The 461,373-nt window shown below is 30.3% G+C and carries 496 protein-coding genes, 8 pseudogenes, 1 riboswitch and 1 other annotated feature (1 of these 506 running past the window's edge); of the genes and pseudogenes, 296 read left to right on the top strand and 208 right to left on the bottom strand.

The genetic code is table 11. The features are described 5' to 3' along the window. The 15 genes from CA_RS11085 to CA_RS11015 all read left to right on the top strand — a co-directional run. Positions 1 to 911 carry the 3' portion of a flagellar hook-basal body complex protein gene (locus CA_RS11085; protein ID WP_010965453.1) on the top strand. It extends 361 nt beyond the left edge of the window, so the window shows 911 of its 1,272 coding nt (coding positions 362-1,272); its start codon lies off the left edge, out of view; its stop codon occupies positions 909 to 911. Positions 912 to 990: 79 nt separating this feature from the next. After that, positions 991 to 1,185 carry a flagellar FlbD family protein gene (locus CA_RS11080; RefSeq protein ID WP_010965452.1) on the top strand — a complete coding sequence of 65 codons (195 nt, stop codon included), beginning with the start codon at positions 991 to 993 and terminating at the stop codon, positions 1,183 to 1,185. Positions 1,186 to 1,248: 63 nt separating this feature from the next. Next, positions 1,249 to 1,764 carry a flagellar basal body-associated FliL family protein gene (locus CA_RS11075; RefSeq protein ID WP_010965451.1) on the top strand — a complete coding sequence of 172 codons (516 nt, stop codon included), beginning with the start codon at positions 1,249 to 1,251 and terminating at the stop codon, positions 1,762 to 1,764. Positions 1,765 to 1,792: 28 nt separating this feature from the next. Further along, a complete protein-coding gene (gene fliO, locus CA_RS11070) occupies positions 1,793 to 2,146 on the top strand; it encodes a flagellar biosynthetic protein FliO (RefSeq protein ID WP_010965450.1) in 354 nt (117 codons plus the stop codon). A gap of 1 nt (position 2,147) precedes the next feature. Continuing rightward, entirely contained in the window at positions 2,148 to 2,933 is a 786-nt protein-coding gene (fliP, locus tag CA_RS11065) for a flagellar type III secretion system pore protein FliP (protein WP_010965449.1), read from the top strand. A gap of 5 nt (positions 2,934 to 2,938) precedes the next feature. Further along, positions 2,939 to 3,208 carry a flagellar biosynthesis protein FliQ gene (fliQ, locus tag CA_RS11060; RefSeq protein ID WP_010965448.1) on the top strand — a complete coding sequence of 90 codons (270 nt, stop codon included), beginning with the start codon at positions 2,939 to 2,941 and terminating at the stop codon, positions 3,206 to 3,208. Positions 3,209 to 3,218: 10 nt separating this feature from the next. Next, a complete protein-coding gene (locus CA_RS11055; RefSeq protein ID WP_010965447.1) occupies positions 3,219 to 5,051 on the top strand; it encodes a fused FliR family export protein/FlhB family type III secretion system protein in 1,833 nt (610 codons plus the stop codon). Between the two features lie 5 nt (positions 5,052 to 5,056). After that, the gene (gene flhA / locus CA_RS11050) at positions 5,057 to 7,129 is read left to right on the top strand and encodes a flagellar biosynthesis protein FlhA (RefSeq protein WP_010965446.1); all 2,073 of its coding nucleotides are present in this window, start codon (positions 5,057 to 5,059) and stop codon (positions 7,127 to 7,129) included. Continuing rightward, positions 7,129 to 8,298, top strand: a complete 1,170-nt coding sequence (gene flhF / locus CA_RS11045; RefSeq protein ID WP_010965445.1) for a flagellar biosynthesis protein FlhF — start codon at positions 7,129 to 7,131, stop codon at positions 8,296 to 8,298. Before flhA ends, flhF begins: the two co-directional genes overlap by 1 nt. Beyond that, positions 8,292 to 9,155 (top strand): MinD/ParA family protein, encoded by an 864-nt coding sequence (locus CA_RS11040; protein ID WP_010965444.1) that lies wholly within the window; start codon positions 8,292 to 8,294, stop codon positions 9,153 to 9,155. Before flhF ends, CA_RS11040 begins: the two co-directional genes overlap by 7 nt. Before the next feature lie 12 nt (positions 9,156 to 9,167). Further along, positions 9,168 to 9,836: a flagellar brake protein gene (locus CA_RS11035; protein ID WP_010965443.1), complete on the top strand. Its 669-nt coding sequence runs from the start codon at positions 9,168 to 9,170 to the stop codon at positions 9,834 to 9,836. A gap of 14 nt (positions 9,837 to 9,850) precedes the next feature. After that, the gene (locus CA_RS11030) at positions 9,851 to 10,576 is read left to right on the top strand and encodes a FliA/WhiG family RNA polymerase sigma factor (protein WP_010965442.1); all 726 of its coding nucleotides are present in this window, start codon (positions 9,851 to 9,853) and stop codon (positions 10,574 to 10,576) included. 15 nt (positions 10,577 to 10,591) lie between these two features. Continuing rightward, positions 10,592 to 11,038, top strand: a complete 447-nt coding sequence (locus tag CA_RS11025; RefSeq protein ID WP_010965441.1) for a hypothetical protein — start codon at positions 10,592 to 10,594, stop codon at positions 11,036 to 11,038. A gap of 198 nt (positions 11,039 to 11,236) precedes the next feature. After that, the gene (locus CA_RS11020; RefSeq protein WP_010965439.1) at positions 11,237 to 12,013 is read left to right on the top strand and encodes a flagellar basal-body rod protein FlgG; all 777 of its coding nucleotides are present in this window, start codon (positions 11,237 to 11,239) and stop codon (positions 12,011 to 12,013) included. 26 nt (positions 12,014 to 12,039) lie between these two features. After that, entirely contained in the window at positions 12,040 to 12,810 is a 771-nt protein-coding gene (locus CA_RS11015) for a flagellar basal-body rod protein FlgG (protein WP_010965438.1), read from the top strand. A gap of 23 nt (positions 12,811 to 12,833) precedes the next feature. On the opposite strand, the gene CA_RS11010 is transcribed toward CA_RS11015, so the two are convergent. Continuing rightward, entirely contained in the window at positions 12,834 to 13,766 is a 933-nt protein-coding gene (locus tag CA_RS11010; protein ID WP_010965437.1) for a putative manganese-dependent inorganic diphosphatase, read from the bottom strand. Positions 13,767 to 14,032: 266 nt separating this feature from the next. Here CA_RS11010 and CA_RS11005 point away from each other — a divergent pair, with 266 nt between their 5' ends. Continuing rightward, on the top strand, positions 14,033 to 16,570 hold the full coding sequence (locus tag CA_RS11005; protein WP_010965436.1) for a calcium-translocating P-type ATPase, PMCA-type: 2,538 nt from the start codon (positions 14,033 to 14,035) through the stop codon (positions 16,568 to 16,570). Positions 16,571 to 16,615: 45 nt separating this feature from the next. On the opposite strand, the gene CA_RS11000 is transcribed toward CA_RS11005, so the two are convergent. Further along, complete coding sequence (locus tag CA_RS11000) at positions 16,616 to 17,035, bottom strand: hypothetical protein (RefSeq protein ID WP_010965435.1); 420 nt, start codon at positions 17,033 to 17,035, stop codon at positions 16,616 to 16,618. Between the two features lie 157 nt (positions 17,036 to 17,192). Between CA_RS11000 and CA_RS10995 the strand changes: the two genes are divergently transcribed. Continuing rightward, the gene (locus CA_RS10995; RefSeq protein ID WP_010965434.1) at positions 17,193 to 19,478 is read left to right on the top strand and encodes an AAA family ATPase; all 2,286 of its coding nucleotides are present in this window, start codon (positions 17,193 to 17,195) and stop codon (positions 19,476 to 19,478) included. A 70-nt stretch (positions 19,479 to 19,548) separates the two neighbouring features. Here CA_RS10995 and ychF read toward each other — a convergent pair whose 3' ends face one another. Further along, positions 19,549 to 20,646 (bottom strand): redox-regulated ATPase YchF, encoded by a 1,098-nt coding sequence (gene ychF, locus CA_RS10990; protein ID WP_010965433.1) that lies wholly within the window; start codon positions 20,644 to 20,646, stop codon positions 19,549 to 19,551. A gap of 210 nt (positions 20,647 to 20,856) precedes the next feature. Here ychF and mraZ point away from each other — a divergent pair, with 210 nt between their 5' ends. The 22 genes from mraZ (at position 20,857) to uraA (ending at position 40,208) form a co-directional block, all read left to right on the top strand. Next, on the top strand, positions 20,857 to 21,285 hold the full coding sequence (gene mraZ, locus CA_RS10985; RefSeq protein WP_010965432.1) for a division/cell wall cluster transcriptional repressor MraZ: 429 nt from the start codon (positions 20,857 to 20,859) through the stop codon (positions 21,283 to 21,285). A 14-nt stretch (positions 21,286 to 21,299) separates the two neighbouring features. Beyond that, positions 21,300 to 22,238, top strand: coding sequence for a 16S rRNA (cytosine(1402)-N(4))-methyltransferase RsmH (gene rsmH / locus CA_RS10980; protein WP_010965431.1), 939 nt, complete (start codon positions 21,300 to 21,302; stop codon positions 22,236 to 22,238). Between the two features lie 28 nt (positions 22,239 to 22,266). After that, positions 22,267 to 22,770, top strand: coding sequence for a hypothetical protein (locus tag CA_RS10975; protein ID WP_010965430.1), 504 nt, complete (start codon positions 22,267 to 22,269; stop codon positions 22,768 to 22,770). Between the two features lie 11 nt (positions 22,771 to 22,781). After that, the gene (locus CA_RS10970) at positions 22,782 to 24,971 is read left to right on the top strand and encodes a stage V sporulation protein D (RefSeq protein WP_010965429.1); all 2,190 of its coding nucleotides are present in this window, start codon (positions 22,782 to 22,784) and stop codon (positions 24,969 to 24,971) included. Positions 24,972 to 25,250: 279 nt separating this feature from the next. Beyond that, positions 25,251 to 26,699: a UDP-N-acetylmuramoyl-L-alanyl-D-glutamate--2,6-diaminopimelate ligase gene (locus CA_RS10965; RefSeq protein ID WP_010965428.1), complete on the top strand. Its 1,449-nt coding sequence runs from the start codon at positions 25,251 to 25,253 to the stop codon at positions 26,697 to 26,699. After that, on the top strand, positions 26,700 to 28,067 hold the full coding sequence (locus CA_RS10960) for a UDP-N-acetylmuramoyl-tripeptide--D-alanyl-D-alanine ligase (protein ID WP_014518957.1): 1,368 nt from the start codon (positions 26,700 to 26,702) through the stop codon (positions 28,065 to 28,067). Position 28,068: 1 nt separating this feature from the next. Further along, positions 28,069 to 29,022, top strand: coding sequence for a phospho-N-acetylmuramoyl-pentapeptide-transferase (gene mraY / locus CA_RS10955; RefSeq protein ID WP_010965426.1), 954 nt, complete (start codon positions 28,069 to 28,071; stop codon positions 29,020 to 29,022). A gap of 23 nt (positions 29,023 to 29,045) precedes the next feature. Then, positions 29,046 to 30,161, top strand: coding sequence for a putative lipid II flippase FtsW (ftsW, locus tag CA_RS10950; RefSeq protein ID WP_010965425.1), 1,116 nt, complete (start codon positions 29,046 to 29,048; stop codon positions 30,159 to 30,161). Between the two features lie 160 nt (positions 30,162 to 30,321). Then, positions 30,322 to 31,071, top strand: a complete 750-nt coding sequence (locus CA_RS10945; RefSeq protein ID WP_010965424.1) for a cell division protein FtsQ/DivIB — start codon at positions 30,322 to 30,324, stop codon at positions 31,069 to 31,071. A 12-nt stretch (positions 31,072 to 31,083) separates the two neighbouring features. After that, positions 31,084 to 31,815, top strand: coding sequence for a DUF881 domain-containing protein (locus tag CA_RS10940; protein ID WP_010965423.1), 732 nt, complete (start codon positions 31,084 to 31,086; stop codon positions 31,813 to 31,815). A gap of 12 nt (positions 31,816 to 31,827) precedes the next feature. After that, positions 31,828 to 32,166, top strand: a complete 339-nt coding sequence (locus CA_RS10935; RefSeq protein WP_010965422.1) for a small basic family protein — start codon at positions 31,828 to 31,830, stop codon at positions 32,164 to 32,166. 12 nt (positions 32,167 to 32,178) lie between these two features. After that, positions 32,179 to 32,919, top strand: a complete 741-nt coding sequence (locus CA_RS10930; RefSeq protein ID WP_010965421.1) for a DUF881 domain-containing protein — start codon at positions 32,179 to 32,181, stop codon at positions 32,917 to 32,919. A gap of 106 nt (positions 32,920 to 33,025) precedes the next feature. Further along, entirely contained in the window at positions 33,026 to 33,691 is a 666-nt protein-coding gene (locus CA_RS10925; protein WP_010965420.1) for a YggS family pyridoxal phosphate-dependent enzyme, read from the top strand. Positions 33,692 to 33,716: 25 nt separating this feature from the next. After that, on the top strand, positions 33,717 to 34,190 hold the full coding sequence (locus CA_RS10920; protein ID WP_010965419.1) for a cell division protein SepF: 474 nt from the start codon (positions 33,717 to 33,719) through the stop codon (positions 34,188 to 34,190). A gap of 18 nt (positions 34,191 to 34,208) precedes the next feature. Further along, positions 34,209 to 34,472 carry a YggT family protein gene (locus CA_RS10915; protein ID WP_010965418.1) on the top strand — a complete coding sequence of 88 codons (264 nt, stop codon included), beginning with the start codon at positions 34,209 to 34,211 and terminating at the stop codon, positions 34,470 to 34,472. A 44-nt stretch (positions 34,473 to 34,516) separates the two neighbouring features. Continuing rightward, on the top strand, positions 34,517 to 35,134 hold the full coding sequence (locus tag CA_RS10910; RefSeq protein ID WP_010965417.1) for a DivIVA domain-containing protein: 618 nt from the start codon (positions 34,517 to 34,519) through the stop codon (positions 35,132 to 35,134). A gap of 114 nt (positions 35,135 to 35,248) precedes the next feature. Next, the gene (locus tag CA_RS10905; protein WP_010965416.1) at positions 35,249 to 35,941 is read left to right on the top strand and encodes a 5'-methylthioadenosine/adenosylhomocysteine nucleosidase; all 693 of its coding nucleotides are present in this window, start codon (positions 35,249 to 35,251) and stop codon (positions 35,939 to 35,941) included. A 92-nt stretch (positions 35,942 to 36,033) separates the two neighbouring features. Next, positions 36,034 to 36,636 (top strand): yteA family sporulation protein, encoded by a 603-nt coding sequence (locus CA_RS10900; RefSeq protein WP_010965415.1) that lies wholly within the window; start codon positions 36,034 to 36,036, stop codon positions 36,634 to 36,636. Positions 36,637 to 36,731: 95 nt separating this feature from the next. Further along, positions 36,732 to 37,196, top strand: coding sequence for a signal peptidase II (lspA, locus tag CA_RS10895; protein WP_010965414.1), 465 nt, complete (start codon positions 36,732 to 36,734; stop codon positions 37,194 to 37,196). Beyond that, the gene (locus CA_RS10890) at positions 37,183 to 38,100 is read left to right on the top strand and encodes an RluA family pseudouridine synthase (protein ID WP_010965413.1); all 918 of its coding nucleotides are present in this window, start codon (positions 37,183 to 37,185) and stop codon (positions 38,098 to 38,100) included. The genes lspA and CA_RS10890 overlap by 14 nt, the downstream gene beginning before the upstream one ends. A 173-nt stretch (positions 38,101 to 38,273) precedes the next feature. After that, complete coding sequence (pyrR, locus tag CA_RS10885) at positions 38,274 to 38,810, top strand: bifunctional pyr operon transcriptional regulator/uracil phosphoribosyltransferase PyrR (RefSeq protein WP_010965412.1); 537 nt, start codon at positions 38,274 to 38,276, stop codon at positions 38,808 to 38,810. Positions 38,811 to 38,915: 105 nt separating this feature from the next. Further along, positions 38,916 to 40,208, top strand: coding sequence for a uracil permease (gene uraA / locus CA_RS10880; RefSeq protein ID WP_010965411.1), 1,293 nt, complete (start codon positions 38,916 to 38,918; stop codon positions 40,206 to 40,208). A gap of 38 nt (positions 40,209 to 40,246) precedes the next feature. Here uraA and CA_RS10875 read toward each other — a convergent pair whose 3' ends face one another. Next, positions 40,247 to 41,959, bottom strand: coding sequence for an Rqc2 family fibronectin-binding protein (locus tag CA_RS10875; RefSeq protein WP_010965410.1), 1,713 nt, complete (start codon positions 41,957 to 41,959; stop codon positions 40,247 to 40,249). Between the two features lie 205 nt (positions 41,960 to 42,164). On the opposite strand from CA_RS10875, the gene CA_RS10870 reads away from it, so the two are divergent. The 47 genes from CA_RS10870 to scpB all read left to right on the top strand — a co-directional run bounded on the left by CA_RS10870 (position 42,165) and on the right by scpB (position 81,607). Further along, the gene (locus CA_RS10870) at positions 42,165 to 42,665 is read left to right on the top strand and encodes a GAF domain-containing protein (RefSeq protein WP_010965409.1); all 501 of its coding nucleotides are present in this window, start codon (positions 42,165 to 42,167) and stop codon (positions 42,663 to 42,665) included. 187 nt (positions 42,666 to 42,852) lie between these two features. Then, positions 42,853 to 43,326, top strand: coding sequence for a CatB-related O-acetyltransferase (locus CA_RS20250; protein ID WP_010965408.1), 474 nt, complete (start codon positions 42,853 to 42,855; stop codon positions 43,324 to 43,326). 194 nt (positions 43,327 to 43,520) lie between these two features. Then, positions 43,521 to 43,811, top strand: a complete 291-nt coding sequence (locus CA_RS20245) for a hypothetical protein (protein ID WP_242663025.1) — start codon at positions 43,521 to 43,523, stop codon at positions 43,809 to 43,811. A 231-nt stretch (positions 43,812 to 44,042) separates the two neighbouring features. Then, positions 44,043 to 45,362 carry an Ig-like domain-containing protein gene (locus CA_RS10860; RefSeq protein ID WP_010965407.1) on the top strand — a complete coding sequence of 440 codons (1,320 nt, stop codon included), beginning with the start codon at positions 44,043 to 44,045 and terminating at the stop codon, positions 45,360 to 45,362. Positions 45,363 to 45,867: 505 nt separating this feature from the next. After that, positions 45,868 to 47,343, top strand: a complete 1,476-nt coding sequence (locus tag CA_RS10850; protein WP_010965405.1) for a GspE/PulE family protein — start codon at positions 45,868 to 45,870, stop codon at positions 47,341 to 47,343. A gap of 11 nt (positions 47,344 to 47,354) precedes the next feature. Next, complete coding sequence (locus CA_RS10845; protein WP_010965404.1) at positions 47,355 to 48,545, top strand: type II secretion system F family protein; 1,191 nt, start codon at positions 47,355 to 47,357, stop codon at positions 48,543 to 48,545. A gap of 17 nt (positions 48,546 to 48,562) precedes the next feature. Beyond that, positions 48,563 to 48,922, top strand: coding sequence for a type II secretion system protein (locus CA_RS10840; protein ID WP_207717229.1), 360 nt, complete (start codon positions 48,563 to 48,565; stop codon positions 48,920 to 48,922). Further along, positions 48,885 to 49,358 (top strand): type II secretion system protein, encoded by a 474-nt coding sequence (locus CA_RS10835; protein WP_010965402.1) that lies wholly within the window; start codon positions 48,885 to 48,887, stop codon positions 49,356 to 49,358. Before CA_RS10840 ends, CA_RS10835 begins: the two co-directional genes overlap by 38 nt. Beyond that, complete coding sequence (locus CA_RS10830) at positions 49,339 to 49,767, top strand: prepilin-type N-terminal cleavage/methylation domain-containing protein (protein WP_010965401.1); 429 nt, start codon at positions 49,339 to 49,341, stop codon at positions 49,765 to 49,767. Before CA_RS10835 ends, CA_RS10830 begins: the two co-directional genes overlap by 20 nt. Continuing rightward, positions 49,749 to 50,201, top strand: coding sequence for a type II secretion system protein (locus tag CA_RS10825; RefSeq protein WP_010965400.1), 453 nt, complete (start codon positions 49,749 to 49,751; stop codon positions 50,199 to 50,201). Before CA_RS10830 ends, CA_RS10825 begins: the two co-directional genes overlap by 19 nt. Next, positions 50,180 to 50,377, top strand: a complete 198-nt coding sequence (locus CA_RS10820) for a hypothetical protein (RefSeq protein ID WP_014518954.1) — start codon at positions 50,180 to 50,182, stop codon at positions 50,375 to 50,377. The genes CA_RS10825 and CA_RS10820 overlap by 22 nt, the downstream gene beginning before the upstream one ends. Before the next feature lie 12 nt (positions 50,378 to 50,389). Further along, entirely contained in the window at positions 50,390 to 51,118 is a 729-nt protein-coding gene (locus CA_RS10815) for a hypothetical protein (protein WP_010965398.1), read from the top strand. Between the two features lie 14 nt (positions 51,119 to 51,132). Continuing rightward, positions 51,133 to 51,585, top strand: a complete 453-nt coding sequence (locus CA_RS10810; protein ID WP_010965397.1) for a hypothetical protein — start codon at positions 51,133 to 51,135, stop codon at positions 51,583 to 51,585. Then, positions 51,575 to 51,964 carry a hypothetical protein gene (locus tag CA_RS10805; protein WP_010965396.1) on the top strand — a complete coding sequence of 130 codons (390 nt, stop codon included), beginning with the start codon at positions 51,575 to 51,577 and terminating at the stop codon, positions 51,962 to 51,964. Before CA_RS10810 ends, CA_RS10805 begins: the two co-directional genes overlap by 11 nt. Positions 51,965 to 52,142: 178 nt before the next feature. Next, positions 52,143 to 53,213 (top strand): M24 family metallopeptidase, encoded by a 1,071-nt coding sequence (locus CA_RS10800; RefSeq protein WP_010965395.1) that lies wholly within the window; start codon positions 52,143 to 52,145, stop codon positions 53,211 to 53,213. Between the two features lie 81 nt (positions 53,214 to 53,294). Then, positions 53,295 to 53,855, top strand: a complete 561-nt coding sequence (gene efp / locus CA_RS10795; protein WP_010965394.1) for an elongation factor P — start codon at positions 53,295 to 53,297, stop codon at positions 53,853 to 53,855. 178 nt (positions 53,856 to 54,033) lie between these two features. Then, positions 54,034 to 54,951, top strand: a complete 918-nt coding sequence (gene spoIIIAA, locus CA_RS10790; RefSeq protein WP_010965393.1) for a stage III sporulation protein AA — start codon at positions 54,034 to 54,036, stop codon at positions 54,949 to 54,951. Between the two features lies 1 nt (position 54,952). Further along, positions 54,953 to 55,471, top strand: a complete 519-nt coding sequence (gene spoIIIAB, locus CA_RS10785; RefSeq protein ID WP_010965392.1) for a stage III sporulation protein SpoIIIAB — start codon at positions 54,953 to 54,955, stop codon at positions 55,469 to 55,471. Between the two features lie 11 nt (positions 55,472 to 55,482). Then, positions 55,483 to 55,680: a stage III sporulation protein AC gene (gene spoIIIAC / locus CA_RS10780; protein WP_010965391.1), complete on the top strand. Its 198-nt coding sequence runs from the start codon at positions 55,483 to 55,485 to the stop codon at positions 55,678 to 55,680. Between the two features lie 9 nt (positions 55,681 to 55,689). After that, the gene (gene spoIIIAD, locus CA_RS10775; protein WP_010965390.1) at positions 55,690 to 56,073 is read left to right on the top strand and encodes a stage III sporulation protein AD; all 384 of its coding nucleotides are present in this window, start codon (positions 55,690 to 55,692) and stop codon (positions 56,071 to 56,073) included. 9 nt (positions 56,074 to 56,082) lie between these two features. Then, positions 56,083 to 57,231 carry a stage III sporulation protein AE gene (gene spoIIIAE / locus CA_RS10770; RefSeq protein ID WP_010965389.1) on the top strand — a complete coding sequence of 383 codons (1,149 nt, stop codon included), beginning with the start codon at positions 56,083 to 56,085 and terminating at the stop codon, positions 57,229 to 57,231. Positions 57,232 to 57,251: 20 nt separating this feature from the next. After that, the gene (spoIIIAF, locus tag CA_RS10765) at positions 57,252 to 57,833 is read left to right on the top strand and encodes a stage III sporulation protein AF (protein WP_010965388.1); all 582 of its coding nucleotides are present in this window, start codon (positions 57,252 to 57,254) and stop codon (positions 57,831 to 57,833) included. A 12-nt stretch (positions 57,834 to 57,845) separates the two neighbouring features. Next, positions 57,846 to 58,478, top strand: coding sequence for a stage III sporulation protein AG (spoIIIAG, locus tag CA_RS10760; RefSeq protein ID WP_010965387.1), 633 nt, complete (start codon positions 57,846 to 57,848; stop codon positions 58,476 to 58,478). Positions 58,479 to 58,550: 72 nt separating this feature from the next. Continuing rightward, a complete protein-coding gene (locus CA_RS10755; RefSeq protein ID WP_010965386.1) occupies positions 58,551 to 59,084 on the top strand; it encodes a SpoIIIAH-like family protein in 534 nt (177 codons plus the stop codon). Between the two features lie 275 nt (positions 59,085 to 59,359). Further along, the gene (locus CA_RS10750; RefSeq protein ID WP_010965385.1) at positions 59,360 to 59,755 is read left to right on the top strand and encodes an Asp23/Gls24 family envelope stress response protein; all 396 of its coding nucleotides are present in this window, start codon (positions 59,360 to 59,362) and stop codon (positions 59,753 to 59,755) included. A gap of 131 nt (positions 59,756 to 59,886) precedes the next feature. Further along, positions 59,887 to 60,294 (top strand): transcription antitermination factor NusB, encoded by a 408-nt coding sequence (gene nusB, locus CA_RS10745; RefSeq protein WP_010965384.1) that lies wholly within the window; start codon positions 59,887 to 59,889, stop codon positions 60,292 to 60,294. Positions 60,295 to 60,318: 24 nt separating this feature from the next. Further along, complete coding sequence (locus CA_RS10740; protein ID WP_010965383.1) at positions 60,319 to 61,155, top strand: bifunctional methylenetetrahydrofolate dehydrogenase/methenyltetrahydrofolate cyclohydrolase; 837 nt, start codon at positions 60,319 to 60,321, stop codon at positions 61,153 to 61,155. Position 61,156: 1 nt separating this feature from the next. Then, positions 61,157 to 62,356 carry an exodeoxyribonuclease VII large subunit gene (xseA, locus tag CA_RS10735; protein WP_010965382.1) on the top strand — a complete coding sequence of 400 codons (1,200 nt, stop codon included), beginning with the start codon at positions 61,157 to 61,159 and terminating at the stop codon, positions 62,354 to 62,356. Positions 62,357 to 62,384: 28 nt separating this feature from the next. Next, a complete protein-coding gene (locus CA_RS10730; RefSeq protein WP_010965381.1) occupies positions 62,385 to 62,618 on the top strand; it encodes an exodeoxyribonuclease VII small subunit in 234 nt (77 codons plus the stop codon). After that, a complete protein-coding gene (locus CA_RS10725) occupies positions 62,608 to 63,477 on the top strand; it encodes a polyprenyl synthetase family protein (protein ID WP_010965380.1) in 870 nt (289 codons plus the stop codon). Before CA_RS10730 ends, CA_RS10725 begins: the two co-directional genes overlap by 11 nt. A gap of 680 nt (positions 63,478 to 64,157) precedes the next feature. After that, positions 64,158 to 64,715 carry a hypothetical protein gene (locus CA_RS10715; protein WP_010965378.1) on the top strand — a complete coding sequence of 186 codons (558 nt, stop codon included), beginning with the start codon at positions 64,158 to 64,160 and terminating at the stop codon, positions 64,713 to 64,715. Positions 64,716 to 64,719: 4 nt separating this feature from the next. Beyond that, entirely contained in the window at positions 64,720 to 66,579 is a 1,860-nt protein-coding gene (gene dxs / locus CA_RS10710) for a 1-deoxy-D-xylulose-5-phosphate synthase (RefSeq protein ID WP_010965377.1), read from the top strand. Between the two features lie 36 nt (positions 66,580 to 66,615). Then, positions 66,616 to 67,419, top strand: a complete 804-nt coding sequence (locus CA_RS10705) for a TlyA family rRNA (cytidine-2'-O)-methyltransferase (protein ID WP_010965376.1) — start codon at positions 66,616 to 66,618, stop codon at positions 67,417 to 67,419. 11 nt (positions 67,420 to 67,430) lie between these two features. After that, complete coding sequence (locus CA_RS10700; RefSeq protein WP_010965375.1) at positions 67,431 to 68,285, top strand: NAD(+)/NADH kinase; 855 nt, start codon at positions 67,431 to 67,433, stop codon at positions 68,283 to 68,285. After that, positions 68,282 to 68,734, top strand: a complete 453-nt coding sequence (locus CA_RS10695) for an arginine repressor (protein ID WP_010965374.1) — start codon at positions 68,282 to 68,284, stop codon at positions 68,732 to 68,734. The genes CA_RS10700 and CA_RS10695 overlap by 4 nt, the downstream gene beginning before the upstream one ends. An 11-nt stretch (positions 68,735 to 68,745) precedes the next feature. Further along, on the top strand, positions 68,746 to 70,458 hold the full coding sequence (gene recN, locus CA_RS10690; RefSeq protein WP_010965373.1) for a DNA repair protein RecN: 1,713 nt from the start codon (positions 68,746 to 68,748) through the stop codon (positions 70,456 to 70,458). A 287-nt stretch (positions 70,459 to 70,745) separates the two neighbouring features. Continuing rightward, positions 70,746 to 71,933 (top strand): SpoIVB peptidase, encoded by a 1,188-nt coding sequence (spoIVB, locus tag CA_RS10685; protein WP_010965372.1) that lies wholly within the window; start codon positions 70,746 to 70,748, stop codon positions 71,931 to 71,933. A 361-nt stretch (positions 71,934 to 72,294) separates the two neighbouring features. Beyond that, positions 72,295 to 73,140: a sporulation transcription factor Spo0A gene (gene spo0A, locus CA_RS10680; RefSeq protein ID WP_010965371.1), complete on the top strand. Its 846-nt coding sequence runs from the start codon at positions 72,295 to 72,297 to the stop codon at positions 73,138 to 73,140. A gap of 386 nt (positions 73,141 to 73,526) precedes the next feature. Continuing rightward, positions 73,527 to 73,682, top strand: a complete 156-nt coding sequence (locus CA_RS10675) for a hypothetical protein (RefSeq protein ID WP_010965369.1) — start codon at positions 73,527 to 73,529, stop codon at positions 73,680 to 73,682. A gap of 172 nt (positions 73,683 to 73,854) precedes the next feature. Beyond that, positions 73,855 to 74,502 (top strand): stage II sporulation protein M, encoded by a 648-nt coding sequence (spoIIM, locus tag CA_RS10670; RefSeq protein ID WP_010965368.1) that lies wholly within the window; start codon positions 73,855 to 73,857, stop codon positions 74,500 to 74,502. Between the two features lie 247 nt (positions 74,503 to 74,749). After that, positions 74,750 to 75,628: a site-specific tyrosine recombinase XerD gene (gene xerD, locus CA_RS10660; RefSeq protein WP_010965366.1), complete on the top strand. Its 879-nt coding sequence runs from the start codon at positions 74,750 to 74,752 to the stop codon at positions 75,626 to 75,628. Between the two features lie 66 nt (positions 75,629 to 75,694). Further along, complete coding sequence (locus tag CA_RS10655; RefSeq protein WP_010965365.1) at positions 75,695 to 76,867, top strand: phosphopentomutase; 1,173 nt, start codon at positions 75,695 to 75,697, stop codon at positions 76,865 to 76,867. A gap of 15 nt (positions 76,868 to 76,882) precedes the next feature. Further along, positions 76,883 to 77,698, top strand: a complete 816-nt coding sequence (locus CA_RS10650; RefSeq protein ID WP_010965364.1) for a purine-nucleoside phosphorylase — start codon at positions 76,883 to 76,885, stop codon at positions 77,696 to 77,698. 113 nt (positions 77,699 to 77,811) lie between these two features. Continuing rightward, the gene (locus CA_RS10645) at positions 77,812 to 79,026 is read left to right on the top strand and encodes a D-alanyl-D-alanine carboxypeptidase family protein (RefSeq protein WP_010965363.1); all 1,215 of its coding nucleotides are present in this window, start codon (positions 77,812 to 77,814) and stop codon (positions 79,024 to 79,026) included. 80 nt (positions 79,027 to 79,106) lie between these two features. After that, positions 79,107 to 80,282: a CCA tRNA nucleotidyltransferase gene (locus CA_RS10640; protein ID WP_241393115.1), complete on the top strand. Its 1,176-nt coding sequence runs from the start codon at positions 79,107 to 79,109 to the stop codon at positions 80,280 to 80,282. Continuing rightward, the gene (locus CA_RS10635; protein WP_010965361.1) at positions 80,257 to 81,006 is read left to right on the top strand and encodes a segregation/condensation protein A; all 750 of its coding nucleotides are present in this window, start codon (positions 80,257 to 80,259) and stop codon (positions 81,004 to 81,006) included. The genes CA_RS10640 and CA_RS10635 overlap by 26 nt, the downstream gene beginning before the upstream one ends. After that, positions 80,999 to 81,607, top strand: a complete 609-nt coding sequence (gene scpB / locus CA_RS10630) for an SMC-Scp complex subunit ScpB (protein ID WP_010965360.1) — start codon at positions 80,999 to 81,001, stop codon at positions 81,605 to 81,607. Before CA_RS10635 ends, scpB begins: the two co-directional genes overlap by 8 nt. 86 nt (positions 81,608 to 81,693) lie before the next feature. Here the strand turns inward: scpB and ytfJ are convergent, their stop codons facing one another. Next, positions 81,694 to 82,170, bottom strand: a complete 477-nt coding sequence (gene ytfJ, locus CA_RS10625) for a GerW family sporulation protein (protein WP_010965359.1) — start codon at positions 82,168 to 82,170, stop codon at positions 81,694 to 81,696. Then, on the bottom strand, positions 82,163 to 82,690 hold the full coding sequence (locus tag CA_RS10620; RefSeq protein WP_010965358.1) for a DUF2953 domain-containing protein: 528 nt from the start codon (positions 82,688 to 82,690) through the stop codon (positions 82,163 to 82,165). Before CA_RS10620 ends, ytfJ begins: the two co-directional genes overlap by 8 nt. Positions 82,691 to 82,822: 132 nt before the next feature. On the opposite strand from CA_RS10620, the gene CA_RS10615 reads away from it, so the two are divergent. Beyond that, complete coding sequence (locus CA_RS10615) at positions 82,823 to 83,878, top strand: D-alanyl-D-alanine carboxypeptidase family protein (protein WP_010965357.1); 1,056 nt, start codon at positions 82,823 to 82,825, stop codon at positions 83,876 to 83,878. Between the two features lie 173 nt (positions 83,879 to 84,051). Next, positions 84,052 to 84,441, top strand: a complete 390-nt coding sequence (locus CA_RS10610; RefSeq protein WP_010965356.1) for a hypothetical protein — start codon at positions 84,052 to 84,054, stop codon at positions 84,439 to 84,441. A 27-nt stretch (positions 84,442 to 84,468) separates the two neighbouring features. Here the strand turns inward: CA_RS10610 and CA_RS10605 are convergent, their stop codons facing one another. After that, positions 84,469 to 84,879 carry a helix-turn-helix domain-containing protein gene (locus CA_RS10605; RefSeq protein ID WP_010965355.1) on the bottom strand — a complete coding sequence of 137 codons (411 nt, stop codon included), beginning with the start codon at positions 84,877 to 84,879 and terminating at the stop codon, positions 84,469 to 84,471. Between the two features lie 172 nt (positions 84,880 to 85,051). Here CA_RS10605 and CA_RS10600 point away from each other — a divergent pair, with 172 nt between their 5' ends. The 12 genes from CA_RS10600 (at position 85,052) to CA_RS10545 (ending at position 95,963) form a co-directional block, all read left to right on the top strand. Next, positions 85,052 to 85,426, top strand: a complete 375-nt coding sequence (locus CA_RS10600) for a sigma-70 family RNA polymerase sigma factor (protein ID WP_010965354.1) — start codon at positions 85,052 to 85,054, stop codon at positions 85,424 to 85,426. 175 nt (positions 85,427 to 85,601) lie between these two features. Continuing rightward, positions 85,602 to 86,192, top strand: coding sequence for a helix-turn-helix domain-containing protein (locus CA_RS10595; RefSeq protein WP_010965353.1), 591 nt, complete (start codon positions 85,602 to 85,604; stop codon positions 86,190 to 86,192). After that, a complete protein-coding gene (locus CA_RS10590) occupies positions 86,182 to 86,889 on the top strand; it encodes a sigma-70 family RNA polymerase sigma factor (protein WP_242663024.1) in 708 nt (235 codons plus the stop codon). The genes CA_RS10595 and CA_RS10590 overlap by 11 nt, the downstream gene beginning before the upstream one ends. Before the next feature lie 70 nt (positions 86,890 to 86,959). Further along, complete coding sequence (locus CA_RS10585) at positions 86,960 to 87,238, top strand: hypothetical protein (RefSeq protein ID WP_010965351.1); 279 nt, start codon at positions 86,960 to 86,962, stop codon at positions 87,236 to 87,238. 25 nt (positions 87,239 to 87,263) lie between these two features. Next, positions 87,264 to 87,596: a hypothetical protein gene (locus tag CA_RS10580; RefSeq protein ID WP_010965350.1), complete on the top strand. Its 333-nt coding sequence runs from the start codon at positions 87,264 to 87,266 to the stop codon at positions 87,594 to 87,596. A 48-nt stretch (positions 87,597 to 87,644) separates the two neighbouring features. Continuing rightward, a complete protein-coding gene (locus CA_RS10575; RefSeq protein ID WP_010965349.1) occupies positions 87,645 to 87,992 on the top strand; it encodes a PrgI family protein in 348 nt (115 codons plus the stop codon). Positions 87,993 to 88,007: 15 nt separating this feature from the next. Next, complete coding sequence (locus CA_RS10570) at positions 88,008 to 88,781, top strand: hypothetical protein (protein WP_010965348.1); 774 nt, start codon at positions 88,008 to 88,010, stop codon at positions 88,779 to 88,781. Beyond that, positions 88,759 to 90,615: a VirB4 family type IV secretion system protein gene (locus CA_RS10565; RefSeq protein WP_014518953.1), complete on the top strand. Its 1,857-nt coding sequence runs from the start codon at positions 88,759 to 88,761 to the stop codon at positions 90,613 to 90,615. The genes CA_RS10570 and CA_RS10565 overlap by 23 nt, the downstream gene beginning before the upstream one ends. 15 nt (positions 90,616 to 90,630) lie before the next feature. Continuing rightward, a complete protein-coding gene (locus tag CA_RS10560; RefSeq protein WP_010965346.1) occupies positions 90,631 to 92,697 on the top strand; it encodes a hypothetical protein in 2,067 nt (688 codons plus the stop codon). 75 nt (positions 92,698 to 92,772) lie between these two features. Further along, positions 92,773 to 94,653, top strand: a complete 1,881-nt coding sequence (locus CA_RS20365; protein WP_010965345.1) for a 3D domain-containing protein — start codon at positions 92,773 to 92,775, stop codon at positions 94,651 to 94,653. A gap of 9 nt (positions 94,654 to 94,662) precedes the next feature. Then, on the top strand, positions 94,663 to 95,391 hold the full coding sequence (locus CA_RS10550) for a hypothetical protein (protein ID WP_010965344.1): 729 nt from the start codon (positions 94,663 to 94,665) through the stop codon (positions 95,389 to 95,391). A 419-nt stretch (positions 95,392 to 95,810) separates the two neighbouring features. After that, positions 95,811 to 95,963 carry a hypothetical protein gene (locus tag CA_RS10545; RefSeq protein WP_010965343.1) on the top strand — a complete coding sequence of 51 codons (153 nt, stop codon included), beginning with the start codon at positions 95,811 to 95,813 and terminating at the stop codon, positions 95,961 to 95,963. 357 nt (positions 95,964 to 96,320) lie between these two features. On the opposite strand, the gene CA_RS10540 is transcribed toward CA_RS10545, so the two are convergent. From CA_RS10540 to CA_RS10530, 3 genes are all read right to left on the bottom strand, one after another. Further along, positions 96,321 to 97,109: an ABC transporter permease gene (locus CA_RS10540; protein WP_010965342.1), complete on the bottom strand. Its 789-nt coding sequence runs from the start codon at positions 97,107 to 97,109 to the stop codon at positions 96,321 to 96,323. A 63-nt stretch (positions 97,110 to 97,172) separates the two neighbouring features. Then, a complete protein-coding gene (locus CA_RS10535; RefSeq protein ID WP_010965341.1) occupies positions 97,173 to 97,961 on the bottom strand; it encodes an ABC transporter permease in 789 nt (262 codons plus the stop codon). Next, positions 97,954 to 98,874, bottom strand: coding sequence for an ABC transporter ATP-binding protein (locus CA_RS10530; RefSeq protein ID WP_010965340.1), 921 nt, complete (start codon positions 98,872 to 98,874; stop codon positions 97,954 to 97,956). The genes CA_RS10535 and CA_RS10530 overlap by 8 nt, the downstream gene beginning before the upstream one ends. A gap of 480 nt (positions 98,875 to 99,354) precedes the next feature. Between CA_RS10530 and CA_RS10525 the strand changes: the two genes are divergently transcribed. From CA_RS10525 to CA_RS20225, 54 genes are all read left to right on the top strand, one after another. After that, entirely contained in the window at positions 99,355 to 100,731 is a 1,377-nt protein-coding gene (locus CA_RS10525; RefSeq protein WP_010965339.1) for a hypothetical protein, read from the top strand. A gap of 15 nt (positions 100,732 to 100,746) precedes the next feature. After that, on the top strand, positions 100,747 to 101,097 hold the full coding sequence (locus CA_RS10520) for a hypothetical protein (protein WP_010965338.1): 351 nt from the start codon (positions 100,747 to 100,749) through the stop codon (positions 101,095 to 101,097). Positions 101,098 to 101,143: 46 nt separating this feature from the next. Next, positions 101,144 to 101,803 (top strand): hypothetical protein, encoded by a 660-nt coding sequence (locus tag CA_RS10515; RefSeq protein WP_010965337.1) that lies wholly within the window; start codon positions 101,144 to 101,146, stop codon positions 101,801 to 101,803. Positions 101,804 to 102,258: 455 nt separating this feature from the next. After that, on the top strand, positions 102,259 to 102,747 hold the full coding sequence (locus CA_RS10510) for a hypothetical protein (RefSeq protein ID WP_010965336.1): 489 nt from the start codon (positions 102,259 to 102,261) through the stop codon (positions 102,745 to 102,747). A 1-nt stretch (position 102,748) separates the two neighbouring features. Beyond that, positions 102,749 to 103,219 (top strand): hypothetical protein, encoded by a 471-nt coding sequence (locus CA_RS10505; RefSeq protein WP_010965335.1) that lies wholly within the window; start codon positions 102,749 to 102,751, stop codon positions 103,217 to 103,219. A 34-nt stretch (positions 103,220 to 103,253) separates the two neighbouring features. After that, positions 103,254 to 103,442: a hypothetical protein gene (locus CA_RS10500; RefSeq protein ID WP_010965334.1), complete on the top strand. Its 189-nt coding sequence runs from the start codon at positions 103,254 to 103,256 to the stop codon at positions 103,440 to 103,442. A gap of 101 nt (positions 103,443 to 103,543) precedes the next feature. After that, positions 103,544 to 104,053, top strand: a complete 510-nt coding sequence (locus CA_RS10495) for a hypothetical protein (protein WP_241428627.1) — start codon at positions 103,544 to 103,546, stop codon at positions 104,051 to 104,053. Between the two features lie 128 nt (positions 104,054 to 104,181). Further along, entirely contained in the window at positions 104,182 to 104,631 is a 450-nt protein-coding gene (locus CA_RS10490; protein WP_010965332.1) for a hypothetical protein, read from the top strand. Between the two features lie 6 nt (positions 104,632 to 104,637). Next, positions 104,638 to 104,880, top strand: a complete 243-nt coding sequence (locus tag CA_RS10485) for a hypothetical protein (RefSeq protein WP_010965331.1) — start codon at positions 104,638 to 104,640, stop codon at positions 104,878 to 104,880. A 165-nt stretch (positions 104,881 to 105,045) separates the two neighbouring features. Further along, the gene (locus CA_RS10480) at positions 105,046 to 105,510 is read left to right on the top strand and encodes a hypothetical protein (protein WP_010965330.1); all 465 of its coding nucleotides are present in this window, start codon (positions 105,046 to 105,048) and stop codon (positions 105,508 to 105,510) included. A 303-nt stretch (positions 105,511 to 105,813) separates the two neighbouring features. Then, complete coding sequence (locus CA_RS10475; protein WP_010965329.1) at positions 105,814 to 105,981, top strand: glycohydrolase toxin TNT-related protein; 168 nt, start codon at positions 105,814 to 105,816, stop codon at positions 105,979 to 105,981. A gap of 110 nt (positions 105,982 to 106,091) precedes the next feature. Continuing rightward, positions 106,092 to 106,724, top strand: coding sequence for a hypothetical protein (locus CA_RS10470; protein WP_010965328.1), 633 nt, complete (start codon positions 106,092 to 106,094; stop codon positions 106,722 to 106,724). A 1,155-nt stretch (positions 106,725 to 107,879) separates the two neighbouring features. Beyond that, a complete protein-coding gene (locus CA_RS10465) occupies positions 107,880 to 108,422 on the top strand; it encodes a flavodoxin family protein (RefSeq protein WP_010965326.1) in 543 nt (180 codons plus the stop codon). Positions 108,423 to 108,521: 99 nt separating this feature from the next. Then, positions 108,522 to 108,944, top strand: a complete 423-nt coding sequence (locus CA_RS10460) for an SRPBCC domain-containing protein (RefSeq protein WP_010965325.1) — start codon at positions 108,522 to 108,524, stop codon at positions 108,942 to 108,944. A gap of 79 nt (positions 108,945 to 109,023) precedes the next feature. Then, positions 109,024 to 109,275 carry a CDP-alcohol phosphatidyltransferase family protein gene (locus CA_RS20230; protein ID WP_010965324.1) on the top strand — a complete coding sequence of 84 codons (252 nt, stop codon included), beginning with the start codon at positions 109,024 to 109,026 and terminating at the stop codon, positions 109,273 to 109,275. Between the two features lie 331 nt (positions 109,276 to 109,606). Next, entirely contained in the window at positions 109,607 to 110,104 is a 498-nt protein-coding gene (locus tag CA_RS10450) for a MogA/MoaB family molybdenum cofactor biosynthesis protein (RefSeq protein WP_010965322.1), read from the top strand. A 15-nt stretch (positions 110,105 to 110,119) separates the two neighbouring features. Continuing rightward, a complete protein-coding gene (locus CA_RS10445) occupies positions 110,120 to 111,343 on the top strand; it encodes a molybdopterin molybdotransferase MoeA (RefSeq protein ID WP_010965321.1) in 1,224 nt (407 codons plus the stop codon). 65 nt (positions 111,344 to 111,408) lie between these two features. Continuing rightward, positions 111,409 to 113,319, top strand: a complete 1,911-nt coding sequence (locus tag CA_RS10440) for a molybdopterin biosynthesis protein (RefSeq protein ID WP_010965320.1) — start codon at positions 111,409 to 111,411, stop codon at positions 113,317 to 113,319. A 369-nt stretch (positions 113,320 to 113,688) separates the two neighbouring features. Next, complete coding sequence (locus tag CA_RS10435; protein ID WP_010965319.1) at positions 113,689 to 114,639, top strand: ACP S-malonyltransferase; 951 nt, start codon at positions 113,689 to 113,691, stop codon at positions 114,637 to 114,639. A gap of 40 nt (positions 114,640 to 114,679) precedes the next feature. Beyond that, complete coding sequence (locus CA_RS10430; protein WP_010965318.1) at positions 114,680 to 116,734, top strand: aldehyde ferredoxin oxidoreductase family protein; 2,055 nt, start codon at positions 114,680 to 114,682, stop codon at positions 116,732 to 116,734. 36 nt (positions 116,735 to 116,770) lie between these two features. Beyond that, entirely contained in the window at positions 116,771 to 117,082 is a 312-nt protein-coding gene (locus CA_RS10425) for an acyl carrier protein (RefSeq protein WP_010965317.1), read from the top strand. 3 nt (positions 117,083 to 117,085) lie between these two features. Then, a complete protein-coding gene (locus tag CA_RS10420) occupies positions 117,086 to 117,823 on the top strand; it encodes an enoyl-CoA hydratase/isomerase family protein (RefSeq protein ID WP_010965316.1) in 738 nt (245 codons plus the stop codon). Between the two features lie 29 nt (positions 117,824 to 117,852). Continuing rightward, positions 117,853 to 118,377 (top strand): hypothetical protein, encoded by a 525-nt coding sequence (locus CA_RS10415; protein ID WP_010965315.1) that lies wholly within the window; start codon positions 117,853 to 117,855, stop codon positions 118,375 to 118,377. Then, entirely contained in the window at positions 118,367 to 118,768 is a 402-nt protein-coding gene (locus CA_RS10410; RefSeq protein WP_241393082.1) for an acyl-CoA thioesterase, read from the top strand. Before CA_RS10415 ends, CA_RS10410 begins: the two co-directional genes overlap by 11 nt. After that, positions 118,761 to 119,423 carry a hypothetical protein gene (locus CA_RS10405; protein ID WP_014518952.1) on the top strand — a complete coding sequence of 221 codons (663 nt, stop codon included), beginning with the start codon at positions 118,761 to 118,763 and terminating at the stop codon, positions 119,421 to 119,423. The genes CA_RS10410 and CA_RS10405 overlap by 8 nt, the downstream gene beginning before the upstream one ends. A 1-nt stretch (position 119,424) precedes the next feature. Next, positions 119,425 to 120,114 (top strand): enoyl-CoA hydratase/isomerase family protein, encoded by a 690-nt coding sequence (locus CA_RS10400; RefSeq protein WP_010965312.1) that lies wholly within the window; start codon positions 119,425 to 119,427, stop codon positions 120,112 to 120,114. Between the two features lie 19 nt (positions 120,115 to 120,133). Continuing rightward, positions 120,134 to 121,252 carry a 3-oxoacyl-ACP synthase III family protein gene (locus tag CA_RS10395; protein WP_014518951.1) on the top strand — a complete coding sequence of 373 codons (1,119 nt, stop codon included), beginning with the start codon at positions 120,134 to 120,136 and terminating at the stop codon, positions 121,250 to 121,252. Positions 121,253 to 121,269: 17 nt separating this feature from the next. Continuing rightward, positions 121,270 to 122,688, top strand: a complete 1,419-nt coding sequence (locus CA_RS10390; RefSeq protein ID WP_010965310.1) for a B12-binding domain-containing radical SAM protein — start codon at positions 121,270 to 121,272, stop codon at positions 122,686 to 122,688. Between the two features lie 10 nt (positions 122,689 to 122,698). Continuing rightward, a complete protein-coding gene (locus CA_RS10385) occupies positions 122,699 to 123,838 on the top strand; it encodes a 3-hydroxyacyl-CoA dehydrogenase family protein (protein ID WP_010965309.1) in 1,140 nt (379 codons plus the stop codon). Between the two features lie 59 nt (positions 123,839 to 123,897). Next, positions 123,898 to 125,118 carry a beta-ketoacyl-[acyl-carrier-protein] synthase family protein gene (locus CA_RS10380; RefSeq protein ID WP_010965308.1) on the top strand — a complete coding sequence of 407 codons (1,221 nt, stop codon included), beginning with the start codon at positions 123,898 to 123,900 and terminating at the stop codon, positions 125,116 to 125,118. A gap of 74 nt (positions 125,119 to 125,192) precedes the next feature. Further along, positions 125,193 to 126,395, top strand: coding sequence for a glycosyltransferase (locus tag CA_RS10375; RefSeq protein ID WP_010965307.1), 1,203 nt, complete (start codon positions 125,193 to 125,195; stop codon positions 126,393 to 126,395). A 99-nt stretch (positions 126,396 to 126,494) separates the two neighbouring features. Beyond that, on the top strand, positions 126,495 to 127,193 hold the full coding sequence (locus tag CA_RS10370) for a 4'-phosphopantetheinyl transferase family protein (RefSeq protein ID WP_010965306.1): 699 nt from the start codon (positions 126,495 to 126,497) through the stop codon (positions 127,191 to 127,193). 38 nt (positions 127,194 to 127,231) lie between these two features. Then, a complete protein-coding gene (locus tag CA_RS10365) occupies positions 127,232 to 128,596 on the top strand; it encodes a siderophore synthetase (RefSeq protein ID WP_010965305.1) in 1,365 nt (454 codons plus the stop codon). Between the two features lie 34 nt (positions 128,597 to 128,630). Beyond that, the gene (locus CA_RS10360; RefSeq protein WP_010965304.1) at positions 128,631 to 129,974 is read left to right on the top strand and encodes a siderophore synthetase; all 1,344 of its coding nucleotides are present in this window, start codon (positions 128,631 to 128,633) and stop codon (positions 129,972 to 129,974) included. Positions 129,975 to 130,033: 59 nt separating this feature from the next. Then, complete coding sequence (locus tag CA_RS10355; protein ID WP_010965303.1) at positions 130,034 to 132,532, top strand: FtsX-like permease family protein; 2,499 nt, start codon at positions 130,034 to 130,036, stop codon at positions 132,530 to 132,532. Positions 132,533 to 132,615: 83 nt separating this feature from the next. Then, entirely contained in the window at positions 132,616 to 133,992 is a 1,377-nt protein-coding gene (locus CA_RS10350; protein ID WP_010965302.1) for an NAD(P)H-dependent oxidoreductase, read from the top strand. A 27-nt stretch (positions 133,993 to 134,019) separates the two neighbouring features. Continuing rightward, positions 134,020 to 135,774 (top strand): indolepyruvate ferredoxin oxidoreductase subunit alpha, encoded by a 1,755-nt coding sequence (gene iorA / locus CA_RS10345; RefSeq protein ID WP_010965301.1) that lies wholly within the window; start codon positions 134,020 to 134,022, stop codon positions 135,772 to 135,774. Beyond that, positions 135,761 to 136,339, top strand: coding sequence for an indolepyruvate oxidoreductase subunit beta (locus tag CA_RS10340; RefSeq protein WP_010965300.1), 579 nt, complete (start codon positions 135,761 to 135,763; stop codon positions 136,337 to 136,339). The genes iorA and CA_RS10340 overlap by 14 nt, the downstream gene beginning before the upstream one ends. An 18-nt stretch (positions 136,340 to 136,357) precedes the next feature. Beyond that, the gene (locus tag CA_RS10335; protein WP_010965299.1) at positions 136,358 to 136,543 is read left to right on the top strand and encodes a hypothetical protein; all 186 of its coding nucleotides are present in this window, start codon (positions 136,358 to 136,360) and stop codon (positions 136,541 to 136,543) included. A gap of 29 nt (positions 136,544 to 136,572) precedes the next feature. Continuing rightward, positions 136,573 to 137,247 (top strand): ABC transporter ATP-binding protein, encoded by a 675-nt coding sequence (locus tag CA_RS10330; RefSeq protein WP_010965298.1) that lies wholly within the window; start codon positions 136,573 to 136,575, stop codon positions 137,245 to 137,247. 38 nt (positions 137,248 to 137,285) lie between these two features. Then, entirely contained in the window at positions 137,286 to 138,482 is a 1,197-nt protein-coding gene (locus CA_RS10325; RefSeq protein ID WP_010965297.1) for a glycosyltransferase, read from the top strand. A gap of 36 nt (positions 138,483 to 138,518) precedes the next feature. Further along, complete coding sequence (locus CA_RS10320) at positions 138,519 to 139,112, top strand: hypothetical protein (RefSeq protein ID WP_010965296.1); 594 nt, start codon at positions 138,519 to 138,521, stop codon at positions 139,110 to 139,112. Positions 139,113 to 139,158: 46 nt separating this feature from the next. Continuing rightward, on the top strand, positions 139,159 to 139,290 hold the full coding sequence (locus CA_RS20360) for a hypothetical protein (RefSeq protein ID WP_010965295.1): 132 nt from the start codon (positions 139,159 to 139,161) through the stop codon (positions 139,288 to 139,290). A gap of 86 nt (positions 139,291 to 139,376) precedes the next feature. Then, entirely contained in the window at positions 139,377 to 139,967 is a 591-nt protein-coding gene (locus CA_RS10315) for a MogA/MoaB family molybdenum cofactor biosynthesis protein (RefSeq protein ID WP_010965294.1), read from the top strand. 54 nt (positions 139,968 to 140,021) lie between these two features. Next, the gene (moaA, locus tag CA_RS10310) at positions 140,022 to 140,978 is read left to right on the top strand and encodes a GTP 3',8-cyclase MoaA (protein WP_010965293.1); all 957 of its coding nucleotides are present in this window, start codon (positions 140,022 to 140,024) and stop codon (positions 140,976 to 140,978) included. Between the two features lie 10 nt (positions 140,979 to 140,988). Further along, positions 140,989 to 141,474 carry a cyclic pyranopterin monophosphate synthase MoaC gene (moaC, locus tag CA_RS10305; RefSeq protein ID WP_010965292.1) on the top strand — a complete coding sequence of 162 codons (486 nt, stop codon included), beginning with the start codon at positions 140,989 to 140,991 and terminating at the stop codon, positions 141,472 to 141,474. Then, positions 141,474 to 141,908, top strand: a complete 435-nt coding sequence (locus CA_RS10300; RefSeq protein ID WP_043943622.1) for an MOSC domain-containing protein — start codon at positions 141,474 to 141,476, stop codon at positions 141,906 to 141,908. Before moaC ends, CA_RS10300 begins: the two co-directional genes overlap by 1 nt. Before the next feature lie 49 nt (positions 141,909 to 141,957). Beyond that, entirely contained in the window at positions 141,958 to 143,019 is a 1,062-nt protein-coding gene (locus tag CA_RS10295) for a FecCD family ABC transporter permease (protein WP_010965290.1), read from the top strand. Continuing rightward, entirely contained in the window at positions 143,016 to 143,816 is an 801-nt protein-coding gene (locus CA_RS10290) for an ABC transporter ATP-binding protein (protein ID WP_010965289.1), read from the top strand. The genes CA_RS10295 and CA_RS10290 overlap by 4 nt, the downstream gene beginning before the upstream one ends. 2 nt (positions 143,817 to 143,818) lie before the next feature. Beyond that, positions 143,819 to 144,886, top strand: coding sequence for an ABC transporter substrate-binding protein (locus tag CA_RS10285; protein WP_010965288.1), 1,068 nt, complete (start codon positions 143,819 to 143,821; stop codon positions 144,884 to 144,886). Positions 144,887 to 145,699: 813 nt separating this feature from the next. Continuing rightward, positions 145,700 to 146,392: a DUF2786 domain-containing protein gene (locus CA_RS10280; RefSeq protein WP_010965287.1), complete on the top strand. Its 693-nt coding sequence runs from the start codon at positions 145,700 to 145,702 to the stop codon at positions 146,390 to 146,392. A 109-nt stretch (positions 146,393 to 146,501) separates the two neighbouring features. Continuing rightward, a complete protein-coding gene (locus CA_RS10275) occupies positions 146,502 to 146,858 on the top strand; it encodes a hypothetical protein (RefSeq protein WP_010965286.1) in 357 nt (118 codons plus the stop codon). A gap of 211 nt (positions 146,859 to 147,069) precedes the next feature. Further along, positions 147,070 to 147,927, top strand: a complete 858-nt coding sequence (locus tag CA_RS10270; RefSeq protein WP_010965285.1) for a DMT family transporter — start codon at positions 147,070 to 147,072, stop codon at positions 147,925 to 147,927. 252 nt (positions 147,928 to 148,179) lie between these two features. Then, entirely contained in the window at positions 148,180 to 148,359 is a 180-nt protein-coding gene (locus tag CA_RS20225) for a hypothetical protein (protein ID WP_241393081.1), read from the top strand. 118 nt (positions 148,360 to 148,477) lie between these two features. Here CA_RS20225 and CA_RS10260 read toward each other — a convergent pair whose 3' ends face one another. Then, positions 148,478 to 149,941, bottom strand: coding sequence for a hypothetical protein (locus CA_RS10260; RefSeq protein WP_010965283.1), 1,464 nt, complete (start codon positions 149,939 to 149,941; stop codon positions 148,478 to 148,480). 306 nt (positions 149,942 to 150,247) lie between these two features. Between CA_RS10260 and CA_RS10255 the strand changes: the two genes are divergently transcribed. From CA_RS10255 to CA_RS10195, 13 genes are all read left to right on the top strand, one after another. Beyond that, a complete protein-coding gene (locus CA_RS10255) occupies positions 150,248 to 151,567 on the top strand; it encodes a MinD/ParA family ATP-binding protein (protein ID WP_010965282.1) in 1,320 nt (439 codons plus the stop codon). Next, positions 151,568 to 152,878 (top strand): CpaF family protein, encoded by a 1,311-nt coding sequence (locus CA_RS10250; protein ID WP_010965281.1) that lies wholly within the window; start codon positions 151,568 to 151,570, stop codon positions 152,876 to 152,878. It begins immediately after the preceding gene. Then, positions 152,875 to 153,828 (top strand): type II secretion system F family protein, encoded by a 954-nt coding sequence (locus tag CA_RS10245; protein ID WP_010965280.1) that lies wholly within the window; start codon positions 152,875 to 152,877, stop codon positions 153,826 to 153,828. The genes CA_RS10250 and CA_RS10245 overlap by 4 nt, the downstream gene beginning before the upstream one ends. A 13-nt stretch (positions 153,829 to 153,841) precedes the next feature. After that, the gene (locus CA_RS10240) at positions 153,842 to 154,681 is read left to right on the top strand and encodes a type II secretion system F family protein (RefSeq protein WP_010965279.1); all 840 of its coding nucleotides are present in this window, start codon (positions 153,842 to 153,844) and stop codon (positions 154,679 to 154,681) included. Positions 154,682 to 154,741: 60 nt separating this feature from the next. After that, entirely contained in the window at positions 154,742 to 154,936 is a 195-nt protein-coding gene (locus CA_RS10235; RefSeq protein WP_010965278.1) for a hypothetical protein, read from the top strand. 15 nt (positions 154,937 to 154,951) lie between these two features. Next, positions 154,952 to 155,383: a hypothetical protein gene (locus CA_RS10230; RefSeq protein WP_010965277.1), complete on the top strand. Its 432-nt coding sequence runs from the start codon at positions 154,952 to 154,954 to the stop codon at positions 155,381 to 155,383. A 14-nt stretch (positions 155,384 to 155,397) separates the two neighbouring features. Next, positions 155,398 to 155,967, top strand: coding sequence for a hypothetical protein (locus CA_RS10225; RefSeq protein WP_010965276.1), 570 nt, complete (start codon positions 155,398 to 155,400; stop codon positions 155,965 to 155,967). A gap of 15 nt (positions 155,968 to 155,982) precedes the next feature. After that, complete coding sequence (locus tag CA_RS10220; RefSeq protein WP_010965275.1) at positions 155,983 to 156,636, top strand: SAF domain-containing protein; 654 nt, start codon at positions 155,983 to 155,985, stop codon at positions 156,634 to 156,636. Between the two features lie 199 nt (positions 156,637 to 156,835). Continuing rightward, positions 156,836 to 157,480 (top strand): hypothetical protein, encoded by a 645-nt coding sequence (locus CA_RS10215; RefSeq protein WP_010965274.1) that lies wholly within the window; start codon positions 156,836 to 156,838, stop codon positions 157,478 to 157,480. A 68-nt stretch (positions 157,481 to 157,548) separates the two neighbouring features. Then, the gene (locus CA_RS10210) at positions 157,549 to 158,148 is read left to right on the top strand and encodes a prepilin peptidase (RefSeq protein WP_010965273.1); all 600 of its coding nucleotides are present in this window, start codon (positions 157,549 to 157,551) and stop codon (positions 158,146 to 158,148) included. A 59-nt stretch (positions 158,149 to 158,207) separates the two neighbouring features. Then, on the top strand, positions 158,208 to 158,705 hold the full coding sequence (locus CA_RS10205; RefSeq protein ID WP_010965272.1) for a DUF5697 family protein: 498 nt from the start codon (positions 158,208 to 158,210) through the stop codon (positions 158,703 to 158,705). A 15-nt stretch (positions 158,706 to 158,720) separates the two neighbouring features. Then, positions 158,721 to 158,942 (top strand): hypothetical protein, encoded by a 222-nt coding sequence (locus CA_RS10200; protein ID WP_010965271.1) that lies wholly within the window; start codon positions 158,721 to 158,723, stop codon positions 158,940 to 158,942. Between the two features lie 176 nt (positions 158,943 to 159,118). Beyond that, positions 159,119 to 160,738 (top strand): VirD4-like conjugal transfer protein, CD1115 family, encoded by a 1,620-nt coding sequence (locus CA_RS10195; RefSeq protein WP_241428626.1) that lies wholly within the window; start codon positions 159,119 to 159,121, stop codon positions 160,736 to 160,738. Positions 160,739 to 160,801: 63 nt separating this feature from the next. On the opposite strand, the gene CA_RS10190 is transcribed toward CA_RS10195, so the two are convergent. Further along, on the bottom strand, positions 160,802 to 161,614 hold the full coding sequence (locus CA_RS10190) for a right-handed parallel beta-helix repeat-containing protein (RefSeq protein ID WP_010965269.1): 813 nt from the start codon (positions 161,612 to 161,614) through the stop codon (positions 160,802 to 160,804). Positions 161,615 to 162,154: 540 nt separating this feature from the next. Between CA_RS10190 and CA_RS10185 the strand changes: the two genes are divergently transcribed. The 9 genes from CA_RS10185 to CA_RS10145 all read left to right on the top strand — a co-directional run bounded on the left by CA_RS10185 (position 162,155) and on the right by CA_RS10145 (position 171,311). Further along, the gene (locus tag CA_RS10185) at positions 162,155 to 163,489 is read left to right on the top strand and encodes a right-handed parallel beta-helix repeat-containing protein (RefSeq protein WP_010965268.1); all 1,335 of its coding nucleotides are present in this window, start codon (positions 162,155 to 162,157) and stop codon (positions 163,487 to 163,489) included. A gap of 182 nt (positions 163,490 to 163,671) precedes the next feature. After that, positions 163,672 to 164,148, top strand: a complete 477-nt coding sequence (gene greA / locus CA_RS10180; protein ID WP_010965267.1) for a transcription elongation factor GreA — start codon at positions 163,672 to 163,674, stop codon at positions 164,146 to 164,148. 188 nt (positions 164,149 to 164,336) lie between these two features. Then, positions 164,337 to 165,167 carry a S1 RNA-binding domain-containing protein gene (locus CA_RS10175; protein WP_010965266.1) on the top strand — a complete coding sequence of 277 codons (831 nt, stop codon included), beginning with the start codon at positions 164,337 to 164,339 and terminating at the stop codon, positions 165,165 to 165,167. A gap of 280 nt (positions 165,168 to 165,447) precedes the next feature. Next, positions 165,448 to 167,025, top strand: coding sequence for a bifunctional metallophosphatase/5'-nucleotidase (locus CA_RS10170; RefSeq protein WP_010965265.1), 1,578 nt, complete (start codon positions 165,448 to 165,450; stop codon positions 167,023 to 167,025). 291 nt (positions 167,026 to 167,316) lie between these two features. Beyond that, positions 167,317 to 168,045 (top strand): alpha/beta hydrolase, encoded by a 729-nt coding sequence (locus CA_RS10165; protein WP_010965264.1) that lies wholly within the window; start codon positions 167,317 to 167,319, stop codon positions 168,043 to 168,045. 79 nt (positions 168,046 to 168,124) lie between these two features. After that, positions 168,125 to 169,099, top strand: coding sequence for a metallophosphoesterase family protein (locus tag CA_RS10160; protein ID WP_010965263.1), 975 nt, complete (start codon positions 168,125 to 168,127; stop codon positions 169,097 to 169,099). Between the two features lie 168 nt (positions 169,100 to 169,267). Continuing rightward, positions 169,268 to 169,852: a spore protease YyaC gene (gene yyaC / locus CA_RS10155; protein ID WP_010965262.1), complete on the top strand. Its 585-nt coding sequence runs from the start codon at positions 169,268 to 169,270 to the stop codon at positions 169,850 to 169,852. Between the two features lies 1 nt (position 169,853). Then, complete coding sequence (locus CA_RS10150) at positions 169,854 to 170,387, top strand: DUF1256 domain-containing protein (protein WP_010965261.1); 534 nt, start codon at positions 169,854 to 169,856, stop codon at positions 170,385 to 170,387. Between the two features lie 99 nt (positions 170,388 to 170,486). Continuing rightward, a complete protein-coding gene (locus CA_RS10145) occupies positions 170,487 to 171,311 on the top strand; it encodes an aldo/keto reductase (RefSeq protein ID WP_010965260.1) in 825 nt (274 codons plus the stop codon). Positions 171,312 to 171,406: 95 nt separating this feature from the next. Here the strand turns inward: CA_RS10145 and CA_RS10140 are convergent. Both CA_RS10140 and CA_RS10135 read right to left on the bottom strand, forming a co-directional pair. Beyond that, a pseudogene (locus CA_RS10140) lies at positions 171,407 to 171,691 on the bottom strand (FAD-dependent oxidoreductase); the annotation flags it as partial. Between the two features lie 13 nt (positions 171,692 to 171,704). Then, complete coding sequence (locus CA_RS10135; RefSeq protein WP_010965259.1) at positions 171,705 to 173,300, bottom strand: recombinase family protein; 1,596 nt, start codon at positions 173,298 to 173,300, stop codon at positions 171,705 to 171,707. A gap of 115 nt (positions 173,301 to 173,415) precedes the next feature. Between CA_RS10135 and CA_RS10130 the strand changes: the two genes are divergently transcribed. The 4 genes from CA_RS10130 (at position 173,416) to CA_RS10115 (ending at position 175,585) form a co-directional block, all read left to right on the top strand. Beyond that, entirely contained in the window at positions 173,416 to 173,592 is a 177-nt protein-coding gene (locus CA_RS10130; RefSeq protein ID WP_010965258.1) for a DUF1737 domain-containing protein, read from the top strand. Positions 173,593 to 173,619: 27 nt separating this feature from the next. Beyond that, the gene (locus CA_RS10125) at positions 173,620 to 173,784 is read left to right on the top strand and encodes a hypothetical protein (RefSeq protein WP_013913686.1); all 165 of its coding nucleotides are present in this window, start codon (positions 173,620 to 173,622) and stop codon (positions 173,782 to 173,784) included. Positions 173,785 to 174,152: 368 nt separating this feature from the next. Beyond that, positions 174,153 to 174,983 carry a hypothetical protein gene (locus CA_RS10120; protein WP_010965257.1) on the top strand — a complete coding sequence of 277 codons (831 nt, stop codon included), beginning with the start codon at positions 174,153 to 174,155 and terminating at the stop codon, positions 174,981 to 174,983. 215 nt (positions 174,984 to 175,198) lie between these two features. Next, the gene (locus CA_RS10115; protein WP_010965256.1) at positions 175,199 to 175,585 is read left to right on the top strand and encodes a phage holin family protein; all 387 of its coding nucleotides are present in this window, start codon (positions 175,199 to 175,201) and stop codon (positions 175,583 to 175,585) included. A 97-nt stretch (positions 175,586 to 175,682) separates the two neighbouring features. On the opposite strand, the pseudogene CA_RS10110 reads toward CA_RS10115, so the two are convergent. From CA_RS10110 to CA_RS10100, 3 genes and pseudogenes are all read right to left on the bottom strand, one after another. Beyond that, a pseudogene (locus tag CA_RS10110) lies at positions 175,683 to 175,898 on the bottom strand (FAD-dependent oxidoreductase); the annotation flags it as partial. Continuing rightward, on the bottom strand, positions 175,889 to 177,616 hold the full coding sequence (locus CA_RS10105) for a recombinase family protein (protein ID WP_010965254.1): 1,728 nt from the start codon (positions 177,614 to 177,616) through the stop codon (positions 175,889 to 175,891). The pseudogene CA_RS10110 and the gene CA_RS10105, both read right to left, overlap by 10 nt. A 10-nt stretch (positions 177,617 to 177,626) precedes the next feature. Then, positions 177,627 to 177,839, bottom strand: coding sequence for a helix-turn-helix domain-containing protein (locus tag CA_RS10100; RefSeq protein ID WP_010965253.1), 213 nt, complete (start codon positions 177,837 to 177,839; stop codon positions 177,627 to 177,629). Between the two features lie 333 nt (positions 177,840 to 178,172). Between CA_RS10100 and CA_RS10095 the strand changes: the two genes are divergently transcribed. Continuing rightward, complete coding sequence (locus CA_RS10095) at positions 178,173 to 179,363, top strand: helix-turn-helix transcriptional regulator (RefSeq protein WP_010965252.1); 1,191 nt, start codon at positions 178,173 to 178,175, stop codon at positions 179,361 to 179,363. A 404-nt stretch (positions 179,364 to 179,767) separates the two neighbouring features. On the opposite strand, the gene CA_RS10085 is transcribed toward CA_RS10095, so the two are convergent. Next, positions 179,768 to 180,139 carry a helix-turn-helix domain-containing protein gene (locus CA_RS10085; protein WP_010965250.1) on the bottom strand — a complete coding sequence of 124 codons (372 nt, stop codon included), beginning with the start codon at positions 180,137 to 180,139 and terminating at the stop codon, positions 179,768 to 179,770. Positions 180,140 to 180,346: 207 nt separating this feature from the next. On the opposite strand from CA_RS10085, the gene CA_RS10080 reads away from it, so the two are divergent. The 4 genes from CA_RS10080 (at position 180,347) to CA_RS10065 (ending at position 182,086) form a co-directional block, all read left to right on the top strand. Further along, positions 180,347 to 180,631 (top strand): helix-turn-helix domain-containing protein, encoded by a 285-nt coding sequence (locus CA_RS10080; RefSeq protein ID WP_010965249.1) that lies wholly within the window; start codon positions 180,347 to 180,349, stop codon positions 180,629 to 180,631. Positions 180,632 to 180,720: 89 nt separating this feature from the next. Continuing rightward, entirely contained in the window at positions 180,721 to 180,870 is a 150-nt protein-coding gene (locus CA_RS10075) for a hypothetical protein (protein ID WP_013913568.1), read from the top strand. A gap of 27 nt (positions 180,871 to 180,897) precedes the next feature. After that, on the top strand, positions 180,898 to 181,632 hold the full coding sequence (locus CA_RS10070) for a phage antirepressor Ant (protein WP_010965248.1): 735 nt from the start codon (positions 180,898 to 180,900) through the stop codon (positions 181,630 to 181,632). Positions 181,633 to 181,645: 13 nt separating this feature from the next. Continuing rightward, positions 181,646 to 182,086: a hypothetical protein gene (locus CA_RS10065; RefSeq protein WP_010965247.1), complete on the top strand. Its 441-nt coding sequence runs from the start codon at positions 181,646 to 181,648 to the stop codon at positions 182,084 to 182,086. On the opposite strand, the gene CA_RS10060 is transcribed toward CA_RS10065, so the two are convergent. Beyond that, on the bottom strand, positions 182,075 to 182,563 hold the full coding sequence (locus CA_RS10060; protein ID WP_010965246.1) for a DUF2321 domain-containing protein: 489 nt from the start codon (positions 182,561 to 182,563) through the stop codon (positions 182,075 to 182,077). The genes CA_RS10065 and CA_RS10060 overlap by 12 nt on opposite strands. Positions 182,564 to 182,646: 83 nt before the next feature. Here CA_RS10060 and CA_RS10055 point away from each other — a divergent pair, with 83 nt between their 5' ends. The 33 genes from CA_RS10055 (at position 182,647) to CA_RS09905 (ending at position 194,818) form a co-directional block, all read left to right on the top strand. After that, positions 182,647 to 182,835 carry a hypothetical protein gene (locus CA_RS10055; RefSeq protein ID WP_010965245.1) on the top strand — a complete coding sequence of 63 codons (189 nt, stop codon included), beginning with the start codon at positions 182,647 to 182,649 and terminating at the stop codon, positions 182,833 to 182,835. 12 nt (positions 182,836 to 182,847) lie between these two features. Continuing rightward, the gene (locus CA_RS10050; RefSeq protein ID WP_013913567.1) at positions 182,848 to 183,000 is read left to right on the top strand and encodes a hypothetical protein; all 153 of its coding nucleotides are present in this window, start codon (positions 182,848 to 182,850) and stop codon (positions 182,998 to 183,000) included. Next, the gene (locus CA_RS20355; RefSeq protein WP_275541661.1) at positions 182,990 to 183,112 is read left to right on the top strand and encodes a hypothetical protein; all 123 of its coding nucleotides are present in this window, start codon (positions 182,990 to 182,992) and stop codon (positions 183,110 to 183,112) included. The genes CA_RS10050 and CA_RS20355 overlap by 11 nt, the downstream gene beginning before the upstream one ends. Positions 183,113 to 183,126: 14 nt before the next feature. Next, complete coding sequence (locus CA_RS10045) at positions 183,127 to 183,366, top strand: AbrB/MazE/SpoVT family DNA-binding domain-containing protein (RefSeq protein ID WP_010965244.1); 240 nt, start codon at positions 183,127 to 183,129, stop codon at positions 183,364 to 183,366. A gap of 4 nt (positions 183,367 to 183,370) precedes the next feature. Beyond that, positions 183,371 to 183,574, top strand: a complete 204-nt coding sequence (locus tag CA_RS10040; protein ID WP_010965243.1) for a hypothetical protein — start codon at positions 183,371 to 183,373, stop codon at positions 183,572 to 183,574. Between the two features lie 50 nt (positions 183,575 to 183,624). After that, entirely contained in the window at positions 183,625 to 183,819 is a 195-nt protein-coding gene (locus CA_RS10035) for a hypothetical protein (RefSeq protein WP_010965242.1), read from the top strand. Between the two features lie 2 nt (positions 183,820 to 183,821). Then, entirely contained in the window at positions 183,822 to 184,397 is a 576-nt protein-coding gene (locus tag CA_RS10030) for an HD domain-containing protein (RefSeq protein ID WP_010965241.1), read from the top strand. Positions 184,398 to 184,539: 142 nt separating this feature from the next. After that, positions 184,540 to 185,229 carry a hypothetical protein gene (locus tag CA_RS10025; RefSeq protein ID WP_010965239.1) on the top strand — a complete coding sequence of 230 codons (690 nt, stop codon included), beginning with the start codon at positions 184,540 to 184,542 and terminating at the stop codon, positions 185,227 to 185,229. A 10-nt stretch (positions 185,230 to 185,239) separates the two neighbouring features. Continuing rightward, complete coding sequence (locus tag CA_RS10020) at positions 185,240 to 185,551, top strand: hypothetical protein (RefSeq protein WP_010965238.1); 312 nt, start codon at positions 185,240 to 185,242, stop codon at positions 185,549 to 185,551. Positions 185,552 to 185,651: 100 nt separating this feature from the next. Further along, on the top strand, positions 185,652 to 186,491 hold the full coding sequence (locus CA_RS10015; RefSeq protein ID WP_010965237.1) for a phage replisome organizer N-terminal domain-containing protein: 840 nt from the start codon (positions 185,652 to 185,654) through the stop codon (positions 186,489 to 186,491). Next, complete coding sequence (locus CA_RS10010; RefSeq protein WP_010965236.1) at positions 186,430 to 187,278, top strand: ATP-binding protein; 849 nt, start codon at positions 186,430 to 186,432, stop codon at positions 187,276 to 187,278. Before CA_RS10015 ends, CA_RS10010 begins: the two co-directional genes overlap by 62 nt. Positions 187,279 to 187,287: 9 nt before the next feature. Then, a complete protein-coding gene (locus tag CA_RS10005; protein ID WP_010965235.1) occupies positions 187,288 to 187,815 on the top strand; it encodes a hypothetical protein in 528 nt (175 codons plus the stop codon). A gap of 90 nt (positions 187,816 to 187,905) precedes the next feature. Next, the gene (locus tag CA_RS10000) at positions 187,906 to 188,100 is read left to right on the top strand and encodes a hypothetical protein (RefSeq protein WP_010965234.1); all 195 of its coding nucleotides are present in this window, start codon (positions 187,906 to 187,908) and stop codon (positions 188,098 to 188,100) included. Beyond that, a complete protein-coding gene (locus CA_RS09995) occupies positions 188,090 to 188,461 on the top strand; it encodes a MazG nucleotide pyrophosphohydrolase domain-containing protein (RefSeq protein WP_010965233.1) in 372 nt (123 codons plus the stop codon). Before CA_RS10000 ends, CA_RS09995 begins: the two co-directional genes overlap by 11 nt. A gap of 36 nt (positions 188,462 to 188,497) precedes the next feature. Then, the gene (locus CA_RS09990) at positions 188,498 to 188,713 is read left to right on the top strand and encodes a hypothetical protein (protein WP_010965232.1); all 216 of its coding nucleotides are present in this window, start codon (positions 188,498 to 188,500) and stop codon (positions 188,711 to 188,713) included. A gap of 115 nt (positions 188,714 to 188,828) precedes the next feature. Beyond that, entirely contained in the window at positions 188,829 to 189,095 is a 267-nt protein-coding gene (locus tag CA_RS09985; RefSeq protein ID WP_010965231.1) for a hypothetical protein, read from the top strand. Continuing rightward, complete coding sequence (locus CA_RS09980; protein WP_010965230.1) at positions 189,088 to 189,465, top strand: hypothetical protein; 378 nt, start codon at positions 189,088 to 189,090, stop codon at positions 189,463 to 189,465. Before CA_RS09985 ends, CA_RS09980 begins: the two co-directional genes overlap by 8 nt. Beyond that, a complete protein-coding gene (locus CA_RS09975; RefSeq protein ID WP_013913566.1) occupies positions 189,458 to 189,610 on the top strand; it encodes a hypothetical protein in 153 nt (50 codons plus the stop codon). Before CA_RS09980 ends, CA_RS09975 begins: the two co-directional genes overlap by 8 nt. After that, complete coding sequence (locus CA_RS20430; RefSeq protein WP_010965229.1) at positions 189,607 to 189,840, top strand: hypothetical protein; 234 nt, start codon at positions 189,607 to 189,609, stop codon at positions 189,838 to 189,840. Before CA_RS09975 ends, CA_RS20430 begins: the two co-directional genes overlap by 4 nt. A gap of 87 nt (positions 189,841 to 189,927) precedes the next feature. Then, complete coding sequence (locus CA_RS20425) at positions 189,928 to 190,101, top strand: hypothetical protein (RefSeq protein ID WP_341271484.1); 174 nt, start codon at positions 189,928 to 189,930, stop codon at positions 190,099 to 190,101. Beyond that, positions 190,064 to 190,567 (top strand): DUF5651 domain-containing protein, encoded by a 504-nt coding sequence (locus CA_RS09965; RefSeq protein ID WP_010965228.1) that lies wholly within the window; start codon positions 190,064 to 190,066, stop codon positions 190,565 to 190,567. Before CA_RS20425 ends, CA_RS09965 begins: the two co-directional genes overlap by 38 nt. Continuing rightward, positions 190,568 to 190,900, top strand: coding sequence for a hypothetical protein (locus CA_RS09960; protein WP_010965227.1), 333 nt, complete (start codon positions 190,568 to 190,570; stop codon positions 190,898 to 190,900). Between the two features lie 11 nt (positions 190,901 to 190,911). Beyond that, positions 190,912 to 191,109 (top strand): hypothetical protein, encoded by a 198-nt coding sequence (locus tag CA_RS09955; RefSeq protein WP_010965226.1) that lies wholly within the window; start codon positions 190,912 to 190,914, stop codon positions 191,107 to 191,109. 87 nt (positions 191,110 to 191,196) lie between these two features. Next, positions 191,197 to 191,481 carry a hypothetical protein gene (locus CA_RS09950; RefSeq protein WP_010965225.1) on the top strand — a complete coding sequence of 95 codons (285 nt, stop codon included), beginning with the start codon at positions 191,197 to 191,199 and terminating at the stop codon, positions 191,479 to 191,481. After that, a complete protein-coding gene (locus CA_RS09945) occupies positions 191,481 to 191,663 on the top strand; it encodes a Zn-finger containing protein (protein ID WP_010965224.1) in 183 nt (60 codons plus the stop codon). Before CA_RS09950 ends, CA_RS09945 begins: the two co-directional genes overlap by 1 nt. 4 nt (positions 191,664 to 191,667) lie before the next feature. Next, positions 191,668 to 192,069: a single-stranded DNA-binding protein gene (locus CA_RS09940; RefSeq protein WP_010965223.1), complete on the top strand. Its 402-nt coding sequence runs from the start codon at positions 191,668 to 191,670 to the stop codon at positions 192,067 to 192,069. Positions 192,070 to 192,115: 46 nt separating this feature from the next. After that, a complete protein-coding gene (locus tag CA_RS09935; protein WP_010965222.1) occupies positions 192,116 to 192,337 on the top strand; it encodes a hypothetical protein in 222 nt (73 codons plus the stop codon). A 97-nt stretch (positions 192,338 to 192,434) separates the two neighbouring features. Beyond that, a complete protein-coding gene (locus tag CA_RS09930; RefSeq protein ID WP_241393078.1) occupies positions 192,435 to 192,761 on the top strand; it encodes a hypothetical protein in 327 nt (108 codons plus the stop codon). Between the two features lie 47 nt (positions 192,762 to 192,808). Then, positions 192,809 to 193,000, top strand: coding sequence for a hypothetical protein (locus CA_RS09925; RefSeq protein ID WP_010965220.1), 192 nt, complete (start codon positions 192,809 to 192,811; stop codon positions 192,998 to 193,000). Positions 193,001 to 193,131: 131 nt separating this feature from the next. Then, the gene (locus tag CA_RS09920) at positions 193,132 to 193,659 is read left to right on the top strand and encodes a hypothetical protein (RefSeq protein WP_010965219.1); all 528 of its coding nucleotides are present in this window, start codon (positions 193,132 to 193,134) and stop codon (positions 193,657 to 193,659) included. 172 nt (positions 193,660 to 193,831) lie between these two features. Then, positions 193,832 to 194,104, top strand: a complete 273-nt coding sequence (locus CA_RS09915; protein WP_010965218.1) for a hypothetical protein — start codon at positions 193,832 to 193,834, stop codon at positions 194,102 to 194,104. A gap of 230 nt (positions 194,105 to 194,334) precedes the next feature. Next, entirely contained in the window at positions 194,335 to 194,553 is a 219-nt protein-coding gene (locus CA_RS09910) for a Zn-finger containing protein (protein ID WP_010965217.1), read from the top strand. A 52-nt stretch (positions 194,554 to 194,605) separates the two neighbouring features. Then, on the top strand, positions 194,606 to 194,818 hold the full coding sequence (locus CA_RS09905) for a hypothetical protein (RefSeq protein ID WP_010965216.1): 213 nt from the start codon (positions 194,606 to 194,608) through the stop codon (positions 194,816 to 194,818). 30 nt (positions 194,819 to 194,848) lie between these two features. Here CA_RS09905 and CA_RS09900 read toward each other — a convergent pair whose 3' ends face one another. Then, the gene (locus CA_RS09900) at positions 194,849 to 195,079 is read right to left on the bottom strand and encodes a helix-turn-helix domain-containing protein (RefSeq protein ID WP_242663023.1); all 231 of its coding nucleotides are present in this window, start codon (positions 195,077 to 195,079) and stop codon (positions 194,849 to 194,851) included. A 454-nt stretch (positions 195,080 to 195,533) separates the two neighbouring features. On the opposite strand from CA_RS09900, the gene CA_RS09895 reads away from it, so the two are divergent. The 40 genes and pseudogenes from CA_RS09895 to CA_RS09705 all read left to right on the top strand — a co-directional run bounded on the left by CA_RS09895 (position 195,534) and on the right by CA_RS09705 (position 225,011). After that, positions 195,534 to 196,334: a hypothetical protein gene (locus tag CA_RS09895; protein WP_241393077.1), complete on the top strand. Its 801-nt coding sequence runs from the start codon at positions 195,534 to 195,536 to the stop codon at positions 196,332 to 196,334. A 12-nt stretch (positions 196,335 to 196,346) separates the two neighbouring features. Further along, positions 196,347 to 196,964 (top strand): ribonuclease D, encoded by a 618-nt coding sequence (locus CA_RS09890; RefSeq protein WP_010965213.1) that lies wholly within the window; start codon positions 196,347 to 196,349, stop codon positions 196,962 to 196,964. Between the two features lie 46 nt (positions 196,965 to 197,010). Continuing rightward, positions 197,011 to 197,163, top strand: coding sequence for a hypothetical protein (locus CA_RS09885; RefSeq protein WP_013913564.1), 153 nt, complete (start codon positions 197,011 to 197,013; stop codon positions 197,161 to 197,163). A 54-nt stretch (positions 197,164 to 197,217) separates the two neighbouring features. Continuing rightward, the gene (locus CA_RS09880; protein ID WP_010965212.1) at positions 197,218 to 197,415 is read left to right on the top strand and encodes a hypothetical protein; all 198 of its coding nucleotides are present in this window, start codon (positions 197,218 to 197,220) and stop codon (positions 197,413 to 197,415) included. 5 nt (positions 197,416 to 197,420) lie between these two features. Beyond that, positions 197,421 to 197,585 carry a hypothetical protein gene (locus CA_RS09875; protein ID WP_010965211.1) on the top strand — a complete coding sequence of 55 codons (165 nt, stop codon included), beginning with the start codon at positions 197,421 to 197,423 and terminating at the stop codon, positions 197,583 to 197,585. 14 nt (positions 197,586 to 197,599) lie between these two features. Next, on the top strand, positions 197,600 to 197,800 hold the full coding sequence (locus CA_RS09870; protein WP_010965210.1) for a hypothetical protein: 201 nt from the start codon (positions 197,600 to 197,602) through the stop codon (positions 197,798 to 197,800). Positions 197,801 to 197,803: 3 nt separating this feature from the next. Next, positions 197,804 to 197,992, top strand: a complete 189-nt coding sequence (locus CA_RS09865; protein ID WP_013913563.1) for a hypothetical protein — start codon at positions 197,804 to 197,806, stop codon at positions 197,990 to 197,992. A 17-nt stretch (positions 197,993 to 198,009) separates the two neighbouring features. Continuing rightward, a complete protein-coding gene (locus CA_RS09860; RefSeq protein WP_010965209.1) occupies positions 198,010 to 198,360 on the top strand; it encodes a hypothetical protein in 351 nt (116 codons plus the stop codon). A 144-nt stretch (positions 198,361 to 198,504) separates the two neighbouring features. Continuing rightward, positions 198,505 to 198,699, top strand: a complete 195-nt coding sequence (locus CA_RS09855; RefSeq protein ID WP_010965208.1) for a hypothetical protein — start codon at positions 198,505 to 198,507, stop codon at positions 198,697 to 198,699. Positions 198,700 to 198,829: 130 nt separating this feature from the next. Next, positions 198,830 to 198,991 carry a hypothetical protein gene (locus tag CA_RS09850; RefSeq protein ID WP_013913562.1) on the top strand — a complete coding sequence of 54 codons (162 nt, stop codon included), beginning with the start codon at positions 198,830 to 198,832 and terminating at the stop codon, positions 198,989 to 198,991. An 11-nt stretch (positions 198,992 to 199,002) separates the two neighbouring features. Beyond that, the gene (locus CA_RS09845) at positions 199,003 to 199,221 is read left to right on the top strand and encodes a hypothetical protein (protein WP_010965207.1); all 219 of its coding nucleotides are present in this window, start codon (positions 199,003 to 199,005) and stop codon (positions 199,219 to 199,221) included. Further along, positions 199,181 to 199,378 (top strand): hypothetical protein, encoded by a 198-nt coding sequence (locus CA_RS09840; RefSeq protein WP_010965206.1) that lies wholly within the window; start codon positions 199,181 to 199,183, stop codon positions 199,376 to 199,378. The genes CA_RS09845 and CA_RS09840 overlap by 41 nt, the downstream gene beginning before the upstream one ends. 34 nt (positions 199,379 to 199,412) lie before the next feature. Continuing rightward, positions 199,413 to 199,766, top strand: a complete 354-nt coding sequence (locus CA_RS09835) for a hypothetical protein (protein ID WP_010965205.1) — start codon at positions 199,413 to 199,415, stop codon at positions 199,764 to 199,766. Further along, a complete protein-coding gene (locus CA_RS09830; protein WP_010965204.1) occupies positions 199,754 to 199,933 on the top strand; it encodes a Com family DNA-binding transcriptional regulator in 180 nt (59 codons plus the stop codon). Before CA_RS09835 ends, CA_RS09830 begins: the two co-directional genes overlap by 13 nt. Further along, positions 199,926 to 200,303, top strand: coding sequence for a hypothetical protein (locus CA_RS09825; protein ID WP_010965203.1), 378 nt, complete (start codon positions 199,926 to 199,928; stop codon positions 200,301 to 200,303). Before CA_RS09830 ends, CA_RS09825 begins: the two co-directional genes overlap by 8 nt. 94 nt (positions 200,304 to 200,397) lie before the next feature. Next, entirely contained in the window at positions 200,398 to 200,661 is a 264-nt protein-coding gene (locus tag CA_RS09820; protein WP_010965202.1) for a hypothetical protein, read from the top strand. 6 nt (positions 200,662 to 200,667) lie between these two features. After that, complete coding sequence (locus CA_RS09815) at positions 200,668 to 200,979, top strand: HNH endonuclease (RefSeq protein ID WP_010965201.1); 312 nt, start codon at positions 200,668 to 200,670, stop codon at positions 200,977 to 200,979. Positions 200,980 to 201,154: 175 nt separating this feature from the next. Further along, positions 201,155 to 201,610, top strand: a complete 456-nt coding sequence (locus tag CA_RS09810; protein ID WP_010965200.1) for a phage terminase small subunit P27 family — start codon at positions 201,155 to 201,157, stop codon at positions 201,608 to 201,610. Then, on the top strand, positions 201,600 to 203,375 hold the full coding sequence (locus tag CA_RS09805; RefSeq protein ID WP_014518947.1) for a terminase large subunit: 1,776 nt from the start codon (positions 201,600 to 201,602) through the stop codon (positions 203,373 to 203,375). Before CA_RS09810 ends, CA_RS09805 begins: the two co-directional genes overlap by 11 nt. Beyond that, on the top strand, positions 203,372 to 204,631 hold the full coding sequence (locus tag CA_RS09800; RefSeq protein ID WP_010965198.1) for a phage portal protein: 1,260 nt from the start codon (positions 203,372 to 203,374) through the stop codon (positions 204,629 to 204,631). Before CA_RS09805 ends, CA_RS09800 begins: the two co-directional genes overlap by 4 nt. Then, positions 204,594 to 205,364: a head maturation protease, ClpP-related gene (locus CA_RS09795; RefSeq protein WP_010965197.1), complete on the top strand. Its 771-nt coding sequence runs from the start codon at positions 204,594 to 204,596 to the stop codon at positions 205,362 to 205,364. The genes CA_RS09800 and CA_RS09795 overlap by 38 nt, the downstream gene beginning before the upstream one ends. A gap of 1 nt (position 205,365) precedes the next feature. Beyond that, positions 205,366 to 206,556, top strand: coding sequence for a phage major capsid protein (locus CA_RS09790; protein WP_010965196.1), 1,191 nt, complete (start codon positions 205,366 to 205,368; stop codon positions 206,554 to 206,556). Between the two features lie 31 nt (positions 206,557 to 206,587). Beyond that, positions 206,588 to 206,830: pseudogene (locus CA_RS20480) on the top strand (fibronectin type III domain-containing protein); the annotation flags it as partial. A gap of 13 nt (positions 206,831 to 206,843) precedes the next feature. Continuing rightward, complete coding sequence (locus CA_RS09785; RefSeq protein WP_010965195.1) at positions 206,844 to 207,161, top strand: head-tail connector protein; 318 nt, start codon at positions 206,844 to 206,846, stop codon at positions 207,159 to 207,161. Continuing rightward, the gene (locus tag CA_RS09780) at positions 207,124 to 207,471 is read left to right on the top strand and encodes a phage head closure protein (protein WP_010965194.1); all 348 of its coding nucleotides are present in this window, start codon (positions 207,124 to 207,126) and stop codon (positions 207,469 to 207,471) included. Before CA_RS09785 ends, CA_RS09780 begins: the two co-directional genes overlap by 38 nt. Continuing rightward, on the top strand, positions 207,472 to 207,903 hold the full coding sequence (locus tag CA_RS09775) for an HK97-gp10 family putative phage morphogenesis protein (RefSeq protein WP_010965193.1): 432 nt from the start codon (positions 207,472 to 207,474) through the stop codon (positions 207,901 to 207,903). Beyond that, the gene (locus CA_RS09770) at positions 207,900 to 208,223 is read left to right on the top strand and encodes a hypothetical protein (protein ID WP_010965192.1); all 324 of its coding nucleotides are present in this window, start codon (positions 207,900 to 207,902) and stop codon (positions 208,221 to 208,223) included. Before CA_RS09775 ends, CA_RS09770 begins: the two co-directional genes overlap by 4 nt. 44 nt (positions 208,224 to 208,267) lie before the next feature. Continuing rightward, entirely contained in the window at positions 208,268 to 209,188 is a 921-nt protein-coding gene (locus CA_RS09765; RefSeq protein WP_010965191.1) for a major tail protein, read from the top strand. A 53-nt stretch (positions 209,189 to 209,241) separates the two neighbouring features. Beyond that, positions 209,242 to 209,571 (top strand): hypothetical protein, encoded by a 330-nt coding sequence (locus CA_RS09760; RefSeq protein ID WP_010965190.1) that lies wholly within the window; start codon positions 209,242 to 209,244, stop codon positions 209,569 to 209,571. A gap of 215 nt (positions 209,572 to 209,786) precedes the next feature. Beyond that, the gene (locus CA_RS09755; RefSeq protein ID WP_010965188.1) at positions 209,787 to 215,246 is read left to right on the top strand and encodes a phage tail tape measure protein; all 5,460 of its coding nucleotides are present in this window, start codon (positions 209,787 to 209,789) and stop codon (positions 215,244 to 215,246) included. A gap of 1 nt (position 215,247) precedes the next feature. Next, positions 215,248 to 216,456, top strand: coding sequence for a hypothetical protein (locus tag CA_RS09750; RefSeq protein ID WP_010965187.1), 1,209 nt, complete (start codon positions 215,248 to 215,250; stop codon positions 216,454 to 216,456). A gap of 18 nt (positions 216,457 to 216,474) precedes the next feature. Beyond that, entirely contained in the window at positions 216,475 to 216,741 is a 267-nt protein-coding gene (locus tag CA_RS09745; protein WP_010965186.1) for a hypothetical protein, read from the top strand. Then, positions 216,728 to 217,102, top strand: coding sequence for a DUF1617 family protein (locus CA_RS09740; RefSeq protein ID WP_010965185.1), 375 nt, complete (start codon positions 216,728 to 216,730; stop codon positions 217,100 to 217,102). The genes CA_RS09745 and CA_RS09740 overlap by 14 nt, the downstream gene beginning before the upstream one ends. A 31-nt stretch (positions 217,103 to 217,133) precedes the next feature. After that, on the top strand, positions 217,134 to 221,345 hold the full coding sequence (locus CA_RS09735; protein ID WP_010965184.1) for a phage tail spike protein: 4,212 nt from the start codon (positions 217,134 to 217,136) through the stop codon (positions 221,343 to 221,345). A 29-nt stretch (positions 221,346 to 221,374) separates the two neighbouring features. Next, positions 221,375 to 221,641, top strand: coding sequence for a hypothetical protein (locus tag CA_RS09730; protein ID WP_010965183.1), 267 nt, complete (start codon positions 221,375 to 221,377; stop codon positions 221,639 to 221,641). Positions 221,642 to 221,652: 11 nt separating this feature from the next. Beyond that, a complete protein-coding gene (locus tag CA_RS09725) occupies positions 221,653 to 221,910 on the top strand; it encodes a hemolysin XhlA family protein (RefSeq protein WP_010965182.1) in 258 nt (85 codons plus the stop codon). Positions 221,911 to 221,927: 17 nt separating this feature from the next. Continuing rightward, positions 221,928 to 222,983: a GH25 family lysozyme gene (locus tag CA_RS09720; RefSeq protein WP_010965181.1), complete on the top strand. Its 1,056-nt coding sequence runs from the start codon at positions 221,928 to 221,930 to the stop codon at positions 222,981 to 222,983. A 19-nt stretch (positions 222,984 to 223,002) separates the two neighbouring features. Then, positions 223,003 to 223,566 (top strand): bZIP transcription factor, encoded by a 564-nt coding sequence (locus tag CA_RS09715; protein ID WP_010965180.1) that lies wholly within the window; start codon positions 223,003 to 223,005, stop codon positions 223,564 to 223,566. 219 nt (positions 223,567 to 223,785) lie between these two features. Continuing rightward, positions 223,786 to 224,820 carry a hypothetical protein gene (locus CA_RS09710; RefSeq protein WP_010965179.1) on the top strand — a complete coding sequence of 345 codons (1,035 nt, stop codon included), beginning with the start codon at positions 223,786 to 223,788 and terminating at the stop codon, positions 224,818 to 224,820. Positions 224,821 to 224,834: 14 nt separating this feature from the next. Beyond that, the gene (locus tag CA_RS09705) at positions 224,835 to 225,011 is read left to right on the top strand and encodes a hypothetical protein (protein ID WP_010965178.1); all 177 of its coding nucleotides are present in this window, start codon (positions 224,835 to 224,837) and stop codon (positions 225,009 to 225,011) included. A gap of 66 nt (positions 225,012 to 225,077) precedes the next feature. Here CA_RS09705 and CA_RS09700 read toward each other — a convergent pair whose 3' ends face one another. From CA_RS09700 to CA_RS09685, 4 genes are all read right to left on the bottom strand, one after another. After that, positions 225,078 to 226,166: a protein rep gene (locus CA_RS09700; RefSeq protein ID WP_010965177.1), complete on the bottom strand. Its 1,089-nt coding sequence runs from the start codon at positions 226,164 to 226,166 to the stop codon at positions 225,078 to 225,080. A gap of 159 nt (positions 226,167 to 226,325) precedes the next feature. Then, the gene (locus CA_RS09695; protein WP_014518945.1) at positions 226,326 to 227,552 is read right to left on the bottom strand and encodes an FtsK/SpoIIIE domain-containing protein; all 1,227 of its coding nucleotides are present in this window, start codon (positions 227,550 to 227,552) and stop codon (positions 226,326 to 226,328) included. A gap of 43 nt (positions 227,553 to 227,595) precedes the next feature. Further along, the gene (locus CA_RS09690) at positions 227,596 to 227,871 is read right to left on the bottom strand and encodes a hypothetical protein (protein WP_010965175.1); all 276 of its coding nucleotides are present in this window, start codon (positions 227,869 to 227,871) and stop codon (positions 227,596 to 227,598) included. Between the two features lie 115 nt (positions 227,872 to 227,986). After that, the gene (locus tag CA_RS09685) at positions 227,987 to 228,190 is read right to left on the bottom strand and encodes a helix-turn-helix transcriptional regulator (RefSeq protein WP_010965174.1); all 204 of its coding nucleotides are present in this window, start codon (positions 228,188 to 228,190) and stop codon (positions 227,987 to 227,989) included. Positions 228,191 to 228,348: 158 nt separating this feature from the next. Here CA_RS09685 and CA_RS09680 point away from each other — a divergent pair, with 158 nt between their 5' ends. Continuing rightward, positions 228,349 to 228,957 (top strand): DUF4352 domain-containing protein, encoded by a 609-nt coding sequence (locus CA_RS09680; protein WP_010965173.1) that lies wholly within the window; start codon positions 228,349 to 228,351, stop codon positions 228,955 to 228,957. Positions 228,958 to 229,005: 48 nt separating this feature from the next. Here CA_RS09680 and CA_RS20475 read toward each other — a convergent pair whose 3' ends face one another. The 3 genes and pseudogenes from CA_RS20475 to CA_RS09665 all read right to left on the bottom strand — a co-directional run bounded on the left by CA_RS20475 (position 229,006) and on the right by CA_RS09665 (position 231,402). Then, positions 229,006 to 229,161: a helix-turn-helix domain-containing protein gene (locus CA_RS20475; RefSeq protein ID WP_241393111.1), complete on the bottom strand. Its 156-nt coding sequence runs from the start codon at positions 229,159 to 229,161 to the stop codon at positions 229,006 to 229,008. Positions 229,162 to 229,276: 115 nt separating this feature from the next. Then, positions 229,277 to 229,810: pseudogene (locus tag CA_RS09670) on the bottom strand (FAD-dependent oxidoreductase); the annotation flags it as partial. An 11-nt stretch (positions 229,811 to 229,821) separates the two neighbouring features. Next, positions 229,822 to 231,402, bottom strand: a complete 1,581-nt coding sequence (locus tag CA_RS09665; protein WP_010965170.1) for a recombinase family protein — start codon at positions 231,400 to 231,402, stop codon at positions 229,822 to 229,824. 78 nt (positions 231,403 to 231,480) lie between these two features. Between CA_RS09665 and CA_RS09660 the strand changes: the two genes are divergently transcribed. From CA_RS09660 to CA_RS09650, 3 genes are all read left to right on the top strand, one after another. After that, positions 231,481 to 231,657 carry a hypothetical protein gene (locus CA_RS09660; RefSeq protein ID WP_010965169.1) on the top strand — a complete coding sequence of 59 codons (177 nt, stop codon included), beginning with the start codon at positions 231,481 to 231,483 and terminating at the stop codon, positions 231,655 to 231,657. Positions 231,658 to 231,987: 330 nt separating this feature from the next. Beyond that, positions 231,988 to 232,308 carry a hypothetical protein gene (locus CA_RS09655; RefSeq protein WP_010965168.1) on the top strand — a complete coding sequence of 107 codons (321 nt, stop codon included), beginning with the start codon at positions 231,988 to 231,990 and terminating at the stop codon, positions 232,306 to 232,308. Between the two features lie 27 nt (positions 232,309 to 232,335). Further along, positions 232,336 to 233,004 (top strand): hypothetical protein, encoded by a 669-nt coding sequence (locus CA_RS09650; protein WP_010965167.1) that lies wholly within the window; start codon positions 232,336 to 232,338, stop codon positions 233,002 to 233,004. Positions 233,005 to 233,195: 191 nt separating this feature from the next. Here the strand turns inward: CA_RS09650 and CA_RS09645 are convergent. Both CA_RS09645 and CA_RS09640 read right to left on the bottom strand, forming a co-directional pair. Beyond that, positions 233,196 to 233,456, bottom strand: a pseudogene (locus CA_RS09645) (FAD-dependent oxidoreductase); the annotation flags it as partial. Positions 233,457 to 233,483: 27 nt separating this feature from the next. Beyond that, positions 233,484 to 234,470: a sulfide/dihydroorotate dehydrogenase-like FAD/NAD-binding protein gene (locus tag CA_RS09640; RefSeq protein ID WP_010965165.1), complete on the bottom strand. Its 987-nt coding sequence runs from the start codon at positions 234,468 to 234,470 to the stop codon at positions 233,484 to 233,486. A gap of 304 nt (positions 234,471 to 234,774) precedes the next feature. Here CA_RS09640 and CA_RS09635 point away from each other — a divergent pair, with 304 nt between their 5' ends. The 5 genes from CA_RS09635 to CA_RS09615 are packed head-to-tail and all read left to right on the top strand — an operon-like array spanning position 234,775 to position 238,866. Next, a complete protein-coding gene (locus tag CA_RS09635) occupies positions 234,775 to 235,413 on the top strand; it encodes a hypothetical protein (RefSeq protein ID WP_010965164.1) in 639 nt (212 codons plus the stop codon). Positions 235,414 to 235,424: 11 nt separating this feature from the next. Continuing rightward, positions 235,425 to 236,558, top strand: coding sequence for an AAA family ATPase (locus tag CA_RS09630; protein WP_010965163.1), 1,134 nt, complete (start codon positions 235,425 to 235,427; stop codon positions 236,556 to 236,558). Further along, on the top strand, positions 236,555 to 237,925 hold the full coding sequence (locus CA_RS09625) for a vWA domain-containing protein (RefSeq protein ID WP_010965162.1): 1,371 nt from the start codon (positions 236,555 to 236,557) through the stop codon (positions 237,923 to 237,925). Before CA_RS09630 ends, CA_RS09625 begins: the two co-directional genes overlap by 4 nt. 15 nt (positions 237,926 to 237,940) lie before the next feature. After that, complete coding sequence (locus tag CA_RS09620) at positions 237,941 to 238,678, top strand: RNase H family protein (protein WP_010965161.1); 738 nt, start codon at positions 237,941 to 237,943, stop codon at positions 238,676 to 238,678. A gap of 41 nt (positions 238,679 to 238,719) precedes the next feature. Further along, positions 238,720 to 238,866, top strand: a complete 147-nt coding sequence (locus CA_RS09615) for a hypothetical protein (RefSeq protein ID WP_010965160.1) — start codon at positions 238,720 to 238,722, stop codon at positions 238,864 to 238,866. Between the two features lie 25 nt (positions 238,867 to 238,891). Here CA_RS09615 and CA_RS09610 read toward each other — a convergent pair whose 3' ends face one another. After that, on the bottom strand, positions 238,892 to 239,410 hold the full coding sequence (locus tag CA_RS09610; protein ID WP_010965159.1) for an NUDIX hydrolase: 519 nt from the start codon (positions 239,408 to 239,410) through the stop codon (positions 238,892 to 238,894). A 13-nt stretch (positions 239,411 to 239,423) separates the two neighbouring features. Then, positions 239,424 to 239,924 carry a hypothetical protein gene (locus CA_RS09605; protein ID WP_010965158.1) on the bottom strand — a complete coding sequence of 167 codons (501 nt, stop codon included), beginning with the start codon at positions 239,922 to 239,924 and terminating at the stop codon, positions 239,424 to 239,426. Between the two features lie 188 nt (positions 239,925 to 240,112). Between CA_RS09605 and corA the strand changes: the two genes are divergently transcribed. The 8 genes from corA to CA_RS09565 all read left to right on the top strand — a co-directional run bounded on the left by corA (position 240,113) and on the right by CA_RS09565 (position 248,806). After that, positions 240,113 to 241,177, top strand: a complete 1,065-nt coding sequence (gene corA / locus CA_RS09600; protein ID WP_010965157.1) for a magnesium/cobalt transporter CorA — start codon at positions 240,113 to 240,115, stop codon at positions 241,175 to 241,177. A gap of 44 nt (positions 241,178 to 241,221) precedes the next feature. Next, the gene (locus CA_RS09595; RefSeq protein WP_010965156.1) at positions 241,222 to 241,932 is read left to right on the top strand and encodes a pseudouridine synthase; all 711 of its coding nucleotides are present in this window, start codon (positions 241,222 to 241,224) and stop codon (positions 241,930 to 241,932) included. Between the two features lie 146 nt (positions 241,933 to 242,078). Next, a complete protein-coding gene (locus tag CA_RS09590; RefSeq protein ID WP_010965155.1) occupies positions 242,079 to 242,960 on the top strand; it encodes a MurR/RpiR family transcriptional regulator in 882 nt (293 codons plus the stop codon). A 24-nt stretch (positions 242,961 to 242,984) separates the two neighbouring features. After that, a complete protein-coding gene (locus CA_RS09585; RefSeq protein WP_014518941.1) occupies positions 242,985 to 244,205 on the top strand; it encodes an NAD(P)/FAD-dependent oxidoreductase in 1,221 nt (406 codons plus the stop codon). A 206-nt stretch (positions 244,206 to 244,411) separates the two neighbouring features. Further along, a complete protein-coding gene (gene cmk / locus CA_RS09580; RefSeq protein WP_010965153.1) occupies positions 244,412 to 245,065 on the top strand; it encodes a (d)CMP kinase in 654 nt (217 codons plus the stop codon). 26 nt (positions 245,066 to 245,091) lie between these two features. Then, positions 245,092 to 247,020 carry a bifunctional 4-hydroxy-3-methylbut-2-enyl diphosphate reductase/30S ribosomal protein S1 gene (locus CA_RS09575; protein WP_010965152.1) on the top strand — a complete coding sequence of 643 codons (1,929 nt, stop codon included), beginning with the start codon at positions 245,092 to 245,094 and terminating at the stop codon, positions 247,018 to 247,020. Positions 247,021 to 247,259: 239 nt separating this feature from the next. After that, positions 247,260 to 248,039, top strand: coding sequence for a flagellar motor stator protein MotA (gene motA / locus CA_RS09570; protein WP_010965151.1), 780 nt, complete (start codon positions 247,260 to 247,262; stop codon positions 248,037 to 248,039). 2 nt (positions 248,040 to 248,041) lie between these two features. Beyond that, positions 248,042 to 248,806 (top strand): OmpA/MotB family protein, encoded by a 765-nt coding sequence (locus CA_RS09565; protein WP_010965150.1) that lies wholly within the window; start codon positions 248,042 to 248,044, stop codon positions 248,804 to 248,806. A gap of 834 nt (positions 248,807 to 249,640) precedes the next feature. Here the strand turns inward: CA_RS09565 and CA_RS09555 are convergent. Next, positions 249,641 to 250,000: a helix-turn-helix domain-containing protein gene (locus tag CA_RS09555; RefSeq protein WP_010965148.1), complete on the bottom strand. Its 360-nt coding sequence runs from the start codon at positions 249,998 to 250,000 to the stop codon at positions 249,641 to 249,643. Between the two features lie 240 nt (positions 250,001 to 250,240). Here CA_RS09555 and CA_RS09550 point away from each other — a divergent pair, with 240 nt between their 5' ends. The 3 genes from CA_RS09550 (at position 250,241) to CA_RS09540 (ending at position 252,776) form a co-directional block, all read left to right on the top strand. Next, positions 250,241 to 250,618, top strand: coding sequence for a phage holin family protein (locus CA_RS09550; protein WP_010965147.1), 378 nt, complete (start codon positions 250,241 to 250,243; stop codon positions 250,616 to 250,618). A gap of 154 nt (positions 250,619 to 250,772) precedes the next feature. Further along, a complete protein-coding gene (locus tag CA_RS09545) occupies positions 250,773 to 251,843 on the top strand; it encodes a CotS family spore coat protein (RefSeq protein WP_010965146.1) in 1,071 nt (356 codons plus the stop codon). A 57-nt stretch (positions 251,844 to 251,900) separates the two neighbouring features. Continuing rightward, a complete protein-coding gene (locus tag CA_RS09540; RefSeq protein ID WP_010965145.1) occupies positions 251,901 to 252,776 on the top strand; it encodes a GNAT family N-acetyltransferase in 876 nt (291 codons plus the stop codon). 100 nt (positions 252,777 to 252,876) lie between these two features. Here CA_RS09540 and CA_RS09535 read toward each other — a convergent pair whose 3' ends face one another. Next, positions 252,877 to 253,044, bottom strand: a complete 168-nt coding sequence (locus tag CA_RS09535) for a hypothetical protein (RefSeq protein WP_010965144.1) — start codon at positions 253,042 to 253,044, stop codon at positions 252,877 to 252,879. 177 nt (positions 253,045 to 253,221) lie between these two features. On the opposite strand from CA_RS09535, the gene miaB reads away from it, so the two are divergent. The 6 genes from miaB to CA_RS09505 all read left to right on the top strand — a co-directional run bounded on the left by miaB (position 253,222) and on the right by CA_RS09505 (position 261,696). Next, on the top strand, positions 253,222 to 254,547 hold the full coding sequence (miaB, locus tag CA_RS09530) for a tRNA (N6-isopentenyl adenosine(37)-C2)-methylthiotransferase MiaB (RefSeq protein WP_010965143.1): 1,326 nt from the start codon (positions 253,222 to 253,224) through the stop codon (positions 254,545 to 254,547). Positions 254,548 to 254,577: 30 nt separating this feature from the next. Next, entirely contained in the window at positions 254,578 to 257,187 is a 2,610-nt protein-coding gene (gene mutS / locus CA_RS09525) for a DNA mismatch repair protein MutS (protein WP_010965142.1), read from the top strand. An 18-nt stretch (positions 257,188 to 257,205) separates the two neighbouring features. Then, complete coding sequence (gene mutL, locus CA_RS09520; RefSeq protein WP_010965141.1) at positions 257,206 to 259,074, top strand: DNA mismatch repair endonuclease MutL; 1,869 nt, start codon at positions 257,206 to 257,208, stop codon at positions 259,072 to 259,074. A gap of 23 nt (positions 259,075 to 259,097) precedes the next feature. Next, complete coding sequence (gene miaA / locus CA_RS09515) at positions 259,098 to 260,027, top strand: tRNA (adenosine(37)-N6)-dimethylallyltransferase MiaA (RefSeq protein ID WP_010965140.1); 930 nt, start codon at positions 259,098 to 259,100, stop codon at positions 260,025 to 260,027. A 60-nt stretch (positions 260,028 to 260,087) separates the two neighbouring features. Further along, positions 260,088 to 260,333 (top strand): RNA chaperone Hfq, encoded by a 246-nt coding sequence (gene hfq, locus CA_RS09510; protein ID WP_010965139.1) that lies wholly within the window; start codon positions 260,088 to 260,090, stop codon positions 260,331 to 260,333. Between the two features lie 82 nt (positions 260,334 to 260,415). Then, positions 260,416 to 261,696 (top strand): methionine gamma-lyase family protein, encoded by a 1,281-nt coding sequence (locus CA_RS09505; RefSeq protein ID WP_010965138.1) that lies wholly within the window; start codon positions 260,416 to 260,418, stop codon positions 261,694 to 261,696. 39 nt (positions 261,697 to 261,735) lie between these two features. On the opposite strand, the gene lexA is transcribed toward CA_RS09505, so the two are convergent. Next, positions 261,736 to 262,350, bottom strand: a complete 615-nt coding sequence (lexA, locus tag CA_RS09500) for a transcriptional repressor LexA (RefSeq protein WP_010965137.1) — start codon at positions 262,348 to 262,350, stop codon at positions 261,736 to 261,738. Positions 262,351 to 262,570: 220 nt separating this feature from the next. On the opposite strand from lexA, the gene CA_RS09495 reads away from it, so the two are divergent. Further along, positions 262,571 to 262,957: a Zn-finger domain-containing protein gene (locus CA_RS09495; protein ID WP_010965136.1), complete on the top strand. Its 387-nt coding sequence runs from the start codon at positions 262,571 to 262,573 to the stop codon at positions 262,955 to 262,957. Between the two features lie 69 nt (positions 262,958 to 263,026). Here the strand turns inward: CA_RS09495 and CA_RS09490 are convergent. The 61 genes and pseudogenes from CA_RS09490 to CA_RS09185 form a co-directional block, all read right to left on the bottom strand. After that, positions 263,027 to 264,015 (bottom strand): annotated as a pseudogene (locus tag CA_RS09490) (tyrosine recombinase XerC). Between the two features lie 337 nt (positions 264,016 to 264,352). Continuing rightward, on the bottom strand, positions 264,353 to 265,717 hold the full coding sequence (locus tag CA_RS09485; RefSeq protein ID WP_010965135.1) for a TldD/PmbA family protein: 1,365 nt from the start codon (positions 265,715 to 265,717) through the stop codon (positions 264,353 to 264,355). Position 265,718: 1 nt separating this feature from the next. Further along, complete coding sequence (locus tag CA_RS09480) at positions 265,719 to 267,098, bottom strand: TldD/PmbA family protein (RefSeq protein ID WP_010965134.1); 1,380 nt, start codon at positions 267,096 to 267,098, stop codon at positions 265,719 to 265,721. Positions 267,099 to 268,184: 1,086 nt separating this feature from the next. Next, complete coding sequence (gene metA / locus CA_RS09470) at positions 268,185 to 269,090, bottom strand: homoserine O-acetyltransferase MetA (RefSeq protein WP_010965131.1); 906 nt, start codon at positions 269,088 to 269,090, stop codon at positions 268,185 to 268,187. 99 nt (positions 269,091 to 269,189) lie between these two features. Further along, positions 269,190 to 269,290, bottom strand: a riboswitch (SAM riboswitch). 79 nt (positions 269,291 to 269,369) lie between these two features. Continuing rightward, positions 269,370 to 271,622: an ATP-dependent Clp protease ATP-binding subunit ClpA gene (gene clpA, locus CA_RS09465; protein WP_010965130.1), complete on the bottom strand. Its 2,253-nt coding sequence runs from the start codon at positions 271,620 to 271,622 to the stop codon at positions 269,370 to 269,372. Positions 271,623 to 271,625: 3 nt separating this feature from the next. Beyond that, on the bottom strand, positions 271,626 to 271,931 hold the full coding sequence (locus tag CA_RS09460) for an ATP-dependent Clp protease adaptor ClpS (protein ID WP_010965129.1): 306 nt from the start codon (positions 271,929 to 271,931) through the stop codon (positions 271,626 to 271,628). Positions 271,932 to 272,076: 145 nt separating this feature from the next. Then, the gene (locus tag CA_RS09455) at positions 272,077 to 272,922 is read right to left on the bottom strand and encodes a L,D-transpeptidase family protein (protein WP_010965128.1); all 846 of its coding nucleotides are present in this window, start codon (positions 272,920 to 272,922) and stop codon (positions 272,077 to 272,079) included. A gap of 82 nt (positions 272,923 to 273,004) precedes the next feature. Beyond that, complete coding sequence (purB, locus tag CA_RS09450; RefSeq protein ID WP_010965127.1) at positions 273,005 to 274,435, bottom strand: adenylosuccinate lyase; 1,431 nt, start codon at positions 274,433 to 274,435, stop codon at positions 273,005 to 273,007. A 173-nt stretch (positions 274,436 to 274,608) separates the two neighbouring features. Beyond that, positions 274,609 to 274,869 (bottom strand): HPr family phosphocarrier protein, encoded by a 261-nt coding sequence (locus CA_RS09445; protein ID WP_010965126.1) that lies wholly within the window; start codon positions 274,867 to 274,869, stop codon positions 274,609 to 274,611. A gap of 127 nt (positions 274,870 to 274,996) precedes the next feature. Then, on the bottom strand, positions 274,997 to 276,193 hold the full coding sequence (locus tag CA_RS09440) for a pyridoxal phosphate-dependent aminotransferase (RefSeq protein ID WP_010965125.1): 1,197 nt from the start codon (positions 276,191 to 276,193) through the stop codon (positions 274,997 to 274,999). Positions 276,194 to 276,235: 42 nt separating this feature from the next. Then, positions 276,236 to 277,099: a decaprenyl-phosphate phosphoribosyltransferase gene (locus CA_RS09435; RefSeq protein WP_171779443.1), complete on the bottom strand. Its 864-nt coding sequence runs from the start codon at positions 277,097 to 277,099 to the stop codon at positions 276,236 to 276,238. 113 nt (positions 277,100 to 277,212) lie between these two features. Beyond that, the gene (locus tag CA_RS09430) at positions 277,213 to 277,473 is read right to left on the bottom strand and encodes a stage V sporulation protein S (protein ID WP_010965123.1); all 261 of its coding nucleotides are present in this window, start codon (positions 277,471 to 277,473) and stop codon (positions 277,213 to 277,215) included. A 197-nt stretch (positions 277,474 to 277,670) separates the two neighbouring features. Further along, on the bottom strand, positions 277,671 to 279,215 hold the full coding sequence (gene rny / locus CA_RS09425) for a ribonuclease Y (protein WP_010965122.1): 1,545 nt from the start codon (positions 279,213 to 279,215) through the stop codon (positions 277,671 to 277,673). Between the two features lie 225 nt (positions 279,216 to 279,440). Beyond that, a complete protein-coding gene (recA, locus tag CA_RS09420) occupies positions 279,441 to 280,490 on the bottom strand; it encodes a recombinase RecA (protein ID WP_010965121.1) in 1,050 nt (349 codons plus the stop codon). Positions 280,491 to 280,647: 157 nt separating this feature from the next. Beyond that, on the bottom strand, positions 280,648 to 281,259 hold the full coding sequence (pgsA, locus tag CA_RS09415; protein ID WP_010965120.1) for a CDP-diacylglycerol--glycerol-3-phosphate 3-phosphatidyltransferase: 612 nt from the start codon (positions 281,257 to 281,259) through the stop codon (positions 280,648 to 280,650). Beyond that, positions 281,243 to 282,580 carry a 30S ribosomal protein S12 methylthiotransferase RimO gene (gene rimO, locus CA_RS09410; RefSeq protein WP_010965119.1) on the bottom strand — a complete coding sequence of 446 codons (1,338 nt, stop codon included), beginning with the start codon at positions 282,578 to 282,580 and terminating at the stop codon, positions 281,243 to 281,245. The genes pgsA and rimO overlap by 17 nt, the downstream gene beginning before the upstream one ends. Positions 282,581 to 282,673: 93 nt before the next feature. Beyond that, entirely contained in the window at positions 282,674 to 284,971 is a 2,298-nt protein-coding gene (locus CA_RS09405; RefSeq protein WP_010965118.1) for a DNA translocase FtsK, read from the bottom strand. A 13-nt stretch (positions 284,972 to 284,984) separates the two neighbouring features. After that, complete coding sequence (locus CA_RS09400; RefSeq protein ID WP_010965117.1) at positions 284,985 to 285,665, bottom strand: ClpP family protease; 681 nt, start codon at positions 285,663 to 285,665, stop codon at positions 284,985 to 284,987. Between the two features lie 62 nt (positions 285,666 to 285,727). Beyond that, positions 285,728 to 286,927 (bottom strand): aspartate kinase, encoded by a 1,200-nt coding sequence (gene dapG / locus CA_RS09395; RefSeq protein ID WP_010965116.1) that lies wholly within the window; start codon positions 286,925 to 286,927, stop codon positions 285,728 to 285,730. Between the two features lie 14 nt (positions 286,928 to 286,941). Then, positions 286,942 to 287,217, bottom strand: a complete 276-nt coding sequence (locus CA_RS09390; RefSeq protein WP_010965115.1) for a YlmC/YmxH family sporulation protein — start codon at positions 287,215 to 287,217, stop codon at positions 286,942 to 286,944. Between the two features lie 122 nt (positions 287,218 to 287,339). Further along, on the bottom strand, positions 287,340 to 289,451 hold the full coding sequence (gene pnp / locus CA_RS09385; protein WP_010965114.1) for a polyribonucleotide nucleotidyltransferase: 2,112 nt from the start codon (positions 289,449 to 289,451) through the stop codon (positions 287,340 to 287,342). A 255-nt stretch (positions 289,452 to 289,706) separates the two neighbouring features. Then, positions 289,707 to 289,970 carry a 30S ribosomal protein S15 gene (gene rpsO, locus CA_RS09380; protein WP_010965113.1) on the bottom strand — a complete coding sequence of 88 codons (264 nt, stop codon included), beginning with the start codon at positions 289,968 to 289,970 and terminating at the stop codon, positions 289,707 to 289,709. A gap of 130 nt (positions 289,971 to 290,100) precedes the next feature. Further along, positions 290,101 to 291,012 carry a bifunctional riboflavin kinase/FAD synthetase gene (locus CA_RS09375; protein WP_010965112.1) on the bottom strand — a complete coding sequence of 304 codons (912 nt, stop codon included), beginning with the start codon at positions 291,010 to 291,012 and terminating at the stop codon, positions 290,101 to 290,103. A gap of 11 nt (positions 291,013 to 291,023) precedes the next feature. After that, complete coding sequence (gene truB / locus CA_RS09370; protein ID WP_010965111.1) at positions 291,024 to 291,893, bottom strand: tRNA pseudouridine(55) synthase TruB; 870 nt, start codon at positions 291,891 to 291,893, stop codon at positions 291,024 to 291,026. 2 nt (positions 291,894 to 291,895) lie between these two features. Next, positions 291,896 to 292,861, bottom strand: a complete 966-nt coding sequence (locus tag CA_RS09365) for a DHH family phosphoesterase (protein WP_010965110.1) — start codon at positions 292,859 to 292,861, stop codon at positions 291,896 to 291,898. Next, positions 292,848 to 293,213 carry a 30S ribosome-binding factor RbfA gene (gene rbfA / locus CA_RS09360; protein ID WP_010965109.1) on the bottom strand — a complete coding sequence of 122 codons (366 nt, stop codon included), beginning with the start codon at positions 293,211 to 293,213 and terminating at the stop codon, positions 292,848 to 292,850. The genes CA_RS09365 and rbfA overlap by 14 nt, the downstream gene beginning before the upstream one ends. Positions 293,214 to 293,248: 35 nt before the next feature. After that, positions 293,249 to 295,330, bottom strand: coding sequence for a translation initiation factor IF-2 (gene infB / locus CA_RS09355; RefSeq protein WP_010965108.1), 2,082 nt, complete (start codon positions 295,328 to 295,330; stop codon positions 293,249 to 293,251). A 15-nt stretch (positions 295,331 to 295,345) separates the two neighbouring features. Further along, on the bottom strand, positions 295,346 to 295,654 hold the full coding sequence (locus CA_RS09350) for a 50S ribosomal protein L7ae-like protein (RefSeq protein ID WP_010965107.1): 309 nt from the start codon (positions 295,652 to 295,654) through the stop codon (positions 295,346 to 295,348). Beyond that, positions 295,647 to 295,913 (bottom strand): RNase P modulator RnpM, encoded by a 267-nt coding sequence (rnpM, locus tag CA_RS09345; protein WP_010965106.1) that lies wholly within the window; start codon positions 295,911 to 295,913, stop codon positions 295,647 to 295,649. The genes CA_RS09350 and rnpM overlap by 8 nt, the downstream gene beginning before the upstream one ends. 40 nt (positions 295,914 to 295,953) lie before the next feature. Continuing rightward, the gene (gene nusA / locus CA_RS09340; RefSeq protein WP_010965105.1) at positions 295,954 to 297,015 is read right to left on the bottom strand and encodes a transcription termination factor NusA; all 1,062 of its coding nucleotides are present in this window, start codon (positions 297,013 to 297,015) and stop codon (positions 295,954 to 295,956) included. Between the two features lie 13 nt (positions 297,016 to 297,028). Continuing rightward, positions 297,029 to 297,478: a ribosome maturation factor RimP gene (gene rimP / locus CA_RS09335; protein ID WP_010965104.1), complete on the bottom strand. Its 450-nt coding sequence runs from the start codon at positions 297,476 to 297,478 to the stop codon at positions 297,029 to 297,031. A gap of 300 nt (positions 297,479 to 297,778) precedes the next feature. Beyond that, positions 297,779 to 298,828, bottom strand: a complete 1,050-nt coding sequence (gene ispG / locus CA_RS09330) for a flavodoxin-dependent (E)-4-hydroxy-3-methylbut-2-enyl-diphosphate synthase (RefSeq protein ID WP_010965103.1) — start codon at positions 298,826 to 298,828, stop codon at positions 297,779 to 297,781. Between the two features lie 21 nt (positions 298,829 to 298,849). Further along, positions 298,850 to 299,869: an RIP metalloprotease RseP gene (gene rseP, locus CA_RS09325; protein WP_010965102.1), complete on the bottom strand. Its 1,020-nt coding sequence runs from the start codon at positions 299,867 to 299,869 to the stop codon at positions 298,850 to 298,852. A gap of 11 nt (positions 299,870 to 299,880) precedes the next feature. After that, positions 299,881 to 301,038: a 1-deoxy-D-xylulose-5-phosphate reductoisomerase gene (gene dxr, locus CA_RS09320; RefSeq protein WP_010965101.1), complete on the bottom strand. Its 1,158-nt coding sequence runs from the start codon at positions 301,036 to 301,038 to the stop codon at positions 299,881 to 299,883. Positions 301,039 to 301,055: 17 nt separating this feature from the next. Next, positions 301,056 to 302,012: an AI-2E family transporter gene (locus tag CA_RS09315; protein WP_010965100.1), complete on the bottom strand. Its 957-nt coding sequence runs from the start codon at positions 302,010 to 302,012 to the stop codon at positions 301,056 to 301,058. Positions 302,013 to 302,101: 89 nt separating this feature from the next. After that, positions 302,102 to 303,544 carry a LexA family protein gene (locus CA_RS09310; protein ID WP_010965099.1) on the bottom strand — a complete coding sequence of 481 codons (1,443 nt, stop codon included), beginning with the start codon at positions 303,542 to 303,544 and terminating at the stop codon, positions 302,102 to 302,104. Between the two features lie 27 nt (positions 303,545 to 303,571). Next, a pseudogene (locus CA_RS09305) lies at positions 303,572 to 304,376 on the bottom strand (phosphatidate cytidylyltransferase). After that, positions 304,376 to 305,149 (bottom strand): isoprenyl transferase, encoded by a 774-nt coding sequence (locus CA_RS09300; protein WP_010965097.1) that lies wholly within the window; start codon positions 305,147 to 305,149, stop codon positions 304,376 to 304,378. Before CA_RS09300 ends, CA_RS09305 begins: the two are co-directional and overlap by 1 nt. 107 nt (positions 305,150 to 305,256) lie before the next feature. Beyond that, a complete protein-coding gene (gene frr, locus CA_RS09295) occupies positions 305,257 to 305,814 on the bottom strand; it encodes a ribosome recycling factor (protein WP_010965096.1) in 558 nt (185 codons plus the stop codon). Positions 305,815 to 305,833: 19 nt separating this feature from the next. Next, positions 305,834 to 306,544, bottom strand: coding sequence for a UMP kinase (gene pyrH, locus CA_RS09290; RefSeq protein WP_010965095.1), 711 nt, complete (start codon positions 306,542 to 306,544; stop codon positions 305,834 to 305,836). Positions 306,545 to 306,614: 70 nt separating this feature from the next. After that, the gene (gene tsf / locus CA_RS09285; protein ID WP_010965094.1) at positions 306,615 to 307,535 is read right to left on the bottom strand and encodes a translation elongation factor Ts; all 921 of its coding nucleotides are present in this window, start codon (positions 307,533 to 307,535) and stop codon (positions 306,615 to 306,617) included. A gap of 107 nt (positions 307,536 to 307,642) precedes the next feature. Then, a complete protein-coding gene (rpsB, locus tag CA_RS09280; protein ID WP_010965093.1) occupies positions 307,643 to 308,344 on the bottom strand; it encodes a 30S ribosomal protein S2 in 702 nt (233 codons plus the stop codon). A 153-nt stretch (positions 308,345 to 308,497) separates the two neighbouring features. Next, the gene (gene codY, locus CA_RS09275) at positions 308,498 to 309,274 is read right to left on the bottom strand and encodes a GTP-sensing pleiotropic transcriptional regulator CodY (RefSeq protein ID WP_010965092.1); all 777 of its coding nucleotides are present in this window, start codon (positions 309,272 to 309,274) and stop codon (positions 308,498 to 308,500) included. Positions 309,275 to 309,435: 161 nt separating this feature from the next. Beyond that, entirely contained in the window at positions 309,436 to 311,529 is a 2,094-nt protein-coding gene (gene topA, locus CA_RS09270) for a type I DNA topoisomerase (RefSeq protein ID WP_010965091.1), read from the bottom strand. Positions 311,530 to 311,559: 30 nt separating this feature from the next. Next, entirely contained in the window at positions 311,560 to 312,624 is a 1,065-nt protein-coding gene (gene dprA, locus CA_RS09265; RefSeq protein WP_010965090.1) for a DNA-processing protein DprA, read from the bottom strand. Positions 312,625 to 312,925: 301 nt separating this feature from the next. Beyond that, a complete protein-coding gene (locus CA_RS09260; protein ID WP_010965089.1) occupies positions 312,926 to 314,224 on the bottom strand; it encodes a cation:dicarboxylate symporter family transporter in 1,299 nt (432 codons plus the stop codon). Between the two features lie 281 nt (positions 314,225 to 314,505). Then, positions 314,506 to 316,434: an NAD(+) synthase gene (locus tag CA_RS09255; protein ID WP_010965088.1), complete on the bottom strand. Its 1,929-nt coding sequence runs from the start codon at positions 316,432 to 316,434 to the stop codon at positions 314,506 to 314,508. A 49-nt stretch (positions 316,435 to 316,483) separates the two neighbouring features. Next, positions 316,484 to 317,089 carry a nicotinate (nicotinamide) nucleotide adenylyltransferase gene (gene nadD / locus CA_RS09250; protein WP_010965087.1) on the bottom strand — a complete coding sequence of 202 codons (606 nt, stop codon included), beginning with the start codon at positions 317,087 to 317,089 and terminating at the stop codon, positions 316,484 to 316,486. A gap of 1 nt (position 317,090) precedes the next feature. Beyond that, complete coding sequence (locus CA_RS09245) at positions 317,091 to 318,560, bottom strand: nicotinate phosphoribosyltransferase (protein ID WP_010965086.1); 1,470 nt, start codon at positions 318,558 to 318,560, stop codon at positions 317,091 to 317,093. A 27-nt stretch (positions 318,561 to 318,587) separates the two neighbouring features. Continuing rightward, positions 318,588 to 318,956, bottom strand: a complete 369-nt coding sequence (locus tag CA_RS09240) for a hypothetical protein (protein ID WP_241393152.1) — start codon at positions 318,954 to 318,956, stop codon at positions 318,588 to 318,590. Between the two features lie 196 nt (positions 318,957 to 319,152). Beyond that, positions 319,153 to 319,803 carry an isochorismatase family cysteine hydrolase gene (locus CA_RS09235; protein ID WP_010965084.1) on the bottom strand — a complete coding sequence of 217 codons (651 nt, stop codon included), beginning with the start codon at positions 319,801 to 319,803 and terminating at the stop codon, positions 319,153 to 319,155. A 21-nt stretch (positions 319,804 to 319,824) separates the two neighbouring features. Further along, positions 319,825 to 320,748, bottom strand: coding sequence for an NrtR DNA-binding winged helix domain-containing protein (locus CA_RS09230; protein ID WP_010965083.1), 924 nt, complete (start codon positions 320,746 to 320,748; stop codon positions 319,825 to 319,827). Between the two features lie 103 nt (positions 320,749 to 320,851). Next, the gene (locus CA_RS20345; RefSeq protein ID WP_275541672.1) at positions 320,852 to 320,977 is read right to left on the bottom strand and encodes a hypothetical protein; all 126 of its coding nucleotides are present in this window, start codon (positions 320,975 to 320,977) and stop codon (positions 320,852 to 320,854) included. A gap of 22 nt (positions 320,978 to 320,999) precedes the next feature. Beyond that, complete coding sequence (locus CA_RS09225; protein WP_010965082.1) at positions 321,000 to 321,653, bottom strand: HAD family hydrolase; 654 nt, start codon at positions 321,651 to 321,653, stop codon at positions 321,000 to 321,002. 387 nt (positions 321,654 to 322,040) lie between these two features. Then, on the bottom strand, positions 322,041 to 323,786 hold the full coding sequence (locus tag CA_RS09220) for a hypothetical protein (protein WP_010965081.1): 1,746 nt from the start codon (positions 323,784 to 323,786) through the stop codon (positions 322,041 to 322,043). 413 nt (positions 323,787 to 324,199) lie between these two features. After that, positions 324,200 to 325,486, bottom strand: a complete 1,287-nt coding sequence (locus CA_RS09215; RefSeq protein ID WP_010965080.1) for a glycoside hydrolase family 68 protein — start codon at positions 325,484 to 325,486, stop codon at positions 324,200 to 324,202. A 66-nt stretch (positions 325,487 to 325,552) separates the two neighbouring features. Continuing rightward, entirely contained in the window at positions 325,553 to 327,097 is a 1,545-nt protein-coding gene (locus tag CA_RS09210) for a glycoside hydrolase family 32 protein (RefSeq protein WP_010965079.1), read from the bottom strand. 97 nt (positions 327,098 to 327,194) lie between these two features. Beyond that, positions 327,195 to 328,622, bottom strand: a complete 1,428-nt coding sequence (locus CA_RS09205) for a glycoside hydrolase family 68 protein (RefSeq protein WP_207717297.1) — start codon at positions 328,620 to 328,622, stop codon at positions 327,195 to 327,197. 179 nt (positions 328,623 to 328,801) lie between these two features. Further along, positions 328,802 to 329,545, bottom strand: coding sequence for an anti-sigma factor domain-containing protein (locus tag CA_RS09200; protein WP_010965077.1), 744 nt, complete (start codon positions 329,543 to 329,545; stop codon positions 328,802 to 328,804). 10 nt (positions 329,546 to 329,555) lie between these two features. Then, positions 329,556 to 330,257, bottom strand: a complete 702-nt coding sequence (gene sigI / locus CA_RS09195; RefSeq protein ID WP_010965076.1) for an RNA polymerase sigma factor SigI — start codon at positions 330,255 to 330,257, stop codon at positions 329,556 to 329,558. Positions 330,258 to 331,029: 772 nt separating this feature from the next. After that, positions 331,030 to 331,170: a hypothetical protein gene (locus CA_RS09185; RefSeq protein ID WP_158306566.1), complete on the bottom strand. Its 141-nt coding sequence runs from the start codon at positions 331,168 to 331,170 to the stop codon at positions 331,030 to 331,032. Between the two features lie 318 nt (positions 331,171 to 331,488). On the opposite strand from CA_RS09185, the gene CA_RS09180 reads away from it, so the two are divergent. Beyond that, a complete protein-coding gene (locus tag CA_RS09180; RefSeq protein ID WP_010965075.1) occupies positions 331,489 to 332,388 on the top strand; it encodes a TraB/GumN family protein in 900 nt (299 codons plus the stop codon). 216 nt (positions 332,389 to 332,604) lie between these two features. Beyond that, positions 332,605 to 332,742 carry a hypothetical protein gene (locus tag CA_RS09175; RefSeq protein WP_158676967.1) on the top strand — a complete coding sequence of 46 codons (138 nt, stop codon included), beginning with the start codon at positions 332,605 to 332,607 and terminating at the stop codon, positions 332,740 to 332,742. 294 nt (positions 332,743 to 333,036) lie between these two features. Here CA_RS09175 and CA_RS09170 read toward each other — a convergent pair whose 3' ends face one another. Both CA_RS09170 and CA_RS09165 read right to left on the bottom strand, forming a co-directional pair. Further along, on the bottom strand, positions 333,037 to 333,705 hold the full coding sequence (locus CA_RS09170) for a hypothetical protein (RefSeq protein ID WP_010965074.1): 669 nt from the start codon (positions 333,703 to 333,705) through the stop codon (positions 333,037 to 333,039). 3 nt (positions 333,706 to 333,708) lie between these two features. After that, complete coding sequence (locus CA_RS09165) at positions 333,709 to 334,266, bottom strand: sigma-70 family RNA polymerase sigma factor (protein ID WP_010965073.1); 558 nt, start codon at positions 334,264 to 334,266, stop codon at positions 333,709 to 333,711. A gap of 531 nt (positions 334,267 to 334,797) precedes the next feature. Here CA_RS09165 and CA_RS09160 point away from each other — a divergent pair. Beyond that, positions 334,798 to 336,318, top strand: coding sequence for a YifB family Mg chelatase-like AAA ATPase (locus tag CA_RS09160; protein ID WP_010965072.1), 1,521 nt, complete (start codon positions 334,798 to 334,800; stop codon positions 336,316 to 336,318). A gap of 5 nt (positions 336,319 to 336,323) precedes the next feature. Here the strand turns inward: CA_RS09160 and CA_RS09155 are convergent, their stop codons facing one another. After that, positions 336,324 to 337,049, bottom strand: coding sequence for a gamma-glutamyl-gamma-aminobutyrate hydrolase family protein (locus CA_RS09155; RefSeq protein ID WP_010965071.1), 726 nt, complete (start codon positions 337,047 to 337,049; stop codon positions 336,324 to 336,326). A gap of 134 nt (positions 337,050 to 337,183) precedes the next feature. Here CA_RS09155 and CA_RS09150 point away from each other — a divergent pair, with 134 nt between their 5' ends. Continuing rightward, positions 337,184 to 337,552 carry a YraN family protein gene (locus tag CA_RS09150; protein WP_010965070.1) on the top strand — a complete coding sequence of 123 codons (369 nt, stop codon included), beginning with the start codon at positions 337,184 to 337,186 and terminating at the stop codon, positions 337,550 to 337,552. A gap of 50 nt (positions 337,553 to 337,602) precedes the next feature. Here the strand turns inward: CA_RS09150 and CA_RS09145 are convergent, their stop codons facing one another. From CA_RS09145 to pta, 21 genes are all read right to left on the bottom strand, one after another. Beyond that, positions 337,603 to 338,367 (bottom strand): ribonuclease HII, encoded by a 765-nt coding sequence (locus tag CA_RS09145; protein ID WP_010965069.1) that lies wholly within the window; start codon positions 338,365 to 338,367, stop codon positions 337,603 to 337,605. Between the two features lie 22 nt (positions 338,368 to 338,389). Then, a complete protein-coding gene (gene ylqF, locus CA_RS09140) occupies positions 338,390 to 339,241 on the bottom strand; it encodes a ribosome biogenesis GTPase YlqF (RefSeq protein WP_010965068.1) in 852 nt (283 codons plus the stop codon). Positions 339,242 to 339,243: 2 nt separating this feature from the next. Next, positions 339,244 to 339,783, bottom strand: coding sequence for a signal peptidase I (gene lepB, locus CA_RS09135; protein ID WP_010965067.1), 540 nt, complete (start codon positions 339,781 to 339,783; stop codon positions 339,244 to 339,246). Positions 339,784 to 339,831: 48 nt separating this feature from the next. Beyond that, positions 339,832 to 340,176: a 50S ribosomal protein L19 gene (rplS, locus tag CA_RS09130; RefSeq protein WP_010965066.1), complete on the bottom strand. Its 345-nt coding sequence runs from the start codon at positions 340,174 to 340,176 to the stop codon at positions 339,832 to 339,834. 127 nt (positions 340,177 to 340,303) lie between these two features. Next, positions 340,304 to 341,032 carry a tRNA (guanosine(37)-N1)-methyltransferase TrmD gene (trmD, locus tag CA_RS09125; protein ID WP_010965065.1) on the bottom strand — a complete coding sequence of 243 codons (729 nt, stop codon included), beginning with the start codon at positions 341,030 to 341,032 and terminating at the stop codon, positions 340,304 to 340,306. Further along, positions 341,017 to 341,517 carry a ribosome maturation factor RimM gene (rimM, locus tag CA_RS09120; protein WP_010965064.1) on the bottom strand — a complete coding sequence of 167 codons (501 nt, stop codon included), beginning with the start codon at positions 341,515 to 341,517 and terminating at the stop codon, positions 341,017 to 341,019. The genes trmD and rimM overlap by 16 nt, the downstream gene beginning before the upstream one ends. Before the next feature lie 127 nt (positions 341,518 to 341,644). After that, positions 341,645 to 341,872 (bottom strand): KH domain-containing protein, encoded by a 228-nt coding sequence (locus tag CA_RS09115; RefSeq protein ID WP_010965063.1) that lies wholly within the window; start codon positions 341,870 to 341,872, stop codon positions 341,645 to 341,647. A 20-nt stretch (positions 341,873 to 341,892) separates the two neighbouring features. Next, on the bottom strand, positions 341,893 to 342,138 hold the full coding sequence (gene rpsP / locus CA_RS09110; RefSeq protein WP_010965062.1) for a 30S ribosomal protein S16: 246 nt from the start codon (positions 342,136 to 342,138) through the stop codon (positions 341,893 to 341,895). Between the two features lie 37 nt (positions 342,139 to 342,175). After that, positions 342,176 to 343,525 carry a signal recognition particle protein gene (gene ffh, locus CA_RS09105; protein ID WP_010965061.1) on the bottom strand — a complete coding sequence of 450 codons (1,350 nt, stop codon included), beginning with the start codon at positions 343,523 to 343,525 and terminating at the stop codon, positions 342,176 to 342,178. An 18-nt stretch (positions 343,526 to 343,543) separates the two neighbouring features. Then, positions 343,544 to 343,894 (bottom strand): putative DNA-binding protein, encoded by a 351-nt coding sequence (locus CA_RS09100; protein WP_010965060.1) that lies wholly within the window; start codon positions 343,892 to 343,894, stop codon positions 343,544 to 343,546. Between the two features lie 77 nt (positions 343,895 to 343,971). Then, complete coding sequence (ftsY, locus tag CA_RS09095; RefSeq protein ID WP_010965059.1) at positions 343,972 to 344,883, bottom strand: signal recognition particle-docking protein FtsY; 912 nt, start codon at positions 344,881 to 344,883, stop codon at positions 343,972 to 343,974. A 29-nt stretch (positions 344,884 to 344,912) separates the two neighbouring features. Continuing rightward, entirely contained in the window at positions 344,913 to 348,488 is a 3,576-nt protein-coding gene (smc, locus tag CA_RS09090) for a chromosome segregation protein SMC (RefSeq protein ID WP_010965058.1), read from the bottom strand. A 216-nt stretch (positions 348,489 to 348,704) separates the two neighbouring features. After that, positions 348,705 to 348,965: a stage V sporulation protein S gene (locus CA_RS09085; RefSeq protein ID WP_010965057.1), complete on the bottom strand. Its 261-nt coding sequence runs from the start codon at positions 348,963 to 348,965 to the stop codon at positions 348,705 to 348,707. A 56-nt stretch (positions 348,966 to 349,021) separates the two neighbouring features. Beyond that, a complete protein-coding gene (locus tag CA_RS09080) occupies positions 349,022 to 350,098 on the bottom strand; it encodes an elongator complex protein 3 (RefSeq protein WP_010965056.1) in 1,077 nt (358 codons plus the stop codon). Continuing rightward, positions 350,099 to 350,791 carry a ribonuclease III gene (rnc, locus tag CA_RS09075; RefSeq protein ID WP_010965055.1) on the bottom strand — a complete coding sequence of 231 codons (693 nt, stop codon included), beginning with the start codon at positions 350,789 to 350,791 and terminating at the stop codon, positions 350,099 to 350,101. A gap of 126 nt (positions 350,792 to 350,917) precedes the next feature. After that, positions 350,918 to 351,151: an acyl carrier protein gene (acpP, locus tag CA_RS09070; RefSeq protein ID WP_010965054.1), complete on the bottom strand. Its 234-nt coding sequence runs from the start codon at positions 351,149 to 351,151 to the stop codon at positions 350,918 to 350,920. Positions 351,152 to 351,257: 106 nt separating this feature from the next. Beyond that, positions 351,258 to 352,253 (bottom strand): phosphate acyltransferase PlsX, encoded by a 996-nt coding sequence (gene plsX, locus CA_RS09065; protein WP_010965053.1) that lies wholly within the window; start codon positions 352,251 to 352,253, stop codon positions 351,258 to 351,260. 79 nt (positions 352,254 to 352,332) lie between these two features. Continuing rightward, positions 352,333 to 352,515, bottom strand: a complete 183-nt coding sequence (gene rpmF, locus CA_RS09060) for a 50S ribosomal protein L32 (protein WP_010965052.1) — start codon at positions 352,513 to 352,515, stop codon at positions 352,333 to 352,335. A gap of 14 nt (positions 352,516 to 352,529) precedes the next feature. Further along, positions 352,530 to 352,889: a YceD family protein gene (locus CA_RS09055; protein ID WP_341271486.1), complete on the bottom strand. Its 360-nt coding sequence runs from the start codon at positions 352,887 to 352,889 to the stop codon at positions 352,530 to 352,532. A gap of 264 nt (positions 352,890 to 353,153) precedes the next feature. Beyond that, positions 353,154 to 354,359, bottom strand: a complete 1,206-nt coding sequence (locus tag CA_RS09050) for an acetate/propionate family kinase (RefSeq protein WP_010965050.1) — start codon at positions 354,357 to 354,359, stop codon at positions 353,154 to 353,156. Positions 354,360 to 354,370: 11 nt separating this feature from the next. Further along, positions 354,371 to 355,372, bottom strand: coding sequence for a phosphate acetyltransferase (gene pta, locus CA_RS09045; RefSeq protein WP_010965049.1), 1,002 nt, complete (start codon positions 355,370 to 355,372; stop codon positions 354,371 to 354,373). 264 nt (positions 355,373 to 355,636) lie between these two features. Here pta and CA_RS09040 point away from each other — a divergent pair, with 264 nt between their 5' ends. Both CA_RS09040 and ylbJ read left to right on the top strand, forming a co-directional pair. Next, a complete protein-coding gene (locus CA_RS09040) occupies positions 355,637 to 356,845 on the top strand; it encodes a nucleotidyltransferase (protein ID WP_010965048.1) in 1,209 nt (402 codons plus the stop codon). Between the two features lie 64 nt (positions 356,846 to 356,909). Then, entirely contained in the window at positions 356,910 to 358,055 is a 1,146-nt protein-coding gene (ylbJ, locus tag CA_RS09035; protein WP_010965047.1) for a sporulation integral membrane protein YlbJ, read from the top strand. Here ylbJ and CA_RS09030 read toward each other — a convergent pair. The 6 genes from CA_RS09030 to CA_RS09005 form a co-directional block, all read right to left on the bottom strand. Further along, positions 358,048 to 358,572, bottom strand: a complete 525-nt coding sequence (locus CA_RS09030; RefSeq protein WP_010965046.1) for a hypothetical protein — start codon at positions 358,570 to 358,572, stop codon at positions 358,048 to 358,050. The two genes, ylbJ and CA_RS09030, sit on opposite strands and share 8 nt — an antisense overlap. 71 nt (positions 358,573 to 358,643) lie before the next feature. Continuing rightward, on the bottom strand, positions 358,644 to 359,129 hold the full coding sequence (coaD, locus tag CA_RS09025) for a pantetheine-phosphate adenylyltransferase (protein ID WP_010965045.1): 486 nt from the start codon (positions 359,127 to 359,129) through the stop codon (positions 358,644 to 358,646). Further along, a complete protein-coding gene (gene rsmD / locus CA_RS09020) occupies positions 359,126 to 359,692 on the bottom strand; it encodes a 16S rRNA (guanine(966)-N(2))-methyltransferase RsmD (protein ID WP_010965044.1) in 567 nt (188 codons plus the stop codon). Before rsmD ends, coaD begins: the two co-directional genes overlap by 4 nt. 77 nt (positions 359,693 to 359,769) lie before the next feature. Further along, positions 359,770 to 361,806, bottom strand: a complete 2,037-nt coding sequence (gene recG / locus CA_RS09015) for an ATP-dependent DNA helicase RecG (RefSeq protein WP_010965043.1) — start codon at positions 361,804 to 361,806, stop codon at positions 359,770 to 359,772. Positions 361,807 to 361,965: 159 nt separating this feature from the next. Then, positions 361,966 to 363,609, bottom strand: a complete 1,644-nt coding sequence (locus CA_RS09010) for a DAK2 domain-containing protein (protein ID WP_010965042.1) — start codon at positions 363,607 to 363,609, stop codon at positions 361,966 to 361,968. A gap of 13 nt (positions 363,610 to 363,622) precedes the next feature. Next, complete coding sequence (locus tag CA_RS09005) at positions 363,623 to 363,973, bottom strand: Asp23/Gls24 family envelope stress response protein (RefSeq protein WP_010965041.1); 351 nt, start codon at positions 363,971 to 363,973, stop codon at positions 363,623 to 363,625. 194 nt (positions 363,974 to 364,167) lie between these two features. Here CA_RS09005 and rpmB point away from each other — a divergent pair, with 194 nt between their 5' ends. Further along, positions 364,168 to 364,359 carry a 50S ribosomal protein L28 gene (rpmB, locus tag CA_RS09000; protein WP_010965040.1) on the top strand — a complete coding sequence of 64 codons (192 nt, stop codon included), beginning with the start codon at positions 364,168 to 364,170 and terminating at the stop codon, positions 364,357 to 364,359. Between the two features lie 153 nt (positions 364,360 to 364,512). On the opposite strand, the gene CA_RS08995 is transcribed toward rpmB, so the two are convergent. The 62 genes from CA_RS08995 to CA_RS08685 form a co-directional block, all read right to left on the bottom strand. Further along, positions 364,513 to 364,695 carry a hypothetical protein gene (locus tag CA_RS08995; protein ID WP_014518937.1) on the bottom strand — a complete coding sequence of 61 codons (183 nt, stop codon included), beginning with the start codon at positions 364,693 to 364,695 and terminating at the stop codon, positions 364,513 to 364,515. Positions 364,696 to 364,754: 59 nt separating this feature from the next. Further along, entirely contained in the window at positions 364,755 to 365,390 is a 636-nt protein-coding gene (locus tag CA_RS08990; RefSeq protein ID WP_010965038.1) for a thiamine diphosphokinase, read from the bottom strand. 1 nt (position 365,391) lies between these two features. Beyond that, entirely contained in the window at positions 365,392 to 366,042 is a 651-nt protein-coding gene (gene rpe / locus CA_RS08985; RefSeq protein ID WP_010965037.1) for a ribulose-phosphate 3-epimerase, read from the bottom strand. Continuing rightward, entirely contained in the window at positions 366,039 to 366,905 is an 867-nt protein-coding gene (gene rsgA, locus CA_RS08980) for a ribosome small subunit-dependent GTPase A (RefSeq protein ID WP_010965036.1), read from the bottom strand. Before rsgA ends, rpe begins: the two co-directional genes overlap by 4 nt. Before the next feature lie 23 nt (positions 366,906 to 366,928). Beyond that, on the bottom strand, positions 366,929 to 368,902 hold the full coding sequence (gene pknB / locus CA_RS08975) for a Stk1 family PASTA domain-containing Ser/Thr kinase (protein ID WP_010965035.1): 1,974 nt from the start codon (positions 368,900 to 368,902) through the stop codon (positions 366,929 to 366,931). Continuing rightward, positions 368,880 to 369,626: a Stp1/IreP family PP2C-type Ser/Thr phosphatase gene (locus CA_RS08970; RefSeq protein WP_034581407.1), complete on the bottom strand. Its 747-nt coding sequence runs from the start codon at positions 369,624 to 369,626 to the stop codon at positions 368,880 to 368,882. Before CA_RS08970 ends, pknB begins: the two co-directional genes overlap by 23 nt. 7 nt (positions 369,627 to 369,633) lie before the next feature. Continuing rightward, positions 369,634 to 370,671 carry a 23S rRNA (adenine(2503)-C(2))-methyltransferase RlmN gene (gene rlmN / locus CA_RS08965; protein ID WP_010965033.1) on the bottom strand — a complete coding sequence of 346 codons (1,038 nt, stop codon included), beginning with the start codon at positions 370,669 to 370,671 and terminating at the stop codon, positions 369,634 to 369,636. Positions 370,672 to 370,683: 12 nt separating this feature from the next. Beyond that, complete coding sequence (gene rsmB / locus CA_RS08960) at positions 370,684 to 372,009, bottom strand: 16S rRNA (cytosine(967)-C(5))-methyltransferase RsmB (protein WP_010965032.1); 1,326 nt, start codon at positions 372,007 to 372,009, stop codon at positions 370,684 to 370,686. Between the two features lie 14 nt (positions 372,010 to 372,023). Further along, positions 372,024 to 372,707 (bottom strand): zinc metallopeptidase, encoded by a 684-nt coding sequence (locus CA_RS08955; protein WP_010965031.1) that lies wholly within the window; start codon positions 372,705 to 372,707, stop codon positions 372,024 to 372,026. 19 nt (positions 372,708 to 372,726) lie between these two features. Beyond that, positions 372,727 to 373,659 (bottom strand): methionyl-tRNA formyltransferase, encoded by a 933-nt coding sequence (gene fmt, locus CA_RS08950; RefSeq protein ID WP_010965030.1) that lies wholly within the window; start codon positions 373,657 to 373,659, stop codon positions 372,727 to 372,729. Then, positions 373,660 to 374,112, bottom strand: coding sequence for a peptide deformylase (gene def, locus CA_RS08945; protein ID WP_010965029.1), 453 nt, complete (start codon positions 374,110 to 374,112; stop codon positions 373,660 to 373,662). 18 nt (positions 374,113 to 374,130) lie between these two features. After that, the gene (gene priA, locus CA_RS08940; RefSeq protein WP_010965028.1) at positions 374,131 to 376,332 is read right to left on the bottom strand and encodes a primosomal protein N'; all 2,202 of its coding nucleotides are present in this window, start codon (positions 376,330 to 376,332) and stop codon (positions 374,131 to 374,133) included. Between the two features lie 27 nt (positions 376,333 to 376,359). Next, entirely contained in the window at positions 376,360 to 377,556 is a 1,197-nt protein-coding gene (gene coaBC, locus CA_RS08935; protein WP_010965027.1) for a bifunctional phosphopantothenoylcysteine decarboxylase/phosphopantothenate--cysteine ligase CoaBC, read from the bottom strand. A 1-nt stretch (position 377,557) separates the two neighbouring features. Continuing rightward, positions 377,558 to 377,776: a DNA-directed RNA polymerase subunit omega gene (rpoZ, locus tag CA_RS08930; protein WP_010965026.1), complete on the bottom strand. Its 219-nt coding sequence runs from the start codon at positions 377,774 to 377,776 to the stop codon at positions 377,558 to 377,560. Then, positions 377,757 to 378,386, bottom strand: coding sequence for a guanylate kinase (gene gmk / locus CA_RS08925; RefSeq protein ID WP_010965025.1), 630 nt, complete (start codon positions 378,384 to 378,386; stop codon positions 377,757 to 377,759). The genes rpoZ and gmk overlap by 20 nt, the downstream gene beginning before the upstream one ends. Beyond that, entirely contained in the window at positions 378,386 to 378,664 is a 279-nt protein-coding gene (gene remA / locus CA_RS08920) for an extracellular matrix/biofilm regulator RemA (RefSeq protein ID WP_010965024.1), read from the bottom strand. Before remA ends, gmk begins: the two co-directional genes overlap by 1 nt. An 18-nt stretch (positions 378,665 to 378,682) precedes the next feature. Beyond that, positions 378,683 to 379,561, bottom strand: a complete 879-nt coding sequence (locus CA_RS08915; RefSeq protein WP_010965023.1) for a YicC/YloC family endoribonuclease — start codon at positions 379,559 to 379,561, stop codon at positions 378,683 to 378,685. Positions 379,562 to 379,714: 153 nt separating this feature from the next. Next, positions 379,715 to 380,869 (bottom strand): aminotransferase class I/II-fold pyridoxal phosphate-dependent enzyme, encoded by a 1,155-nt coding sequence (locus CA_RS08910; protein WP_010965022.1) that lies wholly within the window; start codon positions 380,867 to 380,869, stop codon positions 379,715 to 379,717. 111 nt (positions 380,870 to 380,980) lie between these two features. Then, positions 380,981 to 381,976, bottom strand: coding sequence for an asparaginase (locus tag CA_RS08905; RefSeq protein ID WP_010965021.1), 996 nt, complete (start codon positions 381,974 to 381,976; stop codon positions 380,981 to 380,983). Positions 381,977 to 382,083: 107 nt separating this feature from the next. Then, positions 382,084 to 383,562: a stage IV sporulation protein A gene (gene spoIVA / locus CA_RS08900; RefSeq protein WP_010965020.1), complete on the bottom strand. Its 1,479-nt coding sequence runs from the start codon at positions 383,560 to 383,562 to the stop codon at positions 382,084 to 382,086. An 81-nt stretch (positions 383,563 to 383,643) separates the two neighbouring features. Beyond that, positions 383,644 to 384,642 carry an NAD(P)H-dependent glycerol-3-phosphate dehydrogenase gene (locus CA_RS08895; protein WP_010965019.1) on the bottom strand — a complete coding sequence of 333 codons (999 nt, stop codon included), beginning with the start codon at positions 384,640 to 384,642 and terminating at the stop codon, positions 383,644 to 383,646. A gap of 1 nt (position 384,643) precedes the next feature. After that, positions 384,644 to 385,960, bottom strand: coding sequence for a ribosome biogenesis GTPase Der (der, locus tag CA_RS08890; RefSeq protein WP_010965018.1), 1,317 nt, complete (start codon positions 385,958 to 385,960; stop codon positions 384,644 to 384,646). A gap of 2 nt (positions 385,961 to 385,962) precedes the next feature. Then, the gene (locus tag CA_RS08885) at positions 385,963 to 387,276 is read right to left on the bottom strand and encodes a DUF512 domain-containing protein (protein ID WP_010965017.1); all 1,314 of its coding nucleotides are present in this window, start codon (positions 387,274 to 387,276) and stop codon (positions 385,963 to 385,965) included. A gap of 176 nt (positions 387,277 to 387,452) precedes the next feature. Next, positions 387,453 to 388,112 (bottom strand): phosphate signaling complex protein PhoU, encoded by a 660-nt coding sequence (phoU, locus tag CA_RS08880; protein ID WP_010965016.1) that lies wholly within the window; start codon positions 388,110 to 388,112, stop codon positions 387,453 to 387,455. A 31-nt stretch (positions 388,113 to 388,143) separates the two neighbouring features. Continuing rightward, complete coding sequence (gene pstB, locus CA_RS08875) at positions 388,144 to 388,893, bottom strand: phosphate ABC transporter ATP-binding protein PstB (RefSeq protein ID WP_010965015.1); 750 nt, start codon at positions 388,891 to 388,893, stop codon at positions 388,144 to 388,146. A gap of 11 nt (positions 388,894 to 388,904) precedes the next feature. Next, positions 388,905 to 389,789, bottom strand: a complete 885-nt coding sequence (pstA, locus tag CA_RS08870; RefSeq protein ID WP_010965014.1) for a phosphate ABC transporter permease PstA — start codon at positions 389,787 to 389,789, stop codon at positions 388,905 to 388,907. Beyond that, the gene (pstC, locus tag CA_RS08865; RefSeq protein WP_010965013.1) at positions 389,789 to 390,679 is read right to left on the bottom strand and encodes a phosphate ABC transporter permease subunit PstC; all 891 of its coding nucleotides are present in this window, start codon (positions 390,677 to 390,679) and stop codon (positions 389,789 to 389,791) included. Before pstC ends, pstA begins: the two co-directional genes overlap by 1 nt. 98 nt (positions 390,680 to 390,777) lie before the next feature. Further along, on the bottom strand, positions 390,778 to 391,674 hold the full coding sequence (locus CA_RS08860; protein WP_010965012.1) for a phosphate ABC transporter substrate-binding protein: 897 nt from the start codon (positions 391,672 to 391,674) through the stop codon (positions 390,778 to 390,780). Positions 391,675 to 392,038: 364 nt separating this feature from the next. Then, positions 392,039 to 392,389 (bottom strand): methyl-accepting chemotaxis protein, encoded by a 351-nt coding sequence (locus tag CA_RS20340; protein WP_010965010.1) that lies wholly within the window; start codon positions 392,387 to 392,389, stop codon positions 392,039 to 392,041. Further along, entirely contained in the window at positions 392,386 to 392,766 is a 381-nt protein-coding gene (locus CA_RS08845) for a hypothetical protein (RefSeq protein WP_010965009.1), read from the bottom strand. Before CA_RS08845 ends, CA_RS20340 begins: the two co-directional genes overlap by 4 nt. 130 nt (positions 392,767 to 392,896) lie before the next feature. After that, complete coding sequence (gene pnpS / locus CA_RS08840) at positions 392,897 to 394,597, bottom strand: two-component system histidine kinase PnpS (RefSeq protein WP_010965008.1); 1,701 nt, start codon at positions 394,595 to 394,597, stop codon at positions 392,897 to 392,899. A 1-nt stretch (position 394,598) separates the two neighbouring features. Beyond that, a complete protein-coding gene (locus CA_RS08835) occupies positions 394,599 to 395,297 on the bottom strand; it encodes a response regulator transcription factor (RefSeq protein WP_010965007.1) in 699 nt (232 codons plus the stop codon). A gap of 20 nt (positions 395,298 to 395,317) precedes the next feature. Beyond that, positions 395,318 to 396,028 carry a peptidoglycan editing factor PgeF gene (gene pgeF, locus CA_RS08830; RefSeq protein ID WP_014518935.1) on the bottom strand — a complete coding sequence of 237 codons (711 nt, stop codon included), beginning with the start codon at positions 396,026 to 396,028 and terminating at the stop codon, positions 395,318 to 395,320. 270 nt (positions 396,029 to 396,298) lie between these two features. Then, a complete protein-coding gene (gene nrdR, locus CA_RS08825; protein ID WP_010965005.1) occupies positions 396,299 to 396,754 on the bottom strand; it encodes a transcriptional regulator NrdR in 456 nt (151 codons plus the stop codon). A 64-nt stretch (positions 396,755 to 396,818) separates the two neighbouring features. Then, positions 396,819 to 397,082, bottom strand: coding sequence for a YlmC/YmxH family sporulation protein (locus CA_RS08820; RefSeq protein ID WP_010965004.1), 264 nt, complete (start codon positions 397,080 to 397,082; stop codon positions 396,819 to 396,821). A 195-nt stretch (positions 397,083 to 397,277) separates the two neighbouring features. Further along, positions 397,278 to 398,051 (bottom strand): RNA polymerase sporulation sigma factor SigG, encoded by a 774-nt coding sequence (gene sigG / locus CA_RS08815; RefSeq protein ID WP_010965003.1) that lies wholly within the window; start codon positions 398,049 to 398,051, stop codon positions 397,278 to 397,280. A gap of 73 nt (positions 398,052 to 398,124) precedes the next feature. Beyond that, on the bottom strand, positions 398,125 to 398,832 hold the full coding sequence (gene sigE / locus CA_RS08810) for an RNA polymerase sporulation sigma factor SigE (RefSeq protein WP_010965002.1): 708 nt from the start codon (positions 398,830 to 398,832) through the stop codon (positions 398,125 to 398,127). A gap of 14 nt (positions 398,833 to 398,846) precedes the next feature. Then, the gene (gene spoIIGA / locus CA_RS08805; RefSeq protein ID WP_010965001.1) at positions 398,847 to 399,647 is read right to left on the bottom strand and encodes a sigma-E processing peptidase SpoIIGA; all 801 of its coding nucleotides are present in this window, start codon (positions 399,645 to 399,647) and stop codon (positions 398,847 to 398,849) included. 215 nt (positions 399,648 to 399,862) lie between these two features. Then, complete coding sequence (gene ftsZ / locus CA_RS08800) at positions 399,863 to 400,984, bottom strand: cell division protein FtsZ (protein WP_010965000.1); 1,122 nt, start codon at positions 400,982 to 400,984, stop codon at positions 399,863 to 399,865. 16 nt (positions 400,985 to 401,000) lie between these two features. Then, the gene (gene ftsA / locus CA_RS08795) at positions 401,001 to 402,257 is read right to left on the bottom strand and encodes a cell division protein FtsA (protein WP_010964999.1); all 1,257 of its coding nucleotides are present in this window, start codon (positions 402,255 to 402,257) and stop codon (positions 401,001 to 401,003) included. 153 nt (positions 402,258 to 402,410) lie between these two features. After that, entirely contained in the window at positions 402,411 to 403,688 is a 1,278-nt protein-coding gene (locus tag CA_RS08790) for a glycosyltransferase family 2 protein (protein WP_010964998.1), read from the bottom strand. Positions 403,689 to 403,827: 139 nt separating this feature from the next. Continuing rightward, positions 403,828 to 404,886, bottom strand: a complete 1,059-nt coding sequence (locus CA_RS08785; RefSeq protein WP_010964997.1) for a type IV pilus twitching motility protein PilT — start codon at positions 404,884 to 404,886, stop codon at positions 403,828 to 403,830. A gap of 254 nt (positions 404,887 to 405,140) precedes the next feature. Then, positions 405,141 to 405,845 (bottom strand): RNA polymerase sporulation sigma factor SigK, encoded by a 705-nt coding sequence (gene sigK / locus CA_RS08780; protein ID WP_010964996.1) that lies wholly within the window; start codon positions 405,843 to 405,845, stop codon positions 405,141 to 405,143. Positions 405,846 to 406,026: 181 nt separating this feature from the next. After that, complete coding sequence (locus CA_RS08775) at positions 406,027 to 407,625, bottom strand: penicillin-binding transpeptidase domain-containing protein (protein WP_010964995.1); 1,599 nt, start codon at positions 407,623 to 407,625, stop codon at positions 406,027 to 406,029. 63 nt (positions 407,626 to 407,688) lie between these two features. Beyond that, entirely contained in the window at positions 407,689 to 408,909 is a 1,221-nt protein-coding gene (locus CA_RS08770; RefSeq protein WP_010964994.1) for a peptidase U32 family protein, read from the bottom strand. After that, the gene (locus CA_RS08765; protein ID WP_010964993.1) at positions 408,902 to 409,552 is read right to left on the bottom strand and encodes an O-methyltransferase; all 651 of its coding nucleotides are present in this window, start codon (positions 409,550 to 409,552) and stop codon (positions 408,902 to 408,904) included. Before CA_RS08765 ends, CA_RS08770 begins: the two co-directional genes overlap by 8 nt. Positions 409,553 to 409,567: 15 nt before the next feature. Further along, positions 409,568 to 410,587 carry an endolytic transglycosylase MltG gene (gene mltG, locus CA_RS08760; protein ID WP_010964992.1) on the bottom strand — a complete coding sequence of 340 codons (1,020 nt, stop codon included), beginning with the start codon at positions 410,585 to 410,587 and terminating at the stop codon, positions 409,568 to 409,570. 20 nt (positions 410,588 to 410,607) lie between these two features. Further along, positions 410,608 to 412,425 carry a translational GTPase TypA gene (gene typA, locus CA_RS08755; RefSeq protein WP_010964991.1) on the bottom strand — a complete coding sequence of 606 codons (1,818 nt, stop codon included), beginning with the start codon at positions 412,423 to 412,425 and terminating at the stop codon, positions 410,608 to 410,610. Positions 412,426 to 412,622: 197 nt separating this feature from the next. Then, positions 412,623 to 414,290 (bottom strand): ribonuclease J, encoded by a 1,668-nt coding sequence (locus CA_RS08750; protein ID WP_010964990.1) that lies wholly within the window; start codon positions 414,288 to 414,290, stop codon positions 412,623 to 412,625. A gap of 68 nt (positions 414,291 to 414,358) precedes the next feature. Beyond that, the gene (locus CA_RS08745) at positions 414,359 to 414,814 is read right to left on the bottom strand and encodes a Fur family transcriptional regulator (protein ID WP_010964989.1); all 456 of its coding nucleotides are present in this window, start codon (positions 414,812 to 414,814) and stop codon (positions 414,359 to 414,361) included. 26 nt (positions 414,815 to 414,840) lie between these two features. Continuing rightward, positions 414,841 to 415,104: a DUF1292 domain-containing protein gene (locus tag CA_RS08740; protein ID WP_010964988.1), complete on the bottom strand. Its 264-nt coding sequence runs from the start codon at positions 415,102 to 415,104 to the stop codon at positions 414,841 to 414,843. 52 nt (positions 415,105 to 415,156) lie between these two features. After that, positions 415,157 to 415,564: a Holliday junction resolvase RuvX gene (gene ruvX, locus CA_RS08735; RefSeq protein WP_010964987.1), complete on the bottom strand. Its 408-nt coding sequence runs from the start codon at positions 415,562 to 415,564 to the stop codon at positions 415,157 to 415,159. 77 nt (positions 415,565 to 415,641) lie between these two features. Beyond that, a complete protein-coding gene (locus CA_RS08730; RefSeq protein ID WP_010964986.1) occupies positions 415,642 to 415,902 on the bottom strand; it encodes an IreB family regulatory phosphoprotein in 261 nt (86 codons plus the stop codon). 85 nt (positions 415,903 to 415,987) lie between these two features. After that, on the bottom strand, positions 415,988 to 418,633 hold the full coding sequence (gene alaS, locus CA_RS08725; RefSeq protein ID WP_010964985.1) for an alanine--tRNA ligase: 2,646 nt from the start codon (positions 418,631 to 418,633) through the stop codon (positions 415,988 to 415,990). Positions 418,634 to 418,686: 53 nt separating this feature from the next. After that, positions 418,687 to 418,857, bottom strand: a binding site (T-box leader). A 51-nt stretch (positions 418,858 to 418,908) separates the two neighbouring features. Continuing rightward, positions 418,909 to 419,934 (bottom strand): AI-2E family transporter, encoded by a 1,026-nt coding sequence (locus CA_RS08720; protein WP_010964984.1) that lies wholly within the window; start codon positions 419,932 to 419,934, stop codon positions 418,909 to 418,911. Beyond that, positions 419,918 to 420,430, bottom strand: a complete 513-nt coding sequence (locus CA_RS08715; protein ID WP_010964983.1) for a PRC-barrel domain-containing protein — start codon at positions 420,428 to 420,430, stop codon at positions 419,918 to 419,920. Before CA_RS08715 ends, CA_RS08720 begins: the two co-directional genes overlap by 17 nt. A 107-nt stretch (positions 420,431 to 420,537) precedes the next feature. Then, positions 420,538 to 420,957, bottom strand: coding sequence for an RrF2 family transcriptional regulator (locus CA_RS08710; RefSeq protein WP_010964982.1), 420 nt, complete (start codon positions 420,955 to 420,957; stop codon positions 420,538 to 420,540). Between the two features lie 149 nt (positions 420,958 to 421,106). Continuing rightward, positions 421,107 to 422,546, bottom strand: a complete 1,440-nt coding sequence (locus CA_RS08705; RefSeq protein ID WP_010964981.1) for a glutamate synthase subunit beta — start codon at positions 422,544 to 422,546, stop codon at positions 421,107 to 421,109. Between the two features lie 12 nt (positions 422,547 to 422,558). Continuing rightward, positions 422,559 to 427,082, bottom strand: a complete 4,524-nt coding sequence (gene gltB / locus CA_RS08700) for a glutamate synthase large subunit (RefSeq protein WP_010964980.1) — start codon at positions 427,080 to 427,082, stop codon at positions 422,559 to 422,561. 153 nt (positions 427,083 to 427,235) lie between these two features. Continuing rightward, positions 427,236 to 429,611: an ATP-dependent DNA helicase gene (locus CA_RS08695; protein WP_010964979.1), complete on the bottom strand. Its 2,376-nt coding sequence runs from the start codon at positions 429,609 to 429,611 to the stop codon at positions 427,236 to 427,238. Next, positions 429,611 to 430,876: a replication-associated recombination protein A gene (locus CA_RS08690; RefSeq protein WP_010964978.1), complete on the bottom strand. Its 1,266-nt coding sequence runs from the start codon at positions 430,874 to 430,876 to the stop codon at positions 429,611 to 429,613. Before CA_RS08690 ends, CA_RS08695 begins: the two co-directional genes overlap by 1 nt. 13 nt (positions 430,877 to 430,889) lie before the next feature. Beyond that, complete coding sequence (locus CA_RS08685) at positions 430,890 to 431,651, bottom strand: LytR/AlgR family response regulator transcription factor (protein ID WP_010964977.1); 762 nt, start codon at positions 431,649 to 431,651, stop codon at positions 430,890 to 430,892. 411 nt (positions 431,652 to 432,062) lie between these two features. Here CA_RS08685 and CA_RS08680 point away from each other — a divergent pair, with 411 nt between their 5' ends. Continuing rightward, the gene (locus tag CA_RS08680) at positions 432,063 to 433,841 is read left to right on the top strand and encodes a carbon starvation CstA family protein (RefSeq protein ID WP_010964976.1); all 1,779 of its coding nucleotides are present in this window, start codon (positions 432,063 to 432,065) and stop codon (positions 433,839 to 433,841) included. 52 nt (positions 433,842 to 433,893) lie between these two features. On the opposite strand, the gene CA_RS08675 is transcribed toward CA_RS08680, so the two are convergent. From CA_RS08675 to CA_RS08660, 4 genes are all read right to left on the bottom strand, one after another. Continuing rightward, a complete protein-coding gene (locus CA_RS08675; RefSeq protein WP_010964975.1) occupies positions 433,894 to 434,481 on the bottom strand; it encodes a TetR/AcrR family transcriptional regulator in 588 nt (195 codons plus the stop codon). 27 nt (positions 434,482 to 434,508) lie between these two features. Further along, positions 434,509 to 435,030 (bottom strand): HD domain-containing protein, encoded by a 522-nt coding sequence (locus CA_RS08670; RefSeq protein WP_010964974.1) that lies wholly within the window; start codon positions 435,028 to 435,030, stop codon positions 434,509 to 434,511. Further along, positions 434,972 to 435,688, bottom strand: a complete 717-nt coding sequence (locus CA_RS08665) for a putative ABC transporter permease (RefSeq protein ID WP_010964973.1) — start codon at positions 435,686 to 435,688, stop codon at positions 434,972 to 434,974. Before CA_RS08665 ends, CA_RS08670 begins: the two co-directional genes overlap by 59 nt. Before the next feature lie 104 nt (positions 435,689 to 435,792). After that, a complete protein-coding gene (locus CA_RS08660; protein ID WP_010964972.1) occupies positions 435,793 to 436,575 on the bottom strand; it encodes a nitrilase-related carbon-nitrogen hydrolase in 783 nt (260 codons plus the stop codon). 211 nt (positions 436,576 to 436,786) lie between these two features. Between CA_RS08660 and CA_RS08655 the strand changes: the two genes are divergently transcribed. Then, positions 436,787 to 439,225 carry a glycogen/starch/alpha-glucan phosphorylase gene (locus tag CA_RS08655; protein ID WP_010964971.1) on the top strand — a complete coding sequence of 813 codons (2,439 nt, stop codon included), beginning with the start codon at positions 436,787 to 436,789 and terminating at the stop codon, positions 439,223 to 439,225. 84 nt (positions 439,226 to 439,309) lie between these two features. Here the strand turns inward: CA_RS08655 and CA_RS08650 are convergent, their stop codons facing one another. The 10 genes from CA_RS08650 to CA_RS08605 form a co-directional block, all read right to left on the bottom strand. After that, positions 439,310 to 439,486 carry an H-type small acid-soluble spore protein gene (locus CA_RS08650; protein WP_010964970.1) on the bottom strand — a complete coding sequence of 59 codons (177 nt, stop codon included), beginning with the start codon at positions 439,484 to 439,486 and terminating at the stop codon, positions 439,310 to 439,312. Positions 439,487 to 439,553: 67 nt separating this feature from the next. Next, positions 439,554 to 440,051, bottom strand: a complete 498-nt coding sequence (locus CA_RS08645; RefSeq protein ID WP_010964969.1) for a hypothetical protein — start codon at positions 440,049 to 440,051, stop codon at positions 439,554 to 439,556. A gap of 124 nt (positions 440,052 to 440,175) precedes the next feature. Continuing rightward, positions 440,176 to 440,517: a ribosomal protein bL12 gene (locus CA_RS08640; RefSeq protein ID WP_010964968.1), complete on the bottom strand. Its 342-nt coding sequence runs from the start codon at positions 440,515 to 440,517 to the stop codon at positions 440,176 to 440,178. Positions 440,518 to 440,632: 115 nt separating this feature from the next. Beyond that, positions 440,633 to 441,703, bottom strand: a complete 1,071-nt coding sequence (buk, locus tag CA_RS08635; protein WP_010964967.1) for a butyrate kinase — start codon at positions 441,701 to 441,703, stop codon at positions 440,633 to 440,635. A 314-nt stretch (positions 441,704 to 442,017) separates the two neighbouring features. Further along, positions 442,018 to 442,584: a phospholipase D-like domain-containing protein gene (locus CA_RS08630; protein WP_010964965.1), complete on the bottom strand. Its 567-nt coding sequence runs from the start codon at positions 442,582 to 442,584 to the stop codon at positions 442,018 to 442,020. Between the two features lie 89 nt (positions 442,585 to 442,673). After that, on the bottom strand, positions 442,674 to 443,324 hold the full coding sequence (locus CA_RS08625; protein ID WP_010964964.1) for a pentapeptide repeat-containing protein: 651 nt from the start codon (positions 443,322 to 443,324) through the stop codon (positions 442,674 to 442,676). Between the two features lie 78 nt (positions 443,325 to 443,402). Beyond that, a complete protein-coding gene (locus CA_RS08620; protein WP_010964963.1) occupies positions 443,403 to 444,095 on the bottom strand; it encodes a hypothetical protein in 693 nt (230 codons plus the stop codon). A 313-nt stretch (positions 444,096 to 444,408) separates the two neighbouring features. Beyond that, positions 444,409 to 448,176, bottom strand: a complete 3,768-nt coding sequence (locus CA_RS08615; RefSeq protein WP_010964962.1) for a phosphoribosylformylglycinamidine synthase — start codon at positions 448,174 to 448,176, stop codon at positions 444,409 to 444,411. A 209-nt stretch (positions 448,177 to 448,385) separates the two neighbouring features. Then, complete coding sequence (locus CA_RS08610; RefSeq protein WP_010964961.1) at positions 448,386 to 451,316, bottom strand: insulinase family protein; 2,931 nt, start codon at positions 451,314 to 451,316, stop codon at positions 448,386 to 448,388. A 66-nt stretch (positions 451,317 to 451,382) separates the two neighbouring features. Continuing rightward, entirely contained in the window at positions 451,383 to 452,084 is a 702-nt protein-coding gene (locus CA_RS08605; RefSeq protein ID WP_010964960.1) for a polyprenol monophosphomannose synthase, read from the bottom strand. A 285-nt stretch (positions 452,085 to 452,369) separates the two neighbouring features. On the opposite strand from CA_RS08605, the gene CA_RS08600 reads away from it, so the two are divergent. Together CA_RS08600 and hydF are read left to right on the top strand one after the other, a co-directional pair. After that, positions 452,370 to 453,782: an aspartate ammonia-lyase gene (locus CA_RS08600; protein WP_010964959.1), complete on the top strand. Its 1,413-nt coding sequence runs from the start codon at positions 452,370 to 452,372 to the stop codon at positions 453,780 to 453,782. A 14-nt stretch (positions 453,783 to 453,796) separates the two neighbouring features. After that, entirely contained in the window at positions 453,797 to 455,032 is a 1,236-nt protein-coding gene (gene hydF / locus CA_RS08595; protein WP_010964958.1) for a [FeFe] hydrogenase H-cluster maturation GTPase HydF, read from the top strand. 197 nt (positions 455,033 to 455,229) lie between these two features. On the opposite strand, the gene CA_RS08590 is transcribed toward hydF, so the two are convergent. From CA_RS08590 to CA_RS08560, 7 genes and pseudogenes are all read right to left on the bottom strand, one after another. Then, positions 455,230 to 455,685: a T6SS immunity protein Tdi1 domain-containing protein gene (locus CA_RS08590; protein WP_275541674.1), complete on the bottom strand. Its 456-nt coding sequence runs from the start codon at positions 455,683 to 455,685 to the stop codon at positions 455,230 to 455,232. A 98-nt stretch (positions 455,686 to 455,783) separates the two neighbouring features. Continuing rightward, positions 455,784 to 456,077 (bottom strand): annotated as a pseudogene (locus tag CA_RS08585) (polymorphic toxin type 15 domain-containing protein); the annotation flags it as partial. 41 nt (positions 456,078 to 456,118) lie between these two features. Further along, positions 456,119 to 456,790 (bottom strand): hypothetical protein, encoded by a 672-nt coding sequence (locus tag CA_RS08580; RefSeq protein WP_010964955.1) that lies wholly within the window; start codon positions 456,788 to 456,790, stop codon positions 456,119 to 456,121. A 101-nt stretch (positions 456,791 to 456,891) separates the two neighbouring features. Then, positions 456,892 to 457,359: a DUF2004 domain-containing protein gene (locus CA_RS08575; RefSeq protein WP_010964954.1), complete on the bottom strand. Its 468-nt coding sequence runs from the start codon at positions 457,357 to 457,359 to the stop codon at positions 456,892 to 456,894. Between the two features lie 17 nt (positions 457,360 to 457,376). Next, the gene (locus CA_RS08570; protein WP_010964953.1) at positions 457,377 to 458,336 is read right to left on the bottom strand and encodes an HNH endonuclease; all 960 of its coding nucleotides are present in this window, start codon (positions 458,334 to 458,336) and stop codon (positions 457,377 to 457,379) included. Between the two features lie 584 nt (positions 458,337 to 458,920). Beyond that, positions 458,921 to 460,120, bottom strand: coding sequence for a suppressor of fused domain protein (locus tag CA_RS08565; RefSeq protein WP_010964952.1), 1,200 nt, complete (start codon positions 460,118 to 460,120; stop codon positions 458,921 to 458,923). 12 nt (positions 460,121 to 460,132) lie between these two features. Then, the gene (locus tag CA_RS08560) at positions 460,133 to 461,071 is read right to left on the bottom strand and encodes an AHH domain-containing protein (RefSeq protein WP_010964951.1); all 939 of its coding nucleotides are present in this window, start codon (positions 461,069 to 461,071) and stop codon (positions 460,133 to 460,135) included. Positions 461,072 to 461,373 lie beyond the last annotated feature (302 nt).

Here is a 461,373-nt window from a genome sequence, read left to right as displayed (position 1 = left end):
CTACAACTGATCACTCAATAACTTCAACACCATCAGGTACAGATATTTCATATACAAGAGATGGATCTTTTAATCTAGACAATGAAGGAAATTTGGTTACTGCGGATGGTAGAAAAGTTTTAGGGTATTCTATGGTAGGAAGAAATACATTGTATGAGGACAGTGCAGATAAAACAAAGAATATATATGGTAACTTTGTAAGTATATCAGGAGCTCAAGATGAGACAACAATGGCTGGTAGTGATGAAAATGCTGCTACTTATATAGCTGCAGAAGGAGGAGACGATTTAAATAAATCAATCGTAGCCGCTGTAGATAAAAATCCTTCTGGATCTGGTACAGCTACAATAAAAAAAGGAGACGTTGCCTTTGTAGATGCAAATGATGTTGATTTAAGAGCAGATAATAGATATCTTCATACCTTAAAAATACCACCTACAGTTACAAAGGTAACAGCAACCCGTGATGCATCTGGAAATGCTGTTTATTCAACACAGGAATTAAAGGTAAAAGGATTTTCTATAGGGCAAGATGGAGTTATAACAGCAAATCTTGATAATGGATCAGCAGCTGCTATAGGGCAAATAGCTATGTCTTCATTTACAAATGCAGGAGGACTTGAAAAAGAAGGTGGAAACTATGTTAAGCCTTCAGCAAGTTCTGGTCAGCCTATGGTACGTAGTGGTGCTTACAGTAATAAACTTGATCCTACTTTCATTTCTTCAGCAAAGAAGGAAGATAACAGTGGTGGTTATGGAAAGATGTATAGTGGAGCACTTGAAATGTCAAATGTTGATTTAGCTCAACAATTTTCAGATATGATAGTTGCAAGTAGAGCTTATCAAGCAAATGGTAAAATAATAACTACAAGTGACGAAATACTTCAGGATTTAGTAAATCTTAAGAGATAGTTAGAGTATCAAATTAAAGGAAACTTGATAAAAATTTTTTTATCAAGTTTCCATAATTCAAAAATATAGAGGTGAGTTAATGATAAATCTTACTGGTATGAATGGAAAAGAATTGATACTTAATGATGAAAAAATAGAAAAAATAGAAGAGGTACCGGAGACAGTTATAACGCTTATAAACGGCAACAAGTATATTGTTGAAGAGAGTATAGATGAGGTTATAAATAAAATTATAGAATTTAAGAAAAAAATAGTTAGCGGAACCTTTAAATAAGCATAGGATTAGACATAAAAATTATGTATACTATATGTATACTATAGGAGGGAACGAGTGATTATGAGTGAAAAAAAGAAAGATAAAGGGGAAAAAGGTGGAGGAAAGTCAAAAATCATAATAATACTACTTATGGTAATAATTGTAGTATTTATAGCAGCAGCACTTGCATATTTCTTTGTGTTTTCAAAAAAATCTCCAACATCGACAAACACAACAGCAACAAATGCAGCAACTACTACTGAAGCAAATGTTGAAGAAAATACCTATAGCTTTGAAGAGATTTTAACCAATCTTGCAGATACAGATGGAGCTAAATATATAAAAGTTACAGTTGCAGTTGGATATAGTTCTAAAAACTCAAAACTTAAAGAAGAACTTGAAGATACGAAGGAAGACATTAAAACACCAATTATGAGAGATATAATAGTTAATGTTTTGAGAAGTAAGAAAGCAGCTGATTTTACTCCTACAGGAATTGATCAAATGAAAAAAGAAATAAAAGAAGGAATAAACCCTCATCTTAAAAATGGTCAAATTGATAATGTTTATTTTTCAAACTTAGTTATTCAGCAATAATAATAGAATAAATTAGGATGGTATTGCAATGGAAATCTTTTTTATGCTACTAAAAATAATAATATTTTTACCACTAGTTATATTCCTAATATATTTATCGTTGAAATATGGTGGAAGTAAACTTCAAAACATGCAAAATGGTAGGTTTTTAAAAATACTTGAGAAGACACCTATTTCTAAGGAAAATAGCATTTTAGTTGCTCAAATGGGTGATAAGGCTTATGTACTTTCTAGTACTCAAGGTAAGGTTGAGATTCTTAAAGAACTTACCGATGAGGAACTTTGTATGTTAAATGAAAGTAAAAGCATTCCTGAATATAAAAATTTAAATGAATTTATTTTAAGTATTAAAAACAAACTTAAGAATAAAAAGGAAGAATAATATGAAAAAGAAAAGTTTTATCATGCTTGCTGTATTTTTGGTATTCCTTGCTTTTCTTGGAGCTAGGGCTCATGCAGCACCAGTTGATACTGCAAGTACAATACAGATACCTAAAGTCAATATTTCAGTTGACAATGCGAATTCTAACAATCCTAAGGATTTTGTAGATAATATAAAACTTCTTTTAGTACTTACTGTTATTACTTTACTTCCTTCAATAATAATGATGATGACAAGTTTTACAAGAATAATAGTAGTATTGGGATTTTTAAGAACTTCTATGGGAACACAGCAGTCACCACCTAATCAGGTACTTATAGGCTTGGCTTTATTTTTAACTATGTTTATTATGATGCCAACATATAAACAAATAAATAAAAATGCAATTCAGCCTTATTTAAACAAGTCAATAAGTCAGCAGCAGGCTCTTTTAGAAATGGAAAAGCCTCTTAGAACATTTATGTACAAGCAAACCTATCAAAAGGATTTGAAATTATTTATTGATTTAGATAATCAGTCAGGGAAAATTACAAAGGACACAGTTCCTTTTCACGATATAGTTCCAGCGTTTATTATAAGTGAACTTAAGACTGCATTTACAATAGGATTTTTATTATATATACCATTTCTTATAATAGATTTGGTTGTTGCAAGTATTCTTATGTCAATGGGTATGATGATGCTTCCACCAGTTATGGTCTCTATGCCATTTAAACTTCTTTTGTTTATAATGGTAGATGGATGGTATCTTATAGTTAAATCTCTTGTCTTAAGTTTTGGAGGGTGATTAAAATGAGTGAGAATATGATAATTAAAATAATGAAGGATGCAATAACTACAGGTCTTATTGTTTCTGCTCCTATGCTCATAGTGTCTATAATAATAGGTCTTTTTATAAGTATATTTCAAGCAACTACACAGATTCAGGAACAAACACTTACTTTTCTTCCAAAACTTCTAGCTATTGCAGCAGTTGGCTTTTTGGCTGGAAGTTGGATGCTCCATATGATGATGGGGCTAACTACTAGGATGTTTGATGTAATTGCTAATATAACGCGTTAGGTGTGATAATATGAATATTGCATACTTTACATCGCTCTTTATGGTGTTTTTAAGAGTTTTCGCATTTTTTATAGCACTACAGGTTATGTTTCCAAAGTCGCTTCCAAATACTGTAAAGGTAATGTTATCATTGTGTATATCTTTTTTCGTAATGCCATATATAAATTTATCACAGGTTAGTGCATTAAATAATGGTTTTCTATATACATGGCAGTGTATATGTGAGATTTTGACTGGACTTATACTTGGCTTCTTTGCTAATTTAATGTTTTTAGGAGTTAAAATAGGCGGACAATTTTTAGACTTTCAAATAGGATACAGTATGATGACAGCTTATGATCCTTCAAGTGAAAGTAATGCATCATTGATAGAAAGATTTTTAAATATGTTTTCTGTGGTTTTATTTTTTTCTATAGGTGGACATGAAGTAGTTATAAAAGAGCTTGTAAGCAGCTTTAATTCAGTTAAGTTGGGTACATTTGTTATAAATGATCAAAGTGTCATGGTGGCATTTAATGTATTTGTACAGTTCTTTGTTATAGGTTTCAAAATAGCACTACCAGTTGTATTAGTGCTTTTAATTACAGATATAGTTATGGGGCTTATGTCTAGAACTGTGCCTCAATTAAATGTAATGATATTAGGTATGCCAATAAAGATACTACTTGGACTTACTTGCCTTATGATAATTTTACCACTTATAGCAAAGGTTTTAATAACATCGTTTTCATCTCTTCCTGATATATATAAAGGATTTTATAAATTAGTTCCCATAGGGCTTATTTTTGCAGATTCGGATAAAACTGAAGAAGCAACCCCTAAGAGGAAGAGTGAAGCTAGGAAAAAAGGCCAGGTTGCTAGAAGTAAGGAAGTTCCTCTTGCTGCAACACTTGTTGCTATTACATTTATTATATCGCTCGGTGGACAAACATTCTTTAATGGTCTTGGCGTTATGATGCAAACTTTTTTTCAATCATATATACACAGTAATCTTACAGAGCTTGATTTAAGAAGGATTATTATATTTGTAATTCTGAATGCTGGTAAATTTATATTTATGTTTGGAGTGCCAGTAATGGTCGTTGGAATCGTAGCCAATATAGCTCAAACTGGATGGATAACAACAACTGAGCCTATAAAACCTGATTTAAAAAAGCTAAATCCTATTTCTGGTTTTAAAAGAATATTCTCTATGACTACAATAGTAAATCTTTTAAAGGATTTAGTAGTAGTTGCAGTATTATCAGTTGTTGGGTACAAATTTCTTATGTCTAACTATGGCGATATAGCTAATCTGAATAATTTAATGGTTCAATATATTCCTCAGGCATATTTAAGTTATGTAATAAGTATTTTCAGAATAGTAGCTCTTATAATGATAGTAATTGCAGGATTTGATTTTGTATATAACAGGTATAAGTATAAAAAAGACATGAAGATGACAAAGCATGAGGTTAAAGAAGAATTTAAACAGGCAGAGGGAGACCCAGAAATAAAGGGTAAAAGAAGACAAAGAATGCGTGAAATCGTAACAAGAACGATGTTAAGTAAGGTTCCTGATGCTACGGTTGTAATTACAAACCCTACTCATATTTCAGTTGCAATTAAATATGAGAGGGGAGTTGATAAAGCTCCTACAGTGGTAGCTAAAGGAGCAGATAGAACGGCACTTAGAATAAAAGAAATTGCAAAAGAAAACAATGTGCCTATAATGGAAAACAAGCCACTAGCAAGGTTGATATTTAAAAAGGTTGAAGTAGACGAACAGATACCTGCTGAAATGTATCAAACAGTGGCTGAAATTTTAGCTTTGGTATATAAATTAAATAAGAAACAAGGGTGATAATTATGGAAGAGGGTAGGAGATTAAAATTTAATGTTAAAGACAATAGAGATGTCATAGTTTCACTTGCTATTGTAGGAATAGTTATTATGATGATTGTTCCACTACCAGCTAAGGTGCTTGATTTTTTTATAGCTTTTAATATTACTATGTCAGTAATCATAATACTTCTAACTATGTTTATTACGGAAGCACTTCAATTTTCAGTGTTTCCAACACTGTTACTAGTAACGACACTTTTTAGAATTTCACTTAATATTTCATCTACAAGGCTTATTTTACTTAATGGATATGCAGGGGACATAATAAGTGCCTTTGGAAGCTTTGTTGTTGGTGGAAACTATGTTGTTGGTATAATTATATTTTTGATAATTATAATAGTTCAGTTTGTTGTAATAACCAATGGTTCAGGTAGAGTAGCGGAGGTTGCAGCTAGATTTACTCTTGATGCTATGCCAGGAAAACAGATGACAATAGATGCAGATCTTAATGCGGGGCTGATTACTGAAGAAGAAGCTAAAACCAAAAGAAAAAACCTGCAGCTTGAAGCAGATTTCTTTGGAGCTATGGATGGTGCGTCTAAGTTTGTAAAGGGAGATGCTGTTTCATCACTTATAATATGTGCAATAAATATTATAGGTGGAATTATAATGGGAGTACTTATGAGAAACCTAAGTATAGCCCAGGCAGCACAGCAGTATGTAATACTAACTATCGGTGATGGTCTTGTAAGTCAGGTACCAGCATTACTTATATCTGTAGCAACAGGTATACTTGTTACAAGAAGTAAAAATAATGAAAGTCTTGGAAATGAACTTTTAGGACAAGTTACAGCTTTTCCTAAGGTTTTAGCTCTAGCATCTGTTGTACTTTTTACCCTTGCTATAATTCCAGGATTTCCACATTTGGTATTTTTAATTCTTGCTACAGCAATGGGAGTCTCAGCTTACCTTTTATTTAAAGACGAAATGTCTCAAAAAATTATTGAGGCAGAAACTCAAAATATGCAGGTTATGGAGAAGGAAAAGAGAGAACCTGAGAACGTAATGAAACTGATATCTGTTGAACCAATGGAAATAGAAATTGGATACGGATTGATCCCACTTGCAGACGAAAATTCAGGAGGAGATTTGCTTCAGAGAATAGCCTCTGTAAGAAGACAATGCGCCATAGAGATGGGAGTAGTAGTTCAACCTATAAGGATAAGAGATAATCTTCAACTTAAAACTAATGAATATGTTGTGAAAATAAGAGGTACAATAGTATCAAAGGGTGAACTTATGCCTAATATGCTTTTATGCATGGATCCAGCTAATGAAAACTCTGATATAAAAGGTATAAGAACTATTGAGCCTACATTTGGTCTTCCAGCTATGTGGATTAATAAAGATCAAAGAGAAGATGCAGAAATAAGGGGACTTACGGTAGTTGATCCTACAACAGTAATGATCACTCATTTAACTGAAACAGTAAAAGATCATTCTTTCGAGCTTTTAGGAAGACAGGAAGTAAAAGAAATTGTGGATTCAATGAAAGAAAAGTACTCAGCTGTAGTTGAAGAACTTATACCAGATCTATTAACTATAGGAGAACTTCAAAAAATTCTGCAAAACCTTCTTAAGGAAAAGATACCTGTTAAGGATATGGTAACAATAATGGAGTGCTTAGCGGATAATTCAAGAAACACAAAGGATATTGAACTTTTAACTGAATATGTTAGAATGTCATTAGGTAGAACTATTTGTAGTAATCTTGTAGATGAAAATAATAGTATGGTTGTTGCAACTTTATCTCCAGAGGTTGAGAATTTAATTGCTAACAATATTCAAAAATCATCAGTACAAGGTTCATTCCCAGCCATTAGTCCTGATGTGACAACTAATTTGTTGAATTCTATAAAACAGGTTGTAAGTACTGTTAATTTTAATGATGGTCAACCAGCTATTTTAGTTTCGCCTAAAATAAGACCTGCATTTAGAAAACTTATTGAAATGGTATTTCCAGGTGTTGCAGTTCTTTCACTTAATGAAATTCCAAATGATATACAGATAAGAACTGAAGGAGTTGTGAATTTATAATGGTGGTAAAGAAATATATTGTTAAGAGTATGAATGAAGCAATGGCGAAAATAAAATATGATCTTGGCAGTGACGCTGTTATAATAAGTCAAAGGAAAGTTAAAAAACGGGGAATTTTAGGGATTTTTTCAAAGAAGCTAATAGAGGTAACGGCAGCAGTTGATAATTCAAAAGATACAAAAAAGAGAGAAAATATATATTCTAAGCCCCAGTACACAGAAGAAAATTCTGATTTAAATGAGAGTGTAGAAGCATTAAAAAGGGCAATGAAAAAACATGAGGAAACTACTAAGGTCGAAAAAAGAAGGGTCTTAGAAGATGTAAAAAGCAGTGGGGAAGATAGAATTCTTAGGGAAATGGAAGAAATGAAAAAGCTTATAGGTAACATTTCTTCCTCAAATGCTGATCAAGAAGAAAAGTCTGAAATAGAGTTAAAGCTTGAGGAAGCTGATATAAATGAAGGATACATAAAAGAGATTGTCAAAAATATAATGGATGACAAATCTGACATTGACTTAAATTTAAAATTAAAAAGTGCCCTAGAAAAAAATATAGAAATTTCTAAAACAGAGGAGAAAGGTATAATTACATTTGTAGGGCCTACAGGTGTTGGTAAAACTACAACTATTGCAAAGTTAGCAGGTAAGTTTTCTCTTATTGAAAAAAAGAAAGTTGGGCTTATAACTGTTGATACTTATAGAATAGGTGCTGTAGAACAGCTTAGAACCTATGCGGATATCATGAATCTTCCATTTAAAGTAGTTTTGACATTAAAGGAAATGGATGAGGCTATAAAAAGCATGCAAAACTGTGATATAATTTTAGTAGATACTACTGGCAGAAGCAGCAAAAATAAAATGCAAATATCAGAACTAAGGGCTTTTGTAAGTAAGACAAATAGCTTAAATATAAACCTCGTAATAAGTGCAACTACTAAAAATAGGGATTTAGAAGCTATAATTGATGGTTATAGGCAGCTTGATTTTCAAAATGTTATAATTACTAAACTTGATGAAACTACAACTTATGGTTCTATAATTAATATACTAAATTATGCTCACAAGCCTTTAAGCTATGTTACTACAGGACAGAATGTTCCTGATGACATAAGAAGAATGGCTAAAGGCGAAATTGTAAGCTTAGTACTAGGAGAGGATAATGTATGTTAGACCAGGCTGAAAGACTTAGAAATATGGCTCTTAAAAAAAACGCTGGAGAAGAGATAAAGAGGCCTGTAATAATTACTGTCACATCTGGTAAAGGCGGGGTAGGTAAGAGTAATTTCGTAGTTAACTTATCCATAACACTTCAACAAATGAATAAAAAAGTTCTAATTTTTGATGCAGATGTTGGTATGGGTAATGATGATATTTTGCTTGGATGTATATCTAAATATAGTGTATTTGATGTAATATATAATAATATGAAAATTGAAGATGCAATTGTGGAGGGCCCTTTTGGAGTTAAGCTCTTGCCAGGAGGCTCTGGCATTACTAAATTTAAAGATATTACAGAGGATCAAATAAATGCCTTTGTAAAAAAGCTTGCTTCTATTGGGAATTTTGACTATATAATAATGGATACAGGTGCTGGAGTAAATAGAAGTGTTTTAGGATTTATCTCCTGTTGTGAAGAACTTATAATTCTGACAACGCCTGAACCAACGTCACTTACAGACGCATATAGCCTTTTTAAAGCAGTTGTTCATTTTAAGATAAAGTCTTATGCTAAGGTAGTTATAAATAGAGTGGTGGATAATAAGGAAGGTTTGGAGACTTATAAAAAATTCCAAAGTGTTGCAAAAAAGTTTTTAAAGGCAGATACAGAATTTTTAGGTAGTATTTCTGAGGATTCAAGGATAGTTAAAGCTGTTAGAAATCAAACACCTTTTGTTGTTGAAAATCCCAATTGTTATGCTGCTAAGGATATTCAGTATATAGCAAATAAGCTCATGGGAACCACTACTAAGGATAATGGCCTTGGAATTGAAGGATTATTTAAAAAATTATTTAAGATTTTTTCGTAAGGAGTTGTGGTTATGGGTGACCTTAGTTTTATAGCTATTAATGACAAATGTGAAGTGGTACTAGATAATGAAATTTATAAAAGTAATATACAGGGAATTGAGGAGAAATACATTGCTATAAGTTTACCAGTAGCTAATGGAACCTATGCTATTATGCATAAAGGGGATATGACAGAAATTTGGTGTTATCACGATAATCAAGTCTATTCCTTTACGTCTACTGTTATAGAGAGGAAAAAAGAAGATGCAATAAAATTAATATTAATATCAAAGCCAAGTTATGAGAATATAAAGAGGGTACAGAGAAGAAAAAATTTCAGAGTTGATTTAATTGAAAGTATAAAATATAAAGTTTTAAATAAAAATGTAGTTAAAACTGAAATAGAAAAATTAAAAGAAGCTTCAGAAGAATTTTCAGATGGCTACATGATTGATTTAAGTGGTGGGGGACTAAAGATACGAATAAAACAAAAGCCTAATGTTGGTGATAGCATTTTTGTAAATTTGCCTATTGGAGATCAAAAGTTATTTTTGATAAGTACTTGTGTTAGAGCAATAAGAGAAGTAAATGGGGAGTATCTTTGTGGACTTGAATTTGATGATGATATAGATGAGAGAATTAGAGAGCATATAATAAACTATACTTTTAATATAATGAGAAAGCACATGAAAAAAAGATAGGGAGGATTTTTTATATGGCAATAGATGGGATTGTAGATGATAGAGAGGCTTTAATAAAAAAATATATACCTCTTGTTAAGTATATAGCTTCAAGAGTAATAATTGGTAAGAGTAAATATATTGAATACGAAGATTTAGTAGGGTATGGTATGATAGGTCTTATGGATGCTTTGAAAAAATTTGACCAGAGTAAGGGGATGAAGTTCTCAACATATTCATCTATAAGAATAAAAGGAGCTATGATAGATGAGTTAAGAAAGAATAGTCCCATTTCTAAAGGAGCTATGGACAAGCTTAACAGATACAATTTAGTAGTAGAGAGATTGGAAAAGGAACTATCCAGAGAACCTACGGAATTAGAAATTGCAAGTGGCTTAGGTGTTGGAAGAAAAGAAGTTGGAGAGATTGAAGGATATATTAATTATATATCAGTAGTATCCTTAGAAGATTTAATATTTTCAGAGGACGATGATATGCCTTTAATAGGAACTATAGAAGATGAGAAAAGTCCAAGCCCTGAAAAGGCTTTAGAAGAGAAAGAAGAAATTGAATACCTTGCTAAGGGAATAGAACTTCTTAATGAGAAAGATAGAATGGTATTATCACTATATTACTATGAAGGATTGACTTTAAAGAAAATAGGAAATATTTTAAATGTGTCTGAATCTAGAGTTTGTCAGCTTCATACTAGAGCTATAATGCACCTTAGAAAATCACTTAAAAAGCTAAAATATGAATAAATTGGAGTTGATTTAATGGCAGGCATTATCTTAATATTTATGGGAATTATACTTATTATTATGAATGTAAAAGCAATAAAAAATGATACTTCTTTTGAAACTAATTTTGAAAATAGAATAAAAAATACAGATGAATATGATTTAAAAATAGGTGAGTTAAGGCAGGAATTTGCAGAAACGATTCTTGAAATGCAGCAGGAAATAGAAAAGCTTAGTAATGGTGAAGATACAAATACGTATAAAATTAATGAAAAAATAGACGATAGTAAATATAGGGCAAAAAATCAAGGTATCAATGTTTTAATAGATAAAGATGATGATATTATAAAAGAGAATGAGAATGAAAAAATAAGTAAAGTAAGAAAACTGCTTGAAGATGGAAATACCGTAGATCAAATATCAGAAAAGCTAGACTTAGGAAAGGGTGAGGTATTATTAATTCAAAAATTGTATACAAACTAAAATCAATTTTTACAATTATGTGTGATAGAAAAATACTTTTTGGTATAGGTATAGGAATGCTTATATCTACATTATTTATGTATACTGTTAAAATTAATAATTCTATGTCCAAAGGTGAAATAGAGCAGAAAGCATATTCTTATGGAATGAAATATCCAATTGATATGAAGGTTAGTAAATGATGGAGGAAGTGGTTATATGGTAAGAGGACTTTATACTGCTATAAGCGGAATGGTTGTTCAAGAAGCCAAGCAAGATGTTATAACTAATAATCTTGCAAACACAAATACGGTTGGTTTTAAAAGTGATAGTTTATCATCTCAATCCTTTGAAGACGTACTCATTCAAAATTATTCTAAAAGAGAAAATGGAGTACCTGAGAGAACACTTTTAGGAACACTTAATTTAGGTTCTAGGATAAATGATACTGCGACTGATTTTACAGGTGGAAATATACAAGCAACAGATATAGACACAGATTTTGCGATACAGGGAAGAGGATTTTTCACTGTTAGGAAAAATAATGGATCAGATCAAAATTATTATACGAGAAATGGACATTTTCATGTAAATATGGATGGATATATGCTTGATGATTCAGGAGATTATATAATGGGAACTAACTTAGCTACAAATACTACTGAACCAATAAAGTTGGGTAAAGGAATCGTTAGTTGTGATCCTTATGGAAATGTAAGTGTTGATGGACCAGCGAAATATAAATTTAATTTTGTACATTTCAATGATTATACTAAGTTAAAAAAGATTGGAGATAATCTTTTTCAGGGAGATAATCCTATTCAGAATTTTAATGCTAGTGTAGAAAACAAAGCTCTAGAGGGATCTAATGTGAATGTCATGAAAGGAATGACTGATATGATGACTACTATGAGAGTGTTTGAAAGTAATCAAAAGACAGTACAGTCTATTGATGAAACTGTTGGGAAAGCTGTAAATGAAGTAGGAAAGGTTTAGTGGAAGTTTAAAGGGGTGTAAGAATTATGCTTAGAATTATGTGGAATGGTGTAAGTGGAATGGCTGCTGAGCAGGAAAAGTTGGATTCCATATCAAACAATTTGGCCAATAGTAGCACTACTGGTTATAAAAGTGAAACAGTTGGGTTTAGTGATTTATTATATGAAACACTAAATAGAAAGGGATATCCAGTTACAAATGACGATAATAATCGTTATACTGGATCTGGTGTTAAGGCAAATGAGTGGATTAGAAATAATGCACAAGGATCATTGACACCAAGCGATTCTAAGACTGCTTTAGCAATCGATGGAAGTGGATACTTTAAGGTAACAACACCGGATGGAACTGAGGCATATGAAAGAGCAGGAAGTTTTACTGTAAATGCAAATGGAAGAATAGTTGATCCAAATGGAAATTACCTGAATATAGATTATAGTGTAGATCCTAGTACAGTTAAATTCACAGCTAGTAATGTTGCTGTTGCACAGGATGGTACCATAAGTATTCAAAACGGACAGACCACAACAAATGTTGGTAAGATAAATATCTATGATGTTACTGGAAATGATTCTATGATATCTGTAGGAAAAAGTTTATTTGTACCTAAGGCGGGAGCACAGATGTTTGTGAATAACAAGTCAGTAATATATCAAAATTATCTAGAAAACTCAAATGTGGATTTAGGAACAGAAATGACTGATATGATAGTAGCTCAAAGAGCATATCAGATAAATTCAAAGAGTTTAGAGACAGGTGATAATATGTGGAGTATTGTAAATAATATGAAAAAATAAAAAAGCACGTAAAAGTGCTTTTTTTATTTTCCTTCTATGGCAGAAGTCAAAGGTGGTATTACTTGTTTTTTTCTTGAAAGTATTCCGGGAACATATACTGCATTATCTTTAAGCTCAACATTAAAGGCTTTATTTACAAGGTCAGTATTTTCTCCGGTAGCTATTATAAGAGAACCTTCTTTTATAATATCTGTAAGAAGTAAAAGTACTGCATTAAAATTTTCGTCTTTAACTTTTTTATTCATATATGCTAACATATCTTTTTTATATTCATCGAAACCTTCTATATCCATAGTTGTGACTTGAGAAACCCCTATTTTTTTATCTCCAAGGTTGAATGCTTTGTAGTCGCTGTTGAATATTTCTTCGACTGTTTTTCCCTTCAAAGAAGTACCAGCCTTAAACATTTCTGAAGCATACTTTTCAGGGTCTATATCTGCTATTTTAGCTAATTTTTTTAGGACTTCTTTGTCTCTAGCTGTAGTAGTTGGAGATCTAAATAAAAGAGTATCTGATATTATAGCAGAGCACATTAAACCAGCAGCTCTCTTTGAAGGCTCTATACCTTTTTCAAAGTACATTGAACCTATAATTGTACTTGAACAACCAACAGGCTCATTTCTGAAGAATATAGGGTAGCTTGTTTGAATATCTGCTATTCTGTGATGATCTATTATTTCAAGCAAATGTAAATCTTCTAAATTATCTACTGATTGAGCTCTTTCATTATGATCAACTATTATTATATCTTGATTACTAGACAAATTCTCTAATAATTTAGGAGCATTGGCTTTAAAGTAATTAAGAGCAAATTCTGTTTCACGGCTTATGTTGCCAAGCCTTCCTGGAACTGTATTGAAACCTAATTTGTTTTTTAATTCAGAGTATGCTATTGCTGAACAAATTGAATCTGTATCTGGGTTTTTATGTCCAGTTATATAAATAATATCTTCCATTTTTCAACATCCCTTCGTTTTTATTATGTACTCTAATTGCTCAACCGGAAAAATTGTATATAAATTTCGGTCTTTATATATTTTATAATTTAAATTGTAAGTTGTAAAGTATAAATGATTATATAAGGAAAGTAGAGTAAAACTTAACTGGATTTTTACATAGTGTAAATAATGATTTGTTTACGTCATAATTTTTGTGTGTATAAGCATAAAGTGTAAGAGTAAGTAGTATATAAAATATATAGTTTACAATGTGGGGTGATAAATTGATTAATGAAAATAGGGCAGCAAGCGGTTTGTCAGAAGAGGAGGCTAAAAGATTACGAAAAAAATATGGCTATAATACAATACAAAAAAAGAAGAATATTTCAATGATAAAGATATTCTTATCACAGTTTAACGATGTTATGATATGGGTACTTATAGCCGCAACTATTATTTCAGGACTTATGGGAGAAAAGGCAGATGCGTTAACCATAATTGTAATTATAATAATGAATGCAATTATTGGATTTGTGCAAGAGTTTAAAACAGAAAAATCATTAGAGGCGCTAAAAAAACTTACAGCACCAACAACAAAAGTAATAAGAAATGGAAGCATAAGAATAATGGATGCAGCTAATTTAGTTCCAGGAGATTTAGTTGTTTTGGATACAGGAGATAGAATTCCTGCTGATTGTATATTAATTGATGGGACAAACATGATGGTGGACGAATCGCTACTTACTGGGGAATCTATTGGAGTATCTAAGAATAATAAGGATAGCAACTTGTATATGGGAACTACAGTACTTACAGGAAGGTGTCAGGCAAGAGTAATTAAAATAGGAATGACAACGGAGATGGGCAAGATTGCAAATATGCTTGATAACATAGATCAAGAAAAGACACCGCTTAAAGAGAAGTTAGCATCTTTAGGTAAAATATTAGTTATACTGTGTATAGTAATATGTGTGGTTGTTACAGTGCTTGGAATAATAAGAGGTGAGGATAAATATGAAATGTTCCTCTTAGGAGTAAGTTTAGCAGTTGCAGCAATTCCAGAAGGACTTCCAGCTATAGTAACTGTAGCATTAGCCATTGGTGTTTCTAGAATGCTTAAAAGAAATGCACTTGTAAGAAAACTTCCCGCAGTTGAGACGCTGGGATGTACATCTATAATATGTAGTGATAAGACAGGTACTTTAACTCAAAATAAGATGACAGTAAAAGCTATGTATTTTAATAATCAGATTTATGAAAAAGAACTATATTCAGAAGAAAGATTTGAACTTCTTAAGAGAACTTTCATATACTGTAATGATTGTGATTACAATTTTAAAGAAAAAGGTATTGATAAGTGTCTTTTTGGAGATCCAACAGAAACGGCATTAATAAGAGCATTTTTTAAAGATACTGGAAAACTAAAGAAGTTTATTTCAGAGGAAAAGAGGATAAGAGAGGAACCTTTTGATTCTAAGACTAAAATGATGACTGTAATAAGCAAAGGTGCAAATGGAACAAGTTTATACTTAAAAGGTGCTCCAGAGAGGGTAATAGAAAAGTGTAAGTATATATATATAAACAATAAGGTGGAATTATTTACTTCAACATATAAATCCAAAGTGAATTCGGTACTTGAAAGTATGTCAAGGAAAGCATTAAGATGCATTGCTTGTGCATACAAAAAGGAGAACATAAATAAAGATGGAGACATGATTTTTTTAGGAATTGCAGGAATGATTGATCCACCAAGATTAGAAGTTAAGGATGCTGTTCTTAAATGTAGAGTTGCAGGCATAACTCCAGTTATGATAACAGGAGATCATAAAAATACAGCATTTGCTATAGCAAAGGAATTGAATATATGTTCAGATGTATCTGAAGTTATAAGTGGTGAAGAGCTTGATAAGTTAAGCGAAAAGGATTTATATAAAAAAACAGACAAAATAAGAGTTTTTGCAAGAGTAAGTCCAGAACATAAACTTAAAATTGTAAGGGCATTTAAAAAGAAGAATAAAGTTGTTGCAATGACAGGTGATGGAGTAAATGACGCACCAGCAATAAAAGAAGCAGATATAGGGATATCAATGGGAGTATCAGGTACAGATGTAACAAAAGAGGCCTCTTCAATGATACTTTTGGATGACAACTTTGCTACAATTGTAGCAGCAGTAGAAGAGGGAAGAGTTATATATAATAATATTAGGAAATTTATAAGATATCTTTTGTCATGTAATTTAGGAGAGGTATTAACAATGTTCCTATCATCAGTATTTAATTTACAAACTCCTCTATTACCTATACAAATTTTGCTTATAAATTTGGCAACAGATGGTCTTCCAGCATTAGCGCTTGGAGTAGATCCACCAGATAAGGATATTATGGATGATAAGCCTAGAGACAGAAAGGAAGGAATCTTTTCCAGAGGACTTAGTGAAAAAATTATTATAAGAGGATGTCTTATAGGAGTTTGTACAATTTTATCATTTTTGGTAGGCCTATACATGGGATTTGGATTAAAGACAAGTAGAACAATGGCGTTAGGTACATTAATCATGTCCCAATTAGTACACGTTTTTGAATGTAGATCTGAAAAGCACTCCCTATTTGAAATAAAATTATTTACTAATATATACCTTCTAGGAGCAGTCAGTATTTCTGTAATAATGCTTGTATGTGTTGTTTATATCCCATTTATGGAAGTGCTTTTTCATACTTCTGCATTAAGTATTACTCAATGGATTATAGTACTATTTTTCTCAAGCTTTATAGCATTGATAAACAGTCTATATTTGTATCATAATAAAAGCAAAAATATATAAATAAAAAACACTTAAGCTTTTGTTTATTTAGCTTAAGTGTTGATTTTATTTTATTCTTTGAATTTTTTTAGCAGTTTTTACTCCACCATCATCGACAGGCACTAAGTCGCATTTTGTACTTAAGTTTCTTATGTTCATAATTGAAACAGCCTCACCAGATTTTTTTGACTTTTTAGCATTTTTATCAGGTTTTAAGCCTTGAATAATTACTAGATTACCTTGAGATATGTTCATAAAATCAGGTTTTTTAAAAAATCGATTTCTTTTGTATACACATTTTACTACTGCTTTACTTCTATCTGGCTTTATAATAATTGTTGCAATCAATTTATTGAAAATCCATAAAATACTTTTTCTTTCAACTTTGACTGAAAGTACATTTCCCTGAATGTTGGTAAGTCTATCACCATATTTTTTGAAGAAATTTTTTGTATAAGATTCTGAAATTTTATCTTTAAAACTCATATTAATAACTCCTTTATGTTGGTTTTAAAAGTACATATGTTATTCTCGTTTATTATAGCATAGGTTGAAATATTTGTGAATGTAAATCTTAAGCTTACCAAAAAAATGTTCCTAAAATGGTTTTATAAGAATATTAATATAGGGGAGGGATTGTGGAATGGTTAAAAAGTTGACTCCTGAAGATGTTATTTACAATATTAGTCCCAGAGATAAGAGAGCAGATAAAAACAATATTTATGATAAAATGTATGTTGATATAAAGAATGGAATTGATATAAAGGATAGGGGATACAATATATACGTAGTAGATGATTTTAGCACTGATATGCTAAAGGATATAAAAAGTTATGTTAATTATCTTTTAAGTAGAAAAAGCAGTCCTAAGGATATATGTTATGTTACAGGAAAAGATAGAGATATACCTCAAAGTATAATTATAAATAATGGTTTTGGAAAAAAGCTTTATGACTGTATTGAAGAAATAAAAAAAATATATAGGGACATAATATATAAATTTTATAATGCATTAGATATAGAAGAAAGGGATTTTATAATAGAAGATGCAAGAAATGAAAAAAAGGCTATAATAAACAAAATACTAAGTGAAGCAGAAGAAAAAGGTTTTGAATTAAAGCCTTCAGAGGCTGGCTTTAATTTTATACCACTAAAGGAAGGAAAACCAATTACAGAAGAAGAGTATGATGAGCTTCACGAATCGCAAAAAGAAGACATATTGAGCAAAATGAAGGAATTAAAAAGCAGTACTAAGATTGTATTTACAAAGCTAAAGGATATAGAGGAGAAAGAAATAAAGAGTTTAAAGGAATGTTTCAAAGATTATATAGAAAATGAGACAGAGGAAAAGAAATACTCGTATATGAATGAATTTGAAGGTGTTCCAGAAGCCGTGGTATACATTTATAAGGTGTTTGATGATATAAAAGAGGAAATTGTAAAAAATTATACTTCAAGCTATGAAAAAGACTCTGAAAAAATAATTGCAATACTTTTTAAGTACTGTGTTAATGTTATAGTAGATAATAGTACTAATAATAAACCACTTACCATTTACGAGGATGATCCTAAGCTATCTAATCTTTTAGGAAGCATTGAATATAAAAATCATGGTGGAAATTATGTTACGGATGTGAGTTTAATAAAAGCAGGCTCACTTTTAAAAGCAAATGAGGGCTGTGTAATAATTAGAATTAAAGATTTAATTGAAAAACCAATGGCTTACTATTACCTAAAAAAAGTACTTTTAAATGAGACAGTGAGACTTGACTATACAAAGGATCATCTTGAACTTATATCACTTAGAGGACTAAATCCGGAGCCTATAAAAGTGGATTTAAAGATCATACTAATTGGAGATTATGAAACCTATAACATTTTATATAACTTAGATGAGGATTTTAGGGAACTTTTTAAAATAAAGGCAGAATATAATCCAATAGTAAGCATAAATGACAATTCAATAAGATATGTAGAAAAAATAGTTAAGTCTTTTTTGAATTGTGAAAAAGGCAAAGAAATATCATCAGCTGCATTCAAAGAAATATGTAGACAGTTATCACGAAAAGCGGATAATAGAAATAAACTTTATATATCTCCTAAGGATATAAAGCAAATATTAATATTAACCTGCAATAATGCTAATAAAACTGATGATAAATATATAAATGATGAAAATGTAAGAGAAGTAGTTTGCAAAAGAGAAATCATAGAAGAAGAAATTATAAAAAATTATAAAGAAAAGAAGATACTCATGGATTTTTCAAAAAGTAAAGTAGGTCAAATAAATGCATTATCTGTTGTAAGCTTGGGCAATAAAGATGTAGGAAAGCCAATTAGATTAACCTGTACTTGTCATAAAGGAAGTGGAAATATAGTTGACATACAAAAAGAAAATTCTATGAGTGGAAATATTCATTCAAAATCAATAAGTATCTTAAAGGGACTTATGGGAGAAATATTTGGAGGATATGATAGAATACCTGTGGATTTTTATCTGTGTTTTGAGCAAGTATATGGAAAGCTTGAAGGGGATAGTGCTTCTGTAGCGGAAACTTTATGTATGATTTCCGCACTGACTAAAATACCTATAAAACAAAATATAGGAGTTACAGGATCTATAAATCAATTTGGTGAGATTCAGCCAGTAGGAGGAATAAAAGATAAGATAGAAGGTTTTTACAGAGTTTGCAATTCATATAATAGCAGAGACGGATATTCTGTTGCTATACCTGATAATAATAAGGATGATATTGTATTAAATTATGATGTTGAAAAGGCAGTTATTGAAGGAAATCTATTTGTATATACTATCGAGAATATTAAAGATGCCGTGAAAGTTTTAATGGATGAACAATGGGATGATGTAATTAAAAAAGCGTGGATAGAGATGAAAAAATATGATATCAAAAGAGAGAGAAGGCACTGAAAGAAGAGAAAATAAAAGACGGGAAATCTTTTTTTCGATTTTCCGTCTTCTTTTAATATGAGAACTTATATTACACATTAAATCTAAAGAATACTACATCGCCTTCTTGCATTATGTAGTCTTTTCCTTCGAGTCTATAAAGACCCTTTTCCTTTGCAGCAGCTTCGGAGCCACAGTTTATCAAGTCATCATAGGAAACTATTTCAGCTCTTATAAAGCCTCTCTCGATGTCTGTATGTATTTTTCCAGCAGCAGCAGGTGCTTTTGTTCCTTGATTTATAGTCCATGCTCTTACTTCTTCAGGACCAGCGGTTAAGAAGCTCATAAGTCCTAATAGCTTGTAACTTCTTTCTATTAATCTATTTAGACCAGAGTCTTCAAGTCCGTATTCAGAAAGCATTTCTTTTTGTTCTTCTTCTTCAAGTGAAGAAAGTTGTTCTTCAAGACCGGCACAAATAGGAATAACTTCAGAGTTTTCACGTTTTGCATAATCTTGAACAGATTTAACCATATCATTTTCTACATTACCGGATAGTATATCGTCTTCAGATACATTAGCAGCATATAGAATTGGTTTTGAAGTTAGGAGAAAAAGCCCCTTAACGAATTCAGCTTCGTCATCAGTGAATTCAAGAGTTCTTACAGATTTTCCATCTTCAAGATGTTTCTTTAATTTTTCTAATATAACAAGTTCATCTTTAGCTTTTTTATCACCGGAGCGAGCTGTTTTGGTAGTTTTTTCTATTCTTTTTTCAAGAACTTCAAGGTCTGAAAATATAAGCTCAAAATTTATGGTCTCAATATCACGTATAGGATCTATGCTTCCATCTACATGCACTATATTATCATCTTTAAAACATCTTACAACATGTACTATGGCTGCAGATTCTCTTATATGAGATAAAAATTTATTTCCAAGTCCTTCTCCTTTGCTTGCTCCTTTGACTAAACCTGCTATATCATAAAATTCTATACTTGTATGGACTTTCTTTTTAGAATTATACATCTTTTCAAGAACGTCAAGCCTCTTGTCAGGAACAGATACAACTCCTACATTAGGTTCTATAGTACAAAAAGGATAATTTGCAGATTCTGCTCCTGCTTTTGTTATGGCGTTAAATAAAGTACTCTTACCTACATTTGGTAAACCTACAATTCCCAATCTCATTTATGTGTACATCCCTTCTAAATTAAATTCATCTTATAAATTATACTCTAAGCAAGTTATTTATTCAAGAATGGAAGTTTTTCTAAAAAAGTTTAAGAACTTTAAAATTTTGACTTTATAAGAAGGAATTTTAACATTCATATAGAATTATATAAAAAGTGGTTTAAAGTGGTGTAAAGTGGTGCAAAAATACATAAGGGGGTAGAAAGTGTGTTTATAGGTGAATATAATCATGCCTTAGATACAAAAAATAGAATAATTATACCCTCTAAATTTAGGGAAGAGCTTGGAGATAATTTTATTTTAACTAAGGGTTTAGATGGATGTCTTTATGTATACCCTTTAGGAGAATGGAAGGTACTTGAGGAAAAGTTGAAAAAGTTACCTCTTACAAATCACAATGCAAGAGCTTTTGTTAGGTTTTTCTTTTCTGGAGCAAATGAAGTAAGCTTGGATAAACAGGGAAGAGTTCTTGTACCACAAAATTTAATAGAATATGCTTCAATTAATAAGGAAATCATAAGTATTGGAGTATCCACAAGAATAGAAATATGGAGTAAGGAAAAATGGGTAGAATACAATGAATCAAGTGTGGATATGAATGCGATAGCAGAAAAAATGAGTGAACTTGGGATATAAAAGGAGATTTTGTTATGGAATTTAATCATGTTCCTGTATTATTGGAAGAAACTATAGAAAATTTAAATATAAAAGAAGATGGAATTTATGTTGATTGTACGCTTGGTGGAGCTGGTCATTCCTCTGAGATTTTGAAAAGACTTTCAAGTAAAGGAAGGTTAATAGGAATAGATCAAGATAAAGATGCGCTTAAGGCAGCAAGCGAGCGACTTAAAGAGTATAAAAATTTGACTTTTGTACACGATAATTTTTCTAACATAAAAAATATATTAGAAGAACTTAAAATAGATAAAGTAGATGGAATTTTAGCAGATCTTGGAGTTTCATCCTATCAGCTGGATGAGCCAGAAAGAGGATTCAGCTATATGAATGACGCCCCACTTGATATGAGAATGAATAGGGATAGTGAATTTTCTGCATATGATGTTATAAATGGATATGATGAAGAAAAACTTTATTCAATAATAAAGAATTATGGAGAAGAAAAGTTTGCTAAAAGGATAGCTAAATTTATTGTGGAAAAGAGAAGTGAGGAAGCTATAAATACAACTTTTGAGCTTGTTGATATAATAAAGGCAGCAATTCCTGCAAAATTTAGAAGGCAGGGACCACATCCGGCAAAGAGAACATTTCAGGCCATAAGAATAGAAGTTAACCAAGAACTTGAAATTTTAAATAAAACAATAGAGGATTCGGTCGATAAATTAAAAAGTGAGGGAAGAATATGTATAATAACATTTCATTCTCTTGAGGATAGAATTGTTAAAAATAAATATAGAGAGCTTCAAGATCCATGTATGTGTCCTAAAGATATACCAATGTGTGTATGTGGAAAGAAACCTAAGATAAAGATTATTACAAGAAAACCGATAGAGGCTTCTAGTTACGAACTTGAATATAATCCTAGAAGTAGAAGTGCAAAACTCAGAGTGGCAGAAAAAATAAATTTGTAAGTTATAATATTGGAATGAGGTGAATAAATTGATAATAACGGATAAAAGATTTCAGATTAAAGGTAACAATGCGCTAGCACCTGAGGAAAATAACTTAGGTGTTGAAGAAAGGGTACTGGAGAGCTATAGAAGGAGAAGAAAGAAAGAAAAAGAATTAAAACGTATGAAAAAACACGTTCAGATGAAGAAGCAAGCTAGAATTATTTTTGGTATAGTTGCTGCTTTTGTACTGGGTTTTACTGTTTTATATAGATATTCTAAGATTTATTCACTTCAAAATAAGCTCGAAGCGGTTCAAAATCAATCCAGCAATATAGAAAATGAAAATGATGATTTGAAACTTAGGATTTTTAGAACCGAAGGCATTGACAATGTATCTAAAAAAGCAACAGGAGATTTACATATGGTTAATCCAGATAAAAATCATGCGGCATATACTGATTTGAAGAAGAAAAGCATTACTATAGATAAGGATACCGAGGATTCAAATAGTAAAGGTATTTTAGAGGTTATCGAAAGCAAGTTGTTTTAAGGAGGTATGGGTTGCCCAAAAGGATATTAGTTGATAAGGCTACTATTAGAAATAGAATTTTTATTGTATTTCTAATTTTAACTTGTGTAATCTTTTTACTATGCTACAAGCTTTTTAATGTAATGGTTGCAAGATCTTCTAGGTATAAGAAAATGGCACAAGAACAGTGGACAAGTGAAGTTAAGATTTCAGCTAAAAGAGGAAGAATATTAGATAGAAATGGCGAAGAACTAGCCATAAGTGGTAATGTTTATAGAGTTGATTTGGATTTAAATACTATAAAGAATTCTTTGGCTGAAAAGAAGATGAAAATGGACGAACTTGCAGATAGGCTTTCTAGTGCACTTGATATGGATAAAAAAGATGTCTCTAAACAGCTTAACAAAAAGTTTAAAGATGGAAGACCAATGGGATCTGCAATTTTAACAAGAAGAATAGATAAGGATAAGGCTAATAAAGTTTTAGCTATAAATGTAAAAGGAGTAATGGTTTCTCCTGATACAAAAAGATATTATCCAAACAGCGATTTCTTATCACAGGTTATTGGACATACTAACTCAGATGGAGATGGGCTTACAGGGGTTGAACTTAAATATAACAAATACCTTAAAGGTAAGCCAGGGGTTAGAAAGGCTGAGATAGATAAAAATAGTGCAAATTTACCTTACACAATATCTGAATATTCAAAACCGTTGGATGGCAGAGATGTTGTCCTTACTATAGATAAAAATATGCAGTATTTTGCTGAAAAGTACGCCCAAGAGGCTTTAGTTAATAATAAAGCAAAGGCTGTGTCAATACTTATAATGAATCCTAAAAATGGTGAAATACTTGCTATGGCTAACAAGCCTGATTATGATTTGAATGACCCTTGGGATAAAAGTAAAAGTTATGATGAACTTCAGAAAAGTTGGAGAAATAGAGTAGTAAGTGATGCTTTTGAGCCTGGATCTATATTTAAGGTTATAACTTCTAGTGCAGCTATGAGTTTAGGGATAGTTCATGAGAATGATAAATTTAACTGCGGGGGAAGTATTACTGTAGCTAAAAAAACTATCCACTGCTGGAAAAGAACAGGGCATGGAGAAGAAACTTTTGTAGATATTCTTAAAAATTCTTGTAATGTTGGTTTTGCTGAACTAGGAGAAAGGCTTGGAGCTAAAAATCTTAATGATTATATAAATAAATTTGGGTTTGGAAGAAAAACAGGTATAGATCTCCCAGGAGAAGCACGGGGAATAATTAGACCAACTAATAAAATAGGACCTGTGGATTTAGCTACAATAGCATTTGGACAATCTAATACTGTTTCAATGGTTCAATACATGCAGGCTTTTAATTCCGTAGCAAATGGAGGTTATTTAATAACACCACATGTAATGAGGGAAATAAGTCATGTAGAGAATAATAGACAGGTTGTAGATAAAGAGTATAGCGATTATAATAAGAAAAGGATTTTAGATGAAAGCATGACAGCCACCTTAAGAGGATATCTTGAAAAGGTAGTCTCAGAAGGTGGAGGTAAAAAAGCTTTTATAGATGGATATCATATCGGGGGAAAAACAGGTACAGCTCAAAAGCCAAATCCTAATGGAGGAGGATATGAGCACGGAAAGTATATAGCTTCATTTGTTGGAATGGCGCCTGCAAGTGATCCTAAAATTACAGTAATGGTCTCGATAGATGAGCCGGATCCATCAAATTATTATGCAGGTCAAATATCTGCGCCTGTAGGTCAGAAGGTTTTTAATGATATATTTAACTATCTAGGAATAAAGCCTGATACATCAAGTTCTGATGCTGCCAAGAGTATGCTAAAAGATGTAGTTATTCCGAATATACGTGGTATGAAAAAGGAAGATGCTATAAAAACGCTTAAAAATCTTAATATAGATGCGGATGTTGACGGTAATGGGGAATATGTAAGCAATACAACTCCTATTCCAGGCATAACAGTAAAAGAAGGAACAAAAGTTGTACTTTACACAGGAGACAGTCCTAATTATAATAATAATGATGTTATAGTTCCAAATTTAACTGGATATAGTAAAAAAGAAGCAGAAGAAACATTAAAAAGTCTTGGGCTTGATTTTAAAATTTCAGGAGATGGTGTTGTTGAATCGCAAAGTATTGATGCTGGTAAACAGGTCAATAAGGGTACGGTTTTAACACTTAAACTTGAAGAGAATATGAGCGAGTGATTAATTTTTCGTAAATGACCTTTGAAAGCTATTTGATTTATTGATAGCGTAGTTTTAAGCTAATTAACAACTTAATTTATGCAGCAAAATAACTTTAGAAGGTGACAAGTTTTGCTGTATAATTAAGTTTTATGTTTAGAGATTAGTAATAAGTCATTTATCTATATTTAATGTTTTAAGTGTATAGCTTAGTTGAAGAATTTTTAAAAAGGAATTTAATGCATTATAAAAGTCACAAGTGTAAACAGCAAAACTATGTACCTATTGAGGAGTGATTTTATGAAATTGAAAAAAATAATTGGTGATGTGAAATATGAACTTATATGTGGAGATTTGAACGTAGAAATTGATAATTTAAATTACGATTCGAGAAAAGTTAATGAAAAGGGATTATTTTTTTGTATTGAAGGATATACAAGTGATGGACATGATTTTATAGATAAGGCGGTAGAAAAAGGCGCTGATGTTATAGTATGTACTAAGGTTCCTAAAAAGCTTCCTAATTGTACTGTAGTTAAGGTTGAGGATGGAAGAAAGGCAATGGCTGTTATGGGGGCCAATTTTTATGATAATCCATCTCATAAGTTAAAGCTTATAGGCATTACTGGAACCAATGGTAAAACAACTTCTACATATATGATGAAATCTATGCTTGAAAGCTCGGGATATAAGGTTGGGCTTATAGGTACTATAGCAAACTACATAGGAGATAAAAAAATAGAAAGTCATAGAACAACTCCAGAATCATTAGAGCTTCAAAAATTATTTAGTGATATGGTACATGATAAAATAGATTATTGTGTTATGGAGGTGTCATCACATTCATTATATCTTGACAGAGTATACGGAATCGTCTTTGAAGAAGGTATATTTACAAATTTAACACAAGATCATTTGGATTTTCATAAAACCTTTGAAAATTATTATAAAGCAAAGATGATATTATTTAAAAACAGTAAAAGGTCTATAATAAATATTGATGATAAATATGGTGAAAGAGTTTTCAAAGATGCAGGTAATGATAAAATAACTTACGGTCTTACAGAAAAGGCTGATTTAAAGGCGGAAAATTTAAAAATGACATCAAGAGGAACAGAATTTGATTTGTGTTATAGGGGATTAAGAGAGCATGTGAAAATAAACATTCCGGGAAAGTATAATGTATATAATGCACTTGGAAGTGTAGCTGCATGCTTAAATGAAGGAATAAGTATAGAGAAGGTGAAAGATGGATTAAATAAACTTTCATCAGTTCCTGGAAGATGCGAAATAGTTACCCACAATACAAATTTGGATTTTGATGTGGTATTAGATTACGCGCACACACCTGATGGGCTTGAAAAGGTACTTAAAGCTTCAAGAGAATTCACAAAGGGAAGACTTATTTCTGTTTTTGGATGTGGAGGAGACAGAGATAAAACTAAAAGACCTATAATGGGTGAAATAGGCTCGAAGCTTAGTGATATTGCAGTAATAACTTCTGATAATCCTAGAAGTGAAAATCCAGAAGAAATAATAAAGGATATAGTTCAAGGTATTAAAACTGATAACTATGTAATAGTAGAGAATAGAAAAGAAGCAATAAAAAAAGCTATGCTTATGGCTAAAAAGGACGATGTTATAGTTTTGGCTGGTAAGGGCCATGAAAATTATCAAATACTAGGTGATAAAACTATTCATTTTGATGAAAAAGAAATAGTTTCAGAATTTATAAAGGAGCTGTTTTAAGTGGAGAATTTGACGTTTAATGAAATTGCAAAAGCTGTAAATGGAAAAGTTATTTTAAGAGGAAGTAAAGATGTATTCAATGATGTAAGTATAGATACAAGGAAGCTCTCAAAGGGTGCTATTTTTATTGCAATTAATGGCGAAAATTTTAATGGGAATAAGTTTATACATAATGCAGTTCAAAAAGGAGCAGCTCTTTGCATTGTAGATGAAATTCATTTTGAAAAAGATTCTTTTAAAGAAGATATATCTATTTTATTAGTTGAAGATACTAAAAAAGCACTTTTAGATTTAGCTGAATTTTATAGAAGTACTCTTAATATTAAGGTGGTTGCTATAACAGGTTCTACTGGAAAAACTTCTACAAAAGATATCACAGCATCTGTTCTTAGAAGTAAATTTAGAGTGTTTAAAACATCTGGAAATTTTAATAACGAAATAGGTCTTCCTCTCATGATATTCAAGCTTGATAAAAGTTATGAAGTTGCAGTATTGGAAATGGGTATGAATCATTTTAATGAAATACACAATATGGCAAAGGCTGCAAGACCAGATATAGCTCTTATAACTAATATAGGAATATCTCACATTGAGAATCTTAAGAGTAGAGAAAATATATTAAAGGCCAAACTGGAAATAACAGATTTCTTTACCAAGGATAATTTACTTATTGTAAATGGTGATAATGATTTGTTAAAAAAACATGAATTTAAGAGCATAAATGTTCTAAAGACGTCTTTAAATAAAGAAGGTAATTTAAATGCTGAAAATTTGTGTTTACATGAAGGAAATTCAGAATTTGAAGTTCAGGGTGAAAAACTTGTTTTAAATATGCCAGGGAAACATAATATTGAAAATGCTATGCTGTCTATTGCAGCAGCTTTAAAACTTGGTTTGACTTTTGAAGAAATTAGAAAAGGTCTAAAAGATTTAGAACTTACAGCTATGAGGCTTGATATTGTAAATGGTGAAAATATAGTAATTGTAGATGATTCTTATAATGCAAGTCCTGATTCTATGATAGCGGCTATTGATGTAACAAAGAATCTTAAGGGAAATAGAAGAATAGCAGTGCTTGGTACAATGAGAGAACTTGGAGAAAAGTCTTATGAATCTCATAAAGAAGTTGGAGCTTATGCAAAAGAAAATAATATAGATGAACTTTTAGTAGTTGGAGAGTTTAGTAAAGCTTATCTAGATGGATATAAAGATAAAGAAAACTTTAGTGAGTTTGAAACAAATGAAGAGCTTTTAAAATTTGTGAAAACAGATATACGAAAAGGAGATATATTCCTTATAAAAGCATCTAGGCTTATGAAATTTGAAAATATAGTTACAAAACTTAAAGAACTAGATAAGGAGATATAAAATGGGAGTTATCATTTATTCAGTACTAATTTCGTTTCTATTTTCAATACTTCAAGGACCATTATTTATTCCAATATTACACAAATTAAAGTTTGGTCAGCCAATACGTGAAGATGGTCCCAAAAATCATATGAAAAAAGCTGGAACTCCAACTATGGGGGGAATTATATTTATAACTACAGCTATTATAGCAATGATTATAATGAGAAAAAACCTTAATAGTAACGCTGTATTTGCATTTGTATGCTTTTTTTCATTTGCTATGATAGGACTTATAGATGATTCTCTTAAAATTCTTCATAAAAAGAATGAAGGACTTACTTCGAAGCAAAAGTTTCTTCTTCAAATTATAGTTTCTGCAGCTATTTCATATTATGCTTATATACGTTTTGGAAGTGATACTTTTATTCCTTTTCTAAAAATAACATGGACGCTTCCACCTATAGTTTATATGGCAGCTGTTGTGTTTTATTTTGTGGCAGTTACCAATGCTGTAAATCTTACAGATGGACTCGATGGACTTGCATCATCAGTGACAATATTAGTTGTAACTTTTTTCACAGTAGTAAGTTTTTCGTGGCATCAATATGAGCTATCAGTCTTTTGTGGAATTATTGTAGGTATACTTTTAGGTTTCCTAAAATACAATTCATATCCTGCACAAATTTTCATGGGCGATACTGGATCTATTGGTCTTGGGGGAGCAGTTGCAGCAATTGCTTTGGTATTGAAATTACCATTATTGGTTATAATTGTAGGTGGAATATATGTTATTGAAGTATTGTCTGATATAATTCAAGTAAGTTATTTTAAACTTACAGGAAAAAGAGTATTTAAAATGGCACCAATACACCATCATTTTGAAAAACTTGGATGGCATGAAACAAAAGTTGTTTCTGTATTTTCAATTGTGACAGTTATACTTTGCTTAATAGCTTTTCTATCTTTAATTTAGTATGATATTTGGGAGGTTTATGTATGTCAAAACCAAAACTGCTTCAAAAGGTTGAAGTTGATTTTGTGCTTTTTGCAACTGTGCTTTTACTTGTGGCGATAGGAGTAATTATGATTTATAGCGCTAGTTCATACAGTGCGCTCAACAGTTCAATGTATAATTATGATGATATGTTCTTTTTGAAAAAGCAAGGTGTCTGGGCTATTGGGAGTATAATAATACTCTTAATAATAGAAAAAATAGACTATCATTTACTTAAGAAAGTAACATCAAAATTGGTTGTAGTTACCGTAATTCTCCTTCTAGTAGTTTTAGCTTTTCCACCTATAAATGGAGCATATAGATGGATAAGAATTGGACCTTTCGGAAATCTTCAACCATCTGAGATAGCAAAATATGTTATAGTTCTTGTACTTGCAAAGGCCATTGAGAAAAATGGTGATAAGATTAAAAAATTCATTCCTAATTTTGTAGCTTATCTTTTAATCGCAATGTTTTTTGCTGGACTTGTTTATATTGAAAAAAATCTTAGTATAGCAACTGTAATAATGGTAGTTAGTTTAATAGTAATGTTTGTCGGTGGAGCTAAATTAAGACATATAGTTTCTATATTTGTAGCAATGATACCTGCAGGATTATTTTTCATAACAGCAGAGAGCTATAGATATAAAAGATTTATGACATTTAGAAATCCTTGGAAGGATTCTCAAGGTGTTGGATATCAGCTTTGTCAATCTTTGTTGGCCCTAGGATCTGGAGGTTTAAAGGGACTTGGCTTTGGACAGTCAAGGCAAAAGTGTTATTATATACCTGAACCTTACAATGATTTTATATTCTCTATAATAGGAGAGGAATTAGGCCTTATAGGATGTATTTTCATTATAATATTATTTATTGTGTTAATACAAAGAGGAATTAAGATAGCTATGAATGCAAAAGATACATATGGTATGCTTTTGGCGGTTGGAATAACATCAGTAATAGCAGTACAGGCAATAATAAATATAGCAGTTGTAACGGGTTCTATGCCTGTAACAGGTGTACCACTTCCGTTTATAAGTTATGGAGGATCCTCACTGCTTTTTAATCTTATAGCTATGGGGATATTACTTAATATTTCATCTCAAGGAAATAAGTAATTATAGGGTTTCTTATGTGATGCTTAATTTTGAATTAGGTTAAGTTTTACTATAGAAACCCTATAATTTAATTACAAATGTAAATTCAAAGACAGTATAAATAATTTTTTCTTGAATTTAGTTTACAAAAACTTATATTATATTAGAAAAAGGTGAATATATGAAAGAGGAAAATGAGTACATAGTGAAAAGAAGAAAAAAAAGAAGAAGAAAAAGAATAACAATATTTTTATTTTTATTAATATGTATTCTTGTAACATTATGCTTAAAATTACCATATTTTAATATAAAATATATAAATGTAGAAGGAAATAAGATAATAAAATCTGATAATATAATAGAAAATTCTAAGCTTAAAAAAGGTAATAATATTTTTTATTTAAATTTAAATAAATATAAAGATAATATTATGCAGGATCCATATATCAAGAATGTTTCTATTAGGCAAAAATTGCCGAATACTATTGATATTATTGTAAAAGAAAGACAGGCGGTTTTTTATATAAACAGTGGAGAAAACTATTTTATTATTGATAAAAATGGTGTATTATTGGAAATAAGAAAGAACATATCAGGAATGAATTTAATAAAATTGGATGGGGTTACCTTGAAAAATGGAAAAATAGGAACTGAAATTCCTTGTGATTCAAGAAGGCTTGAATTAATTAATCAAATAACTAGTGTATCGATAAAAGATAATAATTTAAAAATTACGGATGTGGACATGTCTCATATTTTGAGCTTAAAGGTTTATTTTAAAAATATGTGTGTAGTTATTGGAACGCCTGACGATATTTATAATAAGCTGAATGAAGCAGTAAATGTAATAATTTCTCAAAAGCTAATTGATAAAAAAGGATATGTGGATGTAAGTTTCAAGGGAAATCCTGTATATTCATTGCAGCAGTAGGGAGGCGTTAGTATGAAAAAATTCGGTGCACAGATTGGAGTAGCCTTTGTATGTTGTATTTTAGGTTTTATGATAGCACATCAACTTAAAATTGTAAGTTTTCAAGACACAAAACAAAATACAGGTATGGAAAGTGCAGAAATATCAGAAGAATTGAATAAGCTTAGCAAAGAAAAGAGTGACTTGCAAAAAAAAGTAAATGAGCTTCAAAGTCAGGTAAAGGGATATCAAAATGCTGCAGCTAGTAGTGGTTCAATGAATAAACAGATAGTAAATGAATTAAACACAAGTAATATGCTAATTGGAAGTGTAGATGTTACAGGCCCAGGTATTATACTAGTGATAACTCCACAAAATATATCATCTTCTACCAATAATTCTACAGGTCAAAATAATGATGTAATAACTGGAGAAGATTTATTGTACCTAATTAATGAATTGAATTTTTCACAGGCGGAAGCTATATCTATAAATGATGTAAGGATTACTTCAATGACAGGAATAAGAAGTTCTAGTGGAGGTTCAGATATATTTGTAGGCGATGACAGAATATCTCCATATGAGAAGATAACAATTAAAGCTATAGGTGATAGTAAGCTCCTTTATTCTGCACTTTCTTATCCAGGTGTACTTTCAAGTGTACCATCAGGATACAAGGCTGATTATGATAAATATGGAAGTATTAAAATAGGTAAGACAAATAAAGTTATAAAATTTGATTATGCTAAGCCTATAAGTAAATAATGAGGTGATTTTGTGATTGCAATTTTTGGACTACTAATAGGTATAATAATAGGAGTGGTATGGAATGTTCCAATTCCTGATAAATTTTCACCATATATTTCAGTTGCAATTTTTGCCTGCTTAGATTCAGTTTTTGGTGCAGTAAGGGCTGGATTAGATAAGCAGTTTAAATCTGATATATTTATATCTGGATTCTTTGGAAATGCAGTACTAGCAGTTGCACTTGTATATTTAGGAGATAAATTGGGACTTCCAATATATCTAGCGGCTGTAATTGTATTTGGTACTAGAATTTTTAATAATTTCGCAGATATAAGGAGAAAACTCATAGAGATGGCTAAAAATCGCTAACGGGGTGTTTTTATGAAAAACAATGAGGCTTCAATTTTTATATTTATTGCTTCAGTTTTTTTAGGCGTCCTTATATCATCAAATATGAGTTTTGGAAATAAAGAAAAGAAGTTAGTTTATCTTAATTCAAAACAGTACGAGGACGCATATAGAAAAAAAAGTGTGCTTTTAAATGATATAAATAATATAAATGAACAATATTTTGATTTAAAAAATAGCATAAAGGATTATAATAAATCAAGCAAGGATTTTGAAAGTACCAAAAGACAAATGGAGGATGAGTTGATATTGAATAAAATGGAACTTGGTACACTTGATGTAGTAGGAGAAGGTGTTGAAATTACACTTGATGATAGTGGAAATCAAGTTTCAGCTAGTAGTGAAGATGCTAATTTTAGAGAAATAAGAACCATATATCAGGTTATCCATGATTTTGATATGAGAGCTGTAATTAATGACATAAAATGTTCAGGAGCAGAGGCTATATCTATAAATGGTCAGAGAATTGTAAGTAACACTGAAATATACTGTAATGCTGAGTTTCTACTTATAAATGGGGTTAAAATAAGTGCTCCGTTTAATATAAAGGCAATAGGAAATAAAAATAAGTTAAAAACTTATATGCTGGCAAGCGGAAATTATCTTCAGAGACTAAAAAGAAGAAGTATATATGTTAATCTAAAGACTGTTAACGATGTAAAAATTCCAGCTTTTAAGGGTGAGTTAAGGCATTCAAATATTAAATCAAAGTAACTATCAAAATTTTTCTTAAGAAAATTATTAAATTATATTAAAAATTTGTTAAGTGTGAAGGTTTTTTTGTTTTTATGGAGAATATATTATAAGGGAGACGATAAAATTGGGTATAACTTATAACCTGCAGAAGGTAAAAGAAAAAATTCCAAAGGAAGTTACTCTTGTAGCTGTATCTAAAACCAAACCCATTGAAGACATTAAAGAAGCTTATGAACAAGGTATTAGAGATTTTGGAGAAAATAAAGTTCAAGAGCTTATGAGTAAATATGATGAAATGAATAGCGATGTTAGGTGGCATCTTATAGGTCATCTTCAAGTTAATAAGGTTAAATACATAGTGGGAAAGGTTTTTTTAATACATTCTCTTGATAGTATAAAACTTTTAAAGGAAATAGAAAAACGTTATACCAATGAAGGTTTAAAAGCCGATGTTCTTATATATGTTAATATAGGAAGAGAGGAAAGTAAAACTGGAATTTTAGAAGAAAATTTAGAGGCTTTATTAGATGAATGCCAAAAATGTAATAGTGTAAATGTAAAGGGATTGATGGCAGTAATACCTGTAGGTGATGATAATAGCAATAGACATTACTTTAGAAAGATGAAAGCTATCTTTGATGATTTAAAACATAAGAATATAAAAAATGTTGATATGAAGTATTTGTCTATGGGTATGACTCATGATTATGAGATTGCTATAGCAGAAGGCGCTAATATTGTCAGGGTAGGAGAAGGTATATTCGGCAAAAGAGACTACAATAAAATATAGTATTTATTATTAGGAGGTTAAAAAAATGGCAAGTAAAGTTTTAAACAAAGTTATGGGAATAATAGGACTTAATGATGAGGATTTTGATGAGTATGAAGATGAAGTAATGGAAGAAAAAGCAATAGCAAGAGAAAATAGTTATGACTATGATGAAAAATTAAATGATAAAAATAGCAGCAATAGTAATAATAAAGTGGTAAATATACATACAGCTTCTTCTGTAAAGGTTGTTATTGTTAAACCTAAAGATTATGATGAGGCAACTCAAATTTGTGATGATTTAAAAAATAGAAAAATAGTTGTAGTTAATGTTACAGATTTAGAGCCTAAAACAGCACAAAGACTTCTTGATTTTATGGGAGGAGCAAGTTACGTATTAAATGGTGAGCTTTTAGAAATTGATAAAGGGGTCTATTTGTTATCACCTTCAAATGTTGATATATCAAGAGATCTTAAAAATGATTTAGCAAGTAAAAGCATTTTTAATTGGTCTAAATAATAATGGAGGATAAATAAAATGCCTATACTGGTTAGAGCTGTAACTAGCATATTTACAATCTTAAAATGGCTTATAATACTTGAGTGTATACTATCTTTTATACCAAGTGATTCATTATATGAGATAAGAGAACTTGTAGGTAGGATAACAGCACCACTTTTGATGCCTTTTAGGAGAATCCAAGAAAAAATTATACCAGGACTTATGATTGATTTTTCTCCTATTATTGCTTGGGCTTTACTCAGTTTAATTCAGACGGTTATTATTAGCTTTTTATTATAAAAAATTATTAAACAATAAGGAAATTAAGAAACTGAGGTGATACTATGGATGTTAGATTAACGCCAATGGATATAAATAATAAAGAGTTTAGGAGAACATTAAGAGGCTTTGATACTGAAGAAGTTGATCAATTTTTAGATCAGGTTTCAGAGAATTATGAGCAGCTTTATAAGGAAAATTCAGAGCTTAAGGAAAGAAACTCTATATTAAAAGAGAAGTTAGCACATTATGAGAAAATTGAAGACACAATTCAAAACACTTTGATTTTAGCTCAAAATGCTGCTGAACAAGCAAAGCAGTCTGCTAAGACGGAGAGTGACTTGATACTTAAGAATGCTAATGATACGGCTCAAAGAATAATTGATAAAGCAAATCAAGATGTAATAAAAATAAATGATGATTACGATAATGTTAAGCAGCAGTTTATGAGATTTAGAGCTAAATACAGAAATTTCATGAATTCTCAGCTTGATATGTTTAATTCTCTTGAAAATGATTTTGAAAGCAATTATAATGTGTCAACTACTGAAAGTATAAATGAAAAAGAGATTGAACCTGAAAGTGTAAAACCATCATCAGTAGAAGTAGAAAGTACATTTGATGATTCTGATAAAAGCTTTGCTGATGATTTAGAAGAGGTTAAAAAGTTCTTTGTTAAATAATTATTTGCATTTATGAATAATTTAAGTTTATATGGTAAACTTTATGCTTAAAATCTCACTTCTATGTGGGATTTTTTTGTGAATATATTTAAAATTTATAAGGAGGTCTCTATAATGACTATTGGAATTATTGGAGCAATGGATGAGGAATTAGAAATCCTTTTAAAGGAAATGGAACCACAAAGGCAGGAAAAAAAGGCTGAAATGATATTTAACTTGGGAAAATTAAGTGGAAAAAATGTAGTTATAGTAAGGTGTGGTATAGGCAAGGTCAATGCTGCTATATGTACTCAAATTTTAGCAGATGACTTTAATGTGGATTTTATAATAAATGTAGGTGTAGCAGGTGGAATTGGAAAAGATATTCTTCCAGGAGATATTGTAATAGCCAATAGTCTTGTTCAGCATGATATGGATACCACAGCTTTTGGTGACAGAGTAGGACAAATACCTAGGTTGGATACTTTTGATTTTAGATGCAGTAATAGATTAGTTGAACTTGCTAAAAAAGTGTGCGAGAGTTTTGATAAGCAAAAGGCTTATATAGGTAGAATAGCAACTGGTGATCAATTTGTTGCAGATATAGATAAAATTAAATGGCTCAGCAGTGAGTTTGATGCACTTGCATGTGAAATGGAAGGTGGAAGTATAGCTCATACTGCATATTTGAATAATATACCATTTGTTGTAATAAGATCTATATCAGATAATGCTAACAATGGTGCTCATATGGATTATGAGAAATTTTTGCCTATTGCTATAAAAAATTCTTCTACAATATTAAAGAATATGATAAGCTTGTTATAATATTTTATTATTTTCAAATAATAATCCTTATAGGGAAATTAAATTTCATAAACCCTATGTCTTCTATAGAGTATAATGGAGGAAGGATTATTATGGATAAGAAGAAGCTTGATTATTTTAAAAATAAACTTATGTTTGAAAGAAAGAGTTTAATGGAACTTATTGAGCAGATGAGAAAAAACGATACTATAGACTCTAAAATGGAAATAGCCTCAGAATTGTCTTATTATGACAATCATCCTTCTGATTTGGCATCTGAATTTAATGACATACAGAGAGGAATGGCGTTTAGAAAAAATGAAGAAGCACTTCTAAATAAAATAGGAAACGCTATAGATAAGGTAGAGCATGGAGGATATGGAATTTGTGAAGTTTGTGGTAAGCCAATAAGTGAAGAAAGACTGGAGTTTGTACCTTATGCTGAAAATTGCGTTGAGTGTCAAAACAAGCTAAATGATTCAATGCCAAGAGAGAAAAATGATAGGCCACCGGAAGAAGATGTACTTGGATATCCATTTTATGATGGAAATATAAGAAATGCATTTGATTTAGAAGATAGTTATGAAAAGGTTCAGGAATTTGACAAAATAGAGAAGTATGAAGAATTTGATGATGATGATAGTGAAGACTATGGGTATGTTGAATCTATAGAAAAAGTAAGCAATTCCCAATACAGAGATCAACTTCCTGACTGATTGATTTTAGAAAAATAAAGAGTGGCAGGTTTGAGAGGGGTTTATTAAAAACTTGCCACTCTTCAATGTATTTATTTTTGGACAGGAGGATTAGTGTGGAAATACTTGTAGTAGCAGTAGGTATTTTAGTTGATAGATTGACTAAAATTTGGGCTCTAGATAAATTAAAGAAGGTTCAAGATATTCCTATTATTAAGAACTTCTTTGATTTAACTTATGTTGAAAATAGGGGAGCAGCTTGGGGAATCTTTTCAGGAAAAACATTAGTACTTTCAGCAGTTACTTTACTTGTACTCTCAGCAATTATAGTTTATATGATAAAATACAGACCCAAAAGTAAATTGGCAAGAATATCTCTAAGCTTAGTAATATCAGGAGCTTTGGGAAACTTATATGATAGAGTTTTTTATAAATATGTGGTTGACTTGTTTTCACTTCATTACAAAGATATATATTACTATCCAGTTTTCAATGTTGCTGATATATGTGTTGTAGTTGGGACAATAATGATTGCAATTTTTATTGTATTAAAGGATGATAAAAAAGATGGAAAAGTATAATTTTATTATAGAAGAGGAATATGAAAATCAAAGAATAGATGTTTATTTGGCACAAGAATTCGAAAATATATCAAGGTCTCATATTCAAGATTTAATAGGAAAGAAAAAGGTCTTTGTAAATGGAAAAGCTGTAAAAAGTAATTATAAATTAAAATCTAGAGACAATGTTGAATTTGAAATTCCCGATAATGAAGAACTTAAAATAGAGGCAGAAAATATACCACTTGATATAGTCTATGAGGATAGAGATATAGTTGTGGTAAACAAGGCTCAAGGTATGGTAGTGCATCCGGCGCCTGGAAACTATAATGGTACCCTTGTTAATGCTTTACTTTATCATTGTAAGGATTTATCAGGAATAAATGGTGTATTGCGACCGGGAATTGTACATAGAATAGATAAAGATACTTCAGGTATACTTGTTGTAGCTAAAAATGATGCAGCCCATAAAAATCTTGCTAATCAACTCAAAGAACATTCTATGAATAGAGTTTATAGAGCAGTTGTTGAGGGAATCATAAAGGAAGATGAAGGAACCGTTGATAAACCTCTAGCTAGGCATCCGGTGGAAAGAGTAAAGATTGCAGTAGTAAAGGGAGGAAGGAATGCTGTTACTCATTATAAGGTACTTGAGAGATATAGAAACAGTACATTAATTGAATGTAAGCTTGAAACGGGGAGAACCCATCAAATAAGAGTGCATATGGCATATATTGGGCATGCTCTTGTAGGTGATCCTTTGTATGGATATAAAAAGCAAAGATTTAATTTAGAAGGGCAAATGCTTCACGCTCAAAAGCTAGGATTTATTCATCCTACAAAGGGAAAATATATGGAATTTGAAAGAGAAGCACCGTCTCATTTTCAAAAAATAATAACTATTTTAAGAAATGAATTGAAATAAATTTAAATTTGTGTTAACATATGTGGTAGTAAAATTTCCTTTAAAGTGATCCTGTGAGGTCTTAAGGTTTAATTAATTTGTTATAGAGATAAACCTGACCTTTTGGTTGGGCTTTTTTATTTGATTTAAAAGTTATAGATTGAATTGAAAAATTTTATACTGGAGGTGAGTGTATGAATTTAAAAGCAAAGATTTTAGATGATAAGGCTATGCAAAGGACTTTGACCAGAATAGCACATGAAATTATAGAAAAGAATAAAGGTATAGATGATATAGTACTAGTAGGAATAAAGAGAAGAGGAGTTCCAATAGCCGATAGAATAGCGGATATAATTGAAGAAATAGAAGGAAGTAAGGTTAAGCTAGGAAAAGTAGATATAACCTTATATAGAGACGATTTGTCTACGGTAAGTTCTCAACCAATAGTAAAAGATGAGGAAGTATATGAAGATGTAAAGGATAAGGTAGTAATACTTGTTGATGACGTTTTATATACAGGAAGAACATGCAGAGCAGCCATAGAAGCTATTATGCATAGAGGAAGACCAAAGATGATACAGCTTGCAGTTTTGATAGATAGGGGACATAGAGAACTTCCTATAAGGGCAGATTATGTTGGAAAAAATGTACCTACATCAAAAAGTGAATTGATATCGGTAAATGTTAAAGGAATAGATGAAGAGGATTCAGTAAACATTTATGAGTTGTAGTTTTTATTTAAACTTCAGTTAAGATATTTTGATTAACGTTTAACAAGAAAATTATATAGAGGTACTTTTAATATAGTCCAGAGAGGCTAAAAAGGAGGAATTATTTTGAAGAACTTTATAGACGTAGAAGAAAAATTACCAATAGGAAAAACAATACCGCTTAGTTTTCAACATTTATTTGCAATGGTAGGTGCAACTATTTTAGTACCAATTTTAACGCACATGAATCCTTCTATAGGGCTTTTCTGCAGCGGAGTTGGAACTATTTTGTACATTTTATGTACAAAAGCAAAACTCCCAGCTTACATAGGATCGTCTTTTGCATTTATAACACCAATGGTAACTGCTTCACAAAACTATGGACCAAATGCAATGCTTTCAGGTGTTATTTCAGCAGGTATAGTTTATATAATAGTATCAACAATTATAAGGTATACAGGAGTTAATTGGTTAAATAAGATACTGTCTCCTGTAGTAGTTGGATCTGTTGTAATAGTAATAGGACTTAGTTTGGCATCAAGTGCAATTGGTTGGGCAGGACTGGATCCACATCAAGCTATAACTTCAGGAGCATCAAGAACTTCTTGGATAGTAGTATCTATGGTTACACTTGCTGTAGGAGTTATAGGAAGCATGTATTTTAAAGGTTTTTTAGGAGTTATTCCAATACTTATTGCTATAATATGTGGATATGTGCTTGCGCTACTTTTAGGCGTTGTTCCAGATAAGACAATTCACACTATATTATCAGCTAAACTATTTGAAATTCCGCCATTTATGACACCTAAGTTTAATATAAATGCTATGATTATTATGGCACCTGTGTCATTTGTTACTATAGCTGAGCATATAGGGCATGTATATGTAACTAACAATGTTGTAGGAAGAGATTTTACAAAAGAACCTGGAATTCATAGATCAATGCTTGGAGATGGTGTAGCAACTATTTTTGCTGGTTTAGTAGGAGGTCCTCCAAATACAACTTATGGAGAAAACATAGGAGTTATGGCAATAACTAAGGTTTACAGCGTATGGGTAATAGGGATAGCGGCTGTAATTGCAATAATATTATCCTTTATAGGTCCTGTTGCATCAGTAATAGCAAATATGCCTAGACCTGTAATGGGTGGAGTTAGTATACTCCTATTTGGTATAATAGCATCTTCTGGTTATAGAATGTTTGTAGATGGAAAAATAGATTTTTCTCTTAAAAAGAATCTTATAGTAACATCTGTAATAATAGTTCTAGGGATAGGTGGAGCATCAATAAACTTTAAATTCAATGGTTCACCTGTGGTAATATCTGGAGTCGCTCTTGCAACCATCGTTGGAATAGTATTGAATCTTATTCTTCCAGAGAAAAGCTTATCGGAAAGACAAGAAGAAAAAACTGCATAAAAGAAAAACTGCGAAGCTAACAAAAGCTTCGCAGTTTTTTATGTAATTGGTTCTTTAGGATTTGTATAAATGGTTTTGTTGGTGTAGTAGATAACCATACCTGGCTTAGCACCAGAAGGTTTTCTAACATTTTTCACTTCTGTATAGTCTACTGCTACATTTGATGATTCTCTAGCTTTACTATAATATGCAGCTATACTAGCAGCTTCTATAAGAGTTGTTTCCGGTATATCACCAAAATTTTTCACTATAATATGAGAACCAGGTATATTTTTGGTATGAAACCATATATCTCTTTTATCTGCAAATTTTAAAGTTAAGTAATCATTTTGTTTATTATTTTTACCTATGTACATATCTATTCCATCCTTGGATTTAATGTGCATAGGCTTTGATATTTTATCCTTTTTCTTTTGTTTATTTTTCTTGGAGAATCTTATATACTCTGTATCTATAAGTTCTTGACGAATATCTTCAATATCACTGTAAGTATCGCTGTTTTCGATGTTTGTCAAAACAGACTGCAGATATTCTATTTCCTCATTGTTATTTTTAATTTGAATTTGTGCATTTTCCTCTGTCTTTTTAAGTTTGTTATATTTTTTAAAATAACGTTGAATATTTTCAGAAGGTGTCTTATTTTCATCTAATTTTATTGTAATGCTTTCATTGCCTTCAGAATAGTAGTTTAGTACAGTTGCAGTCTTATCTCCCTTTTTTATCGTATATATATTGGAGGTGAGAAGTTCTCCGTATATTTTGTAGGTATCCTTATTAGCACATTCATTTAACTCATCTTCATAAATTTCATTTTTCTTTCTGCATCTTTCAAGATTAGTATTTACTATTTTTTGAAGATCAGAAGATCTATTCTTTAATCTTTCGGCTTTGTCTTTCTCAAAATAAAACTCTTGAATAAGAAGAGAAGGTGTTGCATATGTTTTTTCACTAAAACCTTCTAAGTAATTTAATCTTAAACAGTAAAAGTCCTTAACATATCCATTAGTCAAGTATGATGCAAAATAGAAATCATTATTTTTTACTTTATCAAATATAGTTTTTAAGTAATCGAAAGCAGCTTCAAGCGAGTTAAGTTTTTCTACGTTAAAATATAGTTCTTTTGATAAAGTTGAGCTAACTCCGGTGAATGTTTTTGAAAACATGTTTGGATTTTTTGTAATGTCTTTTTCAGATATGTAGTCCTTTAAATCATTGTATTCAAAATTAAAGGGATTAAGCTTATCACTTTTTGGAGGAAGAACAAATTCACAACCGGGAAGAAGAGTCCTATATCTATTTACCTCTGGAGTTATATGCTTTATGCAATCCATTATTGTGTTATCGTGCTCTCTAACAAGAGATATGTTGCTATGACGACCCATTATCTCTATATATAATTTATATATACTGTTAAAACCCAATTCATCAGTAGTTTCAAAGTCTATTATGACTATTCTATCACTTTCAATTTGATCTATCTTTAATATTCTAGAATTTAAAAGATGTTTTCTTAGCACCATACAAAACATGGGTGCTTTTATTGGGTTTGTTTTTATTAAATCAGTAATATGTATCTTAGGATAAGTTGGATTTGCACTTATAAGTAATTTTATATTTGAATTTGAAGTAGTTCTTATAGTTAAATTTATTTCATCTTTTTCAGGCTGGTTTACCTTTGAGATTCTTCCGCCTAGTAATTTATCTTTAAGTTCATGTAATATGCTGTGTATATATATACCATCTAATGCCATGTAATATCAATTCCTTTCATTGAAAAGTAAGAGGTCAATTGTTTTTAGTATAACATTTATATAGAAAGTAGTTCAACTAAAAAAATTGGCTCTAAGAGTTTTGATTAGGTTGTAATAAAAATTTTAGGTTGGATTTTATGTAAACATTAGATATAATTAAGCTTATAGATTTAAGTAATTGCTATTTAGGAAGAGAGGAATTAATATGTTTGATATAAGCGTTTTTAAAGATATGAGTACAGAAGATAAATATGAAAATATGGTTATTATGCTTAAGGGATTAATAGAAGGAGAGGAAAATAGTATAACAAAGCTATCAAATGCATCGGCACTTATGAATGCTTTAATAGGAAGAATTAATTGGTGTGGATTTTATATTGCAAATAGGGACAAGCTAATACTTGGACCATTTCAAGGTATGCCAGCGTGTACTGAAATTAAAATAGGTGAGGGTGTTTGTGGAACAGCATTTAAAGATAAAAAAGTTATGAGAATAGAGAATGTACATGATTTTAAAGGACATATAGCTTGTGATGCGGCGTCCAATTCAGAAATAGTACTTCCAATTATTGTAGAAGGTAAGGTTAAAGCTGTATTAGATATAGATAGTGAAGAAATAGGAAGATTTACTGAATTAGAGGAAAAATATCTAATAAAATGCGCAAAGCTTCTTCAAGAAAATATAAATTGGAATATAGAACTTTAAAGTAGTATGTTAAAAGCAGCCTTATAGGGGCTGCTTTTTTATTTTCAAAAGTTTAATTGTATGAAATAAGTAAATTCTTTATTAAAAAACAATTACATATAAATATTTAATATAGAAGAGTAAGATTCAAAATTAAGTTAGTGTGTTTAAAAGATAATGGCTACTAAATATAAAGGAGAAAGAATAAATGATTAATATTTCATCTAATGATTCAATAAGAAGTTTTGTTTTTCAAAATGGGGATAAAAAGGATTTTCCGCTGCTTACTATAGGAAGAAATAGTTATATAAATGATATGGATATTCAAGTGTCTCCAGGTAGTGAGATTGTAAACATTCATATAGGCAATTATTGTTCTATTGGGTACAAGGTTATGCTTTTGGTAGATAGAAATCATGATTATAAGTCTATTTCTACGGCTCCAATATTAGAGATAGAAAGAAAATTGCATAGAAAAGGACAGATAATCATAGGACATGATGTATGGATAGGAAATAACGTTATCATACTTTCGGGAGTAAGAATAGGTAATGGAGCAGTAATAGGGGCTGGAACTGTAGTTACAAAAAATGTACCACCCTATGCAATTGCAGTTGGAAATCCCATGAAAATAATAAAATATAGATTTGATGCTATCGAGATAAAAAACTTCAAAGCATAAAATGGTGGAATTGGAGTAAGGATAAATTAGATAAAAATATTAAATGGTATGGTAAAAAAATAGAAGTCTTTACAAATGAGTTTTATAAGGATACAAATGTAGATTCTTCAAAACTATCATTAAAGGAGAAGTCAAAGGATATATTATTTATCCCGGATTTTAATGACAGATATCCAATATGGGAAAAAGTTTTCTTGGAATATATAAATACATTTTCGAAAAAAGATGATATTACATTAATAGCAAATGTTAAGGAAAAAGATCAATTTAAAATTAATAAAGTATATAAAAATGCTTTTAGTGAAACAAATTCACCTCATATTTTGATAGTAAAAGATCAAGATGAAAAAAGTTTATTTAGAAATGTTGATTATTTTATAACTACGAGGAGTACTAGTACTATGCAGTATATTGATTGTGCAGATGAATTTAATGTAAAATTAATTTCTGGTGTAGATGTGCCTATTTTTAAAAAATATAACTAATATTAAAAAGCTTATATTTTACAGCAGACAACAAAATGAATGAAATTAAAAACATAATATGGAATAATAATTCAATTAAGTGAGAAAAATGTAGTATATAAGATATATATGGTATAGCAAAAAAGAGGGGAGTTTTTTTCAATACTTTAGAATTTGATTGAATTTAAATACTTGTTTATAATAATATAGGTTATTAGTAAAAATAATACATAAGTTTAAGGGGGAGAGAAAATGAAAAACAAATTTAAAGTTTCTTTAGTGGTATTTTTAATCGTAATACTTGGATGTTTTACAAGTGTTTTTGCGGATAATACCAATGATGGTAATGAAATTGGAAAATCTAATTTTAACAATACGGTTGACAATAGTGCCAAAGTCGGAGATCAGTTATTGCATCCTGAAATAGGATGGAAAAGAGTAGACGATAATAATAAAAATTTCACTTACAGTAGCAGCATGGGAGCCATTACTGATTCAAGGGACTATAATTCTACCGCGCACACTACTATTTCTAAAAATCAATCTTATGCAGAAATTAAATTTAGATTTTATGGGAGTAAACTTAGAATTATTGCATGCACATGGCAGGATCATAGTAAAAAAATTTATGTAGATATTGATGGAAATATTGAAGTATATAACCCTAGTGTAAAAAATCAATTTGTAACACTTGCTTATGAAAAATCAGATTTACAGTTAAAATGTCATGATGTAAAGATTTATACCGATGTAAAAGGAGATCCTAATGTTGTTAATGGTGTATGGTTTAATTTGGATGCAATAGATATAGATTCAACTGGTTATTTAGTACATTCAGAATCAACTTTAGCAACAGGTATAACATTAAATAAAAACACAAGTTCGTTAGAGGTAGGACAAACAGATACATTAACAGCAGCAGTAACTCCAAATGATACAACCAATAAGGCTGTAACATGGACATCGAGTGATCCAAATGTGGTAACAGTAGATTCAAATGGAAAAGTTACAGCAGTAAAAGAAGGAAAAGCTACTATAACAGCAGTTACACAGGATGGAAGTAATTTGAGTGTACAGTGTACGATAAATGTTATAAATTCAACTACTATAAGTTTAAATAAAACAACAGATTCAATAAATGTTGGACAAACTGATAATTTATTGGCAGATGTTAGTCCTTCGACAGAAGGAGTAACATGGACATCAAGTGATAGCTCTGTTGTAACAGTGGATGGTTCAGGGAAAATTACTGGAGTGAAAGAAGGACAAGCAACAATAACAGCAGCAACTGCTGATGGTAAAACATCAAAATGCACAGTAACAGTAAGCCAAGAAGTAAATACAGATAAGGCTGTACTTAGTATAACTATGACGAATGGTCAAACTAAACAGTTCAATGTAACTATGGATGTAGTTAACAAATTTATAGATTGGTATAAGTTAAGAGCTGCAGGAAGTGGAGATCCGTTTTTTCAATTTGACATAACTGATCCTTCAAAGCCTAATGTTGTAAAAACAGATTATATCATATTTGATAAAATATCATCTTTCGAAGTAGATAATTATAAGTAATAAGATAGTTATTGAGATTAGTATAGCTTATTACTTGTAATCTCTTTAAATAAGAAAAATTACTTTTAAAAAGTACTGTCTAATACTTTTAAAATAAAATATGCTAGGTTTTAATAGGGCTAAATGATAATTGTAGTTATCATTTAGCTCTATTATTTTTATTAATTATCATAATAATATTTGTGACAAGTAATAAGAAGAACAATAATCCGTATAGAAACATTAAGTTATCAAATGTTTTAGAGGATATTCTGTTTTTTAGATAAACTGTTAGCAACATTATAGAAATTATAATTAAATTCAGTATATTAAATAGAAGTATTTTTATATTTTTCATAACCTCACTCCTAGTACGTTTAAACTAATCTTATTATACACAATATAACCTAAAATGTAAGTTTTGGTTTATATTGTGTATAATAAATTCTACTTTAAGAGTATATATAATTATTTTGTGTCAATAATTTCAAATATAGTAAGCTAATGTATAAGAGTGGTGTGTTAAGTGAGTGAATTAAAAATTGTAGATTTAGATGAATGTGACATAAATAAGGAAAAGCTTATAGCAGCTATAGATATGAAGTCAATTTGCAGCTATAATGTATTTCCATTTTATTTTGATGAAAGTAAGGTTTGTGTTGCCTCCTTTGGGAAGGTATCTAAGGAGATTATAAAGGATTTAAAATTTTTATTAAGAAAAGAGATTTTTGTATACAAGGGGTATAAAGAGCAAATTGAAAAATACATAAAGATATATACTAGTTTGGAATTGGGTCATAAGGCTATAAATGATATGAAAAAAGAAGAAGAAAATCAGAAACTCTATGAGGTTAAAAAGGCTAAGAGTTATTCTCCATCAGTACTTCTTGTTGATTCAATAATTGACTTAGCACTTAGTAAAAATGGAAGTGATATACACATAGAACCTTTTAAAGATATTGCGGTTGTGAGGATAAGAATTGATGGTGTTTTAAAAAAGGTAATGGAGCTACCCCTTAAGGCATATGAATCTGTTTGTATAAGAATAAAAATAATGGCTGACATGAATATTGTTATAAAAAAAGCTCCACAGGATGGAAGAATGTACTACAAAAATTGTGATTTTAGAGTTTCCAGTATACCTACTATTTTTGGAGAAAAAATTGTAATAAGGGTACTATATAAAAATAATGCAGCCTTAAGTTTTAGTGACATAACAGGAGTAAATGAAAATGAAGTCGCGGGTTTGCTTGAAAAACCTAATGGTATAGTACTTCTGACTGGTCCAACTGGCAGTGGGAAGAGTACTACCCTATATTCAGCAATATCAAAGCTTAATTCAGAAGAAAAGAATATAGTTACTATAGAAGATCCAGTAGAAATGATTATAGAGGGTATAAATCAAATTAACGTAAATTATGAAGCTGGGATTACATTTTCATCAGGTCTTAAAAATATATTAAGGCAGGACCCAGATATTATAATGGTTGGGGAAATAAGAGATGAAACTACAGCTGAAATAGCAGTTAGAGCTGCTATAACTGGACATCTTGTACTTAGTACTCTGCATACTAACGATGCCTTTTCTGCAATTAATAGATTGTGTGATATGGGAATTCAAAAATATCTTATACTAGATGCATTAAATGGTGTTATAGCTCAGAGACTCCTTAGAACTATTTGCGTACATTGTAAAGAGGAATATAAACCTAATGACTATGAAAGAAAGGTTTTAGGACTTAATTCAAGTGAGGTTTTGTATAAAGGCAGAGGCTGCAGCAAGTGTGATTTTTCAGGATACCATGGAAGAAAGGCTGTGTTTGAGATTATATCAATAAACGATGATGTAAGAGATATAATAGCGGAATCTAAAGGAGCTGATTGTATAAAAAGATACTTTATACAGTCTGGTGTGAAAACATTAAAAAAAAGTGGAATGGAATTAGTTAAAAGAGGAGAAACCACCTTTAGCGAATTTAAGAGAGTAATTTATAATATTTAAGGAGTTAATCCATGAAAGAGTATAGGTATAAAGCTATAAATATGGAAGGCAATGTTGTAAAGGGAGAAAGCTTTTCTAATAGTGAGTATGAATTAATAATGGAGCTTAGACATAACAAGTATTTTTTGATTTCCTCTAAAGTAATAGCTAAAAAAAAGTTTATAAGAAATAAAAAAGTATCAAGTAAAGAACTATATATTTTTTCAAAACAAATGTCTTATATGATGAATGCTGGATTTAACATATGTGAAAGCTTAAGTATAATGTATGATAAATTTCAAGGAAATATGAGAAGAATTATTAAGTGCATAGAAAAGGGAATTGAAAATGGTAATTCCATATATAAGAGTGTTCAATATTGTGGAGATAGTATACCATATTTTTTTAAAAGCATGCTTTTTATAGGAGAGGAAAGTGGTAATTTATCTGAGGTATTTAGGAATCTTGGAGAATATTATAAAGATCAGTGGAAAACAGAAGAGAAGATAAAAAATGCAACAACCTATCCAGCCATTGTGTTTGCTTTTACAATAATAATTTTGGTGTTTTTAGTTTCTAAAGTTATTCCTAGATTTGTAGAAACTTTGAATTCTCTTGGTGGTAAACTTCCTAAGATAACTGAGTTTATATTAAGTGTGAGCTTTTTTATTAAGGATGATTTTCTAGGTATTATTGCTTTTATACTAATTATTTATGGCATATCAAAGAAATTACTTAGGGTTAAGAAAAATAGAATGAAGTTAGATGAATTAAAATTTAGAATTCCATTTTTATCTGAGATTTATAAAAACAAAATAGCATTAAGATTTTCAAATACACTATACATACTCATTAAAAGCGGAATTGATATAATAAAGGCGATGCATATAGCTTCAAAGGTTTTAGAAAATACATATGCAGAAAAATGCATAAAAGATATAATTGAAAATTTAAGAAATGGTAAGGATTTTAGAGAGAGCTTTCAGAAAATAAATATTTTTACAAGACAAACTAAGAATATGCTTATAATGGCAGAAGAGTGCGGTAACATAGAGGAAATTATGAGAAATATATCAGACTTATACAGAGAACAATTTAAAGATGATTTAAAAAGAATAATAAATTTTATAGAACCATGTATGATAATATTTTTAGCCGTATTTGTTGGAACCGTAATAATATCTTCAATTCTTCCAATGATTAATATAATGAATTCTATATAAAGGAGAGTTTTAAGGTGATGAAAAAAAGGGGCTTTACACTCATTGAACTTATAATTTCCATGTCTATAATAGCTATACTTGGAGCCATACTAGTGCCTAATATATATTCTTATATAAGAAGAGCAAATAATGAGAAGGCAAAGGACATGGCAGCGCTTGTTTTTCAAAGTGCAATGAGAAGCTATATGAAGGAAGGCAAATTTGATAATGAACAGGTTTTAGACAACATAAATGAGGATTTGAGTGTTAAAGATAATAAAGTGCAAGTAAGAGCAGTGGATGATAGCGATATAGATGTAGATTTTAAGTGTAGTAACTTAAGTTGTGAGGTTAAAATAGATGGAAGAAGAGTTACTTATGACTTCAAGACAAAGTAAAAAGGGCTATATTTTAATAGAACTTCTTTGTACAATAGCGATTATGCTTATTTTGTGTTCAGTTATTGCAATAAGCTTTAAAAGCTATAAGGATATTAAAAATGGAATTGAGGTTAAGTATGTAAATAATGAAATGATTAACTTTATAAATAGTAGTAGAAACTATTGTATTAGCAGGAATATAACTGGAAAGATGTTTTTTAATAGTAAATCAAATTGTGTAATATTTCATAGAGACATTAATTCTAATATAGATACCTTTACACTGCCAGAGGATTTTAAACTTCAACCAGTATTAATCTATGATGGTTCAATCACAATAGATGATAGTGGAATGCTTTTAAATGCATGTTCAATTTTGTATAAAGATAATAAAGGAGAAACACATATAATTACGATATGTGTAGGAACTGGAAATGTGGAAGTTAAGGAATAAAAAAGGATTTACATTGATTGAGGTTATGTGCTCTTTTAGTATATTTTCTATATTGTTTTTATTTGCAGTAAATTTGAAAGTAGACGAGTTAAAAATGGGAAAAATTAATGATGATATTCAAAATTATACTTATTATATTGATGCTGTAAAAAATGAAATAATCTTTAATGATGATAATAATGACGTTGAGGAATTATGTGAAAAGGGCAAGATGTATTTATCAAAAAATGAAATATCGGAAAACCAATATGAAGCGGACTTAAAAAAGATTGGTAAAACTAATTTGAATACATATCCCTACATTACAGTATCGGAGTTAAATGAAAATGGGAAAATGAAAATAACTCTTAAGCTTTACACTGATATTATGGGAAAGGAAAAGATTTTTGTATGCAATTTTACAAAGTGAAAAAGGGATTTACGCTTATTGAAATGGTAGCAGCTTCAGCTATTTTTTGTGTGTTTACTGTGTTTGCAATTTCTGTTTTATTTAGCTTAATAAATGGGTATAAGAAAGATATGAAAAGTAATAATGATCAAGCGAATTTTTCAAGTGGACTTATAATTATAAATAAATTTTTAAAGGAAGGTACAGTGAAAATTGAAAATAATAATGAAATAAAGATAGTTAAGGATGAAAATGCCTTTGACATAATTCGTTTAAATCAGTATACGAGTAAAGTAGTGATAGACTACTATATTTTAAACTTAAAAGTAACATCCAATAATATCATGGAGAAAGTTAGTGGCTTCAATGTTTTGCAGAATAAAAATGTGTTTTATGTGTATGCAACATTAAATGATGGAAGAAGGCTTAGAAAGTGTTTTCCAATAAAAGAATAAAGAATAGAGGATTTAGTATGGTTTATGCTCTTATAATTGGTATGCTGTGTGTTCTTGTGGCATTTTACTTGTATAACATTGAGTGCGAGAGAAAAAAGTATATAAGTGAACTTCAAAAGTCTATAGTAAGGACAAAAAATAATAATTGTGAAATTTACATAGAAGATGGTATATGAGAGGATGAGTTTATGAAAGAATTTAAAGAGATTTATGCTGTCAATTACGATTGTGTAGAAAAAACCTACTTAAATATGTTAAATAAAATTACAATGGAAGATATAAAAACTACAGATAAGTTCTTTGATTTAAAGAGTAGAAAAACTTATGTGGTAATAGAAGGAGAAGAAATATATATAAAGTTTTTTGAGTTTCCCAAGGTCTGTGATAACAAACTCTCATACATGATAAATCATGAACTTAAGTTTTTGTACCATGGAGAAAAAAGATTGATTTTTAGTTATAGAAAACTTGAAGAAAAAAGTGGAAAGGTAAAGGTGATTGTATTTTTCATAAATACCGATAACTTAAGACATATGGATAAGGACATGGAAAATAAGAATTTAAAGGCTGTAAAAATGATACAGTTTTGTTTTATTGAATATTACAAAAAAATTATCAAGGATAAAAATTTTATTATATGCTTTTCCTATAAAAAAGATGTCTATACCATTGTAATTAAAGACGATTATATATATGCTAACGGAGTATATTGTAGAAAAAATAGAAAATTATATTCCCTTAAAGTTTACATGGAAAATTTCATAACTAATAATGTGGATAAAAAATGCTTTAGAAGTGCTTATGTGGTTAACGGTATTACAGATGATGAAGAGATATTTAAGCTGTTAAAAACTAATTTTAAAGTATGTAGATTAGAACCAATAAGTAAAAGTAAATTAATAAAGTTGATTGTGTAATTGAAAGGAAAGATATGAGTGAAAATAATTTTTTGCCTTATGAGATTAAGATAAAAAAGTACAATAAAAAGAACTTCTTTATTTTTCTTATTATATTAAGTTTGGTTATTTTAAATGTATTTGAATTAGCTTTTTTTTATTTGAATAGTAAAGTTCAAAATACTGCTAGAGTATATCAAGAAAAAAGTGTAATTAATAGAAGAGACGTAACTAGAAAAGAAATTAATGAGAAATATGAAGAAAGTATTGAGAAGTTTTTTAATACAGTAGATAAATTAAATTGGGACACCGTATGCATAAAAGACAATATAATAACCTTTAGTCTTATATGTGATAGCGATACCATTGAGGGAGTTATTTATGATTTAGAAAAGAACAAGAAATTTATAGTTAAGGATGTTGCTAAAGACTTGGATAAAAGCAATTGCTATAATTTAAGTGTAAGGGTGAAAGAAAATGAGGAATAAAATGTTGATTTTTTCAGTTTTGATATGTCTTTTGTTTTTTTTAAGCATGTTAAATATAGAAAAATACAATGAAAATTATAAGAATAAAAGTGTAAATATAATAAAAATTGCAAAAGTAAAAAAACAAAGCTTAAGTTATGAAAAAATACTGCACAAACTAAATGGATATGATGAGGTTACAGTGGATGATATAAAGGAAGATGATAAAAATACAGATTGCATTAATGTAGATATAAGCTTTCCTTTTTCCAAAGACAGGCTCATAAAAATAATTAATAATTTTAAAAAAGATGATAGTATAAGTGGGATTGATAATATAGTTGTAAATAACAAAGATAATAACAAGGATTGTAAAATACAGTTAAAATTTAATAGATGATGATAAAAAAATAAATTTGCAAATAATTATAAGTTTTGATAAAATAACATTGGTCAACCATGTGTAATTTTGGAATAACTTAATATGTTAATGCATGTTAGATTATGGGTTAAGTTGTAATTTAATATAGTATAAAATTAATGTATGGGTTTTTGGTGTCAGAAGGGAGACGTCTTAAATGTATAGTGAGAGAATTAAAAATTTAAGAAAAGCAATGGTTAACAAAGGAATAGATGGTGTTTTGCTTATAAGTGATCCTAATAGAAATTACATGAGCGGTTTTACGGGAGACGAAAGTTTCTCTATAATAACCTTAGATAAAGCAATTTTTATAACTGATTCAAGGTTTACAGAGCAGGCAAAGCAGCAGGTAAACGAAAATTACGAGGTTGTACAGTATAGTGGTCCATTCTCATCTTTTTTAGGGAATATGGTAGAAAAGCTAAACATAAGTAAGCTAGGCTTTGAAGAGGACATCATATCAGTTTCCATATATGATTCTTATAAAAAAAGTGTTAAAGCAGAACTTGTACCATTAGGTGGTATGGTTGAAGAGTTAAGAATGATTAAAGATGAAAATGAAGTTGATACTATAAAAAAAGCAGCAGCTATAGCGGATAAGGCTTTTAGTCATATGCTTAAATTTATTAAAAAAGGTATGACAGAAAGAGAAGTTGGATTAGAACTTGAATTTACAATGAAAAAACTTGGAGCTAAGGATTTATCTTTTCCATCTATAATAGCCAGTGGAGAAAGATCATGTTTGCCTCATGGTCAGGCTACAGATAAGATTCTTAAAGAAGGCGAGTTTTTAACTATGGATTTTGGTTGTGTCTTTAATGATTATTGCTCGGATATGACAAGAACAATAGTTATAGGAAAACCAAATGACAAAATGAAAGAAATCTATGATGTAGTTCTTAAAGCTAACAAAGAAGCCTTAAAAGTTATAAAGAGTGGAGTTACAGGAAGAGAAGTAGATAAAGTTGCTAGAGATATAATAGCTTCTCATGGTTATGGAGAAAATTTTGGACATGGATTAGGTCATGGTGTTGGAAGACAAATACATGAGGGGCCTAGAGTTAGTCCTGCATCTGAAACAGTTCTAAAGTCTGGTATGATAGTAACGGATGAACCTGGAATATACATTCCTGGTTTTGGAGGAGTTAGAATAGAGGATTTAATAGTTGTTAAAGATGATGGGTGTGTATGTTTATCAGAATCACCTAAGGAATTGATATGTCTATAGTTATTTTGTATTAATGTGTATTAATTTTACCTAAAAGGTTATAATATTATATATTGATTAATGTTTTGGAGGGATACTTAAATGATATCAGCAGGAGATTTAAGAAAGGGAACTACTTTTGAGCTGGATGGACAAGTTTATAATGTAGTTGATTTTTTACACGTAAAACCAGGAAAGGGAGCAGCTTTTGTAAGAACAAAGCTTAAGAACGTTATAACTGGTGCTGTAACAGAAACAACATTTAATCCAACAGCGAAAATGCAGGAAGCAGTAATAGAAAGAAAAGAAATGCAATATTTATATTCTGATGAGTCTTTCTACTATTTTATGGATCAAGAAACTTATGAACAAATTCCTTTAAGTTTTGATCAAGTTGAAAATGCAATCAAGTATTTAAAAGAAAATATGTTTGCTACAATTAAATTTTACAAAGGGGAGGCTTTCTCAGTAGAAGCTCCAAACTTTGTAGAACTTAAAATAGTTTCCTGCGAACCAGGAGTAAAAGGAAATACAACATCAAATGTTATGAAGCCCGCTACTCTTGAAACAAATGCAGTAGTTCAAGTTCCTTTGTTTGTTAATGAGGGAGAAACAATAAGAGTTGATACAAGAACTGGAGAATATATGGAAAGAGTTCAATAAAATTGAATTTATAGAATTTCTTAGTTTGAAGTATTATAAAAACAGAGGTTTAACGTAATTAATTATGTTAAACCTCTGTTTTTTTTGTAATAATTTTTAGCATTACTAAATACTAATTAATTGTAGGGCTTAGTATGTGAAAACTAACTTTAAACTCTTTATAAGGGGAGGAAATGTGATGAACCTTGAAGATATCTTTTCTATACTACCTGAAAAAATAGAAAGAGAAGTTAAAAGAATATCCGACTATAATAACTTACAAGAGATACGAATAAAAGTAAACAAGCCTTTAATAATTCAAATTGGGAAAAAGGAGATAATAAGTAACTACATTGCCACAAAAGAAGATTTGAAAAAAACCTTTAATGTCATGAGTGGATACTCAATATATTCAGTAGAAGATGAATTAAGACAAGGATATATTACCATAAAAGGAGGCCATAGAGTTGGTATATGTGGAGATTGTGTATTAGAAGAAAATAAAATAAAAACTATAAAGAATATATCCTCATTAAATATAAGAATATGTAAAGAAGTAACTGGATGTTCAAATAGCATAATGAAAAAAATTGTTTATGGAAATACCGTACTCAATACTATTATAATATCTCCACCTAATTGTGGAAAAACAACACTTTTAAGAGATATAACAAGGAACATATCCTATGGTATAAACAGCATACAATTTAGAGGGAAAAAGGTATGTGTTATAGATGAGAGAAGTGAGATAGGTGCATGTCTTAATGGTGTAAATCAAATGGATATAGGAATAAGGACGGATATTTTGGATAATTGCCCTAAAAGTATTGGAATTATGATGGCAATAAGGAGTATGGCTCCAGAGGTTATAATTTGTGATGAAATAGGCACTTATGATGATATTAAGAGTATACTTACGGCAGTAAACTGCGGTGTTAAGCTTATAACCACCATACATGGATTTGGAATTGAAGATTTAAATAGTAGAGATGTTTTTAAAGATGCCATTAAGAATAATGTTTTTGAAAGAGCAATAGTATTAAGTGGCAGAAGTGGTGTTGGGACTGTAGAGTATATTTACGATTTTTATACAAAAGAAAGAGAAAGGGGTTTATAGGGTGATAAAATTTGTAGGGTGTATCCTAATAATAACTTCTTCTACCATAGTAGGTTTTAGGTATGCAGAACATTTTAGAAAGAGAGTGAAGGAGCTTAAAGAAATTCATAATTCTCTGTATGAACTTAGAAATGAAATTATATACACACATACACCGCTTGTTGAAGCTTTTAAGAACATATCAGATAGATCAAACTATCCAGTGAATTTATTCTTTAAATTAGCTGCGGAAAATCTCTGTTATAAAGAAACTGATAATGTATATAGCGCATTTAAGTGCGTTTTTGATACAGATAAGTTTCAAACTAATTTAAACAATGATGATAAGAAGATACTTCTAAATTTGTCAAAGAGCCTAGGAGAAACAGATATTGAAGGACAAGTTAAGGTATTTGAACTTGCTATTAAGAATATTGAAAATCATATAACGGAAGCGGAGGAAATAATGAAAAAAAACGTTAAGATGTACAGATGTCTTGGATTTTGTGTAGGTGCAATGATTACTATCATGATTGTTTAGGGGGTGACCTTTTGCTTGATATATCGCTTTTATTTAAAATTGCGGGAGTTGGAATTCTTACTATAATTATAGATAAAATACTTAAATCCAGTGGAAAAGATGATTTTGCAGTAGTAACAAATTTGGCAGGCATAGTGATCCTCCTCTTGATGGTAATAAGCCTAATAAGTAAATTGTTTGAGGCTGTAAAGACTATGTTTCAACTTTAGGAGGATATTATGGAAATAATAAAAGTAGTAGCTTTTGCATTTGTAGCTTTAGCAGTTACATTAGTCTTTAAAGGAAAAAGAGATGATATAGCTGTTAGTGTAAGTATGATTGCTGGGATTCTTATATTTATTTTTATGATACCTAGGATAACAGCTGTTATGCAGATTCTGCAGCAATTTGCTCTTAAGGCAAAGGTTGATTTTGTATACTTGACGACTGTATTAAAAATACTTGGTATTGCATATATAGCATCCTTTTGCAGTGAAATATGCAAGGATGCAGGGCAAAATAGCATAGCCTCTAGGGTAGAGTTTTCAGGTAAGATACTTATTCTCATGTTAGCAGTTCCAATACTCATGGGGGTTTTAAATGCTATTTTAAATATCATATAGGAGAAGAAAATGAAAAAAGTAATATTGATGTTTGTAGTTATTCTTATCTTGTTTCCTGTAACTGTACAAGCATATGATAAAAGTGGTTCTGATGTAACAAAAGAAAATGAGCAACAAATTATGCAACTTTATGATTATATGACAAAAATAAAGGGAAAGTATGATGTGCTGAAGGATCTTAATATAAAAGATTATGTTGAATACTATATGAAAAATGGTAAAGGTAATACTTCTGTTTCTAAATTTAGCAGAGCTGTTTTTAGTTACTTTATGCAGGATATAACAAGCTGCTTAAAACTAGTATCTACACTGGTTTTCATATGTATTGTTTGTGCTCTTTTAACTAATCTTCAAAAGGCTTTTTCTTCTGAAAAGTTAACTCAAATAGCATATTTTTCATGTTATGCAATAATAATAATAATAATTGCTAAAAACTTTAAAATATGTGTAAGTACAGCACAAGGGGCTATGAAAGATATAAGCAATATGATGGGAGCTGTTGTTCCGATTTTGCTTACACTTCTCATAAGTTCTGGGAGTCTTGTAGAATCTACAGTATTTGATCCTGTTATATTGTTCTCTATAAATTTTACTGAAAAAGTTTTTACTGATATATTAATTCCATTGATTTTATTATCATTTGTGCTTGAGTTCGTAAATAACTTATCAGAGGATTATAAAATTAGCAATTTATCGAAACTCCTAAAAAGATCTGTAATATGGATTCAAGGCATAATTATGACTGTATTTATAGGAATAATAACTATAAGAGGAATAAATGCAAAGGCTATAGACAATGTAACTGCAAAAACTGCAAAATTTGCTGTGGACAACTTTGTACCAATAGTTGGAAAATGCCTTTCTGATGCTATTTCAACGGTTGCGGGGTATTCAATACTACTTAAAAATGCAATAGGCACTGTAGGGCTAATTGTTTTAATAGTGATGATTATTTTTCCTGTAATCAAAATATTTTTACTTGCCTTTGTGCATAAAATTGTAGCTGCCTTTGTAGAACCTATAAGCGATAAGAGAATAGTTAATTGTTTGAATAGTGTAGGAGATTGTCTTATATTAATTGGATCTTGTCTTATAGGGGTAGCTGTAATGTTTTTTATAATGATAGCTATAATAATAGCAGCTGGAAAAATAGTTTAAGATAAGGATTGGTGAACTATATGCTTGAATGGCTTAAACAATGGGTTATAACTATATGTACTGCTGCATTATTTATTACGGTTATAGAAATAATACTTCCAGATAATAAGCTGAAAAAATACTCTAAATTTGTACTAGGACTTATTTTAATGACTGTAATCGTACAGCCTGTAATAAAGGTTTTTAACAATGCAGATAACATAAATAAGTATATTGTTAATGCTCAAAATGTTTTTGAGAAAAATACTTATGATCAAGAATTAAAAGGAAGCGATGGAGAAGAAATAAATTCTATTGTCGATGAATTTAAGAAAAATTTAGAGGATAAGTGTTCAAAAATGCTTAAAAACAAGTATCCGGATAATGATTATAGTGTGACTGCAGATGTTCAATATAGCAGCGAGAAGAAAACTGTCTTAATAAAAAAGTTAAATATAGGTGTTAAAAATAACAACGTGAAAAAAATTGAAAAAGTACAAATAGATAATGATAAAGAGAATACAGAAAGTGATATTGATGAAAAAACTAAGAAGGAAATAGCTAACTACATAAGTGATGAGATGGAAATACCTTATTCTGATATAAAAATTTATAAACTCTGATGGGGTGATAAGATGAATTTTAAGAAGTTTTTAAGTAATCTTAAATTCGATTCTAAGGATGAAAAAACTAAGAAGAGTACAGTTACTAATATAGTTATATTAGGACTTATTGGAATACTACTTATTATTACTGCAGATTTTTTTAAGAATAGTTCTAATAATAGTATTACTGGTAGTATTACTGAGAATAATGTAAAGAATACCAAAGCTGAAAATGATGGAACCAAAAATGAAGTCAAGCCTTCAAAGGACTATGAAACTAATATGGAGGAAAAATTAAAACAAACATTAGAACAAATAGATGGAGTGGGTAAGGTTCAGGTAATGATTTACTTTGGAAGTGGAGAAGAGCAGGTGCCAGCAACTAATGAAAACAAGACTAAATCTGTTACAGATGAAGCAGATAATTCTGGAGGGAAAAGAACAACCACTCAGGATTCTGATGGAAGTACAATTGTTACATCAAAGGATGGAGATAAAGAATCACCATTTATATTGAAGGAATATAAGCCTCAAATAACAGGGGTTTGTGTTGTGGCAGAAGGAGCAGATAATTCTGTAATAAAGCTTAATATTGTGAATGCTGTAGTAGATTTGTTTCAGCTAACGGAGGATAAGGTAAATGTGTATCCTATGAAAAAATAAATTATTCATAGAAAACAGTAAACAAGCATATAAATTTTTTAGAATGAATAATAAAAGGAGGATAAGAAATATATGAATAAAAAACAAGCTGTTATTATTGTTACTTTGATGGTACTTATAGTGTGTGCTGGAGTGCTGGCAACAAGGGTAAGAAGTCCACTTTATGTAAATGATACTGACTTTGATAGTGATACTAACACTAATAAGAGTACGGTATCTACAAATGACAATTCTAAGAAAAGTAGCAGCACAAAGACAGATGTATTTGCACAGGGAAGGCTTGAAAGGGAACAAAAAGATCAAAGGGAGATACAAACTTTAAAGAACATAATTGATGATAAGAATGTTTCCAATGATACAAAATCATCAGCTCAACAAAAAATGATGACATTAACAGATGAGGATTCTAAGTGTAATAAGGTTGAAACAATGCTTAAAAGTAAAGGCTTTAAGGACGCACTTTGTTCCATAACTGATAGTAAAGTAACTGTAACAGTAAAATGCGATAGTGATAAATTAACGGATAATCAACTTAGAGATATTAAGGAAGTAGTTACGGATGTAACTAAGATTAGGAACATAGAAGTTTTACAACCAGTACATTAAAAGATAGGGTTTCAGGGGTAATAGTTAACTTATAAATACTATGTTTTAGATTTATAGGTTTCACTTTACATATGAAACCCTATCTTTTTTACTAGAGCTCTGTTTTGAGTATAAATTAAACTTAGTAATTTTAAATATGTGTATTTGTAAAATATAAATTATTTTGATATAATACTCTTAGCTTAAAGAATGAGTGTTTTAATTATTGGTATAGCCTTTAATTTTGATTATATGTAAATTGCTTTGTTTTTTCAGAGCAGAGGAGGTAATAAAAAATGGCAGAGGAACTTAAGAATATAGACATGGGTATAGTTAAAATATCCGATGAAGTGGTTTGTGTTATTGCAGGACTTGCCGCATCCGAGATTAAGGGTGTAGTTGGTATGAGCTCAGGAATAGTTGGTGGAATAACTAAGATACTTAGCGGTAAGAAGAATTTAACTAAGGGTGTTAAAGTAAATGTAGGAGAAGAAAGCGCTTCCATAGACCTTTATGTTGTAATAGAATATGGCTTAAGAATACCAGATGTTGCAGTTAAGGTTCAAGAGAATGTTAAAACAACTGTTGAGAGTTTAACTGGACTCAATGTTTCAGCAGTAAATGTTTTTGTTCAAAATGTGGCTTTTTCTAATAAACAGCAGGAAACGGAAGAAATAGAAGAAGATAATTAATAAAACACCCTCTTAAGAGGGTGTTTTAATTGCATATAAATATAGAGTAAAAACCATGTATTAAAGGACATAATATTGTGTATAGGATGGATTAAAACCTAACATATACATACTAGGAGGAAAAGAATTAAATGAATAGAAAGAAAAGTAGAGAAGTAGCTATGAAATTATTGTTTGAAATATCTATTAACAAAAATAGCATTTCAGATACAATAGAACATTATAAAGAAAATAACGAAATAGAGAACTTAGATTTTGAGTACATAGAGAGAATACTACGAGGAATAGATGAAAACATGGAGTACATAGATTCTAAAATTGAAGAAAGCTCCAAGAAGTGGAAGATAAGCAGAATATCCAAGATAAATATCACCATACTTAGGATGGCAGCATATGAAATATTCTTCGAAAAGGATATACCTTGTAAGGTTTCTGCAAATGAGGCTGTTGAACTTGCAAAAAGTTATGCTGAAGAGAACTCTTTCTCATTTGTTAATGGAGTTATTGGAAATTTAATAAATAGTTCTGAGGAAAAATGATAATTTAAAGGAGAGTAGTTGTGTATGGGAGATATAATTAATGGAAAAGCGGAATCTCAAAAGTATAAAGATAAAATAATTGAATTTATTAATGAAAGAAAGAAACAGGGGTTAGATATTCCATGCATAGCCAGTATAACAGTTGGAGATGATGGGGGCTCATTATACTATGTTAACAATCAAAAAAAAGTATCAGAAAGTCTTGGAATTGAGTTTAAGAGTATATTTTTAGATGAAAGTATACGAGAGGAAGAACTAATAAAGTTAATTGAAGGTCTAAACGTAGATAATAAAATTCATGGAATTATGCTTCAATTACCGCTGCCTAATCACATTGATGCAAAACTAGTCACATCTAAAATAGATGCTAATAAAGATATAGATAGTCTTACAGATATAAATACAGGAAAATTTTACAAGGGTGAAAAATCATTTATACCATGCACGCCAAGAAGTATTATAAATCTTATAAAGAGTTTAAATGTGGATATTTGTGGGAAAAATGCAGTTGTAATAGGGAGAAGTAACATTGTAGGTAAACCTACAGCGCAGCTTTTACTAAATGAAAATGCAACGGTTACAATATGCCACTCTAGAACACAAAACTTAAAAGATATATGTAAAAAAGCTGATATTATTGTAAGTGCTATTGGAAGACCAGGTTTTATAACAGATGAATTTGTTAATGAAAAATCTATTGTAATTGATGTTGGAACTACAGTAGTAGATGGTAAACTTCGTGGAGATGTGGTTTTTGATGAGGTTATAAAAAAGGCAGCTTACGTAACTCCAGTTCCTGGGGGAGTAGGGGCGATGACAACCACAATGTTAATATTAAATGTTTGTGAGGCATTGAAATAATATGTATATAAAGGTTTTGTCGGTTTCAGAACTAAATAATTATATAAAAAGAGTTGTAGATAGTGATTATATATTGAGTAATGCTCAAGTAAAAGGCGAAATATCAAATTTTAAATTTCACAGCAGTGGGCATGTTTATTTTTCCCTTAAGGATGAAGGAGGGAAGATAAACTGCATAATGTTTAGAAGTAATGCTGAAAAGTTAAAATTTATTCCTGAAAATGGAATGAAGGTAAATGTAAAGGGAAGAGTATCAGTATATGTTAAAGATGGAGCTTATCAGCTTTACTGTACTGAAATCACTCCTGAGGGAAGAGGAGAACTTTATGAAGCCTTTGAGAAACTAAAGGAAAAGCTTTTAAACGAGGGTATGTTTAGTGAGGAACATAAGCGAAATATACCTAAATATCCTAAAATGATAGGTGTTATAACCTCTCCAACAGGTGCAGCCATAAGAGATATAATAAATGTGGCTACGAGAAGAAATAAGAGTGTAGACATGATCATATGTCCAACTTTAGTTCAAGGGGTAAATGCCCCAGGTGAATTAATAAAAGCTTTGGATTATTTAAATAATAGAGAAGACATTGATACTATAATATTGGCACGTGGTGGAGGATCCATTGAGGAACTTTGGGCATTTAACGATGAAAAGCTTGCATATGCTGTATATAATTCTAAAAAGCCTGTTGTAACAGGTGTAGGTCATGAAACAGACTTCACAATAGTTGATTTTGTAAGTGATAGAAGAGCACCTACTCCTTCGGCAGCGGCAGAAATTGCAGTCCCAAATATAAATGAAGAAATGAATAGTTTTGTTTCTCTAAAAAGAGCTCTTGATACTAGTATTAAAACATATATTCAAAATAAATGTAATCAGCTTGAAATAGCTAAAAGGATGTTAGAAAAAAACAGTCCAGAAATATTGATAGTTAATGGATATTCTTCAATTGACAACTTTAAGTATGTACTTGATATGAGAATAGCAAATAAGATAAAAATAGAAAAAGAAAAGATACTAAGATATAATTCTATTTTAAAATCAAATAGCCCAATTAATATTTTAAATAAAGGATATTCCATTATAAGTGATGAAATTGGAAATAATATAAGTAATGTAGATAAATTAAAAGAACCAGATAAAGTCCATATAACATTTAAGGATGGCAAGGTGAATGCTAAAATAGATATTTTAAGGTGAACTAGAATTTAAGTGAGGTGAATAATTAATGCCTTCTAAAAAAGAAAGTTATGAATCAATGATAAAAGAACTTGAAAAAATTGTGAGCAGTATGGAAAATGAAGAGTTACCTTTAGAGGAAGCTATGAAAAATTATGAGGATGGTGTAAAGCTTTGTGATAAGCTGTATAAAATATTAAACAAAGCGGAGGGAAAGATAAAACTGCTTACGGAAAATGGAGAAGAGGAATTTAAAAAAGCAGGTGATTCATATGAACAATAAAGTAATAAAGAAAGAAGTAGAGGAATATTTAAGTAGATACTTTGAAGGAAAAGATAACTACAATAAAAGGGTATATGAATCTATGAACTATAGCCTAAATGCGGGTGGAAAAAGGGTAAGACCTCTGCTTTTATTAGCTTCGTATGCCATATATAATAAAGATTACAAAGAAGTAATTGACATAGCGGCAGCAATTGAAATGATACATACTTATTCACTAATACATGATGATTTACCGTGTATGGATAATGATGATTTAAGAAGAGGAAGACCAACAAATCATAAGATTTTTGGCTATTCTATTGCTCTTTTAGCAGGTGACGGCCTTCTGAACGAGGCAATGAACATAATGTTTAAGTATTGTATTGGAAAAGGTGAAGAGGCTCTTAAAGCTTGTTTAATGATATCTAAGGCAGCAAGTTCAGATGGAATGATAGGCGGTCAAGTTGTGGATATATTAAGTGAAGGAAAGAAGATAAATGAAGATGAGCTTAGATATATGCACAAAAAAAAGACAGGTGAGCTTATAAAGGCAGCTGTAGTCAGTGGAGCAATATTAGGGGGAGCTCCTTTGCATGATGTGGAGCTTTTATCGCAATATGGTGATAAATTAGGTCTTGCTTTTCAAATAGAAGATGATATACTCGATATTATTGGAGATACAAAAATCATGGGAAAGACATCGAAAAGTGATTTGGAAAATGATAAATGTACCTATGTTACTTTGTATGGAATAGATAAGTGTAAGAGTATTTGCAGAGAGTTAACAGATGAATGTTTAGATATAATAGGCAAAATACAAGGCAATACGGAATTGCTTAAAGAAATAACAGAACTTTTATTAAAGAGAAATAGATAAGTTTAATTGTATATAGGAACGCTTTTATTTTTTGAATATTTAAAGCTTATATGTTATAATTTCAATTAATATATTCAATGTGGTGCAGTATTCTAGTCAGGGAAATGCTTTTTGAAGGCGGGGCTAAAAATCCGCTAAAGGGCACATCGATGAAGTTCCTGGTGCTGGCCTTAGAATGCCCAGTCTTGGGCTTGTGCTGGGAGTTAAAAAAGCTGGGGCACTCGCAATGGCATGCGACAAATGACCCTACTTTTGTGGAGGCCAATTATTGTATATTGAGAGAGATATTCAATATACGAAATTGGGGTAAACCTGCAATGTGGTGTAAAAGCTATGTGCAGTGTAGCCTGCCTTGAGTGGTATGGGGAGAGGAGATAAACAAGTCAAAAATTTTAGGCCTAAGTTTTTGTACTATTGAACTCTGAAACCTATGTTGCAAAAGAGGCTAAGAAAGCATCTAACTGTTGAGGAAAACTCCTAGACTGTTTTGGTAAAATGAGGATTGCAGTGCGGACTTAGTGGCAATTCAGTCCTGAAAGTGGCAACACTTCAGCTCGGATATTAAAGGGAAACCGCTATATGGCGACGTATAGTTATTCGTGGGGAAAGCCTACTGAACCTATGCCGTAAGATTTACTTATTTTGTTACCACATTGATGTTATGTTTTGGAGGAATTATTGTGTCAAAAAATAAAAAAGGTAATTCTAGAGATATGCACAAATGGCTGCTTAAGATTTTTATATGGTCTATTACCATTAGTAGCAGTGTTTCTCTGTTGTCTGATTTGCTACTAAGAAGGGTTAATTTATTAGTAGCTTTTATTTTATTGATTTGTATAATTTTTATAGGAATAGTTTTTGATATAATTGGAATTTCTGTAGCTACAGCAGTAGAAACTCCCTTTCATGCTATGGCAGCTAAAAAAATTCATGGTTCATCCATTGCAATAAAACTTATAAGAAATTCAGATAAGGTTGCTACATTTTGCAATGATGTAATAGGAGATATATGCGGAATTGTAAGTGGTACTATGGGAGCTTTGATAACAGATAAATTGCTTCAGCAAATGCTTAATAAAAATATTCCATCTGAAGCTTTAAGTGCAATGGTTGGAGGAATGATAGCAGCTGGAACTATTTTAGGAAAGGCTATAGGAAAAACTTATGGTATTAATAATAGCAGAAAAATAGTTACCAGGGTATCAAAAATTTTATACCTGGTTCAAAAGGATAGATGAAAAAATGTATAACATACTTGATAATTATGAAGATGTAGATGATATAAAAAATATGAGCAGTGATGAGCTTAAAGAATTTGCTAGTGAGATAAGGAAGTTTTTGATAGATAAGATTTCAAAAACAGGAGGTCATCTTGCCTCTAATCTTGGCGTAGTGGAGCTTACCTTAAGCTTGCACAAAGTATTCAATTTGAAAAAAGATAAAATAATATGGGATGTAGGACATCAAGCCTATGTACATAAAATCTTAACAGGTCGCAAGGATAAATTTGATAGTCTTAAGCAGTTTAATGGACTAAGTGGCTTTCCAAAGAGGAATGAAAGTATTTATGATGCATTTGAAACAGGTCATAGTAGCACATCTATTTCAGCAGCTTCGGGTATTGCAAGAGCAAGGGATCTGTCAAAAGATAATTATGATGTTATTGCAGTTATAGGTGACGGTGCACTTACAGGTGGTATGGCACTTGAAGCTTTAAATGATATTGGATACAAGAAAACTAATGTTATAATAATACTTAATGACAATCAAATGTCTATCGCAAAAAATGTTGGAAGCATATCTAAGTACTTAAATAAAATAAGATTAGATCCTAAATACAACAAATTAAAGAAGGATGTTAAAACTAAATTACAAAGAACTAATATAGGGTCAGAGGTAGCTAATTCCATCGAAAGAATCAAAGGTGGAATAAAGCAAATGGTTGTATCAGGAATGTTTTTTGAAGATATAGGAATAAAATATCTTGGTCCAATTGATGGACATAATATTGAAGAACTAACTAGTGTTATATCAAAAGCTAAGGAAATTAAAGGACCTGTGATATTACATGTTAAGACTCAAAAGGGAAAAGGCTATAGCTATGCAGAAGAAAATCCTAATAAATTTCATAGTATAGGCAAATTTAATTCTAAAACAGGAGAAGCACTTTCAAAGCCAAAGGATACATATTCTAAAGCCTTTGGTAAGGCAATGGTTCAAATGGCTGAGAATAATGATAAAATTGTAGCGATTACTGCAGCAATGACTGATGGAACTGGATTGTGTGAATTTTCTAAGAAGTTTCCACAAAGGTTTTTTGATGTTGGTATATCTGAGCAGCACGCAGTTACTATGGCAGCGGGATTAGCAGCTACAGGATATAAGCCAGTCTTTGCAGTGTATTCGACATTTCTTCAAAGAGCATATGATCAAGTGCTTCACGATGTTTGCATTCAGAAATTACCAGTAGTGTTTGCAATAGATAGAGCAGGTATTGTTGGTGAAGATGGAGAGACTCATCAGGGAGTTTTTGATATTTCATATTTAAGTAGTATACCTAATATGACTATAATGGCTCCAAAGTGTGTTGAAGAATTGAATTATATTATGAATTGGGCAGTTAAGCAAAATTATCCCATTGCAGTAAGATACCCTAAGGGTGGAAATGATATTTCAGATGTTTTGGCACCTTTAAAGGAATTTAGACACGGAAAATGGGAGATATTAAAAGATGGAAAAGATGTAGCTATTGTAGCAGTAGGAAAAATGGTTCAAAGGGCTATGGTAGTTAGAGATGAACTTTTGAAATATGGAATCGATTGTGCTATTATAAATGCAACTTTTATAAAGCCAATAGATAAGGATACCTTGAATAGATTTGCAAGAGATAACTATAAATTTGTGGTTATTGAAGATAATGTCCTTCATGGAGGGATTGGGAGCTTAATACTCGAACATCTAAATGATATGAAATTTAAAAATGATGTTTTAAATTTAGGCTTTAAAGATGAGTTCATAACTCATGGAAATATCGAAATTTTATATAAACTATATGATCTTGATATAGAAGGCATATGCAAAAGAATAATTTCTTTTAAATAATTAGTCATATAGTTTTATTTTAGGAGAGAAGTTTATATGTCTGAAAACAAAGAAAGATTAGACGTGCTTTTGGTGGAAAAAGGAATATTTGAATCCAGAGAAAAAGCAAGAGCAAGTATAATGGCTGGAGAAATATATGTAGATGACTTAAGAATTGATAAATGTGGTCAAAAGGTAAAGGTCTCCTCTAAGGTTGAATTTAGAGGAGAAAAGATGCCTTATGTAAGCAGGGGTGGATACAAGCTTGAAAGGGCGATAAAATCCTTTGGTTTAGGATTAAAGGATAAAGTCTGTTTTGATATAGGAGCATCTACTGGTGGATTTACAGATTGTATGCTTCAGAATGGTGCATCCAAAGTTTTTGCTATAGATGTTGGATACGGTCAATTTGCTTGGAAGTTAAGAACAGATCCAAGAGTTGTATGTATGGAAAGAACTAACGTGAGATATGTTACTCCTGAAGATATAGGCGAATTTGGTAATTTTGCCAGTATTGATGTTTCTTTTATATCTTTAAAGAAAGTAATTCCTGTAGTTATTAATTTGCTAAAAGATGATGGGGAGATTGTAGCACTTATAAAACCTCAGTTTGAGGCAGGAAGAGAAAAAGTTGGAAAAAGAGGAGTTGTAAGGGAACCTGAAACTCATATTGAAGTAATAAATACGATAGTGGATTTTTTGAAAGAAATGAAGTTGTCAATATTAGGAATTACATATTCGCCAATTAAGGGACCAGAGGGTAACATAGAATATCTAGTATACTTTTCTAAAAAGTGTATACAGGTAGATTATGATAGTACAGAAAGTGTGGTTGAAAATGCCCATAAGAAGCTTGATTAGGAGAGATTTAAATGAAGAATATAGGTGTCAATATCAATTCATGTAAAGATCCTGATGGTACAATAAGAAAATATGTGGAAAAAGTCATAAAAGAAGAAAAAAAGGACGTTCAAGTAAAATTTTATGATGAATTAAATTATTTTGACGAAGTATGTAAAACAAAACCAGATTTCTTTATTGCGTTTGGAGGAGATGGCACTATTTTAAACGCTGCAAGGAATTTAGTATCATGTGGAATTCCTATATTCAGTGTTAATATAGGTCACCTTGGATTTTTATCATCTATTGAGTTTAAGGATTTCAAAGATGCAATACATAAAATATTTAAGGGTGAATATTTTTTTCAAGAAAGAACTATGCTTAAATGTTCTTTTATAAAGGGAAACAGCAAAAAAGTTTTCTATTCTTTAAATGAAGTTGTTTTGTACAAGGGAAATATGGCAAAAATACTAAAATATAATATAGATGTTGACGATAAGTTTTATATGGGATTTAAGTCGGATGGGATAATTATATCTACTCCAACCGGCTCTACAGCGTACAATTTATCAGCAGGAGGTCCAATAATTTATCCTAACCTGGATTTAATATCACTTACTCCAATTTGTCCTCAAGGACCATATGCAGGTACCATAGTATTGGATGGTAAAAGTAATATAACAATATCAGGAATAGATGCAAATGAGAACGTATTTATAACTGTAGATGGAAGGCAACCTGTAGACGTAAAAGGAGTTTCATTTATTGAGATTTCGAAGCTTAACTATAAATGTAAACTTCTAAAATTGAAGGATTATAATTATTTTGAAGTACTTAGAAAGAAAATAATACTTAGAACTGAAGAATGTGAAGGTGATAAATATTGAAGGTATCAAGACATACAAAAATTTTAGAAATTATAAATTTAAAGGATATTGAAACTCAAGAGGAGCTGGCTGAGGAATTAAGAAGAAGTGGTATGGAAGTTACTCAAGCCACTGTATCAAGAGATATAAAGGAGCTTAAACTTATAAAAGTTCTCTCATCAAAAGGAAGATATAAATATGCAACTATTTCTCCTACGGAGAGTTTTTTGTCAAATAAGCTCGTTACAATTTTTGCCCAAACTGTATTAAATGTTGACAGGGTAAATAATATGGTAGTGGTAAAAACCATATCGGGTTCAGCTAATGCAGCAGCGGAAGCTATAGACTCTTTGAATTTAGATGGAATAGCAGGTTCAATAGCAGGCGATAACACTATTTTTATACTTTCTAGAAGTGAAGAAACAGCATTCAATATTGTTCAAAAGCTGAAAAAGATGATTAATGAATAGGAGAGGGTTTTATGCTTCTTCAACTCAATATTAAAAATTTTGCTCTTATAGAAGATATAACTATTAATTTTGAAAAAGGATTCAATGTTTTATTTGGTGAAACAGGTGCTGGTAAATCAATATTAATTGATGCAATAAACTATGTTCTTGGAGGTAAGTCAAGTAGAGGTTTTATACGAACTGGAGAAAAGAGAACATATGTTGAAGCTATTTTTACAATAGAAAATGATAAAACAAAGGCAGAACTCGAAAACATGGATATAGAATATGAGGATTGTGTAATAGTGAGTAGAGAAACATTTAAGTCGGGTAAAAGTATTGCCAAAATTAATGGAAAATCTGTGTTAGTGTCAGTGCTAAAAAACGTAAGTGAAACATTAATCGACATACATGGACAGCATGAGAACCAAAATTTGTTGGACCCATTAAAGCATATTATGTATTTAGATGATTATTGTGAAGAAAGCTTAATTAGTGCAAAAAAAGACTATACAATTACATATGAAAGTTTAAAAGCTATAGATGAAAAGATACGTGATTTGAAAGGCAAAAATGGTGAAAATGGGAAGCTAGCTGATTTTTTAAAATATCAAATAAACGAAATAGATAACTCTAAATTAAAAATTGGAGAAGATAATGAACTTCAAGAGAGGTATTCAATTGTTTCTAACAGTGAAGCATTGTCAAAGGTATTTTCTGAGGCATGTGAGGTTCTTTATGATGGAAGTGATAATTCTAAGTCAGCTTATGATTTAATTGGTTATGTTGTGAATAAAATTAAAAGTATTGAAAATAATAATGATAAGATTTCTGATATAGTAAAGATACTTGAAGATAGCTACTATAATTTAGGTGAAGTTGTAGAGGAAATAAAAGCAATTAAAAGCGGTATAAGTTTTGATGCTGGTGAGTTGGATTATATAAATAGTAGACTGTTCACTATAGATAGTTATAAGAAAAAATATGGAAGCACAATACAGGATATATTGAATTACAGAGATAAGCTTAACACTCAATATAATGAAATAGTAAATAGCGAAGAGATAGTAAAGGAATTAGAGGGAAAAAGAAAGAGCGTATATGAGAAATTACTCCATAAAGCAAAAAATATACATAAAATAAGGTGTGATTTTGCCAAGAAACTTGAAAAGTCTGTTAAGGATCAATTAGATTATGTGGGACTTGGTAAAAGTACTTTTAGTATAGAAGTAGATTTCAATGAAAGGTATATTAGTGAAAGTGGAAGTGATAAGGTTCAATTTTTAATATCTACTAATATAGGAGAACCTTTGAGGCCTTTGGAGAAAATTGTATCAGGAGGAGAACTTTCGAGAATAATGTTGTCAATGAAGACTGTTTTTGTAAATAAAGATAAAATACCTTCTGTTATATTTGATGAGATTGATACAGGAATAAGCGGCAGGATAGCTGAGAGGGTAGCAGATAAAATGTATGCTGTTTCAGAGAATCATCAAGTATTTTGTGTTACACATCTCCCACAAATAGCTTGTATGTCAGATACGCAATTCATGGTTTCAAAGAACATAAAGAATGATAAAACTTATACAGATGTAAGGCCGCTTGATAAAGAGGGTAAAGCAAATGCACTTGCAATGATGATAGGTGGAAGTGAAGTTACTAAAATAACTATGGATCATGCTAAGGAAATGATATTAATTGCTCAAAAAAGAAAAAGTGAAATTGTAGGAAAGAGAATAAGTTAGGAAGTATAAATAAATTACAAATTTTGTGTTTAGATGAATTGAAAGAATAAAAGTGTTTCTAGAGTTAGCCAACATATATACAGTTATCATAGATAATGTTAATTATGATAACTGTATATATGTTGGCTTTTATGAAAGAAAACATGTATTCTTTCAATTTTTATTTTTTAGGATAATTTCTAAAGTATTAACTATAAATACATCTATATGATAGCATAATTAAATTTTAAAATGGGAAATTTAATGTTGTGGAAGATACAAAAGCATAAATGTAAGGAGGTAAAATCGTGAAAAATAAAAAAATAAATATTGTATACTACATTTTAACTCCTGTAATTTTGGTTGTATTTTTAGCGTATAATAAGGTTATAAGTACACCGCAGAGTGTTTTTATAAAACGCAGTCAAAATAGATTAGTTACATCAAAATTTGATTTAAAAAATACAACTTCCAAGAAAAAAAGTAAAGCTAACGAGGGAATGTTTGGAATATCCTCAGTAAAATCTGCTAGCATTAAGCCCCAGGCAAAAATAGAGGTTTATCCTGGAGGACAGCCTATAGGAATTAAATTACACACAAAAGGTGTTTTGATTGTTGGATTTAGTGATATAGATGCATCTCGAGGTAGAGTGCAAAGTCCAGCAGCTAATTCAGGAATACAGATAGGTGATAGTATAGTTAAAGTAAATGAAGAGGCAATAAATACTGCCGACGAATTGGGTGAAAAAGTTAACAAAGATTCTACAGAAAAGGTAAAGTTAACAGTAGAGAGAAAAGGTAAAATAATAGAAAAGGTAATAAGTAAAGTAAAATGCAAGAGTGACGAAAATTATAAAATAGGACTTTGGGTAAGAGATTCTACAGCGGGAATTGGAACATTAACTTTTTATTCTGATAAAACTAAAGTTTTTGGGGCTCTAGGTCATCCTATTACAGATGTGGATACAGGTGATATAATAAATATCAGTAGAGGAAGCTTAATAGATTCATCTATAGTTTCTGTAAATAAAGGCATTAGAGGTAACCCTGGTGAGCTGAGAGGTATATTCATAAATGAAAATAAGCCAATTGGAATTGTGAAAAATAACACCATATGTGGTTTGTTTGGAAAAGGATATGAAAAATTTGAAGGTTTACAATATAATAAACCTATGGAAGTTGCAATGAGAAATGAGGTGAAATTAGGGCCCGCAAAAATTTTAACAACCATTGATGGAAGTCAGCCTAAAATGTATGCTATAAATATAGAAAAGTTGTTTGATCAAAGTTCTCCAAATCCTAAAAGTATGATGATTAAAGTTACAGATGCGGAACTTCTAGATAAAACAGGTGGGATAGTTCAAGGAATGAGTGGAAGTCCAATAATACAAAATAATAAAGTTGTTGGAGCAGTAACACATGTTTTAATAAATAAGCCTGATACAGGATATGGAGTTTATATTGAATGGATGCTTAAAAGTGCAGGTATATTATAAAAATTGAGTTTATTAAGTATAACCCTATATATAGGAAAACCAGTATAAGCTAATTATAGCACATGGGCTGTATATAATGATTTGAGACATATATGGTTTCCTATATATGTTTTTGTTTTGAAAGCAGAGAATTAAATATTTTATAAAAAAAGATATATTCTCTTGATTTTTTATCATTTTAGTAATAAAATGGAAAAGAAGATAAAGACAAAATTAATTAGATATGAAAAATATAGAATTATAAAACTATACATATGTTATTATATATAGGAGAAGGATAAATAATAGTTTTGTCGAATATAAAATATACAAAATGATAATTTATGGTAAAATTTCTATATTTTATAAAGGGGAGTTAAAAATGGAAAGTAGAAAAATAAGTGTTTTAATTGCAGATGATAATAAGGAATTTTGTAATATTCTTAATGATTACTTGCTTAACCAAAGCGATATGATAGTTGTTGGAATAGCAAAGGATGGAGTGGAAGCTTTAAAGCTTATAGAGAATAAAAAGCCTGACCTTGTTGTTCTCGATATAATAATGCCAAGATTAGATGGACTAGGAGTATTAGAAAAACTTAACAATAAAGATGCAGAAAACCTTCCAAGAATAATAGTTTTATCCGCTGTTGGACAGGATAAAATAACACAAAGAGCTATAACATTAGGGGCGGACTACTATGTAGTTAAACCTTTTGATATGGATGTATTCACTAATAGAATAAGAGAAATGTTTAATAATACTATATCAAATTCAGAGCAGAAAAGGTCATATCAAGTTGAAGAGAAAGAGGCAAGCTTTGCAGGTACAATTGCAAATGATGTTTACTCTGATAATATAGGTAATAAAGCGGTTGATTTAGAAAGCGAAATTACATCAATAATACATCAAATAGGTGTTCCAGCACATATAAAAGGTTATATGTATTTAAGGGAAGCTATAACAATGGTAGTTAATAATATGGAGCTTTTATCAGCAGTTACTAAGGAATTATATCCTTCTATTGCAAAAAAATACAATACTACAGCTAGCAGAGTAGAAAGAGCAATAAGACATGCTATTGAAGTTGCATGGTCACGTGGACAGGTTGAAACTATAAATAAGTTATTTGGATATACTATCAACAATGGCAAAGGTAAACCTACTAATAGTGAATTTATTGCTATGATTGCTGACAAGCTAAGACTTAAAAATAAAGTTAGCTAAGTTAAATGTATTAATACATTGGTAAAAGTTAATTTTTTATGTTAGCTTTTAATAATCAATACATTGTACAAATTTTAAAAAGAATATCGATAAACTTTCTTCATTGTTAAATTGAATGGAGAAAGTTTATTTTTTATAGAAATACTTAAGAAAATTGATTGTTGACAAATACATAGTACAATAATATACTTCAATTATAAAATAAAGTATGTGGTAGAATTTCAATGGATTTTCAGGGTGACATTTTTCTTTAATGATAACCAAGGAATAGTAACCTTGGTTTGTTTTTGTTTTTTCCGCCAATATGATTATAAATTGGAAGATTGGAGAATATATAGTGAGAAGGATATGGTTCATTATATAAAGTGATGGTTGGTGAATATATTATGATAATTAGAATTTTAATTGTGATAGCAACTATTTTTGTAGCAGTTATTTTCCTCGGAATTATTGGTTGTATTAAAGCAGCGGGTAAAGCTGATGAACTACAAAGAGAAATAAAAGAAAATGAAAGAAATTCTTGTGAAAAAAATAAAAATTAAATAATTTCTATAGACTAAAAGTTAGGTAATGCGCATTTACAAATGCAAGATTCAATAGTAAACTTTATTTATATGCTTATAAGGTAAGATGAATTTTAAATAAAACTTTGCATAAACCTTTTCTATATATCATATTATTTATTAAAGTGATGGAAAGAAAGGGTGAGTTGCTGTGAAGTTTAGTGTAACTGAAGCAATAAGTAATCATATTAAGGAAAGATTTTGGCTGTATATTATAAGTTCTTTAAGTATAGGGATAGGTTTTGTAATAAGCGTATATACCGTAAAGTATATGAGTAGCTATGAAAAGAACGATTTAATGAGCTACATTTTAAATTTTACAAAAAATAAGGGTACTGTTTCTATAAATTATAATGGAGTTTTATTTCAAACCTTAAAAGATAATATACCACTTATAATAATCATATGGTTTTTAGGACTTACAATGATAGGAATACCTGTAATTTTGATTATTGATCTCTTGAAAGGTTTTTCCCTTGGTTTTACAATAACATTCTTTGTAAATAATCTTGGTATCAAGGGAGTTACAATGGCATTTTTAGGAGTTTTGCCTCAAAATTTAATTTACATACCATGTATTTTATTCGTATCAGTTATTGCTATGGAATTTTCTATAGGTCTTGTGAGGTGCGGATTTAACGATGGAATAAGAAACAGAATTTTTACTAGGATAGGTTCATATTCATTAGTTTTTGCATTTGCAGCTATATTTATGGGTATGGGATTTTTATTTGAGACATATTGTACACCAAATATAATTAAACTTACAGCAATGCAACTTGGGAGAAGTATTTTTTAATGCGGAAAGATATGACTAATTTTATAATAACTTTTCTTAAATGTTTTTTTATTATAATAATCTTTGGAATTTTGATTCCGAGGCTTATAGATCAAATATTAACTTATATTGTTCAGAAAAATAACACTAGTAATGGAATATATTTTGTAAACAATATATTTAGTTATAGTAAGCAATTAGTATTAAAATATATATTTTTTTTTAGAATTTGTGAAGGTTACAACTAAAAAAAGTGGGAGATATTGTAATGGATAATTTAATTGAACAATACTTTGCTGAAATAAGAAAGAAAAATCTTAGTTTAAATACAATAGATGCATATAGACGTGATATAAAGAAATTTCATGAATTTTTAGATGAAAAAGGTGAAAAGCTTCGAGAGGTTGATGTTATTACGATAATGTCGTATGTGCAGTATTTGCAAAAAAATGGACGGGCTAATAGTTCTATTGTAAGAAATATAGTATCCATAAGAAATTTTTTCAAATACTTGGAGATAAAAGGCATAATGGATGATAATCCTGTAACACAATATGAGATGCCAAAGATAAGAAGGAATTTTCCTGATATTCTTACAATAGAAGAGGTTGAAAAATTGCTAATGGGTCCTGATGGAAATACTGATAAGGGTATAAGGGATAAAGCAATGCTAGAAATAATGTATGCAACAGGAATGAAGGTTACGGAACTGTTGAATTTAACTATATATGATATAAATTTAAAACTATCTTACATAAAATGTCGCGGTATAAAAAATAAGGAAAGAATAATTCCAATGGGGTCATATGCAGTTAAGTGTCTTGAAATATATTTAAAGGTAAGAACAAAGTTAAATGTTCAAAATATTGATTATCTTTTTTTTAATCTACAAGGTGATAAAATGACTCGTCAAGGTTTTTGGAAGATAATTAAGCAGTATGCACAAGAATCTGGTATAAAAAAGAAGATTAATGCATATACTTTAAGGCATTCATTTGCGGTTCATTTACTTCAAAATGGAGCGGATATAAAGACTATACAAGAGCTTTTAGGACATAGTGATATGGCTACTACTCAAATTTATTCTGGTATGTATAGAAAGACAAGAATAGCTGAAGTTTACAAGAAAACTCATCCTAGAGCTTAAGAAAATGCTTAGGATTTTAAATTAAACAATTGGACAGTGGAGAAATTCATAAAGGGAGGAAATAATATGGTTGAAAGAGTTATACTCATAGTTTTAGATAGTGTTGGGGCTGGTGAAATGCCTGATGCAGATAAATATGGTGATAAAGGGAGCGACACAATAGGAAATATATCTAAAGCTGTAGGTGGATTAAAGTTACCAGACATGGTAAAAATGGGACTTGGAAACATAAGTGGAATCAAAGGGGTAGACAAAGTACAGTATCCTATAGGAGCCTTTGGAAAATTAAAAGAGATGTCTAAAGGAAAGGATACAGTAACAGGGCATTGGGAAATGTCAGGAGTTATATTAGAAGAGCCTTTGAATACTTATCCAAATGGTTTTCCAAAAGACATAATAGATGAGTTTGAAAAAAAGATAGGCAGGAAAGTAATAGGAAATAAGGTTGCTTCAGGTACAGAAATAATAAAAGAATTAGGAGACGAACATATTAAGACTGGATGTCCTATAGTATATACATCTGCTGACAGCGTTTTTCAAGTTGCAGCACATGAAGAAATAATACCACTTGATGAGCTTTATAAAATATGTAAAGTGGCAAGGGAAATGCTTGTTGATGATAGAACTGTTGGTAGAGTTATAGCAAGACCATTTGTAGGGAAGAATAGTAACTATACTAGAACTTCAAATAGAAGAGATTTTGCATTGGACCCATTTAATAAGACCATGCTTGAGTACATAAAGGAAAATAAATCAAATGTTATGTGTGTTGGAAAAATTGAAGATATATTTAACAAAAAGGGCGTTACGGAAGCAGTGCATATAAAAAATAATATGGATGGTGTAGATAAAACACTAGAATATATGAAAACAGATAAAAAAGGATTAATATTTACAAATTTAGTAGATTTTGATATGCTATATGGCCATAGAAATGATCCTAAAGGGTATGCAAAAGCTCTTGAGGAATTTGACGGAAGAATTAATGAAATAAAAACAAATATGAAAGATTATGATGTTCTGATGATAACTGCAGATCATGGCTGCGATCCAACAACAGAAAGTACAGATCACTCTAGGGAGTATATACCTTTTATAGCCTACGGAAAAGATATAAAGGGTGGAGCGGATATAAAAATTAGAGATAGTTTTTCAGATATAGGTAAAACTATACTTGACTTGTTACAGGTTGAAAATAATTTAGTAGGAAAAAGCTTTAAAGACATAATTATGAAGTAAAGGAGAGAGATTGCTTTGAATATAAAGGTTGTAGAAGAAAGTTCTAGCTATATCAAAGAAAGAATAGATAAAACTCCTGAAATAGGTATAATATTAGGTTCTGGATTAGGAGATCTTGCAGATAAGGTTAGCGAAAAAAATATTATAAGCTACAGTGATGTGCCAAATTTGCCATCATCAACAGTGAAAGGGCATGCAGGACAATTTGTATTTGGTAAGCTTAATGGAATTAATGTTGTTATGATGCAGGGAAGATTTCACTATTACGAAGGAAATAAAGCTGAAACTTTGGCACTGCCTATTTACATAATGAAAAGCATTGGGGTAAAGAAGCTTATAGTTACAAACGCAGCAGGTGGAGTAAACACAGAATTTAAACCAGGTGATTTAATGATTATAAATGATCACATAAATTTTTCAAGTATAAATCCATTAATAGGAAAAAATTGCGATGAAATGGGCCCGAGATTTCCAGATATGTCCAATGCCTATGATATGAATATGATAGAAAAAGCAAAAAAAATAGCTTCAAGTATTGGTATAGACGTAGTCTCAGGAACTTATTTTATGATGTCAGGTCCTAATTATGAAACACCTGCAGAAATAAAGATGGTTAGAGTGTTAGGAGGAGATGCTGTAGGAATGTCTACAGTTCCAGAGGTTATAGCAGCAAATCACTGTGGTATGAAGGTAATAGGAATCTCCTGCATAACTAATATGGCTGCTGGTATACTTAATAAACCTCTTGACCATAAAGAGGTAATTAAGACTTCTAATATGGTTAAAGATAAGTTTACAAAGCTTGTAACGGCAATAGTAGGAGATATATAAAGAATATATAGCAAAAAATGGTAGAAAAAATTAATTCATTTATGTGATAATTTCTAACAATGTGGTAAAAATAAATTTATAAAATTGATATTGTTAGAAAGGATGATACATAAATGAAAAAAAGGGGAATCGCGATAGGGGCAATGGCTCTACTATTATTATTTCTTCAGTCTTTGTTTTTACCATTTAGCGTAAAGGCTTTTGGGCCTAATAATGACAAAGAGAGTAAGGTTCCAAATGACACTTCTGGTATTAATGTGGAAGCAAAATCTGCAATATTATTGGAACCATCAACAGGAGCAATTATTTATGAAAAAAATTCTCATGAAAAGTTTGCACCAGCATCAGTAACAAAAATAATGACTATGTTATTGACTATGGAGGCTGTAGATAGTGGAAAAATAAAGCTTACAGATAAGGTTACGGTAAGTGAGAACGCAAAGAAAATGGGTGGAAGCTCTATGCTTTTAGATACAGGAGAAGTTAGAACTGTAGAAGAGCTGCTAAAGGGAATAGCTATAGCTTCTGGAAATGATGCTGCAGTTGCAATGGCAGAATATCTTGGTGGCAGCCAGGAAAACTTTGTAAACATGATGAATAAAAAAGCTCAGGAAATTGGAATGAAAGATACTAGCTTTAAAAATTGTACTGGATTAAATGCAGATGGTCATATGACAACAGCTTATGATATATCACTAATGTCACGTGAACTATTAAAGCATCCTAAGATTTTAAAGTTTACAGGAACTTACATGGAGACTATAAGTGAAGGAAGAAAAACGCCTATAGCTCTTGTTAATCACAATAAGTTAGTAAGATTTTTTAAGGGTTGTGATGGTTTAAAAACAGGATTTACTGATGAAGCAAAATACTGTATAAGTGCTACTGCTTGTAAAGATAATGTTAGGATGCTTGCAATAATAATGGGAGCTCCAACTTATAAGGTTAGAAATAGAGATGCATCTATGCTTATGAATTACGGTTTTTCAAAATTTACTGCTAAAAAAGTTGTTGAAAAAGATAGTGTTGTTAAAAAGGTTGCTTTAAACAAAAAAGGTGACAAATACTTCTTAATAAAAGCAGTAGATGATTTATCTGTTGTTATTCCTAAAGGAGAGAATTGTAATATAACCAATAGGTGTTTATATAAAATAGATAAAAAAGATAAGGAAATCAAGAAGGGTGCCTATATAGGTTATGCTGAGTATTATGTAAATGGAAAATATGCGGGAAAAATCAAGGTTTATTGTGATAGGGATGTAAAATTAGGAGGCTTTTTTCAAAATTTCAAAAGTGATTTGCAACGTATATTTGATAATTCAATATAGATTATGATAAAATAAACTGTAAAACTGTTTTAATGGCTTTACAGTTTATTTTATAGGTAAAGGGATGCATTTTATTGGATATGTATAGAATCTTTAATGAAGGTCAAATAAATGTTTTAAAAGATATAAAAAGGGCATGTAAAGAAAAAAAAATTAAGGCTTATATAATTGGCGGTGCAGTTAGAGATTCCATATTAAATGTGAAAAGCAAGGACATTGATGTGTGTGTTGAAGGAGATCCGTTAATTATAATAAAGGAATTAAAATCTTTAAAGGATTATGTTTATTATGAAAAGTTTCAAACTTCAACCATATATTTTAACAATGGAGTTAGTGTTGATTTAATCAGATGTAGAAAAGAGACATATTTAAAAGATGGCATGCTCCCAATTGTTGAACCTTCATCTATAAAAGATGATATTTACAGAAGAGATTTTACCGTCAATGCTTTAGCTTATGATATTGTAGATGAGAGAATTATAGATTTTTATGGTGGAATTGATGATATAAATAATAAGGTTATAAAATCTATTCATAAAAACTCCTATAGTGAGGATTGTACTAGAATATTTAGGGCCATTAAATACAGCATAAGATATGGATTCGAAATTGAAGATGACTTTGTTTTTAATAGCCTTATTGGAAATAATATATTTAATACAATAAGTTTCGAAAGATACATAAAGGAGCTATATTTAATTTGCGGTGAGGATAAATGGATTCAAATGTTAAAAAAATGCTGCATGTATGGAATTATAGATTTAGATTGTGATATGTTAGGAGACAGCATACAATTCTCAGAGCAGAATATTAATTTTTTAAATATGGTCTATTGTTCTAGGGATAAAATATTAAATAGGGCTCTTGTGGAAAATTCTTTTCTGAAAAAGGAACTTTTGAACCCAATAAGAAAGTTTATAGTAGGAAGAAAAGAATTGGAGCATAAACTTTTAAACTCCAAGAGAAATTATGATATATATAAGGTTTTCAATGGCATGACAAAATATGAGCTTGTTTTATTCTCTTGGAATAAGGAATTGAAATATAAAGTTTATAATTATACGAAAAATATTCTTAACTTTAAAACTGTAATAAGTGGAAAAGAGATAAAGAATTTAATAGAAAGAGATGGAAAAATAGTAGGGTTAATAAAAGAAGGCATTTTAAAAAGGAATGTAAATATGCTTATGAATTTTGATTATTCAACAAAAAATATGGGAGAGATTTTATATGACATTGAACATAAATATAGATAATTTTCAAGGGCCTTTTGATCTTCTTCTGCATTTAATAAGAAAAAACAAAATGGATATTTATGATATAAAGATATTCGATATAACTAACCAGTATATACAGTACTTAAATGAAATGAAGGAAATGGATCTTGAAATAACTTCTGAATTTATAGTTATGGCTGCTACTTTAATAGAAATAAAGTCTAAATATCTTCTCCCTAAAACAAAAGAGGAGGAGGAAGAAAAGGAAGAAAGTGATCCAACTAAGGAACTGGTTTCGAAACTGGTTGAGTATAAAAAATTCAAATTGGCAGCAGATTTTTTAAAGAATAGAGAGCTCGATTATGGAGAAGTATTTTCAAAAAAACCTGAAATAATAGATGATAGGACAGAGGATGCTGATAATAAGGATATCCTCAAAGATATTACACTTTTAGATATGTACAAGCTATTTGAGAAGCTTATGGAAATGTATAGAAGCAGAATAAATACAAATAATAGTCTTCCAGATAAAATAGCTCCTGATATTTATAAAATTGAAGATAAAATGGATGAGATAAGTGAGATTATAAAATCAAATAAAGAAATCTATTTTTCAAATATAATAAATAAATGTTCAAATAAAATAGAAGTAGTTGTAACTTTTTTAGCACTTTTAGAGCTTATAAAGCTTAAGGATATAAAGGTATACCAGTCAAATAACTTTAAAGATATATACATAGAGAGGGTGAGTGCAGTTGAATAAAATAAATGAAAGTCAGCTTGAAATGGATGAAATTTCAAAGAAAGAACTTCATGAGTCAATAATAGAATCATTATTATTTGTAAGCGGAGAACCTCTTAAGTTAAAACAGATATCGGCTATACTTGAATGCACAACAAAGAGAGCTCAGGAAGTATTGAATAACATGATGCTTAAATATAATGATAACTGTAGAGGAGTAAAGTTAATAAATATTAATGATTCATATCAATTAGTTACCAAAAATGAAAATAGTGATTACGTTAGAAAATTGTTAAAAACAAATACTAGACAAGCACTTTCTCAAGCTGCTCTTGAAACACTTGCAATCATAGCTTATAAGCAGCCAATAACAAGAATAGATGTGGATGAAATTAGAGGAGTTAAAAGTGATAGGGCAATTTTAACTCTTCAAGAAAAAAAACTGATACAAGAGTGTGGAAGATTAGATGTTCCAGGAAGACCAATATTGTATGAAACAACAGATGAATTTTTGAAAAACTTTAATTTGGGTAATATAGATGAACTTCCTCCTATGGAGCAAATTGCAAGTGAGTTAGATGAAGTTGCAGTTGATGAAGAGGTAAAAGAAGGTACGGAATAATATTTATATTCTTTTATTAATGCATTTACTTAATATGAAAATAAAGGTTGAAGCTTAGAATAGGCTCAACCTTTATTTTTTATACTCTAACTTTGCTGTTGAGAGTTTTGATTTGCATTATCTGTATTACCATTAGTTGAATTTGAATCTTTTTTCTTATCATCATTACAGCACTTTTCTTTTTTTGATTTGTGTGAAAATCCCTTACACATTTCTATAAGTTGTGGTATCATATCAACTACTTTTTCGTAAGTGTTTTCTGCATTAAGAGGTAGCAATCTTACTGAATCATCTTTTATTACTAAGAAAGCTATAGGTTTTAAAGAAACTCCTGCTCCTGCACCTCCGCCAAAAGGATAGATTTTTTTATTTTCTTGGGAATCTTCTTGGCTTTTAAATTCGCTTCCTCCTGATGCGAAACCAAAAGATACCTTTGAAATAGGAATTATTAAACTACCATCAGTATTTTTTATAGGTTCACCTACTATGGTATTTACATCTATCATTCCTTTTATATTTTCCATAGTGGTTCTCATGAAATTTTCAATTGGATTATTATCCATAGTGAACACTTCCTTTATTTTTAATTTTTCTAATTAGTATCTTCATACGTAATTTCATTAATACAAAAATTAGAATAAATAGGTTATATATAGTTTTTGCTATACTTATCCAAAATATACTTTCAAATTCGATTTTGAATATGTTTTTTTTAAAGAATGGAATTACCTTATAGTTATAATCCCTGACATTAAAAAATACATTTAATAAATTATAAAAAGCAGCACCAAGAGAATTTACTATTCCGAATGAAAGTGCAGTATGTGCGGCATCCTCTAATCCAAGTCCAATAGTTAATTTGATTTTTGAAGAGTATTTAAGAAACTTATGTCTATGTTTAGAAATGTATTTTAGTGTATTGAAATTATATTCGATTTTTTTTTCAGTTCTTCTTACTGTGAATTTTAATTTTTTACCATAAATGAAAACTGAATATTTCCCATCAAAATAAAGCAGGTATACTTTTATTGGAATGGGAATTAGGGTTATTAAAACAATTATAACTATAATTATCAAGTACATAATAAACCTCCACATAAGGATAATATTATATATTTTATCCACATATATGCTTTTTATAATAATGAGAATATTTAATTTGAAAAATAGACAAAATAATTGAGTACGAAATAAAAATGAAGTAAGGTGATTTGCATGAAAATTTACAGAAGTATAGTTTTGGCACTAATTGTATGTATTCTTACACCGGCTACTTTTGCTAAGGCAGATAAGCTTAACTTAAATGCTAGATGTGCTATAGCTATAGATAGCAACACCAAGATGATATTATATGAAAAGAATGCAGATATGATAGTTCCAATGGCAAGTACCACTAAAATAATGACATCTTTAGTGGCAATTAAATATGGGAACTTAGATAAGAAATTTACTATATCTAAAAAAGCAGCCTCTATAAGGGGATCTAAAGTTGGATACAAGGCAGGGGAAGAGATAACATTAAGAGAGCTTTTATACGGACTAATGCTTCGTTCTGGTAACGATGCAGCTATTTGTATTGCAGAGGGTATAGCAGGTAACACGGAGAAATTTGCTGATTTGATGAATGAATATGCTTATAAAATAGGAGCGTTTAATAGTCACTTTCAGACACCGCATGGTTTGGATAAAGATTTACATTATTGTACAGCATATGATCTTGCTTTCATAACTTCTGTTGCAAAGGAAAACAAGGTTTTTAATGATATTGTAAGTTCAAAGGATGTGGGTTCAGGACAATATGGTTTTACAAGAAGTTATCATAATATAAACAAAATATTATATCAAATACCTGGTGCTGACGGAGTAAAAACAGGATACACAGGTAATGCAGGAAAGTGTTTAGTTAGTTCTGTAAAAATGAATGGTCATGATGTTATATTTGTAGTATTAAATTGTACCCCTAGATGGAAAGAGACCAAACGAATGTACGAATATGTTAAGAAAAATTATGAATACAAGAAAATGGTATCAAAGGGAGATGTAGTTTACAGCGGCAATGTTTTAAACGGGGGAGGAAAAGTTAAGCTTTTAGCACCTAGTGATATATATATTCCGTGCAGTAAGAACAAGATTTATTCGAAAAAGGTAATAGTATCTAAGGATATAAAGAGTCCAATTTTAAATAATAATATGATAGGAAGAATTGAAATATATTGTGATAATCAGTGTATATATAAAAATTATTTATTGGGCAGTTTTATAACTAAATAAAAGTCACTAAAAATACAGTTGAATTATAATACTAACAACTGTATTTTTGTCATATACGTGATTGCTAATTGTCATAAAAAAGACGATAAATTGATGCTGTAAATGATATTATGAAAATGTATGGAAAATACAGAAGAAAGGAATGATATTATGTCAAAAAAAAATTTAATTTTTTGTTTTCAAATAGTAAAGAAGAGATTCAGAAAGCTATAGGTGTTATTAACAATAATGAAATAGGAAATTTGGTAGATTACATTGAAGAGTTAGTATTTAAAGGAGAGTATGTAGAAGAATATATTTTTGGTATTTTAGAAGAAAAAATTGCAAACAGAATTGAGGATAGTAGAAGTTTTTCTGAATATAAAAATTTGAACAATCTTTTAGAAAAATTGAATTGGATAGATTTTAAAAATTTTATCCTAAAATGTGACTACATGGAAGATAGGATAATACAAAGTATTTTAGTTACTAACCCTGAATTGAGTTCCAGTTTGATTGAACTTTCAGATTTGGGAAATGAAAGGGAGAGGAGAGTTATAGAGTATGTAAGAAATATAAAGTAATAATTAAACAAATTCCTTAATGTTGTTTTAAGGAATTTGTTTATATTTGTTTCCATACTTTTTTAACAAAAATTCTACGTAAGTAATGGTTTCTTCATTTATATCATTGTAGGAGTTTATCCACCCCAATTTTTGCAGGGCAATTCTTATACATTCTTTTAAGTCAGTTGTTTCCTCTACATTTTCATTATCCAGATATCCTGCTGCAATTAAAAGCGCTTTTTTCTCTAACTTTAGACCTTCGGCTAATTTAACAACGGTTTCTGCATCTGGGTTTTCAATCCCATTTTCAGAACCTTTTTCTATTCTACAAATTGTTGTGTTACTTAAGTCACTTAAGGTTGAAAGTTTTCTTTGGGAATAGCCTCTAAGCTCTCTTATTCTTTTTATGTATTCTCCAAAAGTTTCCGTTGGTATTTTTGATAACTTATTATCCATAATTTGTCTCCTTGCCGTAAGTTATTTTATATATAAATTTTAACATAAATAACATTAGCAATGAAAAAAATTTTAAAATGTGTTGCATAAAATAAACAATATGATTATAATATTTATTATAAGTTACATACATTAAAAGGAATATGAGATAAAAAAAGGAAGAGGGGATATAATGAGAAAATCATTAGAAGACAAAAAAGTTGAGCAAGTTTTAAAGGAATATTATGAGGATAAAATAAATGTCCAAGCCTATAATAGTAAATTGAGCTATTATAATCAATACAGAAATATTATTAGAGATACTAAACATGAACAAGAAATTGAGGGTATAAAAGGAAAAATAGCAGAAATAAATTTTAAGAATAAATACTTAGAGCAAATTATAACAAATCTCACATTGGATGAACAAAAATACATTGAGCTTAAATATAGAAAGAATTTTAGTGTTATTGAAATACAAGATGCTATGTTTATTAAAGAAAGAACTTATTATAGATTAAGAAAAAAAGTGATAGATCATCTAAAGAATTTGCTTTTGGAGAATTAACTATATATCTTGAATTTTTATGTCATAAAACTGGTATATTGTTGGAATAAAGGTGATTAGTAAATCAAGTTATGTTTATTGTAAAATATGTCTGAAGTGAAAATTATAAAAAATATCTGTAGCAAAAATATTTACAAATGTAAATCTAATGGGGTGCTTAGGAGGTGAATAAAGAATGAAGAATGAAGTGCTTTTTATGTACTTTAATGAAGGTATGTCAGTTAGTAATATCGCAAAAACTTTAGGTAAAAGTAGGACAAATATATACTCTATATTAAAAGAGAATGAAAGGTATGAGAGTGAAAGCAAAATTAGAAGAAAGAACAAGAAAACAAAAATAGAAGAAAGACAAGAAAAAATAAGAGAAATGTTTTATAAAAAAAATATGAAGGTTTTAGAAATAGCCAATATACTTAATATAAGTAATGCTTTAGTAACGAGGACTATAAAAGCTGATTCAGATTACAAAAATGAGAAGTTGAGGAGAAAAGAGGAAAACATAAAAATAAATAAAGAAAGAAAAAAAATAGCCATAAGGAGAAAAAGAAGTGTAAATAAAGAAGAGGAAATGAAAGTGTTATTAATGCTTCAAAGACAAAATGCTATAAGCATGTCTAGAAGAACTAAACTTTCAAATAGAAGAATGATAATTATGAATCTTAATCATTACAACTATAATCCTCTGAATGAAAGCCTAGAATTTGTTGAGAATTGTGGAAGTAAACCTAATGATCTTCCAACAAAAATAAATTTACATGGAAGATAAGGAAGTAAAAGATTTAATATTAAGGGCAAAGGATGGAAGCAAAGATGCAAAGAGCTTTTTAATAGATAGTAGTATGAAGTATATAAAAAAAATTGCAAATGGCTTTTGCTTAAATAATAAAAGCTTATCTTTAGAGGACCTTATGCAAGAAGGAATAATAGCTGTAATAAAGGCAATAAATTCATATGATTTAGATAAGAATGTTAAGTTTTCAACCTATGTTTATAGTATGATTAATTTTACTTTAATTTCGGAAATAAAAAAGAAATATAGCTATTTTAAAATACCAGAGCATCAGGTTTCTAAAATAGTTAAGTTTAAGAGAAGAGCTTCAGAATTAAAAGTAGAAGATACATGTTATAAGTATGGATGTGAAAGAATAGGATTGAGCTATGAACAGTATGCAGATATGATGCATCTTAGTAAATTAAATAATGTAGCTTATCTTGATGAGAAGAAGTATTTTGATGGAAAAGTTAGTGAGGAAGACAAGTTTGCTTATGAGGATGTAAATTACAAAAGAGTGGAGGAAAAAATAGATTTAAATGTTATTTTAAAAGAAAATGCGGACAAGCTATCACAGTTAGAGAAATATATAATACGGGAGATACTGATTAAGGATCAGAAAGTGAAAAATATTTCTAAAATAACTAAGATGTCTACAAAAAAATATCTAACATTAAATATAGCGCTTTAAAAAAAATACAGAATAGTTTAAAGAATAGTTGAATTTAAACTATTCTCTTTTTGTAAAGGAGGATGATTGTATGGAAATAAAGCCCGTTTCACCTGAAATTGTAAGTGATAAACTGACTAAGGTTATTTTGGTTTTTTATAAAACAATTTCAGAAATAATATACCCCTTAGCTATTTTAGGATATTGTATTTCAGTTATTTTAATAATAACAGGATCTTGTTTTCACAGCAGGACAGTTATGAAAATGGGAATTGTGAATTTTTGTGTTATAACATTAGTACTTATATCTTATTTTTTTATGCCAAGCTTTATTGGAATTTTAAAATCAATTGAGACAATACTTAGATAATAAAATTGTGAGAGGATGATTTAGTGTGAAAAAGAGTAAAGTATTGGGATTTGTGTCATCAGTTTTTAGCCTTTTATTTATGAAAGTACGTGTGTATGCAGATAGTCAAATAACAAAACATACTCCTGGTGAAGTTGCTTCACATATTTTTACAGCTAACCAAGGTATAGCAGAAGCCTTTGGAGGAGCTTTAATTGGAATAGCTGTTGTTGTTATAGGAATAAAGATGCTTATGGCAAGCAAGAAACAAGAGGCAAGAAGTGAAGCTATGGACTCTATTTTAACAGTAATAATAGCATCACTTTTAATAGGTGGTTTTGCTATTTTTGCAGGACTATTTTTCGGTTTTGGCCAATAAATTCAAGGCAGAGAAATCTGCCTCTTTTTATCAGTAAGGAGTGAAAATATGAGGTACTTTAAAGTTCCTTTCAACATAAATGAAGAAGACAAAATAATAGGTGGGTATATTTCTTTAAGGCAGTTTGGTTGGATAATACTTTCTGTCTTTTCAATTGCGCTTCTATTTTTAATGAATAGAAGCTACATGACAGTTACAAGAAGCTTAGGACACTCGCCTAATATAACACTGCATCCAATTAATCTTGTTATAAGATTAATTATAGCTTTTGTAATTGTCATTTTTTCTGCTTTATGTGCTTTTTATAAAGTCAGCGATACCTATAACTTTGATAAATATTTATTAAAGATGATTAAGTTTAGATTCAGAAATAAAACATTTAAATTTGAAAAATAGAAGGGAGGAAATTATATGTTAGTCGTGGCTGTAGTTTTTCCTGTATTAGCCTTTATCTTTTTAGGTGGAGTTGTTTTCTATACAAGAAAACAAAATAAACCCAAGAATAAAAGAGCTGCAAGTGTTGAAGTTGATGAAAATAATGAAGATGGAGTTAAAGTAAATAACAGTGAATTAAAAAAGCTCACTAAAATAAAAAAAATAAAGGGAAGTAAAATTTATCTGAAAAATGGAGCTATAAGAGTTAACTTAGGAATATCATCACCAGATTTTGAGCTTTTAACGGATGAAGAACAAACTTCCTTTGAGGATTGCCTTATGATGTCAGCATTGTCACTAAATTTCCCAGTTCAGTTTCATACAACCTTGAAAAAGATAGAAATAAAGGAGCCTGCGGAGCTTGTTGAAAAGACAATGAACAGCAGTGATAGTCTTATTTCAGATAATCTAAGGGATTATTGTTCTCAGCTTTATAGCTCATATAAGAAACTTGAACATGAAAAAGGTATTTTTGTTAGAAAGAGTTTTTGTACAGTAGGAGCATATCTTCCGGATAGAGATGAAAAAAAGGTTTTAAATGAGCTTCAAAGTAGAATTGATAATATAGCTGGTGGACTTTCAAGAGCTAGAATGAAGATAAATCTTTTGAATTCTGAAAGTACAGCACAAATTTTAGCAGACCTATTTAATAGAGGTAAAAATATAAAAATAGAGACTTTGGAGAAAGATGGAGCATTTGATTTATATAGCGAGGGGGTAGGACAAGTTGTTGAAGTTCAAGAAGGATAAAAAAGAAAACAAGGAGGAAGATAACGATTTTTTTAAGAAAGGTACTATAAATTTAATGGATCTTATAACACCTGATGGAATTGTGGAGGGTAAAGATTATATTTATCTTGGGCCAGGTAGGTATGCTAGAGTTTATGCAATAATAGGATTTCCCAGAAATATGACTATAGGATATTTAAACGAATTATTTCAAATGGGGGACATTGATATTACGACCTATGTTGAAAATATTCCAGACTCGGCGGTTATAAGAAAGCTTACAGGAAAGTACAGTCAATACATGAGTAATATAAATTTACAGCTAAAGCATGGCTACTCAATGGATTATGGAATGAAACTTGCAGCGGAGGATTTAGATGAAACCAGGGCCCAAATACAAACCAACACAGAAAGAATGTTTTATGTTCAGCCTATAGTTGTTTTATGGGGGAAAAATTTAAGTGCACTGGATGATAAAGCTGAAATGTTTGACACTATTTGTGCAAGAAAATCGCTTATATCAAAGTGTCTTGTTGGAGATCAGCTTAAAGGCTTTTTGACTGGAGTTCCTAATTTAAATATAGAGTATACCAGTGGATTTAGAAATATGATAACGGGATCTGTAGCGTGCTTAATACCAGTTGGAAATACTGAACTTTGCCATAAGAACGGTATATTTTACGGTGAAAATATGTTTACAAAGTCACCTATAGTATATAACGAGTTTATAGGAGCACCAACACTTACAAATCCTCATACATTTGTTTCAGGAACTACAGGTGCAGGAAAGTCAGTTTTCTTAAAGCTTAAGGCAGCACGTTCAGCAGCGGCTGGAAGATGGACAGTAATTTTAGATCCACAGGAGGAATATCAACCATTAATTGAGAAGCTTGGAGGACAGTATATACAACTTAGACCAGGAGTTAAATCAGGTATAAACCCTTTTGAGATAGAAGTTGAGGAAGATGAAAATGAAAAGAAAAAGATTGATATATATGGAAAACGTTCAGAGATAATAGAAATGATCTCAATATTTTCTGAGAAGTTTAGAAATGGTAATCCACTTCAGGGCGAAGAAATAACAGCAGTTGATGAGTGTACAGCACAGCTCTATGAAAACTTAGGTATTACAGAAGATCCTAAAAGCCTTTATGAAGAAAAGACTTATGAAAAAGAAGGTAAGTTTTATACAGGTAATATTAAAAAGGATTTACCAACCTTAAGTGACTTAAGAAATGCTCTTATTGAGAAAAATAAAGAAATAAAATCAGATGGAGTAAAAGAGCTTATAGAGGTTATGAAGATGATAACTGGTGATGGTCCTATGGCAATGTTTGATTGTAAATCCACAATAAGTTTTGACAGCAAGATAATTGCTATAAGTTATAAACATTTAAATGACGAATTTACTAAGTTTTATGCTATGATAAACAGCCTCTCATGGATATGGACAACCTTTTCAAATTACAAATACAAGGATATTGAAAAGGAAGTTATAGTTGATGAAGGACATTTATTTGCGAAGTTTGAAAGGTCTCTTCATTTTTTAGAGCTTATAGCAAGGCTTGGAAGAAAGCTTAAGATAGCGCTTACCTTAGCAACTCAGTTTATGCAGGATTTTATAGGGAGTAAACAGACAGAAGCTATTATACATCTATGTGGTACAAAAATACTTCTAAAGCAGGAAGCTTCGGTTGCAAAGAAGGTATGCGAATTTTTGGGCTTATCATCAAGATGTGAACAGCTCATGACCACCTTTATTTCAGGACAAGCAATACTTCTTTCAGAGCAGGAGCTTGTACTCATGCATGTAAAGCCTTTTGACTTTGAGTGGGATATGGTGAAAACTTCATAGAGAGGGGGTTTTAAATTGAATTTTATATCGGGGAATGCAGATGCTCCTACTAAAATAATATATGAATATATAAGTGCCTTTGGCGGAATATCAATGGCATTTGCAATAATTATGCTTGGTATAAAGATGCTTTTAGGTGCAAATAAAAAGGATACCAGAGAGAGGGCTATGGAGTCCCTAGGTAAAATAGCAGCTGGCGGTTTTATACTTGGCATAAGTTTAATTCTTGCTGGATTTTTAGGTTGGATGGCCAATACTTCAGGAATAGATCTTAATACTAAAAATTCAACCTATAAAACAGATTCAAATAAAATCGATAAGGAAGATCAAGGAACATTTATTCAAAGAGGTGTAGCAGAGGTTATAGATGCTGTACCTAAAGCAGTAGAAAATGTTATAGACGCTAATATAGGGTTTAAGCCACTTGGTGAATTAATATTTTCTACAAGTAAAAAAGGGTTAGCACCATTTGAAAATCAGGAATGGGAGAATTTAAACTATTTGTATACTCTTATGTGTACATTAGTAGCACCTTTATTTCTAATAATGATTGCAAAAACGGGCTTCTCTATGATTTTATTTTCAGATTCAGTTTCAAAGAAAATAGATTTAAAAGAGGAGCTTATGAATTGGTTTTTATGTGTGTTTTTATTAGCAGCAGCACCATTATTTATTCAAGGACTATTTGAATTATTTAATGCCTTTACAGACGCATTAAATGCGGCTACAAAGTCTATTTTAGGGGATTATTCAAGTAGCCCAGCATTTAAATATTCTTTGTTAGATTCTCTTAAAACTGGTTCACCAGTTACTACAGCCATAGTACACTTACTTTATGCTTGGCAGAATATAAGAATAAATATTATCTTTTTAAGCAGAAAAGTTGTTCTTACAGTTATGTATGTGTTTACTCCAATAGCAATAGCGCTATGGGGGATAAATCATAAAGTACATGCAGCTGCAATATGGTTCGGAGAAATGATAACAAATGCAGCTATGCAGTTTTTTTATGCCTTTACATTTACAGTAATGATTGCAGCTCTTGGAGCTTCAACGTGGCAAAATTGGCTTTTAGCTTTAATTTGGATTACTGCTTTAACTAAGGTTGCCGAAATGCTTAGAAATTCACTACAGGGATTTTTTACAAAGGTTTCAGGATTAGACGAAACTACATTAGGAGGAGGAGCACTTGGAACTGTTGGAGCTATAGCAGGAGGCATGGCATCAGCCTTTGGAATGACACTAGGAGGAAATCGCAGTAATGGTGAAGTAGCAGGTAGTCCTAAAGATTTTAAAGCCTCTAATGTAGCTAATAAAATATTTGGAAATACATTAGGTAGTACTAATAAAGGCGGAAATTCTGTAAAAAGTTCAGGTCCTGTATCCTCTAATGCAACTTCTTTTGGAGATAATCTAAAAGACTACGGAAGTTATAACATGGGTGATGGTTTTCCAGTTGGAAACAATGATAAAGAATATAATATAGATAAATCTGATACTACAGTAGAGAAGTTTAAACAAGACAGTGCAAAACAAGGATTAAACAATTCAATACTAGCAGATAATTTAAATGCTGAAATGTCAAATAATAAGGCAGGAAGTAGAACCAAAGGATTACTTACAGCAATGACAGCAGGAGATCCTATGTTTAAAGGAGTAGTTCAAGCAGGAGGAAATTTAGTAAGTGGAGTTCAGAATAGAATTTCAACAGCTAAAGCCATTTATAAGACTGCTTCGCAGATGGAAAAGCTCGGACTTTCTAAAAATAGAAAGGAAGCTGTAGAGATTTTATTTGGTGGAAATAATGATTTAAAGGCTAGATTTAAAAATCTAAAAGTTTTAAATAAACCAGCAAATGTAGTATTAAATCATACTGCTAATACTAAAGTAGGTAAAACTTTAAGAACAGCTCATAATGTAAGTAGTTTCTCTAAGAATATATCTAAAGGAAATAATAATGCAGCTGCTATGAATTTAACAAAAGCACATCCATTTAATAAGTTAGGGGATAAAGACAAAAGAAAAATTATAGCACAAACTAATCCATATACATCAATAGATGGGTTCAATGAATGGTCATAGGAATGAAAATATTAAGGTTAAGAATTTTGATTTTTAAAGTTCTTAACCTTTTTTATTTGAAGGGAGGTTGAATTGGTGAAAAGAAGTAAAGGGTTAGGCAGTATGTTTAAAAATATGGCTAAGAATAAAGGTAAGAAAGTTCTCAAGGCATTAATAAAAAAGATAATGTTTCCTTGGGGACTTATTTTCTGTCTATTTATATTCATAGTTATATTCGCTATATCCGTAGCGAAAACTGGTTTTATGGGAGATAGGACAATAAGTGATAATTTTAATACTTACGAAAACAAAGAACTTCAAGGATACTTAACTAAAAAAGTAAAAGATGCTAATGGGCCTATGGATGATATGTATGGTATGGCAAAGAAAGTAGCCCTTACAGAAGGTAATGTTGAAGGTTTTATATCTCTTGCAGAAATGGAAAAAGGACAAGACATAGATAAGATAGTATCGAAGAATGGACAAACGGGTCTTGCTGGTGCTGAAGATATTATAGATGAATATTCAGAACTTTTAAAGCCAAATTTTAATTATAAAGATGACTATATAGTTACAACGGTTACGGTCAACACAAAAGATTCTACAGGAAAAAATGACAATGTAGCACCACAGATTACAAAAGAAGAAGTAAAGCTTTTAACAAGTGCTGATGCACTTAAGGGAAAGGTAGATATAACATATAGAGTTCAATCAGAGACTAAGACAGAAACAAAAACTAGAACATATGAAAAACCTAAAGATAATCAACCGGCAACTAATGATCCAAACAAAAAACCTGAAATGGAGACAGTAATAGAAACAACAACTACAACAACAAAGGTTGATACTCCTGTGATTGATAAGGTTACTGAAAGCGGAAAGAATATGGAGAGATTAAAAAGTATAATAAAAGAGCAGTTTCCAAATGAGGATACTGAAGATAAGCTTAAAATGGCTGCACATTTTGTTATAGAAGGTGCAAGTAATGACTACGATACAAAGAGCCAAAATGGGGACTGGATGAATAAAGATCCTAACGATGATAATATAGTGAATGATATACTTCAAGCTGGTGCAGATGGAGGCTTTGGGGGACAAATACCTCTTTTCAGACAAACAGATGCGAGGTGGGCCAATGTTCCTTATGGACAGGGAGATGTTGCTACAAGTGGATGCGGTCCGACAAGCTTTGCAATGATAATTTCAGGACTTGGAGGAAATTTAGGAGCATGGGATAAAAATAAAGATGGAATACTCGATCCAGGAGAAGCAGCAGAGTATTCAATAGCTTCTGGGTATAACAGCTCTAGTGGTGAAGGTACTTCCTGGGCATTATTTGATACTGGTTCTACTTCAAGGTTTGGAATTAATAGTTCAGGAGAAATTGAACCAAGTAATTATAGCTATGTATATGACCAGCTTAAAAACGGTAATCCAGTTGTTGCAAGTATGCACTCAGGGCATTTTACTAAAGGAGGGCATTTTATTGTACTTACTGGAGTTGATACAGATGGACAGGTACTCATTAATGATCCTAACCCAGCCACAGGTATAAATAAATATCCAATGGAAGGTATAGCAGCAGAAGCTAATATGTTTTGGGCATTTAACAATCCTAATATAAAGTATGAAAGTTTTATATGTACTGCTTACGGTGGAGTTCATGATGCTATGGAAGGCGGCGGAACTACAGCAGATGGAACTAATCTTGATGGAAAGGACTTCACAAGTAGGGTAATCGCAGTTGATCCAAGCGTAATAAAACTTGGAACTAGGGTATATCTTCAATTTCCTGATAATAAGAGGTATCAAACTAAAAATGGACAAAGGTATGATTTAAATGGCTGGTATACAGCACATGATACAGGTGGAGCAATAAAAGGGAATCACATAGATTTATTCATGGGCTTTGGTGGCGCTGAAGATACTGCGAGATGTGATAATTTTGGAACTGTAAATATAAAAGTGAGGAGGTAATAATTAAAGATGCATGGAAAATTAAAGGTTGTAATTTTAGCTAGTGTGATGTTTTCTATATTTTTACTGGGCACAATATTTTCGACACTAGAATTTGTAAGTGAAAATAACAATGATAGTAACCCTAAAAAAAATATAGAAAACCCAATTAGGAAGATCAAATTAATAGAAAAAGGGAAGAAAGAAAATAAAATAGAAGCCCAAGTTAAAGAAGAAAATAAGAATGAAGATAGGCTTAAAAATTTTGAAAGTAAGGATACAAATAATATAAACACAGAAGCAAATATATCAAAAGAGATAAGGAGTAGTGGGGGTTTTTATTTGGATAATATAAATGATTTATACAATTCTAAGCTTGTGACATTGGATGAAATGTTTTTGATAGAAAATAGGATAAAAGAAATATCAGAGGATATGCCAAAGCTTTTCAGAGAAGCTTTTTATATAAGGAGTAATCATGATGCTTTAGAAAAATACTTCTTAAAAGGAGACAATAAAAAAAGATTTTTTTATCTGTATGGTATAGATAAAGAAGATAAACTTAAGATAATTTTAGATAAACTCTGTTTTTTAGATAATAAAGAGGTAATAAGTCATGGAGTGATAAGTCATATAGAAGGAAAGGATGCGGACAGTTTTCAATTTGTTATGGATATGTATTCTACAAAAGAACAGAGCTTCATTGTTAATATTCAATTTAAAGATAAAAGGGCTGTTTTAAATATAAATATAGAATAAAATTATTAACATATTATATTTGATTTTGTAACCAAGTTGTCACAAAACTAGAATATTATATAAGCATGGAAACGAAAATAATTAATTAAATTTACAGTGGCTAGTTTAAATCTCCTTTACTAGTCACTTTTTTTTTATTTACGTATATATTTTTATAATTTTAACTTGGGATATTTCGTAAGTGATAAAGTAAGGAAAATATAAAATAATTGAGAAAATAACGAGTTGGTAAAAAAATGAAAAAGAACTTGCAACATTAGGAGATGAATAAGTATTTATTAAAAGAACACCTCATGAATCTATAAGTCTATATGTACAAAATTAAAGTTAGAAGAAACTTTACACCAGAAAAACTTACATTGTGAGATGAAAATGTAGTTGTTAATCCATTAATATCAACTACGCAAGGTAAAATTGGAGTGTATGCTAATCTTGAAAACATGGATGCATTAACGTGTTTCGTAACTTTTGTACAGAATAAACTTCTTGTAGATAGGAAAGCACAAACAGTTGCAGGTGATGAAAAGCCAAAAGTTAAAGCATATAAAACCTTTTCTTATAAGAATTATTAAGTGAATTGGATATTGGCTAGAAGGCAGTCAACAGCACCATTAAATAGACAGGATTGTTAAGATGAGATGCAGGTAGTAGAAAAACTAGAGTTCTTTCATCAAGAGTCGCATACCTGCTATTAAAAAGGTTATGCTCTTAACTTTTACTAGTAAGGCGGCTAAGGAAATGTCAAAAATGGCAGAGGCTTTTTATGTAGCAATAACCAGAGCTAAAAATAATTTCCATATAACAATATAACGAGTATGTTAAAATTTTTGTATAAATTGATTTCTATTTCACCTCTGCATGATTGTAACAAAAGATCCTATAAATACTCAACTTATAAGGTATTGTTATTAATTCAAAGCTATATTTTCCTACATAATATCACATCTTTTATAGTATAAATTACAAACGAACAATTCTACTGCAATAATAAAAATACAGATTATAATACTTGAGGTTTTTAGTAACGTGTAAGAATGTAGATGTAATATTTTGTTATTAATAGCATTGCCAACATTACCAAGTATGACTATATTATAGGAGCATGGAATGTAATCTAGATTTTGTTTTAACATATTACTAAATATAGAAATTTTATATATAGAGCAAAATTGCAAAATAAATAGGTTTATTATGTCTATTAATATTCCATATATTACTGGTACTAATGTATTTTTAAATATTATTGAGAAAAGAGTACTAATTAGCAGAAGCAGTATTTCACTAAATAAAAAGTATGAATACACTTTAAAATGAAAAAGTAAAGTCTGGATACTAATTAAGTTATGAAAGAGTAAAGCACACCCTAAAACAACCATTATAAACTGAATGCCAAGTGCAATCAAAGCTAATATAAGTATACATAATATTTTTGAAATAAATATTTTAGTTCTACTTTGAGGATAACAAAATAGAATCTGAGATGTTTTGTAGGAAAATTCTCTTGAAAATATATATGCGCTAATCAAACACAACATAGGAGTATTGATAAACATAAAGTATATTTGTTCAGATAGGTAAAAATATTTATAAGGATTTTTAAGTGATCCACCGAGTAATAAAAAAAACATGATAGGGATAATAAAATTAACAAGCATAATTGTTAAATAAAAGTAAGATTTTCTTAATTTTAATAATTCACAATAAATTATATTAAACATATATATTACCTTCCATCCTTCATGATAGTATTGTATTTTATAGTCCTTAACTAGTGCAGACAGCTATTTAACTTCTAGCTTTTTGTAATATAAAATACAAAATAAATTTGCAATTATAAAAGTTAGTATACAAATAAATATATGATGAAGTGACAATATTGAAGAACTTTCTATAAATATTGCTTTACCATTATTTGCTTTAAAACAAGAATATAATATAGGAACATTGTAAAATAAGGGTATATTAAATATAATGTTTTTCATTAAGCCTCCATTTGCATTTTTAACTACAAAATAAGTAGAAATAAACAGATTACATACGGAGATGAGTATACCGTATATTAGTGGTGTCACCGTATTTTTAAATAATAGAGAAATTAAGATACATATAGGGGATATAGTACACTCTACAAATAAAACATATAAATATAATTTAAAATGAATATATATAATTTGTGAAGTTAAAACTTCATGTGGACACATAAATCCTAACAAAATAGTTACAAGAAGTTCTAAGAAAAGCAAAAAGGCAAATAAAACCATTATAGTAATAAGCTTAGAAATAAATATTTTAGTTCTACTTTGAGGATAACAAAATAGAATCTGAGATGTTTTGTAGGAAAATTCTCTTGAAAATATATAGGCACTAATTAAACAAAATATAGGAGTAAAAGTAATGATAAAGGACATATTTTCCACAGAAAAAATATATTGATTCCAATTTAATAAATTTGACTCACTTATATTTTTGAAGAATACCAATAAAGGATAGCAGCAGGTCATTAAGATAATTATTAAATAAAATTTAGATTTTCGTAATTTTAGAAACTCACATTGGATTAAACTATACATTAGAGTCACCTTCTGTAACTTTAACGAAGTAATCTTCAAGGTTATCTTTACTAAAAGACATTTCGTATAATTCTATATCATTTTTTATGAGAGTTTTAGCTATAGTGGAACTCTCATTTATTTTTTCATAAACTTTTATAGCATCCTTTCCAATTATTTCATAGTCCTTTATATTTAAGTTATTTTTAATAAGAGAGCAGGCTTCTTTTACGTCACTTACTTTTAGCTTTAGGTATTTTTTATTTCGCTTTTGTAAATCATCATAGGTTAATTCTTCAATTAAATGCCCTTTATCTATAATTCCTATCTTAGTTGCTAGCTGCTCTATTTCACTTAATAGATGACTTGATACTAAAATAGTTATTCCTCTGTCTTTGCATAAAGCTATAAGAGTTTCCCTCATGGATTTTATCCCCAATGGATCTAGACCATTAGTTGGTTCATCTAAAATTAAAAGTTCAGGTTCATGTAGAAGAGCTCTAGCAAGTCCTAATCTTTGTTTCATTCCAAGTGAAAAGTTTTTTACTTTTTTGCCCTTGATTGAATTTGAATCGAGACCTACCATAGTTAAAGTTTCATTTATGCGTTTTTGATTTTCAATTTTCATCATTCTTCTATGAATGTCCAAGTTTTCTTCTGCCGTAAGATTTGGATAAAATCCGGGGTACTCTATTATGGAACCTATTTTTTTATATATTGACCTTGTTGGATTTTTTTCTCCAAACAATTCAACTTCACCTGTAGAGATTTTCATAAGACCTAAAATCATACGTAAAGTTGTTGTTTTGCCTGCACCGTTTTTACCCAAGAAACCATATATTTGTCCTTGTTCTATATTCAAGTTTAGATTTTCAACAACAGAAGTATTTTTATATTTTTTTGTAAGGTTAAATGTTCTTACTAAATATTTCATAAACTCACCTCAATTATATAAGATAACTATATTGTATACTATTAATTACTTTTCATCAATTTATTGCCATAAAACACCTAAGAATAACTAGAGATATTTATTTGAACCTATATAAGATTTTGTATACAAAGTATAGATTATATTGTTTCTAAAAGTTTATTTTAGGTAGAAATAATAATTGTTTATATATTTTTAACAATATTTTAAAATATAGCCTAATATTTTAAATGTGGATTAGGTGCATACCTGATTGTACAGCAAGGTATTAAAATAGCATTTTTTATTATGTCCTAATATATATATTGCAGCATAAATTTAATAATAAGTATTTTTGGTAAGTTATAAAGAATAATATAGAAAATAAATATAAAATTTAATATAATTTAAAAATGACTTGAAAACATATCCACAAAATACTATTATATATTAGTAAACTAAAAAGATGTAAAAAGTTTTTTTACTAAGGAAGGCGGACTGAATTTGGCAGACAAAATAAAAATGGAATATATGATTATGGATTCTATGACCTTTGAATTTCGCACTATGGGTGGTAATTTAGACAACATAATCAAAGATTTAAACAAAATATTAGTTTCACTTGAATTATCCTACATATCAGCTGCATCCCTTATTATATGTCAAAACATAACGGATTCTTTAAAGCTAGGAAAGCAAATTACAAATAATATATATAAATTATCTATTAAACTTAATGATGCTAAGGCTACCATTGCAAACTCTGATAAAGCTTTAGCAGCTTCAATGGGATTGGCTAGTGGGGCTGTGTTATATAGAGGCAATGATGATGAGAATTTAGATAAAGTATTAAAAGAAGCTGATAAAACCACAAAAGAGGTTGATGGTTTTTTAAAGGAATTTGATAAAGAAGAGGAAATGGAGAAAAAAGCGTGGTATAATAAGCCTGCAAAGGAAGATATATTTGATAAGATAGAGTATTTTGTTACTGGAAAAAAGCCTAGAGTTAGAACTCAAGTGGAAGAAGTAATGGATGCACAGTTAACAGAAATGGCTTTTAGTAACCAAAATGCTGTAGCCGAACTTCAAAATGAATTTGAAATAGGAGCTAGAGGCCTCGCTAGCATGGATAGAATAAATGAAGCTATTGAAAACGGCAAAGAGATGCCGTTGGTTAATGTGGGGAAGAATCAGGGGGTCAGTGATACTAACTTCTCAAAAAGTGAGGTACTTAAAATAAATTCATTTCAAGAAGATATATCATCTATATTAAAAAATGAGAAGATTAGTTTAGATGAATTTAATTCAATGAGAATGAAAGGTGCTTCCGAACTTACTAATGAACAAAGAAGAATTATGATGAAGATTAGAGAACAAGTTCCAAATCCACAAAATGATACAATATTACAAAAAGTGATTGATGGTGGAAAAATAAATAACTATATAAAAGAAGATAACCCATGGAATACAGTAGGTGGATTTATAACTAAAGCTCAAGATGCTAAAGCGTTAAGTACATTACAAGAGGTTTATCATGGATTAGCGCTTGGGTACAAGAATACTCCATTTACAGTAGGAGTAGATAAGGATTATGGAATAATAAGATTTAAAACAGACGCAGTAGACAAAATAGATATACCATATGGACCAACTATGGAGGTAGTTGGTGCAAAACCACCAATTGGTGGTTTTGATACATCACCAGACCCATTTACAGGGCATGGTTTTACTAAAGATATATATGGTAATATTATTCCCGAGTATACAATGCAATATTTGAAACCTAACGAAGGTGCAGAATTATATAGGGTAAATAGTAAAACAGGAATTGAAGAATTAATTGGAAAATATATAAATGATAAGTTTATAAAAATAAAATAAAAAGAGGGGTTATTTATGTTACTTGGCAAATATACGGTATATATGCAAAGACAATATGAGGTTCTTGATTATGATAAAAAAAATAAAATCATTAAACTAAAATCAGATGATAGTGATTTAAAATATAAAACTATAAAAAGAAGCGATGTTGAACAAATATACTATATACAGACTAATTGTATTTATAAAGGATACAAGTTTCAAGTTATATCAGAAAAAGAAGATAGTATATTAATTTATACTAGTAACAATGAAGTAGGGGTTAAATTAAATATGGAGTTCATAGAACGTTCTGTATATCATAAATGGATAAGAAAGAGCGAAGTAGATACAATATTGGAAGATAAGACTATATTGAATTTATGAAATTTTAAGTAAACATTAATTGAAATTATAAAGTTGAGGTACAAGAATGTATAATGATCATATTAGAAATAGAATTATAGAAATAAGTAAAAAGCAGGAGTGCTTATTGGAGTTATTACAAATGCTTTCAAGAGAAGCAATGATATATTATTGCCCATGTGATTCGGAAAATTCATTGGCTAAAGTAATTATTAACAAAAATAAATATGTAGTAATAGCTACAAGTAAAGAAATACTAACTGAAAGTAAGCATTATTTGAATATTAATAATATTATTGAAGTTGATGCTATAAGCATAATTAGAAATATTTTAAGAATGGAAATTCAAGGAGCTATAATTAATTTAGGAGATGAGTCTCAATTAGTTCTCGATACAAATATGTTAAAACTTTTATACAGAGAAGTTATAGTAATGGATTTATATATAAAAGGAGGAGCATATGTAATACAAAATAATAAAGATTATCTTCTAGTTGATGTTGAGGGAATTAGGTATCTTAATATAGCATTGACAGAAGATGATAGTGAAAAATTAAAAAAAGAATTAAATGAAAAAGGAAATATATTGTTTAAGAGCTGGAAGGAAATTTTTCCCTATTTTGTAGTAACCAAATGTAATGCATTAATATATAATTTTAATAAGAAAGACATGGTCTTAATTGAAGAGCCATATTTAGGATGGCTTTATGATAGTCCGTTTCAATAACTTACTACAACTTAATAATTGTTTAACTTAAAAAAATAGGTATTTTAAAAATGTATAAAATCAAAGAAGCTGAACTTAAGGAAGCCTTAACGGAATTTGTAATTCTGTATTGAAAATTTGTACTACAAATTAATGCTTTATAATGCTGAATTGGGTTCTTCTATAGAAGATTTTTTTGGAATACTAAAAAAGGTATATATACTAAAGATGATTAAACAAGAGATGCACTAGATAATAAAAATATAGAAATAAATAATAATCCTAAATTAATGAATCGGCCGAAAATTAAGTAAGCAGATTCATAGTTTTTTATCAGCTATTAATTAAAATACATTATTAACAAATATGTAAAAAAGAGAAAATATATTTGATAAGATAGAGTACTAAATATTAGTGAAAAGTCTTTAGTAGATTCTATTAGAGATGAAATTGGATTACCTAGTGTTGGTACAAAAATGACAAAGGTTATTCCGCAAAGCGATATATATAAATATTTGTATGACGAAGAATATAAAGGTGTAAGAGGATTTATAGCAGTTGATGAACATAGTAAAAATCTAAAAACATTATATGAGAATTACGAAGGAGCTAGACTTGATTATGATGGAACAATGTTCAAGATTGATAATGGTGTAAATGGAGTATCAACACAAATAGGGATACCAGATAAATTTTATGGAACTATCGAATATAAAGAAAATAATCCAGCAAAATTGATAATTCCAAGATGGGAAGCAAATGCTGAAAATTATCCATATACTGCAAGAGGCTTTACTGGAAGTAAAAATGTTGTATTACCTGAATTTACATATGAAAGAGGTTATGTAGGGAATTTTCAGAGTGGTGATATATTGAATATTAGAGATAGTAATAATGGGAAAGTAATACAACAATTTATCTATGATGAAGATTTAACTGAAAAATGGATTATAGGAGTGAAGTAGTGTGAAATATTCAATATATAAAGGAAAATTATATTTATCTAGTATTAGAAATATGAAAGTAAGGCTTAGATCAAGAGTGTACGAGGAAGGTTTTAAGGAATTAGTAGATTTACTAGGAAATATACATAATGATATATTTATAAAGGAAGTAACTATAGAAGATGTAGATATAATATATAACATAGAGTATAAAGTAATTTATAAAGGAAGAGAATTTATTCCTTGGGCTGTAGGAAAGTTTATATTGGATACTGGTAAAATTACATTAGGTACAAATGATGAAAAAGAGGCAAGACTTTATAATTTTAAAAAAGTAGAGCAATTTGTTTTTAAAAAAGAAGTTGAAATAGAAGAAGTAGATGCTCTAATTGAAATAAAAAAGCCTATCTTGAAATTTGAGAGCATGGGGGAGCAAGTTACTAGAATTGAACCAAAATATATAAAGGATTATTTAAAGAAGCTTTTAGAATAAATCATATTGGATAGTTAAGGGAGAAAATATTAGGATGAGTATATTCATACAAGAAAAAATAAATGAACTAAATAAAATATGTAAAGGTTCGGAAAAATATATAGAGAAATACAATGAAATTTTAAAATCTATAGTGAGTTTGAAGGGATTATATACTATAGTTAATAGAAATACAACGGATGATGATGTTAAGAACAATAAAGGTAAGTTTTTTTTGGATTAAATAATAATATTCCTACAATGTGGCTTTTTTCAGAACAAGAGATAGCAAAAGAATATGCACAATATTATCAATTTAAAAGAAAAGATATATATTTAGTGAAAATGGTTGAATTTGATGAACTGTTATTGACGTCTTATTTTGCAATGTTTGCTGGAGTTTGTCAGGTTATTATTGATGAAGGAAGAAACTTTATGACATGTAGTATATTTGATTTGGTAAATGAGTGTTTTATAAAGCAAGGACAACCACCGGTATTGACTAAAAGTGAATATCCAATTATGAATACCTTAAATAGTCTTAGGTTTTTAAATAATAAATTATGGGTTATAACGAGTGAAGATAAAGCAGATGAGAAATTGGTAACAAGAAAAATTACTCCTATAATCGAAAGGGATTGCATTAAGGTTTTTACGGACGAAACAGAGTGCAAGAAATATGGAAAAGAGTATGTAAATAAAAAAGAGATATCAATAGATATCAATAGATTGCAAGATATAATTAAAATTTTGATTGAAAATAACATTAAGAATGTAGAGTTTGTGATTGATAATGTTAAGACTAAAATGAGTGCAACTAAATTATATAATATATTACAGAGAATGAATATATAAAATGTCAATTAAACATGTAATTTATTTGATTAGTAGACGAAGTTTGGAGTAGTGTTATTAAAAATTTCATGAAAAAAGATGATGTAATAAATACACTATTAGGATTAATTCATTAGGAGGAGCTAGTTATGATATTTTTAGATAATTATTCTAAAAAGAATACATATATTAATATAACATCTGAAGGATATTCAATAGTTGATGCAAATAGTATAAAGGATATAGAAAATGGTGTAGGCGGATTTAGTGAAGATGGTGAACTATTAGGATTATATATTGATGATGGTAAATTATATTTCCAATATAATAATAAAAGTTATGAAACTAAGCCAGACGAAATAAATTGCACAAATGAAATACTAGATGATGGTAAGCGTAACTTCAGAGTAAAAATAAAGGAAGTCCTTGTCTGTAATATTATATATAAACCATATATAAGTCCATTTGTTTTAACATTCGGAGATGATGAAGATGAGTTCGATTTTTTACTTTATTTAAGCAATTTAATGGTAGATGAAAATTCTATTTTGAATTTTATTATGCGACTGAATAATTTAAATAAATACTATTCGAAATAATATAAAATGACAAAAGATCAATTAAAAATAAAATTAATTAACAACCAAATACCCAAAGAAGTATATTCATTAGATGGTAGAAGACCAAATGAAGCATATTGTTTAAATTATGTTAATGGTAAATGGGAAACTTATTATAGTGAAAGAGGAATAAAGTCCGAAAGGGAAGAATTTGACAATGAAAATGATGCATGTAACTATTTTTATAAATGGCTTATTGAATCACTAAAAAGCATGGGAATAATATAAAAGAACTGTAAAATTAGGAATGATATAACCACATGAATTATTGATAAAAGCTGGACAAATAGATAAACTTTTTACCAATGAGGAAGAGAAGTTTATCATTTAACTAATTATGGTGCGTACCAAGAAATTTATATCAAAATAAAAAAATATGGTAGTACTTGGACTTTGTATGAAGTTCAACGCGGAGAAAGATTTGAAATTTGTGAATTTGAAGATTATAATTTTGCAGTATGTGGAATATATGTTTTAATTAAAAAAATATTTGAACATCCAAATGCAAAATTATCAGTTAAGTGTGAGATCAGTAAGTGTGATGAAGATGAGTTAGATAGTATTGCAAAGATTTTAGAAAAAGAATTTAATAAAGAATTCTTTAGTATAGGTGAATTTAAAAGTAAAGCTATAATGATTGAGAATGTTGATGGACTTTATGATGTTAATTATTGTAGAGAAGATAATCAATTATATAATATTGTAAAAGGACGTGAATTTTCTAATGCAATAATAGTATTTTATAATTACATTTTGTTGTTGTCTGAATTTGAAAAATTAATAACGTGTATAACATTGATAATTCCATTAACAAGCGAAATAAAAGAAAAACTAAAGTGTTGTTATTTGGGAAAGTGAATTGAGATTTGCTTTAATTTCGTTGGAAATAGATAACTACAAAAAACATTTAAAGATTTTAATGTATATATAAAAGGTTGAAAAGTGAAAGTGATGAGTTTATTAAATTGAAAGATAAATACTTTATATATGGTTTAGTGGAAAATTAATGAATAGTAGATTAAGGGTGATTTAAGACTTTAAGGTTTTAAATCACCCTTAACTTTGGTGGAGCTTTAAACAAAATATTAGTTTCACTTGAATTATCATACATATGGGATGCATCACTTATTATGTGTCAAAACGTAACGGATTCTTTCCTTTATGAAGGATAAACCATATGAGCGTTATGAAATATTAAGGAATTTTGATTGTAAAGTAGGTGATATTGCACCTTGGTTTGATCAAAAAGGAATGGGTACACAATATTTCGCAAACTATAAGATAAAGGATATTGATGGTAATTATGTTGATGCTACAGAAGTGAAATAATCAAATCACTCAGACGAACCGCAGATATTGATGGTAATTATGTTGATGCTACAGTAGAGAATTTAAAAAATAATGGTTATATAAAAAATTGAAGTAAGGGGAATTTAGATATGAATATAAATCAAGTAGCAAGGTTACTTAATAAGGTTAATATAAAAACAATATCTGGAGAAAATTTTATTGAAGAATATCATGAACAAGGTGAAAATTATTATAAGGTAGAAAAAAAAGATAGAGAGTGGTTTTTTTCGTTTGTTAAAGGTGAGAGAAAAACTGAAGAAGAGGAAGAAATAAAAGAGACTTTTGATAATGAGCAAGACGCAAGTAAATATTATTACTTGATTGAATTATCTAAAAGGTATCACAATAAATACATTTATAAATTTCAAATGAATAATGAGGATATTAATATTGGTGAATATGAATGTTCTTTAAACAATCTTAAAGGAGCATTTGAAAGGATTGGAGTAAAAGATATATATTATAATTTTAATAACTTTATAAAAGAGCATAGTATTTGTTTAGAAAAAATAGATAATGAAACAAGTCGAGTAAAATTTATAGGTAATTATAATAAGGTGATTATTCAAACTTTGAAACTAGAAAATTGGCTTGCATATTATACTATGTATAGGCGTGTGTATGCTTTATTTTTATTAGACAAGCATTGTGAATTATTAATAAAAGCTGGAGAAATCGATAAAACTTTTACCGATGAAGAATATAGTATATTTATAAAATGATGAGTGAAGAGTATAAAGTAATTTACAAAGGAAGAGAATTTATTCCTTGGGCTGTAGGAAAGTTTATATTGAATACCATTTGATAAAACTGAATTCGATAATTTATATGCAATTTCTAAACAGGGAAAATTAGTATGGAGAGTTCAAGGATTAAATACAGTATTTCCAAATTAAAATAATCTTCCGTATGAGCAAATGAATGTTAATGGAAATGTTATAACTGCAAAAGATTTCTATGCTAGAAGATATTTTATTAATCCTTTGAATGGAAATATTGAGAAAAGTGATATTGTAAAGTAATAATATTGTTGATAAGCTGAAATTACTAAAGCGGAAATTTGGCAGTTTGGTTAAGATAATTGAAGAGTCGAAAGATCGTTTTCATTGTTTGATACATAAAACTACTTTAAATTAAAGAATAATTACAAGATTTTAATTGACTGTGATGGCATTATTTTATTTTGAAAAATTTGTGATAAAAATAAGTATATAAGAATAGTAGAGACAAATTTAAGTCTTTACTATTCTTTTTTAGCAACAATAATTTTATGAAAAAAGATTTAAGGTAAAGGCTTCATGGGGGATATATAAGTAAACAGTCTACATGTTTGCAGTACAAAAAGTATATTGCTATATATATAAAGATAGGATAATATTTGTAGGTATAATCATAGATAAACATATTTTTTACTTTAAGAAAATAAAAAAGGTGTTTATTAATTTATTTCAAGCATTAAGTGTTAAGAAGCTGGAACTAAGGAATAGAGGAAAGTGTTAGATTACATGTCTAGCACTTTTATTTCACATGTTAATGTTTTTTAGACGATATAAAATAGAAAATACAATATTTCCCTAAATTTGCAAAACAGTTAGATGGAAAGTTATTTCTTGCAGAGTAGAGAATAAAAATATTAAAAAAGTAATTTTATAAGGCAAATGGTACCTTAGAGTATAAGAAAATTTATATAAATACGTATTTATTTTATTAATTGACAAATTTAAGTATAAGTATTATTATAAGGCTAAATGTAATTATAAAGAAGAAATACATAAAAATGCATAAATATATTTGTAATAATTGCGTAATAAATAAAATATAGTATAAATGTATTTTAATTATATGCAGTTAATCAACACATAAGGGGGAAAATTAGAATGTTAAAAAAAATCATACTGATTATTGGAATCATATTGATTCTATTAATTATAGTAATGGTATTGATGTTTTCAAGGTTAAATAAACCTAGACAAGCCAATCAGAAAATTTTAAAAGCTAAAGAGGCAAATCCTAAAAGGGCATTAATTGTATATCAACCTTCAATGTCTAGTATTACTGATGAAGTAGCTAATCAAATTGCTAAAGGATTAAATACTCAAGGTTATGAAGTAACATTAAATTATCCTAGTAATCATTTATCTACGAATGTATCAGATTATTCAATAATTATTTTTGGAACACCTACCTATGGAGGGAAACCATTATCTATAGTAACAGATTATATTTCAAAAATAAAAAACATTTCACCTAGTCAAAAGATTGTTTTATTTTCAACAGGAGGAGATATGTCTAAAAAAAGTGAAATTGATATAATGGAAAAATACTTAAATGGAGTAAAACCGTATAGAAAAATTAAGTTTGAAAGTAAAAAATTTAAAGAAGAAGCATATGAGTTTGGAAAAAAATTATTAACTCAATAACAGAAATAGAACGAGTTTTAAGCTCCAATAATAATGGATATTTAACTGTATAGAGAATATGGTTAAATATCTTTTGAACATATGAAGGAGGAATATGATATGGTATATGCTAAAGCGTCTGCTTTAATTGAAAAGCAAATAGAACAAGTTTATGAATTCGTTTTAAATGGAGAAAACTTAAAATTATGGAAGCATAATATTTATAATGTAAAAAATACTTCTGGTGAACCTGTAGATGTTGGTACCGTTTTCTCTCAAGAAATAAGGATACCTACTGGTAGGATAATCAATGCGGATTTTAAGATAATAGAGTGTGAAAAAAATAAAAAAGTTGCCTTTGAAGTTCTTAAAGGTCCATATAAACCAATAGGCATATATTCTCTTGAATCGATAGATAATAAGACTAGGGTAACCTTCACAATGCAAGAGGAAGTTGAGATGAATGAAAAGACTAAAGCACATATTGAAAATGTGGTAAATACAATTCATGGTTTAAAGTTATATTTAGAAGCCAATAAGTAAAATAAAATTAGAGTTGGTTTATACTAAAAACTATTATTAAAATAATACATATTAATTATAATTTAAGGAAATAAATATTATGAAATTATTAATAAAAAACTTATCTAATGCTTTAACCTTATTGAGAGTAATGCTTACACTATTTTTAAATTATTATACTATAAATTATTTTTCAAAAGTGTTAATACCAGTAGTCCTTACTTTTTTTATATTTTTAACTGACATTTTAGATGGCAAACTTGCAAGGCTATTTAAAATAACATCGCCCCTCGGTGCTTTTTTTGATGTTGTGGCAGACTTATTTTATATAGTTCTTTCCTATATTGTGTAGTTGAGTTTTAATTTGCTCCCAATTTGGTTTTTAATTGTTATAATCTTAAAATCTGTGGAGTTTGTGATAACTTCTTTCTTTTTGCGTGATATAAGCAAAGAGATGATATTTTTTTCTGATTTACTTGGAAGAATTATTGTAATTATATTTTATGTTTTGCCAATAGCTACATATATAAGTGTTATGTTTTCACAATTTTTATATCTATTTATTATTCATATTTTTTTATATATAATTTGTTTTATGGCATTTGTTTCATCTGCACTAAGAATTAAAAGATGCATTCACTAGGGCTATGTATTATTATTTAAAAGGTTAAGGAGGTAATATCGTGATTAAAATTGCAATATTAACCATCAGCGATAAAGGATCTAGGGGAGAAAGAGTTGATGGTACAGGCTTAGAATTAAAAAAATTATTGGCTAATTTAGGTTACGAGATTAGCTTTTATAAAATTATCCCTGATGAAAGGCGTGATATAGAAAAAGAGTTAATTTACTTGGCTGATGAATTAAAAGTGAATTTGATTTTAACTAATGGTGGTACGGGCTTTGCCAAAAGAGATGTTACACCTGAGGCAACTAAAAGTGTGATTGAAAAAGATGTTCCTGGTATTAGTGAGGTTATGAGAATGAATTCTGTTAAAATTAACAGTCATGCAATGCTGTCAAGAGGAGTTTCGGGAATAAGAAAAGATTCTCTAATAATTAACCTTCCAGGAAGTACGAAGGCAGCTATAGAAAGTTTAGAATTTGTATTACCAGCTATTCCACATGGTATTGATATATTAAATGGTTATTCACTTAATTCTTCATATATACATAGTTAGTTGGAGGGAGTAAAAATGAATTTTTTTAAAGTGTCATCTGTGGACGAAACGAAAGATATTATAGATGAATATTTTCATCTTGAGGTAGAAGGCGAACAAGTTGATATTTTTAATTGTGTAAACAGAATAGCTTTTGATTATATTAGAGCGGATTGTAATATACCTGAATTTAAAAGGTCTACTGTGGATGGATTTGCAGTAAATTCACGAGATGTATTTGGAGCTACTGAAGCTATTCCAGCTATACTTACGCTTAAAGGTGAAATTCTTATGGGAAAAGTAACTGATTTTAATATAGTGGATGGTGAATGTGCTTATGTTCCAACTGGAGGTATGTTGCCGGAGTATGCTGATAGCGTAATTATGCTTGAATATACTCAGAAATTGGATGAAGATACCATACTAGTTTATTCTCCTGTAGCATCGGGAGATAACGTAATACAAAAGGGTGAGGATATACAAAATGACAATATAGTTATAAGAAAAGGTGAAAAAATTAGACCATATGAAGTAGGTGTACTTGCAAGTATTGGAATCAAACATGTAAATGTTTGCAAAAAAATCAAGGTGGGGATTATTTCTACTGGAAATGAATTAATAGCATGTGAAGATGAACTGACACTTGGTAAAATAAGAGACATAAATACATATATGCTTTGGGCCGCTATAATTGATGATGGAGCTGAACCTATAAATTATGGGATTGTTAAAGATGATTATAAGCTTTTAAAGCATACTATTTGCAGAGCAACTGAAGAATGCGATATTTTAGTGATTTCAGGTGGGAGCTCTGTTGGAAAAAAAGATCAAACTATAAAGGCCATTGAAGATTTTGAAGATGGAAAAATCTTAGTTCATGGCGTGTCGGTTAAGCCAGGAAAACCGACAATAGTAGCTAAAAAAGGAGATAAAATAATATTTGGTCTTCCGGGTCATCCTTTAGCATGCTCAATAGTATACATAATATTTATAAGGGAATATATAAATAAAGCCATGTGCTATAAAAAGGAAGTTTATGCTGTAAAGTCTATAATGAGTATTAATTATCATAAAGCTAAAGGACGTGAAGAATATTTGCCTGTTGCATTAGAAAATGATGGAGATAGGATTATTGCTAAACCCATATTTGGAAAATCCGGTTTAATATCTACATTTTCAAGAGCGTGGGGATATATAAAAATAGAAAAAGATTTAGAGGGCTTAAGGGAAGGACAAGTAGTTGAAATATATAAGTTGTAAGTAGTGATTTGTCATAATCAATATTATAAAACTCAATTAAATATATACGGAGGGTGGTAAATAATTTGGCTAATGAAATTTATTTGTCTAACAAAGATTTAGATGAATCTATAAAATTGTATTTTAATGAATTGTTACCGATAAAAAGTGAAAAAGAAATTCTAAATACCTATGAGGCATTAGGAAGAGTTTCGTTTTCACCAGTTTATGCTAAAATATCATCTCCATTTTATAATAGTTCTGCAATGGATGGTATAGCCGTTGACAGTAAAAAAACTTATGGTGCGTCTGATAGAAATCATGTAGAGCTAGTGGAGAATAAAGATTACATTGTGGTTGATACCGGCGATCCAATACCTAAGGAATATGATGCTGTAATTATGGTTGAAGACTTAATAAATATAGATAAACATAAGGTTGCAATATATAAAAGTGCAATTCCATGGCAGCATATTAGAACTATTGGAGAAGATATTGTTGAAAAACAGCTCATAATCCCATCTAAGCACGTTATTACCCCCGTTGATATAGGGGCTATGATAGCCGGAGGTATAAATAAGGTTTGTGTATATAAAATGCCAGTGGTTGGCATAATTCCAACAGGTGATGAAATAGTAGAACCAGGTGGAGAACTTAAAACGGGAGACATCATTGAATTTAATTCAAGAGTATTTTCGGCTCAAGTTAAGGAGTGGGGAGGTAATCCCGTAAGATTTGACATAGTAAAGGATGATTATGAACTAATAAAAGGAGTTGTGGCAACGGCTGTTGACAAATGTGACATTGTACTCGTAAATGCTGGCTCATCTGCAGGAAGGGAGGATTTTACATGCAGTGTTATAAAGGATTTAGGTAAAGTTTTAGTACATGGTATATCAGTAAAACCAGGTAAGCCAGTTGTGCTTGGTATTATTAAAGACAAGCCTGTTATTGGAATACCCGGATATCCAGTATCAGCTTATTTCATTATGGAAAATATTTGTAAAAAAGTAGTATATTCCTATAACGGAATGAATTTAATTGAGAAGAAAAAAAGGCAGGCTACATTATCTAGACGAATAATGTCATCTCTTAAATATCTAGAGTTTGTAAGAGTAAAATTAGCTTGCATAAGTGGAAAGTACATTGCAACTCCAATTAGTAGAGGAGCAGGAAATACAATGTCATTAGTAAGAGCAGATGGAATATTGAAAATTCCTCAAAATATTGAAGGTTATGAGGCTGGCACTAAGGTTAAGGTAGAGCTATTGAAAGATGAAGAGGAAATAAAAAATACTCTCACATGTATAGGAAGCCATGATATTATACTTGATATTGTATCCGATTTGCTTCACGTGAAGGAAGATAAGTATTTTTTGAGCTCTGCTCATGTAGGTAGTATGGGAGGGATTATGGCTTTAAAATCAGGGGAAACACATATTGCACCAATTCACTTATTAGATATGAAAGATGGAACATATAATATATCGTACATAAAAAAATATTTATGTGACAAAAATATAGCATTGATTAAGGGGGTAAAAAGAATACAAGGTTTAATGGTACCCAAAGGTAACCCATTAAACCTAAAAAGTATTGAAGATATATCAAAGTTTAGAAGAAGGTTTGTTAATAGACAAAGAGGAGCAGGAACTAGATTGCTTTTAGATTACAATTTAAAAAAGCTAAATATAAGTTCAAAGGATATAAATGGTTATGAAAGAGAAGAGTTTACGCACATTGCAGTGGCAGCAGTAGTAGCAGCAGGAGATGCAGACTGTGGCTTAGGAGTTTATTCTGCTGCTAAGTTAATGAATCTAGATTTTATAGAAATAGGAAATGAAGAATATGATTTTGCTATACCAAAGGAATTTCTTAAAATGGATGTGGTTAAAAAATTTATTGAGGTAATTCAATCTAATGAATTTAAAAGAGAGCTTGACAAAATTGGAGGATATAATTATGAAAATATAGGGAGTATAAAGGGATTTTTTTAATTTATACGGTTAATATGTTATTAATTTGAATATTATACAGAAAATCAACAACAAAAAATATAAAAAAAAATTTACAAATAGATGGATATGGTGTATTATTATACTATAATGTATATTTAAAGGATTATTTGTAATTAAATTCAATATAATAATTTGTGCAATAGTGGCTTTACGTTTTCTACATTAATCATTTGTAATTGAAATAAAATTATAATAATGTTAGATTTTCAAAGTTTCAGAAATTTCAAATGTTAGAGTATAAAGTTTCTATTTCTAAAAAATGAAGTATTATATGTAATATTAGTGAGTTTTAAATAGAATTAAAATAATAAAAATAATATTTTTTATTAATTATTAATATGGAGATGTATGAGATTGAATGAGCTATATAGTGGAAAAAATGCATTTATATTTCAAGGAGTGGGAATTAAGTATCAAAAGTTTTTAACTCTGTTAGATGAAAGCCAAAGGGAGTTACTTAAAGAATACTGTTCTATTGTATATAAAAAAATTAAATTGGACTTATGGGGGTATCTAACTAGGTCATTGTCTGGAGAGTATGACGATAAATTCAGTGATTGGGTTTCTATTTATACAATTGATTGTGTTGTTTATAATACATATATTGAAGATGGAATTAAGCCTTCTGTGCTTTTAGGATATAGCATGGGCTTAATTACTGCATTAGCTTGTGGGAAGGCTATTTCTTTTGAAGAGGGATTGGAGCTTTTATCAATGTCATATAACTATCCTAAATATACATCAAGAAAGGATGAAGGTATGGGATTAGTTACGGGTATGACTTGTAGCGATATAAAAAAAATAATTGACAAAAATGAATTGGGTGATTATGCATATATAGCTAGTGAAAACAATGAATATTGTATACTTGTTTCTGGTATGAAAAATAGAGTAGATAAACTATTATCAATAGCATTAACGGAGGGAGCATTGAGTGCTAAAGATATTGACTCACCATATGCATTCCATTCTAAATATGCTTTGATTGGAATTGAGGAATATGAAAAACTTGTGTCTAGATTGTGTGTGTGCAATTTAAAAATACCTATAATCTCTAGCTATGATCAAAGAATTATTGTAGATTCATGTGAGTTGAAAAAAGAGCTTGTAAAAAATGTGTGGGGCGAAATGAAATGGATGGCATCAGTAGAAAAGGCAATTAACATTAACAATTATAATTTCTTTGAAGTAAGTTTAATCGATTCTATTTCTAGATTTTCAAGAATGATTAATAGTAATTGCAAATTCTTTACATATAAAAGCTTTATGAAAATAAAAAATGTACAAGTACAGAATTAAAAATGTTACATAAATATTTTTAAAGTAAGGTGTTAAGCGTATGAATTCTAAAGTGATAGATAATAATATAGTGTACATAAACCTATCTGAAAAAAAGGTGACATACGAGAGAATAACTTGTGAATATAGAAAGAAGTATATTGGAGGAACTGGTATAAATACAAAAATACTTTTTGAGTCTGAAGCTATGTATAATGATGCTTTATCAGAAAAAAATGTATTGATATTTGGTGCAGGTGCTGCAGTTGGTACAAGTCTCCTTACAGGTAATCGTAGTACAATAACTGCTAAAAGTCCATTAACAGATATATACGGAGATTCTAATATAGGAGGAAGTTTTCCAACAACTATGAGATCAGTTGGAATAGATCACTTAGTATTTCAAGGTAAATCAGAAAATCCTATATATATTTTTATAGACGAAAAGGGTAATGTTAAATTTGAAGATGCTTCTGATTTATGGGGGTTCTATACAGATAAAACTACAGATATTTTGTCGAAGAGGCATAATAATTGTGAAATATCATGTATAGGTCCTGCTGGTGAAAATTTGATACGTTATGCAAGCGTATTTATGTCAAAAACACATGTAGCTGGACGCATGGGCATGGGATGTATAATGGGATCAAAGAAATTAAAAGCTATTGTAATTGAACGCAAAAAATGTGAAGTTCCTATGTATAATAGGGAAAAAATCAGATCTATATCGAAGCTTTGGATAGAACAAAGTCATACATCGATTCAATTCAAGGTAATGGGTCTCAGTGGTACGTTATTACTAATGGACAAATATGGTGAAGCTAAATGTCTGCCAGTTGAAAATGCTCAACGAGGCTATGATAAAAAATGCGAAAATTTATCACCTATGGTATTTAAGAAAGAGTTTGAAACTAAGAAAGTGCCATGTAAATTTTGTACATTAGGATGTGGAAAAGCTTATGAAATTAAAAAGGGAAAATATAAGGGTGAGAAAGGCGAAAGAATAGAATATGGTTCTGCAACCAGTTTTGGACCTAATGTTGGTATATATGATTATTCAGATGTGCTGCATTTAAAATTATTATGCGATAAGCTGGGAATGGATACTATAGAAGTAGCGGCTACAATAGCTCTGATTTTAGAATGTCAAAAACGTGGAGTTTTAAGGGAAGATATTACTGAAGGCAGAAAATTTCAATTTGGAAATGTGGATGACATAGAATATCTTATGCATAAGATAAGTGATCGTTCTGGAATAGGTGATATACTTGCCGAAGGTGCATACAGAGCATCTAAGACACTGAAGGTTGAAAAATATGCATTTTGTATAAAAAAGGCGTCAACAGGACTTCATTCCAATCAAAAAAAAGCATGGTCTTTAGGTTATATTACATCTACTCGAGGCGGAGATCATTTGAAGGATTTTCCGTTTACATCAGTTTTTTCTAATCCTCTTACAGATTCATTGGGCACACATATATTTAAAAGAAAGTTTAAAGGTACTTTAAGTAAAGATAAGGAACAGGGAAGAGTTGTGTGGTGGCATGAAAATTATAAATATGTAATTGATTCTTTAGGAATTTGTTTATTTTGTATGCAGAGTATTACACCACAGGGACATGCATTCTTTGATGAATTTGCAGAAATATTAAGTGCATTATTTAATATTGAGGTTACAAAAGAGGATATGTTTTATGCAGGTGAAAGGATTTATCAGCTTCAAAATGCTTTTAATATAAATTGCGGAATGAAGCTTGAGGATTATAAATGGCCATCAAGAGAAAAAGAAGAAGATATTGAAGATGAATTCATTAAAGATTCAACAATTGAAGTAAGGGATTCACCAGGAATGTTGCCAGAGTATTTCTATTTTAGGGGATTAAGCAGTGAGGGATTTCCTACTACTAAACGTTTTAAGGAACTGCAGCTAGATGAATATATAGAAAGAATTAAAGTAGATGATAGTGCAATTACAGATTCATTTGAAAACTTATTATTAAAAGTAAGTTTGAATGTAAATCTTAAGTTCATGGAGAAGCTAATAGGTCGCTTAGTATATAAAATAGTTGCAAAAAAAATAGATAAACAAGTTGCTTTATTAAATCAAAATAAGTAACTAAAATAAATAATATAATTTTAGGAGGAAAAAACTATGAGAGAATTAACATCAGAAATTAAAAAGGAAATAAGAGACATTGTCTATGATTTTTTTTCAGAGGAGTGTGAAGTAGATATAAATGAATTAAATGATAATACTTCTGTAGTTGATGATTTAGATGGTGATTCATTAATGTTGATTGAGTTAGTTGATATACTGAAGAAAAAATATTCTTTAAACATTCAATTACAAAGTATTGGAAAATATTTATTGAAAAATCCTGCAGAGACATTAGAAAAAGTAGTACAAACGACATATCTCTTATATGAATATGAAAATGATATTACTAATGTAGGAGAAAAATAGTATATGTCAAAAGAGATTTATGAATCAGGAATCGTAAATTTTAGTATCGAAGATAAAATAGGGATTCTTACTATAAGTAATGGAAAACAAAATAAATTAGACAAGGCAGATTTTTTGGATTTGAATTATTTAAAACAATGGATAGATTCTTCTTATTTAAGAGGTCTTATTATTTATGGAGAAGGAAGACATTTTTCATCCGGTGCAAATGTGGACAACCTACGTGTGAACAAAGAAAATATAGAATACTTAAGAGAAAGTTTAGAATGTGGTAAAAAAATTTTGAGTTATATAGAAGCACTTCCGATTATTACAGTTGCAGCAATTAGTGGGATTTGTTTTGGGGGAGGCTTAGAAATTGCGTTAAGTTGTCAATTTAGAATATGTACTGAAAATGCAATTTTTGGCTTTCCAGAGGCTAATATTGGTATAATGCCAGGGCTAGGAGGAACCATTAGATTACCTAAGCTTGTTGGAAAAAGAAAAGCCTTAAATATGATTGTTTCTGGTAAGTATATAGATGCTGAGGAGGCATTTAGTATTGGTTTAGTTGATAAAATTGTAGATAATAAAAGTCACATTAGCTATTCTAAACAATTTATTAATGAACTTTTTGAGGGTAAAACAACCCGTCAGATAAAAAGTATTATTAATTCGGTAAATAATTCTTTCGTTAAGACAAGTGAAGTTGCTTTAAAAAGTGAAGGGGAAATGTTTTTGAATTTGGTAAAAAAATTGTAGAATCCATTTAATAGGATGGTGATGTATATATGGATACTGTTGATTATAAATCACATAAAAATGTTGAAATATCAAATGTTGAGTTCGATGTGACAGAGCTTATAAAAACCGAAGAGGGAAGCCCTGAGGTTATATTTGATTACATATATGATTTGACAAAATTCACAAAATGGTTTAGTTTCTTCCCCTTTATATGGGGTAGTTCAAAGTCTAAATATTGGGATGTAGGCAATGAGGTTAAATTCAAATGCTCTATACCACCTTTTAGCTATATTTTAAGATGCGTGGAAGTAGTTCCTAATAAATATATATTGTCTGAAATCCATGGCTTTTTAAAAGGAAGTTTTAAAATAGAGCTTATTCCAACAGAAGATGGAATACTATTAGATAAGAAACTTATTGTTTCTGGAAAAACTCCAATAGGAAATAGCTATTATATGACAGGAGCAAAGCGTATGCACAAGCCTTATGTAAAATGGAGATTAAAGATTTTAAAAAGAATTTTAAGAGGAAATATTATAAATAAGAGGGAGTACATTGATTATGGAGCATGAATATAGGCTTGAGGTAAGAGGGTACGAATTAGATTCATTTGGTCATGTTAATAATGCAGTGTATTTAAATTACTTAGAAGCTGCAAGGTGGGATTTATGCAGTAAGCTTAATTTAACTGATTATAATGAAAGTAATGAATTATTTATAGTTGTAATTGAAACTAACATTAAATATATCAGAGAATTAAAATTGTTTGATAAAGTACTTATAAAAACTGAACTTACTTATGAAGATGACTATTTAATATTTAAACATAATATTTACAATGAGGTCACAAAAAGAAAGGCTTCAGTAGCTAAATCTAAAATGGTTTTAGTATCAAAACAAAGAATTATATATGAAATTCCTCAATTTATTAAAGATAAGCTGGATATATGTGCTTATGGGTAAGAATAAAAAGTTTCATATAAATATAATTAATCGTGTTGCTTTTGCATATGTGTATAGTCTAAATGATTTAATATGCTGTAAGCATGTACTTGATGACGACATTGCTAAAAACAAAATAATTGCTTTTACAGTTGTTTTTCATGTAGATAATTCTTTGTTTGTTATAGATGAAAAAATTAAAAATGAGCTATTTTGTTGGTTTCAAGGGTTAGAAGTGATTTCTTTAGCTGTTATGAATAGTTATTGTTCTGGGGACTTATTACAATTAATTATGATGTTTGATATAAGGCTAGGCGGAGATGAAATTTCAGTTGATTTTAAAAATTGTGAAAATACTTACAAATTAATTGTGGGAAATGAAAGAGAAGAAGCAGATAAGGAACTTCAAACTAATAAATGCTATGGCACTGATGAGCTTTACAATAAGCGATTTATAAATAGCATAATTGATATTGAAGTTGCTGAAGCTCAAGTAATGGAATACCTAGATAAAATGATATGCAATAGACAGGATATTCAAATAAGGTGTATAAAAAAATGCCTTAATAATTATAGGATGCATAATAAAGAATTTAATCAAAAATTATTATTGTATGGTGAATTTAAACAATTTTGTGTATTGGTTATTAAAGATCATTTAAATGGAAGGGAATAATATGAATTGTGAAGCAAAGGAAGTTTATTTCGAACAAAGAGGTGACATAGGATACATTGTTATAAATAATGCTCCGGAAAATATGATAACATTATCATTGCTTGAGGAATTTTCCAATATAGTAGAAAATAGTATTATAAATTCTAAAATAAAAGGTATTATTATTACAGGTAAAGGAAGACATTTTAGTTCTGGAACTGACATAGGAAAATTAAAGCAGACTATTTTAAAAACAGCTTATATTAAAGAAAATAATAGCCTTGTTGAGTGTTCTGAATTTAAAAGGTACATTGATGCACTTAGTAGTTTATATTCGATTAATATTCCAGTGATAAGTGCAATTAACGGATTATGTATTGGTTCAGGATTTGAAATAGCGCTACATAGTCATATTAGAATTTGCAGCAAGGGAAGTATTGTTGGCTCTCCAGAATCAACATTTGGACTTATGCCAGGTCTTGGAGGAATATCAAGATATGTGCAATTATGTGGCTTAGGGAAGGCACTTGAATTGGTTTTATCAGGAGACTTACTTTCTGTTAATGAGGCACTTGAAATTGGGATAATAGACAAAATAGTTAAAAAGAATGAAATTAGTGATTATTGTAATAGGTTGATGGAATATATTTTGAAAAATGAAATGATATATTCAAAATCAAAAATTAATTCATACATAAAGTTGTGTGATTAAAATGTGGGGGAATGCGTTTATGAATAATTATGTTAAATTGTTGGGAATAGGTGCTTGCCTTCCTGGGAATCCAATAAAATTTGAGGATATAAATAATTACATTGGACAAATACCTAATGCCCCTAAGAAAATAAAAACGTGGATATCAAGAGTTCAGCCAATTATGAAGGAAATGCTAGGGATAGACTATTGTTACTATGCTTTTAATGGTAAAACGCGTAAATTTGACGAAGATAATCTTAGCTTGTCTGTAAAAGCGTCTAAGTTGGCATTACAAGATGCAAAAATAAAACCACAAGATATCGATCTTTTAATTTATGCCGGAAATTATTCGTACCAAATGCCACCTATTTCAACTAGGATACAAGAAGAATTAGGGATTGACATATGCAGTGAGTATCATATCCATTCAAACTGCTCATCAATATATAAAGCTATAAAATTAGCAGATACCTTTTTAAAAAGTGGTGAGTATAAAAATGCCTTGGTAGTATCCTCCATGGTTTCTAGTGCACATTTCATACCTGAATATTATAATCAACAGAAAGTTACTAAGGAAGATGTTTTTTTAAGATGGTATTTGTGTGATGGTGCAGGTGCGGTTGTGCTTTCAAGCAAAGATACAGTTGATAATGGTTTTTATCTTAAAAATACATATGTGGAATCAGCAGGTGGGAAAAAGGAATCTGTAATGGGAAATAATTTTCCAAGCTATTTTAGTAATCCATTAACTGCTTATGAAAATGGAGAACATCATATTAGACAAGTCACATTAGACAAAATGCGTAAATATGTTGTTGATGAAAATGGTAAAACAATTTTTTATAATGCTTTAAAAAGAATGTTAGATAAGCAGAAAATAGATTTATCGACATTAAAGTATTTTATGGTTAACATGCCGTCTAAATTTGTTCGTGAGTATATAACAAACGAATGTGTTGGACTAGGAATTTCACCCGATAAGTTCTATAGTGTATCTCAAAAAATAGGTTATGCAGGTCCTCCAGCTGCAATAATATCCCTTGATAGGTTATTAAAAAATAATGACTTTAAAAATAATGACTTGATATTTAGCTTTGTACTAGAAGTAAGTAAGTTTATGCAGGGGGGCTTTACAATACAGTATATAAAAGAATGATAGGGGAGATGAGTGGAATGAATATATTATTAGTTAATCCAGTTATACCTAATAAGCATAGGATATTAGAATTTTGCAATGATGAAGCAAGAAAAGCTGTTGATAAAAGAGTATTGGTGGGACCACCATTAGGCTTAAATATGCTAGCTGGAGTGGTACCTAATGATAATGTTATTATAATTGATCAAAAGGCTGAAACGGATATGAATCCCAATTATGATGCTGCAGACGATCTTGAGAAAAACATAAGGGAGTTTAAACCTGATATTGTAAGTTTTACGTGTTTAACGGCACAATATAATGGAGTATTAAAATTATTAGAATTAGTGAAAAGAATAAATAGTAAAATTATTACAACAGTAGGAGGGATTCATCCAACCTCTGCACCTCAGGATTTTGTAGGTTCAAAAGCAGACATAATATCTATTGGACTAGGAAAACATAGCTACTATAGCATAGTTAAAGAATTAAAATTAAATCGTGACAATCCGAATTTCTCAAGGATACCTGGTATAGCTTTAAATAGAGGAAATAGCTTATATTATACTAGATCACTTGGAGAATTTACATACAAAGAATTTAAAGAAAATTATTTGTTGGATGAAGTTTTACCAAATAGAGATTTAACAGATAAGTATAATTATACTATACCAAAGGTTAATAAAACAATTCACTATTTAAGTACTTCGGAGGGATGTACGAATAAGTGTAATTTTTGTTATTTGTGGAAAATGACAAATGGTCATTTTTATCATCGATCAGTTGATGCAATAATACAAGAAATCAAGAAAATGGATAAATATAATGTAATAAGATTTTGTGATGCTAATACCTTTGGTGATGTTAATAAGGCAAAGGTATTGTTTAACAGAATTATTGAAGAGGGATTAAACAGAAATCATATTTATATGGGCGATGTTAGAACAGATACAGTAGTAAAATATCCTGAGATTATAGAATTAGCATCTAAGGCAGGATTAAGAATAACTATTTGCGGACTTGAAGCAACTAGTGATGAGGAATTAAAGGAGTATGGCAAAGATAATTCTATTGAAAACACTAAAAAAGCTTTAAAAATATTAAACGAAGCAAATATTTATGTAAATGGAAATTATATAATTAAGCCTAGTTATGATGAGAGGGATTTTGAGCGTGTGGGTAAATTCATAGATGAAAATCCAATATATAATTCAGCTTTTACAATTCTAACTCCATTTCCAGGTACCGAACAATGGGAGAAGTTACAAAGTGAAATAGTTATTAAAGATTATGATTATTATAATTTGACAAATTCTGTATTGAGAACAAAGCTTTCTGAGAAAGAGTTTTATTTAAAAATATCAGAATTATATAATTTTAGTGGTAAATCTGCTCAAAAGTATTTTGCTAAGTATGGAAATATGACACTCGATAGATTAATTTGTGGAAATAATTAGAGGAGAAATTATGGAAATAGGGATAATTGGTAAGGGGAAAATGGGAAGAGATATATTTAATTATATTTCAATGTTTGATTATAAAGTTATTTTAATTTGTAGACAAGCAGAGCAGGTGGAAGAAGTAAAAAGTTCAATTGAAAAACAGCTAAGAAAAAAGCTTAAAAGAAATTTGATTACAGAGGAGGAGTATAACTCAAAGAAGGATGCATATAAGGTTACAGATAATATACAGGATTTGAAAAATTGCGATATTATAATTGAAGCAATTTATGAAGATGAAGTTCTTAAACAAAATATTTTAGGAGATGTTGAAAAGATTGTTAAAGATGAGTGCATATTGGCAACAAATACGTCATCTATTCCATTGGAGATTGTTTTTGCTAAGTGTGTAAAAAAAGAACGCTGCTTAGGGTTACATTTCTTCTTTCCAGTGAAAATCATTGATTTTGTGGAGATTAATGAATTAAGGTGCACAGAATCAAGGTATGTAGAAACGATAGTTCAATTTCTAACTACTATTGGCAAAACATCACTTGATCTGGATGAAAAATCAAATTTTGTATTGACTAGGATTTTAACTACAATAGTAATTCAAATTTATGTTATATACAAAGAGAATTATTTAAGTATAGAACAGATTGAAAAAGAGGTAAAACAGAATTTTTTAACCTTCGGTGGATTTGAAATAATAGATGCAACAGGTATTAATATTATAATAAAGGCTATAGAAAATTTTAATTCTCCACGTTATGAAAAACTTTATAATATTTTACACTACAATGCAAAGAAAGCTTTAGAACAAGGTTTTGCTGGTGGAAGTAATAATAAGGGAATTATAGAGTATGAATTAAAGTATTTAAAAAAACCTTTTAAATTGAAAGAAGATGAACTAGATAAATATAAGAAAAATGTGATATTGAGATTACAAAGTCTTCTTATAAATGAAATGGCATTTTATATAAATAATACTGGAATTCAGAAGCAAAAAATAAGTAATGCTATAGAGGAAGTACTTGGGTTGAGAGAAAATCCAATAGCCATGTTAAAGAGAATAGGCATAGAAGAAGTTAAAACAAGCCTTGTAAGTAGTTACAAAGCACAGGAAAATGAACTTTATTACCCAGTAGAGTTACTTGCTCTTATATGATGGTTTATTTGTATAGGTATATAATACACAAAATAGTAATTAAGTAGGAGTATGATAAAATGGAAAGCTATAACAAAACTGTAATTACTGGTATGGGGATGATTACATCCGTTGGATTGAATTTAAAAGATACTTGGAATAACTTGGTGAAAGGAGTATCTGGAGTAACAACGATAACTTCATTTGATACAAAGAGCATAGATACACATATAGCGGCACCAGTAAGTGATGAGTTTGAAGAGTTAGCTAAAGTCCAAATTCCCAAAAAAGATAGAAAGAGAATGACAAGATCAACAAGAATGTTAATGGTAGCAGTTAATGAAGCAGTTAGTGCGGCGAATATAAATTTTGAGAACTATGATAAAACTCGTATAGCTGTCATTATGGGTATAGTATCTACTGGATATGATGAGGTAGAGAAGAAGGCTGGGAATATGCATATGGTGGTAAAATCAATGCCAAATTCGCCTAGTGCCTGGGTATCACTTAAATATGGATTAGAAGGGCCAAATTTTAGCGTATCAACCGCCTGCGCTTCTTCAGCGTATGCAATAGGACTAGGACAGCAGATGATAAAGTCGGGACTTGCAGATGTTGTTATTGTAGGAGGAGTAGATTCTCATATTAATGCTGAGTATATCGATGGATTTAATAAAATAATGGCTATGTCTACTAGAAATGATTCACCATCGACAGCTTCTCGTCCATTTAGTTTGTCTAGAGATGGATTTGTTATGGGTGAAGGTGCTGGAGTAATGGTATTAGAAGCTGAAAAGATTGCAAGGGCTAGAAATGCTAAGATTTATGGTGAACTAGCAGGATATGCTATAACCAGTGAAGCTGTCGATATAACTGCACCTAAAAAAGATGGAGAGGGTATGTTGAAGACCATGCAAATGGCACTCAATAATGCCAATATTAATCCTTATGAAGTAGATTACATAAATGCACATGGTACATCTACTTATTTAAATGATAAATATGAGACATTTGCAATAAAGAAGTGTTTTGGTGAAAGAGCAAAGGAAGTACCAGTATCATCATCTAAGTCAATGATTGGACATACCATCGCTGCATCAGGGGTTATAGAAGGAATTATAACAGTAATGAGTATATGTAGTGGAGTTATTACTCCAACAATTAATTATCAGGATGCGGATCCAGAATTAGATCTTGATTATGTTCCTAATCATTCTAGAGCACAGGATATCCACATAGCATTATCGAATTCTTTTGGGTTTGGTGGACACAACGCAACAGTAGTGTATAGAAGATATTAAAGTTTTTATAATTGATAATAAAAACTTTTTAATGAAGTATATTCTTATTAAGAACCTATAAGGAGATGTATCTGTTGAAAAAAGTAATGTTTGTAAGTTTTCCGGCAGATGGCCATTTAAATCCGACCATTAAATTATGTAAGGAATTATCAGATAACAATGTAGGAATAATTTACTATACATTTGATAAGTATTTTAAAAATTTTAATGAAGTGGAAAATATTGAACTTAATAGTTATCCAAAAGAATTTGTAAGTGAGTTTGAAGTTTTTGGTAATAAGGCTAACAAACTGAATAAAAATTTAGTAGGAGCGCTATATATGTTATATTTTTGCAGTAATGAATTAATGCCATTTATGCTTGAAGAAATAAAAAAAAACAAGCCTGATTTGGTTATTTGTGACACCTTTGGTATATGGGGTAAAATGGCAGCACGCCATTGTAAAGTTCCATTAGCAATATTTAGTGCGTTCTTTCTTGAAAATATGAATGATAAAATACCAACTCAGTTGATTATTTCGATACTATTACATATACCTCAATTATTAAAAGCTATGAGCATAAAACTTAAAATGGATAAGAGGTATGGTAAAATATGTGACAGGCCATCAGATATTTTGAGTGATCAACATGAATTTACAATTGTTACAACATCCAAAGAGTTTCACCCTAATGGTAATAAATATGGTTGTAATGTAAAATTTATAGGTCCTGCTAATAATGATATTAGTTATAATCATGTTGAAAAAGATACAATATTTATAAGTTTGGGTACAGTTTCTTCTAGTGATAGCTTTTGGAATATTTGTATTAATGCGGTGGCAGGGCTAGGATATAATGTTGTTGTATCCTTAGGTGGAAACAAAAACAATAAAGTTAAAGAAATAAATGGGTATGATAACGTAAAAATATATGAGAAGCTGGGTTTAGAGGAATATAAGAATGTAGTAAGGAAATCTGTATTGTTCATATCTCATGGGGGGTTTAATAGTATTAGTGATGCCATTGTATATGATACACCATTATTAATTTATACTGATACATTAGAGAGATATAATAATGGAAAGGCGGCTGAAGAAAGAAATTGTGGAAGGGTTTACAAATATAAAAAGTTAAATGAAAAACAATTAAGGAAAGAAGTTATTGAGATAATAAAAGATTCTAGTATAAAAGATGGTTTAAAATGCTGCAGAGAAGAATTTTTTAAGTCTATGGGATATAAAAAAGTAGTTCAAGAACTGATTAGAAAATTTAATTTAGAGGAAAAGCATGAATAAAAGAAATGTTATAAAGTATGTACTAATAATTAAATTAGATGATTATTACAGCATATTTGTAGGAAGTAAAGTGTAGGGGGCAGATATTGGAGAAAAACAATGGATGGGTTAGAGGATATAAAAGAAAAGTTGTATTTTAATGCAGTAACTTACTTGGAAGGATGCAATGTTTGGGTTATTAATGTTAATCAAATTCGTTGCTATTTTCAGCAAATAGTAAAAACTTTATCACAGGAGGAAATTACAAGAAGTAATGTAATTAAGAATAAAAAAATCAGAGAATTATTTTGCTTGCGAAAGGGAATAACACGCATTCTTATAAGTGAATATCTTGAAATCAACTATTGGGAAATTTGCTATTATTACAATGAGTACAACAAACCTTATGTTTATTGTAATAATAACCAAAAAATATATTTTAATATTTCTCATTCAAAGGAGTACCTTGTAATTGGAATATCTAAAGCTCATGAGATAGGAGTAGATGTAGAGAAAATAGTATTAAAGCCTCGAACTTTACCTAAGGAGATATTTACATATCAAGAGCTTCAATTATTTAATAAGTATGATGAGATATATAAAAATCAAGCTGCGTATAAGATGTGGGTTCAAAAGGAAGCAATATGTAAAGCCTTGGGAGTTGGGATAACCATTGAACTTAATCAATTTTCTGTTAGAGTAAATCCATGTTTGGGGTATCAAGAATATTATATATATGTGGATAGTTTTAAGTGTCATATTAAAGTTAAAGTATATCTTAAAAATGAATATGCTTTTGCAATAGCATTGATAAAATGATTAGGGAGTAATTTTATTTTAAAAAGGAGGTGTAAGGTATGAAACGTAAATATAAGATGGCCAAAATGTCCGATAGCTTTATGTTTGGATTGGATGGTAAGATACTATGCAATACTCTATATTATGTAATAAATGTTGGCCACAACTTTAATATTGAAGCGTATAAAAAAAGTTTAAAATATGTAGTTAGAGATTTGCCCATTTTATCATGTAAATTTTCCTTAGGATTTTGGAGAGATAGGTGGGAATATATTAGTGACTTTGATGTTGAACAAATATTTCAAGAAATATATTTGGAAGAAGATTTTTCCCATGATAAAAATAGCTTTTATGAAACTGCATTTTCTAAATTTATTGAATTAAAAAATAATTGTATAGATATAACTAAAGAAGCTCCATTTAAGATAAAAGTATTTTGCACTAAGCAGTTAGAAAGTAAAGTAGTAGTTTGGGAACTTCATCATACTGTAACTGATGGAAGAGGTATGCTGCAAATAATAGAATTAGCAGGTAAATATTATAATAGTATTTTAAATGGGAAGAATGCAGATAAAGGTGAGAGTAGTAAAAAAAGTTTTAAGGATGAATTTTTTACAACCACTGCTAATGTTTTAAAAGTTATCTTTTATACTGCTAAAAATCTGCTTAAGAGGAATACCATACCTAAATTGGAACCAGTACTTGAATTAGAAGAAATTCAAGCTGGGGATGATAAATATGGAAGCATGAGTTTAGAAAAATTTAAAATAGATCTTGATGAAATTAATAAATTGAAGTCTTTATATGGTGTATATAAATTTACTATAAATGATATTATTCTTCATAATATTTTAAAATTTAACATGAATTATGGCTTGAATTTAAAAAAATGCAACACTTATATTAAAACAGACGTGAGAATTGATATAAGAAAGTATTTGAAAACAAAGGGGCTTAGCATTGGAAATTATTCTGTTCCTAAGACAATATACATAAAAAGTGATGATTTGTTTAATATACCACAAATACATAACTGCTTTAAAGATTTTAAGAATAGCTGTGTAGGATTAAAAGTATTTTATTCATATTACATATTAGGTATATTTCCAGTTAGGTTCATTAGACATCTATTGTCAAAGATGACAGAAAAGTTTCTAATAGACTCCTATGCAGGGATGTCATCGACTAATGTAGGAAAAATAGATGAATATGTAAAGCCATATGGAGAAATTATAGATGACATATTTTTTATACCTTGCGGTGGTTCGTATTCATTTCCTTTGATGTGCATATCTGGGTACAAGAATAAACTTACAATAAGTTTTATTAGGTATAATGACAAAAATAAATTAACCCAAAAAGTAAAAAATGATTTTGAGAAAATTTTATATGAAGATTTAAAAAAAGTGAAAAAATCATTATAAATATAAAAGTCAATTGTTTAAAGGGGAACGAATGATGGAAAATAAATGTTATAAAGCTACAATTCATGAAAGCTTTTTTTGCTCAATAGACAGAAATATGCTAGGAAGTACCATTTATTATATATTTTACCTAAATGATAATTTTAATATTGAGATTTATAAAAAGGCAGTTACGTATGTAGTAAAAGCGGTACCTATACTATCATGCAAGTTTTCAGAAGGCTATTGGAGAGATAAATGGCAACAAATTAAAGAGTTTAATGTAAGTCAAATATTTAAGAAAATACATATTCAAAGTGAAGTGGCTGATAAGGAAGCTTTTAATGAATTGGCTTTTTCTGAGTTTATTAAATTAAAGGATAAACACATAGACATAAAAAATGAGTCTCCTATTAAAATAACGGTATTTTATAACAGCCAAAGTAAAAATAAAATGATTACCATTGGAATGCATCATTCGGTAGCAGACGTAAGAGGGTGGCTGGAGATAATATGTTTAATTGGACAATGCTACAATCTAATATTAGAAAAAAAATTAAATAATCAGCCTGCGCTGGTTTCAAAAATAACTAAGCCTATTTTTCACATAAGCATAAAAGATAATATAAATATGCTCCGCGGAACTATTAAAAATTTATTTGAAACTAATCGAATTAGTGAGATGGATCCATTAATTAAAAAGGAAAAAATTAAAACTGTAAATGTTGACTGTAATACCATGAGTGTAGAAAAAATAAATTTAGGTGAGACTGAAGTAAAAAAGTTAAAAGCCTACTATAAAGGATATGGATTCACTATAAATGATATAGTACTTCATTTACTTTTGAAATTTAATAAAAAATATAATTCGGCATTAGAAAAAAGCAATAAATATATTGAAACTGGAATGAGAATAGATATTAGAAAATATATTAGAACTAATAAAAAATTTATTGGGAATTACTCGTTTTTACAGTATGTATGGATAAAAGATGCAGATGTTGAAGATATTGAAAAAGTTAATGAGAAACTGAAGAGGATAAAAAGATATCCTATGGGGTTGAGTGCTTTTTACAAGTTTTATTTATTTTTAATATTACCTACTGAAATTATGAGAAAAGAAGTACTAAAGAGAAAAGGTGAAGTTGTAGATGAGTTATATTTGGGAATGACATCAACTAATATTGGCAAAATGGATAAGTATCTCGAGCCATATAAAAAATTTATGGAAGATGCATTTGTAATTCCATGTGGTTTTGCTGAAGGGTTTCCATTAATGTGTATTACAGGTTACAAAAATAAAATAACAATAAATTTTATTAGGTATAATGACAAAGATGGACTAACTAGGAGGGTAAAGTATGATTTTAAGAAAATACTAGATGAAATTATTCTATAAATGTGGTGTATAAAACTACATGATCAAATTTCTATATGTAAAAAGGGAGGGTAACAATAATGAGAATACTTATTAAATATGTATTTAAGTCAATGTGGGAAAAAAAATTAAGATCATTACTGGTTATATTTGCTATAGCAGTATCGGTATCACTATTTTATTCTTCTTTGTCAGTTAAAAATAGCTTATCAGACATATATACAAAAAGGATAAGGCAGCAAGTAGGAAATGCAGATATAACAGTTCAAACTAAAGATAGTTCTAGTTCAAAATATATAGATTATAAATTAGCAGATAAATTGAATGAAAAACTTTCATATGCAATACACGAAGTTAATGGAGTATGCAGTTATGAAATAAATTCTAAAAAATACGATACATTAAGTTTAAAAGGTATAAATTTAAGTGACTATAAGAAAATGAATGATTTCCTTTTAGTCAGTCAGAAAAATGTTAAGCCTTTTAAAGGAAATAAAATTATTATTAGTAGTACTACTGCTAAGGCTTATAACCTAAAGTCCGGTAGCACCATGAATATTAAAATTAATGGTACAACTTATAAATTTGAAATTGTTGGTATTGCAGCACAAGAGGGGATATTTTTAGATGAATCTATACAGAGATATGCAATTATTCCATTTGATAGTCTAAGTAATTATTTTAAGACAGATGGTAAGGCTAATGAATTGTATATTAAATCAAATGGAAGAGAAAGTAAGGAAAAGCTAATATCAAAGCTAAAAAGTATTTATCCTAAGTATGAAGTGAAGGAGCCTTTTACACAAGAACAATTAAATGAAAATCTATCAACCATTACAATATCTTTAATATTTATAACTATAATTGCTAGTTTTATGAGTATATTTATAATTTATTCATCCTTCAAGATTATTATGATAAATAAGCTGCCCCATATTGGTACCTTTAGAAGTGTTGGAGCAACTAAAAAAAGTGTTAATAAGGTTATGCTTATGGAAAGTATGGTGTTTGGAATAATTGGAGGAGTACTTGCAGGGGTTGTTGGTATAGGAATAACGTATGCTCTTACTTTGTTTTCCACATCCAGTGAATTGCAAGGAATGGTTAAAGTTAATATATCATATATGAATCTTTTAATTAGCTTTATTCTAGCTAATGTTATTAGTTTTATAAGTAGTATTATTCCTATAATGAATGTTTCAAATATACCAATTAAAGAGGTTGTATTAAATAATATATCAGAACATAAGGAGAGTAGTAACAAAAAAGGAATTATTGGAATAGTTTTGGTAATCATTTCAGCTATTTTACCTAAGTTTGTTCCTGTTAAGTTTGTGGAAATAGGATCATTAATTTCCGTTGTATGCATATTTGTAGGTATATTATATGCTTTTCCGTTACTATTTAAAGCATTAATAAAAGTTCTAAAAACGCCTTTCTCTTTATTGTTTGGAAGTATAGGCAAAATTTCTATTGGAAATATGAGAAATAATAAAAGCATTTTAAATATCACAACTTTAATTGTCATTGGTGTTGGTGTACTGCTTATGGTTAATACATTATGTAAAAATATGACGGTACAGCTCATAGATTCAATAGCTAATATACAAACTTATGATATTGGAATATCATTCCCCAATTTAAATAAAAGCGATGTTGAAACTATAAAAAAAGATTCAAATGTTAAAGATGTATTAGGCTTGAACTGTGTGCAAAATGTTAAAGTAAAAAACTCAAAGGATTCAATTAGTCTAATAGATGGTGTTTCGGGAGATAAGTACTTTAATTACAGAAAAATAAATTTAGTAGGAAATAAGGAAGCATTGCTCAAAAAATTAAAGTCAGGAAGAAATATAATAGTAAGTAAAATACTACAAAAAAGATATGACTTAAGCATGAATAGTAAGTTGTCTTTAGAGTTAAATGGTAAGAAACGAAATTATACTGTAATTGGTTTTGCAGATACTTATATGACACAAGGAAGTTTTGCTATGATATCAGTCAGATATTTGCAAAAGGATACAGGGGATTATAATTATGTAGCTGCTTACATTCATGTAAGAGACAATGTAAAAGTCTCAAAGGTAAATGATAAATTAAAGAAGACTTATAAAGATTATTACCCAAACATAGAGGTTACAAGCACATTTAAGGAAAATTTTAAAAATTCTATGCAGCAGTTAAGTATGATGATTGAGGGCTTTTCTATAATATCTATCATAGTAGGCTGTTTTGGAATAATAAATAATTTTGTTATAAGTTTTATAGAAAGAAAACATAGTATAGCTGTTTACAGATCTATTGGTATGAAGAAAAAACAAGTTATGAAAATGATTTTTGTAGAAGCATTAATTATAGGTTTAACATCAGGTGCAGTAGGTGTATTAGTAGGCATTATTTTAATAAATATAATTCCTATGTTTCTAGAAATAGCTAAGGTAGCAATGCCTATAAGTTATTTTCCCAAAGATTTTATTATATATGTAATTGGTGCTGTTTTGATTTCTATGTTAGCTTCTATTGGTTCGGCTAGAAATGTATTAAAAATGAATATAGTTCAAGAGATAAAAAGTGAATAATTATAAAAGTTATTTGTTTATGCTTTAGAGGTGGTATTTTGTAAGAATACTTATAAAATATATAAACTAGGAGTGAAATTTATATGAAGGTAACAGTTTTAAATGGAAGTCCCAAAGAAGCGTGTAATACTGTAACTATGAAATATGTAGAATTTCTTGAAAAAAGTTTTGCAAAACATAGTTTTACCTATATAAACATAACACGTAATATAAGGAGGTTAGAAAATGATGAGAAGGAGAGGCATAAGATAATTGATAAAATTAAAGAGGCGGATGTTGTTATTTGGGGATTTCCTGTATATCTAGGTTTAGTACCAGCAGGATATAAAAGGTTTATTGAATTGATTTTTGAAAATAATATGGCTGAAGTGTTTAGGGATAAATATGCGGTAATAATTACAACATCAGTACACTATTTTGATATAGCAGCAATAAAATATGTGCATGCTATAATTGATGATTTAAATATGAGATATGTAGATTATTATTCAGCTGAGATATTTGATTTGACCAATGAAGAAAAGAAAAACAATTTTTATTCTTTTGGCAAAATAGTTTTTGACGATATTGAAAATCAAAAGTACCATCCACGTAGATATAATCCAATAATAAAAACAGTTAAGGAATATAATCCAGAATATAATGAATTCAAAATTGATAATAAAGGTAAGAAAATTGTTGTTGTAACTGATTCTATGAATTTAAATAAAAATATTGGAAAAATGGTAAGTAAGTTTGTAAGTATTACTAATGCAGATTTGATTAATATATCTGACATAAAAATAAATGGCGGATGTGTTGGGTGTATGCATTGTGTATATGATGGCAGCTGCATTTATAGTGGTAAAGATGATATTGGCATGGTATACGAAAAAATTAGAAGCTATGACATTATAGTTTTTGCAGGGGAAATTGAAAATAGATATTTATCTGCACGATGGAAGCTGTTTATAGATAGAAGATTTTACAAAAATCATCAGCCAAATTTTGCAAAAAAACAATTGGGATATTTAGTTTCTGGTGAATTGAGACAAGTGCAAGATTTAACTGATAGTATTCAAACACTTGCAGAATTTGAAAGATGTAATTTGGTGGAAATAGTTACAGATGAGATTTCAACATCAGCTGAAATAGATAAAAATATTTTGGAGTTCTCAAAAAATTTAGTTAAATGTTCTACTTTAAACTATGTTAAGGAAAGAACATTTTTAGGTGTTGGGGGTCATAAAGTATTTAGAGATATGATTTGGGGAGAGTATAGAATGATATTTAGTGCAGATCATAGGTATTATAAAAAAAATAAGTATTATGATTTTCCACAGTATAATTATGAAAATAGAATTAGAAACTTTATTATGTCTATTTTTCTTAAAATACCTCCTATCAGGAAAAAAATTATAGATTCACTTGGTACTACAGTTCTTAAATATTTGGACAAGAAAGTAATTAAAATACAATAATATTAGTAAATTCGAGGTGATAGTATTATGAAGAAATTAATGCTTGGTAATGAGGCTATTGCTAGAGGAGCTTATGAAGCAGGGGTTACTGTAGCAACAGCGTATCCTGGAACTCCAAGTACAGAAATTACGGAAAGTATTGCAAAATACCATGAAGTATATGCAGAATGGTCACCCAATGAAAAAGTTGCCTTGGAAGTGGCAATTGGGAGTTCAATTGGGGGAGCAAGAGCTTTGTGCTCTATGAAACATGTCGGCTTAAATGTAGCTGCTGATCCATTATTTACAGTATCATATACAGGTATTAATGGTGGACTAGTTATTGTTGTGGCAGATGACCCAGGAATGCATAGTTCCCAAAATGAACAAGATAGTAGACGATATGCAAAGGCTGCTAAAATACCAATGCTGGAGCCATCAAGTAGCCAAGAATGTAAAGAATTTGTAAAAGAGGCATATGAAATAAGCGAAAGGTTTGATTGCCCAGTAATTATACGTTTATCCACACGAATTGCTCATTCTCAAGATATTGTTGAAATTAATGAAAGATGTAAATGTGATATTAAGGATTACATAAAAGATATTAATAAATATGTAATGGTTCCTGCAATAGCAAAAGTACGACATATTAAAGTCGAAAGTAGAATGAATAAATTAGTAAGTTTTAGCGAATCATCACAGTTAAATAATATCGAGTGGGGAAAAAGAAATATAGGAATAATTTCAAGTGGTATTGCTTATCAATATGCAAGAGAAGTATTTAAAGATGTGTCATATCTAAAAATTGGCATGGTTTATCCTTTACCACGAGAGATAATTGAAAGGTTTGCAAATAAAGTAGAAGAACTATATGTTATTGAAGAGCTGGAACCTTTTATTGAAGAATACATAAAGGAATTAGGAATTAAAGTAATAGGTAAGGAAGTTTTGCCTATGGTTGGGGAATTAAATTCGGAGATTATAAATAATAGTTTTTCTAGTAAAAAACCTACTGTTAATAAAAAAATAGCTAAAGATATTATTGCACGACCTCCTGCTATGTGTCCAGGATGTCCTCATAGAGGAATTTTTTATGTTTTGAAAAAGTTAAAATTAAATGTAAGTGGAGATATAGGATGCTATTCATTAGGTGCATTATTGCCATTAAGATCTATTGATTCATGCATATGTATGGGAGCTAGTATTGGAATTGCACATGGTATGGAAAAAGCACGTGGTACTGAATTTATAAATAGAACTGTTGCCATTTTAGGAGATTCTACTTTTATACATTCCGGTATAACAGGATTAATTGATATTGTATATAATAAGGGAAATTCAACTGTCATTATACTTGATAATGCAGTTACTGCTATGACGGGATATCAATCTAATCCTACAACGGGTTATAATATTAAAAATGAAGCAACAAAAAAAGTAGAACTTGAAAAACTTTGCAGAGCAGTTGGAGTGGAGCGTATAAAAGTAGTAGATCCATTTAATGTTGATGAAGTTGAAAGTGTTGTAAAGGAAGAAATTGCAGCATGTGAGCCTTCTGTTATTATTGCAAGAAGAGAGTGCGAACGAATAAAAGAACATAAATCAAAGGCTATTCCTTTAAAAGTTAATCAAAGTAAATGTGTTAAGTGTAGAAAATGTCTTGAAATAGGATGTCCTTGTATTTGTATTGAAGATGAAGATATTGTAGTTAATAAATCATTGTGTATTGGGTGTAAATTGTGTATGAATATTTGTAAAATGGATGCTTTCGAGGAAGATGGTGATGTGAATGAGGAATATTAACATAATAATAGTCGGTGTTGGTGGGCAAGGTGCATTGTTAGCCAGTAAAATCCTTGGTAGAGTTGGTATGAAAAAGAATTATGATGTTAAGGTGTCTGAAGTTCATGGAATGAGTCAAAGAGGTGGAAGTGTTGTAACTTATGTTAGATTTGGTGAAAAACTTCATTCACCAATAGTGGAAAAAGGACAGGCAGATATAATATTAGCTTTTGAGGAACTTGAAGCACTTAGATGGATTGAATATTTAAATGAAAAGGGAATAGTTATTGTAAATACAGAGAAGATATATCCCCTTCCAGTAATTATAGGCAAAGAGAAATACCCAGATAATATAATTGATAGTATTAAGAGTGTATGCAAGAATACAATATCATTAGATTGCCTTAAAATATGTAAAAAGTACAAAAATATGAAGATTTCCAATATGGTTATTTTGGGGGCATTTTCAAGGGTTATGGATATTGAAAAGGAATTATGGATACAGTCAATAAAAGAAACTGTTCCACAAAGATTTTTAGATATAAATATGAAAGCATTTGAAGAAGGGAGAATGGAAAATTTATAAATAGAAGGTGGTATTTTTATGGATGAAAATCAGATTATGGATTCCATTAACAAGCATTGCTTGATGGTTAATGGAAAAAAGCAACTTCAGTGTGCAATTGCTTTTAAAATTGCTAAAGAATTCAATATAAGTGTATCTACTATTGGTACTTTATGTAATAAGAATAGTATAAAAATTAAGAATTGTCAGATTGGGTGCTTTTAATATTATGGAATTTGAGGTGAAGTTATAAAATGAAAACGGCTATTGAGGTGACGAATCTATATAAAACATTTAAGAATGATAAAATTGAAACTACTATTTTGAAAAATATACAAGTAACAATTAATGAAGGTGAATTTGTTTCCATAATGGGACCATCAGGTTCTGGAAAAAGTACGCTTCTTTATTTAATCGGAGGACTTGATAAGCCAACTTCCGGAAGTATAAAAATTAAGGGGAAAGATATAGCAGTAATGAGTGATAATGAAGCGAGTAATATGAGATGTAGGAATGTTGGATTTGTGTTCCAATTTTATAATCTGATTCCTAATTTGAGTGTTGAAGAAAATATATTATTGCCAATATTATTAGAAGGTAAAAGTGAAAAACTGTATAAGGAAAAACTAGATGAGATTCTTGAGGATATAGGATTATCAACGAAAAGGAAGTATACTCCTAAACAATTATCAGGTGGTCAGCAGCAAAGAGTAGCCATTGCGAGAGCTTTAATCAATGAACCTGATATTATCTTAGCAGATGAGCCTATTGGAAATTTAGATTCGAAAACAGGAAATGAAATCATGGAACTTTTACGTAAAATTAATAGGGAAAAGGGCAAGACAATAGTTCAGGTGACTCATTCACAAGAATCTTCAACGTATGGTAATAGAACGATTTTCTTAAAAGATGGTATGATACAGAATTAATAATTAGAATATAATTTTGTAAATGGAGTGGAAGTTCTATGAAAAAGAAAGTTTTATTTGTTGGTGAGGGAATAGCATTATCACATATTGTAAGACCAATGTATTTAGCTTCGTGTATAGACAAAGATAAATATGATATTGCTTTTGCTTGTAGTAAAAGGTACAAAAAATTTGTTTGCCATAAAATTGATAATTATTTTGAAATTTTTAGCTTATCACCAGAAGAATTTAATTCACGGATAGAAAAGCCATTTAAGGTATTTGATAAGAAAACTCTTATTAAGTATATAGATTGTGAAGAGAAGGTATTTTCTACATTTAAACCAGATTTGGTCGTTGGAGATATGAGAGTTTCATTAGGTATTTCTTTAAGGCAGGCTAATATACCATATATTAATATTGCCAATGCTTATTGGAGTCCCTTTTCTACACAAAAAAGGCAAACTCCAGAAATACCACTTTTAAGTAAGGTAAGCTTAAAAAATAAGGAAAGACTATTTAAAATAATGTTACCTCTAGTAACAAAAAGATATATTAAGGGTTTTAATGAGCTTAGGGTTAATGCTGGATTGCATCCTGTAAATTCAATGGAAGAGATGCATTGTAATGGAGATTTGAACTTATATTTAGATGTACCTTCTCTTGCTCCAACAAGGCCATTATCAAAGGAACATATGTATATTGGACCTATAACTGAGTTTGTTGATAATGAGCTTCCCACGTGGTGGAATAAAATAGATAGTATTAAGAAACCTATTATTTATTTTTCACTGGGTTCGACAGGAAACTTGGCATTATTGGGGGAAATAGTAAATGCCTTAAATAAACTTGATGTAACAGTTATCATGGCAACTGCTAATAGAATTTCTAATGAGATCCTTTCTGAAAAGTTTTTTGTTAGTGATTATATACCTGCATTGTTAGCAATAGAAAAATCAGATATAGTTATATGCAATGGTGGTTCTGGAAGTATATATCAAGCTCTTTCAAAGGGTAAACCATTAATTGGATTTCCAACTAATATGGATCAATGTCTTGCAATGAATATGGTTGAAAAAAAGGGGCTAGGGAAAGCAATAAGACCTAATATGGCTAAAAGTGATTTTATTGCAAATGAAATTATGAAAATGTTAAATAGTTTTCAGTACGCTAATAAGTTTTCTAAGATTAAAGAAGAGATACGCCGGTATGATGCAAAAAAATTATTTACAAAAGTGATTGAAGATTTTTTATAATCAGTACTTAAAAGATATATTATGAGGGGATAAATAATGAAAAATGAGTGCATAGAAATTCCACAAATGCTGTTAATCGGTGCAACAGGACGTAATATGGGGAAAACTACTCTTGCTACTGCAATAATAAAAAAATTTAAAGATAATTTTTGTGTTATAGGGTTAAAGGTTACAACCATAAGAGAGAAAAATGGTAAATGCCCTAGAGGAGGAGAAGGCTGTGGTGTTTGCTCTAGTTTAAAAGGCAATTTTCAATTACTTGAAGAAGTGAATTCTAACACAAATAAGGATACGGCATGTTTATTAAAAGCAGGTGCGGATAGGGTGTTTTGGCTTAAAACCTTGAAAAGTTATAGCTATGAAGCTATAAAATATTTTATTACGCAATTGCCAAAGAATACCTTAGTAATATGTGAATCAAATAGCATTCGTCATGTGGTTAGACCTGGTGGGTTTATAATGGTTAATAGAGAAGGTGTGAGTGCTATTAAAAAATCAGCAAGAGAAGTAATTGATTATGCTGATTATATTGTAAAGTATGATTTTGAAAATAACATTAGCGAAATAGTAAAAAAAGTAGATGTATTTAGAAGAGTAAATAACATAGAAGTGAAAATCAGAGAAAGCTAATCGGAAGTTTTATAATTTAAAGATTTTAAAGAGGAGAAGATTCATAATGCTTAAATATAATGATAATACAGCATATGAGGGAACTGTTTTAGCAATAGACAATTTTATGCCTGAGAGAAATAAAGATTATAAAACTCTTAAGGTAATTAACCAGATAAAAAAAAGCCTTTTGAAGTAGAAGTTTTTTTTGAAAGTTTATTTATAGTTGGAATAGATAAAAATAATATTAATTTATTGGATAAGCTTATTATTGGAAAAACTGAAATGAATATTACAAGGATAGAAGATAAATGTAATGAAGTTGTAGTAGAGCTGGAGTCTTCAGATGTAATTAAGCTGGGGTTTAAGGTGAGGCATATGTCTAGAATCCTTAATTTTAAAATAATTTCCATAAATGATGATGTGTTTTATAGTAGAAATGCAGACGTTAGTGCTCAGAAAATGAAGGAAATATTAAATATGCATTTTTGTGCAACTACATATAAACTACATATTGATTATAAGTCTATTCCTCAAAGTGGAGAACAACTAAAAAATGAGATACAAAATGACATTAAAGAAGGATACGATGGTATTTTTACGATTGGGGGTACAGGAGTTAGTGCAAGAGATATAACTTATGAGGTTGTTAATGCTTTTTGTGAAAAGAAGATACCAGGTTTAATGGAGTATATAAGAGTAAAATTTGGAGAAGAGAATCCACATGCATTGTTAAGTCGTTCAATAGCAGGTATTAATGGCAGCACTTTAATTTATACAATTCCAGGAAGTAAAAAAGCAGTTATTGAGTACATGGAAATATTATTAAAAACAATGGAACATATTATACATATAAATAATGGACTTGGACATTGATTTTATGAGATAACTTTTACTATAACATATAAAAGTAATTGGTGGGAGAAAATTATGATAGATAAGCATGGCAGAAATATTGACTATTTAAGAATTTCAGTAACAGACAGATGTAATTTAAGGTGCATTTATTGTATGCCTAAAATGAAAGGTTACATACAGGAAAACAATAAGATTAGTTGCTCAGATATTTTTAAATTACTTAGAGCAGCTGTTTCAGTAGGAATAAATAAGGTAAGGTATACAGGAGGAGAGCCACTACTTAATGAAGAGATAAGTAAAATTATATATGAAACCTCAAAATTACCTCAAATTAATGACATTGCCATAACAACAAATGGTATTTTACTTCCACAGATGGCAAAAGATTTAAAGAAAGCAGGATTAAAACGAGTAAATATAAGTCTTGATACTTTGAAAAGTGATACATTCACAAAAATAACTAACTTTAATCAAATAACTAAAGTTATAGATGGAATTGATACATGTTTGAAGCTTAATTTGAAACCTGTAAAAATAAATACTGTATTAATAAAGGGAATTAACGATTTAGAAGTTAATGATTTTGTAAATTTATCTAGAGAAATGCCTGTAGAAATAAGGTTTATTGAACTAATGCCTATAGGTGAAGGAGCAAAAATTTATGAAAAAGGTAGAGTGAATATAAAGGAATTACTTATGTCTCGTTCAGATTTAATTCCTATAGAAAGTCTTCAAAATAGTACTGCTAATATGTATAAGATAAAAGGTGGAAAAGGAAGAATTGGATACATAACACCTATAAGTTGTAAATTTTGCTCAACATGTAATAAAATAAGACTTACATCTATGGGGACTATAAAACCATGTTTGCATTCTAATCAAGAAATAGATTTGAAGCCTTATTTAAATAATGAAGATGTTCTTGTGGAGAAATTAAAAACTATAATTTTTAACAAGACCTTTCAGCACCATATAAATGAAGAAAATATTAGCAGAAGCAAAAAAATGATGTACCAAATTGGTGGATAGGAGTGAAATTATGAGCGAAGTATTTACGCACATAAATGAAGAAGGAAGAGCTAGAATGGTGGATGTAAGTGAAAAGGACAATACAATAAGACAAGCCATAGCTAGTGGAAAAATCTCCATGGAAAAAGACACACTTGAAAGAATAAAAGAGGGAACTATTTCAAAGGGTGATGTATTAGCTGTAGCTCAAGTAGGTGGAATAATGGGTGCTAAAAGTACTTCCCAAATAATACCAATGTGTCACAATATATTAATATCAAATTGTGATATTAATTTTAAGTTTGATTTTGAAAATAGTGAAATTGAAATAGTTGCAATGACAAAAACAGTTGGTAAGACAGGAATTGAAATGGAAGCACTTACAGCAGTATCAGCTGCAGCACTTACTATTTATGATATGTGTAAGGCAATTGATAGAGAGATGGTTATAAGTGATATTATGTTAGTTAAAAAAAGTGGTGGTAAATCTGGAGATTTTGAAAGGGTTGGTTTATGATGGCTAAAGTAGTGTCTGTAAATATTAGTAAGAAAAAGGGGACAATAAAGCAGCCTATAGAAGAAGGATTTTTTAAAATAAATCATGGGCTTGATGGAGATGCTCATGCAGGCGATTGGAATAGGCAGGTAAGCTTTCTTGCAGTTGAGAGTATAGAAAAGGTAGGAAATAAGGAAATAGGTTTGGGCCCTGGAAAGTTTGCTGAAAATATTACTACTGAAGGTGTATGCTTGTACAAGCTCCCAATTGGAATAAGAATCGAGATTGGAGATGTAGTTTTTGAAGTTACACAAGTTGGAAAGGAATGTCACTTTGGATGTGAGATAAGAAAAAAATTGGGTGATTGTATCATGCCCAAAGAAGGCATATTTGCAAAAGTATTACAAGAAGGAAAAATAAAAACCGGGGATACAATAAAAATTATTTATAGGTAGATAGTTAAAGCAAGATTACTAATTTAACTAAGGAAGGAGGATATTTTTAATGGACTATATAAAAAAGTCATGTGAAGACAATAATATTATACCCGGTAAAAAAAAAATCAAAATTGGTAGAATGCTAATTTTGTTAAGTATATTAATCATTACATTCCTTATTTCAATATCAGTAGGTAGATATTCAATTTCCATTAAACAATTTTTACATATTATTTATTCAAAGATATTTTCTATTTCCGATGGAAGTATTTCTAGTGCAGATAGCATACTATTTGAGGTAAGGCTTCCAAGAATTATAGGAGCTATGTTAATTGGAGCTGCACTTTCAATATCAGGAGCAGCTTATCAGGGGATATTTAAAAATCCTATGGTATCACCTGATATATTAGGTGCTTCATCAGGAGCAGCTTTTGGTTCAGCAATAGCAATTTTATTATCATTTAATAGTTTAGAAGTGCAGCTTTCTTCATTTGTTTTTGGGATAATTGCGGTAACTTTAACGTACATAATAAATAAATTTATAGGTTATAAAAGTAGTTCTACAGCGGTATTGATTTTGGTAGGTATGGTAGTTTCAAATTTTTTTTCAGCATTTATTTCTTTGGTAAAATATTCAGCCGATGCAGATAACAAGCTTCCAGCAATAACATTTTGGTTATTAGGTGGGTTAACTACTATTAGTTTAGATGATATAAAAATTATGCTTATCGTTATATTAATTCCGATAATTCTTCTTATGTTGTTACGTTGGAGATTAAATGTTCTTTCGTTTGGAGATGAAGAAGCAAGTGCACTGGGAATAAATGTGCATAGAACAAGAGCAGTTGTTATAATTTGTTCTACAATTTTGACAGCAGTAGCGGTTTCGTTTAGCGGTATAATTGGTTGGATTGGACTAATTATTCCTCACATTTCTAGAATGATTGCGGGGCCTAATCATAAACATTTGTTACCCACATGTCTCATTATAGGCAGTACATTCCTTTTAATAGTAGACGATATTGCAAGGAACATATTTGTAACAGAAATACCTTTAGGAATTATAACATCGCTAATAGGAGCTCCTCTATTTATTTACTTAATAATAAGGAGGAAAAATCTTGTATGAATTTGAAATTGAAAAATTTAGCATGTGGCTATAATAATAAAATCATAATAGACAATATAACAATGCATGTAAGATCAGGAGAAATATTATGTATTCTTGGACCTAACGGAGTGGGAAAAACCACTTTGTTTAAAACTATACTCGGTTTTTTAAAAATACAGGACGGAGAGATATTACTAGATGGACAAGATTTAAAAAAACTATCACAAAAGCAATTATCTAAAGCTATAAGTTATGTTCCCCAAGCACATACTCTACCATTTCCATATACAGTTTATGATGTAGTATTAATGGGTAGAACAGTTCATATGGGTGCTTTTTTAACACCATCTCAAAAGGATAGGCAAATTGCTAGTGAATCAATTGATGTATTAGGTATAGGGTATCTAAAAGAAAAAACTTATACAGAAATTAGTGGTGGAGAAAGACAAATGGTGTTAATAGCTAGAGCATTGGCACAACAATCACAGATAATGATATTAGATGAGCCTACATCTAATCTTGATTTTGGAAATCAGGTAAAGGTGCTAGAGCAAATTAATAAACTAGCTGCTAGAGGAATTGGGATAATAATGACTTCGCATTTTCCTGATCATGCTTTTTTGTGTTCAGCCAAAGTAGCATTAATTGAAAGAGGGAGAATATTTAAAATAGGCTCAATGGATGAAGTTATAACAGAAGAAAATCTTAAATCTATGTACGGCATAGATGTAAAAATTATAAGTGTAAAAGATCAATATGGTAATGTAATTAAATCATGTATACCATTATTAAGTAATATAAGGGAGGGTGATTAAAAGTGATAAAAATAATAAAAAAAACAACAGTAATTGCAATGACGATAGCTATGGTTACTACAGTATTTTCAGGATGTTCTAATTCTAATAGAGCAATAGAGAAGAAAGAATCAACTAAGATGACAGTAACAGATATGTCAGGAGAAAAAACGCAAGTACCAAAAAATAGTAAAAGAATAGGTGATGGTTGGCCTGCACATAATGAAGTGTTATGCATGCTTGGATATGGAAATAATGTTGTTTCAACTATACTTACTCGCAAACAGGAGCCATGGTTATATAAAGTAAACCCGCAGATGAATGAGTCTGAAACTGTTTTTACAAAAACAGATGTGAATATGGAGTCACTTATTAAAACAAAACCAGATATTGTCTTTTTACCTACTAGTTATAATTTTGATAATAAAATAAAAAAAGTTGGTATCAGTGTAGTAAAATTGAATTTCACTAATTTTGATGAATTAAAAAGTTGTTTCAAACTTACTGGAAAAATTCTTGGAAGTAAGTCAGAGAAAAAAGCAGATAAATACAATAAATATTTAGATAATAAGATAAATACCGTATCAAAGGTTACTTTACAAATACCGGAGAATCAGAAATTGAAAGTTTTACATATACAAAACATCGCACCGTTAACAGTAGATGGATCTAATACTATTATTGATTCTTGGATTAAGGTTGCTGGTGGAATTAATGTAGCATCAGAAGTAAAAGGAAATATGAAAGAGGTTTCTATGGAGCAAATATTAAAATGGAATCCTGATGTTATAATACTGGGCGCTGATGTTAAAGATGAAGGTGCGTTTTTTAATTCTAGTGCATGGAAGAATATAAATGCTGTTAAAAATAATAAAATAATTCATAATCCTAATGGAGCTTTTATGTGGGATAGATATGGTGCTGAGGAAGCACTGCAAATACAATGGGCTGCAAAAACACTATATCCTAATAAATTTTCTGATTTAGACATTACTAACGAAACTATTAAATTTTACAAAGAATTTTTAAATTATAATCTTACTAAAGAGGAAGCAGAACGAATAATTAAGGGAAAGGCACCAGTTGATTAGTAATAAATATTTTAAAACATATGTGTATAGTTAAGAATAGAACATGAGGTTATATAGTTTTAACAATTTGTTGCAAGGGTTAGTTTATTAAGCAATACTGGCAGTGAATACTTATTCTTTAGGGCATAGAATATCACTACCTTCTCTCGATTTTTGTGAGCTGTTTGGTAGATGCCTGAGTCTTTTTTAATACATTTATTGTTTCCTTTAAAATATTTATTTCAAGCTACATATAAATTATTTGAGCTTCTAATTCTTCAATTTTAGTGTTGGATTGAGCTGAACCTTCTTCTAATGTTTGTGGTTGGATATTTTTATTATTAATCAATGCAATTGTACCTTTCAAAAGATATTTTTTTATCCAAGTATAAATGCTAGGCCTAGTATAAACAATATATTCTGATACTGATTTTATACTTTTTCCAAATTCAAAGCAACGATGTAATATATTAACTTTTACTTGAACTGTGGGATTTCGTGGATGAATTTTAGTATTAGCGAGTTCAAGTAGCCTATGCTAGAAGATATTCTATTAATCCCTTGAATGGAAATATTGAGAAAAGTGAATAATATTATATTGCCTTTGATTTTTCTTATTATGAGAGATAGAAGATTCAGGTTAATTAAGCATATAACCTAAATGATGAAAAGTATGGTAGAATAGTGATTAGTTAAGAATACGAATTAAGAAGATAATTAACAATGGGTGAATTTTACGGCGTAGGAATAGTAGATTGACTTAAGTTAAGATTATAAAGGTAGTTGCTTCTAAAAATATTTTAAGCAGCTGCCTTTTCTTATAGGAGGAACAACATGGATACTAAAATAATCGAGAAAATACAAAAGCTTCTTAGCTTAAGTGAGAGCAGCAATGAAAATGAAGCAAAGATTGCCATGCTTAAGGTTCAAGAGCTTCTTTTAAAATACAAACTGTCAATGAAGGAAGTAAAAGAGCATGAAATTTATAATGAAGAAGTAAAGGAAAAGGTTAGTAACATATCATTTACTAAAGCTAGATGGAAGGCATACCTTGCAAAGATTATAGCGGATAATTTTGGATGTTATCACTACTACAAAAGAAAAAGAACCAATATTATAGCATTTCTTGGAAAGGAAGAGGATATCGTTGTATGCAATATAGTTTTAAACTATGCAATAGACAGTATAAATAGTATAGTTAAAAGATTAAAATATAAATATTCAAAACAAGGATACAGTACTAAAGGCATTGAAAATGATTATGCCCTTGGATTCATAAAAGGGCTTTTAGAAAAATTTGAAGAACAAAAGAGAGCTAATACTGAGTGGGGACTTGTTTTATTAAAAGATAAAGAAGTGGTAGAGGCTCATAAAAAAATAAAATTTAATGGAAGACTTAAAGTAAGCGCTAAATATAATGGGCATAACGATATTTACCTTAGAGGACATGAGGCTGGAAAGAAATTTAGCATAACGGATAAAATAACAGAGGGAGCTAATAACTATATGCATAAATTAACAAAGTAAAAATATGTTTTAATAATAAAATTTATTACTAAAAGTATTTACACAAGTATATTTTTTGTATAAAAAGTAGAGGATAATAGTATAAAATTTGTAGAAAGGAAGACTTTAAATGAAAAAGTATAAAATAATTAATAAATTTGTTACTATTATTCTAGCTTTATTTATTCCACTGTTTGCATTCTCTGGATGCAGCAGTAATAATTCTACTTCAAACAATCAAAATTCAGTAAAAAAAGTTACTAATAAAGATGAAATTAAGAAAACCTACGATGCTGATCTTAAGAAGCTAGAGAAGGATAGCACAATAACAAAGGAACAATCAGCTTCAGTATTAAATGCACTTATGGGTACTGTGAATAAAGCTACAGGTAATACACCGAAGGCCGCACTTGATAAATTAGTAAAGGAAAAGGTAATTACACAAGATCAGGAGAATAAAATTATAGATGCCCTGAAAATTAAATAGAATGTTTTGATAAAGCAAGTTTAATAGATTTAAGCTTGCTTTTTTCATTTGACAAATATAAATTACAAAATGGGAATGGGAGTTATATACAAGATGGAGTTTAACTTTTAGATTATCATAAAAATTGACCCAAATTAAATAAAAATATATACTATATGAGGAAATTATTTAAACATAGGAAAAGACTATTATATAATAAAGGAGAAGTTTTATGTATTCATGGATATGGATGGTCATTTTATCAGGGATTTTATTGGGATTTTGGGACATAACAAAGAAAAAAGCTTTTGAAAAAAATTCAGTATTAACGGTACTAGCTTTTTATTCTTTTTTTGCTTTTCTATTGGTGTCCTTTGAATTTCATAATGCAATTAATATAAAGGGAGATAAGCTATTAATAATATTGATAAAAACCTTTATCGTATTTATATCTTGGGCTCTTAGTTTTTCAGCAATTAAGAAATTGCCTATAAGTGTAATAACTCCATTTGATACATTAAATCCAATGTTTTCTGTAATATTTGGTATATTTATATTAAATGAAAAGTTATATTTGCTTCAGTATATTGGTATTGGAATTATGCTGATTTCTTACTATTTTATTGGAAGAGTAGGCTCAAGTGAAGTTATAAATATATTTAAGAATAAGTATTTTTATTTTATGATAAGTGCAGCAGTATTAAATGCCGTAAGTGCAACTATTGATAAAATAGCACTTAAATCTATAAATGCAGGTCAAATGCAATTTTGGTTTTGTTTCTTTATGTTTTTGTTTAATGGACTGACCATGCTTTATTTTAGGGTTAGTTCAAAGGATAAATCCAAAATTAAGATTGATTTTTATGTGCCTTTTATGAGTTTAATACTTATTGTATCAGATAGGATATATTTTACTGCACTTAATATACCTTCAAGTCAGATTTCAATAGTTATGCCTCTTAGAAAAATATCTATAATTGTTTCTGCTGTAGTTGGAGGAATTATATTTAAAGAAAAAAATCTTAAAAGAAAGTTTGGCTATATTTGTCTTTTGATTTTTGGTATTATATTTTTGTTTTTTAAGAAATAAGATTAGGACTTTTTATTGGCTTTTCTTGATTTATAAATATCAAATTATTTTAGGTTTCTAAGTAATAGACTTAGAAGCCTACATTTTAATGCGAAAAATTTTCTTATAAATAGGGTATAATGAATATCATTATGTAAAATGTGGTATAATATGGATATGGAAAAACAGTATAAGATGTTTTGTATCGCCCCAGTAAGTTTTTCCTGGCCAGAAGAAAGTTGTTGGGTAATCTTGACAACAGGGGGTGATGCTATGAGTGATAAAATAATTCTTGTTGCAATAGTTTGCGTAACAACGTTGGCAATGACCGCAATGGTCTTTATTGCTACGTATATGAAAGATAAATTGACATTAAAAAATAGAACGAGAATTAAAGATGTTTTGGATTCTGAAATAGAAATTAAATCCGAAAATAAAAACTCAAAAAACTAAAAACGCACCCATTCCACTAAGTGCGTTTTTAGAGAAAATCTTGTACTTAAGCATAAAGCCCAATGGCTTTCTTTATTTATATTATAACACAATTGTTTGGATAATAAACACATAAATTTTACTTATTTGTAAAGTAGTTATTGTGTTTATGAAATAAAAAAATGTTTGAAATAATGTGTGAAAACCATAGTAAAGCTACTCCAAACATAATATCGTAAGAAAAATTGAGTAAAAAAAGATGCTTTGAAAAATCTCCATGCCCCGCACCTATTACGGGAAGTATAAATTGGGAAGAACCTGTTATTAAAATAAAAATTAACATTAAATTCAGGAGCTTTATTGAAACATCTTTACTTTTTATTGCGTAAATAACAGATGTAGTAAAGTATATAAGCGAGAAAATAATAAATAAGTAAACATTATGATGTATATAAGGAAATTTGCTAATTAAATAGCTTCTAAAAGTGTTTAAGTGTTTATTCTTGGAGTACTGTCCTTTAACAAAGTTTCCACTATAGGGTTTATCAAGCCTATAATTTGAGTTGGAAGCATCAACAATTTTTTGCCACATTCTGTCCTGATGTTTTAGATAAAAAAAGAGTATTTTCCAATTGGAAATGTTGGGATAAAAATTTTTAAGCATATTATTGCTTAAAGGATCCAGTCCATTATTCTTATTATAAAAAGAATGTCCTTTGAATACCACAAGTTTCTTATCTAGCCCTAATTCTGTTAAATCCTTAGTAGGTGTTTTTGAATCTCTTAAAACTCCGGAAAAAACTGATTGATATATATTGTTTTCATTCATGACCTTTGTGAGAGAAAAATATGAAATTATACAAAGAAAAATCACAAATATTGAGCTTATAAGTATTAATTTTTTCTTATTGTATACTAGGTATAGGCTTAAGTAGATTATAAGCATAAATGGTACCATCGGCAGATTTTGAGCTTTAGCCGTGAGAAAAAATGCTGATGCTACAAAAAAGTATACAAAATCTCTTTTTTGAGGCTTTGATTTTTCTATTAAATTTAAATAAGTACCTATGCATAAGAGGAAAAACACTATAGTTCCTGCTTCTTCAAAAAAAGAATTAAAATATTCAACATAGCAGGTACTTGTGAAAAATAAAATCATGTATGAACCACAAATTATCTTTAAAGAAGTAGATAATTTTTTGAAATTTATTATCAAATATAGTCCCATCAAAAATAGTATGCTGTAAACAAAGGATAAATACCTTATATCAAATAAATTTCCAGTAAACTTATGAAGTATAAGAAAAAGAATAACTGATATTTTTACAGGTATAGAACATGAAGTCCAGTCATTATAGAATAATAAAAGAACATTCAAAGGGTTTGTTGAATATTTAATGTGAAGAAAGCCATCATAAATATCTTTGTAAGCGTTAGATAGGTTATCAATACCGCCGTATATCATTAGCCTTCCAAAATCACCATTATCGTGTTTTCCTATAATTGGATTTATGGAAAGACTAACTAATAATATTATTGCAGCAATAGCTATAATTATTGTATTGATAATATGATTTTTAGTTATTTTAGTAACAAAGTTCATTATATATGCCACTTCCTTAGTCATTATTATATTAAATATTTTACGGACCATTATATTATAATATATAAGAGCTAATAATTCATTATATTTTGTTAAAATAGTATAAAATTAGAAAAAGTGAGAAATAAAATAGGTAGAAAGAGAGTAGAAATAGGATAGTATATATAATAAAATATGTATTAAAATTTAATTGTTCTGGAAAAGTTATATAAAACGGTTGTTGTCAAAAAATTTATTTGTGTAAAGTTAAGTTTAAAAGTCTGGATATTTCCAGGCTTTTTTAATATAAAGGAGGTAAGTTAAGATATGAAAATAGCAATGGCAACGGGTATGATAGAACTCGATAAAGAGGTTGAAGAGATTCTTGAAAATAGAAAGGACACAAAAATATCTATGGTAAATTATAGAGAGTTTTTTAAGATTGAAACCTTTGATGTTGTAGTTTTATCAGACAGACTTATGGGAGATACAAAAATTCAGGATCTTTTTTTTATTTTAAAATCAAATAATACTAGGATTATATATCTTACTAATTGCGATGATGTAAAAGGTGTAAAAAGATGTTTTAGTTATTCCGTAAATGATATACTTTTTGACCCTGTAAAGCCTAATGATATTATTAAATTGATTTTAAAGCCTAATTCTTTTTCAGATATAAAAGATATATACCTTAGATATAAAGGCATACCAAATTCAATGTACAATGAAAAGATAAGTACAGTAGATAAAAAGATTAAGGTTGTTGAAAAAAAAGTTGAGATTCCTGTAAAGGAAATAGTCTATAAACCCAAGATACTAAAGAAAAATATAATAACGGTGTATACAGCAGAAGATTCATTATTAACAGCAGATTTTATAACTCAACTAAGTGTGATTTTATCAAAAAAAGTTCAGCAAAAAATATTGATTTTAGATTTTAATACATTATTTCCTGTTATGGACGATTTTCTTGGAGTAACAAAAGAAATAGAGATTGAAAGTGTGTATGATTTAAAAAAAAGTACAAGCCTTGTATTGATGCATAATGCAATAGAGAGAAATATGCTTAATGAAAACAATATAACTAAATTCGTAAAAAGGCATCCTAAATATAGAAATATAGAAATAGCAACAGGGTTATATGACTTAATTCTTGCAGAAAAGATACCCAAAAGTTACTATGAAGAAATAGTTAATACAGCAGCAAAGGTGTATGATACTATACTTATAAATACCAATCCTGATATAAGTCTTGTCAGTACATTTATACCTATAAGGCTATCAAGTAAAGTTATATTTATTACAAGGCCAAATTATACGAGCATAAGAAATACCCTTCTTTTAGTAGATAATTTAAAAAATATAATAAGTAAAGATAAGCTAAAGTTTGTTATTTCTGAAATTTCAAGTAGAAGTTTAGATAGTGAGACTATTGAAAAGCTTTTTGAAGGTTATAACATAATAGGGTACCTAAAAAAGGATGATAGAAGGGAAGAGGCTTTAAATAAACAAAAGCCTTTTATAGATACCTTAATGAGAGGAAAGGATACCTTAAAAGAGTATGTAGCTTTACTTGAAAAATTGGAGTATATCCCCAAGCCCTCAATTTTTAGTAGACTTTTTATAAAGGAAGAGGAGGGGCTTTAATTGAACAGAATTAATTTAGTTGAAGAGACTAACAACAAAAGTAACATTTCATTGCAGATGCAAGACACATCATATAATATAGAACAAAAGCTAATAAATCTAGTTGATAGTATAGTAATGGAGTTTACAGACAAAAGGCCCTACCTAATAAATGATACGGAAAGTGGTAAATTACCAGATAAGTCTCTTAAAAATGAAATTCTAAATTATGTAGATAAAAATGAGATTCAAATTGATAATGGGGTTAAAAGAATTCTCATAAAAAAGGTTAAAGACTATTTGTTTGGATATTACGTTCTTCAGGACCTAATTGATGATGATGAAATTTCTGATATAAGAGTACTTTCATATGATAATATACAAATAAAAATAAAAGGCAAAAGACTCCCATCCACTATAAGATTTCCATCTAAAAAATCGCTTGATATATTTTTTAATTACATTGTGATAAAACTTAATGGAACTCTTGATAAAAAGAATGCAATTCAAGTTTTGTCAGATAGGACAGACAAATTTTATTTAAGAATAAGCTTAAGTTCATCCTTTGTAAATTCCGTTGATAATTCCTATATTTCTATAAGGAAAATACCTAAAAGAAAAGTTGAACTTGAATCTTTGATGCTAAAGCATAATATGTTTAACAGAGATATATACAGTTATCTTGTTAAAAGAGTAAAAGCAGGAGTAAATATACTTTTATGCGGAAAGGGGGGAAGTGGAAAAACAACTATGATAAATGCACTGCTGGAAAAGGTGCCATATGATAGGGCAGCACTTATTATACAGGAGTCTGAGGAGCTATTTTCAGATCATCCTAATATGATGTTTCAAAAGGAAAAAATTAAGACAGGAGAAAACGATGCAGAATATTCCTTAGGGGATTTAACAAGGTTTGCTATGACAGAGGATTTAGATATGATAGTAATAGGAGAAATTAAAGGAAAGGAGGCTCTAAATCTTTTTAAGGTTGTTGGTACCGGACATGATGGATGGGGCTCAGTTCATTCAAATGGTTCAAAGGAGGCTGTAAATAAACTAATTGACTATATGCAAGAAGCAAATCCAAATTTAAGTAGAGTTTCTCTTTTAAAATTGCTTTCTGCAATCGATATAATAATATTTATGAAAGATTATAAGGTTATGGAGATAACAGAGGTATCGAACTTTGATGAGCAGAGATGCGAAATTGTATTTAATCCAATTTTTAAATTCTATAAGGGTAATTTCAAAAAATTAAATGATAGCTGTAATAAAGTAAAAGAAAAGATAGAGTACGCTAATTTTGTGAATTTTGGAGGGGATGAGATTTGAAGCTTTTAAAGATTATAAATCTGATCTTAATATTATCACTGCTGTGCATATCATATATATTATCAAAGAGATTAATAAATGATGATAAAAAGAAAGTGAAATCTATACTATGCTATTTTGACAAAAAGTATAGAGATAGGCTATTTGATAAAAAAGTAAATAGGATATATAAAAGAAAAGGTAGCAATATTTTTTTAAGTAAATTAGATGAAACAATATACTCTTCAGGTATAAGAAAATACTTAAAATACATGACCTCTGAAATATTTATTTTGGGGGTTATTATTATGTCTTTTCTATTTTCAGTTGCCGTTTTCAAGATATATGAAAGCGTGATATTTTCAGTAGTAGCATTTGCAGCGTTACCTATTATTTTATATGGTGTTTTAAAGGAAATGGTTCAGGTTAATTTTGATAGGATAGATAATAGTATAATGTTTTTAATAAGTTCCTTAAAGAGTAATGCAGCTGTAAAAAATAATATAGTTTTTATGATGGAGGAAACTACTGAAAAGCTTAAAGAGCCTTTAAGAACCTATAATAATGATTTTGTAAGAGATATAAGGGTAGGGATGCCTATGAAAAAGGCTTTCGAAAATTATATAAATAAAGTAGAAAACATAAGACTAAGAAATATACTTAAAAATTTATATATATGTTCTTTAAATAATGCTGATTATTGTAAGCTTCTTGATAAAACAAGAGTGGTTATTAGAAACTATTATGAAGAAAAAGAAAAGAGGAAAAGTAAGGTGAAAAGTGCACAGATAAGTATTACAGCTATAGCATTTGCAACACTTATAATACTTAATGCGCTTTCTAAAGTTACAGATAACTTTTATGCTTTGCTTATGAATACAACAACTGGACAAGTATTAGTAGGGTATCTTTTGTGTGTGATTTTATTCTCAATATATAGATGTCTTTCACTTAAAAAGTTTAACTATTAAAGGAGGTTTTTTGGTGATATATGTTTTAAACACAATGTTTTTAATATGCAGTTTTATTGCCGCTTATTATATAAGGTATTTTATAAAATTTAAATTTAACTCAAGATATAAAAAAGCCAAGGGATCTAACCTTGTAATAAAACATAAGACATATAACTTAATAAAGCTTTTTAACCGGAAGTTAATAGAAGATAAACTTATTAAAAGTGGCAATCCTTTTAAATTAAATTTTAAAACTTATATTTTTGTAAAATTTGTAACTTCCACTATTGCTGCAATTGCTTCGTTACAGTATATTGGTTTATCTTTTATAGGTTGTTTATTTGGTATAACAGCCTCTATTTTAGGATTTTTTTTAGTAGATATTTTAAATTACTTGAGCAACAAGGATGATAAAAACAAAATAAGATTGGATTTAGCTGATGTATATGATTTAATAACTATTCAAACTATTGCAGGAGTAAGTATTGGACATGCATTGCTGGAGGTTAATACGGTGTGTAAGAGCAAAAGATTAAAAAAAAGTCTTATTAGATTAGCTGCAAAAATAAATTTATCCAAAAACATAGAAAAGGCTCTAGATGAATTTAATCAGGAATATGATATGCATGAAATAGATGCTTTTGTAGCGGTTATAAAGGAAAGCATAACAAGTGGTGTATCAGAAGAGGCATTAGACGATCAGAGTTCTGCTTTAAAAACTATAAATTCATTTTATACTGCAAGTGAGACAGAAAAAATAGATATACATGTTTTAATTATATCAATGCTGCTTTTAGGAGGAATAATATGCACAATTTACTACTGTATAGGAAGTGATCTTATGCAAAGTGCTCATGGGATATTTAGTTAATGTAGTATTAAGAAAATTGTAGCTTTTTTTATTTTGAAAATTATGGAGAGGATGAGTATTATGAAAAAAATATCTAAGGAAAGTAAAAGAGAAAATTTTAAAGTAAAGAGAGGAGAGGTGAATACTGTTGCAGTTTTGGTTATTATTGCTGTATTTTTAATTATAACGTACCCAATGTACAAAACACTGATAAATGGATTTATGTCAAGTGTACAAACATGGTTTACAACAGCAACTAAGAGTATATTTTCTTAGAATAGGGGTGATAAGTTGGATTCAGTAATAAATAAAAGAAAAGCAGGTGGAGTTCAAATAGTTGTAGCTACTCTATTAGGAGTTTTAATAATGAGCAGCGTATTTATTTATTTTATATCAAATATGATACCTATAAACAATTCATATAAAGCTGAGACTATAGCTAGAAAATATATGTTTAAAATAGAGCAGGATGGATATTTAAAAGAGGATAATGCTCAAATCATGAAGAAGGAATTTTCATCTATAGGAATAGAAGATATAGACATTTCAGGCACAACGCTTAATCCTGTGGACTATGGAAGCGATGTATATCTTAAGGTGTCATATAAGGAAAATGTAAAAAAAGTAACAGTTTCAAGTGGAATAATGCCAGTATTCTCTAATGAGAAAAAAACTGTAGTAATCGAAAAAAGTTCTACCAGTAAAAATGTGATTAGACCTTGAAAAGAGGTGGTAATATGCAGATAAGTAAGCTTAAAGGGGATGCTTCAATAGCAGTTCTAAGTTTATTTACAGTTATTTTAATGGGGTTATGTTTAGAATTTGTTTTTTTTCACAAGCTTATTATGAAGGAAGCAGAGGGAGTGCAGGACGATGTTATTCTTTCCAATCTTGCAGTTTATAAGGATGTGGATATGGAGGCATTAAGTTTTAAGGAAGGATGTTTAAAAATAAGCGATTATAATGCTGCTTTTAAAACTTTTAAAGATCACTTACAGAAAAATATGAGGCTTGATAATAATTTTAATTCTTTAAATGGACAATTCATAGAAGGGAATGTTACGATAGATGAATTTACAATATATAATGTGGAGAATAATTATGTAGAAATACTAACGTATAGTAGAGAAAATAATGAATTTACGAGGAGAGAAATAAAAAATCGAAGTATTAATGTAGTCAAGACCACAGATAATGTAGTGGTAAAAAATACAAGTGTGCATGCAGCTATAAGTTATGATGTAAGACTTTTGTTTGGACAAAAAAAGAGGGTTATGACCTCTGTTGATACAGATGTAGTTAATTGAGAAAGGATGATATGTTTGAATTTTAGAAAATCTAATATAAAAATTTTGATAAGTACAGTTTTGATGAGCTGTGCTGCTTTTGGCTGTCTAATTATGGCTGAAAACAAAATAATTAATTCTTCGGGTAAAAAAGATGTAATAATAGCGTCAAAAGATATAAAACAAGGAACAGCAATTGATAAATCTTCATTAAAAAAAGTTGAATATTATAGAGAATGTGTAAATTCTGACAGTGTTACTAATATGGAGTACATGGGCAATAAATATGCATCAGAGAATATTTATAAGGGAGAAGTGATAAGTAAAAAAAGAGTTTTAGATAAAAATGACGATTTAAAACCTTTTTTAAAAGAAAACGAAAAAGAAATTTCAATACCCTTAAGTAAATTTAACAATGATACCTTTATAGGGACATTAAGGGAGGGGGATATTGTTGATATAGTTCATACAAGTGTTGTTAATGAAAAAGCAGAGGATGAAGTTGAGGCTAAAGGATTAAAGGTTATTGGAGCTGTTGATTCACAGGGAAGATTTCTTAAAGAGCAGGATAAAAACATTTTAGCTGCATCATTGGTGTTTTTAGGCTCAGAGGAGGAATTTATAAAAATATCTAAGGATTTTTATATAGGATATTTTACAATAGCAAGATGTTCCAAAGTAAAAAAATAATTTTTTATAAAAAATAAAAATATCTAAATAAAATACTATATAAATAAAGAAAATGTTATGAGGTTACTGTAACTTAATTATATGACAAATGTTAAACAAATAAGATAAAGGTTCAAATTTGCAATCCTGAGAGATAAATTGTAAAATGTAAGTGAAAATATGTTATTTATAGTGATATATAAATAAGCGGGGGATTGAGATGAAAAAATTTAGTATATTAAATGGTAGGAATAAATTCACTAAAAGAGCTAAAATAAAATCTAATAAGATGAAACTGCTCATAGGAGCTATGGGGCTTATTTTGTGCTGTGAATTATTAGTAGGAGTTGTATATAAGTTACATGATAAAAAAACAGTTGAACAAAAAAAGATAGAGGCCGAGAAAACGCCAAGTAAAGCTAAAAAGAAAAATACTACAAAAGCTGAAAGCAAGCCTGAAGTTAAAGCTGCTACAAATACACAGAACGCTACAGTACCACAATCAAAGGATAGCAATCAGAAAGTAGATACATCAGGGGCAGCTAATAGTCCATCATCTAATACTGCAAGTAATAAAACTAGTAAAAGTAGCTCGCCAAATAATACATCACAAAAACCAAATAATAATCGAGTTGGACAAGAAAGTAAAAATGTTACACAGTCACAAACTACGAGAAGAACAACTCAGACTACAACTCCAGCTGTTCATCCTACGCAGGAGCCTTCACAGCCAGTTGTGAATGAGCCACAGCAGCCGGCAGTCCAAAATCAAGATCAACAGAATAAAATTACTAGTCAGGATGAAATTGATGCATCCAAAAGTCAAGATGAAATAATGAAAGAAATTCATAATAACGGAAATTAACATTTATAGCGGATAGGTAAAATTGCCTATCCGCTATTTTTTATATAAAGAAAAAAGGAGGTTATGCTGTGGTAATTACTTTTATATATGGTATTGCTATAGGATATATGACTGTGAACATTGCAGGAGGTATTTGCAAAAAAGAGCTTACTTATGAATTCACAACAAAAGAATGTAGTATTGTGGCAATGATATTGGGGCTAATATATTGTCTTTTCTATAGAAAAAGTATGCTAGGGTTTGAGTTTTTTAAACATTGTGTTATAGCTACTATGCTGTTTTTAGCAGCGCTTATTGATTTTAAAACTAAAAATGTCTACTTTTTTATCACAATTATTTCTTTCTTGTTTAGTACAGTGTTTGTAATGATAACTTACTTTAGTGGAAATTGTATAGAAGATTATGTAGTGGGAGCAGTAGCAATGGGAATAATTTCGTATATTTTTGCGCTTTTTAAAGTTATTGGTTTAGGCGATGTTGAAATATTTATAATATGTGGCATATCAATTGGATTTTATAAGAGCATAGAAGTTCTAATTTTATCTATTTTTTTATGTGGCATTTATGGTATTTTTAAAATTATAAAAAATATAGCTATAAAAAAAGAGAGGGTAGCATTTGTTCCATATATATTAATGGCCTTTGTAGTAGTTTCTTTAGGAATTTAATATGAAATAAGATATGGTTTTAACAATATATAAATTTCTAATATGAAGGAGTGAAGAGCGTGTATTATATTAACCTAAAGCAGGAAAGAATACTTAAATTTATAGAGAAATTTGGAGTTGCAAGAATAGAACATATGAAAAGAATTCTCAATATAAAAGATATAGACAACCAATTTAAAATATTAATAAGACAAAGAAAAGTAAAGCTAGTATTTAATGATATATGTGTACTAGATGGGAAAAAGGAGCTCAATATAAAAATGATTAAAGCTTTGGATCTATACAGTTACTTGCATTTAAACAATGGAGGCATTCCTATTGAATGGTGTATGCCACAAGATTTCCCGTTTACAATTGCATTTTTTAGAAATAGTAAAGTTTTTGATGTAGCTATTATAAACGAGGGAGAGGAGACCATTTACTCAAGTGCCATAAATAGGGGAGTTTCAGAGAGAGTCATCGTAGTTCTTTCTGAAGAAAATCAGAAGGAAAATATAAAAATTAATAAACAAATTAAATGCTGCACTATAGAAGATGGTGTACTTAATTTTTTTTAAAAGGAGGTTTTTTCAATGGCAAAAAATTTTTATAGCAACTTTAAAATTAAATCTATAATGCCTAAAGTTGGGGACGTTATTATAAAAGACTGTGGAGAGATAAAGGATAATTTTGTGATAGCTAAAGAGTATGAAAATTATTTCTTAGCTATTTCTGCTAGACTTGGATTTAAAGAGTGTTTTACTAAAGCAAGTTTCTTTACTTGTGAACTTAAGGTTAAGTATGAATTAAGATAAATGGAAGGGTGTGGTTAGGTGTGCATAAAAAGTTTAATTATAGATTGATAATTTGTATATTTATCTTACATACTTTAATATGTATATACCTGTTAACGCCGCTTATAGTGATTAGAAGTGAATTTATTAAGAGAAGTTCATTAAACAAATTCATCGATATTAATGAGTTAATTAACATGTACAAGCATCCATTTATTAGTTTTAATACTATTATAAATAACTTGGATATACGTAATGATTTTGTAATTGTATTCTTACTTTTTACTTCTGGAATTTCTTTGTTTGTTTTCCTTTATAGAAATATGGATAGTGAAGAGAAAGGGATAAATCATTTGAGAAACAATGGAACGCAGGGAACTGCAAATTGGATGAAAAATAGTGAAATTAAAAAAGTGCTTACAATAGGCGGGGGTGAAGGGCTTGTTTTTGGAAGCATAAAAGAAGGTTTCGGAAATAAGATGGTAATACTGCCCAAAGACACTTTCTTTAACAAGAATATAGCTGTATTTGGTGCTTCTGGGAGTATGAAAAGTAGGAGCTTTGTAAGACCTAATATAATGCAAATAAGTGAACTTAATCAGTCAATGGTAATTACAGATCCAAAGGGTGAAATTTTTGAATCTATGTCAGAGTTTTTAAGAGATATGGGATATACAGTTAAAGTTTTTAATTTAGTCAATATGAGAAATTCTGATAGGTGGAATCCTTTGGGAGAAATAACAGATGAAATATCAGCTCAAAGTTTTGCAGAAACTGTAATAGCTAATACAAGAACCTTAGGGTCAAGGCAGGATGATTTTTGGGAGAAAACAGAGATGAATCTTCTTAAGGCACTTGTACTTTATGTTGTAAAAGAAAATCCAAAGGAAGAAAGAAATTTATCAGCTGTATACTCAATGCTTTCTTTAAGAGATACAGCATCTATTGATAATTTATTTAGAACGCTCTCATCATCACATGAGGCAAAAATGCCATATAATATTTACTCACAGGCATCGGAAAATGTAAAATCGGGAGTAATTATAGGGCTTGGTTCAAAACTTCAAGTGTTTCAAAACAAGCTTGTGTGTGAGCTTTCAGCTGAAAGTGATATTGATTTAACCCTTCCTAAGAAGGAGAAATGTGCTTATTTTTGTATAACCTCAGATATGGAATCTACCTTTGATTTTATAGCAGGGTTATTTTTTTCGTTTCTTTTTATAAAATTAGTTAAATATGCTGATTATACGCCGAAGGAAGCACAAAAGGAGGTGTACTTTATACTTGATGAATTTCCTAATATAGGAGCGATACCTGACTTTACAAAGAAAATATCAACTATGAGATCAAGAGGAATATCAAGTTTAATTATATTTCAAAATATAGCACAGCTTCAAAATAGGTATCCCAATAATGGATGGTCTGAAATAATAGGAAACTGTGATAGTAGATTGTTTTTAGGAGCTACAGATATGATAACCTCTGAGTTTGTATCTAAGCTTTTGGGAACTGCAACAGTAAATGATAGAAGTTTTAGTAAGTCAGCTGGTTTTAAAGGAATAATGGATTTTGGGAAAATAACGGATAAGTCAATTAAAAGAAATTTGATGAATCCAGATGAATTATTAAGGTTACCAAATGAAAATGAAATACTTATTTTAAGAGGCCAAAAACCAATAATGCTACAAAAGATGGATTATACAAAGCATAGGCTTTCAAAATTTCTTAGGTCCATTAAGGTAAGTGACCATATACCAGAATGGCCTCACAAGTTAAAGGATAACAATAGATCAAATGAGAAATGTGAATTTTGGTAAGAAGTTAAGAATACGTAAAATATAAAAATCCATGAAAATTCATGGATTTTTATAAAAGTTTGATTATTTTCTAGGTGTATAGTCCCATTTAAAATCTCCACCCTTATTACCTGATGCAATATTACCTGATTGGACAGGAGCAACTTTGTTATGATTTCTAAGGAAACCTACACCTTTATTATTAAGTGCAGTACAGTTTTTAACTGTAACTAAGCCCCCATCTTGATTCTTGTATAGACAAGGTCCTAATTTAAAGCCATTTCCATCTCCATTTTTGCCAGAACCATTATTTTGAGCTCTACAGCCTAGGAAAGTTATATTACTTCCAGCAGTATAAGTATCATAGCCGTCATCGCTATTTCCTATAGCCACACAGTTCTTTAGTGTAATATTTTTAGCTCCATTTTTTATTCCAAATCCATCTGCATCCTCTCCACCGTTAGCATTGTCAAAATTGTAATCTGATTCGCAATTTTCAAAAGTTACATTGGAAACATTATCTTTTGCCTCTATACCAGCAAATTGTGCTTTTGTAACTTTACAATTTTTTATTGTAATACCGGAGCAGTTTTGAACACTTATTCCTTGTCTTTTAGCATTGTTTATAGTTATTCCACTTATATTAGCACGAGCCACAATTGCAATGGTTCCTTTTGGACATGCTGAAGCATCAATTACAACACCTTCAGCACTTATAGGCTTTGTAACTTTAACTCCTCTATTTAAAGTATAGTTACCTGCTGGTATAACACCACCAGCCTCTAATTTAGATGCTATATCACCTTTAGCGTTTACAGATTTTGCTTGAACTCCAAATGAAGCAACAGAAGAGATAATTGCTACTGAAGTTAATAAACTTAAAATTTTCTTATTCATATAAAAACTCCTTTTATAATAAAATTCGTAAAAAAAATCTTTTACTAAATTTATTATAAACGACAAAACTTTATAATGAAAGTTTTGTATATCTTTATATTTTCTAAATTAACTAAAAATAAATAGCAGCATCAAATTAATTCTTAAGGATACGTAGGTATTCATTGCATAATAAGTATATGATCTGCTTTATATATAAATTTAATAGTATAAAGTAAAACTCCAATGTTACATATATAGTAGTGATTTCTTTGTCTATCATGTAAAAACATATCAAACCAAAGTGAATGTATCTTACTCTATAATCTTCTTTGTCTACAATATCTAGAATAGTTTTTACACCTCATCTATATTAAAAGTATACTTTGTTTCAAGATAGCTTGTACTTTTTTATAAATATGTCAGCATCTATATTGCTATAACTTTAATATAGCATATTATAATAGTGAAATGTAAAAATAAAGTTAACTAGACATAATAAGAGTGTAAAAAATGTGAAAATTTAACGATATATTATATGGAGTAGGAGATGATAAACTTATGAAAATAAATAAGATTTTAATGGTAAGCATTATTTTTATTTTTATCTTTAATTTAAATATTTGTGTAATCGTTAAAGCTGATGCTAACAATTCGAATGAAACCATTGTAAGTTCTGATGGAACAGGTGATTATACAAATATACAGGATGCAATTAGTGCTGGTAAGAAAAATATTATAATAAAAGATGGAACGTATTTATTGTCATCGGCTTTGATAATAAAGAATAATAATACTGTTATAACTGGTGCATCTAAAACTGGTGTAAAGATAATACAAACTAATACAGCAGCAGACGGTGTTGTTATCTACGCGGATAACGTTAAGGTATCGAATTTGACTGTAGATTGTCAGAAATATGCAGGTAGGGGTACAGCTATAGTAGAAGGACATTCTAATAATGTAATGGTTAGCAATTGTATAGTATATGGTTCAAATAGTAATTTTTCTATTTACTTTGCAGGTAAGGATTATTCTAGCGATGAAGATACTATAAAGGCAGTTGAAAATGGAGATCTGGATAAAAACAATGTTGTAAAGGATTGTACAGTATATTCTACAAATGAAGGAGATGGAGTGATTTTAGCACTTCAGCGCTATGGAAAGTTATTAAATAATACTATAATAGGAACAAGAATTGCTTTCTATATGTGTAATTCATCGCAAGTATGTGGAAATACAATTAATGATTCCAAGTCCCATGGTATCTTTGTATCTATACCAGCTTTTAATAATATTATCGAAAACAATATAATAAATAATTGCGCATTGTCAGGTATAAAGGTAGCAGCGGAAACAGAGCATACCAATCCGGAAATAAACAATCATACCTATATGGGAACGGGTTTTACTATAGATAACAATAAGATAATTAATCCTGCATACTTTGGTATTGAAATAGATGAACTAGCAGATTCTACAATAGTTAGTAATAAACTGAGTAAGTGTGATTATGTAGGAATATATATGTTGAGGTCAAACAATTTGCATGTAGTACAAAATTGTGTAATAGATAGTGGTTATGGAGTAAATGAACCAAAGGATTCTAATTATTCTAAAAATCTTTCGAAAAATATAAAATGGGATTTGAATAGCAATGCGGCTATATTTGTTGACTATAATACAAAATATATTGCTATTATCAGTAATAGTATAGATAATATGACATCTGGCTGCGCTCATGCTATATTTGAAAGTAATTTTGATAATAATGAAGCAAAAGATAACTTTTATGTTGATAATGTAATTAGAGGAAGTTATGGAAGTAAAACAACTAATGTTAATATTGACTATAGTGTTTTACCTTTGTTTTATATTGGAAGATTCATAAGATAAACACAAGTAATAATCTTATTTTAATTAAATAACTCTTTTACTGACAATCCAGTATAAAGAGTTATTTTTTATAGTGGATAGTTAAGACAAAAGTAGTTGTTAATATTTCATTTCCTCTGTAGTATAATAATGTTTAGAAAATAATTTAAATATGTGTTAAGTGGATTAAGAGGTGTTTAATAATGTCAAGAATGCTCACTAAAAGTGATTATGATAAATTAAAGGAAGAGTATGAGTATAGGAATACTGTTAAGAGGCATGAAATAGCAAAGAAAAAAATGGAGGCTGCAGCTTTTGGAGATCGTTCTGAAAATGCAGAGTATAAAGCTGCAAAGGAAGAATACTATCATAACAACAGAAGGCTTGGTCAAATATCTAGACTGCTAAAAAATGCAATAATTGTAGAAGAGGATAAAATCGATGATGAAGTTAACATAGGATCAGAAATGCTTTTAAAAATAGGAGCAGACGAGACATTTAAGGCTAAGCTTGTAACAACTCTTAACATAAGTGTTGAAGATGAGGATATCGAATACATAAGTGTTGATTCACCTTTTGGAAAAGCTTTGTATAAGAAACATGTAGGAGACAGTATTGATGTTAATTTACCTGATAATAGAAGTATAAAAGATATAAAAATAATATCTATAAAAAATTAGAAGAAAACTCTGTAATAGAAATATTGCAGAGTTTTTATTTTATAAATGTGGCATAAATAATGTAAGTTTTAAATAGAATTTACAAACTAGAATATAAATATGGAGTAAAACTCTGTGAAATTTAATCATGGGATGGTAACCTATGGTAAAAAATGATGATTTTATAATTCAAGGAGGAAGATAGCTTTATGAGAAATGAATTAAATAGCAATGAGTACAATTTAATGGCTTCACGCCAAAGTAGAAAAATACTTACAGGAACTTTAGCAGCAATGGAGAATGTTAAAATAGGACAAGATGAAAATGTAGATTGTGGCGTAGTGTTTTATGATGAATTCAAAATTCTAATACCTATAAGAGAAATGAATGTATCAAGAGAAGACAAAAGAGTTATAAGAAGTATGATAGGTGCTGAAATAGATTTTATTGTTATGGAATTTGATGATGAAAATAGAACAGCTATCGCTTCACGAAAAGAGGCAATGGAGCTTAGAAAAAACTTAGAACTAAAGAAACATAAAGTTGGAGAGAAAATTTTTGTACGAGTTACATCTGTAGGGAGAAATAACTGTAGAGTTGATTGTTATGGTATAGAGTACAGAGTCCCAATAAATGAAATAGATTATGGATATATTGATAAAGTGGACAAGTATGTACAAGTTGGAGATGTAGTGCCGGCTATAATAAAAGAACTTGATATAGATAATAATATAGTAGTAGTTTCAATAAAAGAAGCAAAAGAAGATCCATATCTAGGAATTGTAAAGTCTTTAAATAAGGGTGGAGAGTATTTAGGGGTAGTAACAGGTATTAAAGATTATGGCATATTTTTAACAATAAGAAAGGGAGTAAATTGTCTTTGTCCCTTCCCCAATTGGGCAAATTTCTCTCCAGCTGTAGGCGAGAAATTTGTTGTTAGAATTAAAAGTATTAATTATGATGAGAAAAAAATAAATGCCAACCTAATGAGACCCATAAACCAAAGAAATAAGTATAATCCAACCTGGGGTTTGGGCTAAGAGCCCATTATAAATCTTGAACCATAAAAAAGCAGTCTGTCAAAAAAGAGCTGACCATAGAAAAGAAACAGAATAGTGCCCTGGGGTTTGGGCTAAGAGCCCATTATAAATCTTGAACCATAATCTGTTTTAATCAAGTAGAGAAATTTAATATGCAATAAATAACAAAAGCTTCGCTAAATCCTTAAAGTTAGATAAATAAATTAGAATATGAGATAAAGCTTACTGCACTATATGAAGATGATAAAATATACTTAATTTATGAATGGAGTGTTTATACATGGGTAATGAGTTAGAACACATAGTAATACTTGAGACTAGTGATGTACACGGAAACATATTTCCTGTGAATTATGCTGATAACTCAGAAGAACAGTTTGGTTTAGTGAAGCTTTCTACTATAGTGAAAAATGAAAGAAAGAGAAACAGTAAATTGATTTTAATTGATAATGGTGATACCTTTCAGGGAACTCCAATTACATATTATTATGCTAAAATAGCTAGGGGATTTAGTAATCCTGTTATAGACATTTTAAACTACATGAAATATGATGCAGCTGTTATTGGAAATCATGAATTTAATTATGGAATGGAAATTTTAAATGATTCAATAAAACAGTCTAAATTTCCATGGCTTTCTTGCAATATTATAGATACAAAAACAAAAGAAACGGCATTTGGAGTGCCTTATATAATAAAAGAATTCAGAGGAGATCTAAGAATAGCTATTTTGGGAGTTACTACAAAGTACATTCCCAATTGGGAGAATCAAGATATAATTAAAGATTTAAAGTTTCTAGATGTAATAGAAGAAACTAAAAAATGGGTTAGAATTTTAAAGAATGACAAGAAAGTAGATATAGTTGTAGTATCTTATCATGGTGGTTTTGAGAAAAATATTGACACAGGAGAGGAAACGGAAAGTCAAACAGGAGAAAATCAAGCATATGAGCTTTGCAATGAGGTTGATGGTATAGATGTACTTTTGACAGGACATCAACATAGGGAGATTTATGGAATGAAAATTAATGGAGTTACTATAATTCAACCGGGCAGTTCTGCTAAAAATATAGGAAAAGTTGATATAATAGCAGAAAAAACTTTATTAGGGTGGAGGATAGTAGAAAGTAAATCATCTTTAATTTCTGTTTCAAATATATCAAGTGATTATAAAGCAGGCAAAATAGCAGAAAAATATGAAATTGCCACTCAGGCTTGGCTTGATACACCTATCGGAAGAATAAAAGGTGACATGACAATAAAAAACCCAATTGAAGCTAGACTTAAGGATAATGCTTTAATTGAATTTATAAATAAAGTTCAAATGATAAATGGTGGTACAGACATTTCTGCAACTTCATTGTTTAGTAATTCAAAAGGTTTTCCAAAGAAAGTAACTATGAGAGATATAGTTTCTAATTATGTTTATCCAAATACCTTAAAGGTTATGAAGGTTAAAGGAAAAGATATTAAGGATGCACTGGAGCTTTCAGCGGCTTATTTTGATATATGTAACGGGAGAATAAAAGAGGCTTCAAATGTTAATTCTTTAAAGCTTCGCCACTATAATTATGATATGTGGGAAGGAATTGAATATGAGATAAATGTATCTAAAAAGATAGGTGAAAGAGTTACTAAATTAAATTATAAAGGAATGCCAGTAAATATGGAGCAAGACTATAATATAGCATTAAACAATTATCGTGCAGCTGGAGGTGGAAACTATTATATGTTTAAAGATAAAGAAATAGTAAGGGATATACCTATTGATATTTCGGAGCTAATTGCAAATTATTTCTTGAAAAATAAAGAGGTGGTGGCTGAAGTGAATAAAAATTGGAAGGTTATTCATGACTAAGTAAAACATTTGATATTAATTTCACTGCATAATAATAAATGTTTTGCAATATTAGTTTACATAACAAAAATTATGTAAATAAGACAAAAAGTAAACTAACTTAAAGAAAAGTATAAAATAAAACATAATATTTATCAGAAAAGACAATAGAATGAATTTGATTAAAAAATATAAAACAAAAATAGGCAGCAAAGCATTGTTATATACTAAACCTAAAGCTGTAGGTAGAAATGTTTTAATATATAGAGTACTATATTAAAATAAGACTAAGTAATTGTAAAGGAGATTCTTATGCAGGGGAGAGTTTACAATGGAGTTTTAGATAAAAGAGAGTATTTTGTTTATCTACCTCCGACATACGGTAAAGGAGATAATCATTACAGCGTTATATATATGCAGGATGGTGATATTGTAATCAAAATCTTAAATGAGCTTATGGATCTTATAGAAAATAAAAGTAAAAAGGATGTATATGATGAAAGCATTATTGTAGGTGTTAAGCCTATAGTAAGAAATGATGATTATACTCCTTGGGAAGCAGAAGCTATAAGTAAAGGTTCAAGTGAATTTGGTGGACGAGGGGATATCTATTTGAACTTTCTAATAAAAAAGCTCAAGCCATACATAGATAATAAGTATAGGACTAAAAAAGAAAAAAACTTTCTATTAGGATACTCACTTGGAGGACTTATATCGATATTTGCAATTTATAAAACTGAATGCTTTTCAAAAGTGGTAAGTATATCAGGTTCTTTGTGGTATAAAGGATTAATTGATTTTATGGAAAAGAGTAATCCTGTTAATTTAGACATTAAGGTTATGCTTATGATTGGAAATAAAGAAGGAAGAAGCAGAAACATATATCTTAAGAACTCAATTATTAGTACAGAGAAGGCTCTTCAAATTTTGAAGAAAGATCTTACACCTTCTAATGTAGTATATTCAATAGAAGAAGGAGGACATGTAGACAATATCTTATCTAGGTATTATAAAACCATCCTGTGGCTTAATGAAAAATGAAATAATTTTTATTAAAATACGCACAATAGGACTATATGCTCTTTGTGCGTATTTTAATTTTAAGGCTATGGAGGAAAAAATGAAAGTTAAGAAGAGAGTGATCAAAACAAATGTGGTGCTATTTTTTGAATTTATTTTTCTTTTGAATATGATTAGTGGGGCGGATTTTTTACAAAATAAAAAGTTGAAATTTGATAATTGCGGCAAATTTAAAATAGTACAGTTTGCTGATCTGCATCAAAATGATTGTATAAATTTAAAAACAGTACACTTTATGGAGAAGGTAATGGATTATGAAAAGCCTGATTTTGTTATTTTGACGGGAGATAACATAGATGGAAGGTATTGCATGGATATTACTTATGAGAAGGCCATTGAAAGTGTAGTAAGACCAATAGAAGAAAGAAGGATTCCTTGGGCAGCCGTACTCGGAAATCATGATACAGAATCTTTACAAGTAGAGAGAAAAAATATGATAAAAAATTACATGAAATATAAATATAATATGAATAAAATAACGGATGATGGTATACAATTTAATCTTCTTGTAATGGATTCAGAAAATAAGAATCCAATCTTTAATATGTATATGCTGGATTCAGGAAGCTACAGTAAGAAAGGAGGGTATGGTTGTATTGAACCATATGAGGTTAAATGGTATAAAAAAACGGTTACGGATTTAAAGAAAAAGTATGGGCACATAGTTCCAGCATTTATGTTTTTTCACATACCAATAATTCAGTATAATGAAGCATGGGAAAATGAAAAATTATGTGGAGAAAAAAGAGAGAAGATATGTCATCAAAGTACTGATAATGGTCTTTTTAAAGAGATGCAGAAGGAAAAAGATGTAAAAGCTATATTTGTAGGACATGATCATACTAATAACTTTATAGGCAGAAACAAAGGTATAATTATGGGATATGGTAGATGTACAGGATATGATACATATGATGCAAGTAACTATGAAAGAGGAGCAAGAGTAATTTATTTAGATGAGGATAATATAAATAAATTTAAAACTTGGGAAAGACTGGATAAAGATTTTAAATAGTAATTAGAGATTTTTTAAAAATAACATATAAATAATAATATAAACAAATTGAATTTACTGAAAGAAATCAATATTTCAGTAACTAATCTAAATTGGTTTAAACCGACAAGCTGTTTGCAAATATCTATATATTGCGCCAGCTTTATTTTTATTTAAGGAGGATTTTATATGGAACATTTTGACGACAAATCACAACTAAAAAGAAATGGATTTTATTTTAGCTACAATGTGGACAAGGAGAATATTGAACATTGGATTTCAGCAATCTTATTTCAGGTACTAAAAGATAAGGAGGATATAGTAATACTTTCACTTGGTGTAGATACTTTAGTAGGAGATTCCTTAGGTCCTTTAGTTGGAAGCATACTAAAGAGAAATGGAATTCCAAATGTATATGGAACTTTAGATAGAACTGTAAATGCATCTAATATTATTAAGATTTTAGATGAAATTCATGAAAGGTTTAAGAATCCATATATTTTGGTTGTAGATGCTGCTGTAACTGCAGAAAATAATATAAATGATATTGTACTGAGAAATGGAGGATTTACACCGGGATTTGGAGTTTATAGACAACTTCCTACTGTTGGTGATTTTTCTCTTGTTGGAGTAGTAAACAAAGAAGATGAAAGAGAACATAATTTAATAGAACTTCTTAAAAAATGTAGATTTGATGAAGTTTTAAAGCTAGCAAGAATAATTTCAAAAATCCTAGTTTTAACATTTGCGAGGATGAATAAGGGGGATAAATAATATGTATTTAGAAAAATATTATTATGAGAAAAATATACAAGAAGAGTTTTTTAAATTTCTATATAGCATGACAGGCAAAAAAGAAGAGATAGTTGTAATATGCATAGGTGATCCTGTTTTTGAAGGAAATATACTAGCACCACTAGTTGGCACGCTTTTACATGAAAGGAATATCCCTAATGTTTATGGAACTCTTAAAGAACCAGTGTATGAAATCAACATAAAAGAAATTTATAATAAAATACTAAAAAAATATGATAATCCATATATAATTTTAGTTGCAAGTTCATTCCCTGTGGATTTTCATGATGAAAGAGAGGTTATAGTATTAAAGAATGATCCTTATGAAATACAAACTGCGAGTGGTAGTTTAAAATTAGGGAATGCTAGTTTTATAGTTGTTTTTGATTTGGAGGATAGTTATTGTAAGGTGAATTTTATAGAAAAACTCGGAATAAGAAAAATTTATAAATATTCTGAAGCTATTTTTAAAACTTTATATTATATATTACATAATAAAAATTATGTAAAGTAAATTTTAAAGTAAACCTAAGTGCAAAAAACCGCAATCAAGTAATTGCGGTTTTTTTTTATGTTATAATTATAACAAATATAGTTTTAAGGAGGTAGTTAAATGTTAGATATTAATAGTTTTACGGTGTTAAATAATGGTGTTAAAATGCCATGGTTAGGTTTTGGAACTTATAAAATAGAGTATGAAGAAAGTTCTGTAGACTATATAAAAACTGCTTTGAAAGTCGGATATAGGCATTTAGATACTGCAGCAGTATATGGTAATGAACCAATAGTTGGAAAGGCAGTAAAGGAAAGTGGTATTCCAAGAAATGAAATTTTTATAACTAGTAAGGTATGGAATAATAAGCATGGTTACGATAAAACATTGAAAGCCTTTGAAGACACACTAAAAAGATTAGATACAGATTATTTAGATTTATATTTAATTCACTGGCCTAAAACATTGAATAAAGAAACATGGAAAGCACTAGAAAAGCTATATAAGGATGGAAGAGTTAGAGCTATAGGTGTAAGTAATTTTAAAGTACATCATTTAGAAGAAATATTAGAAGATTGTGAAATAGTTCCTATGGTTAATCAAGTAGAGTATCATCCTCAATTTCCTCAGACAGAGGTTCATGAATTTTGCAAAAAGAATAAAATCCAATTAGAGTCCTGGGGGCCTTTAATGCAGGGAAAAATATTTGATATACCGTTAATGAAGGAACTTTCTTTGAAATATGGAAAGACTATATCTCAAATTGCTCTTAGATGGGATTTGCAAATGGGAGTAGTTACAATACCTAAATCAATAAATGAGAATAGAATAAAGGAAAATTGTGATCTATATGATTTTGAAATATCTAAGGAAGATATGAAGAAGATAGAATCTCTTAATACGGGAGTTAGAATAGGCCATGATCCTGATACAATAACATTCTAGTTATTTAAGGATAATATAAGGAAGATTAGCTTATAAAAATAAAGGTTAATCCTCCTTATATTTTGTTTACCTAAAAATTATACAGTATATATTTATTATAGTAATTTATTATCGAATATATTTGTTAAATGAAGAGATGAGATTTTATCTTTTATTTCATCCGTGTCTGTAGAGTATAGACCAATTTCCTTCATTCTCTTGAAATATTCAGCACCAGCAAAAGTATATCTGTTGCGGCGGCCCTCTTTTGTCATAAGTTTATAGTTAGCATATGAAATAATATCACCAAGTGAAGTTTGTTGCGGAAGAATTAATGGAGACATTTCTAAGAATTTTCTTACAGCATTATGTCCAGCAAGACTTCCTGTGCATATAGCTTCTGCTTGACATCTCTTAATGCAAAAAAGAAGCTTCATTAATAAGGTGGATGTCAACAATTCCGTTATCACCATCCCATGTAATATAGTCAACAATTTTTTGCAAAATCAATTTTTTCTCTTCAATACTAAAAAAGTTGTTAATATAAACTCTCTTAAGAGATTCTAAAATTAAGTTTGAGACTTCTTCATTATCTACAAAATCTGCTTTCGTTTTAATAATCTTTTCAAGTTTCAAGTTCAATTCCTTTATATCCTTATTTAAAATTTCAATTTCATGAACTACATTTTCAGATATGCTAGGAGATAGTGAAAGGAACTTTATAAGATTATCAATTTTATCTTGCTTATGTTTTACAATTTTTTTTATGTTTTGAATTTCAGTATTTTTATCTAGATTTCTAAAACTTTTCAATGAATTTAATAGTATATCTTTATTAATTGAAATACTGTGCAATTTTTGTATAACTACTGATTCTATTTCATCTGTTCTTATGTTTGAATTACAGCATTTAGAATTGCCACTTTTTTCTTTTAAGGAGCATTTGTAATAAAACAATTTTTTCCCTTCTTTGTCTAAAGGACCGTGTATAATTTTCATGGGGTTTCCACATTGTTTACAGATAAGTAATCCTGTCAAAAGAGCATTCTGTGTACTTCCTATTCGTGGAGCTCTGGATTTGTTTTTTATCATTATTTTTTGAACCTTAAGCCATGTTTTAGAATTTATAATTCCTGTATGCTTACTAATAGAAGCAATCCATTCATTTGTTTGTCTAAATTTTTTTATTCCCTTTTTCTTATTATAAGTCAAAATTGCATGCTTATTATCTGGTATTCCAATAACGTTTATTCCTTTGTTACTTAAAAAATTCATTACATTTTCATCTGCACGAACATATACTGGATTATTCAAAATATCTTTTACAGAACGTTTACTCCATATTAAATTTCCTTTTTTTGTTTTTATTGAGTTTTGAATTAGGTATTTTGTAACTTTACTTATGGATTGAAATTTAAGATAGCTTTTATATATAAGTTTTACAACTGTAAGCTCTTCCTCTATAGGTGAAAGCACAAACATTTTCTTTTCATGATTTTCATAATCAAAATATAAAATAGGCTTGCTTTTAAATCCCAAAGGTGTTTGACCGCCAAGCCATCTCCCCGATTTTGCCATTTCAAGCATATTGTCGCTAACTCTTTCAGCTATAGTTTCTCTTTCAAGTTGGGCAAATATAGATGCTATATACATCATAGCTCTTCCCATTGGAGTTGAAGTATCGAATTGTTCTTTTATGCTTATAAAATTTATATTCAAATTTTGAAGAGTGTTTATTAGATTTGAAAAATCAGCTATATTTCTACTAACACGATCTAATCTGTAGCATATAAGTGTATCGAATTTTTTTGCCTTAGCATCAATAAGCATTTTTTGAAATTTTGGCCTATGAAGATTTTTTCCAGAGAAACCATCATCATTATAAACTAAAAAATCAACATTTTTTCCAATACGATTTATTATGTGATTTTTGCACATTTCAACTTGGTTTTCTATAGAGTCTCCTTTAACTGTAAACTTTGATTTTCTACTATAAATTGCTACTTTCAAAATATCATATCCATCAAATTATTTTTATAAAGTATATTGAGAGTCAAAAGATAATATTACTATACTATGTTATAATTTATAAATAATGTGGAGTATATTTATAGGAGGAAAGTACATGAAAGAAAAATTAAGGTATAGACTTATTACAGGAAAGGACGACTCGAGTTTTTGTGAAAGAATTTCTAAACTTTTAAATGAAGGATATAAACTTTATGGATCTCCTTCTTGTACCTTTAATGGAGAAGATGTTATTGTAGCTCAAGCGGTTGTTATAGATGAGGATACAATTTAAATTACTAAGTTTTAAAGGTGATCTTGTATGTTAAAAATAAAAAAAGTTACTATGAATGTATCTAATAATACAAAAGAAATTCAAGAAATTTATATAGAAATAGTAGCTAAAATTCTTAAAAGTAGGTTGCCACAAGAGATAATTAATAAAATTCTAAATGAACTTAATAAAAATGATAAGATTAATAGTTAAAGCAGGTCACTACATCACATGACTTGCTTTATTATTTATAAAAAAAGTTCCCTAAGGAACTAAAATAATAATAAAGTAAGTAAATAACCATTCAACAAAATTTTATATTAAATTGGTATAAAAATCAATTAAGTGTTTGAAAACATGTATAAAATAGCATTAATATAGCTTGGATTTTTCAAGAATTACCTAACAACTATTTATATTAATAGATAATGTGTTAATAATTATATATATTTATGTATTCAATTTAATAAAATTTAATATTTTTTTATATTATTGCATTATTTATAATTTAATTAAATGTATTGCTAAAGTATCAATGATTTGCTAAAATAAATTGAATTAACAATTTAAGGAGGGCAATAATGAGTTTACTTAAGAAAAAATCATCAAAAAAATTATTAGCATTAACATGCATTATATCTATAATTGTTACTGTTTTTGCTGGATGTGGATCAAAGCAGACAAAACCTAAAGTTAACACAAAAGTATTATCTGAATCTGAATTTGAAAAAATGTATACTGCTGGCAGTAGCTCGTACGTAGATAGAAAAGCTAATTTTTATGCTAAGGTTACTAGTGATGCTAAATCAGGAGATGGTGGTGTATATTTCCAATGTGAAGCTGAAAATAGTTTAAACATGAATACAATTGTAAAAATCAAAAATAATAATGATGGTATAAAAAAGGATGATATAATTCATGTCTTTGGAAAGGTTGTTAAAAGTTCTAGCGATGACAAGTCATCTGTGTCTGAAGGAACTCCAACCATTAAAGCAACTAAAATTGAGAAAACTGATTACGCAAAAGCATTTGATCCAGCTGTTAAGACTATACAAATAAATAAAGATGAAAACCAAAATGGTTTTGTAATCACATTGAGCAAAGTCGAAGTAAGCAAGACGGTTACAAGAGTTTATTTAAATTTAAGTAATAGTACAACTAATACGGTATCAGTAAATACTTTTGATAGTAAATTACTTCAAGGTTCTAGCCAATTAGATATAAATGATGAGGCAGCAATGAATTATCCTCAAATACAAACTGAACTAATGCAAGGAATAAAATCTCAGGGTGTTCTTGTGTTTAAAAATGTTGATCTTAATGGTGATAATGTAAAATTCACAATTACAGCTAGTTCATCAGATTATAATGTACAATTTCAACCATATCAATTCGATATTCCGTTGAAATAAAATAGAGCTTTTTAAAAAGTAAGGAAACTTGTAAAATGTACAAGCCTTGCTTTTTTTTATTAATATGAAACTATAAGAATGACAAATTACTATACATTAACAATCTTACTAAGTAGTTCTTATTTGTCTTTTTCTTTTGAAATTATATTTTACTCTATTTCGGGTATACTATAATTGCTACAAAGATTTGTAATTTTAAAAGGAGAGATGGTGAAATGTCAGAGAATAATAGTAATAGAGAACCTCAAAAGGATGTTGGCAAAGGCAACAATAGTCTAATGCGTTGGGTAGGAAGATTGGTTCTCTTTGCAATAATTTTGGCTATAACATCATTTTTGACACCTGGATTTTCTATAAGAGGTTTTTGGACTTTTGTATTAGCATCTGTAGTAATAACTGGTTTAGATTATTTAGTAGAATCTTTTATGAAAGTAGATGCATCGCCTTTTGGTAAGGGATTAAAGGGTTTTATTATATCAGCTGTAATAATTTACCTTGCTCAATTTTTAGTACCAAACATGCGTGTTTCTATAATAGGTGCAATATTAGCATCTTTAGTTATAGGTGTAATAGATGCTATAATTCCAAGTAGATCTATGTAAAACTTAAAGGACTATTTAAAATTAAAATAGTCCTTTAAGCTATTTTTATGTATACAAAATTGTAATAATAAAACTGTGTTTGTATTTTAGGGGTTCAAGCATCAGTATGACCAACAAACAATCCGCTCTTTTCTCCACAACAAAATAAATTTTCGATACCTTTTACTTTCATGTCATTAGTTCTTGGGGCAACAGATAAATATCTTATAGAGTTTCCTTTTCCTCCTGCGTAAGGGTCTATATACTTTACGCTTTCTAGTCCTTTTATTTTTCTTAACTTTTCAAGAGGATAGAAGGAGGTCATTAATTTGGCATCTGCAAGGTATCCAATAATGCTGCTTTTTTGCCATTTGAATTAGTATCCAAATCAATAGCTTCATACAAATGTGATTTATAGGTTGCATCCATACCAGATCCCAAAAATTCAATTGATATTTTACCTTCTTTATGATTTTCACCAAACCAGTATATATTGTCTATTAAAGTGTCAATGATACGTTTTTGCTCTTGCATCGATAAAGTATCTATTATTTTACAACTGTCTAACATTGAATTTATAATATCTAAATTTATCTTATTTGATTTAGATTTTTCATGATTGTTTTCAATTTCAGATAATTTATTTTCTATCTTTATGCATTCTTTTTTTATTAATTTGATTTTATTAATTAATATGTCCTCTACGCCGGTTCCGTTTGCAAGTGCATTTGTCAATCTATCAATTTGCTTTTTCCTTTCAGAAAGTGCTGAATTTAATTCTAATTTTATATCGGAATTATTATTTTTTAATTTATAATTATTTTCTCGTTTTAAAGCCTCCATAATTTCTTTTTTTGATTTCGCAAAATTTTTCAGACTATCCAATACTAAATTTTCAATTTTATCTGTTCTTATGTTTGAATTATTGCAGAGCTTTTTATGTGATTTTTGCTTTAATGAACATACATAATAAAAAGCTTTTTCACCAGTTTTTTTAGAAATTCTTCCATGCTGAATTAGCATATATTTCTTACATTTACCACACTTTATTTTACCTGTAAGTAAAGCATTATGTGTTTTACCTAATCGTGGGAAAGAAGTTCTGTTTTTATCGAATTGCTTTTGCACTTCCAACCATAGTTCAGGTTCAATAAAACCAAGTATGTTGCTTATTGCAGCAAATCGATCCTCTTTAGGTCTGTCTACTTTTATATGTTTGCCTTTTCTTAAAGTTTGTTCTGTTTTGTTATATGTCAACAACGAATGCGCGCCATCAGGATTACCATAAACTTTCCACTCGTTGTTTTTTAAATATTTAAGTACATCATAACTTGATTTTACATATATTGGGTTTTGAAGTATGATTTTTAGGCTAGATTTCTCAAACAATATCCCGTTTCTCGATTTTATTTCATTTTGTGTAATATATACTTCGAGTTTGTGCAAGCTTCCAAGCTCCAAGTATTTTTCATATAAAGAGGTTACAAATTTGCTTTCTTCTTTATTAATTTCAAGAACAGGGATTTCTCGTTCTAATCCATTTTCATCAATATATTTAATTCGTTTTGAATTAAATCCCAGAGGGATTTTCCCACCAGTCCATCGACCATTTTTAGCCATTTCAATCATATTATCTTTTACACGTTCAGCTATAGTTTCTCTTTCGAGTTGAGCGAATACTGAGGCTATATACACCATAGCTCTTCCCATTGGAGTTGAAGTATCGAATTGTTCACTTATGCTTATAAAGTCAACATGATGTTCTTGTAATGTATCCAATGTATTTGAAAAGTCAGATACATTACGACTAATACGATCTAATCTATAGCATACTAATACGTCTAGCTTATCAAGTTCGACATCTTTAATTAGCTTTTTGAATTGTGGTCGGTTTATTGTTCCGCCGGAAAAGCCCTCATCTTCATAAACTAAAAATTCTACTTTTTTGTTATACTTTGATGTTATAAAGTTTTTACACATTTCAATTTGGTTTTCTATAGAATCACCTTTTCCTGTGAACTTTGATTTTCTACTGTAAATCGCTACCTTCATAACTTCACCTCTAAGATTCTTTACTTTTTGCTTTATATTCAATTATATCGCTTACATTACATTCCAAGTGTTCGCATAGTTTATCTATTATTTGAAGTGCAACAAAATCTCCATTATTTATTCTTGTCATTGTGCTTTTACTGATTACTTTAGAATTCACTAAATCTTTTTTCTCTAAATCTTTATCTATAAGTGTTTTAAAAAATGGCTTATAACTTATCATAAAAAAACTCCTTTCATATTGATATTGTATAGCAATTCGCAACACAAGTCAATATAAAAGTAACATAAATCAGTAAAAAAGGTTGACTTCTGAATCTAAAATATGATATTATAAACTTATAGGAAATTATTAAATAAATAATAATAACTTAAAATTATAGTAATAATCATATTTTTTATAAAAAAATGTTAATGATAGAGAAACTCCGTAGGTAGAAGTTTGCGAGACCATATACCTACGGAGTTCCAAAAAGGGAAGTGCTTCCCATTTACAATAATAACACATAACACAAATAAGTGGAAGCCTTTCTATTACTAGAATAGGAGGGATATAATGTGTACAGAATTAGAACCTCATCAAAGATTAAAAAAAATAATTGATGAGATTGGGGTAAGTCAGACTAAGTTGGCATGCAAATATCTTGGAAGAGCAACTATAAATAAAATTATTAGAGGAGAAAGACCTTTAAATGCAGCTCAGGCATATAAGTTTATCCAAAGATTTAAGGACTTTGGATATAATGCGGATATTGAGTTAATTCTAGGGATACCTACAAAAACAATAGACAGTACAGTAAAGAAATTTCTAAGTAATACAAAAAAACATTACTTGGAATTTGATAAATTGATAGACAAGCTATATAAGGACAAAGCTATAGAAGTTATTTGGAATGTAATAGAAAAATTAGATATACAAGATGTTTATAAAAATGCGAATATTATATTAAAATATTTAACAAAATTAATGCAATATGATTTAGATGCAGATATATATTTAAAAGTTAATATAGAACTAATTAAAATATATACTGCAACGGCAAATTATGAACGTGCAATTACAGCATTTAACTCGTTAAAAAATTTCTCTATATTAGATAGAGAAACTAAAGTGAAGTGCTTTTTAAATGTAGCTTTAGCATACTATAATCTTAGAGAATATAAATCCTCCATAGATATTGCATCTAGAGTTATGAAGCTTAAAATTTTTGATAAATACTACTTTAAAGCTTCAATAATAAAAGCCAATGTACTTTATACAGATGGGAGGATTAATGAAAGCATTAAAGAATATGAAAAAATAGCAATAAAGGCAGAAAAGTATCATTTTATAGAATACGTTGCAACAAGTGAAAGTAATATAGGATATGTTTTCACAGAGCAAAATAAATTTAATGAAGCCAAATTACATTTAGATGAAGCAATGAAATTATTTGATTCATTAAATAATTATTATAAGTTAAATGTTTATGATAATGTTTTTGGCTTTAAAATAAAGAACAATACTGCTGATTTTGATACCTTTAAAAAGGTTATTTTATTAGCGTATGATACTAATGACAAATTCAGAATTAAAAATAACGTAAAGCAATTTGTAAATTATGCTATTAGGAATAAAAAGAGCAAGGAAATTTTTACAAAGATAATAGACTTTTTAAACCCAAAAGGAATAGATCTAGATTCAAGCTTAAAATTAGAGATAATGGAGTATGTTTCAGGTAATACTTTTGAAAGCGTGCTAAAATAGCACTGCATAATTATAAAATATCACATTTTTGTGATATAATTATTTCGAGGGGAGGGAGTTCTATGAAAAAAATATTCTTAGGTAAAACTAATATTCTAGCATTGGCATCATTAACAATAATGTTAGCTTTACCTATTGTAAGTTTTGTAATAGGTAGTCCAAGCGTATCATAGTTCGTTCTAGTAGTGACATATTCGACAAAAAGTATGTCACTTTTCTTATTGTTTTTTATAATAAAAAGTGTTATAACTTCCATATAATATTAATATTGGAGGTTTGTACATGGAAGAACTAAAGAAAATTTTGCTTGAAATTGATGATATAGATAAGATACTGAGACACCTCGATATTATTGTGGACAATATTGAGAATAAAATACTTAAATGTAAAAAAGAACAATGAATTTATTGTTCTTTTTTTATTTTCTCTTCTTCAATTATTTTATTTATAGTTTCCTTTATTGTGTAAGTAATTAATTTTTGTAAATCACTATCTATATCTTCAACATTTTCAATTAATCCCTTTTTTACGAGTCTTTTTAGTAATTCATCCACGGCATATTCCTTTTTATCGATATTTGCAGATTTATTTTCACTTAATTCATCTACCGTTACATTAAAATAGTTCGATAATGTTTGCAAGGTTTCAATTGATCCAGTCTTTTTTCCCTCTTCAAGTTTGCTGATTATACTCACAGATAACCCTGTTTCACCAGCAAGTTGTCTCTGTGTTAGACCTTTCTCTTTTCTTAATTTCTTAAGGTTTTCACCAAGCATTTTTAGTTCTCCTTCTTTATTTTTTCTGTGTCTATTTTGTCACACACTGTGACAAAAGTCAAGAAAATTGAAATATTTTTAGGCAGAATACACGCAAATTAACAAATTGTACAAGCTATTTTAGCATTATATCGTGATAATTTATCACTATGTGTTTGAATATTATCACGAAAGGAGTGATAATTATACCAGAAAGGAGGAACACATATGGATAATAGACAACGTATAATTACATTCAAGATTTTAAGACTTGCCTCAGGATTATCAGCTGAACGTGTGGCAGCTGCACTTAGTCTTAAAGAGGCGAGTTATAGAAAGTATGAATATTCAGATAGGCTACCATCTGTAGAAACATTACAAGCACTAACTAGAATATATAAATGTTCACTAGAGGAAATTACAGAGGCATACAACTATCACAAAAGTGTTAGGGATATGAGAAAAAACGGTAAGATAAGAAATAAATTAAAAAGAAAAGTCACACAGAATTAGCATTATTAATTTTATAGAACCTTTATTATGTAACGGAAATTTATATTTTGCATAACATAAATTAGATAAGTATATGGGGGGTTATAAAAATGTATGAAGTAGTTCTTGTTTTGCCTAAGGATACAAGGGAATTGGAAAAAAAGTATGCTAATGTACTTGGCAAAATTATTGCTGATAAATTAACAAAAGATGAATTAGAATGTTTAATAAAAAAACTAGAAGCAGATAATCAAGAGTAATTAAGCTTATATAAAAGGAGTGATAAATTGGAAAACTTAATAAGAATATCTGATAAAGGATTAGTAAGTGCAAAGGAGTTATATTTAGGATTAGGGCTAAACAAAACAAATTGGTCAAGATGGTATCCAAAAAATATACAGAGCAATGAGTTTTTTAAAGAAAATATTGACTGGATAGGGGTTCGTCATAATGACGAGGGCAATGAAACAATGGATTTTGCAATATCAATTGAATTTGCAAAGCATATTGCAATGATGGCAAAAACAGAAAAATCACACGAATACAGAAACTATTTCATAAAATGTGAAAACAAACTTAAAGAGGACAAGCCTCAATGTATAGAGGATTTAATAATATTGCAAGCACAGAGCTTAAAAGATTTAAGATTACAACTAGAGGAAACTAAAGAGCAGACAACAGCAGTAAAACAAGAAGTGCAAAATATGAAAGATGTAATAACAATAAATCCGAGTGAAGAGTGGAGAAAGAAAACAAACATTCTTATTAATCGTATTTGTATGAAAAGCAAAAATTATGAGGGAATAAAAAAAGAAATATATAAAGCTCTTGATGAAAGGGCAGGAAGTGACATAAATAAAAGGCTTAAAAATATGAGAGCTAGAGTGCTTTTAAATGGAGGCACACAGACACAGGCTAATAAACTTAATTTACTTGATGTTATAGCAAATGACAAGAAACTTATTGAAATATATGTAGCTATAGTTAAAGACATTGCCATTAAAAACAGTATAGTAGTATAAGGGAGGAAATTATATGAATAAAAAAATAAAAACAACGGACACAAATATCAATATTGATGAATCAACAATTCTTGTTGTAGAGATTGGAGTATTAAGTTTCGAAGTTGATGAGAGATACCCATGGATTGATGTTTATTTTATTGGAAATGAATCAAAGGAATTTATTACACAAATAGATGAAGAAAAGATGCCTATATTTGTTAAGCATGAGGAACTAAAAAGGTTTGCCTTAAATTGGTACTTCAATAATGTTGAAATTGTAAAAGAGATAAAGCAAACTGCCCCTGAGGTGAAATCTCAAGAGCAGCTTGAAGAAAATTTCTCATCAGATACAGGAGAAAAATTACATGATGGTTGTCCTAAATGTTGGGTTAAGAACAATAAATCATATAATTGTGGTTATGATAAATGCCCTGGATACAAATTATTTAATTTAGAAAAATCAAAGTCCTAAAGATTTTTTAATAGCTTCAGATGCAATGTTCACAATTATACCTTTAACACCATCAGTGGTATATGTAGCAGCTTTAGAAATTAATCTTTTAAATCTAGCTGTAGCTAATTGTGTCTTAGGCGTTGGAGATTCGACAATCAAATCAGGTAATGTTTCACAAAATTGTTTTTTTTCATCTGAATTTAAGTTTTCGTCTTCTTCAATTAATGCATTCGCAGATTCTAAAGCAGTTTTAGTCCAAGGATACGGCTTACCGCAATTATGGCAATATGATGGAATTTTATATTCATGTCCTAATGAAAGTACACCTTCAACATGATAAGATCCACGAATTGGAGTATTACAAATAGGACAATTTGTGATAGTAGCTGCACCACATTTTGAACAAAAATTTTCCATAAGTTCAGGAGAAGTGTTTGCTGACGTAGTTATCTCATGACCATTAAGGCAGATTTGAGCAGTTCTGTAAGTACCCATAAATATCACCTCACTTTCATGGTGATATATTCCACAAAAGTGCAATAAAACCTTTGTAAAAATAAGGAAAGGAGGATTTGACAATGGAAGTATATATAGACATCGATAATAACAATCTTATTGTTGATAGACCAGGTTTTGTATATAGCATAGGAACTCCGAAACGTAATGCTAGAGCAATACAAGCTTTAAAGCTAGATTGTGAAAAAGAGCTTATAACTGAGAGCGAATACCTGGAAGCTATGGACAAGCTACAAAAAAATTTAATATAGGGGATGAGAAAAATGCCTAGAAAAAAATTGCCTTGTTTTGTTGGCTTACCATACAAAGATCACAAACAAAGAGTGCAACTTACTAAAAAGTATTTAAAAGATTATTATGTATCGGATTTAGGCGGAGTGCTTTATATGGAAAGAAGGCATCCAAATGGGATATAAAGATGTAATTAAAAGCTTAGACCTAAAAGAAATTGTGTGTATGTGGCTTGGAATAATGGCTTTTATAGCAGGATGTTATGCAATGTATAGTATTTTATGGATATTAGATTAAAGGAGGAATTAAAAATGAAATCAACAGGAATAGTAAGAAAATTGGATAGCTTGGGAAGGGTAGTAATACCTAAAGAATTGAGAAGAACATTTAATATAGCAGAAAAGGACGCTTTAGAAATTTATGTAGATGGTGAGCAGATAGTCTTAAAGAAATATAATCCAGCATGTGTGTTCTGCGGTGAAGCAAGCGACGTAATAAATTATAAAGGAAAGAAGATATGTAAGAAGTGCTTGAAAGAATTAAGGAGGTAGCTGTATGACTAGTAAAGAGGAAGACGATTTAGTACTCTCACTACTAGAAAAAATTCAAGTTAAAGTTAAACATAAGCAAATAACATCAAAAGAAGCTAGATTGTATTTTATGGGATATTTAGATGCAATAGAGAGGCTAGGATATATGACAGCAGATGAAAAGGTTAAGTACCATAGAAGAGTATGGGAGATAATTTATACAGATTAAAACCATAGAATATATTCGGAATATTATGAATTTTTTAATGAGGTGGTCTTATGTTAAGACGTTCTAAGCCTTACACACTTGAGGAGATAGATTATATTATAAACTTCTATCCCTATGATGGAATGTTAATTACAGCTGCAGCATTAGACAGGACACCTTTAGCAGTAGCAAAACAGTATAGCAAGTTAAAAAAGAAAGGCATAGTACAGAACTATGTACATCAGATTAGTATTTGGGAGGTATAAAGATGAATGAAATAAAATATGCAATAACAAGATTGCTGCTATCTACAGAAAGGCAAGGCATCCATAACTTAATTGGGTATATGGAATCAAAAGATTTTTTCAAAGCACCATGTAGTACACAATATCATTTAGCAAAAGAGGGAGGACTTGCAGAACATAGCTTAAATGTTTTTAATGCATTAAATGATATATGCAATGGGCTTCAATGGGTAAATACAGAAGAAAAACGAGACAGCATTATAATATGTTCACTTCTACATGATCTAGGCAAAATGGGACAGTTTGGAAAACTTAATTATATACCAAACTTAATATCGGACAGAAAAGGCGGCTATGTTCAGTCAGAGAAGAAACCATTTACTACAAACAGTAATCTTTTATCAGTTCCACATGAAATAAGATCAATACAAATAGCAAGCCATTTTATAGAGCTTACAGAAGAAGAAAACTTTGCAATACTTTATCACAATGGCATGTACAGCGATTTAAAATATCAGCTTAATGGCAAAGAAAGATCACTACAAATGCTTTTACATTTTGCTGATATGTGGGCAAGCAGAGTTATTGAAAAGAAGTGATAGCATGAAATATTATGCAAATATATTAAATGGATGCACTTATAAAACTAGTAGTTTGGTATGGCAGAAGCGATTTTCTGAAAGAAAAAACTATATGGAAATAAGTAAAGAAACATACGAAGGATTGGGGGACATATTTTAAATGGCAAATATAAGGCTTTTAAAAGCAAGTGAGATAGAATGTAGAGTGCAAAGCGTAAAGAAAAGCGGATGTGTTTTACTGCTTTATAAAGATGCAAGGTGTGATATGAAAATACTTGATGAAACCTTTGGAGTACTTGGGTGGGAAAGAGAACATCAATTAGTTAATGGCAATCTTTTCTGTACTGTAAGAGTTTATGATGAAGACAAACAAATGTGGATTAGTAAGCAAGATGTAGGAACTGAAAGCAATACAGAAAAGGAAAAAGGTCAAGCATCAGACAGCTTTAAAAGGGCATGTTTCAACTTTGGAATAGGCAGAGAATTATATACAAGTCCCTTTATATGGATAGGCTTAAAACCAGATGAAGTAACAGAAAACAAAGGCAGAGTGCAGTTAAGCCCTAAAATACATTTTAAAGTTAAGTCAATAAATTATAACCAAGAGCGAGAAATAAACCAACTTGAGATAGTAGATAACAATAATGTGGTTAGATACAAGCTAGGGACTAAAATAAGCACTGATATAGATAAAGCTACAGTTAGTATACCTTTAGATAAAAAAGCTACTGTGAAGCCTAATAGCAATACTTACAAGTGTGCTGTATGTGGTAAAAGCGTAAGCGAAAAAGTGGCAAGCTACAGTAAGAGTAAATTTGGCAAAGTATTATGTATGGAACATCAAAAGTGAGGTGATAAAGGTGGATATAAATAGTATTATATGTCCAAGTAAATGGGATGAAGTGGATTATAACAATGGAGCTGTAGTGATAAGAGATAACAGCAATACAGTAGAAATCAGAGAATCAAGTATAGTAAAAGAGATAGCGTTAAAATATCTTAAAGATGCTGATGATAAAGAGCTAGAAGAGATATGGAAAGAGGTTTATGACAGCCCAAGTTACTATGAAATAGATAAAGAAAATTTTAGTTTGAAAGCAAAGATAGACGAACTTAAAGAAAATATAGATGGGCTTAAAGAACAAATTGAAAATTTAAGATGCAGACATTAAAAAATACCCTCGGCAAAGGGCACAAAATAAAAAATCCAAGATAAATTATAACACAAAGAGGGAGTTTTTAAAACTCTCTCGATAAAAAGGAAGTGAATAGATGGCAGACATTAAGTGGATCAAGATAGTGGTTAATATCTTTGATGATGAAAAAATAAAGTTGATTGAAAAGATGCCAGAAGCTGATGCATTGTTAGTAATTTGGTTTAAAATACTTTGCTTATCTGGTAAGACAAATAGAAGTGGCTTGCTGATGCTAAGCGATAAAATATATTACACTGATGAAATGCTAAGTAGTTTATTTAACAGGCCTTTAAATACTATAAGACTTGCACTAGAAACATTTAAAAAATTTGGCATGATAGAGATTATAAATGATGCTTACTATATTACTAATTGGGAGAAGCACCAAAACATTGAAACCCTTGATAAAGTAAGAGAACAAACAAGATTAAGAGTAAAAAAATATAGGGAGAAACTTATAGAAAGTAACGCTAATTGTAACGTTACAGTAACGGAATGTAACGCAACAGAAGAAGAAAGGAGAAAGAAGAATAAGAATAAGAAAGAAGAAGGAGAAGAAGAAGTAAATAGAATACCTTGGCAGGATATTCTTATCGTATGGAACGATTTACCTAGTCCTATTAAACCTCTTAGAAATATCACGGATAGACGCAAAGATAAGGTTAAGGCTAGAATAAACAGCTTAAAGCTAACTATAGAGGATATTCTAAAAGCAATTAATAATATAAAACAATCTAAATTTCTTCAAGGTGGTAATGGTAAGCAATGGATTGTAGATTTTGATTGGATATTTAAGAATGATACAAATTTTACAAAAGTACTTGAGGGAAGATACAACGATAAGGAGGTAAGTAATGGACCAACTAAACAAGATAACACCGACAGGGACAGAGAAGGTATCGGAATCAAGCTGTAATAAGCTTGAAGAAACTTGCACTAAGTGTGGTAAGAATATTTATAAGAAAGTAACTATCTTAGGTATAGATAGGATTGTTAAGACAATGTGTGAGTGTGAGAGTAAAGCATGGCATGAAAAAAGACAACATGAAGAAATGCTTAAAAAGCAAAACAGGCTTAATGAGTTAATAACAAATAGTTTGATGGATGAAAAGTTTAGAGAAAGTAATTTCGAAAACTGGGATTTTAATAAAGGTTCCAGAAGCATGTATAACTTAGGGAGAAGATATGCAGATAATTTTAAAGAATGTAAGCAACAAGGATTGGGATTATTAATTTACGGTAGCGCTGGAAATGGAAAGACTTATCTTGCAAGTGCAATAGCAAATGAGCTTTTAAAGCAGTATATACCAGTTGTATGTGTTAGCATAAATGGACTTTTAAGCAGGATACAAAAGACATACAACAGCTGGGGGAAAGAAGCTGAAAGCGATATTATTAGAAGTTTTATAAATGCAGATTTATTAATTATCGACGATTTAGGAACTGAAAAGAGTTCGGAATGGTCCAGGAGCATGATCTATAACATAGTTGATAGCAGATATAGAAGCAAGTTACCACTTATAATTACATCAAATTTAGAAATAAATCCAAGCAAAAGACATGGGGTATTAGCGGACCAATACCATGAGCGCACAGAAAGTAGAATATTTGAAATGTGTACGCCGGTTGAAAATACATCCAAAAGTATAAGGATAGAGGAAGCTAAGAAGAAAACAGAACTTCTTAGAAAAATATTGTATTGAGGTGGTTTTATGAGAAAGAAAATAAGCGCATCTATTAAGGAGCAAATAAGAGAAGCGTATAAAGACGGAATGGGCATTACAGAGCTTAGCAGAAGATTTGGCTTAAGTGTATATAAAATAAATACAGTTCTAGAAGATATAAAAGTTAAAAATAAAAAGATAGATATGAAAGCATTCAATAAATGGATGAAGTCTAATGCGGACCATATAGAGAGAAGCGAGGCAATAGAAAAAATAAAAACAATGTTTTCTATAGAACGTAGAACAGCAGAAAACTATTATATGGGGTGGAGGCGTGAGTACTTAAAAAGCCAAAACGTAAAAATTAATATGCATGTAACAGAAAAGAACGGAGTTATTACAGCAAAGGGCAATAACGGGCAGTATTTAATTAAAAATAATCAATTGGTTTTATATAAAAACGAAGCTTATTTAAATCTTGGAAGTATAAAGCACTGGAACGAATTTAAGCAGGAGATAGAAAAAATTTATAATTATCTTGAAAGCCAACAGGAGGGCTTTAAGTTATGGGGATAGACAAATATATTGGACAAGTAATAAAACTTGTCTATGAAGGCTATGGAGTGTTAGAAAGTATAAAAATAGTGGAAGGATGGATAGAAGAAGATGAAAATAGGAGATAAAGTAAGAATAACATGTCTTACTAATGCAAATGCAGAAGATAAAATTATAAAAGGCAAGGTTATATTTAAGAATAATAGACATTTTACAGTACAGGGCAAAAACTACAGAGAGTCATTTATGTTTGCGTGTGTAAAGTGTAATGATATAGGGGTGGAGGTAATAGAAAATGAAGATTAATGAATTAGCTAAAGAAGCTTATAGTAATGCAAAGGCACATGGATTTTGGGAGGACTTTGAAAGAATTCAAGATGTTATTGACGAAATAATGTATGGCAAAACAAAACTTTCACCAAGCTCAATTAAAACTTTTAAAATTAATGCTATATGTACAAGACTTATGCTTATTACAGGCGAAGTATCAGAAGCAATGGAAGGGCTTAGAAAGAATGATTTAAACAACTTCAAGGAAGAATTAGCAGATGTAGCAATAAGACTTGGAGATTTATGCGGCGGACTAGGTATAGATTTAGAGGAAGAGATTAAAAAGAAGATGGAGATAAATAAAGATAGACCGTATAAGCATGGGAAAGCGTTTTAAATCGGAATTTGAATAAAAGATGAAGGAAGTGTCTATATGGTAAATGAAAGTACAGGAACAATGGCTTTTAATGAGTTGGGAATATCATTTGTAGCTGATGATGTTTCAAAGAAAAAATCAGATAATGTTTATAAGACAATGGATACTATTATTGAAAAACATAAAAAATTAGCACAACAGGAGTTTGATGAATTTCTTAGCTCACAAGGACTTGAAAGTGCTATGGGTGTTGTGATTAAAAAAACTACTTAACTTAATTCATAATTCAAATAAAATACAAATTTAATCTAAACCTAGGGTGTCATTTGGCTATAGCTGTACATATCTATTATCAAATGACACTCAAGTAATAAAGAAAGGCGAAGTTATGAAGATTAAAGCAATAGAAGGTAATAAACTTCCAAAGCCATGTCCTATATGTAATGGCAAAGCTAAATTAAATTTTATAGAAAGTGAATACAAGTATTTTTGCAGTAATATTGGAACTCATATTTCATGTGGCGACTGGAAAAGCACTGAAAAAGCAGCAACAGCAGATTGGGATAGGCGTGTTGAAGAGTACAAGCTAGGCAGAGAAAAGCCAAAAGAAATAAAGGGACAAATAACAATGGAGGAGGTCTTGAAGAATGTGTAAAGAGATACACTTTTGCCAAGTATGCGGGAAAGCGTATGGAATAGAAAAGCACCATGTAGTTTTTAGAAGCCAAGCATCTTACATGGTAAAAATAAAACAAAACTTAATTTATTTATGCACAGAACATCACAAAGGGAATAATGGACCACATAAAAATAGAAAAATTGATTTAGGGTATAAAAAAGCCCTACAAAGTAAGTATTATGAAATGTTACCTAAAAGCCATTATACAGTGGAAAAATTAGCGGAAGTATTAGAATGCAGTATACCTCAAGCAGCACATATATGCAAAGTTATTAAATTAGAAAAAGAAGGATATTCAAAAGAACAAATTGTTTTTAGGATGATGGGAGAAAAATTTTATGAGTAGTGAAGAAAGAAAAGAATTAGCACTTAAGACATATTCAATTATAAAGAAAAGACGTGTTGCAAAGGCAAGAAAAAAAGAAAGAGATATAAATGATTTTAAGATCAAGAGAATTATTAAGCAGAATAGGAGGAACAATGCAAGATGAATAAAAAGGATGCGGCTAAGATTTTAGAATCAATAAAAAAAGGCAAATGGAACACAGGAAGTAACTCATTCGAAGCTTTAGAAGTAGCAATAAGATGTTTAAAAGGACAAAATAGTAAAGCAAAAGGTGGTAGAGCAGCAAAGAAAAAAGGTGCGAATGGTGAAAGAGAGTGGGCATCTAAATGCAGAGAACAGGGATATGAAAATGTAATAAGAGGTCAGCAGTTTTGAGGGTTAAATGGTGATGCTGATGTAATTGGATTACCTTATATACATTCAGAGGTAAAAAGGGTTGAGAACCTTAATTTATATGATGCTATGGCACAATCTATTAGAGATAAAAAAGAGAATGAAATTCCCATAGTAGCACATAGAAAAAATAATTGTGATTGGCTTGTTACTATGCAATATGAAAATTGGTTTAAGCTTTACAGAGAATGGGAAGGTGAAAAAAATGGATTTAGAAAAGCAAGTCCAAGGAATCCTAAGTAAGTTAAATTTTATAGAAAGTCATGCTTTAAATAACTATATAAGGACTAAAACTATGTTGGAAATAAGCAGAGCTCAAGAATTATTACAGAATGAAGCAGACGAAAAAGAGAAGAAGCTAAAGGAAATAAACAGATATACTTGGGACATTATTTCAGAAACATTAAGTGTAGCACTTATGGAAAATCGTATTTCTAAAGAAAGAATAAAGAAAATATATAGCAGGATGGCGGAACTAACTAGAAAAACTAATCAAAGGGATTTATATATAAACGAAGATTTAAAAGATGTAAAAGTAGTTAAAAAAGAAGAACTTTATAACTTAATAGAGTTAGCAATAGATACAAGCTGTAGAGACTGCAAAAGGCATAGTAAACATTGTAGGGTTTATAAACTGCTTAAACAATATGATGTGCCTAAGCCTACAGGAGAACATTGTAAATGTAAATATGCTTATGGTGGTGAGTAGATGGCAATAGAAACTATAGAGGTTACAGAAGCAATTTGGAATACATCAAAGCGACTAGATAAAGGTGTAGACTATATAACTCAAAAAGCTAAGGAGTTTGCATCAGCGGAAAAAGAATACAGAATCGCATTATCAAAAGAAATAGTTAAGCTTAAGACCGAGGGTATGAGTGTAACATTAATACCAGATGTAGCACGTGGTAATGTAGCAGGCTTAAAGTTTAGTAGAGACCTAGCAGAGCAGACATATAAAGCATCAAGAGACATGCTAATGGCATTAAGCAACGAATTATCAGCAATGCAGAGCATATTAAAAGTTCAAACTAAGATATAGGAGGAAAGAATATGAAATTTTATTGGGCAGCTTATGAACAAACAACTGAATTCGGGACTATAAAATGTCATGATGTGTTTAAAGAACATCCTTTCAAAGCAATTAAAAGGAAAAATAGAAATGAAGAAGGATATTTTACATTATTAAATTATAAAGAAGTAACTAAGTATGAATACGAAATGTTTAATTTAGAATTAGAAAACGAATAAAAATATTTCAAAGAGCGTAAAATCGCTCAAGTTACTAAGAATTAGAATTTAAAATTAAAATATAGAGAATAAAGGAAGGTAATTATAATGAAAAAATTAAATAAAACCGAAGAAACAGCAATTAATGTTTATAGCGCATTAGCAAATTTATTTTGTGATGAAGAAGAACAGGAACCAGTTCAGAAAATAGATATAGCAAGTATAGAAGGAAATGAACTTTTCACAGCTATTTTATTAGCTCATAAAATGCTATTTGAAAAATTGACAATTACAAATGAGGATGCAATAAGCTTTACTCATATACTTAATAGATTAGCAGTACAGTATGTTATTGGAGATAGAGATTGCTATGACAAGGAGATTAATAAATAATGGCTAAACATGAAAAGTGTGAGATATGTGGAAGAGATACAGTTGTAAAGTGCTCTAAATGTGGCAAAAGTGTTTGCTTAGGGCATATATACCAGTATGTTGATGAGTCTAATATAGCAATAACAAAACATTCTCCGCTTTTATGTGCTGAATGTTATATAAAAAAATATGTAAGAAGGTAATAAAATGAATAAAACAATACTTATCGGAAGATTAACTAAGGACCCAGAGCTGAAATATATACCAAATACAGGTACGGCAACATGTAACTTTACTTTGGCAGTAGATAGAAGATTTAAAAAAGAAGGGCAACAGGAAGCTGATTTTATTCCTATAGTTGTATGGGGTAAACAAGCAGAATCTACGGCTAATTATATGAGTAAAGGAAAACTTATGGGAGTTAGCGGAAGGATACAAACTAGATCTTATGATGCTAAAGATGGTACTAGAAGATACGTAACTGAGGTGGTAGCTGAGGAAGTTAAATTCCTTGAGTGGGGCAAAGATTCTAACATAGAAAATGTAGACTTTGGAGTGCCAGTGCAAGAGGATATAACACCAGTGGATAATTCTGATATTCCCTTTTAACTACGGGAAATGAATATATTACGTATTAATTTTAAGGAGGATAAATATGAAAAGATTAACTATTGATATATTTGAAAAAGGAGATAAAGAGTTAATTGGAATGATTGATATGAATAGTGAAGAATTAGGTTTCAATTATTGTGATACTCCAACAATGCAAGGGTTACAATGCAATTTCGATGGAGATACAAAAGAATACAATGCAGTATTAGAAAAAGTACAACAAATATCTGATTTAGTAAGGGAACTAAATAAAATTTATAAATAGTTTCGTCGGAATACAAAGAAAATTTATTAAATCCAATTATGATTTAAATGTGTTTATTGTGTGATATGAAAAGAAGAAAGTGATGAATTTGGAGGATATGGATATAAGTTTTGAGTCAACAAGACCAGTTACAGAAGAGAAAGAACATAAAAGCCGGTTAGATCAAATGATAGATGACGGATATGAATTTGTCCAAGAAGACAGAATGGAATATGTTTTATTAGATACACCCAAAAATAGAGAACTACTAACTAAACTTGTGAAAAGTAAATTCCCAAGTCTAGATATATCAAAATGGGAAAATTGGTGTTTACGTAAAACAGATAAGTTTCAGTTAAGAAGTTTTGAATGTTATATAAGAGATTTAAATGAACTTAAAACATTAATGGATGAAATGAAACAAGTTTCAGAGGATGAAGATTAAGTTCACAATGCAAATCTATTACGCATTTGAAGTTAGGAATGGTATAAATGCAAGTAAGAATAATAAAAGCTACACCAGGTATACCACTAGAACTTAAGAAGGAATATAAAGTTAACTTCGAGACAGAAAACCATTATATTATATTCAATAGCGGTATATGGTGCGGAATATATAAGACAGATGCAGAAATTATAAACTTTAAAGAGCTAGAAAGTGGGCAATTGGTATTAAATATATAGGGTGTTAGGTACATCTAGCACCTTGTATTATCAAATAATAATCAAATAATAATAAAAGATTGCAAGAAAGAAACAACCTACTAGGGGTGCCCATTTCGTTCACCCATTTTATTATTTAAGGAGTTGATAATTTGGACAAAGAAATATTTAAAACTACAGAACGTAAAATATATAATTATTTTAAGAAGGATAGAGTAATAAATAGTCTTAAACATAAAGCAAGTATATTAAAAAGGCAAGTAGATCAGATTGAACAGCAATTAAAGACAACTGATATAGAAATTCCAGAAGAGTCTCGAGCAATAACATATGAGGAGAGAGTTCAGACAAGCTCCACAGGTGAAAGCTATGCAGAAAGAACACTTATGAATATCATTCAAAAGAAAATAATAGAAAGAGACCGCAAGAAGGAAGAAATAGCTGACATAGAAGAGCAAATAAGAAATATAGAAGTAGATAGTGTTATTATAGGTGACAATATAGAAAGCTTACATCAATATCTATATGAGCCTTTAATATTAAAATACAAAGAAGAGTTGCCGGACTGGGTTGTTGGGAATAGGCTTCACATATCACAAAGTCAAGTTTCTAGGCGAAGAAAAAAGGCAATAAAAAAGGTAGCTGCATGGGAAGCGTGGAATATTAAAAACATAGTCTAAATCAGTGTAGCGAAATAATTGGTAGTACTACTAGAAAGTAAAAAGGGGAGGCTTTAGAGCTTCTCTTTTTTTAATAATTCTGATTTATCATATAAATGTTAAAGGGTATTTCTTTTTTTATGTAGAATTCATATAGAATAAAAAAGGGAAAAATGCTAAGGGGGCAAACAATATGGAAAGCTATATAGAAAAAGGTATGAAGATATACAAAAATTTAGACATAATAGGACTTGAAAGCCCTAAATTAGTTAGCAAACAAAATATACTAGTTGAAAATATTACTGATAGTAAAGAAACACACAGCATAAAAATTTTATATCTAGCAAAAGAGATTAAGAAAAGCATAGGCAATCAGCCTGTGTACTTGAGGTTATATACATCGGATGAGGGTATAGAGATTGAAAATAAAAAGTTACATTATGTGAATGAAGATATTATAATATGAACACATAGAGTGTACTATAAAAAACAAAAAATCATGCATAAAAAACGCATAAAAAACGCATGCCACTAAGCAAAATCAAGCCTTATAATAGTATTATAGAAAAATATATAAGGCAAAAGTCAAAAAACCAAAAGGACATATGACGCAGACCTATTGAAAAGATAGGGCATTCATATTATCAAGCACTCGAATTAATCGGGTGCTTTAATTTACATAAAGGAAGTGAGGACATGCAGAGTATTTACACAAGTTATAAATGTAGTACATGTAGCAAGGAATTTGTTTTATTAACAGAAGATGTAGAATCTATACAAAAAGATAGATATATAGCATGTCCTTACTGTAGTAGTAAAAGGCTTGTAAAAGGAAAAGTCACAGACGATTTAAGGGAATGCATGAAGGCTAGAGTATATAAAAGAGTTAAAGGTGCATTAAAAGAAATTAAATAAACATATTCCATTCTTAATAAATAGTGGTAAAATATGCTTAGAGGTGAGCGTTATGAAAATGGGAGTAAGAAAACCAAGTATAAAGCGAAGCATAAAAGCAAGCACTACAGGGAGAGCTAAGAGAGCAGTCAAGTCAAGTATTAATCCGATTTACGGGAAGAAAGGCACAGGACTTTTAACTAATCCTAAAAAGTCTGTATATAATAAAGCGTATAAAAAGAGTAGTTTTAGCTTAATAGATGTAATAGCTAAATTATTCAAATAATATACTTAATAAACAAAAAGCAGAGAGAAATTAATCCCTCTGTTTTTTAAGTTTGAGACGTTCAAGTATATCATCTTTTAAGAAAATTCTGTCTCGAGGAAATGTTTTTACAGCTGTTAGCTTATGGCGTTCTACTAAATCGGCGATGTTCTGCCTCTTACAGCCAAGTATTTCACAAGCTTCATTTGTATTTAAAATATTATCACTTAAGAAATTTAAAAAGTCATCTTTAGTTTCAAAAGATTTATACAACCGAATCACCTACTTACTTAAAAAATACTGCTTTAACAACTAAACCTAAAAATGCTAGTAAACCAATTATAGTTATAACTTTAATTATTATTTTAGCATATAAGTTTTTCATTTGACTATGAAGGAAACATTTGATATTATTTTTTATAAGGGGGTTAGGTCAAAGCCTAACCCTTGAAGCTTAATGTAATATCTTTAGAAGAATGAAAATCCAACCGACTATTGATATTACTTTAATGATGAGTTTCTCGACTGTGTCCAGCAGTTTGAGAAGCTCTTTTAGTTTTTTGTTTGTTTCCTTCATTTTTTCACCCCTTTCCTTACTACAATTATATTATACCAAACTACTGTACGAATGTCAAGTAAAATACAACAAAAAGTAGGAAAAATGTTAAAAAATATAATACATTTAAGAGGATTTTACCTTTTAATACAGAATATTGTATTGAAAGGTGGAGATAATATGAATTCAAATAAGAAATACTTTAAAAATTTACATATAACATATGGGTTAAGCCTAGCAACAGTGGGAATTATACTTTTTTTATTAGCAAATGTTATTAAGAACAGTTTTTTCAATGGAGTTATAAATAATATTGCATCTGCGGTGTTAATTTCTGGTATATTTAGTTTGATTGATAATTATTTATTAAAAGATAGTTTAGTAAGCTTAATACTAGATAAAGTACATATAAAAGAACAAATTGATGAAACAGGCTTAGAATCTATGATGCCAGGGATAGCTGATATAAATTATAAGTATTATATAAAAGAAGCGCAAAACAATATAGATATAGTTCATATTTATGGCAGAACTTGGACGAGTACTAATATCGAAGAAGTTACAGATAGATTATTAAATTCAGATTGTTGCGTTAGAGTTGTTTTAGTTCATCCAGACTCTCTATTTGTTCCTGCATTAGAAGAACATTTTGGGTATGAAAAAGGAGAACTTAAAAATTTAATAAATGAAGTAAGTTGTTCATGGAAGAAAAAGTATAATAAGAAACTACAGCAAGGTAAAAAAGCTACCAAAAGTACTTTTAAATTGTATTACCACAAGGGACAACCAACTAATGCTATGTATAGGATAGACGATAGAATTATAGTTGTACAAACCAAAACCACAAAAGAAAAAACAACAAGAATGCCATCTATGATTTTTAAAGATACTGGTAAAGAAAAATGTTTCTATAACATTTATTTGAAAGAAATAAATCAACTTATAAAAGAAGCTGATCCAATAGAATTAAATAGTATATAAAGGGTGATATATATGTATAATATTAAATTGTGCAAGTTAGATCTGGATAATAATGACAAAAGATATATTTTAAATAATTGTAAGTATATTGCTATTGATACAGAGACAACAGGGTTAGACCCTTTAAAAGATAAACTTTGCTTAATACAAATTTGTGCTAAAGAAAAAATTTTTTTGATTAAATATAATAATTCCAATCAAAAAAATTTAATTGGAATTTTGCAATGCAGTAAAATTATAAAAATATTTCATCATGCTAATTTTGATTTGAGGTTTTTAATGAAAAATCTTAAGATATATAATATTAATAATGTAGTGTGTACTAAAATTGCAGCTAAATTATTGAATGGTATAGAAATAGAGAATTCATTAAAAAAATTATTAAGAAAATATTTGAATATTAATATAGATAAGAAATTACAGAAATCAAATTGGAGCGCAGAAAATCTTACAAAAGAGCAAATACAGTATGCAACTTATGATGTGATATATTTAGAAAAGTTATGGAGAGCGCTAAAAGCTGAACTTATTAAAGCAAATTTGTATTCATTAGCAGAAGAATGCTTTAAGTATTTGCCGACGAATGCAATACTTCATAATAGGGGAATAGAAAATATATTTATATATTAGAACTCTTAACAGGGTTCTTTTTTATTTTAAATAGAGGTGAGAGTGATTGAATAAGATTAGGAAATTATTGTGCAAAATTGGAGTACATAAATATATAATTGAGTCACCTAGTGATATGGCAATAAGATATAAAGGTTTGTTGATAGTACCACAAGTAAAATTTTGTGAAATATGTGGTAAACTTAATGAAATTAGATAGTAATGAGAGCTCTTAATGGGCTCTTTTTTTATATCAAGAATTCGAGGTAAAAGCATGAAGCGAAAAAGATTAATAGTAAAAAGACTCAGTATTATAAGTAGTATTACTGTAAGCGTTTTTGGTATACTTCTTATTTTATATGGTCTTGGAGTTATAAACTGCTATGACCCTAAATTTTTAAATATAAGTGCAGGAATAATCCTTATAGTTAACGCAATAGATGATATGTTATCAATTAAAACTGGAGAGTGAGAAAAATGGATAATGGGAAAATAAGACTTAATTATAAATTAAAAACCACAGGAGTTAAGAACTTAGCAGAACTAAAAAGCAGATTAAGTAGAATTCAACAATTAGTTAATGAATTAGAAAAAGAAATTGACTCAGTTATAGGCACAAGCATAACAATTGAAGAAATTTAGTGGGGAGAAATAATATGAGCAATCCAGTAATGTGTTTGAAAGATACTTGCTTTTTAAGATTAAACTGCCACAGGTTTTTATCTAAGCCTGAAATGCAACAAAGTTATGGCGCATTTGAGAATTGCGACTTGCAAACAAATTATAAAAGCTATTGGGCTAAAGATAAAGAAAGACCAGCAAATGTCCAATGCGTTATATGCGGGAGGATTGTTTAAGTCATGAACTTTATAAAAGAGCAAACGAAATTTCTTATGATGGCTGTATCTTTTATTATATTATCTTTATTTGGAATAATTCTATTTATAAGAACAGGCAAGTATTTAATACATCCTTCATTATATATAATTACATTACTAATGGGTACTGGATGGGGCGCTACAGCCATATTTTCGATAAAAGGTAAATAAATAAGGAGAATGAAAAGATGAATTGCAAATGTGGATATCCAATAACACCACCGTTGAAAACAATGGAAGAAGGATTCTTAGGAGCCAAAGAAGCACCCACAATAGAAGATTACACATGCCCTGAATGTAAAAGACAATATAAGATTAGAGGCTATAATGGGAAAATAAGTATTTTAGAGAAACATACACCCAAAAACGTATATAGACGTCCACCAACAGGATTAGAACCACATACTATATGGGTTGGAAAGAGAATACAGGATATAAAAGAAGCTATGGATAGATACACAGAAGCTAATAAGTCTATACCTATCGAGTGGGTAAATGAATATAATGAGTTACTAGAAAACCTTACAAGGAGTGAATAAAATGTGGTGGCGGAATAGGTAAACGCAAGGCTTGACGTACAATCACCTTTAAAGGAGTTCGACTCTCCATAGCTAGTGGTGTGCTTAGTTGTGGGTTCAAATCCCACTCACATTTCTACAAATATAAAATCAGGGAGGATTATCATGAATGATTTAGAATATCTAGTTAAAATGAAAGACCTATTCAGAGAATCGGCAGATATTATAGACCAACTTTTAGTGCTAAGGGAAAAAGGCGAAAAAGGTGAAGATGTACAGAAGGAATTAGAAAAAGCATCAGCAAGATACGTATATAAGATGATGGAGATGCGGAAGCTTAGCGAAGGTGGAAATAATTAAACATGAATAAAAGAAGTTGGATTAAAAAATTAAATATTATAAATGAAAATAACAGATACGGAAGACAGAGGGGTGAACGAAATGTTCACCCTTAAAAATAAAGGGTTAATGATTAGAGGAGAAATGAAGTATGCAATTTATAAAGAAAGATAAATTAATAAAAGTGATAGAAAAAGAAGAGAATGTTTTAGACATAAATCGTTTAGAAGAAATATTAGATACTTATGGAGACACTTACTATGTAGAAGGATGTAATTGGGAATTATGTAAAAAAGGAAAAGAAATTACATAGGGGGATTTTAAATGGGATTAGAATTAGAAGATGAACTTATGAAAAAGTATAATATGACTTGCACAACAACAGGAGAAGCTAGATATAAATTTAAAGGTATATTTTTCTTAGAAGGACTTATGAGTGGCCTTAATAGTACTGAATATGCTAATGAGATAGTTACTACAGCTTTAAAAGAGGTGAAGCAAAGTGGAAAAGAATCAAATATTAGAAGAATTAGAAGAAGTTAAAACAACATTAGAAGCTTTGGATTATATATTAGTAAAAGAGCCTAAAATTGAGAATGTTTTAGGTGAAACAGGAGTGGAACTTGTTTTTAAAAGTGAAGAAATAGTAATTAATCATAAAGAAGCTGCAGATCTATTAAGTGGATATGATAAGTGTTAGGAATTAACTTGGTAACAGATAAGGAGCGTAAGTAATGAAGATACTGCTTAAAGATGATGAGAGTTATTTAAATATTAGTAAAGACGATTTTAAAGATATAGCAAAAGTTATATGTGATAAAGTAAGATTTATAAGTAAAGTACAGTTAGTAAAACAATATGCTCAAAGAGATAAAATACTAGTTAAGTTAGTATATCAGTATAATAATCCATGTGAAGGATGCGAAGTATATAATCCGAAAGCAACTGAAGAAGATATAATAGCAATGGGAAAGGGCTGTGTACATAAAGGAACTAATAACATAAAGATAACTAATTTGAATAATGAATGTAATGTTTATAATAGAGATAATATAAAGACTGGCAAGGAGGCAACATGCAAACATTAAGATGTGCTAAATGCGGTAAGGTTCTATTAGAAGCAGAAGGACAGGCTCATATAAAAAAGAAATGTCCTAAATGTAAAGAGGTAAATGAGTTTTATATAAAGGAAGAAGCTACAACACAAATACATAAATCAAATAAATTTAAAGAGAGAGGGTTTATAAATGAGTGAGTTATCAACTATTCAAAAGAGAGAAAAATTAAATCATATATTATCAAAAGATGAAGTTGGACCAGGAGGTGCACATCACAATTATTTAATAATTAGTAATGAAGCTAATATAAGTACTGAACAGCCTTTATTTGCTACTGAAATACAATTTCAACAAGGTGCAAGAAAAGAGGAAGATTCTATTCATGGTGTTATAGACACAGACCTATTAGAAATAGTAAGAGATAGATTAAAGTCTTTTCAAGCTGGACCATTTAGTTCTGAGTATAATGCAAAGGCGCTTGAGCATGTAGAAGAAGCGCTTATGTGGATGAATAGACGTGTAGAAGACAGAATAGAAAGAAATGTATTAGGAACAAATAATAAATAATTAAATAGTTAGCACACCTAGCGTGTCAGTTATTCCTTAATTGGAGTAATTGGCACGCTTTATTTTTTTGCCTAAAAATACGGGAGGGAAAGTAATGCTTTTTAAAAGACTTAGAAAAAAGAAGATACCCAAAATAGTAGTACCTAAAATACATGATTACTTAATCTATTACAAATATGTAAATGGTAGTTCCGTAATAGAATATGGCAATACGCAAGCAGGTTTCTTAGACCGTAATATATGCAGGAACGATATAGATGATCTATGTAACTATCTTAATAAGCATGCTAAAGAGTCGAACAATATAGGACTAAACAATGCTAAAGCCATCATAGTTAATGTGATACCGTTAGGGTGATAGCATATGGCAAGAGCAAGGGATGATATAGACAAGATATATAAGTCAAAGCGATGGCAAAAGGTAAGAAAGATAGTATTAATAAGAGATAATTATTTATGCCAAGAATGTTTAAGACATGGGGCAATAACGCAGGCAAACACAGTCCATCATAAGGTAGAACTTAGGGAGGACTTAAGTAAAGCATATGATATAGATAACCTAGAGAGTATATGCCCAGCATGCCACAATAAAGAACATCCTGAACGAAATAGTTATAGAAAAAAGATGGTTAAAAGAAGAAAAGATATATATAAATTTTACAATCCGGAAATATAGGAATGGATAAGAGATATCCCCCCCCTATGCCAAAATGTTTAAAGCATGCGTGGGAGACCGGTGTCAACACATTCCTCCCCAATAAATTCGCTCATCAATTTTTTTTGAGTGTCCCATGAGGTAATGGGAAGTAACTATTTTGCTAACTTTATAAAAACGAAAGGTGGTGGGAATTATGCCGAATCCAGCAAAACCAATAGGACTTCAATTATTACATGGTAATAAAAATCACAGGACTAAAGACGAGATTGAAAAGCGTTTAAAAAATGAAGAGAGATTAAAAATTGGCCATGATAATATAAAACCTCCAAGTTGGCTTGATAAAACAGCTCAAAAAGAGTTTAAAAGACTTGCAAAGTTGCTAATTGAGGTCGAATTAATGACTGATGCTGATATTACACACCTTGCATTATATTGTGATGCATATTCTCAGTATCTTTCATTTAAAGCACAAGTAAAAAAACATGGTATGTGGATTGAAGATAAACCTAATCCTTTTATAAAAAAGATGTCTGATATGGTTAGTCAACTAAGATCACTTTCTTCGGACTTAGGGTTAAATCCTTCGGCACGTGCTAAGTTAGCAATCAATTTTAAAGAACCAAATGAAGATGATGAAGATGAATTCTAAAATACTTGATATGTCCTATACAGAACTAACAAATTATTGGGGAAATTATAAAAATGAGCAAAAAGAGTGGGGAGGAATACTTGAAGAACCCTATCCGGAGCTTTTAACAACATGGTATGCAGAAAGATTAGTTGACAGAACAATACCAGCAAGTAAAGAAAATATCTTAGCAGCTAAAAGGCATTTAAAGGATTTAGAAAGGCAAGGCACAGATGATTTTCCTTGGGTGTTTGATGAAGAAAAAGGACATAGACCTATTAGGTTTATTGAGCAAAAGTGTAAACCATCTAAAGGAGACTTCGACCAACTTGTATTGCAACCATGGCAACATTTTATAATAGGATCACTTTATGGGTGGGTACATAAGGACACTGGAATAAGACGATTTCGTGAAGGATTAATCTTCGTTGGCAGAAAAAACGGAAAAACTACGCTTATTTCAGGGCTTTCTAACTATTCTGTAGGCTTTGACTATGAAAATGGCGCCAGGGTTTATGTTTTAGCCAATGCAGAACAACAAGCACATGAATTATTCGATGAAGCAAAGGCAATGGTTAAGACCTCACCATTTTTGAAAAAGAGATACAAGCCGTTGAGAAGCATCATAAGATATGAGGATAAGTTTTCACAGATAGAGGCAAGAGCATCAGATAGTAAGAGACTCGATGGGCTTAATACTCACTTAGGAATTTTTGATGAAATACATGAATTTCAAGATTTTAAGCTTATAAATGTTATAAAAAAGTCCAGAGGAGCAAGAAAACAGCCATTAATTATCTATATTACAACCGCTGGATATGTTCTAGATGGACCACTGATGCAATTTTATGATGATGGTAAGGAGTGCCTTGAGAACATAGATGATAATATTGACGAGCGAACATTTTATTACATGGCTAAGCTAGATAGTATTGAAGAAGCAGAAGAACCGAGGAACTGGATTAAGGCTAATCCTAATATTGGGCTCATGGATTTCGTTGGACTTGTATCAGATTGGAAGAAAGATAGAAAAAGCCCTCAAGAACGTGCTGACTGGATAACAAAACAGTTCAATATATTTGCAGATGTAACAGAATTATCGCTTGTAGACATAGAAACTATCAATAAAAACAGTAAAACAATAGATATAGATACATTAAAAGGCTTAGAGTGCACAGGCGGTTATGACCTTTCTGAAACAGAAGATTTCACATCCGCCGTATTGGAATTCCCATTACCAACGAGTGAAGTCTTTGTTTTATGTCATTCATGGATTTCAAAGGCTAGATATAACAGAGATAAGAATAAACAAAGACTCGATGAATGGATAAAAGCTGGAGATTTAACAGTAATACCTGGAATGTACGTAAAAGATATATATGTACAAGAATGGTTTGTTGAGCAAAGAAAGAAATACAAAATTACCAAAATAATGTATGATCCAGCAAAAGCGTTGAGATTAAATGAAGCATTAAAAGATTTAGGATTTAAAACAGAAATAGTAAGACAAGGGTTTATAACATTAGGTGGTCCACTTCAAGACTTTAAGCAAATGCTACTTGATGGAAAAGTTATTTATAATAACAGCAAGATTTATAGGTGGTATTTAAAGAATGTAAAGCTTGTTGAAGATAGAAATAAGAACTGGATACCTACAAAACAGAGTAAAAACAGAAAAATTGATGGTTTTGCAGCAACATTAGACGCTCATGTAGATATTGTAACTAAACTTGCAAGAATTAAGAAAGGACCTGCAAGCGTAGGTTTTGCTTCTTTAAGGAGGTGATAAAAATTAAAAGAGCTAATTTTTTTAAAAGGGTAAAAAACATTTTTAAGTCTAACAGGATAAGAGCAGAGACAATAAGCGTACCAATTTCCCAAAGGTTTACTAATTGGGTAGGACGTACATTTTGGGGAGTTGATAATAGCAGTTTGTCTAATAATGAGCTTATTTTTAGTATTATAAGCCGATTAAGTAATACATTTGCTTCACTACCAATAAAGATTTATCAACAATATCAGATAATTAACAACGATATATCCGATTTAGTCAGCAATTCGCCAAATCCTAATATGACAAGCTTTGAATTTCATCAGAAAATGGAAACAGATAGGAATGAGTATGGCAATGCTTATGCATTAATTGAAAGAGATATAAGACTTAATCCTGTATCTTTAATTCCGGTACCTGCGTATTATGTGACACCAATTATCAATAGTGCTGATGGCTCATTATGGTATGAGGTAAATATAAATGGTAAGACAACATATGTTTACAATACCGAAATCATACATGTTAAGCATATTACAGGATCATCAAGACTAGCTGGTATAAGTCCTATAAAGGTTCTAACTAATGCGTTGAAATATGATAAAGCAGTACAAGAGTTTTCACTTAGAGAAATGGATAAAATAGATAGTTTCAAAGTAAAGTATGATGCAAATATGGAGGAACCAAAAAAACAGGCTATAATTGATAATTTCAAAGCTTTTATAGCTGATAATGGAGGAGCGCTCTTCGAGGAAAACGGTACTGAAATTACTGAATTACAAAGAGGATATAATGCTGCAGATATGCTTAATTCTGAGAAAATAACAAGAACTAAGATGGCAAATGTATTTAATGTGCCTGTGGCATTTGTGAATGATACAGATGGACAATCTTATTCAAGCAATGAGCAAGTCATGATACAGTATGTACAAATGAGACTAACTCCTGACGTTAGACAGTATGAACAGGAATATAACAGGAAACTTCTTAATCCTGTACAAAGAGCACAGGGATTGTACTTTAAGTTCTCTATAAACGCATTATTAAGAGGTGATACTGCTTCAAGAACAGCCTATTATCAATCTGCGGTAAGAACTGGCTATATGAAACCTGATGAAGTTCGAGTGCTTGAAGATTTACCACCAGAGGGTGGCAGTGCGGATAAACTTTGGATAAGTGGAGACTTATATCCTATAGACATGGACCCAACACAAAGAAAAGGAGGTAATGATGGTGGCGACACAACCAAAACAACAGAACCAGCAAAATAAATTTTGGCAAATGAAAGCATCCGCTAATGATGATAAACAAGCGGATGTTTTTATTTATGGAGAAATAACAAGTTATCAATGGGATGATACAGATACTACAGCTGCTAGTTTCAAAAAGGATTTAGATGCATTAGGCAATCTAAACACTATAAATTTACATCTTAATTCCCCTGGTGGAAGTGTATTTGAGGGTGTAACAATATGCAACATGCTAAAACAAAATAGTGCAACAGTTAATGTTTATGTAGATGCATTAGCTGCAAGCATCGCAAGTGTTATCGCAATGGCCGGTGACACTATTTTTATGCCCAAAAACGCAATGCTTATGGTACATAATCCATCAAGTGTAGTTTGGGGGAATTCAAGTGACATGAGAAAGACTGCTGATGATTTAGACAAAATAGGATTGTCCATGCAGCAGAGTTATTTAGCAAAAGCAGGTGACAAATTAGATCAAAGTACATTGCAACAACTTATGGACAATGAGACTTGGCTATCAGCAGATGAGTGTTTTTCATATGGATTGTGTGATGTTGTTCAAGAAGAAAATAATGCGACAGCATGTACAAGCAAAGAACTATTTAATAATTACCGCAATGTACCTAAAAACCTATTAAATGAAACAAATCCAATGGCAATTTTACAAGATGTAGACATGGAAGAAAGAAAAAAAATAGCTGAAAAAGCACGTAAAAGTGCTGAATATACAAGAACAATATTAGGAGGAATATAAAATGGCAAAGAAAACTTTATTTGAAATGAAACAGGACTTAGTAACTATAGGAGCACAACTTGAAAAAGTTGAAAATGAAATAGCTGATAAAGCTATAGATCCTAAAGTGACAACTGATGAATTAAATCAGTTAACTCAAACCAAGGCTGATTTAAAAACTAGATTCGATTTATTAAAAGCACAACATGACAGTATGGAAGCTGAGCAAAAGGAAGCGTTAGCAGCTAAGCAACAAGCTAATAGTAACATACTTGATGGAGTAGATGATGAAAAAACCAAAACAATCAAGGCAAAGGCTTCATTTATAAAGGCAGTAATGACTAAAAATTCTATACCAGATGATGTTAGAAATGCTCTTAGTATGAATAATATAAAAGCTGTATTAGGCGCCGACAGTACTCTTCAAAATGGTGATAAATTATTACCTATAACAATAAGTACTGAGCTTTTAACTGAGCCTATGGCAACAAACCCATTGAGAGGGAATTCCACTTTTACGCAAATAACTAATCTAGAAATCCCTAAACTATCATTTACTCTATCTGATGATGGATTTTTGCCTGATGATAGCCAAACTGCTAAAGAATTAGAGGCAGATGGTGATGTGGTAACATTCGGAAGAAATAAATTTAAGGTATTTTGTGATATTACTGAGACAGTATTAAATGGTACTGAGACTAATCTTGTTGCAACTGTGCAGGCAGGCTTGCAAAGTGGACTTGCGGCGAAAGAAAAGAAAGTTGCATTTGAATCAGCTAAACCAACAGATATGAGCTTTTATCAAAAAGATGATAAAGGGAACTATTTAATTAAAACTGTAAGCGGAAATACTTTATTTAACGCTATAATTGCAGCATTAGCAGATTTAGAGGATGGGTATTCAGAAAATGCTAAGGTAGTAATGAAAAAGTCGGACTATTTTAATATGCTTAAGGAACTTGCTAACAATAATACATCATTATTTCTAGCACCACCAGAACAAATATTAGGCGCACCAGTAATATTCTGTGATCTTGCTACAATTCCGGTTGTAGGAGATTTAAGATATTCTCACTATAACTATGATTTAAAAATGCTTTATGACCAAGACAAAAATGTTAAAACTGGTATAGAAAGCTTTGTCTTAACTGCATGGATAGACCATAAAATCAAATTAAAATCTGCATTTAGATTAGCAGTAGTTACACCCTAATCAGCCCCAAAAACCAACTGCTCCAACAAATTTAACTGGAACAACTACAATTACCCAATCTAGTTTAACATGGGATGCAGTTGCAGGGGCAACTCAGTACAATATCTATAAAAATGGCACTAAAATAGGTCAAAGTACAACAAATAGCTATAAAGATACAGGTTTAACTGGTTCAACTACTTATAAATATCAAGTTTCGGCTGTAAATGGTGCAGGAGAAAGCACTTTAAGTACAGAGATTTCGCTTACAACTCAAGCTTCTGCATCAAGCTAAGGAGTTGAATTAGATGGTTACATTAGACCAACTTAAATTATCTTTAAGGATTGACACATCCGATGATGATACACTGTTAACATTATTTATGCAGACAGCTTCTGATTATATAAAAGGTTCAATAGGAAATGGGGTTACTGGCTTTTATGACAGTAACCCACGTTTTGATACAGCTTTAATATTGTTAACAGATCATTATTATAAAACAAGGTCAGCAACAGATGAAACAGACCTAAAAAAGGTGCCTTTTGGGGTTACAACACTTATTTTACAGCTGAAAGGGGACTATTTATATGCATTACAGCAATCAAGCCAAAACAGCTCAACTTAATAAGAGAATAACATTTCAAAAAATGGTTGTAACAACTGATAAATATGATAATGAGATAAAAAAATTGCAGGACTATAAAACAGTATGGGCTGCTGCTAAAAATCTTCATGGTCAGGAATTTTATGCTGCGGGTGAAGAGCAATCCAAAAGGACTGCAATTTTCACAATCAGATACACAAATGATATAAGTAACGATATGCGAATTAAGTTTGGCGACAGAAGTTTTAATATAAGTTTTGTAGATGATATAAAATATCAGGGAGAATTTATGGAGGTTACGGCAATAGAAATTGTACAAGAAGGTGATTAAATGGGTGTAGAAGCATCAGTAACAGATATAGGAGCATTAATTGATAAAGCTGAACAAATGGGATTAAAGGTTAGCAGTATGGAAAATGGAGCTTTACGAGCGGGTGCACAACCTATTCTAGAAGCTGCAAAGCAAAACCTTGAGACGCCTTCATTACATCATTTAGGCTCAAAACAATTTGAAAAAGATAGCATTGTAACTAAAAAGCTTTTGGAAAGCATTACGATTGGCAATCCTAAGAAGGATAGGCTACGTGGTGGAAGATATATAAAAGTTTTTACATCTAGACCTAACGCACATTTGGTTGAATTTGGACACGCAGGACCAGCACCAGCGCCACCGCATCCATTCATGAGAACTGCTTATCAAAACAATAAAGAAGAAGTAAAAAGAACTATAATTGAAGTTTTAAGGGAAGGTATAAAACAATGACAGCGTTATCTCAGATATTGAAAACAACAGGAGTACCAGTAAGTCATTTAAGCTATAGCGGTAAAGAAACAACATATATAACGTATAGCTACTATAACGTAAGAGGTGGTGCTTATGCTGAAAATAGAGAGATAGCTACAATTTATCATCTACAAGTGGACATTTGGACAAAGGATACTTACGAAGATTTAGCAGATCAAGTAAGAACGTTGATGATAGCAGCAGGCTATTATCGTACAGACGAAAAAGAGTATTATGAGCCAGAAACCCAAATAAAACATAAAATATTTGATTTTGAATACGCAGAGAGTTCTCAATGAGGGCTCTTTTATTTTACAAAAAATTAAGAAGGAGTTGATTTAATATGCCTAATATGGGTATAGAAAAACTATATGTATCGCAACAATTAACAGATTCAGCTGCAGGAATGACATTTACTAAACCGCAATACTACAAATATGTACAAGAATTAAGCTTAAAACCAAAGGTAAACAGTGCGTCAGCTTATGCAGAAAATAGAAAAGTTGACCAGGATACACAATTTGATAGCTGCGATGTATCTATTAACCTATTCCAAATGACCAGCTCACAGAGGGCATTTATGTTGGGACAAAGTTTAGCTGGTGGTGGGGGAGCAATAGGAGCTTTAAATGATAAAGCACCTTGGATAACATTATTGTACAAAGCACCTATTAAAGTGGATGATACTATCTATTATAGATATGGTGTAATCTATAAAACACAATTTCAACCACCTGACGATGATTACAAAACTACAGAAGGTAAACCGGACTTTAGCCAAGTTCCCAAAATATCCGGTTCAGCACAGCCGACCGAGTGGTCATTTAAAGATGGAAAATTAGAAAAACATCCGTGGGAGTGGCATGTTGATACATGTGATCCAAACTGTCCGGAAAATATAGACGACACATGGTTTAATAGTGTTTCAATACCTTCGTTGGTTACTTATGGTTCGTTATCATTGTCTGCAAGTTCACCAAAAGATGGAGCAACGGGTATATCTTTAGATACTAAACCATCGCTTACATTCAATAACCCAATAATGAATGCTACATCTATATTGCTTTACAACGTGTCTGATGGTGCAACAGTTAACACAACTACAAGTTCAGATTCTTCAGGCAAAATAATAACCATTACACCGTCAACAAACTTAGTGGCAAATAAAAACTATGTACTTGTTGTACAAGATGTAACAGATCTCTATGGGCAAACACTAGATACACAACTAATTAGATTTACAACGGCCACAGCAGCATCTTAAAAGAGGGGTTAATACCCTCTTTTTTACATAAAAATTTGAAAGGAAGTTTTAAAATGAGTGAAATAAAAGATTTAAGGCAAGAAGGAGTAAAAACAAATATAGGCGGAAAAGAAGTAAATCTGTATTTTGATTTAAATGATTTATGTGATTTAGAAGAAGAATATGGAGACGCTACAAAAGCACTAGAAGCAATAAGATCAATAAAAGGTGCGAGACATTGTTTATGGATTGCCATGAGAAAAGCAAACGAGGAAATTACAGAAAAAGAAGTTGGAGCACTAATTCCATCATCGGACTTTACTCCAGTTACATCAAATTTAGCTAAAGCGTTATGGGGATCACTACCTGAACAAAAAAACGAGGGAACCAAGGAAAACAAGTAGGAGATAGTAGGTTTCCTTGGACACGATTGTTAATAATTGCAACTACAAAATTAAATATTCCGGAGGAAAAATTTTGGAAAATGACAGCAAGAAAATTCTTTTTGCTTTGGGAAGATTATAGAGAATTTAATGGACTTAAAAGCGAAGAAGAAAAAGTTGTATACGCTAATGAAATATTTTAGCGTTTTTTATTTTTGAAGAAAGGAGGTTAATTCATGGCACAAGAAGATATAGCAGACTTAGCGATACGTTTAAGCATGGAAGATGCTAGCTTTACTCAAGGAGTGCAAAACTTAAAAAGAAATCTAACTATTATAGATAGTGGTTTTAAGGAAAGTATTGCAGGGCTCAAGGATTGGGGAAAAAATGTAGATGCTTTAAAAAGTAATGCATCGGCTCTTGGAGAGAAAATTGAGACACAAAATAAAATAGTTAAAAGCTATCAGGAGCAACTCGATAAAACTAAGAAGTCTCTTCAAGAGAACTCTGAAAAAATGCTTGAATTAAAAGAAAAAGTTGAATCTGCAAAAACAGCTTGGGAAGAAAGTAAGCAAGAGCTTGGTGCAAATGCCGAAGCTACTCAGAAGCTAAAAAAAGATTATGATGAATTAAACAAAGAATATACTCAGACGGAACAGAAAGTACGAAGTGCTTCTAAATCCGTAGATGGCTATACTATACAACTTAGTAATCAAGAAGCAAAATTAAAAACCATGCAAGCAGAACTAGCTACAACAAATAAACATATTGCAGAACAAAATTCAGTTTGGCTTGCAACAGGTAAGCAACTTGGAACTGCATCTAAAACTCTAAAAACGGTTGGCGAAGGATTTGTTAGTGTCGGATCTACTATGAGCACACACTTTACATTACCATTTGTAGCAGGAGTAGGACTAGCAACTAAAGCTGCATCAGATTTCGAACATCAAATGGCAGACATACAAAAGGAAATAGCCGCTAAGGGCGAAGATGTAAAATCTGTTATGTCGCAAATGTCAAATTCATCTTTACAGTGGAGTAAAGATTTTGGACAGTCAACTGATAACATAAACGAAGGTCTCTTAACACTTGTAAAGGATGGCTATAGTGGAAGTGAATCGCTTGAGGCAATGGGTATAGCATTAAATACAGCAAGAGGAGCAAATGAAGAACTCGCACCCGTAGTTGATGGCTTAGGATCATCCCTTGAAGCGTATAAAATGAAAACCGATAATGCATCGGAAACAACATCAAACATGGCACATATGGCTGATACATTTGCTTATATTGCAAACCATACTAAAGCAAGTGTAATAAGCCTTAGTGAATCTTTTAGCACCGTTGGACCTACGGCAAGTGCATTAAAACAACCAATGGCTGAAACAGCGGCAGCAATAGGAGAACTTCAATCGAATGGTATAGATGCAGGCACAGCAGCTACTTCATTACAAGCAGGCTTAGTTAATTTAACAAAACCAACAAAGAAAATGAAAGTTGCATTGGATGAACTAAAATTTAGTGCATTCGACAGCAAGGGTAATATGAAAGACCTTACTACTATCATAAACGAAATGAATGGAAAAATGGCGGGTTGGACTAATGAACAAAAGCAGGCTGCTATTGCAACTATTTTCGGAAAGGAAAGTTTAGCAAGTTGGAATGTATTACTCAATAAAGGTGGCGGATACTTAAAAGATTTATCCGATCATGCTAATAATGCAACGGGTGAAGTTAAAAAATTGTCTGACAGTATGAAGAATACTTCTAAAAACAATTTTAAAGAATTAGAAGAGTCTGTACACGCATTAGGCGTAGCATTTGGGGAAGATGTTCTTCCATCGGTTATACCAGTAGTTAAAGAAGTTACGAACGGTGTTAATGCTTTTAGCAAATTAGATGATGCTACTAAAAAGAACATAATAGAAATTGGTGCTTTAATAGCTGTAGGTGGTCCAGCACTTTCCCTTATTGGTAAAACAACAAAAGGATTAGGGAAAATAATTAACGGATTAGGCAAACTAAGTGACTGGTTCGGTAAAAAGCTAATAGAAAAAGGTTTAAAGGATAATACAAAAGCAGAAGCAGAAAATACTAGTTCTGTGGCAACTAATACTCAGACAATTAACAATAATACAAAAGCAGAAGCAGAGAACACAGCAGCTACGGAACTAAATACAAAAGCTAAACAAAGTAACTCAAATACACTAGAAAATTCTAGATCTAAAGCAAAAGATTTAGAAAAAGATGTAGAAGAATCTACTAAAAAGACAGGTAAAGCAACAGACGCAGTAAAAGATTTAGGCAAAGAAACAGAAGAAACTGCTGGTAAATTAGGTAATGCGGCAGAGAAAACAGAAGGTCTAGGCGGTAAAATTGCAACAACAGCAGGCGAAGCAGGAACAGCAGCAGGAACAATCGAAGGACTTGGAGCTGCAACTGGCGGAGCAGCGGAAGCAGCAGGAGGTTTAGGAGCAGAAGCAGGAGCAGCAGCAGGAGGACTTGGGGCAGCAGAAGGCGGAGCAACAGCACTTGGAGGAGCAGCAGTAGGATTAGCAGCCCCTATCGCTATTGCGGTTGCTGCGATAGGAGCACTTGGGTTTGTTGGCTATGAAGTCCATAAGAAACTTACAGATAATACAATTCCTACAATAGACCTTTTTGCTGATGATGTACAAGTAAAAAATGGCAATATCTCTGCTTCAAGTGCGACTATGGCAGGTCAGGTTGAAACCTCCGTAACTAAAATTTCAGACTCTACTAAAAAAGCTGTTGGAGCGTATGAAAAACTTAACGATTCTGTTACAAAAACAGAAGAAGATATGTATATAAATTCTGATAAATTCACAACACAAACAAAGAATACAGTAATTAAAAATTTTAGCGACATAGTTAACAGTTCTACAGGTTTTAATGATGAATTTAAATCTAATAGAATTAAAATGTTTACTGATATAGTTGACAATACTAACACTCTTACAGCAGAAAACAAGGATACTATAGTAAATGCATACAAAGACCTATTGCACCAAACAGATGGTCTGACTTTGCAACAAAAGGATGCAATAATAAAGAACCTTAAGGATACTATGACCAATAGCGTTGGTATAACACAGAGCCAAGTTAGTCAAATAAAATCCAAGTATGACCAAATGACTAATATGGTTAATTCTGCTACAGATAAAAGAGCACAGGATGAAACTAAAACTTTACAGAACTTATTTTCAAAGAGTACCTCTATTTCAAATGATGAACAACAAGCAATACTATTTAACATCCAAAGAGGTGCTAGAGACCAAAAGGCTGTAACATCCGCTTATGAACAGCAGATACTACAAATATATCAAAATGCAAGTAGTCAACACAGAAGTGTAAATGCTCAAGAGTGGCAACAGATTAACCAAATACGAGATACTATGCAAAAAAACGGTGTTCAAATTCTTTCCAAAAGCGAAGTTGATAGTAAAATTATTATGCAACGTTTAAAAGATTATAACAAGAATATAACGGAGCAACAGGCGAGTGACACTGTTCAAAATGCAGAAAAGGCACGTAAAGGTGCGGTGGATGCTGCAAACAAACAATATAATGACCAATTAGCAAATATAATACAACTACGTGATGGTACACATCAAATAACAGCACAGCAAGCAGATGATATGATTAAGGAAGCTAAGCGCCAAAGAGACGAATCTATAAACAAAGCAGACGATATGAAACAAGGTGTTATAAAAAAAGTTGGTGAAATGAACCAAGGTGCAATTTGGGACATGAACACATCAACAGGACAAATGCTTAGCCCGTGGCAAAAACTAGAGAGAGATATTTCTACTACTTTTGACCAGTTAGGGAAAGATATTGGGAATGCATGGGATCAAATTAATAAAACAATACAAGACAAAATGGTTGAGGCGCAAAAGTGGATTGATAAGCATCCAATAATCGCAAAAATTCAAAAAGGTGCTGTTGGAGCAGCGAATGAGCTATGCAAAATATTAAGTGGAGATGGCTTTGCAACTGGAACAGAAAACGCACCTCAAGGATGGCACTGGGTTGGTGAACAAGGCGCTGAATTGATGTGGTTCAATGGGGGAGAACAGGTAATTCCTCATAATGATAGTCAAAAAATTGTTGAGCAAATGCAAAAAACAGGTGGTTCTGCACCTGCAATGACAGCAGATAGTGATAAGCTCAAGACTACAGAACAATATGGCCAGAATTTAAATACTAGCTTTGGAAAAGGCTTAACAAATTCGTTAGATTATGCTATAAATCCCCTTAACAATATGACAAATAAGCTTAATGACACAATGAATGTTACTGCAACTAGATATATAAGCTATGGAAAGAAGAATATACAGAACTTAGGGGCAGGTATCACACAAAACGCTGGTGTTGCAACAGAGTCATTAGGAAATTTAACAGATAGATTAAATACTAATATGAGTACATTTGCCAGCAACGCTATAAATCATGGACTTAATACAGATACAAGCATAAAAAACGGTATAAATAATAAGTCTCAAGATGTTGTAAATGCTCAAAAAAATATAACAGATACATTAAATAATAACTTAAATACATTTGCTACTAATGCAATAACTCACGGTGTAAAGACTGATTCAAGTGTTCAAAGCGGGCTACAAAATAATTCCGGAGCAATATATAATGCATTAAACAATATAACAAATACAGCAGGGAATATGCTTCATAATTTTGCAAATAGTTGTTCAAATTATGGAGCAGAAGCAGTAAATTCAATCGGAGCAGGTATTCAACAATCGGAGGGCAATCTCACAAATATAGTAAAAGATTTAACCGATAAAGTTACAAAGGCATTCAATGAGGGATTTGATATACACAGTCCTTCAAGAAAGCTGTTTTGGACTGGTACCATGGTTGGTCAAGGGCTTATGAACGGTATTCAATCTAAAAATTTAGGCGGTTTTATAAAAAAATGGTTAGGAAATTTAACTGGAAATGTACAAGTAGCCGGTGGAAACATATCTTCTATTTTAGCTGCAGCTCTTAGTATAGATGGAGAGCCTTTAAGTTGGTTGCCTGCACTAGAAATGATAACAAGTAGAGAAAGTGGTAATCCTGGAACAATGGGAACTGGTGATGCAGGATTAATAAATAATATTGGTGTAGGCGGAGAATTTGCAACAGGACTTATGCAAATGCTACCATCAACATTCAGAGAGTACGCAAAGAATGGGTTTGGGAACATTCTAAATGGCTTAGACAATGCAGTTGCTGCTATAAGATATATTGCAGACAGATATAAAACTCCATTCGCAATTCCAAATTGGAATAATTCATCTTATATTGGATATAAAACTGGAACAGACAATGCATCCAAAGGTTGGCACCTAACAGGTGAAGAAGGCCCTGAGTGGGTATATTTCAATGGAGGAGAAACTGTTTTAAACAATAAAAATACATCTAGTGTAATGGATAACTTCAAGAGCTTACTAAATACAATTAAAAGTACTAAAATATCAATACCAGATGTATCTGGTAACACATACAACACTACTAATAATTATGTAGGTAACACTACTAACAGTGGTGGTTATGGACATGCTGAAACTATAATAGTTAAATCACCAATTTATTTGGATAGCAGACAAATAGGAGAAGCCGTTACACCAGTGGTTAGCAATAAAATAGCAAGAAAATTCAAGGGGATGAGATAGTGTGAAAATTAATGGAATAGATATACAAAATTATGGAGCACGTCTCCTTAAGTGGGACCCTCAACCGGCAACAATTGTTAATAGTGAAGAATGGCTTAGAAATTCTATTTCTCCAAGTTTATATAACCAGCAGCTTCAATATAAAAAAACAACAGCTGAAATACAAGTTATAGGTGAGGATAGAACAGATGCATATATTAAATGCAGCAAGTTAATATATGACTTAAAAAAATGCACATTAGAAATAGAAGACATTGGTCTATTTTATGATTGTATATTAGAAAGTACTTCAATAGCAAAAGGTATAGTACTTAATAAATTAACTCTAACGTGTACTTTTAATACCGATTATGCTTATAAAACTCCAATAAATCAGGACTTTAAAGGTAGTACAACTGTAAATGTAGAAGGCACAGAAAAAACGCCAGCAATTATAACCATTACTGAACCAGTTGATACCTCCTATGTTTATATTGATGGTATTACAGATACGACGATAAGACTTTTATATCTTAAAAAAGATATTCCAGTCACTATAGATGGAGAAAAAAAGCTTATATATGAGCCGGATTTAGACCATTGGGTAACAGAAGATACAGGCGAAAATAAATGGATATTTAAGAGATGGAATATTGCACTTGCTAATGATCCGGAGCTTTTTTATCCAAAAATAATACCTCAGAAATCCAATATAAATAAATCTATTTCTCCTTACAACCAATCACTTTTAACCGATGGAGCAACATTAATAAATGACAATGTAACTAATTATTATGCAAGTATAAGAACTGCGCTATATGTTAGCAATTCAAAAAGTATTACATTTAAATTCGAACATGATGATGGTGTTAATCTATACCTTAATGGTGACAGTGTGTACAGCAATGATACAGCAGAAGCGCCTGAAACAGGTAATGCAGGTTATCCATCAGTGACTTTAAACTTAAGCTCCGGGTGGAACATTATTGAATTCTTATATATAAACCATCAAGGCAGTGGTGGTGTTTGGGGCATTACTCCTACAATTGGAAGTTTAGTTGAAAAAGTTAATTGCTTCTACTCAAGGGACTTGGACTATCTTCCAACAGCTAATAAATTCGCTGAGGCTGATTTTTGGGAGTTCCCTAAATTAGCACCTGGAACAAACATAATAAATTTAAATGATAACAATGCAAGTGCAACAATATCTTATAAACCACGATTTAACTAATAGAAGGGAAGTTTTAAAATGTTAAACTTAACAAGATCAGTAAATTTAAACGGATATAGCAATGTAGAAACAACCGACAGTAACAATAATAAAATAACTCAACAAGTTGTATATTTTAGTGCAAACATAACAGAAAACGGCAACCCTAGTGTGACTGTGAGCATAATAAATAAAGATTTATATTCGGCTAATAAAGCAGCAGTCCAAAGTGATATAGCAAGCTTTTATACAACAGTATATACAGAGCTAGATGCTGTAGGAGGTAATACAAATGGAACTAAGTAATAGAAAGATAATAGAAAACTTAAGCGCTTTAAGGACAGTATCTAACAAGCAACTACCTATAAAAGCTAGTTATGCTATAGCTAAAAATATAAATAAAATAGAAGAAGAGCTTAAAATTTTTAGAAAAGAAAAAGAAAAACTTATTAATAAATATGGTCAAAAAAATAATAATGGGAAATTAGCAATAGATGATAAAGGAAAAATTGAACTTGCAGATGCAGAAGGATATAATAAAGATCTTAATGAATTGCTTGATATAAAAACAGATATAGATATTCATAAATTTAAGTTAGATATTATTAACAACGTTCAATTTTCACCACTTGAAATACAAGCAATAGAATGCATGATAGAAGAATAAAGCTTTACTAATTCTAGTAAGGAGGTAAGGCATGCTATTACTATTAGATACACAAAAAAATAAAATAGGAAATATCGCAGATTATAAGGACTTAAAATTAGAGAGAGAAATCAATAAACTAGATATTCTCTCTTTTTCTATATCCAGAAATGATCCTGCCTATGAAATTATCCAGGAAGAATACTATATACGTAATAATCTAGAAAACGAATATGTTATAAAGCAAATAAACATAAGCGAAGATGATTATAAAGAGGTTGTTTGTGAAGTTAATGTTGAAGAGTTAAAAGGTACTTTAATAGACAACATAAATCAAACTCAAGGAAACTGTGAAGCAACAGCAAATTTGGCAATGGTCAATACTACATGGCATGTTGGATATTGTGATGTAATCAGAAAGAGAAACATAATAAAAAAACAGTGCTCTGTGTATGATGTACTGCAAGAAATACAATCAATGTATCACTGTGAAATAGCTTTTAATGCTATTAATAAAGAAGTTTTAATTTATCAGAGTATTGGAAGTGACAAAGGCACTTATTTTTCAGATGAATTAAACTTAAGGCAACTAAATTTACAAAGTGACACAAATGATTATGTTACTCAAATAATTCCTATTGGCGCTAATAATTTAACTATAGAGAGCGCAAATAACGGAGATAACTATGTTAGTAATTATCAATACACTAAGAAGATTCTAAAAGCTTATTGGGTAGATAATCGTTATACAATAGCACAAGATTTAAAGGATGATGCAACAGAAAGGCTTTCGGAACTCAGTAAGCCTAAAAAATCCTATAGTGTTAGTATTGCAGATCTAGCAAACTTGAGCGAAGATTATAAAATATTAGACTACGGGTTAGGCGATAGTATAACTTTATTAAGTAAGAATAAAAGAATAAAAGATAATCAGCGCATAAAGAAGCTGGAAATCTATCCAGAAGAGCCTGAAAAAAATACTGCAGAAGTTTCAAACACATTGGAAAATGTAGAAGACTTAATAAAAAGATTTGATAATACTAGCGACACAGTTGAACAAATAACAAATTCTGATAATACCGTGACTTCTAATGCTATAAGCAGTGTAGACTGGACTAAAGTAACTAATGTAAGTATAACATCAGCACAAATTGGAAATGCACAAGTTGGTACTTTACAAGTGGCTGATGCAAGTATTACAAATGCAAAAATAGATAGAGAAAGTGTAAATAAGCTCGTTGTAACTAATGCGGATATACAGGATGCAACAATAGAAGGTGCAAAGATAAAAGAAGCTACAATAACAAGTGCTAATATTCAGGATGAGGCAGTAAATGAGAGTAAAATAAATCATGCTTTTATTGATAAGCTTGATTCTACATATGCAACTATAAAAAATTTAGATGTTGCAAGTGCAAATGTAGACAATTTAAAAGTATCCGTTGGAACTATTATGGACCTTACTACCAATACCCTTAAATCGCAAATAATAACCGCTGATAATATAAAGACTAATACTATTACTGCTGGTAGTGGAATTATAGCGCAAGGTGCAATTGGAAGTGCTGAAATAAGCGAACTTGATGCAAGTTTAATACGTTCTGGAAAGTTAGATACTTCACTTATAACTGTTGTAAGTGGAGATAATCATTTGAACATAACAGGTTCGAAAATACAATTTTTTGATACAGATTCAAGTAATAAGCTTTTTGAACGCATCTGTATAGGGGATGTTAATGGTGATAAGAGCGATTACGGTATGGTTCTAAGAGCTAAAAATGGTACAACTACACTCTTTGATGTAGATGGAATAACTAAAGAAGGATTTACAGATGGTTATGGAAAGTTAGATAACAACTCTTTAGATCCTAAGAAGATAGATATAGAAAAGGTTGTAACTTCTATCAATGGTGCTGTTACTAAAATAGATGGTAGCAGTATAACAGTAGACAACCAAACTTTGAGTGCTAGGTTTAGTTCTATTACAGAAAACTTAGATAACATGCAAATTGGAGGAACAAATGTATTAAGAAATACTGCCTTCAATGGGTTAGACCATTGGGGCGTAACAGGGGTTCAAGGGTGTGCAACAGTATCAACAGACAACAAGTATAACCAAAATAATTCTGTATGTATAAATATAACGGGTGCTACTTCGAATGTTTATGGTGGAATATCTCAAAATCTTTCTAATCAAGTTATTCCAGGAGAAACTTATGTATTAAGTTTTTACTTAATGTGCCCTGATTTATCCAAATTCACAAGTGACTTGAGAATATATTTTCCTCAGTATGATACGTCAAATAACTTACTCGACACTTGGGCTCAAGTGGGCGATATAGTTTCGAGCCAATTAACTCAGGGAGTATGGAAAAAGTACGTTTATCCAATTAAATTTAATTCTGCCTTTAAAACAGCTAACTTGAATATAGATTTCTCAATGAATGGTTTAGTTTATTTAAACTCTTTAAAGCTAGAAAAAGGTAACAAGACTACAGATTGGAGCCCTAGTCCATTAGATATTGAAAGTTCAATTAGTTCTGTATCATCACAAGTAACAGAAACTGCCAACGCTATAGGATTTAATTTAAACACACAAACTTGGGACACTACAGATAATTATAGTAGCTTTAAAGATATACAAACATTTATACAGGCTAATCATGGTAAGATAACAAGTTCGGTTTCTGAAACTGATATTGAAGCTTCTATTGGGAATATAAACATAGGAATAAACAATTTAATTCACAATGGAAACTTTTTAAAAGGTGCAATTCCAGGGAGTACTACAGCCCCGAACTATTGGGGCTTTTGGGGCAACCCTGAGATTTATGGCGAGCAAGGGCAAGGCCCATATATTCTTACTGGAACACTATATATAGGACATCAAATTTATAACTCGGGAATTTCACAGGAACTAACTGATATATTAGAGCCAAATACAACTTATACAATAGTATTTAATTCTTCAAAGGAAAGCGTTAATGGGGTTTATAATCAAATGGAGTACTATGACAGTAATAAAAACTGCATAGGCACTACTAAGTTTGATTACGATTATTCAAAGCCTAATACACCACAATCTTTTACCTTCACAACTCCGGCAAGTTTCGTAGCCGTAGATTTCGCTCATGGCGGAACAGCTCAAGTATGGAGGAGTGGTTACCTAACGAGTATTGGAAATGTTGTGCTCGTAGAAGGTACTAAAGCTCCTAGCAGTTTTGTATATAATTTAGACGATATACAAAAACAAATTGATCAAAATACTAGTACTATAAGTCAACAAGCGAATCTTATAAGCACTAAAGTAGATGTAAATGGTGTAATAAGTACAATACAACAGAACCCAACCTCGGTACAATATGCATTTAATCAAATTAATTCAGCTATGATTCAAATAGATGGCGCTGGGTTACATATTGGAAACGGAGGAATAGAAATTAAAAATAAATCTGGCAATATTGTATTTAATACGGATTCCAATGGAGATTTAAATATGAGAGGTACCTTATCTCAATATGATTCGAATGGACAAATATCAACGGATATTCGTAACAACGCATTTAATTGCTATGACTGGAAAAGCAGTGGTAATTTTGTCGGATCATTAACAGCATCTGAGAGTGATGATGGACACCTTGGTGTTGCTGTCTATTCAGACAATGGAGACGAGTTATATTTAGGCAATTTTGTTGGAAGTGCAGGAAGAGCTGTAAGCTTAATTACAATTAGTCAATTAAAACAATATCCAATAAATTTTAATGGTAATATGGATTTGCATAATTACAACATAAATAATCCAGGTAATTTAGTGCAAACTCAAAGCGATGGGTTTATAAATTATATAAGGATGCATAATGGTTCCAATGGTGCTTATATGGAAGTTGCTAATGTGGATCACCTATACGGTATAAATGTGTGGAACTCTGATATTAGTTTTAAATATGCAATTGCAGATAGTACAGAAAATGCTTTGGACATTATAAATAGATTTAAGCACAGGCAGTTTCATTGGAAGGAAGATGGCAGGCATCAAGAACTAGGATATGTTTCTCAAGAGCTATATGCTATTAATCCAGCGTTAGTATTATCTGTACCACAGAAAAACGGGACAGTCATTATGCAACCAAGAGACGATATGATTATCCCTTATTTAAGTAAAAGTATACAAGAAGAAGATGCTAAAGTTGAACAACTAAAAAGTAAGATAATTAGTTTAGAAAATCGAATACTTATGCTAGAAAATCAAAACAAAACAGCTTAAATTGTTTTATACAGAAAGAAGGTGCTGAAATGGATATAGTAGAGAGCCAAAACATGAGTGCAACTATTACAGTAAGTGATAATGGCAAAGATGTTATTGTGGCTTATTTGAACTGTAGTAATTTAGAACCAACAGCTATGATTTTCAATGGTATAACAGTAAATGTAACGAACAAGCAACTACTTACTCAAGCAAATGCAGTAAATACAGAAGGAGAGACACCTGCACAACAATATTTAAAATTTGAAACAGCTGTAAAAACAAAAGCTAAAAGCATGGGGTATGTAATATTTTAGAGGTGATTGAAATGAGTGAAAATTATGATGCAAAGCTTTGCGAAGAAAGGCACAAGGTTATTGACGAGAAAATTAATTTGCATAATGTAAGGCTGAATGATCACAGCGACAGACTTAAAAAATTGGAGAGAAGGTCATCAGCTGTAGATGAAAAAGTTGAAAATCTATGTGAACAGTTAAAAAGCTTAGTAAATACTCTCAAATGGGGTTTTGGTATATTAGTTACCATAACCCTTTTTGTTTTAGGATATTTAATAAAAATAAAGTAAGAAAGGATGTAATAAAATTGAAAAATCGAATAGAAACTTTATTAGTAGCATTTACTTTTGTATCTGCTACTTTTTTTATACCTTTAAATGTACACGCCACAATCTATAAAGGTATTGATATATACGAATATGACAATATACAGGACTGGCAACAAGTTAAAGATAGTGGGGTTTCTGTAGTTATACAAAAGGCTACGCAGGGACTATACCACAATGATAGTTTACTTAATTATAGGTATCCTAAAATAACTAATGCAGGACTTAAAATTGGGTATTATCATTTTGCAAATAATTCTGCCAATCCTGTAGCTGAAGCACAACATTTCTTATCTAGGATACAAGGGCTAAAAATGGATACCTGTTTATGGCTAGACATAGAAAATCAACCGAATTGGACAAAGCAACAGGCTATAGACTATACAAATAAGTTTATATCTTATGTACAGAGCCAAGGTTATAAAATAGGAATTTACACAGGGTTAAGCTTCTATTATGAATATCTACAAGGACATGTTCCTAATGTTCCTTTATGGCTTGCTTCTTATGGCAAACAACCTCAACAATATCCTAATTTGGTTTCATGGCAGTATTCAGAAAGTGGAAGTTTGTCAGGTGTTATTGGGGATGTGGATTTAGATTATTTTAATGATAGTATCTTTACGGGACAAGCACCACAAGTAACTACAGCGGTACAAGAAACTAATCCAGTTAAGATAATTCAACAACAGTTAAATACAGTACTTTATTCTAGTAACCTTACTATAGATGGAATACAAGGTAATGCAACTACACAACAAATTAGAGTATTTCAACAAGTCTGTGGTTTAAAAATAGATGGCATTTGGGGACAACAATGTGTAAATGCAATACAACAGATTTATGGAAAAGATTTATGCGGCAGACCTTATATTCATAGAATACCTACTCGTGTTATTCAGTACAATATGGGTATTAGCTTTGATGGCATTTATGGTAAAGGTACTGCAAGTCGTGTACAAGCATGGCAGTCAGGTCACGGATTAAATACAGATGGATTATTCGGAAATAAATCATGGAACAAATTATTTAAATAATAGAAGGGAAGTTTTATAAATGGAAAAATATAATTTTATAATTGCAATGGTAATAATTTTAGGAGTGTGTGGAGCTGGGTATGTATTTGCGTACTTAAAAAAGAAGGGATTTAAAACAGGCACCGTTTTAGACGGAGCACAAACAGTGGCCGGAGATGTTGGAACTGCAATAAGAGCAGCTGAGTCTTTAGCGCCTAATAACAGAACATTAAATTTATTAGATACAATTGATAAAATAGTATATAAATCTGTCATGGGAACAAAACAATTATATATATCATCACAGTTACCGGCAGATCAAAGAAAAGATAATGCTAAAAAACTTATATCAGCAGGACTAAAAATAGCTAACATAAGCGAGACTCCATCTTTAGATATATTTATAGATGCAGTACTAGAGCAGACTATATATGACTCAAAGACGGATACAGAAAAGAAGGTTCAAGAACAAAATACGTTACAAACTCAAATAACTCAGTTAACCACAGAAAAGGCACAATTACAGGCTAACAATACAGAGTTAGCAAATAAAAATGTAGAGTTAACTAATAAGCTAAATACAGTATTAAGCACCATAAAATAATTAATATAATGGATAGTCCCTTAAATGGCAAATGCTATTTAAGGGACTATCTGGATTGCATGAGTGCTTGCTCTTTTTTACAAAAAGTTTTACAATAAAAAAAGAAATCACTCTAACTACCAATTACCAGTGATTTCTTAAAACAAACGTATTCTTAAATTGATACTTCTATTATAAAGTATTTTAAATAAGAATACAAGAACGATAGGGGTATAATGAATGATTTTTAAAGATGTAGTGAATTATTATAACGAATTAGCTGAGAAGAGCAAGTATTTATTAGAATTTAAAAACCAAATTTTACAAGTTAAGGCAAAGTATATTGAAGCATATACATATATTTTAGATGGTACTATTACTAGTGGTGTTAATGCTAGTAATGTAGAAAGTGCTAAAAACCAAGTTACAAATATGGTGGCTTGTATTCAAGTAGAAGCGAGAAAAGTAAATTTAATGGAAATTGGGAAAGTGATTAATGAAATATATCAAGTGAAAAAGGATAAAGCAAGTAAGTTGCTTAATTCAATAGAGAATTGCTCAAATTGGATATATAATTTCAGTAATATGCCAAGTATAGCCGTACAACAAATAGAGAGTTTTATAAAATCAATTGATACAGCTGTAAAAGAAATAGATAATATTTTTTATAAGAATGACTTTTTAAACAATATTAATTCAGCTATAGAAAGTAATGAATGTGTATATGAGGAAAGTGCAACACTAGCTATCAGAATGTATAGGACCCAAATTGAACTTGGTGAAATGGCTAATTATATGATAATTATAAATAGTATATATGAAAGAGTCTGTGCAATATTTAATGTTTCTGCAAGCGAATATAAATTAATGCCTATAAAAATAGAATCAGGATCTTGGTATGAAAAGATATTTGGAAACTCTAAAGTAATGGCTTTTATTGAAGATTGGCTAAACAGAGCAGTTGGATTTATATATAGAAATTATACGAATGAAGGCAAACTAAAAGGACAAAGCAATAAAATAAATGCATTAAAAGAAAACTTGAAATTAACAGAACTATGTGAAAAACATGGGATTAATACCGAAGAAGCTAAGAAAGTGTTAAAACAAAATTTGGATGCACTTTGCTTGGATACATATAAACTAACAACAAGAAATAATAAAATTTCTATAGGTGAAAATGTATATGATCTTGGAAAAGAAATATCTCAAGCGGTTCTTGAGAGCGCAAGTGATAAATACATAGATACTCCTAGACTAGAAAAGTATAATTAAAAAGAGGTAGTATTATGAATAAAATAATAAAAGTAATTAAATATACAATTGTTAAGAATTTTGTAAGAGTTCTTATAAGCACTATCGGTTTTATAAAAAAAATTTCTGATGACACAACAAAAAAAAGAATTGACGTTATGGTAAATAATGCACTTATAAATAATTTAGTATCTTTAAATAAAATACATTAAGGAGCTTATTTAAAAAATAGACTCCTTTTACTTTAAAGTATTTTATATACATTTTTATGTTATATGCTAAATTTTAATTATATCTTCATGAACTTTACTTCTAGATATTTTTTTATAGTCTCTATACGAAGTAAGTAATTCTTTTATTTCACGAACAACTAAGAGAGAAGGAACTTCCGATTCGTTTAAGAATTCTTCAAGGCTCAATTTTTCACCATCCGCATCATCTTCTAATTTTAGATTGTACAAAATTCCATATCCCTGACGTATGCGTTTATTACTAATAGCGAGTTCTATGTTTTTAAAAACATCATAGCTCTTAATATCCGTATCTTTAAATGTGTATTTTAATACTTCAACAATACCAGCAGAGTCCATTTCTCTTATGTCACATATAAAACAATCCTGGAGTTTGGTATTATTATAGTTTTTCTCATTAACCCTTATTTCTTTAAAGTACATAGTCCACAATTTCATGATCTGTATATCTAATAGAGAATAGAAGTTATAAGAATTTCTTTTGTTGCTAAATTCTCCAGGAGTGTTTTTTATAAAAAGTTCCTGGTCATATTGTTGCGAAAAAAACAGGCAGTGGAAATGCGGATGATAGGTATTGCTTTCTTCGTTATAAGTTATCTCCAGTACCTTTAAAGCACCTTCAAAACATATTAATCTATCCTTAAAGCCTTTTGTAGTTTTGCCCTGCAAGTCATAAGAATAAGCACCAAAAAGTTTTTTAAAAGCTTTATTCATTTTTTCTATTGTTCTTTTTAATTCTTTTCCTAAAACGTTGGGGATTGTAAGAGTAACCAAGTAAGGGTAATATCCATCTAATAACAAATCATTCAAAGGCTTTTTTAAATTGTGTATGGCGCATGATAGATTGAATTTTCTACAGTTAGGGCAAAAACGGTTATTCATGCACCTATTAACTTTTTGTAGATCCAGTAATTTGTTTTTACGGTATATGTCCCAAAGCCATATATTCATACAGCTCTTTATTCTCTCACCCTTCTTTTTTAAAGTTTCTGCATATGCTAAATGTTTTTCTTGCTGCATATCTTTACTCATTTGCTTATACCAGTTAGCATATTTGCGATTATAGTCAATTCTTTTTTGCTCCATTTTTTCTAATGTTTCATTCTCAAAATCCACTATTCATGCCCCCTAGAAGCATATTAAGTCTGCAATCCCTTTATTTAAGCCATTATTACGGATGTTTGTATAAGTATCGAGTATATTAAAAGATTACTAGCCAGTAGCATCAAAACCTTTCCATTATTTTTATTTTATAAAAATTTTTGATGCTACTGGCTAGTGTAATCGAAAAGACACGTCCTTAACAAAATTGTAATCTGCCGAAAAATAGGGGCTTTCAAACTTAACAGGCTTACTGGTAGTCCCATTCATGTATATAAAGCCTGTTCCGACAGTAGACGAATTAAGCTCTAAATCGTTAAATTCAGAACCAAAAATCATAGTATACGCAACCTTTGACATTTCGCCTAATGCAATTCTTAAGCCCAATTGGTCACGAATATCGGTTGGAATAACATCTGCATCTGGTCTTTGAGTTGTGAGTATCATAAAAACACCTGCCTGTCTGCCTTTTAAAATAATCTCTGATAGGTAGCCATTAACTTCCTTAGATATTTTTTTGTCTGTAGAAGCCATAAATGCAGCTACTTCATCAAAAATAATTACTATAGGTAGATAACCATAATCTTTATAGTCTTTACCGAAACCATAGTTCTTTAATTCTTTAAATTCCATGTATCTATTATTCATTTCTTCTACAGTTTTCCTTAAAATTTGAGCGATTTTGTTCGGAGCACTTACAACATTATTTCCAAATATTTTTTCTAAATAGGATAGGTCGGACATCTTAGGATCTACTATTTTAATCGTCGCATTTATAAGTAAAAAACTCTTAATTAGATATGCCAAAAAGTAGGTCTTGCCTTTACCGGTAACACCACTTATTAATGCGTGCGGGCACTTACGAAAATTCCATTTTAGCTTATTATTTATCGCTATATAGTCCATGCTTAACATATTTATGCTACTTGCATCTAATCGCTTAGTATTAGTCCTATCTAGCTTGTAAATTATATATCCACGCTGTTCTTCTTTAGAAACACATTCTAACACAAACAAATCTTCTAATAGTTTCTCTAATTTTGTATATTTATCTCTAAATTTACTACCATCAAGACGTATTTTGATAGTTATAAAACTATCATTAAAATCATAAAAAATAGTTGGTCTATATATAACTTTATCTTCTTCTATAGTATAAAAATTATTGTTTTTCACCAAATCATACAAATTATGTTTGATAACCTTATATAGTTTGTATGACTTACTTAAATGCAATTTATAGCCTATAGTACCACCTAATAATGTGAAAATGCTACAAAATGGTACGGACTGTGTAAAACCATATAATAGCACGATTAAGCCTAATGTTATTAAAGAGAAATCTATCCCTTTTTGAATAGAAGTTTCATTCACAAATTTATATTCTTTCAATATCCTCACTTCTTTAAATTACTAATAGAAAAAAGAGGAGAGCTTATGCTCTCTATTTTGTAGATACTTTTTTAGAAGGGTTGGGAGTAACATCTAAAATGTCACCAAACCTTAACCCAAAGTTACTTTGGGTAAGTATTATACTAACCTTCATTTCATTTTGTAAATTATTTCCAAATATATTTGCCATATTAACATCTTTCGTGTTAAAAGTTAAAGTTTTTCTATGCTTATCTATAAGAGCAGACATAGTTATATTAGCACCAAAGCCATTCTTTCCTTGATAAGTACTTACATCTTCAATAATCCCCAATAATTCTATTGGCATAATAACATCTCCTTTTTCTTTTATGGTATATATGTATGCACTATAAAGTAAAAAGTTTACTTATGAATGCAAAAATTAGAAAATTTTTCTAAATGATATATAAAAAAATATGATATCATCCAAGATACCATATATCATCAACTTTTTTATTTAGCTTTTTAGCTACCATTAATGCAACCTCCATAGATGGCGCTGATTTCTCATTTTCCCACTTAATATAAGCATGCTCATTTACTTCTAAAAATCTTGCAAATTCACTTTTACTTTCAATTAAATATTCACGCATCCGAATTTCTTTTAAATGGTTTTTAACACTCATATACACCATCCCCCTAATATTATTTTATGTATAATTTCTATATTAATTGCTTTATTCCTCTTATTACTATCATATAATAAAGATGTAATCATTGACAAAAATTAATAAATTGTTACAATAAAGGGGAAATACATATGCTATAAGGGGGAAAACAAATCATGTTAAATAAGACAGGAAAAATAATATTAGGAGCCGTTGCGATAATACTAATACTTCTATTAGGTGTTGCTATAGGCAGTAAAAAAGGTAATACAGCTAAAGAAACTACTAGTGCTACAAAGGTAGTACAAAATAATAAAGCTACAAGTAGTACAGACCAAAACAAAGATAAGAAGATATATAAAGTTGGTGAGGAAGGGAAAAGTGGAGCATGGAGCATTAAGGTTTTAGATACTCAAGAAACCAACACCATTGCGGGTGGAGATGGAGAGAATAAAACTACTCAGCAAAAATTCGTGGTTGTACATTTACAAATGACAAATAAAGAAAATAATGTAGCACAGTACGAACCGGATAATTTTTTACTTGGAGATATTAAAACAAAAGCACAATATAAAATGGATATGGAAGCAGGAGAGACAGCCAACCAAGCTAAAACAATATATGCTAAAGACGATAGCTTTTTTGGTGTATATGATAAAGTAAATCCTAACTTATCAAAGCAAACATACATTGTATTCGAAGTACCAACTAATTTTAATATTGCTAATGCCGTACTTATACATGGAGGCGATGATAATAAAGCTGTTGGATATTATTTAAAGTAAGAGATCTATAGAAAAAAAGGGGGAAATCATTCCTCCTTTTTTATGTATTTATAAAAAATAAGACATAGATATATTAAAAGCAGAACATATTTTATTTAGGTTCTTAGGATGAGGAAGAGAGTAGTTGAGTTCGTATTTACATACACTTGTATATCCAATAGAGCATACCTTAGCAAATTCACGTCTGCTATATCCATGTAGCATCCTTAGTTTATAGATCTTTTCTCCAATTGTTTTTTCTGGAAGATTTTTATATAAATTAGTTGTGTTACTTGTTGTGGTGGTAAATATTTTTGAAAAGTCGTAGTTTTGTTCACATTGCATCTCCTGTGTCTAAAAGAATTACATTCTCAGCAAATTCTTTTAGTGCATACTGCTGACATACTTTTAGCTTTAATTTATCAAGGTTTATATCTTCTGGTGGTACCTTTAGAATTACAACACCTTTTTCATCAAGTTCTTTTACTATTTCAGGTGATAAACTCTCTTTGGATATTTTACAGGATCCGCTAAAAGCACCTGGAATATCATCTTCTCTTTCGCCCCTTAAATCATCTATACCTGATCTTTGGCTTATACTTACTCGTGGACCAAAAGAAGGGCATCTTAATATGCACATAGAGCATCCGTTTCCGTATTTTAGACAATTACCCATAGGTCCTGTCGAACCTGTCGCTTCTATAAACACATCACCCTCAACATAACTTCCGTCTGATAGGAAGATTCCCTCCAATTTGTTTTGAGTCTTTTTCACATCAATTACTCTTTTTAATAGATTTATTTTTATTCCCATATTAATTAAGTATTTTTTTACTTCTGGTTCTATTTTGTTTACATCATATAACCAAGCATGACCATAATTTATTATATTGCGGTATTTTTAGAACCCCAAAGATTAATATAAGCGGTTTTGGTAAATCCATTCCATTCGATTTTTTCTATTATGGCTTCTAACATACATCTTTTTGCATTAATAGTATCTAATAATTTAAATGTAGTTTTAAAATCATCTAAAGAGCTTATAAGGATTTCAGAATTAAAATCACATTGTTTTGAATTCTTTAAATTGTTTAATTTATTTTCTAGTTTCGTTATTTCCTCTCCAAGTTTATTTATTTTAGATAAAATGAATTCTGAAGAGTTTGTGTTTGAAACTTTACTTAGGTTATTAAGAAGCGCATTCATTTGTTTCCTTTTTTGTAATAATTCTTTTTTAGGAAGCGGTGGAGTAATAGTTTTAGCATAGGTCCTTAATTCCATCAGTAAAATTTTCTTATCTAATTTCTTTAAATTTGTTAGAATAATGGCTTCTAGTTTATCACCACGGACATTTGGGTTATTACATCTTGCTTTTCCTGAATTTGCTTTCATGGTGCAGGTGTAGTAGTATATTCTGCCGCTACCATCTTTTCTTGGTCTTCCATAGCTTACACGCATGGGAGAACCGCAAATACCACATTTTAAAATACCTGATAATAAAGATTTTTTAGAAGTGCCTTGCCTAGGTGTAGTCTTTTTGGAGTTTTTATCTAAGCTTCTTTGAACATACAGCCACCTATAAGATTCAATTATTCCTTTATGATTGCTTACAGCAGCTATCCATTTTATGGTATCATTAATTTTGGATTGCTCTTTTTTTTTGTTATAAATTAATATTCCATTTTTATTAGGTATTCCATAAGTATTAATACCTTTTTCTTTTAGGTATGAAAAAACAGAGTCATCTGACATAACATATGCAGGGTTCCTTAGTATATCATTTATTGACATGGCAGAAAATTCCCCTCCGTTTTTCCCTGTAAGGTTGTTCGAAAGTAGATACTTTAAAGTTGAATTTACAGATGATGTCTCAATATACCTATTATAAATTAAATTTACTTTTTCTAACTCATCACTAATAGGAGTTAGTACATATATACTTCTTTTTTTGGCTTTATTATCAGAATGCAATATTCTTTTGCTTTTAAACCCTAATGGCGTTTGACCTCCAAGCCATCTACCCATTTTAGCAAGCTCAATCATATTATCTTTTATGCGTTCAGCTATAGTTTCTCTTTCAAGTTGTGCAAATACTGAGGCTATATACATCATAGCTCTTCCCATGGGAGTTGAGGTGTCAAATTGTTCTCGTATACTTATAAAATTGATATTGTATTTGTTAAGCTCATTAATAAAAGAATAAAAATCGGATATATTTCTACTTACACGATCTAATCTGTAGCATATCAAAACTTTAAATTTTTTAGATTGTGCATCTTTAAGCATATTTTTAAATTTAGGCCTGTTTATATCTTTTCCAGAAAAGCCCTCATCTTCGTACACTAAAAATTCTGTTATGTTTTTTAAGTTATCTTTGCAATAATTCTTACATAGTTCTATTTGATTACCAATGGATTCACCCTTACCTGTGAACTTTGATTTACGGCTATATATTGCCACTTTCATTTAATATCACCTCTATTATTAAAATATAAAGAATAATTGTAGCTGTTAAGCATAAAGAATAAGGGAGGTTGTGATGCTATGGGAGATAATAAGAATATACATCTAAAAGTATATTATCCAACAGCAGAAAATGAGGCAGAATATCATAAAAGAGCTTCACTTTATTTTATTTCTTATATAAAGAAGAAATTAGACTCAGAGGAAATTAACAAATTTATTGAAGAATTAAAAAAGGCTATGGATAGCTCAAAGTAGTGGTATTTTAATATACTTAAGTACAAAAATTAATCAACTTAAAATATAGCTAACTGCTTTAATAAAATCAGTTAGCTATTAATAAATTTATGAATCCATAATTTCATGGTACTTAAGCATTCCTAGAAATTAAAAGCAAAGAGTAACTAGTAAAATAAATATCAAATACATTTTATGCAGTAAATATTAAAAGTGTGATTTGTTTTTTTTTTTTTTTGAAAATAATTGTAAATATAAATTTGTAATTATTAAAAGCATAATAAATTTTTTAGAAAAGATTACGAAAATAATACTGTATAGCTCGAAAAATGTTGAAAAAGGAGGAAAGACATGAACAAAAAAATATTAGCAATGCTAATTTTATTATCAATAACTTTTTCTGCTTGTACGAATAAATCTTCAGATAGTTTGAAAAACAATAGTAAAGCTTCAAAAAGCGCTTTGGTAGATGTAAAGAAAAATGCTAATATTACAACTAGTAGCAGTTCTAATTCTGGTACGTATAAGTCAGAGGTGAAGCCTTCAGTACAATTGTCAACTGAACAAAAAAAACAAGTGAATCAGAAGCTAAATTCTGCATTAAAAAACATGAATAACGCTTTGAAGTCTATTCAAGATCCAAGTGATATTGATTTAAGTTATATAAAATAAAATTATAAATGGCAAGGAGGAAATAATATGAACAAAAGAAGATTATTAGTGCTTACATTGACTTTGGCTATAACATTTCCTACAGCAGTTTTTGCAAAAGGTAATGAAGACGCTCATGGGAAAAACAGTAATGCTGTGAATCCTAAGCAGCAGGAACAAAAGCAGGAAATGAAATCACAAGCCAATCAGGCAGTAAAAGTTGAAAGTAAAAATGTTAGTCCAAGCACTACAAACCAGGTTAATCAAAAGATAGAGGCAAAGGAAAAAAAGGACACTAAGGCACAAGAAATAGCTACCTTTAAATCAGAGATGAAGGCAAAACACGATGAAATGAAACAGATAAGGCAACAAACTATAGTATTAAAACAGCAGATTGAGCAGAAGGAAAATCAGTTATCTTCAATTATACTTGATCTTCAGGCAGGCAAAAAAACATTACCTGAAGATGAAATAAATTCTCTTATAACACTTTCAGATACACTTCAAGTTGATAGTAATAAGGTTGAAGAAACAAGTGAAATAAGCAGTGAAGTTTCAGAAGTTCAGGCAAAGGTAAAAGGACAAGATTTTAATAATGCACTAATTTCTATGGATAAGGTGATAGGTAAAATGCAAGCAAGATTAGATGCTTTAAATAAATTAAATACCGATTTAGATGTGGCTATAAAAATTGCTAATACAGCAACTACGGGTTGATACAACAAAAAATACGGACAGCACAGATACTACTTCAAATACAACAACTACAACGGAAAACAGTGGTACAAATTAGTTAAACATTTAGCATTTGGATTATACCAAATGCTATTTTATATGCTTTATTAATAAATAAGTAATAATGATATGTAATTATAATGTTATAATAATTAATGTAGCAATATATTAAACCAAGCATGTTTATGACCAGGAAAATCAATATTCTTATGCCTTGTATTGGCATCTGTTATATTAATAAGATCTCCAGCTCCAAGTGCAATTAATTCTTCGGCTGCAGTGTAACGGCCGTTATTTCGCATGAGTCCTCCAACATTTCCCAAGCCCAAAATCATATCGGTTTTTTCATAAACTATAACATCTGCTCCAGCCTTTTTTGCAGTTATAGCAGCAGCAGCTCCAGCCCAGCCAGCACCTATAATTATAACTTTCATTAAAAATTACCTCCAAATAATTATTAATTAAATACTTCTAAGTCCCTTAAAAAGATATCTTGGATCTATTTGAACCTTACACATTCTTTTCATTTTATCGTCATCATAAATATTACTACATGCTCCACAAATACCCTCGCCACAGCACATTTTTGCATTGTTAGAACATGATATTTTAATATCTTCATCTACAACATCTAGGATTTTGCTTGTTAGTATATTGGGGCCAGAAATGTGAATTAAATTTACCTTATTATATCTAATAAAATTCAACAAGAAATCTTTAAAATCTTCAGGAAGCTCTCCATCTTTGTTAAGAGTATTGAAATTATAGGTTTCTGAACTGAATTCTTCAAGATATTTATCTATGAGATTAGCTTTAAATTTACCTCTATCGGCAATGACTACTACCTTATTTCCATTAGAATATAGTTTCTTCATTATAGGTACTATAGGAGCCTCACCAATCCCTCTAGCTATTATGAGAGAAATACCTTCTTTAGCTGAATGTATATTTTTTAATCCTAAAACACCATTCCAGTAAGGTCCTTTTAATACTATGTCATCTTTTTCTTTTAATTCATTTATGCTTTTTGTTTTTATTCCTTTGACCTCAATTATAACTTTTATTATATTTTCGTCAGAGGAGGCTTCCATAATAGAAATTGGAGAGCTGTAATATCTTGAGCTTTTAGTAGGTCTTAAAAAAACGTAGCTTCCAGGATACAGTAAGTCCTCTGCTAGTTTTTTTCTTATGAAAATTGTAAGTACAATTAAATTATTGTCAATTTCTTCTCTTTTTATTATTTTACAAATACACTCACTCCTTTCCTTTTTGGCTTTATTGTGGTTCCAGGTATATTCCTGATATATGCAAACACCTTTCCAATTGACGCAGTCACAGAAATCCTTCCCGTTAAGCTGAGAACAAAGTATACAGTTTCCTGATTCAGCAAGATGACATGGACAGTATTCTGTTCCGCTGTCGATACAGTCTATAATTTCATAATTCAATATAAGCACCTCCAGTGTATGTGAGAATATCAACAAGTCTCAATATTAACATATTTATGGATTGAAATAATTGTTACACTAAATGTATCTTTAAAATCAGAAGAGTTTAGTATAAAATAATATGAGGGAAGGGTATAAGAATCCTTTTTTGCTAGTTATATACTTGAAGTGAAAAAAATATATGATATAATTACTATTATCAACAAATAATCATTATTAAGATGATAATGTGCGAAATATTTAATTATTTTAAGGAGGTTTAGTTTAGTAAGTGATCTTAAAATAGCACTGACTAAAAAAAGTTATGAAGTACGATGTTAATGATATACAAAAAAATCCTTGGCTTATAGAAAAGATAGATAGTCCTAGTGAAGAATTATGTATTTTATGTGTTAAGAAGGCTTGGAATACATTAAAACTTATAAATAATCCAACAAAAAATGTGATTGAAAGTGCTGTTAAAGCTAAAGGGTGGGCGATTCAATATATTGAAAATCCAAGTGAAGATATACAAATTGAAGCTTTAAAAACTAATTGGGATTCTATTAGATACATAAAAAAACCATCTTATAAGGTAATGATGAAGGCAGTAGAGTTAAATTGGGAAGCAATAAAGTACATGGATAATGCTCCTTTTGAGATAAAGAGAATTGCAGCGAAAAAAAATGAAGAAGCAGTTATGTATATAGGAAACATGAGTGAAGAAGAGAAAATTGAACTTGTAAAAAGCAATGTAAGAGTTTTAAAATATATAAAATTTGAAAATCAAGATATATTGAAAAGTATTTTATGCGATAAATTGGCGAGTGATGAAATTAACAGAGAATATATAGTAGATTTCTTGGAAACTTCAGCAATAAATATAGATAAAATAAAATTTATACATAAGTATGGAAGTAAAAAAGCAAAAATGTACACGGTAGATTATAAATTGTCAATGTAAGGAGTGCTAATATGAATTTTAAAGAAGCATTGGAAGGAATAAAACTTGTTCTAGAATCTAAAGCAGTACCTCTTTTGGTTGGGGAAAGTGGAATTGGTAAAACTTCATTAGTAAAAAAGCTTTCCAAAGATGAAGAGTATTATTACATTAATATAGATGGTAACTTATTAAAAGAAGGAGAAATTGGTGGACTTCCTGTAGTTCAAGACTATGGAGATGAAAAATCACTAATTAAAAAAACGGTATATGCTGCTTATTATAAGTTTATTAAAATAGATGAGATCTTAAAAAATAATCCAAACCAAAAAGTACTTCTTTTCATAGATGAAATAAATAGATGCGAGCATAGTGTTCAACAAGAAATAATGAATATAATTTTAAATAGAGAAATAAATGGATATAAATTAAAGGACAATATTACTGTTATTGCGGCTATGAATCCGTCTAGTAAATATGATGAATTTGAAGAAAGTGATTATCAAGTAAATGATATGGATCCAGCTCAAGAAGATAGATTTGTATGGATTTATCTTGAATCAGATGTTAATAATTGGATTGAGTGGGGACATGAAAGAATAAACGGTGAAAGTAGAATTCATGAGGATATACTTGGATTTATAGCTAGTTTTCCTGAGTATTTGAGTACACCTAATTCAAAGGAATCAATAAAGGCAACTCCAAGAAGTTGGGAGAGAGTTTCTAATATCTATAAGGCTTATATTAAAAAGAAAACAAAGGTATCTAGAAATATATTTTATAATCTCATTCGTGGAAATGTAGGTACTTCAATAGCTCAAGATTTTATAAATTATATAGATGAAAGTAAGAGCCCTCTTTTAACACCTGAAGATATATTTGCAAATGATTGTATAAGTGAAGATATAAAGGATAGGATAAGAAAAGAAAGTCATTCTAGATTATTTCTATCAGCTAAAAATATTTTATTTTATCTTGAAAATAAAGAGGATAGAAGTAGAGAGGTGGAGATTTTTTCTGAATTTTTAAGCCTTTATCCAAATGATCTTAAGCTTGGAATAATGCAGAATATAAAGAGTGATTCTTCAAAAAAATTGTACAAGGAGTTTTTGGAGAATACTAGCTTTTTAGAGAACTTTTTTCTCATGTATGAAGGAATAGAGGATTGATTAAATTGAATACTACTATAGATGATGTAAGAAAAGATCTTTTGAGAGAACTTAATGAAACAGAGGATAGCAAATTCACAGAAGAATTTAGAAAAAAGTTTTTAAGATTTATTGAAGAAATAAATTTCGATCTAATGAATGGAGAAGATAATTTTTTTGCTCTATTTTTGATACAAATAAAAAGAGATATAAGGGAAGATATTGCATCTGCCTGTGAAACTAAAGCATCACTATCATACTTTACAATGTATTTTAACCCTCATATATTTTTAAACTGTTCTATAAGTGAAATGAAGGCTCTTATAAAACATGAAATTTATCATATAATGTATAACCATATAAAAAGAGCCGAAAAGCTTAGCAAAAAATATAGCAGTCTTGCCATAAATACAGGTATGGATGTATCAATAAATCAATATATCAATTCGCTTCCACCTTGGTCTTTAAATATAGAAAATGTTAAATTGGAGTATAATATAACGGAACTTAAATATGACAAACCGCTTGAGTATTATGTAAAAGTTATACAGGAAAATATAAATAAAAAAAAGAAAGATAAGATAAATGGAGTTAAAGGAAGTAGTAAGATATATAAAAATTTTGATGAAATGAATATTCATAAAACTTGGAGTGAATCATATAACAGAGGTTATGAAAACCAAATAGATGAGCTAAAAAATAAAATTATAAGAAATTCAGCAAAGGGAAGAATTCCTAAAAGAGTTCAAGAATATCTTGATGATATGAATAAAAAAGCTGAAATATCCTGGCAAATGTATTTAAAAAAAGCTATTGGTACTCTACCAAAGGGATATAAAAAAACAATAACAAGAAAAGATAGACGTCAGCCCTATAGAATGGATTTAAGAGGAAAACTGTCAGACCATATAATTAAAATAGTTGTTGCTATTGATATAAGTGGAAGTATGACAGATGCTGAAATAGATGCTGCGATGACTGAAATATTCGATATATTAAAAAATAAAAATTATGAGCTCACAATAATAGAATGTGATAATATTGTTAGAAGAATGTATAGGGTAAGTAAACCAAGGGACATGAAAAAAAAGCTAGATACCAAAGGAGGAACAAGTTTTTCACCTGTTTTTGAATATCTTCATAAGAACAGAATGGAGGATTGTTTTTTAATATATTTCACTGATGGTATGGGAGAACAGGAGTTAGTCTTTAGACCTAAGGTTAAAAAGCTGATGTGGGTTCTTACCGGTGCTAAGGGTGATTTATCATTGGTTAAAAAATGCGGAGAAGTAAAAAAACTAAAAAATGAAGTGGTTGAAACTTTAGAGCCTTATAAAGATATACTATTTAACAGAGGAGAATGGGTAAACAACGAATGGGCTAAATAGGATTTTGAAAGGTATGTGAGGCGGTTGGACAATTTTAAAATATATTCTGATGGTTCATATTTAGATGACAAAGTTGGATACGGAGCTGTTATTTTAAAGAATGGTGAGTGTATAAAGAAGATCTATGGTAGAGTTTGCGAAACTTATGCAACAGGATCTAGACAGGTTGGTGGAGAAATAAAGGCAGTGGAACATGCTCTTACTTGGTGTGATGAAAATAATATTCATAGTGTAACTGTATATTACGATTTTGAAAATATAGAAAAATGGGCTAAAGGAGACTATACGGCAAATAAACCTTTAACTCAGGAATTCAAAGAATTTATAGAGAAGTGCACAATTGATATAAATTGGGTTAAGGTAAAAAGTCATACAGGTATAAAGTGGAATGATGCTGCAGATGTACTTGCAAAGAAGGGAACGCTTGAAGAAGAATATCCTTTAGATAATAGAAAAGATGTAATAAATAAACTTACGCCACCAAACGCTTCTGATTCGTATTTTGAAGAATTAAAGGATTTTTGCGAGAATTTTGTGAATTTTCTAAATGATAGAGGATATAATAGCATTTTTAAAGGTGTATTTAATTCTTGTGATGGAATGATAGAAATATGGATTAATGAGTCTAAGGTAGGAAATCTTCATGTTTATAATACGTCTAAAAAGAAACTTTCACCAGCATATCATGACATAAAAAGAGAGGATTATAAAAGTGATTTAGAAAAGCTTTTTTGTATATACAAAAAAAATTAACACATAATAACCTTAATGAACTTTTTATTAAGGAGGATAAAATGAGTAGAAGAAATAATATTAAGAAAAACGATACAGCAACTAAAGAAGTAAAAGCAGATAAAGCTTTTAATAGAGCAGCTGAAAGTAAGGTTGAAAAGAAAAATATGACTTATACTCAGAAGGATTTCTTTAATGATAAAGTTTAGTTTAATAAAAAAGCAGGACGTTTAATTAAAGTCCTGCTTTCATACACCTAAGATATAAATAACTTATTATGGTTTTTCCATCGGAAATTTTGCCGTTTTTTATATATTCTATAAAAGTATTCTTATCTACCCATAGCACTTCATTTACATCCTCATCATTAACTTTATTAGAAATCAAGTCGGACTTCTTTATTTTTGCATGATAAAGATGCAATACACTTGTACTGAAACCTAATGTTGGTTTGTAGGATATTATTTTTTTCAAATTTATTTTGTCTATTTTTAAATTGGTTTCTTCTTTTATTTCACGAATAAGACAGTCTTCAGGAGACTCACCTGCAATATCAAGGCAACCAGCTGGTATTTCAAGGGTTTCATCCATTATAGCGGCTCTAAACTGTTTTACCATCAATACATCATCAAATTCATTTGTTATGAAAGCTGATACTGCATCGTAATTTTTAAGTATATCATAGGTTCTTCCATTCACATCTCTTTTGTAGACTTTAAGCCAACCATCATAAACTAATTTATCACCAGTCATTTTACGCATCTCCTCAATTTCTGAAGTTTTTAAATAATATATAGATACCAGCTAATATTAAAATTATTGGAAATATAAAACTTCTATTAAACCATATAGGCATCATTATTCTAAATATATTTGAAACTGCTGAAAAGATTGATACCACTGTAAGAATAGTAGCTGCAATAAGAGTCCCTTTGTCTTTATTTGCAAATATATAGGCCTGATATAATCCAACTGCTATAGAAAAAGTGTATATTTGCCAAGTGACAGCAGATAGAGCATATAAATAAAAATATGATTTACCAATATAGAATATTCCAAGGGTTAATAATATACCACCAGCTATAAGGTTACTAGAATTTTTTTTGCCAATAAAATAGCTTAAATCAAAAGCCACTCCTATTATTAATAATAAAAATCCTACCATAGATCTCGATGAGATAAAGCCTAAATAACTAAATTGGTGAAGAATAGCTAATATTCCTATTAAAACTAAAAGCCCTCCTAAAAATACGTTAGATTTTTTCATAATGATCATCTCCTATTTGTACTTTTGATGTATTTTTATTATACTGCACTTTTAAGTAGTTTATCTATGTGTTAATATAAATTGTAGAAAATAATTGATAACTTATAAGGTTTCACGGTAAAGTGGAAATTATAAGAACATAGAAAAAAATTATATAAATAAAATAATTTACAGTTAGGTGATTTAATATGTCTAGATATACAAAAGGAGTATCTAAAAAGAAGGGATTAAAGCCAGGCAGTTTGATACATGTAGGAAATTCTACAGGAAAAAAAACAGAAATACATATTATTGATTATAAGGATGATTATTTTGAGGAAAAGGATGTTCATAGTATTGATGAGTGCTTAAAATACAGAGATACAGATAATATGACATGGATAAATATAAACGGACTTGAAGATATAGATTTATATGAAAAGGTTGGAAAGTATTTTGGAGTCCATTCACTTATAATGGAGGATATACTAAATACTAATCAAAGACCTAAAATAGAAGAGTTCGAAAAATATATTTTTATTGTTTTAAAAATGATATATTTTAGGGAAGATAAACTTGTAGTTGAGCAGGTTAGTATAATATGTATGGAAAATCTTATTATTACTTTTCAAGAAGAAGGCAAGGATGGAGATGTTTTTGGAAATTTAAGAGACAGAATTAGAAATACTAAAAGTAAAATAAGAAAAACAGGGGTTGGATATCTTACATATGCGTTAATTGATTCTATAGTTGATAATTATTTTGTGATTTTAGAAAAGGTTGAAGATAAAATTGAAAATTTTGAAGAGTCTCTTATGACAACTGCCACAAATAATTTATTTAATGAAGTATATAATCTTAAAAGACAAATGATATTTTTATGGAAAGCAGTTTGGCCTTTAAGAGAAATAATAAATACGCTTCAAAGAGGAGAAGTTGAAATTATAGGAAGCGATATAAGTATTTATTTTAAAGATGTTTATGACCATACTGTGCAGGTAATAGATACAATAGAGCTCTTTAGAGATATGATAGCGGGACTTCTTGATACATACTTATCGAGTGCTAGTAACAAAATGAATGAAATAATGAAATTTTTGACTATTTTTTCAACAATATTTATACCACTTTCTTTTCTTGTTGGTGTATATGGTATGAACTTCGATTATATGCCAGAACTTAAATTCAGATATGGATATGCTGTTCTTTGGGTGATTATGATATCACTATCTGCATTTATGTTAATGTATTTTAGAAAGAAAAAATGGCTTTAAATATATATAAATAAAGAATAGTAATAGATAACAGGTGATTTAATATGGAAGAAAGATTGCAAAAATATATGGCTGAATGTGGAGTAGCATCTAGAAGAAAATGTGAAAAAATGATTCAGGATGGAAGAGTAAAAGTAAATGGTACTATTGTGACAGAATTAGGTTTTAAGGTTGATTATAAAAAAGATACAATTGAATTAGATAATAAGGAAATTAAATTAGAGGATAAAAAGGTTTATGCAATTTTGAATAAGCCTAAAGGATATTTAACAGCGGCTAGTGATTACAGAGGAAGGAAAACTGTTATAGATCTTTTGAATTTCAAGGAAAGAGTGTTTCCGGTAGGTAGACTTGATTTTAATACAACAGGTCTTTTAATTGTAACCAATGATGGAGAAATATTTAATAGGATAATGCATCCTAGACAAAATGTAAATAAGTGTTATCTTGCAACAGTTAAGGGTAAACCTCAATTTAAACATTTAGATGCCTTAAGAAAGGGAATAGATATAGGTGGATATATAACCAAGGAAGCTGAAGTTTCCGTGGTATCCTTTGACGGAAAAAATTCTATATTAAAGATAGTTATACATGAAGGCAAAAAAAGGCAGGTAAGAAGAATGTGTGCTGCAGTAGGTTTTCCTGTTGAGGAACTTAAAAGAATTTCTATTGGAAATATAAAATTAGGTGACTTAAAAGAGGGAAATGTAAGAATGTTAAATAAAGAAGAGATAGAATATTTAAGAAGTTTATAATTATGATGTTCGAGATTTTATTGCCTTTTTATATTAAATAAATAAAATCTTGAATAAACTTTTATTAAATGCTAAAATGAAATAAAAAATTCATATTTATTTTATGGTTGCAATCATAATTGTAATCCTAGAAGGGATTGGTATTAGTGGAAGACGAGAAATACGACTTGATGAGAATTATACAAATTAAGTTTCCAAGATTAAGTAAAGGACAAAAATTAATAGCTGAGTATATACTTAAGCATTATGATAAAGCAGCATTTATGACTGCTGCAAGACTAGGTGTAAGTGTAGGTGTAAGCGAATCTACAGTAGTTAGATTTGCTAATGAACTTGGATTTAGTGGGTATCCCAAACTTCAAAAAGCACTGCATGAACTCATAAAAAATAAGCTTACTACAGTACAGAGAATAGAATTATCCAACACATTTATAGCTGAGGAGAGTTCTTTAAAAGGAGTACTTAAAGCTGATATAGAGAATATACGCGTTACTCTTGAAAAAATAAATCATAATGTTTTTGATGACGTTGTAAATAGTATATTTTCTGCTAAAAGAATATACATAATTGGTCTTAGAAGTTCTACAGCACTTGCTGAATTTTTAGGCTTTTATTTGAATTTAATATTAGATAATGTATATGTTGTAAGTTACAAAATAAGCGATATTTTTGAACAAATAATAAATATAACTTCTGATGATTTGCTTATAGGCATAGGTTTTCCAAGATATGCATCAAGAACTATAGAAGCTTTAAGCTTCGCTAAATCTAGAAAAACTAAGGTAGTTGCACTTACAGATAGTCTTCTATCACCATTAGCTACAGAGGCTGACTATACTCTTATAGCTCAAAGTAATATGGCATCCTTTGTTGATTCTCTTGTGGCTCCTTTAAGTGTTATAAATGCTCTTATTGTCTCAGTTGGTCTTAGAGAAAAAGATAGAATTTCTAATGTGTTTACTGACTTAGAAAATATTTGGAAACGATATAAAGTTTATTCGTCTAGAAGTACTGATGATAAATTTTAAATTTAAGTCTTTAGAGGTGATTTAGTGTCAAAGGTTATTGTAGTAGGAGGAGGAGCTGCTGGCATGATGGCAGCCATAACAGCAGCAAAAAAACATGAGGTTATTCTAATAGAGCGGAATGAGAAACTTGGTAAAAAACTTTTTATAACTGGAAAGGGAAGGTGTAATATAACCAACTCTATATCTATTGATGAGTTTTTTGAAAATATACCTGGTAATCCGTATTTTTTATATAGTTCATTATATTCTTTTACTAATAATGATTTAATGGATTTTATAGAAGGACTAGGTGTGAAATTAAAGGTTGAACGTGGAGGAAGAGTTTTTCCTAAATCAGATAAATCTTCTGATATAATATTGGCATTAGAAAGAGAACTAAAAAAGAGAAATGTAAAAGTGATTTTAAATTCAAGGGTAGTAAGTATAAAATTGGAAAATGGTGTAATAAAAAGTGTTACTACAAGTAATAATGAATGTTTCAAAGGAGATTTCTTTATTCTGTGTACAGGTGGAAAATCATACCCACAGACGGGTTCAACAGGTGATGGGTATAATTTTGCAAGAGATATGGGACATAACATAGTTGAACCTAGACCATCACTTGTTCCAATAGAAATTAGAGAAAGCTTTATAAGTGATCTTCAAGGTCTTTCACTTAAAAATGTATCATTATATATAAAAAAAGGAAAGAAAGTTTTGTATGATAATTTTGGTGAAATGCTTTTTACTCATTATGGTATCTCAGGTCCAATAGTTTTAAGTGCAAGTAGAGTTGTGAATTATAATAATGACCTTAAAGCTGTTATAGATTTGAAACCAGCTCTTGATGAAAAAGAACTGGATAAACGTATTCAGAAGGATTTTATGAAGTATATAAATAAAGATTTTAAAAATGCACTAGATGATTTATTGCCTCAAAAATTAATACCAGTAATTATAAAATTATCTAAAATAGAAGAAGATAAAAAAGTGAATTTAATTACTAAGGAAGAGAGAAAAAAGATAGTAAATCTTATAAAAGAATTCACTATAACAATAAAAGGACTTAGACCTATTACAGAAGCTATTATAACTGCTGGTGGAGTGGATGTTAAGGAAATAGACCCTTCTACTTTAAAATCAAAGAAGGTAAGTAATCTTTATTTTTGCGGAGAAATAGTGGATGTGGATGCTTATACAGGAGGGTTTAATTTACAAATAGCAATGTCAACAGCTCATGAAGCTGGTAGAAATATTGGAGATTAATTAATGAATTATAATATGTAAATTGACAGACTTCAAGAAAACTTTTACAGTGACAATGTAAAATATGCAAGAAAAAACATAAAAAAATATATTTTGTAGAAAAAAATAAAGGATTTTTTTGGTTTGTATAGAATATTATTAATGGTATTTCAACAATTAATAATTATTTTATAATATCTTGCAGCTAAAAGAAAGGCGGAATTAAATTGAGATTAAATATAGCAATAGATGGACCTGCCGGTGCAGGAAAAAGCACTATAGCTAAGCTGGTTGCTAAAAAGTTTAGGCTTATGTATATTAATACAGGTGCTATGTACAGAGCAGTTACTTTAATGGCTATGAGACAAAATATAAGAGCAAATGATGTAAAAAAGTTATGTGATCTTATTGAATCGCTTTCTATGCATTTTGAAAATGACAAGTTAATAGTTAATGGTGAAGATGTGAGTGAAGAAATACTCTTACCAAAAACTAGCCAAAATGTGTCAGATTATGCTTCTGTACTCGAAGTAAGGGAAAAACTTGTATATTTACAAAAAAAGATGGCTGGAAGATATGATGTTGTTATGGATGGAAGGGATATAGGAACAGTTGTTTTAAACGACGCACCTTTTAAATTTTATTTAACAGCTACACCTGAAGAAAGAGCAAAAAGAAGATACAAGGAATTGTCAGCAAAGAATATAAAGGTATGTTATGATGATATATTAAATGATATAATAAGAAGAGATTATATTGATTCAAACAGAGAAGTAAATCCTTTGACAAAGGCCTATGATGCTGTAGAAATCGATTCCTCTAATATGTGTATAGAAGAAGTTGTAGATTATATTGTTCAGTATATAAGTAAAAAAATATAGAAAAGCTAAGGTGGTTAAGTCTATAAATGAGAAAGGTTATGCTTGCTGAAAAAGCGGGTTTCTGCTTTGGGGTTAAGAGAGCTGTTGATATGGCACTTTTAACTCAAAAAGAATATAATAAAAAAATTTATACTTTGGGAGAATTAATTCATAATAATGATGTAGTTGATAAACTTAAGGATAATAATGTATATCCTATTGGAATTGAAGATATAGATAATCTAAAGGAAAACGATGTTATATTAATAAGATCTCATGGAATTTCTGAAGAAATATACAAAATACTTTTATCTAAAGGACTTACAGTAATTAATGCCACTTGTCCATTTGTAACTAAAATTCAGGAAAAAGTAAAAAAATATAATGAACTTGGATACGATATAGTAATTGTAGGTGATAAATATCACCCTGAGGTTATTGGCATTAATGGTTGGTGTGATAATAAAGCTATAATTTCAAAGCAAGGAGAAAATTTAGAGAATATTACATCTGAATCAAAGGTTTGCATTGTTTCTCAAACTACGGAAAAACTTGAAAACTGGGAAAAGGTTTTAAAGGAAGTTAAGAATAGAGCAATTGAAGTTATATCTTTTAATACAATATGTAATGCTACATCAGAGAGACAAAAAATTGCAAAGGATCTTTCAAATAAAGTGGACTTCATGGTTGTTATTGGAGGAAAACAAAGTTCAAATACAACTAAGCTGTACGAGATATGTAAGTCTAATTGTAATGAAACTATTCATGTAGAAAATTCAGGAGAAATACCTGAGAATATATTAAAAAATAAAAATTGTGTAATAGGTGTAACGGCTGGAGCTTCAACACCTGATTGGATTATTGAGGAGGCAATTAGTAAAATGAGTGAAAATCAAATTTCAAATGAAACAAATAATGAAATGGCAGATGCAATGAAATTCATAGCTGAAAATGAAGGTAAAATATATGTAGGTGCATCAGTAACGGGAGAAATTATTCAGGTTTCTGAAAAAGAGGTATTTTTAAATATAAACTATAAAAGAGATGGAGTAATACCAAAAAGCGAAATAGATGATGATGGAAAAGATTTAAAAGAATTATTTACAGTCGGCGACAAAATTGTAGCGAAAATCATAAAGTTAAAGGATGCAGATAACTATGTAGTATTATCTGTTAAAGAGCTTCAAAGAGAGCAAGGATATAAAGAAATTAAAGAAGCTTTTGAAAATAAAACAACTTTAAATGTTGTTGTTAAAGAGGATGTAAAAGGCGGAATAATAGCTTCTTATAAGGGAATAAGAATATTTATTCCAGCTTCACATGTAGAATTATTTCATGTAGATAATCTAAAAGAATATATAGGAAAAAGCTTTGATGTGGCAATTATAGAATATTCAACTAAGAAAAGACAAACAAAGATAGTAGCTTCTAGAAGAGCACTATTAAGTAAGGAAAAAGAAAAAGTAGAAGAGACTGTTTGGAACAAATTAGAGGAAGGTCAAGTTGTTGAGGGAGAAGTTAAAAGATTAACTGATTTTGGAGCTTTTGTAGAAATTGAAGGTGTTGATGGACTTCTTCATGTATCCGAAATATCTTGGGGAAGGGTTGAAAAGCCTGCTGATGTTCTTAAGATAGGAGATAAGATTAAAGTATATGTTTTAAGTGTAGATAAAGAAAACAAAAAATTATCTCTAAGTGTAAAGAAATTAACTGAGAATCCTTGGAACAATGTTGAGGAGAAATATCCCGTTGGTTCTGTAGTGCTTGGAAAAGTAATTAGATTTGCTGATTTTGGTGCATTTGTAAAACTTGAGCCAGGAGTTGATGGTTTGGTGCATATTTCTGAAATAAGCCATAAAAGGATAGCAAAACCATCCGATGCTCTTAATGTAGGAGAAGAAATAAAAGCTAAGATATTAGAAGTAAGCTCAGAAGAAAAGAAGATAGGTTTAAGCATAAGAGAAGTTGAAGAATAAAAAACTATAATTACTTAGCTTAAAGGCAGTTTCTTAAAATAACAGAAACTGCCTTTTTTATTTTAGAAAAAATTTATATACACAGACATTATTGTGTAATGATATCCAATATGTAGTTTTTACCCCAATAGTTTTGTTGAAATATGTCGATAAAAGTCTTGTTGGCTACATACTCCATATGATATGATAAGCCTATATGAAATTATCGATTACTTTATGCTTAAAGGGGGATATACTGGATGGATATTTTTCTTGTAATAGGCATTATTACAGGACTTTTAGCTGTTGTTGTAGGAATGATTGTAAAAGGTGCAAATGTTGCTGTGCTTTTAAATCCAGCAGCTGCAATAATAATTATCGTAGGTACTTCTGCAGCTGTAATGAATTCATTTCCTAAAAATGAATTTACTAACATCCCAAAGGTTTTTAAATCTCTGATGAGAGGAAAATCAAAAGAGGATCCTGTTGAAATTATAAATCAAATTGTGGATATGGCTCAAGAAACTAGAAAGAATGGTCTTTTATCATTAGAAGGCAAAATTCACTCTATTGATAACGAATTTTTAAAAACTGGCTTAGAAATGGTTGTTGACGGCGTTGACCCTCAACATATAGCTGAAGTTTTAGAAATGGAAATTGAGAGTACGGAAGAAAGACATCGTGGAGGTGCTTTAATATTTACAACTGCAGGAGGTGCTGCGCCTACACTTGGAGTTTTGGGAGCCGTTGTTGGACTAATAGGTGCTCTTGGTAATTTAAACGATACTGAAAAACTTGGTCACATGATAGCAGGAGCCTTTGTTGCTACTCTATATGGAATCTTCTTCGGATATGTTATTTGTCATCCTTTTGCTTCTAGATTAAAAAGGAAATCGCTTGAAGAAATTAATGTAATGCGTATTATAACAGAAGGTATTTTAGATATCCAATCTGGAAATAATCCTAAAAGTATTGAGAAAAAATTAATTGGAACCTTATCTCCTAAACAAAGACAATCTATTCAAAGCAAAGGAGAATAACCATGAGTAAGAAGAAGAAAGAACATCATGAAGAACATGTTGATGAGACTTGGTTAATTCCATATGCAGATATGTTGACGCTTTTGCTAGCTCTTTTTATAGTTATGTTTGCTATGAGTAAGGTTGATAATAAAAAACTGCAGAAAATGAGCCAAGAATTTAGTGCTATCTTTTCTAGCGGTAAAGGTGTTTTGGTTGAAAGTGGTACTGGAAATGGTGTAGTCTCTTCAATGAAAGAGTCTACACCAAGTAATGCTCAATCAGAATCTAATAATAGTAAAATAGAACAAGATATGATGAATGAGATAAAGAAAAATATAGATCAAAAAGTTGCTGAAAATGGATATACTGATAAGATAAAATCAAAGATAACTGAAGAAGGATTGGCAATTTCTATACAAGATATTATCCTGTTTAGGTCTGGAGACTCTACTGTGTTAGCAAATATTCAGCCTATGCTCATAGAGATTTCTAAAATGATACATAGTCTAGATAACAATATTAAAGTTACGGGTCATACAGATAATATACCTATAGCAACAGAAACATTTCATTCGAATTGGGAATTAAGTGCTTCTAGAGCTTTAAATGTAATGAAATTTATGGTTACTAGTGGTGGTGTTGATGAAAAGAGATTTTCAATACAAGCATACGGAGAATATTCACCAGAGGAAACTAATAGTACTGAGCAAGGCAGAGCTAGAAATAGAAGAGTTGAGATATTTATACTGCGTAAATATTCTTTAACTTCAAATGGAAACAAATAATTTTTTTAAAGAATATCTTACTAGAATTTAGTTCTGATATTCTTTTTTTTTATGTATTTACAAAGAAAGGAGTACTCGTTTTAAAAAATGTAAAAAACAATATTTACATTTTATTTGTAAAGATGTACAATTATTATAAACACATCTCTAAGTGGATTTAAGATGTTTTTGGATTTTTTTATAAATAAGTGTAAAAGTGCACCATTACTGAAAACTGTTTGTATGATAGTTGCAAAAATTATAATATAACTAGATAAGTTTCATCGGTATAAGTAACAAATAAGTATATCTTAATTTGCATACAATCTTGTAAATTCATGTTTTAACATTTGTTATAATAATAAAAATATAATTATTTAAGCTTTTTATATAAATTAGTTAGAAACTTTAGGAATAGAGAGTGTTCCTCTTGTAATATTATAATAATGTAATAGTTTTCAGAGACGTTCTTTTAGCAAATTAATTAAAACTTAAAAATTACACTATTGAAAATTAACGTCCTAGATGTATAATAATGGTATGGATAGAAAAAAGTTCAATTGCAATAATAAAAAAGCACATTCTGATTATAAACTATATTCTAAAGTGAATTACATCCGCACTATCGTTTTATTTCTTTCTAGCGTCTGTTTTTGTTATAGTTTTATGCTATAAACATTTAATTTCACACATATGTGCTCTGAAAATATTGAATTTTATTTGTTGAAGAATTTTAAGTGTATTGGGAGTGTTACATATGAACGAAATTGACCAGATTATATTAGAATTATTGAAAATCCAAGATTCATTAACAAAAGGTAAGAAAGACTCTAGTGAAAAAAAGAAAAGAGAGAACTAAATCCTCTCTTTCATCTCAAGTTTTAATTTTATTTCCAATTCTAAAGACGCCCATATGAGTTTTTTGGCCTCATCGCTTATTTGTTCTTTTGTAATTTCCTTTTTTTTAATCAAAGAATTTATAAGCATATTCGTTGTTTCTAGTTCTGAAAGCTTTTTTATTTTTTTATGTCCTATAAGTTCTGAAATAGGTCTATTGAAATAGTTAGAAATTTTTTTTGCTGTTTCTGCACTCGGTGATCTTCCTTTTTCAAGGTGAGATAAAGTTCCTCTAGTTATATTTAATATTCTAGCATACTCTTCTTGTGTCATTCCCTTGTTAATTCGATCATTTTTTAGTAACTCCATTAACTCCATTGTTGCTATACCCCTTTCATCTATGCACATAATAGCACATTTGCGCATCCTATTCAAAATAATATTAATTCAAAAATCTTGAAAAAATGAGTATATTAAACTTATTCTCACTATATCACTATAAAACACATGTGTTTCGTTTGCGCTTATTTGCGCTATTAGGTATAATAGAATTGCAGATATAGTAACCATACATTAAATAAGAAGTAATACCTTGTAAGTAAATAGGAGGTGAAAGGAATGTTAGGTGTTATAGTTGCGTGCATGCAAGATATGTCCAGCTACATGTTTGGTCAGTGGGATACCCCTTTAATGGTTCTAATATTTTTTATGGTAATAGATTATTTAGGGGATATAGTAAATGCAGCCGTAGAAAAGAGTTTGGATTTCAAAAAAAGTTACATGGGTATTGCAAAAATAGTATCTGTATTAGTGGTTATTATAGTATCTGTTCTAATGGATAGACTTGTTAACAAAGGAACATGGTTTTTTAGAACATTTACATGTTATTTTTACGTAGCAAATGAAGGCATAAATATTTTAGAAAACTGCAGTAAATTAGGGCTTCCTATGCCGGAAAAACTTATGAAAACTTTAGAGGATCTAAAAAATAGATGACATGTAAATAAAATAGCATAGTTTTTTATTTGAATCGAAAGGGCGATACCATTTCGATTTTTTTTGCTGTTATACGAATAAGAGATTTTCTAGGTGATAAATTTTATTTGAGTATAATATATTTTATTATGTACATATTTTGGGAGGAGATATTATGAGTGAAACTGAGGATTCAATTGTAGGAATAAAAGATAAAGAGTTAAAAATGATAAGAAAAATTCTAAATAGATATGAAATGAAATTAGTTGATATAAAGAAAATAAGAAGCATATATAAGATTAAAACAGAAAACTCAACGGTTTGTTTAAAGAAGGTAAGCCATGAGTTTAAAAAAGTAGAAAATGGGAATTATTTAGTTAGGGAACTTAAAAAAAATAATTTTAACAATATAGCTGATTACATTTCAACTAAAGATGGTAAACTAATAGTCTTTTACAAGAACCTTGCATTCTATCTTACAGAATGGGTTGATGGTGAGGAATGTAATTTAAATGATATAAATGAAGCAATAAATGCTTCAAAGCTTTTGGCAAAATTTCACTTAGCAACTCAAAACATAAATTTTCATAAAATTAAACTTAAAAATAATAATTCGAAGAATTGGGTTGAGATTTTTGCAAAGTGCCTTCGTGATATGGAAAGCTTTAAAAGCATAATACAAAATAAAAGAATAAAGAATAAGTTTGATTTTATGTATGAAGATCTTATAGAAAGCTATTATAATAGGGGACTTTTTTCTATAAAAATACTTAATGAGTCTTCTTATTTTAAAATTATAAAAGGTTCTAATAACAAAAAAACTGTATGTCATAACAGCTTTTACTATCAGAATATAATTAAAGGCAAAAAGGACTACTATATAATACATTTAAACAGTATAATTATTGATTTACCTATAACAGATTTATGCAAAATGATAAGAACGTTAATGACTAAAAAAGAGTATATGTGGAATTTTGAAAAAGCAAAGCAAATAATACAAGCATATAATTCGGTGAATAAATTAAGCAAAGATGAAATGGAAGTAATGCTGGCATTAATAGCTTTTCCTCATAAGTTTTGGAAGTTAGGCAAAAAAAGGTATGTAAGGCATAAGAATTGGTCGGAAAATAAATATATAAATAAGCTCAATAAAATTGTTTTAAATAATAAATGTGAACAAAGTTTTATTGAAGAGTATATTAGTTATTTAGATGATATTAAAGAATTTACAAATTTTAATTGACATAAAAATTTATAAATTCTATACTTTAATTAATAATAAATATAATAAGAGGGTATTATGTTTACTTGTGAAAAATTAAATGATAAAAATTTAAGTTTATTTATACAATTTAATAAAAAAAGAAAGGGTTTTAATGTTTTAAATAAAGATTTTTTTGATGTTTATAATAAGACATCCATGATAAGAAAATTTTTTATAAGAAAGAATGTTAACATTTTGAAGTTTGATAGAGAATATGTAGGATATACTTGGCTAGAAAAGAAAAATAGGGATACTGTGGAGATAAAGTCCATGTATATTGAAAAGAAATATGGATTCAAGAAAGACATTTGTAGAACATTAACAAAATTTTTTAATACAGAATATAAATTTTTATATAAGTGTGAAAAAAACGAATACAATTATTTCGTGATGAAAAACCTAGGATTTAACGTGGTTAAGGGGAATATGGAACTTGAAAGGAAATTAGATAAGCTTGATTTAGTTAATAAACCAGAAGGAATAACTATTGAAAAATTTCAAAAGTCGCGTGATGAAAATATACGGTGTTATATTCAAAATAAAGTTTTTGATGCTGAAGGACGGATTCCTCTTTCTATTGATGATATATACTACGATGAAGCACAAGAGTATTATGTAGATGATGGAGCTTTTTTTATAAGCAAGGATGAGATTAAAATAGGATACGGTCAATTTATCTTTGAACATAATAATATAACAATAGTGAATTTTGGTATAGTTGAACAATATAGAGGAAATGGATATGGTAGATATTTTTTAAGTTATATATTGAATATACTTAAGAATAGAGGATGCAAAGTTGTATATATTAAGGTTGATATGAACAATGTTCCAGCTATAAATTTATATACAAGTATGGGGTTTGTAAAGGAAATTGAATATCTTAGGCTTGAAAAGGATGGGAATAAATAATAATAAATTTATTAAAAATGTAGGGTTTACAAGTAAAATGCAACTTATTTGTAAACCCTATAAGTGTATTAAGGGTTTATAAAGCTTTATAAAGGTTTTATTATTTAAAATTAACTATTCCTTCAGTTGGTACATGATATGATGTTGTATTAACTAATTTAATATTCCTGTGATTGTTGAAGTAACCTATATCACATATGCAGTTGCATCTAATCAAGTCTTTTTCAGCTTGTTTATCATTGTTTTCTAACAATTTAGCATCATACATATAAAAAACCCCCTTTAGTTTATTTCAGTATTATTATTTTCATTTTTATGATTAATTATTCAAAAACTTAAATTAAATTTTATATATTTTGATTTTATTGATAAATGTATGATATAATATTTAACTGACATTTTATAATTACAAATAATATACGTAAGCTTAAATCAGGAGGAAATTATGGATAAAAATAAACTATTTTTTATAGAAACATGGGGCTGCCAGATGAACGCAGAAGATTCTGAAAAGCTCGCAGGAATGCTTAAGGAAATGAAATATGAAGCAACAGACAATAGAGAGGATGCAGATCTTATAATATTTAATACATGCTGTGTTAGAGAAAATGCAGAGCTTAAGGTATATGGCAATTTAGGTACTCTTAAAAAGCTAAAGGATAAAAAGCCTAATCTTATAATAACTGTGTGTGGATGCATGATGCAGCAAAGGGATATGGCAGAGCATATAAAGAAAAGATTTCCTTTTGTGGATATAGTTATGGGAACTCACAATACTCAGATGTTTCCTCAATATTTAAAGAAGGTTGAAAATGAAAGGACTTCAGTAGTTGAAATATGGGATAAAGAAGAAGGCATCGTAGAAGGTATGCCTATATATAGAAGCTATGATATGAAGGCATTTGTAACCATTATGTATGGATGCAATAATTTCTGTACTTACTGTATAGTTCCATATGTAAGGGGAAGAGAAAGAAGTAGGAAACCTGAAGACATAGAAAATGAAATAAAAGAACTTGTTAAAAAGGGCTATAAAGAAATTACTCTTTTGGGCCAAAATGTTAACTCCTATGGAAAGAGTTTAGATGAAGAAATGAATTTTGCATTACTCTTAAGAAGACTTAATAATATAGAAGGACTTTTAAGAATAAGATTTATGACATCTCATCCTAAGGATTTAACTGATGATGTCATAGCGGCCATAGCTGATTGTGATAAGGTGTGTGAACATATTCATCTTCCAGTTCAATCAGGATCAACTACTATACTCAATAAAATGAACAGAAATTATACAAGAGAAGATTATATAAATCTTGTAAATAAAATAAAGAGTGGGATTAAAAATGTAGCTATAACTACAGATATTATAGTAGGGTTCCCAGGAGAAACAGAAGAAGATTTTGAAGATACACTAAGTCTTGTAAAAGAGGTAGAGTACGATTCAGCATTTACATTTTTATATTCTATAAGAGAGGGTACTCCTGCTGCTAAATACGAAAATCAAATTCCAGATGAGGTTAAGCACAAAAGATTTAACAAACTTCTTGAGGCTGTTAACCTAATAAGCGAAAAAAAGAACAAAGAATATGAAGGAAAAATTGTAGAGATTCTTGTTGAAGGAAAAAGCAAGAATGATGGTAGTAAATTGATGGGAAGAACAAGGACAGGAAAGCTTGTTAATTTTGAAGGGCTGGAGAGTTCTATAGGAAAACTTATAAATGTAAAAATAACAAAGGCCCAAGCTTTTTCTTTAGTTGGCGAAGAAGTTTAAATTTACTATAAGATTGAGGGATGATTAAAGATGAGCATATCTCCTATGATGCAACAGTATTTATCTATTAAGGAAAATCATAAAGATTGTATTTTGTTCTTTAGGGTAGGCGATTTTTATGAGATGTTTTTTGAGGATGCAGAAGTCGCATCTAGAGAACTGGAATTAGTTCTTACAGGTAAGGATTGTGGACTTGAAAAGAGGGCTCCTATGTGCGGAGTTCCTCATCATGCATATGCTATTTACGCTAGCAAACTTGTTTCAAAAGGATATAAGGTTGCAGTAGCGGAACAGCTAGAAGATCCTTCTTTGGCAAAAGGAATTGTAAAACGAGATGTTATAAAGGTACTTACACCTGGAACATATACAGATTCCTCTTTTCTTGAGGATACAAAGAATAACTATATAATGAGCTTGTTTATACATGACAAAGTTTCAGCTATGTGTTTTGCTGATATATCAACCGGAGAATTTAACTTAACAGAGACAGAATTAGATTTCGAAATCATACTGAATGAAATATCAAAATTTTCACCAAAAGAATTGGTTCTTCAGGAGAATTTAGATGATAAACTAGTAGATAAAATAAGAGAAAGATTTGATGTTGTTTATAACAGATTTAGTAACGAATATTTTAAAGAGCATAGAAATGAAAATTTAAAAGCTCAATTTTCTAATTATGCCGAAGTTAATATGACAGAAGGATTAAAAAGTTGTGCTAATGGTCTTATAAAATATATAATAGATACTCAAAAGACTGCATTAACTCATATAGATGAACTTCAAAAATATGAAATAGTGGACTTTTTAAGTATAGATATAAATTCAAGAAGAAATTTAGAGCTTACGGAGACGCTTAAAGATAAGAGCAAGAAGGGATCTTTGCTTTGGGTCCTTGATAAAACAAGTACGGCTATGGGTGGACGACAAATTAGAAAATGGATAGAAAGACCTTTGATAGATGATGAAAAAATAAATTTAAGACTTGATGCTGTTGAAGAAATGTTAACTAATGTATCATATAATGAAGATTTAAAGGAATTGTTAAAACAGGTATATGATATAGAAAGATTGGCAGGAAAAATATCAAGTAAAAGCGTTAATGCAAAAGAAATGATATCTTTAAGAGGTTCTATTGAAAAATTGCCAGCTATAAAAAAGCTTATTAAAAACTTTAATTCAGAGCTTCTAGTTAATATGGAAAATGCACTTGATGATTTAGGTGATATTTATAAATTGTTATATGAATCGATAAATGACAACCCCTCCTTATCTATAAAAGAAGGAAATATAATAAAAGAAGGATATAATAAGGATATAGATGAATTAAGACTTGCTAAATCTCATGGAAAGCAGTGGATAGCTTCACTTGAAAACACTGAAAGAGAGGTTACGGGAATAAAATCTCTTAAAGTAAGTTACAATAAAGTATTTGGATATTATATAGAGATTACTAAATCTAATTTGAATTTGGTTCCGGAAGGCAGATACATAAGAAAGCAAACACTTACTAATAGTGAAAGGTATATAACGCCAGAGCTTAAGGAAATGGAAGAAAAGATTCTTGGAGCTGAAGAGAAGCTAGTCCTTTTAGAATATAATGTTTTTTGTGAAATAAGAGAAAGAATAGAAAAAGAAATAGATAGAATAAAGGGAAGCGCTAAAATTCTATCAGAGCTTGATTGTATCTGCTCTTTTGCTGATGTAGCTAGGGAAAATAATTATTGTAAACCTGTAATAAAAAGGGATGGAACATTAGTTATAAAGGAAGGAAGACATCCTGTTGTAGAAAAAGTTATAGCTAGTGGAAATTTTGTAGCTAATGATACTGTGATAAATAATTCTGATAATGTAATGATGCTTATAACAGGTCCTAATATGGCTGGAAAGTCAACCTATATGCGCCAAGTTGGCCTTATAGTTCTCATGGCTCAAATAGGGTGCTTTGTACCGGCAAGTGCAGCTGAAATATCTATATGTGATAAGATTTTTACAAGAATAGGTGCATCAGATGATTTGAATGCAGGTAAAAGTACATTTATGGTTGAAATGTGGGAAGTATCTCACATACTTAAAAATGCAACTAAAAATAGCTTAATACTTTTAGATGAAGTAGGGCGAGGAACAAGTACTTATGATGGTCTTAGTATAGCTTGGTCAGTTATAGAGTACATATGTAAAAGTGAAAATTTAAAATGTAAGACACTCTTTGCAACCCATTATCATGAACTTACTAAGCTTGAAGGAGAAATAGAAGGACTTAAGAATTATTCTATTGCTGTAAAAAAGGTGAATGATGATATAATCTTCTTAAGGAAAATAATTTCAAAAGGTGCAGATGAATCTTATGGTATAGAAGTTGCTAAAATAGCAGGTCTTCCTGAAGAAGTCTTAGTGCGTGCAAGGGAAATACTTAAGGATTTAGAAGAAGCTAAGCCTAAGACAGCAGAAAATACTGAAGACAAAAAAACAAATATAGTTAAAGAAGAACCAAAAAAAGATTCATATCAGATTGATTTTAATTACCTTGAAAGAGAATCTATTTTAAAGGAACTTAAAGATACTGAGATAATGGATATGAATCCGATAGAATGTATGAATAAACTGTATGAATTTATAAAGCGTGCCAAAAAACTTTAAGAATAAGAAGGTGAGATTTTGAGAATAAATATTTTGAGTGAAGATACTTCTAATAAAATTGCCGCAGGAGAAGTGGTAGAGAGACCATTTTCTGTAGTTAAGGAATTAGTTGAGAATAGTATTGATGCAGGCGCTAAAACTATCAATATTGAAATAGAAAATGGCGGAAGAACTCTTATTAAGGTGTTGGATGATGGCTATGGTATAGATAAGGATGATATAGAAAAAGCTTTTATGCCTCATGCAACAAGTAAGATATCAAAGCTTCAGGATATATATTCTATAAATACCTTGGGATTTAGGGGGGAGGCTCTACCAAGTATTGCTTCCGTGTCAAAGACTACATTAAAGTCAAGAACTAAAGAGAACGAATTTGGAAGAGAAATATCAATAAGTGGTGGAAGTGTTGATTACATTAAGGACTGTGGAACTAACATAGGAACACATATAGAAGTACGTGATTTGTTTTACAATGTTCCAGCAAGAGAAAAATTTTTAAAATCTACAGCTAAAGAAGCATCTTCTATTTCTGATATTGTAAATCGATTAGCTTTAGCTCATAGTGAAATATCCTTTAGATTAATTAATAACGGTAAAAGGGTTATCACAACATATGCTACTGATAATTTAATAGACACCATAAGAGCTATATATGGTAAAAAGATATGTGATAATGTCATAAGCTTTGAACGTCATACAGATTTAGTATCTGTTCATGGATATGTGGGAAATGCAGAAATAAGTCGTGGAAGCAGAAATAATCAAAGTATATTTATAAATAAACGATATATAAAGAATAAACTCATAACTGCAGCAGTTGAAAACGCTGTTAAATCGTTTATGATGATAAATAAGTTTCCTTTTTTTATAATATTTTTAGATATATTTCCCGAATTTGTAGATGTAAATGTACATCCTACAAAATCAGAAGTTAAATTTCAAAATGAAAGGGATATATTTAAAATTATTTTTGATACCGTACATGAAGGCATTAGAAACAGCTTAAAGGAATCTTTCAAGGTTGAAGCTCTAAAAGAAGAAGAAGATAAATTGTTTGATATTAAGGAAGACGTTATTACAAAAAATGAGATTAAACATGATGATAAAATAGATGGTTATATAAAAAAAGACTCATTTCCGGTACCTGTACAAATTCCAATAGATTTAAAACGTCCTATTGAAAATTATGATAACAGTACAAAAGAAAATAAGGATAGAAGTTTTGACGATTTTAGAGAGAAGGATATAATAAAAGAAACTTCCCAAGAAAAAGAAACCTATGATATAATTACTAATAAGAAAGCAAAATTTCCTGAGCTTAGGGTCATAGGTCAATTCAATAATACTTATATTTTAGCGGAAAGCTTTGAGGAATTATATATAATAGACCAACATGCAGCTCATGAGAAGATATTATTTGAGAAATATAGGGAAGATATAAAAAATAAAGGTGTGTCCTCTCAAATTTTAATTACACCTTCTGTAGTGGAATTACTCCCTGAAGATTTTATTTATTATGACGAAAATAAAGAAGTATTTAAAAATGCTGGATTTGTTATTGAGTATTTTGGTGATAATACTGTTGCTATTAAAGAGGTTCCTTTGTTTTTAGGTAAGCCACTTGTTAAGGATTTATTTTTAGAAATAATAGATAATCTAAAGAACATGGGAAGTGGAGAAACGTCAGAGGTAAAATACAGAAGCATTGCAACAGCAGCTTGTAAATCAGCTGTGAAAGCATATCATGAGCTTACACATGATGAAATGAAAACTCTAATACAGGATTTAAGATTTGCTGAAGACCCGTTTAACTGCCCTCATGGGCGGCCAACAATTGTAAGATTAACTGTAACTGATTTTGAAAAGAAGTTTAAGAGAATTCAATAAAGTCAATCGAGGATGAATTTAGTATGAAAGATATACTTATTATAGCAGGACCTACAGCTGTGGGGAAAACAGATATATCCATAAAAATAGCACAAAAGATGAATGGAGAAATAATATCTGCCGATTCAATGCAAATATACAAGTACATGGATATAGGATCAGCAAAAGTAACAAAAGAAGAAATGAAGGGAATAAAACATCATTTAATAGATGTGGTAGATCCTTCAGAAGAATTTAGCGTTGCAAGCTTTAAAAAGATGGCGCAAAATGCAATAGATGATATAACTTCCAGAAAAAAATATCCTATTATAGTTGGAGGTACAGGATTATATATAAATTCTCTAATCTGTAATTATGATTTCACTGGGGCTTATAAGGATGAAGCCTACAGAGAATCTCTTCAAGCTATTGCTAAGGATAAGGGAAAAGAGTATCTTCATGAAAAGCTCAAAAATATAGATATAGATTCGTATAAAAAACTATATCCTAACGATTTAAAAAGGGTAATAAGAGCTCTTGAAGTTTATAAAATAACTGGAAAAACTATAAGTGAGCTAAATAGTAATGTAGATTTGTACGATATACCATATAACATACATTATTTTATATTAAATATGGATAGGCAAAAGTTATATGAAAGAATAAATTTGAGAGTAGACATAATGTTAAGAAATGGTCTTGTTGATGAAGTTATAAAATTAAGGGATATGGGCTATAATTCAAATATGCAATCCATGAAGGGAATAGGGTATAAGGAAATTCTTTCTTATCTTGAAGGCTGCATTACTTTGGAAGAAGCTGTAGAACTTATTAAAAAGGGCAGTAGACACTATGCAAAAAGACAGCTTACTTGGTTTAGAAAAGATGAAAGAGCGGTATGGATAAATAAGGACATATATAAAAATGATGATGATATAGTTTTTAAAATTCTATCTTCTATAGAAGAAATTTAAAAGGATTTTAAAGTTTTTTATAGAATATTAACTATGTAAAATAAACGGAGGGTGAGTATCATGAATAACAAGTCAACAAATAATTTGCAGGATATATTTTTAAATAGTGCGAGAAAGAATAAGATACCTGTTGCAATTCATTTGACAAATGGATTTCAGATGAGAGGTAGTGTTAAGGGATTTGATAGTTTTACGGTAATACTTGAAAGTGATGGAAAACAGATGATGATATATAAACATGCTGTATCCACCATAACTCCTTTAAGACCGATACTATTTAACCAGCCTCAGCAGGATGAAGAATAAATTATAAGAAAAGTAGGCAAGTTTTTTTATTGCCTCTTTTTTGAGTGTGTAATTAAATAAACTCAGGAGGATTACAAGATTTATGCTAGAATTTACTAAAAGATCACTTATGAATAAGTATAATATAAATGAAAGAGTATTAGAGTTATATGAAAGAGCATTAAATGATGTTGAAAAGGAATTTAAGTACTATGATGAAATTAGAGAGTATAATCAGTTAAAGGTGCTTAAGGCTTTTCAAGAAGAAAGAATAAGTGAATCTCATTTTACTAATTCAAGTGGCTACGGATATAATGATATAGGAAGAGATTCACTTGATAGGGTATATGCAAATATATTTAATACAGAAAGTGCATTTGTAAGGCCACATTTCGTTAATGGAACACATGCAATAGGTGCAGCCTTATTTGGAAATTTACGTCCCAATGATACTATGATGTCTATTTGCGGGATGCCTTATGATACTCTTCATGACATAATTGGAATGGATGATAGTAAAAAAGTAGGATCGCTTAGAGAATATGGTGTTAAATACAAAATGGTTGATTTAAAAGATGGTAAGGTTGATATAAATACTGTTAAAGAAGAACTTAAAAAGGATGACAGTATAAAGTTAATTCATATTCAGCGTTCTACAGGATACGGATGGAGAAAGTCTCTAAGAATAGCTGAAATCGCTGAAATAATTAAATCAATAAGAGAAGTTAATGAAAATGTAATAGTATTTGTTGATAACTGTTACGGTGAGTTTGTTGAAGAAAAAGAACCTACAGATGTTGGTGCTGATATAATTGCAGGTTCATTAATTAAAAATATCGGAGGCGGAATAGCCACAACAGGGGGCTACATAGCAGGAAAGGAAGAGTATGTAACTCAAGCTACCTTTAGGGTTACAGTTCCTGGAATAGGAGGAGAGTGCGGCTCTACTTTCGGAGTAATGAGAAGTTTATATGAAGGACTTTTTATGGCTCCACATGTTACAATTGAGGCAGTTAAGGGTGCGGTTTTTTGCGCTAGAATAATGGAGCTCGCAGGTTTTGATGTTCTTCCTAAATATAATGATAAAAGGACAGATATTATACAGGCTATTAAATTCAATGACGAGAAGAAGCTTATCGATTTCATAAAAGGAATTCAAACAGCATCTCCAGTAGATTCTTTTGTGCAATGTGAAGCTTGGGATATGCCAGGCTACGAAGATAAGGTTATAATGGCAGCTGGTACATTTGTACAAGGAGCCTCTATAGAATTGTCTGCAGATGCACCTATAAGAGAACCGTACATAGGATATCTTCAAGGCGGTCTTACTTTTGATCATGCTAAACTTGGAGTACTTATAGCTCTTTCTAAATTAATAATGTAAAAAAATAAGCTGCTTTAGTTTGAATAAAGCAGCTTATTTTTAATATCTTCTATAAATTCCGGCCAATTTTCCTATTACTTCACAATTATCAACTATAATTGGATCCATTGTGTGATTTTCGGGCTGAAGTCTTATTTTATCCTTCTCTTTAAAGAACCTTTTTATTGTAGCATCATTTTCTATTAATGCTACAACAATATCTCCATTTTGAGCATAGTTTGTTTTTTCTATAATAGCTAAATCTCCATCATATATGCCGGCCTCAATCATACTGTTTCCGCTGATTTTTAATATAAAAAGATCATTAGTATTTCTTACAAAGTTTAACGGAATTGTAAGATAGTCATCTATATTTTCAACAGCAAGAATAGGCTGACCTGCTTGAACTTTTCCAACTATGGGAATATCAATCATTTCTCTTTTAGATATAGGATCTTTTATCAATTCTATAGCTCTAGGTTTAGTTGGATCACGTCTTATAAGACCCTTTTTTTCAAGTCTTGAAAGATGGCCATGTACTGTAGAAGTAGAGCTTAAGCCAACTTTTGCACATATTTCTCTGACAGAAGGTGGATACCCTTTATCTAGGACTTCTTGCCTTATAAATTCATATATTTCACTTTGCACGTCTCTTGTAATCTTATCCGTAGCCACTTTACACACCCCGCAAGAATTTTTATAGTAATTATTACATTAAATTATAGCATAATACAAGATAGTATGCAAACTTATGTTCTGTTTGAAAGAATTTAATGGTATTATGAAAAATAGATAACTCTAAAATGATATTTTCTATTATCACTTGAAATGAAGTAAATTATTTGGTACAATGTACTTTATTGTATTAAATAACTCTAAAGAAGGGTAGTTTTTTATGGATAAGATTTGTGTATTAGATGAAAATAAGAAATGTACTAATTGTGGTGAATGTGATAAATGTGATTTGAATCCAGATAAAATATGCGACAATTGTGGAAGGTGCCTTAATCCAGATAACGCAAAAACTAGATCTATACTTATCGACAATATAATAGATGACGAAAATCCCGTTAATGCAGAAGCTATTCTAGAAGAAGAAATTTTGAATGATTACGATGATAATTATGTAGAAGATGGTGAGCACAAGGAAATTGAAATTGAATTTATAGAAGATGTAGATGGATTAAATGAGATATTAAATAACGAGGATAAGAGAAAAAAATTTATAAATGAAACATCGCCAGGATTATTTGCACTTAAAAAGGATAGACTTAATAAGTAGAAGAGAAGGTGATTTTTGTAATCATCTTCTCTTCTATATATATTAGTTTACATAATATATATTACGTAATTACTTTACGTTATTAAGGGGATTTGATTTTACAGCTTTTCTTAAATTTTCATCATCTATATGAGTATATATTTGTGTGGTAGATACACTTTCGTGTCCTAGTATTTGCTGTAAACTTCTTATATCTACATTTCCGTACTTATACATCAAAGTAGCAGCTGTATGCCTTAATTTATGAGGCGTGAGTTTTTCATAATCTAAATTAGCTTTTAAAGCATATTTTTTAACCATTAGTTCAATAGTCCTTTGATTTATTCTAGTGAGTTTTCTACTTATGAAAAGGGCATCTTTATCTTCAATTTTTATTGATGAAGCTTTTTGATTTCTTACAGGTATATAATCTTCTATAGCTTTTAGGCACATTTCGTTTAAATATATCGTTCTTTCTTTATTTCCTTTTCCTAAAATAGTTAAAGTATCACCCTTTATTTTTGATATATCAATACTTACTAGTTCAGATAATCTAAGACCGCAATTTAAAAATAATGTTATTATGCAATAGTCTCTTTCTTTAAAAGGACCATCTATTGAATTTAAAAGCGCTTGACTTTCTTCAAGGGTTAAATAAATAGGATTTCTTTTAGGAAGGCTAGGGGATTCTAGCTCTAAAGTTGGATTTTCCTTTATTATTTTAGCTTTTCCTGAAATGTATTTAAAAAAGGATCTTAGTGCTGCGATTTTTCTAGCTCTTGCATAGCTTCCGTTATTTCTAAACTCTTCTGTAAAACTTAAAAAAGCAAACAGATCTTCCAGTGTAATAGAATCTAAGAAACTACTATCAATATCATTTATTACAATATCTTCGAAATCCGCATCTTTTGATAAGCCTCTGTATAATTTTAAAAATCTAAAAAACAGAATTAAATCTATTTTGTAGTTATAGATAGTTCTCTCAGATTTAGCCCTAATAGTTCTTAAATAGTTTAAAAAAGTTGTTTGAGTGATACTGGTAAACTTGGATCGTTTATTTGTTTTAGTGAATATTTCATAAAAAACCTCCGTTACTTCGTCAAATTCCTATTTTACGGAATAAATATTCTACAAAAAGAGGGGGAAAATCCTTCTTTTTTTAATAAGTTTTATATATGCTTTTATATTAAAAAATATCAAAAAACTTTTTGAAAAATCATATTTAGGTACATAAACATAAATCTATTTAAAAAACCTAAATATATATTTAAGTAAAAATCCTTCTTCTTTTGATTTTATTGATAATCAAGTGATAGCTATTATCAACTATATGCCTTTAGGGGTTCTACTTTACTGGAAATTAAAAAAAATACAAATGGTAAAAATAGATAAATATTATTCTTACCATTTGTATTTTTATTCCCCTGATACAGAAATTTCTTTTATAACTACACTAGGACTTCCAAAGTATCCTGTTGAATTTGGCAAGTAAAATTCAAGATCGTCTGCTACTTCTTCTATATTTTTAAGTAAGGTGTAAAAGTTTCCTGAAATAGTTATCTGCTCAACAGCTCCTGTTAAAACTCCATTCTCTATACGCATCCCTTTGGCAGAAAGAGAAAAATCACCAGTTTCGACATTAGCTCCAGAATGTGTTCCTTGAAGATCATTTATTAGAAGTCCGTTTTCTACATAAGCTAGTATTTCGTCAAAGTTTTTATAACCTTTTTCTATATAAAGATTTGTTGGTGAAACTGATATAGATGATGAATATTTTGCTTTTGATGCATTCCCTGTACTAAAGGTCCCACTTTCCTCTGCTGATTTTATATTATGAAAGAAACTTTTTAAGACCCCTTTTTCTATAATTTTTTTCTCTTTTGTTGCTACCCCTTCTGCATCAAAAGGTTTTGAATTCATTGCATTTAAAAGTGGGTTATCAATAAGCGTTAATGCCTTGCTGGCAACGACTTTTTCTAATTTATTTTTTAATAAAGAGAGATTTTTGTTTACATTTTCACCATTAAAAACTTCCCAAAAGGTTCTAAGCATAAGTGCAAAGGTGGAGTTTTTTATTACAACCTTATATTTTCCTGAGACTACAGTTTTACCATCAAATCTATCAATAGTATTCTTTATGGCTTTTTCTACAAGTTCATCTTCATTTAAATCAGATCTGTTCTTATAAAAGGCATAAGCGTAATCCGTATTAGTCTCCTCTCCTTTATTTAGAACTATTTCTAAAATGGATGCTTCATGATTGGATTTGTAATTTAAATTCAATCCCTCTGAGTTAACTATTCCGTATTTCTTTTCTGTATAATTAACCTCTGCCATAACTGCTTTCAACTTAAAGTTAGAACTATAGTTATAATTTTGGGCCTTTTCACTAAGTTTAAGACAAAGGCATAGTCTATCTTTTGAGGGTATCGATGCTAAATTTTCATTAAAAGTATCCACTTTATGATAATGCTGATTTTTTCCGTCAAAAATTATTTCTTTTTCTGTACTATCATTGCTTAAAGCATTATCGATTACAGCCTTTATAAGAAGATTTATAGATTCATCATCTAAAATTTCTGTAGATGCCATACCTAATTTTCCCTTATATATACCTCTAAAGCTAATACCAAAAGATTTACTTACAGAGTAATTGTCAATGTCTAAATTATAGCTAGATATGTTTAAGTTGTTGCTGTACTCATAATATAATTCATAAGAAGATATATCGTTTTTCTTTGCTTCTTCTATTAATTTCTCTTTAAATTTTTCTATATCCATTTTAACGCCCTCCAACGGTTATTTCTGATACTCTTATAAGAGGCTGACCAACGTTTGTAGGAATATTACCACTTGCTGCTCCACATGTACCTGAACCTAAAGATAAATTTTTTCCAACCATATCTATATTGTTTAATATTTCCGTACTTTTTCCTATTAAACTTGCACCTCTTACTGGCTCTTTTATTTTACCGTTTTTCACAAGATACCCTTCTAATACTGAGAAATTAAATTCACCTGTTATAGGATTAACGGAGCCACCACCCATTCTTTTAGCATAAAGTCCATTATCTATAGAAGCTATAATATCTGAAGATTCATCCTCTCCCGCTGCTATATATGTGTTTGTCATTCTAGAGGTAGGTGCAAATTTATAGGACTCTCTTCTTGAACTGCCATTAGCTTTAACTCCCATTCTCTTCCCGTTTAAGTAATCTATCATATACGATTTTAATATTCCGTTTTCTATTAGTACCTTTTTTTCTGATGGATTGCCTTCATCATCAATATTTATTGAACCCCATGCATTTTTTATCGTACCATCATCTATAGCAGTAACTTTACTAGAAGCTATTTTCTCTCCTAATTTATTTGAAAACACAGAGAGGTTTTTTGATACAGATGAGGCTTCTAGTGCGTGCCCACAGGCTTCATGAAATATGACACCACCAAAACCATTTTCTATGGCAACAGTCATTTTTCCTGAAGGACATGGTTTGGCATTTAACATAGTTATTGCCATTTGACTGGCGTCTAATCCGCACTTTTCAGGACTTATTGTATCAAACATTTCAATCCCCATGCTCCTTCCTGGTGCAATGTATCCAGTTTGATTTTCAACTCCATTACTTGCTATAGATGTTATAGTCATTCTTGAATGTACTCTTCTATCTGTAGTGTATAGTCCCAAGCTATTAGCAATTATTATTTTTTGATCAGAATCTTTATAAGTAGCTTCTACTTGAACTATAGATTTATCATAGTTTTTTGCAGAAACAGATGCTCTTTCAATTATAGCTTTTTTATCTAAGGTACTGACTGATGATGGAACATATATTATAGGATGAATATTTAAATTCAATCTTTCTTTTAGTGTTATAGATTTATTTAGTTTTAAATCCCCTAGTGCCAATGAGGCTTCATTAACTGTTTTTAAGAGAGTTTCCTTATCTGTAGAATTTGTATAAGCATATACGCTTTTTAATCCTTTAATTATTCTTATGCCAATTCCAAATACTCTATTTGTAGTGGATTTTTTTAGTTTTAACGCACTCATAAATAAATCATTTGAAATGGTATCCTCTACAAATATTTCTGCAAAGTCTGCACCCTTTTCTAAAGACGCTTCTAGTACATCTTGAAGTAAGATTTTATTTATCATAGTTATCAACTCCTTATGTAAAGTAAAATAGTATTTGAAAAAGCTTCCTTCACAACTATTTTCCCCTGTTCTAAAGATTGCTTATATGGCTTTAAATACAATCCATCCTTGACTCAAAATCAATCTATTAATTCCAATTTTTATACTCAATTTTAAATTTATTACTTTCATGTAGTTGTCATATGTTAAAAGTCACAAATATAACCAACTATTTTATTATAGCATTTCCACTATAATAAAATCCATTTTCCTTAGCATCACCTATAAGTTTTTTTAATTAACTATTCAGCTTATTATATAGATACATTTCATAAACTTTTTCTCTAGTTTTAATATTCAAATATAATATAATTTCCTTAGCAAATTCTAAAGAAGCTGTACCATTTGCAATTATTATACCTGAATCATCGTAAACTGCTTGCTTTTCAATGAAATTGTTGGTAACGGAATGTTATGTTGAATGGCATACTCAACAATAGGATAAATAACATTATTTTTCTGTTTCATCCAAGCATAGCCTCCAATCAGTAACAACATATCAAAATTTTTGGGATAATAACTTACAGTATAATAACGAAAAAGATGACACCTATATGTCATCTTTGTAGAGGTTATATATTCCTTTTATTCGAGTTTTTATTAATTTTTTTAGTTCAAGTGGTTCTATAACTTTAAACGATGATTTTTGATCTTGTGATGAAAACAAACCAATAGCAAAATCTTTTCTAAAATCTATTTTTTTAACAGCTTTACAATTGAAATTTGCATCCATAATTTTATAGGTAGCAATTATATTGATTTTAAATAAACGGAACTCTTGCTTATAAGCGTATAAATATAATATAACTGCTTAAAAACAAGTTTATGAGGCCGAATAAGTCCTGAATATGTAATAATTGTAATCACTGACTCATTCAACATATCCAGATCTCGAAGAATTGTACACTTAGAAACTTCAAATCTTTCTTATAATTCTTGTACTGTGGCTCTATCAGTATTAGCAAGTATATTTAAAATCCCTAGTAGTCTACCGATTTTCATAATAACACACTTTCTATGTTTTAATAATACTTTACTCTCATAATTCTATAGTTCAAATGGTGTCTCCTGATATACATAATAATTAAGCCAGTTAGAGAATAAAAGATTAGCATGACCTCTCCAAGTAACCATAGGTCCCTTCTCTGGATCATTATCTTTAAAGTAATTTTTAGGGATTTTTATATTCATACCTTGATTTTTATCCCTAATATATTCTAGATTTAATGTATCACCATCATATTCTGCATGTCCCATAACAAAGATATTTTTGCCGTTTTCTGATGCAACTATATATGCTCCTGCTTCATCAGATTCAGCTAAAATCTTTAGGCTAGGATTCTTTTTAATATCTTCTCTTTTTACATAAGTATGTCTCGAGTGCGGAGCATAAAATTCATCGTCAAAACCTCGTGTCAATTTTATATTTCTTTCAGTAAGGTTATGTTTAAATACTCCAAATAGTTTTTCGTGAAGCTCGTATTTAGGTATCCCATAATGATGGTATAAACCGGCCTGTGCCCCCCAACATATATGTATAGTTGAGGTTACATTAGTAACTGACCAATCAAAAATTCTGCATAGTTCCTCCCAATAATCAACATTCTCAAAGGAAAGTGTCTCCACTGGAGCTCCTGTTACTATCATGCCATCAAATTTATTGTTTTTAATCTCTTCAAAGGTTTCGTAAAATTTAATTAAATGTTCCTTTGAAGTATTTTGTGATTTATGAGTTTGTGTATGAATAAAGGTCGGATTAACCTGAAGAGGCGAATTTCCAATTAGCCTTAATATTTGAGTTTCTGTTACTATCTTTGTTGGCATAAGGTTAACTATAACAATATTAAGAGGTCTTATATCTTGATGATAGGCTCTATCCTCATCCATAAAAAATATATTTTCTTCATTTAAAGTTTTTGCTGCTGGAAGATTATCAGGTATTTTTATAGGCATTTTTTTCACCGTCCTAGTTTAAATTTTAATATATAAAAAAAATCCATTTTCCAATAAGAAAAACGGATTATTAACATACTCATTAATTAATAAGCTGTTTTCTTATCTTTCAAAACAAATAAGTTTTGCAGGAATTAACACCGTACATTTGCCGGTTGTCAGGCTTCATAGGGCCAGTCCCTCCACCTTCTTGATAAGAAATAATATGAAATTTTATCACTAAATAGTAATTATACTATAGTACAATTCTTTTTAATTGTCAACGCTTAGAAAATCTGCTTACTTATCTATACTTTCAAATTTTATGTTATTATCTTTTACGTCTATTAATGTTTCTCCTCCTTTAGTGAGATTTCCGAAAAGAACCTCATCTATAAAATAAGGTTTAATTTTTTCTTGTATCACTCTTAGGATTTCTCTTGCACCGTAATTTGAGTTTAATCCCTTAGACGCAATCCATTTATAGCATTCATCAGTAACTTTAATTTTTATATGCTTTTTATTTAGCTTCTGCTGGAATTCATCCAGGGATCTTTTAGCAACACGTATAGCCATATCCTCATCCATTTTATTGAATATTATTATATCATCAAGTCTATTTCTAAATTCAGGAGAGAATATTTTAGAAACCTCTTTATCGATATTATCCTCACCAACTACTCTATTACCAAAACCAACTTTATTTTTACCTACCTCTGAAGCTCCTGCATTAGAGGTCATTATGAGTATAATATTTCTAAAATCAGCTTTCTTTCCACTGTTATCTGTTAGAGTAGCATAATCCATAACTTGAAGAAGTACATTTAAAATATCAGAGTGAGCTTTTTCAATTTCATCAAGAAGTAGTATGCAATATGGGTTTTTTCTAACTGCATCTGTTAAAAGTCCTCCCTCTTCATATCCTACATAACCCGGAGGAGATCCTATTAATCTCGCTACAGTGTGTTTTTCCTGATATTCACTCATATCAAATCTTATTAGCTTTATATTCAAAGCTTCTGCTAATTGTTTTGATATTTCTGTTTTACCAACACCAGTAGGACCTACAAAAAGAAAACTTGCTACTGGCTTATTCTCATCGTTAAAACCAGCACTTGATCTTTTTATTGATTGGACTATAGACTCTAAAGCTTTGTCTTGACCAAATATTTTGCTTTTCAGATTCTTTTTTAGATTTTTAAGCTTTTCTATTTGTGTTTTGGATAAGTCTTTTACTGGTATGCCTGATATAGATGAAATTACATTTTCTACATCTTTCACATTTATATAAACCTTCTCAGTATCTTTCCTATTCATTTCAGCAAATGCACCACACTCATCAATTACATCTATTGCCTTGTCGGGTAAAAATCTATCATTTATGCATTTTGCTGAAAGAGCGGCTGCAGCTTTAAGTGAAGCATTGGTGTAGTGTACATTATGAAACTGTTCATATCTGGTTTTTATCCCCATAAGTATGTCATAGGTTTCATTAATTGTTGGTTCCCCTACATCTATTTTTTGAAATCTTCTAGACAATGCTCTATCTTTATCAAATATTTTCTTATATTCATCATAGGTAGTTGATCCTATAAATTTTATTTTTCCATCTGTAAAGTATGGCTTTAATATATTAGCTGCATCAACTGTTCCGCCAGATACAGCACCAGCACCTATGATGGTGTGAATTTCATCAATATATACTATTGGTTTTTCACATTTTGAAATTTCATTTAATACATTTTTTATTCTTTCTTCAAAGTCGCCCCTATATTTTGTTCCAGCAACCATTGTTCCCATGTTTAATGTATAAATCTTACTTCCCTTTAAAACAGTCGGTACCTTATCTTCAGCTATTAAAGTTGCAAGTCCTTCAGTTATAGCTGTTTTTCCAACTCCAGGTTCTCCTACATGAATAGGATTATTTTTTCTCCTTCTACACAGAACTTGAAGTGTCTTTTTTAGTATATCTTCTCTTCCTATTAGTGGATCTATAAGGCCATTTTTTGCCTTTTCAGTAATATCCTCTGTATATTTATCAATAGCACAAACTTCATCTTCGTGATAATCATCAAATAAGTATTCATTTTCTGGCAAAGGCTCTATATCATCCTCATCACTATCGTTTACAGCTGATATTCCATGTGTAATATAATTCAAAAGCTTAAGCCTAGTAATACCCTGTTGCTTTAAATAATAGCTTCCAAAGGATGCATTATCGTCATAAATGGCTACATATATATCACCTATAGTTACGTAGTCCTTTCCGCTAGTTAAAACATGATTAGCTGCTTGATTTATTATATTTTCAACACCAACAGTTTGAGTTGGATCTCCTGATTCTAGTTTCTCAACATTTTTCATAAAATATTTTTCTAGCTGCTTCTTTAAACCCTCAACAGAACCGCCTGTGTTTTTTATTATATTTATTCCATCATTATAAAATAGCGAAGCATATAAAATATGTTCAGGTGTAAAATATTTATGCATATCAAATTTTGCTTCACTATATGCTGCTGTAATAATTTCATTTACAATCTCATCTAATTTCAAGTTCTATACCTCCCCCATAGTCAATTTCAATGGATATCCATTCTTGTAAGCTAATTTCTTAACCTCATTTATTTTTGTTGCCGCAATATCATATGGATAAACTCCTGCTATTCCTATTCCATTTTTGTGTACATCAAAAGTTATCTTAACTGCATTGGCAGGGACTTTATTGAATACATTGATGAGGATTTCAATTACAAACTCCATTGTAGTATAATCGTCATTATGTAGTATTACTTTATACATTTTGGGTTTTTCAATTTTATGTTTTTGTTTTATATTTTCATCAAAAGAAGTTTTTAAAGACATAATACACAACTCCAATTATCGATCAAATTATTATTTTAACCTACTTTTACTATATATATTATACCATCTTATTACCCCAATTAATATTGAAAAATAAATTAAAAACAAATAAGATACATACTTAAAGATATGCATCTTATTTGTTTTAGTATATCCATATTCCTGTTCCCATTGGTAATGTATCATATATATATTTTGCATTTTGCACAGCTAGTCGAATACAGCCATGAGAAAGTGAAGCACCTAAAGTTCCATCTACTACATTTCCATTTTTATCAAAGAGTATACTATGAAATAAATAATTTCCTTGAATTTGAGTGTAGTACTTACAAATTACATCGTTACTTGTTTTAAAGGCTAAACCTTTACCTTGAACATAGAAACGACCTGTTATAGTAGGCGTATCAGATGCTCCTGAAGTACACTGAAAGGTATTTATTAACTTCCAGTTGTGAGGATCACCGTTAAACACATATACCCTCTGCTCTTTTAGCGATGTAATTATAAAGAACTTGGTATAAGTAGGTGTATCATTAGAATTAGCTAAATTTTCTGCTGCAGCTTTTAGTGATTGTACATCTGGGTTAGGATCTGGCTGAATAACGGAATTTACTCTAGTTGCGTCAGTTGGCGTTTGATTTAGTAAATTCATTGTTTGATCAGAAACGCTTCCATCCATAGCTATATTATGTTTATATTGAAAGTCTCTTACAGCCCAATCAGTTGAAGGACCAAATTTTCCATCGGCCGTAATAGCATAGCCATAATTATTAAGTTTGTCTTGAATGCTTTTTACATCGCTTCCGCTAGAACCTAACTTAAAAACTTTGGGTTTAGGTGGTTCCTTTGCTTTTTTAACTTTTTTCTTAGTTGAAGAAGTTAAGTTTTTGGATTTTACTTGATTCTTGGATTTATCTTGCAAACTTGAGCAACCAGAAAAAATAAAAATAACTATAATAGCAATAAAAATAATTTTTTTTTGTTTAAACATATAGTCACCCTTTGCATATAATAATTTGGGAAAATATTTCTCCTAATTTATTATATACTTTTACCAATGATGTGTAAATATTTTAAACATCAATACTAACTTCTATACCTACAATATCTTTATTCTTAACTAAAATAGGCTTTACACAATTGATTATATATTCTTCTACTTGATATGGGGCTCTACCTACAAATTTATTTGGATCTATTATTTCATCAATTTCTTTTTCTGTCAATTTAAAATAAGAATCTTTCTTTATTCTTTCTATTAAATCATTTGGTAATCCATCAGCTTTAATTCTTTTAGCTGTTTCCATTGAATGTTTTCTTATTCTTTCATGAAGTTCTTGCCTGTCGCAACCTTTTTTTACAGCTTCCATCATAATATTTTCTGTTGCCATAAAAGGAAGTTCACTCTTAACATGAGCTGTTATTACATTTTCATATACTACCATATTGGACGATACATTTATATAAAGATTCAAAACACCATCTAGCGCAAGGAAAGCTTCTGCTACAGAAATTCTTTTGTTTGCAGAATCATCTAGTGTTCTTTCAAACCATTGAGTTGCCGCAGTAATAGCAGGATTAAGTGAATTTACAATTATATATCTTGATAGAGCACTTATTCTTTCAGATCTCATAGGATTTCTCTTATAAGCCATTGCTGAAGATCCAATTTGATTTTTTTCAAAAGGCTCCTCCATCTCTTTCATATTTTGAAGTATTCTCAAGTCATTACTGAACTTATAAGCACTTTGAGCAATCTCTGAAAGTGTATTTAGTACTATAGAATCTATTTTTCTAGGATAAGTTTGACCCGTTACATCATATGCCGATTTAAAGTTCATTTTTTCAACTACTTTTTTCTCAAGGGTTTTAATTTTTTCCTGGTCTCCATTAAAAAGGTCCATAAAACTTGCTTGAGTTCCTGTTGTACCTTTAACACCTCTTAATTTTAAATTTTCTATTACAAAATCAAGATTTTCTAAATCTATCATTAAATCTTGTATCCATAAGGTTGCTCTTTTACCCACAGTAGTAAGCTGAGCAGGTTGAAGGTGAGTGAATCCAAGTGTAGGAAGAGATTTATAGTTTAAAGCAAATTTGCTTAAATGGTGTATTGTATTAAGAAGTTTTTTTCTTATAAGTATAAGGGCTTCCTTCATTATGATAATATCAGCATTATCTCCAACATAGCAGGATGTAGCACCTAAATGTATTATACCCTTTGCTGATGGACATTGAACGCCATAAGCATATACATGACTCATTACATCATGTCTTACTATTTTTTCTCGTTCTTGTGCAACGTCGTAGTTTATATCATCAATATGAGCTTTTAATTCGTTAATCTGCTCATTAGTTATATTAAGTCCTAATTCCATTTCACTTTCTGCTAGAGCAACCCAAAGTTTTCTCCATGTTCTAAATTTCATATCATCAGAAAAAAGATAACTCATTTCTTTAGATGCATATCTTGTATTAAGTGGTGTTTCATAAGTATTTCTCATACTATACCTCCGTACATAAATATTAGGTTTATTAAATTCGTTTATATTATAACATATATTTTAGGTAAATATAATATTTTTGTTCGTGTTTATCGATTCTATATGATAATTTTGAGCTAGAATAAATAAAAAAAACAATGAAAATTAAATTTCATTGTTTTTTAGTTGATTTTTTACTCATCTAAAGATTCGATTAATTTAACTATTTCCTCAGCTGCTAAAGCTTCATCATCACCGGAAACGATTAACTTAATATTACTATCTTTTGAAACTCCTAATGATAAAACACCTATAAGACTTTTTGCATTAGCTTTTTTACCATTGAATTCCATAGTTACATCTGATTTGAAACCTGATGCTTTTTTTACAAGTAAAGTTGCTGGTCTAGCATGTAAACCAGTTGAACTTTTAACAACAACGCTTTTAGTTACCATACAAATCACCTCTAAAATTAATATTACTATAAAAAGCTCATAACAAGCTTTTTACAGTATAACATAAATTAATAGCATGTTCAAGAAAAATACCATTTATTTAAAAATCAAAGCATATAAGCTTCTTTTAGCGTAATTTTCCTATGAAGTTCTCTATTTCATCAAGTCCTTTAACTATATTGTCCATTGATGTTGCATAGGATAATCTTACATAGTTGTCATTCCCAAAACCTGTACCAGGAACCACAGCAACTTTATTTTCGCTAAGAAGTTCTTTTGAAAAATCTACAGAATTATTTATTTTTACTCCATTTATTTCTTTCCCAAAAAGATTGCTTATATTCATCATCACGTAAAAAGCGCCCTTTGGCAACAAGCAGTGTATTCCAGTTATGTTGTTAACTCTTTTAGACATATAAGTTCTTCTTTTTTCAAATTCAGTTACCATTGAATGTAATTCTTCTTGGCGTCCATTTAACGCCTCTACGCTTGCATATTGAGTTATAGAATTTGCATTTGATGTAGTATGAGCTTGTATATGGGACATTAGTTTTATAAATTCAGATGATCCTGAAGCAGCATAGCCTAATCTCCATCCTGTCATAGCGTAGGACTTAGACATACCATTTATAACAACTGTTCTATTAAAAGCATCCTGGCTTAAACTAGCTATACTTACATGTCTCTCACCATCATAGATTAATTTTTCATATATTTCATCAGAGATAATGAATAAATCCTTTTCTTTTGCAAACTCAGCTATAGCTTTAAGCTCAGTTTCTGTATATACTGTTCCTGTTGGATTTGAAGGGCTATTTATAAGTATAGCTTTAGTTTTACTTGTATACGCATTTTCTAAGTCATCAACTGATAGTTTAAAGTGATTTTCTTCTGTAGTATTTATAATTACAGAAATACCATCATTTAATTTTATTAGTTCAGGATAGGTTACCCAATATGGTGCACTTAATATAACCTCGTCACCTGGATTTAATAATGCTGAAAATGTATCTGATAAGCATTGTTTAGCTCCAGTTGAAACTATAATATTAGATAAAGAATAGTTTAAATTATTATCTCTTTTAAATTTATCGCATATAGCCATTTTTAGTTCCTTGATTCCTGAAACAGGTGTATATTTAGTATACCCATTTTCTATAGCATATATAGCTGCATCTCTTATATTTTTTGGGGTATTAAAATCTGGCTGTCCAGCACCAAATCCTATTACATTTATTCCATTTGCTTTCATTTCATCAGCCTTTGCGGTTATCTCTAATGTTATGGAAGCTGCTATTTGTCCGGCTTTCTTAGAAAAATTCATTTATTATTTCCTCCAAACTCATTTATATTTTTAATTATAAACTTATATTTTAAAATAAAGCACTACTATTGCTGTTATGCACCAACAAATAACGTTTATTAAAAAAGGTTTATCTTTAATAAAAACATCTTCTGGCTTTGCACCTGCATTTTCTTTTTCCATTAAATATTGGTATCTAAATATACCATATAATACAAAAGGAATTGTAATCATCATACTCTTACCCTGCACGGAACTAAAGCTGTATAAACAGTATGCAATTAATATTGATGGTGTAACTATAGTAAGCATTTTGTCGATTAAATCTATGGAATATTCCTTAAGTATTTTTCTTGTTGTAGTACTTTTTTCTTTTAGTGCTATTATTTCACCTTTTCTTTTGTTTAATGCTAAGAATAGAGAAAGTAGTATAGTGCATAAGATGAGCCATGGAGATAATTCTACTTTTGATATTATACTTCCACTTTCAACCCTTAAAACAAATCCAGCAGTTATTATCATAACATCTATTATTACTACATTTTTTAATTTAAAAGAGTAGAAAATGTTCATTACAACGTAGATTAAAATTACTGCAAGTATTTTTATGTCAATTCTATATGTAATAATTGAAAGTGATAAAAGAATTACTATATCTAAAATTATTCCATGCGTTTTTGTAACTTTTCCACTAGCTATTGGTCTATTCTTTTTGTCTGGGTGTTGTCTGTCCTTATCTGCATCTATTATATCATTAAAAATGTATACACTAGAAGAAGTGAAACAAAATACAAGAAAAATAATTAGATTATTTAAAAGTAAGTTTGTATTTGTAAACCTTCTAGAAAATATAATTGCTGCAAAAACAAAAACATTTTTTGTCCATTGTTTTGGTCTCATAAGTGCAATCATAGCTTTTACGTCAATTTTTTTCATATTATTCCTCCAAAAAATTATCTTCAAAGAATAATTTAACACATTTTTATCATAAATAAAAGAGACTTTATAAAATTCAAAGTCTCTTTAAAAAATCTAAATTATTATCTAGGTTGAACTATAAGTTTAATCGCTGTTCTTTCCTCCCCATCTATGTCAATGTCAGTGAAAGCTGGAATACATACAAGATCAATTCCACTTGGTGCAACAAATCCCCTTGCTATTGCTATTGCCTTAATTGCTTGATTAATTGCTCCTGCTCCTATAGCTTGTATTTCGGCAGCACCTCTTTCTCTTAAAACCCCTGCTAAAGCTCCTGCTACAGAATTTGGATTTGATTTTGCTGAAACTTTTAATACTTCCATAATAACCCTCCTAAGTTAGTAAATAAATAGTATAATTTTTTATATTTATATATTTTTTATTTGTATAGGTATATAATTCTACATATAATAAAAAATTCCTCCTAAAAAAATGGAAAAGATAAAAAAACTTTTTAAAAACAAAAATCCCTTCAATTTTTATATTGAAAGGATTTTCCATTTGAATCTAATTTTTGGTTTTATTTTGCATATTCAACTGCGCGAGTTTCCCTAATAACATTTACTTTGATTTGACCAGGGTATTCCAATTGTTCTTCAATCTTCTTAACAATACCTCTTGCCATCTCTATTGAACCCGCATCGTCAACTGTTTCTGGTTTAACCATAATCCTGATTTCTCTTCCAGCCTGAATGGCATATGACTTCTCTACACCTTCATAAGAATTAGCTATTTCTTCTAATTTCTCTAATCTCTTAATGTATGCTTCTAATGTTTCACGTCTTGCTCCAGGTCTAGCTGCTGATATGGCATCTGCTGCCTGAACTAAAATAGCTTCTAATGATTGTGGCTCTACATCACCATGATGAGCTCCTATTGCATTTACAATAAGAGGAAGTTCATGATATTTTTTAGAAACTTCTGCACCTATTAAAGCGTGAGGTCCTTCAACTTCATGATCTACTGCTTTACCAATATCGTGAAGGAGACCAGCTCTTTTAGCAAAAGTTGGATCAATTCCAAGCTCTGCAGCCATAAAGCCAGCAAGATAAGATACCTCTATGGAATGTTTTAAAACATTTTGCCCATAACTGGTTCTATACTTCAATCTTCCAAGAAGTCTAGTTAACTCACTATGTAAACCGTGAACACCTGTCTCGAAAGTAGCCTGTTCGCCTTCTTCTTTAATATTATTTTCAACCTCTTTTTTTGCCTTCTCAACCATTTCTTCAATTCTAGCAGGATGAATTCTTCCATCAAGTATCAGCTTCTCAAGAGCAACTTTAGCAACTTCTCTTCTTACTGGATCAAATCCTGATAAAATAACAGCTTCTGGAGTATCATCTATAATCAAATCCACACCGGTAAGGGTTTCAATTGCACGTATATTTCTACCCTCTCTACCTATTATTCTACCTTTCATTTCATCATTAGGAAGAGATACAACGTAAACTGTTGATTCTGCAACGTGATCAGCTGCACATCTTTGAATAGCATACGTAATAATTTCTCTTGCTTTTTTGTCTGCTTCTTCTTTAGCTTTTTGTTCTACTTCTTTAATCATTATAGATTTTTCATGTTTAATTTCTCTATTAACTTCTTCTAAAAGTAAATTTTTTGCCTCTTCAGAAGTCAAACCGGAAAGCTGTTCTAGCTTTTCTCGTTCTTCTTTATAGAGCTGTTCTATAGTGTTCTGCCTTTCTTGTATTGAGTTTTCACGTTCATTAAGACCGTTTTCTCTCTTTTCAAGCAAATCATTTTTTTTGTCTAAGGTCTCTTCTCTTTGAAGATTCCTTCTTTCAAGTCTTTGAATTTCATTTCTTCTTTCTCTGGTTTCTTTATCCAGATCTGATCTTAGCCTATGTGCTTCTTCTTTAGCTTCCAAAGTAGCCTCTTTTTTTAGTGTCTCGGCTTCTCTTTTTGCGTCTTCTTTTATTTTCTTTGCATCTTCTTCGGCCTTAGAAATTTTAGCCCAAGCATATTTTCTTCTGATATACATTTCAACTATAGTTATTATAATAACTAAACAAACTATAGTAATTATTAATTTATTAGTATTATTCATTGCCTAAAACACCCCTTTGCTTATATTGCTGAATTATAAAGTAAAATTAATGAAGCTATGAAAAGGTGTCATATTATTCAATTGGCAACCATTTGAATATGCTAAACCAGTATTTGTATATGAGATAATTGTATATTAATTTATTGGTTATGTCAAGATATAGTATTATTAAAGAGTTTACAAGAAATTATTAAGGAAGGTTGTAGCAATACTACAACCTTCCTTTTATTTTGTATTATTTTCAGTTCCTTTTTCAATCTTTGGCTTTTCATTTTTAACTTTTTGTATAGGTAAATCGTACTTTTCTCTTATTTTATTTTCAACTTCAGATCTAATATCTATATTTTCTTTAAAGAATAATTTAGCATTTTCTCTTCCCTGACCAAGTCTTATATCACCATATGAGAACCATGCACCACTTTTTTGGATGATATTTTCTTTAACTCCTACATCAACTATATTTCCTTCACGAGATATACCTTCATTATACATAATATCAAATTCTGCTTGTTTAAATGGAGGAGCCACTTTATTTTTAACTACCTTTACTCTTACTCTATTTCCAATCATTTCTTCGCCCTGTTTTATAGTGTCTATTTTTCTTATATCCATTCTTACAGAAGCATAAAACTTAAGAGCTCTTCCTCCAGGAGTAGTTTCAGGATTTCCAAACATTATTCCAACTTTTTCTCTAAGTTGGTTTATAAATATAGCTATACATTTAGACTTGTTTATAGAACCTGTTAATTTTCTAAGAGCTTGTGACATAAGTCTTGCCTGAAGACCTACATGAGAATCTCCCATTTCACCTTCAATTTCAGCTTTTGGTACAAGTGCTGCTACAGAATCTACAACAATTACATCAATTGCACCTGACCTAACAAGTGCTTCAGCAATTTCAAGTGCCTGCTCACCAGTATCTGGTTGAGATACAACTAAGTTATCTATATCTACTCCTAAAGCTCTTGCATATTGAGGATCTAAAGCATGCTCGGCATCAATAAATGCAGCAGCTCCACCCTTCTTTTGGGCTTCAGCTAATATATGAAGTGCAACTGTAGTTTTACCTGATGATTCAGGTCCATATATCTCAACTACTCTTCCACGTGGAACTCCACCTATTCCAAGTGCTATATCTAAAGATAAACATCCTGTTGAAATTGCATCAATATTTAAGATGTCTTGCTCACCAAGTTTCATTATAGCGCCTTTTCCAAATTGTTTCTCTATCTGACTCATAGCCGCATCAATGGCTTTTAATTTTTCATTATCCATATATATCCCTTAAGGGTTCACCAACCTTTCTCTCGAACATTTGTTCTATACATATAATTATATAGTAATTTATTAATTTGTCAATATAATATAATAAAAGTCCCTTAAATAAGGAACCTTTTTAATATATTATATCCATTTTATGCAAAATAAATCATTATTTATCATTTATAAATACATGCCTATTCTTGTAAAAGTAATCTATTCCTGAAATAAGAGTTACAATAAAGGCTATAGCCAGTGTTATATCCGTACCATATCTTAAAAATTTCTCTACCTGAGCAGAATGGTTGCTAAGTAAAGCAAATTGATCTACAAATTTTCTAAAATCGTAATTTTTCCTTAAATTTATGAATAAAAGTGCAAATATTATTGTCACTATTTGAATAAAGGTTTTGATTTTTCCCCACCAACTTGCAGCAATTACAATTCCTTCACCTGCTGCAACACTCCTAAGTCCTGTTACTGCAAATTCTCTAGCTATTATTACAATAGCAATCCATGCTGGTATTACATGAAATTCTACTAAAGCTATCAGTGCAGAAGATACCAAAAGCTTATCTGCAAGTGGATCCATTATCTTACCAAATTTAGTTACCTGATTTCTACTTCTTGCTATATAGCCGTCCAGTTTATCCGTTATTGCAGCAATTATGAAAATAGCTGTAGCTATACTTCTTCCATATGGAATCTGACGTACTACAATGAATATTAGAAAAACAGGAACTAAAAAAATCCTCATTAAAGTTAATTTATTTGCTAAATTCATTATACACAACCCCTATTAAATCATATTCTAGGTTCTCTGTGATTTTTATATTAATGAAGCTTCCAACTTTAATCTCCGATTGAGACTTAAAAAAAACTTTACCATCTATCTCAGGAGCCATCTCGAAATTTCTACCATACCAATAATCACCATTAAACCCCTCAACTATAACTTTGTAAACTTTGCCAATCTTTTTAGCATTTAAATTTTTAGATACCTGCTGTTGAATAAGCATTATATCTTCTTCTCTTTTTTCTTTTACCGTATCAGCTATTTGCATTGGCATTAATGCCGCTTTTGTTCCTTCTTCTCTTGAGTATCTAAAAACTCCAAGATTATTAATGTTAGCATCTTTTACAAAATCACATAATTCATTAAAATCACCTTCTGTTTCTCCAGGGAAACCAACTATAAGAGATGTTCTTATGGCTATATTAGGCACTTTTTTTCTTATTTTTTCAACTTTATCTAATATCTCCGATTTTCTTGTTTTTCTAAACATATTTTTCAAAATATTATCACTTATATGTTGAATAGGCATATCTATATAATTGCACACTTTTTCATTAGAGGCTATTTCTTCTATAAGTTCCTCTGTTATTTCTTCAGGATAGCAATACATGATTCTTATCCATTCAATACCTTGAATTAATGACATTTCTTTTAATAGCTCATGTAGCCTCTTTCTTCCATATAAGTCTACACCATATCTAGTAGTATCTTGAGCTATAAGAATCACTTCTTTTGTTCCGTTCTCCGATAATTCTCTTACCTCATCAATAATATTTTCAAATTGTCTACTTCTATATTTTCCTCGAATTTTTGGTATTATACAATAAGAGCAAGAATTATTACATCCTTCTGAGATTCTAACATAAGATGAATATTCACCTGTAGTTATAATTCTTTTTCCTTCATTTATAGATTGATCACTATAATTACAGTAGATATCTTTTTTTCCTAAATTAAAAAAATCCTCTATAGCATCATCCAAACTCTTATAATCATTTACTCCTAGTATAGCATCAATTTCAGGTACAAGTTCTTTTAATTCTTTACCATATCTTTGGGTTAAGCAGCCAGTTGCAATTAGCATTTTGCAATTATACTTTTCTTTATATTTATTCATTTCAAGTATTGTATTTATTGACTCCTGCTTGGCAGATTCTATAAACCCACAAGTATTCACAAGAATTACATCAGCTTCTCTAGGATCATTTACGATTTCATAATCTCTATTCATAGAACCAAGTATGATTTCACTATCTACTCTATTTTTATCACAACCTAAACTAACTAAACCAAATTTTAATTTATCCAAAGTTTTTCCTCCTAGTGACACGTTAAATACAAATTATATTTTATTACTTTACAAACAATTTAACAAGGATTTTTAAATTATTTAATGTAAATTTTATAAATCATCCTTGTCTACCAAAATATTTCTAGGTTTGGTTCCATCTTTTGCAGATATATAACCTTTTTCCTCTAATTGATCCATTATTCTTGCAGCTCTATTGTACCCAATTCTAAGTTTTCTCTGTATAAGTGATGTTGATGCTTGTTTTGTTTCTATAATTATTTTTAATGCTTCTTCTAAAAGTTCATCCTCATCGCCCTCAGATTTTGAAACATTACTATTAATTTGCTCTATTATCTCTTCTTTATATTGAGTTTCAGTACTTTCATTCCTTATGAAACCAACAACTCTTTCAACCTCTTCCTCATTTATAAAGGCTCCCTGTATTCTAATTGGCTTAGATTCTCCAACTGGATTGAAAAGCATATCTCCTTTTCCTAAAAGCTTTTCTGCACCTGAAGTATCCAAAATAGTACGCGAATCTATTTGACTAGATACTGCAAAAGAAATTCTAGATGGAATGTTAGCCTTTATAACCCCTGTTATTACGTCAACAGATGGTCTTTGAGTAGCTATTACAAGGTGCATACCAGCTGCTCTAGCCATTTGAGCTAGTCTTCCTATATAGTCTTCAACATCATTTGGACAAACCATCATTAAATCTGCCAACTCATCAATTATTATAACAATCCATGGCAGTTTACTTTCAACCTTATTTTTAGTATATAAATCGTTGTATCCTTCTATATTTCTAACATTGTTTTCAGCAAACAGTTTATATCTTTTAGTCATTTCATTTACTGCCCAATTTAATGCACCTGCTGCTTTTTTAGGATTAGTTACAACTGGAATTAGAAGATGAGGAATACCATTGTAAACACTCAATTCAACTACCTTAGGATCTATCATAAGAAGCTTTACATCTGTTGGAGCACATTTGTAAAGTAAGCTTATTATAAGAGTATTTATACATACACTTTTTCCTGAACCAGTTGCACCAGCTATTAAAAGATGCGGCATTTTTGTTAAATCAGTAACAACACAATTTCCACCTATATCTTTACCTAATGCAAAAGCTAAATTTGACTTTGAGTTTGAGAAAGTTTCTGATTGTATTACTTCACTTAAAAAAACAGCAGTTAAATCTTTATTTGGAACTTCAATACCTATAGCAGATTTTCCTGGTATTGGAGCTTCAATTCTAACTCCTGAAGCAGCTAAATTTAATGCTATATCATCTGAGAGGTTAATTATTTTACTAACCTTAACTCCAGCGCTAGGTTGAAGCTCGTATCTTGTTACAGAAGGACCTTTTGAAACTTGTATAACTTTTGCATCTACACCAAAACTATTTAAGGTTTCAGTAAGTTTTTCTGCACTAGATAATAATTCCTTTTTGTCGCTCTTCTTTAGTTTAGAAGTCTCGTTCACATTCAATAAACTAATTGGAGGAAACTCATAGGTTATATCAGAATTATTGGAGGAGGTTTGTCCTATAGCATCTTCAAGTTCAGCACCTATTACTTTACTTTCATTCTCATTTTTTTCTGCAGAATCATACACCGCAATTTCCTCTAATGCTTGTCCCTTATTACTATCTACATTTCCCTCATTTTTCATAAAATCAACAATTTTTATCTTACTACTAATCTTTTTGGCTAAAGTTTCATCCTTATCTTTATTATCATTTTCATAATCCATAGTTTTAGTTTCATCTACAGAAGGCTTAGTTTTCTTTAAAGGTTTCTTTTTAAGATTTTCTCTTATAATTTCTCCTGCCGATTTTTCAGAAACCAAAAGAAAAGATATAATGTATAGAGTTATAAATAACACAAAGTATCCTTTACCAAAGAGTTTATATATTGGAACATCAAGAATATAAGAAATTACCCCTCCATGAAATGTATCAGATGATTCATATATTTTCTTTATTCCGTCTAAAATATTACCATTATAGTACAAGGATAATTTCTGCATTTGTATAAGCATAAGGGTGTTTATAATAATTATATTAACTCCGTAAAATCTTTTACTAAAAGTTATTTTTCCTTTTTTTATCAAATAACAAACACCTATAAACATCAATAATATAGGAAATATATATGCACCTATGCCTACAAGTGTAAATAAAAGTTTCTTCATACCATTACCAATGATTCCTGTAAAACTGGTAAAAAACATACTTACTGCGGCAAATGCTCCAAAGGCAAAAATCGATATACCTGCTATGTCACTGTTTAAAGTAGTTTCAGAAATTTTATCTTGCTTATTTTTTTTATATTGTTTATTCCTTGGCAAATATATCACCTCTAATATAATATGTACGTTATTATTAATTTTTATAGTAACCATAGGGATAACTCACCTATGGTGTACTGTCTTCTATAAGTTCCTTAAGTTTGCTTAAAGCTTCTTTTATTCCTCCAACACTGTCAATCAAACCATACTTTACTGCTTGTTTTCCTATTAGAATTGTTCCCATATCATTTAAAAGTTCATCCGTTTTTAGCATAAGCTCTGTTAAGGTTTCTTTTTTTATTTTGGAAGTTCTAACTATGAATTCAGATATTCTTTCCTGCATTTTATTAAAGTACTGAAAAGTTTGAGGTACACCTATAATAAGACCATTCATTCTTATTGGATGTATTATCATAGTAGCTGTTGGTGAAATAAAGGAGTAATTTGATGAGGTGGCGAGAGGAACTCCAATTGAATGTCCTCCTCCGATAACAAGAGATACTGTTGGTTTGCTTAAACTTCTTATCATTTCAGCTATAGCAAGACCAGCCTCAACATCTCCTCCAATTGTATTTAGTATTATAAGAACACCCTTTATTTCTGGGTTATACTCTACATTCATAAGTCGAGGAATAATTTCTTCATATTTTGTTGTTTTTGTTTGAGAAGATAATATCCCATGTCCTTCGATTTGACCAATAATTTGTATAAATTCTAATTCACTTCCTGCTTCGGTGTTTGTAACGTTATCATTATTAACATTGTCATTAGTATTGTTGTTATTATTTGAAGTTTGCTCATCATTCATTTAAATCCCTCCTGCACTATAATTATTGTGTGCAGGTTTACATAAAGTATACTTACTACTTATTACTTATTATTTAAATTAAACTCTCTATGAAGCGCATTGATGGCTTTATTTCTAACATTGGACTTTACAAGACACCATATTGTTGTGTGTGAATCAGCAGTTTGAAGTACTTCTATGCCTTCTTTTGTAATAGCTTTTAAAATTTTTGCCATAACACCAGGCACACCACAAATTCTATTTCCAATAATAGCAATTTTACTACAATCATCTTCTAAATAATATTGCACTTTAGTTTTTATGAGTGTATCTTTAAGTTTATTTAAATCTTTTTTATCTATAGTAAATATATTTTCTTTAGGAAACACGTTTATCAAATCTATATTTATATTTCTTTCTCCTAATAAACTTAGAAATTCTGTTGATTTTATTTTAGAATCCTTAAATTTTGTTGTTACTTGAACTCGTCCACTTAGAGAAGTTATACCAGTTATAAGATTTTTATTTAAACTATCTCCTTCTCTATTTATTAGAGTGCCTTTGCAATCATTTAGAGTGTTTTTTATTATAAGTGGTATATTGCCATTCATTGCAACTTCAACAGCTCTTGGATGAATTACTTTTGCACCTTGTTCTGCAAACTCAAATACCTCGTTATAGCTTATAGTTTCTATTAAAGCTGCATCTTGTACAATTCTAGGATCTGCAGTCATGATTCCATCTACATCTGTATATATTTCTATCTTTTCTGCATTAACTGCGCATCCAATTAGAGAGGCAGTTACATCACTTCCACCTCGCCCTAAAGTTGTAAAAAAACCATTTTGGCTTTTCCCTTGAAATCCAGCTACAACAGGAACCTCATTATGACATAAAAGCTTTAAAAGATTTTCAGGATTTACTTTTTTAACAGAGGCATTACTATACTCATCATCTGTTATAATACCTGCCTGGCCACCTGTTACAGGAATTGCCGCTATTTTTGCTCTTTTAAGTTCATTACTCATTATTACAGTGCTTATAATTTCACCACAGCACATTAATAAATCTGAAGCCCGTTTATTTGTTTCCTTAAAATCATTGTCAATAAGAGATAAAAGAGTATCGGTAGCATAAGGTTCACCTGCTCTTCCCATTGCTGAGACAACAACAATAGGACTATAGCCTTCCTTAATAGCCGACGATACCTTTTGTACAACAAAAGATCTTCTTTCTGGCGTAGATACAGATGTTCCCCCAAATTTTTGTACTATGATTTTCATAATATTCCTCCAAATTATAAACGATTTTTTTTCATTACAGAATTGTCTACGTCCATAATTATGGTTCTGGCACCTATTTTCTTTATATATTGCCACTCAACTTCAAAAAATTCATTTTTACTAAACAAAGAAAAGCCTGTATTATTATTCCCAATTATCAAGGAAATCATTTTTCCACTATCATCAATAATTATATCATTATTAGAAACAGTAGCATACTTTTCTCCGTCATTTATATTAATAATTTCATACTTTTCAACTTCACTATAGTATTTAACATTATCATTCATAATCAACCCTCCATATTTAAAAAAGTATTATTAAAATAGTATGTTTTTATACATAAATTTATAACCTTCATTTAAATATGATAAAAATAAAAAGGCAATTAAGCCCTTCTATTGTTAGTTGATTATTTTTCTTTAGAATTATTTGATTCTTGTTGTTTTAATACATCTTTTCTTGATAAATTTACTCTTCCTTGATTATCTATATCAGTAACTTTAACTAGTATCTCATCGCCAACTGAAACTACATCTTCTACTTTATTTACTTTATTTATATCAAGTTTTGATATATGGACAAGACCTTCCTTACCTGGGAGCACTTCAACAAAAGCTCCGAAGTTAGTTATCTTGGTTACTTTTCCTAAATAAACTTCTCCTACTTTAACATCTTTTGTAAGATCATCAATCATCTTTAACGCCCTGTTAGCTGAATCTGCATCACTAGATAGAACAAATACAGTTCCATCTTCTCTAATGTCTATTTTAACACCAGTTTCCTCAATTATTTTATTGATTGTTTTTCCGCCAGTTCCTATAAGAGTTCTTATTTTATCTGTATCTATATTTATAGTATACGCTCTTGGTGCATATGTTGATAATTCTTTTCTAGGTTCATTTATGCATGCAACCATTTTTTCGAGTATAAATAATCTAGCTTTTCTAGCATCATTTATTGCAGTTTTTATACAGTACTTAGATAAACCATGTATTTTTGTATCAACTTGAATTGCTGTTATACCTTTCTCAGTACCTGCAACTTTAAAATCCATATCGCCAAAAAAGTCTTCTAAGCCTTGTATGTCTGTAATAACAGCTTCTTTTGAAAGATCTTCACTTGTTATAAGTCCCATAGCTATTCCGGCTGCTGGTCTCTTTATTGGTACACCTGCATCCATGAGTGCTAAAGTACTTCCACATACACTTGCTTGGGATGTTGAACCATTTGAACTTAAAACTTCTGACACAAGTCTTATTGTATACGGAAATTCTTCTTCAGATGGTATTAATGGCACTAGGGCTTTCTCAGCAAGAGCTCCATGACCTATCTCTCTTCTATTTGGTCCTCTTAATGGTTTAACTTCTCCTGTAGAATATGGTGGGAAGTTATAATGATGCATATATCGTTTAGATTCCTCTACTCCTAAACCATCTATAACTTGAGCATCGCCAATTGGTCCTAAAGTTGTAACCGTCATAACCTGTGTTAAACCTCTTGTAAATAAACCACTTCCATGGGTTCTAGGCAAAAGATCTACATCACAACTTATAGGTCTTATTTCATCAAATCTTCTTCCGTCAGGTCTTCTATGTTCTTTTAATAACATATTTCTAACGACCTTCTTTTGAAGTGTATATACAACTTCATCTATATCAGCACCATCATCAGGATACTTTTCTGCAAACTCATTTGATATTTTTTCTTTTATCTCTCTTAATCTTAAATTTCGTTCATCCCTATCCGTTATGTACATAATTTCCTTAATAGATTCAAAAGCAAATTCAGTAACGTCTTTTTCAATTTCTTCTTTAGGATGATATAATTCTGGGGTAACCTTTTCTTTTCCGAATTCTTTCATTGCTTTTTCTTGAAAAGCGACTATATCTTGACAAGCATTAAATCCAAAATCTATTGCAGCAATCATTAAATCCTCAGGAATTTCATCGGCACCAGCCTCTAACATCATTACTCTTTCATTTGTGGCACAAACAGTTAAATCAAGAGAACTTTTTTCTCTTTCCTCTAATGTAGGATTTAAAACAAATTTACCATCAATACACCCAACAGATACTGTAGCAACAGGTGTTGTAAATGGAATATCAGATAAACATAGAGCCATTGATGCACCGTTCATAGCAAGTATTTCTGGTAAGTTATCCTGCTCTACAGACATTACAGTACATACCACCTGAACATCATTTCTGTACCCTTTAGGAAACAATGGTCTTAAAGGTCTATCTATAGCTCTTGCATGTAAGATAGATTTTTCAGAAGGTCTACCTTCTCTTTTTACAAATCCCCCAGGTATTTTTCCTACTGAATATTGTCTTTCTTCGTATTCAATACTCAAAGGAAAGAAATCAATACCTTCTCTTGGCTTTTCTGAGGCATTGACATTAACCATTACAACAGTATCGCCGTAACTTATGAACATAGCACAGTTTGAAAGCATACCAGTTTTGCCACATTCAACTTTAAGTTTTCTTCCGGCAATATCTGTTTCTAAAAAATGTAACATATAATTTACCTCCCTATATGAATTTACGTTAATAGTATAAAAAGTTTTTTTTGATTTATGTATATAGTTAAAAATATAGAGTTTAATTTTAAACATTTAATAGGAACTCAAATATAAACTTAGCTTATAGATATATCAGAAGAAAAACTATTTAAAACTTTCTGGTACATCTATAAACTAATATTTAAATTCATTTCCTATAATTTGTGTTCTAAAATAATAGAGCGGTATTAACCGCTCCATCTTTCACTGCTTTTACTTTCTTAAACCTAATTTTTTTATAATGTCACGATATCTTTCAATATCAACAGATTCAAGATAGTTTAAAAGACTTCTTCTTTTACCAATCATCATAAAAAGACCTCTTCTTGAGTGATGATCCTTTTTATGTTCTTTTAAATGACTAGTTAAATGATTAATTCTTTCAGATAATAAAGCAATCTGAACCTCAGGAGAACCTGTATCTCCTTCCTTTCTGCTGTATGTTGCAATTAACTCTTGTTTTTTTGCTTTATCCAATGTAAAACACCTCCAAAATATTATCCCCCTATTCCAAGAATATCGTCGGAGTCTCGATAGTCTTAGCATAAGGTTCCTTATAATAGTATAACAAAGTTTTTTTCAAATGTAAATTACTATTTATCTAATATTATTGCTTATATGCAAATTTTTTATCTTTTTCCAACTGAACCTTCAATTGTTCTATACTTTCAAACTTGATTTGGTCGCGTATTTTTTTTACAAAATTCACTCGAATTTCTTCATCATATATATTTTGATTAAAATCTAAGATATAAGTTTCAATAGTAAGTTTATCACCATTTACAGTTGGATTAGTGCCAACGTTCGTTATTCCCTTATAGGTAATTTTATTATACTCAACTGTAGTATAGTACACTCCTATTTTAGGAAGTATAAATTTATTATCATAACTTAAATTTGCAGTTGGAAATCCTATTTGTCTGCCAATTTCTCTTCCATGAATAACTTTGGCTTTAATTGAAAAAGGTCTCAAAAGCATTTGATTTGCTTCTTCTATATTTCCATCGGATATACAGTTTCTTATACGAGTGCTGCTAACCATGTCATTTTTAAAAGACACTGGAGGCAAGACATAAAGTTCAAAACCATATTTTTCACTTAAAGTTTTTAATAAATGTATATCTCCTGAATTCTTATACCCAAATCGATGATTAAATCCGGTTATTATACCGTCTATATTATAATGATTTATCATATTTAATATAAAGTCTTCTGGCATCATTTTCATTATTTCTTCATTAAAATCAAAAAAATTTAAAATGTCTAAACCAATGGACTTTAATATTTCTATTTTGGTTTCATTATCCATTAATATTTTAGGAACAATAGATTTATTTATAACATTAAGAGGATGTTCTTTAAATGTGCTAAGCATACTCATAGTATTATTTTTTTTACTAAGAGATATTGCTTTTTTTATTAAACTTAAATGTCCCATATGAATGCCATCAAAACTTCCTATTGTAACATAAGTTCTACAGTTAAGTTTAATCTTAAAACTATCATTTAAAACTTCCATATAAATTTCTCCTAGGTTAATAATTTAATTATTTTAAATCCTTCTTCACTTAAATTTCCAAGACCTAAAAACTTTCTTTCCATATTATAGACTCTATAAGTTTTGTTATCAGGAATTTTTTCAATTAATCTTCTGTCTGATACTTTTACGCCATTTACCAATAATTTTTCGAATTTTTCATCTACTGCTATTTCATCGTAATTTTCCAGGCATTTATCAACATTAATTATATTTTCCGTAATATTTTGCTCATTAAGATCTTCCAATGGAATGCTGAATGAAGAATTGAAATTTCCGGATGACACTCGCGTTAAATTGTACATTAATGCTCCACATCCTAGTTTGTTACCTATATCATAACATAAACTTCTTATGTACGTTCCTTTAGAGCACTCAACACGGAATTTAACAAAAGGAATATCTATACTTAAAATCTTAATTGCATATATGTGTATTTTTCTAGAAGCTCTTTCTATTTCAATTCCCTGCCTGGCTAAATCATATAATTTGATACCATTAACCTTTAGTGCTGAGTACATTGGAGGGACTTGAAGAATTTCACCTTGAAAACTCATAATAGCTTCAACTATATTATTTTCACTTGAAGTAACTTGATTTACTTTTAAAATCTTACCTTCTCTATCATAAGTATCACTTATTTCACCGAGCTTCATTTCTGCGTCGTATATTTTCTTACCTTCCATTACAAAATCCACAATTTTAGTAGCTTTTCCAATGCAAATAGGCAAAACACCTGATGCCAATGGATCAAGTGTCCCTGTATGCCCTACTTTTTTTTCTTTGGAGATTTTTTTTACTTGTCTTACTACATCAAAGGATGTTAGTCCTATTGGCTTAAATATGTTTAAAATTCCATCCATATTTAAAGCTCACCTTGTATTTCAGAAAGAATCATCTTTTCTGCGTCTAAAATATTTGAATTTATTGATAAACCGGCTGCTCGTATATGTCCACCGCCACCAAATTTCTCTGCAATTTTTCTAACATCAACATAGGATTTTGATCTTAAGCTAACCTTTATACAATCATCTTTTTCCTTTAAAAGCATACATACCTCTGCTGTATTCACCTTAAGTCCTAGTGATACTAAATCTCCAGTATCTACATCCTCTGCATTTGCCTTTTCTATAAAATCATGAGTTACTTTCATCACACATAGCTTATTGTTAAAAGTTAAATACATATCATTTAATACAAGAGCTTGAAGCTTTAAAGCTTCAAATTTCTTGTTATCAAATATTTTTCTATGTATTTCACTAAAATCCAGACCAGTACTAATTAAATTTCCAGCTACCACATGTGTATTAAGTGTTGTATTTGAAAATCTAAAGGATCCTGTGTCAGTTAATATTGATGTATATAGACATGCAGCGATAGTTCTATCTATTGATATGTTCATTTTTGATAATAAATCATACACAATTTCTCCAACAGATGCTGCTTTTGTATTTATATAATTTAAATCTCCAAAAGAATCATTTGTAACATGATGGTCTATATTAATAACAGTGTATTTTTTATCTTCACTTATCATATCAGAAGTATCAAAATTTAATCTTTCGATATTTCCACAATCTAAAGTTATAAGTAAATCTGTATTATCTTCTACCTCAAAGTGATTTCCATCGATTTCTCTAGCAAAATTCAAAAATTCAAAGGATTCAGGAACGACTTCTTTGCTTAAAATATAGGTTTCCTTACCAATACTTCTTAGCCCATTCAAAAGGCCCAAGCTAGAACCTATGGAATCGCCATCAGGTGATATATGAAAACTTATAGCAATTTTATTACTGCTTTTAATTTTATTAATTATATCATCTATTATCATTTTTGTCGGACCCCTTAATTTTTTCTAAAATAGCATCAATATGCATTCCTTTTTCTATTGAAGTATCAAGTTCTATTATAACTTCAGGTGTATACCTAAGCTTAACAGCATAACCAAGTTCTTTTCTTATAAAGGATTCGCTTTTTTTTAGTATATCCATGGTTTCTTTTTTCTTAGCTTCATCACCAAGTATACTTACATAAGCCTTTGCATATCTCAAATCCTTAGTTACATCAACCTTTATTACACTAATCATAGATGTAAGACGAGGATCTCTTATATCATTTTGAATTATACTACTTATAGCTTTTTTTACTTCTTCATTAATTCTTCCTGCTCTATACTTAGCCATAGAATATCTCTCCTTTATAGGCAGATTATTTTCTTTTAGCCCTCTTGTTTAACTTTTACCATTTGGAATGCCTCTATGACATCTCCTTCTTTTATATCATTAAATTTATCTATAGTTAAACCACATTCAAATCCACGAGCTACTTCCTTAGCATCATCCTTAAATCTCTTAAGTGAAGCCAATTCTCCTTCAAGTATTACAATACCATCTCTTATTACTCTAATACTGCTACTTCTAGTTATTTTTCCAGAAGTTACATAGCATCCTGCAACAGTACCAATGCTTGATATTTTGTATATATGCCTAACTTCAGCGTTTCCTATAACTTCTTCCTTATATTCAGGATCAAGCATACCAATCATAGCTGATTTTATGTCGTCAATTGCAGTATAAATTACTCTATAAGTTTTTATATCTACCTTTTCTTTTTCAGCCAAAGCTGATGCATTATTATCAGGTCTTACATTAAATCCTATTATTATGGCATTAGAGGCACTGGCTAAAATAACATCTGTCTCTGTAATTGCACCAACAGCACCATGAATAACTCTTACCTTTACTGCATCAGTAGAAAGTTTTTCAAAAGACTGTTTTACAGCTTCTACAGATCCTTGAACATCTGCCTTTACTATTATGCCCAATTCTTTAACTTTTCCCTCTTGTATTTGACTGTATAAATCTTCAAGAGAAACTTTATGTTTTGAGGCTAAATTTGCACTTCTTAATTTTTCAACTCTAATTTTAGCCATGTTTCTTGCTGTCTTCTCATCTTTTACAACGTTAAATTTATCACCAGCTTCAGGAACATCAGAAAGACCTAAAATCTCAACCGGGACAGATGGACCAGCGGATTTGATTTTTTTACCTTTATCATCAAACATAGCTCTTATTCTTCCATAAGTTGATCCTACTATTATAGAATTTCCAACCTTTAAAGTACCATTTTGAACTATTAAAGATGCAACAGGGCCTCTTCCTTTGTCAAGTTTTCCTTCTATTACTGTTCCTCTTGCATGTCTTTTAGGATCCGCTTTTAAATCCATAACATCAGCAGTTAATATAGTCATCTCAATTAAGCTATCTAAACCCTGCTTTGTTTTAGCTGAAACAGGAACACATATAGTATCTCCGCCCCAGTCTTCAGGAATCAAACCATGTTCTGTAAGCTCTTGCTTAACTCTATCTATGTTTGCACCAGGTTTATCAATTTTGTTTATAGCTACAACTATTGGTACATTAGCAGCTTTACAGTGATTTATTGCTTCTTTAGTTTGAGGCATTATTCCGTCATCTGCTGCAACAACTAATATTACAACATCTGTTATTTCAGCACCTCTTGCTCTCATTGCTGTAAAAGCTTCATGACCTGGAGTATCCAAAAATGTTACTTTTCCTTCGTTCATTTTTACAGTATAAGCTCCAATATGCTGTGTTATTCCGCCTGCTTCTGTTTCAGTTACACTTGATTTTCTTATAGCATCAAGGAGGGAGGTTTTACCATGATCAACATGACCCATTACAGTTACAACTGGAGGTCTTTTTATCCAAGTGCCCTCATCCTCATCTTCTTCAAACTCATTCTCGAACTCACTTTTAAGTTCCTTTTTATCAGCTTCTTCTGCTTTTTGTATAACATCCACCTTAAATTTAGCAGCAACTTTAGATGATGTTTCAAAATCGATTTCCTGATTTATTGCAGCCATTACACCCATAAACATAAGCTCTTTAATTACTTCTGTTATTGGTTTTTTCAATTTATCAGCTAAATCTTTTACTGTTATTGTATTTTCAATTTCAATTACATCATCGAATTCTTGCTCTTCTTCTTCATCCTCATCGGTATTTTCCTTATCTTTATCCTTTTGCTTAACTTTTTTGTTTTTTCTAACCTTTATACTGTCAGAAATCATATCTTCGTATTCTTCTACAAGATCTGATTTTTTATCCTCATCATTACTTTCAGATAACATTTCCTTTATAAGTTCTGCATCCTCTTCATCTATAACACTCATATGATTTTTAACAACTATACCAAATTCATCATGAAGTATGTTAATAAGTTCCTTACTTGATCTACCTAATTCTTTTGACAATTCATAAATTCTTACTTTTGGCACATTATACACCCCCATTTAATTATTTTCAGTTAATAGACTTTTTAACTTTTCGCTAATCTTCTTATCAACAATACACACTACTTTTATACTATCACTACCAAGTATATTTCCGAGCTCACTGCTTGAAAATGCATTTATAATGTCTATATTGTGCTTCGAAGAATAATTTTCAAACTTTTTTTTGCTATTTTCTGAAATATCAGTTGAAAGTATTATAAGATCTGCCTTTCTTTTTAAAAGGAGTTCTTCACATTTATTATAACCTTCAACTAACTTACCTGCCTTTTTAGCTATACCTAAAAATTGAAGAAATTTGTTATTCATCTGTAACCTCATTTCTTAATTTATTATAAAGCTCTTCATCAATTTTAATTTCCAGATTCTTTTCAAGCCTTTTTTGTTTAACTGCTTTTTCAAGGCATTCGATACTCTTACATATGTAAGCTCCTCTTCCAGGTTTCTTTCCTGTAGTATCTACTGATATTTCTCCCTCTTTGTTTTTCACAATTCTTATAAGCTCTTTTTTTGGTTTCATTTCCATGCATCCTGTGCACATTCTTTGAGGTATTTTTCTTTTTTTCAATACAATACACCGTCCTTTACCAAAAATATAGCATTATAAATTATTCATGTACTTCGCTGTCATATTGAGATTTACTCTTTATATCTATTTTCCATTCTGTAAGTTTTGCTGCAAGCCTTACATTTTGGCCTTCTTTTCCTATAGCAAGAGATAGTTGATTATCTTCTACTATTGCCCTTGCTGATTTTGTATCTTCATCAATATATACGTCTAATACTTTTGCAGGACTAAGTGAATTTGATATAAATTCTTCTGGAAGCTTACTCCATTTTATTATATCTATTTTTTCATTTTTAAGTTCATTTACTATATTTTGAACTCTCATTCCTTTTGGACCTACACAAGCTCCCATAGCATCTACATTTTCATCATGGGAATAAACAGCTATTTTAGTTCTTGATCCTGCTTCTCTTGAGATACCCTTTATTTCCACTATTCCATTGTAAATCTCGGGTACTTCTAATTCAAATAATCTTTTAACTAGACCCGGATGAGTTCTTGAAATAACCACCTGTGCTCCTTTTGTAGTGTTCTTAACCTCAACAATATATAATTTTATTTTAGAATTATATATGTAATCTTCTCCTGGTATTTGCTCAGATGGACCTAAGATTGCTTCTATTCTTCCCAAATCAATTAAAATGTTTCCTTTATCCTTTCTAAGTACAGTTCCTGTTATTATATCAAATTCTTTTTCTGAAAATTCATCATATAATAGACTTCTTTCAGCCTCTTTTATTCGTTGAATAACAACTTGTTTGGCTGCTTGCGCTGCAACTCTTCCGAAACTCTTAGGAGTTATTTCTATATCAACTATATCATCCAATTGATATTTAGGGTCTATACTTTTAGCATCATCAAGAGAAATTTCACATATACTATCCTCTATTTCTTGAACTACCTTTTTTTGTGAATAAACATGTATTTCTCCATTTTCTCTATTCATACTCACTCTAACATTATGGACATTTTCTGTGAGTTTAGCGTAATTTTTCTTATATGCTGCGACTAATGCATCTTCAATGGTTGAAAAAAGGAGCTCCTCGCTTATTCCTTTTTCCTCCACAATTTCTTTAAGTGCCTGGATGAATTCCTGATTCATTGTATTAACCTCCTTAAAATTCCCCACTCAAACAAATTTTTTTAATTTTTTTTCTAGGGATCTTAAATTCCCTATTATCTGAGACAACTATTACTATATCTTCTTCATTAACATCAATTAGTTTACCTGAATAATTTGTTGACTTTTCAAGACTGCTTTTCAACTTAATATCTACAGTATTTCCGATATATTTTTTTAAATGTTCTTCTGTAAATAAAGTTCTATATATTCCAGGTGATGATACTTCAAGATAATAACTGTACGGAATAGGATCTTTTTCATCCAACAGATCACTTATAGCCCTACTAACTTTTTCGCAATCATCAAGGGATATGCCATTTTCTTTATCTATGTATACTCTTAAATATCTTTCACCGTCTTCTTTAACAATTTCAATATGATAAAATTCATAACCTAAACTTTCAACAACAGGTCTTATAATTTCGATTAATTTATCTATCATTTAAATCCCCTCCTAACAATATATATTTTGCTACTTAAAGTTTTTTAATTCTTAAAATAAAAAATACAAAATGAAAGAGCGGGCAACTACCCACTCTCTTGGCACAAATCTATCAGTAAACTTCAACATCTCGTATTATTGTAACATATTGAAATTTATATTTCAAGGATAAATTAACATATACACTTTTAGTATCAACAATTAGCTATATATACCATATAAATCAATTTAATTCGCTATTATATGGATATCATGAGTTTGTACACAGTGTTTATTTGTATATTATCAAAAAATATAAAGCTACATATTGTCTATCTCCCTCATAAGTTCATCAACTAGATTTTCTTCCTTAACTTTTTTTATTATTTCTCCTTTTTTAAATATGAGACCTTCTCCTTTTCCTCCTGCAATACCTATATCAGCTTCTCTTGCTTCTCCAGGACCATTTACAACACAACCCATAACCGCTACCTTAATGCTTTTATTAGTCTTTTCTAATCTTTTCTCAACTTCATTTGCAATTTTTATAAGATCTATAGAAGTTCTTCCACAAGTAGGACAAGAAATAAATTCCACTCCGCTTTTAAGATATCCAAAAGTTTTTAAAATTTCTCTACCAACCTTAACTTCTTCTACAGGATCTCCTGTAAGAGATACTCTTATAGTATCACCTATACCTTCACTTAAAAGAGTTCCTATACCTATGGAGGATTTTATAGTTCCTCGCCATATAGTACCTGCTTCTGTGACACCAAGATGGAGTGGATAGTTTACTTCTTTTGAAATTAATCTGTAGCTATCTATCATCATTTGAACATTAGAAGATTTTATAGATATTACTATGTCATTAAAATTTACATCTTCTAATATTTTTACATGATTTAGGGCACTTTCAACTAAAGCTTCACTGCAAACTCTTTTGTATTTGTTTAAAATGTCCTTTTCAAGAGAACCTGAATTTACTCCTATTCGTATGGGAATATTCTTTTCCTTTGCACTTTTTGCAACAAGCTCCACTCTTTCTTTACTTCCTATATTACCAGGGTTGATTCTTAAAGCTGAAACTCCATTTTTTATAGCTTCAAGTGCTAATCTGTAATCAAAATGTATATCCGCAACTACAGGTAGTTTAACATTTTTAGTTATTTCACTTAAGGAAGAAGCTGCATCAAAATCAGGAACCGCACATCTTACTATGTCGCAGCCGGCTATTTCCAATTTTTTAATTTGTTCTATAGTCTTTTTAGAATCTCTAGTATCAGTATTTGTCATTGATTGCACTGTTACCCTAGAATCTCCTCCTACATATACACTTCCAACTTTAACTTTTCTAGTCTCAATTCTCTGCATTTATCTATCATCCCTTCAAGATTAAAAATTAATAGGATACACTACATCTTTAATTGTAACTACAATCATTAATATCATAAGTAAAGCAAAGCCTATAGTGTTTACAAACCCTACTTTATCATCATCAACTTTCTTTCCTGTTATCATTTGGAATAAGAATAAGAATACAAAGCCTCCATCAAGAGCAGGGATAGGTAAAAGATTCATTACTCCAAGCTGTGCACTTATAAAAGCAATAAAATTAACAAGTCTTATGAATCCTGCATTTGCAGCTGCTCCAGTAACTTTAATTATGCTTACAGGACCAGATACATCTTTTGCTGATGCCTTTCCAGTAACCATCATTTTAAGACTTAAATATACTGTTTTAATCATAGTTACAGTTTCAGAAGTACCGTATTTAGCTCCTTCAATTATAGTTGGTTTATCTATAAACTTTGGGGAAATTCCAATAAGATACATCTTTTCTTTTTTACTATACTGAGGAACTAGCGTCACTTTTTTTATCGTTCCATTATTTTTTAACGCTAACTTAATGCCTTCACCCTTGTTAAGTGCCATATTAAAAGAAATATCTTCCCATGTATGTACTGAATAATTGTTTATCTTAACTATTGTGTCTCCAGCTTTTATACCAATTTTTTGTGCTGGGGAATTGGCACTTATTTTGCCTACTGTAGGTAACGCTATGCCTTCTGACATTCCGACTATACAAAAAAGAACCGCTGCTAAAATTAAATTCATAATAGGTCCTGCTATAACTATACTAAGTCTTCTCGCAGATGATTTATTATTAAAAGCACGTGGATCATCACTTTTACTCTCATCACCTAGCATTTTTACATAACCACCTATAGGTAAAGCTCTAATTGAATACTGTGTCTCCTTACCTTTTATACCTAAAAGCTTAGGTCCCATACCAATTGCAAATTCTTCAACTTTAACATCATTTAACTTAGCCAGTACAAAATGTCCTAACTCATGTATTAATATGAGTACACCAAAAGCTAATATAGCAATAACTATATTAAAAAAACTCAATATTATCACTCCTAAAATCCAATTTTGCCCTTTAAATATTTTGTAACTTCATTACTTTTATTTATTATAGTATTAGCAGTTAAGTTATTTACATTCTCAAAATGATTTAATGCATCTTCTATTATTTCTTGAATATTTGTAAATTTAATTTTATCCTTTAAAAATAAATCTACAGCATATTCGTTTGCACTATTTAAAATTGCTGGCATTATACCTCCAGCCATTCCAGCATCATAAGCTAGGCGTAAACACCTGAAGGTATCCATATCAGGCTTTTCGAAATGCAAGTCTGGAGTAGAGTAAAAATCAACAGGCTCAACAATCCTTTCCTTTCTTACTGGATAATTTAGTGCATATTGTATTGGAAGCCTCATATCTGTGGGTCCAAGCTGTGCTATAACGCTCCCATCTTTATACTGTACCATTGAATGAACTATACTTTGAGGATGAACTAACACCTGTATTTTTTCATAGTCAACATTGAATAGCCAGTGAGCTTCTATTACCTCAAGCCCTTTGTTCATAAGTGTTGCAGAATCAATTGTTATCTTTCTACCCATAGTCCACTTCGGATGATTTAAAGCGTCATTTAAAGTTACATTATTGAGTTCATCAAAACTCTTCCCTCTAAATGGTCCACCAGAAGCTGTTAAAAGTATTTTATTTATATCCTTATATTTGTTTCCTTGAAGACATTGAAATATAGCACCATGCTCTGAATCTACAGGAAGTATATTAACTCCATATTTCTTAGCTTCTTTTGTTACTAGTTCTCCAGCAACAACAAGGGTTTCTTTATTAGCAAGAGCTATATCTTTACCAGCTTTTATAGCTTCCAGTGTTGGAATAAGTCCTATCATGCCAACTATAGATGTAACTACAATATTACTATCTTTGTAGGAAGCGACCTCATTAAACGCTTCATATCCAACTTTTACAGATGTTTTTAGTTTTTTTTCACAGCAGTAATCAAGAACCTTGTTATAAGCTAATTTATCTACCATAACAACAAGCTCGGGTTTAAATTCATCTATTATCTCTATCATCTTTTTAAAATTACTATGTGCACTAACAGCTAATAATTTAAATGCTTCGCTGTCATTTCTTATTACATCAAGAGTTTGTGTCCCAATTGATCCAGTAGCTCCTAATATAGATATGTTTTTCATTATATCACTCCTAAGTTCTATGAAGACAATATTATTTCTTTTGCGGTTATCACATAAATTGGCGCTATGAATAATCCTATTATTCCAAAAGCCTTAATTCCTATGTAGACAGATATTAGTATTATAAGTGGATGAATCTTTAATTTACTGCTCATAAAATTAGTCTCCATAATTTGTCTTGATACTTGAAGAAAAATATAGAGTGCTATAAGACCAAATATAGTAACGTAATTTTTTTCATACATCTTGTATATTATAAGTGGAATAAAAATTATTATAGTCCCAACATAAGGTAATATATCTAAAATGCCACATATTATTCCAAGCATAAAGCAGTCTTCTATTCCCAATACGAAGAATCCAATTATGGTTTGAATCGTGGTAATAAGTACTAAAAAAGTTTCGACCCTTAACAAACTTTTTATGTCACTAAATTTTTTCATAAGTATATGTACCTTGTTTTTAGTAAATAACTTCTCAGCTAAATTAACTATATCATATTTATCTACCAAAATAAAGTAAACAGACATGATAGAAACAAAGTATGTTAGTATGCCATCAGTAGTATATACTGCACTTTTTTTAAAAAAATCTGCATTAAATAATTTGTCAACAAATACATTAATCTTATTTAATAAAATATTAACATTAGATTCACCTATTATAGGCAATTTATTAATATCTAATACATTATGATAATGTTGAAGATATATGTTTAATTTCTGAGCAATAAAATTTCCTATTAAAAAAATAGCCAAAAATATCATTACATTTATAACAATAATACTTAATACAGCATTTATTCTATCCCCGAAAACTTTATGTTTACTTAAAAGATTGTATATTGGGCTACACAGTATAGTTAAAATAACAATACTAAGAAATGGTTTAAAATAGTACTTTATAAACAACGTAAAGACTACAAAAAATAATAAAAGAATTATGCATTCAATTAATTTTTTATAAAATTTCAATGTAATTACCTCTCAAAAAATAAAATAACTATAAAGTCATGTAAAACTTTATAGTTATTAATATTCATTAGAAGCACTTTATATTATTTTTAATTAGACTTTAAGACACCTACGGCAATTCCAATTAGCATTACCTGTTCATCCTCAGTAACCTTTATTGGACTATACAATTCATTTTCAGGCATAAAAGCAATACCATCTTTATCCATTTTTAACCTTTTAAGCGTTGCACTACCATCAATATTAACTGCTACAATATCTCTGTTCTCTGCTGCACCTGTTTTTTTTATAACCACACAATCTCCATCATTAATATCTGCATTTATCATACTATCTCCCTTAATTTTTAGTATAAAGCAATTTTTAGCATCCTTAACCCAGTATCTTGGAAGATAGAACTTGTCCTCAATTTGTGAATTTATAAGTATAGGTTCACCAGCAGCTATTTCATTAAATATTGGTATTTTCTCTATTTCATTTTCACCATACTCTATGTTTGCTGAATTCCCGGTTAAAATTATTTTTGAAGTATCATAGTTGTCCCTAATAAACTCAAAAGAGGTTTTATGCTTGATATCTTTGTAAGTGAATTTTTCTAGAGAATTTAAAGGTATAGTGGTATTTTCGTTTTTATAACTGTTTTTCAAAGTATAACTCTTTATTTTAGTTTCACTTACTAAACGTATGTTTTTTTTGTTTATGAACCACGAGGTACTATTTTCTATTAAATCACTATTATATGTAAAAAGCGTAGTGGAGTACTCTGAATTTTTTCTTATAGAATTAATAAAATCAACATGCAGTTTAGTTAAATTTTCAATACCATCAACTATTATATGTGTATACTTTTTTAAGCTGCTTTTTCGAGAATTTTTAATAGCAGCTTTAATTTTTTCTACAGTATCAAATTGTCTTTGTCTATTCAATTTATCATTATACATAAGCATAAGTTCAAAAATGCATTTTCTCATGTTTGAATTCTTATTAAGTCTGACATTCACATGTTTTTTTAATAAATTTCTTCCAGTACGTGCTATATTTTGGTATACATCTAAATTATTGTAACCGCAGCTTTTTATCCATTGAATTTCATCCTTTAGGAACTCAATATAGGTATCATTTAATACTTTGATATTTGGATAAAGCTTTTTCAAATCATCTATGCATGATTTCAGTATAGAATTTGTCTCTTTTTCATCAACAAGTTTTAAGTTTGATGGAAGATATCTGTCCATAACATCATCCAAAGTGGAAATTTCTATTACGTCCTTTTCTGGTGCAAGTAAAGTTGAATATTTAAAGTTTGCGTCGTCATATATAGATGAATATATATTATTAAATTTATTTAAGCTCTGCTTAGAATTATTAATTATTAATATTTTATCACTACTTGATATGCAGTAATTATTCTTAAGGAAAATACTCCTACAAGCTGCAATGGTACTTTTTCCAGTGTTGTTTTTACCTTTTACTAATAAAAAAGGATGCTTTCTGTCCTCTGCAATGTTATTTTCAATGCTAGTAAGTTTCAAAGTATTTTCCTCCTTATATAATAAATTTTATCTAAATACTATAAAGCTTAAATAATAGTATACTACTACAGAAGTAAATAATATACTGTCAAACCTATCCAAAATACCTCCAATGACCAGGTATTAAATTACTATAATCTTTAACTTGAGCATGTTCGTTTATTGATGATGCTGCAAGATCTCCGAATTGAGAAAAAACGCCGCATAAAATTCCTATTATTATGTAGTGATAAATAGCTATATTAACTCCATATTTAGAAATTATAAAACCATAAACAGTACATCCAATTACACTTCCTAGAACTCCACCAATCGAACCCTCAATTGTCTTTTTAGGACTTACTTTAGGACATAATTTTGTTTTTCCAAAAATTCTTCCTGAATAATAAGCTAATGTATCACAAAGCCAAGATGCTATGAATATAATCCACAACAAATAATTTCCATACTTCAAATCATTTGTTAGGGCAATAAAACTAAAGAAAACTGCTACATATATAAATCCTAATATTGTAACTGAAATATCTATATAATTATATTTAGTATCCAATGTAGGGACACAAAGCATAATAAATATACCTATTACTATCATAAAAAGTACAAACTTGTAATTAAGTTTATAGTTTATTAAAACATAGTAAGCTATACAAAGCAAGTATCCAACAATAGAAATAGGTTTAAGGTTAGCTTCCCTAGATACCTTATAATATTCATATAATCCAATCATCGATAAAGCAAAAACAAATATTTTAAGATATATACCTCCTAAAAATAAAATTATTAGGAGAGGAGCTAGAATAACTGCACCCAAATATCTTTTGTTTAAACTCATTATTTTACGCCTCCAAATCTTCTATCCCTATTCTGATAATCTTTTATAGCTGTATGAAGATCTTCTATAGAAAAATCAGGCCAATTTATATTAGAATACCAAAATTCAGAATATGCACATTGCCAAAGAAGAAAATTACTTAATCTTTTCTCCCCACTTGGACGTATTATTATATCTGGATCCGGAATACAACCTGTATATAAATACGAAGAGAATTCTTCATCACTTAAGTTAAATATCTCATCTTTAGATATCTTATTTTCCTCATAACTCGCAAATATATTCTTTACTGCATTTAATATTTCATCTCTGCCACCATAATTAAGTGCTAGATTAAGCATAAGACCAGTGTTATTTTTAGTTTTATTTTTTGCATCATTTAATGCTGTAATACAAGCCTCTGGCAATCCTAAAATATTGCCTATTGGATTTATAATAACATTATTTTTATTAAGTTCATTAAATTCTCTTTTTAAAAATTCAACAATAAGTCTCATAATTGCGTTAACTTCTTCCTTAGGTCTTATCCAATTTTCAGTTGAAAATCCATACACAGTTAAATATTTCACACCTATATCACTGCATTCTCTTACTATTCTTTTTAAAGCTTCACCACCAGCTTTATGTCCCATAGTTCTAGGGAGATTTCTTTTTTTTGCCCATCTACCATTACCATCCATTATAATTGCAATATGTTTTGGTATATTAGAAAAATTAATATCATTATCATTGCCTTTACCTTTGTCTTTATCAGACCTTATAAAATTTAGCATTATATTCTCTCCAATCAATATATAAATACACTGATATTTTAACATATATTTAATATAAAAAAAACCTGCATAAATGCGCAGGTTTTAAATAAGCAATATATATCGAGCTATATGGACATAATCTCTTTTTCCTTTGCTTCAACCATTTTATCTATTTCTTTAACATAGGAATCTGTTTTCTTCTGAATATCGTTTTCTGCACTCTTCATTTCATCTTCAGTTATAGAGTTATCCTTTTTCAAGCTCTTTACTTTATCATTTGCATCTCTACGTATAGCTCTTAAAGCTACCTTGCCATCTTCTCCAGCTTTCTTTACATTTTTCACTATATTTTTCCTTGTTTCTTCTGTTAGTTCAGGAATAACAAGTCTCATTGTTGTACCATCATTAGATGGATTCAACCCCAAGTCAGAAATCAATATTGCCTTTTCTATACTTTTCATAGCTGATTTATCCCAAGGTTGAATCATGAGAACTCTTGATTCAGGTACTGATATATTAGCAAGTTGATTTAATGGTGTCATTGTTCCATAGTAGTCAACTTCAATTCTATCAAGCATAGCTGGGTTTGCTCTACCAGCTTTCATTGATGTTAATTCCTTTTTTAAAGCTGATATACTTTTTGTCATTTTTTCTTCTAATTCTTTAATTATATCACTTATCATAGAAATAAATCCTCCAAATTTATTTTGATACGATAGTACCTATTTTTTCACCTAAAACGGCCTTCCTTATGTTTCCCGAAACATCAAGACCAAATACTATTATTGGTATATTATTATCCATACATAGTGATGTAGCAGTTGAATCCATAACCTGAAGATTTTTTTCAAGTACTTCCATATAAGTTAGATTATCAAATTTAATAGCATCGTCATACTTATGTGGATCTTTATCATAAACTCCATCCACCTTCTTAGCAAGAAGAATTACATCTGCTTCTATCTCAGCAGCTCTTAATGCAGCTGTGGTATCAGTAGAGAAATATGGATTACCAGTTCCACCAGCAAAAATAACAACTCTTCCTTTTTCAAGATGTCTCATAGCTCTTCTTCTAATAAAAGGCTCTGCTACCTGTTTCATTTCTATAGCTGTTTGGACTCTAGTATCCACATCCATGTTTTCAAGTGAATCTTGAAGTGCTAAGGCATTTATACATGTTGCAAGCATCCCCATATAATCTGCAGTAGTTCTATCCATTCCTTTACCATTTCTTCCACGCCATATATTTCCGCCACCTACTACAGCACCAACTTCTATTCCTAAGTCAACAATTTCTTTAATTTCTTTAGCAATCCTATTTGCCACTTCGAAATCAATACCGTATCCATTGGTTCCTGCTAGCGCTTCACCTGAAATTTTTAACATTACTCTTTTATATTTTATTGATTGCATACTGTACCTCCAATGCTACCATATATCATTTTATTTTAAAAAAAGAGAACACGCAGTGTTCTCCAATATGTTATTTGCTCTGCTGCATTTGTTTTTGTACTTCTTCAGCAAAATTTTCTTCTTTCTTTTCTATTCCTTCTCCTCTTTCGAACCTTACGAAATCAGCTATGGAAATAGCAGCACTTAATTCTTTTGATTTTTTAGCCACCAATTTTGAAATTGTTAAATCAGAATCTCTAACCCATACTTGATCTAATAAACATACTTCCTTCAAGTATTTCTTTATTCTTCCTTCAACCATTTTTTCAACAATTTTTTCTGGTTTGCCTTCATTTAATGCTTGAACTTTGTATATTTCTCTTTCTTTGTCTAATGCTGTTTGGTCAACAGAAGTTTCATCTAAATATAATGGATTTGCTGCAGCAATTTGCATACAAATATCCTTTGCTAAAGTATGAACTTCATCAGAAATCTTATCAGCGTTTAAGTTAACAAGAACTCCAATTCTTCCATCACCATGTATATAGCTTTGGATTGTTCCATTTTCATTTGAAAACTTAGTAAATCTTCTTAAATTAATATTTTCTCCTAATTTAGCAATTAAAGCAGTTATAACATCTTTTAATTTACTGCTTCCATCTACATAGTTTTCTTCTAATAATTCTTCTACTGTGTTTGAATTACTTTTTGCTGCTAATTTAACGATGTTTTCTGCTAAAGCTTTGAAATCTTCATTTGCTGAAACGAAATCTGTTTCACAGTTTACTTCAGCAATTGCTCCGCTTTTTCCATCTTCATTTACATAAGCAACAACCAATCCTTCTGATGCTACTCTGCCTGCTTTTTTTGCAGCAGCTGCCAATCCTTTTTCTCTTAGTATTTCTACTGCTTTTTCTGAATCTCCATTAGCCTCACTTAAAGCTTTTTTACAAGCCATCATTCCGGCTCCAGTTCTTTCTCTTAATTCTTTAACTGCACTTGCAGAAATCATGTTTCATACCTCCGTTTTATGCTTCAATTCACATAAACAAATGAAGAAGAAATCTTCTTCATTTGTTTATTAAAATATTTATATTATATACACAATTCTTATTTTTACTACTCAGCTAATTGCTCGCCTTGTCTTCCTTCAATTATTGCATCTGCAATTTTTGAAGTTATAAGTCTTACTGCTCTTATAGCATCATCGTTTCCTGGAATTACATAATCAACTTCATCAGGATCACAATTTGTATCAACAATTGCAACAACAGGAATTCCTAATATTTTCGCTTCTGAAATAGCATTCTTTTCTTTTCTTGGATCAACTACAAATAAAGCTCCAATGTTAGATTGTGTCATATTTACTATTCCACCTAAATTTTTTACAAGTTTCTCTTCTTCGTTTCTTAAGATGATAACTTCTTTTTTAGGTAAAACATCAAATGTTCCATCCTCTTCCATTTTCTTTAAGCCATTTAATTTTGCAATTCTAGTCTTTATTGTATTGAAGTTTGTTAACATACCACCTAACCATCTGTTGTTAACAAAATGCATTCCTGCTCTTACTGATTCTTCAGCAATTGCTTCTTGAGCCTGTTTTTTTGTTCCTACAAAAAGAATATCCTTACCCTGTTCTGATACTTCTCTTATGAAGTTGTAAGCTTCATCAATTTTCTTTACAGTTTTCTGAAGGTCTATAATATATATACCATTTCTTTCTGTAAATATGTATGGAGCCATTTTAGGATTCCATCTTCTTGTTTGATGTCCGAAATGAACACCAGCTTCTAATAATTGTTTCATTGAAATAACTGACATAATTTTTCCTCCTAAATTTTGTTATTACCTCCACTATCTTTTATTTAAAACCACTATATAACACATAGCACAGATTTCAAATTGGATAGTGTGTGTATTTTTACCTATGTAAGTATATCACATACACTTTATCTGTTCAAGAATTTTCTTTAATTATTTTATTTTCTTTAATCCTTCTAATAATCTATCATTTAAAATCTTTATGTGAGTACCTTTCATTCCAAGAGATCTAGACTCTATAACTCCTGCACTTTCAAATTTTCTAAGAGCATTAACAATAACAGATCTAGTTATACCAACTTTATCTGCAATTTTAGATGCTACTAGAAGTCCTTCATTTCCATCAAGTTCGTTAAATATATGTTCAACAGCTTCTAACTCTGAATAAGATAGAGTTCCTATAGCAAGCTGAACAACAGCTCTTTTTCTAGCTTCTGCTTCTATTTCATCATTTTTAGATCTTAGTATCTCTAGTCCAACAATTGTTGCACTGTACTCAGCTAAAACCAAATCATCATCAGTGAACTTCTTGGTAAACCTAGCTAAAACTAAAGTTCCTAAACGTTCTCTATTTCCTATTATAGGAACTATTGTTGAAACTTTGTTTTCAAACTCACATTTTTCATTTTCATAGAATGTACAAAATTCAGTATGCTTTAAATTAGCTTTTGTTTCCTTGCAATCTAAAAGTTTTAAATTATAGGAATCAGGAAATTTCTTAGTAGGGATTATTTCTTTTTTTAATTTTTCACATTCAAAACCACTTGAAAAATTATTACCTAGTATTTTCCCTTTTCTACTCACAACGTATACATTACATTCTAGCACTTCGCTTAATATATTACATATATCATCGAAAATAACTGGTTCTGTTCCTGATTTTTGGAGTATTGTATTTAGCTTACGTGTTTTATTTAATAGTATGGACATTACTTTTCCTCCCGATTTCCTTATCATTATTGTATTAAAACATTACAATTTTTCTTAACATTTCGAATTATCAACTTATCTATTAAAAATAATATCATATATGTTTTTTTTATTCAACCTTATTTTTTACAATTCCGACAATTATAACTATAATAATACAATTATTTTTTGTCAGGATCAGGATTAGATTTTTCATATTTACACTCTTGGTTAGAGCACTGAAGATAGTATCCTTTAGCCTTGCTAAATTTTTTAACCATAAAGCTACCGCAATTTGGGCAATTTTCTTCTGTAGGTTCAAACCAGCTTACAAAATCACAGTCTGGATAGTTACTACATCCAAAAAATTTCCTTCCTTTTTTACTTCTTCTTACAATTACATCTCCACCGCACTTAGGACATTTTACTTTCAATTTTTCTACAATAGGTTTTGTGTTTTTACAATCTGGATATCCTGGACATGCCAAAAAATCTCCAAACCTTCCGTGTTTAATAACCATATTTCTGCCACATTTGTCACACTTTATATCTGTAACCTCATCCTCTATGGTTATTTTAGCAACTTCTTTTTCAGCAATATCAATTGCTTCCTTCAAAGGTTTAAAGTATTCATCAACAATTTCTTTCCAGTTTTCTTTTCCTTCTTCAACATTATCGAGCTTATTTTCCATATCAGCGGTAAACTCAATATCTATAATTTGCTTAAAATAATCGCTTAATATATTATCTACTATATTTCCAAGTTCAGTAGGGAATATAGCCTTTTTTTCCTTCTTTACATATTTTCTATCGATAAGAGTTGAAATAATAGGCGCATATGTACTTGGCCTTCCAATTCCATTTTCTTCAAGAGTTTTTACTAATGAAGCCTCCGTAAATCTAGCAGGTGGTTGAGTAAAATGCTGCTTGCCATCTATCTTGTCTGTATGTAACAAATCACCTTTTTGCAACAACGGAATTTTTTCATTATGTTCATCTTCTTCAATATTGTACTTATAAACTCTCATAAAACCTTCAAATTTAACATTGCTACCTGATGCCCTAAATGTATACTCACCATTTTTTATTTCAATAGATAACGTATTTAAAATACAATTAGCCATTTGACTTGCCATAAATCTAGACCATATTAAATTATAAAGCTTATATTGATCATCCTTTAAACTTGATTTTACCATACCAGGAGTAAGCTCTATATAAGTTGGCCTAATTGCTTCATGAGCATCTTGAATATTCTTTTTACTTTTATATAATTTGGGACTTGGAGGTAAATACTCTTTACCATATTCATTTAATATATAATCATTAGCTGCCTCTTGAGCTTCTTTTGATACTCTAACTGAATCTGTTCTCATATAAGTAATAAGACCGATTGTACCATGTCCCTTAACATCTATTCCTTCGTAAAGCTGTTGAGCTACAGACATTGTCTTCTTTGTTGAAAAGTTAAGTTTTTTATTTGCATCCTGTTGAAGAGTACTAGTAGTAAATGGTGGAAGAGTATTCTTATTTTTTGTGCCCTCTTTTACATTTTCAACTTTAAACTCATCTTTCTTAATACTATTTATTATTTGTTCATTTTCTTCTTCATTATTTATTTTTATCTTTTTACCTTTAAATGAAGTTAGTCTTATTGTAAACTTATCTTTTTTAGATTGTTTATATACTTGAGCATCTATGCTCCAGTATTCTTCTGGTTTGAAATCATTTATAAGCTTTTCTCTACTGCATACCATTTTAAGAGCAACGGATTGAACTCTACCTGCACTTAGTCCCCATTTAACCTTTCTCCATAAAATTGGACTTATCTTATATCCAACTAATCTGTCAAGAACTCTTCTTGCTTGCTGTGCATCTACAAGATTAATATTAATTTTTCTTGGACATTTTATTGCAGTTTTTATTGCATTCTTGGTTATCTCATTAAATTCTATTCTGCACTTTTCACTTTCATCTATCTTTAAAACCTTTGAAAGGTGCCAAGAGATAGCCTCCCCTTCTCTATCAGGGTCGGTTGCAAGATATATTTTGTCACATTTCTTTGCTGCCTTTTTTAGTTTATCCAATAATTCACCCTTGCCTCTAATGGTTATGTATTTAGGATTATAATTATCATCTATATCTACTCCTAAAGTACTTTTAGGAAGATCTCTTACATGCCCCATTGATGCTTCTACAATGTAGTTTTTCCCCAGATATTTACCTATGGTTTTTGCCTTGGCTGGAGATTCCACTATTACTAATTTCTGTCCCATCTTATCCCCTCCAAAATAAAGTTTATATATTTACAAACAATCATTTACTCTTACATAATAACTTCCACTTAAGCATAATATTTTATTTTTCAACTGCATTTCAAATAATAACTCATAAAGTTCCTGAATGTCAATATTAAGACATCGTTTTATATCATCAACATGAATGGGCTTATCACTAACCAGGTCATATATTTGCCTTTGATTTTCAGGCATTGAGCTATATGATGAATTATTTCGAATTTTTTTAAAATTAATTTTTTGAAAATTTAAAATTCCAAATACGTCATCAATATCTTTTATTACATGTGCACCATCTTGAATAAGTTTGTTAGTACCCCTGCTCATTTTAGAGAAGACAGATCCTGGAACTGCTCCAACATCCTTACCTTGTTCTAAAGCAGAGGACGCTGTTATTATCGAACCACTCTTAATATCTGCCTCAGTAACTAAAACTAGATTACTAAGTCCACTTATAATTTTATTTCTTATTGGAAAATTATATGGCAGCGGTTTTGTATTTGGTTTATATTGAGAAATTATACACCCATTTCTAATAATTTGGCAATATAAATTTTTATTTTCTTTTGGATAAATAACATCAGCCCCACAGCCAAGTACAGCACAAGTATATCCGTTATTTTCCAAGCATATTTTGTGAGCATATGTATCTATCCCCCTGGCCATACCACTTATAATTCCTATTCCATTTATCGATATCTCACGAGAAATTATAGTTGTAATATCCTTACCATATTGTGTACATCTTCTTGAACCTACAATTGCAACATTATAATTCAATTCATTCAATTTCTTAATATTTCCCATATAGAATAATCCATAAGGCATGTCATCATAATTTTTTAATACTTTAGGATAATCATCGTCATTCCAGAAAACTATTTTCATTCCACTTTTTTTCATTTCATCTTTTATATAATTTATCTTCTCAATATCAAATTTATACTTCTGAATTAGCTCTGAATTTTTGAAGTTATACAAAATCTCATCTGAAGTTTTATAAATCCTTAAAAGCTCTAGTTTTTGCCTATATGGCAAATTAATTGTAGCAAACCATAAATCATTATCATACATTTAATTGTTCTCCTAATACAATTTTTATAAATATTTATTTTTTATGTAAATTCTTTATGCATAATTATGTTCATAAAAAAGGTTTTTATTCAAAATGAAAAAACTTACCTATAATACTTTATAATTTATTATATAATCTCAATTAATATGTACTGTTTTTTTTATAGTAAACCTTAGTAATTATATAAACTTTATTAATCAGATTATCATAATTTTTTACTCTAATAAAAAAAGCCGCTTGTAGTAATTTACAAACAGCTTTTAACTTAAAGAAAGTAGGCCAATTTTATTATATAGGAAACTACTTTACTTCATTAACATCAAATTTATTATTTATTGCTTGGACATATCTTTCACCTTGAGCATTATCATATACGCGCTCCCATTTTGATACTACCACAGAGGCTAATGAATTACCAACTACATTTACAACAGTTCTTGCCATATCAAGAATACGGTCAATTCCAGCTATAAATGCCACTCCTGCTACTGGAATACCCATTGAGCCTAAAGTAGCTAATAGTACAACAAGAGATGCTCCTGCTACACCGGCCATACCTTTTGATGTAATCATGAGAATTATCACTAATTTGACTTGTGCTGCCAACGATAAGTGAATTCCATAAGCTTGGGCTATAAACAATGACGCAATAGACTGATATAGTGTTGATCCATCAAGATTAAATGAATAACCTGTTGGAATAACAAATGATACAATTCCCTTAGGACAGCCAAATTTCTCCTTCTTCTGCATTATTTTAGGCAATACTGCTTCAGAACTTGCTGAGGTAAATGCAAGAATAATTTCATCCTTTATAACTCTAAGAAATGAAATAAAATTTACCTTAACAATAAACTTTGAAATTACACCAAGTATTACAAAGATGAAAAATATCATAGTTCCATAAATTGTAATAGTTAACTTCCCAAGTGGAATTAAAGATTTAACTCCGAACTTAGAAACAGCTACTCCCATTAATCCGAATACGCCAATTGGTGCAACTTTCATAACTTGATTAGTCACCCAAAACATTGCATCAGAAATTCCTTGACATAAATTCAAAACAGGCTTTCCTTTTTCTCCAATAGCTGCAACTCCTAGTCCGAACATAACTGAAAAGAATATGACAGAAAGCAAATCTCCTTTAGCAAAGGATTCAATAATATTTGCAGGAACAATATTTACAATCATATTTATCAGGCTACTATTTTCAGCTGTTTTAGTGGTTTTCATGTAACTGGATATATCAGCTGCCGAAAGTGAACTTAGGTTTATACCTGTTCCAGGATGAAATAGATTAGCTGAAACTATTCCGAGTATTATTGCCGTTGTAGTTACTAATTCAAAGTAAACTATAGTTTTCAGACCCAATCTTCCAACTGTTTTTCCACTTCCGCCACCAGCAACTCCGACAACAAGCGTAGAAAAGATAATCGGAATTACAATCATTTTAATTAGATTTATGAAAATATCACCTAATGGTTTTAAATATGTACTAACTGTTGTATTTCCATAAAAAACAATACCAACTATAATTCCTAGTACAAGCCCAATAATTATTTGTGTACCTAATCCAAGTTTAAAATTCTTCTTTCTCATTTTATACTCTCCTTGTCAATATGTTTCTTATAAAGCTATTAATAGGTAGACCTTTATCTATAACCCTTAGTATATCATAGTTAATAATGAATTTGTTCAATAAATTTATATAATAAACCTAGTTTGATACTTTTTATATAATATTTAGTGGTTTCTATCAATTTATTTATAGTTATATTACAATTTTATTTTTAAACAAGACTATAGTAAAAACTAGTATTTCTAAACTTTACAAACTTGCAATTAGATATTTAATATAATCGGAAAGCTATAGATATAGTCTATAATTCATCCATCCACAATCCATATGAAGCATCACTCGGCATGCGTAAGTCACCTCTTGGTGATAATGAAACAGAGCCAATCTTTACACCATCAGGCATACAATTTCTTTTAAATTGTTGAGTAAAAAATCTTTTATAAAAGTTCTTTAATGCTGAATGTATAACATCTTCTGAATATTTATCTTTAAAGGCTATATTTGCTAAATATAATATTTTTAAAGGTTCATAGCCACTCCTAAGCATATTATATAGGAAAAAATCATTTAATTCATATGAACCAATTAAATCCTCTGTCTTCTGCTTAATATTACCCTCTTTATCGGGAGGCAACAATTCAGGGCTTACAGGCGTGTTATAAATATCGAGTAGTATGTTTCTAATATCATTGTCCTTTGATGCTTCTGCATACCACATAATTAAGTATTTAACCAAAGTCTTTGGTATGCTGCTATTTACACCATACATTGACATTTGATCACCGTTATAAGTACACCACCCCAGTGCCAATTCGGATAAATCACCTGTGCCTACTACAATAGCACCTTCCTTATTTGCTATATCCATAAGTATTTGTGTTCTTTCTCTTGCCTGAGAATTTTCATAAATAGTATCATGGGTATTTAAGTCTTGTCCAATATCGTTGAAATGCTGTATACAAGCTTTCTTTATAGATATTTCTTTTATTGTAATACCTAATTTTTTCATAAGCTCTACAGCATTATTATAAGTACGTCTAGTAGTACCAAACCCCGGCATTGTAATGCCTATAATATTTTTCATAGGAGCTTTAAGCTTTTTAAAAGCCTCAACTATTACAAGTAATGCTAAGGTACTATCTAAACCTCCAGATATACCTACAACAGCCTTATTTATACCTGTTTTATTTAATCTTTGATATAGTCCTGAAGCTTGCAAATCTAGTATCTCTCTACATCTTATGTTCCTTTTACTTTTATTTGAAGGTACAAATGGTGAAGCCTCAACATATCTTTCTAAGTGCATGTTCTCGTTATAACCTAAGTGAAAGTTAATTGTTCTATATTCTTTATCCTCTATTCTACCCATATAAGTATTAAATTTAATTCTATCACTTATTAGTTTTTCTATATCTACATCTGCATATTTGACATATGAAGCCTCCTCAAATTTTATGTCTTTAAGTATGGATCCATTATCGGCTATAATAGAATGTCCAGAGAATACTAAATCTGAAGTACTTTCTGTTTGCCCTGAAGAAGCATATGCATAGGATGTAATACATTTTGCAGATTGAAGCCTTACAAGATCCCTTCTATAATCTGATTTTGCAACAATTTCATCACTTGCAGATAGATTTAATATTAGATTAGCGCCATTAAGTGTATGATAAGAACTCGGAGGTATGTTAACCCATAAATCTTCACAGATATCTATACCTATGCAAAGTTCTGAATAGATGTCTTTGAAGAGCAGATTTTCACCAAAAGGAACTTTTTTTCCACACAGAATAATTTCATCACTTATCCTTGAAATAGCGCCTGCAAAATTTCTTTTCTCGTAAAATTCATTATATGTAGGTATAAATGTTTTTGGTACTACTCCAAGTATATTTCCATTATTAATTATAACTGCACAATTAAATAACTGATTATCCGCTTTAACCGGCATGCCAACAGCAGTTATCATATTTATATTTGATGTTGAAACCAATAGGTTATTTAATTCATTTTCAGCCCTCTTAATTAAAAGATTTTGATTGAATAAATCCCCACAGGTATATCCTGTAACACAAAGTTCAGGAAATACTAACACTTTAATATGATGCCTTCTATAAGCTTTTTTCATAATAGAAATTATACTTTTAACATTATAATTTGGATTTGCTACCTTAAGTTCGCAGGAAGCAACACCAACTCTTATATATCCAAAATCTTTCTTCATTTGCATATCTATCTCCCCTTATCTAGCTAAATTTCAAATCAATGCCAATAATCATCTACTTATACAAATTGTTTTCTTTTATATATTTAATGATTTTCTTTATTGTTAAATGTTCAATAGTTTTATCTTGTCTAATATTGTTTCTTATTAATGTAGAACTTATATTATTAACTAATAATCCTGGTATTTGAATAAGGTTAGCTTTATATTTTTTTAAGATAGGAATATCCTTAAATACTTTAAAAATCGTATCTTCTCCCCTATCCATAACAATTATCTTATACTCAGTTAAAAGCCTTTGCCAATGTTTCCAATTGAGAATATCCCTGAGATTATCTGTACCTATAATAAAATATATATCTTTATCACTGTTTTGTTTTTTTATAATTTCCAATGTCTCTATAGTGTACAGCCTTCTTTTAAAATCCACATCAGTTGTATTTACTTCTAATCTATTATTGCATTCACAAGCAATTTGAAGCATATTTATTCTATGGTAAGCAGGTATTAATTCTTTCTTTTTATACTGATTTCCTACTGGTACAAACATTAGTTTTTTTGCTCCAGTATAGTTTAATAATTGTTTAGCTAAAGTAATATGTGAAGCTGAGGGAGGATTAAAAGCCCCTCCGTATACCAATATAATATTATTGCTATGCATTTTATTTAACTCTATACTTTTGAATTAATTCCTGCTTTACATGCCATAGCTCCATTGATAAATCAACATAATATTTATGAGGATTAACAAATCTCTTAACTTCATCCCATAGCGTATCTAATTGCTTTTCACAATACTCTCTAGATTCTTCAAGTGTTGGGCTTTCATACACGCATTCTCCATCAATAAATACTGGAACTTGAAGCTTTCTAGCTACAAATTTTGTTATTTTTTTCTTCTTCCAAATATTCTCTTGATCAAATATAGTATATTCCTTATTCTCATCTATTTTCTCATGAGCTAAGGTAATAACATCTGCTATGGCCTTTCCTGTTTCTTTATCATACAATCTCCAAGGTGTTTTATAACCAGGGTTTGTTATTTTTTCAGCATTTTCAGAAAGCTTAATTCTTGGAACTATTTGTCCATCCTCTTCAACTGCAACAAGTTTATAAACTCCGCCAAATACAGGATCAGACTTAGCAGTAATCATTCTTTCACCAACACCAAACACATCTATTTTAGCTCCTTGTGCAATAAGATCTTCAATTATATACTCGTCTAAACTATTTGATACTACTATTTTGCAGTCTTCAAGCCCTGATGCATTAAGTATTTTCCTTACCTTTTTAGACAAATATGCAAGATCTCCACTATCTAACCTTATTCCTTTTAACCTTTTTCCCATAGGCTCTAAAACTTCTTTTGCTACTTTAATAGCATTAGGAATACCACTCTCTAGTACATTATAGGTATCTACAAGTAAAGTGCATGCGTCAGGATAAATTTCTGCATAGGCTTTAAATGCTTCAAATTCATCTCCAAAGAACTGAATCCATGAATGAGCCATTGTTCCAGAAGCTGGCACATTAAACATTTGTTCAGAAAGTGTTGTAGCTGTTCCTGCTGCTCCGCCTATATATGAAGCTCTTGCTCCGTATACAGCTCCATCATATCCCTGTGCTCTTCTTGCACCAAATTCCAATACCGGTCTTCCTTTTGCTGCTCTAACAATTCTATTTGTTTTAGTAGCTATTAGACATTCATGATTTATTGTTATTAGTAACATTGTCTCAATTAACTGTGCCTCAATGGCCTTTGCTTTTACTGTTATAAGTGCTTCATTAGGAAATACAGGTGTTCCCTCTGGAATGGCATTAATGCTCCCTGAAAACCTAAAATTTTTCATATATTTTAGAAAGTCCTCTGAAAACATATTTTTTTCTTTTAGATACTCAATATCCTCTTCTGAGAATTTTAAATTTTTTATATAATCTATTATTTGTTGTAATCCTGCTGCTATGGCAAAGCCTGCTCCATCTGGATTCTTTCTATAAAATACATCAAAATATACTATCTTATCACCGAATCCTTTTAGTAAGTATCCGTTAGCCATGGTTAATTCATAAAAATCCATTAGCATAGATAAATTTCTATCATCTTTAACATTAAATTTTTTTATTTTATTCATAATTGCAGATCTCCTATCAATTTAATTTTAATCATTTGATGCCTTTAAATAATTTGTAATTTGTTTATCTCTATTTTTAAAATTAATTATTTCATTTACTACATACAGAACTACACAATCAATTGAATTTATACTAAATATTAAATGTTCTGAAGTAAAATGTTTTGTTACTTCAATTTTTGAGTTGAATGAATTAACTTTAATGGTAAAAGCAATTGTTTCTTTACAATAGTTGTCTGTATCAATAGAAAATACTAAATCAATACTATACTCTTCATAAACCCTGCCATGTTTTAAATAAACGCTTCTATTTTTTTCTCTAACAATTCCATCAAATTTATTAAGCCTTTTGTTTTTCATTAATTCTTTTAATATATAAGTCAAATAATCTTCCATAATCAAAATATCTCCTCTTTTTACTTTGTACTATATTGATACAAAGCAAAGATAAAAAAAATTTGTTCTTATCTTTCTCATTTTCCATTTGTACCAATATGATACAAACATTATATCATATAGTATTTATTTGTCAATATCTTTGCTCTTTAACTTTGTATAAAAATAAAGCTAAGTTAAAGAGCAAAGTATATTCTTATAAAACTCTATCCACAATCTCTATTCCATTTGACTGCATTTCCCACAAAGAAATAATTTTCATTAAATCGCCGTCATGTGTTCCAAAATCAAATGTTTCAACAGCATTACTTGGAATAATGATTCTTTTATCCATGTTTTTTTGATTAAAGTAAGTTTTTAAAGTGTTAGCAAAATTTGAAACGCAAATATCAACCTCGCATCCACATATTATATAATTTTCTATTTGAGATTCATTTTCCTCAAGCCACTTTTTAAAACCTGGTGCATGAAAACCATTTACACTGTTTTTAGGTATCATTACTGTATTACTATCAAGTAGTGCTTCATTCTTTAACTCAGGAATAAGCTCTGCTTCTAAGCTTCCCTCTAAACAATGTTTAGCATAGCTTTTAAATTCTGTTGAATTATTAGTATGCTCATCTAAGAAAAATATTTTTTTATTTCCTAGGGTTTTCTCATTAATTCTTACAATTTCATCAACTATTCCTTCAACTCTAGGAGAAGATAAGGCTCCCTCATGAACAAAGCCATTTACCATATCTACAATAACTATAGCTGTTTTGTCCTTATCTAAATCATTTAAATCAACAAATTTCCCTTTTATTTCTTCTGACATATTTAATATTTTTTCTTCAAATTTACCCATTATAACTACAATCCTTTCAGTTTATTCATCTAGAAAAGTATGCTGCCAATCTTCATTAAATGTATAACAAGTAGCAGGTCTTCCAGATGTTATCTTTTCTTTTTCAGTTTCAACTACCATCTTTTTAATTTTCCTTCTAAAGTTAGCTCTTGTTAAAGGCTTTTCTAAATTAAGAATAGCTTCAAAGACCTTTTGAGCTTCTCTCAATGTAAAATATTTAGGAAGTCGTGAAAAAGCAATTGGAGTGTATTCAATTTTATTCTTTAATCTTTCTAAAGCACAATCTATTTCTTCTATATGGTCAAATGCAAGCTCTTCTTTACTCCACTCCAAAAGTCTATATGAAGGCACCTTTATTGTAACAACACCATTTTTTTCAAATTTTTCAGTTACCAGATATCCAATTTTAGTTTCACCATCATCTGAAGTTAATAAAATATTATAGGTATCAATTTTATCTATACCAAATCCTTTTGATGATATAAATCTCTTTTTTACTGTAAACCATTTTGCGTCATCCGCATCATCCCCTGCCTTAGGTGTTATGCTTAATTTATCTGCTAAAGCCATATAGGCTACAGAAATAACTCTCATACGCGGATCTCTATTTACATCATCACCAAATGTCTTTAGTTGTTCAAAATACACATTTTCTACATTTGTTTCTTCTTTAAGTTCTCTATAACAAGCTGAGCTTAATCCTTCGTTAATATTTACAAATCCTCCAGGAACAGCCCAACATCCCATATAAGGATGATCTCCTCTTTTAATTAAAAGTATCTTTAATGCTTTATTAGGATCTTTACCTTCAATAGGTACATCATCAACAGTAAAAAGTAACATGTCGACAGTATTGGATGGTCTTTCATAATCCCCGGGTACATATCTATCTAAAAATTCTTTTTCAGTTAATCCATTTCTATTTTTTTTGTTCATGTCTCTCATTTATGTTTTCTCTCCTTACTACAAGTACATGCTTTGTATCATATTAAAACTATATTAGCATCATTTTGATACAAAGTCAACGCTTAATATAAAATAAGTATGCTTAATGATATTTACTTCTTTTTATTGCAACTGAATCACCTTTATTGATTGTCATATTGAAACCTTGCAATATGACTTTTTTCCCATAACTCTTTGTTACATTTTTTATCTCAACTAGCTTTTTCATAATTACCTCCCTTCTTTTAATTTCATATTAAGTTTATAACTTCATCAAGCGTATGTACCTCTTCATATGGCTCATGACACTTATTGCCCTTTTTATTCTCTCGGTTCACCCATATTTTACGCCAGCCCAATTTTGAACAGGGTACAATATCCCACCAATATCCCTTGGCAATATGACAATGTTTTTTTTGTTTTAATTCTAATCTTTCTTCAACATATTTAAAAAACTTAAGCTGTGGTTTATATGCATGAATATCCTCTGAAAGAAAAACATTATTAAAAACATTACCTAATGCATCTAGGTTATAATCAATAATATCATGCACAGAGTTCGACATCAGAGCAAGTTCATATCCTTTTTTATGTATTTTCTCAAGGCTTTCTACTACCTCTTTAAAAGGTTTTAGTCTTTTATGTACTGAAATAATTTCATCATAAGATTTGCTAAAAACATTAGTAACTAACTCCATATCACAATACTCCAAAACTTGTTTTATTAATTTATCATAGGGGATATACGTTTCACCATACATAAGCCTATCCTCATAATTCACATAGATATTTACAGCATCTTTCGAATTTAAAATGTTATTTTTTGCAATATTAGATATGGCATCAAAAACAGGTTTGGTATCAATAAGAGTTCCATAACAATCAAATGTTAAAATTCTATCCATTGTTTCCTCCTCTTGTAGATAAATTTCAATTATTAGCTTTATAGAATGCAGGATTGCTTTACTATAAAATAAAAATAAAATTAATATTATCTTAAATTATACTATATTAAGGTTACAAATGTTTATTGTACAGTCATAAATTTACAAATTATTGACATATTTATGTTTTTATAATACGTGCAGCATAATGTCAAAACATGAAATTTTAAAGTCTTGTGGTTTTTTAAGCAAAAGTTATTATATGTTTATTTTTTATAATTTTAGTTATGTAAATTTCTTGCTAAATCAAATACATAACAATCAGTTAAATCATCCAATATAAAAAAGGTCGCCTGAATAAAGCGACCATGTAACTAATTAAAGTATATAATATATGATAAAATTTAATTAATCTCCTGCTTCATATACATAGTCAAAATGTAACCCTGGAATTATACTTATAGGATCAACTCCTGCTTGAAATACAAAACGCCAAGTTCCCATTAGTTGAACATTGTTAGTTCCATTTTCAACATAGTTGACATCTATACCTATATTACACTGTTGACCAGAATCTCTCCAGAAAGATTCGCCTGGAGCCATAACCTTCCAGTAATTAAAATCTGATACGCGTGCTACATCGTTTAGTGATCTTACATAAATATCTTTTACAGCTGCAGTTGTTGGTACATTTGTAACGTTTATATTCGCTATAGAAGAATATCCTGTAGTAGGCCCTGTAATATAGTTATCTGCATAAGCTGTTGTACTATCGTATATTAAAACGGGATCTCCAACTGTTAAATGTATTTCATCATTTAAAATAGGTGTATCTTGTATTAAGCTTGGAGAATATATAACTAAGTAATAATCTTGACCAGCTGTTGTATTTAATCGTGCTTTTTCTGCATATTTATAGTTAAGCCCACAGTATTGACTCCTATGTGTTGACGCATTATTAGGATCATTTGTATCAAAAAGAACTTGTAAATTTTCCGTATCCCTAACTTGGAATCTTAATTCTGGATAATTATTTAGTAATGTTATTACAGTTGAACCATCAGCGGTAAATTTAAACCATTCTTGATTTTTATTAGGAGTATATTCTTGAATAAACTGTTTTACATTTTCATTTGTATATTTATCTAATATAATAGTGTTTTGTATTCCACTAAGCATAGCCTCAACATCATTTTTATTTCCAATCATAAGTCTATAGGAGTTATATGTGCTATTAGATGACAATACAGTTGGTGTTATTGTTATTGTATAATTACAAATTCCTGCATTTGAAGAGGGTTTGTTAATATATACCCACTTTTTATCGTAATTATATACGTTTTGCACTACGTTTCCACTTTGATCAGATATTTTTAAATTCATATAATCTTTACTTGTTCCTGTCAAACATATTGCAGCTGTATCCATTTTAGAAAAGTCAACCGCTACATTATATGTTTTTACATCAGTTGTAGATTGAAAGGTACCTTGAAAAGCTTGGTAATCCTCTGGTGGTATAACATGTATAGAATATCCAACAATATTAGACTTAGCTCCTTTAGAATCCGTTACCTGGTAGTATAAATCAAAATCACCAGCGTTGGTAAATTGAGTAACAAAACCTTTATTATCCTGTAAAACGCCTAATATATATGCACTTGGGAAACCACCTACTGCACGTGACAAAGCATCTCCATCGGCATCTGTGTCAGACCAAATCCAAGCAATTTGTGTATTTGTTGTAATTTCTCCATTTTTTAATGACTCCGGATTAAGTATATATGGATCCAATTTAGCAACTGGTGCATTATTTGATTTATCTCCTGCTGCTGAAGCAACACTATTTCCTTTATACTTAGATACCGAATTATCTTGTCCACTTTTAATAATTGGTAATTTTATTTTATTTTTTAAAATTGTTTTGTTAAATGGAATTACTTTTTTATTATTCTTTAAATCATCTAAAGAAAGTTTTTCATTGTTATCTGTTCTAACCAATGACTTATTAGAGTCTTTATTTAATTTTAATTTTTGAAATTCTTTATAAGTTAAATTTTGTAGTCTTTTATTATTACTTGATGCCTTAACTACACTACTAATTGACCCAATTAATAGTATACTCATCGATATTGCAATAATACCCTTAATTTTCATATAGTCTCCTCCTATATACAAATTTATATTAATGCATGCATCGATTTATAATGGGAGCTCCTACACTTTTGTTATGTGTTGATGAATTTGGTAATTAAAGAATATATTCTCTACATTTATTATATCACTATAATTAAAAAATAAATACATAAAAGTATATTTAATACATTTTTAGTGTAAAAAGTTATTAAATATACCTCATAGCATCATTAAACATAAGCTTATAATTTGACATTTTTTTATATCATTATTCTTATAGATAGATTCATAAGCTATACTAGGATGGTATAAAAAACTATCTATAGAAACAAAAAGTCACTATAGATAGTTTTTTAGTTCTCTAAATATAATTTGATTAATAAGTTCTCTGAATATCTTCTTAAGTTTTACTTACATAAAAATAATATTAGTAACTAATGTGCAGGCGTAACTACTCCTTCCCCAAGCCTTCCTATAATTTTTGATTTGTATCCCTTTAAACTAATTTGCAAGGTTGGTGCAAAGGTGCCACCATATCTAAGCTGCCCATTAAAATGATACTCATTTATAAAACTTAAGACATCATGTCCGGATACTAAATACCATGAGTATGTTTGATATGGATCATTAGTTGGGTTGGTTATTACAAGACCATTTCCGTTTAAGGGTTTGTAATTACTACGCAAAGAATTGCCACAAAAACCATATAAACCGTCTACACCATTTAATCCTTGAGCATAAGTAAATTTGTGACTTATAGTAAATAAATAGTATTTATTTTTTTTCATTACAATTTGTGGGCGTTCAAGCTGCTGGTTAACGCCAACTGCTTCAAGTAGTGGTGGTAGCAATTTAAATCTTGTCAAATCTTTATTTTGGGCAACAGCGATACCAACATTCCCATTAAAATTTTCTACTCCTCGTGGTGCTATATGATTTTTTCGAAATAATTTATCACCTATATTTTCAGGTTTCATTTTTTCAATTTTTCCGCCCTTATTTCCTTCGAATATTAAGTAGTCCTTTTTGGTTTTAGGATCTTCAAAAAAATATGGATCACGAAAAGAATATATTATGGGTCCTTTTGCTTGTTGCATTGTTTGATAGTATACACCATCTGGCTCAAGAATAACTTGATGTTTACTACAATTCGTAATATGAACTCCACCTTTATCAACGTTTATACTAAATTTAGTTTTAACTAACCTCTGCTCAAAGGTTCTAACCGCTTCTCCTTTTCTACCTGTGGCAGTATAAAAAAATTGAACCATTCCATTTTCATCGAGTATTGCCGAACCTGCCCATTGTCTAGATCCAAGAGCATCTTCCACATTGTAAGCTAGTCCTTTGTATACCCAATTTTCACCGTCCGTTGAGCAAAAATAACTTATACCTGCAACATCATGACGTTTATTCCAGCCTACATTTCTAGATGCAGTCAAAGCAAAAATAACCTTGTATCCATTAACTACTGCTAAAGATCCATCTTTTTTTACAAGCGGCCAAGTATCCCAAACCCAAAGATTAGGGGCAGTAAGTTTAAAATTCGGATTGATATTAGGTGCTGTGTTTTCTTTTGTACATTTGAAATTTTGCGCCTGCTGGCGTGACCAAATACTAGTATAGCCTGTGTTATGTCTAAGTATTAAAAATGGAATTGTTAGTATTGCCAAAATAACCATTAGCGAAGATATCATTTTATAAGTTTTTCTTGTTTTCAAATATATTTCTCCTACATTTTAATATTTTGTATTTAATTTGTCGTTCTATATTTTCAAAATATATATTTAATCAATATGCTTAATCGTAATATTTTTAAAGACGGCTTTACCTTTAATAGAAAAAAGAGTTATTCCTTTGTCTTCTGGTCTCGGAAATACCTCATTTGAGTAAGTAATTTTGCCATCATCAATGAATACTTCTACACTTACTTTATCAACAAAAATTCTTAGATGAACCTTCTTATTATTTATATCAAATGGTGCTCTGCTTTCAACATATTTTTTGCTTTTATCTGGATTTCCTGTATAGGCTCTATTCACATAGGAATACTTACCTTCAGTGAAAATTCCAACGTCAATATGGCGTTTTTTATCTAGAGACTCTCGAAGTCTAATTCCTACGTTCTTAGCATCTACCCAATTTATGTCTGTATCGAGTTGATATGCCTTACCTTGAACCTTAAGATGTTTTAATCCCTTTACTGAAATTTGCTTAAATTGATCTATTGATGTTGTAATATTTTCTATTCTTTTAATAGGTTTTGAAAGCAAACTATATGTATTATCCTTTTGTTTACTTAGAGTGATTTCTCGCACAATAGAGTCCATTCCGTTAAACCTATTCTGAATTGTTGGTGTGTTATTAGCATAATCCCAGTTATTCATCCATGCTAAAGCATAGCGCTTTTTTAGGTTTTTGCTTTGATTTTCACTCTCAAAAGTCACAGCTGCATACCAATCAAAGCCGTAGTCTAACCATTTAGGAGTGCTTATATCGGCAATAAATTTTTTTCCGTCATAATTTCCTACCCAATATGCATAGGTATTTGGCTCACCTGAAACTTTACCGTTAGCACTAGTACCCAAAATCCACTTATAATTTCCATCATTTGATTGCATCATAAAAATATCTGGGCATTCTACAATACCAATATTGTTTGTAAAAAAATCACCTGTGTGTTGCCAGTTTTTTAAATTATAAGATTCATAGAAACCAATTTTTGTCCCTTCAGCTAAGACCATCACCCATTTATTATTTTTAAAATCCCAAATGATTTTGGGATCTCTAAAATCTTTTGTACATGGATTAGGTATTATAGGCTGATTACTATAGGGTTTAAATGTTCTTCCTCTGTCTGTACTGTACCAAAGAAATTGTTCCTGCTTATCCATACTTGCAGAAGGTTGTGTTACTATAGCAACAATAGCACCTTTTCCAAAACCCGCTGTATTTTGTGCATCGACAACGAAAGATCCCGACCATATATCTCCATTCTCATTTGTATATTTAGGAATACAAACTCCCTCATCTTTCCAAGTTACTAAATCTTTAGACGTTGCCTGACGCCATTCAGTACCATTACCATTAGGATAGTCTTTGTTATACAGATAATAGTAATGATACTCTCCATCAAAAAATACAGGCCTTTGAGGGTCGTTTTTCCATTTATTAGGCACTGTAAAATGATACACTTCTCTATAATTTTGTTTTTTAGTGGTAGTAGATTTTATTGTGCTATTATTTTGTATATATAAGGATAATAAAACAATTAATATTATAACTGTAAAAATCATTAAAATAGTTAATAACTTAAGCTTTTTTCTCTTCAACTTAATGCATTCCTTTACTTGTTTATATAAAACTTATAATTAAAAAATGCCGATAAAATATCTGCATTTTTTAATTATTTAAGACATAGGCTAGTATTTAATAATTATCAATAGTAAGTTGTCCTTGCTGAAGAATGCTATTTGATATAACAGATGTTTTGGTTCCTTTAATATTAAGTAGAAAACTTGGTGCAAAACTAGAGTGATGATCTGAATACATTCCTCTATTTGTTATGTAACTTGTTATTACTACGTTTTTACCATTAGTTTGAGGAACAGCAAAATGAGAGTACGTAAATGTTAGATCAGTAGGATCAAGGTTTAAATTTAGTACAAGGCCAGTTTTATTCAATGGTTTGTATGGACCAGTCAAGGAATTTGAACTAAAACCTAGCATGTATATATCTTTTGAACTTATTCCATTAATAGTCATTTTAGATCCTCTTGAATCTGTAAATAGGTACCATCTACCATTCATTTTAAATACATTAGCACGTTCAATTTCATCTGTTACAGTATTGGATGCAATTAATGGTTTCATTTCTTTTTTTAATGTATAGTCATTATTTAATTCAATAATGCCTAGTGCCCCATTAGCTAAAGAAGCATCATGCTTTTTATTAGTATCAATTAATAATTGATCTTTTTCTGTTTTAAAGAAACTTTGACTTCTACCATAAAAAGCTTTATTGAGTAGAGAAGTATCTCCTTGGTAACCATCGTTTGTTCCTGTGTTAGCCTCGAAAACAAGATATTTGCGGCCATTATCTTCCACATAATGAGGATCTCTCAAGGTATGATTATCGCCAGAACTCCATTTACCTTCATCTATAAATTGCTGAACGTTCTGATAGATTGTCCCATTTCCTCCGTCAAAAACAGATTTATGATCACTTACACTATCAATATTAATTGTATTTGAATCTGGTTGAGATAAATTCACTTGAGTAGTTGTTATAACTTGATTACTAGCATCTGTTCCACCATCTTTTGCTACTCCCGAAAAATCTGTGTAAAACAAACGAACTTGACCATCAGATGTTAAAGTTGCAGAACCAGACCATTCTTGTGTTTGATACTTAAGATAAGGATCATTGGCAACGTATTTATCACTATCTTTAAACACTTTACCTGCATTCTTCCAACTATCAATGGAGTTTTCTCCAATCTTTTGATAAAACATATAAATAGAAGTATCATCTTGATTTTTAGGATCACCTGCCAAAGCGAAAACAATATGATACCCATGGTAGTTAGCCACTGTTCCATCACCATTTTGCAATGGCCAGCTATCCCATACATCCAAATCTATCAAATTACCATTCTTATCATAACCCTTTGCTGAAGCTATATTTTTTAATGTTGATGCATTAAATTGAGGCACTTTAAATTTTAAGTCATTTTGCTCCATTGGTATTTTTGACATATTATAACGAGTAATATGCGAAACTCCATATGTTTCTTTGTAATTCATGTCATTAGTTGAAGCAAAAGTTTGCTGAGTTATAATTCCACTACAAATCATGGAACCAATTAAAATGCACTTTACAATTTTTAACTTATTCACTACTAAAACCTCCAATTAACTAGTTTATTATATTTGCACTATTTTCTTCCTTTCAATATATAAATACGCAAACTTTATTATTTTTTTAAGGTATATTAAAAATAAAATTAAAGTTTTTTTGCCTATTAAGCATACTGTTAATAATTTTCTTCCTGATTAGCTATGTTAATAAGTTCATCTATAGATTTTTTATTTAAATCATAAAATTTATAGGAAGGATTATTTTTTATAACTTTATTTATTAAAATAAACTTATCTATTGGAATGCCTACTTGTTTGGATTTTTTATAATCAATATCATTTCCTAATACAATCATGGGCCTTGCATTTATCTTATTTTCCTTAATATAATGTTCCAATGAACTATCAATACTTTCATCATTAATACTTTTGCTAGAACTTGCTATTGTTATTACGATTGTATTTTGTTTTCCAGAATCAATAAATTTATCGTTTTGTGCTGTTCTAATAAAGTTATTGATTACTACATTAGTAGCTTTAAATTTCAAGTTTCTCATTTTTTTTACAATAGAAACTCCTTTTTTATTTGCTGCCTGTAATTTTATAATATTTCCAAAGTAATTATAATGTATTTCCATGGCCACATTTTTATTATTATTAGGATTTATATCAACAACTACATATTCTCTTGTGAAAATCATGCCATAAATCAAAGAATTTATTATAAAAAAAATTAGTATTGCAGTTGCAGCCAAAGCAAATCTTCTTAAAGCTTTTTTTGTACTAATTTTTTTACTTTTTATATTTATTTCTTGTCCGATTTTTGCTCTTGTATTTAATTTATCTATTTCTATAAAATCTCCTTTTTCTGTTAGTATGATAAGTTTATACTTTAATTCTTCAATTACAATTCCCTTCATATTTTCACCTTCATTCTATATATTCTCGTATCAATCTATAGTCACCTATTTCTGCAATTACTAATGCTATGATGTATATTCTCCCTCTTTCAAGCTTTTTTCGATTTATGTATATATTCTTTTCTATTTCTTTTATAGGTAGTCTTTTTACTCTTATCAATTTATTAAGAATGTCTTGGTTATGTACAATAACGTTAGCAATGTTCTTATAAGTTTTCTTTAACTTTTCTTGTTTTGGAGAAGCTTGTACTAAGTTTACAAATTCAATTCCCCATTCTCTAAGCTCCTTTTTATATTCTAAAATCTCTAATCTTCTTATTTCATTTATACTCTTATTTTTATATTGTTCCATTGCCTTATTGAACATTATAGGATTTATATCATTATTTTCCGAGTCATAATTTCCTTGCAAATAAACTATATTTTTAAATTTTTGATTTTTTCTATAATAATCTATAGCTCTTAGAATAATAACTCGCTTAGCAAAACTTAGAAATTTCCCTTTATTTCTATCATACGATTCAACAGCTTCTTCAAAAGCTATCATACCAATTGAAAGTTCATCATCATATCCATATTGCAAGTACTTTCCCGTTTTTTTCTGCAAAAGGCTTGCTATAAAAGGCTTGTACTCTTGAATTAGTCTATTCAATTCTTCTTTACTTTCTTTCGCCTTCTGTATACGATCTTCAAGTGACCTGTTAAAAAGCATATCTTCACCTCACAATGAAATTTTTTATATATATTCGATACCAAGCTTATAAAAATTAAGGTGTTGTGGTTTTAAAGTTAATAATATTTTTTTACATTAATTTTAACACAAACTAATTATTCATATTCTTAATTTATTTTATAATACTATATGAAAACCTAAGAAAATGCCCAATTATAAAAAACGTAAAACTTTATCCCTTCAATAATTTAGTTCAAGTTATTAATTTTATTAAATACAGAGATGTACTTTCCTATAGAACTAAAAATACTATAAGAAATAGCTTTAACTATGGAGTTGATTTTTCAGACATAGCTAGTCAATCTGCTTTAATAAGGGTTCTTGAAATCGCTGCTTATGAAGGTCATAACAATTGTTATGGTTATCCTGGATATGGTAAAACTATGTATGAATTAGGAAAAATATTTAAAGACTTCAACGATTTTATTAGTTCAGAAGAATATATTTTAAAATCGTTAGCTTTTACCAAAAATCAAACATACTATTTTTTAATTAAAGATGTCATTTTTTAATCAATATATATAGATGCAAATAATGCCGAAAATTTAATTTCTATTGAAGCTTAGTTCAGGATTTCTTAACGTAATATTTTAAACGGCTAAATAATTAGTATTATTTATATATTAAAAATCTGATTCTATCAAAAAAAATCGTATAGAATTAATTCAAGCTAGTATTTGTACGTTTTTTTAAAAGTAAAAAGCAATTTTAAAAAATAAAGACGTTTTAATATATGCATTTAAAAGTAATCTTATCTACAATATAAAAACGACGACAAATTCAGATTTGTCGTTGTTTTTATATTGTATCTTTTTAATTTCTCATCCTTATCTTGTTTTTCTTTTTCAATCTTTTTAACTTCCTCTTTCCTTTCTTGTTCTAATACTTCCATATATCTCTTTTAAATAATTACTTCTGCAATATCCGGATCATTAAATACCTCCATTCCCCTTTCACCTCCTTTTGATAAATCTATAATGTCATATGCTTTACCATCTAGATAATAACTTGTTCATTATTATGAACGATAGATTTTTGTGAATAACCTCCTCATATTCCATACTTTTAATATTTTCATCTCTTTTGAATTTTGCTCATCATGTCAATAACTATATTTCTGATATAATTAGTAGCAAATATGTTATAATTATGTAAAATCAACTATATAAAACCAATTATAAATACTAAATTTTATTGGGGGATTTATAAAATGAAAAATCACAAAAAACTAATTACACTTTCAATACTACTTTTAATTCTCATAAGTTTAATTGCTGTATACAATATAAAAAAATACACTAAGCCAAAATCAGAAGGCATCTTTTACAAAGTAGAAAGTAACGGAAACTCATTATATTTGGGTGGTACAATCCACATTGGAAAAAATGAGCCTATTAAATTTTCTAAAGCTGTTGAAAATGCCTATGAAAAATCCACTACATTAGTTGTAGAAACCGACATTACAAACACTAGTACAATACGTAAATATGGAAAAGATGTAACTTACTCAAGTGGTGATAATTTATACAAGCATATAACTCCTGCCGCAAAAAAACATATTGAACCAATTATGAAAAAATTAAATTTAAATCTTGATACCTACAAAAATGATACTCTAGGTTATTTATACAGTACCATTCTTAATAGTGAATTATTATCTGATGATGCAAACAGCTACGGCTTTGATTACTATTTTCTAAAAAGAGCTAAAAATGATAACAAAAAAATTGTTGCTTTAGAAGATGCTAAAACTCAAGCTGCCGCAATAAATGCTGGTGGAGATGCTTATCAAAATTATCAACTTGAAAATATGCTCTATCCTGATGATGCTAAAAAAGCTTTTAATACTCAATATAATGCAGTCTTAAATGGTGATGTGAATTATTTTGAAAAATACGACTTTGGAAAGAATTCAAATAATAAAGCCGTTCGAGATTATTACAATTCTCTAATATTACAAAGAAACATTAACATGTATAATAAAATAAAAAGTTATATATCCTCAGGCAAAAAATATTTTATAGTTGTTGGAACCGGACACGTACTTGGACCCGATGGACTTGTAAAAATGTTAAAGAAAGATGGTTTTACAGTCACAAGACTTAAATAAAAGCTTTTTATCACCTTAATTAGGATTCTTTTAGAGTATAGTGTCCAATGTCAAACTTTGTTTATTTTTATATGAAGTATTTAAATGAATAACATTTATAGTATATATTTTTAACTTTTTATATGAATTGAAACAACGATATAAGAAAATGCATAAAAAAAGAGAGTGTAAAATAGTCTGTGTAAACCTCAAAAAATGATATGATAAATTATCATAATGAAGAAAGCATGGACTAAGTCTTTCTCTAAAGATGAATTAATAAAAATACTTGATAAATACTCAAATATAAAAACAGCCTTTGATCTTGATGTTCCTAGAGACCGTTCAAGCTCATTTGAGCGCTTGAAATTGTAAAGAAGCATCAATCTCATTTAGAAAGTTCTATTATTGGTATGGATGTAATTCACTCTAAAGTAAGAAAAGGCAATGCTTAATAGTAATAAAATCTTGGAAAAATAATTTAGATGAGCTTACTACATTTTTTTAATAATGGCCTCACTTATGCTTAATTAAATATATATTATGATGTAATAAAAATACATTTAAATTCAAATAAAGTTGTAGGCATATATTTACCCCCAACCTTAATAAATTAAAATTTATTTTTCTAAAGTTTACACAAAATGATTTACCCTCTTATAACTATAATTATTTTGTGATTCCTGACCTCATAATCGAGCTCGAAATAACAAATATTATAAAAATCATAATAATAATTATTATAGATACATAAGCTATTTGAATCTTTCTATCTTGTATCATGCGAATATTTACTTTAATATTATTATTCCTAATATAATTTAAAAATTTAATATGTCTGTCTCCATTGTATATTTCTACTTTTATCTCTATTCCGCTAGTTGATTTTATTGCAAATACCGTAAAATTATTTTTTATTTTTTTACTTTCAATATATTCGACATCTTTAAATCTAAAATTTTTTATTTTTAAAACACCATAAGCATCATTCGTTTCAATTCCAAATATACCCTTGTTAGTCAAAACAATTCCTGTTTTTGTACCCCAATCATTCGATATAGCACCTTCAAGGGAATAATATCCCCCACATACCATTTGATATTTCCTAACTCCATAGGTTTCTGCCCAAAACATATACTCTACCTTTTCATCATCTTCAAATTGTTTTTCAACTTTTTCAAATGCTTCTTCCATATTAACTTTCATATATAACTTTTTTACCTTATTCTTCATTTTAGAAAGTACATCATCATCAACCTTCTTTGTTTCATACTTCTCTATCTCTTCTTCACTAACTACAATATCATTATAATTTCTAAATAGATTTTTGTCATCCATAACCTATCCCTCCTTACCTACACTTAAAACTTTTTTTAGCTTTTTTCTACCACGACTTAACCTATTATAAACCGCAATAGACGTTAAGCCCATATCTTTTGATATCTTCTCAATTGACCAATCATTCATATACCTTTTTATAAAAATCTCTTTGTCTTTTATACTTAAATTATTTAGAAGTTCTATTATTGATTTTCTATTTTCTTCTTTCAAGTAATCCTGTTCAATATCTACTAAAGAATTTAATTTCACATTATCTATATCAACACTATTCATAATTTTTTTTAATTTCTTCTTGTAATCTAGTGCTTTATTCTTAGAAATAACAATTATCCAACACTTTAAACTTCCTCTTTCCTTTGAGAAGCAATCCATATTCCGCCAGATGCACATTAATATATCATCTACGCATTCTTCTATACTTTGGCTTTCATGACTTTTATTTAATATAGATGTTACTACATTATGAATCATAATTCCGTAGCATTCTATGAATTTATTAAAAGAATTCAAATCACGCTTCAATATGCCTTCTACTATTTCTTCATCAACTTTATTCACTTTAATCCCCCCTTCACTATATATACTTCTTGTATAACAATTCTTTGTCATAATGCATCATCTTAATTCTTTGTAAATCACAATCAAAATTGATATTTGTAATTTCTATCTTTATAATCTTCTATAGTTGTTTTCTACTTCTTTATTTTTATCTTTTGCCTTTATATATTAAAAATGACTCATTTTAGTTATATTTCTTTTAAAAAATTAAATTTAAAATATTATGTTACCGCCGTCTATTGCTGATATTTAATAATCATCTTGCTGCAAATTTTGCTTATAATCTTACTTTAAGTTTACTTTTTATTTAGTCGTCATAATTTTAGTTATGTAAACTAAATTGAAGTTAATACAATAGAGCATTTAAAAACAACTTCTACTCTAAGACACTATTTTGTTAACCACTATATTAACTATACTTATTCACCAATTAAAAAAGCCTACATTTATAATTGGTAATATCACTTATCTGTATTATTTTAATTAATTTGTCAATAATTTATTTTATAAGGTATTTAGGAGGTAATTAAAGTGTCCACAGTAATATTAAAATCAGCCTCATTAACTGGGATAAATGGCTTCATGGTATCTGTTGAAATTGATGTGTCAAAAGGTCTTCCCGCTTTTAATATAGTTGGTTTAGCAGATGCTGCTGTTAGAGAATCAAGAGAAAGAGTTAGAGCCGCAATCATAAATTCCGGTTTTAAGTTTCCAGTATGCAGAATAACAATAAATTTAGCTCCTGCGAGTTTAAAAAAAGAAGGCTCTTCCTTTGACCTACCAATAGCTATAGGTATTCTTCTCTCCACAAAACAAATTTATTTTGATAATATAGATGACTTTTTTCTTATTGGCGAATTATCCTTAAATGGTAATCTAAAAGGCATACGTGGTGCTCTTCCTGCTTTACTTGAAGGAGTACATACAAATTTAAATAATTTTATAATCCCATATGAAAACCTAACAGAATGCTCCATTATAAAAAACATAAAACTTTATCCTTTCAATAATTTAGTTCAAGTTATCAATTTTATTAAATACAGAGATGTACTTCCCTATAAAACTAAAAATACTATAAGAAATAGCTTTAACTATGGAGTTGATTTTTCAGACATAGCAGGACAATCTACTTCAATAAGAGCTCTTGAAATCGCTGCTTCTGGAGGCCATAACATAATTCTATATGGTCCTCCTGGATCTGGTAAAACTATGCTTGCCAAAAGACTCCCCACTATATTACCTCCTTTAAGCTATAAAGAAGCTTTAGAAGTAAGCAAAATATACAGTATAACTGGACAATTTGATAACAAAAATTTAGTTTTCAAAAGACCTTTCAGAGCTCCTCATCATACTAGCTCAAAAATATCCCTTGTTGGAGGTGGGAGTAAGCTTTTTCCGGGTGAGATTTCTCTTTCTCACAATGGAGTTTTATTTTTAGATGAGTTATTAGAATTCAAAAGGAGTTCAATTGAGGTACTGCGTCAACCTCTTGAAGACAAGGTTATAAGATTTTCTAAATCGTCAGGTAATGTAACCTACCCTGCTAACTTCATGTTTATATCCGCTATGAATCTATGCCCGTGTGGAAACTATGGTTCTAATAAAGAGTGCACCTGTACAGAATATCAAAGGAAAAGATATGTTTCAAAATTGTCGGGAGCAATTATGGATAGAATTGATATATTTTCTTCTGTAAATTATCTTAACTATGAGGAAATTAAAAAAAGAGAGCATTCAGAAAGCTCTGAAGCCATACGCAAAAGAGTTACAACTGCAAGAGAAATACAGGAAGTTAGATTTAAAAATGATGGTATATATTGCAATTCACAAATGAATAAAAAACATATAGATAAATACTGCAAGCTAGATTACGAGGGTACAAAAATAATGAAAGCTCTACTTTCCAAGTTTGAAGTCAGCACAAGAGCCTACACAAGAATATTAAAAGTGGCAAGAACAATTGCTGATGTTAATGAGAAATCAAAAATAGCCTCAAAAGATATAATTGAAGCTATTCAATACAGAAAATTTATTGATGAAAAAATTGTATAAAACCATTATCTACTTTTAAATTTCTCTGACTCTATTACAAAAGTCCTAAATAGCTTTAAAAATTCAGGGTATTTAGAAGATAAATATTCCGGATGCCATTGAACTCCTAGTACAAAAGTATTGTATTTGTGCTCAATACCTTCTACTATGCCGTCAGAGCTTTGTGCCGATATTATAAATTTATCACTTAGCTTTTTTATTGCTTGGTGATGAAAGGAATTCACTTTAATTTCTTCCTCGCAAAATATATTAAAAAGCTTTGAATTCTTAACTATATTCACAGTATGGTATAAGTTTGATTTAGAGATTCCCACTGGACTATGCCCATTAGAGTTCTCAACCTGCATATTTATATCTTGATAAAGGTTACCTCCAGATACCGAGTTCATAAGCTGCAAGCCTCTACATATCCCTAAAATAGGCATGTCTTCTTCTAGTGCCTTTAAATATAACTTTTTTTCATATTCATCCCTTTCCGGAGATGTGTAATTAATTTTATTTGTAGGGTTTTCTCCATAAAAAAGTGGATTTATGTCTTCGCCACCTGATAATATCAAACCATCTATTATATCTATATAATTTTTAATATCATCATCTTCTCCACCAAGTGGAATCAATATAGGAGTTCCACCTGCCATAACTATGGATTTTGAATAATAATAATTTAAAAATGTAAAAAGATTGCCATTTTCATTTTTACATAATGCTGTAATTCCAATTACGGGCCTCATTTGTTCACTTCCTATACTTTATTATGTTTAGCTTCTGTGCTAAATTATAATTATTTAATCAATTATAATAACTTTGTAACAAACTGTCAACACTTCACAGTAGAAAATTAATATTTTAAGAAAAGAGGTAATTTATGCATAGATTGAATAAAAAAGCAGGCGATTATGGTGAAAAAGCAGCAGAAATATACTTAAAAAAATCAGGATACACTATACTTAATAGGAATTTCAGATGCTTCTTAGGCGAAGTGGATATAATAGCAAAGAATAAAGATTATATTACCTTTGTAGAAGTTAAATCTAGATGGAGTGATACCTACGGCTTGCCCTGTGAGGCAGTAAATTACAGAAAAAAATTAAAAATTTATAGAACTGCTAAATATTATATCGCAAGTAAGAGTCTAATAAACTATAACTTTAGGTTTGACGTCATAGAGGTAATACTAAATCATCAAAATGATTCTTACGATTTAAAATTTATAGAAAATGCATTTCAAATATAGCAATATAAATAAAAGCACACAGACTTAGATTCTAAGCTGTGCCTTTTTATTTATATAATATTTTTCAAAAAGCTCATACGATGTATTGGTGTTGTTCCAAATTTTTTTATAGCATCTATATGATCCTTGGAACCATATCCAACATTGCTTTCAAAGCCATACTCTGAATAGCTTTTAGCGTACTCACCCATTAAATTGTCCCTATATACTTTAGCTATTATTGATGCACAAGCTATACTTGCACTTTGTGCATCGCCTTTTACTATGTAATGATTTTTTATTCCAATTCCTTTAACTGCATATCCATCAGATATTACAAGTTCAGGCACTTTCTTTAGCTTACTTATGGCAATTTTAAATATTTCATTATTACACCATGAGATTCCCTTTTTATCTATTTCATTATTATCCAATGATGCAATCTCCCAAGCCAAAGCTTTTTCTTTTATAATTTCCGATAGCTCTTGCCTTTTTTTAGAGCTTAATTTCTTTGAATCATTTATTCCAAGTATAAGGTCTAAATCTTTTTCTACATTCAACTCTAAAATTACAGCTGCACCTACTATCGGACCTGCAAGAGGTCCCCTTCCAACTTCATCTACACCTGCAATAACAATGTTTCCAAATTGCTTATCAAACTCATACAGCTTTTTTACCCTTGCAATTTCATTTTGTTTTTTTTCATAGGCATTTAGAATCTTTTTACCTAGAGATTTAACGTTCTTTCTTGTGTCATCCATAATATCGTGAGCTGCTGAAAGCCTACTTTGCTCATCCATATCTTCCAAAGTGCTTTTTATTTCTTTAAAGCTCATTTGTAAAAAATCCAAGATTTAATCACGGCCTTTCAAGAGATATTTTCCCTATTTTTCCTGATCTGAATTCATCAACAATAATAATTGATACTCTATTATAGTCTATTTCTCCGCCTTTTAAAAGGGCACCACGTTTTGCTGCTATGTTATTCATATTGATAAGTGGATCTTCATTTATATCTTCTAACTTATATCTTTCCATTAACTTTTCAGGATAATTCTTCTGTAAAAATTGAACTAACTTTAAAGCAAGTTCTTCTATATCCATTATTTCATCCTTAATTGCTCCAGTGAAAGCAAGATTAAGTCCAACCTTTTGGTCTTGAAATTTAGGCCACAAAACACCTGGAGTATCCATAAGCTCTATTCCTATATTTGTCTTTATCCACTGCTTACTTTTAGTGACACCTGGCTTATTTCCTACTTTTGCAACTTTATTTTTAGCCATTTTATTTATGAATGAAGACTTACCTACATTAGGTATACCTACAACCATTACTCTTATAATATAGTTTTGAATACCTTTAGCTGCCATATTATCAAGTTTTGGCTTAAGAAGTTCATTTAATGCAGGTTTTATACTATTTAATCCACGTCCCTCAAGTGCATTAACTGGAATAGCTCTTATACTTTCACTAGATAATGCCTTTACCCAATTATCGGTTATGGATTTCTCAGCTAAATCAAATTTATTCAAAAGAATAATCCTTGGTTTATCCTTGCAAATACTATTTATATCAGGATTACTGCTGGAATATACTATTCTTGCATCTCTTATTTCAATTACCGCATCAACCAGCTTTAAGTTCTCTCTTATTTCTCTTGTGGTCTTTGCCATATGTCCTGGAAACCAGTTTATTGATTCTATCATCATTTCTATCTTACCTTTCCTATTTTATTAAAAGGATAAATTCTCAAAGCTTCTCTTCCAATAATAAGCTTCTTGTTTACAAATCCAACTTCATCTTCAAATCTGCTATCTAAACTGTTATATCTATTGTCCCCCAGAACAAAAACTGAATCCTTAGGAACAGTTCTAAGTGCATAATCATGAACCCTAGGATCATCTGTTACTTGTTGATTCATGTAGTATGCATAATTTTCATTTAATTTAACCCCATTAACATATACCTTATCATTTACAATCTTAACCTTGTCACCTTCTACTGCTATAACCCTTTTTATAAACTTTTTAGTTGTATCACTAGGACATTTAAATACTATTATATCCCCTCTTTTAGGAAATCCGAAACGATAAGAAATTTTTTCTATTATTAATCTATCATTATTTTGAAGTGTGCTGTACATTGATGTGCCGTCAACACTGACGGTTTCGAAAACAAACATAATTATAATTACAGCAACAATTATTGCTATAATTATAGATTTTCCAAATTCAATCAAACTTTTACCCAAATTATCACCACCATGATAAGAAAACAGGGACTATAGAGCCCCTGTTTTTTATCTTATTTCTTTTACCTTAGCAGCTTTACCAACTCTATCTCTTAAGTAGTAGAGTTTAGCTCTTCTAACTTTACCTCTTCTTACAACTTTAAGACCAGCAATAACAGGTGCATTTAAAGGGAATGTTCTTTCAACTCCAACTCCGTATGCTACTCTTCTTACTGTGAAAGTCTCTCTAAGACCGCCGTTCTGTCTTTTGATTACAGTTCCTTCAAAAGCTTGAAGTCTTTCCTTCTCGCCTTCTTTGATTCTAACTTCGATTCTAACTGTATCTCCAACATTAAAGCTTGGAAGATCTGTTCTTATTTGTTCTGCTTCTATTTCTTTTATAACATCTAACATGTGCACTTACCTCCTAATTTTATTTGACGTTCATGCCTAGATATAAGACAGAGGACCGCCTGCACAATAACATTTAAATTTTATCACAAATTTAGGCGTTAATCAATAATTTATTTTACTAAGAATCTTATAATTCGTTATCATTTAACAGTTTTTTGTCTTCTTTCGTCATAACAAGCTTATCAAATAAATCTTTTCTTCTATCTTTAGTTATTTTTAGAGCCTGCTTTCTTCTCCATTTTCTTATATTCTCATGATGTCCCGAAATAAGTACATCTGGTACCCTTGCGCCTTCAAACTCCTCTGGCCTAGTGTACTGCGGATACTCTAAAAGTCCACTATAGAAAGACTCTTCAATATAACTTTCACTTTTCGATAAAACTCCTGGAATCATTCTACATATACTATCCACTATAGGTATACAGGCCATTTCTCCTCCTGTTAGTACAAAGTCCCCAAGAGAGTATTCTTCGTCTATATATTTATATACTCTTTCATCTATTCCTTCATAATGGCCGCATAATATTATTAATTCTTCTCTGTCTGCGAGTTTCTTTGCATCCTCTTGATCAAATTTCTTACCTCTAGGACCTAAGAATATGACCTTCCCTTTATTTGATTCCTTTACACTTCTAATTGAATCAACTATAGGTTGAGGTGTCATAACCATACCTGCACCGCCACCGTAAGGGTAGTCATCAGTTTTTTTATGCTTATCTATTGTGTAATCTCTTATATTATAAGTATTTATTTCTATTATGCCATTCTTTTTAGCTCTGCCTATCATACTTAAATTGAATAAGTCAAACATCTCTGGAAATAGTGTTAGTATATCTATCTTCAACTTTCTAGCCATTCTTCAACAGCCTTTATAACTATTTTTTTATTCTCTATTTCAATTTTAAGAACAATATCTTTAAGAGCTGGCACCAAAATATCCTGCTGACCTTCTTTTCTTATGCAGTATACATCATTATTTTTTGTACTTATGACGTCATATACTTCTCCCAAATCCTTATCATTTTCATCAAAAACATTACATCCTATAATATCTTTAATAAAATATTGACCTTCTTTTAACTCAACTGCATCTTCTCTTAAAACTTTAATATACTTATTCTTATATTTTACAGCCTCATCTAAAGTATCTATTCCTTCTAACTTCAATATAAGCTTATTAGGTTGCTTTTTTACTGAGATTACCTTTTTTATTTCATTATCAACGTAAACACTATCTAAATCATCAAAGCGATTGATATCATCTGTCAGAGGATAAATTTTAAGTTCTCCACGAACTCCATGAGTATTTATAATTTGCCCAATGCTAAAAAAATCTTCCATAAAAACACCTCCGAGCACGTACATAATTTATATAATAATGAAATTTATAGTCATACTAATATTATGTCCTATAAATTTCATTTTAATACACTAAAATAAAAATATAAGAGTTAGAAAACCCTAACTCTTATATTATTTCTACAACAACTCTTTTATTTTCTTTTACAGCTGCTGCCTTTATCACAGTTCTTATAGCCTTAGCTATTCTTCCCTGCTTTCCTATAACTTTTCCCATATCTTCAGGTGCAACCTTTAATTCAAGTATTATGGACTGTTCTCCAGTAACCTCGCTAACTTGAACTTCATCAGGACAATCTACTAATGACTTTGCAATAGTCTCTAGCAATTGCTTCATGTTAGACACCCCCAAACTTACTATTTAGTTGTTACTCCACTTTTATCTAAAAGCTTTTTAACTGTTTCTGATGGTTGAGCTCCATTTTTCATCCAAGCATTAACTTTGTCAGCATCAACTTTGAAAGTAACAGGCTCTGTAGTTGGATTGTAGTATCCTAACTCTTCTATGAACTTTCCATCTCTAGGGCTTCTAGAATCAGCTACAACTATTCTGTAAAAAGGAGCTTTTTTAGCACCCATTCTCTTTAATCTGATTTTTACCATTGTGTTCACCTCCTTCAAAGAATAACTTATTTATCTACTAAAAAGGCATTTTCCCACCAAATAACCCTTTTTTAGAAAACTTATTTCCTTTAAACTGCTTCATCATCTTCTTCATTTGCTCGAAGTTTTTAAGTATTTTGTTTACTTCTTGAACCGTAGTACCTGATCCAAGAGCTATTCTTCTTTTCCTCGAAGCTGTAGAAGTTATAAGTGATGGATTTTTTCTCTCCTTAGCAGTCATCGATTTTATAATGGCCTCATACTTTTTCATTTCACCTTCGTTTTTTGACAAATCAACACCCTTAAGCATACTACTATTAAAACCTGGAACCATTTCAAGAAGCTTACCTATAGGTCCTAACTTTTTCATTTGCTCAAAAGCTTGAAGAAAATCATCAAAATTAAATTCCTGGCTGAGCATTCTGTCACCAAGCTCTTTTGCTTGCTTCTCATCAATAGCAGACTGAGCCTTTTCTATAAGTGTTAAAACATCACCCATACCAAGTATTCTTGATGCCATTCTATCAGGATGAAAGATCTCAATATCATTCATCTTCTCACCCAAACCCACATATTTTATAGGTTTTCCAGTCATTTCTCTTATTGAAAGTGCAGCACCACCTCTTGTATCACCATCAAGTTTAGTAAGCACAACACCAGTAAGTTCAAGCTTATTATCAAAGCTTTCAGCAACATTTACTGCATCTTGACCTGTCATAGAATCAACAACAAGCAAAATTTCCTTAGGATTAACTTCACTTTTTATGTTCTCAAGTTCATTCATAAGCTGATCATCAATATGAAGTCTTCCCGCAGTATCTATTATAACTACATTTAAACCATTTTCTTTAGCATGCTTCATTGCAGCCTTTGAAATATCAACAGGATTAACCTTATCCCCCATAGAAAAAACAGGGACATCTATTGACTTTCCAACTACCTCTAACTGCTTTATAGCTGCTGGTCTATATATATCACATGCAACAAGAAGTGGCTTTTTATTTTTTTTCTTTAAACTAAGAGAAAGCTTTCCACACATAGTGGTTTTTCCTGCACCTTGAAGTCCAACTGCCATTATAACAGTAATTCCATTTTCCTCAAATTCTATTTTGCTTTCCTCTTTACCCATGAGGTTAGTTAACTCTTCATTAACTATTTTTATAACTTGCTGCCCAGGAGTAAGACTTTCCATAACTTCATTACCTAGACACTTTTCTCCTACTACTTTAACAAAGTTCTTAACTATTTTGTAGTTAACATCTGCTTCTAAAAGAGCAAGCTTAACTTCTCTCATAGCATCTTTTATGTCTTTTTCAGAAAGTTTACCTTTTCCTCTGAGTTTTTTCATTGCTGCTTGTAATTTTGTAGATAATCCCTCGAAAGCCATGTAAAATCCCTCCCCGTTTTATATACTAAAAGAATTTATATCTTTTTCAATTTCATCAATTAACTGAACATTATCTTTATCTTGAATTTTATCTTTCAAAATATAAAGTTTGTCCTTAATGTCTTTCTTTATATCTTCATTTCTTTTATACTTTTCTACAAGTTTAAGTTTATTTTCATAGTTTAAAAGCATTTTATGACATCTTTTTATTAAATCATGTATAGCTTGCCTTGTAGTATTGTTTAATTCTGCTATCTCCGGCATGGATAAATCATCGTCATAATATAATCTCATGACATTCACTTGCTTTTCTGTAAGTAGACTGCCATAAGTGCTTAAAAGCATTGACAAATATATTCTTTCTTCCATTCAAACCACCGACCAATGATAATATCATATCAAAAAACGCAAAGAGTGTCAAGTACTTTTACTTAACACTCTTTATACTAAAATAAAGCTTCTACAAAATCCGATGGATTGAATTCCTGAAGGTCATCAATTCCTTCTCCTACCCCAACAAATTCAACAGGTATATCAAGTTGATGTTTTATAAAAATAACAATACCGCCTTTAGCCGTACCATCTAATTTTGTTAGAACTATACCATCTACCTTACAAACCTCCATGAATTGTTTTGCTTGAATAACTGCATTTTGCCCTGTTGTAGCATCAAGTACAAGTAATGTTCTTCTTGTACTTTGACTAAACTCTCTATCAATAATTCTATTTATCTTTTCAAGCTCATTCATAAGATTCTTTTTATTATGAAGTCTTCCAGCAGTATCACATATTAATACATCAGCTTTTCTAGCTTTAGCTGCCTCAATAGCATCAAAAACCACAGCTGCTGGGTCAGACCCCTCCTGATGCTTTATTATATCTACATTGGCTCTTTTACTCCAAACCTCAAGTTGATCTATAGCCGCTGCTCTAAATGTATCGGCAGCTGCCATTATTACCTTTAAATTTTGAGACTTAAGTCTTGAAGAAATTTTACCAATAGAAGTGGTTTTTCCTACACCATTTACTCCTACAACTAATATTGTTTCGGGAATTTGTTTTGGCATCAAGCTTCCCTTTTTATCACCAAGGATATCTTTTATAACTTCTTTTAAACAGTCATTTACAAGTGATGGGTCTTTTACCTTGTTTTCTTTTATTTTTTCTTTAAGCTTATCTATTATGTACAAAGATGTTTCTACTCCTATATCTGAAGTTATAAGAATTTCTTCTAGCTCATCATATAAATCATCATCTATAGTTACTGTAGATGTTAAGACATCACTTATCTTACTTGTAAGATTGTTCTTTGTTTTTGAAAGACCATTTTTAAGTTTATCAAAAAAGTTACCTAACATATTTTCACCTTCCTGTAAATACAATTATTTTAACTTACGTTTTCTCTATCACTATCTAAGTCCAATGATATAACCTTTGAAACACCTTTTTCCTCCATTGTAACACCATAAAGTACGTCACTTGCTTCCATGGTACCTTTTCTGTGAGTGATTACAATAAATTGAGTGTTCTCAGAAAATCTTCTCAAAAATTCTGCATATCGTGCCACATTTGCATCATCAAGTGCTGCCTCAATTTCATCAAGTATACAAAAAGGAGTAGGTTTCATTTTTAATATAGCAAATAAAAGCGCTATAGCTGAAAGACCCTTTTCTCCTCCGGACATCAAATTTATATTTTGAAGTTTTTTACCTGGAGGCTCAACATTTATTTCTATACTGCTGTTTAATTCATCATCTCCACTTAATATAAGATCTGCATTTCCACCTTTAAAAAGATCTCTAAATGTAATTTTAAAATTCTCATTTAGCTTCTTAAAGTTTTCATTAAACACAGTTCTCATTTTTGAAGTCATCTCTTCTATAACACGTATAAGTTCATCCTTAGCGTTATCTAAATCTTCCTTTTGAGAATTCATAAATGTGTATTTTTCTTTAACTTCTTTGTATTCCTCAATACTAGCCACATTTACTACTCCCATTTTATTTATTTCTCTTTTTAACTCATCTATTTTTTTCTTATAACTTATCATCTCTTCAATTTCTTCTTTAAACTCAGCTGCCTCAGAATAAGTTAATTTAAAATCGCTGTTTAATCTTTCATAGAGATTTTCACTTTCTGTTTCAATTTTGGCTAAATTTATCTCATACCTATGCTTTTCTGTCTCTAATTTTTGTAAAACTAAGTTTATACCTTGAAGAGAATTTCTCTTGTTTTCTATGTTTCCCTTTAATTTAGATCTTTCTACTTCGCTATCCTTAAAGGAATTTTCAAGTTCTTCAATTACCTGTTTTATTTGAACTACCTTACCGTTATTATACTCAATTTTATTTTTTAGAATCTTGACTTGATTTTCAAAATCGTCAATCTCATTTTTTAGGCTTATTTTCTTATTTTCCATGTTATGCATTTCAACCTTGTATCTTTCAATTTCTCTAGTTGAAGACATAAGCATCTCATCACTTTTTGCTTTATCTACCTTCATAGACATTATTTCTTCATTTAAATTTAAAACTTTAGAATTTTCATCCTTTAGCTTTCTCTCTAATTCATCTATTAAATTATTGTTATTGGCTTCTCTTAACTTTAAAGCTTTATTTTCTTCCTCTTTTACTTTGAGTTTTTCTAAATGCTTATTTATTTTTTCCTTAATGAAGCCTATTTCACCAACAGAGGTATTATAGCTTTTATTTAATTTTTCACTTTCAATGTCTATGGACTTTAATCTTTCCTTGATTTTTGTAAGTTCTATTTTTTCTCCATGGATTGTGTCTGTTAAATCAAGGCAAAGGTTATCTAGTTCTTTTACAACTTTCTTATTTTCAATTATTTTATTTGAAGACTGCTCCAATGCTTGAGATACATTATTAAGCTCTAGATTTAACTCTTCAATTTCTCTTTTTCTACCTATTATGCTTGCTGCCTTTGAATATGTACTTCCTCCTGTAAGTGAACCTCCTGGATTTACAACCTCTCCTGTTAAGGTTACTATTTTAAATGAATATGAATTTAATTTTGCAATCTTAAGTGCACTATCCATATTATCTACAATTACAGTTCTTCCAAGTACATAATTAACTGCAGGCAAAAACGTACTGTCATAATCTATAAGTTCACTTGCTATGCCTATAAAACCTTTTTCATGCCTAGTAGCATCAGAAATATTTAATTTCCTACCCTTTATAATATTAAGAGGCAAAAAAGTGGCTCTTCCTAGATTTTTAGATTTTAAATAGTTTATAAGTTTTTTTGCAATGTTATCATCTAGAGTTATAATGTCAGATATAGCAGCCCCGAGTGATATCTCAACAGCAGTTTCAAATTCCTTTTTTACTTTTATAACTTCTCCAAGTACAAATGAACTCTCAGGTTTTACATCAACAAAGCCCTTTGTAACATGCTGCATAAGATTTTTAACAGACCTATTATATCCCTCATACTGCTTCTCGAGATTGATAAGCATATTTTTATTAGCTTCTAACTTATTAGACTTAGAATTTAACTCTCTGTTTAATTTTTCCTCATCAGATATGATTCTATTCAATTTTGATATTTTGCTTCTATTTTCTCTTATTTGATTTTCATATCCACTTATTTTATCATTGATTTTTACTAGCTCTTCACTCAGTGTGTTTTTTGTAACCTCATTTATTTTTAAGGACTTAGAATATCCTTCTCCAGCCCTTTTTATGCTTTCCAGCTTTGATTCATTACTTTCAATTTCTTTTTTTAATATTACAACCTCATTATTATTTTGAGAAATAGTACTGATTATGTCTATAGCATCATTTTTATACTGTTTTATTGACTTTTCCCACTCTTCAATAAGTCCATCAATATTTTTCTTCTTTTCTTCACTTTTGTTTATCTTACTTAATAACTCTTTATTGTAATTTTTGTCTTCTGTTAATGTTTTTAATTGAATCTCGTATCTACTTTTTAGATTTACGATGCTGTTATCCAAATCTTCAATTTCTTTATAGAGTTTATTTTTAGCCACATCTGAGTTACTTGTTTTTTCTTTTAATAATTCTATCTCTGAAAGTATTTTTTGATGCTCAGATTTACTCTCATAGTATTTTGTTTTATTACTAGAATATTTAGCATCAAACTCATCCAAGCTTTCAGTAGCCACCTTTAATTCTAAAGAAATTTTTTCTTTATCTTTAACATTTTCATCAATAGATAGCTTCAAATCAGCCATTTTTTGTTTCAAATCATTAATTCTGTAATCTATATTGTCAATTGAATATATAATGGTGTTTATTTCCTTTGTTTTAAGTTCATCTGATAATTCCACAAACCTTTTAGCTTTTTCACTTTCTATTCTAAGTGGTTCTAATCTTTCTTCATAAGTTCTTAAAATATCATTTATCCTCACTAAATTTTGATTAGTGTTTTCAAGTTTTTTCTCAGCATCTACTTTTCTAGTCTTGAACTTGACTATACCTGCTGCTTCTTCTAAAAGGGCTCTTCTCTCCTCTGGTTTTCCGCTTAAAACAGCTTCAATTTTACCTTGACCAATTATGGAGTATCCTTCCTTACCGATACCAGTATCCATAAATAATTCTTGTATATCTTTAAGTCTGCATTTAGTATTATTTATATAATATTCACTGTCTCCAGATCGATATAATCTTCTGCTTACAGTAACTTCAGAATAATCAAGATTAAGTTGTTTGTCTGAATTGTCAAGAATCAAAGATACTTGAGCTAGTCCAACTGATTTTCTGTATTGGGTTCCTGCAAATATTACATCCTCCATTTTACCGCCTCTTAAGTTCTTAACACTTTGTTCTCCAAGAACCCACAGCACAGCATCTGAAATGTTACTTTTTCCACTTCCATTAGGACCAACAACAGCAGTTATACCATTTTTGAAAATCAAATCTGTCTTATCGGCAAAAGATTTAAAGCCTCGTATTTCAATGGATTTAAGAAACATAAAAGCACTCCTTTTTAACTTCTAAAGATAAATCCTTCAAACAATCCAATAATCATGGCAAGCACAATTATGCAAGCAAGAACCTTTGTTGCTTTTTCTCTTGTTGCTTTTCTCATAACGTATCTTCCTTTCATAAAATTTAAAAATGTAAACACTATAAGTTTATATTAATTTATAAAAAAATTCAATAAAAAACCGTGATAACACGGTTTTTCTCTATCTTGATTCAACTATAAATTTTATTGCTGTTCTATCTTCGCCTTCAATAGATATTTCAGCAAAGGCTGGAACAACAACAAGATCAATTCCATTAGGAGCTACAAATCCTCTAGTTATTGCTATGGCTTTTACTGCTTGATTTATAGCTCCAGCTCCTACCGCCTGTACTTCAGCAGAATTACTATTTCTAAGAACTGCTGCTAATGCACCTGCTACGGATTTAGGTTGAGATTTAGCTGATACTTTTAATACTTCCATAAAATATATACCCCCAATAAAATTAGTTTACGAGGTTATATATTCTATAAAATACTTTATTTTCCTTCTTTGTATTTTACTTTTAAGTATTCATATTTTGATACTATTTTACAATTATCGTCAAAATTCATCTTTAAAGTATCTTTTTCCACCTCTGGATTCTGAATAACATTAATTCTTAAATTATTCAACTTATCTTTCATACTGTAAAAAAAGGTCTTCTTATTTGAATACAACTTCGATATATCTTTTGGATTTAAGTATATATCCACAGTATTTGATTCACATTCCTTTAAGTTATCAAAAATCATTTCATTCATAATACTTCCTTCAACAAGCTCTCTAAATGCAGGATGAAATGGACCTGCTACTAACTCACCGTCAGTATTTATCTCTTCTGTAGGTTGAAGTCCAATTCTTATAACTTCAATATCATTTGCAAAAAGCATACCAAAAACAATCTTGCTAATTTCAACGCACTCTTCAATATCGTAGGGCTTATATATACCCCTATTATACATTTTCTCCATTGCCGTATCCTTTATTACAAGCGCTGGATAAATTCTACATATATTTGGCTTCATACAAATTACTTTCCTTGTGGTTTCTATGTCCTTTTCAGCATTATCACCGGGTAAACCAAGCATTATCTGATGGCCTAGAGTAAAACCATATTTCTTTATAAGCCTAGATGCTTTTACTACATCTTCTTTAGTATGACCTCTTCCTGATTTTAAAAGGACTTCACTATCAAGTGACTGTACACCAAGTTCTATTATATCAACGGAATAATTTTTTAGATTGGTAAGTATTTCATCATCTATATAATCAGGTCTGGTTGACAATCTTATATATTTAATTTTACCTATTTCCTTATAATGCCTTGCAACAGAAAGAAGCTCCTTTTGCTTTTCTATGTTTATCGCAGTAAAGGTTCCACCAAAAAAGGATATTTCTATAGTTGCACTCTTATTAGGAATAGTATCTAGGTAATCCTCTACAGTACTTTTTACATAGTCACCATTAACTTTGCTTTCCTCACCAGTAATGGTGTTCTGATTGCAAAATACACAGTCATGCGGACATCCTTCATGTGGAACAAAAATAGGTATTATATAGTGAGATTTGCCCATTTAATTATCCAATCCTTTCAATGCTTTACATGCAGCATCTTGTTCTGCATCTTTTTTTGTGTATCCCTCACCAGTACTTTTAACATCATTATCAAAATTCAAATTAACAAAGAACTTTCTTCTGTGAGGTGGACCTTCGTGCCTTACAAGAGTGTATTTTATATCAGTTTTTCCTTTTGACTGAAGAATTTCCTGAAGTCTCGTTTTGTAGTCAAGTATTATTTTGTTTTCTACTGCATTTTGTATTGTACCTTCAAACTCCCTCAAGATAAAATTTTTAGCAGTGTCAAACCCCTTATCTAGATATATAGCAGCAATTACTGCTTCAACGCAGTCAGCTATAATAGAAACTCGTGTACGCCCTCCTGTAAGCTCCTCACCATGACTCATTCTTATATATTTTCCAAGCTGCCATCTTTCCCCTATTGAGTGAAGGGACATACCACAAACAACAAGTGCACGCTTTTTGGTAAGTTCCCCCTCTGATATAGTTGGGTACTTCTTAAAGAAGTATTCTGATATAGAAAGCTGAAGAACTGCGTCCCCTAAAAATTCAAGCCTTTCATTATATTCAGCATTCTTATTTTCATTTGCGTATGAACTATGAGTAAGTGCGGTAACAAGGAGATTTATATTTTGAAATTCTATACCTAATTTACTTTCAAGTTCCTCTAATAATCTTTCTTCTTCCATTGAAATTCACTCCTTATAAGTGCATTCTTCAAATTACAGATATCTACATACACATTATGTATAATTAATAATTTCAAGAATAAACTTTATTTTAAGTATAAAGTCCCGCATAAAACGGGACTTCTTTTACTCTTCTGTATGAGCTTTTATGTAATTAACTACATCGCCTACACTTGAAACTTTTTCAGCCTCTTCATCAGGCATTTCTATATCAAATTCTTCTTCTAAAGCCATTATCAGTTCAACTATATCAAGAGAATCAGCTCCTAAATCATCAATAAAAGAGGATTCCATTTTTATTTCAGTTGCATCAATACCAAGTTGATCTGCTATTATGTCCTTAACTTTTTCAAATACCATGTTTTCACCTCCTAAACTCTATTATGATAATATTACATATAATTGCTGTCGTCAATATTTATATACTAAATTCTATTACTTTATACAGTTAAATTATTCGTAATATTTAATTTAGCTCTTCTAATTGCCTGGAAATCTTATCTATTATTTTATTTTCACTACAAGATACAGCTTGATTTATTGCATTTTTAAAAGCCTTTGAATTTGAACTTCCATGAGCTTTTATAACTATACCTTTTGAACCTAGGAAAGGCGAACCTCCATATTCACTGTAATCAAATTTTTTCGCAAAATCTTTTAGAACGGGTTTTAACATCAATGCTCCAACTTTTGCTCTTGTAGATGATGTAATTTCACTTTTAAGCATTTTAAATAAATTTAAAGCTACACCTTCATACATTTTTAAAAGAGTATTTCCAACGAATCCATCACATACTAATATATCAACATCACCAGTAGATGCATCTCTTGGTTCTACATTGCCAACAAAATTAAGTCCTGACTCTTTTAGAAGCTTATATGCACTTTTAGTTAATTCATTACCCTTCTCTTCCTCTGCACCTATATTAACAAGTCCTATAGTCGGTTTTTTAACGCCTAGTACACTTTCAAAATATATTTTACCCATAAGTGCAAATTGAACAAGATATTGAGGCTTACAATCAACATTTGCTCCAGCATCTGTTACCATAAAAGGAGAATTTTTTCCTGGCATAATAGGTGATAGAGCTACTCTATCTATCCCTTTTATTCTTCCTATCATAAGTGTAGCACCTGCCATTAATGCCCCTGTACTACCTGCTGAAATAACAGCATCTGCTTTTCCTTCTTTTACAAGATTTAAAGCCTTATAAAGAGATGATTCCTTTTTTCTTCTTACTGCCATAACAGGATGTTCATTGTTAGTTATAACATCCTTAGCATCAACTATTTCTATACTTTCTTCGTTAAAAGTGTATTTTTTTAGTTCGGCACTGATTTTGTCACTGGGACCTGTTATTATAATGTGTATGCTACTATTGCCTTTAATAGCCTCTACACATCCTTTAACAACAGCCTCGGGAGCATTATCTCCACCCATTCCATCAATAGCTATTATCATAATTCACACCTCACTTTGGGTTAAATTAACATGTCTGTAAATTAAAAAAATAAAAGAAAGCCACGAGACTTTCTTTTAACTACTTTTCTACAGCAACTATTTCCTTACCTTTATAGTAACCGCATTTCTTGCAAACTCTATGTGCAAGCTTCATTTCATGACAATTTGGACATTCAACCATTCCAGGTAAACTTAATTTAAAAGTTTGAGCTCTTCTTGAATCTCTTCTAGCTTTTGAAAATTTTCTAGCTGGATTTCCCACTTGTATACACCTCCTTAATGATTTGAAAACAAATCCTTAAGCTTTGCAAATCTTGGGTCAATATTATCTTCATGACAATTGCATGTAGATATATTTAAATTTGTGCCACACATAGGACACAAGCCCTTGCAATCTTCCCTGCACAACTTTTTTATAGGCAGAGAAAGTATAATATTGTTTTCAACGATTTCATTTATATCTACTTCATAATTATTTATAAAGATGACTTCATCATCCTTATTTTCGGGATTGTCGGTGAACTTTTCGTCTATTTCCAAATCAATATCGTAAGGAAATTTTTGAAGACAGCGTGAACAAGTAAGTTCAACAATGCCCTTAACTTCAGCATACAAAGGTATAATACTATTATCCATCAACAATTTACCTTTTAAGGTTAATGGCTCTAAAAATCTTGGATTCTTCAGAGTCATAATCAAAATACGTCATACCAAGCTGAATGTCGACATCTTTTTTGTCGACTTTTTTGGTTATTAAATCAGAAACATCTAACATGTTATTATAAGCTCCTAAGTCAATAAGTTATATTTATTCAAATTCACAAAAATAAACTGTTTTAATGTTAAATCATTAACGCAGCCATAATTTATTATATAAGCATGCAAAATAAATGTCAAGTTTTATTTTAACTTGCCTACTATATCTTTGGTATCCCTTGCAATCATTAACTCCTCATTAGTTGGAATTACAAGTACCCTAACTTTAGAACCTTCTGCACTTATATCCATTGGTATTCCCATAGTTTCATCATTTTTCTTATCGTCAATTTTTATTCCTAGATAATCCATGTTTTTGCATATTTCTCTTCTATTTTCAAATGAATTTTCACCTATTCCACCAGTGAATACTAAACAGTCTAATCCATTCATAACTGCAGTATATGAACCTATAAATTGCTTTATTTTATAGTTAAATACACTGTAAGCTAGCATAGCTTTAGGGTCTTTATCTACATAGTTTCCTTTTTTAATATCACGCATATCGCTGCTTATTCCACTTAAGCCTTCAATACCTGACTTTTTATTTAATAGATTATTTACTTCAGAAGCATTTATATTTAATTTATCCATTAAAAAAGTTACTACTGCTGGGTCCATATCTCCACTTCTAGTTCCCATAGCAAGACCGCCAAGAGGAGTAAATCCCATACTTGTATCTACTGATTTACCATTTTCTACAGCTGTAATACTAGCACCATTTCCCATATGGCATACTACCATTTTTAAATCTTCTACTTTTTTACCTATAAATTCTGCAGCTGTTCTTGATACATATTTGTGTGATGTTCCATGAAAACCATATTTTCTTATTTTGTATTTATCATAATATTCATATGGAATAGCATACATATATGCATAATCAGGTATAGTTTGATGGAATGCTGTATCAAATACTGCAACCATAGGAACGTTTGGCATTAATTCCTTGCAAGCATTAATTCCTATTATGTGTGGTGGATTATGAAGCGGTGCAAGACTCACACAATCTTCTATAGACTTCATAACATCTTCATCTATTAAAACTGAGTTTGCATATTTTTCTCCACCATGAACGATTCTGTGTCCTACTGCTGATATCTCATCAATATTTTTTATAACACCATATTCATCATTTAATAAAGCATCTAATACAAGCTTTATAGCCTTTTTATGATCTTCCATAGGAGTTTCTGTAACATATTTTTCTCCATTTACTTTATGGGTTATTACAGATCCTTTTATTCCAATTCTTTCAACTAATCCTTTAGCGAGTACAGTTTCATCCTTCATATCTATAAACTGGTATTTGATTGATGAACTACCGCAGTTAATAACTAAGTTTTTCATAAAAATCCTCCTTATATACCTCTTTGAGCCTGAACAACAGTTATAGCAACAACATTTACTATATCCTCTGAGCTACAGCCTCTTGATAAATCATTAATAGGTTTTGCAAATCCTTGACATATAGGTCCTATTGCTTTTGCTTTTGCAAATCTTTGAACAAGCTTGTACCCAATGTTTCCTGTTTGAAGATCTGGGAATACAAGAACATTTGCATTTCCTGCAACATTACTAGAAGGTGCTTTTAAAGCCGCTACTTCACTATCTATTGCAGCATCAAGCTGAAGCTCACCATCAATAGCAAGATCCGGTCTGAATTTCTTTGTGATTTCAACAGCATTTTTAACCTTATCTACCATTTCGCCTTTTGCACTTCCCATAGTTGAGAATGAAAGCATCGCAACTTTAGGCTCTACGTTACATAATTTTCTAGCTGTTTCAGCTGTAGTTATAGCAATATCAGCTAGTTCATCTGATGTTGGGTTAGGATTTACAGCACAATCTGCAAATAATAAAAGACCCTCTTCACCATAATCGCAGTCAGGTATTATCATAACAAAGAATCCTGATACTATTTTAACTCCTGGTGCAGTTTTTATAATTTGAAGTCCTGGTCTTAATAAATCTCCAGTTGTGTGAACAGCTCCTGAAACCATTCCATCAACATAGCCATCTTTTAAAGCCATTGTTGCAAAATAAAGAGGATCTCTTACCATTTTTTCAGATTTTTCAATAGTCATTCCTTTGTGTTTTCTAAGTTCATAAAAATCTCTAGCATATGTTTCTGTTTTTAGTGATGTCTCTGGATCCATTATTTCAGCCTTCGAAATGTCAAGATTCAACTCACTTGCTTTTTCTTTAATTTTATTTTCATCACCTACAAGAACAAGCTCTGCTAATCCCTCTTTGATAATTTTATCTGCGGCAATTAGATTTCTTTTTTCTTCACCTTCAGCTAATATTATCCTTTTTTTGTCTTGCTTAGCACACTCCCATATGCTTTCTATTAAATCCATTTGTATTTTCTCCCTTCATAATGCCAATAATTATATTAACCTAAAAATTCAAATCGAATACATTTTACTATACATACTTTATAACATAACCTTTAATATTTTTGCAACATCTTTTTTTCTTGTATTGATTTTAAAACAATGATAATTTTGGGATTTTATACTTTAAAACTCCATATACTCTTTTTTTTTAAAAATTGCATTTAAGTTTGCATTTAATTGAAATTGAAATTGAAAATACTGTATAATCGTTTTGAGGTGATTAATTTGAACATTACTGGAATAATTGCTGAATACAACCCAATGCATAATGGACATATTCATCATTTAGAAAAAACAAAAGAAATTTGTAAAAGCGATGTAATACTATGTGTTATGAGTGGGGACTTTGTTCAAAGAGGTGAACCAGCAATAATAGATAAGTGGTCAAGAGCTTATGCAGCTCTTTCTTCAGGAGTTGATTTAGTTATAGAACTTCCCTGCGTATATTCTTTATCCTCTGCGGAGTTCTTTGCATACGGAGCTGTAAGCCTTCTTAACTCTCTTGGCAGCGTTTCAAATATATGCTTTGGAAGCGAAGAAGGAGAAATGCATGACATATATTTGATTTCAAAGATACTTGTAGATGAACCCTATGAATATAAGTCAATTTTAAAGGACTATTTAAATCAAGGGTTTTCTTTTCCAAAATCAAGAATGCATGCACTAGAGATGTACTTAAATTCATCATTGTCAAAAGTAGATCATGGATTAAATCACGATATTTTATCCTCCTCAAATAACATACTTGGTGTGGAATACTGCAAGAGTCTAATTAAGCTAAAAAGTAATATAAAACCATATACTATAAAAAGAGAGGGTAATAACTATAATGATTTAGAACTAAAAACAATCTCAAGTGCTTCTGCTATAAGAAATGCACTGAAATCAAAAAAAGAGATTTCTACTCTTAGATATCAAGTTCCAAAAAAAACTTTTGATTTGATATCGGATAATATTAATAGCCTATGCTATAAGGATTACATTTTTGACTATATAAAATATAAGGCTCTTACAAGTAAAGAATCTTTAAATAAACTGCCTGATGTGTCAGAAGGTATAGATAATAAAATATATAATTCTCTACTTAAGTGCTCAAATATGGATTCATTAATGACATTGACAAAAAATAAACGATATACCTATTCACGTATTTCTAGGATATTAACCCAGTATTTTATTGGGTTTGACTGTTATAATACAGAAAGTTTAAGAAATTCCCCCTGCCCTTATGCTAGAATTCTAGGTTTTAATGAAAAAGGCAAATATGCTTTAAAAGAATTTAAAAAAACAAGCTCCATTCCTTTAATAACTAAGGTTAATAATTATAACTTTGATGCACTATCTTTAGATATAAATGCAACCAAGGCCTACAGCTTGATAAATAAAAGTGTAAACCCTCTAGATGATTATTATAGAAAAATTATCATAGTTTAAGTAATATATATTTGAAAGAAAAATATATTATTTATATAAACATTAATTGGGGGAGTTTTTTCACTTGATAATTTTTTTTCTACTTATTATTATATTCTTAATAACAGCTCTTTTATTTTTGCTTATAAAGGAGCTTCATTTAAGTACTGCATCAAATTACATAATGACAATTTTTCTTTCATTAATTATATTGTTTATTATCTTGAAACCTGAGGTTTGTATATCAGCCTCAATATCTGGGGCCAAGCTGTTTTTCTTCAGCGTTTTCCCCTATGTGTTTCCATTCTTAATTATTACAAATTTAATAATATGCTACGATGGAATTGAGATATATTCTAAACTTCTAGGGCCAATCCTTTGTCTTCCCCAAAGGCTGCCAAAAAAAGCGTCAATTGTGCTAATGGTAAGTTTTTTATGTGGATATCCTTTAGGGGCAAAGTATGCTGCTGATTTATACGAAAATGATATAATTAGCTTTTCTACCTTTGAAAGGCTTGTAAATATAGCTTCCAACCCAGGACCTTTATTTATTATAGGTGCAGTTGGAACATCTATGCTAAAAAATAAGTATTTAGGTTATATTCTTCTTATTTCATGTTATCTATCATGTATAGCAATGGGAATAATTCTTCCTAATAAAAAAGATGATTTTTCTACAAAAAAAACTAAATGGAATGTTAGCGAAAAACATTCCATTGGTACTGCTCTTAAAACAAGTACAGAAAATGCAGTAAAGGTAATACTGCAAGTAATGAGCTTTATAATAATTTTTTCAGTTATAATAGGTATTTTAAAACAAAGCGTTATTTTTAAAAACAGTGAAGCAAGTTTTATCAAAACATTTATACTTGGAATTGTAGAAATGACTAACGGCTCCTCCATGCTATCTTCTAGCAGCTTTCCAATTGAACTAAAAGTGATAACAATAAGTTTTCTTTCATCTTTTGGAGGTCTATGCGTCATAGCTCAAATATACTCTTTTATAGGAAAATATAAAATATCATACTTAAAATTTATATCATTAAAAGTAATTCAAGGTGTAATAAGCAGTATAATATGTTTTTTACTTTTCAAGTTTTTATATGTAAATAACACAATAAGCACTTTTAATGCAAATAATAACTTTTTAAGTCCTTCTCACTTTTTTACTGTGGCAGTAATTTTAGCTGTATTACCTATACTTATATACAAAATAAAAAAGACTATTTAACTTCTCTAATCTCTGATATATTGTTTTTTATTATTTCTCTTATACTATTAAAATCATTTTGTACATTAATTGAAAGACTTTGTGCTTCTCTTTGAACCTTCTCATTAAACTGCTCTTGTCTATCATCTAATTGACTATCTAGATGACACAAGAGCTCATCAACATAATGAAGGGCAGATAACTTAATTTGCTTGGCCTCATTTTCAGCATCCTCAAGTAGTTTTCTAGCTCTTTTTTCTGCTTCTAATGTTATACTGTGCTTATCTATCTGCATTTTTATAGTTTCAATTTCCTGCTTTTTTATTTCATTAGCCTCTTTAACTGCATCATTTAAAATTTTATCCTTCTCACTAAGTATCCATTGAGATTTTTTTAGTTCCTCAGGCATTTCACTCATTATTTGAGTAATAACATCTAAAATCTCCTTTTTATTTACCATAACTTTATTTGAAAGCGGAACTTTGCTAGAAGTATCAACAATATCCCCCAAATATTCTAATAACTTAACCACGTTCATGACCAATCTCTCCCTATAAATATAGAAAAACATTCATACAAACAAATTTAATTAGTTCTGCTTTTCTATAATTAATTAAATTCTTTTGCTTTTCTTAAAACATCATCTATAATTTCATCTGGCACCAATTCTTTGATACATCCTCCAAACACAGCAACCTGTTTAATAGCAGTGGAACTTAAAAATGAAAACTCTAAACTAGTCATCATAAATACAGTTTCAACATTAGGATTGAGTTTCTTATTCATTAGTGAAGTTTGAAGCTCGTATTCAAAATCTCCCACACTCCTCAAACCTCTTATCATAACGTTGGAATCATTATTTTCCATAAAATTAACAAGAAGACCACTAAAACTTTGAACACTAACATTATTAAATGGTTTTATGACTCTTTTGATAAGATCTACTCTCTCATCAACAGAAAACATGCCTTTTTTTTCTGGATTTATAAGAACCCCAACTATTACTTTATCAAATACTTTAGAAGCTCTACTTATTATATCTAAATGTCCATTTGTAATTGGGTCAAAGCTTCCTGGGTATACTGCTACCTTCATTTTTTGTCCTCCTTGTATCTGTAAAAACATACAATAGTTTTACCATATTTTCTATGGTCTACCATGATAATTTCATTATTTCCCTCATATATCTTTTCATCGGAATCTATTTTTGTAACTATAAGTCCACTTTTTGTCAGCAATTTTTTCTCACATATTAAATCTATAGCCGGCGGTATCATTTCCTTAGCATAAGGAGGGTCTATAAATATTAATGTAAATTCCTTCCCTTTGGATGCTAAATACCTTACAGCTTCATAAGAATCCATATTTAAGGTTTTGCATTCTTCATCAAATCTTAAATTTTCAACATTTTCTTTAAGTATTGGATATGTAATAGGGCTTTTGTCAATTAAATAACATACTTTTGCCCCTCTGCTTGCAGCCTCAAGTCCCAAACTTCCTGTACCTGAAAACATATCGAGGACAACAGCTTCAGGAACATCGTTTTGTATTATATTAAACATCGCCTCTTTTACCCTATCTAAAGTCGGTCTAGTTGTTTCCATTCCTTTAGGTGGTAAAATCTTTCTCCCCTTAGCTTTGCCAGATATTATTCTCATATTTATCCTCCTAATATAAAAAATACATTAGTTTATATTTTATCATACAAAGACATATTATACAAAATATTTTAATTTTAATTAAAACATATGTACTTTGATGTATTTTTTAAACTTTTAACTATTGACTTTTTTATCACAATGTCACTTTTTTCTGTACTTATAATCAGTTTTTTAGCTGCACTGTTGGCTTCTCGTAATATACTTATATCCTGTATTATATCAGATAAAATAAGTCCATCTTCTCCACTTTGTCTTATACCGAAAACTTCGCCACTTCCTCTTAGTTTAAAGTCCTCCTCTGATATGTAGAAACCATCACTACTTGAGCACATTATTTCCATTCTTCTTTCTGCAACCTTATTCTTCATTTCTGCAACTAGCATACAATAAGACTGATATTGTCCTCTTCCCACTCTTCCTCTAAGCTGGTGAAGTTGTGCAAGTCCAAAACGCTGTGCATCTTCTATTATCATTACACTGGCATTTGGAACATTAACTCCTACTTCTATAACTGTAGTTGACACTAAAACTATTGTTTCCTTATTATTGAATCTTTCCATTATAGCATTTTTCTCTTTTGGAGCCATTTTTCCATGAAGCATTTCTATTTTTATGCCTTTAAAATAACTGCTTTTTAGCTCCTCATACAATTTTTCTACAGATGTAAGCTCTAGCTTCTCATTTTCTTCAACGAGTGGGCATACCACATATATCTGTCTGCCATTTTTTATTTCATTTAAGGCAAAATTATAAGCTTTTTGTCTGCTATTTTTCTTAATACAAAGTGTCTTTACTTCTTTTCTTCCTGGTGGAAGTGTGTCTATTATAGATACATCTAAGTCGCCATAAAGATACAATGCTAGGGTTCTTGGTATCGGCGTTGCAGTCATAACAAGTACATCTATATTATTTCCCTTATTAAATAACCTGTTTCTCTGCATGACACCAAACCTATGAAGTTCATCTGTTACAACTATTCCCAAATTACTAAACTCAACATTATCTTCTATTAAAGCATGAGTCCCTATTATAAGGTCTATTTCTCCGTCTTTAAGCTTCTCTTTTATTATTCTTTTATTTTTATCAGTAACACTTCCTGTTAAAAGCTCTATTCTAATATTAAATTCTTTAAAAAGAGTATTTGCAGATTCAAAATGCTGCTTTGCAAGTATCTCTGTAGGTGCCATCAAAACTGCTTGAAATCCGTTCTTTATAACATTAAATATAGCAATTAAGGCCACAATTGTCTTTCCAGAGCCAACATCTCCCTGAACTAACCTGTTCATAGCCTGAGGTCTCTTTTCATCCTTTAGAATTTCTCTTATAACCAAATTTTGTGCCTCTGTTAATTTAAAAGGAAGACTTTCTTTCAATTTAATAAGTTCAGGAGCTATTTTAAATGCAAAACCTTTATTATTCTTCTTAATATACTCTTTAAGCATTAAAACTTTAAGTGAATATGTAAATAATTCTTGAAACTTAAGCCTTCTTGTACTTTCCCTTAGTTCAAGCATATTTCTAGGACTGTGAATTTCTCTAAGTGACTCATCTAAGCTGTGAAATGCATTTTTCTTTATAATCCACTCAGGCATATTTTCATCAATTTTAATGTTTTGAAGAAGCTCAAATATCAATCTTATAAAAAAAGTATTTTTCAAAGTTCCAGAAAGTGCATACTTAGGCACTATCTTTTCATCACTTGAACTTCTATTTTCCACTGGTATAGGATTATTCATAGTTATTTCATTTTTAGTCCTTTTTATTTTTCCCATGATTGTATATGTTTCATTATATTTAAATTTATTCTTTATATACGGCTGATTAAACCATATACCGCTAAATGTAGTTTTACCGTCTGAAAATATTATTTTAGTTACAGTTTTGCGGCTTTTCGATCTAAATTCTTTTTCTAACCTTAAAGGTGTACATTTCACTATAACCTTTTGTCCATCTTCAACTTCCAGAATATTAGACATAAGAGATAAATTCTCATAATCTCTTGGAAAATATAGAAGCAAATCTAGTATAGTGAATATACCACATTTATTTAATTTCAAAGCCGTTTTAGGACCTACTCCTTTAAGTGTTGCAATATCGTCATTAATATTCATTATGTATCCTCCCATAATTAATAATAAAAGTGACAAGTTTTAAATGTACGGTGACTTTCTAAAAACTTCAAGATAGAACATTTTTAATTCACCTGCCACTTTAACTTGCCACTTTAAATAATATACTTACAGGATTTTCAAATCATTACAAACTGTAAGCTACTCTACAGAAACTATGAAATAGTATAATGGTTGCTTTCCTTCAGTTAATTGTACATCAAAATCCGGATATTTATCTTCAATTATTTTAGATAATTCTCTCGCTTTTATTTCACTGCAATCTTTTCCATAGTATATAGATATAAGCTCACTGTCTTCATCTACCATACCATCTATTATCTTCTCGCAAACCTGATATATATCTTTTCCTGTTTCCTTTATCTTTCCTTCAACTATACCAAGTATATCATTTGCATTTACGACTTTACCATCTACATCAGTATCTCTTACCGCATAAGTAATAGATCCTGTTTTTACTTTTTCTATAGCTTTAGTTAATTTTTCTTTGTTTTTTTCCACATCTCCATCATACTCAAACTCAGTCATACAAGTTATTCCTTGTGGAATTGTTTTTGTAGGTATTACTACAACATTTTTATCACTTAATTCACTAGCCTGATTGGCTGCCATGATAATATTTTTATTATTAGGGAATACAAAAATATTTTTTGCATTTATAGAATTTATACTTGAAAGTATATCTTGAGTACTTGGATTCATTGTCTGTCCGCCCTCAATTACAAAATCAACTCCTAAATCCTTAAATATCTTTGCAATACCTTCTCCAGAAGCTACAGATATAAATCCAAAATCTTTTTCCTGATCTTCATTAGCTTCTTCTGTTGTTTCACTACTTGAGCCTTCAGTTTTAAGTCCTAAAACTTCTCTATGTTCTTCCCTCATATTATCTATTTTTATTTTAGAAAGCTCTCCTAATTTAACTGCCTTAGATAATACAAGACCTGGATCGTTTGTGTGTATGTGAACTTTAGTTATGTCATCTACATTTACAACTATCATAGAATCCCCAAGCTTTGATATATCATCTCTAAATTCTGATACACTTGAAGTTCCTGAATGTATTATAAATTCAGTGCAGTAACCGAACTTTATTTCAGCATCACTAATATCTTCAGCCTTAGGCTTAGTTACATCACTAGATTTTTTAACTCCCTCAAGAACTGCTTCAATGTTATTTTCTAATGCTTCCTGCATTCCCTTAAGAATTATTAAAAGCCCTGTTCCACCTGAATCTACAACCTTTGCTTTTTTCAAAACTGGAAGCATATCCGGAGTTTTCTTTAACATTTTTTCACTAGCAGCACATACTTCAGACATAAGCCTTGTTATATCTGTTTCTTTACTATTTACTGCACTTTCACCGGCGCTTCTTATAATTGTGAGTATTGTTCCTTCAGTAGGTCTCATTACAGCCTTATACGCAAATTTTGAGCCTTCCATTATACTCTTAGCAAACTGTTCACTATCTACTTTATTAAGGCCGTCTAAACCGCTTGCTATTCCTCTTAGTATTTGAGAAAGTATAACCCCTGAATTACCCCTTGCTCCCATGAGTGCACCTTTGGATAATTTCTTTGCTATACTTCCTATGCCTTCATTTTTCATATTTTCTATCTCAAGTACAGCATTTCTAAATGTCATGGACATATTTGTTCCAGTGTCACCATCTGGTACCGGAAATACATTCAAAGAATTAACAAAGTCCTTTTGTTCATCTAATTTATTGCATGCATTTACAATCATATTATAAAAATTATGCCCATCTATAGTTAAGTGTTCCAATTCTTGTACCTCCTTAAACTCTTACGCCTTGAACGTTCACCACTAAGCTTGATACTTTAAGTCCTGTATAGTTTTCAACATTATATCTAACCTTTTGAATTATGTTATTTGCTATTACAGATATTTTTGTTCCATATTCAACTATAATATAAAGTTCTATATTTAATTTATCATCTTTAGAGTTTATTTTAACACCTCTACCTAAATTTCCGCCTTTTTTTATAAGTTCCCAAAATCCATCAGAAGCATTTTTTGAAGCCATTCCAACTACTCCATAACACTCCATCGTAGATATGCCAACTATATTAGCAAGTGTTTCCACAGAAAAATTTATAGAACCATTTTCATTGGAAATTTGCATCATACTATATTCCTCCTCACATAAATGCATAACACACTACCATTTTATATTAAAACAGATAATTATTCAATGATTTTAAATACTTCTTGTAAATTTATTCTATCAGTAATTTTTACTTGCATATTTTATACAATATATGATAAAATATAACTTGTTTGCGAAAAGTTAATTTCGCACGTTTAAGGGAGGTGTAGACTATGTCAAGAAAATGTGATATATGCGGAAAAGGTCTTGTTGCTGGTGTTCAATACAGTCATTCACACCGTCAATCTAAAAGAACATGGCTTCCTAATATAAGAAAAATCAAAGCCGTTGTAGATGGTACTCCAAAAACTATACATGTATGTACTAGATGTTTACGTTCTGGAAAAGTACAACGTGCTGTATAAAAATAAAAAATGCAGTTGGTAACCAATTGCATTTTTTATTTTTTTATAATTATATATGTTAAGATTTTTTTCTGAAAAAAAACTTAATTATATTAGATAAAAATTTTGGAAGTTTTATAGCTACAATCTTCATTAATAATCCCCCATATAAAATTATTTCTTTTTATTACAATTATTAATAAGAAACCAACCTAAAAATATGAGTCCTCCACCTACTGCAATAATCCATCCCCATATTGGTAAAATCACTGCTATCACTATACCAGCTCCAACAGAGGCTATTATTAATCCCATTCCATACTTATTTATCTCACGATTCCACTTCTTTTTTGACATAAGTATAACCCCCATTAATAATTCTCTATTATTATATGCAGGCTATTTTTAATTATTTCCTAATCCTTACATTTCATTACAATTATAGTGCCATTTTTGAAGCTTATTGTAACAGGCTCATCTAAAAATTCATTTGAAACCGTTCTAGAATCTCCAAAACTCAAATTGTAATCCTTAAGAGGATATTTAGCATTTTCTATAGATAATTCCTTTATCTCTTCTCTAAACCCTTGTATAGAAAAGATTTCACCTTTTTTACCTGTGATTGATATAGTTTTATCAATCATAAATAAAGTATTGTTATCATCCTTTATATACGCTCTTATGCCACTTTTAAGGCATCTATATAAAAGTCCTAGATTCCCAAATATGTGGTCTAATCTAGTTCCTGTACATCCTAAAAAACAAATCTCATCTGCACTAAGCTTTAAAGCTTCTCTAAAAGCTAGCTCTGTATCTGTAAAATCTTTTTCTCTAGGAAACTTTATTGTATTTATATGAAATTCCTTAAAATAGTTAAAAACTTCTTCATCTATGGAATCAAAATCTCCTAACAGCATATCTGGCCTAATTTCATATTTGTGCAGGCAGTTTGCTCCACTGTCTGCACAAATTATATAGTCACAATTTTCAATTTCACTGCGAAGTAAAGCTTCAGATGGCATTTTACCTCCAGAAATAACAACTACTTTCATTCTAAATACTTCCCTTTAATAACTCTATATTTTTTTTGATATCGCCATTTTTAAAAACTGCTGATCCTGCTACTACTACGTTGGCACCAGCTTCTACTACTTTTTTTATGTTTGTTGAATCAACTCCACCGTCAACTTCAATTAAAATATCTCTTCCTATTTCATCAGCATATTTTTTAACTTCTCTTATTTTATCATAGGAATAATCAATATATTTTTGTCCTCCAAATCCAGGATTTACAGACATTATAAGAACCATGTCCGCTGTAGTCAGTAGATTCTTTATCATATTAACAGGAGTACCTGGATTAATTGCTACCGCTGCCTTCACTCCAAAAGATTTTATGTAATTTAAAGTTCTATCAATATGCCTATCAGTCTCGTAGTGCACAGTTATTATATCTGCCCCGCTTTTAACAAACTGTTCTACATATTTTGATGGTTCTTCTATCATTAAATGCACATCAAAAGTGAGTTTTGTATGTTTTCTTATATCTCTTACTACCGGAATTCCAAAGCTTATGTTAGGAACAAAATTTCCATCCATAATGTCTATATGTATGAAATCTGCTCCTGCTTCATCTAATGTTCTTACTTCTTCTCCAAGCTTTGAAAAATCTGCGGATAAAATTGATGCTGCCAATTTTATCATTTATAATTCCTCCTAACACTTAATTTATTCAGCGTATCAACATAAAAATTGTATCTTTCTATGTTGATATTTCCCTCTTCTACTGCTTTTTTTACTTCACATCCTGGTTCTTTATCATGAACACATGTAGAATATTTGCACGAGCCATTGTATTCATAAAACTCAGGGAAAAGATCTTTTAGTTCATATCTATCTATAAAATTCAAATCAAGTGAAGAAAATCCTGGGGTATCAACTATAAAACCTCCAGCTACTTCTATTAATTCACTGTGTCTTGTTGTATTTTTTCCTCTTTTTAATTTTTCGCTTATATCTCCAGTTTTCATAACATTACTTCCTGCTATAGAATTCATCAGAGTAGACTTTCCAACACCAGAAGGTCCACATACAACAGTTATGTTATCTTTTAAACTTTCTTTAAGCTCATTTATTCCTATTTTGCTTTTTGCATTCAAAAACTTAAGTTCATATCCTGTATTATTAAGCAAATTTTTTATTGGAGTTAAAAGCTCCTCATTTACTAAATCTATTTTGTTTATGCAGACCTTAACCTTTATATTGTTAAATTCACATAATATTAAGAACTTATTTAATAAATCACTGCTAAATTCAGGATTTACAATTGAAAAAACTATAAACGCTTGTGTTACATTCGAAACAGGAGGTCTTATAAGCTTATTGGTTCTTGGATGTATTTTTTCTATAACACCCTTACCATTTATTACTGTTATATCAACTTTATCTCCTACAATTGGGGAAAGTTCACCTAATCTGAACTTTCCCCTTGCTTTACATTCATATATTTCTTCTTCAACTTTTACATAATAGAAACCTGCTATTCCTTTTATTATAATTCCCTGCATAGTTCCTCCAAATATTGATTATTTTATTTTTGACCAGTTCCATTAGGTGTATTTGTAACATTTCCATTTCCAGTTCCAGTTACATTTCCACCTGCAGGTTGAGTTCCATTTGGATTAGTTGTATTATTCTGGTTCTGATTATCATTATTCCCGCCAGTCGGTGCCTTACTGTCATCATGATTTGTATCAGGTGTTTTGTTTTGGTTTTGGTTTTGATTACCATTTCCATTATTGTTATTTGGCGGCTGAACTGCTGTACTGTTAAATCTTCCTATAACTATAGTTACTGTTGTTCCCTTATTAACATAACCATTTGGGTACTCTTCTATAACTATACCGTTTTGATCCGCATTTGTAACATCCTTATTCTGAACATTTACACCAAAACCTGCATTTTGTAATATAGATGATGCACTATCAGATGTTTTACCATAAACGCTAGGAACTGTAGCCTTTTTAACTTCAGGACCTCTACTTATTACAAGGTCTATAGTCATTCCTTTTTTTATTTGAGAGCCTTCACTAGGTGATTGACTAATTACATTACCTTGAGCAACATCATCGCTGTATTCTTGAGTAACACTTCCAACATTGCATCCGTACTGCTTAATTTGAGCTCTTGCTGCACTTTCAGGAAGTCCTACAAGAGAAGGAAGGGTTTGATCAGTGTCACCTGAGCTTATATCAACTCTTACAACTGTACCACTGTCTACTTCTGTATCCTCATTAGGATAACATGTTACAACTGTGCCCTTTGGTTTACTGCTCTTTACTCTATCAACAACTTGAAACTTTAATTTTGCATCTTCAACTTTTCCCTTTGCATCACTTTCACTTAAACCTATTATTTTAGGAACCTTTACCTTTGATACAGAATTAGAATTTGGTTTAAATATTCCTGATCCCATTGAAAAAGCAAGTGCAGAACCTGCTAAAATTAAAACTACAATAATGGATGCAACTAATGCCTTTTTAGCCTTACCACTTAACATATTATTGCCTTTTATTTTATTTTTAGGCTCTTCATTTTCTTCTTGAGGCTCCTCTTGAGGCTGCTCTTTATTATATGGTTCTCCATTATAGTAAGTATCATCGTTATCCAACTTGTTATTTGGATTGCTCTCATTTTGTATCTGAGCTGGATCCATTACACGTGTAAACTCTTCATCATCATTTACATAATTATTTTTTACATTACTCAGTTCATCCAATATTTCATTGGCATTTTGATATCTATTTTCAGGTTTCTTTTCAATGCACCTTAAAATCATTTTATTGAGGGCAATTGGTATATCTTTATTTAATTCATTAGGAGGTACAGCGGCATCCTGTATATGTTTTAAAGCTATAGAAACAGGGGTATCTGCATCATATGGTACTTTGCCTGTTGCCATCTCATAGAGAACTATTCCAAAAGAATATATGTCTGTTCTACAATCTACTGGAATTCCCTGTGCTTGTTCTGGCGATAAGTAATGTGCAGAACCAACAACTTTATTCGTAGTAGTTATTGTGGATTCATTTGATGCTTTTGCTATTCCAAAGTCTGTAACCTTAATTATATCATCATCCGTAACCATTATATTATGAGGCTTTATATCTCTATGAACAATTCCATTTTTATGAGCAAAGTTTAACGCTTTTGCTATTTGAGTTGCATAGTCAATTATTTTATTAAACTCTATTTTTCCATTTTCCTTTATGAGCTTTTTAAGTGTTTTTCCCGCTACATATTCCATAACAATATAATTAACGTTACCATCAGCTCCAACATCATATATATTTACAATATTTGCATTGGCAATTCTAGCAGCAGCAGATGCTTCTCTTTTAAATTTAAACACAAACTCTTCATCTTCTGTAAATTCATGTTTAAGAACTTTTACAGCCACATGACGATTTAAAAGAGTATCCATAGCTTTGTATACAACTGCAGTTCCCCCTACACCTATTTCTTCCTCTATTTTATACCTGTTACTTAGCACAGTTCCTATCATCTTTACACTCTCCTTCAAACACAATAACTGATATATTGTCACGGCTGCCTTTGTCTTTGCTGAGTTCAATTAACTTTTGACATGCCACCATATTATCATTTTCTAGCACTATATTATATATTTCTCGAGTATCAACTACATTAGTAAGCCCATCGGTCGCAAGTATTCCTTTAGAGACATCATTTAGTGTAACATCAAATATATCTACATCCACATCTTCCCCTGTTCCAAGAGCTCTTGTAATAATATTCTTATTAGGATGCGAAAGTGCTTCCTTTTCCGTTATTGTTCCATTGTCCACAAGCTGCTGTACAAGAGAGTGATCTTTTGTTATTTTTATAATATCATCTCTTTTTATAAAATAACAACTACTATCCCCAACGTTCGCTACAACTGCGTCTTTATCTTTAATTAAACAAGCAGTAATAGTCGTTCCCATACCACTTAGTCCATCTGACGCTTTTGATTTCCTATAAATCTGTTCATTAGCAAATTTTATTGCACTTGAAAGTACATCTCCAAGTTCATATAAATTAATGTTATTTATTTCCTTTATGTATTTTACAGTTGAATCCACAGCAAGTTTACTTGCAACCTCACCTGCATTATGTCCACCCATTCCATCAGCAACAACATAAAATCTTATGTCATCATTTTCGTAGTAACCAACATAGTCTTCATTAAGTTTTCTAACTGTGCCAATATCAGATAGCATTCCTACCATTTTCATATTATTTCCCTTCACTTTCTTCAATATAATTTCTTCTAAGCTGTCCACAAGCGGCATTTATATCTGCTCCCATTTCTTTTCTTATAGTACTTTCTATTTTATATTTTAAAAGTGTGTCACAAAACTTTTTAATTTTAGAACTTTCGGGTTTTTCATAAGAAGTCTCATTAACAGTATTAACTGGAATTAAATTAACATGACAAAGCATACCAGAAAGAAGTTCCCCTAACTTTTTTGCACTCTCTTTATCATCATTTACATCCTTGACAAGTGAATATTCAAAAGTGATTCTTCTTCCTGTAAAATCAGAGTATTTTTTACAGCAGTCAATAATTTCCGAAATAGAGTATCTATTTGCTATAGGCATTATCTTTTTTCTAGTCTCATCGTCAGAAGCGTGAAGAGAAATTGCCAATGTTATTTGAAGATTTTCCTTCATTAAATCGTATATTCTAGGAACTATGCCACATGTAGATAGAGTTATGTGCCTTTGACCTATATTAAGCCCTTTTTCAGAATTTACAATCCTTATAAATTTAATAACATTGTCATAATTGTCTAGAGGTTCACCACTTCCCATTAGAACTATATTTGATATTCTCTCACCAATTTCTTTCTGAGCCTTTAATATTTGAGCTAAAATTTCTCCAGAAGTTAAATCCCTAACTCTTCCTCCTATAGTTGAAGCACAAAAGCTGCAACCCATTCTACAGCCTACCTGAGTAGAAATACATATAGAGTTACCGTAATCGTATTTCATGACAACACACTCTATTATATTTCCATCATTATATCTAAACAGAAACTTTACAGTATCACCTTTTTTTGAGTTAAGCCTCTTAACAACACTCGGCATGCCAATATAAAAATTTTTTTCTAGTCTTTCTCTTGTGCTTTGAGGCAGATTTTTCATATCTTTAAAATCGAAAGTACCATTATATATCCAATCAAAAAACTGCTTAGCTCTAAAAGTCTTTTCCCCATTTTTGTCCATCCACTGCTTGAGTTCAGCTTCATTGTAATCTAAAATATTTTCCAATTAAGGTCTCACCTACCTAGTTTTTTTAAGCTTACACATAAAAAATCCATCCATATATTCATTTGGGAGTATAGTCACTCCATAAGGAGAATAAATCAAGTTTGGAAATTCTCCAAATTCTATAGGTTCTACTTTAAAATTAGGATTGTTCTTCAAAAATTGAATTATACTCTTTTCATTTTCATCCTTATTTAGGGTACATGTTGAGTAAAGAAGTATTCCTTCCTTCTTTAAGTAAAGTGAAGCGTTTTGAAGTATATTCTTTTGAATATCAGAGAGTTCCTTTAAGTCTTTAATATTTTTATTCCACTTTATCTCAGGTTTTTTTCTTATTATGCCAAGACCAGAGCAGGGTGCATCTACTAATATCCTATCAGCCTTATTTACAAAATCATCATGATAAGAACTGGCATCTAAAACTGAAGCATTTATATTTTCTACTCCTAGCCTCTTAGCATTTTCATTTATTAATTTTATCTTACTTTCATGTAAATCAAAAGCATATATTGTACCAGTATTTTTAAGCAATTCTCCCATATGTGTAGTTTTTCCTCCAGGAGCACTGCACATATCAAATATTACAAGATTTTCTTTAATATCCATGCACTCTGATACTAACATAGCACTTTCATCTTGAACAGTAAACTCTCCCCTGACAAATAGAGGATTATTTTCGATGCTGTGGCCTTTTTTAATCCTTATGGCATCTTTTAAAATGTACCCTTCTTCAATATTATAATCAAGCTTTTCAAGTTCATTCCATAATTCTTTATGTGATGTTTTTAACCTATTCACTCTTATAGTAATAGAAGGATTTTCATTAAGTCCTTTTAGAATTTCTTCTGCTTTATTCTTATACTGCTTTAAAAAAAACTTTACCATCCACGGTTCAAAAGAGTAATTAAAGCAAAGCTTCTCTACAGAATTATCTTTATTATAAAAGGCAATGTTAGGATTTCTAAGATAATTTCTAAGAACAGCATTTACAAATTTAGATGATTTTAAGGATATGTATTTTTTAGTGATATTCACTGCTTCATTTACAGCAGCAAAATCTGGAATTTTATCAAGATACCTGATTTGATATATAGACATCCTTAAAACATTAAGAACTCTTTTATCTATTTTATTTATTTTTGTCTTTACAAACTTACTTATTATAATATCAATACTATATTTATATTTTATAGTACCATATACTATTTCTGTTACAAGACCTTTATCTTTAGATGATATTTCCTCGCCTTTTAATGCCTTATTTAATACTATATTTGAAAATCCATCATGAGAAAGAACTTTATTTAAAACATCAAGAACAATTTTTCTCGTATTATTCATATTTTCATTCCTTTTTAATCTCTATTCCTACTTATTATTATAAGTCTTATAAGTTGAGAAATCGCCATGAGAGCGGCTGCAACATATGTCATTGCTGCTGCATTTAGAACAGCACGTGCACCTTTAATCTCGTTATGATAAAGTATTCCCTTATTTTCTAGAAGTTTAAGTGCCCTTGAAGAAGCATCAAATTCAACAGGAAGCGTTATCAAATTAAAAAGCACCACTGCTGCAAAAAGAGCTACTCCTATTTTGGCAAATGCCGGTATACCAAACACAATTCCTAAAAAGAACAAAACCCAAGAAGCATTAGAACTTATGTTTACAGCTGGCACTATAGTGTTTCTGATTTCAAGAGGGGCATAATGCGCTTTATGCTGAAAAGCGTGACCAGTCTCATGAGCTGCTACACCAATTGAAGCAACAGAAGTCCCATAATAAACCTCCTCAGAAAGTCTCATAACTCTATTTTTAGGATCATAATGATCTGTTAACTTTCCCGGTATGATCTCTACTGGAATATCACTAAGACCATTTGAATTTAAAAGCATCCTGGCAACATCTGCTCCAGTATAGCCATTTAACCCAATTACCTTTGAATATTTGTTAAAGGTAGAGCTTATTTGTGATTGTGCTGCAAAAGATATTATTAAAGCTGGTATCAGTATTATAAAACTAGGATCAAAATAGAACGGCATTATAAAACCTCCTAACCTTTTACTTTAAAATAACTCCCTTATCAATATTGTTTCCTCTTATATATTCCCCAACATTCATAGATTTTTTACCTGGAAACTGAATTTTTGTAATTAAAATCTTTCCATCTGATGAATTAACTTCTATTCCATTGTTATCTACATTAGTTATAAGACCTGGTTCTCCTTCAGGTGCAGCATCTAATATTTTAGCTTCGTGAATTTTCATAACCTTATCATTATAACTAGAATACGCAAGAGGCCATGGGTTTAATCCTCTTATAAGGTTATATATTCTTTCGCTTTTATCATTCCAATTTATTTTTCCAGTATCCTTGGATAACATAGCAGCATAATCCGTTTCTGGCTCACCTTGTTTTTCTGGTTTAATGTTTCCTTTTGAAAATTCATCTATGGTTTTTACAAGAAGATCTGCTCCTCTATTCATCAAAATATCATGAAGTTCACCTGCTGTCATATCTCTTTTTATATCAACTTCATCCTTAAGAAGCATATCACCTGTATCCAATCCTTCAGCCATAATCATAGTTGTATTTCCTGTCTTTGTTTCTCCATTTATAATTGCCCAATTTATAGGTGCAGCGCCTCTATAATTTGGCAAAAGAGATGCATGCAGATTTATACATGCATACTTAGGTATATCAAGAACTTCCTTTGATAAAATTTGACCAAATGCCACAACTACTATAAAATCTGGTGCTATTTCTTTTAATTTATTTATAACTTCAATATCATTTTTTAATTTAACTGGTTGAAACACTGGAATATTGTTTTTAACTGCTACTTCTTTAACCTCAGACATAGCTAGCTTTTTCCCACGTCCCTTAGGCTTATCTGGCTGCGTCAAAACAGCCCTTACATCATAATTTTCTATAAGTTTCTCAAGGGAGGGTACTGAAAATTCCGGTGTTCCCATAAACACAATTTTCAACAATTAATTTCCCTCACTTTCAGCTAATTTATCTACAAATAAAACTCCATTTAAATGATCTGTTTCATGGCATATAGCTCTTGCAAATAAATCTTCTGCTTCAATTACAATTTCTTCTCCTTTTTCATTTAGAGCTTTTGCCTTAACATATGTTGGTCTTTCAACTTCTCCTTGTCTTTCTGGAATACTTAGGCAGCCTTCTACATCTACAGCTTTTCCACTTGTCTCTAATATTTCAGGATTTATTAGTACAACAGGACCTTCTCCTACATCTATTACTACAAGTCTTTTTAATATACCAACCTGTGGAGCTGCAAGACCTACTCCATCTGCATTATACATGGTTTCAAACATATCATCTATAAGAGTTAATAATCTCTTATCTATCTTTTCTACTTTTCTACTTTTTTTTCTTAATAATTCGTCCCCATACTTTCTTATACTACGTATTGCCATTACATTACCTCCAAAATATTATAATAAACTCAATGGGTTTATATCTAATGAAACTCTTATATTATTATAAACTTTTTTTAACAATTCATAAATAGATTTTTTTATAAAGCAGGCTACTTCATAAGTTATATCGCCTTTTAATACAATTTGCCATCTATAGGCTTCATTGATTTTGGATATTGGCGATGGGCATGGACCTAATACATAAATATTACTATATTCCTTTGCTTTATTTTTTAAAAAATCACCAACTATTTGTATATTTTTTATTAACAATTGTTCATTTTTAGAACTAAAATTTAGAAGAAGTAGTTTATTAAAAGGTGGATAATCCATGTCATGTCTTAATTTAATTTCCTCTTTAAAAAAGCTTCTATAATCGTTTGTAGATGAAAATCTTATAGCATAGCTTTCCGGTGAATAGGTTTGAATTACTACTTTACCTTTTTTACTGCCTCTGCCTGCTCTTCCACTAACCTGACACAGGAGTTGAAAAGTTCTTTCCCCTGCCCTGTAATCTGGCAAATTCAAGGTGAGATCCGCAGCTACTACTCCAACTAAAGTAACATCCTTAAAATCTAGTCCCTTAGCAATCATTTGAGTACCTATCAAAATATCATATTCTTTGTTCTTGAAGCCATTATATATTCTTTCATAGGAATCTTTTTTTACGGTAGTATCCCTATCCATTCTTACAGTTCTTGCATTTGGAAAAAGCCTTTTTATCTCTCTTTCTATCCTCTCTGTTCCTGCTCCAAAATACTTAACATACTTGCTACCGCACTTAGGACACACTGAAGGAATTCTTTGAGTGCTTCCGCAGTAGTGGCATATCAGATATCCCTTATTATTGTGATAAGTCATTGAAACATCGCAATTTTTGCACTTAAAAACATAACCACATTTTCTACAGGAAACAAAGGTTGAATATCCTCTCCTATTGAGAAAAAGTATAATTTGTTCTTTTCTCTCAAGCGTCTCTAAAATGCTTTCATACAAGGCTCTGCTAAATATAGATTTATTGTTTTCTCTTAATTCTTCTCTCATATCAACAACTGATACTTCTGGCATAAGAGCACCATCAGCCCTGTTTTTTAGTGTTATCAGATCATAATCTTCCTTTAAGGTTTTATAATAGGTTTCTACAGCCGGAGTTGCCGATCCCAAAACAAGAATACAATCTTCTATTGCACTTTTCATTTCAGCAACTTCTATTGCATTGTACTTAGGATCACTTTCTGATTTGTAACTGCCTTCATGTTCTTCATCTATTACAATTAAACCCAACTTATCAAATGGTAAAAAAAGTGCGGATCTAGCTCCAACAGCTACCTTAACCTCACCATTTTTTACTCTAATCCATTCATCATATCTTTCTCCATCTGAAAGCTTACTGTGAAAAACAGCAACATTTAGCCCAAATCTTCCCTTAAATCTTTCTATCATCTGAGGTGTAAGAGAAATTTCAGGAACTAAGATAATCGACTGCTTATTATCCTCAATCATCTTTTTTACTAGATGCATGTATATTTCCGTCTTTCCACTTCCAGTAACACCATGAATTAAAAATTTTCTTTTATTCGAATACAGTATTGTATTAACAGCATCTTCTTGAAAATCATTAAGCTTTTTTTCACCATATACATCATATACCCTGCTGTCATATCTTGTTAAAACCTTTTCTGATATAGTTAATGCTCCATATTTTATCATAGTATTAATGGAGGATACTGAAATATTGAATTTCTTGCTTAATTGGCTTCTATTATACATACCATTATTTTGTTCTACTATTTTATATATGCTTTCATACTTATCCTTTTTTAGGTTATCAGGCAAACTGCCGTTTAAAAAAACTACATCTGTTGTTTTTGGCTTCATACCCTTCATAATTCCAGTAGGTATTATAAGCCTTATACATTCGATATAGGTACACAAATACTTCTTTTTCATATTTTCAATTAGCTGCATATCTTTATCTGTTATAAGAGGCTCATCACTTTCTATAGATGCTATCTTCTTCAATTTAATTTTGCCTTGATTTTCAAGCTTAAGATCAAAGACAAAACCATAAAGTCTTTTATTTGAGTTTCCAAAAGGTACCTTAACAAGCTGACCTACTTTTATGCTTTCCTTTAATTCTTCTGGAATTTCATAAGTAAAAATTCTATCAAGTGATGCAACTTCATTATTTATTATAATGCCTGCAAAATTATACACTATATCACCCTTTAACAAGAAAAAGCGCTAACTGCGCTTTTTACTTAATAAATCAAACAAATTCTCTGCAACTTTTCTTTTGGACATTTTATCTAGCTCAAGTTTGCTTCCATCACTGCCCAATATGACAACTCTATTTTCATCACTAGCAAATCCTGCATCCTTCGATAAAATATCATTTGCTACTATGTAATCTAAATTTTTTCTAGTTAATTTGCCATAAGCATTTTCAATTAAATCATTGCTTTCTGCTGCAAAACCAACTAAAATCTGGTGTTTTTTAATCTCACCTAATTTTTTTAGTATATCATTGTCTTTTACAAATTCTATATTTAAATTATCACTGGCTTTTTTAATTTTTAATTCACTGTAATTTTTAGCTTTATAATCAGCTACTGCTGCTGATTTTATGACTATATCGCTGCCGCTAAATTTTTCTAAAACCTTCTCCATCATCTCAGAATTGGTGGACACTTTAATAAAATCAACACCAAAAGGAGGTTTTAGGCTTGTTTCTCCACTTATAAGTGTAACCTCAGCACCTCTATCTCTTGCTTCTTCAGCAATAGCATATCCCATTTTACCTGTAGAATGATTGGTTATAAATCGTACAGGATCAATTGGCGCTATAGTAGGACCTGCTGTAACCATAACTTTTTTGCCAGCTAAATCCCTTTTATTATATAAAAGACTTTTGATATTTTCATAAATAAGTTCTGTATCAGCAAGCTTTCCTTCTCCAACATCCCCGCATGCCAATCTTCCCTTTTCAGGTTCTATAAAAATATACCCATAATCCTTTAATTTTTTTATGTTATTTTGAACAATAGGATTTTTATACATATTGGTATTCATTGCAGGAGCAAATACAATAGGGCATCTACCATATGCTGCCATTATAGTTGTAGAAAGCATGTCATCAGCTATTCCATTTGCAACCTTGCCTATTATATTTGCTGTAGCTGGTACCACAACTAATATATCAGCTTTCTTTGCCAAAGATATGTGCTGAATTTCCCATGATTTTGGTTCTTCGAACATATCATTTATAACTTTATTTCCACTTAAACTTTGAAAACTTAATGGTGTTACAAACTTAGAAGCTGAATTCGTCATTATAACATCTACTCCAAAGTCTGCTTTTTTTAAACGGCTTATAACATCAAGTGCTTTATATACTGCTATTCCTCCGCTTACACCAATGACTACATTCTTAACTTCCATTTTAGTTTATTCCTTCAATTGGTAGATCAAATTTTATTTTATCTTGATCAACTTCATTTATTGCAATAGTAAGTGCCTTATTGCTCTCTATATCTACAAGAGGCTCCTCTCCCGCAATTATTTGTCTTGCTCTCTTAGAAGTTATAACAACAAGAGAATATCTATCACCTGTCTTTGCCTTTAAGTCTACAACAGATGGACTAATCATAGAATTGTTCATGAATTTTACCCTCCTTAGAATCAATTATATTATCTTTTATTCTATCTACCCTACATTTTTCTGCTACTATAATGCTGTTAATTTTTGTAACGGCATTTTCAACTGTATCATTTATAATAGCATAGTTGTATTTTGATACATAATTTATCTCTTTATACGCAGATTTAAATCTGGTCATAAGTGACTTTTCTGTCTCGCTTCCCCTGCCTATTATCCTCTTCTTGAGTTCCTCCATAGAAGGTGGAAGTATAAATATGAATACTCCTTCAGGATAATTTTCTTTAACTTTAAGAGCTCCTTGGATATCTATTTCAAGAATTACATTTTCACCATTATCTATTTTCTCACATACGCTTTTCTTAGGTGTTCCATAGTAATTACCGTATACTTCTGCATATTCCAAAAAACCATCTTCAGATATTTTACTCTTAAATTCATCTACTGTCAAAAAATAATAACTTTTACCTTCAACTTCTTTTTCTCTTGGCTCTCTAGTAGTTGCTGAAACCGACAACCAAAATTGTTGTTCTTTCATAAGAGCCTTACAAATGGTTCCTTTACCAGCACCTGAAGGGCCTGAAATAACAATCAATAATCCCTTTTTAGACATTACTCTTCTACCTCATCTACTGTATTAGTTCCATCATCTTTTGTAGATAATCTATGTGCTACGGTTTCAGGTTGTACTGCTGATAGTATTACATGGTCACTATCTGTTATTATTACAGCTCTTGTTCTTCTTCCGTAAGTTGCATCTATTAGCATTCCTCTATCTCTTGCTTCCTGTATTATTCTCTTTATTGGTGCTGATTCTGGACTAACTATTGCAACTAACCTATTTGCTGAAACTATATTTCCAAAACCTATGTTTATTAATTTTATATCCATAATTTTATCCTCCTAAAATCACTCTATATTTTGAATTTGTTCTCTTATTTTTTCTATTTCGTTTTTTATATCAAGGACACAGTGAACTATATCGATATCATTTGATTTAGAATTTATCGTGTTAGCTTCCCTATTCATCTCGTGAACTATAAAATCCAATTTTCTTCCCACTGGTTCATTCTTGCTAAGAGTACTCTTAAATTGAGATATATGACTTTTAAGCCTAACTATTTCTTCATCTATACATGATTTGTCGGCAAAAATTGTCACCTCCATTGCAAGTTTAGCTTCATCTACTTGATTATCGACAAGTAAATCTTTTATTCTTTCTTCAAGCTTATTTCTATAATTCTCTACTGTGTAAGGAGCTCTCTTTTCTACATTCACTAGTAACTCTTCAATATTAGTTAATTTACCTTCTATATCTTCCTTAAGCCTAGCCCCTTCTTTTTCCCTCATACTTAACATAGTATCAACTGCCTCGTTAATAGGCTTCAAAAGTAGGCTAGAAATTTCATCTAAATCCTCCTCATTTTGTGTCACAGTAATTACGTCGGGGAATTTTGATATCAATGAAACAGATATATCATCTAATACATTAAAATCATCTCTTATTTGTTTTAGACATTCACAATAATTATAAGCAAGACCTTTATTCAAATTTACATTAGTAGTACTGCTATCATAGACATTTTGAGTTATAAATATATCTACCTTACCTCTTTTTATTTTGTTTCCTACTTCTTTTCTTATCTTTTCTTCAAGTGAGATAAGATTTCTAGGTAACTTTATATTTAAATCAAAATATCTGTGATTTACACTCTTAATTTCAACATTAAATCCAAGTCTGCCATTATCGTTAGAAGCCCTACCAAATCCCGTCATGCTTCTTATCATTGTCCTCATCCTTCCATAAGTAAAAACATGTATAATATTACAATAATAATTATACACAATGTAGCAAGTAAAAACAGATTCTTTTTATAACAAACTCAATTATACCACATTTTTTATTGTTTTATAGTATTTTTTCCTTTAAAAGTTACATTTTCATTGAAAATCTTCAAATTTACTCAATGCTGTTTCAATATTTTCGATTTTAGTTGTCAGCGCTATTCTAAAAAACCCGTATCCTAAATTTCCAAAACAATATCCTGGAGTTACAACAACACCGTATTCACTTAAAAGTTTGTCACAAAATTCATCTGTGCTGTATCCCTTTGGAACACTGCACCAAATATAAAAGGCTGCACTGGCATCAAAATATTTTATTCCCTTTTTACTAAGTATTTTTTTTGCTGTACTTCTCCTTTTATCATATATCTCTCTTGATTTTTTTATTTCATTTCTATCTAAGTTAATAGCCTCAGCAGCCGCATACTGAACTGGCATGAATTGCCCTGAATCAATATTGCTTTTAACCTTTAGAAGAGCCTTTATTACTCCTTTATTGCCAACCACATATCCAACTCTAAATCCAGTCATATTATAGGTCTTGGAGAAACTCCCTATTTCAATCATTTTTTTATCCTCATCACTTTGAAGCAAGCTAATTGGCGTACTCTCCTTTTTTATTATCTCATTATATGCTGAATCGTTAACCAAAACTATATTTCTTTTTTTGCAAAACTCAACTATATCTTTAAAAAAGTCTTTATTAGCCTCCGCTCCTGTAGGATTATTAGGATAATTAATGAAAAATAGTTTGCTTTTAAGTGCTATATTTTGGGGTATAACATTTAAGTTTGGTAAATAATCATTCTTATCTGTTAATGGGATTTTATATGGAACAGCACCCCACAAATATGACGCTGCTGTATATACCTGATAGCCTGGATTTGGAACTATTACATAATCACCTATATCACAAATTGAAGGTATTATACTGCTTATACCCTCCTTTGATCCTATTGTAATTATAATTTCATCTAAATCTAAATTAACCTGAAAAATATCCCTATAGTATTTTATAACTCTTGATTTAAGCTTCTCTATTCCGCTGTATGGTGGATATTTATTAAAATCTTTAATTCCAAGGGATTTTATTATTTCATTTTGAACTCTATTACTTACTTCAAGATCAGGATCACCAATTCCAAGATCTATTATTTGTTTTCCTTTTTTAATTAACTCTCTTTTTTTATCCTCTATTTTCTTGAAATGGTACTCATCTATGGATTTAAGTCTGTTATTTATTTTAATCATATAACTCCTCCACTACCATTATATAAGGAAACTAAAGTACAACTTAATATTCTACCTAGTTTCCCAATAATATAATGTATTCATGGAGCTCACTATTGTTACTTTTTAGTATTATTTATATATCCTGTAGAAATCCTCTTCAAATATATTTCTTATTTTTTCAAGATCTTTTGTCTTTCCAAGTGCAAGCATAAGCTTTATTCTTGCCTTTTGACCAGGAAGATTATCTCCAAAAATTACTCCTATATTTCTAAGTTCTTTTCCTCCACCATGATACCCATAGGAATCAAGAACTCTTCCTTTATAGCATCGTGAGACAAGAACAACAGGCACATTTTTCTTGAGAGCCCTTTCAATGCCTTCTACCATATAAGGAGGTACATTACCTCTTCCCATAGCTTCAATTACAATTCCTTTATAGCCTTTTTCAACTGCAAAATCTATAAAATCAGAATTCATTCCTACAGCTGTTTTTATTAAAGCCACTTTAGATTCTACGCTGCTTGTTTCTATGTAATCATTATAAACTTTATCCCTGTAAAATATGGGCTTATTAGTATCAACTATTCCAAGTGGTCCAAAATCCGGACTCTCGAAAGCATTAAGATGCATAGAATGTACCTTTGTAACTTCAGAAGCGCTGTTAAGTTCATCGCTGAAGCATACTAGTACTCCTTTATTCCTTGATTCTTCTGATATTGCTGTACATATAGCAGCAGAAAGATTGGCTGGACCATCATATCCAAGTTCAGAACTATTTCTCATGGAACCAGTTACAACCACAGGTTTTTCATTTTTTATGGTTAAGTCTAGGAAATATGCTGTCTCCTCAAGTGAGTCTGTACCATGTGTAACTACTGCTCCTACAATATCATCTCTTTTTAAAATATCCTTTATGAAATTAGATAATTCCATCATTTTCTCAGGTGTCATATGAGGTCCTGGTTCCTCCGAAAAGTTAAAGGACTCAATTTCAGCAAATTTTTCTATTCCTGTTACCATAGACATTATTTCTTCTCCAGACAAAGCTGGAACTGCTGCCTTTACCCTTGAATCAAACTTCATAGATATAGTACCACCATTAAATATCACTGCAACTTTCTTCATATGCTTCTTCCTCTCTTTAGATAATAAATTAAAAAATACATATTATAACCTATAATTAAGAGGATTTCCCTTTTTATAAAAAGAAATCCCCTTTCAAACAAATAAAATCAAAGTATTATACAGATTAACCCGCCATTACCTTCATTGATTATTTTCTCAAGTGTTTTCTGTATTTTTGCCTGAACATCATCAGGCATTTTGTAAAGTTTCTTTTGAAGACCTTCTTTAACAAGTACTTCTAATGATTTTCCAAACATGTTGCTTTCCCATATTTCAGATGGATCATTTTCAAATTGTTCAAGAAGAGACCTTACAAGTTCTTCACTTTCCCTTTCGCTTCCCATTATTGGAGAAACCTCAGTTTCTATATCTGCCCTTATAAAGTGGAAACTTGGAGCACTAGCTTTAAGTTTGACCTCATATCTAGCACCACTCTTTACTATCTTAGGTTCTTCAAGCTTCATTTCTGTAAGCTGAGGAGCTACAAGTCCATACCCCTTTTCCCTTACATCCTTCAAAGCCTCTGATATCCTATCATACTGTACCTTTGCTTCATGCATTTCCTTCATTATTGATAAGAGCTTATTTTCTCCATCAATATCACATTCACATTCTTCACTAAGCACCTTATAAAACATATCTCTTTTAGGTGTGAAAACTATTCTCCCTACGCCACTTCCCATATCCATCTCTGTCATATCAGCTTTGTCTAAGTAATCCATACCAGAATAGGAGGCCACAATTTTTGAAATATCTCTTACCTTATTTACTTTGATACATATTTCTTTTATGATATTCATAAAGTTATCCTTAAGCCAATGCTTTGTGCTTAGCTTTTCAATCCATTCTGGCATATCTATGTTTATTTCTCTTACAGGAAATTCCCTTAATATTTTACTGAAAACTTTTATTATATCTTCTTCAACCATATTTTGAACATCCAAAACTTGTACAGAAACATCATACTTTTTTTCCAATTCGTCTCTAAGTTCAATTGTCTTAGGATCATCCACCTGTGATGAATTTAATATAATTACAAATGGTTTTTTTATTTCCTTAAGTTCTTTAACTACTCTTTCTTCTGCTTCTACATAATCTTCTCGTGGTATACCTGTTATTGAACCATCAGTAGTTACCACAAGACCTATAGTAGAATGTTCATCAATAACCTTTTTTGTTCCTATTTCTGCTGCTTTTTCAAAAGGTATTTCGTGATCAAACCACGGCGTTGAAACCATTTTAGGTTTATCAGCTTCTGCGTATCCAAGTGCACTCTTAACTATATATCCAACGCAATCTACTAATCTCACTTTTAATTTTATACCTTCACTTAAACTTATGTCTACCGCCTCATTAGGAACAAACTTAGGTTCCGTAGTATGAATTGTTTTCCCCGATGAACTTTGAGGGAGTTCGTCTTTTGCTCTCTCCTTCTTATGCGGATTGTCTATATTGGGTATTACCATAGTATCCATAAATCTTTTAATAAATGTAGATTTACCTGTTCTAACAGGTCCTACAACCCCGACATAGATATCCCCATCCGTTCTTTCGGCAATGTCTTTATATATATTAAAGTTTTCCACGCTGCTTCCTCCCACACCTTAATATTAACAATATATATATATACAGAGGGCAGCTTGTTTATTCCTATAAGAGTAAATTAATTAAAAATAGTACTCGTTCTTTTTATCTCTTGCCATAAGCTCATACACTTCTTTTTTAGGATCTCCATTCTCAAATAGAACCTTATAAAGTGAAGTGGTAATTGGCATAGATACACCTAAGGATTCTTTTAATTCATAAAAGGTGTGACACGCTTTAACGCCTTCTACTACCATTCCTATTTTATCACATGCTTCCCTACATGACATCCCCCTACCTATTAGTATACCAGCCTTTCTATTTCTACTGTGCATACTAGTACATGTAACTATAAGGTCACCCATGCCTGTAAGTCCAAAAAAAGTTTCTGGCTTACCTCCAAGCTTTACGCCTATTCTCATTATTTCACTCATACCTCTTGTCATAAGCGCCGCTTTTGTGTTGTCACCATAACCTATTCCATCACCTATTCCAGATGCTAGAGCAATTATATTTTTAACTGCTCCTCCTATTTCAACGCCTACAATATCACTATTTGTGTACACCCTAAAACTGTTAGTCATAAAAACATCTTGAACTTCTTCTGCATATTTCATATCTGTGGAAGTAACCACTACTGTAGTTGGAATATCATTTGCAACTTCTTCTGCATGACTAGGACCAGAAAGTACTACAACAGGATTTTTATAAAGTTCTTCTTTAACTACTTCAGACAGCCTCTTCTTGGTCTCTTCTTCCATGCCTTTTGCAATACTTATAATTATTTGGTCTTCTCTTAAAAAGCCCTTTATTTTCCTGCATACTTCCCTTATAGCAAAAGATGGGACAGCAAGAACAATATATTTGCTTTCCTTAGCTGCCTTCTCAATATCATCTACTGCTTTAACGCAGCAGGGTATTATGTTGTTTGGAAGATATCTTGTATTAGTTCTTAATGTATTTATATCTTCAAGAATTTCTTTATTTCTATCCCAAATCACAACATTATGACCTTTTTTAGCAAGCATTATTGCAAGTGCTGTACCAAAGCTTCCTCCTCCTATGAATGTTACTCCCCCCATATTAGTTCTTCCTTTCCTTAAATATCATCTTTATTCCTGTTCCCTCAAAATCAAAGCTCTGCCTTAATTTATTTTCTAAGTATCTCCTGTAGGAGAAGTGAAGGAGCTCAGGATTATTTACAAAGAATATAAAAGTTGGGGGTTTTATATCCGTTTGTGTAACGTAAAAAATCTTAAGTCTCTTAAATGCCACAACTGGAGGTTCCTTCATAAGTACAGCATTACTTATAACATCATTTAAAACTCCAGTAGCAATTCTTTTGCTGTAATTGTCATAGCATTTTTTTATCTCAGAAAGAACCTTATGTACTCTTTGACCTGTTTTTGCTGATATAAACAAGAATGGTGCATATGCCATAAATGAAAATTTCATCTCTAGATTCTTTTTGAAGTTTTCCATGGTTTTATCATCTTTTTCTATTAAATCCCACTTATTAACAATAACTAAAATTGCCTTATTGTTTTCATGTGCATAGCCTATTATCCTTTCGTCTTGCTCACTAATAGGTTCAGTTGCATCAAGGATAAGAGTGCAAACATCACATCTTTCAATAGCTGCCATTGTTCTTACTGCACTATATCTTTCTATTTCTTCTTTTATTCTGCTTTTTCTTCTAAGTCCTGCTGTGTCTATAAGAACTAATTTACCAAAGTCTGTTTCAAGAAAACTATCAATAGCATCTCTAGTAGTTCCAGGTATATCACTTACAATAACCCTTTCCTCTCCTAAAATCCTATTTGTAAGAGATGATTTTCCAACATTAGGTTTTCCAACAAAAGCAATCTTTATATATTCTTCTTCTTCTTCATCTTCTCCTTCAGATTTAAATTTGTTAACAACCTCATCAAGCATATCTCCTATGCCAAGTCCCTGTGATGATGATATGGAAACAGGATCTCCTATGCCGAGATTATAAAATTCGTATATATTATTTTCTTCAACATTTTTATCAATTTTATTTACAACTAAAACTATAGGTTTTTTACTTTTTCTAAGCATTATCGCAACTTCATTATCCGTATCTGTAAGTCCCTGCTTACCGTCCACCATAAATATGATAACATCAGACATTTCAATTGCTATCTGTGCCTGTCTTCTCATTTGTGTAAGTATTATGTCATTGTTTTCAGGCTCAATTCCACCTGTATCTATTATAGTAAATTTCTTTCCTACCCACTCTGATTCAGCGTATATTCTGTCTCTTGTAACTCCTGGAGTATCCTCAACAATTGAAACTCTTTTTCCAGCAAGCTTATTAAATAAAGTTGATTTTCCAACATTAGGTCTTCCAACTATTGTAACTAATGGTTTAGCCATTTTTATTCCTCCCTGCCATTTTTATTTATTATATCCACTAAGTCTTCGCCTGAATAATTACAAACAAGAACTTTTTTATTTAACTCTTTTTCAATATCTAAAACTTTAACATCATCTAAAAATACATCTTCATCACTTTTGAGCATATTGGACGGAAGAATTATGTAATCGCCAACTTCATTTCTTTTTAGATAGTTTAAAATATCTCTTCCTGTCAGTAGTCCCGCTACAGTTATCTTTTCACCAAAAAACTCATTTATTACTTTTATAACATTTATTTTTAACCCTCTGCTTTTTTCCATAAGCATTTTAGCTGCATTTTCTATTTCTTCATAGGCTAAAACTCCTGTAACCATGGTAAAGGACTTATGTATACCATCTTTTAGATTATCTAAAGACATATTTATGTTATCCCTAAAAGTACGTATCATACCTATTCCATCTTCAAATTGTTCAAACTCTCCATAGAACTCTGCCTTGGGAATTGGTATGCCTGATAATACATAAAATTCATCTGAAAGCCTTACAAAAGGACTGCCAATTTCTTTTATGAATTTTTCTTGTATAGGTTTTATATTTTCTATCTCCTTTAAGGCACTTTGAGAATCATATGGAACCATGTTAAAAAGTCCTTCTCTGTAAGATGTTATTCCAACTGGCACTCCTGCTATATTTTTAACAGAAGGATAGAGTTTATAAAGATCATTAACCGTTTTTGAAAATTCTTCTCCACTATTTATTCCAGGACATAGAACAACTTGACAGTTCATTGTTATACCTGCATTAGAGAGTTTTTTCATCCTCTCCATTAGGTTTCCTGCAAATTTATTGTTTAGCATTTTTTTTCTCAATTCAGGATTTGTTGTTTGAACTGATATATTTATTGGACTTATCCTATACTTTATTATCCTATCTATATCATCATCACTCATATTTGTGAGAGTTACAAAGTTTCCCTGCAAAAACGAAAGTCTGGAGTCATCATCCTTAAAATAAAGTGTTTTTCTCATTCCTTTAGGAAGCTGATCTATAAAACAAAATATACACTTATTTCTACAGCTTTTTGCAGAATCTAAAATTCCACTTTCAAATTCCACTCCCAGCTTCTCATCATATTCTTTTTCTATTTCAAGTTCCCATATTTCTTTATTAGTTTTTTGTATTTTTACAACAACATATTCATCTGCCATTAAAAATCTATAATCTATTATATCTTTTACTTCTTTACCATTTATACTTATAAGACTATCTCCAACCTCAATGCCCATTTCTTCCGCTATGCTTTGAGGCTCAATTTTAACAATTTTATTTTCCATAATTACTCCCTACAATAATAGTGTTCACATATTTAAACTCTTTAGTTATATTACATTATTAAGTCTTTTAAGTCAAGAATACAAGCATTTGCCATAAAATAAAAAATAACTGTTCTTATGATTAGTAGATTTAAATAAATTATCCACAATCAAATTAGAACAGTCATGCATAAGATTTAATCGTTAAGATCCACCTGCTTACCTGTAATAAGGTATATAGTGCTTTCACACACGTTAGTGGTCCTATCTCCGATTCTCTCAAGGTATTTACAAACAAATAAAAATTGAGTAAGCTGATTTACCTTGCTTTTATCCTCGCTCATTATATTTAGAAGTTCATTGAAAATTCTCTTATATAAAGAATCAACATCGTCGTCTCTCTTACAGACTTCATAGGCTTTATCTAAATTCCTCTCCACATAAGCGTCCAAGGAATCCTTTATCATTGACTTAACTTTATTCCCCATGTTCCATATCTCTTTTACTATATCATGGTGTTTTTCACCATTTAATCTTTTTATGGCTTTTGCTATATCTACAGCATGATCTCCTAATCTTTCAAGGTCTGTTACTATTTTTACAGTAGTAAATATATTTCTCAAATCCTCAGCAACTATTGGCTGCTGCATTGCTATAAGTCTTATAACCTTGTTTTCTATTTCCTTTTGCATATCATCTATTATGTCATCTTTTTTTATAATTACTTCAGCCATATTTTCATCTTGTTTCTCTAAAGCTTCCATACAATCATAGATCTGTTTTTCTGCCATGCTGCCCATTCTTAAAAGTTCAGAGTGAAGCTCTTCTAAATCAGATTCAAAGATTTTTCTTGTCATTTTTTACACCCCACAAATAAATTTTAAAAGCCTATCCGAATCTTCCTGTTATATAGTCCTCAGTTCTTTTATCCTTTGGTTTATAAAAAATATCCTCTGTTTTTCCATTTTCTACAACTTCACCATTTAAAAAGAAAGCCGTATTATCAGATATTCTTCCTGCCTGCTGCATATTATGGGTTACTATAATTACTGTATACTTATGTTTTAATTCATCCATTAGTTCTTCTATTTTAAGTGTTGATATTGGATCCAGTGCCGATGTAGGTTCATCCATAAGAAGAACTTCTGGTTCAACTGCAAGTGTTCTAGCAATACATAATCTTTGCTGCTGTCCTCCTGAAAGACCAAGTGCACTCTTTTTCAATCTATCCTTAACTTCTTCCCAAAGTGCAGAGCCTTTTAAGCTTCTTTCCACAATTTCGTCTAATTTACCCTTATTTTTTATTCCATGTATTCTAGGACCATAGGCTACATTATCATATATAGACATAGGAAATGGATTTGGCTTTTGAAATACCATACCTACTCTTTTTCTAAGCTCTATCTCATCATAATCCTTATATACATCTTTTCCCTCAAACATTACCTCACCGTCTATTTTAACAGTGCTTATTAAATCATTCATTCTATTTATTGTTCTTAAAAAAGTCGACTTTCCGCAGCCAGACGGTCCTATAAGTGCAGTTACCGTATTAGCACTGAAATCAAGGTTTATCTTTTTTAATGCCTGAACATTTCCATAATATAAATTTAAGTCCTTAGTTTGTATTATGCCCATTTTTCTCCTCCTTACTTACCGCTGTATAAACTATATATCTTTCTTCCTATGATTCTTGCCATAAAATTAAATAACAGCACCATTAGTACCAGTACAGCAGAAGAACCATTAGCAATCTTTGTGGCATCTGGAATCATACCTTCTGAGTTTAATTTCCATATATGAACAGCCAAAGTTTCAGCTGGTCTAAACAAACTGAAAGCTGAAGTCTTATCAACCAAGCTTATTGTATCGAAATTAAGATTTGGAGCACTCATTCCTGCTGTATATAAAAGTGCAGCAGCTTCTCCAAAAATTCTACCTGCGGATAAAATTATACCTGTTAATATCTCCGGCATGGCAGAGGGAAGTACTATATTTTTTATTGTCTGCCAATTAGTAGCTCCGAGTCCAAGGCTCGCCTCCTTAACCTTAGAGGAAGATGCCCTTATTGCATTTTCTGATACCCTTGTCATTGATGGCAAATTTAAAATGGTTATGACAAGCGCTCCCGATAAAATTGTATAACCCCAATGCGTCATTGTTACAAATACTAACAAACCAAATAAACCAACAACTATAGAGGGCAGTGATGCCATTGTTTCTATGCACAGCCTTATAAAATTTAATATCCTGCCTTCCTTTGCATATTCAGACATATAAATACCCGCACCTATACCAATTGGTACTGTTATAAGAAGAGACACTATAAGCATATAAAAAGAATTAAAAAGTTCTGGACCTATACCGCCGCCCTTTTCCGCTATTTTAGGATTGCCAAATAAAAAACTCAAATTCAAGGAATCACGGCCCCTATAAATTATAAAAATTATAAAGGCTGCAAGCAGTATAACTACAAATAAAGAAATCAAGTATAAAATTATTGTTGCTATCTTATCGTATAGTTTAGATTTCATTAAACCTCACCTTTTCTCCCTATAAATCTTATAATTACTATAAATATAAACGAAATTACAAGAAGTAAAAACGCAAGAGACCAAAGTGCATCATTCCATGCAGTTCCATTTGGAGTATTAGCCATATCCATTGTAAGTACGCTTGTCAAAGTGGTAGTAGGAGAAAAAAGTCCTTGAGCTGATTTTACTGTATTACCTATTACCATTTGAACTGCTAATGCCTCTCCAAAAGCCCTTGCAAGTCCCAAAACAATTCCTGTAAGTATTCCATTTTTACTTGATGGTATTATTATTTTATATATTGTTTGCCATCTTGTGGCACCTAATCCGTATGAGCCTTCGATATATTCATTGTGTACATTTTTTATAGCATCTGAAGATAGACTTGCAATTGTAGGCAAAATCATTATGCTGAGAACTAAAATTCCAGCACCTAAGCTGAAGCCAACTCCTCCAAAATGATTTTTTATAAAAGGAACTAAAACCGTTACCCCAATCCATCCATAAACTACAGATGGAATTCCAACAAAGAGCTCTAATGAAGGCTTTAATACTCTATCTCCAAGCTTAGGTGATATAATATTCATAAATACAGCTAAAGCAATTGCCATAGGTGTACTTAAAATTACCGCTCCAATTGATACCATTGTAGATCCTTCTAGGAATATAAATGCTCCAAGCTTAGGAGTTTTACTATCTGGTTTCCATGTACTTGACATTAAAAAATCAAAAATAGAATAATGCCTTTTGGTAAATGTTGATATGCCTTTAGATGCAATAAAAAAAATAATTGAAAGGGTTAAAATAACTATAAAAACTCCACAAATAGTAGCAAATCCCCTTCCAACATATTCTGTTTTGAGTTTTTTAAGAAAACTTCTTTTTTCCATAGCTTTACCTCAATTTAAGTTTTTATATTATTTAAATTTAAAATGATAATTGCACCATAATACTGTTTTTAATATTGTGGTACAATTATGTATCTTAACTATTTCTTTATATTAGATGCTGATATATATCCCATTTTTTCAATTAAGGCTTTATTATCTGAACTCATCATATAATCTATAAATGCTTTAGCTGCATCATTTCCTTTACCTTTTGTGTACATATGCTCATATGACCAGAAAGGATAAGTACCATTTTCTACATTCTTTGAAGTAGCCTCTACTCCATCTAATGATAGAATATTTATATCTTTTTTACCCTCATCTGTTACAAGATAAGAAAATGCTAAGTAACTTATAGAACCTTTTGCACTTGTCATTGCAGTTTTAACTGATCCACTGGCGTCCTGTGTAGTTCCAATATCATCTTTTTCGTCTTTTCCATCCATAACTGTTTTAGTGAAAGTTGCTCTTGTTCCAGAGGATTTAGGTCTGTGAACTATGTTTATTGCTTCACTTGGTCCACCAACTTGATTCCAGTTTGTTATCTTACCAGTAAATATATCTTGAACCTGCTGTTTTGTTAAATTCTTTACATTTACATCGTTGTTAGTAACTACAGCAAAGCCTATTGCACATACTTTATGATCTGTTAATTTTTTTGCATCATCTGCATTTAATTTTTCTTCTGCAAAGATATCTGAATTTCCCACTTCAACTGCTCCTTGAAGCACCTGGTTTAATCCAGTACCACTTCCTCCTCCTTGAACATTAACACTCACATCGGGATATTTTTCTTTAAAACCATCTACAGATTTTTCTGCCAATGGTTGAAGTGCTGTAGATCCTGAAAGTGTAATTGATCCAGAGACCTTCTTCGTAGTTGAAGAACTACTTTTATTGCTGCTTGAATTTGAATTTCCACATCCTACAAATAAACCAGCCATAATTGTCATTGTTATAGCTACAGACATTAATTTGATTTTTTTACTTTTCATTTAAAATACCTCCAAAGTATAGATATATAGATTGGTAACTAAATTCAAAACCTAATAACTAGGTTCCTCTCCTCTTTACAGTTAACATGTTACATTTTTAATGTTAATTGAGTATTATACTAATGTTAATTAAATTTAACATTGATCTTTACAATCTAAACTTACCTATGTTTTCTTCCAGCTCTATTGATGTATTAAATTCATCATAAAATGCACTTATGTTTTTAAATTCATGGTATATATTTTTATTTTGAGAACTTACATAGTTTGCATTTTCATCAACATACTTTATATTATTATTTATTTCTTGAATTAGAGAAAATACATTATTATAATTTGTTTTAGTATTTTTAACAGCAGCTATTTAATCTTTATAATCACGATTAAGAGACGTCATCTTATCTTTCATGTTAACTATTTTTTCATTGATTTGCGCTACTATTTCCCCTATATTTACAATTTGAGTTTCAACATTGTTAGACAGCTTTTTAATCTCGGACGCCACAACACCAAAGCCTTTTCCCTCTTCTCCCAATCTACTAGCTTCAATAGCTGCATTTAACGAAAGAAGCTTTGTACTATTTCCCATATACTTAAAACTGTCAAATCTTTTTGAGAAATAGTCTACAAAAATAGTTTTACCAACTACACCTAATGTATTCCCATCGTCATCTTTTATTGGATTTGCAAATGTTATAACAGGTTTGCTTGTCATAACTGACCTGCAAAAAATATATTTTCAACTTCTTTGTCGCTGTCACCTTTAAGTTTATTTTTTAGCATACTCATTTCATCTGTGGAAATATTTTTATTATAGGTGACTATTTTTCTTAAGTAAGAGTCCTCCGATAAATTTTTCGCCTCATTATCTTGAAGTGATACTAAGTTTTTAAAATTATTGTATATTTCAGAGGAAACCACTTTCATATTGCTTTTATTTATTTTATAGATATTTGTGTAAGCTTCATAATAAATGATGCCGTCTGCTGCTGCCATAATGGAAATTATTAATCCTGTCACTATAAATGCTATTCTGTAAGCTATTGAAACCCTTTTTTCTTTCTTCATTTTTTTCATCAATGTAAAATTCATATAGTATCTCCTTTACAATAAGTTTGTTTATACATCTATAATAAGTAAAGAAGATTATATCTAATTTATGTAATTTTAAATGTTTGTTAAAAAAAGAGCCTCTTTAAAAATTTAAAGAAGCTCTTTTAAACTATTTATAAGGTATTGTGATAATAAATTCAGTTCCAACACCTAACTTACTTTCAATATTTATGCTGCCGTTAAAATTCAGTACTATATGCTTTACTATGGCAAGCCCAAGACCAGTTCCTCCATTTGCTCTTGAACGAGCCTTATCAACTCTATAAAATCTTTCAAATATTCTTTGAAGATGCTCCTTCGGTATGCCTACACCGTTATCCTTGACGGATATAATAACATCATCTTTTGTATACTTCTTATATACCGATACCTCTCCACCAGCTTCTGTATACTTTATAGCATTGTCAACCAAATTTATAATCATTTGTTTAAACTTATCGTTATCCCCAATTAAATTAGGTACATCCTCTCCAAATACTTTTAAGCTTATATTCTTACGAGAGGCTGATTTTTCTAAAAGTCCACAGACAGCTTTTATTATTTCATTGACATCAAACTCTTCTTTTTTCATAAACGGTCTGATTTCTATATCTGAAAGTGTTAATATATCACTTATGAGTCTAGTTAGTCTATCTACTTCATCATCAATAATATCAAGAAATTCTCCTTTTTGATTGTCATCCTCAACATATCTTAAGGTTTCAGCAAAGCCTTTTATTGATGTCAGTGGTGTTTTAAGCTCATGGGATACATTTGCTACAAACTGCGTTCTCATGTTTTCAAGTTTTCTAATATCTGTTATATCCTGAACCACAGCAACAGTTCCAATGCATTCATATCCATTTATTATATCGGCAGTTTTGATTCTAAGATTTCTCTCTTTTGGCCATGAGGTTTTTATTTCTGCATATCCTTCCGCTCTTTTATTAAATATGTCCTCAAATTCATAATTTCTTATACAGTCCATTAGGCTTTGTCCTATTATATTTTTATCTATGCCAAATATTTTTTCTGCATATGGATTTATCATTATTATTTTATGCTTTCTATCAACTGCTATAACTCCACTGTCCATACTAACAAGTATAGCCTCAAGCTTTTTTTGTTTTTCAACAGATTCTCTTATTGTAGATTGAAGTCTTCCTGCCATGTTATTAAAGGTTTTTCCAAGCTGACCTATTTCATCCCTTGATTCAACATTAACCCTTGTTTCCAGTTCTCCCATTGCAATCCTAGAGCTTGTATTTTGAAGTTCCCTTATTGGATTTAAAATAACATAAGAAAGCTTAAAAGATAAATATACTGCCGCTATGATACTTAGAGCTATTACATAAATATAGAACTTTAAGTATCTTGCTTCAAACCTTTCAACAGAGGAAAGCTCTACAGCAGTTCTTACTACAGTGCCGTCTCCTCTGACCTTTGCATAATAAATTATATTGTTTTTTAAAGATTTACTATACCTTACACTGTAACCATATCCATTTTTTCTTGCCTCTGCAACTTCCACTCTCTTGTTGTGATTATCAAGCTTTTCTGCATTTATATCATTGTCATATAAAACTACTCCATTTTTATTTATATATGTTACTCTTATATCTGAATTTTTTATTACGACTTTAAGAGCACTTGAAATATCTTTTCCTTTGTTCATATCAATTACATTGGAAACTACATTATTTGTTCTTTTAAGATCCTGCTCTGTATTTTGCCTATATTCATAATCCTCGATTTTTATAAATAATACAGTTATCATTATAAGAGTTATTATTAAAATACCCAAATTGTACAATACAAGTTTCTTTTTCACTTTAATCACCACTATAGTTAAATCTATACCCTATTCCTCTTATAGTTTCTATATATTTTGGATTTTTATCATCATCTTCAATTTTTTGCCTTAAATGCCTCACGTGAACATCTACCGTACGTGTTTCTCCAATGTATTCATATCCCCATATTTTATCAAGTAAAAAATCCCTTGTCATTACTCTGCCCTTATTCTTTATAAGTACTTGAAGAAGTTCAAATTCCTTAAGGGTAAGCTCTACCTTTTCTCCCTCTTTGGTAACATTATGCCTTTGAAAATCTATTTGAATATTACCAAATTTAAAAGTTTTATCTATATAATCAACCTTAGTCCTTCTTAATACTGCCTTCACCCTTGCAACTAATTCTCTAACTGAAAAAGGTTTAGTTATATAATCATCTGCTCCAAGCTCCAAGCCTAATATTTTGTCCAATTCTTCTCCCTTTGCTGTTATCATAATTACAGGCATGTTTGAAATGGATTGATCCCTTCGTATTTCTCTACAAACATCGTAGCCATCCATAACTGGAAGCATTAAATCTAGAAGAACCAGTTGAGGCACTTCTCCCTTTGCCTTTTCTAGTGCTTCACCACCATCTGCTGCCGTAATAACCTTATATCCATTGTTTTCAAGGTTAAATTTTATAAGCTTGACTATATGCTCCTCATCATCTACAACAAGTATTTTTTCGCCTGCCATATTATCCCTCCAGCCACATATTATTTTTTTATTATAAAAGAAAACATCCTCCCTGCACTTTTGCCATCACGTCTATAAGAAAACATCTTATATTCTTTAGAGCAATTTGTACATATGTTTAAGCATTTTATATTATTCACATTTTCACTTTTACACTGCTTTACTATGCATTTTTCTAGATCTAACTTTCCATCTTTATAAATCTCACTAATATCATAAATACCGCTGCCTTCAAATTCACTTAGAGCCTCTTCTCCAAACTCATAGCAGCATGCTTTATTATGTGGTCCTATGTAAACAGTTATATCTGATGCCGTAGATAAAAACTCCTGCTTCATCTTAATAATTGTCTTTTTAACTATCATATCACTTGTTCCCTTCCATCCACTGTGAACGGCTGCCATTACATTCTTAGACTTATCGTATAATAAAACAGGAACACAATCTGCTGTAAAAACTCCTACTAAAGTGTTGTCTTTGTCTGTAATTAAAGCATCTCCCTCTAGAAGTTCTTTATCCGAATCATAGTTTAAAATAATATCGCTGTGAGTCTGCTTTAAATACCCCACATCCTTTACATTAAACCAATCCTTTAAATTTCTAATATTATCATTGCCTTCTTCTGTGTTTATATTAAAATTCAAACCATTCTCAGCAGTTGAAAAATATAATGAAAACTTATCATCTTTAAACTCTAAGAAACTGTATTTATCTACTTTTTTTATATTCATCACTAATCTACTCCTATATTATATTATCTTTTTTAAATTTTGTATTATTTTTATCCTTATTTTAACATGCTTTTAACAAAACAAGGAACCAGAAATTAACATTTGTTTTCTAAGTTTAGTGGGTAAAAAGAAAACAGATACTTCTAGTTCCTCATTTTATAAAATTTTAACATTAATTTGTGTCAAGAAATATACCGATTAAAGTAAAACTGTAAAAAATAATATTCACTATAAATTTAACATTTACTTAAACTTGCACTATGTACGATTTTACTTTTTATTTACAAGGTTTAAGATTTCCTCCATAAAAGTGTTTATATCTTTAAATTGTCTATAAACAGATGCAAATCTTACATAAGCAATTTCATCTATCTCTTTAAGTTTTTCCATTACCATTTCACCTATAGCATCTGATTTTACTTCTGTAACCATCTGATTACTTATAGATTTTTCCACATCAGAAGCTATATCTTCTATTTGCTGCCTAGACACAGGCCTCTTTTCACAAGACTTTATGAGCCCATTTATTACTTTAGATTTATCAAAGAATTCCCTACTTGAATCTTTTTTTATTACTAATATAGGTATATCTTCTACTTTCTCATAAGTTGTATATCTCTTGCTACATTCAAGACATTCACGTCTTCTTCTTATTGCCATGTTGTCTTCAGTAGATCTAGAATCCACTACCTTGCTCTCACTATATCCACAAAATGGGCACTTCAAAGCCTTCACATCCCTCGTTAAAGAATATATTTAGTTTCATTATACACTTTTTAGGGTTAATTGTTCAATCCTTATTTACAAATAAATTGTCACCGTTCACAAGTATTACATCTACGCCTATTTTCTGTATGTCTGTCCAATCGATTTCTATATCATTTCCTTTTGAAAACCATCCTCCTACCTTTGAACCAGGAAGTATTATCGATATAACCTTGTATTCTTCAGTATCAATTTTTAAATCTTTAATAAGCCCAAGTTTTGTTCCTGTATTGATATCTATTACTTCCATGGACTTCATAGCATTTATTGAATGTGATGGTAAATCCATATTTTCTCACCTCTCTATAGTATAAAACTTCTAAATTAAATTTTAAAAGCTGCATGAATTTATACTATAAAAATATGCTTACCTTATGCAAAAAATTCTAAATAAATTCTATTGTTTCTAATATGTATATAGGGCTTCCATTAAAACCTTTGGAAGCCCTTCTAATAAGTAGATCAATTTTTTATCCTAATTTAATTAAACATATTTTTTCATATGTTTCAGTGCTGTTTTTTCGAGTCTAGATACCTGTGCTTGTGAAATTCCTATTTCATCTGCAACTTCCATTTGTGTTCTACCATCAAAAAACCTCATATTAAGTATCATTTTTTCTCTATCGCTTAGCTTTTTCATAGCCTCTTTGATTGATATATTTTGAAGCCAGCTGTCATCTAAATTTTTATTATCGCTTATTTGATCCATTACATATATTGCATCACCATCGTCATGGTATATTGGTTCAAATAACGATATGGGATCTTGAATAGCATCTAAGGCAAAAATCACTTCTTCGCGAGGTATTTTTAATTCCTTTGCAATTTGTGAAACAGTGGGTTCTTTATTGTTTTTACTTATAAGTCTATCTCTGACTTGGAGTGCTCTGTATGCTATGTCTCTAAGAGATCTACTTACTCTAATTGAGTTATTGTCTCTTAAATATCTCCTTATCTCCCCTATAATCATCGGAACCGCATAAGTAGAAAATTTTACATTCTGACTTAAATCAAAGTTATCTATGGACTTTATTAGCCCTATACACCCAACCTGAAATAAATCATCTGCATTCTCACCTCTATTATTGAACCTCTGGATAACGCTAAGTACTAATCTCAGATTTCCTTTTATGAATTTTTCTCTGGCAGTTGTGTTTCCATTCCTCATACTGATTAAAAGTTCACGCATTTCTTTTTCTTTTAGAACAGGAAGTTTAGATGTATTAACGCCGCAAATTTCAACCTTGTTTATAACCACTTTATCAGCCCCTTTGAAATAATAGCATTAAAAATTATTCCCTCAGGGGAGCTATTTTATACTAAAGACAAACTCACAACATTTTATTTATTTCTTTTTTTAATCTCTTAATTATTCTCTTTTCAAGCCTTGAAATATAGGATTGAGATATACCCAGCATATCTGCAACTTCCTTTTGAGTTTTTTCTCCAACGCCTGTAAGTCCATATCTTAATTCAACTATTCTTTTTTCTCTTTCGTTTAACTTTTTAAGAGCAAATAACAAAAGCTGTTTATCAACCTCTCCTTCTATAAGATTATATACACAATCATTATCAGTACCTAATATATCTGATAAAAGCAGCTTGTTTCCATCCCAGTCTATATTGAGTGGTTCATAAAATGAAATTTCAGCTTTTACTTTACTATTTCTTCTTAAATACATAAGTATCTCATTTTCAATACATCTTGAACCATATGTTGCTAACTTTATTTTTTTGGTTGGATCAAAGGTATTTACAGCTTTAATAAGCCCTATGGTTCCAACTGAAATCAAGTCTTCAACCCCAACCCCTGTATTTTCAAATTTTCTTGCAATATACACTACAAGTCTTAAATTTCTTTCTATAAGTATGGAGCGTATACTCTCATCTCCATTTACAAGCTTGTTTACCAAATCATCTTCTTCATCCTTTGAAAGAGGAGGCGGAAGCGCATCATTTCCACCTATATAGTACAGTCTGTTTGAAAACAATTTAATTCTACACAATAATTTACTTAAAAGGCGCAATAAAAACTTCATAAAATCCCCCCATTTTAAATACTTCCTCTAGATAAGAGTGCATTATAATCATTTAAGCTGCTTAATTTATTGTCTATTAAAGCTATAATTGCATTTCTTACTTCCACTTTATCACCTATGTATATTTTTACATAAGAAGGTTTAAAAGCTTCAAGGTTACCTGCCTTTCCATTAAATAATCTAAATGGAACATAAAACTTTGGACAATCATCCCACTTTATACCGCTTACCATGTCTTTTTCAACAACAATAACAGGTAAGTTTGTAATAGGCTCTCTAAGCTCATTGCCCGTATCCAAAAAGGCATTTATAAATTTGCTATTATCCTTAAAACATATTTCTATTTCATAAATTAGACTTTGTGTTAATTTTCTATCGTTTATGAACCATATAATTCTATTTACAAACATATATATAATCATAATAGCTATTAAAATCCACTTGTAAGATACATTACCAATGAAGGCGTTAAAATAGCTTCCTCTTGTATTATTTAATTCAATAAAGAAACATAAACCAGCTGTAACCATAGAATACATAATAAGTACAGCCAGCGCTTTTATATTAAATCTTAAACTTTTTTTCCTAAAGCATATAATTATCATTAGAAAAGCAGCTATTATTTTAAATATCAAAGATGAAAATATCTTAAGTGTAGGAATAACTAAAACTATTACGTAAAGCCCTCCAAATATTCCAGCAAGGATTAAATATCTCATTTTAACCTTTATTCTTAAAGTTTGAGCTGTTATGTACAATAGAAAAGTATTTACTATTGAATTTTCAAAAATTAAAACATCCAAATAAATAACCATTTTCTTCCACCTTTCTTAAATAATTATATTACTTGATGGTTTAAAATTTTGTCGTTTTATACTATTGAAAATAAATTTTTAATTTTAAATTTTTGATAATATAATTACCTATATCACAGTTACCATCATTTTTTTTAAGAAAGCTCAGAAAATGTTAAATAAAAAACAGACCATGAATTTCTTCAATTCACAGTCTGTTAAATGCTCATATAAAATTAATATTTATTTTTATTTTGTCTTCTTAAAAACGCAGGTATGTTAAGATCTTTTTCTGGAGCATCAAAGCTACCTGTATTATCAAGTGCACTTGCTGCCTCCTGCTCAGACTTAGGCTCTGATACTTCTGGCCTAACTTCTCTTCTTATTATTTCTCCATTTTCTCCTTCGCTTTCAAATCCAGTTGCTATAACTGTTATCCTTATTTCATCCTTTAAGTTTTCATCGATAACAGCTCCAAATATTATGTTTGCATCTGGATCTGCTGCTTCTTGTACAACTCTTGCTGCTTCATTTATTTCAAGAAGTCCTAAGTCTTCTCCTCCTGTTACGTTTAAAAGTACACCTGTAGCACCAACTATAGATGTTTCCAAAAGAGGACTAGATATTGCCTGTTTAGCAGCATCACTAGCTCTTGTGTCCCCTGCACCTCTTCCAGTACCCATATGTGCAAGTCCTTTGTTTATCATAACAGTTCTTACATCTGCAAAATCAAGGTTTACAAGACCAGGAATAGTTATCAAATCTGATATACCTTGAACACCTTGTCTTAAAACATCATCTGCTGATTTAAAGGCTTCTACTAAAGTTGTCTTTTTATCTACAATAGCAAGCAATCTTTCATTTGGAATTGTAACTAAAGTATCAACTCTTTCTTTTAGTGTTTTAATTCCTGACTCAGCATGGAGCATTCTCTTTCTTCCTTCAAAAGGGAAAGGCTTTGTAACAACTCCAACTGTTAATATTCCCATGGATTTAGCTATTTCTGCAACGACAGGTGCTGCACCAGTTCCAGTTCCACCACCCATACCAGCAGTTATAAATACCATATCAGCACCTTTTATAGCCTGAGATATTTCATCCTTACTTTCTTCAGCAGCCTTTTGACCTATTTCAGGATTAGCTCCTGCTCCTAACCCTTTAGTAAGCTTATCACCTATTTGTATCTTCTGTGATGCTTGCGAAAGAGCCAATGCCTGCTTATCAGTGTTTATGGCAATAAATTCCACATTCTTAAGACCTTCCAAAATCATTCTGTTAACAGCATTATTACCTCCGCCGCCACATCCAATTACTTTTATTTGAGCAAACTGTTGAACATCAACATCAAAATCAAGCACAATACTACCTCCCTCATTAAAAGAGATCTGTAATAAACTCCTTTACCTTAGAAAAGATATTTGTCTCTTCTTCATCTCTCTTAATATTTTTATTCCTTGAATCTTTGTTTTCATTTTTAGAACTTTCATCATCATAACTAAAACTACTACTTTTCATATTATACCCTATATCACTAACAATTCCAACCGCTGAAGCATATATAGGATTGGATGCTCCCACAAAATTCGGAGAACCTACTCTTACATTTTTATCTAATATTCTTCTACCAACACTTATTGAGCCTTTTACTAAAGCAATACCACCACCTACAACTACCACATTTGTTATTTCATTATAATAACTCTTACTTATTAATTTCTTCCTTATAAGCTCATATAATTCTTCAATTCTAGATTGTACAATTAATTTAAAGAAATTATAATCAACTTTTAAGTTTTGATTATCAGGTAATTTAATGTTAATTTTTTCACCATTATTAATAGAAGCATCAATATTCGCATAGTTTCTCTTTAAATTTTCAGCATCTTCAAAAGGTATCTTTAATCCAAGAGCTATATCATGCGTTATACTATCTCCACCTAATGGTACATTATCAATATACACTATATTATCATTTTTAATTATAGCTATATTTATATTTTCTGTACCTACATCCACAAGAGCACATCCGCTTTCTCTCTCGTGTTTACTTAAAACTACATTAGAAACAATTTTAGGTTCAAAACACAAACCCTTTACATTGTACCCCGCCTTATTCACACTTTTAATAAGATTGTCCACAATATTAGAATTCACCGTAATGACATGGACATCAGCTTCTAATTTAGTCCCACTCATTCCAACAGGGTCTTTTATATTATCGTAACCATCTACAATAAACTGTTGGGGTTCCACTCCAATAATCTCTCTATCAGATGCAACTGATATAAATCTAGTAGATTCAATAACCCTTTTAACATCACTACTGGTTATTGCTCTATCATCTGAGGATACAGCCACCACACCTTTGTTATGTATAAGCTCACTTATGCTTCCATGGAGTGCAACGTACACATCATCCAAATCAAATTCCACCATTTTTTTTAGTTTAGCCATACAATTTTTTATAGATTCAGCTGTACTATCTATATTAACAACAATAGATTTTTTTACTCCCTCGCATTTTGAAGATGTAACTCCTATTATCTGGACCTCTCCTTTTTTCGTTAACTTTCCTAATGCTATACAAATCTTGGATGAACCAACATCTATTCCTATAATATAATTATTCATACATTAATTCCCCCCTCACAGAGAAGCACAATTATATATTCAACACAAAAATAAAATTCCCTTTTATTTATTAAAAAAATATTTAATCTTATGTTTAATTGTAAATAAAAAAAGGATATCAGGGATACCCTTTTTCTATATACTACTTTTACTTTAGTTAGCTTTTTCCAAATCTGATATATCAACACTTCTTGTGTGCTTTGTATGATTCCAATCCTTATTGTTCTTCTTAAGAATACCGATAATTGTTATTGGAAGCCATGTTATAAGGTATATAGGATAAATTATAACATAATACCATATCATTTTAATGTCTAGCTTTTTATCTAGTGCTAACAAAAATGGTGTGTACACATACTGAAATACTGCTGCTATAAATAAAAATACCTTTAATGGAGTTATATCAAAAATTTTTGCAGTATCAAAGGCAAGTGGAATATTATGTATAGTTGCTAATGATGTATCTACAAAGCCTAGAATCATTGATATACTAAATAAAATTGTCATAAACGGATTAATGCTGTATATAGCACAATCAAATGCAGCAAAGCTTCTATTGACTATTGCGCTTTTTAAAAGCTTGAAAAAATATCTACTGGCTACATCTGAAAATCCCTGCATCCATCTTATTCTTTGATGCCAAGATTGAACAAGTGTAAGTGGTTTTTCATCATAAATTACCGCATCATGAGCCCAACCTACCTTATAACCATTTAAAACAAGCTTGCATGTAAATTCCAAATCCTCTGTAAGACAAGTTGCTCCCCAACCTAATTTCCTTAAAATTTCAGTTTCAAAGCAGCAGCCTGTTCCTCCTAATTGATTTGAAAGGCCTAAATTACTTCTAGACAGTTGAAACATTCTATCAGTAGACCAGAAGGCTATTGAATAACTTCCTGTTATCCATGAATCTCTAGGATTTTTACTGTCTAAGTATCCCTGAACAACCTTGTAACCTTCACATAATTTTTTATTCATTTCTTTGAGAAAATTTTTAGAGGCTAAATTATCAGCATCAAATATTACCACTGCATCGTATTTTTTATCCATTTTAAACAGTTTGCTGAACATCCATTCTAGAGCATATCCTTTACCTCTTTTTTCTTTGTTCACTCTTTCGTAAACCTTTGCTCCCTTTTCTCGTGCCTTTTCAGCAGTGTTATCACTACAGTTATCTGCAATTACAAATATGTCATACATATCATCGGGATAATCCAATTTATTTAAACTCACAACCATATCACTTATTACAGCTTCTTCATTATGTGCAGCTACAACAAGTGCAAAGGTTTTTTTGGGCTCAAATTTTTTACCATCCTTTTTTCGTATAATACCAAAGAATGATATACATAGATAATACATTGATATGATAAAAACCGTATTTGTGAAGACACGTGAAATTACATGTAGTATAGACTTTACTTCATTCACTATGTATCCCCCCTAAACAAAGTTATTTTATCACAAAAATTTATCAAATACCATAGTATTTTATGAAATTGTAAATTTATTAACTTTTAACTTAAAATTTTTACCACAAACTTGCTTTTATTTAATTTTTACGCTTCATTTATAGTATAAGCATTTTAGTCACGAATTCTTTATCTACACTTGACTGCACAGCGGTTTCATACGATATTATTCCCTTTTTATACAAATCTATTATACATTTATCCATAGTTATCATACCGTACTTGCTTCCTGTCTGAATAAGAGACTGTATTTGATGAGTTTTTCCTTCCCTTATTAAATTTTGTACAGCTGGTGTGAAGGTCATTATTTCAAATGCTGGTATTCTTCCAGACTCGTCCTTTTTCTTTAAAAGCTGCTGAGAAACTACTCCCTTAAGAACAGAGGCAAGCTGAATTCTTACTTGCGTCTGATTATGCTCAGGAAATACATCGATTATTCTATCTATGGTTTTATCCGCACCAATAGTATGTAATGTTGAAAGTACTAGATGACCTGTCTCTGCTGCCGTAATAGCCGCAGTAATAGTTTCCATATCTCTCATTTCTCCTACAAAGATTACATCTGGGTCCTCTCTTAAGGCCGCCTTTAAAGCTGCCACATATGAACCACTATCTTTTCCGATTTCCCTTTGATTTATTAAGCTTTTATTACTCTTATGTACATACTCTATAGGATCTTCAAGTGTAATTATGTGACGTTTTGTATTTAAATTAAATTCATTTATAATTGATGCAACTGTTGTACTTTTTCCACTTCCTGTTGGTCCTGTAACAAGAACAAGTCCCATTTTAGCATTTATTAAATCATTAAAAACATCTGGAAACCCAAGTTCCTTAGGGCTTAAAATTTTTGATGGAATATTCCTAACAGCTATGGCGTCGTTTCCTCTTTCCTTATACACATTAACTCTGAACATACCAACACCATTAAGAGTGTATGACGCATCAAATTCTCCTGCCTTCAAATATTTATCATAGTCATCACCAAGCAGCTGCATAGCATAATTTTTTACTTCATCCTTAGTTATCTTATTTTTATCGTTTAATACATTTAACTCACCATTTATTCTAATTACCGGCTGAACATTAACAGAAATATGAAGATCTGAACCTTCTTTTTCAACAAGTATTTTAAGTAAGTCTTTTAAGTTTTTCATTTATAAATATTCCTCCCTATTTAACCCCCCTGAATATAATAAGTTTTAAAGCCTTTTCTTAGTTTATATAAAGGTAGGCCAAAACTCATAATATTCAAGATATTTTACCATAAATTAGTAAAAATAAGTCTTTTCTTATTTTTTTATTTTTTAATGTTTTTATAGAAATTTAACCATAAGTTCTAACTTTTATAACATTTTTATTATAAATTAATTTTTATATAATTACAATTATATTGTTACAAAGCATGTTTTTATATTTTGCAGTTTCCGTTTAGTTGCCTATACAATTTTTTTAATGCCCTCTTTTCTATTCTTGAAACATATGATCTAGATATACCCAATATTTGTGCTATCTCTCTTTGATTTCTTGGTTTTCCATCACCGAGACCATATCTCATCTTAATTATTGCTTTTTCACGTCCTTTTAGCACTCTATTTATCTCTACATAAAGTTTTCCAATTTGAATTCTGTTCTCAACTATTTCAATTACAGAATCGTCATCGCTGCTCAATATATCGATAAGTGATATTTCATTCCCCTCTTTATCTACTCCTATCGGATCTTGAAGATAAACCTCATTCTTGCTTTTTTTATTATTTCGTATGAGCATTAATATCTCATTTTCAATGCATCTAGCAGCATAGGTTGCAAGTCTAGTACCTTTTGATACATTATATGAATCAATGGCCTTTATAAGCCCTATGGTGCCTATGGATATTAAATCATCAACTTCTTTACCTGAATAAGAATATTTTTTTACAATGTGAGCTACAAGTCTTAAATTTCTTTCTATGAGTATGTTTTTTGCAAGGGGATCACCTTCCTTTAACTTTTTTAAATAATACTTTTCTTCACTTTCGGAAAGTGGTTGAGGAAACGATGCACCGTTACCAATATAAGCTACAAAAAATGTGATACTTCCCACTATATTAAATAAACAATACATTACAAACACAGGTAATCCTCCTAATAATGCTTTCAAAACTAACTTAAGTTTAACCACAATTACGGTTAAAACTATTTATCCTACGCTGTTATAGGTATTCTCGTTACTTTGTAAATTAGAAAACCTATCAATTTATACTATTCACAAGACATAATTTTTGTTACCTTTTTAAAGAAATAAATTAGCTGCCCTATTTATTTAAATCCGTTACTATTTTTTTAAATATAGGAGCTGCTTCAGAGCCTGCGCTTAGTTTCTCATCTATCCCAGGCACAAATATAACAGCTGAATAGTTTACACCCTTTAAATCAAAGAATCCAACAAACCATCCATCCACACTCTTAACATCATGTCCGTTTATTCTCTGTGCTGTTCCTGTTTTTCCTCCTATGCATTTATTATTTGTATACGCAAGTTTACCTGTTCCATCTTTATCTGTTAATACCTTCTTAAATTGCTCTTTCATTATATTTGCAGTGCTTTCTTTTATAACCCTTGAACTGTAAATTTGATTTGTTTTTACTTTATCATTTACAATATATGAATCAATAATATGGGGCTTTACATATATGCCGTGATTAATTACAGTATTTGGGATAGCAATTGCTTCTATAGGCGTTATTCTTATACTTTGACCATAGGAAAGCAAACTTAAATTACCTTCACTATTAGAATCGTTATTATCAAGTCTTCCCTCCGACTCTAAATCAAAGTTTAAAACCTTATTAAAAAGTCCTTGTCTTTTACTAAGATCATATATATTATCAAATCCAGCTAGATGTCCTATGTTTATAAAAACATCATTTGATGATATTATAAAAGCCTTTTCTGGAGTGCAGTAATCATAAAGTTTATCCTCACTAAACTCTCCTGTATTTTTTATTGGTTTATTTAAATCCAGTTTGCCAGTTTCAATTGCAGCTTCCTCAACTACAGCTTTAAATATGGAGCCTGGATAGTATATTCCACCACCACCAAGATTTATGTTAGGGGCATATTTATCCTTTTGTACCATAGCTCTTACTGCTCCATTATCACTCTGCATTAAAATTGCTGATACCTGTTTCAATCCACTGCTGTCTAGTATATTCTGAACTTTATCATTAATGTCCTTATCTATAGTTAATTTAACCTCTGATTTACCTTTATTTTGCCCACCATTAGTTGCAATTAGATTTCCATATGAATCATTTACAAAGTTTTTTTCAGGAAATGGGGAATTCTTAAATTCATTATATACAGCTTTTTCTATAGAGGCATTGGCTTTAAACTTCTTGTTATCCTTATCCATAGGATTTGTAATAATGTTGCATATATCCGAAGCCTTATCCCTATTTACCTCATCAACAAAATAAGTATATACTCCATTTACATTTTTAAACTTTGAAAGATCATTATAAAGTGTTTCATTGATGCTCCAGTATATTTTGCTTGATTCGCTTTTAATATCTATGTTAGTTAAATCGTATTTATTATCGTAATTTTTTAATATATAAGATAATGCATAAAGCTCTCTTTTATTTGTATCACTATTGTTTTGCGTAAAAATATATGGATTTATTACAACATAATATTTTCTGTTAAAAGTAAGCATATTTTTGCCATTACAATCCACAACATCATAATTTATATTTTTAATTCTCTCACTTGATGTATTTTGTCTGCTGTAATTAGTCTCTAAATCTTTACTATATACATTCATAATTAAATAAAGCCTTGTACATAGAAATGCAAATACCGCAAATATACCTAAAAAAATCAAAATACATTTTATTCTTGTTCTCTCCATAAAAAAAACACCTCACTTTAATCCATTTTGGACCAAAATAAGGTATTTTATTCAGGTTACATGCTAATTTTTACCTTTAATCAGCATATTTCCGCTTTCAAGCACTTTATCAGTTTTAATAGTATATATCATTTGCGCTACAGGTGTGCTCTCAATTGCCTCTCCATCTTTGTTTTTCAAATCTTTAAGTTCTATTTCAAGGTTTTCTCCACGAGGCCTTAAAACCTCCACTTTATCTCCAGCATAACACTTATTTCTCTGCTCTATAACTGCTATTCCAGTTTCTTTATCATAGCTTCTAACTATACCAACAATATCAAAATCTCTTATATAAGATGAAGATTCATAGTGCTGTTTATTACTATCGCCGTAATAAAATCCTGTAGTATATCTTCTATGACTTGGCTTAGTAAGATATTCCATCCACTTTTCATTAAACTTATATTCCTCTGGATTTTCAAAATATGTGTCAATAGCTTCTCTATATGCTTTTACTACAGATGCAACATAGTATGAACTCTTCATTCTTCCTTCAATCTTTAAGGAATCAATTCCAGCACTTATTAAGTCTGGTATATGCTCTATCATGCACAAATCCTTAGAATTCATTATATAAGTTCCCTTTTCATCCTCATAAACTGGGAAGTATTCGTTTGGTCTCTTTTCTTCTACCAATGAATACTTATATCTGCATGGTTGTGCACAAGCACCCCTATTGGAATCTCTTCCTGTCATATAATTAGAAAGAAGACATCTTCCTGAGTAAGATATGCACATAGAACCATGTACAAATGCCTCTATCTCACAAGTTTCAGGTATTTTTTCTTTCATTGATTTTATTTCTTTTAATGAAAGTTCTCTTGCTACAACTATTCTCTTAACTCCCTGCTTATGCCAAAATATAGCTGTTTTATAGTTAACACTATTGGCTTGTGTGCTAAGGTGAATTTCCAGGTTAGGTACAACTTCTCTAGCTGTCATAATTATGCCTGGATCAGATACTATAACTGCATCCGCCTTAATTTCATAAAGATCTTTTAAATACTCTTCAAGCCCGTTTAAATCCTCATTATGAGGAAAAACATTTAGTGTAATATACACTTTTTTATTTCGGCTGTGTGCAAATTCTATTCCTTCTTTTAATTCATCTAGCGAGAAATTATCAGCAAAAGCTCTTAAATTAAGTTTACTACCACCTAAATAGACAGCATCCGCACCGAATTCAATAGCTGTCTTTAATTTTTCAATATTACCTGCTGGTGCTAAAAGTTCGGGTTTATTCATTGCTTTTCCTCCTTGTTGTGACTGCAATTCCATCTCCCATTGGAATTACTGATGTAGTAAAGTCAGGTCTATTAGAAACAACGTCAAGGTATCTTCTCATTCTTTTAACAATTGTAATCTTTCTTCTCTCTAAAAGATCATTGCTGGCAACCATTCCTCTAAATAATACATTATCTGCTATTATTATGCCGTCATCCTTTAGAATCCTCAAAGACTCGTTAAAAAAGTCCTCGTAATGTCCCTTTCCTGCATCTATAAAAATAACATCATACTTGTCATTTAAACTCTTAATTACATCTATACATTCTCCATTTAGAACTTCAATTCTATCATCTAATCCAAACTTCTTTATATTTTCTAATGCAATTTCAATCATTTTATCACTTCTATCAACAGTTGTGATATGTGCATTTGAATTCAAAGCCATAAGTGATGCAGAATAACCTATTGCCGTACCAAGCTCTAAAATTTTAAGTGGTTTTTTTACCTGCATCATAAATTCGAGAAATTTTGCTGTCTCTTTGTGAACTATAGGCACATTGTTTTCTGCCGCATACTCTTCTAATTCCTTTAATACACCTTCATGCTCAGGAATTAAATTTCTAATATAATCACTTATATAGTCATACATTATTTTGCCCATAAAATTTCCTCCAAATTAAAATCCTTGAGTTTTTTTCTTAACCTTTAAAAACTCATTATAATCACTTGTAAAGAAGTGAGTTCCATCATTATTCGAAACAAAATAAATATAGTTTGTGCTGGAAGGATTTAACGCAGCTTTAATAGATTCTTTACCTGGAGAACATATTGGTCCTTCCGGCATACCGTCTATTAAATAGGTATTGTAATTTGATTTTGTCTTTAAATCTGCATTGGACAATTTATTTTTGTGATGACCAAGTGCATACTCAACTGTGGCACAAGACTGCAGCTTCATTTTAATTTTTAGTCTGTTAAAAAATACGGAAGCTATAACTGGTCTATCCTTATCTACTTCTGCTTCTCTTTCAACAACTGACGCCATTATTATTGTTTGGTCCACATCGCTTCCACTCTTGCCAGTGTCCTTTTGTGCTTGTTTAAATACTTCATCAAATCTCTTAATCATAGTATCAATAATATCTTTTCCCTTTGTACCTTTTTTAAATTCATAGGTATCCGGAAAAAGGTACCCCTCAAGCTTATACTTTCTGTTGTCGTCATTTTTTATGTACTTAGGTATACTATAATTCTTGCAAGCATTTATAAATTCATCTCTATTTATTAATCCCTTTTTATCAAATAAATTAGCAATCTCCTCTATATCATATCCTTCAGGTATAGTAACCTTAACATAGTCACTAGAAAAGTTTCCTTCAGCTATATCTTGAAAAAACTTCTTTGAAGATTCCCCTTTTTTTATTGAATAAAGTCCCGGCTTTATATCACCGGGAACTTTATTATATTTAATGTAAGCTTTTATAAATAGTTTATTCTTAATCATATTCTGTTTATCTAATCTGTTCATAACAGAATATGGATTATCACCATTATTTACTTGAAAACTAACATCGTTTTTAATTTTAAAAGGGTAATTCATAGCATGCTTAAAATATGCAGCTGATGCACAAATTAATACTAGGATTAAAAACAGAAATATATAAACTTTCTTCTTTAAAATAGTTTGTACTTTCATATTACCCATTCCTCTAAAAGCTATTTTCTTTTCTTCTTACGTAAATTTGTATCTAAGACTTTCTTTCTCATTCTAATGCTCTTTGGAGTGATTTCTACCAATTCATCAGATGCTATAAACTCAAGACATTTCTCTAAAGACATGTCAGGAATTGGAACTAATTTTAAAGCATCATCAGCTCCAGAAGATCTAGTGTTTGAAAGATGCTTTTTCTTACAAACATTAACTTCGATATCTTCGGCTCTTGAACATTCTCCAACTACCATTCCTTCGTAAACATCTACTCCAGCACCAACAAATAATCTTCCTCTTTCTTGAGCACTGTACAATCCATAGACAACTGAAACTCCTGTTTCAAAAACAACTATAGATCCTCTTGATCTTTCAGGAATATCTCCTCTAAATGGTTCATAATCTATAAGTGTAGAGTTCATTATTCCATTTCCCTTTGTATCTGTCATGAACTCATTTCTGAATCCAATTAAACCTCTAGAAGGTATTTTGAACTCTAATCTTGTATAACCATTTACAGCTGAAGTCATGTTAACAAGTTCAGCCTTTCTAGGTCCAAGCTTCTCCATTACAACGCCCATAAATTCTTCTGGTACGTCTATTGTGAGCTCTTCAATTGGCTCTAACTTCTTACCATTTTCCTCTTTGTATATTACAGTTGGTTTAGATACTTGGAATTCGAATCCTTCTCTTCTCATTGTTTCTATCAATATTGAAAGATGAAGTTCTCCTCTTCCACTTACCTTGAATTTATCAGCTGAATCAGTTTCTTCAACTTTTAAACTTACGTTTGTCTCTAATTCCTTTTCAAGTCTGTCTCTTAAATGCCTTGATGTAACGAAATCGCCTTCTCTACCTGCAAAAGGAGAATCATTTACCATGAAGAACATGCTTAATGTAGGCTCATCAATATCTACAAAAGGTAATGCTTCTGGTCTAGATGCATCTGCAATTGTTTCTCCGATATTAACATCAGGTATTCCTGAAACTACAGCAATATCTCCAAACTTAACTTCATCAGCTTCAACTCTCTTAAGACCTTCATAAGTAAATAAGCTTGAAATTTTTACATTTTCCTTTGCTCCATCACGTCTTATTAAAACAGCCTGCTGATTCTTCTTTATAGATCCTCTTTCAACTCTTCCTATTGCAATTCTACCAACATATTCATTAGAATCTATTGTAGAAACAAGCATTTGAAGTGGTTCATCAAGATATCCTTCAGGACCTTTAACGTATTTAACAATAGTCTCGAACAAAGGTTCCATTGTTTCGCTTTCATCATCTACATCAAGCTTAGCAATACCAGCTTTTGCAGAAGCATAAACTATTGGGAAGTCAAGTTGATCTTCATCTGCACCTAAGTCTATAAACAAGTCCAAAACTTCATCTACAACTTCCATAGGTCTAGCATTTGGCTTATCTATTTTATTTATTACAACTATTGGTTTTAATTTAAGCTCTAAAGCTTTTTTCAAAACAAATTTAGTCTGAGGCATAGGTCCCTCAAAAGCATCTACTAAAAGAAGAACACTGTCTACCATTTTAAGTACACGCTCAACCTCTCCACCAAAATCAGCATGTCCTGGAGTATCTACTATGTTAATTTTAATTCCATCATGCATTAAAGATGTATTTTTAGAAAGTATTGTTATTCCTCTTTCTTTTTCTAGATCATTAGAATCCATTACTCTCTCTTCAACTTTCTCATTTGCTCTAAAAACATGACTTTGTCTAAGTAAAGCATCCACGAGAGTAGTCTTACCATGGTCAACGTGGGCTATTATAGCAATATTTCTTATATCATTTCTAGTAATTTTTTCCATTTCTCTTCCTCCGTATATTTCACTAATACTACGTGAAATCATAAATAAAAATTGGATACGTAAAGCATCCAATTTTCTAGTACCAATTAATATTTTAATATTAAGTATTTAAAAAGTCAATCTACTTAAACCAAAGTAAACTATTTCATAAAAAATTTATTTATTTTTTTATTTAATTCCTCTAATATGAATTAAATTTACACTTCCATAATTATAGGAAGTATCATAGGCTTTCTCTTTGTTCTCTCATAAAGGAATATTCTTAATACATCCTTTATGTTTGATTTTATAGTTGCCCACTCTGTAATGTGCTTTTCTTCACATTCAAGCAGTGCTGTCTTTACAATTTCTTTTGACTCCTCCATTAAATCTTCAGATTCTCTTACATACACAAATCCTCTTGAAATAATGTCAGGTCCAGCAATTACAGTACCACTTACTTTTTCTATAGTAACAACAACTGTTACTATTCCATCCTGTGAAAGATGTTTTCTATCTCTTAAAACTATATTTCCTACATCACCTACACCAAGACCATCTACAAACACTTTACCTGCAACTACAGTATCGGTTTTCTTTATGCTGCTTCTTGTTAATTCTATAACGCCACCGATTTCTGGAATTACAACGTTAGCTTTAGGCATTCCTAAATTGGTTGCCAGCTCTTTATGCTGTTTTAAATGCCTGTATTCTCCATGGACTGGTATAAAAAATCTAGGCTTTATAAGAGTATGCATTAGCTTAAGTTCTTCTTGACAAGCGTGACCTGAAACATGGACATCTGCCAAAGCTTCATAAATAACTTCTGCACCTTTTTTAAATAATTGATTTATAACTCTTGAAACCAACTTTTCATTTCCAGGTATAGGGTTAGCTGATATTACTACCATATCGCCTTCCTGTATTTTTACTTTTTTGTGTTCCTGAGCTGCCATCCTTGTAAGTGCAGACATTGGCTCTCCTTGGCTTCCTGTAGTAATTATAACTATTTTGTTATCGGCGTATCTATTTATGGCATCAATGCCTATTAAAACACCTTCCTTAACTTTTAGGTAACCAAGTTCAATAGCTACAGCTACTATATTTTCCATACTTCTTCCCGAAACCGCTACTTTTCTATTATAGCGTTCTGCGGCCTCAACTATTTGCTGTATTCTGTGAATATTAGATGCAAAAGTTGCAACTATAATTCTTCCTTTAGCCTTTGTAAATACAGTGTTAAAAGTTTCCCCCACTGTAGTTTCTGACATAGTATATCCTGGTCTTTCTACGTTAGTGCTGTCGCACATCATAGCAAGAACACCTCTCTTGCCAAGCTCTGCAAATCTTGCAAAATCTGCTACACATCCATCTATAGGTGTATAATCCACCTTAAAATCTCCTGTGTGAAGAACTACACCCATAGGTGTATGTATTGCAATAGCTACAGAGTCTGCAATACTATGACTTTGTCTTATGAATTCAATAGACATGCTATTGAGTTTAATTATATCCCTAGGCTTTACTACCTTTAAATCAACTTTACTAAGCAAATTATGCTCTTTAAGTTTAGTTTCAACTATTCCAATAGTAAGTTTAGTACCATATACCGGAACATTTAACTCTTTTAAAACATAAGGCAACGCACCAATATGATCTTCATGTCCATGAGTCAAAAATATTCCCTTTACCTTTTCCCTATTCTTTATTAAATAAGTTACATCAGGTATTACTAAATCTATACCGAACATTTCTTCATCTGGAAAACTAAGACCGCAATCTATAACAGCTATCTCCTCTCTGTATTCGATAACCGTAAGATTTTTTCCTATTTCATCCACCCCACCTAGAGGTATAATTTTAATCTTATCTTTTTCTCGTCGCATTATCTACTACCCTCCTTCGTTACTCGATTTTATTAATTTAATTTTTATATTTAAACTACAAATATTATTTATAGTTTTTTTCTACATTCACTGCATATTCCATAGAATTTAACGCTATGGTTTTTAATTAAGAAATGGTACTTATTTTCTATACAATCTTCTAATTCATCTAATAAATCTCCCTGAACTTCTGTAACCTTTCCACATGCAGTACAAATTAGATGATGATGTTGATGCGGCTCATTTTCGTGCACCAATTCATATCTGCTTAAGCCATCGTTTAAATCCAACTTACTTATAACGCCCAGTTCATCTAAAAGTTGAACTGTTCTATATACTGTTGCTAAACCTATCTCCGGACATTCTAACTTTACTAAATCATACAATTCTTCAACCGTAAGATGCTGCCCTTCATTATCAATTATAATATCCAAAACGGCTCTCCTCTGAGGAGTAAGCTTATATCCTTTATCTTTAAGATTGTTCTTTAGTTTTTCTATTTCTAAAGGAGATAATTTTGCCATCTTACATACCTCCCATCCCATATATTTTAATTCATATCATCTTCTGAAAACAATGTTTCATAAGCCTCGCTTACTACATTAAATTCATTATCATCCTCAACTGTCACTAATACATCGTTACCATCTGAGTCTTTATCTATTCTAAGAATTATTGCTTCAGAATCATTTGATTCTTCTGGAACAACAACTACATATTCCTTGTTTTCTATATCCATCTTGGTTACAACCTGGAAATTTCTTTCCACACCATCTTCATCTATAAGTGTTATTTGAGTTATATCATTATCCATGAAACTAAACCTCCAGTATATTTTAGAGTTACCTTTAACTTTTGTCAATGTATTAAATACTGTTTAGATACCCTTGAAGTATATATGTAGCAGCTACTTTATCAACTAATTTTTTTCTTTTTTTTCTAGAAAGATCAGCTTCAAGCATCGCTCTATTTGCAGTTACAGTTGTCAATCTCTCATCCCACATCTTTATGGGTACATTTATGTTTTGTTTAATAACTTCACAAAATCCAAGCACTTTTTCACTTTGAAATCCAATTGTACCATTCATATTTTTGGGAAGACCGCACACTATGGTATCAACTTCATATTTTTCACACAATTCTTTCAATTCTTTTATATCTTCTTCTTCGTTTTTTCTTCTTATAGTAGTTATACCTTGAGCTGTAAATCCAAGTGGATCGCTAAGTGCTACTCCTATAGTCTTATTGCCTACATCAATACCGAGTATCCTCATACAAATCTCCTTTTTATTATAAGTAAACTTACATAATTAAAACTTAAGTTAAAATAAAAATGCTCCTAAGAGCACTTTTATTTTATACCAAGATATGATTTTAATACTTCTTCAAGTATTTCATCTCTCTCAAGCTTTCTTACTAAAGCACGTGCGCCATTGTAATTGGTTATGTAAGTGGGATCTCCAGATATCAAATACCCAACCAATTGATTAATAGGATTATAACCTTTTTCCTTTAATGAATTGTAAACTTCATTCAATATCTCTTTTGTTAAATCCTCTTTATTTTTCAAAACATCAAACTCAATTGTATTATCGTTAATTTCACTCCCCAATTTACACTCACCCCTTTTTTGTTAGTGAAAAGATTTTATACTGAAATATACTATATATTATAAAGCATATTTTAGTAATTGTATACTACTTTACTAATTTTTCCATAATATTTCCTACTTCTTTTAACGCAGTTTCTAATTTTTCTCCATCTTTTCCTCCAGCTTGAGCCATATCTGGCCTTCCGCCTCCATTTCCTCCACACATAGAAGCAACCTCTTTTATTACTTTTCCACAGTGAACGCCTTTTTTTACTGCATTTTTTGAAGCCATTGCTACAAATTGTACTTTTTCGCCATCTTTACTTGCAAGTAGAACCATACCATCGTCTATTTTATTTCTTACTTTATCGCATAATTCTCTCAAGGTATCTCCACTTATTCCTTTTACTTCAGAGGCAACATACTTAACTCCACTTACTTCCTTTACTGAACTTAGTATATTTTCTTCAAAGCCTGAAGCTAACTTTCCTTTAAGGATATTTATTTCCTTTTCTTTTTCTTTTAATTCACTATGATATTGATTTATTTTATTTAAAATATCCTTCTTAGAACATTTAAGCTCCTGCTCAATATTTCTTATAAGATTATCATTTTCTTCAGTATATCTAACAGCTTCTTTACCTGTTATTGCCTCTATTCTTCTTATTCCTGCTGCTACACCAGACTCTGATATTATCTTAAATAAGCCTATTTCACCAGAATTATTTACGTGGGTACCTCCACATAATTCTCTACTGAAGTCTCCAACAGATACTACTCTTACCCTATTGCCATACTTTTCATCAAATAAAGCCATAGCTCCTGTTTTCTTTGCTTCGTCAACAGACATTATATCAGTTTTCACATCATATGCAGCCATTATTTCATCATTAACCATAGCTTCTACTTTTAAAATTTCTTCATCAGTAAGAGCTGTGAAATGTGTAAAATCAAATCTCAATCTTTCATTATCAACATAAGAACCTGATTGATTTATATGACTTCCTACAACCTTTTTAAGTGCTGCTTGAAGCATATGAGTGGCTGTATGATTCTTACATATATCTTTTCTCTTTTTATAGTTAACTTCAAGAGTAACATTTTCATTCTTTTCTATTGAGCCTTTTACTACCTGAACTATATGTATTATTTTCCCTGATATATTGTTCTTGCAGTCAACAACTTTAGCTTCTCCATTTTTACCAAAAATAATACCTTTATCTCCTATTTGTCCACCCATCTCTGCATAAAAAGGTGTCTCCTCTGTTACAACAATTCCACTTTCTCCTTCGTTTATAGTGGAAACAAACTCATCATCTTTTATTAAAACTTCAACCTTTGAATCTGTACTTGTAGAATTATATCCTACAAATTTTGTAGTAACACTTTCAGGTAATTTATCAATTAATTTTATTTCTTTACCCATGTAATTTGATTCTTCTCTTGCATCTCTTGCTCTATTTTTCTGCTTTTCCATTTCACTATGGAAATCATTCATGTCAATTTCAATGCCCTTTTCTTCTAATATTTCTTGAGTAAGTTCTACAGGAAAACCGTAGGTATCGTACAATCTGAATGCTTTTTCACCGGACATTACTTTTTTGTTTTCAAGAGACAATTCATCTATATAATTCTTTAATATTTCCATGCCGCTGTCAAGTGTTTCATCGAATCTTTTTTCTTCTATTTCAATTACATTCTTAATATAATCTTGCTTTTCCTCAAGTTCTTTATAAGCACCTTTAGAATTTTTTATAACCACATCACACAATCCGCATAAGAATGTTTTTTCTATTCCTAAAGTTTTACCATGTCTTGCTGCTCTTCTAAGAAGTCTTCTAAGTACATATCCTCTTCCCTCATTAGAAGGTAATATACCATCACTTATCATGAAAGTTACACTTCTTATGTGATCTGTTATTATTCTAAGAGAAACATCATTTTTATGGTTCTCACCATATTTTACATTACATATTTTACATACAGCATCTAACACCTCTCTTATAGTGTCTATTTCAAATATGCTGTCTGTATTTTGCATTATAGTTGCTATTCTTTCAAGCCCCATACCCGTATCAATATTAGGATTTTTAAGCTTATTGTAGTTTCCATCTTCATCTTTATCAAATTGAGTGAAAACTAAGTTCCAAAACTCAATTACTTCATCCTTATCTTGAAGCTCAATAAATTTTTCTCTTGTTTTTATAAGATCAGGCTTTTCTCTTCTATCAAAGTGCATTTCAGAACATGGACCGCAAGGACCTGAGCCGTGCTCCCAAAAATTATCTTCTTTTCCGAACCTAAATATTCTACTAGGATCAACTCCTGCTTTTTCAGTCCAAATTTTGAATGCTTCATCGTCATCAAGATATATTGTTATATATATTCTATCCTTAGGGAACTTAAGTACTTCTGTTATATACTCCCACGCCCATGAAATAACTTCTTCTTTAAAATAATCTCCAAAAGAAAAGTTTCCAAGCATCTCAAAAAATGTACCATGTCTTGAAGTTTTTCCTATATTTTCTATATCTCCAGTTCTTATACACTTTTGACATGTTGTTACTCTTGTTTTAGGTGGAGTTTGAAGTCCAGTAAAATAAGGTTTTAAAGGAGCCATACCCGCATTTATAAGCAAAAGACTCTTGTCATTTTTCGGTATGAGTGAAAAACTCGGAAGTCTTAAATGCTCTTTTTTCTCAAAAAAACTCAAGTAGCTTTCTCTTATATCATTTAATCCCATGTATTTCATAATCCAATCTCCTCCAATTTAATTCAATATACAAAAAAGCCTTCATCCCTAAACAAAGGGACGAAAGCTATAATTCCGCGGTACCACCCTAATTACACTAAAATAAAGTGTCTCTCTTAAAAAAGTTCAGAGATAGCTTCAAATCATTACATAGGAAGTTTTCACCAACCACTTCTTCTCTTTATATGCAAATTGATTTTACTAATTCTCATCATCACTCTAATATAACTAACACATATTATAAAAGATAAATCTGCATATGTCAATATAAACTACTAAAAAAGGTAATAATTCAAATCCTCATAAATAACTTTTATTATGACTCCTACAGGTATAGCAAGTATCATTCCCCAAAAGCCAGCAATTTTTTCTCCAGCTATCAATAAAATTATTACAATTAAAGGGTGCATGTCAATGGATTCCCCTGTTATTTTGGGTGCAATCAAATTACCCTCTATTATTTGAACAATGTAAAGGCATACTGTAGTATAAATACCAACCTTTGTGGAGTGTAAAAATGCTATGATTATAGCTGGAATAGCTCCAAAAATAGGACCAAAGTACGGTATTATATTAAACAAGCCATTTACTATGGACAATATTATAGGATAATCAACTTTAAATACTATAAGGATAATGAATGTAAGCAAGCCTACAAAGGTACATAATATTATTTGAGTCACATTGTATTTGCTTAAAACATTATCTACATCACACATTATTTTCTTTACAAGCTTCCTATAGCTCAAAGGGAATATTACTAGTATTTTGTTTCTTATGTTTTCCCCATCTGCAAGAAAATAATATGATATTATTGGAACTATTGCAATATCAACTATGTTTTTTCCAATACTCATAACGAAATTAAAGAGCTTCGATACTATTTCCCTAAGTTCATTATTAAACTTTGAGTATATGGTAACTATAAAAGTTTCTCCAGCCATTCCTTGAAGCGTAGGTTTTAACTTCTTATTTAAAAAGTCTATATAATACTGTATTTCATTTTTAGTCATATTTATATTAAGTGTTTCTTTAAATATAGAAGGCACTAAAAAAAACATGAACAATATACAAAAAAGCGTTAAACTACCTAAAAGAAATGCTGCGGATTTTCTAGCACTTAAGCCCTTTTTTACAAGGCACTTATGAAAAGGTTTAACAGTGTACGCAATTAAAAAAGCTACTAAAATAATATAAATTATTTCACTTAAAATTTTAACTTTTTTAAACAATAAATAAAGCAAAATATAGGTTAAAATAATGCCAAGAATTAAAATAATATATCTATATATTTTTTTCATTTTTATCATCTTCCATTGAAATCGAGTGAAACACCCTTACAAAACTTAAATTTTTATCATTGGAAAAACAGAACAAATTTTTCTTACCCAGCATATAGTTGCCTTCCAGTATTATTTTTTTCCCCGAAACTAGGTTAGCGAAAAAACCTCTTGATACAATAATTCCCTTGATTTTAAAGGTCTTTTCATCAAACATTATTTCCTCAACCATTCCAAGAATTGTACCGTCATAATTTATAACATCCATATTTTTTATGCTATTAAACCTTATAAAACTCCCTTTATAGGGCACATAGTTTACAATCATCTTGGAAGTAAAACTCACCATATTTTTTACAGAAATGCAGCAGTGTTTGTTAAATACTTTTCCTTTATTAATTTTAAAGCCTAACACAAAACCAGAGCTAAAGTTCAAGATAACATCATCAACTGCTCCTATTTTTTCTCCCTTTGTAGAATAAACATCTGCACCTATAAATTCTCTACTTCTAATCATATATATCACCATGTGTTTATTATGTATGCTTTTACTTTTAATATACCTAAAAATAAAATATCCTTACATTTAATACATGTACAATTAAATGTAAGGATATAAAATCTCTATTGGTTTTTAATAGAATTATAATCATCTACCATATCTTTTAAGGTTATAGTCTTAGTTACATTGTCTATGCTTTCCTTTATTTTAACCCACAAAAGACGGGTAACGCAGTAATCACTATTATCACAGCTGTCGCTTTCTACACAGTCTGAAATCTCTATTGGACCTTCAAGAACATCAAAGATATTTGATATATGAATATCTTTAGGATCTTTTGATAGAACATATCCTCCTTGAGATCCTCGTATGCTCTTAATTAGACCTGATTTTCTAAGCGGAACGAAAAGCTGCTCTAAATAAGCCTCTGATATCTTTTGCCTCTCTGATATACTTTTTATTGAAACTGGCTCAGCACCATAATGAATCGCTAAATCTACCATTGCTTTAACTCCATATCGACCTTTAGTAGATAATTTCATTAACTCACTTCCTTAATTCCGACAATAATACTCTACTTTGTATTATTATAATATCAAAAGGCAGCTGTATTGTCAATTCAGTATAAATATATAAACATATAGAAAATAAAGGCAGAAGCCCTAATAAGCCTCTGCCTTTACTGTAAAACCTATCCTCTAAGAGAAGTTTCTCCCATAAGGTATTTATCTATTTCTTTTGCTGATTGTCTTCCCTCATGCATAGCCCATACTACAAGTGATTGACCTCTTCTCATATCCCCTGCTGCAAAAACATTTTCTCGGCTTGTCATAAAGTTTTCATCAGTAAAAACATTTCCTCTAGAATCTAATTTCAGCTGTAAATCTTCAACTATACCCTTATGCTGAGGATGTACAAATCCCATAGCAATAAGTATCAAATCCACCTTCTTTTCAAACTCTGAGCCCTCTATCTCTTTCATGGACATTTTTCCATTTTCATCTTTTTCCCACTTAACTTGTACACCTTTAAGGAGTTCAAGCTTACCGTCTTTTCCTTCTAGCTTTTTAGTTGAAACACCGAATAATCTTTCACAGCCCTCTTCATGAGATGTAGTGGTTTTAAACACTCTAGGAAATAAAGGCCAAGGCATAGTTTCATCCCTTTGAGCTGGAGGTTTATCCATTATCTCGTACTGATATACCTTTTTAGCACCCTGCCTTATTGCAGTACCAATACAGTCTGAACCAGTATCTCCTCCTCCAATTACCACAACAACTTTATCCTTTGCAGTTATTTCCTCTTCTTTAATTTCCATTCCAGCATTTCTCATATTCTGCTGTTTTAAGTAATCAACAGCAAAATGCACCCCTTTAATATTCTCTCTTCCTTCAACTTTTAAATCTCTAGGTATGGTAGAGCCTCCTGTAAGAAGAACTACATCAAAATCATTAAGTAATTCTTCTGCACTCACATCAAAACCTACATTAGTAGAGGTTTTAAACTCTATTCCAGACTTTTCCATAACGTCAATTCTTCTATCTATTACATGCTTTTCAAGTTTAAAATCAGGAATGCCGTATCTTAAAAGTCCTCCTACCTTATCAGCTCTTTCAAATACCACCACGCTGTGTCCAACAGAATTAAGTTCTTCTGCTGCCGAAAGTCCTGCTGGGCCTGATCCTATTACTGCAATTCTTTTGCCTGTTCTAACCTTTGGAATCTTAGGCTTTACCCATCCATTTTTAAAGGCTTCCTCTATAATTCCAAGTTCAATTTCTTTTATTGAAACAGCATCAGAATTGTAACTTAATGTACACGAACCTTCACATAAAGCTGGACAAATACGTCCTGTGAATTCAGGGAAACAGCTTGTCAAAGATATCCTTTCATAAGCCTTTTTCCACTCACCTTTATATACCATGTCATTAAAGTCAGGCATTAAATTTCCAAGAGGGCAGCCCCATGAACAAAATGGAGTACCACATTCCATACATCTTGCACCTTGAATTTTCAGCTTTTCCTTGTCAAGTCCCATATGAACATCTTTGTAGTCCTTTATTCTCTCATCGATTGGACGAGATGGCGACTCTTCTCTATCGTATTCTTTAAATCCAGTTACCTTTCCCATTTTTCCGCCCCCTTACATATTAACTGCAGCAGCTTTTTGTTTTGATTTTTCAAGTATCAATTTATATGCTGTTGGAATAACCTTTTTTATTTTTGTCTTATATTCGCCCCAATTTTCTAATATAACTTTAGCTTTATCACTATTAGTGTAATTGTAGTGCTCCTCAATTAAGCCACGAAGAACTTTTTCATCTTCCTCATCGTAGTCACTAGTAATTTCAAGAGTTTCAGCTTTGCATTTATCATTAAAAGTGTCATTTTCATCAAGAATAAATGCCATACCTCCACTCATACCAGCTCCAAAGTTTCTTCCTGTCTCTCCAAGTACCACAGCAATTCCACCAGTCATATATTCACAGCAGTGGTCTCCTGTACCTTCAGCAACAGCATATGCTCCACTATTTCTTACAGCAAAACGTTCTCCAACCATTCCATTTATGAATAGTTTTCCACTGGTTGCTCCGTATAAAATGGTGTTTCCAGCTATAACATTTTCTTCCTGCTTATAACTTGCTCTTTCAGGAGTTTTTATTACTATTTTGGCTCCTGATAAGCCCTTTCCAACATAATCATTGGCTTCTCCTTCAAGCACAATTGTCATACCCTTCATTCCAAAAGCTCCAAAGCTTTGACCTGCTGAACCAAAGAAATTAAATCTTATAGTATCATCTGGAAGTCCATTTTCTCCGTATATCTTTGCAATTTTACCACTCAGCATAGCTCCCACTGATCTATCTACATTTTTAATTTCAAAGTTTCCAACCACACTTTTCTTAGAGTTCAAAGCATCTTTTGCTATTTGAATTAACTTGTAGTCCATTATTCTATCTAAACCATGCTCTTGAGCTACTGTACAATATGGTTTTATTCTCTTTGGCATGTCAGGCTTGTATAATATTTTAGAAAGGTCAATCCCTTTAGCCTTCCAGTGACTTACAGCATTCTTTGCCTGTATTTTATCAACTCTTCCAACCATTTCATTTATAGTTCTAAAGCCAAGCTGTGCCATGTACTCTCTTACTTCCTGTGCTATAAATGTAAGGAAGTTTATAACATATTCAGGTTTTCCTTTAAATCTTTTTCTAAGTTCAGGGTCTTGAGTTGCTATTCCCATTTCACAAGTATTAAGATGGCAGTTTCTAAGCATTACACATCCTAAGGATACAAGTATGGTAGATGCAAAAACAAATTCCTCTGCTCCAAGAAGAGCTGCTATTACAACATCTCTACCTGTTTTTAATTGTCCATCTGTTTGAAGAACTACTCTGCTTCTTAAATTATTTAAAAGCAGTACCTGCTGTGCTTCTGATAATCCAAGCTCCCATGGAATTCCAGCATGTTTTATTGATGATATAGGTGATGCACCTGTACCTCCATCATGACCACTTATAAGTATTGAATCTGCATGTGCCTTAGCAACACCCGCTGCTACAGTTCCAACTCCAACTTCAGAAACAAGCTTTACGCTTATTCTTGATGAAGGGTTCACACATTTTAAATCAAATATAAGTTGAGCTAAATCCTCAATAGAGTATATATCATGATGCGGTGGTGGAGAAATAAGGTCTATTCCTGGTGTAGAATGTCTTACCTTAGCTATATTGACATCTACCTTTCTTCCTGGGAGTTGTCCTCCTTCACCAGGCTTTGCTCCCTGAGCCATTTTTATTTGAAGCTCATCAGCATTTACTAAATACTCTGCTGTTACTCCAAATCTAGCAGAAGCTATCTGCTTTATTGCACTTCTTCTTAAATCGCCGTTAGCATCAGCCTTGTATCTTTCATTATCCTCTCCGCCTTCACCACTGTTGCTCTTTCCGCCTATTCTATTCATAGCTATAGCTATAGTCTCATGAGCTTCCTTGCTGATTGAACCAAAGGACATAGCTCCTGATGAAAATCTTTTTAATATTTCATTTACAGGCTCCACCTCTTCAAGTGGTATAGGTTTTAAGTCTTTGAATTCAAACAAGCCTCTTATAGTGCAAAGATTCTTGTCCTGATCGTTTATAATATGAGAATACTCTTTAAACATTTTATAGTTTCCAGTTCTAGCTGAAACCTGAAGTCTATATATAGTATCTGGATTGAACAAATGATATTCACCATTTTTTCTCCAAGAATACTGTCCTCCAACGCTTAAAACAGATACTGGTTTTCTTATTTTATTAAAAGCATTTTTATATCTATTTAATACTTCTTTTGCTACCTCATCTATGCCTATTCCTTCAATTCTAGATGGTGTTCCTTCAAAGTATTCACTTACAAGTTTACTGCTAAGTCCTACTGCTTCAAAAATTTCAGCACCATGATAGCTTCTAAGTGTGGATATTCCCATTTTAGATAATATCTTTAATATTCCATGATTTATAGCATAAATATAATTTTCTATAGCTTTTTCTTGACTTTCTACTTCAATATCCTTTTCCCTTACAATTTGCCTAATTGACTCAAAAGCAATGTAAGGATTTACTGCTGTTGCACCGTAGCCAACGAGCAGTGCAAAATGCATAGTTTCTCTTGCTTCTCCAGTCTCAACTACAATAGATACCTTTGTACGAGTTTTTTCCTTTATTAAATGATGCTGAACAGCACTTAATGCAAGTAAACTAGGTATAGCTGCCTCATAGGAATCTATGTGCTTATCACTTAGAACAATTACATTAAATCCCTCTTCTATTCTCTTAGAAGCTCTTTCACAAATCTTCTCAAGTGCTTCTTTAAATCCGTCAATTCCTGTATCATATTTAAATGTAATAGGTATTGTAGTTGTCTTGAAATCCTTATTTCTAAGATTCTTAATCTTCTCCATTTCAAGATCTGTCAAAATAGGAGAATTTATTTCTATAAAAGGAACAGCTTCAGTATCTTTATTCAATATGTTTCCTTGAGAACCTATATAATTCACAAGAGATGTAACCATTTCCTCTCGTATAGGGTCTATAGGAGGATTAGTTACTTGAGCAAACAGCTGCTTAAAGTATGCAAAAAGCAGTTGTGATTTATTTGAAAGAACGGCCAAAGGAGCGTCATTTCCCATTGATCCCAAAGGTTCTTTACCAGTAGCTGCCATAGGGCCAAGTATTACCCTTAAGTCTTCAAGAGTATACCCAAAAGCCTGCTGTTTTTCTTTCAAAACTTCATCATTTACTACTTCTTCTCCAACAGTTGCTTCAAAATCATCTAAAGTAAATTTATTCTTTTCTACTATTTTTTCATACTCTTTATCTAAACAAATTGATTTTTTTATTTCTTCATCATCAATTATTCTTCCTTCTTTTGTATCTATAAGGAACATCTTTCCAGGTTTAAGTCTCCCTTTATAAGCTATTTCTTCAGGCTCAAATTTTAAAACACCAGCTTCTGAAGCCAAAACAGCTATATTGTTTTTAGTTATAAGATACCTTGCTGGTCTAAGTCCATTTCTATCTAGAACAGCTCCAACCTGCTGACCATCTGTAAATGCAACTGCTGCTGGACCATCCCAAGGCTCTATTAAAGTTCCCTGATACTCATAAAATGCCCTTTTCCATGTCTCCATGCTTTCATTGTTTTCCCAAGCCTCTGGAATAAGCATCATAAGTGCCTGTGCTAGTGGCCTTCCGTCAGCAACTAAAAGTTCAAATGTATTATCCAAAGAAGTTGAATCGCTTCCCTTTGGGTTTACTATAGGAAATAAATCAGATATTTTCTTTCCAAAAACATCAGATTTTAAAACACCTTCACGTGCATTCATCCAATTTCTATTCCCTCTTATAGTATTTATCTCTCCATTATGAGCTAAGAATCTAAATGGTTGAGCTAAATCCCAAGTAGGAAAAGTATTAGTACTATATCTTTGATGAACCAAAGCAATAGCACTCTTGAAATTTATATCGTTTAAATCCATATAAAAGCTTTTTATTTGATCTGCAAGCAAAAGTCCCTTGTACACTATAGTTCTACTTGAAAGACTGCATATATAAAAGTACTCCGATCCTCTTTCTACTAGTCTTTTAACTTCACTTTCAGCTCTTTTTCTTATTATATAGAGATTTCTTTCAAAATCAGTTTGGTTTTCACAATTGCTTCCTATAAATATCTGCTTTATAACAGGCTCACTGCCCTTTGCTGTTTCCCCAATAGACCTGTTATCTCTAGGAACAACTCTCCATCCTAAAACCTTCTGCCCCTGTTCTTCTACTGCTCTTTCAAGTATACCTTCACATTGATATGATAATGCTGTTTCTTTAGGCAGAAAAATCATTCCAACAGCATATTTACCACTTTCAGGAAGTTCAATACCAAGATTATCACAGTTAATTCTGAAAAATTCATCTGGAATTTGCAGCATTATTCCTGCTCCATCACCAGTTTTTGTATCTGCGCCAACAGCCCCTCTATGCGTTAAGTTAACGAGAATTTCTATACCTTTTTTTACTATGTCATGACTTTTTTCACCTTTTATGCTGGTAATAAAGCCAATTCCACAATTATCCTTTTCAAAAGCTGGATCATATAGCCCCTGCTTTTCAGGATATCCAATATTTCTTGTCATATCTTAGCCCCCAATTCTATCATTATTAACTTTATATTGCAAAAAAAACAAAACTTTCAACAAATCGCAGTATAAATTATATATTTTTTTAAAAATACCGTTATTAAATATTATAATGATAAAGTGAATTTTTTCAATAGAAAACTTGCATTTTTACCAATCTGCCCAAAATATTTCTAGTTTTTTTTCAATTTCTAAATTTCCACTGCTGTATATGGCATTTTCCCATTCAGAAGGCATAAGCTTCTTATAAGAATACTTCGCAAATCTTTCATCCAAAAGCATGATGGCTCCTTTATCACTTTCCGAGCGTATTACCCTTCCTGCTGCTTGAAGTACTTTATTCATTCCTGGATACATATATGAATATTCATACCCTAGGTTATTCCTATTGTCAAAATATTTCTTTATCATATCTCTTTCTAAACAAATCATAGGAAGACCTACCCCTACTATAACTGCTCCTATTAATCTTTCTCCCTTAAGATCAATACCCTCTGAAAATACACCCCCAAGAACACAAAAACCTATAGTTCCCTTTTCGCTTTCATCGTTAAATGCAGCTAAAAAATCATTCTTTTCAGTTTCATCCATGCTGCTTTTTTGAAGTATAACCTCATAATCCTCACCTGCACTAAACCTATCGTAAATATTATTCATATATTTATATGATGGAAAGAATATCATGTAATTTCCTTTTTTCTGAAGCACAAAACTTCTTATATACTGAACTACTGCATCATAATTTTGTTCTCTTTTAGCATACTTAGTTGAAATATTTTTAGCAATAAATATGCATCTATTGTCCTCTGAAAAAGGAGAGGCAAAGGTAGCATTATAGTCCCCTTCTTCTGCTCCTAATATTTCTTTAAAATAATTCATAGGGCTTAAGGTTGCAGAAAAAAATACTGCACTTATACCCTTCTTAACAGTTTCCTCAATAAACTTAGATGGGTCTAAACAAAATAGCTTTATCTTAAAATCAGAAGATATTTTTTCACCATAAAAAATATAATTATCCGAATACAATTCATATGTCTTTATAAATTTGAAAGCATCCAAATAAAATTCCTGCATTTCTTTATAAATCTTATGTTCCTTATTTTCAAGAATCCATTTTTCACACTTGTTTAGAAATTTATAAATTACTTTAGCTGCTTCTTCGTAGTTATCATCTTCATCAATTATATATCCCTTATCCTCACTTAATTTCTTTAGATTTATAAAAAAAGAATTTATATTGTTTATGGTTTTATAGATGTAGTCCTTTTTAGATAAATTTTTTTTCAAAAACATCACTTTGCTCTTATAAAGCTCTGAAGAATACATATCCCTTGCTCTGTCAGGAAGGTTGTGAGCCTCATCCACTAAAAACACATATCCTCCCTTTGCATCTGAAAAAAATCTCTTCAAATACACTGAAGGGTCAAACACATAATTATAATCGCATATTACTAAATCGCACCACAAAGACATATCAAGAGATAATTCAAACGGACATACATTGTACTTCTTAGCATACTCCTCTATTATCTCTCTATTGTAGATATCCTCATTTTTAAGTAAATCCTTAATAGCATCATTTACTCTATCATAATGACCCTTTGCATAAATACATTCCTCAGGATTGCAATTTGTTTCTTCATTGAAACATATCTTTTCCTTTGAAGTCAAAATTAATGTTTTTAACCTAAGCCCCTTTTTATTTAGAAGCTCAACCGCCGATAATGCAGATAATGCCGTAGTCCCCTTTGCAGTCAAATAAAATATTTTTTCAATTTCCCCTTCTTTAAATGCTTTCACTGCTGGAAAAAGTGTAGAAATAGTCTTTCCTATACCCGTAGGGGCTTTTACAAATAGCTTTTTCTTTTCCTTTATAGTCTTATAAACATATACAGCTAACTTTCTTTGGCCTTTTCTATACTCCTTAAAAGGGAAATCGCATTGTCCTATTGATATGTCTCTAACTATTTGCCAATCAATAGCCATCTTCGCCCAATATACGTACTTCTGAAGATATTCAAAAAATTCCTTTTTAAGATACTCAAAGGATACCTCTTTTGTCAAAACTTTAATTTCTTCAGTATCTATATTAAAATATGTAAGACTTATATTGAGATTTTCAATATTATTCTGCTCTGCATAAATATAGCCATAACACTTAACCTGCGCCCAATGTATTATATTAAAATTTTCATCTATAAATTCCAGAGGTCTTCCTGTACTTTTTATTTCGTTTATAGTTACACAATAATTATCTATAAAAATCTCATCGGCTCTTCCCTCTATTATAAAATCAACATCTTCTAACTCAGTTTCATATTTCAAAAAAACCTCTGAATTATAAATGTAGTTTTCCTTCTCTTTAGCTAACTTCTTACTCTGTTTCTGAAGCTTTGTATGTGCACGTGTACCTTCCACGGCTCTACTACTGCCACCTGAGAATCTGTTATCTAAATCACCACACCTTAAAACAAATTCCACTAAATTTCTTACAGACAGCTTTATTTTATTATTAGAGCTTTCCATTAGTATTTTATCCTCTCCCAATATTCTCTGCACTTCTCCTCTATTTTGTTTTTTCCGTACTCGTAGTATCTTCTATTTTCTAAATTTGAAGGAAGATATTTTTGCTTCACATAGTTGTTCTCATAGCTGTGAGGATACTTATAGTCCTGCATTCTTCCAAGCTTTTTAGCACCTTCGTAATGCCCATCTCTTAAATAATCAGGGATACTTCCAACATTTATAGTATCAAGATCCCTTAAAGCACTATCAACTGCCGTAATTGCAGAATTTGATTTAGGAGAGGTTGCAAGAAGTATAACTGCCTCTGCCAGTGGAATTCTAGCTTCAGGAAATCCTAATTCTAAAGCAGAATCCGTACAAGCTTTCACTATAGATATTGCTTGTGGATATGCAAGTCCTATGTCCTCTGCTGCTATTACAAGAAGCCTTCTGCATATTGATTTTAAGTCTCCACCTTTTATAAGCATAGCAAGATAAAGAACTGCCGCATCAGCATCACTTCCTCTTATAGATTTTTGAAATGCACTTAAAATATCATAGTGATTATCACCATCTTTATCAAAATTCAATACATTTTTTTGAGTGCATTCCTTCATGGTTTCTAAGTCTATAAATATATTTCCCTCTTCATTTGGTTTTGTAGAATAAACTGCTATTTCAATAGAATTCAAGGTTTTTCTAACGTCTCCCGAACTAACCCCTACAGCGTACTTTTTAGCATCTTCTGTGATTATTATTTCTGTAGTTTTAAGTTCATCTTTTATTAACTCCACTGCTCTATTAACTGCTTTCATTAATTCATCGCTCTCTAAAGGTTTAAACTCAAATATTGTAGAACGACTTAAGATTGCATTATACACATAAAAATATGGATTTTCAGTTGTGCTTGCAATTAGAGTAATACTACCGTTTTCCATAAACTCTAAAAGGGACTGCTGCTGCTTTTTATTGAAGTTTTGTATCTCGTCTAAATATAAAAGCACACCATTTCTCCCCATAAGCGTATTTGTGCTGTCTGTAATCTCTCTAACATCCTTTACTGACGCTGTGGTAGCATTTAATTTATAAAAAGCCTTATTTGTCTTTTTAGCTATTATATTGGCTACTGTTGTTTTACCTGTACCAGGTGGTCCGTAAAATATCATGTTTGGCACCAAACTGCTTTTTAAAATTCTATCTAATATCTTTCCTTCACCAATTATGTGCTTCTGACCAAAAACCTCATTAAAATTTTCTGGCCTTATTCTATCTGCTAGTGGTTTCAATGCCCTCTCTCCTTTATATATTTATAATCTCTTTAAGTTTTCTAACGTTTCCCCTGCTTACAGGAATTTCTGATTTTCTATAATCACTCATAATAAGCTTATAGGTACCATTAAACCAAGAGTAAATTTCAAATATTTTGTTTAAATTCACAAGATAACTTCTGTGAGCTCTAAAAAATCCTGTTTTCTTTTCCATATCATTTAATGTACTGCTTGTAACATATATAATATCATTTAGTTTAACATATGTTTTCTCTGATTTAATATAGAAAAAATATATATCATTTACATCCACAAGTACAATTTTTCCTTTATTTTCACATGGTATCTTATTAATAATATATTTTCTTTCCATGTTATTAAATTCACATATTAACTCAAATAACTTCTCCTTCATGGATTTGTTAACATTAATATATTCCTTAAGCCTTTCTACAGCCTTTTCAATTCTAGCTATACTAAAAGGTTTTAATATGTAATCAAGTGCCTTAATCTCAAAAGCAGCTACAGCATATTTATCATAAGCAGTTACAAAAATAACCGCAATAGTACTGTCCACATCTTTTATTTCCTCAGCTAGTTTTATTCCATTAAAGTTTGGAACATTTATATCTAAAAATACAGCCTGCGGTCTTAACTTCTTAACAAGATCTATTCCTTCATCAGTATTTTGTACCATACCTACTATTTCAATATCATCATATCTTCTTAATATAAAATATAACTCTTTCTCATTAGAAATTTCATCTTCTATTAAAATGCACTTTATTTTCATTCATCATGCCTCGCTCCCAAAATTGGTATCTTAAAACTAGTTTTCTGTATTATCAAAGCTTTCTATTTAAGCTCTTTATCTTACGTTTATATTTAAGTTTAAGCCGTACCCCTTATAAAACTACAAGTGCTAATTTCATTGTTTTGAATTCGAAAGTTTTCTCATATATTATTAATGTAGGCATTCCTTCGTATATATTTTTAGTATATCATGTTTCTTTGAATTTTTTACTTTATAAGTCCTTATGTACTTTAATTTATGTACATATTTATATTATTGCAATATTTTATGCCATTCAAGTGCTATTTTTTGCATTTTACAAAGAATTTTTGTATATTTAGGTTTATTGTGTTTTTTTTCCAAAATATAAGTTGTACTATAGCAATATAAACTAGTGAAGGGGGATTTTTTATGAATTCTATAGTTCTCGTAATTATAGCAGCTTTAGTACTTATTATAGGTTATAGGGTTTATGGTTATTTTATAGCTGCTAAGGTTTTAGTCTTAGATGAAACAAGAACGGTTCCATCTGAAACTCATAATGATGGACGTGATTATGTACCTACAAATAAATGGGTACTTTTAGGTCACCATTTTGCAGCAATTGCAGGTGCTGGTCCTCTTATAGGTCCTGTACTAGCAGCACAGTTTGGTTATCTTCCTGGAACACTTTGGATACTCCTTGGTGGTGTTCTTGCAGGCGGCGTTCACGACATGATTCTTTTATTCTCCTCTGTAAGACATGACGGACAATCCATAGCTGAAATAGCAAAGGATGTTCTTGGAGAAAAAATGGGATTTATAACTTCTATCTCAGTAATATTTATACTTATAATAACTATGGCTGGACTTGGGCTCCCCATTGTTAATTCACTTTTCAACAGTCCTTGGGGAACGTTTACAGTCGGCTTTACAATTCCCGTTGCCTTCTTAGTAGGAATATATTTAAAATTCCTTCGCCCAGGTAAGATTTTAGAGGCAACAATAATTGGAATGGCATTGATATTGCTGGGAGTTTATTTGGGACCATCAATTCAACACACATTTTTAGGGAATTTACTTACTTTTAACTCAAAGCAGCTTTCACTTATATTAGCTTTATACGGATTTTTAGCCGCTGTACTTCCTGTATGGCTTCTCCTTTTACCAAGGGATTATTTAAGCACATATATGAAACTCGGAGTTATAGGAGCCCTTGTTGTTGGAATAATCTTTGTAAGACCAACTATTCAAATGCCTGCTGTAACAAAATTCGTATCAGGAGGAGGCCCTATTATTCCTGGAAAGGTATTTCCTTTCTTATTTATAACAATAGCCTGTGGTGCACTTTCAGGCTTTCATGCTCTTATAAGCACAGGTACAACTCCTAAACTTATTAAAAATGAAAGAGACATTCTTCCAATAGGCTACGGATCAATGGTTATAGAGTCTTTCATAGCTCTTATGGCTCTTATTGCTGCAACTGTTCTTCCAACTTCAGACTACTTCGCAATAAATTCAGCACCAGCACTATTTGCAAAGCTTCACATGATTCCAAAGGAACTTCCTATGCTTTCTCATTTAGTTGGAGAAAAACTTGCTGGAAGAACTGGCGGTTCAGTATCTTTAGCCGTTGGAATGTCCTACGTATTTTATAAAATTCCTTATTTAAAATCGCTTATGTCTTATTGGTATCACTTTTGCATAATGTTTGAAGCCTTATTCATACTTACAACCATAGATTCTGGTACAAGAATAGGAAGATACCTGATTCAAGATTTATTAGGAAAGCTGTATAAACCTTTTTCTAATAAAAATTCCTGGTTTAATGTAATACTATTCAGTGGCATTATGTCCTTTGCATGGGGTTATCTACTTTACACAGGGAACATATCCACCATATGGCCTCTGTTTGGTACTGCAAACCAAATGCTTGCAACTATAGCCTTTGCTGTAGGTACCTCAGTACTTTTAAAAATGGGAAAGAAAAAGTATATTCCAATAACCATAATTCCAATGGCCTTTGTAGGTGTGAACACTGTTTTAGCTGCAATTGAAAACATAATAACCTACATTCCTCAGCATAAAATTCTTTTAACAGTAATGTCCTTTATATTAATAATAATGATAGTAATAATATTAACTGAAAGTATAAGAATATGGCTTAGAGATTATAGTTCTAGATCCAATACTAAAAATTTAAAGGCCTAAAATAAAGAGGTTTAGAAAAATATACTTTTATACTTTTCTAAACCTTTTATATTTACCTAAACATCATTCTAAGCTCTTCAAATATATTATCAGGTACGTTCTCATCTTTATCACTCATAACAAACTGTGCAGATACTCCATAGAGAGTTCCAAGAAGCATTTTTGAGAGAACTTTTGGAGAATAGTTTTTAAATCTTTCCTTAGCTATAAGATCATTCATAACATTATTTTGTACAATTTCCGATGCCTTATCATAAAAGCTGTTTAAAAGATTTTTTATAGGCTTTGAGAAAATAGACATGCTTGTCAAATCAAAAAGAATCTTAAACCTATTAGGGTTATTTTTTAAAGTTTCTTGAAAATATTTTATAAGTGAGGATATTTTCTCTTCTTCACATTTACCTCTCTTTAAAATATTATCAATTTCATAAAGATATTTTTCTGTGATTCTTTTAGTTATTTCTTTAAATATACCCTCTTTATTTCTATAATAGTAACTTAGCTGACTTAAAACAACCCCTGCTTCATCTGCAATATCTCTCATAGACACATTAGCATATCCCTTCATAGATATACAGTTAAGAGCTGCATCTAATATTCTTTTAGCTTGATTTTTACCTTTACTCTTGCACTCATTCATAATTCTCATCTTCTTTAAAGCTAAACTTTAAGAAAACTTTCTCACCTCTCTACATATTTTCTCTCTACTTCCAAGCTTTAAAATCTCCAAAATTGCACAGTATTTGTCTGCAAATATAACAACAAGACTCTCTTTATATTTAGGTAATTTTAAAGTTAATGGCCACATATGCTTAACTATAATGTCCTGCTCCTTAGAATTAAGCTCAAAAAAATTATTTGCATTCCTAAGTGCTGTGTAAGGGTGCGTAAAACCGTGAAGCCCATCCTTAGACTTTGTCTTATGCCAATCATATAAAAAGAAGTCGTGCAGTAGTGCCCCTCTTGCAGCAGAACAATAATCTAGCCCAAACCTTTTACATATGGAATAACTTATATATGAAACATAAATGCAGTGATCAAGACAAGTGACATTGCTATGTTGAATAAATTTATCCATTGAAAGCACAATATCCTCTTTAAGAAGATCAAAAATACATTCTTTAAATTCTTCAAAAGAGCTCTTGTATTTTGCTTTTGATTTCAAGTTTAATTTTATAGAACCTATCATTTACAATTCTCCTTATATCACGATTTAAAATAATTAAGCGCGGAAATGCAATAATTAGCCTTTTATATTTTAGTATTCTTTCACGATATTTGTTAATTGAAAAATTAGAATACTCCATAATTGCCTGTCTTAAATTAAGGGCATCTATTACGGATTTTATAGTATCAATCATGAAATATACTAGTAGAAAAATTGAAACCTTCTCTTTTGTAGTTGCTGATATATTAAAAACCATTTTAGAAATCAAAGGATGTATAGTTTGCACTAACAAAAAGGCCAGCATCCCCCATAAAAGAGAATACTTAAGACAAATATATCCATGAATGTTTGCTGCATCATTGCTGTAATCCCACCACTTGCAGTTAAAAATAGCCTCTAAAATAAACCCTGTTACATACTCCAAAAATGTAACTAAAAAAATAGAAAATATAACACTTGAAATTAAAGAAATTATAGGATTTTTAAAAGATAGACCTACCATTCTAGAACATTGAACAGTTAAAATAGCCCCGAAACCGTATATAGGGCAAAAAAATCCTGTTAAAAATCCTCTGTTTACTATTTTTTTATCATTAACACTTGCAAAGATAGTTTCAAGTACCCATCCTATAAAAGAATAAATTCCAAAAAATATTATATATTCAGAATAAGTCCACATACTGATACCTCCCAAAATTATACATCGAAAACAATTCGGACGTATGACCTAATATAATGTTATCATATAATTCTAAGATATACCATTTTAAAATAGCAAGAGAGCTACTTTTTCATAAAAAGTTTACAATAAAACTCCTCTCTTCTATCTTCTTTAAACCTGAATTCTTCTCTGCATTTTTTAACTTCATTTATGTTAATGTCACATATCAAAAGCTCCTCTTTTTCACTTTTAAAAGCAGTTATTTCTCCATATGGATTTACAACCATTGAATCACCTGAATAGTATAAACCGTCACCTTCTCCTACTCTGTTAACAGCTGCAATGTAGCTCTGAGTCTCAATTGCTCTAGCCTTAATAAGTGCAATCCACTGCTCTCTTCTTACCTTTGGCCAATTTGCAATTATCAATATGCATTCTGATTCTTTACTAGCTTTTTGAAAAATTTCTGGAAACCTTAAATCATAGCATATAAAAGTGGAAATATTAAAATCCCCAATTTTACAATACACAATTTCATTTCCTTTATAAAAGTATTTATCCTCATTTCCATATGAAAATGGATGAAGCTTTGTATATCTTAAGATTTCCTCACCTAAAGGAGAGCATATAGAAAAGTTATTTTTTCCTTTTTTAGTACCCTCAACAAATCCAAAACCAGAGTAAATGTTAAATTCCTTAGACTTTTCTTTAAACCACTCTAAGGTTTCAAATTTATTTTCACCAATTTTGTCTACCTTCATGGAAAACCCTGTAAGTGTCATTTCCGGAAATATGATTAAATCTGCTTTCTTATCTGCTGCCTTTTTCATGAAATTTAAGCATTTTTCTTTTGTTCTTTCTTTATCTTCAAAGAAAACATCAATTTGCCCTAAAGCTATTTTCATATAAATTCACCTGCCTAATACTATTCTATATTAATAACTTTTTTATTAAAAGACTAATAGCATATTCATTATACTAAAAATAATATAATTGTAATGTTGCCATTTCAAATATTTTACTATTGACTAATTTTTTTCCAAGCTGTAATATAAAATCATAATTTTTGTACAAAGTGGTAACTATAAACAAATACTAAAATTAGGAGGACCTCAAATGTTCGTGGATAAAAAAACCTTTAAAAATGATTTTAAAAAGAAACTTATGACACTCTATGCAGAGGATATAGATACATCATCAAAGCTTCACCAATACCTTGCACTTGGAAGTCTTATAAAAGAGTATGCCTCTCAAGGATGGATGAACACAAATAATCAGTACTCAAGACAAGCAAGAAAACAAATTTACTATTTTTCAATGGAATTTTTAATAGGCCGTCTACTTGGGAGCAATATTTTAAACCTAGGCATATACGATATATGCAAGGAAGGGCTTTACGAGCTGAATATAAGCCTTGATGAACTTGAAGAGCTTGAAAACGATGCTGGTCTTGGAAACGGTGGGCTTGGAAGATTAGCTGCCTGCTTTTTAGACTCTATGGCATCTCTTGGAATTCCAGGACATGGCTGCGGTATAAGATATGGCTACGGTCTTTTTGAGCAAAAAATAGTAAATGGATATCAAGTTGAAATACCTGATAATTGGCTAAGAGACGGAAATGTATGGGAGGTTAGGCGAGAGGATAAAGCTGTCATAGTAAAATTTGGTGGAGAAGTTACCATGAATGAAAAGGACGGAAGACTTTATTTTGAGCACAAAAATTATGAACCAGTTTTGGCTGTTCCTTATGACACTCCTATAATAGGATATAAAAATAATACTGTTAACACCATGAGACTTTGGAGTGCTGAGACTATTGATAAGGATTTTGACTTAGACTCTTTTAGCAAAGGACAATATTCAAAAGCTGTAGAACATAAGTATTCTATAGAATCCATATCTCAAGTTCTTTATCCTGATGATACACGAATAGATGGTAAAATCTTAAGATTAAAGCAGCAGTATTTCTTTGTATGTGCTGGACTTAAGAGCATAGTTAGAAGCTATAAGAAAACAGGACGCCCAATGAGAGAAATATATAAATATGTGCAAGTACACATAAATGATACACACCCTTCTGTTGCAATTGCTGAATTTATGAGAATCCTTATGGATGAAGAATTATTATCTTGGGATGACGCTTGGAGTATAACCACAAGGGTTATGGCATATACAAACCATACAATATTAGCTGAAGCCCTTGAAAAATGGCCTATAGAACTATTTAAAAAACTTCTTCCTAGAATTTTTATGATTGTTTCAGAAATTAACGAAAGATTTTGCAAAGAGGTTTATGAAAAATATAATGATTTAGAAAAAGTTCATAAAATGGCAATTGTATCAGACGGATTTATAAACATGGCTTACCTTGCCATAGTTGGAAGTCACTCCGTTAATGGTGTTGCAAAACTGCATACTGAAATATTAAAGACTAGAGAACTTCATAACTTTTTTGAATTTTATCCTAAAAAATTTAACAACAAAACAAATGGAATAACCCACAGAAGATGGCTTATAAAATCAAATCCTAATTTAGCCTCTTTAATTACTAATACCATTGGTGATAAGTGGATATACTCACCAGAAAGACTCATAGATTTACTTAAATTTGCAAAGGATGAAAGCTTTAAAGAGAAGCTTCATGATATTAAGCAAAAAAACAAGCTTAAATTTACAGAAATGATACAAAGAAAATACAATATTTCAGTAGATCCAAATTCAATATTTGATGTTCAGGTTAAAAGACTCCATGCTTATAAAAGGCAGCTTTTAAATGTGTTTAATATATTAAATTTATATTACAAACTGAAAGAAAATCCTAATCTTAATATAGTTCCAAGAACTTTTTTCTTCGGAGCAAAGGCAGCTCCAGGATATTACCTAGCTAAGCGTACCATAAAACTAATAAATACAGTAGCTGATATTATAAACAATGACAGCTCAGTAAATGAAAAGCTTAAGGTTTTATTTTTAGAAAATTACTCCGTTTCCCTTGCAGAAAAGATAATACCATGTGCTGACGTAAGCGAACAGATTTCAACTACCACAAAAGAAGCCTCTGGAACTGGAAACATGAAGTTTATGATGAATGGAGCAATAACAATAGCTACCTTAGATGGTGCAAATGTTGAGATTCATGAAAAGGTTGGAGATGACAATATAGTAATATTCGGCATGAAAAAAGATGAAGTAATTGAATATGAAAAAAATAAAAACTATAGAGCTGTTGATTTTTATAACAGCGATGCTAGACTAAAAAGAATAGTCGATGGTCTAATAAATGGTTCTCTAGGTGTTCCAAAATCAGAATTTGAGGATATATATAAGTACCTACTAGCTAACAATGATGAATTCTTTGTATTAAAGGATTTTAGTGATTACGTAGAGGCTCAAGATAAAATAAATTCTCTTTATAGTGATAAAAGTAAATGGCTTGAAATGTCTGCAATTAATATTGCACATTCGGGGGACTTTTCAAGTGATAATACAATAAAAAATTACGCAAAAGAAATTTGGCACATCGGTCCAGTAAATATAAGACTAAAAAAAAATTAAAACTTTTTAGTTTCTTTACATTATAAAATATAATATTTAAGGGAAGCCATCTTGACTTCCCTTAATTAATTATGTTTTATAACACTACTCCTTTAAGTCTTTAATGTCCACATTGAAATGCTTATTTGTAGATAAAGACTTAACTTGTATTTTTCCATCCCTATCTGTGCTTATAGCCTCAAGCCAAACTGGATCATTTTTATAACTTACCTCTATAACTCCTTTAGATGCCAGTATTTCTTTCACTCTTTCTCTATCCAATTTTATCTCCTCCCTATAATAGGGTTTTAAATTACAATTTTTTTATACTTAAAATTACAATTAAATTTTAAGTATCTTTACCAAATAACTCATGGAATCTTTCAGTCCTTATTTTAAATAAATTATCTTTATTCCTATCCATATATATGCTAAACTCATGTTCATTTTTTTTACGACTAATCGTGATAGAGGATTTATTAACAATATCAGTCTTATCCATATCCGCTTTAGTTAAAAGTGCAATTTCACTTCCTAAAAAGCTTGGTAATCCGCATAAAAATGCCAATAAAGGACTGCTCATATTGTGCATACAGCTTCTTATCTCTTTTCTGTCATTTTTAGTTATATTAAATTCCCAAGTGCTGTAATTATCATGTTTTGTAGTAATTTTATTGGTACGGTATTTAATAAATAACTGAAATGGTTTACCACCAATTTCTAAATCATATATTCTTCTGTCCTTATTACCACTTATTAAAGCAAAATTAACCCTTTCATTTGGATTATTCAATATTTTTGATAGTACCGAGCCATAATAAAAATCTTCTTGCTTTAATCTTGACATTATATCCCCTACCTTAATTATAATACTCTATATTTCTATTCCTATAAAATATTATATATACCCTAAGTTATTCATAAAAATAAAATAAGGCAAAGGAATCCCTATCCTTAACCTTATTAACTACCTATGAATATATATCCAAAGAATCAATATAATCCTTTGCTTCTTTAAGTCCAACCTTTGTAAGTATTCTATACCTTTTTATTGCTTCAATTTTTTTTCCCTTCCTAACAAGCTCCCTTATTTCAGTATCTACATCAATTAAATCGTTGTTATTAGATGTGGTATCTTTATTTAAGCATATTTTTTCTTCACCATAAATTTGTTCACCAACTCCTATATGCTTTTCAAGTAGTCCCACTTTCTTTTTCAAATCTTGAATTTGTCTTTTTTGCTTTCCTATAGTACTTAGGATAGCTAATACAAAAATAATAGCAGCAACTACTGCAACAATTATATAGTCCATTTATTCTCTCCTTAACCAATTTATTTAATTATAATTATATACCATATTATAACTTAATGTACACAGTAAAAAATAAACTGCACCTTTAAATTCAAGTGCAGTTCATCTTTTTATATTATTTATATTTTTTAGCTTCTTCTTGTCCACTTAAAACCCTTAAGGTTCCTTCTGCTAGTGCTAACATTTCATCTTCTCCTGGGTATATAGTTATAGGCGCTATAAATGACACTTTTTTAGCTATGAAATCAGTCATAAGCTTATTGTAGGCTATACCTCCAGTTAATATTATACAGTCAACCTTCCCATCCAAAACTGCCGCTGCACTTCCTATATCCTTTGCAACTTGATATCCCATTGCATTATAAGTCATTTTGGCATCGTAATCACCTTCTAAGGCAGCGTTTTGTACATCCAAGGCATTGTTTGTCCCATGGTAAGCTACAAAACCTCCCTTACCTGTTATTTTCTTTAAAATTTCATCTTCAGTATACTTCCCACTAAAGCACAATCTAACTAAATCACCTGATGGCAAATTTCCACTTCTTTCTGGCGAAAAGGCTCCTTCTCCATCAAGTGCATTATTAACATCAATTATTTTACCATTTTTGTGAGCTCCTACAGAAACTCCTCCACCCATGTGGGCAACTATAATATTTAAATCTTCGTAATCCCTTTCACTTTCCTTTGCATATCTTTTAGCCACAGCTTTTTGGTTTAAAGCGTGAAATATGCTTTTTCTAGGAAGTTCAGGTATTCCAGAAAATCTAGCTATATCCTCCATTTCATCTACAACTACAGGATCCACTATATATGCTGACACTCCAAATGCTTCAGCAATACTATTTGCAATTATTCCACCTAAATTGGATGCATGTTCTCCTTGAACTCCAGCTTTTAGATCCTTAAGCATTTTTTCATTTACCTTATATGTACCTCCAACTATAGGTTTTAAAAGTCCGCCTCTTCCTACTACAGCATCTATGTTTTGAATATTAAAATTCTTATCTTTAAGTACCTTAAGTATAGTATCTTTTCTAAATTCAAATTGCTCATAAATGTTTTTATATGCTTCAAGTTCTTTAGAGGAATGCCTTAAAGTTTCGGATAAAATTTCCTTTTCATTCTCAAATACTGCAATCTTTGTTGAAGTTGAACCTGGATTAATGGTTAATAGTTTAAATTTCATAATAAAGTCCTCCATTTTTAAGTATTTATTGCTTAAATTTAGGCTAAGTTTTAAAGAATGATATTTTAAAGCTTGAGTCTGAGGGCTTAAAAGTCTTATAGAAACGTTTAATTATTGCCAAAATAAACGTTTACAGGTAAAAAATATAACTCCACTTATTATAGCCTTTAAATAATACTGAATTGTTTTATAAAACACAAAACTATATATAATTATAATATCAATTATATATACTATTCCACAGGTATATAATTCCATAAGGATAAAATACATAAAGCTCCCATAACTATTCACCTTATGGAAGCTTTTTTCGTCTAATAATTTCGGAATCTACCCGTATCTAGCCACATATTATTAAATTTATTTTCCCATTTTTCAGCTATTATATTATTTTTCACAATAACAAGAACTTCATCATTTTCTTCTGTAGCCGGATCTGTATAATTGTAGCTTCCTGCTGCAACAGATGAGTTATCTAAAATAGTAACCTTCATATGCATCATACCTGAATGTGTATTTATTTTAATGGGAATCTTCTCCCTTTTCAATGATTTAAGCTCTTTTCCCTCGTAATTTGTTGCCGCTTCATCTCTGTCTGTAATAATTCTTACAACTACTCCTCTTTTTTTAGCGCTTATAACCGCATTGACAATGTCTTGTCTTTGAAGAATATAAATTGCCATATCAACTCTTTCTCTAGCAGAATCAATAGCTTCTATTAACTTCTCATCACTATTCCTATCTCTCTGTGAAAAATAATACTCAATATTTTTTGAATCTACTAGGATTTTATTATCAGAATCGCCTCTTGTAAATACAATTATACATATAATAACAATTAACATAATTCCTAATAAATACTTAGAATTGCCTAACTTCATTAAAAGCTCCAAAGTAAAATTGATTTCTATATAATATATTACATTAACCTTTTCAGCTTTTATTTAATTTTGTGTTAAATATCAAAAAACTACTTAAGTATAACCCCTAGAAGATTAGCAAAGCACATTAACTGCTCAGGACCAACTATACATCCTTTTAAATCTTCAATATTGAGACCAATTCCATCTATACTACAGCTTGTTAAATCAATACCCTTAAGGCTTGTTTCGTGCATTTGAGCCTCAATCAATTCTGAATTTAAAAACTCAACATTTGTAAACTGGGATTTGTAGAAATCCGTACTTGTAAAAGTACATTCTTTAAAAAGTACATTCTTACACCTAAGGAGAGTACATATAGAGTATCTAGCCATACAATTATCAAAAGTCACATTATTTAAGGTTCCCTCTGATAAATTTATCCCCATTAGTTTGCAATTCTTAAATTGAGTTCTGTATATAACTGATTCTGTAAAATCAGCATTGGACAAATCGCATTTTTCAAATATAACATCTGTTAAATCAATGCCCTTAAAGCTAGTATTATTAAATGATACATTCTTAAATATACTTTGACTTATTGAAACCTTCTTTGCCTGTTTATTTTCTAAGGATACATTTTCAAAGCTTTTTAATTCTATGTAAGAATCATCCTCTACAATAATTTCCCCTTCTAGAACTTCTTCTAACTCTTCATATATATCTGGATTAACAATTTTTAATTTCTTTTTTCTTTGCATATAACTTTCCTCCACCATTTAACTATATAAATTCATTATAGCATAATAAAATCAGCACAGAGAGTTGTGCTGATTTTATTAATTATTCATAGCAAGGGATGCTGACTCATAGAGCCAACTAAAATATGGGTGTTTTAAAAATGTTACATGTGGAGCATCTGGAGCATATATTAAATATTCAAGCTTAGTTTTAAAAGTAAAATCAATAATATCTCTCCACGTTAAGAACTCCACTGTAGCTTTCTCTTTAAATATTCTTCTGCACCTAAGTGCTTCTTCTTTTTCGGCAAAAATCGGTATAGACTTAATACCCTTCGCCACTTCATAGGTAACATAACTTCGATTTTTAAAAAGGCACCATGCTCCACCTTTTATATAAAATTCTTGAAGCAAATATTCTCTAAAAAGTAGTCTTATAAGCTTTCTATTAAGAACAAGTTGAGATTTGTCTTTAAAATTCAAGCTTAAACCTTCTATATTTCTTAAAGCCAAAATTCCTTTTAGTATTTCTACAGCTGAAACTTCGTGTATATTATCCTTGTAACTGTGATTCTTGCAAAACTCTTCCGCCAATTTAATATCCGTAAATATAACAGCATATTTTTTTCCATCATCAAGCTGTATAAATCTTTGTACCTCACTAAAATCGCTGCTGGAGGTTGGCACATAATAGAACTTTGCCATTTTAGCCAAATTAGGAAATACATAATCTGCTTTTTTATCGCTCATACTACAGCGTTCTAAAAACGCTTTTATTTCCTTCTGAACCAAACTATCACCTTCACAATCTATTTTTATCTATCTTAAATAAAAAATTTTATTAGATAATAATCAAAGCTTATAATTTTAGGTAATTATATCCACCCCTACTTAAAGTATCGTATAGGTTAGTTATTTTTTTATAGTTTTTTTAAAAGTTTTTTTATTTTAATAATATTAGCCATTAAATTTCAATGCTATAATTTATTATACCACTTTTTACTCTGAATAATATAGTAATTATTTACTTCATATACCTTACTTTACATATAACAGAAAAAGAAGTGCATACTTTTATTTATATGCACTTCCTTGTGATCTTAAATTATTTAAAATACTGTACTCCACTTTCAAATATCTTTTGGTCTTGATTTCCAATTATATTCTTATAAGTCCCCTTAGAAAATCTCTCAGAATGCCCCATCTTACCAAGTATTCTTCCATCAGGACTTGTTATTCCTTCTATACAAAGTACTGATCCATTAGGATTTACTTCTGTTTCATAACTTGAATTACCGTTTAAATCTACATACCTCGTTGCTATCTGTCCATTCTTTATAAGCTCTTCTACAACCTCTTTACTTGCAGCAAATCTTCCCTCTCCATGAGAAATAGGTATACTATGAATATCTCCAATTTCTACATTAGAAAACCAAGGTGATTTATTTGAAACAATTTTAGTATATGCAATTTTAGATACATGTCTTCCTATATTGTTGTATGTTAGTGTAGGACAGTTTTCATCTATTTCTCTTATTTCTCCATAAGGCACAAGTCCTAATTTTATAAGTGCCTGGAAGCCGTTGCATATTCCAAGCATAAGGCCATCACGTGCATTTAATAGCTTCATTACTGCTTCTTTAATCTTCTCATTTCTAAATACAGTTGCTATAAACTTTCCAGAACCATCCGGTTCATCACCTGCACTGAAGCCTCCAGGAAGCATTATTATCTGAGCTTTATTTATTTCCTCTACCATTTCATTTATAGATTCTTCAATATCTGTTGCCTTCATATTTCTAAATACAAGGGTATTAACTTCAGCTCCTGCTCTTTCAAAGGCCCTTTTTGAATCATACTCACAGTTTGTTCCCGGGAATACTGGTATGAATACTCTTGGCTTTGCAATTTTATTTACAGCACTAACTCTTTTTATATTTTCATATTTAACTTCATCATATAAAGCTAGATTAATCTTCTTTGAAGCTTCCACTTTAGTAGGGAAAACTTTTTCTAAAGGCTCAGTATATGCCTCTAAAGCTTCATCAATGCTTATTGAAACATTATTTAAGATTATTTTACTATCAGCTATAGTTTTACCAATAACTTCGTATTTTACATCTTTAAATAATTCCTTAATATCTAAGCTCTCCTCAAGTTCTAAAACTATAGAACCATAATCAGGAGTAAATAGTTCTTCCTCTTTGAGCATTTCAAAACCAATTTTATTTCCAAAACACATTTTACTTAAAGCAGCTATGAGTCCGCCGTGTCTAACGCTTTGAGCACTTATTACCTTTTTATCCTTAATTAAAGCCTGTACAGTATCAAAGTTTTTCTTCAATTCATCAAATAAAGGAACTTCATTTTCATCCCTTTCACACTTAACTAAAACCACACTGCTGCCTACCTTTTTAAATTCAGGTGATATCACATTATTTATATCAACTACATTCACAGCAAAGGATACAAGTGTTGGTGGAACATTTAAGTCCATAAAAGTACCAGACATACTGTCCTTTCCACCTATAGCTGGAGTATTAAATATCTCTTGCGCCTTAAGTGCTCCAAGAAGTGCTGCAAAAGGTTTACCCCATCTTTCAGGCTCTTTATTTAATCTTTCAAAATACTCTTGAAAAGTAAGTCTAGTCTTTTTATAATCTCCGCCCATGCACACTATCTTTGTAAGGGATTCTATAACGGCATACATTGCACCATGGAAAGGACTCCATTTTCCTATCTTAGGATTATAACCGTAAGTCATTACCGTTCCTGTTGAAGTCTCTCCATTAAGAACTGGAAGCTTTGCTGCCATACCCTCAGCTGGAGTTATTTGATTCTTTCCTCCAAAAGGCATTAAAACAGTACCTGCACCTATAGTGCTGTCAAATCTTTCTGAAAGTCCCTTCTGACTGCATACATTTAAATCCCTTAAGGTTTCTAAAACTTCCTCTTTAACGTCCTTATTTTTATTTTCAGTCTTGAAGTAGTTATCTTCCTTTTTTGGTGCCTTTACAAAAACATCAACATTTTGTCTAACACCATTTGTATCTAAAAATGCCCTTGAAATATTTACTATAGCATTTCCTTTCCAGAATAATTTAAGTCTTTTTGTATCTGTTACCTTTGCCACTATTACAGCTTCTAAATTTTCCTTATCTGCATATTCTATAAACTTTTCAGCATCTTTTTTCTCAACAACAACTGCCATTCTCTCTTGAGATTCGGAAATTGCAAGCTCAGTTCCATCTAGTCCCTCATACTTTTTAGGGACTAAATCTAAGTTAATGTCAAGTCCATCTGTAAGTTCACCTATAGCAACAGAAACTCCACCAGCTCCAAAATCATTACATCTTTTTATTAATGTACTTACCTTATTATTTCTAAAAAGTCTTTGAAGTTTTCTTTCTGTAGGTGCGTTACCCTTTTGAACTTCTGCACCACAGTTTTGAAGTGAATTTACATCATGTTCTTTTGAGGAACCTGTTGCTCCACCACAGCCGTCTCTTCCTGTTCTTCCACCTAAAAGAATAACAACATCAGATGGTTTTGGCTCTTCTCTAACTACGTTTTCCTTAGGTGCTGCTCCAACCACAGCTCCAACTTCCATTCTCTTTGCTATAAAGCCCTCATCATAGCACTCGGAAACTTGTCCTGTTGCAAGTCCTATTTGGTTTCCATAGGAACTATAGCCGTTTGCTGCTCCAAGTGTTATCTTCTTTTGAGGAAGTCTTCCTTTAGTTGTATCTTCTATTCTAACTCTTGGATCTCCACTACCTGTAACTCTCATTGCTTGATATACATAGGCTCTTCCTGAAAGTGGATCTCTTATAGCTCCTCCAAGACAGGTTGCAGCTCCTCCAAAAGGCTCAATTTCAGTAGGATGATTATGAGTTTCATTTTTAAACATTACAAGCCATTTTTCATCTTTTCCGTTTACATCTGCATCAACTACTATACTACAGGCATTTATTTCATCTGACTCATCTAAATCATTTAAAAAGCCCTTTTTCTTTAATTCCTTCATTCCAATAACTGCAATGTCCATAAGACATACTTCTTTTTCTTTATTTCCATAAACATATTTTCTTGCATCCACATAATTTTTGTAGGCAGACTTTAAAACTTCTGTATATTTTCCATCTTCAAACTGAATATTCTGAAGCCTTGTTTGGAAAGTTGTATGCCTACAGTGATCCGACCAATAAGTATCTATAACCTTTATTTCTGTTATTGTAGGATTTCTCTTTTCTTCATTCTTAAAGTATTCCCTACAAAATTTTAAATCTTCCATACTCATTGCAAGTCCATTACTATCTAAGAATACCTTAAGCTCATCCTCTGACATGCTTATAAAATTCTCTATGGTTTCAACTTCATACGGAAGATCATATATTACTTCTAATGTTTCCGGTTTATCAAGAGATGCCTCTCTAGAATCAACTGGATTGATAACATATTTTTTAATTTTTTCTAAATCACTAACGCTTATATTTCCCTTTAAAATGATTACTTTTGCTGATGCTATTAAAACATCTTCATTTCCTGTAAGTATTTTAATGCACTGACATGCAGAATCCGCTCTTTGATCGTACTGCCCCGGCAAATATTCTACAGCAAAAACTTTATCTTCACTTGAAACTTCAAATTTTTCATCATATACATCATCAACAGTTTTTTCAGAAAATATAATAGCTTTAGCATCCTCATACTCACTGTCATTTATGCCAGAAACATCGTATCTATTTAATATTGATAAATCCTTTAAAGTTTTTATTCCGAGGTTTTCTACTAAATCCTTCAAAAGTTCTTTTGCTGCAACATCAAAACCTGCTTTTTTCTTTACGAATATACGCCTTACTTTTGTATTCATAATCATTCTCCTTAAACATTTTTACGAACATTACAAACAATATTCATAATTTCATTCGTCATTTACAAAATTATTATAATACATTTTTCAAAAAAGTTAAAGCATTAATTGTAATGTTTGTAATATAAAATCAAGTTAATTGTTCGTAATGTAACAAACTAAAAAGAGAGAATGCAAAATTTATTCTAAAACTTCACATTCTCGTTTTTCTATTCTCCGAATATATCCACTACGTTATCAAATAATTCTTTGTTCTCTTTTATCTTTTCTTCACTTCCAAAAACACATATACAATTTTCTTCGTTAAGCTTTTTCAAAATGTCATAGGAGTCCTTTATATCCTCCACTGAACAATCTAATATTTCAAGACGCTCTTTTCTCATATATTCGTCATCTATTCCCGTTAAATACTGTGCTGTCACCTTTTCACACTTTGAATAATTACTTAAAGGCATATCAATACCACTTATGGTACCTAAAATGTATTTATCCATTTCTCTACTATTAACATTAAAATCTTTTACAAAGGATACCATTTCCTCATAAGCCTTTAATGTCTCAAGTAAATTAGGATCTCTATATGAAGCAAATGCTAAATGTCCATTCCTCGATAATGACATAGAAGCTCCATATGCCCCTCCTTTTACTCTTACACTATTCCAAAGGTAATCATAATTTGCTATGGTTCTAAGCACAATAAGCGCTCCATTATGCTTGAAATTGAACTTTCTAAAATTAAAACCCTTAGCTACATACTGAACCTTTGTAGACATCATAAATGCTTCATTTAACTTTTTAAGCTCAAATTTATAATCATTCAATTTAAAATTGTTATTCTTTAATTTTAAGGTAAAATCATTAAACAGCTTACTAAAAGTTTCATAATCCTCTTCTTCTGCACAATATGCTGCAATTAAATTATCCCTTTTGAATATATAATCCGATGCAGCCTTTAGATTTGCTGCTACTTCCTCTTTTTTCTCTTCAAAATTACTGCTTATATCTACTATAAATTTATAAAAATCAATTCCTGTTATAGTATCTAAGTATTTATACGCACTAGATACATAAGACCCAACTCTTACAGATGCCATTCTGCTTCCTGAACCTCTTATTGCCATCTCCATCCTAGATTTTATTTCGTCTATTATTTCCTTAAGCCTCTTGTAATCATCATAAATGCTGTGATTTATTATTTCCTCCATTATTTCAAACATCTTTGGAAGCTTTTCTCTTAAGCTCTTAGCCCTTACAGCAAATTTAGGTGCATAATCCTCGTAATTTTGAGGCCTACTGTATACATCTAAGCCAAAATCCATGCCGCCCAGGTTTTCCATAGCTTCATTAGACAACTCTTTAAAGTTATATTTTTCTGTATTAACCTTTCCTATAACAGAGGATAATAAAGAAGCATAAGGAATCATATTCTGAGGTACTGATTTTCCTTCAAAGTATATACTTACATACTGAATACCTCTAGTGTTTAGTGGACACCATATAATTTTTGCATTGTTTTCATCTATTATTTTATGCTCAATTGTCTCTATATCCCTTTTTACATCACCTATAGCTATAAGAGGGATTGATTCAAGGTTCTCTTCACTATCAGGAGTATCCTGCCTTAATTCTAAGCTTCTATTACTAGCTATGAGTTTCTTAAGATCATCCTTAGAAAGACCATTCTTAAATTTTCTAAGCTTTTCTCTTAACTTTTCTTCTCTTTCCTCTTCAAGATTTTTCTTAGGTTTTACAGTTATAAATACTCCATAGTTATTATTTAAAATATACTTTTCTATTAAATTTTCAAAATAATTCGACTCTGCATACTTTCTAATATTTTTTATTACATCATTAAATCTTAAATTTATAAAGGGATCTCCTCCATAAAGCATGCTTTCCAATATCTTTTCATTGTAAACAAGCCCCGCAGGATAAGAATCAAAATCACTTTCTCTAAGAGCAAACTCTTTTGCATTTATTATGCCATTTATAAGCTTCTTATCTATTCCATTTTTAACAAGCTCTTTAAGTGTATTTTTAACTACTTCTTTAAATTTATCTTTATCCTCTAAATTAGAATCCTTTAGAATTATTGAAAAGGTATTTTTTAATATTGAACTATCAAAAACTCCAAAAACATCTTTTCCTATATTTTCTTCTACAATAGCTCTCCTAAGTGGTGATGATGAAGCCTCAAGTAAAATACTCTCCAAAAGCTCTAAGCCCATTGAAAGTTCAGTATCTAAAGCGTCTCCTGTTACAAAACTCATGCCAAAATAAGTTTTGTCATTTTCGCTTTCTCCCTCTGAAATAGAATATTCTAATTCCTTCTCATGAACTTTACTAAAGGCTCCATTTACCTTTATATCTGCATCTATATTTTTTTTATTGAAATCCTTTAAATAATTGTCATTAATAAACTCTAAAACTTCTTCTATATCAATGTCTCCATATACATATATTATGCTGTTAGATGGATGATAGTATTTTTCATGGAAGCTTAGTGCCTCTTCATAAGATAAATCCACTATATTTTCTACTTTTCCACCAGAATCTACTCCATAAACACTCCCTTTAAAAAGCTCCTCGTCCATGCTTCTTGATAGCAAGGAAATTGGCGATGAGTAGGCTCCTTTCATTTCATTGTAAACAACACCATTGTACTCTATTTCATCTTCTTCATCCTTTATATCATAATGCCATCCTTCCTGCATTATAATTTCAGGAGTATTATATATATCAGGATAAAAAACAGCATCCAAGTATACATCCATAAGATTCATAAAGTCTTTTTTATTTCTACTTGCAACAGGATACATTGTTTTGTCAGCATAAGTTGCAGCATTTAAATATGTGTTAAGTGAACCTTTTAGTATTTCTATAAAAGGCTCCTTTACCTTAAACTTTCTAGAACCACATAAAACAGAATGCTCTAATATATGCGCTACTCCCGTACTATCGTGGGGAAGAGTCTTAAAGGTTATAGAAAAAACTTTGTTGTCATCCTTATTTTTTAAATTTACAAGAACAGCTCCACTTTTTATATGTTTAAATACCCTACCTTTACTATTTATCTCATCTATTACAGTCTCACTTTCAAATTTAAACCCGCTATAAATGTTGCCAATTTCAAATTTCATTCACTTTCCTCCTGCATCTATTTTTGTGTACTTATCATTATAATATTTACATTTTCCCCAATCAAGCTACTTAATATTATATTTCTTACTTCTTATAAATAAACTAACTATTTGCTTTAAATATTGTCCTTGCACAGAAATTGTGAACTTTGATTTTTCGTGTTTCCTCCTTTTAAAGGAATACGGAAGCTCTACAACCCTTTTATAATCTCCCATTACAAGTATCTCTATTAGTATTTTCCATCCTATAGCTCTTAAATCTCTATTTTTTATAACCTTTCTTTTAAGCATAAAAAATCCAGCTGTTGGATCTGATATTTTTCTTAGTGGCTTTAAAAAAATTTTTCCTATTAATCTTGCTATAAATGAGGCAAATTTTCTAAATATATTAAGTCCTTCCTCCTTACCTCCAAGCACAAACCTGCTGCAAATAACGATATCTGTATCCTTCTTCATTTGAAAAAGCATACTTTCAAGCATTTCAGGTGGATGCTGCAAATCTCCATCCATAACAGAAAGCACGTCTCCTCTAGCAAGTTTAAAACCATCAATTACAGCAGAGGAAAGCCCTTTTTTACCTTTTCTATGCTTAAGCCTTATATTATTATACTTTAAAGCTAGACTTTCTATAATTTTGGGTGTTTCATCCGTACTATCATCAACAAAAACAATCTCATATTCATTATTTTTCAAAGCACTCTTTATCCTTGACGTAAGCTCTAATATATTACCTTTCTCATTATATACAGGGATAATTATTGACAGCATAATTCCCTCCACTTATCCTAATTTATATTAAAAAATACCTATACTTTTGAAATTTTAATTACATTTAGTGTATCATTATTTAAAATCATTTGCTTTACTATCTTTTCCAATTAATACCTTTACATTATTAATTATCTTACCTTTGTATAAATTCTATTACTATTTATACTATCAGTAGAATTGTTATTTTATGATAACTTTAAACTACATCTCCTTTTATATAAAAATTATTCATCCTAGTTGTTTATATTAATCAAGTTTGTTAAAATGTGAAGGAAGAAAGGAGTGTTTGATTTGCCTTCTGATTTTAGAATAGAAAAAGACTTACTTGGAGAAAAAAACTTACCTAAAGAGTCCTACTACGGAATAAACTCTCTAAGAGCCTTTGAAAACTTTAATATAAGCAATAAAAAAGTAAATTTAAATTTAATATATGCAGTGGTAATTGTAAAAAAAGCGGCTGCTTTAGCTCATAAAAAACTCAAGGAACTTAAAGATGAAAAAGCAGATGCTATAATAAGCGCTTGTGATGACATATTAAGTGGAAAATTTGACGATGAGTTCATTACAAATTCTCTTCAAGGCGGTGCTGGAACCTCAACCAACATGAATGTAAATGAAGTCATTGCAAACAGAGCTATTGAATTACTTAATGGCTCAAAGGGTGACTACTCTATAATCCACCCAATTGAAGATGTTAATATGTCTCAGTCAACCAATGATGTATACCCAACTGCTCTTAGAATTGCAGCTATAAAACTTCTAAGGCCTTTATCTGATGCTTTAAGTAAACTTCAAGAATCCTTTCAAATAAAAGAAAATGATTTTTCAGATATACTTATGCTTGGAAGGACAGAACTTATGGATGCCTTACCTATGATGGTAGGTCAGGGCTTTGGAGCTTATGCAAAAGCCTTTGCTAGGGATAGATGGCGAATATATAAGGTTGAAGAGAGACTTCGTGAGATAAATATTGGAGGAAATGCCATAGGAACTGGAATAAATGCTTCCTATGATTATATTTTCACTGTTACTGACATACTTCAAGATTTAACAGGACTCGGGCTTGCAAGAAGTGATTACCCAATGGATGTAACACAAAACATGGATGTATTTGTAGAGGTGTCAGGTCTTTTAAAATCCTGCGCTGTTAATCTTATAAAAATTTCAAATGACATAAGACTTTTAAATAGCGGCCCTGTAGGTGGTATAGGAGAATTTATTGTTGAAGAGGTTCAAGCTGGTTCATCAATTATGCCAGGAAAAGTAAACCCTGTTATATGTGAAATGACAGCTCAAACTTCTATGAAGGTTATGGCAAACGATACTGCTATCTCCCTCGCCTCATCTTTTGGACAGCTTCAATTAAATGCTTTTTCTCCTCTAATTGCTGAAAGCCTTTTAGAATCTCTTGAAATACTTACTAATGCAGTTAATGTGTTCAGGGAAAAATGCATAGATTCAATAAAAATTAATGAAGAAAAATGTCTTGAGAATTTAGAAGCTTCTACAGCACTCGTTACAGCCTTAGTTCATTATATAGGTTATGATAAAGCATCTATTATAGCAAAAAAAGCTCTAAAAGAAAAAAAATCCATACGGGAATTACTCCTTTTAGAAAAAATTTTAACAAAAGAAGAAATAGATAAAATACTTAATCCTTATGAGATTACAAAACCTGGCATACCAGGACTATAGACGAGGTGATTTTAATGAATGAACTTAACTCAACACCCAAAGGTGAAAGACTTCACATTGCACTTTTTGGAAAAACTAATGTTGGAAAATCCAGTGTAATAAATGCTCTTACTTCTCAAGAAATAGCTCTTGTTTCAAATGTAAAAGGTACAACAACTGATCCTGTTTACAAAGCAATGGAACTGCTCCCTCTTGGACCAGTTATGCTTATAGATACTGCTGGTCTTGATGACATAAGTGATTTAGGTGAGCTTAGACGTGGAAAAACTCTCGAGGTTTTATCAAAAACTGATGTAGCAATTTTAGTTTTTGATGTTGAAAGTGGAATAACAGAATATGATAAAAATATTTACTCATTACTGCTTGAAAAGAAAATTCCACTAATAGGAGTTTTAAATAAAATAGATAAAAAGGACTATAAGCTAGAGGATTATACTTCTCAATTTAAAATACCTATAGTACCAATTTCAGCTCTCAATAATAAAGGCATAAATAATTTAAAAGATGAATTAATACGCTTAGCACCAGAAAATGATGATAAATTTAAGATTGTTGGTGATTTACTTTCTCCTGGTGACATAGCAGTTTTAGTTACTCCAATAGACAAAGCTGCTCCAAAGGGAAGATTAATACTTCCTCAGCAGCAAACTATAAGAGATATACTTGAAAGTGACGCTATTGCTATGGTGACAAAGGAATTTGAACTTAGAGAAACCTTAGACAGCCTTAGAAAAAAACCTAAAATAGTAATAACAGATTCTCAAGTATTTTTAAAGGTAGCAGCAGACACACCTAAGGACATATTGATGACCTCATTTTCTATACTTATGGCAAGACATAAAGGAGATTTAATAGAACTTGCTCGTGGTGCAAGGGCAATTGAAGATTTAAAAGATGGTGATAAAATTTTAATAGCAGAAGCCTGCACCCACCACCGTCAATCTGATGATATAGGTAAAGTAAAAATACCAAGATGGCTTAGACAAAAAACTGGTAAAAAACTAGAATTTGATTTTTCAAGTGGCTTTTCATTTCCTCCAAATATAGAGGATTATGCACTTATAGTTCATTGTGCTGGCTGCATGCTAAACAGACGTTCAATGCTTCACAGAATAGAAAGTTCAGTAAAAAAACAAATTCCTATAGTAAATTACGGAGTTCTTATTGCCTACGTTCAAGGAATTCTTCCAAGGGCATTAAAGCCTTTTCCATATGCTGATAGAATATTTAATCAATCGAGTAGGAACTAAACACTTATTTTATTTGTTTACAGTCTGATATTATCTTCGATTTTTAATGATGTATTTGGAGTATATATTAACTGCTAAAAAATAATGCACTAGCTTGATTAAATTGAGCTGGTGCAATTTCATCTTCTCACTGCATGATTTAGATTATGCAGTGAATACTATTATACTTTCAACAATACCTTATGAGCTAAGTTTTATTATTCAATTTTACCTACCATTTGTGTAATTAATTCTATATGCTCTTTTATTTTTACTTTTTTTAAATTTTCAACTTTTTCACTGCCACCTAAACCTAATAAAGGCACATATCCAAAGCACTCATTATATTTTAATTCTCCCAATTTAGAAACCGCTTTATTATACTTATCTAATTCTAAATATTTTTCTGTAACATATTCATCTTTTAAACAATTAAAAAAATGTTTAAATCCTTTTAATATAATATCAAATGTCCCATTCTTATATTTTATGATACTTACATATTCATTCTTTTCCCATGTAATTATATCTCCAAAACCAGTTACCATTATCGGAATAGCCACATTTGCTCTAAAATATGACATATCTACAACCTCTTGATACTCCTCTGGATTAATTATCTTTAAATTGCCATTTAATATAGAACCAAATCCATATTTCTCCCAGACATATATTAATTATATTGGTATAATTTCTTTATATTTATCAATTACTTTGACATCAACTTTATTATTATATTCTTTAAATAGCTCATCATTCATTGCTTTTCCTCCTAATATATTAATCTTACATTCAAGTAAGTACTTTTCCTTTCAGCATCAGTCATATTTTTAGCCATTGCTTGAATCTGCCCATCAACAGCATCTATCCTATATTTCCACTGTAAGCCAATACATGAACTGATTCCCTTATTACCCATTCCAGCAATAATATTTAATGGATTTCCTCCTGCAATTTGGTTCGGATTATGAAGTGCTGCTTGAGACTCCATCCATTTATTAGCCTGTGTTTCAACTTCTTGATATGACATACCTGAATCAAGTAATTCATCTATTTTATTTGCAAGCGCTTCTTTTCTTGCGGCCTATTGTGCCATATTTCCTTCTATCACTCTACCTCCATCAATGTATCTTTATCTATTCTTGATAACGATTTTTCAGCATCAGCCGCAACCTCACCAAAACCACTTTGTCCAATTTTAACCTTTCGAGAAACACTTTTAGCTTCTTTTAACCCTTCTTTTGCTGCTTTATAGGTAACTTCTACACCAGCTCCCGCTGCACCAAATCCACCCAAAACGATGTTTGCATACTTACCGCTTTCTTCTACGTAAGTTTTTCCAAAAGCTTTTGCGAATGCAGCTGAAGCAGTCCCAATGTCACTTAATGTGCCTTTTACTTTAGTCAATACACTCTTAACATTTTTTGCACTTGAAACAACAACGGATTTTGTTAAATCACCTATAGCACCCTTACCTTCACTAAATACTGTACGCAAATCTGCAACTTTACTACCAAGGTTATCAACGGTTCTCCATGGTAAAGTAGCTATACTCTTCGCATTTTCTACACTTGAAACAGCAATGGATTTCGAGAATGTACCTACTTTACCAAGTAAACTTTCCGCCTTGCTTGCCTTACCAGCCGCAGCACCTATATCTCCTGGAGCAACAAGTACACTAAGGGCAACTCCAGTTGTTTGTCTTATAACATATGTTATTTTAGCTTTTATAAATATTTCACTGTATGAAAAAAGATTAACGCTCCGATTATGAAACATTAACCTTTTTAACTTCTTTCACTGCATTATTAAATTTGATTATATCATTATTTTATGCAATTAATCTATTCTGTATTATGAATTGATATTAATAAGTTATTTTACATTACAACATCCTGATAACCTACTTCTATTACTTTTTCATCAACAAGACAAACTCCTATACCATTTTCATTATCCCATGTACAATCAAAAGTTACCCCACACTCTCTCCCATCATAAGCTCCTGAATATGGAATAACAATTCCAACTAAGGTTATATTTTTAAGTAAGTTTTCTATATTTTCAATCAAAGGATATTTTTCATAATTTTCAATATCATAACCTAACTCATGTCTTTTTGACTTATAATAATTTAAAATTGCTTCTAAAATTTCCTCTTGTAAATTGCTCCACTTTTTCATTAATAAAGTATATGCAATATACTGCTCTTCTTCAAATACACCATCCTCATCCCCGTTAACCATAAGAGATATTTCTGTTTCTTTACCTAAAAAATCAATAATTACATCCTTAGTCCAAATATAATCATATTCTAATTCCCCAAAAATCGAATCATTTATTCTCACTTTTAAAATCTCCTTTTTTATTTATTAGCAAATCCCTCTGGTTCAAATGCCCCAGCATTTATTTCTCCTACACCGCCAACATGTCCAAATGCATTATTAATTTTTGATGGTACAAGTTGTATTGTTTTACAGTCATTCAATTCATGCCATGTATATTTATTTTTCTTTCTAAAATTTCTTATATCCTTTACACTAATTTCACCTGACTCCATTCCAAATTTCCGTGCTAATTCTGGTGAATTATTAAGTTGCTCTGCTAACTTTTTATCTGCCTGAACAAAATTTATCTCTCTTGCTTTTGTTCCCATTTTTAATTTTCCACCAACCATATGCTCAATTTCTATATTAGCTTTTGAAACTGGAGTAAAATCAGGAACTCCATTTCTATATTCAATACCATCAATACCAGCTCCATCTAATATTTTGCTTAATTCAGGATCTGGTGGTGGCTTAAGAGTACATAGTGATTCGCCCCTAGGTCCTTCAAAAACAACTTTTAAATTTTCTTCTCCAGGTGTTTGATGAATTCTCGATTCGTATGAACTAGCAAATTCAGTTTGCTTAAAAGCAGGTGGAATATCTGTTCCAGCCTTAACCTCTCGGAGAGCATTTTTAGCTCCTTTCACTCCTGAACTAATTGCTTTAAAAGAAGTTTTTGCACTAGCAGCCGTTGCACCAGATGCAGAAAAAACAGTGTTTGCATACTTACCGCTTTCTTCCACGTAAGTTTTTCCAAAAGCTTTTGCGAATGCAGCTGAAGCAGCCTCAAAGTCACTTACTGTTCCTTTTACTTTAGTGAGTATATTCTTAGCACTTTTTGCACTTGAAACAACAACGGATTTTGTTAAATCACCTATAGCACCCTTACCTTCACTAAGTACTGTACGCAAATATGCAACTTTACTACCAAGGTTATCAACGGTTCTCCATGGTAAAGTAGCAATATTCTTAGCATTTTCTACACTTAAAATAACCATGGATAAGGATGATTTTTATCCATTAACACTACAAAAAATCTTAAAACCAATACCTTTTAAGATTTTCGACTTTATATTAAAGAATTCTATATATCTTAACCATACTTCTGCTGACATAATTCTTCAAGGTCTTCTATATCTTTTACTGCTGTGCATAGTATATCTTCTATTGCTATTCCTTGCGTTCTGGCTGTCCAAAAATATATATTGGATTATTCTCCATTATGCCTCAGATTAGTAGATTAACTATTTCTTAATATAATGAATTAAGGTTATAAAAGTTTAAATTAAAAACTTAGAGATTTCAATAACTTGCTATTCGCTCTAAACGCAATTGAAACCTGTAAGACTTTTCAGCTTTTCCATTTTAATTTGTTCTTTTTCTTGACATAATAGCACCATAATTTTGATAGTGCCTTCCCACCTAATCTAACTATTCTTGCAAATGCGATTCCTGACGGAAAATCTCCCAATATCTCATGTGGATTTATTTCTTGTCACTTGAATATTTCATCCATCTTACTTGCATTTCTGTTATATAAAAATCTAATAGATATTATTTATTCAACACATACCACATTTATCTATTGTTCATCAGCACTTAATCCAACATTTTCTCTTGTTATATTCAAGATTTCATCAATGCCCCTATCTTCCATCCTTTTTCTTAAATACTTACACCCTTTTATTAATGCCATATTTCTTTCTTCTTTATAAATTGGTATCAATGTATATAGATTAATTATATTTCCCTTGGAAGTTGTGAATCTATGCAATTCCTTTTCATCTGGCTGACATATCATTATACATGATAATTTTGTATTCGGTGCAAAAGGCTGAGGAGGTTCTCCATTTGGAATAATGATATCTTTACCAATCCACCCATCATATAAATGAGGGATATGAGCTATTCTTCTAATCCATCCCAAAGGCCAATAATTATTTACATCTTTAATATTATTTTTATCTATCAACCAATCCTTAGGTAACTTTATTATTAATTCAGCAAATCTTTCCTCAAATGCCTCATCAGAATCATCCATGGGACAGTCACTCATACCAGTTGTAACAATGGTTATGAACTTATCATTTTCAGTATTTCTCATTATATTTAAGTTTACGGAAACATTGCTTGCAGGTATAACTTCAGAAAGAGTTTTATTAACATTTCCAAAGTATCTTTGCAAGTATTGTAAAATCTCATCATGTTGATTTTTTATCTGCGTTAACTCATATTTTTTTGCATCAAGTTTTCTTGCGCCATTTTTGCACAAATATTCACAAGTCTCTGTATGTCCTTCCATCTCAGCTGCAATTAATGGTGTAATCCTTGTTTTATTTATTCCTTCTCCAATATCATAGAACGCGTTTATATCTGCACCATTTTTTAGTAACAATTTTACCATTTCTAAATTTCCATTGAAAGCAGCTCCTATTAAAGGTGTAGCATGTATACCATTTCCTGTATCAATTTTAGCTCCATGAGCAATTAACCATTCAACATTTCCAATCAAATTCTTATCAACTGCTCCATGTATAGGTGTCACACATCCATCATCGTTCTTCCTTGTAATATTTACATCAATTTTATTATTGTATAAATACTCAAGAACTTCTACATTATCTTGCTCTGCGGCTACATGCAAAAGCGAATATCCACTTGAATTATAAGCATCAATCACTTTAGGATACTTATCTATCATATTAGCTAATAATTTTAAATCACCTTTTTTAATTGCATTAAAAGTGCTGCGTTTAATATCACTCCAACTTAAATTATTCATAATATCTCCTTTCTATTGAGGCGGAAATTTTCCCTTTCTTAATTTATCTACAATATCTAATATTTTATTTACAAAATCATCCTTATTACCACCTAATTTCTTTACTTCATAAAATTCTTTGGCAATTGCCTTAATATATCTATTCGAATGTCCTTCATTAGGTGCCCAGTGTATATTTTCAATACCATAATAAGGGTCAATCCCAACCGATTTTAATACTTCGCTAGAATACTTAGCATATGTTTGAATTATTTTTTTACGATTAGAAAAATTACCTTTTACAGCAACATGATGCGCATGAGGCTTACTCATTCCTGATGGCGGATTTCCTCTCTTTTTCTTTAAGTAATTTCCAAAATTAAATTTAGATAAGTCTCCTATGGTATCAGCATTATTCTCTCCACTCTTAACCGCCTTTACAAAGTTATCCTTAATATCTCCAACTTCATTTTTAAAATCATTCACTACTTCACTAAACTCTATATTAGGTCCTACACTAACTCGACCTACACCGGGCATTTCAACTTCTACTTGACGAGTTAATCCTTTTAAATCTTTTCCTGTATTTTTTAATACCTTGCCAAAACTTTTTACCGCTTCTCCTGACGCTGGTAGCAGCTTTCCATTTACAAATCCTGCTGCTTTTTTAACATCATCAATTGTTCTTCCTGGTAAATTAATTATATTCTTAGCACTTTTTGCACTTGAAACAACAACGGATTTTGTTAAATCACCTATAGCGCCCTTACCTTCACTAAGTACTGTACGCAAATCTGCAACTTTACTACCAATGTTATCAACGGTTCTCCATGGTAAAGTAGCTATATTCTTAGCATTTTCTACACTTGAAACAGCGATGGATTTCGAGAATGTACCTACTTTACCAAGTAAACTTTCCGCCTTACTTGCCTTACCAGCCGCAGCACCTATATCTCCTGGAGCGACAAGCACACTAAGGGCAACTCCAGTTGTTTGTCCTATAACAATTATATGTATTCATCAATTGATTATTTATAATTATATCAGTTATTATTTCTTTATCTGTATTTATTATATTTTATATTGGAATATATTTATTATTTATTTCAATCTTATATCTTCTTATCAGTTATATGTTCCCAATTTCATTAACTTTTAAGTAGAATTATCGAATCCAGATCTTCCTAGCTTATCAGGCTACACATATCTTCTATGTTCGTTTTACTGGCTCCTAAAGATGTCTGTTATAATTAACCAGGAAGTCCTTTATCATA

The sequence above is a fragment of the Clostridium acetobutylicum ATCC 824 genome, from assembly GCF_000008765.1.
Classification (GTDB): Bacteria; Bacillota; Clostridia; order Clostridiales; family Clostridiaceae; genus Clostridium_S; species Clostridium_S acetobutylicum.
Note: the sequence above shows the minus strand (reverse complement) of the source record. Positions and strands in the feature narration are given on the sequence as shown.

Coding starts and splice junctions, on each gene's coding strand:
- CA_RS11080 (WP_010965452.1), top strand. CDS start 991: ATGATAAATCTTACTGGTATGAATGGAAAAGAATTGATACTTAATGAT.
- CA_RS11075 (WP_010965451.1), top strand. CDS start 1,249: ATGAGTGAAAAAAAGAAAGATAAAGGGGAAAAAGGTGGAGGAAAGTCA.
- fliO (WP_010965450.1), top strand. CDS start 1,793: ATGGAAATCTTTTTTATGCTACTAAAAATAATAATATTTTTACCACTA.
- fliP (WP_010965449.1), top strand. CDS start 2,148: ATGAAAAAGAAAAGTTTTATCATGCTTGCTGTATTTTTGGTATTCCTT.
- fliQ (WP_010965448.1), top strand. CDS start 2,939: ATGAGTGAGAATATGATAATTAAAATAATGAAGGATGCAATAACTACA.
- CA_RS11055 (WP_010965447.1), top strand. CDS start 3,219: ATGAATATTGCATACTTTACATCGCTCTTTATGGTGTTTTTAAGAGTT.
- flhA (WP_010965446.1), top strand. CDS start 5,057: ATGGAAGAGGGTAGGAGATTAAAATTTAATGTTAAAGACAATAGAGAT.
- flhF (WP_010965445.1), top strand. CDS start 7,129: ATGGTGGTAAAGAAATATATTGTTAAGAGTATGAATGAAGCAATGGCG.
- CA_RS11040 (WP_010965444.1), top strand. CDS start 8,292: ATGTTAGACCAGGCTGAAAGACTTAGAAATATGGCTCTTAAAAAAAAC.
- CA_RS11035 (WP_010965443.1), top strand. CDS start 9,168: ATGGGTGACCTTAGTTTTATAGCTATTAATGACAAATGTGAAGTGGTA.
- CA_RS11030 (WP_010965442.1), top strand. CDS start 9,851: ATGGCAATAGATGGGATTGTAGATGATAGAGAGGCTTTAATAAAAAAA.
- CA_RS11025 (WP_010965441.1), top strand. CDS start 10,592: ATGGCAGGCATTATCTTAATATTTATGGGAATTATACTTATTATTATG.
- CA_RS11020 (WP_010965439.1), top strand. CDS start 11,237: ATGGTAAGAGGACTTTATACTGCTATAAGCGGAATGGTTGTTCAAGAA.
- CA_RS11015 (WP_010965438.1), top strand. CDS start 12,040: ATGCTTAGAATTATGTGGAATGGTGTAAGTGGAATGGCTGCTGAGCAG.
- CA_RS11010 (WP_010965437.1), bottom strand. CDS start 13,766: ATGGAAGATATTATTTATATAACTGGACATAAAAACCCAGATACAGAT.
- CA_RS11000 (WP_010965435.1), bottom strand. CDS start 17,035: ATGAGTTTTAAAGATAAAATTTCAGAATCTTATACAAAAAATTTCTTC.
- CA_RS10995 (WP_010965434.1), top strand. CDS start 17,193: ATGGTTAAAAAGTTGACTCCTGAAGATGTTATTTACAATATTAGTCCC.
- ychF (WP_010965433.1), bottom strand. CDS start 20,646: ATGAGATTGGGAATTGTAGGTTTACCAAATGTAGGTAAGAGTACTTTA.
- rsmH (WP_010965431.1), top strand. CDS start 21,300: ATGGAATTTAATCATGTTCCTGTATTATTGGAAGAAACTATAGAAAAT.
- CA_RS10965 (WP_010965428.1), top strand. CDS start 25,251: ATGAAATTGAAAAAAATAATTGGTGATGTGAAATATGAACTTATATGT.
- mraY (WP_010965426.1), top strand. CDS start 28,069: ATGGGAGTTATCATTTATTCAGTACTAATTTCGTTTCTATTTTCAATA.
- ftsW (WP_010965425.1), top strand. CDS start 29,046: ATGTCAAAACCAAAACTGCTTCAAAAGGTTGAAGTTGATTTTGTGCTT.
- CA_RS10945 (WP_010965424.1), top strand. CDS start 30,322: ATGAAAGAGGAAAATGAGTACATAGTGAAAAGAAGAAAAAAAAGAAGA.
- CA_RS10940 (WP_010965423.1), top strand. CDS start 31,084: ATGAAAAAATTCGGTGCACAGATTGGAGTAGCCTTTGTATGTTGTATT.
- CA_RS10930 (WP_010965421.1), top strand. CDS start 32,179: ATGAAAAACAATGAGGCTTCAATTTTTATATTTATTGCTTCAGTTTTT.
- CA_RS10920 (WP_010965419.1), top strand. CDS start 33,717: ATGGCAAGTAAAGTTTTAAACAAAGTTATGGGAATAATAGGACTTAAT.
- CA_RS10915 (WP_010965418.1), top strand. CDS start 34,209: ATGCCTATACTGGTTAGAGCTGTAACTAGCATATTTACAATCTTAAAA.
- CA_RS10910 (WP_010965417.1), top strand. CDS start 34,517: ATGGATGTTAGATTAACGCCAATGGATATAAATAATAAAGAGTTTAGG.
- CA_RS10905 (WP_010965416.1), top strand. CDS start 35,249: ATGACTATTGGAATTATTGGAGCAATGGATGAGGAATTAGAAATCCTT.
- CA_RS10900 (WP_010965415.1), top strand. CDS start 36,034: ATGGATAAGAAGAAGCTTGATTATTTTAAAAATAAACTTATGTTTGAA.
- CA_RS10890 (WP_010965413.1), top strand. CDS start 37,183: ATGGAAAAGTATAATTTTATTATAGAAGAGGAATATGAAAATCAAAGA.
- pyrR (WP_010965412.1), top strand. CDS start 38,274: ATGAATTTAAAAGCAAAGATTTTAGATGATAAGGCTATGCAAAGGACT.
- CA_RS10875 (WP_010965410.1), bottom strand. CDS start 41,959: ATGGCATTAGATGGTATATATATACACAGCATATTACATGAACTTAAA.
- CA_RS10870 (WP_010965409.1), top strand. CDS start 42,165: ATGTTTGATATAAGCGTTTTTAAAGATATGAGTACAGAAGATAAATAT.
- CA_RS20250 (WP_010965408.1), top strand. CDS start 42,853: ATGATTAATATTTCATCTAATGATTCAATAAGAAGTTTTGTTTTTCAA.
- CA_RS10860 (WP_010965407.1), top strand. CDS start 44,043: ATGAAAAACAAATTTAAAGTTTCTTTAGTGGTATTTTTAATCGTAATA.
- CA_RS10845 (WP_010965404.1), top strand. CDS start 47,355: ATGAAAGAGTATAGGTATAAAGCTATAAATATGGAAGGCAATGTTGTA.
- CA_RS10840 (WP_207717229.1), top strand. CDS start 48,563: ATGAAAAAAAGGGGCTTTACACTCATTGAACTTATAATTTCCATGTCT.
- CA_RS10835 (WP_010965402.1), top strand. CDS start 48,885: ATGGAAGAAGAGTTACTTATGACTTCAAGACAAAGTAAAAAGGGCTAT.
- CA_RS10830 (WP_010965401.1), top strand. CDS start 49,339: ATGTGGAAGTTAAGGAATAAAAAAGGATTTACATTGATTGAGGTTATG.
- CA_RS10825 (WP_010965400.1), top strand. CDS start 49,749: ATGCAATTTTACAAAGTGAAAAAGGGATTTACGCTTATTGAAATGGTA.
- CA_RS10815 (WP_010965398.1), top strand. CDS start 50,390: ATGAAAGAATTTAAAGAGATTTATGCTGTCAATTACGATTGTGTAGAA.
- CA_RS10810 (WP_010965397.1), top strand. CDS start 51,133: ATGAGTGAAAATAATTTTTTGCCTTATGAGATTAAGATAAAAAAGTAC.
- CA_RS10805 (WP_010965396.1), top strand. CDS start 51,575: ATGAGGAATAAAATGTTGATTTTTTCAGTTTTGATATGTCTTTTGTTT.
- CA_RS10800 (WP_010965395.1), top strand. CDS start 52,143: ATGTATAGTGAGAGAATTAAAAATTTAAGAAAAGCAATGGTTAACAAA.
- efp (WP_010965394.1), top strand. CDS start 53,295: ATGATATCAGCAGGAGATTTAAGAAAGGGAACTACTTTTGAGCTGGAT.
- spoIIIAA (WP_010965393.1), top strand. CDS start 54,034: ATGAACCTTGAAGATATCTTTTCTATACTACCTGAAAAAATAGAAAGA.
- spoIIIAD (WP_010965390.1), top strand. CDS start 55,690: ATGGAAATAATAAAAGTAGTAGCTTTTGCATTTGTAGCTTTAGCAGTT.
- spoIIIAE (WP_010965389.1), top strand. CDS start 56,083: ATGAAAAAAGTAATATTGATGTTTGTAGTTATTCTTATCTTGTTTCCT.
- spoIIIAF (WP_010965388.1), top strand. CDS start 57,252: ATGCTTGAATGGCTTAAACAATGGGTTATAACTATATGTACTGCTGCA.
- spoIIIAG (WP_010965387.1), top strand. CDS start 57,846: ATGAATTTTAAGAAGTTTTTAAGTAATCTTAAATTCGATTCTAAGGAT.
- CA_RS10755 (WP_010965386.1), top strand. CDS start 58,551: ATGAATAAAAAACAAGCTGTTATTATTGTTACTTTGATGGTACTTATA.
- CA_RS10750 (WP_010965385.1), top strand. CDS start 59,360: ATGGCAGAGGAACTTAAGAATATAGACATGGGTATAGTTAAAATATCC.
- nusB (WP_010965384.1), top strand. CDS start 59,887: ATGAATAGAAAGAAAAGTAGAGAAGTAGCTATGAAATTATTGTTTGAA.
- CA_RS10740 (WP_010965383.1), top strand. CDS start 60,319: ATGGGAGATATAATTAATGGAAAAGCGGAATCTCAAAAGTATAAAGAT.
- xseA (WP_010965382.1), top strand. CDS start 61,157: ATGTATATAAAGGTTTTGTCGGTTTCAGAACTAAATAATTATATAAAA.
- CA_RS10730 (WP_010965381.1), top strand. CDS start 62,385: ATGCCTTCTAAAAAAGAAAGTTATGAATCAATGATAAAAGAACTTGAA.
- CA_RS10725 (WP_010965380.1), top strand. CDS start 62,608: ATGAACAATAAAGTAATAAAGAAAGAAGTAGAGGAATATTTAAGTAGA.
- dxs (WP_010965377.1), top strand. CDS start 64,720: ATGTATAACATACTTGATAATTATGAAGATGTAGATGATATAAAAAAT.
- CA_RS10705 (WP_010965376.1), top strand. CDS start 66,616: ATGTCTGAAAACAAAGAAAGATTAGACGTGCTTTTGGTGGAAAAAGGA.
- CA_RS10700 (WP_010965375.1), top strand. CDS start 67,431: ATGAAGAATATAGGTGTCAATATCAATTCATGTAAAGATCCTGATGGT.
- recN (WP_010965373.1), top strand. CDS start 68,746: ATGCTTCTTCAACTCAATATTAAAAATTTTGCTCTTATAGAAGATATA.
- spo0A (WP_010965371.1), top strand. CDS start 72,295: ATGGAAAGTAGAAAAATAAGTGTTTTAATTGCAGATGATAATAAGGAA.
- CA_RS10675 (WP_010965369.1), top strand. CDS start 73,527: ATGATAATTAGAATTTTAATTGTGATAGCAACTATTTTTGTAGCAGTT.
- xerD (WP_010965366.1), top strand. CDS start 74,750: ATGGATAATTTAATTGAACAATACTTTGCTGAAATAAGAAAGAAAAAT.
- CA_RS10655 (WP_010965365.1), top strand. CDS start 75,695: ATGGTTGAAAGAGTTATACTCATAGTTTTAGATAGTGTTGGGGCTGGT.
- CA_RS10645 (WP_010965363.1), top strand. CDS start 77,812: ATGAAAAAAAGGGGAATCGCGATAGGGGCAATGGCTCTACTATTATTA.
- CA_RS10640 (WP_241393115.1), top strand. CDS start 79,107: ATGTATAGAATCTTTAATGAAGGTCAAATAAATGTTTTAAAAGATATA.
- CA_RS10635 (WP_010965361.1), top strand. CDS start 80,257: ATGACATTGAACATAAATATAGATAATTTTCAAGGGCCTTTTGATCTT.
- ytfJ (WP_010965359.1), bottom strand. CDS start 82,170: ATGGATAATAATCCAATTGAAAATTTCATGAGAACCACTATGGAAAAT.
- CA_RS10620 (WP_010965358.1), bottom strand. CDS start 82,690: ATGTACTTGATAATTATAGTTATAATTGTTTTAATAACCCTAATTCCC.
- CA_RS10615 (WP_010965357.1), top strand. CDS start 82,823: ATGAAAATTTACAGAAGTATAGTTTTGGCACTAATTGTATGTATTCTT.
- CA_RS10605 (WP_010965355.1), bottom strand. CDS start 84,879: ATGGATAATAAGTTATCAAAAATACCAACGGAAACTTTTGGAGAATAC.
- CA_RS10600 (WP_010965354.1), top strand. CDS start 85,052: ATGAGAAAATCATTAGAAGACAAAAAAGTTGAGCAAGTTTTAAAGGAA.
- CA_RS10595 (WP_010965353.1), top strand. CDS start 85,602: ATGAAGAATGAAGTGCTTTTTATGTACTTTAATGAAGGTATGTCAGTT.
- CA_RS10590 (WP_242663024.1), top strand. CDS start 86,182: ATGGAAGATAAGGAAGTAAAAGATTTAATATTAAGGGCAAAGGATGGA.
- CA_RS10585 (WP_010965351.1), top strand. CDS start 86,960: ATGGAAATAAAGCCCGTTTCACCTGAAATTGTAAGTGATAAACTGACT.
- CA_RS10575 (WP_010965349.1), top strand. CDS start 87,645: ATGAGGTACTTTAAAGTTCCTTTCAACATAAATGAAGAAGACAAAATA.
- CA_RS10570 (WP_010965348.1), top strand. CDS start 88,008: ATGTTAGTCGTGGCTGTAGTTTTTCCTGTATTAGCCTTTATCTTTTTA.
- CA_RS10550 (WP_010965344.1), top strand. CDS start 94,663: ATGCATGGAAAATTAAAGGTTGTAATTTTAGCTAGTGTGATGTTTTCT.
- CA_RS10540 (WP_010965342.1), bottom strand. CDS start 97,109: ATGTTTAATATAATTTATTGTGAATTATTAAAATTAAGAAAATCTTAC.
- CA_RS10535 (WP_010965341.1), bottom strand. CDS start 97,961: ATGTATAGTTTAATCCAATGTGAGTTTCTAAAATTACGAAAATCTAAA.
- CA_RS10530 (WP_010965340.1), bottom strand. CDS start 98,874: ATGAAATATTTAGTAAGAACATTTAACCTTACAAAAAAATATAAAAAT.
- CA_RS10520 (WP_010965338.1), top strand. CDS start 100,747: ATGTTACTTGGCAAATATACGGTATATATGCAAAGACAATATGAGGTT.
- CA_RS10515 (WP_010965337.1), top strand. CDS start 101,144: ATGTATAATGATCATATTAGAAATAGAATTATAGAAATAAGTAAAAAG.
- CA_RS10510 (WP_010965336.1), top strand. CDS start 102,259: ATGACAAAGGTTATTCCGCAAAGCGATATATATAAATATTTGTATGAC.
- CA_RS10500 (WP_010965334.1), top strand. CDS start 103,254: ATGAGTATATTCATACAAGAAAAAATAAATGAACTAAATAAAATATGT.
- CA_RS10495 (WP_241428627.1), top strand. CDS start 103,544: ATGGTTGAATTTGATGAACTGTTATTGACGTCTTATTTTGCAATGTTT.
- CA_RS10490 (WP_010965332.1), top strand. CDS start 104,182: ATGATATTTTTAGATAATTATTCTAAAAAGAATACATATATTAATATA.
- CA_RS10485 (WP_010965331.1), top strand. CDS start 104,638: ATGACAAAAGATCAATTAAAAATAAAATTAATTAACAACCAAATACCC.
- CA_RS10475 (WP_010965329.1), top strand. CDS start 105,814: ATGAAGGATAAACCATATGAGCGTTATGAAATATTAAGGAATTTTGAT.
- CA_RS10470 (WP_010965328.1), top strand. CDS start 106,092: ATGAATATAAATCAAGTAGCAAGGTTACTTAATAAGGTTAATATAAAA.
- CA_RS10465 (WP_010965326.1), top strand. CDS start 107,880: ATGTTAAAAAAAATCATACTGATTATTGGAATCATATTGATTCTATTA.
- CA_RS10460 (WP_010965325.1), top strand. CDS start 108,522: ATGGTATATGCTAAAGCGTCTGCTTTAATTGAAAAGCAAATAGAACAA.
- CA_RS20230 (WP_010965324.1), top strand. CDS start 109,024: ATGAAATTATTAATAAAAAACTTATCTAATGCTTTAACCTTATTGAGA.
- CA_RS10445 (WP_010965321.1), top strand. CDS start 110,120: ATGAATTTTTTTAAAGTGTCATCTGTGGACGAAACGAAAGATATTATA.
- CA_RS10435 (WP_010965319.1), top strand. CDS start 113,689: ATGAGATTGAATGAGCTATATAGTGGAAAAAATGCATTTATATTTCAA.
- CA_RS10430 (WP_010965318.1), top strand. CDS start 114,680: ATGAATTCTAAAGTGATAGATAATAATATAGTGTACATAAACCTATCT.
- CA_RS10425 (WP_010965317.1), top strand. CDS start 116,771: ATGAGAGAATTAACATCAGAAATTAAAAAGGAAATAAGAGACATTGTC.
- CA_RS10420 (WP_010965316.1), top strand. CDS start 117,086: ATGTCAAAAGAGATTTATGAATCAGGAATCGTAAATTTTAGTATCGAA.
- CA_RS10415 (WP_010965315.1), top strand. CDS start 117,853: ATGGATACTGTTGATTATAAATCACATAAAAATGTTGAAATATCAAAT.
- CA_RS10410 (WP_241393082.1), top strand. CDS start 118,367: ATGGAGCATGAATATAGGCTTGAGGTAAGAGGGTACGAATTAGATTCA.
- CA_RS10405 (WP_014518952.1), top strand. CDS start 118,761: ATGGGTAAGAATAAAAAGTTTCATATAAATATAATTAATCGTGTTGCT.
- CA_RS10400 (WP_010965312.1), top strand. CDS start 119,425: ATGAATTGTGAAGCAAAGGAAGTTTATTTCGAACAAAGAGGTGACATA.
- CA_RS10395 (WP_014518951.1), top strand. CDS start 120,134: ATGAATAATTATGTTAAATTGTTGGGAATAGGTGCTTGCCTTCCTGGG.
- CA_RS10390 (WP_010965310.1), top strand. CDS start 121,270: ATGAATATATTATTAGTTAATCCAGTTATACCTAATAAGCATAGGATA.
- CA_RS10385 (WP_010965309.1), top strand. CDS start 122,699: ATGGAAATAGGGATAATTGGTAAGGGGAAAATGGGAAGAGATATATTT.
- CA_RS10380 (WP_010965308.1), top strand. CDS start 123,898: ATGGAAAGCTATAACAAAACTGTAATTACTGGTATGGGGATGATTACA.
- CA_RS10370 (WP_010965306.1), top strand. CDS start 126,495: ATGGATGGGTTAGAGGATATAAAAGAAAAGTTGTATTTTAATGCAGTA.
- CA_RS10365 (WP_010965305.1), top strand. CDS start 127,232: ATGAAACGTAAATATAAGATGGCCAAAATGTCCGATAGCTTTATGTTT.
- CA_RS10360 (WP_010965304.1), top strand. CDS start 128,631: ATGGAAAATAAATGTTATAAAGCTACAATTCATGAAAGCTTTTTTTGC.
- CA_RS10355 (WP_010965303.1), top strand. CDS start 130,034: ATGAGAATACTTATTAAATATGTATTTAAGTCAATGTGGGAAAAAAAA.
- CA_RS10350 (WP_010965302.1), top strand. CDS start 132,616: ATGAAGGTAACAGTTTTAAATGGAAGTCCCAAAGAAGCGTGTAATACT.
- iorA (WP_010965301.1), top strand. CDS start 134,020: ATGAAGAAATTAATGCTTGGTAATGAGGCTATTGCTAGAGGAGCTTAT.
- CA_RS10340 (WP_010965300.1), top strand. CDS start 135,761: ATGAGGAATATTAACATAATAATAGTCGGTGTTGGTGGGCAAGGTGCA.
- CA_RS10335 (WP_010965299.1), top strand. CDS start 136,358: ATGGATGAAAATCAGATTATGGATTCCATTAACAAGCATTGCTTGATG.
- CA_RS10330 (WP_010965298.1), top strand. CDS start 136,573: ATGAAAACGGCTATTGAGGTGACGAATCTATATAAAACATTTAAGAAT.
- CA_RS10325 (WP_010965297.1), top strand. CDS start 137,286: ATGAAAAAGAAAGTTTTATTTGTTGGTGAGGGAATAGCATTATCACAT.
- CA_RS10320 (WP_010965296.1), top strand. CDS start 138,519: ATGAAAAATGAGTGCATAGAAATTCCACAAATGCTGTTAATCGGTGCA.
- CA_RS20360 (WP_010965295.1), top strand. CDS start 139,159: ATGCTTAAATATAATGATAATACAGCATATGAGGGAACTGTTTTAGCA.
- CA_RS10315 (WP_010965294.1), top strand. CDS start 139,377: ATGAATATTACAAGGATAGAAGATAAATGTAATGAAGTTGTAGTAGAG.
- moaA (WP_010965293.1), top strand. CDS start 140,022: ATGATAGATAAGCATGGCAGAAATATTGACTATTTAAGAATTTCAGTA.
- moaC (WP_010965292.1), top strand. CDS start 140,989: ATGAGCGAAGTATTTACGCACATAAATGAAGAAGGAAGAGCTAGAATG.
- CA_RS10300 (WP_043943622.1), top strand. CDS start 141,474: ATGGCTAAAGTAGTGTCTGTAAATATTAGTAAGAAAAAGGGGACAATA.
- CA_RS10295 (WP_010965290.1), top strand. CDS start 141,958: ATGGACTATATAAAAAAGTCATGTGAAGACAATAATATTATACCCGGT.
- CA_RS10290 (WP_010965289.1), top strand. CDS start 143,016: ATGAATTTGAAATTGAAAAATTTAGCATGTGGCTATAATAATAAAATC.
- CA_RS10280 (WP_010965287.1), top strand. CDS start 145,700: ATGGATACTAAAATAATCGAGAAAATACAAAAGCTTCTTAGCTTAAGT.
- CA_RS10275 (WP_010965286.1), top strand. CDS start 146,502: ATGAAAAAGTATAAAATAATTAATAAATTTGTTACTATTATTCTAGCT.
- CA_RS10270 (WP_010965285.1), top strand. CDS start 147,070: ATGTATTCATGGATATGGATGGTCATTTTATCAGGGATTTTATTGGGA.
- CA_RS20225 (WP_241393081.1), top strand. CDS start 148,180: ATGAGTGATAAAATAATTCTTGTTGCAATAGTTTGCGTAACAACGTTG.
- CA_RS10260 (WP_010965283.1), bottom strand. CDS start 149,941: ATGAACTTTGTTACTAAAATAACTAAAAATCATATTATCAATACAATA.
- CA_RS10255 (WP_010965282.1), top strand. CDS start 150,248: ATGAAAATAGCAATGGCAACGGGTATGATAGAACTCGATAAAGAGGTT.
- CA_RS10235 (WP_010965278.1), top strand. CDS start 154,742: ATGAAAAAAATATCTAAGGAAAGTAAAAGAGAAAATTTTAAAGTAAAG.
- CA_RS10225 (WP_010965276.1), top strand. CDS start 155,398: ATGCAGATAAGTAAGCTTAAAGGGGATGCTTCAATAGCAGTTCTAAGT.
- CA_RS10215 (WP_010965274.1), top strand. CDS start 156,836: ATGAAAAAATTTAGTATATTAAATGGTAGGAATAAATTCACTAAAAGA.
- CA_RS10200 (WP_010965271.1), top strand. CDS start 158,721: ATGGCAAAAAATTTTTATAGCAACTTTAAAATTAAATCTATAATGCCT.
- CA_RS10195 (WP_241428626.1), top strand. CDS start 159,119: ATGTACAAGCATCCATTTATTAGTTTTAATACTATTATAAATAACTTG.
- CA_RS10190 (WP_010965269.1), bottom strand. CDS start 161,614: ATGAATAAGAAAATTTTAAGTTTATTAACTTCAGTAGCAATTATCTCT.
- CA_RS10185 (WP_010965268.1), top strand. CDS start 162,155: ATGAAAATAAATAAGATTTTAATGGTAAGCATTATTTTTATTTTTATC.
- greA (WP_010965267.1), top strand. CDS start 163,672: ATGTCAAGAATGCTCACTAAAAGTGATTATGATAAATTAAAGGAAGAG.
- CA_RS10175 (WP_010965266.1), top strand. CDS start 164,337: ATGAGAAATGAATTAAATAGCAATGAGTACAATTTAATGGCTTCACGC.
- CA_RS10170 (WP_010965265.1), top strand. CDS start 165,448: ATGGGTAATGAGTTAGAACACATAGTAATACTTGAGACTAGTGATGTA.
- CA_RS10165 (WP_010965264.1), top strand. CDS start 167,317: ATGCAGGGGAGAGTTTACAATGGAGTTTTAGATAAAAGAGAGTATTTT.
- CA_RS10160 (WP_010965263.1), top strand. CDS start 168,125: ATGAAAGTTAAGAAGAGAGTGATCAAAACAAATGTGGTGCTATTTTTT.
- yyaC (WP_010965262.1), top strand. CDS start 169,268: ATGGAACATTTTGACGACAAATCACAACTAAAAAGAAATGGATTTTAT.
- CA_RS10150 (WP_010965261.1), top strand. CDS start 169,854: ATGTATTTAGAAAAATATTATTATGAGAAAAATATACAAGAAGAGTTT.
- CA_RS10145 (WP_010965260.1), top strand. CDS start 170,487: ATGTTAGATATTAATAGTTTTACGGTGTTAAATAATGGTGTTAAAATG.
- CA_RS10130 (WP_010965258.1), top strand. CDS start 173,416: ATGAAAGAAAAATTAAGGTATAGACTTATTACAGGAAAGGACGACTCG.
- CA_RS10125 (WP_013913686.1), top strand. CDS start 173,620: ATGTTAAAAATAAAAAAAGTTACTATGAATGTATCTAATAATACAAAA.
- CA_RS10120 (WP_010965257.1), top strand. CDS start 174,153: ATGAGTTTACTTAAGAAAAAATCATCAAAAAAATTATTAGCATTAACA.
- CA_RS10115 (WP_010965256.1), top strand. CDS start 175,199: ATGTCAGAGAATAATAGTAATAGAGAACCTCAAAAGGATGTTGGCAAA.
- CA_RS10105 (WP_010965254.1), bottom strand. CDS start 177,616: ATGAAGGTAGCGATTTACAGTAGAAAATCAAAGTTCACAGGAAAAGGT.
- CA_RS10100 (WP_010965253.1), bottom strand. CDS start 177,839: ATGATAAGTTATAAGCCATTTTTTAAAACACTTATAGATAAAGATTTA.
- CA_RS10095 (WP_010965252.1), top strand. CDS start 178,173: ATGTGTACAGAATTAGAACCTCATCAAAGATTAAAAAAAATAATTGAT.
- CA_RS10085 (WP_010965250.1), bottom strand. CDS start 180,139: ATGCTTGGTGAAAACCTTAAGAAATTAAGAAAAGAGAAAGGTCTAACA.
- CA_RS10080 (WP_010965249.1), top strand. CDS start 180,347: ATGGATAATAGACAACGTATAATTACATTCAAGATTTTAAGACTTGCC.
- CA_RS10075 (WP_013913568.1), top strand. CDS start 180,721: ATGTATGAAGTAGTTCTTGTTTTGCCTAAGGATACAAGGGAATTGGAA.
- CA_RS10065 (WP_010965247.1), top strand. CDS start 181,646: ATGAATAAAAAAATAAAAACAACGGACACAAATATCAATATTGATGAA.
- CA_RS10060 (WP_010965246.1), bottom strand. CDS start 182,563: ATGGGTACTTACAGAACTGCTCAAATCTGCCTTAATGGTCATGAGATA.
- CA_RS10055 (WP_010965245.1), top strand. CDS start 182,647: ATGGAAGTATATATAGACATCGATAATAACAATCTTATTGTTGATAGA.
- CA_RS10050 (WP_013913567.1), top strand. CDS start 182,848: ATGCCTAGAAAAAAATTGCCTTGTTTTGTTGGCTTACCATACAAAGAT.
- CA_RS20355 (WP_275541661.1), top strand. CDS start 182,990: ATGGGATATAAAGATGTAATTAAAAGCTTAGACCTAAAAGAAATTGTG.
- CA_RS10045 (WP_010965244.1), top strand. CDS start 183,127: ATGAAATCAACAGGAATAGTAAGAAAATTGGATAGCTTGGGAAGGGTA.
- CA_RS10040 (WP_010965243.1), top strand. CDS start 183,371: ATGACTAGTAAAGAGGAAGACGATTTAGTACTCTCACTACTAGAAAAA.
- CA_RS10035 (WP_010965242.1), top strand. CDS start 183,625: ATGTTAAGACGTTCTAAGCCTTACACACTTGAGGAGATAGATTATATT.
- CA_RS10030 (WP_010965241.1), top strand. CDS start 183,822: ATGAATGAAATAAAATATGCAATAACAAGATTGCTGCTATCTACAGAA.
- CA_RS10025 (WP_010965239.1), top strand. CDS start 184,540: ATGGCAAATATAAGGCTTTTAAAAGCAAGTGAGATAGAATGTAGAGTG.
- CA_RS10015 (WP_010965237.1), top strand. CDS start 185,652: ATGGCAGACATTAAGTGGATCAAGATAGTGGTTAATATCTTTGATGAT.
- CA_RS10010 (WP_010965236.1), top strand. CDS start 186,430: ATGGACCAACTAAACAAGATAACACCGACAGGGACAGAGAAGGTATCG.
- CA_RS10005 (WP_010965235.1), top strand. CDS start 187,288: ATGAGAAAGAAAATAAGCGCATCTATTAAGGAGCAAATAAGAGAAGCG.
- CA_RS10000 (WP_010965234.1), top strand. CDS start 187,906: ATGAAAATAGGAGATAAAGTAAGAATAACATGTCTTACTAATGCAAAT.
- CA_RS09995 (WP_010965233.1), top strand. CDS start 188,090: ATGAAGATTAATGAATTAGCTAAAGAAGCTTATAGTAATGCAAAGGCA.
- CA_RS09990 (WP_010965232.1), top strand. CDS start 188,498: ATGGTAAATGAAAGTACAGGAACAATGGCTTTTAATGAGTTGGGAATA.
- CA_RS09985 (WP_010965231.1), top strand. CDS start 188,829: ATGAAGATTAAAGCAATAGAAGGTAATAAACTTCCAAAGCCATGTCCT.
- CA_RS09980 (WP_010965230.1), top strand. CDS start 189,088: ATGTGTAAAGAGATACACTTTTGCCAAGTATGCGGGAAAGCGTATGGA.
- CA_RS09975 (WP_013913566.1), top strand. CDS start 189,458: ATGAGTAGTGAAGAAAGAAAAGAATTAGCACTTAAGACATATTCAATT.
- CA_RS20430 (WP_010965229.1), top strand. CDS start 189,607: ATGAATAAAAAGGATGCGGCTAAGATTTTAGAATCAATAAAAAAAGGC.
- CA_RS20425 (WP_341271484.1), top strand. CDS start 189,928: ATGGCACAATCTATTAGAGATAAAAAAGAGAATGAAATTCCCATAGTA.
- CA_RS09965 (WP_010965228.1), top strand. CDS start 190,064: ATGGATTTAGAAAAGCAAGTCCAAGGAATCCTAAGTAAGTTAAATTTT.
- CA_RS09960 (WP_010965227.1), top strand. CDS start 190,568: ATGGCAATAGAAACTATAGAGGTTACAGAAGCAATTTGGAATACATCA.
- CA_RS09955 (WP_010965226.1), top strand. CDS start 190,912: ATGAAATTTTATTGGGCAGCTTATGAACAAACAACTGAATTCGGGACT.
- CA_RS09950 (WP_010965225.1), top strand. CDS start 191,197: ATGAAAAAATTAAATAAAACCGAAGAAACAGCAATTAATGTTTATAGC.
- CA_RS09945 (WP_010965224.1), top strand. CDS start 191,481: ATGGCTAAACATGAAAAGTGTGAGATATGTGGAAGAGATACAGTTGTA.
- CA_RS09940 (WP_010965223.1), top strand. CDS start 191,668: ATGAATAAAACAATACTTATCGGAAGATTAACTAAGGACCCAGAGCTG.
- CA_RS09935 (WP_010965222.1), top strand. CDS start 192,116: ATGAAAAGATTAACTATTGATATATTTGAAAAAGGAGATAAAGAGTTA.
- CA_RS09930 (WP_241393078.1), top strand. CDS start 192,435: ATGGATATAAGTTTTGAGTCAACAAGACCAGTTACAGAAGAGAAAGAA.
- CA_RS09925 (WP_010965220.1), top strand. CDS start 192,809: ATGCAAGTAAGAATAATAAAAGCTACACCAGGTATACCACTAGAACTT.
- CA_RS09915 (WP_010965218.1), top strand. CDS start 193,832: ATGGAAAGCTATATAGAAAAAGGTATGAAGATATACAAAAATTTAGAC.
- CA_RS09910 (WP_010965217.1), top strand. CDS start 194,335: ATGCAGAGTATTTACACAAGTTATAAATGTAGTACATGTAGCAAGGAA.
- CA_RS09905 (WP_010965216.1), top strand. CDS start 194,606: ATGAAAATGGGAGTAAGAAAACCAAGTATAAAGCGAAGCATAAAAGCA.
- CA_RS09895 (WP_241393077.1), top strand. CDS start 195,534: ATGAATTCAAATAAGAAATACTTTAAAAATTTACATATAACATATGGG.
- CA_RS09890 (WP_010965213.1), top strand. CDS start 196,347: ATGTATAATATTAAATTGTGCAAGTTAGATCTGGATAATAATGACAAA.
- CA_RS09880 (WP_010965212.1), top strand. CDS start 197,218: ATGAAGCGAAAAAGATTAATAGTAAAAAGACTCAGTATTATAAGTAGT.
- CA_RS09875 (WP_010965211.1), top strand. CDS start 197,421: ATGGATAATGGGAAAATAAGACTTAATTATAAATTAAAAACCACAGGA.
- CA_RS09870 (WP_010965210.1), top strand. CDS start 197,600: ATGAGCAATCCAGTAATGTGTTTGAAAGATACTTGCTTTTTAAGATTA.
- CA_RS09865 (WP_013913563.1), top strand. CDS start 197,804: ATGAACTTTATAAAAGAGCAAACGAAATTTCTTATGATGGCTGTATCT.
- CA_RS09860 (WP_010965209.1), top strand. CDS start 198,010: ATGAATTGCAAATGTGGATATCCAATAACACCACCGTTGAAAACAATG.
- CA_RS09855 (WP_010965208.1), top strand. CDS start 198,505: ATGAATGATTTAGAATATCTAGTTAAAATGAAAGACCTATTCAGAGAA.
- CA_RS09850 (WP_013913562.1), top strand. CDS start 198,830: ATGCAATTTATAAAGAAAGATAAATTAATAAAAGTGATAGAAAAAGAA.
- CA_RS09845 (WP_010965207.1), top strand. CDS start 199,003: ATGGGATTAGAATTAGAAGATGAACTTATGAAAAAGTATAATATGACT.
- CA_RS09835 (WP_010965205.1), top strand. CDS start 199,413: ATGAAGATACTGCTTAAAGATGATGAGAGTTATTTAAATATTAGTAAA.
- CA_RS09830 (WP_010965204.1), top strand. CDS start 199,754: ATGCAAACATTAAGATGTGCTAAATGCGGTAAGGTTCTATTAGAAGCA.
- CA_RS09825 (WP_010965203.1), top strand. CDS start 199,926: ATGAGTGAGTTATCAACTATTCAAAAGAGAGAAAAATTAAATCATATA.
- CA_RS09820 (WP_010965202.1), top strand. CDS start 200,398: ATGCTTTTTAAAAGACTTAGAAAAAAGAAGATACCCAAAATAGTAGTA.
- CA_RS09815 (WP_010965201.1), top strand. CDS start 200,668: ATGGCAAGAGCAAGGGATGATATAGACAAGATATATAAGTCAAAGCGA.
- CA_RS09810 (WP_010965200.1), top strand. CDS start 201,155: ATGCCGAATCCAGCAAAACCAATAGGACTTCAATTATTACATGGTAAT.
- CA_RS09805 (WP_014518947.1), top strand. CDS start 201,600: ATGAATTCTAAAATACTTGATATGTCCTATACAGAACTAACAAATTAT.
- CA_RS09790 (WP_010965196.1), top strand. CDS start 205,366: ATGGCAAAGAAAACTTTATTTGAAATGAAACAGGACTTAGTAACTATA.
- CA_RS09785 (WP_010965195.1), top strand. CDS start 206,844: ATGGTTACATTAGACCAACTTAAATTATCTTTAAGGATTGACACATCC.
- CA_RS09780 (WP_010965194.1), top strand. CDS start 207,124: ATGCATTACAGCAATCAAGCCAAAACAGCTCAACTTAATAAGAGAATA.
- CA_RS09775 (WP_010965193.1), top strand. CDS start 207,472: ATGGGTGTAGAAGCATCAGTAACAGATATAGGAGCATTAATTGATAAA.
- CA_RS09770 (WP_010965192.1), top strand. CDS start 207,900: ATGACAGCGTTATCTCAGATATTGAAAACAACAGGAGTACCAGTAAGT.
- CA_RS09765 (WP_010965191.1), top strand. CDS start 208,268: ATGCCTAATATGGGTATAGAAAAACTATATGTATCGCAACAATTAACA.
- CA_RS09760 (WP_010965190.1), top strand. CDS start 209,242: ATGAGTGAAATAAAAGATTTAAGGCAAGAAGGAGTAAAAACAAATATA.
- CA_RS09755 (WP_010965188.1), top strand. CDS start 209,787: ATGGCACAAGAAGATATAGCAGACTTAGCGATACGTTTAAGCATGGAA.
- CA_RS09745 (WP_010965186.1), top strand. CDS start 216,475: ATGTTAAACTTAACAAGATCAGTAAATTTAAACGGATATAGCAATGTA.
- CA_RS09740 (WP_010965185.1), top strand. CDS start 216,728: ATGGAACTAAGTAATAGAAAGATAATAGAAAACTTAAGCGCTTTAAGG.
- CA_RS09735 (WP_010965184.1), top strand. CDS start 217,134: ATGCTATTACTATTAGATACACAAAAAAATAAAATAGGAAATATCGCA.
- CA_RS09730 (WP_010965183.1), top strand. CDS start 221,375: ATGGATATAGTAGAGAGCCAAAACATGAGTGCAACTATTACAGTAAGT.
- CA_RS09725 (WP_010965182.1), top strand. CDS start 221,653: ATGAGTGAAAATTATGATGCAAAGCTTTGCGAAGAAAGGCACAAGGTT.
- CA_RS09715 (WP_010965180.1), top strand. CDS start 223,003: ATGGAAAAATATAATTTTATAATTGCAATGGTAATAATTTTAGGAGTG.
- CA_RS09710 (WP_010965179.1), top strand. CDS start 223,786: ATGATTTTTAAAGATGTAGTGAATTATTATAACGAATTAGCTGAGAAG.
- CA_RS09705 (WP_010965178.1), top strand. CDS start 224,835: ATGAATAAAATAATAAAAGTAATTAAATATACAATTGTTAAGAATTTT.
- CA_RS09690 (WP_010965175.1), bottom strand. CDS start 227,871: ATGCCAATAGAATTATTGGGGATTATTGAAGATGTAAGTACTTATCAA.
- CA_RS09685 (WP_010965174.1), bottom strand. CDS start 228,190: ATGAGTGTTAAAAACCATTTAAAAGAAATTCGGATGCGTGAATATTTA.
- CA_RS09680 (WP_010965173.1), top strand. CDS start 228,349: ATGTTAAATAAGACAGGAAAAATAATATTAGGAGCCGTTGCGATAATA.
- CA_RS20475 (WP_241393111.1), bottom strand. CDS start 229,161: ATGCTACATGGATATAGCAGACGTGAATTTGCTAAGGTATGCTCTATT.
- CA_RS09665 (WP_010965170.1), bottom strand. CDS start 231,402: ATGAAAGTGGCAATATATAGCCGTAAATCAAAGTTCACAGGTAAGGGT.
- CA_RS09660 (WP_010965169.1), top strand. CDS start 231,481: ATGGGAGATAATAAGAATATACATCTAAAAGTATATTATCCAACAGCA.
- CA_RS09655 (WP_010965168.1), top strand. CDS start 231,988: ATGAACAAAAAAATATTAGCAATGCTAATTTTATTATCAATAACTTTT.
- CA_RS09650 (WP_010965167.1), top strand. CDS start 232,336: ATGAACAAAAGAAGATTATTAGTGCTTACATTGACTTTGGCTATAACA.
- CA_RS09635 (WP_010965164.1), top strand. CDS start 234,775: ATGAAGTACGATGTTAATGATATACAAAAAAATCCTTGGCTTATAGAA.
- CA_RS09630 (WP_010965163.1), top strand. CDS start 235,425: ATGAATTTTAAAGAAGCATTGGAAGGAATAAAACTTGTTCTAGAATCT.
- CA_RS09615 (WP_010965160.1), top strand. CDS start 238,720: ATGAGTAGAAGAAATAATATTAAGAAAAACGATACAGCAACTAAAGAA.
- CA_RS09610 (WP_010965159.1), bottom strand. CDS start 239,410: ATGACTGGTGATAAATTAGTTTATGATGGTTGGCTTAAAGTCTACAAA.
- CA_RS09605 (WP_010965158.1), bottom strand. CDS start 239,924: ATGAAAAAATCTAACGTATTTTTAGGAGGGCTTTTAGTTTTAATAGGA.
- corA (WP_010965157.1), top strand. CDS start 240,113: ATGTCTAGATATACAAAAGGAGTATCTAAAAAGAAGGGATTAAAGCCA.
- CA_RS09595 (WP_010965156.1), top strand. CDS start 241,222: ATGGAAGAAAGATTGCAAAAATATATGGCTGAATGTGGAGTAGCATCT.
- CA_RS09575 (WP_010965152.1), top strand. CDS start 245,092: ATGAGAAAGGTTATGCTTGCTGAAAAAGCGGGTTTCTGCTTTGGGGTT.
- motA (WP_010965151.1), top strand. CDS start 247,260: ATGGATATTTTTCTTGTAATAGGCATTATTACAGGACTTTTAGCTGTT.
- CA_RS09565 (WP_010965150.1), top strand. CDS start 248,042: ATGAGTAAGAAGAAGAAAGAACATCATGAAGAACATGTTGATGAGACT.
- CA_RS09555 (WP_010965148.1), bottom strand. CDS start 250,000: ATGGAGTTAATGGAGTTACTAAAAAATGATCGAATTAACAAGGGAATG.
- CA_RS09550 (WP_010965147.1), top strand. CDS start 250,241: ATGTTAGGTGTTATAGTTGCGTGCATGCAAGATATGTCCAGCTACATG.
- CA_RS09545 (WP_010965146.1), top strand. CDS start 250,773: ATGAGTGAAACTGAGGATTCAATTGTAGGAATAAAAGATAAAGAGTTA.
- CA_RS09540 (WP_010965145.1), top strand. CDS start 251,901: ATGTTTACTTGTGAAAAATTAAATGATAAAAATTTAAGTTTATTTATA.
- CA_RS09535 (WP_010965144.1), bottom strand. CDS start 253,044: ATGTATGATGCTAAATTGTTAGAAAACAATGATAAACAAGCTGAAAAA.
- miaB (WP_010965143.1), top strand. CDS start 253,222: ATGGATAAAAATAAACTATTTTTTATAGAAACATGGGGCTGCCAGATG.
- mutS (WP_010965142.1), top strand. CDS start 254,578: ATGAGCATATCTCCTATGATGCAACAGTATTTATCTATTAAGGAAAAT.
- miaA (WP_010965140.1), top strand. CDS start 259,098: ATGAAAGATATACTTATTATAGCAGGACCTACAGCTGTGGGGAAAACA.
- hfq (WP_010965139.1), top strand. CDS start 260,088: ATGAATAACAAGTCAACAAATAATTTGCAGGATATATTTTTAAATAGT.
- CA_RS09505 (WP_010965138.1), top strand. CDS start 260,416: ATGCTAGAATTTACTAAAAGATCACTTATGAATAAGTATAATATAAAT.
- CA_RS09495 (WP_010965136.1), top strand. CDS start 262,571: ATGGATAAGATTTGTGTATTAGATGAAAATAAGAAATGTACTAATTGT.
- CA_RS09485 (WP_010965135.1), bottom strand. CDS start 265,717: ATGGATATAGAAAAATTTAAAGAGAAATTAATAGAAGAAGCAAAGAAA.
- CA_RS09480 (WP_010965134.1), bottom strand. CDS start 267,098: ATGATAAATAAAATCTTACTTCAAGATGTACTAGAAGCGTCTTTAGAA.
- metA (WP_010965131.1), bottom strand. CDS start 269,090: ATGCCTATAAAAATACCTGATAATCTTCCAGCAGCAAAAACTTTAAAT.
- CA_RS09460 (WP_010965129.1), bottom strand. CDS start 271,931: ATGTCTTTAAAAACTTCTTTTGATGAAAATATAAAACAAAAACATAAA.
- CA_RS09455 (WP_010965128.1), bottom strand. CDS start 272,922: ATGTTTAAACAAAAAAAAATTATTTTTATTGCTATTATAGTTATTTTT.
- purB (WP_010965127.1), bottom strand. CDS start 274,435: ATGAGAAATACTTATGAAACACCACTTAATACAAGATATGCATCTAAA.
- CA_RS09445 (WP_010965126.1), bottom strand. CDS start 274,869: ATGGTAACTAAAAGCGTTGTTGTTAAAAGTTCAACTGGTTTACATGCT.
- CA_RS09440 (WP_010965125.1), bottom strand. CDS start 276,193: ATGAATTTTTCTAAGAAAGCCGGACAAATAGCAGCTTCCATAACATTA.
- CA_RS09430 (WP_010965123.1), bottom strand. CDS start 277,473: ATGGAAGTATTAAAAGTTTCAGCAAAATCAAATCCAAATTCTGTAGCA.
- rny (WP_010965122.1), bottom strand. CDS start 279,215: ATGAATAATACTAATAAATTAATAATTACTATAGTTTGTTTAGTTATT.
- recA (WP_010965121.1), bottom strand. CDS start 280,490: ATGGATAATGAAAAATTAAAAGCCATTGATGCGGCTATGAGTCAGATA.
- pgsA (WP_010965120.1), bottom strand. CDS start 281,259: ATGAATTTAGCAAATAAATTAACTTTAATGAGGATTTTTTTAGTTCCT.
- CA_RS09405 (WP_010965118.1), bottom strand. CDS start 284,971: ATGGTTACTATAAAAATTAATAATAACGTACATATTATATTAGAGGTG.
- CA_RS09400 (WP_010965117.1), bottom strand. CDS start 285,665: ATGAATGATGAGCAAACTTCAAATAATAACAACAATACTAATGACAAT.
- dapG (WP_010965116.1), bottom strand. CDS start 286,927: ATGAAAATCATAGTACAAAAATTTGGGGGAACATCTGTATCTACGCCA.
- CA_RS09390 (WP_010965115.1), bottom strand. CDS start 287,217: ATGAATGATAATGTTAAATACTATAGTGAAGTTGAAAAGTATGAAATT.
- pnp (WP_010965114.1), bottom strand. CDS start 289,451: ATGTTACATTTTTTAGAAACAGATATTGCCGGAAGAAAACTTAAAGTT.
- CA_RS09375 (WP_010965112.1), bottom strand. CDS start 291,012: ATGGAAGTTTTAAATGATAGTTTTAAGATTAAACTTAACTGTAGAACT.
- truB (WP_010965111.1), bottom strand. CDS start 291,893: ATGGATGGAATTTTAAACATATTTAAGCCAATAGGACTAACATCCTTT.
- CA_RS09365 (WP_010965110.1), bottom strand. CDS start 292,861: ATGATAATAGATGATATAATTAATAAAATTAAAAGCAGTAATAAAATT.
- rbfA (WP_010965109.1), bottom strand. CDS start 293,213: ATGGCTAAGTATAGAGCAGGAAGAATTAATGAAGAAGTAAAAAAAGCT.
- CA_RS09350 (WP_010965107.1), bottom strand. CDS start 295,654: ATGAATAACAAATTTCTTCAATTTTTAGGTATAGCTAAAAAGGCAGGT.
- nusA (WP_010965105.1), bottom strand. CDS start 297,015: ATGAATCAGGAATTCATCCAGGCACTTAAAGAAATTGTGGAGGAAAAA.
- rimP (WP_010965104.1), bottom strand. CDS start 297,478: ATGATAGATAAATTAATCGAAATTATAAGACCTGTTGTTGAAAGTTTA.
- ispG (WP_010965103.1), bottom strand. CDS start 298,828: ATGCAGAGAATTGAGACTAGAAAAGTTAAAGTTGGAAGTGTATATGTA.
- dxr (WP_010965101.1), bottom strand. CDS start 301,038: ATGAAAAACATATCTATATTAGGAGCTACTGGATCAATTGGGACACAA.
- CA_RS09300 (WP_010965097.1), bottom strand. CDS start 305,149: ATGCTAAATTTTATAAGGTCTGATAAAGACAAAGGTAAAGGCAATGAT.
- frr (WP_010965096.1), bottom strand. CDS start 305,814: ATGATAAGTGATATAATTAAAGAATTAGAAGAAAAAATGACAAAAAGT.
- pyrH (WP_010965095.1), bottom strand. CDS start 306,544: ATGCAATCAATAAAATATAAAAGAGTAATGTTAAAAATTTCAGGTGAA.
- tsf (WP_010965094.1), bottom strand. CDS start 307,535: ATGATTTCTGCAAGTGCAGTTAAAGAATTAAGAGAAAGAACTGGAGCC.
- rpsB (WP_010965093.1), bottom strand. CDS start 308,344: ATGTCAGTTATTTCAATGAAACAATTATTAGAAGCTGGTGTTCATTTC.
- codY (WP_010965092.1), bottom strand. CDS start 309,274: ATGTCCATACTATTAAATAAAACACGTAAGCTAAATACAATACTCCAA.
- topA (WP_010965091.1), bottom strand. CDS start 311,529: ATGGGACAGAAATTAGTAATAGTGGAATCTCCAGCCAAGGCAAAAACC.
- dprA (WP_010965090.1), bottom strand. CDS start 312,624: ATGTATGATAATGATTTATGGTTTGCTACAATTAATTTGCCATATAGG.
- CA_RS09260 (WP_010965089.1), bottom strand. CDS start 314,224: ATGAGAAAGAAGAATTTTAAACTTGGATTAGGTACACAAATAATTATT.
- CA_RS09255 (WP_010965088.1), bottom strand. CDS start 316,434: ATGCAAATGAAGAAAGATTTTGGATATATAAGAGTTGGTGTTGCTTCC.
- nadD (WP_010965087.1), bottom strand. CDS start 317,089: ATGCATAGCAATAATATTATATTGGTATACGGAGGGGCTTTTAATCCT.
- CA_RS09245 (WP_010965086.1), bottom strand. CDS start 318,560: ATGAATAAAATAAAAAAATTTAATGTTAAAGATGATAGAAATTTATCT.
- CA_RS09240 (WP_241393152.1), bottom strand. CDS start 318,956: ATGGAAGATTATTTGACTTATATATTAAAAGAATTAATGAAAAACAAA.
- CA_RS09235 (WP_010965084.1), bottom strand. CDS start 319,803: ATGGGTAAATTTGAAGAAAAAATATTAAATATGTCAGAAGAAATAAAA.
- CA_RS09230 (WP_010965083.1), bottom strand. CDS start 320,748: ATGAGAGACATGAACAAAAAAAATAGAAATGGATTAACTGAAAAAGAA.
- CA_RS20345 (WP_275541672.1), bottom strand. CDS start 320,977: ATGAAAAAGCTAGTTGAGATAAAAAATGTAACAAAGAGTTATGGGAAA.
- CA_RS09225 (WP_010965082.1), bottom strand. CDS start 321,653: ATGGATAGAATTTTAACATTTGATTGTTATGGAACTCTTATTGATACC.
- CA_RS09220 (WP_010965081.1), bottom strand. CDS start 323,786: ATGAAAATTAAGGGTATTATTGCAATATCGATGAGTATACTATTAATT.
- CA_RS09205 (WP_207717297.1), bottom strand. CDS start 328,622: ATGATTTGTAGTGGAATTATAACTCAGCAAACTTTTGCTTCAACTAAT.
- CA_RS09200 (WP_010965077.1), bottom strand. CDS start 329,545: ATGAAGGGAATTGTAATTGAAGAATTAAAGTATAAACTTATCATACTA.
- sigI (WP_010965076.1), bottom strand. CDS start 330,257: ATGCTTTTTAACAGGTCACTTGAAGATCGTATACAGAAGGCGAAAGAA.
- CA_RS09185 (WP_158306566.1), bottom strand. CDS start 331,170: ATGGAAGTATTAGAACAAGAAAGGAAAGAGGAAGTTAAAAAGATTGAA.
- CA_RS09180 (WP_010965075.1), top strand. CDS start 331,489: ATGAAAAATCACAAAAAACTAATTACACTTTCAATACTACTTTTAATT.
- CA_RS09175 (WP_158676967.1), top strand. CDS start 332,605: ATGAAGAAAGCATGGACTAAGTCTTTCTCTAAAGATGAATTAATAAAA.
- CA_RS09170 (WP_010965074.1), bottom strand. CDS start 333,705: ATGGATGACAAAAATCTATTTAGAAATTATAATGATATTGTAGTTAGT.
- CA_RS09155 (WP_010965071.1), bottom strand. CDS start 337,049: ATGAGGCCCGTAATTGGAATTACAGCATTATGTAAAAATGAAAATGGC.
- CA_RS09150 (WP_010965070.1), top strand. CDS start 337,184: ATGCATAGATTGAATAAAAAAGCAGGCGATTATGGTGAAAAAGCAGCA.
- CA_RS09145 (WP_010965069.1), bottom strand. CDS start 338,367: ATGAGCTTTAAAGAAATAAAAAGCACTTTGGAAGATATGGATGAGCAA.
- ylqF (WP_010965068.1), bottom strand. CDS start 339,241: ATGATGATAGAATCAATAAACTGGTTTCCAGGACATATGGCAAAGACC.
- rplS (WP_010965066.1), bottom strand. CDS start 340,176: ATGTTAGATGTTATAAAAGAAATAGAAGCAGAACAAATAAGAACAGAT.
- trmD (WP_010965065.1), bottom strand. CDS start 341,032: ATGGCTAGAAAGTTGAAGATAGATATACTAACACTATTTCCAGAGATG.
- rimM (WP_010965064.1), bottom strand. CDS start 341,517: ATGGAAGATTTTTTTAGCATTGGGCAAATTATAAATACTCATGGAGTT.
- CA_RS09115 (WP_010965063.1), bottom strand. CDS start 341,872: ATGAAGCAATTGCTAGAGACTATTGCAAAGTCATTAGTAGATTGTCCT.
- rpsP (WP_010965062.1), bottom strand. CDS start 342,138: ATGGTAAAAATCAGATTAAAGAGAATGGGTGCTAAAAAAGCTCCTTTT.
- ffh (WP_010965061.1), bottom strand. CDS start 343,525: ATGGCTTTCGAGGGATTATCTACAAAATTACAAGCAGCAATGAAAAAA.
- CA_RS09100 (WP_010965060.1), bottom strand. CDS start 343,894: ATGGAAGAAAGAATATATTTGTCAATGCTTTTAAGCACTTATGGCAGT.
- ftsY (WP_010965059.1), bottom strand. CDS start 344,883: ATGTTAGGTAACTTTTTTGATAAACTTAAAAATGGTCTTTCAAAAACA.
- smc (WP_010965058.1), bottom strand. CDS start 348,488: ATGTTTCTTAAATCCATTGAAATACGAGGCTTTAAATCTTTTGCCGAT.
- CA_RS09085 (WP_010965057.1), bottom strand. CDS start 348,965: ATGGAAGTATTAAAAGTATCAGCTAAATCTCAACCTAAATCCGTAGCA.
- CA_RS09080 (WP_010965056.1), bottom strand. CDS start 350,098: ATGGGCAAATCTCACTATATAATACCTATTTTTGTTCCACATGAAGGA.
- rnc (WP_010965055.1), bottom strand. CDS start 350,791: ATGGAAGAAGAAAGATTATTAGAGGAACTTGAAAGTAAATTAGGTATA.
- acpP (WP_010965054.1), bottom strand. CDS start 351,151: ATGGTATTTGAAAAAGTTAAGGACATAATAGCAGATCAACTTGGTATT.
- plsX (WP_010965053.1), bottom strand. CDS start 352,253: ATGATAATAGCTATTGATGGAATGGGTGGAGATAATGCTCCCGAGGCT.
- CA_RS09055 (WP_341271486.1), bottom strand. CDS start 352,889: ATGGATAATAGTATTATACCTTTGTATGCTGAAGTTAAGGGCATTGTT.
- CA_RS09050 (WP_010965050.1), bottom strand. CDS start 354,359: ATGAAAAACTTAGTTATTAACTGCGGTAGTTCATCAATCAAATACCAG.
- pta (WP_010965049.1), bottom strand. CDS start 355,372: ATGGATTTAATAGAAAGCATATGGGAGTGTGCTAAGCAAGACAAAAAA.
- CA_RS09030 (WP_010965046.1), bottom strand. CDS start 358,572: ATGAACGTGGTTAAGTTATTAGAATATTTGGGGGATATTGTTGATACT.
- coaD (WP_010965045.1), bottom strand. CDS start 359,129: ATGAAGGTAGCAGTATACCCAGGAAGCTTTGACCCAATTACAAATGGA.
- rsmD (WP_010965044.1), bottom strand. CDS start 359,692: ATGAGAATAATATCTGGCAAAGCTAAGGGGAGAAAGATTTTACCACCT.
- recG (WP_010965043.1), bottom strand. CDS start 361,806: ATGAATATTAATGACGATATTGCAACACTTAAAGGAGTAGGTCCTAAA.
- CA_RS09005 (WP_010965041.1), bottom strand. CDS start 363,973: ATGATGCAAATTTCCAATGAAAATGGTTCTATAAATTTTTCTGTGGAA.
- rpmB (WP_010965040.1), top strand. CDS start 364,168: ATGTCAAGAAAATGTGATATATGCGGAAAAGGTCTTGTTGCTGGTGTT.
- CA_RS08995 (WP_014518937.1), bottom strand. CDS start 364,695: ATGTCAAAAAAGAAGTGGAATCGTGAGATAAATAAGTATGGAATGGGA.
- CA_RS08990 (WP_010965038.1), bottom strand. CDS start 365,390: ATGAAAGTAGTTGTTATTTCTGGAGGTAAAATGCCATCTGAAGCTTTA.
- rpe (WP_010965037.1), bottom strand. CDS start 366,042: ATGATAAAATTGGCAGCATCAATTTTATCCGCAGATTTTTCAAAGCTT.
- rsgA (WP_010965036.1), bottom strand. CDS start 366,905: ATGCAGGGAATTATAATAAAAGGAATAGCAGGTTTCTATTATGTAAAA.
- pknB (WP_010965035.1), bottom strand. CDS start 368,902: ATGATAGGAACTGTGCTAAGTAACAGGTATAAAATAGAGGAAGAAATA.
- CA_RS08970 (WP_034581407.1), bottom strand. CDS start 369,626: ATGGTAGGAATGCTATCTGATATTGGCACAGTTAGAAAACTTAATGAA.
- rsmB (WP_010965032.1), bottom strand. CDS start 372,009: ATGAATAATACGAGAAAAATTGTTCTTGATGTTTTAAATAAAGTTCTT.
- CA_RS08955 (WP_010965031.1), bottom strand. CDS start 372,707: ATGCCGTTCTATTTTGATCCTAGTTTTATAATACTGATACCAGCTTTA.
- def (WP_010965029.1), bottom strand. CDS start 374,112: ATGGCAATACGTAGTATAAGAAAGTATGGGGACGAATTATTAAGAAAA.
- coaBC (WP_010965027.1), bottom strand. CDS start 377,556: ATGGAAGTTAAGAATGTAGTCATTGGTGTAAGCGGAGGAATAGCAGTA.
- rpoZ (WP_010965026.1), bottom strand. CDS start 377,776: ATGAACAATTCTATGATTAGTCCATCTGTTGTAGACTTAAAGGCAAAG.
- gmk (WP_010965025.1), bottom strand. CDS start 378,386: ATGTCTAAAAAGGGATTATTGATTGTTATTTCAGGCCCTTCAGGTGCT.
- remA (WP_010965024.1), bottom strand. CDS start 378,664: ATGGATATAAAATTAATAAACATAGGTTTTGGAAATATAGTTTCAGCA.
- CA_RS08915 (WP_010965023.1), bottom strand. CDS start 379,561: ATGATAAGAAGCATGACGGGATTTGGTAGGGCTTCTAACGATAATGGC.
- CA_RS08910 (WP_010965022.1), bottom strand. CDS start 380,869: ATGATTAAAATAAATAACAGACTTAAATCCATAGATGAGTACCATTTC.
- CA_RS08905 (WP_010965021.1), bottom strand. CDS start 381,976: ATGAAGAAAGTTGCAGTGATATTTAATGGTGGTACTATATCTATGAAG.
- CA_RS08895 (WP_010965019.1), bottom strand. CDS start 384,642: ATGGGGGGAGTAACATTCATAGGAGGAGGAAGCTTTGGTACAGCACTT.
- der (WP_010965018.1), bottom strand. CDS start 385,960: ATGGCTAAACCATTAGTTACAATAGTTGGAAGACCTAATGTTGGAAAA.
- CA_RS08885 (WP_010965017.1), bottom strand. CDS start 387,276: ATGGAAAATAAAATTGTTAAAATTGAGCCTCAAAGCATAGCGGAAGAA.
- phoU (WP_010965016.1), bottom strand. CDS start 388,112: ATGACAAGAAAAATCTTTGAATCTGATTTAGAAGAGCTTCACTCTGAA.
- pstB (WP_010965015.1), bottom strand. CDS start 388,893: ATGGGCATAATACAAACTAAGGACTTAAATTTATATTATGGAAATGTT.
- pstA (WP_010965014.1), bottom strand. CDS start 389,789: ATGAAATCTAAACTATACGATAAGATAGCAACAATAATTTTATACTTG.
- pstC (WP_010965013.1), bottom strand. CDS start 390,679: ATGGAAAAAAGAAGTTTTCTTAAAAAACTCAAAACAGAATATGTTGGA.
- CA_RS08860 (WP_010965012.1), bottom strand. CDS start 391,674: ATGAAAAGTAAAAAAATCAAATTAATGTCTGTAGCTATAACAATGACA.
- CA_RS20340 (WP_010965010.1), bottom strand. CDS start 392,389: ATGACAAGCAAACCTGTTATAACATTTGCAAATCCAATAAAAGATGAC.
- CA_RS08845 (WP_010965009.1), bottom strand. CDS start 392,766: ATGAATTTTACATTGATGAAAAAAATGAAGAAAGAAAAAAGGGTTTCA.
- CA_RS08835 (WP_010965007.1), bottom strand. CDS start 395,297: ATGGCAGGCGAAAAAATACTTGTTGTAGATGATGAGGAGCATATAGTC.
- pgeF (WP_014518935.1), bottom strand. CDS start 396,028: ATGAATATAAAAAAAGTAGATAAATACAGTTTCTTAGAGTTTAAAGAT.
- CA_RS08820 (WP_010965004.1), bottom strand. CDS start 397,082: ATGGATTTACCATCACATTCAATAAATGCTATGAAGTCCATGGAAGTA.
- sigE (WP_010965002.1), bottom strand. CDS start 398,832: ATGAAGTTTTTATTGCGCCTTTTAAGTAAATTATTGTGTAGAATTAAA.
- spoIIGA (WP_010965001.1), bottom strand. CDS start 399,647: ATGGTTATTTATTTGGATGTTTTAATTTTTGAAAATTCAATAGTAAAT.
- ftsA (WP_010964999.1), bottom strand. CDS start 402,257: ATGAATAATTATATTATAGGAATAGATGTTGGTTCATCCAAGATTTGT.
- CA_RS08785 (WP_010964997.1), bottom strand. CDS start 404,886: ATGAAAAACTTAAAAGACTTACTTAAAATACTTGTTGAAAAAGAAGGT.
- CA_RS08775 (WP_010964995.1), bottom strand. CDS start 407,625: ATGGAGAGAACAAGAATAAAATGTATTTTGATTTTTTTAGGTATATTT.
- CA_RS08770 (WP_010964994.1), bottom strand. CDS start 408,909: ATGAATAAACCCGAACTTTTAGCACCAGCAGGTAATATTGAAAAATTA.
- CA_RS08765 (WP_010964993.1), bottom strand. CDS start 409,552: ATGGGCAAAATAATGTATGACTATATAAGTGATTATATTAGAAATTTA.
- mltG (WP_010964992.1), bottom strand. CDS start 410,587: ATGAAAGTACAAACTATTTTAAAGAAGAAAGTTTATATATTTCTGTTT.
- typA (WP_010964991.1), bottom strand. CDS start 412,425: ATGGAAAAAATTACTAGAAATGATATAAGAAATATTGCTATAATAGCC.
- CA_RS08750 (WP_010964990.1), bottom strand. CDS start 414,290: ATGCGACGAGAAAAAGATAAGATTAAAATTATACCTCTAGGTGGGGTG.
- CA_RS08745 (WP_010964989.1), bottom strand. CDS start 414,814: ATGGCAAAATTATCTCCTTTAGAAATAGAAAAACTAAAGAACAATCTT.
- CA_RS08740 (WP_010964988.1), bottom strand. CDS start 415,104: ATGGATAATGATATAACTCAAATAACACTTATAGATGAAGATGGTGTG.
- ruvX (WP_010964987.1), bottom strand. CDS start 415,564: ATGAGGATACTCGGTATTGATGTAGGCAATAAGACTATAGGAGTAGCA.
- alaS (WP_010964985.1), bottom strand. CDS start 418,633: ATGAAATACATGGGATTAAATGATATAAGAGAAAGCTACTTGAGTTTT.
- CA_RS08720 (WP_010964984.1), bottom strand. CDS start 419,934: ATGAAAAAAATATATAGATATATTATTTTAATTCTTGGCATTATTTTA.
- CA_RS08715 (WP_010964983.1), bottom strand. CDS start 420,430: ATGATTAGAAGTAGAGAATTTATAGGTGCAGATGTTTATTCTACAAAG.
- CA_RS08710 (WP_010964982.1), bottom strand. CDS start 420,957: ATGAAATTATCTACTAAAGGTCGATATGGAGTTAAAGCAATGGTAGAT.
- CA_RS08705 (WP_010964981.1), bottom strand. CDS start 422,546: ATGGGAAAGGTAACTGGATTTAAAGAATACGATAGAGAAGAGTCGCCA.
- gltB (WP_010964980.1), bottom strand. CDS start 427,082: ATGACAAGAAATATTGGATATCCTGAAAAGCAGGGGCTATATGATCCA.
- CA_RS08695 (WP_010964979.1), bottom strand. CDS start 429,611: ATGGAAAGCTCTAATAATAAAATAAAGCTGTCTGTAAGAAATTTAGTG.
- CA_RS08685 (WP_010964977.1), bottom strand. CDS start 431,651: ATGAAAATAAAGTGCATTTTAATAGAAGATGAAATTTCTAATGAGAAA.
- CA_RS08680 (WP_010964976.1), top strand. CDS start 432,063: ATGAATTCTATAGTTCTCGTAATTATAGCAGCTTTAGTACTTATTATA.
- CA_RS08675 (WP_010964975.1), bottom strand. CDS start 434,481: ATGAATGAGTGCAAGAGTAAAGGTAAAAATCAAGCTAAAAGAATATTA.
- CA_RS08670 (WP_010964974.1), bottom strand. CDS start 435,030: ATGATAGGTTCTATAAAATTAAACTTGAAATCAAAAGCAAAATACAAG.
- CA_RS08665 (WP_010964973.1), bottom strand. CDS start 435,688: ATGTGGACTTATTCTGAATATATAATATTTTTTGGAATTTATTCTTTT.
- CA_RS08660 (WP_010964972.1), bottom strand. CDS start 436,575: ATGAAAATAGCTTTAGGGCAAATTGATGTTTTCTTTGAAGATAAAGAA.
- CA_RS08655 (WP_010964971.1), top strand. CDS start 436,787: ATGTTCGTGGATAAAAAAACCTTTAAAAATGATTTTAAAAAGAAACTT.
- CA_RS08645 (WP_010964969.1), bottom strand. CDS start 440,051: ATGTCAAGATTAAAGCAAGAAGATTTTTATTATGGCTCGGTACTATCA.
- CA_RS08640 (WP_010964968.1), bottom strand. CDS start 440,517: ATGGACTATATAATTGTTGCAGTAGTTGCTGCTATTATTTTTGTATTA.
- buk (WP_010964967.1), bottom strand. CDS start 441,703: ATGAAATTTAAACTATTAACCATTAATCCAGGTTCAACTTCAACAAAG.
- CA_RS08630 (WP_010964965.1), bottom strand. CDS start 442,584: ATGAAGTTAGGCAATTCTAAGTATTTATTAGGAATTATGTTAATTGTT.
- CA_RS08625 (WP_010964964.1), bottom strand. CDS start 443,324: ATGCAAAGAAAAAAGAAATTAAAAATTGTTAATCCAGATATATATGAA.
- CA_RS08615 (WP_010964962.1), bottom strand. CDS start 448,176: ATGAATACAAAAGTAAGGCGTATATTCGTAAAGAAAAAAGCAGGTTTT.
- CA_RS08610 (WP_010964961.1), bottom strand. CDS start 451,316: ATGAAATTTGAAATTGGCAACATTTATAGCGGGTTTAAATTTGAAAGT.
- CA_RS08605 (WP_010964960.1), bottom strand. CDS start 452,084: ATGCTGTCAATAATTATCCCTGTATATAATGAGAAAGGTAATATATTA.
- hydF (WP_010964958.1), top strand. CDS start 453,797: ATGAATGAACTTAACTCAACACCCAAAGGTGAAAGACTTCACATTGCA.
- CA_RS08580 (WP_010964955.1), bottom strand. CDS start 456,790: ATGTTTCATAATCGGAGCGTTAATCTTTTTTCATACAGTGAAATATTT.
- CA_RS08570 (WP_010964953.1), bottom strand. CDS start 458,336: ATGGTTATTTTAAGTGTAGAAAATGCTAAGAATATTGCTACTTTACCA.
- CA_RS08565 (WP_010964952.1), bottom strand. CDS start 460,120: ATGAATAATTTAAGTTGGAGTGATATTAAACGCAGCACTTTTAATGCA.